Annotated in this window: 430 protein-coding genes, 4 tRNA genes, 4 pseudogenes and 4 riboswitches (2 of these 442 cut by a window edge); of the genes and pseudogenes, 199 read left to right on the forward strand and 239 right to left on the reverse strand. The window is 62.9% G+C overall.

Annotated features, from left to right (window positions below; all coding sequences use genetic code 11):
- Positions 1 to 53: the final stretch of an SDR family NAD(P)-dependent oxidoreductase gene (locus FA04_RS07035; protein ID WP_051659213.1), read on the forward strand. Its footprint begins 790 nt before the window's first position; only the last 53 of its 843 coding nucleotides appear in the window; the start codon falls outside the window, past its left edge; the stop codon is at positions 51 to 53.
- Here FA04_RS07035 and FA04_RS07040 read toward each other — a convergent pair.
- From FA04_RS07040 to FA04_RS07060, 5 genes are all read right to left on the reverse strand, one after another.
- Positions 41 to 367 (reverse strand): SMR family transporter, encoded by a 327-nt coding sequence (locus FA04_RS07040; RefSeq protein ID WP_034791131.1) that lies wholly within the window; start codon positions 365 to 367, stop codon positions 41 to 43. The two genes, FA04_RS07035 and FA04_RS07040, sit on opposite strands and share 13 nt — an antisense overlap.
- A complete protein-coding gene (locus FA04_RS07045; RefSeq protein ID WP_034791133.1) occupies positions 354 to 725 on the reverse strand; it encodes an SMR family transporter in 372 nt (123 codons plus the stop codon). Before FA04_RS07045 ends, FA04_RS07040 begins: the two co-directional genes overlap by 14 nt.
- 78 nt (positions 726 to 803) lie before the next feature.
- Positions 804 to 2,057, reverse strand: a complete 1,254-nt coding sequence (locus FA04_RS07050) for an SAM-dependent methyltransferase (RefSeq protein WP_090428172.1) — start codon at positions 2,055 to 2,057, stop codon at positions 804 to 806.
- Between the two features lie 85 nt (positions 2,058 to 2,142).
- Positions 2,143 to 3,606 (reverse strand): cryptochrome/photolyase family protein, encoded by a 1,464-nt coding sequence (locus FA04_RS07055; RefSeq protein ID WP_034791171.1) that lies wholly within the window; start codon positions 3,604 to 3,606, stop codon positions 2,143 to 2,145.
- A 98-nt stretch (positions 3,607 to 3,704) separates the two neighbouring features.
- Positions 3,705 to 3,779: transfer RNA gene (locus FA04_RS07060), tRNA-Asn, on the reverse strand.
- A gap of 159 nt (positions 3,780 to 3,938) precedes the next feature.
- On the opposite strand from FA04_RS07060, the gene FA04_RS07065 reads away from it, so the two are divergent.
- The 4 genes from FA04_RS07065 to FA04_RS07080 all read left to right on the forward strand — a co-directional run bounded on the left by FA04_RS07065 (position 3,939) and on the right by FA04_RS07080 (position 5,943).
- Positions 3,939 to 4,232: a hypothetical protein gene (locus FA04_RS07065; protein WP_034791391.1), complete on the forward strand. Its 294-nt coding sequence runs from the start codon at positions 3,939 to 3,941 to the stop codon at positions 4,230 to 4,232.
- Between the two features lie 211 nt (positions 4,233 to 4,443).
- Entirely contained in the window at positions 4,444 to 5,178 is a 735-nt protein-coding gene (locus tag FA04_RS07070; protein ID WP_034791192.1) for a thermonuclease family protein, read from the forward strand.
- Positions 5,179 to 5,330: 152 nt separating this feature from the next.
- Positions 5,331 to 5,404, forward strand: a tRNA-Cys gene (locus FA04_RS07075).
- A 197-nt stretch (positions 5,405 to 5,601) separates the two neighbouring features.
- The gene (locus tag FA04_RS07080; RefSeq protein ID WP_034791197.1) at positions 5,602 to 5,943 is read left to right on the forward strand and encodes a hypothetical protein; all 342 of its coding nucleotides are present in this window, start codon (positions 5,602 to 5,604) and stop codon (positions 5,941 to 5,943) included.
- A gap of 88 nt (positions 5,944 to 6,031) precedes the next feature.
- On the opposite strand, the gene lexA is transcribed toward FA04_RS07080, so the two are convergent.
- Together lexA and FA04_RS07090 are read right to left on the reverse strand one after the other, a co-directional pair.
- Positions 6,032 to 6,754, reverse strand: a complete 723-nt coding sequence (gene lexA / locus FA04_RS07085; RefSeq protein WP_034791199.1) for a transcriptional repressor LexA — start codon at positions 6,752 to 6,754, stop codon at positions 6,032 to 6,034.
- 236 nt (positions 6,755 to 6,990) lie between these two features.
- Positions 6,991 to 7,287 (reverse strand): hypothetical protein, encoded by a 297-nt coding sequence (locus FA04_RS07090; RefSeq protein WP_034791202.1) that lies wholly within the window; start codon positions 7,285 to 7,287, stop codon positions 6,991 to 6,993.
- A 323-nt stretch (positions 7,288 to 7,610) separates the two neighbouring features.
- Between FA04_RS07090 and FA04_RS07095 the strand changes: the two genes are divergently transcribed.
- Positions 7,611 to 8,243, forward strand: coding sequence for a hypothetical protein (locus tag FA04_RS07095; RefSeq protein ID WP_127889042.1), 633 nt, complete (start codon positions 7,611 to 7,613; stop codon positions 8,241 to 8,243).
- Between the two features lie 118 nt (positions 8,244 to 8,361).
- Positions 8,362 to 8,964, forward strand: coding sequence for a hypothetical protein (locus FA04_RS07100; RefSeq protein ID WP_127889043.1), 603 nt, complete (start codon positions 8,362 to 8,364; stop codon positions 8,962 to 8,964).
- A gap of 153 nt (positions 8,965 to 9,117) precedes the next feature.
- Here the strand turns inward: FA04_RS07100 and FA04_RS07105 are convergent.
- Positions 9,118 to 9,193: transfer RNA gene (locus FA04_RS07105), tRNA-Ala, on the reverse strand.
- A 376-nt stretch (positions 9,194 to 9,569) separates the two neighbouring features.
- Here FA04_RS07105 and adhP point away from each other — a divergent pair.
- Both adhP and eutB read left to right on the forward strand, forming a co-directional pair.
- Entirely contained in the window at positions 9,570 to 10,595 is a 1,026-nt protein-coding gene (adhP, locus tag FA04_RS07110) for an alcohol dehydrogenase AdhP (protein WP_034791206.1), read from the forward strand.
- A gap of 161 nt (positions 10,596 to 10,756) precedes the next feature.
- Positions 10,757 to 13,105 carry an ethanolamine ammonia-lyase subunit EutB gene (eutB, locus tag FA04_RS07115; protein WP_034791208.1) on the forward strand — a complete coding sequence of 783 codons (2,349 nt, stop codon included), beginning with the start codon at positions 10,757 to 10,759 and terminating at the stop codon, positions 13,103 to 13,105.
- A 137-nt stretch (positions 13,106 to 13,242) separates the two neighbouring features.
- Here the strand turns inward: eutB and FA04_RS07120 are convergent, their stop codons facing one another.
- The 5 genes from FA04_RS07120 to uvrA form a co-directional block, all read right to left on the reverse strand.
- The gene (locus tag FA04_RS07120) at positions 13,243 to 13,671 is read right to left on the reverse strand and encodes a GNAT family N-acetyltransferase (protein WP_034791210.1); all 429 of its coding nucleotides are present in this window, start codon (positions 13,669 to 13,671) and stop codon (positions 13,243 to 13,245) included.
- Positions 13,672 to 13,804: 133 nt separating this feature from the next.
- The gene (locus tag FA04_RS07125; protein WP_034791212.1) at positions 13,805 to 17,602 is read right to left on the reverse strand and encodes a vitamin B12-dependent ribonucleotide reductase; all 3,798 of its coding nucleotides are present in this window, start codon (positions 17,600 to 17,602) and stop codon (positions 13,805 to 13,807) included.
- Positions 17,603 to 18,389: 787 nt separating this feature from the next.
- A complete protein-coding gene (locus FA04_RS07130; protein ID WP_034791394.1) occupies positions 18,390 to 19,193 on the reverse strand; it encodes a DUF72 domain-containing protein in 804 nt (267 codons plus the stop codon).
- A gap of 42 nt (positions 19,194 to 19,235) precedes the next feature.
- Positions 19,236 to 19,688, reverse strand: a complete 453-nt coding sequence (locus FA04_RS07135) for a GNAT family N-acetyltransferase (RefSeq protein WP_051659220.1) — start codon at positions 19,686 to 19,688, stop codon at positions 19,236 to 19,238.
- Positions 19,689 to 19,732: 44 nt separating this feature from the next.
- Complete coding sequence (gene uvrA / locus FA04_RS07140) at positions 19,733 to 22,654, reverse strand: excinuclease ABC subunit UvrA (protein ID WP_034791261.1); 2,922 nt, start codon at positions 22,652 to 22,654, stop codon at positions 19,733 to 19,735.
- Positions 22,655 to 22,933: 279 nt separating this feature from the next.
- Here uvrA and FA04_RS07145 point away from each other — a divergent pair, with 279 nt between their 5' ends.
- Complete coding sequence (locus tag FA04_RS07145) at positions 22,934 to 23,494, forward strand: single-stranded DNA-binding protein (protein ID WP_034791264.1); 561 nt, start codon at positions 22,934 to 22,936, stop codon at positions 23,492 to 23,494.
- A gap of 112 nt (positions 23,495 to 23,606) precedes the next feature.
- On the opposite strand, the gene FA04_RS07150 is transcribed toward FA04_RS07145, so the two are convergent.
- Positions 23,607 to 24,236, reverse strand: coding sequence for a MarC family protein (locus FA04_RS07150; protein ID WP_034791266.1), 630 nt, complete (start codon positions 24,234 to 24,236; stop codon positions 23,607 to 23,609).
- Between the two features lie 421 nt (positions 24,237 to 24,657).
- Between FA04_RS07150 and gyrA the strand changes: the two genes are divergently transcribed.
- The gene (gene gyrA / locus FA04_RS07155; protein ID WP_034791267.1) at positions 24,658 to 27,438 is read left to right on the forward strand and encodes a DNA gyrase subunit A; all 2,781 of its coding nucleotides are present in this window, start codon (positions 24,658 to 24,660) and stop codon (positions 27,436 to 27,438) included.
- Between the two features lie 101 nt (positions 27,439 to 27,539).
- Here gyrA and FA04_RS07160 read toward each other — a convergent pair.
- Positions 27,540 to 28,455 (reverse strand): annotated as a pseudogene (locus tag FA04_RS07160) (LysR family transcriptional regulator).
- Positions 28,456 to 28,556: 101 nt separating this feature from the next.
- On the opposite strand from FA04_RS07160, the gene FA04_RS07165 reads away from it, so the two are divergent.
- Positions 28,557 to 29,564, forward strand: a complete 1,008-nt coding sequence (locus FA04_RS07165) for an NAD-dependent epimerase/dehydratase family protein (RefSeq protein WP_034791269.1) — start codon at positions 28,557 to 28,559, stop codon at positions 29,562 to 29,564.
- A 45-nt stretch (positions 29,565 to 29,609) separates the two neighbouring features.
- On the opposite strand, the gene FA04_RS07170 is transcribed toward FA04_RS07165, so the two are convergent.
- Both FA04_RS07170 and FA04_RS07175 read right to left on the reverse strand, forming a co-directional pair.
- Positions 29,610 to 30,482, reverse strand: coding sequence for a lytic transglycosylase domain-containing protein (locus tag FA04_RS07170; protein WP_082566343.1), 873 nt, complete (start codon positions 30,480 to 30,482; stop codon positions 29,610 to 29,612).
- A gap of 178 nt (positions 30,483 to 30,660) precedes the next feature.
- Entirely contained in the window at positions 30,661 to 31,170 is a 510-nt protein-coding gene (locus FA04_RS07175; RefSeq protein WP_034791281.1) for a GNAT family N-acetyltransferase, read from the reverse strand.
- 37 nt (positions 31,171 to 31,207) lie between these two features.
- Between FA04_RS07175 and FA04_RS07180 the strand changes: the two genes are divergently transcribed.
- Entirely contained in the window at positions 31,208 to 31,777 is a 570-nt protein-coding gene (locus tag FA04_RS07180; protein ID WP_034791283.1) for a helix-turn-helix domain-containing protein, read from the forward strand.
- Between the two features lie 2 nt (positions 31,778 to 31,779).
- On the opposite strand, the gene FA04_RS07185 is transcribed toward FA04_RS07180, so the two are convergent.
- The 5 genes from FA04_RS07185 to trxB form a co-directional block, all read right to left on the reverse strand.
- Positions 31,780 to 32,583 (reverse strand): aminoglycoside phosphotransferase family protein, encoded by an 804-nt coding sequence (locus tag FA04_RS07185; RefSeq protein ID WP_034791415.1) that lies wholly within the window; start codon positions 32,581 to 32,583, stop codon positions 31,780 to 31,782.
- Positions 32,584 to 32,646: 63 nt separating this feature from the next.
- Positions 32,647 to 33,768: an alkene reductase gene (locus FA04_RS07190; protein ID WP_034791286.1), complete on the reverse strand. Its 1,122-nt coding sequence runs from the start codon at positions 33,766 to 33,768 to the stop codon at positions 32,647 to 32,649.
- Positions 33,769 to 33,812: 44 nt separating this feature from the next.
- Positions 33,813 to 34,103: an ArsR/SmtB family transcription factor gene (locus tag FA04_RS07195; RefSeq protein WP_034791288.1), complete on the reverse strand. Its 291-nt coding sequence runs from the start codon at positions 34,101 to 34,103 to the stop codon at positions 33,813 to 33,815.
- A 614-nt stretch (positions 34,104 to 34,717) separates the two neighbouring features.
- On the reverse strand, positions 34,718 to 35,614 hold the full coding sequence (locus tag FA04_RS07200; RefSeq protein ID WP_034791460.1) for a LysR family transcriptional regulator VtlR: 897 nt from the start codon (positions 35,612 to 35,614) through the stop codon (positions 34,718 to 34,720).
- Positions 35,615 to 35,730: 116 nt separating this feature from the next.
- The gene (gene trxB, locus FA04_RS07205; protein ID WP_034791290.1) at positions 35,731 to 36,705 is read right to left on the reverse strand and encodes a thioredoxin-disulfide reductase; all 975 of its coding nucleotides are present in this window, start codon (positions 36,703 to 36,705) and stop codon (positions 35,731 to 35,733) included.
- A gap of 624 nt (positions 36,706 to 37,329) precedes the next feature.
- On the opposite strand from trxB, the gene FA04_RS07210 reads away from it, so the two are divergent.
- The 3 genes from FA04_RS07210 to FA04_RS07220 are packed head-to-tail and all read left to right on the forward strand — an operon-like array spanning position 37,330 to position 39,661.
- A complete protein-coding gene (locus FA04_RS07210) occupies positions 37,330 to 37,800 on the forward strand; it encodes an Lrp/AsnC family transcriptional regulator (protein WP_034791292.1) in 471 nt (156 codons plus the stop codon).
- Between the two features lie 9 nt (positions 37,801 to 37,809).
- Entirely contained in the window at positions 37,810 to 38,631 is an 822-nt protein-coding gene (locus FA04_RS07215) for a glycosyltransferase family 2 protein (protein WP_034791294.1), read from the forward strand.
- A 7-nt stretch (positions 38,632 to 38,638) separates the two neighbouring features.
- Complete coding sequence (locus FA04_RS07220; protein ID WP_034791296.1) at positions 38,639 to 39,661, forward strand: glycosyltransferase; 1,023 nt, start codon at positions 38,639 to 38,641, stop codon at positions 39,659 to 39,661.
- Positions 39,662 to 39,699: 38 nt separating this feature from the next.
- On the opposite strand, the gene FA04_RS07225 is transcribed toward FA04_RS07220, so the two are convergent.
- Both FA04_RS07225 and greA read right to left on the reverse strand, forming a co-directional pair.
- Complete coding sequence (locus tag FA04_RS07225) at positions 39,700 to 40,758, reverse strand: glycosyltransferase family 4 protein (RefSeq protein ID WP_034791298.1); 1,059 nt, start codon at positions 40,756 to 40,758, stop codon at positions 39,700 to 39,702.
- A gap of 87 nt (positions 40,759 to 40,845) precedes the next feature.
- A complete protein-coding gene (gene greA, locus FA04_RS07230; RefSeq protein ID WP_034791305.1) occupies positions 40,846 to 41,322 on the reverse strand; it encodes a transcription elongation factor GreA in 477 nt (158 codons plus the stop codon).
- Positions 41,323 to 41,615: 293 nt separating this feature from the next.
- On the opposite strand from greA, the gene FA04_RS07235 reads away from it, so the two are divergent.
- Positions 41,616 to 43,109, forward strand: coding sequence for an MFS transporter (locus tag FA04_RS07235; protein ID WP_051659216.1), 1,494 nt, complete (start codon positions 41,616 to 41,618; stop codon positions 43,107 to 43,109).
- A 53-nt stretch (positions 43,110 to 43,162) separates the two neighbouring features.
- Here the strand turns inward: FA04_RS07235 and FA04_RS07240 are convergent, their stop codons facing one another.
- The 3 genes from FA04_RS07240 to FA04_RS07250 form a co-directional block, all read right to left on the reverse strand.
- Entirely contained in the window at positions 43,163 to 43,498 is a 336-nt protein-coding gene (locus tag FA04_RS07240) for a hypothetical protein (RefSeq protein ID WP_051659217.1), read from the reverse strand.
- 134 nt (positions 43,499 to 43,632) lie between these two features.
- Complete coding sequence (gene carB, locus FA04_RS07245) at positions 43,633 to 47,124, reverse strand: carbamoyl-phosphate synthase large subunit (RefSeq protein WP_034791307.1); 3,492 nt, start codon at positions 47,122 to 47,124, stop codon at positions 43,633 to 43,635.
- Between the two features lie 218 nt (positions 47,125 to 47,342).
- Entirely contained in the window at positions 47,343 to 48,371 is a 1,029-nt protein-coding gene (locus FA04_RS07250) for a zinc-dependent alcohol dehydrogenase family protein (protein ID WP_034791309.1), read from the reverse strand.
- 263 nt (positions 48,372 to 48,634) lie between these two features.
- On the opposite strand from FA04_RS07250, the gene ypfJ reads away from it, so the two are divergent.
- Entirely contained in the window at positions 48,635 to 49,573 is a 939-nt protein-coding gene (ypfJ, locus tag FA04_RS07255) for a KPN_02809 family neutral zinc metallopeptidase (RefSeq protein WP_034791344.1), read from the forward strand.
- A 61-nt stretch (positions 49,574 to 49,634) separates the two neighbouring features.
- On the opposite strand, the gene FA04_RS07260 is transcribed toward ypfJ, so the two are convergent.
- The gene (locus FA04_RS07260) at positions 49,635 to 50,627 is read right to left on the reverse strand and encodes an aldo/keto reductase (RefSeq protein ID WP_034791351.1); all 993 of its coding nucleotides are present in this window, start codon (positions 50,625 to 50,627) and stop codon (positions 49,635 to 49,637) included.
- A 121-nt stretch (positions 50,628 to 50,748) separates the two neighbouring features.
- On the opposite strand from FA04_RS07260, the gene FA04_RS07265 reads away from it, so the two are divergent.
- The 3 genes from FA04_RS07265 (at position 50,749) to FA04_RS07275 (ending at position 54,690) form a co-directional block, all read left to right on the forward strand.
- Complete coding sequence (locus FA04_RS07265) at positions 50,749 to 51,657, forward strand: LysR family transcriptional regulator (protein ID WP_034791353.1); 909 nt, start codon at positions 50,749 to 50,751, stop codon at positions 51,655 to 51,657.
- 166 nt (positions 51,658 to 51,823) lie between these two features.
- Entirely contained in the window at positions 51,824 to 53,137 is a 1,314-nt protein-coding gene (locus FA04_RS07270) for a TCR/Tet family MFS transporter (protein ID WP_082573008.1), read from the forward strand.
- 143 nt (positions 53,138 to 53,280) lie between these two features.
- Entirely contained in the window at positions 53,281 to 54,690 is a 1,410-nt protein-coding gene (locus FA04_RS07275) for an MATE family efflux transporter (RefSeq protein ID WP_034791355.1), read from the forward strand.
- A 132-nt stretch (positions 54,691 to 54,822) separates the two neighbouring features.
- Here FA04_RS07275 and FA04_RS36350 read toward each other — a convergent pair whose 3' ends face one another.
- The gene (locus FA04_RS36350) at positions 54,823 to 54,951 is read right to left on the reverse strand and encodes a hypothetical protein (RefSeq protein WP_255380878.1); all 129 of its coding nucleotides are present in this window, start codon (positions 54,949 to 54,951) and stop codon (positions 54,823 to 54,825) included.
- 360 nt (positions 54,952 to 55,311) lie between these two features.
- Here FA04_RS36350 and coaD point away from each other — a divergent pair, with 360 nt between their 5' ends.
- The 5 genes from coaD to tgt all read left to right on the forward strand — a co-directional run bounded on the left by coaD (position 55,312) and on the right by tgt (position 59,233).
- Entirely contained in the window at positions 55,312 to 55,806 is a 495-nt protein-coding gene (gene coaD, locus FA04_RS07280) for a pantetheine-phosphate adenylyltransferase (RefSeq protein WP_034791358.1), read from the forward strand.
- Between the two features lie 35 nt (positions 55,807 to 55,841).
- Positions 55,842 to 56,414, forward strand: coding sequence for a peptidylprolyl isomerase (locus tag FA04_RS07285; RefSeq protein WP_034791360.1), 573 nt, complete (start codon positions 55,842 to 55,844; stop codon positions 56,412 to 56,414).
- A gap of 22 nt (positions 56,415 to 56,436) precedes the next feature.
- Positions 56,437 to 56,946: a peptidylprolyl isomerase gene (locus FA04_RS07290; protein WP_034791362.1), complete on the forward strand. Its 510-nt coding sequence runs from the start codon at positions 56,437 to 56,439 to the stop codon at positions 56,944 to 56,946.
- A 73-nt stretch (positions 56,947 to 57,019) separates the two neighbouring features.
- A complete protein-coding gene (gene queA, locus FA04_RS07295; RefSeq protein ID WP_034791364.1) occupies positions 57,020 to 58,102 on the forward strand; it encodes a tRNA preQ1(34) S-adenosylmethionine ribosyltransferase-isomerase QueA in 1,083 nt (360 codons plus the stop codon).
- Positions 58,103 to 59,233, forward strand: coding sequence for a tRNA guanosine(34) transglycosylase Tgt (tgt, locus tag FA04_RS07300; protein ID WP_034791366.1), 1,131 nt, complete (start codon positions 58,103 to 58,105; stop codon positions 59,231 to 59,233).
- Between the two features lie 22 nt (positions 59,234 to 59,255).
- Here the strand turns inward: tgt and FA04_RS07305 are convergent, their stop codons facing one another.
- The 4 genes from FA04_RS07305 to FA04_RS07320 all read right to left on the reverse strand — a co-directional run bounded on the left by FA04_RS07305 (position 59,256) and on the right by FA04_RS07320 (position 63,383).
- Positions 59,256 to 59,678 (reverse strand): DUF4864 domain-containing protein, encoded by a 423-nt coding sequence (locus tag FA04_RS07305; RefSeq protein WP_034791369.1) that lies wholly within the window; start codon positions 59,676 to 59,678, stop codon positions 59,256 to 59,258.
- 209 nt (positions 59,679 to 59,887) lie between these two features.
- Positions 59,888 to 60,685, reverse strand: coding sequence for an SRPBCC family protein (locus FA04_RS07310; RefSeq protein WP_034791371.1), 798 nt, complete (start codon positions 60,683 to 60,685; stop codon positions 59,888 to 59,890).
- 11 nt (positions 60,686 to 60,696) lie between these two features.
- Entirely contained in the window at positions 60,697 to 61,317 is a 621-nt protein-coding gene (locus tag FA04_RS07315; protein ID WP_034791373.1) for a helix-turn-helix domain-containing protein, read from the reverse strand.
- 692 nt (positions 61,318 to 62,009) lie between these two features.
- Positions 62,010 to 63,383 (reverse strand): ISNCY family transposase, encoded by a 1,374-nt coding sequence (locus FA04_RS07320; RefSeq protein ID WP_034805396.1) that lies wholly within the window; start codon positions 63,381 to 63,383, stop codon positions 62,010 to 62,012.
- A gap of 233 nt (positions 63,384 to 63,616) precedes the next feature.
- Here FA04_RS07320 and FA04_RS07325 point away from each other — a divergent pair, with 233 nt between their 5' ends.
- Complete coding sequence (locus tag FA04_RS07325) at positions 63,617 to 64,573, forward strand: phosphoribosylaminoimidazolesuccinocarboxamide synthase (RefSeq protein ID WP_177235797.1); 957 nt, start codon at positions 63,617 to 63,619, stop codon at positions 64,571 to 64,573.
- A 32-nt stretch (positions 64,574 to 64,605) separates the two neighbouring features.
- On the opposite strand, the gene FA04_RS07330 is transcribed toward FA04_RS07325, so the two are convergent.
- From FA04_RS07330 to metG, 3 genes are read right to left on the reverse strand one after another with little or no spacing between them, the layout of a single operon-like run.
- Positions 64,606 to 65,439, reverse strand: a complete 834-nt coding sequence (locus FA04_RS07330) for an MBL fold metallo-hydrolase (protein ID WP_034803481.1) — start codon at positions 65,437 to 65,439, stop codon at positions 64,606 to 64,608.
- 1 nt (position 65,440) lies between these two features.
- Positions 65,441 to 66,220, reverse strand: coding sequence for a TatD family hydrolase (locus FA04_RS07335; RefSeq protein ID WP_034803483.1), 780 nt, complete (start codon positions 66,218 to 66,220; stop codon positions 65,441 to 65,443).
- 12 nt (positions 66,221 to 66,232) lie between these two features.
- The gene (metG, locus tag FA04_RS07340; RefSeq protein WP_034803485.1) at positions 66,233 to 67,786 is read right to left on the reverse strand and encodes a methionine--tRNA ligase; all 1,554 of its coding nucleotides are present in this window, start codon (positions 67,784 to 67,786) and stop codon (positions 66,233 to 66,235) included.
- Positions 67,787 to 67,962: 176 nt separating this feature from the next.
- Between metG and FA04_RS07345 the strand changes: the two genes are divergently transcribed.
- On the forward strand, positions 67,963 to 68,268 hold the full coding sequence (locus tag FA04_RS07345; protein ID WP_034803487.1) for a nucleoside triphosphate pyrophosphohydrolase family protein: 306 nt from the start codon (positions 67,963 to 67,965) through the stop codon (positions 68,266 to 68,268).
- Here the strand turns inward: FA04_RS07345 and FA04_RS07350 are convergent.
- The 4 genes from FA04_RS07350 to FA04_RS07365 all read right to left on the reverse strand — a co-directional run bounded on the left by FA04_RS07350 (position 68,263) and on the right by FA04_RS07365 (position 72,331).
- Positions 68,263 to 69,291 (reverse strand): DNA polymerase III subunit delta', encoded by a 1,029-nt coding sequence (locus FA04_RS07350; RefSeq protein WP_034803488.1) that lies wholly within the window; start codon positions 69,289 to 69,291, stop codon positions 68,263 to 68,265. The two genes, FA04_RS07345 and FA04_RS07350, sit on opposite strands and share 6 nt — an antisense overlap.
- Entirely contained in the window at positions 69,288 to 69,989 is a 702-nt protein-coding gene (gene tmk, locus FA04_RS07355) for a dTMP kinase (protein WP_034803490.1), read from the reverse strand. The genes FA04_RS07350 and tmk overlap by 4 nt, the downstream gene beginning before the upstream one ends.
- A gap of 83 nt (positions 69,990 to 70,072) precedes the next feature.
- Positions 70,073 to 71,233 (reverse strand): D-alanyl-D-alanine carboxypeptidase family protein, encoded by a 1,161-nt coding sequence (locus tag FA04_RS07360; RefSeq protein WP_034803492.1) that lies wholly within the window; start codon positions 71,231 to 71,233, stop codon positions 70,073 to 70,075.
- Between the two features lie 63 nt (positions 71,234 to 71,296).
- Entirely contained in the window at positions 71,297 to 72,331 is a 1,035-nt protein-coding gene (locus tag FA04_RS07365; protein ID WP_034803494.1) for a septal ring lytic transglycosylase RlpA family protein, read from the reverse strand.
- Positions 72,332 to 72,642: 311 nt separating this feature from the next.
- On the opposite strand from FA04_RS07365, the gene FA04_RS07370 reads away from it, so the two are divergent.
- From FA04_RS07370 to FA04_RS07390, 5 genes are all read left to right on the forward strand, one after another.
- A tRNA-Ser gene (locus tag FA04_RS07370) sits at positions 72,643 to 72,732 on the forward strand.
- A gap of 98 nt (positions 72,733 to 72,830) precedes the next feature.
- A complete protein-coding gene (locus FA04_RS07375; RefSeq protein WP_034803496.1) occupies positions 72,831 to 73,496 on the forward strand; it encodes a CBS domain-containing protein in 666 nt (221 codons plus the stop codon).
- 202 nt (positions 73,497 to 73,698) lie between these two features.
- Complete coding sequence (locus tag FA04_RS07380) at positions 73,699 to 76,155, forward strand: phosphoketolase family protein (RefSeq protein WP_082936510.1); 2,457 nt, start codon at positions 73,699 to 73,701, stop codon at positions 76,153 to 76,155.
- Positions 76,156 to 76,279: 124 nt separating this feature from the next.
- The gene (locus FA04_RS07385) at positions 76,280 to 77,599 is read left to right on the forward strand and encodes a glucoamylase family protein (RefSeq protein ID WP_064816994.1); all 1,320 of its coding nucleotides are present in this window, start codon (positions 76,280 to 76,282) and stop codon (positions 77,597 to 77,599) included.
- Between the two features lie 25 nt (positions 77,600 to 77,624).
- On the forward strand, positions 77,625 to 79,298 hold the full coding sequence (locus FA04_RS07390; RefSeq protein WP_034794286.1) for an ABC transporter ATP-binding protein/permease: 1,674 nt from the start codon (positions 77,625 to 77,627) through the stop codon (positions 79,296 to 79,298).
- A 90-nt stretch (positions 79,299 to 79,388) separates the two neighbouring features.
- On the opposite strand, the gene FA04_RS36355 is transcribed toward FA04_RS07390, so the two are convergent.
- Both FA04_RS36355 and FA04_RS07395 read right to left on the reverse strand, forming a co-directional pair.
- Complete coding sequence (locus FA04_RS36355) at positions 79,389 to 79,514, reverse strand: hypothetical protein (RefSeq protein WP_255380881.1); 126 nt, start codon at positions 79,512 to 79,514, stop codon at positions 79,389 to 79,391.
- 193 nt (positions 79,515 to 79,707) lie between these two features.
- Positions 79,708 to 79,950 (reverse strand): hypothetical protein, encoded by a 243-nt coding sequence (locus tag FA04_RS07395; protein ID WP_034794289.1) that lies wholly within the window; start codon positions 79,948 to 79,950, stop codon positions 79,708 to 79,710.
- Between the two features lie 227 nt (positions 79,951 to 80,177).
- On the opposite strand from FA04_RS07395, the gene FA04_RS07400 reads away from it, so the two are divergent.
- Positions 80,178 to 81,092, forward strand: a complete 915-nt coding sequence (locus tag FA04_RS07400; protein ID WP_034794292.1) for a DnaJ C-terminal domain-containing protein — start codon at positions 80,178 to 80,180, stop codon at positions 81,090 to 81,092.
- A gap of 3 nt (positions 81,093 to 81,095) precedes the next feature.
- On the forward strand, positions 81,096 to 81,410 hold the full coding sequence (locus tag FA04_RS07405) for a chaperone modulator CbpM (RefSeq protein WP_034794294.1): 315 nt from the start codon (positions 81,096 to 81,098) through the stop codon (positions 81,408 to 81,410).
- Here FA04_RS07405 and FA04_RS07410 read toward each other — a convergent pair.
- Positions 81,407 to 81,835: a nuclear transport factor 2 family protein gene (locus FA04_RS07410; protein ID WP_034794296.1), complete on the reverse strand. Its 429-nt coding sequence runs from the start codon at positions 81,833 to 81,835 to the stop codon at positions 81,407 to 81,409. The genes FA04_RS07405 and FA04_RS07410 overlap by 4 nt on opposite strands.
- Before the next feature lie 199 nt (positions 81,836 to 82,034).
- On the opposite strand from FA04_RS07410, the gene FA04_RS07415 reads away from it, so the two are divergent.
- Positions 82,035 to 82,391 carry a hypothetical protein gene (locus FA04_RS07415; protein ID WP_034794298.1) on the forward strand — a complete coding sequence of 119 codons (357 nt, stop codon included), beginning with the start codon at positions 82,035 to 82,037 and terminating at the stop codon, positions 82,389 to 82,391.
- Positions 82,392 to 82,413: 22 nt separating this feature from the next.
- Here the strand turns inward: FA04_RS07415 and FA04_RS07420 are convergent, their stop codons facing one another.
- Positions 82,414 to 83,400, reverse strand: a complete 987-nt coding sequence (locus FA04_RS07420; protein ID WP_034794300.1) for a copper chaperone PCu(A)C domain-containing protein — start codon at positions 83,398 to 83,400, stop codon at positions 82,414 to 82,416.
- Between the two features lie 95 nt (positions 83,401 to 83,495).
- Positions 83,496 to 83,885 carry a hypothetical protein gene (locus FA04_RS07425; RefSeq protein WP_034794303.1) on the reverse strand — a complete coding sequence of 130 codons (390 nt, stop codon included), beginning with the start codon at positions 83,883 to 83,885 and terminating at the stop codon, positions 83,496 to 83,498.
- A gap of 162 nt (positions 83,886 to 84,047) precedes the next feature.
- Positions 84,048 to 84,135: riboswitch (glycine riboswitch) on the forward strand.
- A gap of 140 nt (positions 84,136 to 84,275) precedes the next feature.
- On the opposite strand from FA04_RS07425, the gene gcvT reads away from it, so the two are divergent.
- Genes gcvT through gcvP form a run of 3 tightly spaced genes read left to right on the forward strand, consistent with a single transcriptional unit; the run spans position 84,276 to position 88,658 of the window.
- The gene (gene gcvT / locus FA04_RS07430) at positions 84,276 to 85,415 is read left to right on the forward strand and encodes a glycine cleavage system aminomethyltransferase GcvT (RefSeq protein WP_034794307.1); all 1,140 of its coding nucleotides are present in this window, start codon (positions 84,276 to 84,278) and stop codon (positions 85,413 to 85,415) included.
- A 16-nt stretch (positions 85,416 to 85,431) separates the two neighbouring features.
- Positions 85,432 to 85,794, forward strand: coding sequence for a glycine cleavage system protein GcvH (gcvH, locus tag FA04_RS07435; RefSeq protein WP_034794310.1), 363 nt, complete (start codon positions 85,432 to 85,434; stop codon positions 85,792 to 85,794).
- Complete coding sequence (gene gcvP, locus FA04_RS07440) at positions 85,794 to 88,658, forward strand: aminomethyl-transferring glycine dehydrogenase (protein ID WP_034794312.1); 2,865 nt, start codon at positions 85,794 to 85,796, stop codon at positions 88,656 to 88,658. The genes gcvH and gcvP overlap by 1 nt, the downstream gene beginning before the upstream one ends.
- A 142-nt stretch (positions 88,659 to 88,800) precedes the next feature.
- Here the strand turns inward: gcvP and FA04_RS07445 are convergent, their stop codons facing one another.
- From FA04_RS07445 to FA04_RS07485, 9 genes are all read right to left on the reverse strand, one after another.
- A complete protein-coding gene (locus tag FA04_RS07445) occupies positions 88,801 to 89,229 on the reverse strand; it encodes a response regulator (RefSeq protein ID WP_127889067.1) in 429 nt (142 codons plus the stop codon).
- An 11-nt stretch (positions 89,230 to 89,240) separates the two neighbouring features.
- On the reverse strand, positions 89,241 to 90,746 hold the full coding sequence (locus FA04_RS07450) for a sensor histidine kinase (protein ID WP_051659306.1): 1,506 nt from the start codon (positions 90,744 to 90,746) through the stop codon (positions 89,241 to 89,243).
- Between the two features lie 92 nt (positions 90,747 to 90,838).
- Positions 90,839 to 91,231 carry a Fe-S cluster assembly scaffold SufA gene (sufA, locus tag FA04_RS07455; RefSeq protein ID WP_034794319.1) on the reverse strand — a complete coding sequence of 131 codons (393 nt, stop codon included), beginning with the start codon at positions 91,229 to 91,231 and terminating at the stop codon, positions 90,839 to 90,841.
- A gap of 93 nt (positions 91,232 to 91,324) precedes the next feature.
- The gene (locus tag FA04_RS07460; protein WP_034794321.1) at positions 91,325 to 91,705 is read right to left on the reverse strand and encodes an SUF system Fe-S cluster assembly protein; all 381 of its coding nucleotides are present in this window, start codon (positions 91,703 to 91,705) and stop codon (positions 91,325 to 91,327) included.
- Between the two features lie 69 nt (positions 91,706 to 91,774).
- Complete coding sequence (locus FA04_RS07465) at positions 91,775 to 93,016, reverse strand: cysteine desulfurase (RefSeq protein WP_034794323.1); 1,242 nt, start codon at positions 93,014 to 93,016, stop codon at positions 91,775 to 91,777.
- A 129-nt stretch (positions 93,017 to 93,145) separates the two neighbouring features.
- Complete coding sequence (gene sufD, locus FA04_RS07470; protein WP_034794325.1) at positions 93,146 to 94,426, reverse strand: Fe-S cluster assembly protein SufD; 1,281 nt, start codon at positions 94,424 to 94,426, stop codon at positions 93,146 to 93,148.
- A gap of 22 nt (positions 94,427 to 94,448) precedes the next feature.
- Positions 94,449 to 95,204 carry a Fe-S cluster assembly ATPase SufC gene (sufC, locus tag FA04_RS07475; protein WP_034794631.1) on the reverse strand — a complete coding sequence of 252 codons (756 nt, stop codon included), beginning with the start codon at positions 95,202 to 95,204 and terminating at the stop codon, positions 94,449 to 94,451.
- A gap of 80 nt (positions 95,205 to 95,284) precedes the next feature.
- Positions 95,285 to 96,754, reverse strand: coding sequence for a Fe-S cluster assembly protein SufB (gene sufB / locus FA04_RS07480; protein WP_034794338.1), 1,470 nt, complete (start codon positions 96,752 to 96,754; stop codon positions 95,285 to 95,287).
- Positions 96,755 to 96,903: 149 nt separating this feature from the next.
- Positions 96,904 to 98,070 (reverse strand): cysteine desulfurase family protein, encoded by a 1,167-nt coding sequence (locus FA04_RS07485; RefSeq protein ID WP_034794341.1) that lies wholly within the window; start codon positions 98,068 to 98,070, stop codon positions 96,904 to 96,906.
- Between the two features lie 224 nt (positions 98,071 to 98,294).
- Here FA04_RS07485 and FA04_RS07490 point away from each other — a divergent pair, with 224 nt between their 5' ends.
- Positions 98,295 to 98,972: an alpha/beta hydrolase gene (locus tag FA04_RS07490; RefSeq protein ID WP_034794344.1), complete on the forward strand. Its 678-nt coding sequence runs from the start codon at positions 98,295 to 98,297 to the stop codon at positions 98,970 to 98,972.
- A 205-nt stretch (positions 98,973 to 99,177) separates the two neighbouring features.
- Positions 99,178 to 99,996: an alpha/beta fold hydrolase gene (locus FA04_RS07495; protein ID WP_034794347.1), complete on the forward strand. Its 819-nt coding sequence runs from the start codon at positions 99,178 to 99,180 to the stop codon at positions 99,994 to 99,996.
- Positions 99,997 to 100,007: 11 nt separating this feature from the next.
- Here FA04_RS07495 and FA04_RS07500 read toward each other — a convergent pair whose 3' ends face one another.
- Both FA04_RS07500 and FA04_RS07505 read right to left on the reverse strand, forming a co-directional pair.
- Positions 100,008 to 101,207 carry a GGDEF domain-containing protein gene (locus tag FA04_RS07500; RefSeq protein ID WP_034794350.1) on the reverse strand — a complete coding sequence of 400 codons (1,200 nt, stop codon included), beginning with the start codon at positions 101,205 to 101,207 and terminating at the stop codon, positions 100,008 to 100,010.
- 140 nt (positions 101,208 to 101,347) lie between these two features.
- The gene (locus FA04_RS07505) at positions 101,348 to 102,469 is read right to left on the reverse strand and encodes an anhydro-N-acetylmuramic acid kinase (RefSeq protein ID WP_034794354.1); all 1,122 of its coding nucleotides are present in this window, start codon (positions 102,467 to 102,469) and stop codon (positions 101,348 to 101,350) included.
- A 100-nt stretch (positions 102,470 to 102,569) separates the two neighbouring features.
- Here FA04_RS07505 and tyrS (FA04_RS07510) point away from each other — a divergent pair, with 100 nt between their 5' ends.
- Positions 102,570 to 103,823: a tyrosine--tRNA ligase gene (tyrS, locus tag FA04_RS07510; protein WP_034794357.1), complete on the forward strand. Its 1,254-nt coding sequence runs from the start codon at positions 102,570 to 102,572 to the stop codon at positions 103,821 to 103,823.
- A gap of 150 nt (positions 103,824 to 103,973) precedes the next feature.
- Here the strand turns inward: tyrS (FA04_RS07510) and FA04_RS07515 are convergent, their stop codons facing one another.
- Positions 103,974 to 107,366, reverse strand: coding sequence for a YhdP family protein (locus FA04_RS07515; RefSeq protein WP_034794360.1), 3,393 nt, complete (start codon positions 107,364 to 107,366; stop codon positions 103,974 to 103,976).
- Between the two features lie 411 nt (positions 107,367 to 107,777).
- On the opposite strand from FA04_RS07515, the gene FA04_RS07520 reads away from it, so the two are divergent.
- The 5 genes from FA04_RS07520 to FA04_RS07540 all read left to right on the forward strand — a co-directional run bounded on the left by FA04_RS07520 (position 107,778) and on the right by FA04_RS07540 (position 112,655).
- On the forward strand, positions 107,778 to 108,245 hold the full coding sequence (locus FA04_RS07520; RefSeq protein ID WP_034794362.1) for a peroxiredoxin: 468 nt from the start codon (positions 107,778 to 107,780) through the stop codon (positions 108,243 to 108,245).
- Between the two features lie 8 nt (positions 108,246 to 108,253).
- Entirely contained in the window at positions 108,254 to 109,081 is an 828-nt protein-coding gene (locus tag FA04_RS07525) for a ferritin-like domain-containing protein (protein ID WP_034794364.1), read from the forward strand.
- A 104-nt stretch (positions 109,082 to 109,185) separates the two neighbouring features.
- Positions 109,186 to 110,520 (forward strand): M23 family metallopeptidase, encoded by a 1,335-nt coding sequence (locus FA04_RS07530; RefSeq protein ID WP_034794366.1) that lies wholly within the window; start codon positions 109,186 to 109,188, stop codon positions 110,518 to 110,520.
- A 185-nt stretch (positions 110,521 to 110,705) separates the two neighbouring features.
- The gene (locus tag FA04_RS07535; RefSeq protein ID WP_034794369.1) at positions 110,706 to 112,214 is read left to right on the forward strand and encodes a DEAD/DEAH box helicase; all 1,509 of its coding nucleotides are present in this window, start codon (positions 110,706 to 110,708) and stop codon (positions 112,212 to 112,214) included.
- Between the two features lie 9 nt (positions 112,215 to 112,223).
- Positions 112,224 to 112,655, forward strand: coding sequence for an NUDIX domain-containing protein (locus tag FA04_RS07540; protein ID WP_034794370.1), 432 nt, complete (start codon positions 112,224 to 112,226; stop codon positions 112,653 to 112,655).
- Positions 112,656 to 112,843: 188 nt separating this feature from the next.
- On the opposite strand, the gene FA04_RS07545 is transcribed toward FA04_RS07540, so the two are convergent.
- The 7 genes and pseudogenes from FA04_RS07545 to FA04_RS07575 form a co-directional block, all read right to left on the reverse strand.
- Positions 112,844 to 113,161 carry a TfoX/Sxy family protein gene (locus FA04_RS07545; protein WP_034794374.1) on the reverse strand — a complete coding sequence of 106 codons (318 nt, stop codon included), beginning with the start codon at positions 113,159 to 113,161 and terminating at the stop codon, positions 112,844 to 112,846.
- Entirely contained in the window at positions 113,154 to 114,782 is a 1,629-nt protein-coding gene (locus FA04_RS07550) for an NTP transferase domain-containing protein (RefSeq protein WP_034794377.1), read from the reverse strand. The genes FA04_RS07545 and FA04_RS07550 overlap by 8 nt, the downstream gene beginning before the upstream one ends.
- The gene (locus tag FA04_RS07555; RefSeq protein WP_034794379.1) at positions 114,779 to 115,480 is read right to left on the reverse strand and encodes an XdhC family protein; all 702 of its coding nucleotides are present in this window, start codon (positions 115,478 to 115,480) and stop codon (positions 114,779 to 114,781) included. The genes FA04_RS07550 and FA04_RS07555 overlap by 4 nt, the downstream gene beginning before the upstream one ends.
- Before the next feature lie 2 nt (positions 115,481 to 115,482).
- Positions 115,483 to 115,815: an XdhC family protein gene (locus FA04_RS07560; protein ID WP_034794382.1), complete on the reverse strand. Its 333-nt coding sequence runs from the start codon at positions 115,813 to 115,815 to the stop codon at positions 115,483 to 115,485.
- Complete coding sequence (locus FA04_RS07565; RefSeq protein WP_051659307.1) at positions 115,812 to 117,107, reverse strand: vWA domain-containing protein; 1,296 nt, start codon at positions 117,105 to 117,107, stop codon at positions 115,812 to 115,814. The genes FA04_RS07560 and FA04_RS07565 overlap by 4 nt, the downstream gene beginning before the upstream one ends.
- A pseudogene (locus FA04_RS34240) lies at positions 117,107 to 118,035 on the reverse strand (AAA family ATPase). Before FA04_RS34240 ends, FA04_RS07565 begins: the two are co-directional and overlap by 1 nt.
- A 125-nt stretch (positions 118,036 to 118,160) precedes the next feature.
- A pseudogene (locus FA04_RS07575) lies at positions 118,161 to 118,687 on the reverse strand (flavin reductase family protein).
- 260 nt (positions 118,688 to 118,947) lie between these two features.
- Here FA04_RS07575 and FA04_RS07580 point away from each other — a divergent pair.
- The 7 genes from FA04_RS07580 (at position 118,948) to FA04_RS07610 (ending at position 124,919) form a co-directional block, all read left to right on the forward strand.
- Positions 118,948 to 120,039, forward strand: coding sequence for a branched-chain amino acid ABC transporter substrate-binding protein (locus tag FA04_RS07580; protein WP_034794390.1), 1,092 nt, complete (start codon positions 118,948 to 118,950; stop codon positions 120,037 to 120,039).
- Positions 120,036 to 121,043: a P1 family peptidase gene (locus tag FA04_RS07585; RefSeq protein ID WP_034794392.1), complete on the forward strand. Its 1,008-nt coding sequence runs from the start codon at positions 120,036 to 120,038 to the stop codon at positions 121,041 to 121,043. Before FA04_RS07580 ends, FA04_RS07585 begins: the two co-directional genes overlap by 4 nt.
- A gap of 76 nt (positions 121,044 to 121,119) precedes the next feature.
- Positions 121,120 to 121,797 (forward strand): ribulose-phosphate 3-epimerase, encoded by a 678-nt coding sequence (gene rpe, locus FA04_RS07590; RefSeq protein WP_034794395.1) that lies wholly within the window; start codon positions 121,120 to 121,122, stop codon positions 121,795 to 121,797.
- Entirely contained in the window at positions 121,794 to 122,537 is a 744-nt protein-coding gene (locus tag FA04_RS07595) for a DUF2259 domain-containing protein (RefSeq protein WP_034794398.1), read from the forward strand. Before rpe ends, FA04_RS07595 begins: the two co-directional genes overlap by 4 nt.
- Entirely contained in the window at positions 122,534 to 123,094 is a 561-nt protein-coding gene (locus FA04_RS07600) for a hypothetical protein (protein WP_082572765.1), read from the forward strand. The genes FA04_RS07595 and FA04_RS07600 overlap by 4 nt, the downstream gene beginning before the upstream one ends.
- Positions 123,095 to 123,157: 63 nt before the next feature.
- On the forward strand, positions 123,158 to 124,459 hold the full coding sequence (gene purB, locus FA04_RS07605) for an adenylosuccinate lyase (RefSeq protein WP_034794401.1): 1,302 nt from the start codon (positions 123,158 to 123,160) through the stop codon (positions 124,457 to 124,459).
- Between the two features lie 154 nt (positions 124,460 to 124,613).
- Complete coding sequence (locus FA04_RS07610; protein ID WP_034794416.1) at positions 124,614 to 124,919, forward strand: PilZ domain-containing protein; 306 nt, start codon at positions 124,614 to 124,616, stop codon at positions 124,917 to 124,919.
- Positions 124,920 to 125,014: 95 nt separating this feature from the next.
- Here the strand turns inward: FA04_RS07610 and FA04_RS07615 are convergent, their stop codons facing one another.
- Entirely contained in the window at positions 125,015 to 125,830 is an 816-nt protein-coding gene (locus FA04_RS07615; protein WP_034794419.1) for a DUF2189 domain-containing protein, read from the reverse strand.
- A 259-nt stretch (positions 125,831 to 126,089) separates the two neighbouring features.
- Between FA04_RS07615 and FA04_RS07620 the strand changes: the two genes are divergently transcribed.
- Both FA04_RS07620 and FA04_RS07625 read left to right on the forward strand, forming a co-directional pair.
- Complete coding sequence (locus tag FA04_RS07620) at positions 126,090 to 126,644, forward strand: RBBP9/YdeN family alpha/beta hydrolase (RefSeq protein ID WP_034794640.1); 555 nt, start codon at positions 126,090 to 126,092, stop codon at positions 126,642 to 126,644.
- A gap of 178 nt (positions 126,645 to 126,822) precedes the next feature.
- On the forward strand, positions 126,823 to 129,345 hold the full coding sequence (locus FA04_RS07625) for a sensor domain-containing protein (RefSeq protein WP_051659309.1): 2,523 nt from the start codon (positions 126,823 to 126,825) through the stop codon (positions 129,343 to 129,345).
- Positions 129,346 to 129,404: 59 nt separating this feature from the next.
- On the opposite strand, the gene FA04_RS07630 is transcribed toward FA04_RS07625, so the two are convergent.
- Positions 129,405 to 129,719 (reverse strand): DUF1476 domain-containing protein, encoded by a 315-nt coding sequence (locus tag FA04_RS07630; protein WP_034794424.1) that lies wholly within the window; start codon positions 129,717 to 129,719, stop codon positions 129,405 to 129,407.
- Between the two features lie 331 nt (positions 129,720 to 130,050).
- Here FA04_RS07630 and purC point away from each other — a divergent pair, with 331 nt between their 5' ends.
- The 4 genes from purC (at position 130,051) to FA04_RS07650 (ending at position 132,377) form a co-directional block, all read left to right on the forward strand.
- A complete protein-coding gene (gene purC, locus FA04_RS07635; RefSeq protein WP_034794646.1) occupies positions 130,051 to 130,815 on the forward strand; it encodes a phosphoribosylaminoimidazolesuccinocarboxamide synthase in 765 nt (254 codons plus the stop codon).
- A 17-nt stretch (positions 130,816 to 130,832) separates the two neighbouring features.
- Positions 130,833 to 131,075 (forward strand): phosphoribosylformylglycinamidine synthase subunit PurS, encoded by a 243-nt coding sequence (gene purS / locus FA04_RS07640; protein ID WP_034794427.1) that lies wholly within the window; start codon positions 130,833 to 130,835, stop codon positions 131,073 to 131,075.
- Between the two features lie 168 nt (positions 131,076 to 131,243).
- Positions 131,244 to 131,915 (forward strand): phosphoribosylformylglycinamidine synthase subunit PurQ, encoded by a 672-nt coding sequence (gene purQ, locus FA04_RS07645; protein WP_034794430.1) that lies wholly within the window; start codon positions 131,244 to 131,246, stop codon positions 131,913 to 131,915.
- A 54-nt stretch (positions 131,916 to 131,969) separates the two neighbouring features.
- On the forward strand, positions 131,970 to 132,377 hold the full coding sequence (locus tag FA04_RS07650) for a hypothetical protein (RefSeq protein WP_034794436.1): 408 nt from the start codon (positions 131,970 to 131,972) through the stop codon (positions 132,375 to 132,377).
- A 94-nt stretch (positions 132,378 to 132,471) separates the two neighbouring features.
- Here the strand turns inward: FA04_RS07650 and FA04_RS35845 are convergent, their stop codons facing one another.
- On the reverse strand, positions 132,472 to 132,678 hold the full coding sequence (locus FA04_RS35845; RefSeq protein WP_034794438.1) for a DUF1127 domain-containing protein: 207 nt from the start codon (positions 132,676 to 132,678) through the stop codon (positions 132,472 to 132,474).
- A 130-nt stretch (positions 132,679 to 132,808) separates the two neighbouring features.
- Between FA04_RS35845 and FA04_RS07660 the strand changes: the two genes are divergently transcribed.
- From FA04_RS07660 to FA04_RS07695, 8 genes are all read left to right on the forward strand, one after another.
- Entirely contained in the window at positions 132,809 to 134,227 is a 1,419-nt protein-coding gene (locus tag FA04_RS07660; protein ID WP_034794440.1) for an aminotransferase-like domain-containing protein, read from the forward strand.
- A 92-nt stretch (positions 134,228 to 134,319) separates the two neighbouring features.
- Complete coding sequence (locus FA04_RS07665; RefSeq protein ID WP_034794442.1) at positions 134,320 to 134,901, forward strand: acyloxyacyl hydrolase; 582 nt, start codon at positions 134,320 to 134,322, stop codon at positions 134,899 to 134,901.
- A 197-nt stretch (positions 134,902 to 135,098) separates the two neighbouring features.
- Positions 135,099 to 137,330 (forward strand): phosphoribosylformylglycinamidine synthase subunit PurL, encoded by a 2,232-nt coding sequence (gene purL / locus FA04_RS07670; protein ID WP_034794444.1) that lies wholly within the window; start codon positions 135,099 to 135,101, stop codon positions 137,328 to 137,330.
- 225 nt (positions 137,331 to 137,555) lie between these two features.
- The gene (locus tag FA04_RS07675; protein WP_034794447.1) at positions 137,556 to 137,789 is read left to right on the forward strand and encodes a BolA family protein; all 234 of its coding nucleotides are present in this window, start codon (positions 137,556 to 137,558) and stop codon (positions 137,787 to 137,789) included.
- 6 nt (positions 137,790 to 137,795) lie between these two features.
- Positions 137,796 to 138,041, forward strand: a complete 246-nt coding sequence (locus tag FA04_RS07680; RefSeq protein WP_034794450.1) for a hypothetical protein — start codon at positions 137,796 to 137,798, stop codon at positions 138,039 to 138,041.
- Between the two features lie 131 nt (positions 138,042 to 138,172).
- Complete coding sequence (grxD, locus tag FA04_RS07685) at positions 138,173 to 138,511, forward strand: Grx4 family monothiol glutaredoxin (RefSeq protein WP_034794485.1); 339 nt, start codon at positions 138,173 to 138,175, stop codon at positions 138,509 to 138,511.
- A gap of 475 nt (positions 138,512 to 138,986) precedes the next feature.
- Positions 138,987 to 140,225, forward strand: coding sequence for a multidrug effflux MFS transporter (locus tag FA04_RS07690; RefSeq protein WP_034794489.1), 1,239 nt, complete (start codon positions 138,987 to 138,989; stop codon positions 140,223 to 140,225).
- Positions 140,226 to 140,306: 81 nt separating this feature from the next.
- A complete protein-coding gene (locus tag FA04_RS07695; RefSeq protein ID WP_034794494.1) occupies positions 140,307 to 141,599 on the forward strand; it encodes a multidrug effflux MFS transporter in 1,293 nt (430 codons plus the stop codon).
- 78 nt (positions 141,600 to 141,677) lie between these two features.
- On the opposite strand, the gene FA04_RS07700 is transcribed toward FA04_RS07695, so the two are convergent.
- The 5 genes from FA04_RS07700 to FA04_RS07720 all read right to left on the reverse strand — a co-directional run bounded on the left by FA04_RS07700 (position 141,678) and on the right by FA04_RS07720 (position 145,983).
- Complete coding sequence (locus FA04_RS07700) at positions 141,678 to 142,502, reverse strand: inositol monophosphatase family protein (protein WP_034794509.1); 825 nt, start codon at positions 142,500 to 142,502, stop codon at positions 141,678 to 141,680.
- Complete coding sequence (gene ttcA / locus FA04_RS07705; protein ID WP_034794511.1) at positions 142,499 to 143,380, reverse strand: tRNA 2-thiocytidine(32) synthetase TtcA; 882 nt, start codon at positions 143,378 to 143,380, stop codon at positions 142,499 to 142,501. The genes FA04_RS07700 and ttcA overlap by 4 nt, the downstream gene beginning before the upstream one ends.
- Positions 143,381 to 143,509: 129 nt before the next feature.
- A complete protein-coding gene (locus FA04_RS07710) occupies positions 143,510 to 144,457 on the reverse strand; it encodes a glutaminase (protein WP_034794526.1) in 948 nt (315 codons plus the stop codon).
- 153 nt (positions 144,458 to 144,610) lie between these two features.
- Positions 144,611 to 145,228: a 30S ribosomal protein S4 gene (gene rpsD / locus FA04_RS07715; protein WP_034794529.1), complete on the reverse strand. Its 618-nt coding sequence runs from the start codon at positions 145,226 to 145,228 to the stop codon at positions 144,611 to 144,613.
- 227 nt (positions 145,229 to 145,455) lie between these two features.
- The gene (locus FA04_RS07720; protein ID WP_034794535.1) at positions 145,456 to 145,983 is read right to left on the reverse strand and encodes a MarR family winged helix-turn-helix transcriptional regulator; all 528 of its coding nucleotides are present in this window, start codon (positions 145,981 to 145,983) and stop codon (positions 145,456 to 145,458) included.
- Positions 145,984 to 146,100: 117 nt separating this feature from the next.
- Between FA04_RS07720 and FA04_RS07725 the strand changes: the two genes are divergently transcribed.
- A complete protein-coding gene (locus FA04_RS07725) occupies positions 146,101 to 146,436 on the forward strand; it encodes a cupin domain-containing protein (RefSeq protein WP_034794649.1) in 336 nt (111 codons plus the stop codon).
- A 77-nt stretch (positions 146,437 to 146,513) separates the two neighbouring features.
- On the opposite strand, the gene FA04_RS07730 is transcribed toward FA04_RS07725, so the two are convergent.
- Positions 146,514 to 148,031: a helicase HerA domain-containing protein gene (locus tag FA04_RS07730; protein WP_034794538.1), complete on the reverse strand. Its 1,518-nt coding sequence runs from the start codon at positions 148,029 to 148,031 to the stop codon at positions 146,514 to 146,516.
- A gap of 304 nt (positions 148,032 to 148,335) precedes the next feature.
- On the opposite strand from FA04_RS07730, the gene FA04_RS07740 reads away from it, so the two are divergent.
- Entirely contained in the window at positions 148,336 to 148,521 is a 186-nt protein-coding gene (locus FA04_RS07740; protein ID WP_034794543.1) for a hypothetical protein, read from the forward strand.
- 37 nt (positions 148,522 to 148,558) lie between these two features.
- Here the strand turns inward: FA04_RS07740 and murI are convergent, their stop codons facing one another.
- The 3 genes from murI to FA04_RS07755 form a co-directional block, all read right to left on the reverse strand.
- A complete protein-coding gene (gene murI / locus FA04_RS07745; RefSeq protein WP_034794546.1) occupies positions 148,559 to 149,404 on the reverse strand; it encodes a glutamate racemase in 846 nt (281 codons plus the stop codon).
- A complete protein-coding gene (locus tag FA04_RS07750) occupies positions 149,391 to 150,221 on the reverse strand; it encodes an RNA methyltransferase (RefSeq protein WP_034794549.1) in 831 nt (276 codons plus the stop codon). The genes murI and FA04_RS07750 overlap by 14 nt, the downstream gene beginning before the upstream one ends.
- 64 nt (positions 150,222 to 150,285) lie before the next feature.
- Positions 150,286 to 152,262 carry an FUSC family protein gene (locus tag FA04_RS07755; RefSeq protein ID WP_034794651.1) on the reverse strand — a complete coding sequence of 659 codons (1,977 nt, stop codon included), beginning with the start codon at positions 152,260 to 152,262 and terminating at the stop codon, positions 150,286 to 150,288.
- 278 nt (positions 152,263 to 152,540) lie between these two features.
- Between FA04_RS07755 and FA04_RS07760 the strand changes: the two genes are divergently transcribed.
- Positions 152,541 to 153,755: an NADP-dependent isocitrate dehydrogenase gene (locus FA04_RS07760; protein ID WP_034794552.1), complete on the forward strand. Its 1,215-nt coding sequence runs from the start codon at positions 152,541 to 152,543 to the stop codon at positions 153,753 to 153,755.
- A 151-nt stretch (positions 153,756 to 153,906) separates the two neighbouring features.
- Here FA04_RS07760 and FA04_RS07765 read toward each other — a convergent pair whose 3' ends face one another.
- The 4 genes from FA04_RS07765 to recA form a co-directional block, all read right to left on the reverse strand.
- The gene (locus FA04_RS07765) at positions 153,907 to 154,902 is read right to left on the reverse strand and encodes a carbon-nitrogen hydrolase family protein (protein WP_034794555.1); all 996 of its coding nucleotides are present in this window, start codon (positions 154,900 to 154,902) and stop codon (positions 153,907 to 153,909) included.
- Positions 154,903 to 155,111: 209 nt separating this feature from the next.
- A complete protein-coding gene (locus FA04_RS07770) occupies positions 155,112 to 155,963 on the reverse strand; it encodes an AraC family transcriptional regulator (protein WP_034794558.1) in 852 nt (283 codons plus the stop codon).
- A gap of 372 nt (positions 155,964 to 156,335) precedes the next feature.
- Positions 156,336 to 158,999, reverse strand: a complete 2,664-nt coding sequence (gene alaS / locus FA04_RS07775; protein ID WP_034794561.1) for an alanine--tRNA ligase — start codon at positions 158,997 to 158,999, stop codon at positions 156,336 to 156,338.
- A gap of 231 nt (positions 159,000 to 159,230) precedes the next feature.
- Positions 159,231 to 160,319, reverse strand: a complete 1,089-nt coding sequence (gene recA / locus FA04_RS07780) for a recombinase RecA (protein ID WP_034794574.1) — start codon at positions 160,317 to 160,319, stop codon at positions 159,231 to 159,233.
- A 319-nt stretch (positions 160,320 to 160,638) separates the two neighbouring features.
- On the opposite strand from recA, the gene FA04_RS07785 reads away from it, so the two are divergent.
- The 3 genes from FA04_RS07785 (at position 160,639) to FA04_RS07795 (ending at position 162,901) form a co-directional block, all read left to right on the forward strand.
- On the forward strand, positions 160,639 to 161,586 hold the full coding sequence (locus tag FA04_RS07785; RefSeq protein ID WP_034794577.1) for a carbohydrate kinase family protein: 948 nt from the start codon (positions 160,639 to 160,641) through the stop codon (positions 161,584 to 161,586).
- A 31-nt stretch (positions 161,587 to 161,617) separates the two neighbouring features.
- Positions 161,618 to 162,547: a pseudouridine-5'-phosphate glycosidase gene (locus tag FA04_RS07790; protein ID WP_034794581.1), complete on the forward strand. Its 930-nt coding sequence runs from the start codon at positions 161,618 to 161,620 to the stop codon at positions 162,545 to 162,547.
- 75 nt (positions 162,548 to 162,622) lie between these two features.
- The gene (locus FA04_RS07795; RefSeq protein ID WP_051659310.1) at positions 162,623 to 162,901 is read left to right on the forward strand and encodes a hypothetical protein; all 279 of its coding nucleotides are present in this window, start codon (positions 162,623 to 162,625) and stop codon (positions 162,899 to 162,901) included.
- A 61-nt stretch (positions 162,902 to 162,962) separates the two neighbouring features.
- Here the strand turns inward: FA04_RS07795 and cckA are convergent, their stop codons facing one another.
- Positions 162,963 to 165,581, reverse strand: coding sequence for a cell cycle histidine kinase CckA (gene cckA / locus FA04_RS07800; RefSeq protein WP_034794583.1), 2,619 nt, complete (start codon positions 165,579 to 165,581; stop codon positions 162,963 to 162,965).
- A 267-nt stretch (positions 165,582 to 165,848) separates the two neighbouring features.
- Here cckA and FA04_RS07805 point away from each other — a divergent pair, with 267 nt between their 5' ends.
- Positions 165,849 to 166,850 (forward strand): flagellar biosynthetic protein FliO, encoded by a 1,002-nt coding sequence (locus FA04_RS07805; RefSeq protein WP_034794586.1) that lies wholly within the window; start codon positions 165,849 to 165,851, stop codon positions 166,848 to 166,850.
- Positions 166,851 to 167,024: 174 nt separating this feature from the next.
- Here the strand turns inward: FA04_RS07805 and dksA are convergent, their stop codons facing one another.
- On the reverse strand, positions 167,025 to 167,444 hold the full coding sequence (dksA, locus tag FA04_RS07810; protein ID WP_034794589.1) for an RNA polymerase-binding protein DksA: 420 nt from the start codon (positions 167,442 to 167,444) through the stop codon (positions 167,025 to 167,027).
- 403 nt (positions 167,445 to 167,847) lie between these two features.
- Here dksA and FA04_RS07815 point away from each other — a divergent pair, with 403 nt between their 5' ends.
- From FA04_RS07815 to FA04_RS07825, 3 genes are all read left to right on the forward strand, one after another.
- Complete coding sequence (locus FA04_RS07815; RefSeq protein ID WP_034794591.1) at positions 167,848 to 168,351, forward strand: SixA phosphatase family protein; 504 nt, start codon at positions 167,848 to 167,850, stop codon at positions 168,349 to 168,351.
- Between the two features lie 147 nt (positions 168,352 to 168,498).
- Entirely contained in the window at positions 168,499 to 169,995 is a 1,497-nt protein-coding gene (locus tag FA04_RS07820; protein WP_034794595.1) for a YcjX family GTP-binding protein, read from the forward strand.
- Positions 169,992 to 171,077, forward strand: a complete 1,086-nt coding sequence (locus tag FA04_RS07825; protein ID WP_034794598.1) for a YcjF family protein — start codon at positions 169,992 to 169,994, stop codon at positions 171,075 to 171,077. The genes FA04_RS07820 and FA04_RS07825 overlap by 4 nt, the downstream gene beginning before the upstream one ends.
- A gap of 13 nt (positions 171,078 to 171,090) precedes the next feature.
- Here the strand turns inward: FA04_RS07825 and FA04_RS07830 are convergent, their stop codons facing one another.
- Both FA04_RS07830 and FA04_RS07835 read right to left on the reverse strand, forming a co-directional pair.
- Positions 171,091 to 171,882, reverse strand: coding sequence for a molybdopterin-binding protein (locus FA04_RS07830; protein ID WP_034794601.1), 792 nt, complete (start codon positions 171,880 to 171,882; stop codon positions 171,091 to 171,093).
- Positions 171,879 to 172,742 (reverse strand): cytochrome b/b6 domain-containing protein, encoded by an 864-nt coding sequence (locus FA04_RS07835; protein ID WP_051659311.1) that lies wholly within the window; start codon positions 172,740 to 172,742, stop codon positions 171,879 to 171,881. The genes FA04_RS07830 and FA04_RS07835 overlap by 4 nt, the downstream gene beginning before the upstream one ends.
- Before the next feature lie 236 nt (positions 172,743 to 172,978).
- Between FA04_RS07835 and FA04_RS07840 the strand changes: the two genes are divergently transcribed.
- A complete protein-coding gene (locus FA04_RS07840) occupies positions 172,979 to 173,530 on the forward strand; it encodes a hypothetical protein (protein ID WP_034794604.1) in 552 nt (183 codons plus the stop codon).
- A 78-nt stretch (positions 173,531 to 173,608) separates the two neighbouring features.
- On the opposite strand, the gene folK is transcribed toward FA04_RS07840, so the two are convergent.
- The 3 genes from folK to folP all read right to left on the reverse strand — a co-directional run bounded on the left by folK (position 173,609) and on the right by folP (position 175,457).
- Positions 173,609 to 174,133, reverse strand: a complete 525-nt coding sequence (gene folK / locus FA04_RS07845) for a 2-amino-4-hydroxy-6-hydroxymethyldihydropteridine diphosphokinase (protein ID WP_034794607.1) — start codon at positions 174,131 to 174,133, stop codon at positions 173,609 to 173,611.
- Positions 174,123 to 174,491 (reverse strand): dihydroneopterin aldolase, encoded by a 369-nt coding sequence (gene folB / locus FA04_RS07850; RefSeq protein WP_034794609.1) that lies wholly within the window; start codon positions 174,489 to 174,491, stop codon positions 174,123 to 174,125. Before folB ends, folK begins: the two co-directional genes overlap by 11 nt.
- A gap of 114 nt (positions 174,492 to 174,605) precedes the next feature.
- Positions 174,606 to 175,457 (reverse strand): dihydropteroate synthase, encoded by an 852-nt coding sequence (folP, locus tag FA04_RS07855; RefSeq protein WP_034794612.1) that lies wholly within the window; start codon positions 175,455 to 175,457, stop codon positions 174,606 to 174,608.
- 107 nt (positions 175,458 to 175,564) lie between these two features.
- On the opposite strand from folP, the gene FA04_RS07860 reads away from it, so the two are divergent.
- On the forward strand, positions 175,565 to 176,194 hold the full coding sequence (locus FA04_RS07860; RefSeq protein WP_034794616.1) for a DUF922 domain-containing Zn-dependent protease: 630 nt from the start codon (positions 175,565 to 175,567) through the stop codon (positions 176,192 to 176,194).
- A gap of 436 nt (positions 176,195 to 176,630) precedes the next feature.
- Here FA04_RS07860 and FA04_RS07865 read toward each other — a convergent pair whose 3' ends face one another.
- Positions 176,631 to 176,951, reverse strand: coding sequence for a 2Fe-2S iron-sulfur cluster-binding protein (locus FA04_RS07865; protein ID WP_034794619.1), 321 nt, complete (start codon positions 176,949 to 176,951; stop codon positions 176,631 to 176,633).
- 247 nt (positions 176,952 to 177,198) lie between these two features.
- Positions 177,199 to 177,567, reverse strand: coding sequence for an Hpt domain-containing protein (locus FA04_RS07870; protein WP_034794621.1), 369 nt, complete (start codon positions 177,565 to 177,567; stop codon positions 177,199 to 177,201).
- A gap of 537 nt (positions 177,568 to 178,104) precedes the next feature.
- Here FA04_RS07870 and FA04_RS07875 point away from each other — a divergent pair.
- Positions 178,105 to 184,761, forward strand: a complete 6,657-nt coding sequence (locus tag FA04_RS07875; RefSeq protein ID WP_034794624.1) for an apolipoprotein A-IV repeat region-like domain-containing protein — start codon at positions 178,105 to 178,107, stop codon at positions 184,759 to 184,761.
- Between the two features lie 310 nt (positions 184,762 to 185,071).
- Here FA04_RS07875 and FA04_RS36360 read toward each other — a convergent pair whose 3' ends face one another.
- The gene (locus FA04_RS36360) at positions 185,072 to 185,203 is read right to left on the reverse strand and encodes a hypothetical protein (protein ID WP_256385318.1); all 132 of its coding nucleotides are present in this window, start codon (positions 185,201 to 185,203) and stop codon (positions 185,072 to 185,074) included.
- A 197-nt stretch (positions 185,204 to 185,400) separates the two neighbouring features.
- Here FA04_RS36360 and istA point away from each other — a divergent pair, with 197 nt between their 5' ends.
- Together istA and istB are read left to right on the forward strand one after the other, a co-directional pair.
- On the forward strand, positions 185,401 to 186,915 hold the full coding sequence (gene istA, locus FA04_RS07880) for an IS21 family transposase (RefSeq protein ID WP_034803536.1): 1,515 nt from the start codon (positions 185,401 to 185,403) through the stop codon (positions 186,913 to 186,915).
- On the forward strand, positions 186,912 to 187,808 hold the full coding sequence (istB, locus tag FA04_RS07885) for an IS21-like element helper ATPase IstB (protein ID WP_064816995.1): 897 nt from the start codon (positions 186,912 to 186,914) through the stop codon (positions 187,806 to 187,808). The genes istA and istB overlap by 4 nt, the downstream gene beginning before the upstream one ends.
- A gap of 28 nt (positions 187,809 to 187,836) precedes the next feature.
- Here the strand turns inward: istB and FA04_RS07890 are convergent, their stop codons facing one another.
- Positions 187,837 to 188,103 carry a hypothetical protein gene (locus tag FA04_RS07890; protein ID WP_051659326.1) on the reverse strand — a complete coding sequence of 89 codons (267 nt, stop codon included), beginning with the start codon at positions 188,101 to 188,103 and terminating at the stop codon, positions 187,837 to 187,839.
- Positions 188,104 to 188,285: 182 nt separating this feature from the next.
- Here FA04_RS07890 and FA04_RS07895 point away from each other — a divergent pair, with 182 nt between their 5' ends.
- Positions 188,286 to 188,852: a GrpB family protein gene (locus FA04_RS07895; RefSeq protein WP_034794983.1), complete on the forward strand. Its 567-nt coding sequence runs from the start codon at positions 188,286 to 188,288 to the stop codon at positions 188,850 to 188,852.
- A 296-nt stretch (positions 188,853 to 189,148) separates the two neighbouring features.
- Here FA04_RS07895 and FA04_RS07900 read toward each other — a convergent pair whose 3' ends face one another.
- The 5 genes from FA04_RS07900 to FA04_RS07920 all read right to left on the reverse strand — a co-directional run bounded on the left by FA04_RS07900 (position 189,149) and on the right by FA04_RS07920 (position 196,131).
- The gene (locus tag FA04_RS07900) at positions 189,149 to 190,018 is read right to left on the reverse strand and encodes a cytochrome c1 (protein ID WP_034794986.1); all 870 of its coding nucleotides are present in this window, start codon (positions 190,016 to 190,018) and stop codon (positions 189,149 to 189,151) included.
- 32 nt (positions 190,019 to 190,050) lie between these two features.
- Positions 190,051 to 191,331, reverse strand: coding sequence for a cytochrome b (locus FA04_RS07905; protein WP_034794990.1), 1,281 nt, complete (start codon positions 191,329 to 191,331; stop codon positions 190,051 to 190,053).
- 14 nt (positions 191,332 to 191,345) lie between these two features.
- Positions 191,346 to 191,924, reverse strand: coding sequence for a ubiquinol-cytochrome c reductase iron-sulfur subunit (gene petA, locus FA04_RS07910; RefSeq protein WP_034794992.1), 579 nt, complete (start codon positions 191,922 to 191,924; stop codon positions 191,346 to 191,348).
- Positions 191,925 to 192,291: 367 nt separating this feature from the next.
- Positions 192,292 to 194,157 (reverse strand): ABC transporter ATP-binding protein, encoded by a 1,866-nt coding sequence (locus tag FA04_RS07915; protein ID WP_034794995.1) that lies wholly within the window; start codon positions 194,155 to 194,157, stop codon positions 192,292 to 192,294.
- 120 nt (positions 194,158 to 194,277) lie between these two features.
- Positions 194,278 to 196,131, reverse strand: coding sequence for an ABC transporter ATP-binding protein (locus tag FA04_RS07920; protein WP_034795000.1), 1,854 nt, complete (start codon positions 196,129 to 196,131; stop codon positions 194,278 to 194,280).
- 412 nt (positions 196,132 to 196,543) lie between these two features.
- Between FA04_RS07920 and FA04_RS07925 the strand changes: the two genes are divergently transcribed.
- Together FA04_RS07925 and FA04_RS07930 are read left to right on the forward strand one after the other, a co-directional pair.
- Positions 196,544 to 197,116, forward strand: a complete 573-nt coding sequence (locus FA04_RS07925; protein WP_051659327.1) for a GNAT family N-acetyltransferase — start codon at positions 196,544 to 196,546, stop codon at positions 197,114 to 197,116.
- Between the two features lie 6 nt (positions 197,117 to 197,122).
- Positions 197,123 to 197,584 carry a tRNA (cytidine(34)-2'-O)-methyltransferase gene (locus FA04_RS07930; RefSeq protein ID WP_034795003.1) on the forward strand — a complete coding sequence of 154 codons (462 nt, stop codon included), beginning with the start codon at positions 197,123 to 197,125 and terminating at the stop codon, positions 197,582 to 197,584.
- Positions 197,585 to 197,660: 76 nt separating this feature from the next.
- Here FA04_RS07930 and FA04_RS07935 read toward each other — a convergent pair whose 3' ends face one another.
- Positions 197,661 to 198,236, reverse strand: coding sequence for an NADPH-dependent FMN reductase (locus FA04_RS07935; RefSeq protein ID WP_034795007.1), 576 nt, complete (start codon positions 198,234 to 198,236; stop codon positions 197,661 to 197,663).
- 77 nt (positions 198,237 to 198,313) lie between these two features.
- Here FA04_RS07935 and soxR point away from each other — a divergent pair, with 77 nt between their 5' ends.
- Together soxR and FA04_RS07945 are read left to right on the forward strand one after the other, a co-directional pair.
- Positions 198,314 to 198,784 (forward strand): redox-sensitive transcriptional activator SoxR, encoded by a 471-nt coding sequence (soxR, locus tag FA04_RS07940; protein WP_034795010.1) that lies wholly within the window; start codon positions 198,314 to 198,316, stop codon positions 198,782 to 198,784.
- A gap of 52 nt (positions 198,785 to 198,836) precedes the next feature.
- Positions 198,837 to 199,076, forward strand: coding sequence for a hypothetical protein (locus tag FA04_RS07945; RefSeq protein ID WP_034795013.1), 240 nt, complete (start codon positions 198,837 to 198,839; stop codon positions 199,074 to 199,076).
- 85 nt (positions 199,077 to 199,161) lie between these two features.
- On the opposite strand, the gene FA04_RS07950 is transcribed toward FA04_RS07945, so the two are convergent.
- Positions 199,162 to 199,422, reverse strand: a complete 261-nt coding sequence (locus FA04_RS07950) for a hypothetical protein (RefSeq protein WP_034795016.1) — start codon at positions 199,420 to 199,422, stop codon at positions 199,162 to 199,164.
- A 211-nt stretch (positions 199,423 to 199,633) separates the two neighbouring features.
- Between FA04_RS07950 and hemF the strand changes: the two genes are divergently transcribed.
- Positions 199,634 to 200,545, forward strand: a complete 912-nt coding sequence (hemF, locus tag FA04_RS07955) for an oxygen-dependent coproporphyrinogen oxidase (protein ID WP_034795020.1) — start codon at positions 199,634 to 199,636, stop codon at positions 200,543 to 200,545.
- Between the two features lie 140 nt (positions 200,546 to 200,685).
- Here hemF and FA04_RS35040 read toward each other — a convergent pair whose 3' ends face one another.
- A complete protein-coding gene (locus FA04_RS35040; RefSeq protein ID WP_156552959.1) occupies positions 200,686 to 200,862 on the reverse strand; it encodes a hypothetical protein in 177 nt (58 codons plus the stop codon).
- Positions 200,863 to 201,015: 153 nt separating this feature from the next.
- Between FA04_RS35040 and FA04_RS07960 the strand changes: the two genes are divergently transcribed.
- Complete coding sequence (locus tag FA04_RS07960; protein ID WP_034795022.1) at positions 201,016 to 201,288, forward strand: BON domain-containing protein; 273 nt, start codon at positions 201,016 to 201,018, stop codon at positions 201,286 to 201,288.
- A 16-nt stretch (positions 201,289 to 201,304) separates the two neighbouring features.
- On the opposite strand, the gene FA04_RS07965 is transcribed toward FA04_RS07960, so the two are convergent.
- From FA04_RS07965 to FA04_RS07980, 4 genes are all read right to left on the reverse strand, one after another.
- Positions 201,305 to 201,919: an ABC-type transport auxiliary lipoprotein family protein gene (locus FA04_RS07965; RefSeq protein WP_034795038.1), complete on the reverse strand. Its 615-nt coding sequence runs from the start codon at positions 201,917 to 201,919 to the stop codon at positions 201,305 to 201,307.
- Positions 201,920 to 202,005: 86 nt separating this feature from the next.
- Positions 202,006 to 203,376, reverse strand: a complete 1,371-nt coding sequence (locus FA04_RS07970; protein ID WP_034795040.1) for an MlaD family protein — start codon at positions 203,374 to 203,376, stop codon at positions 202,006 to 202,008.
- A gap of 82 nt (positions 203,377 to 203,458) precedes the next feature.
- Positions 203,459 to 204,268, reverse strand: coding sequence for an ABC transporter ATP-binding protein (locus FA04_RS07975; RefSeq protein WP_034795281.1), 810 nt, complete (start codon positions 204,266 to 204,268; stop codon positions 203,459 to 203,461).
- Between the two features lie 22 nt (positions 204,269 to 204,290).
- Positions 204,291 to 205,418 (reverse strand): ABC transporter permease, encoded by a 1,128-nt coding sequence (locus tag FA04_RS07980; protein WP_051659332.1) that lies wholly within the window; start codon positions 205,416 to 205,418, stop codon positions 204,291 to 204,293.
- Positions 205,419 to 205,678: 260 nt separating this feature from the next.
- Between FA04_RS07980 and dgcA the strand changes: the two genes are divergently transcribed.
- Entirely contained in the window at positions 205,679 to 206,662 is a 984-nt protein-coding gene (gene dgcA, locus FA04_RS07985; RefSeq protein WP_034795044.1) for an N-acetyl-D-Glu racemase DgcA, read from the forward strand.
- Here the strand turns inward: dgcA and FA04_RS07990 are convergent.
- Positions 206,614 to 207,834 (reverse strand): MFS transporter, encoded by a 1,221-nt coding sequence (locus tag FA04_RS07990; protein ID WP_034795045.1) that lies wholly within the window; start codon positions 207,832 to 207,834, stop codon positions 206,614 to 206,616. The two genes, dgcA and FA04_RS07990, sit on opposite strands and share 49 nt — an antisense overlap.
- A gap of 97 nt (positions 207,835 to 207,931) precedes the next feature.
- Complete coding sequence (locus FA04_RS07995) at positions 207,932 to 208,771, reverse strand: UDP-2,3-diacylglucosamine diphosphatase (RefSeq protein ID WP_034795046.1); 840 nt, start codon at positions 208,769 to 208,771, stop codon at positions 207,932 to 207,934.
- A 173-nt stretch (positions 208,772 to 208,944) separates the two neighbouring features.
- Between FA04_RS07995 and FA04_RS08000 the strand changes: the two genes are divergently transcribed.
- From FA04_RS08000 to FA04_RS08015, 4 genes are all read left to right on the forward strand, one after another.
- A complete protein-coding gene (locus FA04_RS08000; protein ID WP_034795048.1) occupies positions 208,945 to 211,257 on the forward strand; it encodes an NADP-dependent malic enzyme in 2,313 nt (770 codons plus the stop codon).
- A gap of 270 nt (positions 211,258 to 211,527) precedes the next feature.
- Complete coding sequence (locus tag FA04_RS08005; RefSeq protein WP_034795050.1) at positions 211,528 to 212,265, forward strand: helix-turn-helix transcriptional regulator; 738 nt, start codon at positions 211,528 to 211,530, stop codon at positions 212,263 to 212,265.
- 140 nt (positions 212,266 to 212,405) lie between these two features.
- A complete protein-coding gene (locus FA04_RS08010; protein ID WP_034795052.1) occupies positions 212,406 to 213,050 on the forward strand; it encodes an acyl-homoserine-lactone synthase in 645 nt (214 codons plus the stop codon).
- A 164-nt stretch (positions 213,051 to 213,214) separates the two neighbouring features.
- Positions 213,215 to 214,285 carry a DUF2865 domain-containing protein gene (locus tag FA04_RS08015; protein ID WP_034795054.1) on the forward strand — a complete coding sequence of 357 codons (1,071 nt, stop codon included), beginning with the start codon at positions 213,215 to 213,217 and terminating at the stop codon, positions 214,283 to 214,285.
- Between the two features lie 12 nt (positions 214,286 to 214,297).
- Here FA04_RS08015 and bluB read toward each other — a convergent pair whose 3' ends face one another.
- The 3 genes and pseudogenes from bluB to FA04_RS08030 all read right to left on the reverse strand — a co-directional run bounded on the left by bluB (position 214,298) and on the right by FA04_RS08030 (position 217,441).
- The gene (bluB, locus tag FA04_RS08020) at positions 214,298 to 214,993 is read right to left on the reverse strand and encodes a 5,6-dimethylbenzimidazole synthase (RefSeq protein WP_034795057.1); all 696 of its coding nucleotides are present in this window, start codon (positions 214,991 to 214,993) and stop codon (positions 214,298 to 214,300) included.
- 45 nt (positions 214,994 to 215,038) lie between these two features.
- A riboswitch (cobalamin riboswitch) is annotated at positions 215,039 to 215,250 on the reverse strand.
- A gap of 97 nt (positions 215,251 to 215,347) precedes the next feature.
- Positions 215,348 to 216,159 (reverse strand): annotated as a pseudogene (locus FA04_RS08025) (SDR family oxidoreductase).
- Positions 216,160 to 216,247: 88 nt separating this feature from the next.
- Positions 216,248 to 217,441: a phytanoyl-CoA dioxygenase family protein gene (locus FA04_RS08030; RefSeq protein ID WP_034795060.1), complete on the reverse strand. Its 1,194-nt coding sequence runs from the start codon at positions 217,439 to 217,441 to the stop codon at positions 216,248 to 216,250.
- 103 nt (positions 217,442 to 217,544) lie between these two features.
- Here FA04_RS08030 and FA04_RS08035 point away from each other — a divergent pair, with 103 nt between their 5' ends.
- Complete coding sequence (locus tag FA04_RS08035) at positions 217,545 to 218,564, forward strand: LacI family DNA-binding transcriptional regulator (RefSeq protein ID WP_034795061.1); 1,020 nt, start codon at positions 217,545 to 217,547, stop codon at positions 218,562 to 218,564.
- Positions 218,565 to 218,590: 26 nt separating this feature from the next.
- Here the strand turns inward: FA04_RS08035 and FA04_RS08040 are convergent, their stop codons facing one another.
- The 5 genes from FA04_RS08040 to FA04_RS08060 form a co-directional block, all read right to left on the reverse strand.
- Positions 218,591 to 220,093 carry a diguanylate cyclase domain-containing protein gene (locus tag FA04_RS08040; protein ID WP_143106226.1) on the reverse strand — a complete coding sequence of 501 codons (1,503 nt, stop codon included), beginning with the start codon at positions 220,091 to 220,093 and terminating at the stop codon, positions 218,591 to 218,593.
- A 236-nt stretch (positions 220,094 to 220,329) separates the two neighbouring features.
- The gene (locus tag FA04_RS08045; protein WP_034795064.1) at positions 220,330 to 222,066 is read right to left on the reverse strand and encodes an ankyrin repeat domain-containing protein; all 1,737 of its coding nucleotides are present in this window, start codon (positions 222,064 to 222,066) and stop codon (positions 220,330 to 220,332) included.
- Between the two features lie 165 nt (positions 222,067 to 222,231).
- Positions 222,232 to 223,059 (reverse strand): TolB family protein, encoded by an 828-nt coding sequence (locus tag FA04_RS08050; RefSeq protein ID WP_034795067.1) that lies wholly within the window; start codon positions 223,057 to 223,059, stop codon positions 222,232 to 222,234.
- 24 nt (positions 223,060 to 223,083) lie between these two features.
- The gene (locus FA04_RS08055; protein ID WP_034795070.1) at positions 223,084 to 223,419 is read right to left on the reverse strand and encodes a hypothetical protein; all 336 of its coding nucleotides are present in this window, start codon (positions 223,417 to 223,419) and stop codon (positions 223,084 to 223,086) included.
- A gap of 3 nt (positions 223,420 to 223,422) precedes the next feature.
- A complete protein-coding gene (locus tag FA04_RS08060; RefSeq protein WP_034795073.1) occupies positions 223,423 to 225,105 on the reverse strand; it encodes an NAD+ synthase in 1,683 nt (560 codons plus the stop codon).
- 268 nt (positions 225,106 to 225,373) lie between these two features.
- Between FA04_RS08060 and FA04_RS08065 the strand changes: the two genes are divergently transcribed.
- From FA04_RS08065 to FA04_RS08085, 5 genes are all read left to right on the forward strand, one after another.
- Positions 225,374 to 227,302 (forward strand): LTA synthase family protein, encoded by a 1,929-nt coding sequence (locus FA04_RS08065; protein ID WP_082572785.1) that lies wholly within the window; start codon positions 225,374 to 225,376, stop codon positions 227,300 to 227,302.
- A gap of 115 nt (positions 227,303 to 227,417) precedes the next feature.
- Entirely contained in the window at positions 227,418 to 227,966 is a 549-nt protein-coding gene (locus FA04_RS08070) for a DUF1003 domain-containing protein (RefSeq protein WP_034795080.1), read from the forward strand.
- 284 nt (positions 227,967 to 228,250) lie between these two features.
- On the forward strand, positions 228,251 to 228,673 hold the full coding sequence (locus FA04_RS08075; protein WP_034795083.1) for a TadE/TadG family type IV pilus assembly protein: 423 nt from the start codon (positions 228,251 to 228,253) through the stop codon (positions 228,671 to 228,673).
- A 1-nt stretch (position 228,674) separates the two neighbouring features.
- The gene (locus FA04_RS08080) at positions 228,675 to 230,408 is read left to right on the forward strand and encodes a TadG family pilus assembly protein (RefSeq protein ID WP_234798739.1); all 1,734 of its coding nucleotides are present in this window, start codon (positions 228,675 to 228,677) and stop codon (positions 230,406 to 230,408) included.
- A 183-nt stretch (positions 230,409 to 230,591) separates the two neighbouring features.
- Positions 230,592 to 231,509, forward strand: a complete 918-nt coding sequence (locus FA04_RS08085) for a hypothetical protein (protein ID WP_034795086.1) — start codon at positions 230,592 to 230,594, stop codon at positions 231,507 to 231,509.
- Between the two features lie 3 nt (positions 231,510 to 231,512).
- Here the strand turns inward: FA04_RS08085 and FA04_RS08090 are convergent, their stop codons facing one another.
- The 3 genes from FA04_RS08090 to FA04_RS08100 form a co-directional block, all read right to left on the reverse strand.
- Positions 231,513 to 231,911, reverse strand: a complete 399-nt coding sequence (locus tag FA04_RS08090) for a GFA family protein (protein ID WP_034795089.1) — start codon at positions 231,909 to 231,911, stop codon at positions 231,513 to 231,515.
- Positions 231,912 to 232,096: 185 nt separating this feature from the next.
- Positions 232,097 to 233,470 carry a class II 3-deoxy-7-phosphoheptulonate synthase gene (locus FA04_RS08095; protein WP_034795289.1) on the reverse strand — a complete coding sequence of 458 codons (1,374 nt, stop codon included), beginning with the start codon at positions 233,468 to 233,470 and terminating at the stop codon, positions 232,097 to 232,099.
- A gap of 366 nt (positions 233,471 to 233,836) precedes the next feature.
- The gene (locus FA04_RS08100) at positions 233,837 to 234,100 is read right to left on the reverse strand and encodes a hypothetical protein (RefSeq protein ID WP_034795092.1); all 264 of its coding nucleotides are present in this window, start codon (positions 234,098 to 234,100) and stop codon (positions 233,837 to 233,839) included.
- A gap of 153 nt (positions 234,101 to 234,253) precedes the next feature.
- On the opposite strand from FA04_RS08100, the gene FA04_RS08105 reads away from it, so the two are divergent.
- Positions 234,254 to 235,117, forward strand: coding sequence for a LysR family transcriptional regulator (locus tag FA04_RS08105; RefSeq protein ID WP_034795095.1), 864 nt, complete (start codon positions 234,254 to 234,256; stop codon positions 235,115 to 235,117).
- Between the two features lie 6 nt (positions 235,118 to 235,123).
- On the opposite strand, the gene gor is transcribed toward FA04_RS08105, so the two are convergent.
- The 4 genes from gor to FA04_RS35045 form a co-directional block, all read right to left on the reverse strand.
- Positions 235,124 to 236,512, reverse strand: coding sequence for a glutathione-disulfide reductase (gene gor, locus FA04_RS08110; protein WP_034795096.1), 1,389 nt, complete (start codon positions 236,510 to 236,512; stop codon positions 235,124 to 235,126).
- Positions 236,513 to 236,703: 191 nt separating this feature from the next.
- Positions 236,704 to 237,252 (reverse strand): DUF2059 domain-containing protein, encoded by a 549-nt coding sequence (locus FA04_RS08115; RefSeq protein ID WP_034795099.1) that lies wholly within the window; start codon positions 237,250 to 237,252, stop codon positions 236,704 to 236,706.
- A 119-nt stretch (positions 237,253 to 237,371) separates the two neighbouring features.
- Complete coding sequence (rpiA, locus tag FA04_RS08120) at positions 237,372 to 238,067, reverse strand: ribose-5-phosphate isomerase RpiA (RefSeq protein WP_034795102.1); 696 nt, start codon at positions 238,065 to 238,067, stop codon at positions 237,372 to 237,374.
- A gap of 44 nt (positions 238,068 to 238,111) precedes the next feature.
- On the reverse strand, positions 238,112 to 238,279 hold the full coding sequence (locus FA04_RS35045; RefSeq protein ID WP_156552961.1) for a hypothetical protein: 168 nt from the start codon (positions 238,277 to 238,279) through the stop codon (positions 238,112 to 238,114).
- Between the two features lie 12 nt (positions 238,280 to 238,291).
- Between FA04_RS35045 and FA04_RS08125 the strand changes: the two genes are divergently transcribed.
- Positions 238,292 to 238,966, forward strand: a complete 675-nt coding sequence (locus tag FA04_RS08125; protein ID WP_034795292.1) for an HAD family hydrolase — start codon at positions 238,292 to 238,294, stop codon at positions 238,964 to 238,966.
- 40 nt (positions 238,967 to 239,006) lie between these two features.
- On the opposite strand, the gene FA04_RS08130 is transcribed toward FA04_RS08125, so the two are convergent.
- Positions 239,007 to 240,896, reverse strand: a complete 1,890-nt coding sequence (locus FA04_RS08130) for a L,D-transpeptidase family protein (RefSeq protein WP_034795105.1) — start codon at positions 240,894 to 240,896, stop codon at positions 239,007 to 239,009.
- A 510-nt stretch (positions 240,897 to 241,406) separates the two neighbouring features.
- Here FA04_RS08130 and fumC point away from each other — a divergent pair.
- Positions 241,407 to 242,798, forward strand: coding sequence for a class II fumarate hydratase (gene fumC / locus FA04_RS08135; protein ID WP_034795294.1), 1,392 nt, complete (start codon positions 241,407 to 241,409; stop codon positions 242,796 to 242,798).
- 192 nt (positions 242,799 to 242,990) lie between these two features.
- On the forward strand, positions 242,991 to 244,061 hold the full coding sequence (locus FA04_RS08140; protein WP_034795108.1) for a GGDEF domain-containing protein: 1,071 nt from the start codon (positions 242,991 to 242,993) through the stop codon (positions 244,059 to 244,061).
- 97 nt (positions 244,062 to 244,158) lie between these two features.
- Here FA04_RS08140 and FA04_RS08145 read toward each other — a convergent pair whose 3' ends face one another.
- The 3 genes from FA04_RS08145 to FA04_RS08155 all read right to left on the reverse strand — a co-directional run bounded on the left by FA04_RS08145 (position 244,159) and on the right by FA04_RS08155 (position 246,643).
- A complete protein-coding gene (locus FA04_RS08145; RefSeq protein ID WP_034795111.1) occupies positions 244,159 to 244,929 on the reverse strand; it encodes a M15 family metallopeptidase in 771 nt (256 codons plus the stop codon).
- A gap of 69 nt (positions 244,930 to 244,998) precedes the next feature.
- Positions 244,999 to 245,607, reverse strand: coding sequence for a pyridoxamine 5'-phosphate oxidase family protein (locus FA04_RS08150; protein WP_034795114.1), 609 nt, complete (start codon positions 245,605 to 245,607; stop codon positions 244,999 to 245,001).
- A gap of 127 nt (positions 245,608 to 245,734) precedes the next feature.
- Positions 245,735 to 246,643: an alpha/beta fold hydrolase gene (locus tag FA04_RS08155; protein ID WP_034795117.1), complete on the reverse strand. Its 909-nt coding sequence runs from the start codon at positions 246,641 to 246,643 to the stop codon at positions 245,735 to 245,737.
- 47 nt (positions 246,644 to 246,690) lie between these two features.
- On the opposite strand from FA04_RS08155, the gene FA04_RS08160 reads away from it, so the two are divergent.
- A complete protein-coding gene (locus tag FA04_RS08160; protein WP_034795119.1) occupies positions 246,691 to 247,173 on the forward strand; it encodes a MarR family winged helix-turn-helix transcriptional regulator in 483 nt (160 codons plus the stop codon).
- 57 nt (positions 247,174 to 247,230) lie between these two features.
- Here FA04_RS08160 and FA04_RS08165 read toward each other — a convergent pair whose 3' ends face one another.
- Positions 247,231 to 247,605 carry a gamma-butyrobetaine hydroxylase family protein gene (locus tag FA04_RS08165; RefSeq protein ID WP_034795121.1) on the reverse strand — a complete coding sequence of 125 codons (375 nt, stop codon included), beginning with the start codon at positions 247,603 to 247,605 and terminating at the stop codon, positions 247,231 to 247,233.
- 215 nt (positions 247,606 to 247,820) lie between these two features.
- On the opposite strand from FA04_RS08165, the gene moaA reads away from it, so the two are divergent.
- Entirely contained in the window at positions 247,821 to 248,870 is a 1,050-nt protein-coding gene (gene moaA / locus FA04_RS08170) for a GTP 3',8-cyclase MoaA (protein WP_082572764.1), read from the forward strand.
- Positions 248,871 to 249,109: 239 nt separating this feature from the next.
- Here the strand turns inward: moaA and FA04_RS08175 are convergent, their stop codons facing one another.
- Positions 249,110 to 251,653, reverse strand: coding sequence for a methyl-accepting chemotaxis protein (locus FA04_RS08175; protein ID WP_034795123.1), 2,544 nt, complete (start codon positions 251,651 to 251,653; stop codon positions 249,110 to 249,112).
- A gap of 454 nt (positions 251,654 to 252,107) precedes the next feature.
- Here FA04_RS08175 and FA04_RS08180 point away from each other — a divergent pair, with 454 nt between their 5' ends.
- Genes FA04_RS08180 through mobB form a run of 3 tightly spaced genes read left to right on the forward strand, consistent with a single transcriptional unit; the run spans position 252,108 to position 254,209 of the window.
- Positions 252,108 to 253,016, forward strand: coding sequence for a DMT family transporter (locus FA04_RS08180; RefSeq protein ID WP_034795126.1), 909 nt, complete (start codon positions 252,108 to 252,110; stop codon positions 253,014 to 253,016).
- Between the two features lie 9 nt (positions 253,017 to 253,025).
- On the forward strand, positions 253,026 to 253,691 hold the full coding sequence (gene mobA, locus FA04_RS08185; RefSeq protein ID WP_034795129.1) for a molybdenum cofactor guanylyltransferase MobA: 666 nt from the start codon (positions 253,026 to 253,028) through the stop codon (positions 253,689 to 253,691).
- Positions 253,688 to 254,209: a molybdopterin-guanine dinucleotide biosynthesis protein B gene (gene mobB / locus FA04_RS08190; protein ID WP_034795131.1), complete on the forward strand. Its 522-nt coding sequence runs from the start codon at positions 253,688 to 253,690 to the stop codon at positions 254,207 to 254,209. The genes mobA and mobB overlap by 4 nt, the downstream gene beginning before the upstream one ends.
- 22 nt (positions 254,210 to 254,231) lie before the next feature.
- Here mobB and FA04_RS08195 read toward each other — a convergent pair whose 3' ends face one another.
- The 3 genes from FA04_RS08195 to FA04_RS08205 form a co-directional block, all read right to left on the reverse strand.
- Entirely contained in the window at positions 254,232 to 255,830 is a 1,599-nt protein-coding gene (locus FA04_RS08195; RefSeq protein ID WP_051659330.1) for a tetratricopeptide repeat protein, read from the reverse strand.
- A gap of 223 nt (positions 255,831 to 256,053) precedes the next feature.
- Positions 256,054 to 256,797 (reverse strand): polysaccharide deacetylase family protein, encoded by a 744-nt coding sequence (locus FA04_RS08200; protein WP_034795134.1) that lies wholly within the window; start codon positions 256,795 to 256,797, stop codon positions 256,054 to 256,056.
- Between the two features lie 168 nt (positions 256,798 to 256,965).
- Positions 256,966 to 259,305 (reverse strand): OmpA family protein, encoded by a 2,340-nt coding sequence (locus FA04_RS08205; protein ID WP_034795137.1) that lies wholly within the window; start codon positions 259,303 to 259,305, stop codon positions 256,966 to 256,968.
- Between the two features lie 418 nt (positions 259,306 to 259,723).
- Here FA04_RS08205 and FA04_RS08210 point away from each other — a divergent pair, with 418 nt between their 5' ends.
- The 4 genes from FA04_RS08210 to FA04_RS08225 all read left to right on the forward strand — a co-directional run bounded on the left by FA04_RS08210 (position 259,724) and on the right by FA04_RS08225 (position 262,738).
- Positions 259,724 to 260,506 (forward strand): ABC transporter substrate-binding protein, encoded by a 783-nt coding sequence (locus FA04_RS08210; RefSeq protein WP_034795139.1) that lies wholly within the window; start codon positions 259,724 to 259,726, stop codon positions 260,504 to 260,506.
- Positions 260,507 to 260,675: 169 nt separating this feature from the next.
- The gene (locus FA04_RS08215; RefSeq protein ID WP_034795142.1) at positions 260,676 to 261,479 is read left to right on the forward strand and encodes an ABC transporter permease; all 804 of its coding nucleotides are present in this window, start codon (positions 260,676 to 260,678) and stop codon (positions 261,477 to 261,479) included.
- Positions 261,476 to 262,306 carry an ABC transporter permease gene (locus tag FA04_RS08220; protein ID WP_034795145.1) on the forward strand — a complete coding sequence of 277 codons (831 nt, stop codon included), beginning with the start codon at positions 261,476 to 261,478 and terminating at the stop codon, positions 262,304 to 262,306. Before FA04_RS08215 ends, FA04_RS08220 begins: the two co-directional genes overlap by 4 nt.
- A 165-nt stretch (positions 262,307 to 262,471) precedes the next feature.
- Entirely contained in the window at positions 262,472 to 262,738 is a 267-nt protein-coding gene (locus tag FA04_RS08225; protein WP_034795148.1) for an usg protein, read from the forward strand.
- 64 nt (positions 262,739 to 262,802) lie between these two features.
- On the opposite strand, the gene FA04_RS08230 is transcribed toward FA04_RS08225, so the two are convergent.
- Positions 262,803 to 263,528, reverse strand: a complete 726-nt coding sequence (locus FA04_RS08230) for a DUF2270 domain-containing protein (protein ID WP_034795151.1) — start codon at positions 263,526 to 263,528, stop codon at positions 262,803 to 262,805.
- A gap of 204 nt (positions 263,529 to 263,732) precedes the next feature.
- On the opposite strand from FA04_RS08230, the gene FA04_RS08235 reads away from it, so the two are divergent.
- From FA04_RS08235 to FA04_RS08245, 3 genes are all read left to right on the forward strand, one after another.
- Positions 263,733 to 264,560, forward strand: coding sequence for a class I SAM-dependent DNA methyltransferase (locus FA04_RS08235; RefSeq protein WP_034795154.1), 828 nt, complete (start codon positions 263,733 to 263,735; stop codon positions 264,558 to 264,560).
- A 112-nt stretch (positions 264,561 to 264,672) separates the two neighbouring features.
- Positions 264,673 to 265,542 carry an NAD(P)-dependent oxidoreductase gene (locus FA04_RS08240; protein WP_034795156.1) on the forward strand — a complete coding sequence of 290 codons (870 nt, stop codon included), beginning with the start codon at positions 264,673 to 264,675 and terminating at the stop codon, positions 265,540 to 265,542.
- Entirely contained in the window at positions 265,539 to 266,234 is a 696-nt protein-coding gene (locus tag FA04_RS08245) for a DNA alkylation repair protein (protein ID WP_034795159.1), read from the forward strand. The genes FA04_RS08240 and FA04_RS08245 overlap by 4 nt, the downstream gene beginning before the upstream one ends.
- A 15-nt stretch (positions 266,235 to 266,249) precedes the next feature.
- Here FA04_RS08245 and FA04_RS08250 read toward each other — a convergent pair whose 3' ends face one another.
- The 3 genes from FA04_RS08250 to FA04_RS08260 form a co-directional block, all read right to left on the reverse strand.
- Positions 266,250 to 266,738 carry an Lrp/AsnC family transcriptional regulator gene (locus FA04_RS08250; protein ID WP_034795162.1) on the reverse strand — a complete coding sequence of 163 codons (489 nt, stop codon included), beginning with the start codon at positions 266,736 to 266,738 and terminating at the stop codon, positions 266,250 to 266,252.
- Positions 266,739 to 266,803: 65 nt separating this feature from the next.
- Entirely contained in the window at positions 266,804 to 267,442 is a 639-nt protein-coding gene (locus tag FA04_RS08255) for a uracil-DNA glycosylase family protein (RefSeq protein WP_034795165.1), read from the reverse strand.
- A complete protein-coding gene (locus FA04_RS08260; protein WP_034795169.1) occupies positions 267,435 to 268,022 on the reverse strand; it encodes a thermonuclease family protein in 588 nt (195 codons plus the stop codon). The genes FA04_RS08255 and FA04_RS08260 overlap by 8 nt, the downstream gene beginning before the upstream one ends.
- A gap of 305 nt (positions 268,023 to 268,327) precedes the next feature.
- Between FA04_RS08260 and FA04_RS08265 the strand changes: the two genes are divergently transcribed.
- Positions 268,328 to 269,863 (forward strand): sensor histidine kinase, encoded by a 1,536-nt coding sequence (locus FA04_RS08265; RefSeq protein WP_034795304.1) that lies wholly within the window; start codon positions 268,328 to 268,330, stop codon positions 269,861 to 269,863.
- Between the two features lie 3 nt (positions 269,864 to 269,866).
- Positions 269,867 to 270,409, forward strand: coding sequence for a GNAT family N-acetyltransferase (locus tag FA04_RS08270; RefSeq protein WP_034795172.1), 543 nt, complete (start codon positions 269,867 to 269,869; stop codon positions 270,407 to 270,409).
- Between the two features lie 4 nt (positions 270,410 to 270,413).
- Here the strand turns inward: FA04_RS08270 and FA04_RS08275 are convergent, their stop codons facing one another.
- Entirely contained in the window at positions 270,414 to 270,827 is a 414-nt protein-coding gene (locus FA04_RS08275; RefSeq protein ID WP_034795175.1) for a diacylglycerol kinase, read from the reverse strand.
- Positions 270,828 to 271,055: 228 nt separating this feature from the next.
- Positions 271,056 to 272,072 carry a nicotinate-nucleotide--dimethylbenzimidazole phosphoribosyltransferase gene (cobT, locus tag FA04_RS08280; protein ID WP_034795180.1) on the reverse strand — a complete coding sequence of 339 codons (1,017 nt, stop codon included), beginning with the start codon at positions 272,070 to 272,072 and terminating at the stop codon, positions 271,056 to 271,058.
- 247 nt (positions 272,073 to 272,319) lie between these two features.
- On the opposite strand from cobT, the gene FA04_RS08285 reads away from it, so the two are divergent.
- Genes FA04_RS08285 through FA04_RS08300 form a run of 4 tightly spaced genes read left to right on the forward strand, consistent with a single transcriptional unit; the run spans position 272,320 to position 274,809 of the window.
- Positions 272,320 to 273,108 (forward strand): adenosylcobinamide-GDP ribazoletransferase, encoded by a 789-nt coding sequence (locus FA04_RS08285; RefSeq protein ID WP_034795183.1) that lies wholly within the window; start codon positions 272,320 to 272,322, stop codon positions 273,106 to 273,108.
- Positions 273,109 to 273,143: 35 nt separating this feature from the next.
- Positions 273,144 to 273,365: a DUF1289 domain-containing protein gene (locus FA04_RS08290; RefSeq protein WP_034795186.1), complete on the forward strand. Its 222-nt coding sequence runs from the start codon at positions 273,144 to 273,146 to the stop codon at positions 273,363 to 273,365.
- The gene (locus FA04_RS08295; RefSeq protein ID WP_034795190.1) at positions 273,362 to 274,063 is read left to right on the forward strand and encodes a retropepsin-like aspartic protease family protein; all 702 of its coding nucleotides are present in this window, start codon (positions 273,362 to 273,364) and stop codon (positions 274,061 to 274,063) included. The genes FA04_RS08290 and FA04_RS08295 overlap by 4 nt, the downstream gene beginning before the upstream one ends.
- 56 nt (positions 274,064 to 274,119) lie before the next feature.
- A complete protein-coding gene (locus tag FA04_RS08300; protein WP_034795206.1) occupies positions 274,120 to 274,809 on the forward strand; it encodes a hypothetical protein in 690 nt (229 codons plus the stop codon).
- A 13-nt stretch (positions 274,810 to 274,822) separates the two neighbouring features.
- On the opposite strand, the gene FA04_RS08305 is transcribed toward FA04_RS08300, so the two are convergent.
- From FA04_RS08305 to FA04_RS08340, 8 genes are all read right to left on the reverse strand, one after another.
- A complete protein-coding gene (locus tag FA04_RS08305; protein WP_034795209.1) occupies positions 274,823 to 275,584 on the reverse strand; it encodes an ABC transporter permease in 762 nt (253 codons plus the stop codon).
- On the reverse strand, positions 275,581 to 276,507 hold the full coding sequence (locus FA04_RS08310) for an ABC transporter ATP-binding protein (protein ID WP_034795212.1): 927 nt from the start codon (positions 276,505 to 276,507) through the stop codon (positions 275,581 to 275,583). Before FA04_RS08310 ends, FA04_RS08305 begins: the two co-directional genes overlap by 4 nt.
- Positions 276,508 to 276,613: 106 nt before the next feature.
- Positions 276,614 to 277,099 carry a YeeE/YedE family protein gene (locus tag FA04_RS08315; protein WP_034795216.1) on the reverse strand — a complete coding sequence of 162 codons (486 nt, stop codon included), beginning with the start codon at positions 277,097 to 277,099 and terminating at the stop codon, positions 276,614 to 276,616.
- Entirely contained in the window at positions 277,096 to 277,503 is a 408-nt protein-coding gene (locus FA04_RS08320; RefSeq protein ID WP_034795219.1) for a YeeE/YedE family protein, read from the reverse strand. The genes FA04_RS08315 and FA04_RS08320 overlap by 4 nt, the downstream gene beginning before the upstream one ends.
- Positions 277,500 to 277,832, reverse strand: coding sequence for an ArsR/SmtB family transcription factor (locus FA04_RS08325; protein ID WP_034795232.1), 333 nt, complete (start codon positions 277,830 to 277,832; stop codon positions 277,500 to 277,502). Before FA04_RS08325 ends, FA04_RS08320 begins: the two co-directional genes overlap by 4 nt.
- Positions 277,833 to 278,446: 614 nt before the next feature.
- Positions 278,447 to 279,682: an extensin-like domain-containing protein gene (locus FA04_RS08330; RefSeq protein WP_034795234.1), complete on the reverse strand. Its 1,236-nt coding sequence runs from the start codon at positions 279,680 to 279,682 to the stop codon at positions 278,447 to 278,449.
- Between the two features lie 327 nt (positions 279,683 to 280,009).
- On the reverse strand, positions 280,010 to 280,561 hold the full coding sequence (locus FA04_RS08335; protein WP_034795236.1) for a Kazal-type serine protease inhibitor family protein: 552 nt from the start codon (positions 280,559 to 280,561) through the stop codon (positions 280,010 to 280,012).
- A 238-nt stretch (positions 280,562 to 280,799) separates the two neighbouring features.
- Positions 280,800 to 282,614 carry a methyl-accepting chemotaxis protein gene (locus tag FA04_RS08340; protein ID WP_034795238.1) on the reverse strand — a complete coding sequence of 605 codons (1,815 nt, stop codon included), beginning with the start codon at positions 282,612 to 282,614 and terminating at the stop codon, positions 280,800 to 280,802.
- Positions 282,615 to 282,887: 273 nt separating this feature from the next.
- On the opposite strand from FA04_RS08340, the gene FA04_RS08345 reads away from it, so the two are divergent.
- The 3 genes from FA04_RS08345 (at position 282,888) to FA04_RS08355 (ending at position 284,635) form a co-directional block, all read left to right on the forward strand.
- Complete coding sequence (locus FA04_RS08345; protein WP_034795240.1) at positions 282,888 to 283,277, forward strand: acyl-CoA thioesterase; 390 nt, start codon at positions 282,888 to 282,890, stop codon at positions 283,275 to 283,277.
- Between the two features lie 11 nt (positions 283,278 to 283,288).
- Entirely contained in the window at positions 283,289 to 283,879 is a 591-nt protein-coding gene (locus FA04_RS08350) for a hypothetical protein (protein WP_034795242.1), read from the forward strand.
- A 120-nt stretch (positions 283,880 to 283,999) separates the two neighbouring features.
- Positions 284,000 to 284,635, forward strand: a complete 636-nt coding sequence (locus FA04_RS08355) for a TerC family protein (protein WP_034795244.1) — start codon at positions 284,000 to 284,002, stop codon at positions 284,633 to 284,635.
- Positions 284,636 to 284,721: 86 nt separating this feature from the next.
- Here FA04_RS08355 and FA04_RS08360 read toward each other — a convergent pair whose 3' ends face one another.
- Positions 284,722 to 285,075, reverse strand: a complete 354-nt coding sequence (locus FA04_RS08360) for a DMT family protein (RefSeq protein WP_034795307.1) — start codon at positions 285,073 to 285,075, stop codon at positions 284,722 to 284,724.
- Between the two features lie 482 nt (positions 285,076 to 285,557).
- On the opposite strand from FA04_RS08360, the gene FA04_RS08365 reads away from it, so the two are divergent.
- Positions 285,558 to 286,001: a TIGR02594 family protein gene (locus FA04_RS08365; RefSeq protein ID WP_034795245.1), complete on the forward strand. Its 444-nt coding sequence runs from the start codon at positions 285,558 to 285,560 to the stop codon at positions 285,999 to 286,001.
- A 67-nt stretch (positions 286,002 to 286,068) separates the two neighbouring features.
- Here FA04_RS08365 and FA04_RS08370 read toward each other — a convergent pair whose 3' ends face one another.
- On the reverse strand, positions 286,069 to 286,584 hold the full coding sequence (locus tag FA04_RS08370) for a GNAT family N-acetyltransferase (protein WP_034795249.1): 516 nt from the start codon (positions 286,582 to 286,584) through the stop codon (positions 286,069 to 286,071).
- A gap of 73 nt (positions 286,585 to 286,657) precedes the next feature.
- A complete protein-coding gene (locus tag FA04_RS08375; protein WP_034795266.1) occupies positions 286,658 to 287,155 on the reverse strand; it encodes a GNAT family N-acetyltransferase in 498 nt (165 codons plus the stop codon).
- A 256-nt stretch (positions 287,156 to 287,411) separates the two neighbouring features.
- On the opposite strand from FA04_RS08375, the gene FA04_RS08380 reads away from it, so the two are divergent.
- On the forward strand, positions 287,412 to 289,166 hold the full coding sequence (locus FA04_RS08380; protein WP_034795269.1) for an adenylate/guanylate cyclase domain-containing protein: 1,755 nt from the start codon (positions 287,412 to 287,414) through the stop codon (positions 289,164 to 289,166).
- A 6-nt stretch (positions 289,167 to 289,172) separates the two neighbouring features.
- Positions 289,173 to 291,344: a CHASE2 domain-containing protein gene (locus FA04_RS08385; RefSeq protein WP_034795272.1), complete on the forward strand. Its 2,172-nt coding sequence runs from the start codon at positions 289,173 to 289,175 to the stop codon at positions 291,342 to 291,344.
- Between the two features lie 168 nt (positions 291,345 to 291,512).
- Here FA04_RS08385 and FA04_RS34245 read toward each other — a convergent pair whose 3' ends face one another.
- Positions 291,513 to 292,517, reverse strand: coding sequence for a FecR domain-containing protein (locus FA04_RS34245; protein WP_082566463.1), 1,005 nt, complete (start codon positions 292,515 to 292,517; stop codon positions 291,513 to 291,515).
- A 251-nt stretch (positions 292,518 to 292,768) separates the two neighbouring features.
- On the opposite strand from FA04_RS34245, the gene uvrB reads away from it, so the two are divergent.
- Positions 292,769 to 295,750 (forward strand): excinuclease ABC subunit UvrB, encoded by a 2,982-nt coding sequence (uvrB, locus tag FA04_RS08395; protein WP_034788499.1) that lies wholly within the window; start codon positions 292,769 to 292,771, stop codon positions 295,748 to 295,750.
- A gap of 604 nt (positions 295,751 to 296,354) precedes the next feature.
- Positions 296,355 to 297,617, forward strand: coding sequence for a tyrosine--tRNA ligase (gene tyrS / locus FA04_RS08405; RefSeq protein ID WP_051659136.1), 1,263 nt, complete (start codon positions 296,355 to 296,357; stop codon positions 297,615 to 297,617).
- Positions 297,618 to 297,942: 325 nt separating this feature from the next.
- On the opposite strand, the gene FA04_RS34250 is transcribed toward tyrS (FA04_RS08405), so the two are convergent.
- Positions 297,943 to 298,554 (reverse strand): winged helix-turn-helix transcriptional regulator, encoded by a 612-nt coding sequence (locus tag FA04_RS34250; protein ID WP_234798741.1) that lies wholly within the window; start codon positions 298,552 to 298,554, stop codon positions 297,943 to 297,945.
- Positions 298,555 to 298,720: 166 nt separating this feature from the next.
- On the opposite strand from FA04_RS34250, the gene FA04_RS08415 reads away from it, so the two are divergent.
- On the forward strand, positions 298,721 to 299,602 hold the full coding sequence (locus tag FA04_RS08415; RefSeq protein ID WP_034788492.1) for an NAD(P)-dependent oxidoreductase: 882 nt from the start codon (positions 298,721 to 298,723) through the stop codon (positions 299,600 to 299,602).
- A 135-nt stretch (positions 299,603 to 299,737) separates the two neighbouring features.
- On the opposite strand, the gene FA04_RS08420 is transcribed toward FA04_RS08415, so the two are convergent.
- Both FA04_RS08420 and FA04_RS08425 read right to left on the reverse strand, forming a co-directional pair.
- Positions 299,738 to 300,469: an LssY C-terminal domain-containing protein gene (locus FA04_RS08420; protein ID WP_051659135.1), complete on the reverse strand. Its 732-nt coding sequence runs from the start codon at positions 300,467 to 300,469 to the stop codon at positions 299,738 to 299,740.
- A 217-nt stretch (positions 300,470 to 300,686) separates the two neighbouring features.
- Positions 300,687 to 301,274 (reverse strand): J domain-containing protein, encoded by a 588-nt coding sequence (locus FA04_RS08425; RefSeq protein WP_034788490.1) that lies wholly within the window; start codon positions 301,272 to 301,274, stop codon positions 300,687 to 300,689.
- Positions 301,275 to 301,932: 658 nt separating this feature from the next.
- Between FA04_RS08425 and FA04_RS08430 the strand changes: the two genes are divergently transcribed.
- Positions 301,933 to 302,145 carry a cold-shock protein gene (locus tag FA04_RS08430; RefSeq protein WP_034788487.1) on the forward strand — a complete coding sequence of 71 codons (213 nt, stop codon included), beginning with the start codon at positions 301,933 to 301,935 and terminating at the stop codon, positions 302,143 to 302,145.
- Positions 302,146 to 302,378: 233 nt separating this feature from the next.
- On the opposite strand, the gene dusA is transcribed toward FA04_RS08430, so the two are convergent.
- Both dusA and FA04_RS08440 read right to left on the reverse strand, forming a co-directional pair.
- Positions 302,379 to 303,470 carry a tRNA dihydrouridine(20/20a) synthase DusA gene (gene dusA / locus FA04_RS08435; RefSeq protein WP_034788485.1) on the reverse strand — a complete coding sequence of 364 codons (1,092 nt, stop codon included), beginning with the start codon at positions 303,468 to 303,470 and terminating at the stop codon, positions 302,379 to 302,381.
- A gap of 175 nt (positions 303,471 to 303,645) precedes the next feature.
- Positions 303,646 to 304,446, reverse strand: a complete 801-nt coding sequence (locus FA04_RS08440) for a glycosyltransferase family 25 protein (RefSeq protein ID WP_051659134.1) — start codon at positions 304,444 to 304,446, stop codon at positions 303,646 to 303,648.
- A 400-nt stretch (positions 304,447 to 304,846) separates the two neighbouring features.
- On the opposite strand from FA04_RS08440, the gene FA04_RS36365 reads away from it, so the two are divergent.
- The 7 genes from FA04_RS36365 (at position 304,847) to FA04_RS08470 (ending at position 308,407) form a co-directional block, all read left to right on the forward strand.
- On the forward strand, positions 304,847 to 304,969 hold the full coding sequence (locus FA04_RS36365) for a hypothetical protein (protein WP_256385285.1): 123 nt from the start codon (positions 304,847 to 304,849) through the stop codon (positions 304,967 to 304,969).
- A 187-nt stretch (positions 304,970 to 305,156) separates the two neighbouring features.
- Positions 305,157 to 305,549 (forward strand): hypothetical protein, encoded by a 393-nt coding sequence (locus FA04_RS08445; RefSeq protein WP_034788482.1) that lies wholly within the window; start codon positions 305,157 to 305,159, stop codon positions 305,547 to 305,549.
- Positions 305,550 to 305,659: 110 nt separating this feature from the next.
- Positions 305,660 to 305,896 (forward strand): hypothetical protein, encoded by a 237-nt coding sequence (locus FA04_RS08450; protein WP_234798742.1) that lies wholly within the window; start codon positions 305,660 to 305,662, stop codon positions 305,894 to 305,896.
- Between the two features lie 193 nt (positions 305,897 to 306,089).
- Complete coding sequence (locus FA04_RS08455; RefSeq protein WP_082566472.1) at positions 306,090 to 306,326, forward strand: DUF982 domain-containing protein; 237 nt, start codon at positions 306,090 to 306,092, stop codon at positions 306,324 to 306,326.
- 327 nt (positions 306,327 to 306,653) lie between these two features.
- The gene (locus FA04_RS08460) at positions 306,654 to 306,860 is read left to right on the forward strand and encodes a hypothetical protein (protein WP_034788476.1); all 207 of its coding nucleotides are present in this window, start codon (positions 306,654 to 306,656) and stop codon (positions 306,858 to 306,860) included.
- Between the two features lie 254 nt (positions 306,861 to 307,114).
- Positions 307,115 to 307,801 (forward strand): fumarylacetoacetate hydrolase family protein, encoded by a 687-nt coding sequence (locus FA04_RS08465; RefSeq protein WP_034788473.1) that lies wholly within the window; start codon positions 307,115 to 307,117, stop codon positions 307,799 to 307,801.
- Positions 307,802 to 307,876: 75 nt separating this feature from the next.
- Positions 307,877 to 308,407, forward strand: coding sequence for a gamma carbonic anhydrase family protein (locus tag FA04_RS08470; protein ID WP_034788469.1), 531 nt, complete (start codon positions 307,877 to 307,879; stop codon positions 308,405 to 308,407).
- Between the two features lie 50 nt (positions 308,408 to 308,457).
- On the opposite strand, the gene FA04_RS08475 is transcribed toward FA04_RS08470, so the two are convergent.
- The 3 genes from FA04_RS08475 to FA04_RS08485 are packed head-to-tail and all read right to left on the reverse strand — an operon-like array spanning position 308,458 to position 310,581.
- Positions 308,458 to 308,853, reverse strand: coding sequence for a Fur family transcriptional regulator (locus FA04_RS08475; protein ID WP_034788467.1), 396 nt, complete (start codon positions 308,851 to 308,853; stop codon positions 308,458 to 308,460).
- Positions 308,853 to 309,683: a zinc ABC transporter permease subunit ZnuB gene (gene znuB, locus FA04_RS08480; RefSeq protein ID WP_034788464.1), complete on the reverse strand. Its 831-nt coding sequence runs from the start codon at positions 309,681 to 309,683 to the stop codon at positions 308,853 to 308,855. Before znuB ends, FA04_RS08475 begins: the two co-directional genes overlap by 1 nt.
- Positions 309,676 to 310,581 carry an ATP-binding cassette domain-containing protein gene (locus FA04_RS08485; protein WP_034788461.1) on the reverse strand — a complete coding sequence of 302 codons (906 nt, stop codon included), beginning with the start codon at positions 310,579 to 310,581 and terminating at the stop codon, positions 309,676 to 309,678. The genes znuB and FA04_RS08485 overlap by 8 nt, the downstream gene beginning before the upstream one ends.
- Positions 310,582 to 310,764: 183 nt before the next feature.
- On the opposite strand from FA04_RS08485, the gene znuA reads away from it, so the two are divergent.
- The 3 genes from znuA (at position 310,765) to FA04_RS35050 (ending at position 313,498) form a co-directional block, all read left to right on the forward strand.
- Complete coding sequence (znuA, locus tag FA04_RS08490) at positions 310,765 to 311,766, forward strand: zinc ABC transporter substrate-binding protein ZnuA (RefSeq protein ID WP_034788457.1); 1,002 nt, start codon at positions 310,765 to 310,767, stop codon at positions 311,764 to 311,766.
- Between the two features lie 317 nt (positions 311,767 to 312,083).
- A complete protein-coding gene (locus FA04_RS08495) occupies positions 312,084 to 313,286 on the forward strand; it encodes a GTP-binding protein (RefSeq protein ID WP_034788454.1) in 1,203 nt (400 codons plus the stop codon).
- A 44-nt stretch (positions 313,287 to 313,330) separates the two neighbouring features.
- Entirely contained in the window at positions 313,331 to 313,498 is a 168-nt protein-coding gene (locus FA04_RS35050; RefSeq protein WP_156552963.1) for a hypothetical protein, read from the forward strand.
- 35 nt (positions 313,499 to 313,533) lie between these two features.
- On the opposite strand, the gene FA04_RS08500 is transcribed toward FA04_RS35050, so the two are convergent.
- Together FA04_RS08500 and FA04_RS08505 are read right to left on the reverse strand one after the other, a co-directional pair.
- Positions 313,534 to 313,935: an RcnB family protein gene (locus tag FA04_RS08500; RefSeq protein ID WP_034788451.1), complete on the reverse strand. Its 402-nt coding sequence runs from the start codon at positions 313,933 to 313,935 to the stop codon at positions 313,534 to 313,536.
- A 124-nt stretch (positions 313,936 to 314,059) separates the two neighbouring features.
- Positions 314,060 to 315,679: a glycoside hydrolase family 43 protein gene (locus FA04_RS08505; protein ID WP_446718240.1), complete on the reverse strand. Its 1,620-nt coding sequence runs from the start codon at positions 315,677 to 315,679 to the stop codon at positions 314,060 to 314,062.
- Positions 315,680 to 316,033: 354 nt separating this feature from the next.
- Here FA04_RS08505 and FA04_RS08510 point away from each other — a divergent pair, with 354 nt between their 5' ends.
- Entirely contained in the window at positions 316,034 to 316,609 is a 576-nt protein-coding gene (locus FA04_RS08510) for a TRAP transporter small permease subunit (protein ID WP_034788445.1), read from the forward strand.
- Positions 316,606 to 318,426, forward strand: coding sequence for a TRAP transporter large permease (locus tag FA04_RS08515; RefSeq protein WP_034788443.1), 1,821 nt, complete (start codon positions 316,606 to 316,608; stop codon positions 318,424 to 318,426). The genes FA04_RS08510 and FA04_RS08515 overlap by 4 nt, the downstream gene beginning before the upstream one ends.
- An 85-nt stretch (positions 318,427 to 318,511) precedes the next feature.
- Here FA04_RS08515 and FA04_RS08520 read toward each other — a convergent pair whose 3' ends face one another.
- From FA04_RS08520 to FA04_RS08570, 11 genes are all read right to left on the reverse strand, one after another.
- Positions 318,512 to 318,925, reverse strand: coding sequence for a cupin domain-containing protein (locus FA04_RS08520; protein ID WP_034788438.1), 414 nt, complete (start codon positions 318,923 to 318,925; stop codon positions 318,512 to 318,514).
- Positions 318,926 to 319,074: 149 nt separating this feature from the next.
- Entirely contained in the window at positions 319,075 to 320,181 is a 1,107-nt protein-coding gene (locus tag FA04_RS08525) for a TRAP transporter substrate-binding protein (RefSeq protein WP_034788435.1), read from the reverse strand.
- Positions 320,182 to 320,456: 275 nt separating this feature from the next.
- Complete coding sequence (mgrA, locus tag FA04_RS08530; protein ID WP_034788432.1) at positions 320,457 to 321,485, reverse strand: L-glyceraldehyde 3-phosphate reductase; 1,029 nt, start codon at positions 321,483 to 321,485, stop codon at positions 320,457 to 320,459.
- Positions 321,486 to 321,614: 129 nt separating this feature from the next.
- Positions 321,615 to 322,793, reverse strand: coding sequence for a Gfo/Idh/MocA family protein (locus FA04_RS08535; RefSeq protein ID WP_051659132.1), 1,179 nt, complete (start codon positions 322,791 to 322,793; stop codon positions 321,615 to 321,617).
- A gap of 15 nt (positions 322,794 to 322,808) precedes the next feature.
- Complete coding sequence (locus FA04_RS08540) at positions 322,809 to 323,570, reverse strand: sugar phosphate isomerase/epimerase family protein (RefSeq protein ID WP_034788429.1); 762 nt, start codon at positions 323,568 to 323,570, stop codon at positions 322,809 to 322,811.
- Between the two features lie 69 nt (positions 323,571 to 323,639).
- Positions 323,640 to 324,329: a D-lyxose/D-mannose family sugar isomerase gene (locus tag FA04_RS08545; RefSeq protein ID WP_034788426.1), complete on the reverse strand. Its 690-nt coding sequence runs from the start codon at positions 324,327 to 324,329 to the stop codon at positions 323,640 to 323,642.
- Between the two features lie 5 nt (positions 324,330 to 324,334).
- Complete coding sequence (locus FA04_RS08550) at positions 324,335 to 326,809, reverse strand: beta-mannosidase (protein ID WP_034788423.1); 2,475 nt, start codon at positions 326,807 to 326,809, stop codon at positions 324,335 to 324,337.
- Between the two features lie 89 nt (positions 326,810 to 326,898).
- Entirely contained in the window at positions 326,899 to 327,993 is a 1,095-nt protein-coding gene (locus FA04_RS08555; protein WP_034788421.1) for an ABC transporter ATP-binding protein, read from the reverse strand.
- A gap of 4 nt (positions 327,994 to 327,997) precedes the next feature.
- Positions 327,998 to 328,825 (reverse strand): carbohydrate ABC transporter permease, encoded by an 828-nt coding sequence (locus FA04_RS08560; protein WP_370689664.1) that lies wholly within the window; start codon positions 328,823 to 328,825, stop codon positions 327,998 to 328,000.
- Positions 328,826 to 328,940: 115 nt separating this feature from the next.
- Positions 328,941 to 329,849 carry a carbohydrate ABC transporter permease gene (locus FA04_RS08565; protein ID WP_034788417.1) on the reverse strand — a complete coding sequence of 303 codons (909 nt, stop codon included), beginning with the start codon at positions 329,847 to 329,849 and terminating at the stop codon, positions 328,941 to 328,943.
- Positions 329,850 to 330,049: 200 nt separating this feature from the next.
- Positions 330,050 to 331,285: an ABC transporter substrate-binding protein gene (locus FA04_RS08570; protein ID WP_034788414.1), complete on the reverse strand. Its 1,236-nt coding sequence runs from the start codon at positions 331,283 to 331,285 to the stop codon at positions 330,050 to 330,052.
- A gap of 520 nt (positions 331,286 to 331,805) precedes the next feature.
- Between FA04_RS08570 and FA04_RS08575 the strand changes: the two genes are divergently transcribed.
- The 4 genes from FA04_RS08575 to FA04_RS08590 all read left to right on the forward strand — a co-directional run bounded on the left by FA04_RS08575 (position 331,806) and on the right by FA04_RS08590 (position 335,654).
- Positions 331,806 to 332,861 carry a LacI family transcriptional regulator gene (locus FA04_RS08575; protein WP_034788411.1) on the forward strand — a complete coding sequence of 352 codons (1,056 nt, stop codon included), beginning with the start codon at positions 331,806 to 331,808 and terminating at the stop codon, positions 332,859 to 332,861.
- 112 nt (positions 332,862 to 332,973) lie between these two features.
- Positions 332,974 to 334,596 (forward strand): ABC-F family ATP-binding cassette domain-containing protein, encoded by a 1,623-nt coding sequence (locus tag FA04_RS08580; protein WP_034788408.1) that lies wholly within the window; start codon positions 332,974 to 332,976, stop codon positions 334,594 to 334,596.
- Positions 334,597 to 334,830: 234 nt separating this feature from the next.
- Positions 334,831 to 335,286, forward strand: a complete 456-nt coding sequence (locus FA04_RS08585) for a hypothetical protein (RefSeq protein WP_127889099.1) — start codon at positions 334,831 to 334,833, stop codon at positions 335,284 to 335,286.
- A 170-nt stretch (positions 335,287 to 335,456) separates the two neighbouring features.
- Positions 335,457 to 335,654 (forward strand): hypothetical protein, encoded by a 198-nt coding sequence (locus tag FA04_RS08590; RefSeq protein ID WP_064816996.1) that lies wholly within the window; start codon positions 335,457 to 335,459, stop codon positions 335,652 to 335,654.
- A gap of 82 nt (positions 335,655 to 335,736) precedes the next feature.
- Here FA04_RS08590 and gndA read toward each other — a convergent pair whose 3' ends face one another.
- The 5 genes from gndA to ccoG all read right to left on the reverse strand — a co-directional run bounded on the left by gndA (position 335,737) and on the right by ccoG (position 341,871).
- Positions 335,737 to 337,167 carry an NADP-dependent phosphogluconate dehydrogenase gene (gene gndA, locus FA04_RS08595; RefSeq protein ID WP_034788404.1) on the reverse strand — a complete coding sequence of 477 codons (1,431 nt, stop codon included), beginning with the start codon at positions 337,165 to 337,167 and terminating at the stop codon, positions 335,737 to 335,739.
- Between the two features lie 180 nt (positions 337,168 to 337,347).
- Complete coding sequence (gene ccoS / locus FA04_RS08600; RefSeq protein WP_034788403.1) at positions 337,348 to 337,506, reverse strand: cbb3-type cytochrome oxidase assembly protein CcoS; 159 nt, start codon at positions 337,504 to 337,506, stop codon at positions 337,348 to 337,350.
- Positions 337,503 to 339,791, reverse strand: coding sequence for a cation-translocating P-type ATPase (locus FA04_RS08605; protein ID WP_034788401.1), 2,289 nt, complete (start codon positions 339,789 to 339,791; stop codon positions 337,503 to 337,505). Before FA04_RS08605 ends, ccoS begins: the two co-directional genes overlap by 4 nt.
- Entirely contained in the window at positions 339,788 to 340,300 is a 513-nt protein-coding gene (locus FA04_RS08610) for a FixH family protein (RefSeq protein WP_034788399.1), read from the reverse strand. Before FA04_RS08610 ends, FA04_RS08605 begins: the two co-directional genes overlap by 4 nt.
- Entirely contained in the window at positions 340,297 to 341,871 is a 1,575-nt protein-coding gene (gene ccoG, locus FA04_RS08615) for a cytochrome c oxidase accessory protein CcoG (RefSeq protein ID WP_034788396.1), read from the reverse strand. The genes FA04_RS08610 and ccoG overlap by 4 nt, the downstream gene beginning before the upstream one ends.
- 227 nt (positions 341,872 to 342,098) lie before the next feature.
- Between ccoG and FA04_RS08620 the strand changes: the two genes are divergently transcribed.
- The 5 genes from FA04_RS08620 (at position 342,099) to FA04_RS08640 (ending at position 346,477) form a co-directional block, all read left to right on the forward strand.
- Entirely contained in the window at positions 342,099 to 343,577 is a 1,479-nt protein-coding gene (locus FA04_RS08620) for an alanine/glycine:cation symporter family protein (protein ID WP_090425676.1), read from the forward strand.
- Positions 343,553 to 344,386 (forward strand): helix-turn-helix domain-containing protein, encoded by an 834-nt coding sequence (locus tag FA04_RS35060; RefSeq protein WP_234798743.1) that lies wholly within the window; start codon positions 343,553 to 343,555, stop codon positions 344,384 to 344,386. Before FA04_RS08620 ends, FA04_RS35060 begins: the two co-directional genes overlap by 25 nt.
- A gap of 64 nt (positions 344,387 to 344,450) precedes the next feature.
- Positions 344,451 to 344,861: an SRPBCC family protein gene (locus tag FA04_RS08630; protein WP_034788394.1), complete on the forward strand. Its 411-nt coding sequence runs from the start codon at positions 344,451 to 344,453 to the stop codon at positions 344,859 to 344,861.
- Between the two features lie 4 nt (positions 344,862 to 344,865).
- Positions 344,866 to 345,219: a VOC family protein gene (locus tag FA04_RS08635; protein WP_034788390.1), complete on the forward strand. Its 354-nt coding sequence runs from the start codon at positions 344,866 to 344,868 to the stop codon at positions 345,217 to 345,219.
- Between the two features lie 361 nt (positions 345,220 to 345,580).
- The gene (locus FA04_RS08640; RefSeq protein ID WP_034788387.1) at positions 345,581 to 346,477 is read left to right on the forward strand and encodes a hypothetical protein; all 897 of its coding nucleotides are present in this window, start codon (positions 345,581 to 345,583) and stop codon (positions 346,475 to 346,477) included.
- A gap of 34 nt (positions 346,478 to 346,511) precedes the next feature.
- On the opposite strand, the gene FA04_RS08645 is transcribed toward FA04_RS08640, so the two are convergent.
- A complete protein-coding gene (locus tag FA04_RS08645) occupies positions 346,512 to 347,315 on the reverse strand; it encodes a helix-turn-helix transcriptional regulator (RefSeq protein ID WP_034788385.1) in 804 nt (267 codons plus the stop codon).
- Positions 347,316 to 347,419: 104 nt separating this feature from the next.
- On the opposite strand from FA04_RS08645, the gene FA04_RS08650 reads away from it, so the two are divergent.
- A complete protein-coding gene (locus tag FA04_RS08650; RefSeq protein WP_082572762.1) occupies positions 347,420 to 348,973 on the forward strand; it encodes an MFS transporter in 1,554 nt (517 codons plus the stop codon).
- Positions 348,974 to 349,350: 377 nt separating this feature from the next.
- Here FA04_RS08650 and ccoP read toward each other — a convergent pair whose 3' ends face one another.
- Genes ccoP through ccoN form a run of 4 tightly spaced genes read right to left on the reverse strand, consistent with a single transcriptional unit; the run spans position 349,351 to position 352,757 of the window.
- On the reverse strand, positions 349,351 to 350,214 hold the full coding sequence (gene ccoP, locus FA04_RS08655; protein ID WP_034788383.1) for a cytochrome-c oxidase, cbb3-type subunit III: 864 nt from the start codon (positions 350,212 to 350,214) through the stop codon (positions 349,351 to 349,353).
- 4 nt (positions 350,215 to 350,218) lie between these two features.
- Positions 350,219 to 350,371: a CcoQ/FixQ family Cbb3-type cytochrome c oxidase assembly chaperone gene (locus FA04_RS08660; RefSeq protein WP_034788377.1), complete on the reverse strand. Its 153-nt coding sequence runs from the start codon at positions 350,369 to 350,371 to the stop codon at positions 350,219 to 350,221.
- A 12-nt stretch (positions 350,372 to 350,383) separates the two neighbouring features.
- Complete coding sequence (ccoO, locus tag FA04_RS08665; RefSeq protein WP_034788367.1) at positions 350,384 to 351,115, reverse strand: cytochrome-c oxidase, cbb3-type subunit II; 732 nt, start codon at positions 351,113 to 351,115, stop codon at positions 350,384 to 350,386.
- A gap of 13 nt (positions 351,116 to 351,128) precedes the next feature.
- Complete coding sequence (ccoN, locus tag FA04_RS08670) at positions 351,129 to 352,757, reverse strand: cytochrome-c oxidase, cbb3-type subunit I (RefSeq protein WP_034788365.1); 1,629 nt, start codon at positions 352,755 to 352,757, stop codon at positions 351,129 to 351,131.
- Positions 352,758 to 352,944: 187 nt separating this feature from the next.
- On the opposite strand from ccoN, the gene FA04_RS08675 reads away from it, so the two are divergent.
- A complete protein-coding gene (locus FA04_RS08675) occupies positions 352,945 to 353,445 on the forward strand; it encodes a hemerythrin domain-containing protein (protein WP_051659130.1) in 501 nt (166 codons plus the stop codon).
- Between the two features lie 93 nt (positions 353,446 to 353,538).
- Here the strand turns inward: FA04_RS08675 and FA04_RS08680 are convergent, their stop codons facing one another.
- The 8 genes from FA04_RS08680 to hemN all read right to left on the reverse strand — a co-directional run bounded on the left by FA04_RS08680 (position 353,539) and on the right by hemN (position 361,721).
- Complete coding sequence (locus FA04_RS08680) at positions 353,539 to 354,249, reverse strand: PAS domain-containing protein (protein WP_034788334.1); 711 nt, start codon at positions 354,247 to 354,249, stop codon at positions 353,539 to 353,541.
- Between the two features lie 371 nt (positions 354,250 to 354,620).
- A complete protein-coding gene (locus FA04_RS08685; protein WP_034788563.1) occupies positions 354,621 to 355,550 on the reverse strand; it encodes a lipid A biosynthesis lauroyl acyltransferase in 930 nt (309 codons plus the stop codon).
- Between the two features lie 11 nt (positions 355,551 to 355,561).
- A complete protein-coding gene (locus FA04_RS08690; protein WP_034788322.1) occupies positions 355,562 to 356,590 on the reverse strand; it encodes a zinc-binding dehydrogenase in 1,029 nt (342 codons plus the stop codon).
- 277 nt (positions 356,591 to 356,867) lie between these two features.
- Complete coding sequence (locus tag FA04_RS08695; protein WP_034788320.1) at positions 356,868 to 358,151, reverse strand: beta-ketoacyl-ACP synthase; 1,284 nt, start codon at positions 358,149 to 358,151, stop codon at positions 356,868 to 356,870.
- Between the two features lie 12 nt (positions 358,152 to 358,163).
- Positions 358,164 to 359,366, reverse strand: coding sequence for a beta-ketoacyl-ACP synthase (locus FA04_RS08700; protein WP_034788318.1), 1,203 nt, complete (start codon positions 359,364 to 359,366; stop codon positions 358,164 to 358,166).
- Between the two features lies 1 nt (position 359,367).
- Complete coding sequence (locus FA04_RS08705) at positions 359,368 to 359,853, reverse strand: 3-hydroxyacyl-ACP dehydratase FabZ family protein (RefSeq protein ID WP_034788315.1); 486 nt, start codon at positions 359,851 to 359,853, stop codon at positions 359,368 to 359,370.
- A 115-nt stretch (positions 359,854 to 359,968) separates the two neighbouring features.
- Positions 359,969 to 360,253 (reverse strand): acyl carrier protein, encoded by a 285-nt coding sequence (locus tag FA04_RS08710; protein ID WP_089044188.1) that lies wholly within the window; start codon positions 360,251 to 360,253, stop codon positions 359,969 to 359,971.
- 118 nt (positions 360,254 to 360,371) lie between these two features.
- Positions 360,372 to 361,721, reverse strand: coding sequence for an oxygen-independent coproporphyrinogen III oxidase (hemN, locus tag FA04_RS08715; RefSeq protein WP_034788311.1), 1,350 nt, complete (start codon positions 361,719 to 361,721; stop codon positions 360,372 to 360,374).
- A 216-nt stretch (positions 361,722 to 361,937) separates the two neighbouring features.
- Between hemN and FA04_RS08720 the strand changes: the two genes are divergently transcribed.
- Positions 361,938 to 362,675 carry a Crp/Fnr family transcriptional regulator gene (locus FA04_RS08720; protein WP_051659129.1) on the forward strand — a complete coding sequence of 246 codons (738 nt, stop codon included), beginning with the start codon at positions 361,938 to 361,940 and terminating at the stop codon, positions 362,673 to 362,675.
- 232 nt (positions 362,676 to 362,907) lie between these two features.
- On the opposite strand, the gene FA04_RS08725 is transcribed toward FA04_RS08720, so the two are convergent.
- From FA04_RS08725 to FA04_RS08750, 6 genes are all read right to left on the reverse strand, one after another.
- A complete protein-coding gene (locus FA04_RS08725; RefSeq protein WP_034788308.1) occupies positions 362,908 to 363,336 on the reverse strand; it encodes a L,D-transpeptidase in 429 nt (142 codons plus the stop codon).
- 129 nt (positions 363,337 to 363,465) lie between these two features.
- Positions 363,466 to 364,437: an adenosylcobinamide-phosphate synthase CbiB gene (cbiB, locus tag FA04_RS08730; protein WP_034788304.1), complete on the reverse strand. Its 972-nt coding sequence runs from the start codon at positions 364,435 to 364,437 to the stop codon at positions 363,466 to 363,468.
- 1 nt (position 364,438) lies between these two features.
- Positions 364,439 to 365,440: a threonine-phosphate decarboxylase CobD gene (cobD, locus tag FA04_RS08735; RefSeq protein ID WP_034788299.1), complete on the reverse strand. Its 1,002-nt coding sequence runs from the start codon at positions 365,438 to 365,440 to the stop codon at positions 364,439 to 364,441.
- Positions 365,437 to 366,741 (reverse strand): cobyrinate a,c-diamide synthase, encoded by a 1,305-nt coding sequence (locus FA04_RS08740; RefSeq protein WP_034788296.1) that lies wholly within the window; start codon positions 366,739 to 366,741, stop codon positions 365,437 to 365,439. The genes cobD and FA04_RS08740 overlap by 4 nt, the downstream gene beginning before the upstream one ends.
- A complete protein-coding gene (gene cobA / locus FA04_RS08745) occupies positions 366,738 to 367,577 on the reverse strand; it encodes a uroporphyrinogen-III C-methyltransferase (protein ID WP_176960267.1) in 840 nt (279 codons plus the stop codon). Before cobA ends, FA04_RS08740 begins: the two co-directional genes overlap by 4 nt.
- Before the next feature lie 130 nt (positions 367,578 to 367,707).
- Positions 367,708 to 368,172 carry a cobalamin biosynthesis protein gene (locus FA04_RS08750; RefSeq protein WP_034788287.1) on the reverse strand — a complete coding sequence of 155 codons (465 nt, stop codon included), beginning with the start codon at positions 368,170 to 368,172 and terminating at the stop codon, positions 367,708 to 367,710.
- 458 nt (positions 368,173 to 368,630) lie between these two features.
- Here FA04_RS08750 and FA04_RS08755 point away from each other — a divergent pair, with 458 nt between their 5' ends.
- Positions 368,631 to 369,416, forward strand: a complete 786-nt coding sequence (locus tag FA04_RS08755) for a TSUP family transporter (RefSeq protein WP_034788283.1) — start codon at positions 368,631 to 368,633, stop codon at positions 369,414 to 369,416.
- Positions 369,417 to 369,596: 180 nt separating this feature from the next.
- Here FA04_RS08755 and FA04_RS08760 read toward each other — a convergent pair whose 3' ends face one another.
- Entirely contained in the window at positions 369,597 to 370,097 is a 501-nt protein-coding gene (locus tag FA04_RS08760; protein WP_034788555.1) for an HD domain-containing protein, read from the reverse strand.
- Between the two features lie 787 nt (positions 370,098 to 370,884).
- Between FA04_RS08760 and FA04_RS08765 the strand changes: the two genes are divergently transcribed.
- Positions 370,885 to 371,478 (forward strand): methyltransferase family protein, encoded by a 594-nt coding sequence (locus tag FA04_RS08765; protein WP_034788278.1) that lies wholly within the window; start codon positions 370,885 to 370,887, stop codon positions 371,476 to 371,478.
- A gap of 198 nt (positions 371,479 to 371,676) precedes the next feature.
- On the opposite strand, the gene FA04_RS08770 is transcribed toward FA04_RS08765, so the two are convergent.
- The 5 genes from FA04_RS08770 to cobU all read right to left on the reverse strand — a co-directional run bounded on the left by FA04_RS08770 (position 371,677) and on the right by cobU (position 378,419).
- Positions 371,677 to 372,102: an EamA family transporter gene (locus FA04_RS08770; protein WP_034788274.1), complete on the reverse strand. Its 426-nt coding sequence runs from the start codon at positions 372,100 to 372,102 to the stop codon at positions 371,677 to 371,679.
- Positions 372,102 to 372,746 carry a cob(I)yrinic acid a,c-diamide adenosyltransferase gene (gene cobO, locus FA04_RS08775; protein ID WP_034788552.1) on the reverse strand — a complete coding sequence of 215 codons (645 nt, stop codon included), beginning with the start codon at positions 372,744 to 372,746 and terminating at the stop codon, positions 372,102 to 372,104. Before cobO ends, FA04_RS08770 begins: the two co-directional genes overlap by 1 nt.
- 146 nt (positions 372,747 to 372,892) lie before the next feature.
- Positions 372,893 to 376,723 (reverse strand): cobaltochelatase subunit CobN, encoded by a 3,831-nt coding sequence (cobN, locus tag FA04_RS08780; RefSeq protein WP_034788270.1) that lies wholly within the window; start codon positions 376,721 to 376,723, stop codon positions 372,893 to 372,895.
- Between the two features lie 103 nt (positions 376,724 to 376,826).
- Entirely contained in the window at positions 376,827 to 377,891 is a 1,065-nt protein-coding gene (gene cobW / locus FA04_RS08785; protein ID WP_034788267.1) for a cobalamin biosynthesis protein CobW, read from the reverse strand.
- A gap of 3 nt (positions 377,892 to 377,894) precedes the next feature.
- Positions 377,895 to 378,419, reverse strand: coding sequence for a bifunctional adenosylcobinamide kinase/adenosylcobinamide-phosphate guanylyltransferase (cobU, locus tag FA04_RS08790; protein ID WP_034788264.1), 525 nt, complete (start codon positions 378,417 to 378,419; stop codon positions 377,895 to 377,897).
- A 371-nt stretch (positions 378,420 to 378,790) separates the two neighbouring features.
- Positions 378,791 to 379,012: riboswitch (cobalamin riboswitch) on the reverse strand.
- Between the two features lie 230 nt (positions 379,013 to 379,242).
- Between cobU and FA04_RS08795 the strand changes: the two genes are divergently transcribed.
- Positions 379,243 to 379,824, forward strand: coding sequence for a cation efflux transmembrane domain-containing protein (locus FA04_RS08795; RefSeq protein WP_034788257.1), 582 nt, complete (start codon positions 379,243 to 379,245; stop codon positions 379,822 to 379,824).
- 72 nt (positions 379,825 to 379,896) lie between these two features.
- Here FA04_RS08795 and FA04_RS08800 read toward each other — a convergent pair whose 3' ends face one another.
- A complete protein-coding gene (locus FA04_RS08800; protein WP_034788549.1) occupies positions 379,897 to 381,354 on the reverse strand; it encodes a cobyric acid synthase in 1,458 nt (485 codons plus the stop codon).
- Positions 381,355 to 381,604: 250 nt separating this feature from the next.
- Here FA04_RS08800 and FA04_RS35065 point away from each other — a divergent pair, with 250 nt between their 5' ends.
- The 4 genes from FA04_RS35065 to FA04_RS08815 all read left to right on the forward strand — a co-directional run bounded on the left by FA04_RS35065 (position 381,605) and on the right by FA04_RS08815 (position 385,773).
- Positions 381,605 to 381,748 (forward strand): hypothetical protein, encoded by a 144-nt coding sequence (locus tag FA04_RS35065; RefSeq protein ID WP_089044242.1) that lies wholly within the window; start codon positions 381,605 to 381,607, stop codon positions 381,746 to 381,748.
- A gap of 784 nt (positions 381,749 to 382,532) precedes the next feature.
- Positions 382,533 to 383,531 carry an ABC transporter substrate-binding protein gene (locus FA04_RS08805; protein ID WP_034788254.1) on the forward strand — a complete coding sequence of 333 codons (999 nt, stop codon included), beginning with the start codon at positions 382,533 to 382,535 and terminating at the stop codon, positions 383,529 to 383,531.
- 291 nt (positions 383,532 to 383,822) lie between these two features.
- Positions 383,823 to 384,734, forward strand: coding sequence for an ABC transporter permease (locus FA04_RS08810; protein WP_034788251.1), 912 nt, complete (start codon positions 383,823 to 383,825; stop codon positions 384,732 to 384,734).
- Positions 384,727 to 385,773 carry a quaternary amine ABC transporter ATP-binding protein gene (locus FA04_RS08815; RefSeq protein ID WP_034788248.1) on the forward strand — a complete coding sequence of 349 codons (1,047 nt, stop codon included), beginning with the start codon at positions 384,727 to 384,729 and terminating at the stop codon, positions 385,771 to 385,773. Before FA04_RS08810 ends, FA04_RS08815 begins: the two co-directional genes overlap by 8 nt.
- 287 nt (positions 385,774 to 386,060) lie before the next feature.
- On the opposite strand, the gene FA04_RS08820 is transcribed toward FA04_RS08815, so the two are convergent.
- Positions 386,061 to 386,927 carry a D-alanyl-D-alanine carboxypeptidase family protein gene (locus FA04_RS08820; RefSeq protein ID WP_034788245.1) on the reverse strand — a complete coding sequence of 289 codons (867 nt, stop codon included), beginning with the start codon at positions 386,925 to 386,927 and terminating at the stop codon, positions 386,061 to 386,063.
- 365 nt (positions 386,928 to 387,292) lie between these two features.
- Here FA04_RS08820 and FA04_RS08825 point away from each other — a divergent pair, with 365 nt between their 5' ends.
- Positions 387,293 to 388,651: an O-antigen ligase family protein gene (locus FA04_RS08825; RefSeq protein ID WP_034788241.1), complete on the forward strand. Its 1,359-nt coding sequence runs from the start codon at positions 387,293 to 387,295 to the stop codon at positions 388,649 to 388,651.
- 65 nt (positions 388,652 to 388,716) lie between these two features.
- Positions 388,717 to 389,733 (forward strand): betaine--homocysteine S-methyltransferase, encoded by a 1,017-nt coding sequence (bmt, locus tag FA04_RS08830; protein ID WP_034788237.1) that lies wholly within the window; start codon positions 388,717 to 388,719, stop codon positions 389,731 to 389,733.
- Positions 389,734 to 389,822: 89 nt separating this feature from the next.
- Here bmt and FA04_RS08835 read toward each other — a convergent pair whose 3' ends face one another.
- The 3 genes from FA04_RS08835 to FA04_RS08845 all read right to left on the reverse strand — a co-directional run bounded on the left by FA04_RS08835 (position 389,823) and on the right by FA04_RS08845 (position 393,829).
- Positions 389,823 to 391,790 (reverse strand): acyltransferase family protein, encoded by a 1,968-nt coding sequence (locus FA04_RS08835; protein WP_034788236.1) that lies wholly within the window; start codon positions 391,788 to 391,790, stop codon positions 389,823 to 389,825.
- Positions 391,791 to 391,958: 168 nt separating this feature from the next.
- Positions 391,959 to 393,089, reverse strand: coding sequence for an aminotransferase class I/II-fold pyridoxal phosphate-dependent enzyme (locus FA04_RS08840; RefSeq protein WP_034788233.1), 1,131 nt, complete (start codon positions 393,087 to 393,089; stop codon positions 391,959 to 391,961).
- Between the two features lie 104 nt (positions 393,090 to 393,193).
- Positions 393,194 to 393,829, reverse strand: a complete 636-nt coding sequence (locus tag FA04_RS08845) for a helix-turn-helix transcriptional regulator (protein ID WP_034788230.1) — start codon at positions 393,827 to 393,829, stop codon at positions 393,194 to 393,196.
- Positions 393,830 to 394,035: 206 nt separating this feature from the next.
- On the opposite strand from FA04_RS08845, the gene FA04_RS08850 reads away from it, so the two are divergent.
- Complete coding sequence (locus FA04_RS08850; protein WP_034788228.1) at positions 394,036 to 394,383, forward strand: hypothetical protein; 348 nt, start codon at positions 394,036 to 394,038, stop codon at positions 394,381 to 394,383.
- 308 nt (positions 394,384 to 394,691) lie between these two features.
- On the opposite strand, the gene FA04_RS08855 is transcribed toward FA04_RS08850, so the two are convergent.
- The 6 genes from FA04_RS08855 to FA04_RS08880 all read right to left on the reverse strand — a co-directional run bounded on the left by FA04_RS08855 (position 394,692) and on the right by FA04_RS08880 (position 401,305).
- Positions 394,692 to 396,734, reverse strand: coding sequence for a vWA domain-containing protein (locus FA04_RS08855; RefSeq protein WP_210339005.1), 2,043 nt, complete (start codon positions 396,732 to 396,734; stop codon positions 394,692 to 394,694).
- Positions 396,735 to 396,736: 2 nt separating this feature from the next.
- Positions 396,737 to 397,264, reverse strand: a complete 528-nt coding sequence (locus FA04_RS08860) for an RNA polymerase sigma factor (protein ID WP_034788223.1) — start codon at positions 397,262 to 397,264, stop codon at positions 396,737 to 396,739.
- A 133-nt stretch (positions 397,265 to 397,397) separates the two neighbouring features.
- Entirely contained in the window at positions 397,398 to 398,147 is a 750-nt protein-coding gene (locus FA04_RS08865; RefSeq protein WP_034788220.1) for a phosphodiester glycosidase family protein, read from the reverse strand.
- A 90-nt stretch (positions 398,148 to 398,237) separates the two neighbouring features.
- Positions 398,238 to 398,789, reverse strand: coding sequence for a hypothetical protein (locus tag FA04_RS08870; RefSeq protein ID WP_134886575.1), 552 nt, complete (start codon positions 398,787 to 398,789; stop codon positions 398,238 to 398,240).
- Positions 398,790 to 398,918: 129 nt separating this feature from the next.
- Entirely contained in the window at positions 398,919 to 399,623 is a 705-nt protein-coding gene (locus FA04_RS08875; RefSeq protein ID WP_034788214.1) for a 4Fe-4S dicluster domain-containing protein, read from the reverse strand.
- A gap of 107 nt (positions 399,624 to 399,730) precedes the next feature.
- The gene (locus FA04_RS08880; protein WP_034788211.1) at positions 399,731 to 401,305 is read right to left on the reverse strand and encodes a trimethylamine methyltransferase family protein; all 1,575 of its coding nucleotides are present in this window, start codon (positions 401,303 to 401,305) and stop codon (positions 399,731 to 399,733) included.
- Between the two features lie 334 nt (positions 401,306 to 401,639).
- On the opposite strand from FA04_RS08880, the gene FA04_RS08885 reads away from it, so the two are divergent.
- Positions 401,640 to 402,335, forward strand: a complete 696-nt coding sequence (locus FA04_RS08885) for a corrinoid protein (RefSeq protein WP_034788208.1) — start codon at positions 401,640 to 401,642, stop codon at positions 402,333 to 402,335.
- A gap of 96 nt (positions 402,336 to 402,431) precedes the next feature.
- Here FA04_RS08885 and FA04_RS08890 read toward each other — a convergent pair whose 3' ends face one another.
- Positions 402,432 to 402,590: an entericidin domain-containing protein gene (locus FA04_RS08890; RefSeq protein ID WP_034788206.1), complete on the reverse strand. Its 159-nt coding sequence runs from the start codon at positions 402,588 to 402,590 to the stop codon at positions 402,432 to 402,434.
- 39 nt (positions 402,591 to 402,629) lie between these two features.
- Between FA04_RS08890 and FA04_RS08895 the strand changes: the two genes are divergently transcribed.
- The 5 genes from FA04_RS08895 (at position 402,630) to FA04_RS08915 (ending at position 405,661) form a co-directional block, all read left to right on the forward strand.
- Entirely contained in the window at positions 402,630 to 403,250 is a 621-nt protein-coding gene (locus tag FA04_RS08895; RefSeq protein WP_034788203.1) for a DUF1638 domain-containing protein, read from the forward strand.
- Positions 403,251 to 403,349: 99 nt separating this feature from the next.
- A complete protein-coding gene (gene dmeF, locus FA04_RS08900; RefSeq protein ID WP_082572759.1) occupies positions 403,350 to 404,339 on the forward strand; it encodes a CDF family Co(II)/Ni(II) efflux transporter DmeF in 990 nt (329 codons plus the stop codon).
- A gap of 27 nt (positions 404,340 to 404,366) precedes the next feature.
- The gene (locus tag FA04_RS08905; RefSeq protein ID WP_034788200.1) at positions 404,367 to 404,642 is read left to right on the forward strand and encodes a metal/formaldehyde-sensitive transcriptional repressor; all 276 of its coding nucleotides are present in this window, start codon (positions 404,367 to 404,369) and stop codon (positions 404,640 to 404,642) included.
- Positions 404,643 to 405,002: 360 nt separating this feature from the next.
- A complete protein-coding gene (locus FA04_RS08910) occupies positions 405,003 to 405,242 on the forward strand; it encodes a hypothetical protein (RefSeq protein WP_034788197.1) in 240 nt (79 codons plus the stop codon).
- Positions 405,243 to 405,358: 116 nt separating this feature from the next.
- Positions 405,359 to 405,661: a hypothetical protein gene (locus tag FA04_RS08915; protein WP_034788544.1), complete on the forward strand. Its 303-nt coding sequence runs from the start codon at positions 405,359 to 405,361 to the stop codon at positions 405,659 to 405,661.
- A gap of 30 nt (positions 405,662 to 405,691) precedes the next feature.
- Here FA04_RS08915 and FA04_RS08920 read toward each other — a convergent pair whose 3' ends face one another.
- Genes FA04_RS08920 through FA04_RS35075 form a run of 3 tightly spaced genes read right to left on the reverse strand, consistent with a single transcriptional unit; the run spans position 405,692 to position 406,283 of the window.
- On the reverse strand, positions 405,692 to 405,907 hold the full coding sequence (locus FA04_RS08920; protein ID WP_034788194.1) for a hypothetical protein: 216 nt from the start codon (positions 405,905 to 405,907) through the stop codon (positions 405,692 to 405,694).
- Positions 405,907 to 406,065, reverse strand: coding sequence for a hypothetical protein (locus FA04_RS35070; protein WP_156400735.1), 159 nt, complete (start codon positions 406,063 to 406,065; stop codon positions 405,907 to 405,909). The genes FA04_RS08920 and FA04_RS35070 overlap by 1 nt, the downstream gene beginning before the upstream one ends.
- 44 nt (positions 406,066 to 406,109) lie before the next feature.
- Positions 406,110 to 406,283 (reverse strand): hypothetical protein, encoded by a 174-nt coding sequence (locus FA04_RS35075; protein ID WP_156552966.1) that lies wholly within the window; start codon positions 406,281 to 406,283, stop codon positions 406,110 to 406,112.
- Positions 406,284 to 406,697: 414 nt separating this feature from the next.
- Here FA04_RS35075 and FA04_RS08925 point away from each other — a divergent pair, with 414 nt between their 5' ends.
- The 15 genes from FA04_RS08925 (at position 406,698) to FA04_RS08990 (ending at position 417,021) form a co-directional block, all read left to right on the forward strand.
- Positions 406,698 to 407,003: a hypothetical protein gene (locus FA04_RS08925; protein WP_034788191.1), complete on the forward strand. Its 306-nt coding sequence runs from the start codon at positions 406,698 to 406,700 to the stop codon at positions 407,001 to 407,003.
- Positions 407,004 to 407,045: 42 nt separating this feature from the next.
- Positions 407,046 to 407,168, forward strand: coding sequence for a hypothetical protein (locus FA04_RS36370; protein WP_034788190.1), 123 nt, complete (start codon positions 407,046 to 407,048; stop codon positions 407,166 to 407,168).
- Between the two features lie 47 nt (positions 407,169 to 407,215).
- Positions 407,216 to 407,479, forward strand: a complete 264-nt coding sequence (locus tag FA04_RS08930; RefSeq protein WP_034788542.1) for a DUF1488 family protein — start codon at positions 407,216 to 407,218, stop codon at positions 407,477 to 407,479.
- Between the two features lie 276 nt (positions 407,480 to 407,755).
- On the forward strand, positions 407,756 to 408,529 hold the full coding sequence (locus FA04_RS08935; RefSeq protein WP_034788187.1) for a pyrroline-5-carboxylate reductase: 774 nt from the start codon (positions 407,756 to 407,758) through the stop codon (positions 408,527 to 408,529).
- Between the two features lie 377 nt (positions 408,530 to 408,906).
- Positions 408,907 to 409,086, forward strand: a complete 180-nt coding sequence (locus tag FA04_RS08940; protein ID WP_034788185.1) for a hypothetical protein — start codon at positions 408,907 to 408,909, stop codon at positions 409,084 to 409,086.
- Between the two features lie 45 nt (positions 409,087 to 409,131).
- The gene (locus tag FA04_RS08945) at positions 409,132 to 409,935 is read left to right on the forward strand and encodes a formyl transferase (protein WP_034788182.1); all 804 of its coding nucleotides are present in this window, start codon (positions 409,132 to 409,134) and stop codon (positions 409,933 to 409,935) included.
- Positions 409,936 to 410,172: 237 nt separating this feature from the next.
- Entirely contained in the window at positions 410,173 to 410,475 is a 303-nt protein-coding gene (locus FA04_RS08950; RefSeq protein WP_034788179.1) for a virulence factor, read from the forward strand.
- Entirely contained in the window at positions 410,468 to 411,070 is a 603-nt protein-coding gene (locus FA04_RS08955) for a methylenetetrahydrofolate reductase C-terminal domain-containing protein (protein WP_034788176.1), read from the forward strand. The genes FA04_RS08950 and FA04_RS08955 overlap by 8 nt, the downstream gene beginning before the upstream one ends.
- Positions 411,067 to 412,158: a methylenetetrahydrofolate reductase gene (locus FA04_RS08960; RefSeq protein ID WP_034788174.1), complete on the forward strand. Its 1,092-nt coding sequence runs from the start codon at positions 411,067 to 411,069 to the stop codon at positions 412,156 to 412,158. The genes FA04_RS08955 and FA04_RS08960 overlap by 4 nt, the downstream gene beginning before the upstream one ends.
- Before the next feature lie 89 nt (positions 412,159 to 412,247).
- Positions 412,248 to 413,213 carry a methyltetrahydrofolate cobalamin methyltransferase gene (locus FA04_RS08965; RefSeq protein ID WP_034788171.1) on the forward strand — a complete coding sequence of 322 codons (966 nt, stop codon included), beginning with the start codon at positions 412,248 to 412,250 and terminating at the stop codon, positions 413,211 to 413,213.
- Positions 413,214 to 413,252: 39 nt separating this feature from the next.
- The gene (locus tag FA04_RS08970) at positions 413,253 to 413,555 is read left to right on the forward strand and encodes a hypothetical protein (RefSeq protein ID WP_034788169.1); all 303 of its coding nucleotides are present in this window, start codon (positions 413,253 to 413,255) and stop codon (positions 413,553 to 413,555) included.
- A 47-nt stretch (positions 413,556 to 413,602) separates the two neighbouring features.
- Positions 413,603 to 413,935, forward strand: coding sequence for a hypothetical protein (locus FA04_RS08975; RefSeq protein WP_034788166.1), 333 nt, complete (start codon positions 413,603 to 413,605; stop codon positions 413,933 to 413,935).
- A gap of 157 nt (positions 413,936 to 414,092) precedes the next feature.
- Complete coding sequence (locus FA04_RS08980; protein WP_051659127.1) at positions 414,093 to 416,165, forward strand: ASKHA domain-containing protein; 2,073 nt, start codon at positions 414,093 to 414,095, stop codon at positions 416,163 to 416,165.
- 135 nt (positions 416,166 to 416,300) lie between these two features.
- A complete protein-coding gene (locus FA04_RS08985) occupies positions 416,301 to 416,504 on the forward strand; it encodes a hypothetical protein (protein ID WP_034788163.1) in 204 nt (67 codons plus the stop codon).
- Positions 416,505 to 416,703: 199 nt separating this feature from the next.
- Positions 416,704 to 417,021 (forward strand): hypothetical protein, encoded by a 318-nt coding sequence (locus FA04_RS08990; RefSeq protein ID WP_034788160.1) that lies wholly within the window; start codon positions 416,704 to 416,706, stop codon positions 417,019 to 417,021.
- 74 nt (positions 417,022 to 417,095) lie between these two features.
- Here the strand turns inward: FA04_RS08990 and FA04_RS08995 are convergent, their stop codons facing one another.
- Positions 417,096 to 417,719: a MarR family transcriptional regulator gene (locus FA04_RS08995; protein ID WP_064816998.1), complete on the reverse strand. Its 624-nt coding sequence runs from the start codon at positions 417,717 to 417,719 to the stop codon at positions 417,096 to 417,098.
- Between FA04_RS08995 and FA04_RS09000 the strand changes: the two genes are divergently transcribed.
- Positions 417,718 to 417,972: an acyl carrier protein gene (locus FA04_RS09000; protein ID WP_034788158.1), complete on the forward strand. Its 255-nt coding sequence runs from the start codon at positions 417,718 to 417,720 to the stop codon at positions 417,970 to 417,972. The genes FA04_RS08995 and FA04_RS09000 overlap by 2 nt on opposite strands.
- A 340-nt stretch (positions 417,973 to 418,312) precedes the next feature.
- On the opposite strand, the gene FA04_RS09005 is transcribed toward FA04_RS09000, so the two are convergent.
- From FA04_RS09005 to FA04_RS09025, 5 genes are all read right to left on the reverse strand, one after another.
- Positions 418,313 to 419,170 carry a transporter substrate-binding domain-containing protein gene (locus FA04_RS09005; RefSeq protein ID WP_034788156.1) on the reverse strand — a complete coding sequence of 286 codons (858 nt, stop codon included), beginning with the start codon at positions 419,168 to 419,170 and terminating at the stop codon, positions 418,313 to 418,315.
- A gap of 64 nt (positions 419,171 to 419,234) precedes the next feature.
- A complete protein-coding gene (locus FA04_RS09010; protein ID WP_034788153.1) occupies positions 419,235 to 420,011 on the reverse strand; it encodes an ABC transporter ATP-binding protein in 777 nt (258 codons plus the stop codon).
- A 2-nt stretch (positions 420,012 to 420,013) separates the two neighbouring features.
- Complete coding sequence (locus tag FA04_RS09015; RefSeq protein WP_034788151.1) at positions 420,014 to 420,736, reverse strand: ABC transporter permease; 723 nt, start codon at positions 420,734 to 420,736, stop codon at positions 420,014 to 420,016.
- Positions 420,736 to 421,455, reverse strand: coding sequence for an ABC transporter permease (locus FA04_RS09020; RefSeq protein ID WP_034788148.1), 720 nt, complete (start codon positions 421,453 to 421,455; stop codon positions 420,736 to 420,738). The genes FA04_RS09015 and FA04_RS09020 overlap by 1 nt, the downstream gene beginning before the upstream one ends.
- Before the next feature lie 33 nt (positions 421,456 to 421,488).
- A complete protein-coding gene (locus FA04_RS09025) occupies positions 421,489 to 422,913 on the reverse strand; it encodes a M20 family metallopeptidase (protein ID WP_034788145.1) in 1,425 nt (474 codons plus the stop codon).
- Between the two features lie 293 nt (positions 422,914 to 423,206).
- Here FA04_RS09025 and FA04_RS09030 point away from each other — a divergent pair, with 293 nt between their 5' ends.
- Positions 423,207 to 423,863, forward strand: coding sequence for a GntR family transcriptional regulator (locus FA04_RS09030; protein WP_034788143.1), 657 nt, complete (start codon positions 423,207 to 423,209; stop codon positions 423,861 to 423,863).
- 28 nt (positions 423,864 to 423,891) lie between these two features.
- Here FA04_RS09030 and FA04_RS09035 read toward each other — a convergent pair whose 3' ends face one another.
- Both FA04_RS09035 and FA04_RS09040 read right to left on the reverse strand, forming a co-directional pair.
- On the reverse strand, positions 423,892 to 424,536 hold the full coding sequence (locus tag FA04_RS09035; RefSeq protein ID WP_034788140.1) for a VIT1/CCC1 transporter family protein: 645 nt from the start codon (positions 424,534 to 424,536) through the stop codon (positions 423,892 to 423,894).
- Between the two features lie 83 nt (positions 424,537 to 424,619).
- On the reverse strand, positions 424,620 to 425,510 hold the full coding sequence (locus FA04_RS09040; RefSeq protein WP_034788138.1) for a LysR substrate-binding domain-containing protein: 891 nt from the start codon (positions 425,508 to 425,510) through the stop codon (positions 424,620 to 424,622).
- 112 nt (positions 425,511 to 425,622) lie between these two features.
- Here FA04_RS09040 and FA04_RS09045 point away from each other — a divergent pair, with 112 nt between their 5' ends.
- A complete protein-coding gene (locus FA04_RS09045; RefSeq protein WP_051659126.1) occupies positions 425,623 to 425,901 on the forward strand; it encodes a hypothetical protein in 279 nt (92 codons plus the stop codon).
- 99 nt (positions 425,902 to 426,000) lie between these two features.
- The gene (locus tag FA04_RS09050; RefSeq protein WP_034788135.1) at positions 426,001 to 426,204 is read left to right on the forward strand and encodes a DUF1127 domain-containing protein; all 204 of its coding nucleotides are present in this window, start codon (positions 426,001 to 426,003) and stop codon (positions 426,202 to 426,204) included.
- Between the two features lie 128 nt (positions 426,205 to 426,332).
- Here the strand turns inward: FA04_RS09050 and FA04_RS09055 are convergent, their stop codons facing one another.
- A complete protein-coding gene (locus FA04_RS09055; protein ID WP_034788132.1) occupies positions 426,333 to 426,545 on the reverse strand; it encodes a hypothetical protein in 213 nt (70 codons plus the stop codon).
- 453 nt (positions 426,546 to 426,998) lie between these two features.
- Here FA04_RS09055 and FA04_RS09060 point away from each other — a divergent pair, with 453 nt between their 5' ends.
- Both FA04_RS09060 and FA04_RS09065 read left to right on the forward strand, forming a co-directional pair.
- The gene (locus FA04_RS09060; protein ID WP_034788530.1) at positions 426,999 to 428,003 is read left to right on the forward strand and encodes a GlxA family transcriptional regulator; all 1,005 of its coding nucleotides are present in this window, start codon (positions 426,999 to 427,001) and stop codon (positions 428,001 to 428,003) included.
- 150 nt (positions 428,004 to 428,153) lie between these two features.
- Positions 428,154 to 428,753 (forward strand): YdeI/OmpD-associated family protein, encoded by a 600-nt coding sequence (locus FA04_RS09065; RefSeq protein WP_034788129.1) that lies wholly within the window; start codon positions 428,154 to 428,156, stop codon positions 428,751 to 428,753.
- 275 nt (positions 428,754 to 429,028) lie between these two features.
- On the opposite strand, the gene FA04_RS09070 is transcribed toward FA04_RS09065, so the two are convergent.
- The 6 genes from FA04_RS09070 to FA04_RS09095 form a co-directional block, all read right to left on the reverse strand.
- A complete protein-coding gene (locus FA04_RS09070; RefSeq protein ID WP_127889108.1) occupies positions 429,029 to 429,475 on the reverse strand; it encodes a DUF805 domain-containing protein in 447 nt (148 codons plus the stop codon).
- A 200-nt stretch (positions 429,476 to 429,675) separates the two neighbouring features.
- Complete coding sequence (locus FA04_RS09075) at positions 429,676 to 430,152, reverse strand: VOC family protein (RefSeq protein WP_034788525.1); 477 nt, start codon at positions 430,150 to 430,152, stop codon at positions 429,676 to 429,678.
- 123 nt (positions 430,153 to 430,275) lie between these two features.
- Positions 430,276 to 431,568: a GGDEF domain-containing protein gene (locus tag FA04_RS09080; RefSeq protein ID WP_226020692.1), complete on the reverse strand. Its 1,293-nt coding sequence runs from the start codon at positions 431,566 to 431,568 to the stop codon at positions 430,276 to 430,278.
- A gap of 292 nt (positions 431,569 to 431,860) precedes the next feature.
- Positions 431,861 to 432,694: a response regulator gene (locus FA04_RS09085; RefSeq protein ID WP_034788121.1), complete on the reverse strand. Its 834-nt coding sequence runs from the start codon at positions 432,692 to 432,694 to the stop codon at positions 431,861 to 431,863.
- 185 nt (positions 432,695 to 432,879) lie between these two features.
- A complete protein-coding gene (locus FA04_RS09090; protein WP_034788119.1) occupies positions 432,880 to 433,953 on the reverse strand; it encodes a cyclic nucleotide-gated ion channel in 1,074 nt (357 codons plus the stop codon).
- A 130-nt stretch (positions 433,954 to 434,083) separates the two neighbouring features.
- Positions 434,084 to 434,494 (reverse strand): GFA family protein, encoded by a 411-nt coding sequence (locus FA04_RS09095; protein ID WP_051659123.1) that lies wholly within the window; start codon positions 434,492 to 434,494, stop codon positions 434,084 to 434,086.
- Positions 434,495 to 434,674: 180 nt separating this feature from the next.
- On the opposite strand from FA04_RS09095, the gene FA04_RS09100 reads away from it, so the two are divergent.
- Both FA04_RS09100 and FA04_RS09105 read left to right on the forward strand, forming a co-directional pair.
- A complete protein-coding gene (locus FA04_RS09100) occupies positions 434,675 to 435,091 on the forward strand; it encodes a nuclear transport factor 2 family protein (RefSeq protein ID WP_034788108.1) in 417 nt (138 codons plus the stop codon).
- 120 nt (positions 435,092 to 435,211) lie between these two features.
- On the forward strand, positions 435,212 to 436,621 hold the full coding sequence (locus FA04_RS09105; protein WP_034788105.1) for an adenylate/guanylate cyclase domain-containing protein: 1,410 nt from the start codon (positions 435,212 to 435,214) through the stop codon (positions 436,619 to 436,621).
- A 41-nt stretch (positions 436,622 to 436,662) separates the two neighbouring features.
- On the opposite strand, the gene FA04_RS09110 is transcribed toward FA04_RS09105, so the two are convergent.
- From FA04_RS09110 to FA04_RS09160, 11 genes are all read right to left on the reverse strand, one after another.
- The gene (locus tag FA04_RS09110; RefSeq protein WP_034788102.1) at positions 436,663 to 438,420 is read right to left on the reverse strand and encodes an adenylate/guanylate cyclase domain-containing protein; all 1,758 of its coding nucleotides are present in this window, start codon (positions 438,418 to 438,420) and stop codon (positions 436,663 to 436,665) included.
- Positions 438,421 to 438,591: 171 nt separating this feature from the next.
- Positions 438,592 to 439,353 carry an MBL fold metallo-hydrolase gene (locus FA04_RS09115; RefSeq protein WP_034788518.1) on the reverse strand — a complete coding sequence of 254 codons (762 nt, stop codon included), beginning with the start codon at positions 439,351 to 439,353 and terminating at the stop codon, positions 438,592 to 438,594.
- 156 nt (positions 439,354 to 439,509) lie between these two features.
- On the reverse strand, positions 439,510 to 441,066 hold the full coding sequence (locus FA04_RS09120; RefSeq protein WP_051659122.1) for a caspase family protein: 1,557 nt from the start codon (positions 441,064 to 441,066) through the stop codon (positions 439,510 to 439,512).
- Between the two features lie 314 nt (positions 441,067 to 441,380).
- Positions 441,381 to 441,659: a hypothetical protein gene (locus FA04_RS09125; RefSeq protein WP_034788099.1), complete on the reverse strand. Its 279-nt coding sequence runs from the start codon at positions 441,657 to 441,659 to the stop codon at positions 441,381 to 441,383.
- A 168-nt stretch (positions 441,660 to 441,827) separates the two neighbouring features.
- The gene (locus FA04_RS09130) at positions 441,828 to 444,629 is read right to left on the reverse strand and encodes a mechanosensitive ion channel family protein (RefSeq protein WP_082572758.1); all 2,802 of its coding nucleotides are present in this window, start codon (positions 444,627 to 444,629) and stop codon (positions 441,828 to 441,830) included.
- Between the two features lie 126 nt (positions 444,630 to 444,755).
- Positions 444,756 to 445,316: a DUF924 family protein gene (locus tag FA04_RS09135; protein ID WP_034788096.1), complete on the reverse strand. Its 561-nt coding sequence runs from the start codon at positions 445,314 to 445,316 to the stop codon at positions 444,756 to 444,758.
- A gap of 91 nt (positions 445,317 to 445,407) precedes the next feature.
- The gene (locus FA04_RS09140; RefSeq protein ID WP_034788510.1) at positions 445,408 to 446,391 is read right to left on the reverse strand and encodes a FecCD family ABC transporter permease; all 984 of its coding nucleotides are present in this window, start codon (positions 446,389 to 446,391) and stop codon (positions 445,408 to 445,410) included.
- An 87-nt stretch (positions 446,392 to 446,478) separates the two neighbouring features.
- Positions 446,479 to 447,432 (reverse strand): ABC transporter substrate-binding protein, encoded by a 954-nt coding sequence (locus tag FA04_RS09145; protein ID WP_034788092.1) that lies wholly within the window; start codon positions 447,430 to 447,432, stop codon positions 446,479 to 446,481.
- Positions 447,429 to 448,232, reverse strand: coding sequence for an ABC transporter ATP-binding protein (locus tag FA04_RS09150; protein ID WP_034788088.1), 804 nt, complete (start codon positions 448,230 to 448,232; stop codon positions 447,429 to 447,431). The genes FA04_RS09145 and FA04_RS09150 overlap by 4 nt, the downstream gene beginning before the upstream one ends.
- Positions 448,233 to 448,254: 22 nt before the next feature.
- On the reverse strand, positions 448,255 to 448,668 hold the full coding sequence (locus FA04_RS09155; protein ID WP_034788085.1) for a DUF1636 family protein: 414 nt from the start codon (positions 448,666 to 448,668) through the stop codon (positions 448,255 to 448,257).
- A 105-nt stretch (positions 448,669 to 448,773) separates the two neighbouring features.
- Positions 448,774 to 448,989: riboswitch (cobalamin riboswitch) on the reverse strand.
- 177 nt (positions 448,990 to 449,166) lie between these two features.
- A complete protein-coding gene (locus FA04_RS09160) occupies positions 449,167 to 449,643 on the reverse strand; it encodes a RidA family protein (RefSeq protein WP_200949942.1) in 477 nt (158 codons plus the stop codon).
- 481 nt (positions 449,644 to 450,124) lie between these two features.
- Between FA04_RS09160 and aspT the strand changes: the two genes are divergently transcribed.
- The 3 genes from aspT to FA04_RS09175 all read left to right on the forward strand — a co-directional run.
- The gene (gene aspT, locus FA04_RS09165; RefSeq protein WP_226020693.1) at positions 450,125 to 451,813 is read left to right on the forward strand and encodes an aspartate-alanine antiporter; all 1,689 of its coding nucleotides are present in this window, start codon (positions 450,125 to 450,127) and stop codon (positions 451,811 to 451,813) included.
- Between the two features lie 58 nt (positions 451,814 to 451,871).
- On the forward strand, positions 451,872 to 453,524 hold the full coding sequence (locus FA04_RS09170) for a bifunctional aspartate transaminase/aspartate 4-decarboxylase (RefSeq protein WP_051659121.1): 1,653 nt from the start codon (positions 451,872 to 451,874) through the stop codon (positions 453,522 to 453,524).
- A gap of 179 nt (positions 453,525 to 453,703) precedes the next feature.
- On the forward strand, positions 453,704 to 454,171 hold the beginning of the coding sequence (locus tag FA04_RS09175) for an aspartate:alanine exchanger family transporter (protein ID WP_051659120.1). 1,212 nt of this gene lie beyond the right edge of the window; the window shows 468 of its 1,680 coding nt (coding positions 1–468); the start codon lies at positions 453,704 to 453,706; the stop codon falls past the right edge of the window.

Consider the following 454,171-nt stretch of genomic DNA (forward strand, 5'->3'; position numbering starts at 1 on the left):
TGGAAGGACAGAAGCGCGCCGGACCCGGCGGCCGCCCGCGTCAGGCGGTGTGAAGCACTAGCACCGCGCCGAAGATGAGCGCCAGTCCGACCCAGCCGATCGGCTTCAGCTTCTGACCGAACAGGAAGCGGCCGCAGATGGCCGTCCCGAAGATCCCGGTTGCGCCAAGCACCGCATAGGCGATGGCGAGCTCCATGCCCTTGATGGCTTCCGCTAGGAAGGCAAAGGCGGCGAGCACTAGCAGAATCGAAAGGATGCCCCAGCCGCGGCGGGCGAACCCTTCCGATTTCGTCGAGGCGAGGTTGGCCGCAATATCGAGGATGCCGGCCACGACCGCGAGAACGAAGTAGATGCTAGGCGCGCTCATCGGTGGCTCCTTCACGCGCTGCCTCGTCCTCGTCATGATACTCGCCGGCATTGACGAGCAGGATGCCGACGATCGCCATCGAAAGCCCGAGCATTTCGCGTCCGGTCAGCACATGGCCGAAGACGAAAACCGAAACCAGGGTGATGATGGCGACGCCCGAACCTTCCCAGATCGCATAGGCGACGCCGACCGATATCGTCTTCACCGCCTTTGCCAGGAAGACGTAGGAGAGTGCGATCGAGACATACATGACGATGTGGCCGAGATAGGAGCCGCTTTCGGAAGCGGCCTTCATCACCGTCAGGCCCACCACTTCGGTCGCGATGGCGAGCGCGAGGAAAAACCATGCAAGACGCATGCTGTACCTTTGAACAGAAACTTGGATCGACCGCCTCTTAAGCGCTACGGGTGACGCGGTAAAGACGCGCCGTGCGCTTCACTCGAAGACGATCTGCCGGACGTCGATGTTGCGGGCACGGAACCCGGCCTCGCAGTAGTAGAAGTAGAACTCCCACAACCGCTTGAAGCGCAGGTCGAAGCCGAGCGGCTCGATCCTGTTCCAGACCGCCCAGAACCGCTCCCGCCATTCGCCGAGTGTGCGGGCATAGTCGACGCCAAAGCCGAAGTCGTTGATCATCCGCAGGCCGACATTGCGGCCAAGCTCGACCAGATGCTCGCGCGTTGGCAGCATGCCGCCCGGGAAGACGTATTTCTGGATGAAATCCGGATTGGAACGATACTCCTCGTAGGATTCGGGCTTGATCGTGATGATCTGCAGTCCGGCCTTGCCCCCGGGTTTCAGGCACCGCTTCAGCTGCGAGAAATAGGTTGCCCAGAATTTTTCGCCGACGGCCTCGAACATCTCGATCGAGACGATGCGGTCATAGGTACCCTTTTCTTCACGATAGTCCTGGAACTTCAATTCGACCCGGTCGGCAAGGCCCGCACGCTGCATGCGTTCGCGTGCGAAGGCCAGTTGCTCGCGGCTGATCGTCAGCCCCGTGACCTTGCAGCCGATTTCCGTTGCCGCGAACTCGGCAAAGCCGCCCCAGCCGCAGCCGATCTCAAGCACATGATCGCCGGTGCGCAGGTTCGTCGCTTCCGCGAGCGCGCGGTATTTGGCTTTCTGCGCTGAGCGAAGATCATTGGCGCCCGTTGCATAAAGCGCAGACGAATAGGTCATGCTCGGATCCAGCCATTCGCTGTAGAAGGCGTTGCCGAGGTCGTAATGGGCCGAGATGTTGCGGCGCGCGCCGGAGTGGGTGTTGGCATTGCGCCAGTGCAGGAACTTGTCGAAAAGGCGAAGGAGCCCGCGCGCACGGTTCGGAAAATTCCTGCCGATTTCGGCGTTGACGAGGAACAGTTCGAGAAAGGCGCCGACATCGGGACTGTCCCAGTCGCCGTCGATGTAGCTTTCCGCAGCCCCGATGGTGCCGCCCGAGATAGCACGCTGCGGCAGGTTCCAGTTGTTGAGGTTGAGGATGGCGCTGGGGCCGGCCCTGGCGCCTTTGATCACCAGCCTGCGGCCGTCTGGCGTGGCGAGCATCAACGTTCCCACCTGAAGGTGCACCAGGGCGCCAAGCACCATGCGCGCCTTGAGCGGGAAATCCCGCACGGCCGTCGCCAGATTTTCGGAAGATAGCTCCACCGCACCGGCAAATGCAGCAAAATCGGCTTCCAGGTTACGCATACACCACCCCCTCAGCTGTTGCATCCGTAACGTGAGCCTAGCCGCAATCGGGCGAGACGCCAACTGAGGAATTCTACCGGAGGCTCTACGTCTCCTCGGAGAGTCCCGCTGCGCTTGTGATCTGCCGGAAGGCTGCCAGTGCCCGATCGCGGGCAAGGGCATGGTCGACGATCGGTTTCGGGTAGGTCGTGCCGAGTTCGATGCCGGCTTCGGCAAGGGTCGTGGCGGGCGCTGCAAAGGGGCGATGGACATAGCGCGGGTGGAGGCGCTCCAGCTCCGGCACGAAGCGCTTCACATAGAGACCGTCGGGATCGAATTTCTCCCCTTGCAGGACCGGGTTGAAGATGCGGAAGAACGGTGCGGCGTCCGCGCCCGATCCGGCGACCCATTGCCAGCTTGCGGCATTGTTGGCCGGATCCGCGTCGACCAGCGTGTCACGGAACCAGGCTTCTCCCTTGCGCCAGTCGACGAGCAGGTCCTTGATGAGAAAGGAGGCGACAATCATGCGAACGCGATTGTGCATGTAGCCGTGGCGCCATAGCTGGCGCATGCCGGCATCGACGATCGGGTATCCGGTGAGCCCTCTGGTCCATCGAGTAAAATCGTCCTCGTCGTTCAGCCAGTGGAAGCGGTCGAATCGACGGTCGAGGTTGCGGCGGCCAAGCTCCGGATAATGAAACAGCAGATGATAGGAGAATTCGCGCCAGGCGAGTTCCTTGCGGAAGGTGGCCGCCCCTTCGCCGCTATCGGCCTGGGGCCCAGCTGCCGCATGCCAGGCCTGCGCCGGCGAAATTTCGCCAAAGGCGAGATGAGGCGAGAGCAGGGATGTGCCATCCGCGTCGGGAATGTCGCGGCAGCGTTTGTAGGCGTCGAGCTTCTCATCGACGAATTCTTCGAGACGGGTGGCCGCACCGTCTTCGCCCGGCGTCCAGACCTCGCTGAATGTCGCCGCCCAGTCCGGTTTCGTCGGCAGCAGCGACCAGTCGTCAAGGCGTTCCGATCGCGGCCATGCTCCCGGGGCTGCGATATGGTGCGGCCGGTCGATCGGCGGTGCCAGCTCGTTTTTCAGTTCGAGCGCGCGCCAGAACGGCGTGAACACGCGGTAGGGGCCGCCCGTCGTCGTCAGCAGCCGCATGGGCTCATGCAGCAATTGTCCTGCAAAGCTCTCCGTGATGATTCCCCGCTCGGCCAGCGCCTTCTTGAGCGCGGTATCCGTGGCGATGCCGTTCGGGTCGTAGCGCCGGTTCCAGTAGATGCGCTCCGCACCGCTTGCGCGCGCAATCTCGACAATCACGTCAAGCGGCGCGCCTGATCGAAGAACGAGGCGAGAAGCGTGCCGCGCGAGACTTGCGCCCAAGGCCTCGAGCGAATGGTGCAGCCACCACGCCTGCGCCGCCCCGAGCGCACCGTTGCCGCTGTCGGCGGGTTCGCGAATATAGAGGGGAATGACGGCTGCCTCGCCGGCGGCAGCCGAGAGGGCGCGATTGTCGGCCAGGCGGAGATCCTTGCGGAACCAGACGATGATGGGCGGCGCCGCGGCCTTTGTCATGAAGAACCATCGGGAGGTTGGGGATTGATCACCTGGAGAACATAGGTGCAAAATGAAAAAGAGCCATTCGCATCGCTGCAAATGGCTCTTTTAGAAAGTGGCTCCCCGGGCCGGATTCGAACCGGCGACCTGTCGATTAACAGTCGAATGCTCTACCGCTGAGCTACCAGGGATCATCCGCGCCGCTGTTGTGCTGTGCGCTTCAGAAGTGAGGCTGCTAATACGCATGCTTTTCTGATTTGCCAAGCGCTTTTTTCAAAAAAAATGACAAGTTCCGTTGCGAGGCTGTGGAGAAGTCCCCAATTGTGGGAAAACACGCCGGATAGGGAATGATGAATAAAAACAGGAAGCAGACGCATTTCGGCATTGATCCGCAAACACGACAGATCGTGCTGGGAAAATGGCGTATCGCGTTGCCCGACTCGCCCCTGCTGCGCATCCTGCTGGGTTCGCTGCTGGTGTTTTGTGGTTTTCTCGGTTTCTTGCCCGTGCTGGGCTTCTGGATGATACCGTTGGGCCTGATCGTGCTTTCCCACGACATTCCCTCGGTTCGCCGCCGCCGTCGTCGTCTGGCCGTCTGGTGGGCGCGCTGGCGCGGGAAGGCCAACTCGTCGAACGGCTCCTGAGGCGGACGCCGATTTAACGATCTTGTTGTCGAGGGCAGGGCGGTCGGCAGTTTTGGCCGTCCCGTAGCAATTCCGAATCTCTCAACAAGGGCCGTGGCCGCGCAGGCGAATGACCGGTTCCTGGCGGTCTTCCCCTCTGTTGGGGTGCCCTCGAAAACTTTTCGGCAACCCATCAAACGCATAATGCGGTCTCGAATCAGGATGGGGACCGATGGCCAAAGCCACTACGAAACGTCGACGCCGCAGTTCGGGCCGAAGCACCAGCAAACAGGGCGGCATGGCGCCGTGGTATCTGGCCGCAGCGCTCACCCTTGGCGGCGTCATGGCCTACGACCATCGCGCCGAGTTGCGGCACTGGCCGGTGGTTTCCGATGTCATGGCCTTTGCATCGCGATCGGAAACGAAGCCGAAGCCTCAGCGCGCGGTTCCTGAAGCGCAGGAGCGCGTTGCCCAGCAGGCGGATAGGCACAAACCGAATCCGAAGCCCAACCCGGCGACGAAGGTTGCCCTGGCCGCCCCGGTGCCGTCGGTGAATGTCGGCGTCACGCCGCCAACCCCTCTCGTGCGGCCGAATGAAGAGGTGAAGACGGCATCCATCCGTACCGATCAGTTCTATTTTTGCGGCATTCGCAACGACAACTGCGTGATCGATGGCGCGACCTTCGTCTTCCATGGCGAGACGATCCGCGTCGCCGATGTCGATGCGCCGCGAATCCGCCAGGCAAGCTGCGACAAGGAGCGTTCGCGCGGCTTCTACGCCAAGCAGCGCCTGCGCGAATTGCTGAATGCAGGCGACTTCAGGCTGATCTCGGCGGGAGGGCGATCAGATGCCAAGGCCGGCGAGAAACTGCGCCTGGTCACCCGCGGTGACCAATCTCTTGGACGTGTACTCGTTTCCGAGGGGCTCGTGCGGCCGTGGGAAGGGCGCCCGACGCCCTGGTGCTGAGATCAGCTGGGAGACGATCGGCGGACATCGTCGATCGTTCTGTGGAAAGTATCCGTCCTGCAAATCGACGGCGCGTTTTTCAGAAAATGCCTCTTGCGGTTTTTCTGCAATCATTCTAAATCCGCGCCAACGCTTGGTTATCCGAGCTGTGAGGCCTCGTGGCGGAGTGGTGACGCAGAGGACTGCAAATCCTTGTACCCCGGTTCAATTCCGGGCGAGGCCTCCAATAATCTCACCTCGTTAAATTTGGTTTGGCGTTCTGCCTTAGGGCAGCGCGGTAAAATTCGCGACACGTCCGCGCAAGCCACGTCGCCTATGCCTCCGTCGGATCTTATCGCTTCGGTGAATTCGGTAGAGGGGGAACGATGACTCCGCTGAGATCAACCGTATCGGTAGCGTCCGTCAACATTAAGAACGGAGGCAATGGCATCAATGAAAAAGAGACTGATCCTGACGGCGTTGGCGTGTTTTGCGGCGACCGCTATGGAGGCGCGCGCGGACGACCTGGTTTTCCAGCTGAAGAACAACACCGGCGCGGTACTGACGAATTTCTATACGTCGCCGGTCGGCGTCAATGAATGGGAAGACGATGTTTTCGGTCGGCAGGTCCTGAACCCCGGCGAGAGCATGGAGATCACCATTGCCGACGGGCGGGACGTCTGCAAATACGACATGCGATTCGAATTCGAGGAAGGCTCGGCCCTCGATACGACCGAGGACACGCAGGATCTCTGCGAACTCGGCGAATACACGATCCACGAATAAGCGATCTGGATTTCAGGTCGCCTTAAACGGAAAGAGCCTCGCCACTTTCAGTGGCGAGGCTCTTTTGATTCGGCGTTCTGCCTGGAATTCAATGGTAGCGGCGGATCAGCCCGACGAGCTTGCCCTGGATCTTCACGCGATCCGGTCCGAAAATGCGCGTCTCGTAGGCGGGGTTGGCCGCTTCGAGCGCAATCGACGCGCCCTTGCGACGGAAGCGCTTCAGCGTCGCTTCCTCGTCGTCCACGAGCGCCACGATGATGTCGCCGGGATTGGCCGAGTTGCCGTTGCGGATGATCACCGTGTCGCCATCGAAGATGCCGGCCTCGATCATCGAATCGCCCTTTACTTCGAGGGCGTAATGCTCGCCGCTGCCGATCATGTCGAGCGGAACGGTAATGTCATGGGTGTTGTTCTGGATCGCCGAGATCGGCACGCCGGCAGCGATGCGCCCCATCACCGGGACGGAAACAGACGTGCTTTCGGCGACCGGCGCCGGCTTCGGCGTGGCAGGAGCGGCGGCCGGCGGCTTTCCGAGGCTGCCCTCGATCACGCTCGGCGAGAAGCCCCTGCGCGGCTGTTGCTGGCCGGCGGCGTAGGCTTCCGGAAGCTTGATGACTTCGAGCGCGCGCGCCCGGTTCGGCAACCGGCGAATGAACCCGCGTTCTTCGAGCGCCGTGATCAAACGGTGAATGCCGGACTTCGACGCAAGGTCGAGCGCATCCTTCATTTCATCGAAAGACGGCGGTACGCCCGACTCCTTCATGCGTTCGTGGATGAACAGAAGCAATTCCTGTTGCTTGCGGGTCAGCATGGCACGTCGCTCCAGAGGCGTGAAACAAATCAAGAACAGACACTATCTGTTCCATATGTGTTCCGCAAGTGCCTAAAATTCCGTGAATTCAGGCAATTGGCTGCTTCTGTGGGGGGCGATTGGTCACTTTTGCGGGAGCGGGGCGGTTTTCGGCGACGGTTGCGTCCCAAAACAGCGCCGGGCAGGTCAATCGCGCGCGTGATTCGAACGAATCGCGGCTCTCTTCGCGGAGAGACTTAAGTCGCTTGCGAGGCCGAGCAGGCGTCTTCGAACTCCTTCACCGTTTCGGCGCTGTTGTCTTCCGGAAGCACTGCGTCGGCCGCATCGGTCGCAACGGGCGTATCGCCGTCATAAACGAAGGACTGGATGTAGAAGGCGAGCGCGCCCTTCCAAACATTGCGTCCATCGATCTGATGGCACGGCACGGCCCGTTCGAAATCGGTCTGGAGTTCATCCACCGTCGCGGCACTGAGCTTGACGTCAGGCATATTGGGCGATGCGACTATCGAAGCGAGAAGCAGGGCGGCAAGCACGGTGATCGTCCACTTGATGAAGGGGTGGGACTACGGGTTGGTAAACGATGTGAACCGCGCTTTCGTTCCGAAGTCCAGCAAGCATGGCGATCACTCTGCCATGTTCAACAGCTCTTTGCCCGCAGGCTGTGGCTGATTTGCGCCAGCCGCTCGATCTCAACCTCGTCTCGGCCGTTCTTCATGGACCGGCGCGGAGAATGCATCGGAGCTGCCAGCTTTCGCATCGGGCCTGGGGCGCGCAAAAATCCCTGCGGGGAAGGGCCTTCACCGTCTCGACAGGCCTCTAAAAAAAGATAACTTTGCGTGGAAAGTGGGGTGGTTGCATGCATAGATTGTCGTTGGTGGTGCTCGGCCTGTTGCTCACGGCTGGAGCGGCGTCTGCCGAAGAAGGGCGTTCGAATATCTGGAAACGGATCAACGCCTGGACGGTGGGATCCGATCGCTCCCTGGGCGGCTCGTGTTACGCGGCGACGAGCTATGACGCCGGCGCTATCCTTCGTATCGGCTTTTATCCGCGGGGATCGACGAACCTGGCGTTTCTTTCGATCGGCAATGCCGAATGGAAGTCCATCGAGCCGCAGCGGGAATACGATGTTGCCTTGCAGCTCGACCGTGGTCGTCAGTGGCCGGCCGTTGCGTTCGGTGTTGATCTGACCGGCGCCAGGGCCCTTGTCGTCAACTTTTCCAACACCGACTTCTTTACCGAATTCGTTCGCAAGAACACCTTGGCGCTGGCCTTCGAGGGGCGCGTCGTCGCGAGCCTCAGCCTGCGTGATTCGATGAAGGCGGTAAGCGAGATGTTCAAGTGCCAGGAGGCGGTGAGCGCCTTGATCCCGAATGGCGGTCAGGGAGCGGCGAACGATCCCTTTGCGGGTGCCGGTGGCAATGCGCCGAACAACGATCCCTTTGCCGGCGGCGGCCAGACCAAGTCGTCGAAAGATCCTTTCGCCATGTGATGGGCGCGTCCGCTTGCCGCAGAGAGGTGAATATTCCTAAAATATTGCCTGGGATCGGCTAGGTACCCTCGACAGTGACGGGGGGACCTATCAAAATGCGGGCAAACGGGGGTTTTGCATGCGTAGATTGCTGGTCGGATTGGTAAGCTGTCTGATCGCCGCGGGATCGGCCGCGGCTGAGGAGTCCGAAATCATCAAGTGGAAGGATGTCGACGGCTGGACCGTTGCTTCCGACACCTCGATGGAGGGCTCCTGCTTCATCTCATCGGTATTCGACGGCGGGGTCACCTTGCGCCTTGGGTTCTATCCCAAGGGCTCCGAGTCGCCGCTCTATATGAGCTTCGCCAGCGACGACTGGAGGTCGCTCGAGGTCGGCAAAGAGTACGACCTGACCTTCCGCTTCGACAAGACCGATCCCTGGAGCGCTTCGGCGACCGCTGCCGGTGATGCGAGCGGAAAGTTTCTGTTCGTGAACGTCACCGACGCCGAGTTCCTGACGGGCTTCGTGCGCAAGCGGGCCTTGGCCATCGCGTTTGAAGATCGCGTCATCGCAAATCTCAGCCTGCGCGGCACCGGCCCGGCGGCCGACGAGCTGATGAAGTGCCAGCGGGCGGTCGACGAGATTATCGCCGACGAGGGCCGCAAGTCCAAGGAGAAGAAAGCCGACCCGTTCAATGCACCGAGCGAGAAGCGCTCGGCGCGGGATCCGTTCAGCCTCTGAAAGCAGGTGGCCACGGGATCGGGCAGCGTTTCGCGAAGGCCGGACGGTGGCTTAGCATGGCGGTGTCCCCAGAGAGACTCGAACTGGCGATCTGCTGATGACAAATCAGCCGCTGTTCCGATACCTCGGCAACCGGGCACCTTCTGATCGTTTTGGTGGAGCCGAAGGGAGTCGAACCCTCGACCTCCGCAGTGCGATTGCGGCGCTCTCCCAACTGAGCTACGGCCCCGTAGCATTCAGTCAACACGACCGGCGCCGATCCTGTCAATACGCGCGCCAGCGCGCCCGCTCGAACGCCGTTGCACGATATGCGTTGTTCGATCCGGCCGGGCGCCGAAGGCGGTCGGTCTCTGAACCGCTTCTGCACTCCACCCATTGTCGAACTCTGCCGGCGGGTTTACGCTGCAACCTGACGATGGCGCTACGTGAACCGCGTTGAAGTGTTGGCGGTATACGCCAAGCAGGAAATGACGTCCGGGCACTGGCTGTGAGCGCCATGATGCTCGAGCCAATTACACGATTTTCGTATGTGAGATAGGCCCCTGCCGGCCCACTGTTCCCAAAGAAACCTCTCCGTGGCCCGGCGATTGGAGGAGGATTGGCAAATGGCTCAGGCGATGAAGGCAGCCGTCGTTCGGCAATTCGGCGCGCCCCTGACGATCGAGGAAGTGGCAGTGCCCACGCCGCAGCCGGGACAGATCCTGGTGAAATACGAAGCAACGGGCGTTTGCCATACCGATCTCCATGCTGCAAATGGCGACTGGCCGGTGAAGCCCAGCCCACCGTTCATTCCCGGGCACGAGGGGGTCGGCTATGTCTCGGCGGTCGGCGCCGGTGTCAAAAGAGTGAAAGAGGGCGACAGGGTCGGCGTTCCCTGGCTTCACAGCGCCTGCGGCTACTGTCCGCATTGCCGCACCGGTTGGGAGACGCTGTGTGCGGCCCAGTCGAACACGGGATACTCGGTCAACGGGACGTTCGCCGAATATGGCCTGGCGGATCCTGATTTCGTCGGCAGCCTGCCCAATGGGCTGGAGTTCGGTCCTGCCGCGCCGGTTCTGTGTGCCGGGGTCACCGTTTACAAGGGGTTGAAGGAAACGGAAGTCCGTCCCGGTGAATGGGTTGCCATCTCCGGCATCGGGGGGCTTGGCCACATGGCCGTGCAGTACGCAAAGGCGATGGGCATGCATGTCGTCGCGGCGGACATCTTCGACGACAAGCTGGCACTTGCAAAGCAATTGGGCGCCGACCTGACAGTCAACGGCAAGGCCAAGGATGCGGTCGAGCAGGTGATCAAGGCCACCGGCGGCGTGCATGGAGCGCTTGTGACTGCAGTCTCGCCCGCTGCGATGGAACAGGCGTTCGGTTTCCTGCGTTCGCGCGGCACCATGGCGCTCGTCGGCCTGCCCCCAGGTATGATCTCGGTGCCGGTCTTTGAGACTGTTCTTAAGCGCATCACCGTGCGTGGATCGATCGTCGGCACCCGCCAGGACCTGGAAGAGTCGCTCCAGTTCGCCGCTGAAGGCAAAGTCGCGCCGCATTTTTCGTGGGATAGCCTCGAGAATATCAATGAGATCTTCCGCCGCATGGAAGCCGGGAAGATCGACGGTCGCATCGTGATGAGCCTGCAGTAATCGACTTTGACAGGCCCGGCTGGTCGAGGCTCGCCGGGTCCGTGTCGATGCCCAAGGGACACGTGTCGAGCATTTACTCTTATGCGCCTTCCTTAGATCGCCGGTCACCAGAGGGCCGTCGGGCGAGATGCCGATAGACCTTTTGCAGAAAGGAAATGGCAATGAGCAAAGGCATGTTCTCAGACCAGCATGCACTGTCCAGGCGCGATCTCCTGCTGGTGGCGGGAACTGCGGCGGCCACGCTTACAGCCTACAGTCATGCTGCCCGTGCCGCGCCAGGCCCAAGCAACCTCGTGATCGACGACGTGAAGCAGGATGAGGACATCTTTGCCTATATCAGCAGGATCAAGGGCGGCTTTGACGAGACGACCTATCGGCAAGTTCTGGGATGCGCGAATGCGTTCAAGGAAGGAGACCAGACGATCGCTGTGGCTGCGGAAAATGATACGTCCCGAACGAACGCCCGAGCCCTCCTGGCAAGAACGAAGATCGCAGACCTCGATCAGCACCCGCTGTTTGAGGACGATCTGCAACGACTGATTTGGCAGACCACCGACAGGGCTCAACAAGAAAAGCTGAAAGACTGGACGATGGGCCAGCTGAAGGAATTTCTTCTGACCAAATCGGAAGATGAGATCAAAGGCGTCATGCATGGCCTGACCAGCGATACCATCGGCTGCGTGCCGAAGCTGATGAGCAATGAAGAGTTGATCGCCGTCAGCCAGAAGATTTTCAATGTCATGCCCGGCACCAAGTTGGGGGCCAAGGGATACATGGGCGCACGTATCCAGCCGAATTCGCCGACCGACCACCCCGACGACATCATGTGGCAGGTCTTCGATGCGTTTTCCTATGCGACCGGCGACATCGTCATCGGCACCAACCCGGTGGACAGCACCGTCGACAGCGTCGTCACGGTGGAGCGGGCGCTCAAGGACATCGCGGATACGTTCAAGCTGGTCGACGTCATTCCGTGGTGCGTGCTCGCTCACATCGACGTCCAAGGTGAGGTAAGCGAAGACTTCCCCGGCACAGTTTCCACCGTGTTCCAGAGCCTTGCCGGTACGGATGATTGCAACAAGATCTTCGACATCACCAATGAGAAGATCCTGAAATATGCGCGCGCCAAGGCAGGGGAGCGGTACGGCCTTTACTTCGAAACCGGACAGGGCTCGGAATTCACCAACGGCGCGGCAAACGGCGTCGACATGATGGTGCTTGAGTCCCGGAAGTACGGGTTCAGCCGGGCTGTCGGCATGGAGCTTGCGAAAGTGCAGCCGAAAGGCGCATGGCTGCATGTCAACGACGTCGCCGGCTTCATTGGGCCGGAGGTCTTCAAGAGCCGAGAACAACTCGTTCGGTGCTGCCTCGAGGACATGGTCATGGGCAAGCTCCATGGGCTGACCATCGGTCTCGATATATGCACGACCCTGCACATGACCGTCAGCCTGGACGATCTGGATTGGTGCCAGGATCAGATCATGCCGGCCAATCCGGCCTATCTGATTGCTCTGCCGACCAAGAACGACCCGATGTTGAGCTATCTCACGACCGCATTCCAGGACCACGTACGCGTGAGGGATAAGTTCGGCTTCAAGGTCAACGATGCGATGTGGGATTTCTACAAACGCCTTGGAATTGTCGGCAAGGACAACAGCTACACGTCAAAATACGGCGATCCTCTTTGGGTCTATTATCAGTACCGCCTCGCCAAGGGGGACAAGCGCTCCAAGGACGCCGTTTACGCCGAGGGCAGGCGGATGATGACGGAGGTCGAGGCAAGAGGCGTCGACCTGGCCACGGGCCACGGTGAGAAGATATGGGATCTCAACCCGTCGCTCGCGACGAAAGTGAGGGGTCTTTATGACGACGCCAAACTCTCTCTTTGGGCCGAGCTTACGCCGGAGTTCATAGCGGCAGTGCCCAGCGTCGTTCCGGTTCGCACCCTGTCCAAGGACCGGAACGACTACATCGCGCATCCGACGACCGGTGAAACGCTGAGCCCGGACTCAATCAGGGCGATTGACGCGATCAGGACGTCCTGGAAAGGCGATATGCCCAAGGGCCAGATTGTCATCTCAGATGGTCTGAACGCCAAGGCCATCATGGATGACGGCCATCTTTCGCCCTACCTGGAGGAGATGCGCAGGCTGCTCGGCGATGCCGGCGTGTCGGTGAGCGACAAGAATATCCTGGTCACCAGCGGCAGAGTGCGGGCCGGCTACCGGATTGGCGAGATGCTGTTTGCCGACGCCGATCCCAACACGTTTCGCGGAATTCTCCACATCATCGGCGAGCGGCCCGGAACCATGCACCACGCCTACTCGGTCTACATCACGGTTGCGAAGGGCAAGCGTTGGGCTGAGAAGGATATCGATCACGATATGACGAAGCTGGTCAGCAACGTCGCCGATACCGCACTCGCACCCAGGGAGGCGGCGAAGGAAACCCTGACCATTATCCGGGAGATCATCGGCAAGGACGTAAACGGCAGCCGGCGATTCGGGTGACCACAAACGCGCTACAGGGCAACAAGGGCGTCCGTCCGGAATAAGCGTCGGGCCGTGTATACCGTTGGGGCAGCCGCATACTCTCGCTTTCGGGCCCCCAAAGCGCGGTTGCTTCTTCGGATCGTGGCTTTCCGGCGTCAGAATCGCTTCTTTAGAAAGTAGCGCGCAATCGCCCCATCACCACCTTCAAGCTCGCCGAAAACTTCGAAGCCGAGTTTTTCATAAAAGGGCCTGGCCTGGAATTCGAAGGTGTCGAGCCAAAGGCCGACATAGCCGCGCTGGCGCGCGATCTTCTCCGCTTCTTCGACAAGGCGCCGGCCAAGGCCCTGGCCGCGGTACTCATCCGGGACCGCGAGGTAACGGATAAAGCCCCAGCCATAGCCATCCGTCGCATAGAGCCCACCCGTCGCGACTTTCGTCTCCGGATCGCGAAGCACGATGGCAAAACCGGGCAGGTCGACCATGCCGCTATGGGCATCGTTATAGGCATCCAGCGGCGCAACGATGCCGCTGAGGTCATCCCGATTGGGGTCTTCGAGAAGGATGTCTATGATCGGGGTGAGCATGATGGGAACTTGGTCGAATGGTGGTTCGGTCTATAAATTCTCGTTTTGTTCTCTAGAGAAATCCAACCCGAGGAAAACCTCGGGTTGGCAATGATGGTGGTCGTCGTCGTCATCAACGACGACGACGGGCCGCTTAGCTGCAGCCGCTCGTCGCGCCGCAGGTGTCGCACTTCTCGCAGGTACCGTTGCGCACCATCGTGAAGTTTTGGCATTCGGTGCACATGTTGCCGGTGTAGCCCTGCATGATCGAGCGGGCGCGGCGCTCAGCTTCCACCTTCTTGGCGTCCGACTTGGCCGATGCCGCTTCGGCGGCCGCCTTGTCGGAGAAGAGGGCGGTTACTTCCTGCTCGACTTCGTCGGCGATCTCTTCTGCCAGTTCAGCAGCGCGCTCTTCATAGTCGCGCTTGAAGGCGACGATTTCGGAGGTTGCGATCGCCGTCGTCGTCTCGATCTTGCGCACCGTGTTTCCGGCGATCGCCGTTACGGTTGCGCCAGAGGAGGCGCGGGCAGGGGCTGCCGTCGACGAGCCCTTCGGCTCGCTGGAGGCCCGGTCACCGGTGCCGCCGACGATCGTCGGCTTGTAGCCGCGGGTCCAGCCGGTCGAGATCAGGTTGGTCTTGCCTTCCTGAATGCCCTTGCCGAGCGCGGTGTTGCCGAAGTCTGACGTGTCGACATGGGCGAGGTCGTGACGGCCGAGATAGGAAACCGCCAGTTCGCGGAAGACGTAGTCGAGGATCGACGTCGCGTTCTTGATCGCGTCGTTGCCCTGGACCATGCCGGCCGGCTCGAACTTGGTGAAGGTGAAGGCCTCCACATATTCTTCGAGCGGCACGCCGTACTGCAGGCCGAGCGAGATGGCGATGGCAAAGTTGTTCATCATCGCACGGAAGGCGGCCCCTTCCTTGTGCATGTCGATGAAGATCTCGCCGAGGCGGCCGTCACCGAATTCGCCGGTGCGCAGATACACCTTGTGACCACCGACGACGGCCTTCTGGGTGTAGCCCTGGCGGCGGTTCGGCAGCTTTTCGCGGGCGCGGATCACCTTCTCGATGACGCGCTCGACGATCTTCTCGGTGATGGTGACGGCCTGGGCGGCGGCGGGCGCCTGGATCAGATCCTCCAGTGCATCCTCGTCCTTGTCGTCCTCGATCAGCGAGGCATTCAGCGGCTGCGACAGCTTGGAGCCGTCACGGTAGAGCGCGTTTGCCTTCAGCGCCAGCTTCCACGAAAGCATATAGGCGTTCTTGCAGTCCTCGACGGTCGCCTCGTTCGGCATGTTGATCGTCTTGGAGATCGCGCCCGAGATGAACGGCTGGGCGGCCGCCATCATGCGGATGTGGCTTTCGACCGAGAGATAACGCTTGCCGATCTTGCCGCAGGGGTTGGCGCAATCGAAGACGGGCAGGTGCTCGTTCTTCAGGAACGGTGCACCTTCGAGTGTCATCGCGCCGCAGACGTGAATGTTCGCCGCTTCGATGTCCTTCTTGGAGAAGCCCATGTGGTCGAGCAGGTTGAAGTCCATCGCAGCGAGCTGTTCGTCGGAGACCTTCAGCGTGCCCTTGAGGAAGTCGGCGCCGAGCGTCCACTGGTTGAAGACGAACTTGATGTCGAAAGCGGACTTCAGCGCGGCGTTGACGGCTTCCGCCTTCTCGTCGGTGAAGCCCTTGGCCTTCAGCGTCGACGGGTTGATCGCCGGAGCCTGGTTCAGGTTGCCGTGACCGACTGCGTAAGCTTCGATTTCGGCGATCTGGCTTTCGCTGTAGCCGAGAGAGCGCAGCGCTTCCGGAACGGCGCGGTTGATGATCTTGAAGTAGCCGCCGCCGGCGAGCTTCTTGAACTTGACCAGCGCGAAGTCAGGCTCGATGCCGGTCGTGTCGCAGTCCATGACGAGGCCGATCGTGCCGGTCGGCGCGATAACCGTTGCCTGGGCGTTGCGATAGCCGTGCTTTTCGCCGAGTTCCAGTGCCTTGTCCCAGGCGCTCATGGCGTGGATGACGAGGTCCTGGTCCGGATTGTCGGCATGGATGAGCGCGACCGGGTTGACCGAAAGCGCTTCGTAACCGGTCGTCTCGCCATAGGCGGCGCGGCGATGGTTGCGGATGACGCGCAGCATGTTGTCGCGGTTTGGCGCAAAGCCCGGGAACGGACCGAGCTTTTCGGCCATCTCGGCCGAGGTGGCATAGGAGACACCGGTCATGATCGCCGTCAGCGCACCGGCGATGGCGCGGCCTTCGGTCGAGTCATAGGGAATGCCCGAGGACATCAAGAGGCCGCCGATGTTGGCGTAGCCAAGGCCGAGCGTGCGGTATTCGTAGGAAAGCTCGGCAATCTCGCGGGACGGGAACTGCGCCATCATGACCGAGACTTCGAGAACGATCGTCCACAGGCGGACGGCGTGCTCGTAGTCTGCAATGTTGATGCGCTTGGTCGCCGCGTCCTTGAACATCATCAGGTTCAGGGAGGCGAGGTTGCAGGCGGTGTCGTCGAGGAACATGTACTCCGAGCACGGGTTCGATGCGCGGATCGGGCCGGCAGCGGGGCTCGTGTGCCAGTCGTTCATGGTCGTGTTGAAGTGCAGGCCCGGATCGGCCGACGCCCAGGCGGCGTAGGAAATCGATTCCCAGAGGTCGCGTGCCTTCAGCGTCTTCATGACGCGGCCGTCCTTGCGGGCGGTCAGGTGCCAGTCGCCATCGGCTTCGACGGCGCGCAGGAAGTCGTCCTTGATCGAGACCGAGTTGTTGGAGTTCTGGCCCGAAACCGTGAGGTAGGCTTCCGAATCCCAGTCGGTGTCGTAGGTCTTGAACTCAAGGTCCTTGTAGCCTTGCTTCGCGAACTGGATAACGCGCTGGACGTAGTTTTCCGGAACCAGCGCCTGCTTGGCCGCGCGGATCTCGCGCTTCAGCGCCGGGTTCTGCTTCGGGTCATAGCAGGCGTCGTCGGTGCCTTCGCAGTTGACGCAGGCCTTCATGATCGCCTTCAGATGCTTGGCGACGACCTTGGAACCGGTGACGAGGGCGGCAACCTTCTGCTCTTCCTTGACCTTCCAGTTGATGTATTCCTCGATATCCGGATGGTCGATGTCGACGACGACCATCTTGGCGGCGCGGCGGGTGGTGCCGCCCGACTTGATGGCACCGGCAGCACGGTCGCCGATCTTCAGGAACGACATCAGGCCGGAGGATTTGCCGCCGCCCGAGAGCTTTTCGCCTTCGCTGCGCAGATAAGAGAAGTTGGAGCCGGTGCCAGAACCGTACTTGAACAGGCGCGCTTCACGCACCCACAGATCCATGATGCCGCCTTCGTTGACGAGATCGTCACCGACCGACTGGATGAAGCAAGCATGCGGTTGCGGATGCTCATAGGCTGACTTGGACTTGGTCAGCTTGCCGGTAAAGGGGTCGACATAGAAGTGGCCCTGGCCGGGGCCGTCGATGCCATAGGCCCAGTGGAGGCCGGTGTTGAACCATTGCGGCGAGTTCGGCGCGACGCGCTGGGTGGCGAGCATGTAGGCAAGTTCGTCCTGGAAGGCCGAAGCGTCTTCCTCGGTGTCGAAGTAGCCGCCCTTCCAGCCCCAATAGGCCCAGGTGCCGGCCAGGCGATCGAAGACCTGACGGGCATCGGTTTCGGAACCGTACTGCTCATCCTTCGGCAGCGCCTTCAGCGCATCCGTGTCGGGAACCGCGCGCCAGAGGAAGGAGGGGACATCGTTCTCCTCGACGCGCTTCATCTTGGCGGGAACGCCGGCCTTGCGGAAATACTTCTGGGCGAGAATGTCGGCGGCAACCTGGCTGAACTGAGCCGGCACGTCGATATCGGCAAGGCGGAAAACGATCGAACCATCGGGGTTCTTGATTTCACTCGTAGCCTTGCGGAATTCGATCTCCGCATAAGCGGATTGCCCGGCTTTTGTGAAACGACGTTCGATCTTCATTGTCCCTGGTCCTTCGTGTTGCCTAGCGCCCGCCACAGGCGCAATTGTCCCCGCCCGGCCGCGAGGGGCATCCCGCAGCCAGTCTCAGCTTCCGTCCTTGGAGAGAAACCCATAACTGGGTGACCCTGTATCTTGTGAGATAGGCTGTCTGCAAATACTAAATATAGTATCAACAACTTCTTCATGCCAGCCAAATATTGCCCCGGTGGACCCGAAAAATCGCACAGAAATCCTCAGGGCGACCCCATGGTGAAATCCATGACTGCCGCCTTTCAGAACCGCCGATTTGGGGAGAGGAACCGGGACTTGAACAATCCGGTCCGCCGCCGTTGCAACGTGAAATCCATTAACCGTGAATCGTCCGGAGGCGTCAAGGGGTGGTTTGTGACGGAAGTTTGAGCCCTAGATGTTGTGTGGACCGGCTGTGGAAAACGGGGACATCGGTCAACGCCATGAAAATCAGGCACTTCCGGAGGTTGCCTGTGAGACTGACGCAACGGTCGGCACGCAATCGAAATTTTGACGGGTAAAAACCCGCATAAAAAGTGTCCCTTACGGCAGGCTCGGTTGCATCGGTGAAAGCGATATGGGGTGGGGCAGTGATTCGTTTTTTGGCGGTCCCGTAAGCACCGGCATTTGGTTCGCAGCCGACGTCGGCGCGGCCTCGGCACGCCTGAACATCAACGCCTTGCGACAGGCACGAGACTCCAAGCGTGGTGGGGCTCTCGGGCGCGGATGCGCCCTAGGCGGGCCAGACGCGTCTGCGCGCGGTCTGGCCCTGCTGATCTCAATCGACGCGCTTTTGCAGCTCGCGTGCGCCGTTCGGCGCATTCACCTTGCCCTCGGTGATGAAGTAGGCAAACACGTCACGCGGCTCCTTCTTGGCCGTGCGATCAGGCGCGCTTTTTTCAAGCCCACTCGGCTCGTCGCCCGCCGCAAACGCCTTGGCGCGTTCGGCCCAGAGGTCGAGCTTGTCGGCAGCATAGCAAGTCTTGATGTCGTCGCTGCCCTTTTGCAGGCGCAGATAGACAAAATCGGCAGTGACATCGGCGATCATCGGATAGTCCGCATGCTCGGCGAGCACCACGGCGACGCCGTATTTCTCCAACAGGGAGACAAAATCCGGAGACTGAAAGGTCGGGTTGCGGACCTCGACCACATGGCGCAGCGGCAAGCCGTCCTGCTTATCCGGCAGAAGCTTCAAAAAGCCTTCGAAATCGTCGGGCTCGAACTTCTTCGTCGGCGCGAACTGCCAGAGGATGGGGCCGAGATGAGGCCCAAGCTCGGTCAGTCCCTGCGTCAGGAATCGCTCCATGGATTCACCGGCTTCCGAGAGAACCTTGCGGTTGGTGACGAAGCGGCTCGCCTTCAGGGAGAAGATGAAATCGTCGGGCACTTCCGACGCCCACTTGGCGAAGGTCTCCGGCTTCTGCGACGAATAGTAGGTGCCGTTCACCTCGATTGCCCGCAACTGCTTGCCGGCATATTCGAGCTGCCGCTTCTTTGCCAGCGTGTCGGGATAGAAGGTGCCTTCCCAGGGCTCGAAGGTCCAGCCGCCGATACCAACGCGGATCTTTCCGGATTTTGCCATGCCATCCTCCTCAACAACGGCCATCGCTTGACCGCGTGCTTTTCAGTCTTTGATCGATTTCGTCATGTCCACGAGTGCCCACCCTGGACGATAGGGATTGGGTCGGCGACCCGTTTCTTGAAATCCATAGGCGCGATAGAGCGCGATGTTTCGCTCCATGCGTGACTTGGTGTAGAGCCGCACCTCCGGCAAGCCCCACTCGGCCGCTTTGGCATCCACGAAGCGCAGCAATTCGATGCCGAACCCCTGGCGCTGATAGGCCGGGGCAACCGCAAGGCTGAAGATCATAAGGTGATCGGCGTGCCGTTCGAAAACGGCAAGTGCCGAGACAACCTCATCTCGCTCCCGAAGCCAGACCTCGTCGCGAAGGATGCGAGGCGCGTAGTCCTCGGTGACCGGGAGCGGCGGCCCACCAAAGAGCGCCCGATAGGGCTCATAGGCCGCCTCCGTCACGCTTTGAACGGCGGCCAGATCTTCCAGACGAGCAGGCCGCATCATGCCGTGATCGCTCCTAAAGCGCGCCGACCAGATCGGCAGACTTACTCTGCTGCTTCGACCTTCTTCATCGGCCGGCGCTCCAGCAGCTCCTTCAGGAACTGGCCGGTATAGGACCGCTTTTCCTTGACCACGTCTTCCGGCGTGCCCTTGGCGATGACTTCGCCGCCGCCGTCGCCGCCTTCAGGGCCGAAGTCGATCACCCAGTCGGCAGTCTTGATGACTTCGAGATTGTGCTCGATGACGACGACCGAATTGCCCTGGTTGACGAGCTCATGCAGAACTTCAAGAAGCTTGGCGACATCGTGGAAATGCAAGCCGGTGGTCGGCTCGTCGAGAATGTAGAGCGTGCGACCGGTCGAGCGCTTCGACAGTTCCTTGGCGAGCTTGACGCGCTGGGCCTCACCGCCCGAGAGCGTGTTGGCCTGCTGGCCGACCTTGATATAGCCGAGGCCGACCTGGTTGAGCGTGACGAGCTTGTCGCGCACCGAGGGAACGGCGGCGAAAAAGTCGACGCCTTCCTCGACGGTCATGTCGAGCACGTCGGCGATCGACTTGCCCTTGAAATGCACGTCGAGCGTTTCGCGGTTGTAGCGCTTGCCGTGGCAGACGTCGCAGGTGACGTAGACATCCGGCAGGAAGTGCATCTCGATTTTGATGACGCCGTCGCCTTGGCAGGCCTCGCAGCGGCCGCCCTTGACGTTGAAGGAGAACCGGCCCGGCTGATATCCACGTGCCTTGGCTTCCGGCAGGCCGGCGAACCAGTCACGGATCGGCGTGAAGGCGCCGGTATAGGTTGCCGGGTTCGAGCGCGGGGTACGACCGATCGGCGACTGGTCGATGTCGATCACCTTGTCGATATGCTCGAAGCCATCGATGCGGTCGTGCTCGGCCGGGTTTTCGCGCGCGCCCATGATGCGGCGGGCGGCGGCCTTGTAGAGCGTCTCGATCAGGAAGGTCGACTTGCCGCCGCCGGAGACACCGGTAACGGCGGTGAAGACGCCGAGCGGGATCGAGGCGGTGACGTTCTTCAGGTTGTTGGCGCGGGCGCCGACGACGGTGATTTCCTTTTTCTTCTTCGGCTTGCGGCGTTCGGAGGGAACGGCAACCGAAAGCTCGCCGGACAGATACTTGCCGGTCAGCGATTTCGGATTGGCCATGATGTCCGACGGCGACCCTTGCGCGATGACTTCGCCGCCATGGATGCCGGCAGCCGGGCCGATATCGACGACATAGTCGGACGTCAGGATCGCGTCTTCGTCATGTTCGACGACGATCACCGTGTTGCCGATGTCGCGCAGATGCCGAAGCGTGTCCAGCAGGCGGGCGTTGTCGCGCTGGTGCAGGCCGATCGACGGCTCGTCGAGCACGTAGAGAACGCCGGTGAGGCCGGAGCCGATCTGCGAGGCCAGCCGAATGCGCTGGCTTTCACCGCCTGAGAGCGTTCCGGAATTGCGCGACAGGCTCAGATATTCGAGACCGACGTCGTTGAGGAAGCGCAGTCGGTCACGGATTTCCTTCAGGATGCGGACGGCGATTTCGTTCTGCTTGGCATTCAGATGCTCCGGCAGGACCTCGAACCAGTCGCGTGCAACGCGGATCGACATTTCGGTCACCTGACCGATATGCAGCTTGTCGATCTTGACCGCCAGCGCTTCCGGCTTCAGGCGGAAACCGGCGCAAGCCGGGCAGGGCGCAGCCGACATGTAGCGCTCGATCTCCTCGCGCGCCCAGGCGCTGTCGGTTTCCTTCCAGCGGCGCTCGAGGTTGGGCACGATGCCCTCGAAGTTCTTGGTGGTGTTGTAGGAGCGGGCACCGTCCTCGTAATGGAAGACGATCTTCTCTTCCGTTCCGTGCAGGATCGCGTTCTGCGCCGCAGTCGACAGCTCGTTCCAGCGGCTGCCGAGTTTGAAGCCGAAGACCTTGCCGAGCGCTTCCAGCGTCTGGTTGTAGTAGGGAGAGGAGGATTTCGCCCAGGGCGCAATTGCGCCGTCGCGCAGCGTCCGGTGCTCTTCCGGCACGATCAGCGCCGTGTCGATCTTCTGCTGGCTGCCGAGACCGTCGCAGGTCGGGCACGCGCCGAAGGGGTTGTTGAACGAGAACAGCCGCGGCTCGATCTCGGAAATGGTGAAGCCGGAAACCGGGCAGGCGAACTTTTCCGAAAACAGCACGCGCTCGTGGGTTTCGTTCAGCGACTTGTTGGCCGAGCCGCCGGCAGCGGTCTCCTCGGGTGGCAGCGGCTTGTCGGCGAATTCGGCGACTGCGAGGCCATCGGCGAGCGTCAGGCAGGTCTCAAGGCTGTCGGCAAGGCGCGAGGCGAGGTCGGGCCGCACGACCACGCGGTCGACCACGACGTCGATGTCATGCTTGTACTTCTTGTCGAGTGCGGGCACCTCGGCGATCTCGTAGAAGGTGCCGTCGACCTTGACGCGTTGAAAGCCCTTCTTCATCAGTTCGGCGAGTTCTTTCTTGTACTCGCCCTTGCGGCCGCGCACGAGCGGCGCAAGAATATAGAGGCGCGTGCCTTCACCGAATTCGAGCACCCGGTCGACCATCTGGCTCACCGTCTGGCTTTCGATCGGCAGACCCGTCGCCGGCGAATAGGGGACCCCGACGCGCGCAAAGAGCAGGCGCATATAGTCGTAGATTTCGGTGACGGTACCGACCGTCGAGCGCGGATTGCGCGACGTCGTCTTCTGCTCGATCGAGATCGCCGGAGACAGGCCGTCGATCTGGTCGACGTCCGGCTTCTGCATCATTTCGAGGAACTGGCGCGCATAGGCCGAAAGGCTTTCGACATAGCGGCGCTGGCCTTCGGCATAGATCGTATCGAAAGCAAGCGAGGACTTGCCCGAGCCGGAAAGGCCGGTCATCACGATCAGCTTGTTGCGCGGCAGATCGAGGTCGATGCCTTTCAGATTGTGCTCGCGCGCACCACGAATGGAGATGGTCTTGAGTTCACTCATCGGAAGCCAGCTTTTGCATGTCGGTTGAAAGCCCCCTATGTAATGACGCCAACGCCCATGTCGAGGCGCAATCGGCAAAACAGGCGGCCAATTCGAGTCGGTTGACAGGATCATAGCCAAATACTAGAACAAATAAAGAACAAATCGCCCATAAAACGACCAAAACTGTTGTGGATTATGTGCGAGGCGGGGCGTATCGGCGGCATCAGGCCGCTAAGATGCGCGCTCTTGAAATTCCAAGCCGGGTCCATGGCCCGGTGAAACCACGGGAAAAGCAACATGGCTGGAAGCGTCAACAAGGTGATCTTGATCGGAAATGTCGGGGCAGACCCGGAAATCCGGCGCACGCAGGACGGCCGGCCGATCGCCAACCTGCGCATTGCAACGTCGGAGACCTGGCGCGACCGCAACAGCGGTGAGCGCAAGGAAAAGACCGAATGGCACACGGTCGTGGTCTTCAACGAAGGCCTCTGCAAGGTTGTCGAGCAATATGTGAAGAAGGGCGCCAAGCTCTACATCGAGGGCGCGCTGCAGACCCGCAAGTGGCAGGACCAGAACGGCAACGACCGTTACTCGACCGAAGTCGTGCTGCAGGGCTTCAACTCGACGCTGACCATGCTTGACGGCCGCGGCGAAGGCGGCGGCTCCGGTGTCAGCCGTGGCGGCGGCGGTGGAGCGGGTGACTTCGGCGGCGGCGGCAACTATGGCGGCGGCGGTTACGACGATTACGACCAGCCGCGCCAGTCCTCTGGCGGCGGTCGCTCGGGCGGTGGCCAGGGCGGTCAAGGCGGCCAGGGCGGCGGCTTCTCGCGCGACATGGACGACGATATTCCGTTCTGATCGCAAGCGGATCCTATTTACAGAAAAAACGCCACGTCCTCGGGACGTGGCGTTTTTCGTTTCCGGTCTTCTTCGACTGCATCGGGCGAAGGATGCGCCCAGCCATCCGACCTCAGGTCGTCATCGCGGATTTGACGCCGTCGACGACGAACTGCACCGCGAGTGCTGCCAGGATTACGCCGAGCAGTCGGGTGAGGATGGCGCGGCCGGTGACGCCGAGAAAGCGATCGACGCGTTCAGCGATGACCAGCGCCAGAAACAGGCTGAGCATCGACAGCGCGATGACGATCAGGAGCTGAGTGCGCTCGACAGCGGTCGGGAACGAGCCGGCAAGCAGGATCGTTGCCGAAATCGCGCCTGGCCCGGCAATGAGCGGCAGGGCCAGCGGGAAGACCGCGATGTTGTGAATGTGGTCCTTGACTGTCGCATTCTCGCCGGTCTTTTCCTTGCGCTCCTGGCGCTTCTCGAAAATCATCTCGAAGGCGATCCAGAAGAGCAGCAGGCCGCCGGCGATACGGAAGGCGCCGATCGAGATGCCGAGCAGGCCGAGGATGCTGTTTCCGAAGAGCGCAAAGGCCGCCAGGATGAAGAAGGCGATCAGCGAGCCACGGGTGGCCACCTGAAAGCGCTCCTGCCGGCTGAGGCCGACCGTGAGGCTCAGGAAGATCGGCGCGAGGCCAGGCGGATCGAGCGTGACGAGAAGCGTCGTCAGCGCATTGACCAGGAGGTCGACATTGAACATCCGTTTCCCCTTCCGGATTTTGCCCCGGGTTTTCCCGGTGGCATGTCTACATTGTTAGGCAAGCGGCCGGGCATTGGGAAGGGGCAGACAAACAAAGTCTCAGCAATGACTTAATCAGCAATCGCTGCGAGCGTAGAGGCTGGAAATCCGCGGCGAGTCGGGCTTTGACGGACAGGGTCTTCCGATTTCCGGCGCGATGCCCTAGAAAAGCCTGCTCCGGCGGCAAAAGACTGTTCACAACTGCTGTGCGGCTCATCGATCCCGATCGGGATAACTGGGTGAATCGTACAGCGAATCAAGGCATTACAAGGACATCTTCACAGTCCGGGGGGCAAGTGGCGCCAAAGGCCGCAAATTGGCGCTTCCGATGGCAATCCGCTATAAATATCCGACTGATTCTGAACAAAGATCGTGATCACCATTGACTGAGCAAAGCACCCCCGGCGGCGGAAAAACTCCGCCAGGCATCGAGCCGATTTCCATCATCGAGGAAATGCAGCGGTCCTATCTCGATTACGCGATGAGCGTTATCGTCAGCCGCGCGCTTCCCGACGTGCGTGACGGTCTGAAACCCGTGCACCGCCGCATCCTCTACGGGATGAGCGAGCTCGGCATCGACTGGAACAAGAAATACGTCAAATGCGCCCGTGTGACCGGGGACGTGATGGGTAAGTACCACCCGCACGGCAACGCCGCGATCTACGACGCGCTGGCGCGCATGGCGCAGGACTGGTCGCTCCGCCTGCCGCTGATCGACGGCCAGGGCAACTTCGGTTCGGTCGACGGCGACCCGCCGGCGGCCGAGCGCTACACCGAATGCCGCCTGCAGAAGGCCGCGCATTCGCTGCTCGACGATCTCGACAAGGAAACGGTCGACTTCCGCGACAACTATGACGGCACCCTGCAGGAGCCGGCGGTCGTTCCCGCGAAGTTCCCGAACCTGCTCGTCAACGGCGCCGGCGGTATTGCCGTCGGCATGGCGACGAACATTCCGCCGCACAACCTGGTCGAAGTCATCAACGGCTGCATGGCGCTGATCGACAATCCGGCGATCGAACTGCCGGAACTGATGGAAATCATCCCCGGCCCGGATTTCCCGACTGGCGCGCTGATCCTTGGCCGCTCGGGCATCCGCTCGGCCTATGAGACCGGCCGCGGCTCCGTCATCATGCGCGGCCGCGCCCATATCGAGCCGATGCGCGGCGACCGCGAGCAGATCATCATCACCGAGATCCCGTTCCAGGTGAACAAGGCGACGATGATCGAGAAGATGGCCGAGCTGGTCCGCGAGAAGCGTATCGAAGGCATCTCGGACCTGCGTGACGAATCGGACCGCCAGGGCTACCGCGTCGTCATCGAACTGAAGCGCGATGCCAATGCCGATGTCATCCTGAACCAGCTTTACCGCTACACGCCGCTGCAGACCTCGTTTGGCTGCAACATGGTGGCACTGAACGGCGGCAAGCCCGAGCACATGACGCTGCTCGACATGCTGCGTGCCTTTGTCTCGTTCCGCGAGGAAGTTGTTAGCCGGCGTACGAAGTACCTGCTGCGCAAGGCGCGCGACCGTGCCCATGTGCTCGTCGGTCTTGCCATCGCGGTTGCCAACATCGACGAAATCATCAAGCTCATCCGCCATGCGCCCGACCCGCAGACGGCGCGCGAGCAGTTGATGGAGCGCCGCTGGCCGGCCCATGACGTCGAGAGCCTCATCCGCCTCATCGACGACCCGCGCCACCGCATCAACGAGGACGGCACCTACAACCTCTCGGAAGAGCAGGCCCGCGCCATCCTCGACCTGCGCCTGCAGCGCCTGACAGCGCTCGGCCGCGACGAAATCGGCGACGAACTCAACAAGATCGGCGAGGAAATCAAGGATTACCTCGACATCCTGTCGTCGCGCCTGCGTATCATGAGCATCGTCAAGGACGAACTCGTCGCCATCCGCGACGAGTTCGGCACCCCGCGCCGGTCCGAGATCATGGAAGGCGGCCCCGACATGGACGATGAGGATCTCATCGCCCGTGAAGACATGGTCGTGACCGTCTCGCATCTCGGCTATATCAAACGCGTGCCGCTGACGACCTACCGCGCGCAGCGCCGTGGTGGCAAGGGCCGTTCGGGCATGGCGACCCGGGACGAGGATTTCGTTACCCGGCTATTCGTTGCCAATACCCATACGCCGGTTCTGTTCTTCTCCTCGCGTGGCATCGTCTACAAGGAGAAGGTCTGGCGCCTGCCGATAGGCACGCCGCAATCGCGCGGCAAGGCGCTGATCAACATGCTGCCGCTGGAACCCGGCGAACGCATCACGACAATCATGCCGCTGCCCGAGGATGAGGCAACCTGGGAAAACCTCGACGTCATGTTCTCGACGACCCGCGGCACGGTTCGCCGCAACAAGCTGTCGGACTTCGTTCAGGTCAACCGCAACGGAAAGATCGCGATGAAGCTCGAGGAAGAGGGCGACGAGATCCTTTCCGTCGACACCTGTACGGAGCATGACGACGTCATGCTGACGACAGCGCTCGGCCAGTGCATCCGCTTCCCGGTCGACGACGTGCGCGTCTTTGCCGGCCGCAACTCGATCGGCGTTCGTGGCATCAATCTCGGCGACGGCGACCGCATCATCTCGATGGCGATCCTTGGCCATGTCGAGGCCGAACCGTGGGAGCGTGCCGCCTATCTCAAGCGCGCTGCAGCGGAACGTCGGGCGACGAACGGCGACGAGGAAGAAATCGCTCTGGTCGGCGAGGAAGTCGCTGACGGCGGAGAACTGTCGAACGAACGCTTCGAGGAACTGAAGGCACGCGAACAGTTCGTGCTGACGGTCTCGGAGAAGGGCTTCGGCAAGCGCTCGTCGTCCTACGATTTCCGGACTTCGGGCCGTGGCGGCAAGGGCATCCGTGCCACCGACACGTCGAAGACGACGGAAATTGGCGTGCTCGTCGCGGCCTTCCCGATCGAAGACAACGACCAGATCATGCTTGTATCCGACGGTGGCCAATTGATCCGCGTGCCGATCAATGGCGTCCGGCTTGCGAGCCGCGCGACCAAGGGCGTTACCATCTTCTCGACCGCCAAGGACGAGAAGGTCGTTTCGGTCGAGCGCATCAGCGAACCGGAAAGCGACGAAGAGGAAGGCGAAGAGGCGGCCGTCGAGAACGGCGCAGCGGAAACGCCAGCCGAATCCGAGGATTAAGCGCTAGACTTGAAGTGCCAAGGAAACTGAAAGCCCGCCATTTTGGCGGGCTTTTTCGTGCGTAGGACTAGTATTGAGCAGCAGCGGGAGGTGTCTGAAAGTCAGATTTCGGTATTCGCGTCTGCATGCGCAGTGCCACGAATATAGGCCCGCAGTCCCGCGGCAAGTGCGTCGAACGTGACGCGACAGCGGGGAGCCGTCTTCAGGTTCTCATGCATCACCAGCCAGGTATCGAGCTTCATCTCGAACAAGCCGGGCAGCACTGGGAGCAGGTCGGGGTCGCGTGCCGCAAGTCCGCTCTGGCAGATTCCGACGCCGAAGCCGGCGCGGATTGCGGCCAATTGGGCAAGATTGCTGTCGGCCCTCAGCGCAAAGCGTGTGGCCGGCAGTTCGGGCGAGCGGGCGATGATCGCCCGGATCGCCGCAGTCTCTCGGTCGTAACCGATCAGGCTGTGATTGCTAAGGTCTGCCAGTGTCTGCGGCATGCCGCGTCGCTCAATGTAGCGGCGATGGGCGTGAAAGCCTAAGGGAACCGCGCCGAGATGTCGGGCGATTAGCGCATCCTGTGCGGGCGCCACCATGCGCACCGCGATATCGGCCTCCTGGCGCAAGAGGTCCTCGACCGTGTCCGAGGCGGAAAGCTCGATCGTCAATGCAGGATAGGCGGCGTGCAGTTCTGAAAGGATCGGCGGCAGGACCTCGATGCCGATGACTTCGCTAGCGCTGATACGCACAAGTGCCGCTGACCGTATCGCGCCGGCCCGACGCCGCGCGCAAGAGCGCAGCCGATGTCGCGGCGAGCGTCTCGGCATAGGGCTTGAGTGCCAGCGCGGCGTCGGTCGGCAACAGACCGTGCGGCGAGCGCACGAACAGCGGATAGCCGAGTGTCGCTTCCATGGCGTCCACGTGCCGGCCAACGGTCGGTTGCGTCAGGCCAAGCTCGCGGGCGGCGGCTGACAACGATCCCTCCTTAAGCACGGCGAGGAATGTTCGGTAGAAATCCCAGCTCAAATCCATCTTGCTCATGGATTTCAGTATAGCTACGCAAGATTTTTCGGCAATTCCGTTTAGCTCGTGAATGCGTGATCCTGCCTTCATCGAAACGGATGGAGTGTGACATGACCGAGATGCAGCAGAGAACAAGACGTGTGCTGGTGCTCGGCGCGACGGGCGGTATCGGCAGCGCCGTCGCCCGTGGGCTCCGCAGGCGCGGCTGGCAGGTGCGTGCCTTGAACCGAAACGCCGCGACGACGGCGCAGGCCGAGCCGGCGTTCGACTGGCGGCAAGGCGATGCCATGAACGCGGACGACGTTCGCACTGCTGCCGAAGGGGTGGATCTGATCGTGCACGCGGTCAATCCGTCGGGTTACCGCAATTGGGGCACCTTGGTGCTGCCGATGCTGGACAATACGATCGCCGCGGCCAAGTCCACCGGTGCACGCATCCTCTTACCGGGAACGATCTACAATTTCGGCCGCGACGCCTTTCCCGTCCTAACGGAGGACGCGCCGCAGAACCCGGATACCGACAAGGGTCTGATCCGCAGGGAGATGGAGCGCCGTCTGAAGGACGCTTCGGAGGCAGGTGTCGGCGTCATCATCGTGAGGGCAGGCGACTTCTTCGGTCCCGGTGCGGCCAATAACTGGTTTTCGCAAGGGCTGGTAAAGCCGGGCAGAGCGTTGGGCGCGATTTCCTACCCGGGCCGCGAGGGGATCGGCCACCAATGGGCCTATCTGCCCGATGTCGCCGAAACCATGATCCGCCTCGTCGAGCGCGCCGAGGACCTGCCGCCTTTCGCCGTTTACCACATGCGCGGCTTCCTCGACCGCAATGGAACCGAGATGATCGCGGCGATCCGCCGGGTTGTCGGCAAGCCGGCGCTTCCCGTCCGGGCCTTCCCGTGGTGGCTGATCGACTTGGCTTCGCCCTTCGTTCCGCTCTTCAGGGAGTTGCGCAAGATGCGCTATCTCTGGCGCGAACCGTTGAGAATGCCGAACGAGCGGCTGCTTGCCGTGCTCGGCGAAGAGCCGCACACGCCGATCGACGAGGCGGTTGCAACGACGCTCGTCGGACTTGGTTGCCTGAACGCCCCGCGGGCGCTTCCGCAAGGGATTGCCGCAGGCTAGCGCGCGCGCATGTCAGGATCAATTTCGGGCAGGCCTCGATAGCAGTCAGTTCCGGAAGACGAGGCAAGCGCCGCCGCTCTTGCGGATGGTGGCGCAAAGCTTGTTCGCGTCCGCCTGGGTCTCGCGGCCGATGCGTGCGGCGTAGCGGATTCGCAGGCCGAAGCTGGCATTGCGCTCGCGCAGGAGAAGCGCCTTCTCGCTGCGGATCGGCTCCGGCAGGCGCTTGACGGCGCTGACGAACAGTCGCTGCGCCACTGATTTCTGGAAATGCGCGGCAAGCTGTACGCCCCAGGGCGCCCATTCGGCTTCGTCGATCACCTCGATGTCGCGGAGGTTGCGGGTGCTGGCGAGCGCCACACAGCCGTCGATGAAGCTCTTGTTCTTGTCGAGCGTCAGGTCGAGGATCTTCGGCGGATTGTCGCGCCAGTCCTCGACGCTGTAGGCGGTGATCGCGAGCACGTAGTTGCGCGTTTCCGCCGGCAGCCAATCGACCTCGAGAAAACGCTCCAGCCCGTTCTCGCCGGCATTGTAGGCGGCAGCCGCATAGCCGAGATTGCCGTAGCGCGACTTCAGTTCGTTCAGATACTCTGCCGACTTGCCGAGCGCCTCGACGACATCGAAGCTGTTGTTGAGCCCTCGCATCTTCGCCGTTCCCGGCATGAATTGCGCGATGCCTTCGGCACCCTTGGGGCTGACGGCATTGGGCCGGAACAGGCTTTCGCGCCAGATGAGCCGGGCGAAGAAGGCCGCGGGCAGGTCGTTGACCGTCGCATAGTGGTCGATCACTCCGCAGATATCGCGGGCGAAGTTTTCCTTGCTGATGCAGAGCGACTTGGCGGAGTCGGTGGCCGACGGGCCGGAATAGACGCACTTGGGCTGCGCGGCGAAGTCGTCGATACGAGCCTCTGCCTCGGTCATGTTTAATGCAGGAATGCTGGCAGCCAACGCCAGTGCCGCTCTCGCGACACGTGCCCAGGCGCCCGATCTGACCTTCCGCCGAAGACCCACGTCAAAATATTTCCAGAAACAGTCCTTGAAGGTTCATAGCATCTCCCGCCGCCTCGACAAACGGCCATTGTCGAGGCGCCGCCGCGGGTTAGCGCGGCGAGCCCGTCGGAAGCACCAGTTGCATGAATGTCAGATCAAGCCAGCGGCCGAACTTCGTGCCGACCTCACGCAGCCGGCCGGTATCCTCGAAACCCAGTTGGGCATGAAGGCGGATCGAGGCTGCGTTCTCCGATTCGATGCCGGCGATCATCACATGTTTGCCAAGCCGTTCGGCCTCGGCGATCAACGCGACCATGAGTTTCCGGCCGATGCCGCCACCGCGCCGATCCTTGTGAACATAGACGGAGTGCTCGACCGTATGGCGATAGCCATCGAAGGCGCGCCAATCGCCGAAGGACGCATAGCCGATGACATCGCCTTCCTCGCAGACCGCCACCAGCACAGGATAGCCCACGTCCGTGCGCGCCTTCAGCCAGGCCACGCGATTGGCGACATCGACCAGGGTCTCGTTCCAGATCGCCGTCGTGTTCGCCACGGCGTCGTTGTAGATCTCGCAGATGACTGGCATATCGTCTTGGATGGCCGCCCGGATCAGCATGCTTGCTCCTCGCATTCGTTCACTATATGACTACGATATGAATACTAAAGTAGACAGTCTGGATCAACGGCTCAGTGAACGAATTCGTCTGGAAAGAGAGGCGCGCGGCTGGTCACTGAGCGAGCTTTCGGAGCGATCAGGCGTCTCGCGCGCAATGATCCACAAGGTAGAGCGCGGCGATAGCAGCCCGACGGCGACGCTGCTGGCAAAGCTCGCCGGCGCTTTCGGGCTCACCATGTCCACTCTGATCGCTCGTGCGGAGATGAGCCAGGGCAGGCTGTCGCGGCGCCAGGATCAGGCGGTGTGGCGCGATCCGCAGACCGGATATCTTCGGCGCCATGTCTCGCCGATGTCGGACCTGCCGCTCGAGCTTGTCGAGGTTGAACTTCCGGCCGGCGCCGAGGTGCCGATCCCGGCATCCGCCTATGCGCTCCATCGCCGGTGGATATGGGTGACTGCGGGGCGCCTGACCTTCGTGGAAGGGCTGGAGACCCATACGCTCGGCATCGGGGATTGCCTGGAACTCGGCCCGCCGGAGGATTGCGTCTTCCGCAATGTCGGCGGAGAGACCTGTATCTACGCCGTCGTCCTGTTGCGGACGGGTTGAGCCTAGATGCCGAGCTCGGCGATGGCGATTCGCGCCATCGTAAGGTCATTCTCGACGCCGGAATCGTCATTGTCTTCCAGGAACCAGGCTGCGGAAAGCCCGGCATAGGCAAGCACCCAGTTGAGAATGCGCTGCGGGTGAAGCCCGGTCTCCTTCGCGACGATCGGCAGATGCCGCTGCAGCCGGCCCGGAGCGGTGACCAGGGGCAGTTCTGGATTGCAGAACAGGTTGGCGTAGTCGTAGCCGCGATCGCCGAGGACGCGTTTCGGATCGATCGCCAGCCAGCCGCGGTCGCCAAAATCGAGGATGTTGGCGTGGTGGACGTCGGCATGCAGCACGACCGGCGGTTCGGGATCTGCAAACAGGCTTTTCGCCGCCTCGAGCGCGCGGGCAAAGAGACCGCCTTGAGCGGGAGCAGCCGTCTCCAGGGAAGCGAACCATTTGTCGAGTGGCACGAGATCGCCGGGAACCGGTGTCGAGCGCGGCGCATGGAGCTCGGCGACGGTGCGGCAGATGATGCGCGTCACTTCCTCGTCGCTTCCGGTCATCGCCATGTGGAAGAGGTTGCGCTGGCTGTCCGTGCGCTCCATCAGCACCGCGTCGCCATCGGCTTCATAGACCTTTGCAGCGCCATGCCCGTTCCAGTAGAGCAGGGGCAGGCGACCATACTTCTCTTCCGGGTCCTCGGCGACCTTGAGCATCGCCTGCTGGCCGCGATAGCGGACGGGGTAAAGACGGCTGGAGGGGGTTACGATGACGTCGCCGTCAGGATGCAATGACCATTTTTCTGAATATAGCGAAAACATAAGCTCTTCATTCCCAAAGACAAATGCCCCGCCGAAGAGGCGGAGCATTGCCATGTGGGAGTGTCAGGCGACCTGTTCAAGGGCCGGATAGTCGGTATAGCCCTTGGCGCCACCACCGTAGAAGGTTGCCTGATCCGGCGTGTTGAGCGGCGCATCGCGCTTCAACCGTTCGACGAGATCCGGGTTGGCGATGAACGGCTTGCCGAAAGCGACGAGGTCGGCTTCGCCGTCCTTGACCGTCTTTACCGCGAGTGCCCTGTCATAGCCATTATTGGTCATCCAGGCAGCCTTGCCGCCGGCAGCGACATAGGTCGAACGCAGGGCGTCGTAGTCGAATGGCTGGTCGCCCTGCTGGTGGTCGCGCGGGCCGCCGGTCGCGCCTTCAATGATGTGGATATAGGCGAGGGGGTAGCGGGCGAGGTTCTTGACCACATGGCCGAACACCTCCTGCGGTTGCGGATCAAAGGCATCGTTGGCGGGAGTGACGGGCGAAAGGCGGATACCGACCCGGCCGGCGCCGATTTCATTCGTCACGGCATCCATGACCTCGAACAGGAAGCGGGCGCGGTTTTCGATCGAACCGCCGTAGGTATCCGTGCGGTGGTTCGAACCCGAACGCAGGAACTGGTCGATGAGATAGCCGTTGGCCGCATGGATCTCGATGCCATCGAAGCCGGCGTCGATCGCGGCGCGCGCAGCCTTGCGATAGTCCTCGACGATCGCTTCGATCTCGGCGGTCTCCAGTGCATGCGGCTCGGAGGTTTCGGCAAAGGAGCCAGTACCGTCCGAATTGACCAGATAGGTCTTCGACTTAGCGCGAACGGCCGACGGTGCAACAGGCTTGCCGCCACCCGGCTGCAGAGAATCATGCGAAATGCGGCCGACATGCCACATCTGGACGACGATCCGGCCGCCCTTGGCGTGCACTGCGTCCGTCACCTTGCGCCAGCCTTCAAGCGCTTCCGGCGTATAGAGGCCCGGAACGTCGGCATAGCCCTGGCCCTGCTGGGTGATCGCCGTTCCCTCCGAGATCAGCAGGCCTGCCGTCGCGCGCTGCTCGTAGTAGGTCACATTCAGGGTGTTCGGAACGGCGCCCGGGGATCGGTTGCGGGTCAGCGGCGCCATCACGATGCGGTTTTTCAGCGCGATGTCACCAATGGTGATGGGGTCGAAAAGCGAGGCCATGGGAGGTCCTTTCAGGGGGGGCTGCTTGGGAGAAGGTGGTTGATTCAGAGATCGCCGATGCTCTCGAGGAAGGCGGCGATCGTCTCTTCATCGCGGCGGTAGAAGATCCATTGGCCAACCTTGCGGGTTGTCACGAGGCCGGCGCGCTGAAGCACAGCGAGATGCGAGGAAACGGTCGACTGCGACAGGCCGCAGCGTTCGAACTGGCCGGCACATACGCCGAGATCGAGCGGATGCTCTTGGGTCGGAAAATGGCGCTGCGGCTCCTTCAGCCAGGCGAGGATGTTCACCCGCACGGGATGGGCAAGCGCCTTGAGGATTTCGTCTCGGTCCATGGTATATCGCCATATCGTGTTTTAACGATAGATGTATCGCTAAAACACGATATTCAAATCACAAGACCGTGAGCGTGCTGCAGGCAAAAAAAGAGGGCCTCAAGAAAACTTGGGCCCTTGTAGTTGTGAAGGTAATAAGAACCTCCAGAGGGGAACAGCTAATGCGGTGGCGGGGAGGAGAAGCCACCAAGAATGCATCAGCTGCATTTTAATATGGGAAGCGAAGTATCGGCTTTCAATAGCCGGCTGTGATTTTCGTCACGTTTCGCCTGTATCTAACAGTAGACAAAAAAAGAGGGCCACAAGATGACTTGGGCCCTTATAAGTTGTGAAGGTAATTAAACCTCCAGAGGGGAACAGCTGCTGCGGTGGCACTGGGAGGAGAAGCCACCAAAGATGCATCAGCTGAGTTTGGTATGCTGCTTTTTTGGGCGCGCAACAATCATTTTCTGTGCATGACAGCCATGTCATGCGCGCATCCCTGCCTATTTCTGCGGCGAACAATAAAAATGCGCCGCACAATATAGACGGCGCATCCGTAATATCGATGTAAAAACAGATGGTTGGCGGCCTCTTGGGGAAATGCTCGGAAAATGAGCATTCGTCGAAGCGTCTTAAAAGTTCCAGTTGCGGGCCTTGGCGACGATGTAGTCGCGGAAGACCTTGAGCTTCGCGGCGTTCTTCATCTCGTCCGGATAGCAGAAATAGGTATCGAAGGACGGGATGTCGGCGCTGATCGGCAGCTGGATGAGGCCAGGATCGCGGCCGACGATATAGTCGGGCAGCATGGCGACGCCGATGCCGAGCAGGCAGGCGCGCTTGATCGAGGTCTGGCTGTTGATCTGCAGGTGCGACACGCGTGGATTGTCGGAATCGCGGCCGGCGATCTCGAGCCAGTTCACGTCGAGCAGATAGTTCGGCGCCGGCTCGCCGAATGTGATGATGCGGTGGTTGTCGAGGTCCTCGACCGACTGCGGCTCGCCATACTTGTTGATGTAGGAGGGGGCGGCGTAAACGTGCATGTGCACGGTGAAGAGCTTGCGCTGGATGAGGTCCGACTGCTGCGGCTGACGCAGGCGGATGGCACAGTCCGCGTGGCGCATGTTCACGTCCAGCTCCTCATTGTCGAGGATGAGCTGAACCTGCACGTCCGGGTGCAGCGACATGAACTCCTGGATCTTGTCGGTGAGCCAGCCCTGGCCGAGCCCGACCGTGGTGGTGATGCGCAGCTTGCCGCTCGGCTTGTCCGTGGTTTCGCTCAGTTGGACCTTGACACTCTCGAGCTTCATCAGCACTTCATGCGCGGTGCGATAGAGGATCTCGCCCTGTTCGGTGAGGATCAGGCCGCGCGCATGGCGGTGGAACAGCTTGATGCCGACATCCTGCTCCAGCGAACTCACCTGCCGGCTGATTGCGGACTGCGAAAGATGAAGCTTGTCTGCCGCATGGGTGAACGACCCAGCCTCGGCCGCCGCGTGAAAAATGCGCAGTTTGTCCCAGTCCAGCGACATGTAGTCCCCCATAAGAAACCACTCCGGAAGACGGGGTCCTGTCTTCCGGGCGTGGCTGATGCATCTGTTCCCACACGGGCGAGGTGCCTCAGCGGCACCACCCCGATTCGCAGCTTCTATTCGGCTGCAATTGCGACGGGCATATGACCCGCCAGGTATTTCTCGGCCTCAAGCGCTGCCATGCAGCCCATGCCGGCCGCCGTAACCGCTTGACGGTAAATGTCGTCCGTCACGTCGCCTGCGGCAAAAACGCCGGGCACGTCGGTCGCCGTCGAATCGGCCGCGGTCCAAAGATAGCCGTTGGACTTCTGCCGAAGCTTGCCTTTGAAAAGTTCGACTGCCGGCGCGTGGCCGATCGCGACGAACACGCCGTCGGTGACCATGTCGGAGGTTTCGCCGGTCTTGGTGTTGCGCAGCTTCACGCCGTTGACGGAAGCGGGCATCGGCGGCTTGGCCGGCGCACCCAGGTATTCCGTGACCTCGTGATCCCAGATCACCTTGACGTTCGGCTTGGCGAACAGGCGCTCTTGCAGGATCTTCTCGGCGCGGAAGCTATCACGGCGGTGAACGACAGTGACCGTCTTGGCGAGATTCGAGAGATAGAGCGCTTCCTCAACGGCCGAGTTGCCGCCGCCGACGACGATCACGTCCTTGTTGCGATAGAAGAAGCCGTCACAGGTGGCGCAGGCCGAGACGCCGAAGCCCATGAAGGTCGGTTCGGTCTCGATGCCGAGCCACTTGGCCTTGGCGCCGGTTGCGATGATCAGCGCGTCCGCCGTCCAGTCGTTACCGCTGTCGGTCTTGATGCGGAACGGGCGCACCGACAGGTCGACATCGGTCACGAGATCGTTGACGATCTCGGCGCCGACATGGGTCGCCTGCTTCAGCATCTGTTCCATCATCCACGGGCCTTGGACCGGATCGGCATAGCCCGGGTAGTTTTCGACGTCAGTCGTGATCATCAACTGGCCGCCCTGTTCCATACCGGCGATCAGTACGGGCTCGAGCATGGCGCGCGCCGTATAGATGGCGGCGGTATAGCCAGCCGGGCCGGAGCCGATGATCAGCACTTTCACGTGACGGGCAGTCATAATCTTGTCCTTCGCTCATCGGAGAGGATTGCCTCCACATCCGATTCCATTGCGTCAATGGGAAATCGTCCCATACTTTAGGTATTCCCCACCATGACTTTCAAGAGTGCGCAGCCTGATACACACAAGTGCTTGAGCCTCAAGCCCGCTTTTGCCACCAGATGACGCGCTTAGGGCACAGGCGTCGGCCCGGCATCGATCCGCGCCGCACCCCGACAATGGAGCGCTCCTTGCGTCGCTCCTGAAGATGTCCACCTCTATTTGCGCATCTACCGGCATCGCCAACGCCATTTTCCCGCGAATAGTCGGCCGGGCTGCTTGTTGTCCAGCGGGTTTGACGATATTTCACGCGGATTCACTTTGCTGGAGAAGCATATGGGGTTGAATGCCGGCCGTGCATGGTTGCACTGCGAAAGCGCTGCGCTCGGCCACGCACCGACTCGAGACGACCTTGCCCTTGACGAGCGCGCCTTGCTGAAAATCTCGACCGAGATGATCGCGGCAGCGCCGGGATAGGCGGACATCAGTCGACGTCGCCCGCCATCGGGGCAACCTCACCATCGGCAGACACAAGTTTTCGACTTTGCCTCGCGCTCAAAGTCACCACGAAAAGGACGAACGTTCATGACGAAACAAGTCGAGCTCGACGCTATCGATCTCAAGATCCTTCGCGAGCTCCAGCGTGATGGCCGGATGACCAATGTCGATCTCGCGCAAAGGGTCGGCATCTCCGCGCCGCCCTGCCTCCGGCGCGTGCGCAAGCTCGAAGAGACCGGCGTCATCAAGGGCTATCACGCACTGCTGAACGCACCGGCGCTCGGCTTCGATCTCGTCGCTTTCTGCATGGTCGGCCTGAAGCGTCAGTCGGAGGCCGACCTCAAGGCGTTCTCGGCCGCTACTGCAGAATGGCAGATCGTCCGGCAGGCCTGGACGGTTTCCGGCGAAAGCGACTTCCTGCTGCATTGTGTCGCCGAAAACCTCACGACTTTCCAGGATTTCGTCATCGAAGTGCTGACGGCCAATGAACGGGTCGACACGGTGCGCACGATGCTGACCATTCGCCAGGTCAAGGATATCGGCCTCGTCCAGATCTAAGGCCCGCCCATGAACAAGCTTCCGCTGTCCGCCTTCATCATCTGCCAGAACGAAGAAGCCTATCTCGGCAATTGCATCGAGAGCCTCGAGCAATGCTCAGAAATCGTCATCGTCGATTCCGGCTCGACCGACGGAACGGCAGCACTCGTGCAGTCCTACATCGACAAGGGTTGGCCGATCCGTTTCCTGCATGAGCCGTGGCGGGGCTATGCCGGCCAGAAGCAGTTCGCGCTCGACCAATGTACGCAGCCCTGGTGCTTCAACATCGATTCCGACGAACGCCTGGACGAACCGCTGAAGGCACTGCTGCCCTCGCTGCTCGATGCGCCGCCGGAGACGGTCGGCTGGCGCGTCGCGCGCAGGCCCTACCTCATCGGCTACGGCTACACGCCGGAGCGGGCGCACGAGCGGCGAAACCTGCGTCTGATCCGCCAGGGCAGGGGACGATACGATCTCAATCAGAAAGTCCACGAGGGGATCGTGCCGGATGGCGCGGTCGGCGCCGCTGCCAAGGGCAGCCTGCTGCACTATCGGCCGCTGATCATCGACGAGCAGATCCTCAAGGAAAACAAGTATTCGACGCTGAAGGCCGATCAGCAGTTCGCCGCCGGTAAGTCGGCGCGCCCTTACAAAATGCTGTTCAGCCCGCCACTCTATTTCCTTAGGCTTTATTTCCGCAACGGCCTGTGGCGCTGCGGTTTTCCAGGCTTCATTGAGGCGATGACGGGAGCGGTGTACGCTTTCCTGACCGCCGCCAAGATCTATCAGAGGCACGCGCTCAAGCGGCATCCGAACCATGACGACATGGATCGGCGCGCCAGCAAGCGGTGAGGTTTTCATGAAAGTCATGCATTTTCACTTCGGCAAGGATGGCGGCGCTGAGCGTTTCTTCGTCCACCTGGTCAACGCGCTCGCCGAGCGTGGCGTCGAGCAGACCTCGGTCATCCGCCATGGTCGTATCTGGAAGAAGGACATCGAGGGTGCGACGCGCATCATCGAAAGCAACTTCCGTAACCTGTCGCTCGACCGGATCCTCCTGCCGATGAAGGTCAGCAGCATGGCACGCCGCGAAAAGCCGGATGCGCTGTTTGCCTGGATGCCGCGCGCCAGCCGCCTGATGCCCAACTACAAGGGCTGCATCAAGATCTCGCGTCTCGGCGACTATCCGCTGCGGCTCGACTATTTCCGCAACACCGATTGCCTCGTCTGCAACACGCCGGGCATTGCCGAGCATGTGCGCAAGATCGGCTGGAAGCGCGACGTCGAAGTCATCTCCAACTTCACCGGAACCGAGCCGGTCGCGCCCATCAGCCGCGCCACGCTCGACACGCCTGAGAACGTGCCTGTGGTCATGTCAATGGGGCGCTTCGTTCCGCGCAAGGGCTTCCACACGCTGATCCAGGCGATCGCCAAGGTGCCGGATGCCTATCTGTGGCTCGTCGGCGATGGCGAAGAACGTGCAAATCTGGAGAAACTGGCCGCCGACCTCGGCGTGGCAAAGCGCGTGCGTTTCGCCGGCTGGCAGAAGGACACGCGGCCTTTCCTTGCCGCTTCCGACATCTTCGTGATGGCATCGAGCCACGAGCCGCTCGGCAACGTAATCCTCGAATCCTGGGCGCAAGGGACACCGGTTGTTTCCAGCCGTTCAGAAGGGCCGCAATGGTTCATGCGCGATGGCGAAAACGGCTTGATGGTCGATATCGGTGACGCTGACGGCTTTGCCCAGGCAATCGACCGCATCGCGGGCGATACGTCGCTCGGTGAACGGCTTGCCGAACGTGGGCACGAGACCCTGATGAACCAGTTCTCGAAGCAGGCGATTACCGACGCCTATCTGAAGCTCTTCGCTTCGAAGCGCTGAGAGAGTCTAGTGCGAGGCTGCCACGCGGTGGCAGCCTGTCAGGGACGCATCAGGCGTTCATAGACCGCGTTGATCGCGCGGGCCTCGCCCTCGATCGCAAAGGATGCGCGGGTCAGCCCCAGACCGTTCGCGCCAGCCAAGGTCCGGCGATGATCATCGTCCATGAAGCCAGCCGTTGCCTCGACCATTGCCTGTAGATCGTTGGCGGCGATCACGGCGCCGGTTTCCTGCTCTCCGACGACGACCAGTTCCGAAAACGCGCCGACGTCGGTTGCGATAACGGGCACGCCTGTCGCCATCGCTTCGAGCGGCGTCAGCCCGAAACCTTCCCAGCGCTGCGGCGCGATGAAGAGATCGAGCCCACGATACCAGTCCGGAATGTTGGTGTGTTCGCCAACGAAACGGATGCGGTCGGTGAGCCCGGCCTTTGCGACCCGCTCTTTCAATTCGTTCTCGAAGGCGACGTGCGGGCCGGTGGCGCGACCGGCGACGATGGCACTCCAGCCGGGCCGGCACGGCAGAAGCCCAATCATGCTGTCGACGAAGAGATCCGTGCCCTTCTGCTTACGCACCCGCCCGAAGCAGCCGACATATTTTTGGTTGGGGTCGAGCCCGAGCGCAGCTTTGGCTGCCGCTGTGTCAACCGGCGGCTGGAAGCGCTTGGTATCGATGCCGTGCAGGATCACCGTGTTCGGCACCTGCAGATAGGCGGCGGTCTTGCCGCTGGTCGCGATTACCGCGTCCATGCGCGAAATCAGAAACTTGCTCCAGCCGGTGTGGCGGCGCTGCGACGCAGAGGTGAAGACGATCCTCAGCTTCATGCCGAGAAGGTCGCGCAGCACGATCGCCGGCAGCATTTCGACATTGCGGCGCGCATGCCAGACCCGGCAGGGCCGTCCGTCCGGTGCGCTCCACAGGCGCAGGAGATCGCGGAAGCGGATCGAGGGCAGGGTGTCAGGCAAACCCGGGCCAAGCACGGCGATCTTTTCGCCGAGCGCGCGCTGGATCGGAATCAACTGGATGATGGTGGACGTCACGCCCGAGAGGCGGCGCTTGAAATTGGGAGCGATGACCTCGACGTTCCGGATATCGGCCACGAAAGCGCACTCCTTGCGCGAGCAACGATCGTCTTTTGAAAAGGAGAAACGGGGCGAAGGCAGGCTTCGCCCCTTGGCTAGGGCAGATCAGCCCCAGTTGACGGCGAGAATTTCGTAGGCCTTGGAACCGCCAGGCGCGTTCACTTCGATGGAATCGCCGACTTCCTTGCCGATGAGCGCGCGCGCGATCGGCGACGAGATCGAAATGCGGCCAGCCTTCACGTCGGCTTCCTGGTCGCCAACGATCTGGTAGGTCTTTTCTTCTTCAGTGTCTTCGTCGACGAGTTTGACCTTGGCGCCGAACTTGATCTTGGAGCCGGACATCTTCGAGAGATCAATGACTTCCGCGCGGGCGATCAAGTCTTCGAGCTCGGTGATCCGGCCCTCGTTGTGGCTCTGCGCTTCCTTGGCCGCGTGGTACTCGGCATTTTCCGACAGGTCGCCATGTGCACGGGCTTCGGCAATCGCCTCGATGATTCGCGGTCGTTCTTCCTGCTGGCGCCAGCGCAGCTCCTCCTGCAGGTTGACGAATCCGCCCTGTGTCATCGGCACTTTTTCGACCATTTCAATGTCCTTCATCAAGCACGAGGCGCCGCCCTTAGGGCGGCGCCAACGCAAAAGAAAACGGTCTCCGGCGCGTAAACGCCGGAACCGTCCGAAACTTCGAACCTTGGTTATAGCAGAAACGGAAGCGCGAAAGCCAGATATTTCGCCATCATCCACCGAACCCTGAAAGGCCACTGCAACTTGTGGGGGAAGCGATGGGGTGGCAAGCTACGCAGAAAGCGCTTTACCTCAACCGCGGTTGAGGTCGTAACAAAGGTGTTCCTAAGAGATAGCAGCGAGGAACGTTGGGCATGGTTCTGGCGAGGGACGAAACCAAGGCAGGCGAAGGCAATACCGCACTTCAGGAGGACGGCCGCTGGAGCGAACTGTTGCGGCCGGACTATCTGGCGACGACGGCTGCCCTTTGCCTCGGGGTCGCGTTGTTCGCATTCAACGAGTTTTTCGTAGCGACCGCGCTGCCCACAGCCGTCGAAGAGATCGGCGGCGCTACGCTGTTGTCCTGGGCCGTCACGCTCTATCTCGTCTTTGCCATTCTCGGCGGCGCTGTTGCCGCCACGCTCAAGTCAAGGTTCGGCGCACGAGGGACGCTGATTACGGCCGCGCTCATCTTTGTCGTCGGCACCCTCATCGCGACCGCCGCCGGCAGCATGCCGCAGGTCCTCGCCGGTCGCGTGTTTCAGGGATTCGGCGAGGGGATCATTGCTGCGGTCTGCTACGCGCTGATTCCCGAACTCTTCCCGCCGCGCCTGGTCCCAAAGGTATTCGGAGCCGAGGCCATCGTCTGGGCAACGGCGGCCTTTGGCGGGCCACTCGTGTCCGGATTCCTGACGGAACACTGGTCATGGCGGGCGGCTTTCGCCGTCAACGTTCCCGCAACCGTCATCTTCGTTGCGCTCGTTCTGCTGATCGTACCGGCACGCAAGGTGCCATCGACCGACACGCCTCGTCCAATCCCGCTGCTGCGGCTGACCGTGGTCGGTTCCGGCATATTGCTGATATCGGTCTCAAATACGGCGAGCAGCGTCCCCTTGATGGCGGCGGCGCTGGCGACGGCGCTGACCATCCTCTGGGCGGCCGTCGCAACCGACCGTCGGTCGGAGCATCCGATCCTGCCCGCGGGCGCCTTTCAGCTCACAAAACCGCTCGGCACCGGACTTTGGGTCGTGCTGCTGATGCCCCTCGCTCAAGCGTCCGGCTCGGTGTACCTCATTTATGGCCTGCAACATGTCTGGAATTTCAGCCCCACGGCCGCCGGTTTTTCGGCGGCATTGATGGCGATCTCCTGGAGTGTGACCGCTATCGCCGTCGCAAGCCTGCACTCGCACGCTCTGCGCGTGAAGCTCATCCCTGCGGGACCTGCGCTTCTCAGCCTCGGGCTTGCCGGTCTGATGATCGCCTTCGCGATCGACGATTACCGGCTGGTCTTCCCGAGCCAGATCGCGGTCGGGGCCGGGTTCGGCATGTCGTGGGGCACGCTCAGCCAGCTGATGATGGACGTCTCCTTGCGAGGAGAGCGGGACAAGACCTCAGCGTTTCTGCCGACGTTGCAGTCGGCCGGTTATGCGATCGGCGCGGCGATCTGCGGGCTGACGGCCAATCTTCGCGGTTTCGACGAGAAGGCGAACGTTGCCACGATGCACGCCGCCTTGTTCACGGTTTTCGTCGTCGCGTTCCTGATCTCCACGGCTTCTCTGTATCTGGGCGTCAGAACCGTGCGGCTCGCAGCGAGCCACGCGCGTCGTGATCGGGGCAGAACTGCTGCCGAGGCCCTGGCGGCAGACTAACAGTGTGATCAAGCGCAGGATGGATGTTCCTGCGCTTTGCTCGTGGCGCTGCTTCAGGCTGCAGCGTAGAGAGAGGCGCCGACCTGGCGGCGGGCAAGCAGAGCCCGCTGTTCGGCGCCGCGGCCGATGGAGGGCACGATTGTTGCCAGCAGCCTGCGGTTGCTGGAACGGACCTGGACCTTCAGCGAACCATAATCGGCATCGCGGCCGATCTTGTCTGCGATCCGCTGGCCGTAATAGAGGGCCGATCCCTCGTCGAAATGGCTGATACCGTCTTCATCGACGAAGTGCTCGTCGCCCCACAGCAAATCAAAGAAATAGAGTTGCACGATCTTGCCCCATGTCGCGCCCACCGGCGAAGCCGCCGATCTCTCAGTGCGCAGGGTCATAGAAACATGTGCCGGGGGAATGCAGGCTGAACCGGTCGTTCATGCGGCGTTCAGCGGAGGGGCGGGCTGTTGAAGCGCATCACACCCTCGGGGATGGCGGCGGCGCGCGAGGGTTTCGCGCGCCGCGGTCTTTCTTAGGCCTTGAAGTAGCTCTGCAGCGGGCGCACTTCGAGGCTGCCTGCCTTCAGAGCCTTGATTGCGTGCGCAGCCGCTTCAGCACCGGACATGGTGGTGTAGTAGGGCACCTTTTGCATCAGCGTGGCGCGGCGCAGCGACTTGGAGTCCGAGATCGCCTTGTTGCCGTCCGTCGTGTTGATGACGAGCTGAACGTGACGGTTGCGGATCGCATCCTCGACGTGCGGACGACCTTCCTGAACCTTGTTGATCTTGGTGGCGGCAATGCCGTGTTCACCGAGGAATCGAGCCGTGCCGCTGGTCGCCATGACCTTGAAGCCGATGTCGACGAGGATGCGGATTGCCGGCAACACCCGGGTCTTGTCCTCGTCGCGCACCGAAACGAACACTGTTCCATCGCGCGGCAGGTCGACGCCGGCGCCGAGCTGCGACTTGGCAAAGGCCAGTGCATAGTCGGTGTCGAGACCGATGACTTCGCCGGTCGAGCGCATTTCCGGGCCAAGCAGCGTATCGACGCCGGGGAAACGTGCGAACGGGAAGACTGCTTCCTTGACCGCGATGTGCTTGAGGTTGCGCGGATCCGGCTTTTCGCCATAGGCGGCGATCGCGACATCGAGCGCTTCGCCGGTCATGACGCGGGCCGCGATCTTCGCGATCGGCGCACCGATCGTCTTGGCGACGAAGGGTACGGTGCGCGAAGCGCGCGGGTTGACTTCGAGCACGTAGATCGTGCCGTCCTTGATCGCGAACTGCACGTTCATCAGGCCGCCGACATTGAGCGCCTTGGCAAGGGCTGCCGTCTGGCGTTCGAGTTCGTCGACCATGTCCTTGTCGAGCGTGTGCACCGGCAGCGAGCAGGCGCTGTCGCCCGAGTGGATGCCGGCTTCCTCGATGTGCTCCATGATGCCCGAGACGAAGACATCCTTGCCGTCGCACAGGCAGTCGACGTCGACTTCCGTCGCGTTGGTCAGGTAGCTGTCGAACAGCAGCGGATTCTTGCCGAGCAGCGTGTTGATCTGGCCGGTCTTGTCGTTCGGATAGCGCTGCTTGATGTCCTCAGGAACGAGGCCCGGAACCGTGTCGAGCAGGTAGCTCTGCAGCATGCTTTCCGAATGGATGATCTGCATGGCGCGGCCGCCGAGAACGTAGGACGGGCGCACGACCAGCGGGAAGCCGATTTCGGCAGCGACGAGGCGGGCCTGCTCGACCGAGTAGGCAATGCCATTGTTAGGCTGGTTGAGGTCGAGCTTCATCAGAAGCTTCTGGAAGCGGTCGCGGTCTTCGGCAAGGTCGATCGCGTCGGGTGCCGTGCCGAGGATCGGGATGCCGTTCTTTTCCAGCGCTTCGGCGAGCTTCAGCGGCGTCTGGCCACCGAACTGGACGATGACGCCGACGAGTTCGCCCTTTTCCTGCTCGGCGCGCATGATCTCGATCACGTCCTCGGCCGTCAGCGGTTCGAAGTAGAGGCGGTCGGAGGTGTCGTAGTCGGTCGAGACCGTTTCCGGGTTGCAGTTGATCATGATCGCTTCGTAGCCGGCATCCTTCAGCGCGAAGGCGGCGTGGCAGCAGCAATAGTCGAACTCGATGCCCTGACCGATGCGGTTCGGACCGCCGCCGAGAATGACGACCTTCTTGCGGTCAGACACTTCAGCTTCCGAGCGGGCGGCACCGACGAAAGGCGTTTCGTAGGTCGAGTACATGTAGGCGGTCGGCGAGGCGAATTCGGCAGCGCAGGTGTCGATGCGCTTGTAGACCGGGCGGACATTAAGCGCATTGCGCAGTTCCGCCACTTCCTTCGGGCGCTTGCCGCCGAGCGTTGCGAGGCGGGCGTCGGAGAAGCCCATCGCCTTCAGCATGCGCAGGTTCTCGGCATCGGCAGGCAGGCCGTGCTCGCGGATGCGCGCTTCCATGTCGACGATCGCCTTGAACTGGGCGATGAACCACGGGTCGATCTTGCTCGCCTCGTGAACCTCGGCTTCGCTCATGCCAAAGCGCAGCGCCTGCGCAACCATGCGCAGTCGGTCCGGCGTCGGCGTGCCGATCGCCGCACGAATGGCGTTACGGCCATCGCCGTTCTCGTCCATGTCGGGGATTTCGATTTCGTCGAGGCCGGTAAGGCCGGTCTCGAGGCCGCGCAGCGCCTTCTGCAGCGATTCGGCAAAGGTACGGCCGATCGCCATGACTTCGCCGACCGACTTCATGGCGGTGGTCAGAACCGGCGATGCGCCCGGGAATTTTTCAAAGGCGAAGCGCGGGATCTTGGTGACGACGTAGTCGATCGACGGTTCGAACGAGGCCGGGGTCGCGCCGCCGGTGATGTCGTTGTCGAGTTCGTCGAGGGTGTAACCGATCGCAAGCTTCGCCGCGATCTTGGCGATCGGGAAGCCGGTCGCCTTGGAGGCGAGGGCCGACGAGCGCGACACGCGCGGGTTCATTTCGATGACGACGAGACGGCCGTCCTTCGGATTGACGGCGAACTGCACGTTCGAGCCGCCGGTCTCGACGCCGATCTCGCGCAGAACCGCGATCGAGGCGTTGCGCATGATCTGATATTCTTTATCGGTCAGCGTCAGCGCCGGCGCAACGGTGATCGAATCACCGGTGTGCACGCCCATGGGGTCGATGTTTTCGATCGAGCAGATGATGATGCAGTTGTCCGCCGTGTCGCGGACCACTTCCATCTCGTACTCCTTCCAGCCGAGCACCGATTCTTCGATCAGCACTTCGGTGGTCGGCGACGCATCGAGACCGCTGCCGACGATGTCGAAGAATTCCGTGCGGTTATAGGCAATGCCGCCGCCGGTACCGCCGAGCGTGAAGGACGGACGGATGATGGCGGGCAGGCCGACATCGTCAAGCGCCTGCGCGGCAATCGCCATCGCGTGGTTCATGTAGCGCTGCTTGCGGTCGCCTTCGCCAAGGTTCCACTGGTTCTCGAGGTCATCGAGCGCCTTGTCGAGCTCGGCGCCGGAAAGCCGGCTCTTCAGTTCGGCGCGCTCGGCCTCGTGCGTCTTGCGGTCATGGTCCTTGATGTCGGTGGCATTCGCCAGCCGCGACTTCGGCGTTTCGAGGCCGATCTTCGCCATGGCTTCGCGGAAGAGGGCGCGGTCTTCGGCCTTGTCGATGGCGTCCGGCTTGGCGCCGATCATCTCGACATTGTAGCGGTCGAGAACGCCCATGCGGCGCAGCGAGAGCGCCGTGTTGAGCGCAGTCTGGCCGCCCATGGTCGGCAGCAGCGCGTCCGGGCGCTCCTTGGCGATGATCTTGGCGACGACTTCCGGGGTGATCGGCTCGACATAGGTTGCGTCCGCCAGACCCGGATCGGTCATGATCGTCGCCGGGTTGGAGTTGACGAGGATGACGCGGTAGCCTTCCTCCTTCAGCGCCTTACAGGCCTGGGTGCCGGAATAGTCGAATTCGCAAGCCTGACCGATGACGATCGGCCCCGCGCCGATGATAAGAATGGACTTGATATCTTGGCGCTTCGGCATGGTCGATCATCCGTTTCTAGCTGCGCGAAAAACCGGCCGAGGTGGGAGGTCACCGGCCGGGCACGCATTGATGGGTCTTTTCAGGCTAGAAGCGGCTTATAGGCAAATGTTTCTGCAAGCGAAACCCCGAAAATTCCGGAATCGACAGGAACCAGCCATATTTGCGCACCTCCGGCCATGCAGAGCGCTTCGCGCACGGCGAAACAGCGCCGGAAATGTCAGGGGCGGCCGGGGATGACGAGAACCTTGACCTCTCCGGCCGCCGGCGGATGCGCAATGACGTTGGCTGCTTCGCCGAGCGTCACCCGCCGCGAAATCAGCTTGTCGATCTCGATGGCGCCTGAGGCGACGAGGTCTGCTGCACGGCGGTGGACGAAGGGGTTGATGAAGGATCCGAGCACCCGCAGTTCGCGAAAGAGAATGTCGAACGGTTCGATTTCCACGGTCTCGCCCTTCGGCATGACGCCGAGGATCACGACGGTGCCACCGGACCTGGCAAGGCGAGTCGACTGCATGACGGTTTCGGCAACGCCGGCGCATTCGATGACGACATCGACCCCGCCGGGAACGAGCCCGGTGTCACCGGCGATCTGTTCGATGATATCGGTAGAGGAAGGATCGACCGTCGCCGTTGCGCCGACCTCTTCGGCAAGGCGGCGCTTTGCCGCCTGTCGTGTGGAAAGAATGACCGTCGTTGCGCCGGCGAGGCGGACGAGCTGCACGACCAGTAGGCCGATCACACCGCCGCCAAGGACGACGACGGAGGAGCCGGCGCGAATGCCCGCCATATCCACGCCATGCAGGCAGCAGGCGAGCGGCTCGCAGAAGGCGCCATGAACGGGGGCGAGGCTCAGTGGTATGTCATGGGCCTGCTTGCGGGGCATAACCACGTACTCGGCAAAACCACCGTCACGATGGATGCCGATCGCCCGGAGATTGCGGCAGAGATTGATGCGCCCGGCGGTACATTGCGGACAGGTACCGCAAGCGATGTTGGGGTCGCCGGTGATTCTCGCGCCGATTGCGATATCGGAGACCCTGCTTCCCACCGCCTCGACGATGCCGCAGAATTCGTGGCCGAGCGTCACCGGCGGGGTCGAGGGGAATTCGCCGTGCAGCAGATGCCGGTCCGTGCCGCAGATGCCGCAGGCTTCGACCCGCACCAGCAGATCGTCCGGGCCGGGTAGGGGCTTTGGCACTTCTGCGACCCGCAGCTGACCGATACCTTTGAGCCGCAATGCCTTCATCGCCCTGCCTCCTCGCCCTGTCCGCATGGGCATAGGAGCCGCAAAGCAGGTTTGCGTCAAGGCGAGCGCGGCTGTTCAAGAGAGGGCGGCCGGTCGGGCCGGCGGCCCGGCTGCCGGCAGCGCCTTGGCGAAGTGGTCGCCTTGTCAAAAAGATTGGTGAGATCGCGAACTTACGGGGCGCGATTGCGTTTTACAACGACGTTAGGGCCGTCTTATAAAAGAGCAGACCGACAACGCCTTTCAGAGGCCGGGGAGGACAGATCATGGAATGGAAGGGCCGCCGCCAATCCGACAATATCGAAGACCAGCGCGGCGCGAGCCCCGGTGGCGGCAACCCGTTTGGGCGCGGGGGCGGTTTTCGCATGCCAGGCGGTGGCGGCGGCATGCGGCGCGCCGGAGGCGGTATGAGCTTCGGTACGATTATCTTCCTCGTCGTGCTCTATTTCATCCTCAAGGCCATGGGCATCGACATGCTGCAGGTGCTGGAAGGCGGCGGCGGCCAGGTGCAGATGCCGGGCTTCGAGCAGAGCGATGGTTCGCCGGCACCGCGCGGATCCGCCCAGGAAGAGGAAATGAAGCAGTTCATGGCGACGGTGCTCGCCGAGACTGAAGACACCTGGAACGGCATTTTCCAGGCAAACGGCCAGCAGTATGAAGAGCCGAAGATGGTGCTTTTCCGTGGCCAGGTGCGTTCCGCCTGCGGCTTTGCTTCGGCTGCCTCCGGGCCGTTCTATTGCCCGGGCGACCGCAAGGTCTATCTTGACATGAGCTTCTTCGACGAACTCGCGCAGAAGTTCGATGCGGCCGGCGATTTCGCCCAGGCCTATGTCGTCGCGCATGAGGTCGGCCATCATGTCCAGAACCTGATCGGCGTTCTGCCGAAGTTCAACCAGATGCGCCAGTCGATGAGCGAGACCGAAGCCAACCAGATGTCGGTGCGCGTCGAACTGCAGGCCGATTGCTTCGCCGGTGTCTGGGGCAAGTATACCCAGCAGAAGGGCCTGCTCGAACAGGGCGACCTTGAAGAGGCGCTGAACGCGGCCACCCAGATCGGCGATGATACGCTGCAGAAGCGCATGCAGGGCTATGTCGTTCCCGAGAGCTTCAATCACGGGACCTCCGAGCAGCGCATGCGCTGGTTCAAGCGCGGCTTCGACAGCGGCAAGATGACGGCCTGTGATACTTTCTCGGGCGCGGCCTGATTTCTTTGAACCAGAATCATTCGAAAGGGCCGGCTTGTCTGCCGGCCCTTTCGTTTGTGGCTTAGCGCTCGCTATCCATGTGGGCGAGCTGGGCTTCTGGATACCGCGCGCCGGCTGCCGCATTCTTCGGCACTGACTGTTCGATCACCGCCAGATCGTCTGCGCTGAGATGGACGTCGCGCGACGACAGGGCCTCTGCCAGTCGATCGCGCCGCCGCGCGCCGACGAGCGGTACGATGTCCTTGCCCTTGGCCGCAACCCAAGCGATCGCGATCTGTGCCACCGACACGCCCTTGCCTTCGGCGATTCGTCTCAAAGCCTCGACGAGGGCGAGGTTTCGATCGATGTTGCCTTCCTGAAACCGCGGGCTCATGGCGCGGAAATCGCCCTTGCCGGCCGCGCCTTTCTGCCAATGGCCGCTGATCAGCCCGCGTGAAAGGACGCCGTAGGCGGTGATGCCGATACCGAGTTCGCGGCAGGTCGGCAGGATCTCATCCTCGATGCCGCGCGAAATCAGCGAATACTCGATCTGCAGGTCGACGATCGGATGCACGGCCGCCGCACGCCGGATGGTTTCTGATCCGACTTCCGAGAGGCCGACATGCCTGACGTAACCCGCCTTCACCAGATCGGCAATTGCGCCAATGGTGTCCTCGATCGGCACATCCGGGTCGAGCCGGGCGGGACGATAGATGTCGATATGGTCGACGCCGAGCCTCTGCAGCGTGTAGGCGAGAAAATTGCGAACGGCCTTGGGCCGGCAATCGTAGCCCAACCAGTTGCCGGCGGCATCGCGCAGGGCGCCGAACTTCACGCTCAGCAGCGCCCTGTCGCGCCTTCCGCCCTTCAACGCTTCGCCGATCAGCATCTCGTTGTGACCCATGCCGTAGAAATCGCCGGTGTCGAGCAGCGTGATGCCGGCTTCCAGCGCTGCATGGATCGTGGCGATGCTTTCGGCCCGGTCCGCAGGGCCGTACATGCCGGACATGCCCATGCAACCGAGGCCGAGCGCCGAAACCGAGGGACCGGACTTTCCGAGTGAAACGTAATCCATCTTCGTTCTCCTTCGACAAGGCCGAAAACCAGCCGGCCGTTTGCTCGGTCTCCTGTTTACTTCGTCCGATGCCGTGCGATAATCCGATCTCAATCGAACGACTTGTACGAAATTCCGCACAATGGACGACTTGCCGCTTGCTGATCTCGATGCCTTCACCGCAGTGGCCGCGGCGCGGAGCTTCCGCGCGGCTGCGAAGAAGCGCGGCGTTTCCGCGTCGGCGCTGAGCGAGGCGCTCCGCCGCCTTGAAGCGAAGCTGCAGGTGCGCCTGCTCAACCGCACGACCCGCAGCGTCACCCTGACGGAGGCGGGCACGCGGCTGCTCGATCGGCTGACGCCGGCCCTCGGCGAGATCGCCGGTGCGCTCGATCAGGTCAACGAGATGCGCGACAGTCCGGCGGGAACGCTAAAACTGAACGTTCCGACCATCGTCGCGCGCGAAATTCTACCACCGATCATCGGCCGGTTCTTGCGCGAGCACCCGGCAATTTCCCTGGAGGTGACGGCGGAGGACGGTTTCGTCGATGTCCTCGCTGCCGGTTTCGATGCGGGCGTCCGCTACGAGGAACGCGTCGAGCGCGACATGATCGCGATCCCGATCGGGCCGAGCCGCCAGCGTTATGTCACAGCCGCGGCGCCGGATTATCTCGAAAGGCGCGGCGTGCCCGGCCATCCGCGCGACCTGCTTGAACACGCCTGCATTCGCCACCGCTTCGCCAGCGGCTTCTCGCTTCCCTGGGAGTTCGGCGAGGGCGAGGCGGCGCTGACGATCGCGCCGCCAGCCGTCGTCACCGCCAACACGATCGATCTCGAACTCGGGGCGGCCATCGACGGCCTTGGCGTGATCCGGACCTTCGAGGAATTCATCGCGCCCGCGGTCGCCGCAGGGCGTCTGGTGCTCATCCTTGAGGCGTGGACGACGAGCTTCTCCGGTCCGCTTCTCTATTATGCAAGCCGCAAGCATATGCCAGCGGCGTTGCGTGCCTTCGTGGACTTCCTGAAGCGCGAACAGCGGCGGGACCACCGCTGAGGCATGGGCTGTAAGCGGCCCGACCTATCAACCATTGCGATAGTCCCATCAGAAAATTTGGGACGTTCACGGATTGTTTCGTGCGAAATGATCCGTTACACCTAAATTGGTAGCGTTGTTCACGTTCTGTCTCTTTTCCCGGGGCAGGCCGCCGGGGAGGGATCGCATGCGCGACGAGAAATTTGTGCGACGCGGCCTGTTCCTCGTCTTCCTCATCCTGTTTCTCGATATCATTGGCATCGCAATCATCGTGCCGGTGCTGCCGGCCTATCTCGAGGAATTGACCGGCGCCAATGTCAGCGAGGCGGCGATCGATGGTGGATGGCTGCTGCTCGTCTATGCGGCGATGCAGTTTCTCTTTGCGCCGCTGATCGGCAATCTCAGCGATCGATTCGGCCGCCGACCGGTGCTGCTCGCATCCGTCTTCACTTTCGCGCTCGACAACCTGATCTGCGCGCTCGCCACCAGCTACTGGATGCTGTTCATCGGTCGTGTACTCGCCGGCGTCAGCGGCGCCAGCTTCGGCACGGCATCGGCCTACATCGCCGACATCAGTCATGACGGGAACCGAGCCAAGAATTTCGGGCTGATCGGCATTGCCTTTGGTACCGGCTTCGCGCTCGGGCCGGTGCTTGGCGGTCTGCTTGGCGAACTCGGCCCGCGGGTCCCGTTCTACGGCGCGGCAGCGCTGTCCTTCGTCAACTTTATCCTTGGCGTATTCCTGCTGCCCGAGACACTCGACAGCGCCAACCGCCGCCGGTTCGAGTGGAAACGCGCCAACCCGCTCGGCGCCCTCAAGCAGATGTGCAATTACCCCGGCATCGGCTGGGTGGGGCTGGTGTTCTTTCTCTTTTGGCTTGCCCATTCGGTCTATCCGGCCGTCTGGTCCTTCGTTTCCAGCTACCGCTACGGCTGGAGCGAGGGGCAGATCGGACTTTCGCTCGGGATCTTCGGTATCGGCGGTGCCTTCGTCATGGCCGTCATCCTGCCGCGTGTGGTGCCGCGGCTTGGGGAGTGGCGCACGGCCGTGCTCGGCCTGACCTTCACCACGCTCGGAGCCATCGGCTATGCCGGCGCCTGGCAGGGGTGGATGATCTATGCGGTGATCATCGCGACCGCGCTCGAAAGCCTCGCCGATCCGCCGCTGCGCAGTATCGCCGCGGCCCACGTGCCGTCGTCGGCACAAGGCGAGCTTCAGGGCGCGCTGACCAGCATCGGCAGCATCACCACGATCATCGGTCCGTTGATCTTCACCCAGGCCTTCGGTTATTTCACCAGCCCTGCCGCGCCCGTCGCCTTTGCCGGCGCGCCCTATGCACTCGCCAGTTCCTTCCTCGTCGGCGCGCTTATCGTGTTCTTCCTGAAGATACCGAGAAGCAGGGCGGTCGGACCGGAAGGCGCGGAGAATGCCGGGCCGGCCGACGCCGTAGCGCCGGACGAGCCAGAGGCGATGGAGCGGCCACGATTGCACGGAAATTGATCAATTTTCGTGATCTATCGATGAAACTTTGAGCAACCTCGCCCTTGCGTCTGGCTCTTTGCCCGACGGTATTCTATTTCCGGATTCCTCCCCCCCGATCTTCGGTTGCGGCCCGGAGCCGCATTGACTGCCAGGAATCTGCCATGCTGACCGCGAATGCGAGCCCGATACCGTTGACGACCGACAATTCCTGGCGGACGCACTATCGCGCGAGCTTCTATCTGGGCGTGCCGTTCATCGGTGCGCAGCTTGCGCAGCTCGCGATCAACACGACGGACGTCCTGATGGTCGGTAAGCTCGGCGCCACCGAGCTCGCGGCGATCATCCTCGCGACCCAGATGTATTTCACCGTCTATGTTTTCGGCAACGGATTTGCCAATGCGGTGGTGCCGATGGCAGCACAGGCCGTCGGCCGTGGCGACAAGGTTTCGGTGCGCCGCTCGGTGCGCATGGGCATGTGGGTGGTGATGCTCTACGGCCTGTTGACCGCGCCGATCCTCTGGATGGCCGAGCCGATCCTGCTATTTGCCGGCCAACAGCCCAAGGTCGCAGCCCTTGCAGGAGAATATGTCCGCATCGCGCAATGGGCGATCTTCCCCGGTCTCATCTTCATGGTGCTGAGGGCCTTCCTAAGTGGCCTGGAGAGGGCAGGGATCATTCTCTATGTCACGCTGGCGACGCTCGTGCTCAATGCCGCGCTCTGCTACGTGCTGATCTTCGGCCACTTCGGCTTCCCGAAACTCGGAATCTTCGGTGCGGCGGTCGCAGCGCTTGGCGTTGCCGTGCTCGGCGCGGCGTTGACGATCGGCTATATCAAGAGCAAGCCGGAGCTCAACCAGTACGAACTCTTCGTCCGCTTCTGGCGGCCCGACTGGGTCGCCTTCCGCGAAGTCGTTTTTCTCGGAATTCCGATTTCGCTGACGATCCTTGCCGAGGTCAGCCTGTTCACCGTCGCCTCGCTGCTGATGGGCACGATCGGCACGGTCGAGCTTGCGGCGCACGGCATCGCGCTGCAATTCGCCTCGATGGCCTTCATGATCCCGCTCGGGCTTGCGCAGGCCGCCACGGTGCGGGTCGGGCTTGCCTATGGCCGCGGTGACCTCCTGGGCGTTCGGCGCGCGGCGATCGCTTCGCTGGTGCTCGGCGCCGGCTTTGCCATTGTCGGCAGCGCCATCTTCGCATTCTTCCCCAGCCAACTGGCTGCCCTTTATCTCGACACAGCCCGTCCGGACGCTGCGGCGGTGCTTGCCTTCGCGGCTCCGCTCATTGTCATTGCCGGTGCGTTTCAGCTCGTCGATGGCATGCAGGCGATCGCCGCCGGCATGCTGCGCGGCCTGAAGGACACCAAGGTGCCGATGCTGCTGGCGATGGTTTCTTATTGGCCGATCGGCTTCGTCTGCGCCTGGCTCTTTGCCTTTCCCTTCAATTTCGGCGGGATCGGCGTGTGGTTCGGCTTCGTCCTCGGGCTTGCAGCCGCCGCGGTGCTGTTGAACTGGCGCTTCTTCCGGATGCTCGGCGAGATAACGGCGAAGGCTGCCGCCAAGGGCGCCTGACTTGGGGCGAAGAAGAGCAAAGAAAAAGCCGGACGGGCAGGGGATGCCGTCCGGCTTACAATGGCGTCGCCTCAGGGGAAGGGAACGACGGCCGCTTACTACCACGCTTCGTTTTACGAAGCTTTGGAACTGCTAGACGTTAAAGCCGTCGAGCCGTTCCGAACCCTGGCGATCGCGCTGGAGGTCGCGTATCGTCCGGGCAAAGTCGATCAAGAATACGAGACTGATGACCGCTGCCGCGATCATGAATAGGGTGGCCATAGTGCCCTCCATCAACGGAAGATTTTCTGTGTCGCGTAGCGGTCGCGCCGGTCACGGGACTCGTTGCGCAGTCCATGTATCGTCGCAAAGATCATCGCGAAAAACATCGCCATCGAAAACAGAGCAAGTCCCATAGCCGTAATCCTTTCGCATCCTAAACGGCAGTACGTTCAAAAAAGTTCCGTTGTTACTGGCACTACACTTAACGTCTTTGCTGTGAAGCACCGTTGAACATGGCATTCATCTAGCATTCATTCTTTCTGTCCCGCTGTTTCCCAGGGAACAGGGTCAACCGCCGTACAACTCTTGCGATCTGTCGCCGTCCGTGACAAAAGGCTTCACCAAACGGAAACAGGTGCGATGACCACGGCATTTTATCCCGGCTCCTTCGATCCGATGACGAACGGGCATCTCGATGTGCTCGTGCAGGCGCTGAACGTGGCGGCGAAAGTCATTGTCGCGATCGGCATCCACCCCGGCAAAGCACCTCTCTTCTCCTTCGACGAACGCGCCGAGCTCATCCGCCGCTCGCTCCACGAATTTCTGCCGGACAGGGCAGGCGACATCGATGTCGTTTCCTTCGACAATCTGGTCGTCGACGCGGCGCGAGAGCGCGGCGCAAAGCTGCTTGTGCGCGGCCTTCGCGATGGCACCGACCTCGACTACGAGATGCAGATGGCCGGGATGAACCGGCAGATGGCGCCGGATATCCAGACCTTGTTCTTGCCGGCGGGCACGGCATCACGGCCCATTACGGCCACATTGGTCCGCCAGATCGCGGCCATGGGCGGCGACGTCAGTGCCTTCGTGCCCAAGTCCGTCTACGAAGCACTGCAGGCCAAACGCCGTACCTGACGGGCGGCCCCAAATTCACCACGCAGGGAGAAACCATGAAAATCCTCCACCTCGCATTTGCCGGCGCCATCGCGCTTGCCTCCTTCACGGGCACGGCGCTTGCGCAAGCGGCCGACAACTTCATCACCATCACGCTCAAGGATGGTCCGGTCGTCGTCGAACTCAGGCCTGACATCGCGCCGAAGCATGTCGAGCAGATCAAGGCGCTGGCCGCGGCCGGTGAATACGACAACGTCGCTTTCCATCGCGTGATCAAGGGCTTCATGGCGCAGACCGGCGACGTGCAGTATGGCGACATGGAAAACGGCTACCAGCCGCAGGCTGCCGGCACCGGCGGTTCGTCGCGTCCGGACGTCCCGGCAGAGTTCTCCGACGTCCCGTTTGAACGCGGCACGGTCGGCATGGCCCGCTCGCAGGACCCGAACAGCGCGAATTCGCAGTTCTTCATCATGTTCGCCCCGGGCGACTTCCTCAACGGCCAGTACACGGTCGTCGGCAAGGTCGTCTCCGGCATGGAGAATGTCGACAAGATCAAGCTCGGCGACGACGCCAACAACGGCTCCGTCACCGATCCCGACCGCATGATCAGCGTCAAGGTCGGCAAGTAAAATCAACAGAAGGAGAAAACCCATGGCCGAGATCAAGGATCCGGAAAACACGATCATCCTGGAGACCACCAAGGGCAAAGTCGTCATCGAGCTTCTGCCCGACGTCGCTCCGGGGCATGTCGCTCGCATCAAGGAACTGGCCCGCGAAGGCGCCTATGACGGCGTGGTATTCCACCGCGTGATCGAGGACTTCATGGCCCAGACCGGCGACGTGCAGTACGGCAAGACCGGCGGCGAGCACTTCAACCCGGCCCGCGCCGGCATGGGCGGGTCCTCAAAGCCGGACCTGAAGGCCGAATTCTCGAACGTCAGCCACGTTCGCGGCACGTGCTCGATGGCCCGTAGCCAGATGCCGAACTCGGCCAACTCGCAGTTCTTCATCTGCTTCACCGACGCGCCGTGGCTCAACAAGCAGTACTCTGTCTGGGGCCAGGTCATCGAAGGCATGGACAACATCGACAAGATCAAGCGCGGCGAGCCGGTGCGCGATCCCGATACGATCGTCACGATGCGGGTTGCCGCAGACGCCTGATTTGCGCTAATGCACGAACCCGCCCCGGTCGCCAACTGCGCCGGGGCGGGTTTGCTTTTGTCTGAAGATAACAATGCGCGTAGAGCTGTTCGACTTCGACCTCCCGGAAACTTCGATTGCGCTTCGGCCCGCAAGCCCGCGCGACAGCGCCCGTATGCTCGTGGTGCGCCCCGATGGCGCCGACGTTCTTGCGGACAGGGGCGTGCTCGACCTGCCGTCGTTCCTGAGGGAAGGCGACGCGCTTGTCTTCAACGACACCAAGGTGATCCCGGCGCAGCTCGAAGGCATCCGCCGCCGCGGCGAGGAGATCGCGACGCAAGTTTCGCTGACGCTGCATATGCGGGTCGCACCCGACCGCTGGAAGGCTTTCGCCCGCCCGGCACGACGCCTCAAGGTCGGCGACCGCATTGCCTTCGGCCACGGTGGCTCAAGCTGCTTTCTCGGAACGCTCGACGCGACCGTCGAGGAAAAGGGCGATGCCGGCGAAGTGACGCTGCGCTTCGATCTCTCGGGTCCCTCGCTTGACGAGGCGATCATGGCGGTCGGCCACATTCCCTTGCCGCCTTACATCGCCTCCAAGCGCGCCGAGGATGCGCAGGACCGCGCCGACTACCAGACCATGTATGCCCGAGAGGAGGGCGCCGTTGCGGCGCCGACCGCCGGTCTGCATTTCACCGACCGTCTTTTCGCCAAGCTCGACGAGGCCGGCATCGAGCGCCACTTCGTGACGTTGCATGTGGGTGCGGGCACGTTCCTGCCGGTCAAGGCTGATGATACCGACGACCACGTGATGCACCAGGAGATCGGCCACGTCGATGCCCGGACCGCCGAGAGGCTGAACGCCGTCAAGGCGAGGGGCGGGCGCATCGTCTGCGTCGGCACGACCTCGCTGCGGTTGATCGAAAGCGCCACCTCGGAAGACGGCACGGTCAAGTCCTGGTCCGGTCCGACGGGTATCTTCATCACGCCCGGCTACCGCTTCCGCGCGGTGGACATGCTGATGACCAATTTCCATCTGCCGAAATCAACGCTGTTCATGCTGGTTTCGGCCTTCAGCGGCCTGGACACGATGCGCGCGGCCTACGCGCATGCGATCGAAACCGGCTACCGCTTCTATTCCTATGGCGACGCCAGCCTGCTTTTCCGGAAAGACTAAATGACCGAGACCTTCCAGTTCAAGCTACACAAGACCGACGGCAAGGCCCGTCGCGGCGAAGTGTCCATGCCGCGCGGCACCATCCGCACACCGGCCTTCATGCCCGTCGGTACCGTCGGCACGGTCAAGGCGATGTATCTCGACCAGGTGAAGGATCTTGGCGCCGACATCATTCTCGGCAATACCTACCACCTGATGCTGCGCCCAGGCGCCGAACGCGTTGCGCGGCTCGGCGGTCTGCATGGCCTGATCCGCTGGCAGGGCCCGATCCTGACGGATTCGGGCGGCTTCCAGGTCATGTCGCTGGCGGGCCTTCGCAAGCTCGACGAGCAGGGCGTCACCTTCAAGAGCCACGTCGATGGCGCGCTCTTCCATATGTCGCCGGAGCGCTCGATCGAGATTCAAGGCTTGCTCGACAGCGACATCCAGATGCAGCTCGACGAATGCGTGGCGCTGCCGGCCGAGCCAAAGGAAATCGAGCGCGCGATGGAAATGTCGCTGCGTTGGGCCGAGCGCTGCAAGGTCGCCTTCGGCGACCAGCCGGGCAAGGCGATGTTCGGCATCGTGCAGGGCGGCGATATCCCGAAGCTGCGCGAACGCTCGGCTGAAGCACTGAAGGGCCTCGATCTCAAGGGCTATGCGGTGGGCGGTCTCGCCGTCGGCGAGCCGCAGGAGGTGATGCTGCGCATGCTCGACATTACCTGCCCGATCATGCCGGTGGACAAGCCCCGTTACCTGATGGGCGTCGGCACGCCAGACGACATCCTGCGGTCGGTCGCCGAGGGCATCGACATGTTCGACTGCGTGATGCCGACTCGCTCGGGACGCCACGGCCTCGCGTTCACGCGCCACGGCCGCATCAACCTGCGCAATGCCCGCCACGCCGAAGACATGCGTCCGCTCGACGAGCAATCCTCTTGCCCTGCGACGCGCGACTATTCGCGTGCCTATCTGCACCATCTGATCCGCTCGAACGAATCGCTCGGCGGCATGCTGCTCAGCTGGAACAATCTGGCCTACTATCAGGAACTGATGGCCGGAATTCGCCTGGCGATCGAAGAAGGTCGCTTCGCTGATTTCATGGCCGAAACGCAGGAAACCTGGCGGCGAGGGGACCTTCCCCCGGTCTGATGGCCGCCAGCGGACCGGTGTCTCAGATGGCCGGTCCCGACGCCGACTGCAAAATCATCACGCCGTTGATCTTGTAGCTGCCATCCGGCTGTTTCACGAGTTCGTAAACTGCGGTCCAGTCCTTGCCGTCTGGCGCCGAGATCAGAACTTCCTGCAGCACCTGGTCGCCAACCACCTTCGATCGACCAAAAGCAAAGTTGCCGGGCCGGTAGACGGGCTGGTAGCCGCGCTTCACCATCTCGAAGAAGCTTGCCTTGTCGGGAAACTTGCTGCGGATCGCGGGTGAAGCGAAGGAGTAGGCGGTCTCGGCATCATCCTGCAGAAAGGCAGTGATCTGTTCCCGTATGATCGTTCGCGCCGTATCGACGGGTTCCTCCGCACAAGCGGCAGTCGCGGCTGCCAGTTGTGCCACCATACCGAGGGCAATCGCAAAGCTCCTGAACATCGTCGATCTCCATAGCCGCAATGAAAGACCATAGGACAGTCGCGGCTTTTGGAAACAGGAGCTTTGGTGACAGCTTCAGATAATGGCTCAGATCTGTCTATGTAAATCGTGTTAATTCAATTTGTTGTCTGGTGATATGAAAGCCAGATCTCAGATATCATAAGTTGGTGATGTCCGCGTAATGGCGTGCTCAGACTGGCGGCGGCGATCTAGTTGAACGTTGTCGCCATCCATTCCTGCCATTTCGGCTCGCTGTCTTTCGCGCGCGCCTTGGCACCGTCTCCATAGTGATAGAGCGCGATGCTGGCATTGGTGCCTTCGCCGGTCGAGTAGCTTCCGAAGAGCGCGATGCCGGCGCCGGGTTCCTTCAGGCGCAGCAGCAGATAGCGTTGCTTGGTGTCCTGCTGTACCCGTTCGACGATGCCGGCAAGGCGTTCGGGCCGTGGTGGCGTGCTGCGCTCCTCGCCGACATTGGCGCCGAGAAGTCCCAGCGCTTCGGTCAGGCGTTCCCAGACTCTTGCCTGCGGTTCCCCGGTTGAAACCATGGCGAAGCTGCTGACCGCCTTCTCGCCGGCGAAATGTACGAGATAGATCTTCAGGATCTCGAAGAACGCCGGCCATCCGCCCTCGAAGCCTTCCAACTGGTCGTCCCAGTCGTCATTCGCTGTGAACAGCGAATGCACCATGCGCAGCACGCAGCGATCGCCGGAACGCGCCGTGACGGTGATTTCGGTTGCGACCGGCGGCGCGCCCTCGCTCCACTCGCGTTCCACATAGGCAAAGCGGGCAGGCGGCTCCCAATGCGTCACCTCGCCGGTCGAGCTGCCGTTCGGACCGAAGTCGAAGGCGATCTTGCCTCCGACCCGCTCATCGATTTCCGTCTTGGTGAACCAGGCATTGTTGCCGCTGCCGGTTGCGATCGCCTGCCAGACCTCTTCGGGCGAGCCGGGCAAGATCAGTTCCATTTCAACCCAGCGCTTTCCGCTGCCATCCTTCTTGATCGGCATGGGATATCCTTTCAGGAGTTGGTGTCGTCGGGTTCGCCCTTGGCTGCGCTCTCGTCGCTCGGCGCAGGGTAGGAGGCGATGATGAGCCGGTGCGGCCGGGCGTCCGGCGCGCCTTCGTCGTGGTAGCGCGCGGCGAGCGCGCTCACCGCCTGGGCGAGATCGGCGGTAAAGGCGGCGCGCTCCGCAGGCGAACGAAAGTTGATCACGGTGTCGATCGACAGCGTCGCCAGGCGCTTGTCCTGCGTACGGGCGCTGCGCAGCAGTCCGCCGACCTCACGGACCATGCGAGCCGCCAGTGCGACCAGATAGCTCGCAGACAGGCGATCGCTGCTCCGCCCGGGGTCGGCAGCAATCGGCCCCAGCGCCGCCGGCGAAACTACATAGGACGTGGCGGTTGCGACCATCAGGCGCTCGGTCAACCCGCCCCAGCGGCGTTGCTCTGCCGGTTCTATCAGTTTGTGCTCTTCGAGCGCACGCAGATGGTAGTTGACCTTCTGGCGCGTCAGCCCCACCCGCACAGCCAGCGCGGCAGCCGATGCGGGCGCGGCAAGTTCCGCCAGCAAACGGGCCTTGATCGGCTCCAGGGCAAGTGCGGCGGCGGCCGGCGCGTCTATGACATCGAGATCGAGCATGGTGCAATCATCGCCTTGACAGATTTTTTTGTCAAGGCGATGATTGCACCTAATGCGGGTAGGGGAATGCCGAGTGCCCGCTGGCATGCGCGACCTCAGCTTTGCGGAGCCTTCCAACCATTCAGGCTCGCCCAATGGAGCCAGCTATGCGGAAAGGCGCTGAGCCGGGTTAGGTTCCCGGTTGAGCTTCTCCACGCGACGCGACGCTAACGTTTGCCGACCGCTTGGCAGGTCGTCGTTTTTCTCTGAATGTCACCACCCAAGGTAGCGGGAGGCAATGTATCGATGGAAGCGCGCCGATGAATGCCGGAACGATCGATGATGAAAGACGAACCTGATCCATTGGCCTACATGGAAGAGCGTGCCGCGTTTGGGACGGCTTGAGCGCCAGGGGCGTGCTGCAAGTGACGAGCGCGCGCCTTGCGCAAACGTTGGAAAGAGGGTCGCATGTCATCCTTGAACCCGCCCGACCACATGCAATGTGGCAGCCAAGTTGAACTGTCCGCTTTGGCGCAAAGTTAAAATGTCAATTTGGGCGGCGCGTCGTCAGCCATTTAGACATGCGACACTCGACATCTCCGTTGGCGCTGAGGCAAGCCCCCGACCGAACCGGCTGGACCGGGTTGCAAGGGAAGGGAGGGGGCGGATGAGACGCACCCATCGGCTTTAGCTTGGACAGTTGAAGCAGCCGGTCATTCCGCCGCATCGAGGTCAGAGAGCGCCTGTCGCCGCCGGGCAATGACCGCAGGATCGTTCATGAAATCCTTCCGACGTCCCGGGCCGCGCGCGCGTCGAACGTAGCCGTTCTTCTCGCTGTTCGTCTTCACGGCGGGCTTCGTCTGCTGCTCCTGACGTTCCTTGATGTAGGTCAGGAGTTCACCGAGCCGCTTGTTCTCGGTGATCGCCGCATGCGTCACCCGCTGGTCCTTGTCGAACACCCGGTAGGGTAGGGAATGCCCCTTCCAACGCACATCCAGCCTGCCGTCGGCAAGCGCGTAGGTCTCGACATAGCGACCGACCAGCCCGCGCGTCACCTCGGTCTCTTCCAGCATGATCCGCTGGCGCTCGTACGAAAACGTCAACTGGGCACCGACATAACGCTGCTCACGTTTGCATAGCACGTCGCGCAGCCGATCCGGGGCAAGGTTCAGCGGCCGATGCAGATCATCAGATCGGGCAGGGGTAATGGCAAACTGGCGGTTATAGCGCTCCATGAACCGAGGCAGGAAAGCGTTGCCGTCGTCCATGCCGCAGACGCCCTCCAGACGCAGATCCTTAATCAACCGGTCCTGTAGCGTCCGGTTCATCCGCTCGACCCGGCCCTTGGCTTGACTCGAGTTTGCGCAAAGAATCTCGATGTTTAACTCGCAAAGTGCACGCCCGAACTGGGTCATGCCTTGGCCGCCCTTGGCATCCTTCTTCGCAACCCGGAACACCGAATGCTTGTCGGAATAGAAGGCGACGGGAGCACCATGCGCCTTCAGATAGAGTTCCAGCGCCTCGAAATAGCTGAACGCACTTTCCGAGCGCACAAACCGCAACTGCATCAGCTTGCCGGTCGCATCATCGATGAACACCAGCAATGAACATGGATCGCCGCGATCTTCGAACCAGCGATGCTCGGAACCGTCGATCTGAACCAACTCGCCGTAGGCCTCGCGCCGCAGCCGCGGCTGATGGAACGTCCGTCGCTGCTTGCGCGACAGCCACAAGCCGGCCTCCGACATCCATTGGCGCAAGGTCTCGCGCGACACCGTCAGACCATCACGCTCCGCAAGCTTCTCGGCCGCCAGCGTCGGACCAAAGTCGGCATAACGCTCGTGCACGATCGTCATGGCGTAATCGCGTACGCCGTCGCAGATCCGGTTGTTCGATGGCCGGCCGATCGCCTGGTGCCGGATCGACGCCGCACCGCCAGTGCTGATCCGCTCCAGCAACCGGCGAACCTGGCGGGTGCTCAGCTCAAGCACATGTGCCGCCGACACCAACGTCATGCGTCCGGCGATCACCTTCGACAAAACCTCAATCCGCTGCAGATCGCGCTCGCTCATCGCAATCAATCCCATCCGCAATCTCCCAGGTCATCAAAACCCGGGGAGAGTGACATTCCAACTTTGCAGGATCAGGACACTTTAACTTTGCGGCTACATGCAAAGATCACATAAGATAGATTATGGAACTAATGTATATGCCGGAAAGCATGGATTGCGGCTGAACGTTGCCTTGGCGAGCTTGACCCGGCCTTTCCAGCCTGCTTAGCGTTCCCGAACCAAACACCTCATTTTCAAGGCCAGATGTGATGAGCGAATTGCGCGTTCTTTCAGATGCTTTCATTCCGGAACTGCCAAACCGCTACAAAGGCAAAGTTCGCGAAAACTACGACCTGCCCGATGGCCACCGCATCATCATCGCGACGGACCGCCTCAGCGCCTTCGACGTCATCCTGACGTCGATCCCGAACAAGGGTCACGTGCTGACGCAGACGGCGCGCTACTGGTTCGAGGAAACCGCCGACATCTGCCCGAACCATGTGGTCAGCTATCCGGACCCCAATGTCGTCATCGGCAAGCGGCTCGACATCCTGCCGGTCGAGGTCGTCGTGCGCGGTTATCTCGCCGGAACGACCAGCACCTCGATCCTGACGAAATACCGCAACGGCGAGCGCGAGATGTACGGCATCACCCTGCCGGACGGAATGCGCGACAATGAGAAGCTTCCCCAGGCAATTATCACGCCCACCAGCAAGGCTTTCGACGGCGGCCATGACGAGCCGCTTTCGGTCGAAGCGATCCTCGAGCAAGGACTGCTGACGAAGGAACAGCTCGATACCGTCTGGCAATATGCGCTTGCGCTGTTTGCCCGCGGTCAAGAGCGCGCCGCCGAACGCGGCCTGATCCTCGTCGACACCAAATACGAGTTTGGAACCGACGAAAACGGCACGATCATTCTCGCCGACGAGATCCACACACCCGACAGCAGCCGCTACTGGATCGCCGACAGCTACCAGGAAAGCTTCGAGCGCGGCGAACGTCCCAGGAGTTTCGACAAGGATTTCGTCCGTGCCTGGGTCACTGCGCGCTGCGATCCCTACAAGGATCCGATCCCGGAAATTCCACTTGATCTCATCGAGCAGACCTCGGCAGTCTATATCGAAGCCTTCGAAAAGATCACCGGCCAGCGCTTCGTTCCGGATCTGTCGGGTGCGACGGTTCTGGATCGCATTCGCGCCAACCTGACGGCATATTTCTCGAAATAAATCAGTATATTAGAGATTTATTCTAATCTGATTTAGGCGCCGAGCGTAGGATCATCGACATCGAATTCGAGCCGCATCAGGTCGTATGCCGGTTCGATATGATCAGGCGTCTCGCCTTGCACCGTGTCGTAATCCAGCGGCACGTGCATGTGTGTCAGCACCGCCCGCTTCGGCTTGAGGCGCTCGATCCAGCCGAGCGATTGCACCAGCGACAGATGGCTCGGGTGGAACTTGTACTGCAGCGTATCGATCACCAGCAGATCGAGGTCGCCGAGCTTGGCAATGGTCTCGGCCGGAAAATCGCTGACATCGCTGCAATAGGCAAAGTCGCCGATGCGGAAGCCCAGAGAATGAATATTGCCGTGAAACTGCATCAGCGGCCGGAACGCGATCGGCCCGCCGGCGCCTGATATCACCACCGGCGACAGATCATCGGCAATGATGTGCGGCTCGACGATCGGTGGATAGCCGCTGCCTGGCGGTGATTCCAGGCAATAACCAAACCCCTCGCGAATACGGCCCATCGTATAGGCATCGGCCCAGATCGGCACCCGTCTGCGGTTTTCGATGACGTAACCGCGCAAGTCGTCGATCCCGTGCAGATGGTCGGCATGGGAATGGGTATAGATCACCGCATCGATGTGGCGCACGTCCGTTGCGACCATCTGCGCACGAAAATCCGGCCCGGTGTCGATGACGACGGTCGTCTTGCCGCCGTCGGGCGCGATTTGCTCGACGAGCAAGGCCGCGCGCATGCGCCGGTTTTTCGGATTGTCAGGATTGCAGGCGCCCCAGTCCCCGGTAATGCGCGGCACGCCTGGTGACGAGCCGCAGCCGAGGATGGTGAAAGTGCGCCGGAACGCCACGTCAGAGCCTCGGCATCTTGGAGAAGACGCGGAAGGCATTCTCCGTGGTGATCCTTGCAATCTCCTCAGTGGTCACGCCGATCGTCTCGGCAAGCACGGCTGCCGTATGGGCAACGTAAGCCGGCTCGTTGCGCTTGCCGCGGAACGGCTTCGGCGCGAGGTACGGCGCGTCGGTTTCGACGATCATCCGGTCATGCGGCACGGTCTTGGCGATTTCACGCAGCTCTTCGGATTTCGGGAAAGTCAGGATGCCCGAAAAGGACACGTAGCCGCCGAGCTCCACGCCGACACGGGCGAGCTCCGGACCGGAAGAGAAGCAGTGCAGAAGGAAAGGGAAGGCCCCCTTCCCGGTTTCCTCGGTCAGGATCGCCGCCATGTCCTCATCGGCCGAGCGGCTGTGAATGACGAGCGGCAGGCCGGTCTCGCGGGCAGCCGCAATGTGACGACGCAGGCCCTCGACCTGGGCCTCGCGCGGCGCATTGTCATAGAAGTAATCAAGACCCGCCTCGCCGATCGCCACCACCTTCGGATGGGCCGAAAGCCGCACGAGATCCTCGGTGGTGATATCAAGCTCCTCGTCGGCGTTGTGCGGATGGGTGCCGACGGAACAGAAGACGTTCGGATAGGCCTCGGCGATCGCAAGGATCGTCTCGAACCGCTTCACGCGGGTCGAGATCGTGATCATCTGCCCGACACCGGCCTCGCGCGCCCGCGCGACGATTGCGTCGCGCTCCGCTTCGAAATCGGGGAAGTCCAGATGGCAATGGGTATCGATCAGCATGCTCAAGATGCCTTACTGCGCTTCGGGTGCCACATAGCGCGGGAAGACCGGCTTCGGCGCCTCGAGCGGCGTGCCCGAGGCGAGACGTCCGGCCTCGCCGAGCGCTGCGAAGTCGCGCTTGTCGGCGGGTGCAGCCACCAGGTCGAGCAGCTTCGCCGAGGATTCCGGCATGAACGGCTGAAGCAGGATTGCGATCTGGCGCACGACTTCGGCCGTCACGTAAAGCACTGTGCCCATGCGCGCTGGATCGGTCTTTTTCAGCGCCCAGGGCTCCTGGCCGGCGAAGTAGCGGTCGGTCTCGGAGACGACGGCGATGATCGCCGCCAGCGCCCGGTGGATCATCTGCTTACCCATCTCGTCGCGCGTGATCTCGTGCAGCGCGTCGGCGGCGGCCAGCATCGCTTTGTCTTCGTCGGTCAGGGGGCCGCACACGGGCACCTGGCCGTCGCAGTTCTTGACGATCATCGACAGCGAGCGGCTCGCCAGGTTGCCGATGCCGTTGGCAAGGTCGGAATTGATGCGGGTCGCGATCCCTTCCTCGCTATAGCTGCCGTCCTGGCCGAACGACACCTCGCGCAGGAAGAAATAGCGGATCTGGTCGAGACCGAAATGCTCGACGAGGTTGAACGGGTCGACGACGTTGCCGAGCGACTTCGACATCTTCTCGCCCTTGTTGAGCAGGAAGCCGTGCGCGAAGACGCGCTTGGGCAGCGGCAGGCCGGCCGACATCAGGAACGCCGGCCAATAGACCGCGTGGAAGCGGATAATGTCCTTGCCGATCACATGGATGTTCGCTGGCCAGAACTTGGCGCGCGGGCCCTTGGGATCGTCGAGATAACCGGTCGCGGTGATGTAGTTCGTCAGCGCGTCGACCCAGACATACATGACATGCGCCGGATCGTTCGGCACCTTGATGCCCCAGTCGAAGGTGGTGCGCGAAACCGAGAGGTCCTTGAGGCCGGACTTCACGAAGGAGATCACTTCGTTGCGGCGCTCGGCCGGGCCGATGAAATCCGGATTCTCTTCGTAGTGCTTCAGCAGCTTGTCCTGGTATTCGGACAGCTTGAAGAAGTAGCTCTGCTCCTCGACCCACTCGACCGGCGTCCCCTGCGGGCCGTAGCGCACGCCGTCGGCGCGCAGCTCGGTCTCGTTCTCCTGATAATAGGCTTCGTCGCGCACCGAATACCAGCCGGCGTAGGAGTCCTTGTAGAGGTCGCCCGCCTCGCCCATGCGGATCCAGATGTCCTGCGACGCCTGATGGTGGCGCTGCTCGGTCGTGCGGATGAAATCGTCGTTGGACGCGTTCAGGGCCACGGCCATCTTCTGGAATTCGGCCGAATTGCGGTCGGCAAGTTCCTGCGGCGTCACGCCTTCCTTGCGCGCCGTCTGCTGCATCTTCTGCCCGTGCTCGTCCGTGCCGGTCAGGAAGAAAACCTCACGTCCGTCGAGGCGCTGGTAGCGCGCCATGGCATCCGTCGCGATCAGTTCATAGGCATGGCCGATGTGCGGCTTGCCGTTCGGGTAGGAAATCGCTGTCGTGATGTAGAAGGGGGACGTGTCTCTCATAGGCGGATTCGATCTATCTCGGATTAAGCTACGCACGCTCTTAGCGCATACGCTGTTAGGAAGAAACATGCGATCCATGAAAAGCCCGGCCGAAGCGGCCGCCGCCACCGCCCTCCTCCTTGCGCGCCCCGCGTGCAAGATTTAGAACAAACAGGAAACAAATGAAGGGGTGAGTCGTGCTGGATCAACTTGGCAGCCAATTTGAAACCGCGTCGGCCGGCTATGCCGCTGCGCACGGGATCGAGCGCGACCCCGACTGGTTCATTTTGAAGATGCAGGAGGAAATGGGGGAACTGACCCAGGCCTGGAACAAGCTGAGCGGTCGCGGGCGGTCCCAGGGGAAATCGCCGGACGACCTCCGGGCACAGATGGCCGACGAGACCGCAGACCTTCTTGGGCACGTCCTGCTCTTCGCGCAACACCACAAGCTGGACCTCCAGGCGGCGATCGAGCGAAAATGGCGTTTTCAGCCGGCGCTATAGCGCCGCTTTCATATCGTCGAGCAGCGACAGAATGGTCTGCTTTCGGTCGAGATTATAGGCATCGCTGACCGTCAGTCGCTCGGTCACGGAGGCTGACAGTCGGGCGAAGCGTTCGGCGCGCATGATATCGCCCGAAACGGCCGCCTCCCGCGCCTCGCGCATGATGCGATCGCTGGCAAGGGCCTGGAAGAAATCGAAGATCGTTTCGCTGTCCTTGCCGGCGAGGGCATCGGCGAGCTTGTGCATGTTTTTCCGGACAGACGGTCCCTGCCCTGCAAGGATGCCCTCGAAGGTTGCCGCGATTTCCAGTCCGCCATAGTTGATCAGCTTCAGCGCCTCGGCGACGCTGCCGCTGGCGGCTGCGATGATGCGCCCGGCATTCTCGCCCTCGAGATCGAAACCGAGATGGGCCAATGCCTGGCCGAGCGGTGCTGCGTCGAGCGGCTTCAGTCGCAGCGGCAGGCAGCGCGAGCGGATCGTCGGCAGCAGTTTTCCGGGTGCATGCGTCAGCACCAGGAACAGCGAGCGGCGCGGCGGTTCCTCGAGGATCTTCAGGATGGCGTTGGCCGCATTGCGATTGAGATCGTCGGCCGGATCGATGATGACGATGCGCCAATTGCCCGTGCCGGAGGTCTGGCTGAAGAACTTGCCCGCGCGCCGGACCTCGTCGACGGTGATCGCCCCCTTCGCCCTTCCCGTCTTTTCATCGATCGGGCGGGCCAGGTGCAGGAGATTGTGTGAGGCGCCGGAGGCAAGCTGCCTGCCGATCGCAGAGGTCGGGTCCGGGTCGGCAAGCGTTTCAGGCGCATCGGCCGGTTCAGGATTTTTTAGGATGTGATGGGCAAAGCGGAAGGCAAGCGTCGCCTTGCCGATCCCTTCCGGCCCTTCGATCAGGATCGCGTGGTGCCCCTTGCCGGAGCGATAGCTCTGCGCCAGGAAGGCTTCCGCCTGCTCATGGCCGAACAGGCGATTGTTCTCAGCGGGCGCAATGGCGCCATCAAGGACCCCGGCTCTTTCGCTCATGACACGGCTTCCTCGGCGGACGTGTCCGTGCCGTCGCCATGCGGCAGAAGTGCTTCGACAAGCGAAAGCACCTCGGCGGCGATGGCCTCAACCGGCTGCGTCGCATCCACCACCCGGCACCGCTCGGAATCGCGTCTGGCAATGTCGAGAAAGGCGTCGCGCCGCTTCTCGTGGGTCTCTAGCTGTTCCTTTTCGAAACGATCGGGATTGTCGTCGCCGGCGCGGCGTTGCGCCCGCTCGAGGCCGACGCTGGCGGGCAGGTCGAAGATCACGGTGCGGTCCGGCACGACACCGTCGATTGCTACCCGCTCCAGGCTTTCGACGAAGCTTTGTTCGAGATTGCCGGTGATGCCCTGGTAGACGCGCGAAGAATCCATGAAGCGGTCGCAAAGCACGATAATGCCCTTGTCGAGCGATGGCCGGATGACCTCCTCGACATGGTCGCTGCGGGCTGCGGCAAAGAGAATCGCCTCCATCCGCACTCCGAAGGATTCCGCAGCCCCCGAAAGCAGCACGTGACGCACCGCCTCGGCGCCGGGAGAACCACCCGGCTCGCGCGTCGTCAGTACCTCGTAGCCGCGGGCGCGCAGGGAATCGGCTAGCAGGCGGAGCTGCGTCGACTTGCCGGCACCTTCCCCGCCTTCGAATGTTACGAATAGACCTTTTTTCAGCGACACCATGCTTTCCCGTATCGGCATGCGATTTGGCCCTGTTTAGCCGATTGGTCCTCCGGGCGAAACCGTCAGGTGACGATTTGGAGAGGCATTCCAGTGAGCGCGGCTCAGAGCCAGAAGAAAAGCAGTTCCTGCAGGGCGTCGACCGCGCGGCTCGTCAGGGTTCCCTGCCCCACCGCGCCGGCCGTCTTGACCGGGACCTCGCGCAACAGTTTCTCGCCGTTCCACAGCTTGACGACGCCGACTTCCGTGCCGGCCGTCACCGGCGCCCGCAAGGGCCACTTGTAGACGATGCGCGCCGTCAGCCGCTCGGGATTGTTGACCGGCAGCAGCACGTCGACCGGACCACCGGCCACCAACGCGACGTGAGACGCGTCGCCGCCATAGACGGCCGCCTCGCCGATCGATTCTCCGTCGGCGAAGATCCGCTTCTTCTCGAAGGCGGTCATCGCCCAGTCGAGAACCTTGCGGCTCTCCTCGATGCGTTCCTTGTCGGTTTCAAGGCCGCCCATCGCGAGATAAACGCGGCGGTCACCGCGTTGCAGCGACGCGGCGAGCGAAAAGCCGAAACCTTCGGCAAAGCCCGTTGCCAGGCCGTCCACGCCGATATTGGCGGAGATCAGCGGGTTCTTGTTGCGTTGGAGGATCTTGTTCCATTCGAATTCCGGCTGCGAATAGAGCCGGTAGAGATCGGGATGCGCTTCGTGCAGGTGGCGGACGAGCGTCACCAGTTCGCTCATTGTGATCTTGTTGCCGGGATCGGGCAGCCCGGTCGCGTTGCGGAAGGTCGCGACCGGCATGCCGAGTTCGCGCGCGCGCGCCGTCATGCGCTCGGCAAATGCACCTTCGCTGCCGGTCATGCCCTCGGCGAGAATGATGCAGGCGTCGTTGGCCAGCTGAACGGCCACGCCCTGCAGGAGATCGGCGACCCGGATGCGCGACTTCAGAGCGGCAAACATCGTCGAGGTGCCGGCCGGCGCGCCGCCGGTCCGCCACGCATGCTCCGATACGTCGTAGAGGGTTTCGGGCGAGACTTCGCCCTTGCCGAGCGCCTCGGCGACGACCTCCATGGTCATCAGCTTGGCAAGCGAGGCTGGCGGGATCGGGTCGTTTTCGGCACGCGAGAAAAGCACCGTGCCGGTTTCTGCATCGACCAGCAGGATCTGCTTTGCCTTGGTGTCGAAGGCGGGTGCCGGCGTTTGCGCGAATGCGGCGCCGGCAAACAACGCAAGGCCAAGGAAAGCGGCCGAAAGCATCTTCATGCGCATGGGAAACTCCGGTTTCCCCTCGGGCATAGCAGCGTGGTCATTTTGGCACAACGCCGAGAACTGTTAACGGGCCGAACCGTTCGTTTTCTGGCGCTTGGCGTAGTCGACGATGACTTGCGGCGTTAGCTGCTTCTTGTCGACCATGATCGCTTCGAAGGGCGATTCGGCGTCGCTGACGCGAACTTCGTAATAGGCAGCCGCATAGGCCATGTTGCCGTCGGGCATCGGAATGTACTCCGGCCGCTCGCGCGGGATCGGGCCGATTTCCGGCAGCATGACGAATTCGTTGAACGACGCCGGCTGCTGGGCAAACTGCGGCACGGGCGCGGCCATCGCGGTGACCGGTTCGCTGACGTCGAGCGACGCCTTGGCCGGCACGGTGATGGTGCCGAGGCTTTGCTTGCGGAACGGTTCGTTCGAGGCAACCATCACGCCGGTTGCAATCTGCCCTTCGGGCATGATGCTCGGGCCGCGCTGGCCCTTCTCGACATAGGACGCCATGAGGTAAGGCATGTCGTTACCTTCGAGCGGTGCGCGGCCGACATATTGCACCTTCACCTGTGCGCTGCCCTTGCGCTTGATGTCGAGCAGGTCTGCCGTTTTCGAGGAAACGTCGATGATGCGGCCGTATTCGTAGGGGCCGCGATCGTTGACGCGCACGATGACCGAGGTGCCGTTTTCCATGTTGGTGACGCGGGCGTAGCTCGGCAGCGGAAACGTCGGATGGGCGGCCGACAGATGCGCCTTGTCGTAGACTTCGCCGTTGGCGGTCAGGCGTCCGTGGAAGGCGGAGCCGTACCAGGATGCCATACCCGTCTTGTTATAGCCGAAGTCTTCCTTGGGCTGGTACCACTTGCCCTTGACCTGATAGGCCTTGCCGACCTGAAAGCGTCCGCCGCCCTTCGGGATTTTGTTGCCGGTGGCAACGCGCGGGCTCGCCTTTACGCCATAGACGGATTCAGGAAAGTACTCCTTGCTCCGCGCAGTTTTCTTGACATTCGACGTGGAGCCGCAGGCGGCAAGCGTTACGCACAGTGCCGGGATCGCCGCAAGGCGCAGTCCCTTGACCAGATATGCCGCATTTTTATTGGAGGTCATCTGTCCCACAACATCGATCGATAAAGCCGTACTCGAAACCTGCCGCTTACCCCCAGCGGAAATCTCGACGTCCCGAAACGGAACAGGTGTGTATTCATGACATCATCAAGGCAAAAATGCGAACTCATCCACAGGCCGGCTCCGCATTTCGTGAGTTATGGTTTACGGCTGGTTAACGTGATCGGGCCCGGCGCCTGCTCTTCAAAGCGGTCGAGAAAATCTTGCAGCGACGCATGTTAATTCTTGCAAAGCGCCAAGGCTTCGCGCAATAACGCCGTGCCCGGCACGCAGTCGCGCGGTGCTTCAGGCAAGGACAGGTGGCCGAGTGGTTTAAGGCTCTGGTCTTGAAAACCAGCGTACGGGAAACCGTACCGTGGGTTCGAATCCCACCCTGTCCGCCATTTCCCTTTTCTCCACCCATTAGTTGTCGAACCGACGAGATGGGACTACCTTACGAAGCGAAATGACGGTGCCAAGTCCTTTGGGGAGCGGGATCGACATGCGCGTTAAAGATGTAATGACGACGTCGGTCGTCAAGCTGTCCCCTGACAACAGCGTCAGGCAGGCAGCCCGGATCATGCTCGACAATCATGTCAGTGGCCTTCCCGTGGTCGACGGTGATGGAGCCCTGGTGGGCGTCATCAGCGAAGGCGACCTCATTCGCCGGAGCGAGCTTGGCGGCGGCATTCCGGTCGCCGACCCGGCCGGGGCCGCGGACGAGCGGGCGAGCGCCTATGTGCGCCGATCCTCCTGGAGGGTCGGTGATGCCATGACGGCCAATCCCGTGACCATCGATGAGGATGCCTCGGTCGCGCGCGTCGCGTCTCTGATGCGGGAGCGCGGCATCAAGCGTGTACCGGTGCTTAGAAACGGCCTTGTTGTCGGTATCGTCAGTCGCGCCGATCTGCTGCAGGCGATCTTGTCCGCAAAGCAAGACGAGACGGCGGCCGGCGACGAAGCCATCCGGCGCAGTATCCTGGTGCGCATCGGCGAAAATACCGGTCTTGAAGGCCTGGACATAAAGGTCGCCGTGACCGACGGCATCGTGCACCTCTGGGGCAACGTGGATACCGCCGATTGCCGTAAGGCGGCCCGCATCCTCGCTGAGAACGTGCGCGGCGTTCGCGGCGTGGTCGAGCACTACGCCGAGCCCTATCCGCAATAAGATATGCGTCGAGACCGCCGCGGCATGTGTCCGCGGCGCTGCAAGCGTATTCCTGCTGCTGTCGTTCCAACTTCAAGCGTTCCACCATCCTGCCCGCCGAAAAAACAGCAACGACCGTAGCGAATTCGAGAGACTGCGATGGCTTGCGCGACGGCAAGCTGGAGGGAATTTCAGCATAGGTCCTTTTGACCGGGAGGCTCAGATGGTTTCGCCTGAAACAGCATCGATGAAAGAGACGGCATCCGGAAAATCAGCAGCACCGTTGTCGGCCGACGAACTCCGCCTGATGGACGCCTATTGGCGCGCTTCGAACTATCTGTCGGTCGGGCAGATCTATCTGCTCGACAATCCGCTTCTGCGCGAACCGCTGAAGCGCGAGCACATCAAGCCGCGCCTGCTCGGCCATTGGGGCACGTCGCCGGGCCTCAACATGCTCTACGTGCATCTCAATCGCGTCATCAAACGTGACGACCTCGACATGATCTATATCATCGGTCCCGGCCATGGCGGGCCGTCTCTGGTGGCGCATGCCTATTTGGAAGGGACCTATACGGAGTTCTATCCGAACATCGCCGAAGACGCCGAAGGCATGCAGCGGCTGTTCAAGCAGTTCAGCTTTCCCGGCGGCATCCCGAGCCATGTGGCGCCGGAAACGCCCGGCAGCATCCATGAGGGCGGCGAGCTTGGTTATGCGCTCAGCCACGCCTATGGTGCCGCCTTCGACAATCCCAATCTGGTCGTTGCCTGCATCGTCGGCGATGGCGAGGCCGAGACCGGGCCGCTTGCGACCGGCTGGCAGAGCAACAAGTTCCTCAACCCTGCCCGCGACGGCTGTGTTCTGCCGATCCTGCACCTGAACGGCTACAAGATCGCCAATCCCTGCTTCCTCGCCCGCATTCCGCACGACGAGCTGAAGAAGTTCTTCGAGGGCATGGGCTACAAACCCTATTTCGTCGAAGGGCATGATCCGGCAAAGGTCCACCAGCAACTGGCAGACGTGCTCGATACGGCGACGGCCGAAATCCGGCAGATTTGGGACGATGCCCGCATCAGGGGCAATCTGAAGCGCCCGGCCTGGCCGATGATCATCTTCCGCACGCCAAAGGGCTGGACCTGCCCGCCGGAAATCGACGGCAAGAAATGCGAGGACTACTGGCGCGCGCACCAGGTGCCGATGGGCGAGATGGACAAGCCCGAGCACATCCGCATCCTCGAACAATGGATGAAGAGCTATCGCCCGGAAGAACTCTTCAGTGACGAGGGCCGGCTGAAGCCCGAGATCGCGGCGCTCGCCCCATCCGGACATCGCCGCATGAGCGACAATCCGCATGCAAACGGCGGCCTGCTGTTGCGCGACCTGAAAATGCCGGGCTTCCGGGACTACGCCGTCGACGTTCCGAGCCCGGGTGCCACGACCGTGGAAGCGGCGCGCGTGATGGGCAAGTTCCTGCGCGACGTGATGAAGAACAACATGGACGCGAAGAACTTCCGGCTGTTCAGCCCGGACGAAAACAACTCCAACCGATGGCAGGATGTGCTCGAGGTCACCGACCGCTGCTACATGGCCGAGATCTATCCCGAGGACGATCACCTCTCACCGGATGGCCGCATCATGGAAGTCTTGAGCGAGCATCAATGCCAGGGTTGGCTTGAAGGCTATCTCTTGACCGGGCGCCACGGCTTCTTCTCCTGCTACGAAGCCTTCATCCACATCATCGATTCCATGTTCAACCAGCACGCCAAGTGGCTGAAGGTCTGCAATGAGATCCCCTGGCGCCGGCCGGTCGCGTCGCTCAATTATTTCCTGAGCTCCCATGTCTGGCGGCAGGATCACAACGGTTTCAGCCATCAGGATCCGGGCTTCATTGATCATGTCGTCAACAAGAAGGCTGAGGTCGTCCGCGTCTACCTGCCGCCGGATGCCAATACGCTGCTGTCGGTCACCGACCATTGCCTGCGCAGCCGCAACTACGTCAACGTCGTCGTCGCCGGCAAGCAGCCGGGCCCACAATGGCTGACGATGGAACAGGCCGTGCGCCATTGCAGCATGGGTGTGAGCATCTGGGACTGGGCCAGCAACGACGCCAACAGTGAGCCGGACGTCGTCATGGCCTGCTGCGGCGACACTCCGACGCTGGAAACCCTCGCCGCCGTCCAGCTGCTGCGCGAGCATCTGCCTGAAGTGAAGGTCCGGGTCGTCAACGTCGTCAACCTGATGAAGCTGCAGCCGGCGGAAGAACACCCGCATGGCCTTTCGGACAGCGACTTTGATGGCATCTTCACAAGGGACAAGCCGATCATCTTTGCGTTCCACGGCTACCCGTGGCTGATCCATCGCCTCACCTATCGCCGCACCAATCACGGCAACCTGCATGTTCGCGGCTACAAGGAAGAAGGCACGACCACGACACCGTTCGACATGGTGGTGCTGAACGAACTCGACCGCTTCCACCTGGCCGGCGATGCCATCGATCGCCTGCCGCAGCTCGGCGCGCGGGCGGCCTACTTCAAGCAGGCGATCCAGGCCAAGCTGATCGAGCACCGGGAGTATATCGAGAAGCATGGCGACGACATGCCCTCGATCAGCGGCTGGAAATGGGGCGTTAACGGGGCGCAGCCTGCCAAGGCTGGGACATCGACCGAAGGGGACAATGTCTAAGGCCCGCGCACGGCTGGATTGACGATCACCCTGCCCGGCTTGCCTGAGCTTGCGAGCCGCTCCGCAAGGAGCGTCTCGCGCACACGACACGAACGAACCCTCATCGTCATTGCGGCTGGCTGCCATGTCGGAATTGCTGTCGACAGATCCCGAACTGAACCGCATGCCGACCGAGCAGGATCTTGCCCGGTTGCAGTTCACGACGCTGCTCTACTATCTCCACTGCACCAACCCGGACAACGGCCTGGTCCGTGACAAGACGCAGGAAGACGCGCCCGCAAGCATCGCCGCGGTCGGCATGGCGCTCGCGACGATCCCGGTGTTGGTCGAGCGCGGCATCGTCATCCGCAAGTTTGCCGCAAAGATCGCGCGTCGGCGCTTGCAGTTTCTCCTGGAGTGCCCGCAGGGACCGGAACCCGACGCCTCCGGCTACAAGGGCTTCTTCTACCACTTCCTCGACATCGAGACCGGCAGGCGCGTTTGGGAGTGCGAGCTTTCGACGATCGACTCCGCCTTTCTTTTCGCGGGCGCTCTGACAGTGGCCGCGTATTTCGACGGCGATGGCGCCGAAGAAGTTGAAATCCGCAGGGTGGCAAACGCGCTCTATGAACGGGCCGACTGGAACTGGGCCTGCGATCACGGGCTGACGCTCACCCACGGCTGGCGGCCGGAAAACGGCTTCATCCCCTATCGCTGGCGCGGCTACGACGAGGGCCTGCTCCTCTACATCCTCGGACTCGGCTCACCGACCCACCCACTCCCGCCGGAAGCCTATGCGGCCTACACCGCAAGCTACGACTGGCGGAACCTTTACGGGCGCGAATTGCTCTATTCGGGACCGCTCTTCACCCACCAACTCTCGCATATGTGGGTCGATTTCCGCGGCATCCGCGACGAATTCATGCGCGAGCACAACAGCGACTATTTCCAGAACAGTCGCCACGCGACCTTCGTCCAGCAGGAATATGCCATCCGCAACCCGCTGAATTTCGTCGGCTACGGCGAGCATTGCTGGGGCTTCACCGCAAGCGACGGTCCCGGCTGGACCAAGCGCACGGTGAACGGTGTCAAGCGGGAGTTCTTCGACTACATCGCCCGCGGCGCCCCCTTCGGTCCTGACGATGGGACCGTGTCGCCCTGGGCAGTCGTCGCCTCCCTGCCCTTCGCGCCGGAAATCGTCATTCCGACGGTCTGGAATTGTGCCCGTATGAATCTCGGCATGACCAGGCTTTACGGCTTCAGGCCCTCCTTCAACCGCAGCTTTCCGGCGGAAGGAACCGAATCCGGCTGGTGGGTCAGCCCCTATCATTTCGGCATCGACCAAGGCCCCGTGGTGCTGATGATCGAGAACTACAGGACCGGCCTGCTGTGGAACATCATGCGCCGCTGCGAGCCGATGGTGGTGGGATTGCGACGGGCAGGCTTCTCCGGCGGCTGGCTCTGACGGCCAAAGCAACAAAGGTACTCTGATGGACAGCCAGCCAGTGCCGATCAGAACAACCGCACTTCGCTTCGCACGGGCTGTCCGGATGCTGCTGACCTCCGAGGTCGGAGGCCGTGCCAAGTTGATGTTTGCCGGGCTTATTGCGCTGCTTTTCGGTCTGAACGGCCTCAACGTCGTCAACAACTACGTCGGCCGAAACTTTATGACGGCGATCGCCGAGCGCCAGATGAACGAGTTCATTCAGCAAGCGGTTTTCTACGTCTGCGTCTTTGCCGTTCTCACCGTCACCGGTGTTATCGCACGTTTTGTCGAAGAACGGCTGGCGCTGCTGTGGCGTGAATTCATGACGAGACGCGCCGTCGATCTCTATTTGGAGGAGGAGACCTATTATCGCGTGGAAGTCTCGGGGACGCTAAGCAATCCGGACCAGCGGATATCGGAGGACATCCAGGCGTTCACCGTCACCACGCTTTCCTACATCATCATGCTGTTCAGCAGCACGCTGACGGTGGTGACGTTCTCAGGCGTGCTCTGGTCGATCAGCCCGCTGCTGTTTGTCGTCGCTGTTTTCTATGCCGCCTGCGGCTCGTATATGACGATCGTGCTCGGTCGGCCGCTGATCGGCCTGAACTATGAGCGGCTCGACAGGGAGGCGAACTTGAGGTCGAGCCTCATGCACCTGCGCGAAAACGCAGAAGCGGTGATGGTGACCAGCGTCGAGGGGCAGCAGAAGACGCGATTGCTAGATCGCCTCGATGCCTTGGTCGTCAACATCCTGACGATTACCGCCGTCAATCGCAACCTGGCCTTTTTTACCAGCGGCTACAACTGGATGATCCAGATCATCCCGGATTTGATCATCGCTCCGGCTTTCATGCGCGGCGAAATCGAGTTTGGGGTGATTACCCAATCAGGTGCAGCCTTCGCCATGCTTGTCGGCGCATTCTCGCTGATCGTCAGGCAGTTCAACTCGATCTCGAATTTCGCCGTCGTCGTTTCTCGACTGAGCGCCTTGCTGGAGGCGATCGAGGAAAGCCGAAAAAGCAGCGTCTCGAGCATCGAACTGGTGAAGCAAGACGGCGATCTGGCCTTTGACCAGGTAACGCTGGGATCGGCAGTCACCCACCCATTGCTTCGCGATCTGTCGCTGTCGATCCCAATGGGAACGCCTGTGCTGATCTCAGGGCCGCATGCGGCCGCGGGGGCTGCGCTCTTCCGGGCCACCGCGGGAATTCCGACCCCCGGCACCGGGCGGATCGAGCGCCCGGAAAGTCTGATGTTTCTGCCGCAACGACCCTATCTGCCGCCGGGTCCTCTTCGGCAATATCTTCTGCCGCCTGGAAGTTCCGAAGGCATCTCCGATAGCCAGGTGCTCAATGTCTTGCGCAGCCTCGGTCTCGATGGGCTCGCCGATGGCGCCGAGGGGCTGGAGAAGGAACAGGATCGGGATATGTCCTTGGGCGACCAGCAGCTCCTGGCCCTCGCCAAGGTGCTTCTCGCCAGGCCACGGTATGTGTTTCTCGACCGGATCGAGGCAACGCTTGGTCGTGAGGCCTTGCGCAACACCCTGAGCCTTCTCCGCCAGAGTTCGATCACCTGCATCAACAACGGCGAGGAAGGCGATACACGCGACCTTTACGGCGCCTTCCTGGATTGCCGGGAGGATGGCAGCTGGACGTGGAAAGACGATCGGACTTGATCAGCCCCATCCCGGCACGCACTCAAGGCCGAGACCTGACCGGCATGCCCCGCCGAGCGATCGCCCGATGACCGATTCTGACGCCGGCACCTACCGCGGCGCGACGATGCCCTGGTAGTAGTCGCCATCACCGCCGACGACCCGCGGCGGACCATTGTAGGTTTGTGAACAGGCGGCCAGCGTGGTGAGCGCAAGCAACAATACGATCGTTCTCATGAAGTCCCCTTCTGGCCTGCATGCCGGCTATGTCCTTGAGACTTGGGAGAATCTGAGGCGGAGCCGGTTAGAAAACAAGTACTAAAATGGTGGTATAACAAAATCTATGATCGTTGAAGATGCAATCTTCAACGATTGCCGCCCGCTATGGGGCGGCAATCCGGACACGGTCAACAATGGATGAAAAGGTCGCCTAGATCGGGCGCTGCCGGTTGGTCTGTTCGCGCTCTCTCCAGTACTGCAGCCGAAGTCGCGGCGCCATGATCCAGGCGATGAACGGCGTGACGAGGAAACAGCTGACGACCACGATCGGGATCGCATATTTGGCGTTGGCCGTGAGGGCCGGTACCGACAGAACGATCAGGATCCCGATGGCGAACACGATGGCGTTGATCATCAGGCCGACCATGATCGCGAGTTGCAGGCGGACGGACATTTCGACCTCCCGAAGCTTCGGGGCGCTACGCCCCTTAAGCGTGCATTTGCGCGGCGGATTGTAGCAGACCGCTCTCATTCGCGAAATGGTGGAGTTCGCGCGGCGTCTCGCCCCTGTTGCGGGCGCAAATCTGCTCTATGCTTTTAGGCGAGCGATTGAAGACGCACGCGCCGGCCCGGCAAGGCTCGGGGAACGTGGTCGATCCGCGCTCGCCCAAAGGAGATCGCATGACGAGCCCATACGAAACGCTCGGTGTCAGCCGCGACGCGACGCAAAAGGACATCCAGAGCGCCTATCGCAAGCTTGCCAAGAAGCTGCACCCGGATCTCAATCCGGGAGACAAGGGCGCGGAGGACCTCTTCAAGGCGGTTTCAGCGGCCTATTCCTTGCTTGGAGACGAAGACAAACGCGGAAAATACGACCGCGGAGAGATCGACGGGACCGGAGCGGAAACGCCGCCCCGGCACTACTACCGCGACTATGCCCAATCAGGCGATGCGGGGGCACGTTACGAAAGCGCGCATGGCTTTTCTGATTTTGCCGAAGCGGACGATATCTTTTCGAGCTTCTTTTCACGGCGCGCGGGCGGGCAGCAGCAGCGCCAGCGCGGTCGCGATACCCATTTCTCGATGGAGATCGCATTTCTCGACGCGGCGAACGGCACCAAGACCCAGATCACCCTGCCCGGCGGCGGACCGGCGCTCGACCTGACCATTCCGCCCGGCACGCGCGATGGCCAGACGCTGAGGCTGCGCGGCAAGGGAGAACCGGGTCGCGACGGCGCACCGGCCGGCGACGCGCTGATCGACATCCGCGTCCGCCCGCATCCGCTCTTTGCCACGGATGGTGACGACGTGCGCTACGAGGTGCCGATATCGCTGAGCGAGGCCGTGCTCGGCGGCAAGATCCGCGTTCCGACGATCGATGGTGCCGTGAACATTTCGATTGCTCCGCACACCAACACGGGCAAGACACTGCGGCTGAAGGGCAAGGGACTGCACAAGCCGGGCGGTGGCCATGGCGATGCTTATGTCAGCCTGAAGATCGTGCTGCCGCAGGCCCCCGACCCGGCGCTTTCCGCCTTCGTCGAAGGCTGGGCCGCCGGCAAGACGGAAGATCCGCGCAAGGGCATGGGAGGATGACCTATGAACGACTGTGAATTTTGCGAACATCTCGATATCGAGGTCAAGGTTCTGCGCATCTGGGTCGAGCAGCGCTGGCTGATGCCCCAGGAGGCTGACGCCGGCTGGCTGTTCGAGGATGCCGACCTTGCGCGCGCGCGTCTGATCCAGGATCTGACGGGCCCCATGGGGGTCAATGACAACGGCGTCGACGTGGCCATGCAACTGCTCGACCAGGTCCACAGCCTACGGGGTCGCCTAGCGGTGTTGATGAACGCCATTCGCTCCCAGGAGCCGGCGGTTCAAAAGCTCATCTTGTCGAGCGCCGAGGAGGATTAGGCGACGGCCGGCTCGTTCAGCAGCCCGACCGTTTCGGCGACAAACAGGGTATCGACGAACTCCGTAAGGTCGACGATCCGATCGTCCCGGAACGTGAACTTGTCGATGATCTCGGTTCGCTCGCGGGTCTGCGACGGGATGAAGCGAACAAAGCCGGCGCGGTGGACGATGACGGTATCGCCATCGGCATAGCAGCCGACCATCTCCATCTCGCTCAGGTCCCAGTTCTTGACGAGCGTCGTGAAACTGTCGCGCACTGTTTCCGGCGTGTTGACGGCCAGTGCCATCGTGCCGAGCCTGCCGCTTCCCACGATGCGGAAGCTGAAGTCCGGATCAAGTTGCGCCATCATGGTGTCGAGGTCGTTGACATCGCGGGCGAGATAAAGGGCCCGCACCCTGAATTCCAGCATGCTTCGCTCAGTCATGACAGCCTCCCCGTTTCTATTAGAACGAGTGTGTTTTAACTTTAGCGATCGCGCAAGTATTAGTGGTGTTCCGGCCCGCTTCGCACCGGTCGCAGTGACCATCGTTAGAGTTTTCCTAAAATGCAACCACCAGTTTTTACCCGCCTTCAGGTGAAACTGAGCGACAAGAATGGATTGCTAACGGGAAGGCAGAGAAAACGTGACACAGGTCGTCACAGTATCCGCAACGACGGCGGCTTATGCGGCAGAAGCGCTGAAGCCGTCTGCACGTGTGCGCGGCGACGGTCCGACCGATGAAGCGATCACGTTGCTCTCGGCGCGGCGCACCGAAGAGCCCAAGTTGACGCCGGTCTCGATCCCGAAGACCAAAGGCGCCCTGCCCCTCTCCTTCATGCTAGCCACGGCCGACGGCCGTCTGCCGGAGCGCTCGGAAGCCGAAGCCCTGCGCCGCTATCTCGAATTCATGCGCGATGACGACGGTGGTTCCGAGAAGCAGGAAAACGAAGGCCGGCAGGATGAGCCCGCCGGCCAGGAGGATGAAAGCGACGCCGCCTGAGGCGGAATCGCAGTTTCTCGGGTCAATGATGCTTTTGGCCGCCGGCTGCCTCACCGCCCTTGGCCGAGCCGACCGGGAACGTCGCATCGACCTTGCCGGCCTTTTCGAAGACGAGCGTGACGGGAACCGTATCGCCTTCCTTGAAGGGCGTCTTCACGTCCATGAACATCAGGTGCAGGCCGCCGGCCTTGAGCTCCACCGTTTCGCCGGCCGGCAATGCCACGCCGTCGTCGAGCTTGCGCATCCGCATCACGTCGTTTTCCATCTTCATCTCGTGGATCTCGACACGCGCGGCCGCAGGGCTCTCGACAGCAACGAGCCGGTCTTCACCTGCCCCACCGTTCTTGATCGTCAGGAAGCCGCCGCCGACCTTGGCGCCCGGCAGCATGGCCTTCACCGAGCCACCGGAGATATCGAGATCGCCGACCTTCGCCGAGCCGCCGGCCGCAGCCATATGTCCGCCATGGCCGGCGTGCGGATCGGCGGCATCGGCCATCGTCACCGTTACGGTCGGTGCCGGGCTTTTCAGGTCATGTGCGTTCTGGCCCTCGGCAGCCACCTGGTCCCAGACGACCTTGCCTTCGGTGCCGCAAAGCTGCGTGGTCGGGAAGGCCAGCACAGTCTCCTTGTCGAAGCCCGAGACTTTACCGCGCACGACAAAGGTGTCGTAGTATTCGTTGGGAAGATTGCCGCCCTTCCACCGGATCTCCAGTGGGCCGGACGAGACCTTCTTGCCGTGATTGTCATAGGTCTTCTGGTAATCGCCCTTGATGATCTCGATTTCCCAGCCGGGCTTCGGCTGCGGTTGGGCGAAGACGAAGCCTTCCGGCAGCTTGATCTGTACTTCCGTCGTCGGCTTGCCGTCGCAGCCATGCGGAACCTGCAGCACCGCCTTGAAGGTGGTCTCCACCGGCGCCGTGTCTTTCTCGAAGGTGGCATGGGCGTGGGCGATGCCGCTTGCGGCAAGGGTAAGGCCGAGCGAAAGCGAAACGATCCTGGTCTTTGTCATGTCGTAATCTCCTGACCACGCGCCGGGCTTTGCCCGATGTCCGGTGGTCCAAGCCGCTTGAACGCGGCAAATTGTATTGGGATGCGAGAGGAGAATTACGAACGCGCCGGAGGCCCGCGCGAAGGCGGCAGCAACCGCAGATGCTGATGGGGTGTCGCGTATTCAGCGACAGCTGTCGAAACCTGCCACGCGCCCGTTTCGGCGCGAACGCTCTCGGTTGGCGGAGCCGGCAGCAGGATAGAGCCCGAAAGACGGCAGGCCTCGCAGACCGGGGCCATCGCCTGGCCCTTGCCGCTTTCGTGGTCGACGCCATCCATGCCGAAGCAGATTTCGGCGATCGTTCCGTCAGGCAATTGATAGGCGGAAATTTCAGCCGGGCTCAGGCTCTTGGCGCTGAGCGGCTTGTGGGCAAAGGTCAGGAAAACGAGCGCAAAGACGGCGATCAGCCGCACTGCTATCCCGAATTTTCCGTCGCGCCCTGTCATGGTTATCCCCGGTATCTGTCTTGGGTTATCCTCAACCGGAGAAGAATGCAAAGGCAGAATTGCCGCACCCTGCCCGGCTGCGTCTTTTGGTCATGCGACAAAAATGTGTTTCGGCGCGACACCGCCCCCTTGCCAAGCTCTGGCCTTCGCCGTTATCTGGAGACGATCTTGTTGGGAGAAGCCGGTTCACTCCGGTGCCGAAGGAGCAACCGCCCCGGAAACTCTCAGGCCAAAGGACCAGCAAGGTGCCGGTAGGACTCTGGAGAGAAGCGTTTTACGCTCGCCGAAGGGATAACAATCTCAGGCAAAGGGACAGAGGGGGCTCGAATCGACGGCGATTGACGCCGGAAGTGTGAGCCGGCGCGGGAGCGCCAGACCTGGAGGCCGGATTTGGAAAACAATCCTCATTTGAAACAGACGCCGCTGCATGCGCTGCACCTTTCGCTGGGCGCCCGCATGGTACCCTTTGCCGGTTACGACATGCCGGTGCAGTACCCCGATGGCGTGATGAAGGAACACCAGCACACCCGTGTTGCTGCCGGTCTCTTCGATGTATCGCATATGGGCCAGGTCATCGTTCGGCCGAAGTCCGGCAAGATCGAGGACGCGGCCCTGGCGCTCGAAAAGCTGGTGCCGGTCGATGTGCTCGGCCTTGCCGAGGGCCGCCAGCGTTATGGCCTCTTCACCAATGCCGAAGGCGGTATCCTCGACGACCTGATGATCACCAACCGCGGCGACCATCTCTTCCTCGTCGTCAACGCCGCCTGCAAGGACGCCGACTTCGAGCTCCTGAAGGCCGGTCTCTCCGATACCTGCGACGTGACGATGCTCGACGATCGCGCGCTGATCGCGCTTCAGGGCCCGCACGCCGAAGCCGTGCTCGGCGAACTCTGGGCTGATGTCTCCGCCATGCGCTTCATGGACGTCGCCGAAGCCGACCTGCATGACGTCACCTGCATCATTTCCCGCTCGGGCTATACCGGCGAAGACGGTTTCGAGATCTCCATTCCCGTTGCCTCCGCCGTCGATGTTACCCAACGCCTGCTCGAACATCCCGATGTGAAGCCGATCGGCCTTGGCGCCCGCGATTCGCTGCGCCTTGAAGCCGGTCTTTGTCTCTATGGCAACGACATCGACACCGCCACGACCCCGGTCGAAGGGGCGCTCGAATGGGCACTGCAGAAGGCGCGCCGCGCCGGTGGCGCCCGCGAAGGTGGTTTCCCCGGTGCCGATCGTATCCTCGGCCAGTTCGCCGCTGGCGCCTCGCGCCGCCGCGTCGGCCTGAAGCCCGAGGGACGCGCGCCGGTTCGCGGCGGCGCTAACCTCTTTGCCGATGCCGAGGGCAAGACCCCGGTCGGCCAGGTGACCTCGGGTGGCTTCGGCCCCTCGGTCGATGGCCCGGTCGCCATGGGCTATGTCGATGCCGGCCATATCGAGAACGGCACCACCCTTTTTGCGGAAGTGCGCGGCAAGTACCTGCCGGTGGCGGTCGCCGCCCTTCCCTTCGTCAAACAAACCTACAAACGCTGATCAGGAGAGAGCGCACATGTTGAAGTTCACTGAGGAACACGAGTGGCTGAAGATCGAAGCTGGTGTCGCAACCGTCGGCATCACCGAGCATGCCGCCGGCCAGCTCGGCGATCTCGTCTTCGTTGAACTGCCGGAAACCGGCTCGAACTTTGCCAAGGGCGATAGCGCCGCCACCGTCGAATCCGTCAAGGCAGCTTCCGACGTCTATTGTCCGCTTGACGGCGAAATCGTCGAAGTGAACCAGGCGATCGTCGACGACCCGTCGCTCGTCAACAGCGACCCGCAGGGTGCTGCCTGGTTCTTCAAGCTGAAGCTTGCCAACCCCAGCGATGCCGATGCCCTCCTCGAGGAAGCGGCCTACAAGGAGCTCGTCGCCTGATGAGCATGCCCAAGGATTTCACCTTTACGGACTACAAGCCGTATGACTTCGCCAATCGGCGTCATATCGGCCCGTCGCCGGCCGAAATGGACGAGATGCTGAAGGTCGTCGGTTACCCGACGCTCGATGCGCTGATCGATGACACCGTGCCGCCGTCGATCCGCCAGAAAACGCCGCTTGCCTGGGGCGCGCCGATGACCGAGCGCGAGGCGCTCGACAAGATGCGCGAAACGGCCAACCGCAACCAGAAGCTCGTGTCGCTGATCGGCCAGGGCTACTACGGCACGATCACGCCACCGGTCATCCAGCGCAACATCCTGGAAAACCCGGCCTGGTACACGGCCTATACGCCCTACCAGCCGGAAATCAGCCAGGGCCGCCTCGAAGCGCTGCTCAACTACCAGACCATGGTCTGCGACCTGACTGGCCTCGACGTTGCCAACGCGTCGCTTCTCGATGAAGCGACCGCAGCCGCTGAAGCGATGGCGATGGCCGAGCGCGTCTCGAAGTCGAAGGCCAAGTCCTTCTTCGTCGACGAAAACTGCCATCCGCAGACGATCGCGCTTCTGAAGACCCGCGCCGAGCCGCTCGGCTGGCAGATTGTCATCGGCAATCCCTTCGCCGATCTCGATCCGGTCGACGTCTTCGGCGCGATCTTCCAGTATCCGGGCACCTACGGCCATGTGAACGACTTCACCGGCCTGATTGCCCGCCTGCACCAGACTGGCGCTATCGCGACCGTTGCCGCCGATCCGCTGGCGCTGGCGCTTCTGAAGTCGCCTGGCGAAATGGGCGCCGATATCGCCATCGGCTGCACCCAGCGCTTCGGCGTTCCGGTCGGCTATGGGGGTCCGCATGCGGCCTATATGGCCGTCAAGGATGCACACAAGCGCTCGATGCCCGGCCGTCTCGTCGGCGTCTCGGTCGACGCGCGCGGCAACCGCGCCTACCGCCTGTCGCTGCAGACCCGCGAACAGCACATCCGCCGCGAAAAGGCGACGTCGAACATCTGCACCGCGCAGGTTCTGCTCGCCGTCATGGCCTCGATGTACGCCGTCTTCCATGGACCGAAGGGCATCAAGGCGATCGCCCAGAGCGTTCACCAGAAGACCGTTCGTCTCGCCATGGGTCTCGAAAAGCTCGGCTACACGGTCGAGCCCGATGTGTTTTTCGACACGATCACCGTCGAAGTCGGCAAGCTGCAGGGCATCATCCTCAAGACCGCGGTCGCCGAGGAAGTGAACCTGCGCAAGATCGGCGAGACCAAGATCGGCATCAGCCTCGACGAGCGCTCGCGCCCCGTCACGCTCGAAGCCGTCTGGCGCGCCTTCGGTGGCGACTTCAAGGTGGAAGAGTTCGAGCCGGGTTACCGCCTGCCGCAGCCGCTGCTGCGCACCAGCGAATACCTGATGCACCCGATCTTCCATATGAACCGCGCCGAAAGCGAGATGACGCGCTACATCCGCCGTCTGTCGGACCGCGACCTGGCGCTCGATCGGGCGATGATCCCGCTCGGCTCGTGCACGATGAAGCTGAACGCGACCGCCGAGATGCTGCCGATCACCTGGCCGGAATTCTCGGAGATCCATCCCTTCGTGCCGAAGGATCAGGCGGCTGGCTACCAGCACATGATCGAAGACCTGTCGGAGAAGCTCTGCGCCGTCACCGGCTATGACGCGATCTCCATGCAGCCGAACTCCGGTGCACAGGGCGAATATGCCGGTCTCCTGACGATCCGTGCATACCACCTTGCGCAGGGCAACGCCCATCGCGACGTCTGCCTGATCCCGACCTCGGCGCACGGCACCAACCCTGCGTCGGCCCAGATGGCCGGCATGAAGGTGGTCGTCATCAAGGTCAGCGAAAACGGCGACATCGACATGGAAGATTTCCGTGCGAAAGCCGAGCAGTATGCCGACAATCTCTCGTGCTGCATGATCACCTATCCTTCGACGCACGGCGTGTTCGAGGAGAATGTGCGTGAGGTCTGCGAGATCGTGCACAAGCACGGTGGCCAGGTCTACATGGACGGCGCCAACATGAACGCCATGGTCGGCCTTGCCCGCCCCGGCGACATCGGCTCCGACGTCAGCCATCTCAACCTGCACAAGACCTTCTGCATTCCGCACGGCGGCGGCGGTCCCGGCATGGGCCCGATCGGCGTCAAGGCGCATTTGGCGCCATACCTGCCCGGCCACCCGGAAACGGACGGCCAGGACGGCGCGGTTTCGGCGGCTCCCTTCGGTTCGGCCTCGATCCTGCCGATCTCCTGGAGCTACTGCCTGATGATGGGTGGCGAAGGCCTGACCCAGGCGACGAAGGTGGCGATCCTCAACGCCAACTACATTGCAGCAAGGCTCAAGGGCGCCTACGAGGTGCTCTACAAGTCGTCGAAGGGGCGTGTCGCGCATGAATGCATCATCGACACCCGCCCGCTGGTCGAAAGCGCCGGCGTGACCGTTGACGACGTCGCCAAGCGCCTGATCGACTGCGGTTTTCACGCCCCGACCATGAGCTGGCCGGTTGCCGGAACTCTGATGATCGAGCCGACTGAATCGGAAACCAAGGCCGAGATCGACCGATTCTGCGAGGCAATGCTTGCCATCCGCGAGGAAGCCCGTGCGATCGAGGAAGGTCGCATGGACAAGACCAATAACCCGCTGAAGAACGCTCCGCACACGGTCGAAGACCTGGTCGGCGAATGGGATCGCCCCTATTCGCGCGAGCAGGCCTGCTACCCGCCGGGCGCCTTCCGGGTCGACAAGTACTGGTCGCCGGTCAATCGTGTCGACAACGTCTTCGGTGACCGCAACCTCGTCTGCACCTGCCCGCCGCTCGAAAGCTACGCGGAAGCCGCAGAGTAACGACATCGACCGGCGGAGCAGCAATGCTCCGCCGGTTGTTTTCTCCGGCGCGGCTGCGCCCGGACGGATGCGCGCCTGTGCGCTCGACCCCATTCCCCAAAAAAACGTGGCGTGTATTACCGATCGCGTGAAGACAGCTGGCCTATCGGCGCGCGCTCATGCCCGGTGGCAGGATTGTGCTTTCGACCCAGAAGCGAATGAACGCCTCGGCGAAGCGACGATATTCGATGACCGAAGACGGCTTTGCCGCATAGGCATTGGCGCCGGCACCGTAGCAGTGAAGCACGTCGGCCGGATTGATCGAGGACGTCAGCACGATGATCGGGATGAGCGCAGTGGCACGGCTCTTGCGCACGCGCCTTAGGAGCTCGATCCCATCGCTGCCGGGCAGCTTGATATCCATCAGCATGTAGTCGAAGTGCCCGCTGGAGAGCTGTTCCACGGCCTCGTCCGCGTCGGTCACCAGGACGAGTTCGATCGATTTGTCGATCTGGGCAAAGGCGCGCATCACGAAACGCGCATCGTGCGCGTCGTCTTCCACCAAGAGCAATCGCTTTGGCGTCGAGGTCACCTTGTTCCGCCCTACTTCGCCTTCCTCAGCCACCTCGGAAGCAACACGATGAAACGTGCGCCTTCTCGGAAGCTCGTGTCAAGGCAGATCGAACCGCCATGGCTTTCGGCGATGCGTTTGGCGAGCGACAAGCCGATTCCCGTGCCGCCATAGACCGTTTCATCCTTGTGCAGCCGCTGGAACACTTCGAAGATGCGCGTCGCAAACCGCGGATCGATGCCGATGCCGTTGTCCTCTACGACCAGTTCCACCGTTTGGTGCAAAACGCTGCCGTGGATGCGGATGACCGGGGGGCGGTCGGCGTGCCGGTACTTGATCGCATTGCCGACGAGGTTCTGGACCAGGCGGCGCAGCAGCTCGGGATCCCCTTCCAGTTCCGGCAGTGGGCCTACCTCGAAGGTTGCGTTTGCGTCGTTTGCGTCACCGGCGAGAATCGTCAGCGTCTCCGAGACGACGTCGCTCAGCCGCACCTGGGTCCAGTCGGTGATGCGATGCGCGATCTGCGCATAGTCGAGCAGGCTGTCGACCACGCGGTTCATGCGCCGGACGCTGTCGCGCAGGTGCCGGGCATTTTCCGCAAGTTCGGTCTGATTGCCTGCCTTGAGGTCGTCTTCGATCATCTCGGAGAACATCGAGATGTGCCGAAGCGGCGCCTTGAGATCGTGGGAGACGGTGGCGGTGAACTGATCGAGCGCCTCGTTCTTGTGTTCCAGTTCCTGCCGTTGCCGCTCGAGCGCGAGCTCGGCGCGCTTCAGATCCGTGACATCGACACGCGCGACGACCGTGTTGCCATCCTTGGCCTTGATGTTCTCCACCCTCAGCCAGCGGTCGTCGGCATAGCGGTGGATCTTCGGCTTTCCGTCCGGATAGCGGAAATCGCGCAGACGCGAGGCGATCCATTCGTTGCCTTCGCGCGTGCCCGGCAAGGCGTCCGGGTAGTGACCGCCCTGGCGCGCCAAGAGCAGGATTTCCTCGGCGGTGATGCCGGGCTTGAGTGCCGGACCGGCAGGCCCGCAGATCGCCTGATAGGCCCTGTTATAGACGACCAGCCGTTCCTCCCTGTCGAAGATGGCAAAGCCTTCAGGCATTGCTTCGAGGGCCGCATTCAGCATCTCGGAAGCCTTCTGCCGTTCGCTCACCGCTTCGGTCAGGTCCGAAACGTCTCTGATGATACCGATAAGCGCCAGTTCTTCGCCTTGGTCGTTGATCAGGGGCGTGGTGCGCAGATGCCCGGAGAATGTCGAGCCGTCACGCCTGATATAAAGATAGTTCGAAGTCCGGGGGGCGGTTTCGTCCACGCGCGCCGCCCGGTTCTGCAGGCGCTTGGCATATTCCGCATCGGTCGCGTAGATCAGGCGCACGGATCTGTCGATGAACTCCGCGGACGGATAACCGAACTGGCGAAGTGCTGCATTGTTCGCGGAACGGATGATACGCTCGGCGTCGATGATGATCACGGGATCGGGAAACGTTTCGTAGAGCGCCTTGAAGACGAGATCTTCGTTCAACGCCGCCATGTCCCTCTCCCTATTCCATAGATGTGTATCTCAGCAGAAAAAAGGCCCGGCGAAAACCGGGCCGACCTATTCAATTGAAGGAATGGTAAAACTCAGTTGGCGCGCACTACGGCGTCACCCTGTGCCGCAAGTGCGGCCAGATCGGCCGGCTTCAGCTCGACCGATTCGCCACATCCGCAGGCGGATGTCTGGTTGGGATTGTGGAAGGTGAATCCGGAGCGCAGCGTCGTCACTTCGAAATCCATCTGCGTGCCGAGCAGATAGAGCACGGCTTCCGGCGCAATCCAGACCTTGGCGCCCTGATGCTCGATCAGGTCGTCCTTGGGGTTCGGCTCGGTCACGAGATCGACGGCATATTCCATGCCGGCGCAGCCACCCTTCTTGATGCCGACGCGAATGCCCTTGGCATCGGCGCCGGAATTCTCGACGATCGCGCGCACGCGGCCGGCAGCAGCATCGGTCAGGCTCATCACGGCAAAGCCCATGGGCTCATTCTCCTTGTCGTCACCGGGGTAAAGGCCCGGCGCCTTACAGAATCAAATGTAGTATCCGTGCCTTAACGGATCAATACGCGAGGCTCAGTACCACCCGACGGCGACCTGTGCTTCCTCGGACATCCGGTCCGGCGTCCACGGCGGATCGAAGGTCATTTTGACCTCCACACCCGAGACGCCCTCGACGGCGCCGACGGCGTTCTCGACCCAGCCCGGCATCTCGCCCGCCACCGGGCAGCCGGGTGCTGTCAGCGTCATGTCGATCTTGACCATGCGGTCGTCTTCGATGTCGATCTTGTAGATGAGACCGAGTTCGAAGATGTCGGCCGGGATTTCCGGGTCGTAGACGGTCTTCAGCGCCGCGATGATGTCGTCGCTGAGGCGCGCAATCTCTTCGGTTGGGATCGCCGAATGCACGATGCCCTCGCGGACGTCGACCTTTTCTTCCGTTGCATCAAGGCTCATGTCGGCCTCCTGGACTTTCTCTAGTGGTTCAGCAGATTGGGATAAATCCCTGAACTTTTTACAAATTTCTTAGGCGAAGAACTTTCGTGCATGCTCCAGCGCGTCGACCAGCGCATCGACCTCGGCCCGTGTGTTGTAGAGCCCGAAGGATGCACGGCATGTGGAGGTCACGCCGAAACGTTTCAAGAGCGGCTGGGCGCAATGGGTACCGGCGCGAACAGCGACACCGGCACGGTCGATTACCATCGACACATCGTGCGAATGAATGCCGGCAAGCTCGAAGGCGAAAATGCTACCCTTGTCGGGCGTGTTGCCGAAGACCCGCAGCGAATTGACCGACGAGAGGCGCTCGCGCGCATAGGCCGTCAGATCGGCTTCATGCGCCTGGATCGCTGCACGACCAAGCTTGTCCATGTAATCGAGCGCATAGCCAAGGCCGATTGCCTGCACGATCGGGGGCGTGCCGGCCTCGAAGCGGTGCGGCGGATCGTTGTAGGTAACATAATCCTCGGTCACCACCTCGATCATCTCACCGCCGCCGAGGAACGGTCGCATCTCCTTCAGCCGGTCCGTCTTGCCGTAGAGCACACCGACACCGGAGGGGCCGTAGAGCTTGTGGCCGGTCATCACGTACCAGTCGCAATCGATGTCCTGGACGTCGACTGGCATGTGCACGGCGCCCTGGCTGCCGTCGACGAGTACAGGGATGCCGCGCTCGCGGGCGATGCGGCAGATTTCCTTGACCGGAACAACGGTTCCGAGCGCATTCGACATATGGGTGATGGCGATGAGCTTGGTCTTGTCCGTCAGGCACTTGACGAAATCTTCGACGTGCAACGCGCCGTCGTCATCGACCGGGATCCAGACGAGCTTGGCGCCCTGGCGTTCGCGGATGAAATGCCAGGGAACGATGTTGGAGTGGTGCTCCATGATCGACAGCACGATCTCGTCGCCCTCGCCGAGCTTCGGCATGCCGTAGCCATAGGCGACCGTGTTGATCGCCTCGGTCGAAGACTTGGTGAAGATGACGTTGTCGACCGACGGGGCATTGAGGAAGCGGCGCACCTTTTCGCGTGCCGCCTCATAGGCTTCCGTCGCGGCATTCGACAGGAAATGCAGGCCGCGATGGACGTTGGCGTATTCGTTGGAATAGGCATGGGAGATCGCATCGATCACGACCTGTGGCTTCTGTGCCGATGCGCCGTTGTCGAGATAGACGAGCGGCTTGCCGTAGACGGTTTTCGACAGGATCGGAAAATCCTTGCGGATCGTTTCGACGTCGTAGGCGGGCACCGGTACAGAGTGTTCCATGTCTTCAATCCAATTTCGCCACGTCGCCGCGCGTCCCTGAGGACGCGCTAAGCGCACTGCAACATGTTGAAGTCCCGCGCAATTTTACCCCAAATCGACGCCGATTTAAGGAATTACGCAGACAGCCCGTCAGGCGTGCTTGTCGAGCCAGGTCGAGATGACCTCTTCCAGCGCCTCGACCAGCGCCTCGTCATCTTCCAGCTCTTCGACGATCTCGGCAACAAAGGCATTGACGAGCATGGCCCGAGCCTTGTTTTCCGGAACACCGCGCGCCATCAGGTAGAAGAGCTGCGTGTGGTCGATATCGGCAACCGTCGCACCGTGGCCGCACTGCACGTCGTCGGCGAAGATCTCCAGCTCAGGCTTCGCCGAGAGATCGGCGTCGTCGGATAGAAGCAGCGTGTTGCATGCCATCTTCGCGTCGGTCTTCTGCGCGTCCTTGGCAACCAGGATCTTGCCCTGGAACACGCCCTTGGCACGATCGAACACGACGTTGCGGATGATCTCCGTCGACGTGGTGTGCGGTACGTTGTGGCCGAGCGTGAAGGTCACGTCCGTGTGGCTCTCGCCGCCGAGCAGGTTGATGCCGCGCAGTTTGAAATCCGCACCCTCGCCGCTCGTCTTGCCATGGATCTCCTGGCGCACCAGCTTGCCGCCGGCGTTGATCACGAAGAGATGCAGCTTGGCATTCTTGCCGAGGTCGAAGCGGATCTGGCCGAGATGGGTATCGGCAGCGCCCTGCTGCTGCAGGATGATCCAGATGACATCGGCACCGTCGGCGAGCGTAATGTCGCTAACGGAGGAGACGAAGCTCTCGCCGTCTTTGGTCGACAGATGCCGCTCGATCACGGTTGCCTTGGCGTTGGCGCCGAACGTCACCGGGAAGCGCGTATGCGCCTGGCCGACACTCTGTACCAGCTGAATTTCCAGCGGATTTTCGACCGTTGCATCATCGCCGACGGCGATTTCGAGACCGCCGCGCACGAGACCGCCGTTGATGCGGCCGATCGCGTCGTCAAAGCCGAGCACAGCGAGGCCAGCCGTGGCCGAACCGTCGAGCAGGCTGTCGACATAGGAACGGACCGTCACGCCCTCGGGAAGGTTGCCCTTGACCTCGGCCTGGCCGTTTCGGACCGAAAACACCGTCGAGCCCGGAACCAGCGCGTCGACGCGATCGGCAAAAGCCGTCGGATCGGTAGCCGGCACCGCGCGCAGCAGCGTGCGCAGGTCGGTGTAGTGCCAGGATTCGACACGGCGGGTCGGCAGACCCGCAGTCCTCAGTTCGTGCACCAGCGTGTCGCGAACCGAAAGCACCGAACCGTCACCCGGCAGATCGCCGATCTGCGCGGTATAGGCGTCGACGAGCGCCGTCTCGGCCGCCGTCATCTTGATTGCCTGTTGCATATTCATTCGAACACTCCTTCAACAGGCTCTAAGCTGCGGCCTCGATGATATCCGCGTAGCCGTTGGCTTCGAGTTCGTGCGCCAGCGTCTTGTCGCCCGACTTGATCACCTGGCCCTTGTAGAGGACGTGCACCGTGTCGGGCACGATGTAGTCGAGCAGGCGCTGGTAGTGGGTGATGACGACGACGGCGCGATCCGGCGAACGCAGGGCGTTGACGCCGTCGGCGACGATCTTCAGCGCATCGATGTCGAGGCCGGAGTCGGTTTCGTCGAGCACGCAAAGCTTCGGCTGGAGCAGCGACATCTGCAGGATTTCGGCGCGCTTCTTCTCACCGCCGGAGAAGCCGACGTTGAGCGGGCGACGCAGCATTTCCGGTGCGATCTTCAGCTCGGCAGCGGCTTCCTTGACGCGGCGCATGAATTCCGGCGTCGTCAGCTCGTCTTCACCGCGATACTTGCGCTGTTCGTTCATCGCCACCTTCAGGAACTGCATGGTGGCAACGCCCGGGATTTCGACCGGGTACTGGAAGGCAAGGAAGATGCCCTTGGCCGCACGCTCGGACGCGTCGAGTTCCAGGATGCTTTCGCCGTTGTAGAGGATGTCGCCTTCGGTGACTTCGTAATCTTCGCGGCCCGACAGGATGTAGGAGAGCGTCGACTTGCCGGAGCCGTTCGGGCCCATGATGGCGGCAACTTCGCCGGCCTTCACGGTCAGGTTCAGGCCGCGGATGATCTCGGTGCCGTCTTCGGCGATGCGGGCGTGCAGGTTCTTGATTTCAAGCATTTCTATCGTCCTCTTGGGAAACGAACGTTCGTTCGCGCGCAAACTCTCGGTGCGCGCCATTCAATTTTCAGTCCAGGGCCTTAGCCCACCGAGCCTTCAAGCGAGATGCCGATCAGCTTCTGCGCTTCGACGGCGAATTCCATCGGCAGTTCCTGGATGACTTCCTTGACGAAGCCGTTGACGATCAGCGCGATCGCCGCTTCGGTCGGGATGCCGCGCTGCTGGCAGTAGAACAGCTGGTCCTCGGAAATCTTCGACGTCGTGGCTTCGTGCTCGAACTGTGCCGTCGAGTTCTTCGCCTCGATGTAAGGAACGGTATGCGCGCCGCACTTGTCGCCGATCAGCAGCGAATCGCACTGGGTGAAGTTGCGGGCATTCTCGGCCTTGCGGTGGGCCGAAACCTGGCCGCGATAGGTGTTTTCCGAGACGCCGGCAGCAATACCCTTGGAGACGATGCGGCTCGACGTGTTCTTGCCGAGGTGGATCATCTTGGTGCCACTGTCGATCTGCTGGTGACCGTTGGACACCGCGATCGAGTAGAACTCGCCGCGCGAACCGTCGCCGCGCAGGATGCAGGACGGATACTTCCAGGTAATCGCCGAACCGGTTTCGACCTGCGTCCAGGAGATCTTGGAGTTCTTGCCACGGCAATCGCCACGCTTGGTGACAAAGTTGTAGATGCCGCCCTTGCCTTCCTTGTCGCCCGGATACCAGTTCTGGACCGTCGAGTACTTGATCTCTGCGTCATCGAGCGCAACGAGTTCGACGACGGCGGCATGAAGCTGGTTCTCGTCGCGCTGCGGTGCGGTGCAGCCTTCGAGATAGGACACGTAGGCGCCCTCTTCGCAGATGATCAGCGTGCGCTCGAACTGGCCGGTGTTCTTCTCGTTGATACGGAAGTAGGTGGACAGTTCCATCGGGCAACGAACGCCCTTCGGCACGTAGACGAAGGAGCCGTCGGTGAAGACTGCGGAGTTCAGCGTCGCATAGTAGTTGTCGGTCGTCGGAACGACGGAACCGAGATACTTCTTGACGAGATCAGGGTGCTCGCGGATCGCCTCGGAGATCGACATGAAGATCACGCCGGCCTTCTTCAACTCTTCCTTGAAGGTGGTGACGACCGAGACGCTGTCGAAGACGGCGTCGACGGCGATCTTCGACTTCTGTACGCCGGCGAGGATTTCCTGTTCCTTCAGCGGAATGCCGAGCTTTTCGTAGACCTTGAGGATCTCGGGATCGACTTCGTCGAGCGACTTCGGGCCCGTCACGCCCTTGGGAGCGGCGTAATAGTAGATCTCGTTGAAGTCGATCTTCGGATAGCTGACGCGTGCCCAGGTCGGCTCGTCGAGCGTCAGCCAGCGGCGATAGGCCTCAAGACGCCATTCCAGCATCCATTCCGGCTCGTTTTTCTTCTCGGAGATGAAGCGAATGATGTCTTCCGAGAGACCCTTCGGGGCCTTCTCGACTTCGATGGTCGTCTCAAAACCGTATTTGTACTGGTCAACGTCGATCTGACGGACCTGATCAATGGTCTCCTGCACGGCAGGCATGTCGTTCTCCAATCTTGCCGGATCCAAGGTCCGGCAGCTTGTCAACACGATGCGCTTGGCACACCGCTTATGTAATGGCTAAAAGGCGCTTTTCACCCTGTTTGCCAAGCGGAAAATTGCTTTTCCGCAATTTCGTCCGGTCGTTCCGCTCAGGCTGCTTGCCCGGGCGCTCGTCTTCTTGCTGCTACCTTTGCAAAGACCGTGGCGCAACGGTCGATATCAGCCTGTGTCGTGCCCTCGCCGATCGAGATTCGAAGTGCGCCCTGGCGCGGATCGTAACCCATCGCCGTCAGCACGTGGCTCTGCCCGACCTTGCCGGAGGAGCAGGCGGAACCCGCCGACAACGCCACACCTTCGAGATCGAAGGCAATCTGCCCGGTCTCGGCCTTGAGGCCAGGAAGCGTGAAGAAGATCGTGTTGCCAACGCGCGAAACGTCGCGGCCGTGAATAACCACGTCGGTTGCCGCGGCCAGCATCTCGCCTTCGAGCTTGTCGCGCAACGCGGTGACCACGCCTATTCGTTGGCCGACATCTTCGCCGACCTTCCGGGCGGCTGCTGCAAAGCCGGCAATCGCCACCGGATTTTCAGTCCCGGAACGGTGCCCCTTTTCCTGTCCGCCGCCGCGGATCAGCGGTGCGGGCATCATAACCTCGCCGCGCGCCACCAGCGCGCCGGCGCCCTTCGGGCCGCCGATCTTGTGCGAGGAGACGATCAGGAAGTCGGCGCCGAGGTCTTCAATCGAAAGCGGCACGCGGCCGGCGGCCTGCACCGCGTCGACGACGAGAATGCCGCCATGGGCGCGAACGATCTCGGCGATCGCGGCGATCGGCTGGATGATGCCCGTCTCGTTGTTGACCAGCATGACGGCAACCATCGGCAAGCCGAGCTGGCGATCATGCGCGGATAACAGCTCCCTCAGCACCGGGAGATCGACGACGCCGTCTGAAATCACCGGGATTTCGCTGAGGGCTTCGCGCGGAAAGCGTCCGCCTTCGCGCACAGCCGGGTGCTCGATCGCCGAGGCATAGAGCCGGCCGATCTTCAGCGGCGTGCGGCCCATGCGGAAATCGGGCGTAAGCACCAGGTTGGCCGCTTCCGTGGCGCCGCTGGTAAAGATGACGCTGCCAGGCTTGGCGCCGCAGAGCACTGCCACGTCGCGACGGGCGTTTTCGATCAACGTGCGCAACGCGCGGCCCTCTCCGTGAACGGAAGAAGGGTTGCCAAGGAGGTCGAGCGCCGACAGGCAAGCCTCGCGCGCTTCGGGCAGAAGCGGCGCCGTGGCGTTCCAGTCCATATAGATGCGTGAACTCGACATGATTTCCTTCGCTAGATCAACAGGTCACAGGCCCGCAACCTCTGGCGATGCATTTTCCTTGAATTTTCCGCGCCGCTTGCCTTATGAGACGAAGCACAAGGCGGAATGCCCGCACAGAAGTTTTGAACGGTTCTAAACTAGGTTTTAGAAAAGCTGACTGCTTTCGTCAAGACTCATCGCGATCTGAACCCAAGATTCGAACCAGGAACACTCCCGGAGAGCCAATGCCCGAAATCATCTTCAACGGACCCGCCGGCCGCCTCGAAGGCCGTTATCAGCCTTCGAAGCAGAAGAGCGCGCCGATCGCCATCATCCTGCACCCGCACCCGCAGTTCGGCGGCACGATGAACAACCAGATCGTCTACCAGCTCTTCTATATGTTCCAGAAGCGCGGCTTCACCACGCTCCGGTTCAACTTCCGCGGCATCGGTCGCAGCCAGGGCGAATTCGACCACGGCGCCGGCGAGCTTTCGGATGCGGCATCGGCGCTCGACTGGGTGCAGAGCCTGCATCCGGATTCGAAGAGCTGCTGGGTTGCCGGCTATTCCTTCGGTGCCTGGATCGGTATGCAGCTCCTGATGCGCCGCCCGGAAATCGAAGGCTTCATGGCCGTCGCGCCACAGCCGAACATCTACGACTTCTCGTTCCTGGCGCCCTGCCCGTCTTCGGGCCTGATCATCAATGGTGATTCCGACAAGGTTGCGCCGGAAAAGGACGTCAACGGTCTCGTCGAGAAGCTGAAGGCGCAGAAGGGCATTCTCATCACCCACAAGACGGTGCCCGGCGCCAACCACTTCTTCAACGGCCAGGTCGAAGGCCTGATGACGGAATGCGAGGACTACCTCGACCGTCGCCTCAACGGCGAACTGACACCGGAGCCGGCCGCCAAGCGTATTCGCTGAAAACCCGGGCCACGTACAGGAGCGCCGCGTACCCCTTCGGGTGCGCGGCGTTTTTTATGGACAAATGCGCCCCATGGTCGTGCGCCCGAAGGCTGCAACAACTCTCACCCGATAGGATGAGTTTCAGCGCCGTGTGATCGGCGTATAGTGCAAGTCTAGGCTGTCTGGGTGGGGCAGAGCCGAGCAGCATTCACGGGAGGGAGCCATGTCGCAGGTGTCGAATGTGTCGGCGTGCGAGCCGAGGTGGCTAACCCTGCCCGCCACTCCGCAGCTTCCGGCTGGCGGACGTGAGGGTGTTGTCGAGCTCGCGGACGCCAGGATCTGGCACGCGGTGTATGGTTCGGGTGCTCCCGTCATTTTGCTACATGGCGGGCTCGGCAATTCCGACTATTGGGGGCTTCAGGTCACGGAGCTCGCCAAAACCTGTCAGGTCATCGTGATGGACAGCCGGGGTCACGGACGCAGCTCCCGAGGTGGTGGGAGCATGAGCTATGAACTCATGGCAGGCGATGTCATGGCACTGATGGCTCACCTGACGTTGCCAAAGGCGGTCATCATCGGCTGGAGCGACGGCGCGATTATCGGGCTCCTGCTGGCGATGCGGCATCCCGATCTCATAGCCGGTGTCTTTTCCTTCGGGGCAAACAGCAATCCATCCGGAACACACGATTTTACCATGAGCGTCGTCTTCAACGCCTATATCGCGCGAACGGGCGAAGAGTACGCCCTGCTGTCGTCGACGCCAGGGGGATTTAAGCGCTTCTTCGACGAGATGATGGCGATGTGGACTTCGCAGCCGAACATCACGGCCGGCGACCTTCAGAAAATCCGGGTCCCTGTCTGGGTGGTGGATGGCGACCATGAGGAAGCCATCAAACGGGACGACACGCTGTTCATCGCCGACAACATTCCGGGGGCCGGCCTGTTGATCCAGCCTGAGGTCAGCCATTTTTCGATACTGCAGAACCCGCACCAGTTCACCGAAGACATCCTCCGGTTTCTCCGAGAGAAATGCATCGCCTAGACGCCGGTCGTCTATGACCGCCCGATCCAGTGTGGAACGCTTGGGTTGACGACCGTGGTCGGTGCTTCGGCACATTCGACACGGTTGCGACCGTTGGCCTTGGCCGTATAGAGCGCCTCGTCGGCGCGCTGTATCACCGGATCGAGCGCCTCGCCGATGCCGACGGCCGTGACTCCGAAGCTCGCCGTCACCCTTGCTGCTTCCGGAAGTCCGCCGATCTGCTGGGACATGATCGCCGCACGCATGCCGTGGGCGACGACGCGCGCTTCCGACAGGTCCGTGCAGGGCAGAAACACCGCGAACTCTTCGCCGCCGAGACGGCCGGCGACGGCACGGTTGGGCATCACGTCCATCAGCACCCGGGCGAATCGGCGAATGACTTCGTCGCCCGTGAGGTGGCCATAGGTGTCGTTGACCAACTTGAAGCGATCGAGGTCGGCGAGAATGACTGTTCCCGGCGTCTGGGTGGTGCGGGCGTGCAGGAGCGGCATGACCCGTTCGATGAAGCCACGGCGATTGTAGAGGCCGGAGAGCAGGTCGATTTCCGAGCGCGCCTGCGCGTCGTCGACAATCTCCTTGACCATCGCGCCGAGCATGGCAAGGCCGGCGCCGACGATGAGGATCGCACCGAGCGCCTGCGAGATGAGCGCAAACGGGCTGGAAACATAGTCCTGGGCCGTTACGCCCGAGCCTGCGACGACCGCGGCATAGATCTTTACGAGGTAGTAGGCGGCCGAGAGCGCCAGCAGGCCGAACAACAGCCAGTCAAAGAAGGTGCGACGGCCGGAGCGAAGGACGACCGATGCCGTCCACGCCTGGATCACGACAAAGGGCGCCTGGTACGGGATCGCATGCTCCCAGGTGCCTCTCGGCAGGTCGTAGATCGCCAGGTCCAGGGAAACGCCGGCAACGAAGAAGGCGCCGAGCAACGGCACGCGCACCGGCACTTGATAGAAAAGGCCGAGGCCAAAACGCAGAAGACAGAAGCCGCCGAGCACGCAGGCAAAGGCGCTGACGGCAAAGAGCCGCGGGGTCGAGGAAAAGGGAACGATCGTTTCGCAGACGGCTGCAAGCGAGGCGACGGCAAATCCGGCAGCGCACCAGAGCGCCGCACGCCGCTGCCGGCTCTTTGCGGCAATGATGAGAAATGCGGCCGTGAAGATCTGCGCGATGATGAAATTCACGGCCAGCAGAGAAATCGCACCACCCATCGACGAACCCGAAACCCTCGTGCGGCACCAAGCCGCTCCTCGCCACCTCCAGTGGCAGCGGCTGAGATCCTAATTCGCTGTTGCGAAAATTTGATTAATCCGTTGGGATGACGGACTTATGGCGAAACGCGAGATCAACTTCAAGTTCTTGCCGCGCGCCGGCCGCCGCTGACCGGTTGCCGCACGCCCGTCGTTCCCGGATAGGTAAGCGGCAGGCCTCGCAAGGCGCGTACGGCGAGGTAGGCCCAGGCCTCGGCCTCCATCGAATCGCCGTTGAAGCCCACCGCCTCCGCCGCAAGCACTGTTGCGCCCTCTACTTCGGCAAGCGAAGCGAGGTCACGCATGATCACCGGATTGAGCCGGCCGCCGCCGCAGACGACATAGGTGACTGGCCGCTGTGGCAAGTGCCCCGCCGATTTGATGATCGCTGCCGCCGTGACATGGGCAAGCGTGCGTGCGCCGTCGGCAAGGCCGGCATCGCTTCCGGCCGGTGGTGCAAAATCGTTCCGGTCCAGCGAGCGGCGCGTGGCCGCGGTGAAGAAGGCATTGGTGAGATAGCGTTCGGCAAGCGCCGGCAGCACCGTTCCCTCGCAGGCGATCATGCCGCCCTGGTCGAAGGGAATGCCGGCATGCGCTTCGACCCACTGGTCGATCAGCGTGTTGCCGGGACCGCTGTCATAGGCAATGAGCGTCTCGCCTTCGCCAATGAAGGTCAGGTTGGAAATGCCGCCGATGTTGACGAAGACAACCGGTGCTGGAAGGCCGGCCGCGCCTCGCGCCAGTGCTGCGTGGTAGGCGGGGATCAGCGGCGCGCCCTGCCCTCCATGTTCCATGTCGTTGGCGCGCATGTCGTAGACGACATCGATGCCCGTTTCTCCGGCAAGGAGCGCGCCGTCGCCGATCTGCACCGTCAGGGCCTCGTCTGGGCGGTGCAGCACGGTCTGTCCGTGAAAGCCGAGCACGTCGATATCAGCCGCCGACAGGTTGTTCTGTTTGAGGAAGGTCTTGACCGCTTCTGCGTGTCGCAGCGTCAGGTCGCGCTCAAGCGCATCAAGGGCGCCCGGCCTTTGGTCGCGTTGCGTGATCGCCTTCGCTTCGACCAGTCCCTGCTTCAAACGATCCCGAAATTGCGCGTCGTAGGGAAAGCTGGCAGATGGTCCGCGCTCGACGACGGTCTCCCCGTCGGTTCGCAACAGGGCCACGTCGATGCCGTCCATGCTCGTGCCACTCATCAGGCCGATTGCGGTTCTTGTCTGTGTCATGCGGGTCAATATTTCCAGAATCACTTTTGAAGTGATTATGCGCAAAAACAGTGCTAAACGCCCGTTCGTTCAAAAACTCCCCCCGCAAGAGAGACAGATCATGTCCGGTTTCAAGTCCGATTTCCTTCACACCCTCAGCGAGCGTGGCTTCATCCACCAGATCTCCGACGAGACTGGCCTGGACGAACTGTTCCGGAAGGAAACCGTGACGGCCTATATCGGCTTCGACCCGACGGCGCCGAGCCTGCATGCCGGCGGCCTGATCCAGATCATGATGCTGCACTGGATGCAGGCGACCGGCCACCGGCCGATCTCGCTGATGGGCGGCGGCACCGGCATGGTCGGCGACCCGTCCTTCAAGGACGAGGCTCGCCAGCTGATGACGCCGGCGACGATCGACGCCAACATCGCCAGCATCAAGACGGTGTTCTCCAACTACCTCAGCTATGGCGAAGGCCCCAAGGACGCGTTGATGATCAACAACGCCGACTGGCTGCTCGGCATCAACTACCTCGAATTCCTGCGCGACGTCGGCCGTCATTTCTCGGTCAACCGCATGCTGTCCTTCGACAGCGTCAAGACGCGGCTTGATCGCGAGCAGTCGCTGTCCTTCCTCGAATTCAACTACATGATCCTGCAGGCCTACGACTTCGTCGAGCTGCACAAGCGCACCGGCTGCCGCCTGCAGATGGGCGGATCGGACCAGTGGGGCAACATCATCAACGGCATCGACCTCGGCCACCGCATGGGCACCGAGCAGCTCTATGCCCTGACCTCGCCGCTTCTGACCACCTCGTCGGGCGCAAAGATGGGCAAGTCGGTCAACGGCGCCATCTGGCTGAACCCGGACATGCTGTCGGCCTATGACTTCTGGCAGTACTGGCGCAACACCGAGGATGCGGACGTCACCCGCTTCCTGAAGCTCTACACGACCCTGCCTATGGCCGAGATCGATCGGCTCTCCGAGCTGGGCGGCTCTGAGATCAACGAGGTCAAGAAGATCCTGGCAACCGAGATCACCGCCATGCTGCACGGCCGACCGGCCGCCGAGCAGGCGGCGGAGACCGCTCGGAAGACTTTCGAGGAAGGCGCGCTCGCCGCCGACCTGCCCTCGGTCGAGATCCCGACTGCTGAGCTTGAAGCCGGCCTCGGCCTGCTGACGCTGATCGTACGCGCCGGTCTTGCCGCTTCCAACGGCGAGGCTCGTCGCCATGTCCAGGGCGGTGCCGTCAGGATCAACGACGAGGCCGTCAGCGACGAGCGTCGGATCATCGGCACCGGCGACGTGACCGCCGACAATGTCGTCAAGCTGTCGCTCGGCAAGAAGAAGCACATTCTGGTGCGCCCGGCCTGAACCGGAGCGCCACTCAAGAATTTGAAGGGCCGGCCCGACAGCGCCGCGCGTCTGTTAAGACGCGCAAAGGTCGCTGTAGAACTTTGAAGTGCTGCATGTTTTGTCCTTAAATCGGCGACGATTTAAGGACATGCAGTGCGTCGGCCTTCTTCATTGGAACTCGAAGATGCTGCGGAAGACGCCCGGCGCGATGATCGACAAAGGATTGATCGTCAGCTTCGGCTGGTTGAACGGGCCGTTGAGCTTGAAGGTGATGCCGAGCAGGCCGCGGTCGCGGCCGTTGCCGAGCAGTACGCCGATCAGCGGCAGTTCGCCGAAGATGCGGTTCAGCCCATAGGCCGGCATGAAAGTGCCAGTCATGTCCATGATGCCATTGTTGTCGCGCACCGTTCCCTGGAAGGTCGCGCCGACATCGGTGCCGCGCAGCACGCCGCCTTCGACGCGAATCGCGCCGCGATCGAGCGCCAGTTGCGCGAAGCCGCGTTCGAAGCGGGCCGAGCTGACGTCGATGTCACGGCGCACGGCCTGGTTCAGGCTTCGGCCGTCGGCACCGGTGGGCGTCGACACCATCGATTGCAGGCGCTGCTCGCCGACCAGCTGGAACTTTCGGATATCGACGCTGCCGCGCCAGGAGCGTCCGCCACGGTCACGCAGTTTGAGATTGAGCAGGCCGCCGCGCATGTTCTGGTAGATGTCGGCAAACCGCGCCAGCGCGCCGGCATCGCCCGTGGTCAGCTCTAGCGTGTTGTCGGCACCGGCCTTGGCGAGCCGGGCAACCAGCGCCTGACCGCTGCTCGTCACGGCCGAGAGGTTGACGTCCTCGATCTGACGTCCGCGCTCGCCGTAGACCAGATTGACGTTCGAGAGCGATTCGCCATTGAAACCGGTGACGCGATCGAGCTGGGCCCTGATGGCAATGTCGTCGCCACCACCCTGGTTCTGGTCGCTTCCGGTCTTCAATTGCGCCAGGATCGGCCTGATATCGGCTGCAGCGCCGCTGAGCGACGCCGTGTAGCCGCCCCTGGTGCGGTCGATGGAGACCTTGAAGTCGTCGCCCTGCGCCAGGCGGACATTATCGAGATCCGCCGAGAGCAGACCGCCATCGTCGATCTGCAGCTTGCCGCGCGCACCAAAGCCGTCGCCGGCAACCGTGAAATTGCTGATTGTTGCGATCTTGCCGTCCATCGAGGACGTGAACTGCGCCTCGGCCGGAATCCCGACGCCCTTGCTCCAGCCGATCCAGGGAAGCGAGAGCTGGGCTTTCGTGAGGTCGATCTCTGCCGTCTGCCGGCTCGCCTCGTCGATTGCAACGTCGATCGTGATCGGTCCGGAAACGATCCGAGAAAGCCCAGGTATCAGTTTCTGCCAGACACCCTGCTCCAGCGAGCCCGAAATCTCGCGCGAACGCTTGACGGTCGAACCGGAATCGACCGGTTCCGTCAGCGCGACCTTGACCTTCGCGCCTTCGATACGGGCATCCGCATCGAGGACCGCCTGCTGATTATCTACCCGAAATGTGCCGACCAGATCCTCTACGGCGCGCCCGAACATGGCCTTCTGGACCGTGACCTTGTCGAGCTGCATCTGTACCTGATAGAGCGGCTTCGGCGGCTTCTGATCCGAGATCAGGCCGAAACGGGCGCCCACGACGGCGGTCAGAGGACCGCTGAAATCTTCCGGCAGCAGCGGGGTCTTTTGCAGCGCCTGAATCGGCTTGTAGCTCACGAGCTCGGCGATCGCATCGGCATCGCCGCCAACCTCGATCTTCATCTCCGCCATCAGTGGTTTCGTGTAGACGTCGGGAAGGATGAAGTCGCCGCCGTTGAGCGCGACCGCGCGTCCAGACGGGAAGAAGGCGGTCCCCTTCTCGATCTCGGCTGTCATGCGCTGGCCGCTCAGCTTGAACTTGCCGGAGGTGTCGCGCAGCGGGGGTATCTCGCCGGTGATGTTGATGCGCGTGTCGTCGATATCGAAGTTGATATTGAGCTCCTGCTCGTTGAGCTTGAGCTCGCCTTCGTTGGAGGCGATCCGCCCCTCGGCGACCGATACTTCGATGCGGGCATTGGTGACCGTGCCGCCGAAGAGGTTGGCGATCGCCCAGCGCCGCGCGCCCTTGGCCAACCACCACGGCCACAATTGCTTGACGGCGGTCGCCTCCATGCGATCGCTGACCGAGGCGAAGCTGATCTGCGGTGATGTCTTGCCGAAGGCGACGGAAAGCGATCCGAACATCGAACCGAGCGGGGTCGACACGGCGAGCTGGTCGAAGATCAGTTGGCGCTTGTCCGACACAAACCGGCCATTTGCCTTGGCATCGAAGATCAGTGGCGCGTCGGCGACGTCTTCCGGGGCGGAGCTTGCGTTCTTGAGCAGGAGGTCGATGGCAAACCCCTTCTCCGTTGCGCCGGCAATCTTGTCGAGGTCGATAATCGCCCCGGTAAACGGAAAGGTCGAACGGCCGATCTTGACGGCCGACGGCAGAATTTCGACGGACGAGCGCTCGAAGTCATAGGCGACGTCCATTTGCGAGGCATTGAGCGTCGAGACGAGGTTGCCCGCGTGAAACTCGCCCTTGGACGTGCGCACTGTCACGCGCAGATCCGGTTTCGCATTGCCGGCGGCCCGCGTCGCCTTCAGCGACAGCCCGGCCGATGCGACGACGCCGAAGGGCGGCTCCGAGCCGACTTTACCGTGGTAGAAGAAAGGTGCGAGCGGCAGATTGGTGATCGACGCTTCGAAGCCGGTCATGTGCCCCTTGTCGCCAAGGGCGTCGGCGCTGAGATCGACGTCCACCCCGTCGACGGTGACGCTGCCCTTGACGCTCATCGAGCCGCCCGCGTCACGGTTGAACTCGAGCGCGTTGGCGACGACGGGCACGACGCGATCGCGGGAGCCGATGACGGAGAAGCTGAAATCCGACAGCGTGACCTTCTGGCTGCCGCGGCCGGCCGCCATCTGCGATATGCGGTCGACGTGGGAGAAGATTGCCTCCAGCGTATCGCCAACGTCGGCAATGCGGATCTTGGTGAGATCGAGCGGTTCGCCGCGCGGCAGCAACCCGGAATCGAAATCGCCGCCTTCCGCTTCGAGGTTGGAGACGGCGATGCGTCCGGTCATCAACGCCAGCGGGTCGAGCGCGATCGAGATCGCGCGGAGCTTGGCGACCGGCTGGCCTGAGGACGCTTCGCTGAGCGCCACTTCGCGGGCTCTGAGCGCAATCGCGCCGCCCGCGGTCATGCGCACCACAGTGCTGCCGACCTCTACGCGGTAGGCATCGCCGAGCGCTGCATTGAGTGCGGTGCGGGCGCGCGCGTTAAGCGTGCTGTCCATCACCCCGCTTTCGATGACGACAATGAGGATCGCCGCGATGGAAAGCGCGAGCAGCGATGTCAGCAGTGCGATCTTGGCACAGAAGCGCGCGGCTTTGTTCTTGCGCGGCGCGTGCACGATCATGGGTTCGTGCGCCTGCGCCGAAGGCAACGCATGCAACGCGACGATGTCTTTCTTGCGAAAGCCGACTTTTTCGCCGCGGATCTCACTCATCAGCGCGGGCGTCCTCCATACGATACGAGCTTCGTCGTCGCCCTCCGTCTCTGTCATTTCGGGGCGACCACTTCTCGCTTCTTGTAGACCACATGTCATCGTGCCGAGTCACCAAGGGACGCGGGACCATGCTGTGGAAAGCGACCACCTGCGATGGAATTCGCGCGCGCAGGCGACTGCAACGTTTCGTAGCGGCCCATGCCGTCCGAAACCTGTCGAATCTAGCACAAATGCGCTGGACGGCAGTCGACGATTTTCGCTATGCCCAACAGCGCCGCGTGCCTTGTGGCGCGCAAATGTCACTCGACTAGCTTGAGCACTGCACGTTTTGCCCTCTGGTCGGCAAAGACCAATGAAAACATGCAGTAGCGCCCGATTGTCTGCAAAACTTGGCGGAAGGAAGGTTTAATCATGGCAAGACCCGGTCCCGGAGATGTCGCTCCCGACTTCACCCTGCCGCGTGACGGCGGCGGTACGATTTCGCTCTCGGCCCTGCGCGGCCGCCCGGTTGTTCTGTTCTTCTATCCGAAGGACGATACGCAGGCCTGCACGCTTGAGGCGATCTCGTTTTCGGAACTTGCCGACGACTTCGCCGCAGCCGGCATAGCCCTGATCGGGCTTTCGCCCGACTCGGTGAAGAAGCACGACCGCTTCGCCAAGAAGCACAACCTGACGGTGCCGCTCGCTGCCGACGAGGAGAAGTCGGTCGTCGAAGCCTATGGCGTCTGGGTCGAGAAGATGATGTACGGGCGCAAGTACATGGGTGTCGAGCGCAGTACCTTCCTGATCGGCGCCGACGGTGTCGTCGTCAGAGTTTGGGAAAAGGTGAAGGTGGACGGCCACGCCCGCGAGGTCCTTGACGCCGCAAAGGCGATCTGAGGGCGCCGATGACGGAGTTGCCCGTGTTCCACAGCCTGCGGGGCGGTGCAGTCGAAGCGATCCGCGCCGCCGACCTCGAGGTCAAGACGGCGCTCGCGCAGGAAGCCGCCCGGCGCTGGCAGCGCCGCACGCTGTCGCTGCGCTCGCCGCTCGACCGGCCGGTGCCGGTGCGCCCAGGCCGACCGGACAAGCCGGTGCTGACGCCACCGACGCAGGTCAAGCGCCGGTCTCTCGGTTCGCTGAAGGGCCGAATCGCACTTCTGCACTCCATCGCCCATATCGAATTGAACGCCGTCGATCTCGCCCTTGATATCGTCGCCCGCTTTGCAACCGAGCCGGTGCCCAATTCCTTCTTCGACGGCTGGATGCGTGTCGCCTTCGAAGAGGCGAAGCACTTCCGCATGGTCCGCCAGCGCCTGAACGACCTCGGCGCCGACTATGGCGACCTGCCTGCCCATGACGGCCTCTGGCAGGCGGCGCACGATACGCGCAACGACCTGACGGCGCGGCTCGCCGTCGTGCCGCTCATTCTCGAAGCGCGCGGTCTCGACGTGACGCCAGCGCTTCAGGCCAAGATGCGCGAAACCGGCGACTTCGAGAGTGCGGCCGTGCTCGACGTCATCTACGAGGACGAGAAGGGCCACGTCGCCGTTGGCGCCAAATGGTTCCGCTTTCTCTGCGCCCGCGAGAAGAAGGACCCGGCAGCGACCTTCCAGCAGCTGGTGCGCGCCAATTTCCGCGGTCCCCTGAAGGCGCCGTTCAACGATATCGCCCGCGCCGAGGCCGGCCTGACGCCGTCGTTCTACCGCTCGATGACCGCTTCGACCAATCGATAGCGGACATCACCTTCCCGCAATCTTGCTTACCGATTGTTAACCCTAACAAAGTGTAATGATCCCCAGGTGATGCGAGGCAACGCGCACATGGCGGGAGAGAACGGGTGTCTGGACATCAGGCAAATCGTACCTTTGGAAAACGCAAGCAGAATCACGTCCTGATCCTGGCCAGCGGCGACAAGGTCCGGCACATGACCGTGCGCCCGTGGATGGCGGCGATCGCTGTCTCCTTTGCAGGCGTCTGCAGCATCGGCTATCTCGCGGCCACTTCCTATCTGGTTTTGCGCGACGACCTGATCGGCGGCACGATTGCCCGCCAGGCCCGCATGCAGCATGAATACGAGGATCGGATCACAGCGCTGCGGGCGCAGGTCGATCGGGTCACCAGCCGGCAACTGCTCGACCAGCAAGTGGTCGAGGAAAAGGTCGAGAAGCTGCTGCGCCAGCAGATGGCGCTGACCTCGCGCAACGGAAAGCTCGGCGCCCTGGTCGAAAGGGCCGAAAGTTCCGGCGTCACGACCGCAACCGATGCGCCTGCGGCCGTCGAGCCGCTTGCCTATGAAAAACGCGCCGATGCGAGCAGCAGCGGCAGTGTCAAGGCAATTGAGAAGCTGATGGGACTGAACGTTGCGCCGGTCAGTGCTGCAGCTGTCCCCGCCCTCGCCTATGCAGCACCCGATGCCGGCGAATCAAGTTCCGACCGCGCCGACCGGATTTTCTCAAAAGTGACGCTCTCGCTGAAGGATGTCGAGCGCGAGCAGATGACGCGGGTCCAGCGACTGACGGACGGTGCGGCGAAGACGTCGGATGCGATTCGTTCGATCGTCGGGCGCACCGGTGTCGACCTGCCCGTTGACGATGTCGCCGAGTTGATTCCGGCCAACGACATATCCGGCTCGGCCGAGACGGCGATCGGCGGCCCCTTCGTCGAGCCTGTGAACGATGACGATTTCGGCCGTTCGCTTGCCGCACTCGATACCGCACTCCTGGAGCTCGACCGCACGCGCGCCGAGGTCCGCAAGCTGCCCTTCGGCAACCCCTCGCCGGCCAGCGACATCACCAGCGATTTCGGCAACCGGCTTGATCCGTTTCTCGGGCGTCTGGCGCTGCATGCCGGCATCGACTTTCGCGCAACGGTCGGTACACGCATCCGCTCGGCCGCGCCTGGAACGGTGACCAATGCAGGGTTGACGGGCGGCTATGGAAACATGGTCGAGATCGACCACGGCAATGGTGTCGCGACGCGCTACGCCCACCTTTCCACCGTGCTGGTGAAAGCCGGCGACCGGGTGAAGGCTGGCGAAGTCATTGCCAAGTCCGGCAACACCGGGCGCTCCACCGGACCGCACCTACACTATGAAATCCGGCTGAACGGCAATGCCGTGGATCCCATGCGGTTTCTGGATGCGAGCACCAAGCTTGCGAGCTATATGAACTGACGCTGCCGCGCGGTTCCGCTTGACAAGAAATGCGACAGATTCGCCACTATTTACCTTTTACTGCTTCAACGTGCTGGATTTCTTGACTTTCGGCGGCGTTCAGCTTAAGAGCGCGGCCACGTGCTCGTGCGTTTTCCATCGATCGATCAGTGTTCTATTGAACCGGAACGGAAACAGATTTCCCTTTGACCAATTTTGCTGACCTTGGCCTGAGCCAAAAAGTTCTCTCCGCTGTCACCGATGCGGGCTACACAATCCCGACCCCGATCCAGACAGGCGCTATCCCGCCGGCGCTGCAGCGTCGTGATATTCTGGGCATCGCCCAGACGGGCACGGGCAAGACCGCTTCGTTCGTGCTGCCGATGCTGACGCTGCTCGAAAAGGGCCGCGCCCGCGCGCGCATGCCGCGTACGCTCATTCTGGAGCCGACGCGCGAACTCGCCGCACAGGTCGCAGAGAACTTCGACAAGTACGGCAAGAACCACAAACTAAACATCGCGCTTCTGATCGGCGGCGTGTCCTTCGACGAGCAGGACCGCAAGCTTGAGCGTGGCGCTGATGTGCTGATCTGCACGCCCGGCCGCCTGCTCGACCACTTCGAGCGCGGCAAGCTGCTGATGAGCGGCGTGGAAATCCTGGTCATCGACGAGGCCGACCGTATGCTCGACATGGGCTTCATTCCCGATATCGAGCGCATCGCCAAGCTGATCCCGTTCACGCGCCAGACGTTGTTCTTCTCGGCGACGATGCCGCCGGAAATCCAGAAGCTTGCCGACCGCTTCCTGCAGAACCCGGAGCGCGTCGAAGTCGCCCGCCCGGCTTCCACGGCTCAGACGGTGACGCAGCGCTTCGTTGCGGCGCATGCCAAGGATTACGAGAAGCGCGCGGTACTGCGTGATCTGATTCGCGCCCAGGACGAACTGAAGAACGCGATCATCTTCTGCAATCGCAAGAAGGATGTCGCCGACCTCTTCCGTTCGCTCGACCGCCACGGCTTCTCCGTCGGTGCGCTGCATGGCGACATGGACCAGCGGTCGCGCATGACGATGCTGGCCAACTTCAAGGACGGCAACATCAAGCTGCTCGTCGCCTCCGACGTTGCGGCCCGCGGCCTCGATATCCCTGATGTCAGCCACGTCTTCAACTTCGACGTTCCGATCCATGCGGAAGACTACGTCCACCGCATCGGCCGTACCGGCCGTGCCGGCCGCTCGGGCGCGTCCTTCACGCTGGTGACCAAGCGCGACACGAAATTCTCCGACGCCATCGAAAAGCTGATCGGCCAGAAGGTCGAATGGCTGAACGGCGACCTTTCCAATCTGCCTGAGCCGATGGAAAGCCACGATACCGGCCGCCGTGAACGCGGTCGTGATGGCCGCAAGGACCGGAAAAAAGATGGGGATCGCGGCTCCAAGGCCCGTTCCGATCATAAATCCGATACCGTGCGCGCCGATAGTGAGGCCGAAATTGAAACAGTCGTGGAAAGGGCGGAATCGGTGAAACCGGCACGCAGCGCAGAGAACAAGCAGGCACAGAACAACCGTGGCGATCGTCCGGTGCGTGCATCGAACCCTGCCAACGACGACAATCGCGACCGCCGCAACCGTCACCGCCGCGACTATGACGACGGCCCGACGCCCGTCGGCTTCGGCGACGAAATCCCTGCCTTCATGCTGATTGCCGGCAAGGCCTGATCCGAAAGGATGGGCCAGCCGGGCATCGATTTTCCGGGCTTCGGCTGCGGACTTGTCATCGTGCGCGATGGCAAGATTCTGCTCTACAGGCGCGTCAATGCGCCTGAGGCCGGGCATTGGAACATCGTCGGCGGCAAGGTAGATCACATGGAGCGTTCGCAGGCTGCGGCCTGCCGCGAGGCCGAAGAAGAATCCGGCCTCAAGATTGGCTCGACCGAATTCCTCTGCCTCAGCGAACAGGTGATCGACGCTGACCGCCAGCACTGGATCTCGATGATCTATGTGACCCGGGATTTCTCAGGTGAACCTCAACTCACCGAACCGGACAAGCTTTCCGAATTCGGCTGGTTTAGCCTCGACGCCCTGCCCCAACCGCTATCCCGCTTTACCGCCGATGCCGCCGATGCCTTGCGCAGGCATGAACAGGGCGTCGCCGCATAGCAGCCGCCCACCGGGGGCCGGTGTTCTTCGTACGTCCCTCGTTCTGTGCATTGCTGGTGCCGCTGTCGGCGGCGTTCCGCGGGCACCAACAGATCCGGCCGATGTCACTTAGGCGCGCCGATGGGAAACGTGGTGATCGTGTCAATATTTTCATCTGAGGCGCAGCTGCCGCGCATAGGCTGGACGGCCTACTTCCTGGAGCGTAGCGCCGCCTCATAGGCAAGCCGCACCCACCGCGCCATCTCGTCGGGATCGTCGAATGCGTCGTCCGGAATGCTCCAATAGGGCATCTTCACCGGCTTGCCCTTGCCGTCATAGGCCCATTGCCGCGAACCGGCCGCCTCCAGCGCCGGCGCTGTTTGCTCGTCGCCCTTCAGCAGAATTTCGCCATCGACCTCAAGGGCGAAGATCACACCCTGGCAATAAATGCCCTTGCCGCCGAACATCCGCTTGATGGTCACCGGCCCGAGGACCGCGAACATGTCTTCGATTGCGGCATTATCCACGCGTCTGTTCCTCCAAGATACCGCCGGCGGCGACGATCTGTTCCGGCGTGTCGAGATCGAGGCGCGCCGCCGCGCCGAGTTCGACATCGATGACCGGCAGCCCGCTCTTTTCGATAATGTGCCTTGCACCAACGTCTCCGACCAGTTGCTTGATCGCCGAAAATGTCTGTCGCGGCAGGATCACCGGATTGCCGCGCTGTCCGCCTGCGGTCGCGCGGATGATGGAGCGGCCACCTTCGGCGACGAAACGTTCGATGAGCCGGCGCAGATCGTCGCCGGTTATCCCGGGCATGTCTGCAAGCATCACCAGCATGCCCGGCGCCCGCGCCCCGACTGCCGAAAGCCCGGCCGTCAGCGAAGAGGCCATGCCCGAAATGTAGTCGGGGTTGGAAACGAACGTCACCGGCAGTCCTTGCAGCGCATAGCGGATATCGGCCTCGCGGTGGCCGGTCACGACGCTGACCTTGCCCGGAGCGGCCTTAAGCGCGGCTTCGACGCTGCGGCGCACGAGCGGCACGCCATCGAAAGTTGCGAGAAGTTTGTGCCCGCCGTCAGCGCCCATACGGCTGGCCCGGCCAGCGGCCAGAACGACGACTGAAACCGAGCCGGATGACAACTCCGTTGCATGTTCGCGTGGCTGCGGCCGGGTCGGGATCTCACTCAACAAGCCGCCGACGCCAAGGCCGGTAATATCGTCGAAACTCGGCCACTCGCCGGCAAGGATCCGGTCGAGGATCCAGTCGAAACCATTCTCGCGCGGGCTGCGGGCGCAGCCGGGTGCACCGATGACCGGCGTTTCGCCGACGCGGCCGAGAACGAGAAGATTACCGGGGTCAACAGGCATTCCCACATGATCGACCACGCCACCGGCCCGCCGGATCGCCGCCGGAATGACGTCTTCGGGATCGGCGACCGCCGAAGCGCCGAAGACGATCAGCAGGTCGTGCGTTGATCGCATTTCGGCGATCGCCGCCCCCACGGCGTCTTCCCTATGCGCGACGCGCCGTTCGGTGAAGAGTTCGCTTCCGGCCTGTCGCAGCCGCGCCGCGAGGATGGCATGGGTCTTGTCCATGACCTGGGATTTGAGGTTCGGCAACTCCGTTGCTATCAAGGCTGCGCGGCGCGGCGCGAACGGCTTGACCTCGAAGGCGCGATGGTCGCGCAGAAGCCTCTCCGCCTGCTCGACGAAGGCGCCGGCGACCGCAAGCGGGATGATCTTGATCGTTGCGACCATATCGCCGGGCTGCACCGGCATATGGTCGTCGAGACAGGCGAAGGTGATGGAGGGATCTAGGCGGTTCAAGCGATCGACAATTTCGCGGCTCGCAACGAAGAGGCCGGCGACCTCGGAATAGACGTTGACGCGGCCGGTCGCTGCCCGCGAAAACCGGAGATGATCGGGGGCCACGGCCGCGGCAATGCGCGTGGCCGCCTCGTCTTCCGGGAGGTCGCCGGCATCAAGGCGGGCGGCCACCACCTCCACGACACCTGAAGCGGTCAAAGCGACGATGTCGGCGGATGTGACCCGGTGCCCCTTCGGCAGCCTGGCATCACCGACCTTCACCGCATGTGCGAGCATCGCGCCCTCTGCTTCTGCGACCTTGATCGGGCCGAACCTCATGCTTCACTCCCTGCGGAAGCAACGTCACGCCGTCGCAGCGCCTCGATGATTTCGGCGAGGATCGCAACCGCGATTTCGGCAGGACTTGCCGCGCCGATATCGAGACCGATCGGTGCACGGATGCGGGCCATGTCAGCATCGGCGACACCCGCATGCCGCAGTCGTTCGATCCGTGTGGCATGTGTCTTGCGGCTGCCGAGTGCACCGACATAGAAACAACCGGCCGACAGTGCCGCCCGGATCGGTTCGTCGTCGATCTTCGGGTCATGCGTCACGGCTGCAAGTGCCGTGAAGCGGTCGAGCGGTCTGAGTTTCAGGGCGTCCTCCGGCCAATCGGCGATGAGGTCGACGCCGGCAAAACGTTCCGGCGTGGCAAAGGCCGTACGCGGATCGATGATGGTCATGTCGAAGCCGGCAACGGGCGCAAGCTGCGCCAGGGCCTGTGAAATATGCACCGCGCCGATGACGAGGATGCGCGGCGGCGGCAGGTAGACATTGAGGAAGAAGGAGCCCTGCCCGGTTTCGACGATCCCGGCTCGGCCGGACCGCAAGGCACGGGCAACGGCTTCGCGCCAGGGTTCTGGACAGTCGTCGCCTTCGAGGTAGACGCGGACACCACCGGTAAGATCGCTGACGGTGACGGCGGCGCGGCGGGCCGCGCGCGCAAGATTGAGTGTTTCCAGGATCGCCTGTTCCATCGTCAGCCGTTAACCCGTTCCACGAGGACCCGGATCCGGCCGCCGCAGGAAAGCCCGACGCGCCAGGCGGTCTCGTCCGCGACGCCGAAGTCGAGAACGCGCGAGGTGCCAGAGGCGATCACGTCGGCCGCTTCGGTGATGACCGCGCCCTCGACGCATCCTCCCGAAACAGAGCCCTGAAAATTGCCCTCACTATCGATCACCAGATGGCTGCCGACCGGCCGTGGCGCCGAGCCCCAGGTCTCGATCACCGTTGCGATCGCCACCCGGCGTCCTTCCTTCAGCCAGGCTTCGGCGATGTCGAGCGGATCGAGAACATTGACTGCCTGCCTCATGCCTGCCACCTCCCATGCGCGCCGGTCACCGTGGCCCGGCCAGGCTCTAGGAACCGCCGCGGGTCCGCCTGGCGGGAGCGCTGCCCGGACAGCGCCTTCACCAGTTCGCCAATCGATTCAAGATTGTGCACGGCCCGGAATTCGTCAACATGCGGCAGCATCGCCCGCACACCGCGCGCCCGCGCCTCGAAGCCGTCGAAGCGCAGCAGCGGGTTCAGCCAGATCAGCCGCCGACAGGATCGGTGCAGGCGGTCGATTTCGATTTCGAGATCGGCGACGTCATCGCGCTCCAGACCGTCGGTGATCAGAAGCACGATCGCGCCCTGCCCGAGCACGCGCCGCGACCAGCGCCGATTGAACTCATGCAAGGTCTCGCCGATGCGCGTGCCGCCGGACCAGTCCTTGACCGCAGCGACGCAGTCGTCGATCGCCGCATCGGGATCGCGATTGCGCAATTGGCGCGAGACATTGGTCAGCCGGGTTCCGAAGAGGAAGGTATGAACGCGCCGCCGTTCCTCGGTCAGCGCATACAGAAAGTGCAGAAAGATGCGGGTGTACTGGCTCATCGAGCCGGAGATGTCGGCGAGCACGACAAGCGGCGGATGAACGACGCGCCGCTCCCGAAACCTCGGAAGGATCAGTTCGCCGCCAAAGCGCATGGCGTCGCGCATGGTGGCGCGCGGGTCGATGCGGATCTGACGCTTCGAGGGGCGGAAGCGGCGCGTGACGACGCGGTCCATCGGTAGCGTCAATGCCGAAAGCGCGCGCTTGGCCTCGGCAAGCTCGGCAGCGCTCATCTGCGCGAAGTCGGCCCGGCGCAAAAGCTCGCGACCGGAGACCGTGAAACGTGCATCGACTTCGATCTCCGGCTCGTCGCGCGGCGGTCGATCGGCCTCGTGGCCAGAAAGCAGCGCGTCGCTGACGCGGGTCTCGCCTGCCCGGCGCTGCTGCCGTTCGCTCTCGCGTTCCGGCGCCAGCGGCGACATCATCGCGATCATTTTTTCGACGAGACCGCGCGACCGCCAGAACAAGCGAAACGCCTCGTCGAAGACCGGCTGATCTTCGTGACGTTTGACGAAGACGCATTGCAGCGCGGCGTAGAACGCGTCCCGTCCACCGATCCCGATCAGCGCCACCGCATCGATGGCGTCGGCGATGGCGCCTGGCCCGATCTTGATGCCGGCGCGCCGGAGCGCGCGCGCGAAGAAGACAATATTGTCGGCAAGCCGTCCGTCGCCTGCCGCGATTGGCGGGGGAACATCGTCCCTGTGCTGTTCCCGCGCCTCCGTCATCAGCTTGCCGCCAGCAATTCCGCCTTGACCTCGGAGAGCAGCTTTCGCCCCCCTTTGCCCCCTCTATCCTGGCGATGTCGTCCTGGTATTTGAGTAGGGTGCCAAGCGTGTCGGCGATCGTCTCTGGATCGAGCGCCAGCCGGTCGAGTTCCGTCAGCGCCGTTGCCCAGTCGATGGTTTCGGCAACGCCCGGGTTCTTGAAGAGGTCGATCGTGCGCAGCCGCTGCACATAGGCGATGACTTCCCGTGACAAGGTGGCATTGCAGCCGGGAACCTTGCGGCGAATGATCTCCAGTTCCTGCGCCGCCTTGGGATAATCGACCCAATGATAGAGGCAGCGGCGCTTCAGTGCGTCATGGATCTCGCGGGTGCGATTGGTGGTGATGATGACAACAGGCGGTTCGTCCGCCCGGATCGTACCAAGTTCCGGAATTGTCACCTGGAAATCGGACAAAACTTCCAGCAGGAACGCCTCGAAGGCTTCATCTGTCCGGTCGAGCTCGTCGATCAGGAAAACGGGCGCACGTCCCGAATTGGAGGAAATGGCCTGCAGAACCGGGCGGCGGATCAGGAAACGTTCGGAGAAGATGTCGCTTTCGACCCGCTTGCGGTCGACCTTGCCGGATGCTTCCGACAGGCGGATTTCGAGCATCTGCGCCGGATAGTTCCACTCGTAGACCGCCGAGGCGACGTCGAGACCTTCGTAGCATTGCAGCCGGATCAACGGCCGGTCGAGCGCCTTGGCCAGAACCTTGGCGATCTCCGTCTTGCCGACGCCGGCTTCGCCCTCAAGAAAAAGCGGGCGCTTCATCCGGAGTGCAAGAAACAGCACCGTCGCCAGCGCCGTGCCGGCGAGATAATCATGTGCCTCCAGCAGTGCCATCGTCTCTTCGATGGACTGTGGCAGGCCCGTTGCCGCCTGTGCCATGTCTCCTCCACCACGGCCCGAATCGATCGCTGGATGCTGGAAGGGGGCAAAATCCACCGGCCAACTCAACGACTTAGAGCGATCTTCTCATGTTGCGATGAGCAGTCGACCGCTGAGTAAAAAACTTATAGCGAGTGGTATCCGCGGTCCACATAAATGAGCGGCGGGCGGGACGGCCCGATCGCGACGTCGACAACCTCGCCAAATAGCACCAGATGCGTGGCGATCGTCTTCACCTCGACCAGACGGCAATCGAAAGCGGCGGTGGCATTGACGAGGATTGGCGCACCGGTCCTAAGCCGCGTCCACTGTCCGAGCGCAAAACGCAGATCCATGTCGAGCTGGTCGCGGCCGGAGAAGCCATGGGCAAGCGCCCGGTGCTCGTCGCCGAGCAGGTTGAGTGCAAAGCTGTCGCTGCGCGTGAAGATATCGTTGCGCGGATTGGCGCCGTTCAGGCAGACGAGAACCGTCGGCGGGCTATCGGAAACCGAGCAGGCCGCAGTCACAGTGACGCCGCGCCGCTCGCTGCCGTCAGCGGCGGTGATGATCTGCACGTGACCGGCCAGGCGGCTCATCGCGTCGCGATAACTGATAGGGTCCAGCCGGGTCTTCTCCAACACATCTTTCTCCGGGCGATGTCAGGCACATACATAGACGCTGGCGGAAAATATGAAACCCGCCGGAGGGAGAATCTTGCACATCTGCGACGTGGCCGTGACGCAGATTGAACCTTCTTCGCCAGGAGCGGCATCTTTTCCTTTGACGCCGGGAGGCACATCCTTAAAACATGCGGCAACGACCGTGCCTCGCGTCTGACGCGAGCGGCAACGGAACAGGAAGCTGTGGTGGCTCGCCGTAGGACTTTGCCCGGATCGGTTCGGTCGGGAAAGCTTGCGGCGGCGGAGTAAGTGAATGCGTCGATCCATTGTCAGCAGCCTTATCCTTGCCGGACTGGTACAGGCAACGCCGGCTTTGGCGGCCGGCATCAAGGTGGCGGTCGTGGCGCCTGTGGAAGGTCCGTTCGCGCCGCTCGGCAAGCAGATTGTCGACGGCGCCGGCTTCAAGGCCGGTGATCGCGGCAGCGAGATCGTCGTCATTCCCGAGACCTGCGATACCGCCGGCAGCGAGGCACTGACCAAAGCGCTGCTTGCCGCAGGTGCCGAGGCCGCAGTCGGCTTTCTCTGCACCGAAAGCCTGGATGCGGCGCTTCCGGCACTGACCGAGGCGGGCTTGCCGGCGATCACGCTCAGCGTGCGCTCCGATATCCTGATGGAAGACGCGCTCAAGAACAAATGGCCGCTCTTCCGCCTCGCACCGAGCGGCAATGCCGAGGCTACGGCGATCGTCGATGCCATCGTCAACCGCTGGAAGGACAAGCCCATCGCGCTCGTCGACGATGGCACGATCCACAGCCGGGAACTGGTCGAGGCCGTGCGCGCAGCACTCGCCGAAATCGGCATGACGCCGGTCTTCAGCGACACCTACCGGCCGGCGCAGGAGCAGCAGATCAACCTCGTGCGGCGCCTGGTGAAAAGCGGTGCAACCCACGTCTTCACCGGCGGCGACCGGCAGGATACCGCCGTGATCGCCCGCGATGCCATTGGCGAAGGCGCGAGCCTTACCTTGCTTGGCGGCGATGCCTTGAATGCGGCCGATCTCACTGTCCCGCTTGCCGATGGCGTGCTTGCGGTAACGCTGCCGGATGCGGCGCAGTCGCCGGAGGGCAAGCCCTTTGCCGACGAAATGCGCGCCGCCGGCATCGAGCCGGAAGGCTATGTGATGCCGGCTTTCGCCGTGATGGCTTTGCTGGAGGAAGCCAAGGACCGGGCAGCACAGGACGACAAGTCGCTGATCGAAGCGATCGCCGGCAAGGGGCCCTACCCGACCGTTCTCGGCCTCACCGCCTTCAACGCTGGGCACGAGCGCGCCGACAACCCCTACCGTTTGATGCAGTGGCAAGGCGGCCATTTCGCGCCCGCGGCCGCTGAAGGAGCCGCCCCATGATGCGTCCCGGACCGCTGAACCTGATCACCGATGTCAAAGGTCTGACGGTCGGCAACGCCGAGGACCATCGCCTGAAATCGGGCGTCACCGCGATCGTCTGCGACCCCCCCGCGACGGCTGCGGTCCAGGTCCTGGGCGGTGCGCCGGGAACCCGGGAGACCGACCTGCTCGATCCGCACAATACGGTACAGACGGTCGATGCGCTCGTTCTTTCCGGCGGTTCGGCCTTCGGGCTCGATGCCGCGTCCGGTGCTCAGGCGGCGCTCAGGGAAATGGGTCGCGGCTTCGCCGTCGGCCCACACCGGATACCGATCGTACCGACGGCGATCCTCTTCGACCTCATCAACGGTGGCGACAAGGATTGGGGCCGATTCCCGCCCTATCGCGAACTCGGCTTCGAGGCCGTCGGGCGGGCCGGCGCGACATTTTCGACCGGTTCGGCAGGCGCCGGCACAGGCGCGCTGACCGCGAGCCTGAAGGGCGGTCTCGGTTCGGCATCCACAGTTCTGCCGAACGGTATCACCATCGGCGCCCTCGTCGCCGTCAATGCGCTCGGATCCGCCACCGTCGGCGACACCGGGCATTTCTGGTCTGCGCCCTTCGAACTGGAGAGCGAGTTCGGCGGACTTGGCCTGCCCCACCCGATGCCGGCCGATGCGGCCGACATCCGCATCAAGTTCCGCGACCGCCAGGCCGCCGTGGCCAATACAACGATCGCGGTCATTGCGACGGATGCGGTGCTGACGAAGGCCGAAGCCAAGCGCCTGGCGATTGCCGCCCATGACGGCTTCGCCCGCGGGCTCTGGCCGGCGCACACGCCGCTCGACGGCGATCTGATCTTCGCGCTTGCGACCGGCGCCAGCGGCAAGACGCCGACAACAGAGGATTTCATCGATCTCGGCGCCGTTGCAGCCTCGACCATGGCGCGCGCGATCGCCCGCGGCGTCCACGACGCAACGCCGGCGGAAAACGATCTCATGCCCTGCTGGTCAGAGCGTAGCTGACGCAGCTTTGATCGCAGGCATGTTGTTTGCGGGGCTCGGCGGTGCTATTCCCGCGGAAAACACGCTGGAGTGCGCCATGACCCACCCTATCCGCATTGCCCCGTCGATCCTGGCGGCCGATTTCTCCAAGCTCGGCCAGGAGGTTCGCGATGTCGTCGATGCCGGCGCGGACTGGATCCATCTCGATGTCATGGACGGTCATTTCGTGCCGAACATCACCTTCGGCCCGGATGTCATCAAGTCTCTGCGTCGCTACACCGATGCGACGTTCGACTGCCACCTGATGATTTCGCCGGCCGACCCGTTCCTCGAAGCCTTCGCCAAGGCCGGCTGCGATATCCTGACGGTGCACGCGGAAGCCGGTCCGCACCTGCACCGCTCGCTGCAGACGGTCAGGTCGCTCGGCAAGAAGGCCGGCGTGTCGCTCAATCCGGCAACGCCAGAAAGCGCGATCGAATACGTGCTCGATCAGCTTGACCTGATCCTCGTCATGACCGTCAATCCGGGCTTCGGTGGGCAGAAGTTCATCGACGCCACCGCGGAAAAGATCCGCCGCATCAAGGCGATGATCGGCGATCGACCGATCGAGATCGAAGTCGACGGCGGTATTGCGCCTGAAACGGCAGCCATTGCCACCGGCGCCGGCGCCAATGTTCTCGTTGCCGGCTCGGCGATCTTCAAGGGCGGCTCGGTCGAGGCCTATCGCTCGGCGATCGAAGCGATCCGTGCGCCGGCCGAGAAGGCTTATCGATGACGACACGCGCGGCAATTTCCGGCCTTTGTTGCCTGGCCGCGGCCGCCGCTGCATCGCCGGCGCTTGCTGGCGACTATGCCGCGTTGCAGCCGATCGGCTTTTCCGCCGATGGCAATGTCTTTGCCTTCGAGGAATATGGCGTTCAGGACGGCTCCGGCTTTCCGTATTCGACCATCTATGTGATCGACACGCGCAATGACAGCTTCCTGCCGGGTGCACCGGTGCGCGCTGTCAGTCGCGAAGATGGCAGCCCGCTGTCGAAGGCGCGCCATGAAGCCCGCCGTCGGGCTGCGCCCCTGATCGATGCCTATCGCCTGGCCGATGCACCCGGGTTGCTCGCAGCCTTCAACCCGATCACGGAAACCAACGCCAAGCCGCACTCGCTGACCTACGATGCCTTTGCAGCCGATGAAGCGTTCCGCGAGACCTATACGGTAACGCTCGAGGAAAAGACCTTCGAGCCGGACGGCATCTGCAAAGACTTCCTGAAGGAAGCCAAGGGTTTCCGTCTGTCGATGACGATGAAGGCGGGCGCACCGGCAAGCGACGTGCTTCAGGACGACAGCCGCATACCGGAAAGCCGCCGTTGCCCCACCGGCTACCTGGTCGGCGGCGCCATCACCCACCGCAACGACGACGGTTCGGAAACCCATGTGATCATGGTGCTTGTGAAGTCGCTCGGCTTTGAAGGCACGACGGACGGGCGCTGGATCGCGGTCCCGACGCGGATCGCGAAATGAACGAAGCGGCCGCCAGCGTCGAAGCGAAAGCAGGGCGTGCGGCGGTCGGTGCCCGGAAGCGGACCCGCCTTGCCCGGTCCGTGCCGAGCGTTCCGTTGCTGCTCCTTGGCGCACCCTTGTGGAGCGCGTCAATGACGCTATCGGCGTGGTTTGCGCTGTGGCTGCGGGAACGGGACGTGACCTTTCATCTGGCCGAACTTCTTTGGGTTTTCGGGGCCGGCGCTTTGCTCGCCTGGCCGCCGGCGCTGTTTCTCGCCCGCTTCGCGGCGATCGGACGCGGCGTAGAAACGCGTTTCGCCGCCTATCTCTTCTTCCTTTCGCTCGGCACGATCGGGATGACGGCATTGCTCTTTGCGCTCGACTACCGCGAGTTCTATGCGCAGTGGCACGCCCCGATCGGAACCACGACCTGGCTCTTCCAGTTCGCCTTTACGACGCTGATCGCCTTCTACCAGTTTCTCGTCATGGGCCTTCGCCTCTATTTGCCGATCGGCGGTGTTATACTGCTCGCCGTCTGCCTGTGGCTGGCAAGCGATCGCCGTGCGCAACGGCGTTGAGCTTCGCGGCTATCTTTGCTAGAGGCACGACCATCCCTCCACTGACGACGAAAGCTTAAGCCCATGATCCCCCGTTACTCCCGACCGGAAATGGTGGCCATCTGGTCGCCGGAAACGAAATTCCGCATCTGGTTCGAGATCGAGGCCCACGCCTGCGATGCGCTTGCCGAAATCGGCGTGATCCCGAAGGATGCTGCGCGCACGATCTGGGAAAAAGGCGGCGCTGCCACTTTCGACGTCGCCCGCATCGACGAGATCGAGGCCGTCACCAAGCATGACGTCATTGCCTTCCTGACGCATCTCGCCGAATTCGTCGGCCCGGACAGCCGCTTCATCCACCAGGGCATGACCTCGTCCGACGTTCTGGATACCTGCTTCAACGTGCAGCTGGTCCGCGCGACCGACCTGCTGCTCGCCGACCTCGACAAGCTGCTCGAAGCGCTGAAACGCCGCGCTTTTGAACACAAGGAGACGGTGACGATCGGCCGTTCGCATGGCATCCATGCCGAGCCGACCACCTTCGGCGTCAAGCTGGCGCTCGCCTATGCCGAGTTCGACCGCTGCAAGCAGCGCCTGCTGGCCGCACGCGAAGAAGTCGCCACCTGCGCGATCTCCGGCGCCGTCGGCACTTTCGCCAACATCGACCCGCGCGTTGAAGAACACGTAGCCGAGGCGCTCGGGCTGAAGCCGGAACCGGTTTCGACCCAGGTCATCCCGCGCGACCGCCATGCCATGTACTTCGCCACCCTCGGCGTCATTGCCTCGTCGATCGAGCGCCTGGCGACGGAAGTTCGTCACCTGCAGCGCACCGAAGTGCTTGAAGCGGAGGAGTATTTCTCGCCGGGCCAGAAGGGCTCGTCGGCGATGCCGCACAAGCGGAACCCGGTTCTGACCGAAAACCTCACGGGTCTCGCCCGTATGGTTCGCGCCTTCTCGATCCCGGCCATGGAAAACGTTGCGCTTTGGCATGAGCGCGACATTTCGCACTCCTCGGTCGAGCGCATGATCGGCCCGGATGCAACGGTGACGCTCGACTTCGCGCTCGCTCGTCTGACCAGCGTTATCGACAAGCTGCTCGTCTACCCCGAGAACATGATCAACAACATGAACAAGTTCCGTGGGCTCGTGCATTCGCAGCGCGTGCTGCTGGCGCTGACGCAGGCCGGCGTGTCGCGTGAGGACGCCTACCGCCTCGTGCAGCGCAACGCCATGAAGGTCTGGGAACAGGGCAAGGACTTCCTCGAAGAACTGCTCGCCGACGCGGAAGTTCGCGCGGCCCTTTCCGAGGAAGATATCCGCGAAAAGTTCGATCTCGGCTATCACACCAAGCACGTCGACACGATCTTCAAGCGCGTCTTCGGCTGAGGTTCTGCGCTGAGCGGACGGCCGTAGGCCTTTGGTTTTTGTTGCCATGCCCGCATTTGGAGCACATCGCTCAAATGCGGGCATTTGCGTTAGCAGGAAATTCACGCATTGCGTGCAAAGCTCAGGGCCTGTCAATCCAGGTTCTGAGGATCACATGGCCTACAAGGACAGTGTCGAGCGGGCGACGCAGCGCACGCAAACGAAAATTACAGGTACGGTGACCGTCAAGTCCGGCTCCAGCAGCGGCATCGTCAAGGACCTTTCTGCCGAGGGCATCTGCTTTCAGCTGCTCTTCGACATCGGCGCCAAGACGGGACAGGAAGTGACGATCAGAAGCGAGGAACTCGGCTTCCTGACCGGCATGGTGCGCTGGTATCGCGGCGACAAGATCGGCATCAAGCTCAACCTGTCGTCCAACACCGCGGCGCAGATCTCATCTTACTACAAGCATTTTCGCTAGGCCGAGATTTTCGGCAACACGCCACAAGCGCCGCAGGTCGATCGACATGCGGCGCTTTTTTATGAGCGGTTACATTCGCCTTCGGCTGTCGGCGATCAGTGTGAACGCGCGCGCGGACCGGGCTCCACCATCTTGCGATAGAGGTGCCAGGTGGCGTGTCCGAAGATCGGCATGATGACGGCGAGGCCGACGAAGACCGGGATCGAGCCGATAACCAGACCGGCGGCGATAATGAAGCCCCAGACGGCGACGGGCACCGGGTTGACGAGCGTTGCGCGAATGGAAGTCTCGACCGCCGATACGGCGCCGACGTCCCGATCGATCAGCAACGGAAACGACACGACGGATGTCGCCAGAACGATGACGGCGAAGACGAAGCCGACAGCGTTGCCGACGAGGATCAGGTTCCAGCCCTGGTCAGTGCCGATGATACCGTTCCAGAAGGCTGCAATCGAATCCGGCGGTTCCGCCCCGAAGATCTGCACATAGAGCGCCTGGGCGACGAGCAGCCAGATGATGAAGACAACGAACAGCATGGCGGCGACGGCCATGATCGACGGCAGCGCCGGAGAGCGGTGCAGGCGAAGGGCGTGCGGCCAGGAGTAGTCCATGCCGAGTTCTCGCCGTCGGCTGATTTCATAAAGCCCGATCGCAGCGACTGGGCCGATCAGAGCGAAGCCGGAGACAAGAGGATAAAGCAGCGGCAGCATGTTGGCGCCCGCGCTCCAGGTGATCAGAACGACACCCGCGATCGGGTAGATCAGGCAAAGAAAGACGTAGTGCGATGGTTTCTCGCGAAAATCGTCAAAGCCCAAGCGTAAGGCGTCGAATACATCCGCGACGCCAATCTTTTTTATTCCGGGATGGGCGACACTCGCGTCCGCTCCCGAAAGGACATGGAATGTTGTCATGGCTCACACTCCTCAACGAACCAGAGCGGCCACGGAACAAAGATGCGACGAACCAAGCCGCACCATCCGCGACCGTCCCTTCGATTATACAGAAAATGCGACCGCTGTCGCCTGCCGCCTCTCGCCACGTTAAGCGGCCTATTGGAGCGCGAACATCGGGCTCGTCGGGCAGGCTCCCATGGGTGGCTTCGAGGCCCTGAACACGGGTAATGCTGAAGGTCTTGACTTCCGCGCCTTTCAGCGCCACATCGCGGCCACCATGAAAGTATCCGACGCTCATATCCTCATCGTTCCAGGCTACACCAACTCCGGACCGGAGCACTGGCAGACCCGCTGGGAGCGCAAGATGTCGACCGCACGCCGCGTCGAGCAGGCGGAGTGGGCAAAGCCTGTCCGCGAGGATTGGGTGGCGCGCATGATCGAAGAGGTCAATGCGGCGGAAAAGCCTGTGGTCATCGTCGCCCATTCGCTTGGCGTCGCAACCGCCGTGCACGCCCTACCCCATTTCACCAAGCCGATCGCCGGCGCCTTCCTGGTGGCACCTCCTGATGTTGCCAACCCGGCGATCCGTCCGAAGCATCTGATGACCTTCGGTCCCTACCCGCGCGATCCGCTTCCCTTCCCGTCGCTGATGGTCGCCAGCCGCAACGATCCGTTCGGTTCCTACGAGCATGCGGACGACATCGCCAACGCCTGGGGTTCGCTGCTCGTCGATGCCGGAGAGTCCGGCCACATCAACACCGAGTCCGGCCACGGGCCGTGGCCGGAGGGAACGATGGTCTTCGCCCAGTTCTTGAGCCGGCTTAAACCCTGACGCGCCCGATCAACCTGTCGACGCCTTATTAATCCGACGTTCATTGTCCGCGGTCATCATCGCCGGCACGACGCGACTCGTCTCATGATGGTGCCGAGCGCTGTCGAACCTTGATCTGCGCCGGCATTGACCGGATCGTTCCGCTTGGTTGCTCGGCCGCAGATACTGGACATGGGAAGTGGCCGTAAACGAACGTCTCACCAAAGGTGCGCAAGGCGCACCGGCGCATCCGGATGCTCTGACGCAGGCCACCTTGGAACGGTTGCCGGCAGGCGCGGTCATTGTCGATGCGCACGGACGGATCCTGGCCGCTAACGTCCTTGCCGGCGAAGTGTTCGGCCGCACGCTTGTACAATTGCGACACGCCTTTCTGAATGACTTCGTGGCGGAAGAGGACCGGTCGCGCGTGCCGCCGCGCGCCACATCGACGGTCGCCGAGACGATCCATTTCCTTGGTCCCGACCGCTCCGTGCCGATGCTCGTTGCCTGTTCGCCGGTACGGTTCGCGGATGAAGCCGCCTCGCTGCTGCTGATGTTGCCGGCCGATGACTTCGTCAACGAGATCGCCGGATTGCGCAACGACGAGACCCGCTGGAAATATGCCCTGGACGGCGCGCTTGAGGGTGTCTGGGATCACGACTTCGAAACCGGAGACCTGTTTTACTCGGCCACCTGGAGGCGGCTTCGTGGCCTGTCCGAAGACGCCCAGGTGGATGGTACCCTTGAAAACTGGATCCAGAACGTTCACCCCGACGATCATGCGCATGTGCGCGCCGCGATCGAGCGGCAGGATTCCGGCGAGGCGATCTTCAACACTTTCGAGTATCGAGAGCGTCACGCCGACGGTCACTGGATCTGGATCGAAAGCCGCGGCGCCTCGGTTGCCTACTGGCCGGATGGCAGGCCGAGCCGCATCATCGGGACGGATACCGACATCACCGCCCGCAAGGAGGCCGAGGCCCGGCTCGAGGAGGTCTCCCGCCGACTGAGGCTGGCGCTCGGCGTCTCGAAGATCGGCGTGTTCGACTTCAATCTCGATGCACTGCGCGACGACTGGGACGAGCGCATGTTCGAGATTTATGGTCTCGACCTCGCCGACGGCGCACCAAGCTCTGAGACCTGGGAAAACTCCCTTCACCCCGACGATCGCGATGCCGTGGTCCTCAGAACCAACGAAGGCATCGCCTCGGGTAAACCCTACAGCAATGCTTTCCGTATTGTGCGCCCGGACGGTTCCGTCCGCCACATCCGCTCCAATGCCGCGACCTATGTCGATCATCTCGGAACTCGCAAGCTCATCGGCGCCAACTGGGACGTTACCGAGGACATCGCGCTGCAGGAAGAACTGCGCCAGGCGAAAGCATCGGCCGAAGGGCGCAACCGTGAACTCGAGCAGGCGCGGATCAGGATCGAGTACAACGCGCTGCACGATTACCTGACCGACTTGCCCAACCGTCGCTACCTGGATCAGATGCTGACGGAGAATGTCGCAGTCAACGCGATCCTGCATATCGATCTCGACCGCTTCAAGCAGATCAACGATACGCTCGGACACCAGGCCGGAGACGCGATGTTAACGCATGCGGCCGCGATCCTGCGTGCCCACGCCCGCCACGACGATTTTATCGCCCGCATCGGCGGCGACGAGTTCGTCATTCTCTGCCGCCGGAACCGCGACCTGCCGCAGCTGACCGAGCTTGCCGAGCGCATCGTCCATGCCTTCCGCCGCCCCATTCCCTATGACGGTCAGCTCTGCCGCCTGGGCGCAAGCATCGGCATCGCCTTCAAGGGGGGCGAAGACATCGACGCCAAACAGCTGCTGATGAATGCCGACATCGCCCTCTATCGGGCAAAGAGCGTCGGGCGCGATCGCGTCGAAGTGTTCTCCGAGCTCATTCAAACCCAGATCCTCAACGCCAAGCGCATCGGCGACGATATTCGCCAGGCGATCGAGGAAGGGCAGTTCACCGTCTATTACCAGCCGCAGTTCCATGCGCGCTCGCTGGAGATATCCGGCGTCGAGGCGTTGGTGCGGTGGAACCACCCGGAGCGCGGCATCCTCACCCCCTTCCATTTCCTGAAGGTGGCCGAAGAGATCAACGTCCTGCCGGCGATCGACAGGAAGGTGGTCGAGCTCGCCTATCGCGACTTTCAGTCCTGGCAAAAGGAAGGGCTCGGCGTTCCCAAGATCTCGGTCAACATGTCGTCGCCGCGGCTGCGCGACCCAGGATTGATCGCCGATCTGCGCGACATGCGGATCCCGCCGGGCATCCTTTCCTTCGAGCTGCTCGAGTCCATCTTCCTCGATGACCCGGAAGACGAAATCGCCGGGACCATTTCAGCTCTCGGCGACCTCGGCATCGAAATCGAGATTGACGATTTCGGCACCGGGCATGCCTCGATCATCGGCCTGCTCAACCTCAATCCGGCCCGGCTCAAGATCGACCGGGCGCTCGTTGGACCGATGACCGAAGGTGCCAAGCAGGCGAAGCTGGTGCGCGCGATCGTCGACATCGGCCACTCGCTCAACATCGCTGTCGTCGGCGAAGGCGTGGAGACCTGGGAGCACGCGGCGATGCTGCGGGACCTCGGCTGCGACGTGCTGCAGGGCTATGCGCTTGCGCGGCCGATGGATCGGCTGGAGCTGGAGCAGCGTTTGCGCCGCGGCTGGAAGCCGGTGTTCGGCGGTCCGGACAAATAAAAACCGCCCGGCCAGATGGACGGGCGGCGCTTCAATGAATGCGGCAACAGCCTTTCGGCTTACTTGCTCTGGAGCTGCTGGACGGCTTCGCCGAGCAGTTCGAGCATCCGCACGCGGATCTGCTCTTCGGTCTGGGCAACGCCTGCCGCGTCGAAATCCGCCTTGATCTTGCGAACGACGTCTTCATGGCCGGCTTCTTCGAAATCGGCAGCCACCACTTCGCTGGCATAGGCGTCGGCGTCGGCCTTGCCGAGCAGGCCGGCGGCCCACAGACCGAGCAGCTTGTTGCGACGCGCTTCAGCCTTGAACCTAAGCTCTTCGTCCATCGCAAACTTTGCTTCGAAGGCCTTTTCGCGATCCTGCATCGACGTCATCAATCAATCTCCCTGAGAATTCCATGTCTGAAATCAGTTTATCGCCATAAATCAAAACGCGGGTCAAACTGCAATGTGAACTTTTCCGGTTTGATGACTTTCATGTTACCCTTTGTGCGGTTCCTCAGATCGCATTTGATCAAGGATCAGGACATCGCCGCTTCGTGAGGCGGCAGCAACCTTGGCGCACTTTGAGAAGGCGCGCGGCGCCCCATGCAAATCAGGGGAACGGGCAGATACGCCGATTGTGAAATCGGTTCTTTTCGGCTATGGACCCCGAGAGATGTTCCACGCGCGTCCCGAGAGCGCCAACAACTACAGAGACAAATCCATGAATCGTCGCCGCCGTATCTACGAGGGCAAGGCCAAGATCCTCTATGAGGGTCCAGAGCCGGGCACGCTCATCCAGTTCTTCAAGGACGACGCGACCGCCTTCAACAAGAAAAAGCACGACGTCATTGACGGCAAGGGTGTGCTGAACAACCGGATTTCCGAGTACATCTTCACGCACCTCAACAAGATCGGCATCCCCACGCACTTCATCCGCCGCCTCAACATGCGCGAGCAGTTGATCAAGGAAGTCGAGATCATCCCGCTTGAGATCGTCGTGCGCAACGTCGCCGCCGGCTCGCTGGCCAAGCGTCTCGGCATCGAGGAAGGCACGGTCCTTCCCCGCTCGATCATCGAGTTCTACTACAAGGCCGATGCGCTCGAAGACCCGATGGTCTCCGAAGAGCACATCACCGCGTTTGGCTGGGCAAGCCCGCAGGAACTCGACGATATCATGGCGCTCGCCATCCGCATCAACGACTTCCTCTCGGGCCTGTTCCTCGGCGTCGGCATCCAGCTCGTCGATTTCAAGATCGAGTGCGGCCGGCTGTTCGAAGGCGACATGATGCGCATCGTGCTTGCCGACGAGATCTCGCCGGACAGCTGCCGTCTCTGGGACATCGAGACGCGCGAGAAGCTCGACAAGGATCGTTTCCGCCGCGACCTCGGCGGCCTCGTCGAGGCCTACCAGGAAGTCGCCCGCCGTCTCGGCATCATGAATGAGAACGAACCCGTGCGCGGCACCGGTCCGGTTCTCGTGAAGTAACTTCGGGGAAAATCAAAGTGATCAAGGCACGTGTAACCGTGACGCTGAAGAACGGCGTTCTCGATCCGCAGGGCAAGGCAATCGAAGGTGCGCTCGGCGCACTCGGCTTCGACGGCATCGGCCAGGTTCGCCAGGGCAAGGTCTTCGACCTGCAGATCGAATCCGCAGACAAGGCCAAGGCCGAGGAAGACCTCAAGGCCATGTGCGAAAAGCTGCTCGCCAACACGGTCATCGAGAACTACAGCATCTCCTTCGCCTGATCCTGCAGGCGACGGAATCGTTCCGCGTCTTCGGGCGCGGAACCAGACGTTACGAAATGCCGGAGCAGCCGCTGGTCCCCTCGGGAACGCCGCTGCCATAGTCGCAGCAGATGCCAGCTCTTCGGAGCGCGCCATCAAGATTGATCTCGCCGTATCGGAGACAGAGATATGAAGTCAGCCGTCGTCCAGCTTCCGGGCCTCAACCGCGACCGCGACATGATCGCGGCCCTCACCAAGATCTCCGGCAAGGCGCCTGTCACCGTCTGGCAGACCGAGACCGAGATTCCGGATGTCGACCTGATCGTCATTCCCGGCGGTTTCTCCTATGGCGACTACCTTCGCTGCGGCGCGATCGCTGCACGCATGCCGGTCATGCAGGCGATCAAGGCCAAGGCGGAAAAGGGCGTGAAGGTTCTCGGCGTCTGCAACGGCTTCCAGATCCTCGTCGAGGCCGGCCTCCTGCCCGGCGCGCTGATGCGCAATGCCTCGCTGAAATTCGTCTGCCGCGAGATCAAGCTCGAAGTTGTCAACGCCGACACCGACTTTACCCGCGCCTATTCCAAGGGCCAGGTCATCCGTTCGCCGGTCGCCCATCACGACGGCAACTACTTTGCCGATGCCGAGACGCTGAAGACGATCGAAGGCAATGGCCAGGTGGTCTTCCGTTACGCCGAAGGCACCAATCCGAACGGTTCGATGAACGATATCGCCGGCGTCATGAACGCTGCGGGCAACGTTCTCGGCATGATGCCGCATCCGGAAAACCTGATCGAAGCCGCCCATGGCGGTTCCGACGGCCGCGGCCTCTTCGCGTCTGCGCTCGAAGTAATCGCCGCTTAACCATCCGGCTGTAGAAGGCATCCGACCCATCCCCATTTGCGAGCGAGACCGTCGATGCCTTCATTTGCCCCTGCACGCCTGACCGGCCTTGCCTGCACGGCCTTCGGTCTAATGCTTCTGGCCTCGTGCCAATCGCCGAAGCCGCCGGCCCCGAGCCCGAACACGGCGGCGCTGCCGACCATGGAACGCGTGGCGCTCGGCGCCAACAGCTGCTGGTTCAAGTCGGGCGATGCGGAATTCAAGTCTTATCGCCTGGCGCCCGAGCTCAATTCCTTCTCCGGCCGTCCGCGCATCTTGATCGTGCCGCGCAAGTCGCCGGAGGCACGCCCCCTCGCCGTCGTTCAGGCCGAGGGCAATCCGGCCCGCCTGCAGGCCTTCGGGCCGCTGATGAGCGAGCCGACGGGAACGCGCATGGCCGCAGACATCAAGCGCTGGGCCGCTGGCGGACAGGGCTGCAAATAGCCCCAAGCTGAACTTGTCGAATTGATTAAAGGGCCGGTTGACCTCAAGGTTGCCGGCCCTTTTGCATTTCGGACAGTCGGTTCTATCCGATCGGTTAGCGCCAGAACGGGACAGTCGATTCCTGACGCGCGTCCTTTTCCGAAACGCCGATATCCTTGAGCTGCCACTCGCTCATCTCCTCGAGCGCCAACCGGCCGCGTCGCTTCGCCGCCAGCTCGCAATAGCGGGTCCAAAGCCGCTTCAGCAGACCCTCGCGTTCGTCCGAATAGTCGCCGCCCAGTAATGTGCCGGTGCAGCCCACGGACGTCGCTTCCGAGCGGGACAAACAAATTGTATCTATTGTACTCATTGACAACCCCAATGCAGCGATTGCTATCGTTGTCTTGGTGATAATTGACATATTTTCCGCTGTAATCTAAAGAATTGTCACTATGACAAATTGGCTCCCCGACATTCAGCAGGGTCACGGTCCGCTCTACGCACGGATCGCCGATCAAATCGAACTGGCAATTGGCAACGGGGCCTTGCCCGTCGGCGCCAAATTGCCACCGCAACGCAACCTCGCCTACGATATCGGGGTGACAATCGGCACGATCGGGCGCGCCTACAATATTGTCCGCGAGCGCGGGCTTGTGAGCGGCGAAGTCGGGCGCGGCACCTATGTGCTCGACCATCCCGAAAGCCGGCCGCCGGAGCAGGCGGACCCGCTGACGACGTCCCTTGCCGGCACCCGGCCCCTGGTCGCGCCCGTTGGCAAGCTCAGGTTCGACAGCACCGCCGCGCCGGATATCGGCCAGGGAACGGTGCTGAGCGAAGTGTTGAGCGAAATCAGTCACGAGCATCACGCCGATATTGCCAGCTACGCGCGGAACTTCCCGGATCACTGGTTCGAGGCAGGCTGCCAATGGCTGGCGCGCGGAGGGTTTCGTCCTAAGCCCGAAAACATCGTGCCGACGCTCGGTGCGCATGCGGCCGTCGTTGCCGTAATCGCGGCGGTGACGGCCCCAGGCGACCGCATCGCCTTCGAGACGCTCACCTATTCGCAGGTCAGCCGCAGCGCCGGCCTGATTGGTCGCCGCACGACGCTGGTCGAATCCGACGCCTTCGGCATGATCCCCGACGACTTCGAGCGCGTCTGCGCGCAGCAGCATCCGAAGCTCGCCTTCCTGATGCCGAGCGCGCAGAACCCGACAGTGGCCGTCATGCCGCTCGCCCGCCGCCAGGCGATCGCCGATATCGCCCGCAAATACGGCGTCTGGCTGGTGGAGGATGATCTCTACGGCGCTATGACCGGCGATCAAACGCCGCTGCTCGCCGAGCTTGCGCCCGAACGTACCTTCCTCGTCGGCGGTCTTTCAAAGTCCGTTGCCGCAGGCGTTCGCGGTGGCTGGGTCGCCTGCCCTCCGCATTTCGGCCAGCGCATCCGCATCGCCCACAAGATGGTCAGCGGCGGCCTGCCGTTCATCCTGGCGGAACTCTGCGCCCGGCTGGTGCTCTCCGGCTCGGCTGCAGCCTTGCGCAGCCAGGGCATTGAGGAGGTTCGCGCCCGCGAAGCAATGGCGCGCGAGGTCTTTGAGGGTATCGAGTTCGCGTCCCATCCCTGCATTCCGTTCCTCTGGATGAAGTTGCCTGACCCCTGGCTGTCAGGAACCTTCAAGCAGGCGGCTCTTCAGGAAGGCGTGCTCGTCGACGACGAGGACGAGTTCAAGGCCGGCCGTACCGATCGCGTCTTCCATCGGATCCGCATCGGCTTTTCCTCGCCACCGCAGCGCGCCGAGGTGAGAGCCGGATTCCAGACACTGAAGCGGCTGCTCGACAGCGGCCGAGCCGGCTACGACAGTTTCGAGTGACTATCGAAATCGACGGGGTGACTTTCGCGCAAGCTTCCGCATCATACTGTTTTAGCAGTCTTGCGTAGATGATTCGCCCTCAAGGATTTCGCATGCCGCTATCGCTTCGCCCGGTTCCGTCCCGCCTGATTGCATCCCTTCTTTTCGTCACGACCACCTCCGTCATCGCCGCGCCGGCGGCGGCTCAAGATGGTGTCTTTGACGAAATGCGCTTCGGCGTGACGACATCGATCGCCAGCGGCGGCAAGCAGGAAGACGGCGTGTTTCCCTCGTTCACGCTCTACTTCGATCCGTTCAATGCGGACGGCGCCGCGGATCTCGGCGAAAAGCTGCTGCGTCCACGCGTCTATACCGGTGCTGCCGTGGCCACGTCGTCGAACGGCGTCAACCAGGCCTATGCCGGCCTGAGCTGGACCTTCGACATGACGCAACGCCTCTTCGTGGAGTTCGGCGCGGGCGGCACGGTTCACGACGGCGATCTCGACGATCCCAACGGTTCCGGTCCGCAACTCGGCTGCCGCGTCCTCTTCCGCGAATACGCCGCCGCGGGCGTGCGCCTCGACGAACACTGGAACGTCTCGGCGACCGTTGAACATGCGTCGCATGCCAATCTCTGCGACGGTCCCAACAACGGCCTGACACGCGCAGGCCTCGCCCTCGGCTACAAGTTCTGACGCAGGCCTGCGCAGTCGCGCTCAACAAAGCTTCATACGGGCATCAACCGCTGTTGATCGCCCGTATTTTTCTGTCGCGCCCCGCCGCAGCATAGGTTAAAGAAGCCGCAAAGCGCCCCCTGTTTCTGTTGCGGTTCGCACGCGCCATATTCCTCATTAGTGGATTGCGCGCCGCCCGAAGGATTTGACGGTCGACGATGACGATTTCCAACACCCGCCCCATCACCCCGGACCTCATCGCATCGCACGGGCTGAAGCCTGACGAATACGAGCGCATCCTCGGCCTGATCGGGCGCGAGCCGACCTTCACCGAGCTCGGCATCTTCTCGGCCATGTGGAACGAGCACTGCTCCTACAAGTCTTCCAAGAAGTGGCTGCGCACGCTGCCGACCAAGGGGCCGCGCGTCATCCAGGGCCCGGGCGAAAACGCCGGCGTGGTCGATATCGATGACGGCGACTGCGTCGTCTTCAAGATGGAAAGCCACAACCACCCGTCCTATATCGAGCCCTACCAGGGCGCGGCAACGGGCGTCGGCGGCATCCTGCGCGACGTCTTCACCATGGGCGCCCGTCCCGTCGCAGCGATGAACGCGCTGCGCTTCGGTTCGCCCGACCACCCGAAGACCCGCCACCTCGTTTCCGGCGTCGTTGCCGGTGTCGGCGGCTACGGCAACTCCTTCGGCGTTCCGACCGTTGGCGGCGAAGTCGAGTTCGATGCCCGCTACAACGGCAACATTCTGGTCAACGCCTTTGCCGCCGGCCTCGCCAAGAGCGATGCCATCTTCTACTCCAAGGCCGAAGGCGTCGGCCTTCCCGTCGTTTATCTCGGTGCGAAGACCGGCCGCGACGGCGTCGGTGGCGCGACCATGGCGTCCGCCGAGTTCGACGAGTCGATCGAAGAGAAGCGCCCGACCGTTCAGGTCGGCGACCCCTTCACCGAAAAGTGCCTGCTCGAAGCCTGCCTCGAGCTGATGACGACCGGCGCCGTCATCGCCATCCAGGACATGGGTGCAGCCGGCCTCACCTGCTCGGCCGTCGAAATGGGCGCCAAGGGCGACCTCGGCATCGAGCTCGACCTCGACACCGTTCCGGTGCGCGAAGAGCGCATGACCGCCTATGAAATGATGCTGTCGGAAAGCCAGGAGCGCATGCTCATGGTGCTCGAGCCCGCCAAGGAAGAGGTCGCCAAAGCGATCTTCGTCAAGTGGGGCCTCGATTTCGCAATCGTCGGCAAGACGACCGACGACCTGCGCTTCCGTATCCTGCACCAGGGCGAAGAGGTTGCGAACCTGCCAATCAAGGAACTGGGCGACGAAGCGCCGGAATATGATCGTCCCTGGACCCCGGCCAAGACCGCGGCACCGCTCGCAACCAACGACATTCCGGCAGCCGACGTCGCCGACGCGCTCGTCAAGCTCGTCGGTTCGGCCAACAATTCGTCGCGCCGTTGGGTTTACGAGCAGTACGACACGCTGATCCAGGGCAACTCGCTGCAGCTGCCGGGCGGCGACGCCGGTGTCGTGCGCGTCGAAGGTCATGCCTCCAAGGCGCTTGCCTTCTCCTCCGACGTGACGCCGCGCTACGTCGAAGCCGATCCTTACGAAGGCGGCAAGCAGGCGGTCGCCGAATGCTGGCGCAACCTGACGGCAACCGGATCGCTGCCGCTGGCAGCCACCGACAACCTCAATTTCGGCAACCCGGAACGCCCTGAGATCATGAGCCAGCTGGTTCATGCCATCAAGGGCATCGGAGAAGCCTGCACCGCACTCGACTTCCCGATCGTGTCGGGCAACGTCTCGCTCTACAACGAGACAAACGGCCAGGCGATCCTGCCGACCCCGACCATCGGCGGTGTCGGCCTGATCAAGGACTGGTCGAAGATGGCGCGCATCCGCTTTGCCGCTGAAGGCGAAACGATCCTCGTCGCCGGCGCGCCGGCCGGTCTCGGCTCGCACATCGCCCAGTCGGTCTATATGCGCGACGTTCACGGCCGCACCGATGGCCCGGCGCCCCATGTCGATCTGGTGCATGAGCGCAAGGTTGGCGACTTCGTCCGCGGCCTGATCGTCGACGGTCTTGTAACCGCCGTGCACGATTGCTCGTCGGGCGGCCTGGCACTTGCCGTTGCCGAAATGGCGATGGCTTCGGGCATCGGCGCCTCGGTCGACGCTGTTGCCGGCCATGATCCGATCGCGACCTTCTACGGCGAAGACCAGGGTCGCTACGTCGTGACGGTTGCCGCCGGCGCGCTCGACGCGGTTGCCGCTCGTGCCAAGGCTGCCGGCGTCTCGCTCCCCATCATCGGCAAGACCGGCGGCGACGCCGTCAAGCTTGGCGACGCCAGGGCCGTCTCGGTTGCGGATCTCCGCGCCGCCCATGAAGGCTGGTTCCCGGACTTCATGCAGGGCGACCTCGCGCCTGAAAACTGAGAGATCGATGACGGGAGCCGCACTTTCTGCGGCTCCCGTCACCCCTGTTGCGTGCCTGCTTGCAGGCGCTGCCGAGGGCGATCATTTGATCGTGTCGGCGCTGGCAACTGCCCTCCCTCACCCAATTCAGCAATTGCGTTCCGCCCCTGAATCGTGGTTCCCTTGTTTCATGGACAACGTCGGCAGGCTGCTGACGTTGCAGAATAAAAAGGGAGTTGGCGTATCATGCCCATGACACCAGGCGACATCGAAGACATGATCAAGGCGGGGATTCCCGGAGCCAAGGTCACGATCCGCGATCTGGCCGGTGACGGCGACCACTATGCCGCCGAAGTCGTGGCCGAAGCGTTTCGTGGCAAAAGCCGCGTGCAGCAGCACCAGATGGTCTACAACGCACTGAAGGGCAATATGGGCGGCGTGCTACATGCCCTGGCACTTCAGACGAGCGCGCCGGAGTAAGCTGGCGTGGCTGACCTGATCAAGGAACTCGTCAGCGGCGTCGTTGACAGCGCGCTCAAGGAAATTCTGAGGAAGACCGGCGTCAAGCGCACGACCACCAAGCGGACGAAGCGCCGGACGCGGCCGGCGGCCTCTGGCGGCGGCATCCTCGCGGATATCCTTGAAGCCGCCATCCGCAAGCCGGCGAAGAAACAGGTCAGCCGGCGGAAAACCTCGGCGGCGCGCAGCAAGGCGCGGCGCCGCACGGCTTGAGTGGTATTAAAACCACATCTTGAGGCCCATCAATATTTGTTGCGATTGGGTGGTGAAAATCACCAATATGCATGCTATCTAAGACCCAATCGATATCCGGCCCTTGAAGCCGGCGCAGGAAGGAAGACAGGATGAGCGGAATTCACGAATTCATCGACAACGAAGTCAAGACGAACGATGTGGTGCTCTTCATGAAGGGTACGCCGCAGTTCCCGCAGTGTGGCTTCTCCGGTCAGGTGGTCCAGATTCTCGACTACATCGGCGTCGACTACAAGGGCATCAACGTGCTCGCCGACGCGGACCTGCGCCAGGGCATCAAGGACTATTCCAACTGGCCGACGATCCCGCAGCTCTACGTCAAGGGCGAATTCGTCGGCGGTTGCGACATCGTGCGTGAGATGTTCCAGGCCGGCGAACTTCAGTCCCACCTTTCGGAGCAGGGTATCGCCGTCAAGGGCGCTGTCGCCTGATCTAAGGACGCCTTGTCCCGATCCATCGGAGAAGGCGGGCAACCGCCTTTTTTGATTCGGACGTTCCGTCCGGATCTCGATTTTCGTTGTCTTCCCAAAGGCTTTGCGCGCTTGGTTCGCGCAATGACCGTTTGAATGTTTGTGAAAGCAGGCTTCCTTCCTGAAACGTTTCCGGCGTTCTGCAGCGAGGCCTGGGGCCGCATTTTCGGCCTGTCATGAAGCAGTCGCGATCGTTCGGCATAAGCAGCAGCGGTTCCCGCTCCGGCCTCCCGGCACGGAAATGACCCCGTCGCTGCCGATCGATGCTCCCGCCGCTTCCTGCAGGCCCGGTCCATGTGGTGCGGCTTCCCGGTCGCTCCCGCCTGACATCCCTGTGCCGACCGGCATTTAGCCAGCCGACATCCTTCTTTTTCCGGAGCGGTCCGGACCCAGACCTGTTTCGCTTGGCGCCCACCGCGCCGCTAGGACTTTTGAAATGACAAGCACGACCAACGACGATGCCCTGCCCGGCCTCACGAAATTCCAGTTCATCGCGCTGATGGCCACACTGATGGCGACGAACGCGATTTCGATCGACATCATGCTGCCGGGCCTCCAGGAAATCGGGGCCAGCCTGGGCGTGGCGTCGGAAAACGAGCGGCAATACATCATCACCGCCTACCTGCTCGGCATGGGCGTGGCGCAGCTGTTCTTCGGCCCACTGTCGGACCGGTTCGGGCGCAAGCCGCCGCTTCTGGCGGGCCTTGCCCTTTATGCCGTCTGTGCGGTGGCAATTGCCATGGTGCCGACCTTCGGCCTCATGCTCGCCCTTCGCTTCATGCAGGGCGCGGGTGCGGCTGCCACGCGCGTCATCACCATCTCGATCGTCCGCGACGTCTATGGCGGCCGGCAGATGGCCGAGGTGATGTCGCTGGTCATGATGGTGTTCATGATCGTGCCTGTGATCGCCCCGTCGATCGGCCAGCTCATCATCAGCTTTGCCGAGTGGCATATGATCTTTGTCATCGTCGCGCTTTATGCGGTGATGAACATCGCGATCGTGCTGTCGAAGCTCGGCGAAACGCTTGATCCGGCCCACCGCCGCGCCTTCACGCCTTCGGTAATCCTAAGCGGTTTCCGCATCGTGCTGACCAACCGGTTGTCGCTGCTTTATACGCTCGCGACCTCGGTTATCCTTGGCGCGCTCTTCGGCTTCATCAACTCGGCGCAGCAGGTGCTGGTCGGCGTCTACGATCTGGGCGTGTGGTTTCCGCTTGTCTTTGCGGCTTTCGCGAGTATGATGGCGGTCGCTTCCTTTACCAACTCCCGCCTCGTCCGCCGCTTCGGCATGCGGCCGTTGTCCCATGCGGCCCTCTGCGGCTTTACGCTCGCAAGCTTCATCTGGATGTCGGCCTCGCTCTATGCGCCGCTGCCCTTCCCGGCCTTCGTGGTCCTCTATTGCGCCACGATGTTCCAGTTCGGGCTGATCGCGCCAAACTTCAACGCCATGGCCATGGAGCCGCTCGGCCATGTCGCCGGCACGGCGTCCTCGGTTCTCGGCTTCATGCAGACGATCGGCGGGAGCGTGATCGGAGCCTTCATCGGCCAGTCCTTCGACGGAACGGCCACCCCGCTTGCCACCGGCTACTTCACCGTCGCGGCCATCGGCCTCGTCTTCGTGCTCATCGCCGAACGCGGCAAGCTGTTCAAACCGCACCATCAGCCGGCCGGCTGAGCTCTAAAGCGCCAACTGTCGCTGTCGCGCTCTAAACCGCCGACCAGCCTTTTCCAAAGATTGAATTTACGGGTTTTCCCAATGTCCACCATCACCAATCAATCCGAACATGTCGACGGGGTCTCGGGGGCCGAGCGCCTCAACATGGGCATCGTCGAATTCATCATCACCATCGCCGTCATGACGGCGAGCGTCGCCATCGCCATCGACAGCATGCTGCCGGCTCTGCCGGCAATCGGCCAGTCGCTGAACGTCGCCAACACCAACGACAGCCAGCTGGTGATCGGCGTCTTCTTCCTCGGCTTCGGCATCTCGCAGATCTTCTTCGGCAGCCTGTCCGATGCCTTCGGCCGCCGCAAGGTGCTGCTCGGCGGCCTCGCCTTCTTCACCGTGTCGATGTTTGCCGCCGCCCTCACCCAGAGCTTCGAGACGCTGCTGATCCTGCGCTTCATCCAGGGCATCGGTGCTGCGGCCATCCGCATCACCACCATGGCGATCGTGCGCGACTGCTTCGGCGGCCGCGAAATGGCGCGCGTCATGTCCTATGTGATGATCGTCTTCATGATCGTACCGATCGTCGCTCCGTCGATCGGCCAGCTCGTCATCCTCTATGCCAACTGGCACTGGATCTTCATCCTGATCGGCGTCATCGGCGCGATCCTCTTCGTCTGGGCCTTTTCCCGCATGAAGGAGTCCCTGCCGCGCGAAGAGCGCATGCCGCTCTCCGTCGGTGCGGTCGCGTCGGGTTTCAAGACCGTTCTCACCAACCGCATCACTTGCGGCTACATGATCGGCATGACGATGTTTACCGCCGTCATCTGCGCCTACATCGTCACGGTCCAGCAGATCTTCGGCGAGGTCTACGGCCTCGGTGACTGGCTGCCGATCGCCTTTGCAGGTACGGCCGGTGGCATTGCTGTCGCCAACTTCGCCAACGGCTTCTTCGTCCGCAGCTTCGGCATGCGCCGCATCTCGCATGTCTCGATGATCCTGTTTACGCTGATCTCGGTCGCGGGCTTCGTGATGTCGCTCTCCGGCACGCCGGCCTTCGTCGTCAGCTATCTGATGTTCTCGGTGCTCCTGATGTTCTTCGCGGTCATCGCGACGAACTTCACCGCGATCAGCCTGGAGCCGATGGGTCACCTTGCCGGCACCGCTACGGCGATCACCGGCTTCGTCTCGACGACCGGTGGCGCGCTCATCGGCGGCGCCGTCGGCCAGCTCTTCAACGGCACGCTGCAGCCGCTGTTCGGCGGCTTCGCCCTCTTCGGGGCCTTGACCATCCTGGCAACGCTCTGGGCCGAGAAGGGCAAGCTCTTTACCCATCCCGGCGACAAGGACGTCAGCATGGATCACGGTGGCGGCCATATGTAACCGGCCGCCGTAAGGCAAACAAAAAGCCCGCCCGGAGCAATCCGGGCGGGCTTTGTATTTTGGGCTGCTTCGAACGGCTTAGACCGTGAAGACCTCGCGGCGCAGCGTCTCCCAGCTCTCCTTGTCGGTGGCAAGCAGCAGGCCGCCATTGAGATGGGACGGCAGATAGGGCGAGCCGTCGAAGCGGGCGGCATAGGCGCCGGCTTCCTGCGAAATCAGCGTGCCAGCCAGGTGATCCCACGGCATCAGCTTCTGGTACATCAGGAAGTGGATGTGACCGCCGGCAAGCATGCGATATTCATGCGCGGCGCAGCGGTAGCTGGTGGCGATGCGAACCTTGGCCATGTTGGCCATGACTTCGCGGCGTGCTTCCTGCTTGTAAAAACCGGTCGAGGCACCGCCGACCATGGCCTCGAGCGGCACGCCTGCGGTGACCGACAGGCGCTCCTGCGATCCATTGGCGCGGCACATCCAGGCGCCGGAGCCCTTCTCGGCGATCACCCAGTCGTTGCCGAGCGGATCGTAGATGATGCCGGCAACCGTCTCGCCCTTGGCGACGACGCTTGCCATAACGCCGAAGAGCGGCACGCCGGCGGCGAAATTGAAGGTGCCGTCGATCGGGTCGACGACGACGGCGAGATCGGCATCGGCGAGCTTGTCGAGCAGCGCCGGGTCGGCCGCAACCGATTCTTCGCCGACGAAAAGTGCGCCCGGCGCGACGTCTTCGATGCGTGCCTTGATCAGCCGTTCGGCCGCCTCGTCGCCCTCGGTCACGAGGTCGATCGCTTCCGATTTCACCCTGACGTCGCCGGCTTCAAGATTGCGGAACCGCGGCAGGATCTCTTTCACCGCCGCTTCCTGCAGCAGATTGGCAAGGCCGGCAATGTCGACGGAATGGCTCATTCTTTGGGCTCCGGTGTGAGGGACTGGAAATCGAACAGCTTGGGATCGAGCAGGTGCGACGGGTTCACGTGGCCAAGCGCCCGCAGCATCGTGTCCTTGCGGCCCGGCATGCGTCGCTCGATATCGGCCAGCATCGCCTTCATCGCATTGCGCTCGAGGCCGTCCTGCGAGCCGCAGAGGTCGCACGGGATGATCGGAAACTCCATGGCCGCCGCGAACTTGGCGAGATCGTCCTCGGCCGCATAGGCGAGTGGCCGAAGCAGCATCAGGTCGCCCTCGTCGTTCAAGAGCTTTGCCGGCATCGAAGCCAGCCGGCCGCCGTGGAAGAAGTTCATGAAGAAGGTTTCGAGAATGTCCTCGCGGTGGTGGCCGAGCACCAGCGCGTCGCAGCCCTCTTCACGGGCGATGCGATAGAGGTTGCCGCGGCGCAGCCGCGAACAGAGCGAACAGTAGGTCGCCCCCGTCGGCACCTTTTCCTTCACGATCGAGTAGGTGTCGCGATACTCGATGCGATGCTTGACGCCGATCGATGCCAGGTATTCCGGCAGGATGTGCTTCGGGAAGTTCGGCTGGCCCTGGTCGAGGTTGCAGGCAATGAGCTCCACCGGCAGCAGCCCGCGCCATTGCAGATCCATGAGCAGCGCCAGCAGGCTGTAGCTGTCCTTGCCGCCGGAAAGGCCGATCAGCCAGCGCTTGGCGCCCTTCAGCATGCCGAAGTCGTCGAGCGCCTGGCGGGTCTGGCGAAGAAGGCGCTTGCGCAGCTTATTAAACGAGACGGAGGACGGCATGCGGCTGAACAGCGGATGCGCGCCGGCGTCGATTTCGGTCTCAAAAATGGTTTCGGCCTGGTCTTGCGACGCGTTGAGCGAAAGGTCCATGGCGGGGATCCTGTGCGGCAGGCAGGCGCAACCGGCGCCCGGCTAATCTTGGGCCAGCACTTGCCCGCTCCAGCCGTCAAGATCAAGGGAAATCGGCCGCACAGTGCAGATCGCCCTTGTCGGACGAGTTCAGGGACCGAAGACCGACCAGCCAGTGCGCGCCGCGAGCATTTCGAGCGCCAGCGATCCGAGCAGCGAATTGCCGTTTTCGTTGAGGCCAGGCGACCAGACGGCAACCGACGCCTTGCCAGGCGCCACCGCCAGAATGCCGCCGCCAACGCCGCTCTTTCCCGGCAGGCCGACGCGATAGGCAAAATCGCCCGAGCCGTCATAGTGGCCGCAGGTCAGCATCAGTGCGTTGATGCGCCGCGCCCGCTGGCGCGAGACGACGTTATGGCCGGTCAGCGGATTGCTGCCGCCGGCGGCCAGAAACAGCCCGGCTTTCGCAAGCTGGCTGCAGGTCATGGAAAGCGCGCAGTGATGGAAATAGACGCCGAGCACGTGGTCGACGGGGTGGTCGAGCTTGCCGAAGGAGCGCATGAAATTGGCAAGCGCGAAGTTCCGGTAACCGGTGGCCGTCTCCGAACGCGCGACCTCATGGTCGATGACGATCTGGTCGTCGTCGGCGAGATAGCGGACGAACTGTACGATCTCGCCGATCAGTTCCCGCGGCGTATGGCCGGCAAGGATCAAGTCGCTGATGGTGATGGCGCCGGCATTGATGAAGGGGTTGCGCGGCTTTCCGCCCTCTTGCTCGAGCTGGACGATCGAGTTGAAGGCGGAGCCTGAGGGCTCGCGGCCGACACGGTGCCAGATGTTCTCGCCGTGCTTGCCGAGGGCCAGCGTCAGCGTGAAGACCTTGGAGACGCTCTGGATCGAGAACGGCACCTCGGCATCGCCGACGCGATAGATCTGGCCGCCTGTGGTCACGATCGCCATGCCGAAATGCTTGGCGTCCACGCGCGCGAGCTGTGGAATGTAGTCGGCGACCTTGCCCTGGCCGAACCGGGGGCTCAGCTCCCGATGAATGTCGTCGATGATCGCCTGCAGATCCTGCGGCTTCTGCTCTTCGGGCATCGGGCTTCCCTCTTGGTCATCGCTTTCGGATCGAGGCGACGATAAGGCGCTTATTCGCTGGGGTCCGCGGTAGCGCGGATGCTGATCGGCACTGACAAAAAAGCCGCCCGTTTCCGGGCGGCTTTCGAAACGTCACAAGGCGAGAGCCTCGGATTAACGCGAATAGAATTCGACGACCAGGTGCGGTTCCATGACGACGGCGTAAGGCACGTCGGAGAGAACCGGTACGCGGACGAAGGTCGCGACCATCTTGTTGTGATCGGCTTCGATGTAGTCCGGAACGTCGCGTTCAGCGAGCGAAACCGATTCGAGAACGGTTACGAGCTGCTTGGACTTTTCCTTGACTTCGATGACGTCGCCCGGCTTGCAACGGTAGGAACCGATGTTGACGCGGACGCCGTTGACCTTGACGTGGCCGTGGTTGACGAACTGACGGGCAGCAAAGACCGTCGGAACGAACTTGGCGCGGTAGACGATCGCGTCGAGGCGCGATTCGAGCAGGCCGATCAGGTTTTCCGGGGTGTCACCCTTGCGGCGGTCAGCTTCGGCGAAGATCGCGCGGAACTGCTTCTCGCGGATGTCGCCGTAGTAGCCCTTGAGCTTCTGCTTGGCGCGCAGCTGTACACCGAAGTCCGAGAGCTTGGACTTGCGGCGCTGGCCGTGCTGGCCCGGGCCGTATTCGCGGCGGTTTACCGGGGACTTCGGACGGCCCCAGATGTTTTCGCCCATACGGCGGTCAATTTTGTACTTGGACGATTCGCGCTTGCTCATCGCATTTCCTTTCAAACAGTTACACCGGCCTGTTTCCAAACCGGATCAAGGAAACACGCCCTCCTCTGAACCCATTTTCGGGGCTCTGACAGGTTTCTCACGATCACGCAGACGGAGAAGCCACGGGACATGTCAAATGAAACACCGGACATTTCTGCCCGGCGTTGGGGCGGCTTTAGTGGGTCCGGCTCCTGTTGTCAAACGAAATCGTGACAAACAGCCGTTGATCAGGCCGGATCACTCGGTGGCGCTTGCTCCAACGAAATCAGCAGTTTCCTGAGGAGCGCCGCCAGCGCCGTGCGGTCTTGCTTGCTCAGCACCTCGAGGTAGCGCGACTCGCTCGCCATGTCGGCGCGAAAGGCGGTTTCCGCAAGGGCTATTCCCTTTTCCGTCAGCCCGACGACGCTGCTGCGGCCGTCGGACGCCGAGCGTTCCCGCTGGATCAATCCTGCCTTCTGCAGCCGGTCGAGCCGGTGCGTCAGTCCACCGGACGAAATCATCAGCAGCGTATAGAGATCCGTCGGCGTCAGCCGGTAAGGCGGGCCGGATCGCCGCAGCGTCGAGATCACGTCGAACTCGCCGCGGTCGATGCCGAAAGAGGCAAAGGTCTCCTCGATCGAGGGGCGCACCAGATTGGAAAGCCGGTAGGCGCGCCCGAGGATGGCCATAGGCTCGGTATTCAGGTCGGGCAGTTCGGCAGCCCACTGCGCTTGCAGACGGTCCACATGGTCCCTTCCCTCATTCTCATTCTGCATCGTTCACCTCGGCATCGGTCAATATATCTTGACGAGAAGATAGTTTCGGATAATATCTTCTCGTGAAGATAATTTATTCCCGTTGGGAAGCCAACCCGGACGACGATGGAGGCCAGCATGTTTCATGTCATTCCCCTTACAGAACAGAAGCAGAGCCCAAACCGCACGATCCTGTTTGAAGGTGGGCAATTCGGCACGCCGATCTCGCTGTTCCTGATGGATGCCGAGCCTGGCCAGGGGCCTGCCCTTCACGTTCATCCCTATCCGGAAACATGGATCGTGCACTCGGGCGAAGCGGAGTTCACCGTCGGAGAGCAGAAGATCATGGGTAAGGCCGGCGATATCATCGTCGTCGATCCGGAGACGCCGCACCGCTTCGTCAATACCGGCACCGGCCGCCTGCAGATGACCTGCATCCACGCGTCCGATCACGTCATCCAGGAATGGGTCTGACGCCACGACACCGTAACGCGCCAGCGCCGTCTGAGCGTGGTCGGAATAGCTGATGCCTTTACGCGAAAGGTCCAGGTTCACTCCGCCGCAGCGGCAGCCGCAGCCGTCACATCCGGCCCGTTGGCGTCGCCTGGAGCGGTCTCGCTGCCAAGGTCCGGGAACGCGACGATGCGCTTTCCGGCAAAATCCGCATGGATGACGATCAACCCATGCTCCTCGAAGTAGCCGAGCAGACGGCGGGCCCGCCTTGCGGAGTGCGTGCCATAGGCGCGCGCGATCATCGCGTCGGAAGGGCACGGCAGGCCGCGGACGGCCGCCTGCGCCATCATCAGGAACACGGCCTGCAAGTCCTCGGTAACGCGATCGGCAAGCTGCAAGGCCTGCGCCCAGGTTTCTGTTGCCGCCGTCTCCGCGTCGATGCCGGAGCGCGCGACGGCCATCTTGCGGCGGAAGGCGCTCAGCGACAGGGCTGCACCGGATGGCAGCCGGCGAATGCGGCATCGCACCAGAAAATCCTGGAACAGTTCTGCATCGGGGCGGAAGGCCGCTTCCGGATTGCTGAGGATTTCGACAAAGACGCTGTCGAGCAGGCTCTCTTTTTCCTCGGCGGAAAGTTCCGGCTGCGCCTGCCTTGCCTCGACCGGCGCGGCAGGCTCGGGCCGCGGGCGGGAGAGCTCGGCCAGGATGTCGGTCGTCGGGCGCGGCGGCGCAACGGCGCGGCGCATGATCGGCCGCGTCAGCTCCTCCGGATCCGGCGTGAAGATCAGATCCTCGACGTCCTGCGGCGCCTCGGGCAGCGGCATCAGCTTCGGGCTCGTCGAGCGCGCCGAGGTCTCGACCGCGCCGATCGTCACCTTGAGCGGCCGGCGCGACAGCGCCGGGCCAAGCGCGACGAAGGAACCGCGCTTGAGGTCGCGGAACATTTCCGCCGTGCGCCGGTCCATACCGAGCAGATCGGCGGCGCGCAGCATGTCGATGTCGAGGAAGGTACGGCCCATCAAGAAGTTCGAGGCTTCCGCCGCCACGTTCTTGGCGAGCTTTGCCAGGCGCTGCGTGGCGATCACTCCGGCAAGGCCGCGTTTACGGCCGCGGCACATCAGGTTGGTCATGGCGCCGAGCGAAATCTTGCGCACCTCTTCGGTGACGTCGCCGGCAACCGACGGCGCAAACATCTGCGCCTCGTCGACGACGACCAGCACCGGATACCAGAACTCGCGATCCGCATCGAACATGGCGTTCAGGAACACGCCGGCATTGCGCATCTGCTGCTCGATATCGAGACCTTCAAGCGAGAGCACGCAGGAAACACGATGCTGGCGAATGCGGTTGGCAATGCCGATCAGCTCGGCGTCGGTGCGTTCACCCTCGACCACGACATGGCCGAACTTGTCGGCGAGCGTGACGAAATCACCCTCAGGGTCGATGATGCACTGCTGCACCCAGGGCGCGGACTGTTCCAGCAGCCGGCGCAACAGATGTGACTTGCCCGAACCGGAATTGCCCTGCACCAAGAGACGGGTGGCCAGAAGCTCCTCGATATCGAGCGAGGCCGATGTCCCTTCGGACGTCGCTCCCATGTCGATGCCGACCTTCATTTCCACCTCGTCATGTTAAATCTTACGCAGGTCCGGATGCGATACCGTTGCGCACTGTGCCTGAATACTCTTGATTGATTCGCGATCACGCGGAGACCGCCTATCGGGCGACACCTAGCACGGATTTCCCGGAAATCCTGCCGTCGGCGCACATAACCCACAGGGAATACGCTTAGGAAAGTCTCCTCGGAAAAGAACCGGATGTAGAATCTGGCGGTCACAATATAAAGTTGAATGTCGTACTTTTGCGAGAAGGCACGGACGCCCATATGCGATTTGGTCGAAGCGATTTGCCGGGGCAGGAATGCAGCACCACGAAACAGCGCAGCAGATGGAACTGAACAATCTCGATCGCCGTATGCGCGATGCTTACAAGGACACGCAACGGGTCGCCTCGAAAGACGACGCCGAACGCGCCAGCCGCATGCGCTTTCGCGCCGCCTGCGTGCTAGCTGTTCTGATCGGCCTGTTGCTGGCGATCTTCTTTTAAAGCACCGTGCCGGCCATAGGAACGCATGAACGGGGCACTACCCGATCGCTTCGGCATGCCCTGCTCGCTTTTCCCCGATGGCATCAAGTGCCACCGTCAGGCCAAAGCCCTGCATCAGCCGCCGCGTGGCGAAATCCGGTTTGCCGGAGGTGAAGATCGCCGGGTCCTGGCCGTTGAGCGGTTCGAAGCCGTTCGGTTGCGGCACGAGCGAACGCGCCCGTCTGGCAATCGCTTCGGCCGGATCCAGCCAGTCGACCGGCCAGGGTGCCAGCCTGCGGAAGACGTTCGCCATGAAGGGATAGTGGGTGCAGGCAAGCACGACGATATCGGTCTTCCTGCCGTCCATCTCGACGAAACACGGTGCGATCTCGGCTAGTACCGTTTCGTCGTCCAGTTTCTCGCCGCGGATATAGGCCTCCGCCATCTTGGCGAGGTTTTCGGAGCCGACGAGCCGCACATGGCATTGGCTGGCGAAGGACTGGATGAGATCGCGCGTATAGGCCCGCTTGACGGTACCCGGGGTCGCCAGCACCGAAACGAGGCCGGAGCGTGTGCGCTCTGCCGCCGGCTTGATCGCGGGCACCGTGCCGACAAAGGTCATCTGAGGAAAGGCCGCGCGCAGATCGGCGCCGACCAGCGTGAAGGCGGTGTTGCAGGCGATCACGCAAATTTCCGGATCATGCTCGGAAAGCAGCCGGCCGAAGAGCGCGATCACGCGCTCTTTCAGCGCCGCCTCTTCCCAGCCGCCATAGGGAAAGCCGGCATCGTCGGCGACATAGATGAAATGCCGCTCGGGCATCAGCACCCTCGCCTCTCGCAGCACGGTCAAGCCACCGATGCCGCTGTCGAAGACGAGGATGGGTTTCAGTTCACTCGCTGTCACCTTTGTCTCGCGCTTTCCTGCTGTGTTCGCCCGGAGCGCCGGAGCCGCGCGGGTTTTCCCGCGTGAACCGGTCGAGCGAAGAAATGACGCCGCGCAGCACCTGGATTTCGGATTCGGTAAAGGACGGCCTGGTCAGAACCGCGCGCAGGTTCTCGACCAATTTCGGCTTTTTGTCGGCGGAACGGAAGTAGTTGCGCGCCTCAAGCGCTTCCTCGACATGCTCGAACAGACCCTGCAGGTGTTCCTTGGTCGCCGGCCGCTGCGAGATCGCCTGGAACGAGGTCTGGTCCTCAGACTCCATGCCGGTCTTCAGCCATTCATAGGACATCAGAAGCACCGCCTGGGCGAGATTGAGCGAGGCGAAAGCGGGATTGACCGGAAAGGTCACGATCTCGTCGGCCAGAGCCACCTCTTCGTTGGTGAGGCCCGTGCGCTCGCGGCCGAACAGGATGCCGGTTTTCTCTCCGGTCTGGAAGCGCTGGCGGAGCGTGCGCGCCGCGACGATCGGCGAACGCACCGGCTTGTAGCCATCGCGGTCGCGGGCGGTCGTGGCATAGACGAAGTTGAGATCGGCGATCGCCTCTTCGACCGAACCATAGAGCTTGGCAGCGTCGATCACGTGGTCGGCACGGCTTGCGGCTGATCGTGCCTTTTCGCTCGGCCAGCCGTCGCGCGGATTGACGAGCCGAAGCTCCGCCAGGCCGAAATTCGCCATCGCGCGGGCGACCATACCGATGTTTTCGCCGAGCTGCGGATAGGCGAGAATGATCGCCGGTCCTTCCGCCAGAAGTTCGCGCTCGCTGTTCGTTCCTGCCATTTCCTTAGCCTTCGCCTTTCGTTCGGCGTTTCCCTTGCACAAATGCGGGCGAAATTAAAGTCCACTACAAATGAAGCCGGTTGAGAGACACCCCGATCATTTCCAGACCAAGCTCCGCATCGTCCTTCGAAATCGGAAGGTGGCGATCGACCGGCGCACCGATCCGGCCGACCTGGTAGAAATAGGCCGAGGCCTTGTCGCGCACCGTCTGGACGAGCGCGAGATTGGCGTCGATGTCCGCCTTGAAATCGGTTCCTTCCAGCGCCGCATCCGTGCCGACACGCCGCGCGAAAACCCGTGCCCAGTAGGTGCAGGCCATGAAGATCGCCAGCGCCTGGCGCACATGACCGGGACGCGTCACCAACTGCCAGGGAAGCCCGAGCGGCTTTGCGGCGGCGGCCAGGTCACGATAGGCGCGGTCGAGCGCCTGCGAGCGGGTAATGAGCACCAGACCCGATGCCCCGTCCCGCGCCGCCTGCAGCAGGCCCTTGAGTTCGTCGCACCAGGTTGCGACGGCGGCATCGAGCGTCGTGCGGGTGCGCGTCGGAAACACGACGAAGGCGACCGCCGCACCGGCGATCGAGCCGATCATGGTTTCCTCCAGGCGCAGTTGCAGCAGATGCGGGCTCAGCACGCCCATCAGGCTATAGACCAGCGACAGAACGACGGAGATGAAGAAGGTCATCGTCGCATAGGAGACGGCGAGGAAATAGAAGGCGAGAAAGACGCAAAGTGCGCTGAGCGGCAGCACCAGGTAGATATTGCCGGCTACCAGCGTGCCGACGATGATGCCGACAACAATGCCAAACAGGGTGCCGGCCGAGCGCTGCAGCGCCTTGACCGCCGTATCGCCGCGCGAGCGCGTGTTGGTGAAGACGAGAAACGCCGCAAGCACCGCCCAGAACCAACGTTCCCGCGACAGCATCAACCCGAACACCATGGCGATACCCGAAGCGAGCGTGATCTGGATCGCCGCCTTCAAGGCGGGATCGTTCAGCGACGGCCTCCAGCGGGCGGCAACGCCGCTCAAGTGCAGTGGCGGCTCTTCCAGATCGGCCGGCGTCAGCTTTGCAAGGCTTCGGGCGAGCCTTTGCCGGACGTTGCGCAGCCACAGCAGCGCCTTCACCGTTTCTTCGCGGCGCGGAGCGGCATCGCCGAGCCGCGCGATCTCCGCGTCGATCCGTTCGCCGTCGCGCGCCACCATCGCCTCCACCAGTGCCGGCGGCGGCATCGATTGGAAGCTGACGACCATCACGCTTTCGGCCGCAAGATGCAGGTCGAAGAGGTTGATGACGAGGTCGGAGGTCGTAAGGCCGGGCTGCGGTTCCGGCCGCCGGTTTTCCGTCGGAATGAAGCTTTCCGCCATCAGCACCGCTTCCTTCAGCCGCTCTTCGGCCGCATGCAGCTGACGACGATCGGCCGGTGACAGAACGGGCTTGCGGGCGATCTCCGCCAGTTGCAGCAGCATCTGGTCTACGCGACGCTGCACGCTTGCGGTGGCGCGCAGGAGGTCGCGATAGCGATCATCCGGCAACAGCCGCGTGCGGACGAGATGCGCGACGGTGGCCGAGACTGCCGCCCCGAAGAACAGGGCCGGCAACTGGTCGAGCGTTGGCCTCAGATAGGCGCCGGTGAAATAGGACATGAAGGCGAACATGCCGACGGCAAAACCTCGGGGGCCGAAGGAGCGGCCATAGACCGCGAGAAAGATGATCAGCAGGAAGACGACGTCGGAAACGTAGCGGTGATTCTCGAGAACCGACGCAAGCCCGACCATCGAAACGCCGACGAGGACCGCGATGATGCGGGTGAGCCGCTGGCCGGCAATGGTGCGATCGCGCACCGCCAGTCCCCCTTCGATCGACAGCGACGCCGCAAGCCCGAAGGCGGCCGGCGGCAGCGGTGCGACGAGGTAATGAAACGCCATCAGCAGCAGGATGGAAACGACGATGGTCGCGGTGATGCGCGAGGCCTGCCGCAGGCGGGAAAAGGCCGGATCGTTGGCAAGAAGCCAATCGCGCATACGGGAACGAAGTGCCATCGGAAGCCTTTGCCTGTCCCGCGGCCGCCTGTGGACGCGCGCCGCCTTCGCCGGTTCTTCCTGCATAGCGGCAGATGCGATCTTTGCAAGGCCGGCGCGACGAAAGCAGGCGTCGAAAAGCGGTGGCGAAGAGCCGTCCGAGGTCCGTCTCCACCTCCATCCAAAGTTTCAGCCAAGCATGCTTTGCCTTGTCGGTTCTGAGTGCTATAGGGCACAGGATTTTTCAGAGAGGAAGGGACATCGCTCCCGCTGTCCCGCATAAGCTACGAGGCATATTCATGGCAAAGATCAAGGTCGCCAATCCGGTCGTCGAACTCGACGGCGATGAGATGACCCGCATCATCTGGCAGTTCATCAAGGACAAGCTGATCCATCCCTACCTCGACGTCGATCTGGAATATTACGACCTCAGCGTCGAAAACCGCGATGCTACTGAAGACCAGGTAACGATCGACGCCGCCAACGCGATCAAGAAGCACGGCGTCGGCGTCAAGTGCGCCACGATCACGCCGGATGAAGCCCGCGTCGAGGAGTTCAAGCTGAAGAAGATGTGGAAGTCGCCGAACGGCACGATCCGCAACATCCTCGGCGGCGTCATCTTCCGCGAGCCGATCATCTGCAAGAACGTTCCGCGCCTGGTTCCGGGCTGGACCAAGCCGATCATCGTCGGCCGTCACGCCTTCGGCGACCAGTACCGCGCCACCGACTTCAAGTTCCCGGGCAAGGGCAAGCTGACGATGAAGTTCGTCGGTGAAGACGGCAAGGAAATCGAATACGACGTTTTCGACGCACCGTCGGCCGGCGTTGCCATGGGTATGTACAACCTGGACGATTCGATCACCGAATTCGCGCGCGCGTCGTTCAACTACGGTATCCAGCGCAAGGTTCCGGTGTACCTGTCGACCAAGAACACCATCCTCAAGGTCTATGACGGTCGCTTCAAGGACATCTTCCAGCAGGTGTTCGACGCCGAATTCGCCGAGAAGTTCAAGGAACTGAAGATCTGGTACGAACACCGCCTGATCGACGACATGGTCGCTTCGGCCCTGAAGTGGTCCGGCGGCTACGTCTGGGCGTGCAAGAACTACGACGGCGACGTGCAGTCGGACATCGTCGCCCAGGGCTTCGGCTCGCTCGGCCTGATGACTTCGGTTCTGATGACGCCGGATGGCAAGACGGTCGAAGCCGAAGCCGCGCACGGCACGGTTACCCGCCACTACCGCCAGCACCAGAAGGGCGAAGAAACCTCGACCAACTCGATCGCCTCGATCTTTGCCTGGACCCGTGGTCTCGCTCATCGCGCCAAGCTCGACGGCAACGCCGAACTCGCAAAGTTCTCCGAAACGCTTGAGAAGGTCTGCGTCGACACCGTCGAAGCCGGCTTCATGACCAAGGACCTGGCGCTCCTCATCGGTCCCGATCAGCCGTGGCTCTCGACCACCGGCTTCCTCGACAAGATCGACGAGAACCTGCAGAAGGCCATGGCTGCCTGATAGGCTCCAGTCGAAGAGACAACGAAACCCGGCCTCGCGCCGGGTTTCTTTTTTGGACCGATCAAAATTCCGGAACGCGGATCGGCGCCGGACTGCAGCCGGTACTCGCACGACTTCAAGGCGAGCGCGGCCATGCTACCGGCAGCGACTGCTAGAACATGTCGCGGCTGCTGCTGCGCGGATCGTCGCTGACGATATGTGGGTCGTAGATCCCGCCTCTCGCGCTCCGGCGCCATGGCCGGGCCGGATCGACGGGGTCCCTGCCGATATCCGCCACGACGATCGATGGTCCATCCCCGCTGCATCGGACCGCCCATTGCCCGTCGGGCGAAACAATCCCTGAAGGAGCCGTCAGGCCGGGCTGCGCGAGAACCGCAAAACTCGCCCAATAGCGATTGATCGAAGCATGCCCCTGCACCTCGGCGGCAAAGGCAATGTCGTTCGCCAGAGCGCCGCCGGAGGTCGAAAACAGCACGCAATCGACGTTCAGCTGTTCGTATTCGCCGAAAATCTCGGGAAAGTGGCACTCGATGCCGAGCGCGCAGCCGAAGCGGACGCCGTCGACCTCGAACGTCAAAGGGATCGTTCCGGGCGTGTACATGAACGAGACCTTGGTGTTCGACAGCATGCGCTCATCGTAGCGTGTCGCGACCGCCCCCTTATCCGAGATCACATAGAGGCTGTTGTGCGGGCGATGCGGTTCGGTGAGCTTGTGAACGGATCCAAGGACCGTCCATAGCCCGAGGTCCCGCGCCAACGTCCGTATGGCATCAAGCTCTTTGCGCAGAACCGTCCACTCGAAACGGCGCCAATCGGACGGGCCTATTTCGCGCGGACCGATCGTCGACATGATGCGCTTGTTCGGAAAGCACGTCGCGCCCTCGGGGAAATGCAGCACCCGCGCGCCGGCCCGATGCGCCTCCCGCATCAGGTGTCGGATCCCTTCGCCGGCATGGTGAAGTGCCGCCGCATCGCGGGGATCGTCGAAATAGCCGGATTGCGCCACGGCCAGGCGCAGCAATCTTGGTTGCGCCACCAAGTCTTCCGCCGAAGCCTGGCGAAGATGCATGAGTGCAGTTGTATAGGATTCGCCGGTCTTGGCGGCACGGGCGCGAACACGCCGTTTGAAATTTCGGTTTTCAGTCATCACAGGGCCTTTCGCGTCTCGGGCAAGTTCCCCAGCAACCGGACCCGAAACGGTGGGACCGAGATTGCGACCCGAGACTGAAGCCCCTTTGCCTCCGTGAAAGGATCGTGCTGGGGACGATCTTTGGAGGTTCGGCGCAGGCCACGCCGAACCAAAAGGTGCCGCTCGGACACTGATTCGTCAATTGCGGGTGTGTGCTCGGGTGTCTGTCACTTCAAAGGCAGATAGATCTCGCTCAAGAGTTCGGTCGGCGCAACTTCGCGGGGATTGTTGAGATATTTCTCGAACATCAGGCTGTCGCGGATATCGCGGCCGGACTGCGGCAGCCATGTGCCGTAGAGCCAATGGTAGGCCTTCGGCATATCCGCGTAAGGGCCTTTGTGGCGAAGCACCGCATAGCGGCCGCCGTCGAGATGCTGCGGGGTCAACGGCGCCTCCGCCGGCATCGGTCCGCGCGCGCTGACGCAGGCAAAGGAGCGCAGTTTTTCCGCCGGCACCAGTTCCGGATCGTCGAGGTAGATGCCGATCATCTCCATGTCCGGCCGGAACAATTGCCGTGAAAAGAGGGTGCCATAGAGCGTCTCGAACGCCTTGCCGATCTCCATATAGGAGCCGGTGTGGGCGACGCCGACGAGGTCGAAGGCTTCGACGTCCTTCAGGGTGACTTCATACATGTCTGGAATTCCTTCCGTTGAAGCGGTTTCAAAGGCGACATGGCTCCCTTCCTTGCGGTATCGCGCCGGCGGCAGCCCATAGGCGGCCTTGAAGGTGCGGTTGAAGGATTGCAGATTGGGATAGCCAGAGCGCTGCGCGATCGTTTCGACAGGAAGATCGGTCTGGGCGAGATCGGCCGCTGCCCGCTGCAGCCGCAGCCGCTTCACCGTTCCTGCCAGCGTCTCGCGGTGAACGGCCCGGTAGATCCGGTGCCAATGGTGCGGCGACAGACAGGCAATCTCGGAAAGGCGATCAAGGTCGAGATCGCCGTCGAGATGACCGTAGATATAGTCGCTGACCCGGTGCAGACGCCGTTCATAGGTCGCCCACGCTACCCGCTCTTCCATGTCCAACCTTTCGCGCTTTGCTCACGGATGGGTAGACCATAGCTCAATTTGACAAATCCTGCGGAGTTGCGGGCGTGCTTCGACTGAGATTTGTACGAGCCTTCCGCGATACAGGACCCCAGAACGGTGCCTTGGCCAGCAATCACGTTTCGGTTTGACCGTCCGAGGCGCCGAGGCTCTGTTCGTGTGGGCTGGTGATCCGGCGGGGTATGACACGCACGACCGGAGGGGGCTCGCGGGACCGCGAGCGTGAAGCTACACAAGCCCTGCCCGATGCAAACAAAAAGGGCGCCGCAACGGACGCCCCTTTTCCTATTCTGCTGCGGGTACCAATCAGCCGGCGAGTGCGACGGCCACCGCTGCGGGTACCAATCAGCCGGCGAGTGCGACGGCCACCGCTTCGATCGCTTCGGCCGCCTTGTCGCCATCCGGACCGCCGGCCTGGGCCATGTCGGGACGGCCGCCGCCGCCCTTTCCGCCGAGAGCGGCGGATGCGACGCGAACGAGGTCAACGGCGCTGAGCTTCGAGGTCAAGTCGTCGGTCACGGCAACGACCGCGCTTGCCTTGCCATCGCCGGAAACGCCGACGAAGGCAACGACGCCGGAGCCGAGGCTCTTCTTGCCGTCATCGGCCAGGCTCTTCAGATCCTTGGGCTCGACGCCCGAAACGACCTTGCCGAGGAAGCGAACGCCGGCGATTTCGCGGGCGGCATCGGCCGAACCCGCTTCGCCGCCACCACCGAGTGCCAGCTTCTTCTTGGCCTCAGTCAGCTCGCGTTCCAGCTTGCGGCGCTCGTCGAGCAGCGCCTCGACGCGGCCGAGCACGTCGCCCGGCTGAACCTTCAGCGTGTTGGCGAGCGTCTTCACGCGCTCGTCCTGCTCGTTCAGATAAGCGCGTGCCGCTTCACCGGTCAGCGCCTCGAGGCGACGAACGCCGGCGCCGACGGCGCTTTCCGAGACGACGCGCACCAGGCCGATGTCACCGGTGGCAGACACGTGCGTGCCGCCGCAGAGTTCGACGGAGTAAGCGCGGTTGGCCTTGGAGCCGTGGATGCCGCGGCCCATCGAGACGACGCGAACCTCGTCGCCGTACTTCTCGCCGAAGAGCGCCATCGCACCTTCGGCAATCGCATCATCGACGCTCATCAGACGCGTGGTCACCGGCGTGTTCTGGACGATGATCTCGTTGGCCATCTCTTCAACGACCTTCAGCTCCTCGGCCGTCATCGGCTTCGGATGAGAAACGTCGAAGCGCAGGCGTTCCGGCGCTACCAGAGAGCCCTTCTGGGCCACGTGGGTGCCGAGCACTTCGCGAAGCGCCTCATGCAGGAGGTGCGTTGCCGAATGGTTGGCGCGCAGGCGCGAGCGGCGGGCGTGATCGACGTCGAGCTGGGCGGCGTCGCCGGTCTTGACCGTGCCTTCGGCCACGGTCGCGAAGTGGACGAAGAGCCCCTCGCCGCGCTTCTGCGTGTCGGTGACGGTGAGCTTGCCGCTTTCCGTCGTGATCGTGCCGGTATCGCCCATCTGGCCGCCCGATTCGCCGTAGAACGGCGTCTGGTTGAGCACCACCTGGACGGTGTCGCCCTTGGCGGCGGTTGCTACGACAGCGCCATCGCGCACGATCGCCTGGATCACGCCCTCGGCGGTCTCGGTGTCATAGCCGAGGAAATCGGTCGCGCCGTGCTTTTCCTTGAGCTCGAACCAGATGGTTTCGGTCGCAGCTTCACCGGAACCGGCCCAGTTGGCGCGGGCTTCGGCCTTCTGGCGCTCCATGGCAACCGAGAAGGCGTCGGTATCGACGGTGATGCCCTTGGCGCGCAGCGCGTCCTGGGTCAGGTCGAGCGGGAAGCCGTAGGTGTCGTAGAGCTTGAAGGCGGTTTCACCGTTGAACTGGTCGCCTTCAGACAGATCGGCAGATGCGTCGGACAGCAGATTGAGACCGCGCTCCAGCGTCTTGCGGAAACGGGTTTCCTCAAGCTTCAGCGTCTCGGAGATCAGCGCTTCGGCGCGCACCAGTTCCGGATAGGCGCGGCCCATCTGGCCGACGAGTGCCGGCAAGAGCTTCCACATCAACGGATCCTGGGCGCCGAGCAGCTGGGCGTGACGCATCGCACGACGCATGATGCGGCGAAGCACGTAGCCGCGGCCTTCGTTCGACGGCAGCACGCCGTCGGCGATCAGGAAGGCGGACGAACGCAGGTGGTCGGCAATGACGCGATGGCTGGCGCGACGGTCGCCCTCAGCCTTGACGCCGGTCGCTTCTTCCGAAGCCGCGATCAGCGCGCGGAAGAGGTCGATGTCGTAGTTGTCGTGTTCGCCCTGGAGGACGGCTGCGAGACGCTCGAGGCCCATGCCGGTATCGATCGACGGACGCGGCAGGTTGACCCGCTCTTCCTTGGTGATCTGCTCGTACTGCATGAAGACGAGGTTCCAGATCTCGATGAAGCGGTCGCCGTCTTCGTCGGCCGAGCCCGGAGGTCCGCCCCAGATATGGTCGCCGTGGTCGTAGAAGATTTCCGAGCACGGGCCGCAGGGGCCGGTATCTCCCATGGCCCAGAAGTTGTCACTGGTCGGGATGCGGATGATGCGGTCGTCGGAGAAACCGGCGATCTTCTTCCAGAGATCGAAGGCCTCGTCGTCGGTGTGGTAAACCGTGACCAGCAGGCGCTTGGCGTCGAGGCCATACTCCTTGGTGATCAGGTTCCAGGCGAGCTCGATCGCGTTCTCCTTGAAGTAATCGCCGAAGGAGAAGTTGCCGAGCATTTCGAAGAAGGTGTGGTGACGCGCGGTGTAGCCGACATTGTCGAGGTCGTTGTGCTTGCCGCCGGCGCGAACGCACTTCTGCGCCGTAACGGCCGTCGAATAGGGACGCTGCTCCAGGCCGGTGAAGACGTTCTTGAACTGCACCATGCCGGCATTGGTGAACATCAATGTCGGGTCGTTGCGCGGCACCAACGGGCTCGACGACACGACCTCGTGACCGTTCCTGCGGAAATAGTCGAGAAAGGTCGACCGGATTTCATTCACGCCGCTCATCTTGCGTCCTATTCTTAAGCACCGATTCCGGCCCGCGTCCGGCCCATGCCGCGCCACTAAGCCATTGTCCCTAAACCCTGCGGCCACCCGTGGTGACCGCACCCTCCAACGCGCTGGGTCGCCGGAACCAAAGGCTTTTATCGCTCACATATCCGACTGTCCAGACGCCAGCAAAAAACCGGCCGCCCACGGGACGACCGGTTTTCTGGTAACCTCAGTGGACCGAGCGGCTTATGTTTCCGGCGGCTCGTCACCGTCGTCCGCTTCCGGACCGCCATTCTCGAGGAACCGATCAGCGATCAGGCCGGCGTTCTGGCGCAGCGCCGTCTCGATTTCGCGCGCGAGATCCGGATTGTCGCGCAGGAACGTCTTGGCGTTCTCGCGGCCCTGGCCGAGACGCTGGCTGTTGTAGGAGAACCAGGCGCCAGACTTTTCGACGATGCCGGCCTTGACGCCGAGGTCGACCAGTTCGCCGGTCTTCGATACGCCCTCGCCATACATGATGTCGAATTCGACCTGCTTGAAGGGAGGCGCCATCTTGTTCTTGACGACCTTGACGCGGGTCTGGTTGCCGACGACCTCTTCGCGCTCCTTGACCGAGCCGATGCGGCGGATGTCGAGGCGAACCGAGGCGTAGAACTTCAGCGCGTTGCCGCCGGTGGTGGTTTCCGGCGAACCGAACATGACGCCGATCTTCATGCGGATCTGGTTGATGAAGATGACCATGCAGTTCGACTTGGAGATCGACGCCGTCAGCTTGCGCAGCGCCTGGCTCATCAGGCGGGCCTGCATGCCCGGCAGGCTGTCGCCCATTTCGCCTTCGATTTCGGCGCGCGGCACAAGTGCGGCAACCGAGTCGACGACGAGAACGTCGATCGCGCCGGAGCGCACCAGTGTGTCGGTGATTTCCAGAGCCTGCTCGCCGGTGTCGGGCTGCGAGATCAAGAGGTTTTCGAGATCGACGCCGAGCTTGCGGGCATAAACCGGGTCAAGCGCGTGTTCAGCATCGACGAAGGCGCAGATGCCGCCCTTCTTCTGTGCTTCGGCGACGGTCTGCAGCGCCAGCGTCGTCTTACCCGAGCTTTCCGGGCCGTAAATTTCAACGATGCGGCCCTTCGGCAGGCCGCCAATGCCGAGCGCGATGTCGAGGCTGAGAGAGCCGGTCGAAACCGTCTCGATCTCAATGATGCTGTCCTTCCCACCGAGCTTCATGATCGATCCCTTACCGAACGAACGTTCGATCTGGGAAAGTGCCGCTTCAAGTGCCTTGCTTTTATCCACCGATTTGTCCTCTACGAGCCGCAAAGAGTTTTGTGCCATTTGGTCCACCTTTAGGTTATTGAAGCTACCGAGGCAATGAAGCCGCCGCAGGAGTTTTTGTACATGTTTTGTTCCGTATTTGCAAGAGCGCGACAACGCATTGAAAAACAATAGCTTTTCACGATACGTTCGATTCTTGTTCACGGAACGAAACCAGAGTTTTCGAATGTTGGCGCCAGCCCTTCGAACCTGCCCGGCAAGGCTCGGCCGATTCGCCTGCGCATGAGACTTTGAGCAGGTCGGGCGCGTGGCGCTTTGCGACGCGGCATTGCAGGATGCCAACAGATATTCGGCCGATAGGCCAAGCAGAGGAACATTCATGACGCAAGCTGACATCGCCGTTTTCGGTGGCGCGCATATCGACAGGCGCGGCCGTATATCGGGAACGACAGCGCCCGGATCGAGCAATCCGGGAAGCTGGTTCGAAGAAGCGGGCGGCGGTGGTTTCAATGCCGCGCGCAACCTGGCGCGGCTTGGCCACAGCGTGCGCATGATCAGCACCCGCGGCGGTGATGCGGCCGGCGAGATGGTGACCGCAGCCGCGGCCGCCGCTGGCGTCATCGACAGTCCCCTCACCTTTCTTGATCGCCAGACGCCGAGCTATACGGCGATCCTCGAAAACGACGGCAATCTGGTGATTGCGCTTGCCGACATGGAGCTCTACCGGCTGTTCTCGCCACGGCAGTTGCAGCGGCGGGCGCTCCGCGAGGTCATCGCCGCGAGCAAGCTGGTGCTGACCGATGCCAACCTGCCGGAAGAAACGATCGCCGCACTTGCCCAGTCGGCTGCCGGCAACGGCCGCCTCGTCGCCGGCATCGCTGTTTCGCCGGCCAAGGTCATCCGCTATCGGCCGTGCCTCTCGCATCTCTCGTTCCTGTTCATGAACGAATCCGAGGCGCGGGCGCTGGCCGGCAAGGAGGCGGCCGAGGCGGAAGAATGGCCGGCCCTGTTGCGCGGTCTGGGCATCAACGGAGGCGTCGTGACCCGGGGCGGCCGTACGGTCGTTGCCTTCGAGGGCGACAGCGCCTGTGTCGTCGTGCCGCCGGCCCTGCCCGCCCTTGCCGACGTCACCGGCGCTGGCGACGCGCTCGCCTCCGGCTTCCTTTCCGCCCGCCTTGCCGGCCGCGATATCGCCGATTGCCTGCGGCACGGCATCGCAGCCGCCGGTTTGACGTTGCGTTCTCCCTTGGCCGCATCCGAAGAGATGTCCGCGGCCAATCTCGAACAGGCGCTGGCCCTTGTGCCCGCGCCCCAAATGCTGTCATGACATTTGCCAGCAGAACTCCCAAGGAAAGACCATGACCAAACCCGCTTCCCCCTTCCTGCCGATGGAATATTCCGACGAGGTCGCAGCCGCCAAGGCGCGTGGCGCGCCGATCGTGGCGCTGGAATCGACCATCATCACCCATGGCATGCCCTACCCGGGCAACCTGAACATGGCCCGCAGCGTTGAAGCGATCATCCGCGAACAGGGTGCCGTGCCGGCGACCATCGCCGTCATTCATGGCGTACTGCATATCGGCCTTGACGATGCCAAGCTCGAAGAACTGGCCAAGACCCAGGGCGCGATGAAGGTCTCGCGCGCCGATCTCGCCTTCGCGATCGCCGAGCGCCGCACCGGCGCGACCACCGTCGCCGCGACGATGATCGCTGCTGCCCGCGCCGGCATCCGCGTCTTTGCGACCGGCGGCATCGGCGGCGTGCACCGTGGCGCGGAGCTCTCCTTTGACATCTCCGCCGACCTCGATGAACTCGCCCGCACCGGTGTCATCGTCGTCTGCGCCGGCGCGAAGGCGATCCTCGACATTCCGAAGACGCTCGAAGTGCTCGAGACCCGCGGCGTTCCGGTCGTCACCTATGACAGCGAAATCTTCCCGGCCTTCTGGTCACGCGACAGCGGCCTCAAGAGCCCGCTGATGCTGAACAGCCCGGCCGCGATCGCCAACTTCCAGACCATGCGCGAGCTGCTCGGCGTCGAAGGCGGCATGCTGGTCGCCAATCCGGTTCCGGAAGCTGCCGAGATCCCGCGCGAAGAGATGGAAATCTATATCGCCCGCGCGCTCGACAATGCCGAGAACGACGAGATCACCGGCAAGGCGGTCACGCCCTATCTGCTCAGCAACCTCTTCGAAATGACCGAGGGCCGCAGCCTCGAGACCAACATCGCGCTGGTCGAGAACAATGCCCGGCTTGCCGGCGAGATCGCCGTCGCGTTGAACGTGAAGTAATCCGGTAAGAAACGGCGAGAAATAGAGAAGCCCGGCCCGCAAGCGCCGGGCTTTTTACATTGGCGAAGGCTGACGATGCGTTGGAAGTTTGATCAAGCACCTGATGTTGCCTGCGTTACCTGCCGCTCGGTGCTCGCGGGGCACCCGGTTCTCGTCGCAACACATCATGAAGACGATCATTCATGGGCGTTTACAGATGGCGCACCGATCGACATGGCGAAAGTGCTGGTGGTCGCGATGGCGGAGGTCGTCGAGCGCCACACCGACCTTGACGAGATAGCCGATCTTCCTCCCGGCTGGTCGGCAACGCGCGCCTCGGCCAATGGGCCTTGGTCAAGGCAGCAGAACGACTAGGGGCGGAAGCCTAACGTACCCAGCGCCGACCCCGGTCGATATCCTCTGGCGTTCAACGGCTCTAGGAATCGAGCATTTCGCGCACGGATACCGCCAGCTGCTTCAGCGAGAACGGTTTCGGCAGGAAGCCGAACTTGGCATCCGCCGGCAGGTTGCGGGCAAAGGCGTCTTCGGCATAGCCCGAGACGAAGATGAACTTCAGGTCCGGGTACTTCTTGCGCAGTTCGGTCAGGAGCGTCGGTCCGTCCATTTCCGGCATCACCACGTCGGATACGACGATATCGACGGCGCCGTTGAGCTCGTCCATGATGTCGAGCGCCTCGACGCCGGAGCCCGCTTCGTAGACGGTGTAGCCGCGCGTTTCCAGCATGCGCTTGCCGCCGCGGCGAACAGCCTCCTCGTCCTCGACGAGCAGCACGACTGCCGAATCTCCGGTGAGATCGGTCGGCTCCTCGGTCTTGACCACGGGAGCCGCTATCGTCTGCACCACCGGCGCAGCAACGGTTCCGGTGCCTGCCTGCGCGGGCTCCTCGGGCGCAACCGGCACCTCGATATGGCGCGGCAAGAGGATGCGGAAGGTCGTGCCCTTGCCCACTTCCGATTCCGGATAGATGTAGCCGCCCGACTGCTTGACGATGCCATAGACCATCGACAGGCCGAGACCGGTGCCCTTGCCCACTTCCTTGGTCGTGAAAAACGGCTCGAAGATTTTGTCGAGGATTTCGGGCGCAATACCTGTTCCCTGGTCGGAAACTTCCACCATCACGAAGTCTTCCTCCGGCAGCTCACGGCGTCCGAAGGCCGAAACCTCCGCCGCCGGCAGATTGCGGGTGCGAAGTGTAATGATGCCGCCTTGGGGCATGGCGTCGCGGGCGTTGACCGCGAGGTTCAAAAGCACCTGTTCGAACTGGCCGAGATCGGTCCGGACCGGCCAGAGATCGCGACCATAGTCGACCTCGACCTTGACGTTCGTTCCGGTCATGCGGTCGACCAGCATGCGCAGGTCGCCGATCACGTCGGTCATGTTGAGCACCGTCGGCCGCATCGTCTGCTTGCGCGAGAAAGCAAGCAGCTGCCGCACGAGAACAGCGGCACGGTTGGCGTTGCGCTTGATCTCCATCAGGTCGGCGAAGCTCGGATCGGCCGGCCGGGCAGACAGAAGCAGGTGGTCGGAGGACAGCAGGATCGCCGTCAGCACGTTGTTGAAGTCGTGCGCGATGCCGCCGGCAAGCGTGCCCACGGCGTTCATCTTCTGCGTCTGCGCCATCTGGTTTTCGAGCGCTTTCTGCTCGGTAATCTCCAGCGCATAGATGATCGCCGCTTCCTCCGGCGCCTGATCGGTCTGGTCGATCACGGCATTGACGTAGAAGCGGAAATGGCGCTCGCCATCGGTCGGGTGCAGCGCGTCGATCGGCGCGATGTCGCCCTGCCGGTCCTTGGCGGCCGCCAGCGCGTCGTGCAGGCGAAGCTTCTCGGTTTCGTGCACCACGGCATCGATCAGCGCGCCGCGCTCGACGTCGTCCTGCGAGACGAGACTGGAAAACAGCTTCAGGAACGGCGCGTTGGTGCGCAGGATCCGGCCATTGCCGTCGACCGAGGCGATCGCCATCGGCGTATTGTTGAAGAAGCGGGTAAAGCGCATCGCTGCGCTCGACGCCGACTGGTCGCTGTCCTCGCCGCCCTCGCGCGACATGACGATGGTGCGGCTTTCGCCGGGCGCGCCGTCACGGGTCGAGGAGACACGGTGGATCATGCGCACCGGCAGGCTCTGGCCGTTCAACTTGCGCAGGTCGAGGTCGAGCATCTTGGTCTTCTTCAGACCCGGTTCGGCCTGCACCGCCTGGACGAGCGTCAGCCCCTCGCCGGCCACCAGATCGCCGATACTTATCGAGCCCGGCTGGAACTTGGTGAGATCGATGCCGAGCCAGTCGGCAAGCGTGGCGTTGATATAGAAGATCTCGCCCTTGCGGCCGGCGGAGAAGAAGCCGGCGGGTGCGTGATCAAGATAATCAATCGCGTTCTGCAATTCCTTGAAGAAGCGCTCCTGGTCATCGCGTTCGGCAGTGATGTCGGCGATCTGCCAGAGATAGAGCGGATTGCGCTCGCTGTCTTCGAGCGGCAGCACGCGTGCCTTCAGCCGGAACCAATGGGCGCCGGAGCCGGTGGCCGCACCGGTCGCAAGCGGCTTCAGCAGGCGGAATTCCTCATGCCCCTGCTTGCCCTCGTGCAGGCCGTTGGTCAGCCGGTAGATTGCTTCCGTCGCCTCGCGATTGCGCGACAGGATCGTTTCGAGCGATTGGATGCCGGCAGCGTTCCTCGCGCCCGTGAGCGCGCCATAGGCGGCGTTGGCGTAGATGATCCGGCCCTTCCGGTCCGTGACGATCGTGCCGTCCTCATGCGCATCGAGAAAGGCACGCGCCAGTTCGTCCGGGCGCGATTGCGGCATCACCTCGATGAAGCCGATGACCGAGGACACGAGAAAGAAGATGCCGACCATGGCGAGAACGCCGAGGATGCCGAGCACGATCTCATTTTCCATCTGGTTCCGGAAGATCACGAAGGCGATGGCCGAGACGGTGAGGACGATCGCGAGCAGCACGATCCGCAGCACGGTTCCGGGCCTGACGCCACGGTCAACAACCGGCATCTGGTAGTCGCCTGACTGCCGCAATTTCGTCATCGGGTCCTCTTACGCGGCCGGCGCCGCGCGCGGCGCGGCCCAGCCCTTCCGGCCGGCATCCGCTCAAACCGCCGGGCAAAATCGGCCATAGCCGACACGCCCTCGATCATTCGGACAAGAATCATCTTTAACAATCAGAGATAACAGCAAAAAGCACCTGTGCGGAAGCATTCGAGCCAATTCACAGGGAATGTCGGCGAAGTGCTTGTCCGAGCCCGAAAAAAGCCGTCAAATACTGCCACTCGAAAGGCAGAAGGAGTTCACCCTATGATGGAAACGATCATCGCCGACAACGGCAGCCGGTTCGTCGTCGCCGCTGCAGCGGTCGCGATTGGACTTTTGTGCCTCGTGGCTGTGCTCTGGATCATGCGCAACCGTCCTTCCTCGCCATTCATCCGTGGCGGCAAGAACCGCCAGCCGCGCCTGGCCGTGCTCGATGCTGCCGCTGTGGACACCCGGCGCCGTCTCGTGCTCGTGCGCCGCGACGATGTCGAGCACCTGATCATGATCGGCGGGCCGACGGATATCGTCATCGAAAGCCGGATCGTCGCCGGCGGCGACGAGCGCCCGGCCGTCAGCGAACGCTCTGCTGTCATCGAACGCAAGGTGACCGAACCAGTGGGTGAAAGCCGTCCGGCAGTCAGGGAACCCGTTCAGCAGCCCGCGCCGTCGATGCAGGCCGCACCCGTCGTCGCGACGCCAGTTCGCCCCATCACCCGGACAGAGGAACAGCCGGTCGCTCGCGTCGAGCCGGTGGCGCCCATGCGCGTTACGGCCGAACAGCGCCCGGTGGCAGCACCTGCCCTTGCTGCAGAGCAGCGCCCTCTCGCTCGCCCTGTCGCCCAGCCCGCACCCGAGAGCCCGTCTATCACCTCCGTCGCAGCACCCGCGGTCAACGTCGATGCAGCCATGAACCGCCCTGTGGCAATGGCGCAGACTGTACAGCCGCAACCCATTCAGATGCAGCCGGCCCAGCAGCTTCAGCGCCCCGCAGCGATCATCCAGTCGCAGCCTCAGCCCCAACCGCAGCCGGCTCCTGCGACCGCCCTTTCTGATTTCGAGCGCCTTCTCGACGCGGAGATCACCGGCGACCTGCAGCGCCTGGGTCCGGCAACATCGGTCACTCCGGAAAACCGTGCGCCGGCCCATTCCGGCCGTCAGGAGCCGACGCTTGGCGCGCCTGTCGCCGACGGCGGTCATAAGGAGCCGACAATCGAAGAAGAGATGAACCGCATGCTGGCCGACATTTCCGCCGGGCGGAAGCCCTGATTGCCGCATTGGCCTGGCGGCGACGTCAGGCATCGCGACGGCAGCGAGATACTTGTCTGAGCCCAGGCATCGAAGCGAAGAGCCGCTTCGATGCTTCGGAATAAATTCGGGACAACGGAAAAAGGCGCGGTTTGACCCGCGCCTTTTTTCAGACTGTTACGAAAGCCCGAAAGCTTATTCGTCCCGGTAGACCTTTTCCCGCCGCTCGTGGCGCTCCTGCGCCTCGATCGAGAGGGTCGCGATCGGACGGGCGTCCAGTCGCTTCAGGCCGATCGGCTCGCCTGTTTCTTCGCAGTAGCCGTAGGTACCTTCGTCGAGACGCTGCAACGCCGCATCGATCTTGGAGATCAGCTTGCGCTGGCGGTCCCTGGCTCTGAGCTCGATTGCCCGATCAGTTTCGGAAGAAGCCCTGTCTGCGAGATCCGGATGATTGGCGCTCTCCTCTGCCAAGTGATCCAGTGTCTCGCGTGCCTCGCGAAGGATGTCGTTTTTCCAAGCGTTCAACTTGGCCCGGAAGTACGCCCGGTGGTTGGCATTCATGAATTCATCGTCCTCGGAAAGGACGAAGGTACTAAGATCGATCTTCTCACTCAACGCGATTCTCCTGAAGAACATCTCATTGCGGCGGTGTATAGACCTATGGAAGCTGTGATTCAAGCCTCGCAACAGACACTCAACCGTATTTTAATGTTGCTAGCGCTTCAGGCTAACTGACGAATATTTCATCAAAATTACACATCGGATCTTGATTTCCAACTTGCGCCCACCGAAGCCGCCGCCTCTGCTCGCTGAAAAGTGACAATGACGTGTTTGCGCCATTTTACCGTCCATTCACGACCGCGGCAAAGCGCAGCACCGGCAGTCCCCGAAAAAATCACGGCGGCCAGCTTGATCTTTACGGTGCGTGCGGGGAAAGGTGACGGTCTGCCGGCCGACATGAAAGCCGGCAAAATTCTACCCTGTCGCTGCAACCGGCAGGCAACGCCGGAACCGATCGATGCAAGACAGCGCCCCCAAGGCTCTCCGCCTCTACCTCCTGCGGCACGCCCGTTCCGGCTGGGCCCTGCCGGGCCAACGCGATTTCGATCGGTCGCTGGACGAGGTCGGCTACATCGATGCGGAGCGGCTTGCCCAGACGGCCGCAGACCAGGGCATCCGCCCCGACCGCATCCTCTGTTCGACGGCGGTGCGCTGCCGCGAAACGGCCGAGCCGTTCTTCCGCACGGTCAGCGAAGAGCTGGATATCCGCTACATCGATGCGCTCTACTCCGGTCCGACGAGCATCTATCTCGACCTCATCGATGCGCACCGGCATGTAAACGCGCTGATGCTCGTCGGCCACAATCCGATGATCGAACAATTGCTCTGCAACCTGGTGGGCGACGAGGCCGCCCGCGAGGCGCTTCCCGATGGATATCCGCCGGCTGGCCTGGCCATTCTGGATCTGCCGTCTGACGCCACCTCCGCCCGCCTGGTATCGCTGCTGTTGCCGACGCCATGAAGGCGCACCGTAAGAAGAATTGACACGTGCGCGTTGCGGCGCCGCAATTAGTGCCTATATCGCGGAGGCAGCCCGCAGCCGATCGTCGTTCGGCGGGCTTGACGATGCGAACGACCCCGGGAAACACGCCGCAAGAAAGACCAAGACTTGGCGCCTAACCTGACCAGCTTCAAAGACGACGCGCTGATCGCGCTCGACAACCTCACCGACCGCGCCTCCGGCCTCGTCAATCCCTCGATCCGGCTCGGCGTCACCGGCCTGTCCCGTTCGGGAAAGACCGTCTTCATCTCGTCCCTGGTGCACAATCTGCTGAACGGCGGGCGCCTGCCGGTGTTCGAGGCGGTGCGTTCGGGCCGGGTCTCGAAGGTCAGGCTCGAGCCGCAGCCCGACGATGCCGTGCCGCGTTTCCAGTATGAAGATCATATCGCAGCCCTGGTGCGCGATCGCATCTGGCCAGACTCCACGCGCGCCATCTCGCAGCTGCGCATCACCCTTGAATATGAGAGCGCCAGCGGCTGGAACCGGCTGTTCTCGCCGGGCCGGCTGTCGCTCGACATCGTCGACTATCCCGGCGAATGGCTGCTCGACCTGCCCCTGCTCGCGCAGGACTTCCGCGAGTTCAGCAACAATTCGGTGGCGCGCGCCCGTGCACCTGGCCGTGCGAAGTTGTCGGCCGAATGGCTGACGCTTGCGTCGTCGGCTGGCTCGACGGCGACCGCCGACGAAAGCAGCGCCCGCCGGCTCGCCGAGAGCTTCACCGGCTATCTCAAGGCCTGCAAGGCGGACGAACGCTCGCCCTCGACCCTGCCGCCTGGACGTTTCCTGATGCCGGGCGACCTCGAAGGTTCGCCGGCGCTCACCTTTTCGCCGCTTCCGGACCTACCCGAGGGCCGCGCACCAAAGGGTTCGCTCTGGGCCATGATGGAGCGGCGCTACGAAGCCTATAAGAAACATGTCGTCAGCCCGTTCTTTCGCGAGCATTTCGCGCGCCTGGACCGGCAGATCGTGCTCGTCGATGCCCTGCAGGCGATCAACAACGGCCCGGAGGCGCTGCTCGATCTCGAGCAGGCGTTGGCCGACGTACTTGCCTGCTTCCGTCCGGGGACCAACAGCTGGCTCTCGTCCTTGCTGACGCGACGGATCGACAAGGTGCTGATCGCAGCAACCAAGGCGGATCACCTGCATCACGAAAGCCACGACCGGCTGGAGCGCATCGCCGCGCGCCTCGTCGATCGCGCCGCCGAAAGCATCGGATTGAGCGGCGCCGGCCTCGAGGTCATGGCGCTCGCATCGGTCCGGGCCACCCGCGAAGCGACCGTCAACCACGACGGCCATGCGCTGCCGGTCATCGTCGGCACCCCGATCGCCGGCGAGAAGATCAACGGCGAAATCTTCGATGGAGAAAGGAAAACAGCGATATTTCCCGGTGACTTGCCGGAAGATCCTGAAGTTCTTTTCAAGACGATGGAGACCCGGTCCGGCGCGACGACCTATCTCGAAAGCGCTCAACCGCTGCCGGAACTCAGCTTTGTTCGCTTCCGCCCGCCACATCTTGAGGAAACCGGCGGCGGCTTGAAACTGTCGGTGCCGCATATCCGCCTCGACCGGGCCATGCAATTCCTGTTCGGAGACCGGCTCGCATGAGTGACGACAGCAACGGTCGCAGCCGCCGTCCCGGCGCCTTTTCAGTTGGCGAAGACAAGCCCGCCGAGGCCCGTCCGCAGCTGCGCGCGCGGCGCGCGCCCGCAAGTTTCGACGACAATGTGGTGCTGACACCCGATGCGGAAGACCCTTTCCGTGAGACCACGCTTGCGGTGGAGGCCCTCGCCTTGCCCGAAGCAAGTCCTCGCAAGCGCCGCCTGTCAGTTGGCAAGATCGCGACCGGCGCACTCGGCATCATCCTGTCACTGGCTGCCGGCCTCTGGGTCGACCGCCTGCTTCGCGATCTCTTCGCGCGTGCCGATTGGCTCGGTTACGCCGCACTTGCCGTCGTCGCGATCGGACTGCTGGCGCTGCTGATCGTCGTTGGCCGCGAATTTTCGGGGCTAATGCAGCTCACGGCGATCCAGAAGCTGAAAGCGGAAACGGAAGCGGCGGCCGCTTCGGCCAGTGCGAAACCCGCGCGCGCGGCGCAGGCAAAGCTCGTCCATCTGCTGGCCAGCAATCCGCGGACGGCGCGCGGGCGCACACGGCTGAAGGAAAGCGAAGGCGAGATCATCGACGGTCCGCACGTGATCGAACTCACCGAGCGCGAGCTGCTCAGCCCACTCGACCGCGAGGCGCGGCGCCTCATTCTCGCGGCTTCCAAGCGCGTGTCGATCGTCACGGCGGTCAGCCCGCGGGCGCTCGTCGACCTCGGCTACGTCCTCTACGAATCTGCCCGCCTGATCCGCGCCATGGCCGAACTTTACGGCGGTCGCCCCGGCACGCTCGGTCTGCTGCGGCTGATGCGTGACGTCATCGCTCATCTGGCCGTCACCGGCTCGATCGCCGCCGGCGACAGCCTGATCCAGCAGGTGCTCGGCCACGGGCTGGCTTCGAAGCTCTCGGCGCGCCTGGGCGAAGGCGTCATCAATGGCCTGATGACCGCACGCATCGGCATCGCCGCGATGGACCTTTGCCGCCCGATGCCGTTTCGCGCGCTGAAGCGTCCCGGGATCGGTGATTTTCTCGCCGACCTCAGCCCCGGCGCCGGACGCGTGATTGGCGAAAGCGGCGAGAAATAGCGCGGTAGCAAAACTAGATCCCCGCATACCAGTCGTAGCCGAGATCTTCCCAATAGCCGCCGCGCCCTCGACCGAAGGGCGCGAGATCGGCAACGACTTCGATCGCCTTGATGTATTTCGCCATCTTGTAACCCAGCTGGCGTTCGACCCGGACGCGCAGTGGAGCACCGTTAGCGACCGGCAAAGCCGCGCCGTTCAGGCCATAAGCGAGGATCGTTTGCGGGTGATGCGCATCGAGCATATCGATCGATTCGTAATAGGCGACCGAGCCGCCAAGGCCGAGCGGCATGCTGTCGAAGCAATGAAAGACCACGTAACGCGCCTCGGGCTTCACCCGGGCTTCATCGAGGACGCGAGTAAGGGCAACGCCGCTCCACTTGGCGATGCAGCTCCAGCCCTCGACACAGTCGTGTCGAGTGATCTGGGTGCGCGACGGCATGTTTCGCAGTTCTGCAAGCGTCAGGTGAAGCGGTCGCTCGACCAGGCCGGAAACACGAAGCCGGTATCCGGCAAAGGCGTCCTGCTTCAGCGCGAGATAGGTCGCATCACCCGGGTCGGTGGAGCCGTTCGGTCGTTGCCCCTGCCGGATCTCGCTCTCGGCAAATTCCGGCGCCAGCCGATCAGCCGGCACCAGCAGCCGCTGTGCTCGGTAAGTAATGCTGTTGGCGGATGCGAGAAAGTCGCGCACGCGACTGCCGTTGCCAACGAGGCCATCGAGCGCGTCGCACCCGGCAAGCGGCAACGACGAGGCCGTCGCCCCCGCCGCCGCCAGGAAGCGCCGGCGACTGAGGACGAACGCGCTCATGTCCTTCCTCCCCGGTCCACCGAACGCCTGATGCGATAACGCCCAGTAATCATCGACCGCATCTCGTTGATTGGACCAGCGGCAAAAACCATGGCGATGTGCACAGTGAAGAAGCCGACGAGCAGCAGCATCACGACGAAATGGATCGTGCGGGCCGTCTGCCTGCCGCCAAAGAGTTGAACCAGCCAGGGCCAGCCGGCGTCCATGCCCGGCGACATCGTCAGCCCTGTCGCGATCATGAGAGGAAAAAAGACCAGGAGAACAATGCCGTAGGAGAGTTTCTGCAAGCTGTTGTAACGCCCGTCATGTTCGAAGCGCAACCGCAGATGCGCGATGAAGGTCGCGGGCAAGGCGCGGATGTCGGCCAAAGCGGGAAGAATGTCCCGCCGCAGGTGACCGTTGATCGTGCTTGCGACCAGCCAGATGGAATAGACGACGGCAAACATCCAGGCGAAGAAGAAGTGCACGACGCGGCCGGTGGCGAGGTCCTGGTAGGACGGCAAGGTCAACCAGGCCGGAAAAGCCCGATAGGCCCGCTCCTGTTCCGGCCCGCTGACGCCCAGGACACCGGTGGTGTCAACGCTCAGCCCCAAGACTGTCGTCAGGCCGCGAACCTCGCCGCTTCGCTCGCGAACAGGTCCAATCGACAGGATGCTGTTGTCGAAGGCAAAACCCGACTGCTGCCCGACATAGAGTGCCGGGTGCGCGTTGAAGATCTGCAGGCCGCTGAGAAACAGAAAGAACAGCGCGCCGGCCCATCCCCAATGGGTAAGCCGGGTTGTCAGCCGGTGCCGCGATATCGCCAGGCTCTGCTGTGCGTTTGACGCGGTCGATTCGGAATCATGTCCTGCTATAACCATGGAAATCTCCCGTTTCCCATGGTTATACGTAGCGCGATTGGGGCAAGTTTCATGTCCCCGCACAATGCTCGCCGAAATCCGCCAACCCACTGTATTTCCTAAGCCAAAAATGCTGTGGTCAATCCGCTTTTCGGCCACAAAGAAGCCGCGCCGCGCACCGCGCAGAAACCGTCCGTTAACCATTTGCGCGCAAATGTGGCTTTCAGTTTCGGACGTTGACCCATCAAGGATCGTTTATGTTCTCGCGCCCTTCTTTGATCGCTCGCGGCGCTGCCGCCTTCGCGCTTGCAGCCACCGTCGGCCTTGCGACACCGGCTTTTTCCGGCGCCAAGGACAAGGTCTTTTTCGAGAAGGTCGCGGGCCAGTGGAAGGGCCCGGGCGAGATCGTCGCGGGCAAGTACAAGGGCACCAAGTTCACCTGCGATCTCTCGGGCGAACCGGTTGCTGGCGATGACACCGGCATCAAGCTCGACGGCTTCTGCCGCGTCGGCGTGTTCAAGCAGCCGATGTCGGCGCTGATCACACAGAAGGGCAACACCTATACCGGCAAGTTTCTCGACGGCGCCGAGGGCAAGGGCCTGGATATCATTTCCGGCAACGTCGCCAAGGACAAGGTCGTCGTCGGCATCAATCGCAAGAAGCTGAATGGCGCCATGATCGCCCGTCTGCAGGACGACCAGACGATGAACATCACCATTTCGGTCAAGGTCGAAGAAACGATGGTGCCGGTCATCGGCGTCAGCCTCAACCGCCAGATCGACGCGATCGCTGTCGGCTCCATCAAGTAACGTTCAACACCCGATTAAACGTCAAAGCCCCGGCATCGACCGGGGCTTTGTCGTCTGTGGATTACGTTGCGGTCCTGTTCAGGCGCCTGCGCGCCACCAGCTCACGTCACCATCCGCAACCTCGATGCCTGCGACGTCAGCCTGCTGCAGCCAGTCGCCGACCGGACGGCCGCCAACAGCCATGTCGGCGGCGAAATCGGCAAGCGGCATCAGTACGAAACCGCGCTCGGTCATCCTCGGATGCGGCAACTCCAGCCGCCCGCCCGCTTGCGCCACGCCCTCGAAGGTCAGCACATCGATGTCGAGCGTGCGCGGCCCCCAGCGCTCGTCGCGAACCCTCTTCATCGACCGTTCGATATCAAGGCAGGCGTCGAGCAGGGCTTCGGGCTCGAGCGTCGTGTCGACCTTGGCGCAGGCATTGTAGAACCAGGCCTGGTCCGTCTTGCCCCAGGGCGGCGTGCGATAAAGGCGCGAGACGGCCTTGATCACGCAGTCGTCGCGGGCATCGAGCAGGCGAAGCGCTTCGGCCATCGCCTTGCGGGGATCGCCGAGATTGCCGCCAAGCCCGAGTGTCGCTGCCCGCCAGCTCACCTCAGACGACATGCTCGACCGTCACTTCGACATAATCGAGCACACCCGGAACCGGCGCATTCGGCTTACGGATCGACACCTTGGCGCGCTTGATCTGCGGGAAGCGCACGCAGAGCGTCTTGGCCACTTCCAGCGCCAGCGCCTCGATCAGATAGCGGCGGCGGCCGGTGACGATGCGCTCGATCTCCTGGAAGGCGATGCCGTAATGCACGGTGTCTTCGATCGAGTCGTCGACCAGCGCCGTTCCCTGTTCGACTTCGAGCTCGGCATCGACGAAGAAGCGCTGACCAAGAAGCTCCTCCTCGTCGAAGACGCCGTGGCGCGCGAAGAAGGCGCAGTTCTTGAGGGTGATGATATAGGTCGCGCTCATGCTTCTCAGTCCCATCGGCTTTCTTGGATCGCCATGATTGCGCGGTCGAGCCGCTCAGCAGTCATGCGCGTGATTGGTAGTCACAGGTTCAGGCGGAATGCGGACGAGAAAATCTCACCTCGCTCTGGCGTGCAGCATAGCATCCGCCATCGCCAGTGCATCCTTGCTGTTTGCGACATCGTGTACGCGGAAAATTGAGGCGCCGGCAACGCGCAAAAGCGCCGTTGTCGCGGCCGTCGCCATGTCGCGATCGGCCGCCTCTCGGCCGCTGACCGCGCCGACGAAGCGCTTGCGCGACGTTCCGACCAGGAATGGCAGCTCGAAACGGTGCAACTCTGCGAAGCGCGCCATCAATTCCAGGTTCTCATCCGTGTCCTTGGCGAAGCCGAAGCCCGGATCGAGAATGATGCGATCCCGCTCCACGCCGGCAGCTGCCGCGATCTCGAGCGACCGGTCGAGAAAATGAAACTGATCGGCGATCACGTCTGCGAGTTTTTCACGGCCCCGGCCCGTATGCATGACGCAGATGCCAGCGCCGCTCTTGGCGGCGACAGTGGCAATGTCGGGTTCGCGCTGAAGGCCGTGCACATCGTTGACGATATGCGCGCCGGCGTCGACCGCAAGCTGGGCGGTCGAGGCTCTGTAAGTGTCGACGGAAATCAGCGCATCGGTATCACGGGCAAGCGCTGCGATGACAGGCAGGATCCGCGCCTGTTCTTCCTCGGCGCTGACGGGCGCCGCATCGGGGCGTGTGGATTCACCGCCGATATCGAGGATCAAGGCGCCCTCCTCCAGGCAGCGCATCCCTTGCGCCACCGCGGCAACGGCATCGATAAAACGGCCGCCATCGGAAAAAGAATCCGGGGTAACATTGACGATCGCCATCAAAACGCCACGCGGCCCCAGTTCGAGGCTGCGTCCATGCGCCAGCTTCCAGCTAAATTTCTGAAATGGATTGTAAGTCATTTTCCCTCACCATCCGCATACGGCCGGGAGCCATCGTTTTGCTGTTGCGCCGGCGCTGGCTATGCCCCAAGCTTGATCGAAGTTCAACCGAAGAGAACCACGCATTGATGTCCCGAGTACGCGTCCCGTTCAAAGTCGCCCTTCTTGCTCTCCTGGTTGCCGCCCCGCTTGGCACGGCCTCGGGCGAAACCGTGGTGAACAAGAGCTTCTCCTATTTTTCGATCGGCGGCCGGACTGCGGAAGAACTGGACAAGGCACTCTCGGCCAGCGGCCCGATGATGAAATCGACCGGCGCACGGCATCCGGGCGCGACCCGCATCAAGTTCGGCGGCTCGATCACCTATGTCAGCCGCAACGGACGCTGCGCCGTCGGCTCGGCCCGCGTCACTCTCAACACGCGCATCATTCTGCCCAAATGGAAGTATCGCCGCCAGGCCGGACGCGACCTCGCCCTCGTGTGGGACACACTGTCGAGCGACATCAAACGCCACGAGGAGCGCCACGCGGAAATCGCCCGCAATCACGCGCGGCGGATGGAGAAGATGTTCCTGGCGTTGAAGCCGCAGGACACGTGCGAAGAGATGCAGGAAAGCGTTGCCCGCGTCAGCGCAACCGCGATAGAGGCGCATGACAAGGATCAGGCTCGCTTCGACCGCACCGAAGCCGCCAACTTCGACAAGCGCATGATCCGTCTTCTGCAATACAGGCTGGAGACGCTGAAGAAAGCGCAACAGTAGATAGCAAAGCCGGAACCCAGAAGAAGAGCCTGACTATAGTCACGGCTCGGGCCATTTCAGCGGCAATACCCACAGTATTTTATTGGTGAAATATAACGATGGCTGCCGGCCGGCGACTCATCTATATTCAAACCAATGAGAGAGGGGCCGGGACAAAGACTAGCCCCACAAATTGAATAGGTTATGCGCGACGCGATTGCGGCGCGAAAAGCTTAGATGTTGCCTTTACTTTGAATTGCGCAACGTTGTTCACTTGAAAAGAAAAAGAAGAAATCGAACAGCGGAGCCGGAACGGGTTCTCCTGGCGTGTCTTGGTGCAGCAGATGTTCCCTCCCTCATCTGTATGCGATGCGCCCTCCTCGCCTCGCTTGTCCAACGACCGGCGAGGCGCTTTTTTTGTGCGGAGGCCTGAAGGAAGGGGCGTGGGACGCAGGCGTTAGGCCTGGCGCTCCGGCACGTGCACGACGAGACCGTCGAGCGCATCGCTCATCTTGATCTGACAGGAAAGCCGCGACGTCGGCCGGACGTCGTAGGCAAAGTCCAGCATGTCTTCTTCCATGGCTTCCGGAGCGCCGACGGTCTGAGCCCAGGCATCGTCGACATAGACATGACAGGTCGCACAGGCGCAGGCTCCGCCGCATTCCGCTTCGATGCCGGGAACCGAATTGCGAACGGCGTTTTCCATGACCGTCGAGCCGTTCTCGACATCAAGTTCGTGGCGCGCGCCATCAAAGGCAACGATCGTAAGTTTTGTCATGTCTCTTTCCGGAATGAACTGGTGGATTGGCCGGGCGCAAGGCCTGTTGAGAAAAGAACCCCGCGGGCGCAAATTCAGGGAAAGTTCTTCCAACAAATCGGCCGGCCAGTCAACAACGGCCGTCATTCTGTGCGTCGCCGCAGATCGCGCCGGTAGCAATGGCTGCCGGCACGGCGCCCTCTATGCGAGGCGCGGGCATCGTGCGACAGACAGGGGTCGGTTAGGCCCCCTGTCTGCTCGGGAGCCGCTAGCGGCAGAGCTTCAGAATGAAGAGCTCGGCTTCGAGCACGGCCGATGCGAGCTGGTCGCAGAGCGAGGCTTCGGCCGGATTGTGTTCGATCGCGCCGGCAACGCTTGCAACGTCGACGGCACCAACAGCAAGGGCTGCGCCCTTTAGCCGGTGGGCTGCCTGGGCACGGGGCGTGCCCTCGCCTTCGGCGATTTCCTTCAAGACCTGGCGCGCCTGGCGCGCAAAGAGTTGCAGCACTTCGATTTCGAGCGCCTTGTCACCCATCGTCTGGACGGCGAGGTGAGCAAAGTCGATCGGCTTTTTGCCTGACGCAGAAGAGTTTCCCGGACTATCCGGGGCTTCAAAGGCAATCCTGAGGGCCGCCATGAGCCAATTTCCCTATTGTTTGTTTGATGTTGGCCTGTTTCCGGCATCGCTTCATCGGGAGCGGTGCCGCCGCCCGCACTGTTCAGACTTCCATCTTCGGCGGGCTCCGGCACCTATTGGCTCAAATCCGGGCGCAATATAGGCAGTATTTTGGGAAAATGGTTAACGTCCGTTAAACTCTCTGATTTCCTTATCTTTTCCGGCTTTTAGACCTGCATTGCATTAAGATTTCATTAGGATTTTAATCAACCCCAAGCGCTCTTAATTGTAAGAACCCAGCTAATGTGTCACTACGATACGCTTAGGAACGGACCCGCGTACGAAAATGGCAACCGTTCCGGTGGATAAGCTCGACGCGTGGTCCCATTCGGCCACAAATGCGACTATCCGTCGAGGCAATGCAGTGGGTGATCAGTAGGGTATTGCGTAGATCCGATGCGCGTATCTTGCCGTCACCGCCCATGAGGAAGAGACCCTGCCCGCTAACGGGCCAGAGGCGCTTTCCGTTCTGGGCAAAAGGTAATGAGGCGTATCCCTATGGCGACGAAAAAGAGCAATGAGTCGATCGACGAAAAGGCGTTCCAGGCTCTGGAAGCTGCCCTGAAGATTGATTTCGACGAGCTTGCATCGAGCCCGAATGACAAGACTTCCTTGGATGATCCGGAGGAAAATGTGTCTCAGCCCACCAATCAGGCGGCGACGCCCGATCAGAATAAGAAAGCACGGCCCCAGCCGGAACAGTCCCGCGGGGCGCGTGCTGCAGAAGCGGCCAAGACGCTCGCTCCGGAACCTGCGCCCAAGTCCCCGTCCCTTTCCGCCGCCAACGACGATGGTCGCCGTTCGCCGGCTGCGATGCTGCGTGCGCTCGACGTGCGCTCCAATCGCGCCGCGATCCGCGTTGCTGCGCTGGTGTCCGTCATCTGGGCGGTTGCCGGCCTCGGTGTCGCCAACCTTCTTTACGGGCCGCAGATCTGGCAGATCCGTTCGCTGAGCGACCTTGCCGCCACCCCTGGCGCCGTCGGCGTCGCGATCGGCATCGTGCTGCCGATCATGCTCTTCTTCTCCTTTGCCATCATGATCGCCCGCGCGCAGGAACTGCGCAACGCAGCGCGCTCGATGGCGGAAGTCGCCCTGCGCCTTGCCGAGCCGGAAACGGCTGCTGCCGATCGCGTCATGACGGTCGGCCAGGCCGTCCGTCGCGAAGTCTCGGCGATGAACGAAGGCATCGAACGCACGATTGCCCGCGCCACCGAACTCGAAACGCTGGTTCATTCCGAGGTCAACGCGCTCGAACGCAGCTACAGCGAAAACGAACTGCGCGTGCGCACCCTGGTGCAGGAACTCGGGCTTGAGCGCGAAGCCATCATCGGCCATTCGGAGCGTATCCGTTCGGCCATCTCCGGTGCGCATGGCAAGCTGAAGGACGACCTGGAACAGGCGAGCGAAGACATCGCTTCGCGCATTGCAATTTCGGGCGAAGCCTTTGCCTCGCTGATCGACACCCGCGCGGCTGCCCTCAGCGAGAAATCGGACGGCGCCTTGCAGTCGATCGGCAGCATGCTGACGACCCGCACCGATGCGCTGCTTTCGGGCCTGACCGCTGCCGGCCTCGGTCTCAGCACTGAATTTGACACCCGGCTTGACCAGCTCAGCGACACGCTGACGAAGCGCGGCGAAGACCTGCTCAGCCAGTTCGAAACGCGCGCCTCCTCGCTTGACGCCAGCACCGAGAAGCTGAATGCGGCGCTCAACGAACGCGCCCGCCAGCTCAACGAAACACTGATCGCCCGCACCCGCGACCTCAACGAAAGCCTGAGCGTCGGCCAGCACGCCATCACCGGTGGCCTCGACCACGTGCTCGCCTCGCTCAACGCCACGCTCGACGAAAAGGGCGCGAGCTTCCGCCAGAGCCTGCGCTCCAGCGCCGACGACGCGATCATGGACCTCGACCTTCGCGGCGGCTTCTTTGAAGAGAAGCTGCAGACGACCGTCGGCCAGCTCGCAACCGCCTTCGACGAGCGGTTCCACGAGTTTGCCTCCGCCTTCGACAAGCGTGCGAGCCTGCTCGACACCAAGCTCATGGAAAGCCTGCACCGCATCAACGAGACCGTCTCCGGCGGTTCGGAAGCGATCGGCGGCGCACTCGACAGCAGCATCGAGAAGATCGGCTCGGCCCTTTCCGACCAGTCGCTGACGCTTGCGACCACGCTCGGCGCGACCCAGGACTTCATCGAAGAGACGATTGCGAGCCGTACCACGGAACTCGGCAACATGATCGGCGATGCGCACACCCGCATCGACAGCGTGCTCTCCGAAAAGACCAGCGGCCTCATGGGTGCCCTCACCCAGGCACAGGACCGCATCGAAAACGGCTTCGGCCAGCGTGCGGACGCACTTTCGAGCGCACTGACGACGAGCGAACAGCGCCTGACCGAAGGTCTCGACAGCCGTACCGCTGCCTTCGTCGACGGCCTGCAGGCCGCGCACGCCCGCATCGAGCAGACCCTGCACGGCTCGACCGACGAGATCACCAGCGCGATCGCTGCCAGCCAGCACCGCCTCGATAACACCCTGTCGGAACGCACGCTCGCGCTTTCGACGATCCTCTCCATGGGCGCAGACTCGATCGACACCGCCGTCAGCGGCACGGCCGACCGGCTGGAGCGCGTTCTTTCCGAACGCGGCGAAGCGATCTCCGACGCGCTCACCAACCAGACGACGGCGCTTGACGGCGTACTCGCCGAGCGCGCCGCCGCCATCACCTCGACGATGTCGTCGCGTGCCAACGAGATGGCCAATACGCTGAGCCGTCACGCCGAAGACGTGGCCGACAGCCTGACCTTCCGGGCAACCGCCGTCGCCGAAACCATGACCGACCGTGTCGGTGATATCGAGCAGAAGCTCTCCGAGAGCGTCAACACGATCGCAGAAAACCTCGGCGGCCGCGTCAGCCTGATCTCCGATACGCTCACCCAGACGAGTGCCCGCATCGCCGAGGATCTGAGCGGCCGTGTCAGCAAGATCTCCGATACGCTGACCGAGACCAGCGCGCACATCGCCGATGCGCTGACGGCGCGCACCACCGAAGCGACCGCGTCGCTTGCCGGAAAGGCAGCGGAAATCGAGGAGACGCTGAGCGGCCGCGCCGAGCACCTGCGCGATACGCTCTCGTCCACGCACGAGCAGATCCGCGTCACGCTCGACGACCGCATCAACGCCATCAACCTTGCCGTCGGCCAGGGCCGCGAGCAGCTCGAAGGCATGCTTGCCGATCAGTCGACCGCGATCGCCACGACGCTCGCCACCAGCGCCGGCATGCTGGAAATGTCGCTCGAAGAACGCCAGTCGGCACTCGCCGGCGCCATCGACCGCAGCGGCGAAGTGCTCGACAGCCGTATGCGCTCGACCACGGGCCATATTGCCGAGCGCCTGGCCGAAACCGCCAACCAGATCAGCCTGGCGGCCGACAGCCTCACCAACCGCGTTGACCTGTCGATCAACGGCCTCAACGATCGCCTTGACGATACCGGCATGCGCGTTGAAACCAGCCTCGGCGCACTCGAAGAGCGCATGCGCGAGAGCGCCGGCAACATCAGCTCGATCGTCGACGAAACCGGCATGCATCTCGAGACCCGCGTTGGCGTCCTCGAAGACCGTATTCGTGGCACCGTCGGCAATGTCGGCGCCGTGGTCGACGACACCGGCGCACGGATCGAGAGCAATCTCGGTGCCCTCGAAAACCGCATTCGCGGCAGCGTCACCAATGTCGGCTCCGTCGTTGATGATGCGGCGGCCCGTGTCGAAGGTGGCCTCAGCGCGCTCGAAGACCGTATCCGTGGCAGCGTCAGCGGCGTCAACGCGATCGTCGGCGAGACCGGTGCACTGATCGAAAACAGCCTCGGCGTCCTTCAGGACCGCATCCGCGGCAGCGTCAACGACGTCAACACCCTGGTCGACGATACCGGCCTGCGCCTGGAAGTCAGCCTCAGCTCGCTGGAAGATCGGGTCCGCGACAGCGTCGGCAGCGTCAACCAGATCGTCGACGGCGCCGGACAGCGGATCGCCGACAGCCTTGGTGACCGCGCTGGCGACATCGACCGCATGAGCGAAGTTGCGGCAACCCGGATCACCGGCGCCATCGAGTCCGGTGCGGAACGCATCGCCGAACGCCTCGGCACCATGGATCGTGCCCTCAACATCGGCCTAGATAACGTCAACCGCACGATCGAGGGCAAGGCGGCCGTTCTGGTCACCAGCCTGCGCGGCGCCGTTCACGAGGCAACGCAGGATATCGACGCTGAAGCCAATCGCCTGGAAGGCAAGACGTCCGACATCGTCGCCAATCTGCGCAGCGCAGTCGGCGGCGTGGCTGAGGACTTCGATGCCGAAGCCGTGCGCCTGGAAGACAAGGCAGCCGGTCTCGCAAACACGCTCCGCAGCGCCGTTGGCGATGTCGCGCAGGAACTCGACGCAGAAACGCTGCGCATGGAAGACAAGGCTGCCGGCCTCGTCAACACGCTTCGCAGCGCCGTTGGCGACGTCGCCCAGGAACTCGACGCAGAGGCACTGCGCATGGAAGACAAGGCCGCCGGCCTTGTGAACAGCCTGCGCGGCGCCATCAGCGGTGCAGCTCAGGAAATCGACGCGGAAGCTGTCCGCTCGGCCGGGCTGCTGTCGAAGGCAGGCGACGATTTCGCCTCCGCACTTGCCGCTCGCCAGGCAGACTTCGCCAACACGATCGACCAGACGGCAGCCGCCACCGCCGCGCGCCACGCCGAGCTTGCCAACTCGATCGAGCAGAAGGCGGCAGCGACCGCTGCACGTCATGCCGAGCTTGCCCGCTCGATCGCCGACGCGGCCGACACCGCAAGCGCACGGCTGGCCGCAACGCACAGCCAGATCGCCAACCACGCCGACAACATCCACCAGGGCCTCAGCAATACGGAGAAGGCGCTGGAAGCCCGTGGCGAAGCAATCCGCACCACGCTCGACGAGCGCACCCGCGAACTCAACTCGATGCTCGCCGGCCGCTCGATGGAGCTCTCGCGCCTGATCGACGAGCAGGCACGCCCTGTCATCGACCAGTATGCCGCCACCGGCCGCGAGGCAGCCGAGCGCATCGCTGCGGTGACACAGGAAAGCGCCGACCGCCTGCGTGCGGAAAACGCCGCCCTCGTCAACGCCATCGCCGAGCGCACGGGCGAGACGCTGAACGCGATCTCCTACCGCGCCGAAGAGACGGCAAAGGCGATGAAGATGGTCGAAAACCGTCTGCAGTCGACCGCCCTTGGCCTGATCGACCAGCTCGCCAACAACAATGCGGCCATTGCCACGGTCATCGACCAGGCGAGCAGCAACCTCGGCGAAATGGACCAGCGTCTGGAATCGACGATCGCCCGCGTGTCGGAATCGACCCGTCAGGCCTCCGACATGCTGTCGACCTCCACCCGCCTCATCGAAGGCAAGGTCGACAAGCTCTCCGATATCTCCGCCTCGACCCTGTCGCAGATCGGCGGCATTGTCGGCCGGTTCGAAGACCACTCGCGCGTTCTCGGCCAGGCCTCCGACCTGCTCGGCGCGGCCCAGTCGAACCTCGTCAGCACGCTCGAGGAACGCCAGGATGCGCTTCGCACCCTGTCGGTCGGCCTCGTCCAGCGCTCGGAAGAGATCGAACGCACGATGCGTGCGCTCGAAGGCTTCGTCGACGGCGCCTTCCAGCGGGCCGAAGAACGCTCGGGCCACGTTGCCGGAAACCTGCGCAGCGGCATCCAGCAGTCCTTCGCCGATGTCGGTCGCCTGCTGACGAGCGCCGAACAGCGCGCGGCGGAAGCTGCTGAATCGATGCGCAACACGCTCGCCCAGGCCGGTGACGAAGCCGGCGCCTCGGTCGAGCAGGTCTTCAGCCGTGCCGAAGAGCGTTCGCGCCAGATCGCCAACACGCTTCGCTCGGGCGTCGAGACCTCGTTTGCCGACGTCAACAAGACGCTCTCCTCCGTCGAAGGCCGTGCGCTCGGCGCATCGGAAGCCCTTCGCCAGGCGATCGCCAAGGTCGGTGAAGATGCCGGTGCCTCGATCGAGGGTGCCTTTGCCAATGCCGAGGAGCGCTCCAAGGAAGTCGCCTCGCGTCTGCGCGGCAGCGTTGCGGCCTCGGTGTCCGACATCGAGCGCATGCTTGCCGAAAGCGGCAAGAAGTCCGATGGCGTCGCAGACCAGCTGCGTGACGCCGTTCGCGTCGCAATCGACGAGGCGATCGGCCGCTTCAGCGGCGCGACTGACGAGATCCGTCGCTCGGCTGGCGAGATCCGCAAGGAACTCGACATGACCCGCGAAGAGCTGAAGCGCGGCGCCTTCGACCTGCCGGAAGAAGCCAAGGAAAATGCGGCCGTCATGCGCCGTGCCGTCGGCGAGCAGATCAAGGCGCTGCAGGAACTGTCCGACATCATCGGCAAGTCCTCGACGCAGCTCGAAGTGGCCCAGCCGCTGCGCCAGCAGCCGGCCGCCGCTCCGGTCGCCCGTCCGGTGCAGCAGCAGGCAGCCCCGCAGCCGCAACCGGTCGCACAGCCGCAGCCCCAGCCGGTGGCACAGCAGCCTGTAGCGCAGCAGCCCGTCATCGAGCAGCCGCGCCGTCAGGAACCGGCACCGGCGCTGCGCGGCAGCCTCGGTATCGAGCAGCCCGCCGTTCGCCAGCCGGCGCCGACGCAGGCTGTGAGCAACGAGGTCGCCGAAGGTGGTGGCTGGATGCGTGACCTGCTCCGTGCGGCGTCGCGCGAAGAAGCACCCTCGCCCGCGCCGCAGCGTCCGGCCGAGGCTCAGCCGACGGCACGGGCCGGCGACAGCCGCAACCCGCGCCACGTGGTTGAATCGCTGAACTCGCTTTCGGTCGATATCGCCCGCGCCATCGATCATGATGCGTCGGTCGATCTGTGGCGCCGCTACCAGCGCGGCGAGCGCGACGTCTTTACGCGTCGCCTCTACACGCTGAAGGGCCAGCAGACCTTCGACGAGATCAAGCGCAAGTACGACCGCGAGCCGGAATTCCGCACCGCTGTCGATCGCTACATCGCAGATTTCGAGAAGCTGCTCGCAGATGTCGCCCGCAACGACCCGGACAAGCGCATCACCCAGACCTACCTGACGTCGGATACCGGCAAGGTCTATACGATGCTCGCCCACGCCGCCGGTCGCTTCAGCTAAGCGAGCCCGGATAGAAACAATCAAAACGGCCCCGTCTTGCGACGGGGCCGTTTTCGTTTGCAGGGATATCAGAGAAGAAAAGCGACGGATCACTTCCGCTAAGATACTGGCGATCCCTTATGATGCAGAGCGCTCCTTAAGGCGCTCCCGGCACGCGTACGACCGGACTCTGCCCCTTGTCGCAAGTTCGAGCCACTACCCGCTAATCACGGCTGCGCGAAGGGGATTTGGGTTCGTAGGCGGGTGTCGTGAACAACGGGCTGTCGACATGCTTTAGCCGCGCCTGGCGACGCGTGCTGACTGGACCGGCTCAACGCAGTGGCGAACAGCCGCCGACATCGGCGGGCTTGACCCGGCCCGCCTGCAGATCCTTCAGGTAAGGCTTGTTCGGGTCCGGTCCGCCGAGCGCGCCGTCGTAGGTCGCACGGTCGATCTTGAGCATGCGGCCGCTTGCGGTGCGCGGCGGCAATCAAGGTGAGATTCAGCGTCAATCAGGATGAGACTCGGCGGCGGGGGTGTGACGAAGGGAGGGCGTAGCCCGACCGGAGTTACACTCCCGCCGCGGCGCAATTTTTAGGCGTCTCATGATCGCGGTCGGCCCGCTACGGTGGCGGTTTTCTGGAATGGAGAACCACCTTTGTGCCGGGTCGCCATGTAACCGATCATCAGATGAGATTATTCATGAAGTATCGACAAACGCATTCTGTTGAGGTCGCCGCCGCGAAGGCGTCGATCAGCCGGGCGACGGCATTCCGCATCGAGAAAGAGCAGCGCCTTCCGTCGCAGAACAAGCCGCCGCGCGGTCGGCGTCGCCCCGATCCGCTTGAGCATATCTTTGATGCGGAGGTTGTTCCGCTTCTCAAGGCCGCTCCCGGCATTCGTGCGGTCGCCGTTTACGACGAGATGCTGCGACGTCATCCGGAACTGCCCGAAGGCATTCGCCGCACACTTGAGCGGCGCATTCGGTCCTGGCGGGCCGTTCACGGTGAGGCACAGGAGGTGATCTTTCGCCAGACGCACGAACCCGGCCGGTTGGGGCTGTCGGATTTTACCGACATGGGCAGCCTCAGCGTGACGATCGCCGGCCAGCCGCTCGACCATCTGCTTTATCACTTCCGGCTGGTTTGGTCGGGCTTCGAACACGCCCATGTCATCCTTGGCGGCGAAAGCTTCGTCGCCTTGGCGGAGGGCCTGCAGAACGCCCTGTGGTCGGTCGGCGGTTCGCCGCTCTATCACCGCAGCGACAGCCTGTCGGCCGCCTTCCGCAACCTCGATGCCGATGCCAAGGTCGATCTCACCAACCGCTATGAGGACCTGTGCGCTCATTACCGGATGACGCCAACCCGTAACAACAAGGGCATCGCCCACGAGAACGGTTCGATCGAAAGTTCCCACGGCCATCTCAAGAGCGCCGTCCGCGATGCACTCCTGATGCGCGGCACCCGAGACTTCAACGATCTCCGCTCCTACCGCGCCTTCATCGACGAGATCGTCAGCCGCCGCAATGCCGCGCATGGCAAGCGCATCGATGCCGAGCGCCCGCATCTGCAGGCACTTCCCGCTCGCCGCACCACCGACTTCGAGGAGGTGGTCGTCACCGTGTCGCGCACCGGCGGCTTCGCCTTGCGCAAAGTCTTCTACACCGTCCCCTCCCGTTTGATCGGCCATCGGCTGCGTGTGCGTTTGTTTGACGATCGTCTCGACGTCTTCATCGGCGGCACGCATCTGCTGACGTTGCCGCGAGGTCGCGCCCATGCGAGCGGCAAGCACGATCAGGTCGTCAACTATCACCACGTCATTCATTCCCTGCGCAAAAAGCCGATGGCGCTTCTCAACCTGGTCTATCGCGACAAGCTCTTCCCTCGGCCGGAATACCGAAGGGCTTTCGACACTCTCATCGAGCAACTGCCTGACCGGCAGGCTTGCAAGGTCACCGTCGAACTGCTGGCCCTGGCTCATGATCGTGGTTGCGAGCGTGAACTGGCCGAGGAGCTTGCCAGAACGCTCGACGCCCGCAAACTGCCCGACCTGATGGCCTTGAGAGCCATCTTCGGCCCGGACCCGGATCAGTTGCCGACCGTTCATGTGCAGCTCGCATCGCTCAATAGCTATGAAGCCCTGATGGGGCCTGCTTATGCGGGAGAGGCCGCATGAAAAATGTCCACAACACCATCGACGAAGCCCGCCTCGGCATCATGCTCAATGACCTGAGGCTGCCGACAATCAAAACGCTGTGGCCGCAATTTGCCGAACAGGCCGATCGTGAAGGGTGGCCCGCGGCTCGCTTCCTCTCCGCTATCGCCGAACACGAGCTGGCTGAACGGGCGCATCGCAGGATCGAACGTCACCTCGCCGAGGCGCATCTGCCGCCCGGAAAGACCCTCGAGAGCTTCGCTTTCGACGCTGTGCCCATGGTCTCCAAGGCGCAGGTCATGGCCATTGCCGCCGGCGATAGCTGGCTCGCCAAAGGTGCCAATATCCTGTTGTTCGGCCCGCCCGGAGGCGGAAAGAGCCATCTCGCCGCAGCCATTGGCCTCGCACTGATCGAGAACGGTTGGCGAGTGCTGTTCACGCGCACGACCGACCTCGTTCAGAAGCTGCAGGTCGCACGGCGTGAGCTCCAGCTCGAATCCGCCATCGCAAAGCTCGACAAGTTCGATCTGCTCATCCTCGACGATCTGGCCTACGTCACCAAGGACCAGGCCGAAACCAGCGTGCTCTTCGAACTCATCTCCGCAAGATATGAGCGGCGTTCCATCATGATCACCGCCAATCAGCCCTTCGGGGAATGGAACCGCGTCTTTCCGGACCCGGCCATGACGCTTGCGGCGGTGGACCGACTTGTTCATCACGCAACGATCTTCGAAATGAACGTCGAAAGCTATCGGCGACGTTCCGCCATGGAAGCCAAACGCCAGCGCGGCAGACCTGCCGCCTTCGCGACAATTAAAAGTGCTTCCCAGATTGTCGCGGAGCGGCAATCAGAACACGACGAGACTCTTGCCAGCGACAATCAGCATGATACTTTCATCCCGACCGCGACATAAGAGTCTCATCCAGATTGTCGCCGCCGTCTCATCCTGATCGCCGCGCTATACTTGCGGTGAAGCTCACCATCTCCTTCTTGTTGACATAGGCAGAAGCGACGTTCAGCCGGCAAAAGAACGTCTTCTCTCCGTTGCCGACCACCCAGCCCCAGGCGCCGGACTTGCCCCTGGAGAGCTTGCCGGTGGCGTAGCCTTGCTTGGTGAGCGTCGCGTAACTCTCGGCCTGTGCAATACCGGGAACAAAGGCAAGAGCTACCACGGCGACCACCGCCAGGCGTTTGAAAGAAATAGACATCGAGATTCACCCCTCTGAAGAAACAATAACGCAGCCTTCTAGGCGGGCGCCAACGGTCTATGCAACCATAACATGCAGTCGTCCTTAACGGCATCCGGACGGCCAGACACTCTGCCAGCCAGACAGGTGGAACGCAGGAATGAATGTTGACATCATCACGCTCTGCATCTGAAGTTCGTCCGATGGATAGGGAGCTGCCTTGCACGACACAGCCGATTGAAATCTGCGATTGGTCCTCCGATTGGGCGGAGCGGTTTGCCACCAAGGCGAAGACGATCCGCCAGGTTTTGGGCGATCATGCCTTGCGTATCGACCATATCGGCTCCACCGCAATCCGTGGTCTGGCTGCCAAGCCGATCATCGATGTTCAGATTTCCGTTGCCGATCTGGAGTCCCTCGACGTGCTGGCGGAAAAAATGGCGGCGATCGGCTACCTGTGGCGGCCGCAGAATACCGATCTGGCGAAACGCTACTTTCGTGAGCGCCCTGGCGACGAACGCACGCACATCCACGTGCGCCGAGCGGGAAGCTGGCAGGAACAATGGTCGCTGCTGTTTCGCGACTACATGCGCGCCCATGCCGAGGAACACGGCCCATACGTCGAGCTGAAGCGGGCATTGGCAAGCCGACATCGCCACGACCGGGCAGCCTATACCGAGGGCAAGTCGGAACACTTGTGGCAGGTCATTCGACGCGCGGATCGGTGGGCTGCGGCAAGCGGCTGGAGACCAGGTCCTTCCGATGCGTAGGCCGGTCTTCCGCTGCCCGGCACAGCCTTAATCCGAGATCGGTGCGGTGGCCAATGATCGGCCGAATACGGTAGCTGCTGTCTGCATCGCAAGCCTGTCCTGCGAGCGACTGGTGTTTAGCCGCCTGCCCTTCGCCAAAGGAATGCGTGAAGCATCGCGAACTTGCTGCAGGTCCGGCCAAATTCCTCGCCCAAGGTCAACGGTGTCGGGATGCACGGTGGCAAACGAAAAAGGCCCCGGACGAACCGGGGCCTTTTTCGTTGGGTCTTGGTCGTACCGGCCTGAGCCGGAGCCGATCAATGTTCCTTGTTGGCGTAGACCGACTTCTTGGTGAGGTACACCAGGCCGGTGAAGATCAGCAGGAACACCATGACCATGAAGCCGGTGCGCTTGCGCTCTTCGAGGTGCGGCTCGGCGGCCCACATCAGGAACGCCGAAACGTCCTTTGCGTACTGGTCGACCGTCTGCGGCGTGCCATCGTCATAGGTGACCTGGTCGGCGGAGATCGGCTGAGCCATCGCCAGCGCGGCAGCGTTGGCGAAGTACGGGTTGTAGTGCGTGCCTTCAGCCACTTCGACGCCCTGCGGCGGATCCTGGTAGCCGGTCAGCAGCGCGTGGATGTAGTCCGGGCCGCCTTCCTGGTAGGGCCAGAACATGTCGAAGATGAACTGCGGGAAGCCGCGCTCGATGCCGCGAGCCTTGGCGATCAGCGAGAAGTCCGGTGGAGCTGCACCGTTGTTCGATGCGGCAGCCGCTTCCTTGTTCGCGTAAGGCGACGGGAAGTGGTCGGAGGCGACAGCCTTGCGGGTGAACATCTCGCCGTCGGCGTTCGGGCCGTCCTGAACTTCGTAGTTCGCCGCAAAGGCCTTTACCTGGCCTTCCGAATAGCCCAGGCCTTCCAGCGTGCGGAAGGACACCAGGTTCATCGAGTGGCAGGCAGAACAGACTTCGGCGTAGACCTTCAGGCCGCGCTGAAGCTGACCCTTGTCGTAGTGACCGAAGGGACCGGCAAAGCTCCAGTCCTGCTGTTCCGGCTTGTGGATCGGATAGTGGGGCGTACCGCCGCCATGCTCCTCGCCGCCCTTCGCCTCTTCGGCAACAGCCGTACCGAGACCGAGACCAGCGACGACAGCGAGTGACAGAATGCCTGTAACAAGCTTTTTCATTGTTGTGGGTTCCTTATCAATCGCTGTTCTGATCAGGCGCGCGCGGCAGCCGGCTGCGCCTTGGCATTCTGCTTTTCCAGCACCGCTTCGGTGATGGAGTTCGGAATGCGCTTCGGCGTCTCGATCAGACCGAGGACCGGCAAGATGACGAGGAAGAAGCCGAAGTAGTACAGCGTGCCGATCTGCGACATCACGACGTACAGGCCTTCCGCCGGACGCGAGCCGAGCCAGCCGAGCAGGATGGCGTTGGCCACGAAGACCCAGAAGAACAGCTTGTACCACGGACGGTAGACGGCCGAGCGGACCTTGGACGTGTCGAGCCAGGGCAGGAAGAACAGGATGATGATCGAGCCGAACATCACCAGAACGCCGCCGAGCTTGGAGTCGATCGGGCCGACATTGAAGGTGATGGCGCGCAGCATCGCGTAGAACGGCAGGTAGTACCATTCCGGAACGATGTGAGCGGGCGTCTTCAGCGCGTCAGCCGGAATGTAGTTGTCCGGGTGGCCGAGGAAGTTCGGCTGGTAGAAGACGAACCAGGCATAGATGATCAGGAAGACGGAAACGCCGAGCGCATCCTTCAGCGTCGCATAGGGCGTGAAGGGCACGGTGTCGGTCTTGGACTTGACTTCAACGCCGGTCGGGTTGGTCTGACCCGTTACGTGCAGCGCCCAGATGTGCAGGACGACGACGCCGGCGATCATGAAGGGCAGCAGGTAGTGCAGCGAGAAGAAGCGGTTCAGCGTCGGCTGATCAACGGCGAAGCCGCCGAGCAGGAACTGCTGGATCCACTCACCCACCAGCGGGAAGGCGGTGAAGAAGCCGGTGATAACGGTCGCGCCCCAGAAGGACATCTGACCCCAGGGCAGAACGTAGCCCATGAAGCCGGTCGCCATCATCAGGAGGTAGATGACCACGCCGAGGATCCAGAGGATTTCGCGCGGAGCCTTGTACGAGCCGTAGTAGAGACCACGGGCGATGTGCAGGTAGACGGCGATGAAGAAGAAGGATGCGCCGTTGGCGTGCATGTAGCGCAGCAGCCATCCGTGATTGACGTCGCGCATGATCTTCTCGACCGAGTTAAAGGCGACGGTCGTTTCAGCGGCGTAGTGCATGGCCAGCACGATACCGGTCAGGATCTGTACGATCAGCATGACCGAGAGCATGGCACCGAAGGTGTAGGCGTAGTTCAGGTTCCGGGGAACCGGGTAGCTGATGAAGCTATCGTGAACGAGACGCGGCAACGGCAGACGGGAATCAACCCATTTCTCAATGCCAGTCGTCGGCGTGTAGGTTGAATGTTCAGCACTCATTATCAGTAGTCCCCTCAACCGATCTTGATAACTGTGTCGGATACGAACGAGAAGGTCGGCACGTGAAGGTTCTCCGGCGCCGGACCCTTACGGATGCGGCCGGCCGTATCGTAGTGCGAACCGTGGCAGGGACAGAACCAGCCACCGAAATCACCGGCCTGGCCAAGCGGCACGCAACCGAGATGGGTGCAGGAACCGATCATGACGATCCAGTTTTCCTTGCCTTCGCCGGCGGAACGATCGAGGTCGCTCGCGGAAGCGTCGGCCGGAAGGTTGGCGTTGCGCGCAACCTGGTCCTTAAGCTCGTCCAGCTTGACGGCCTTTGCCTCCTCGACTTCCTTCTCCGTACGGTTGCGGATGAAGATCGGCTTGCCGCGCCATTTCGCCGTCAGCGACATACCGGGCTGAAGGCTCGATACGTCAACCTCGATCGAGGCGAGCGCGAGCGTCGATGCGTCCGGACGCATCTGGTCGATGAACGGCCAGGCGACGGCACCAGCGCCGACGACGCCTGCCATACCGGTAGCCAGATAAAGGAAGTCGCGGCGAGTGGGCTCGCCCAAGGCCTCGCTTGAAGTGTCGTGTTCGCTCACGGCTAAACCATCCTCTCACGCAATATTGCGGAAACCGCATCCGCCCCCGGCGAAATTCCTGCCCCTTGCGGTTTGATCCAGGTCAAGGAACCACGCCCTATTCATAGTGCTGTCGCCCCATCGCCTTGCGGTTGCAAATGCGACATCGGCACAGAATCCGAAAAGAATCGGCGCGCGCACAGCACGCAGAATCCCCGTCAATCCGGCGCGTTCTATGCTTGATCGCAAATTATGTCCAGCCTTGACAAGGGCATGTGGGCAGATTGTCGCGGGGAAAAGCGCGGCCAATTGGCACAAGGACTTGACGGCCATCAGTTGGGCGGAATTTACGCCCGCCGGATGGGCTTGAAGGCGTCCGTAAAGCGCCCTACTCCGCCGCCTCTTCCCGGGCGAGAAATCCGCCGGACTGGCGTGACCAGAGCCCGGCGTAAAGCCCGCCGCGGGCGACAAGTTCGGCGTGCGTTCCCTGTTCGACGATCCGCCCCTTGTCCATCACCACCAGCCGGTCGAGCGCGGCGATCGTCGACAGCCGATGCGCGATCGCGAGCACCGTCTTGCCCTGCATCAGGCGGTCGAGATTGGACTGGATCGCCGCTTCGACTTCGGAATCGAGCGCCGAGGTCGCCTCGTCGAGCACGAGGATCGGCGCATCCTTCAGCATCACCCGGGCGATCGCGATGCGCTGCCGCTGTCCGCCCGAAAGCTTGACGCCGCGCTCGCCCACATGGGCGTCGAGCCCCTTGTGGCCGCGCTGGTCCTGAAGGTCGGCGATGAAGTCGTAGGCTTCGGCTTTCCGCGCCGCAGCGATCAGTTGCTCCTCGTTCGCGTCGGGACGGCCGAAGAGGATGTTGTCGCGGATCGAGCGATGCAGAAGTGAAGTATCCTGGCTGACCATGCCGACCTGGGCGCGCAGCGACTCTTGCCTGACGGACGCGATATCCTGGCCGTCGATCAGGATGCGCCCGCTTTCAAGATCGTAGAAGCGCAGCAGCAGGTTGACGAGCGTCGACTTGCCGGCGCCCGAGCGACCGACGATGCCCACCTTCTCGCCCGGGCGCACCACGAGCGAGAAATCGTCGATGACGCGGTCGCCCTTGCCGTAGTGGAAGCGGACGTGCTCGAAGCGGATTTCCGGCTTGCTCACGGCCAGTTCCGTCGCGTCGGGCCGATCGACGAGACCGATCGGCTGAGAGACCAGTTCGGCCGAGTTCTGGATCGTGCCGATGTTGCGCATGATCGAGTTGAACTGCGTCATCATGCGGCCAAGCAGCATGTTGAGCCGGAGCACCAGTGCCAGCGTGAAGGCGACCGCGCCGGAACTGATCGAGCCTGCGAGCCAGAGATGGATGGCGTAGACCGCGATCGCCGTGATCATCAGGCCGGAAAGCAGTGCCAGCGAGGCGCGCACGGCCGTCAAGAGCCGCGTGAACGGGATGACCGCGCGCTGGAACCGGTCGAAGCCGCCGCGGATATAGCGGTCGTTCTCCTCGTCGCGCCCGAAGAGCTTCAATGTCTGGATGTTGGAATAGGCATCGACCATGCGGCCGTTCAGCATCGACGCCATTTCGGCGGTATCGCGGGCGTGCTTGCGGATGCGTGGAACGAAAAAGCGCGCCAGCACCAGGAAGACGACGATCCAGAAGCCGACCATCGCGGCCAGACGCCAGTCGAGCTGCGCCACCAGCGCCATGGTGGACGCCGTGTAGATGACGATGAACCAGACGACCTGCAGCAGCGAGACGAGCAGGTCGCTCGTTGCTTGAGCGCCGGCCCAGACCTTGGTGACGATGCGGCCGGAAAAGTCGTTCTGAAAGAAGGTCAGCGACTGCCTGGCGACGTGCACGTAGGATTGCCAACGCACCAGGTTCAAAAAGCCTGTCGTGATCGCCTGTTCTTCGACGAGCGCCGCCAACGACACCGCGATGAAACGGAAGACCATGACTGTCAGGAGCATGAACAGAAGCTCCGGGCCATTGGCGGCGATCAACCCGCTCCAGCCAGCTTCCGGCTTCACGGTGTCGAGCAGATCGACGAGCCGCCCGACGAAGTAGAATAGACCCGCCTCCAGCATGGCGACGAGGCCGCCCAAGACGGCCATAGCGATGAACGGTCCCTTGGCCTGTCTGGCGTAGAACCAGGCAAACCCCCAGAGCGATTTCGGCGGCTGCAGGCGCTCGCGCGGTGCGAAGGGCTTGATCCAGTTCTCGAAGAGGCTGACGATGGCGCTGAGCATGGTTCCGATATAGGCGGTTCGGCAGGAACAGCAATCGGTTTCGACACAATTGCAGATTACAAATGCGTAACGTCTAACAAAGAGGCCCGCCGCTCTTTCGAACGGCGGGCCTCAGGTTGCTTACTCTGCGGCCTCTTCCTTCTCGACGTCGTCGGCGATGAAGCCGCCCGACTGGCGAGACCAGAGGTCAGCGTAGAGACCGCCATGGGCAACGAGCTCGGCATGCGAGCCGGTCTCGACGATGCGGCCGGCCTCGAGGATCACCAGCCGGTCCATCTCCGTCAGCGTCGACAGGCGGTGGGCGATCGCGATCACCGTCTTGCCGGCCATCAGCGCGAACAGGTTCTCCTGGATCGCCTGTTCGACTTCGGAATCGAGCGCCGAGGTCGCCTCGTCGAGGATCAGGATCGGCGCGTCCTTCAAGAACACGCGCGCGATCGCGATACGCTGGCGCTGGCCGCCGGAGAGCTTGACGCCGCGTTCCCCGACCTGCGCGTCCAGGCCCTTGCGGCCCTGGTTATCCTCGAGCCCCTGGACGAAGTCCCAGGCGTTCGCCTTCTTGGCCGCCGCAATGATCGCCTCGTCGTCCGCTTCCGGATGGCCATAGGCGATGTTGTCGCGAATGGAGCGGTGCAAGAGCGAGGTGTCTTGCGTCACGACGCCGATCTGCGAGCGCAGGCTGTCCTGCGTGACGGTGGAGATATCCTTGCCGTCGATCCGGATCGCACCGTCCTCCAGGTCGTAGAAGCGCAACAGCAGGTTCATCAGCGTCGTCTTGCCCGCACCCGAGCGACCGACGAGGCCGATCTTCTCACCCGGCTTGATATCGAGCGACAGGTGATCGATGACACCCTTGGCCTTGCCGTAGTGGAAGCGGATGTTGTCGAAGGCAATCGCCCCCTTGTCCGCTGTCAGCGTCTTGGCGTCCGGCTCGTCGACGATGTCGTGCGCCTTGGTCATCATGCCGATGCCGTCATAGACCGTGCCGATATTCTCGAACAGCGCCGAGACTTCCCACATGATCCACTGCGACATGCCGTTGATGCGCATCGCAAGGCCGACGGCGATCGCGATCGCGCCGACGGAGATCGCACTCGTCAGCCACAGATGGATGCCAAGCGCTGCGATCGCAAAGAGCGCGATACTGTTGTTGGCATAGACCAGCACGTGGAACAGCGTCACCTTGCGCATCTGGCGATGCACGGTGTCGAGGAAGCCGTCCATGCCGTCGCGCGCATAGCCTTCCTCGCGGCCGGCATGCGAGAACAGCTTGACCGTACCGATATTGGTGTAGCTGTCGACGATCCGGCCGGTCATCATCGAGCGCGCGTCCGCCTGCTCCTTGGAGATCTTCTGCAGCCGCGGCACAAAATAGCTGACGATGCAGATGTAGATCGCCAGCCAGATGCCGAGCGGGATCACCAGCCGCCAGTCGGCGGTGGCGACGACGGCGAGCATCGTGACGAAGTAGCTGACGACATAGACGAAGACGTCGAGGATCTTCATCACGGTTTCGCGCACGGCTAGTGACGTCTGCATGACTTTCGTTGCCACGCGTCCGGCGAACTCGTTGGCAAAGAAGGTCATGCTCTGGCGCAGCAGGTAGCGGTGCATCTGCCAGCGGGCGATCATCGGATAGTTGCCGAGCAGCACCTGATGCATGATCAGCGAATCGATCGCCACGAGGCCCGGCAGGCCGATGAGGACGAGCGCACCCATCCAGAACAGCCGTCCGCTTTCGGCGGCGAGGAAGCTCTCGCGGTCGGCGCTCGACAGCCAGTCCACCATGTTGCCGAGGAACTGGAACAGCGCCACTTCGCCAATGGCGATCAGCGCCGTACAGACGGACATGATGATGAGCCACGGCGCAGCCGGCTTGGAGTAGTGCCAGCAGAAGCCGAACAGAGTCTTCGGCGGAACCGTCGGCTCCTCCGGCGGATAGGGATTGAGGCGGGATTCAAACCAGCCAAACATAACATTGCTCCTTCAGAGTATTTTGAAGGAAAGCGGGATTTCGCCCCGCATTCTTATGATGAAAAAGTCAGTCCGGAAATGCAGCCCGCAAAGGGCTTCGTCTTCCGGAGTCCCGGAAGCGCGTCGATCTCGGTTAAAAGATAGGTCGCGGAACCGGTCAGGCCAAACGGTGGCCCACTACTCCAGGAAGGCGTGTCAACATCAATACATTCATGTTTGCCTCCGTCGGTTCGCGTTGAAGAGGTCCGATCTCTACCCTTATTCGCGCTCGCATGCCAGATTGTCGCAGGCACTTTCTTGCCCAATTTTTCATCGCTCCGACCGCTGTTGCCGTTTCGGCACAGATTAGCGCAGGCAATATGAGCGACCTCAAAAGCAAGCAGCGCCGGACGTTTCGCGGCGGAGAACAAGGATGATCGCTTCATCGGACACGCCTCCTGACCTTCAAAGTGTCGGCTTTCTCCTGCGGCGCCCCCGCGAGGGTGACGCAGACGTGCGCCTGAGGCTCGGCCGCCATCCGGATATCTACCGGATGTTCGGTGCGGGCAGGTCGTTTCCCGGCCTCTTCGGCCACGGTGAAGCGGACGCCTGGGTAACGCGCATCGCCGAACATCCGGCCGCCTGGATCATCGATCAGGACGGCCTCGTCGGCGAAGTGCGGCTCGACAACATCAACCGCGCCGATCGCCGCGCGAACTTCGCCATCGGCATTTTCGATCCGGATCGCCTTGGCAAGGGTCTTGGCACGGCGGTCATCAAGCGGGTATTGGCCTATGCCTTCGACGAACTTGCCCTTCATCGGGTCTCGCTGAGGGTCCTCGCCTTCAACGAGCGGGCGATTGCGGCCTATCTCAAGTCCGGTTTCTCGATCGAGGGCCGCGAACGCGAATCGGCGCTGATCGACGGTGAGTGGCACGACGACATCATGATGGGCATCCTGGCTGCGGATTTCGATACGCGGCGCAACGCCCCCGGAAACGAGTAACCTGACGTGAGCAATCTGCGCATCGCCCTCTACCAGCCCGATATTCCCGGCAATACCGGCACGATCCTGCGCATGGCCGCCTGTCTCGGGCTTTCGGTCGATGTGATCGAGCCGGCCGGCTTCGACCTCTCCGACCGAAACCTGAAGCGCGCCGGCATGGACTACATCGCGTCGGTGGCGCTCACTCGTCACGTCAACTGGGAGCGCTTCGAAGAGTGGCGCTCGGCGAGCGGACGTCGGCTGGTGCTCGCCTCCACCAAGGCTGCCCTGCCCTATACGCGCTATGATTTCCGCCCAGACGACATCCTGCTTTTCGGGCGGGAAAGCGCCGGCGTGCCCGATCACGTGCACGAGCGCGCCGATGGCCGCATCCTCATTCCGATGGCCGACGGCCAGCGCTCGCTGAACATCGCGATCTCCGCCGCGATGATTGCGGGCGAAGCGATCCGGCAGGTTTCGCCGATTTGATACCGTCTCCATAGCCGTCTCCTTGGCGGCAGGCCGAGCTCTTTGAGAGCCCGGCCGAGAGCCCTCGTTTCCAACGTTACGCCGCGACTTCGTTGTAAGGTTTGCTCTTGCGCGCCTGCTTCAGCACCCGCGCCCACCAGGTCAGGCGATCCATCATCAAAAACAGCGGCGCGCGGAGCTCCTCCGGTTTATAGAGGTTGCCGGCAGCATCGAACTTCGACCACGCCTTCGGGAAGGCCACGCCGTCGCGCAGTGTCACCGTGTGCAACTCTCCAAACACCTGGCGCAATTGCTCGACCGCGCGAATGCCGCCCGAGGCGCCGCCGTAAGAGACGAAGGCGACCGGCTTTGCGTGCCAGGGCTCGTAGACAGAGTCGATCAGTTCCTTCAGCGCCGCCGGGTAGCCGTGGTTGTATTCGGGTGTAACGACGATGAAGGCATCCGCCTCGGCGATCTTGCGCTCCAGCCATTCGCCCGGATTGACCGCCGCGCCAAGGCCGCGCGACGTTCTGAGCCGCGCCGGGTCGATGATCGTCAGGGAGAAGGTGTCGGAAGCCGATAGTTCCCGGATCAGCCAATTGGCGACTGTGTCGCAGAAGCGACCCTGCCGCGCGCTGCCATAGATCACGGCGAGGGTCATTTTCTCAGTCATGGGGATCAAGCTCCTGTTGTCTCAGTCATGGAGCCAATGCTATAAAACCTCAAGATTAGTTGAGGTCAATAGCCGTTATGACGATTGTGAAACAAAGCGAATTGCGCCGCGAACTGACCGTGGGCGAAGTGGCGGAGCGCAGCGGCGTCGCCGTCTCCACCCTGCATTTCTACGAGGCCAAGGGGCTGATCCGCAGCAACCGCACCCGCGGCAACCAGCGCCGCTATCCGCGCGGCGTGCTCAGGCGCGTCGCCGTCATCAAGGTGGCGCAGCGCACCGGCATTCCATTGTCGGAAATCCAGGACGCTTTGTCGGTTTTGCCGGACGATCGTCCGCTGACGGTCGAGGATTGGGGCAGATTGTCCGAAAACTGGCGCGAACAGCTGAACGAACGCATCGCCAGCCTGATGGCGTTGCGCGACCATCTGACGAGCTGCATCGGCTGCGGCTGCCTGTCGCTGCGCGAATGTCCTCTGCGCAATCCGCACGACGTGCTGTCGATGGAAGGCGCCGGCCCAAGGCTCATGGATGAAGACAGCCACCCTTGAGCGGCCGCCACGACCAAAGGTGCCTACGCATGGTCATTGTGCGGAAAAGAAGATGAAGTCAGAACTAAGAGGCCGAGTTGCGATAGTCCTTCCTCTTCTCGCTCTCATCCTGTTCTCATGGTTCTATTATCTTGACGATCGCGCATGCGCCGCAGGGGATCAGCAATGCGCCGTCAATACATTCCTGGCGCTTGCCCTGGGGACCGTGATACTCGGGCTGGTAGCCATCATTAATCTATTGATTCTTCTCGGAAAAACTCTGATTTATATTCAGGATCGAAATCGAGGTTGAGCGCTGTGCTACCTTGGCTCGCAGGGAATCTGGCGCGTTTGTTGACGTGACCGGTGATCTCAGAAAAAGCGGCAGGGGCGATGGATCAATCCGCGGTCGGCAGGCGGCGCATCGTAAACTCGATCTCGTCGCCCTCGAGCTGGCGCCAGCTTTCCACCTCGGTCCAGTAGGCGGCCTTCGGCCAGGTGTCGAACCATTCCCGCGCTTTTGCACGGGCAGCACTGCGGTCGAGCCGAAAGGTTTCCCGCACGAAAAGGCCGTCGCCTCGTGTCGGATTTTCCCGGCGATGCCGGGCGATCTGCCGCCGCAATCCATCGAGCGGCGGGCCTGCAGGTATTCTTGCCATGGGCTATACCTCTGGATTGTAAGATAGTGAGGCAAGCCTGCCTTTGCCAGAGCTTTGTGTAGGCGGGTTTCGCCGGGGCCAAGGACACGCCGCGACCGAGTGGCCGAAGCGCTGGACCGCCGTTGCCATCAGCGCCAAAGTGTGAACTGTGGCGACTTCAATCGAATCGGCGGCATCTCATCGGGAAATCCCGCCAACAGGACGTAATTTCATGGAACGACCGCAGCTACCCCAGGGGCTCCCCGCAGACATCGAAGATAAGAAGGCGGAGGCGCGTGCATGGTTCGAAGGGCTGCGCGACACCATCTGCGCCGCCTTCGAGGCGGTGGAGGATGAGCTGACCGGGCCGCTATCTGACCGCGCCCCCGGCCGCTTCGTTGCCAAGGACTGGAGCCGTGAGGATGGCAAGGGCGGCGGTGGCCGCATGTCGATGATGGAAGGCCGCGTCTTCGAAAAGGTCGGCGCGCACACCTCGACCGTCTACGGCGAGTTCTCGCCCGAATTCCGCAGCCAGATCCCGGGTGCAGCCGAAGATCCCCGTTTCTGGGCTTCGGGCATTTCGCTGATCGCCCATCCGGTCAATCCCAACGTGCCGGCCGTTCACATGAACACCCGCATGGTGGTGACGACCAGCAACTGGTTCGGCGGCGGCGCCGACCTCACTCCGGTGCTCGATCGCCGTCGCGTCATGACGGATCCCGACACGCAGCTCTTCCACCGCGCGATGGAGATCACTTGCGGGCGCCATGCGGTCGCCGACCATGCCAAGTTCAAGAAGTGGTGTGACGACTACTTCTTCCTGCCCCATCGCAACGAGGCGCGCGGAACCGGTGGCATCTTCTACGACTGGCTGCATTCCTCGGAAGAGCAAGGCGGCTGGGACGCCGATTTCGCCTTCACCCGTGATGTCGGCAAGGCGTTCGCCATCGTCTATCCGAAGATCGTGCGCACCAATTTCAATGCGCCCTGGACCGAAAACGACCGCGACGAACAGCTGGTGCGCCGCGGCCGCTATGTCGAGTTCAACCTGCTCTACGATCGCGGCACCATCTTCGGCCTGAAGACCGGCGGCAATGTCGAGTCGATCCTGTCGTCCCTGCCCCCGGTCGTGCGCTGGCCGTAAACTCAGCAGCTTAGACAGGCAGAGAGAAGCGCTCGCACCGCGCAGATGCGCTTCTTCTCCGGGACCGCGTCATAGCGCGATCGAGCCGATGAATGGCCCGCTGACCAATGCCGTCGCGGGCCGCTTCGGAATTCCTGACGTCACTTGCAGATCCGCACCTTCTTCCAGAAGACCTTACCGTCGGCGCCATAAGCCCGTTCGGTTTTGACGACGCAGCTCGGTTTGCAGCCGTATCTATAGTTCGCGGCCTTCGCCGGCATGGCCAAGGCAAGTGCCATCGTCGTCGCCAGAGCCATGGCGAAGCAAGAACTGCGCATTTTGTATATCCCCGTGTAATCCGACCGCGACGGAGCCGCCCGTCGCCTGAAACGAGCCATCGCACGGATCAGTCCCACCCCGCTGTTTCGAATGAAACAGGCGAACAAAGCCCGCTATCAGGCGTTTCACCTTCGTCGAGCGAGGTGAAAACAATGATCTTCAAGAAACGGACATTTTACGGCGATGAACCGGAGCGGCAGGTGGCCGATCACCCGGCCGAACTGGAGCGCCGCGTCGCCCATCTCCTGGCTGTCACGCCCGGCCTCGATGCAGCCGATGTCACTGTTACCGCCAAAGGCAACACCATTGTGCTTGCCGGTTTCGTGGCGACCGAAGGCGAGGTTTTCCGCGCCGAAGAGGCGGCAAAACAGGTGCAAGGCGTCGCGGAAGTGATCAACCGGATCGAGACGGTCGCCGCAAGATAGAAGCGTTCTCGGTTCCTCAGATGGAGCCGAGCGTCCAGCTGACGATTTCTGCCGAAACATTGGCGAAGGCCTGATCCATGGCCTTGATGAAGGCCGTGTTGCCCGTGCCCCTGACCGCGGCCGTGGCGCGAAACGCCTTTTGCGCCAGCACCGTGCCGTTGCGATCGTTGAGGATCTTGGCGAAGATTTCGACATTGGCCGTGTCGGCGCCCTCGGTCGAAATCTCGAAGGCGCGGATTTCGGTGATGACCTGGTAGTCGATCGCCAGGCCCTGGCCGGGCTTGCCGACGCCGCCGATCTTGCCTGTGTCCTCGAAGGCCTGCACGAGCTTCGCCTGTACCAGCTTCGGCAGGCGGTCGCTCCACTGAGCCTTGGCGAGATATTGCAGTTCCGCGCCGGAGAGGCGGATGACGACCTGATCGCTGTCGAGTGCCTTCAGAGCCGTCGGCTCCGGCACGAGGATCTGCTTGCCGGTCGATGCGCGACCTTCGACGGCCGGCCTTGCCGAAAGACTGTAGGTGTCGTTGACCGCTTTGGTACCGCAGCCAGCAAGTCCTGCTGCCAGCATGATCATCAGGGCGGAGCGCCACGCTCCCGCTACTCGCACGCCCACCAGCCCTGGAAAACTCATACTGCCGTTACCTTTGTCCCACACAACTTCGGCGCATTCCCGATCGAAACACACCACCCGGCCCCACGCCGGCTGTGCCCACCGACTCAGCGTCGGGTGCGGCCATCATATTGCTTTACCGTCTCGCCGCCAAAGAGAAGGCGTTGCGGATCCTTGTCGAACGTCGAGATCGTGTTCTCGAGGCTCTGCACCGTGCGGCGCGTATCTGTGACGAGCGCCTCGACGTCGCGCAGCCCCGAATTCGAGAAGCGCTTGAGGTTCTCCGCAATCGGGCCGATCTGGGCGTTCAGGTTGTCCGCCATCTTGCGGAACGAGGCGAGCGTCGCGCGGGCGTCAGCCGAAAGCGACGGCGCGTCCGCATCGCCGAGGAAACCGTCGACCTTGACGAGAATGCTGTCGACCCGGTTGGCCGAAGCGTTCAACTTGCTTGCCAGCTGCGTGACGTCGGTGATCGTGCGGTCGATGTCCTGCTGGCGCGCCGTGATCTTGTCGGCGAACTGCGAGATGTTGGCCACCGTCTTGCGGGCGTCCGCCGTCGCCGCTGTGATGTCGTTGACGACGAGCTCCACCTTCTGCTTGTCGACCGAGGCGACCAGCGTATCGACCCGCTCCAGCGTCTTCTGGGCGTTCTTGCCGAATTGCTCGTAGGTTTCGACCGTGCGCCGGAAGGCAGCGATGGTTTCGGAAACGCCGCCCGACGCAGCCTTCAGGTCGGTGCTGATCTGCTCGACGTTCGAGACGATCTGATCGATCTTCTTCGGATCCACCGATTTCACCAGAGTTTCGGCAGATTCCAGAGTCGAATCGAGCTTCTTGGACGCAGCACTCACCGAACCGGAGAGTTCCGTCACGCTCTTCAGGAAGTCATCGATCGCGCCGGAATTGTTCGCGAGCGCATTCGAAAACGTCTCGGCATTGCCGATCGTCTTGGTCAGCGGACCGCGCACGTCAGTGACGAAGCCCTGGATGTCGGTGATGGCGCTGTTGGCGCGGTCCATAATCTGGTCGGCCGTCGCGAGCAGGCTGGTGACGCTCGACTGGTCCGCAAGGATACGCGCCTGCGTACCCTTCTCGATCGCAGTCTTCAGGATGTTTTCGTCGCCCTTGTGGCCACCGCTGAGTTCGATATAGGCCGCACCGGTCAGGCCTTGCACTTCCAGCGTCGCCTTGGTCGACTTGAGCACCGGCGCGTCGACCGAAACCTCGGTCAGCGCGATCGAATAACGCGGATCGTTGGCATCGATCGCGAGGTTGCGAACCGTGCCGACGGGAATGCCGTTGAAGCGCACCGGAGAGCCGACCGAAAGGCCGTTGGCCGACCCCGGAATGTTGACCACCAGCTCGATCATCTCGCCGCTACGGCCATACTGCGACATCCAGTAGACGAAGCCGAATGCGGCTGCGACCACGAACACCGTGAAGAAACCGACAATGGCGTAGTTCGCTTTCGTTTCCATTCGTACCGACTACCTTCGTGGCCGCTTCACCGGCTCTACCTCCGATCTCGACGCCTGGGCATCAAAATCGGCTTCTCAAGATTCATTGATCGTTCCGCACGATCGATCGTGCCCGCTTGCCACGGAAATAGGACTGCACCCACGAATCGTCGCAGGCCAGCATGTCTTCCACCGTGCCTTCGACCAGGACCTTCTTCTTGCCGAGAACCGCGATGCGGTCGCAGACCGAAAAGAGGCTGTCGAGGTCGTGAGTCACCATATACACGGTCAATCCCAGCGTGTCGCGCAGCTTGGCGATCAACTCGTCGAACTCCGCCGCCCCGATCGGATCGAGCCCCGAGGTCGGCTCGTCGAGGAAGACCAGGTCCGGATCGAGCGCCAGCGCGCGCGCAAGTGCGGCGCGCTTGATCATGCCGCCCGAAAGCTCCGACGGGTACTTTTCCGCCGCCTCCGGCGCAAGGCCGACCAGCTCGATCTTCACCCGCGCCAGCTCGTCCATGAGGCTCTGCGGCAGGTCGAGATATTCGCGCATGGGCACCTGGATGTTCTCGCGCACCGTCAGCGCCGAAAACAGCGCTCCGTGCTGGAAGAGAACGCCAAGACGCATGTCGAGCGCGATGCGTTCGCCCTCGGTGATGTTGTCGTAGTCCGCGCCGAGGATTTCGATCTTGCCGGACCGCTTCGCAAGCAACCTCAGAACCGTGCGCATCAGCACCGACTTGCCGGTGCCGGACGCTCCGACGAAGCCGAGGATTTCGCCGCGGTAGATCTCGAGGTTCAGCTTGTCGAGCACGATGTTGGAGCCGAAACCGACCGTCAGGTCGCGAACGGAAAGCACGGCCTCGCGCCCGTTCGCCTCGGTCGGCTGGTACCCCTCGTGACTCTTTTCGATTGGGTTCACGCTGTTCTCCGCATCAGAAATCAATGGCCGCGTAGAACATGGCGAAGAGCCCGTCGATCAGGATCACGACGAAGATCGACTTGACCACCGAAGACGTCACGTGGCGGCCGAGCGACTCCGCGCTGCCGCCAACCTTCAAGCCCTCGACGGCTGCCACGACCCCGATGATGAGCGCCATGAAAGGCGCCTTGATCATGCCGGCGGCGATCGACGAAAAATCGATGGCTTCCTGCAATCGGGCGAGGAAGGTTGGGATCGTGATGCCGGAATAGCCCCAGGCAACGAGCGCCGCACCGACGAGCGCCGCGAAGTTTGCGATGATCGTCAAGAGCGGCAGCGCGACGGTCAGCGCCACGAGGCGCGGAAATACGAGTACGCCGACCGGGCTCAGCCCCATCACCTTCAGCGCATCCACCTCTTCACGCATCTTCATCGAGCCGATTTCGGCGGTGATCGCGCTGCCGGAGCGGCCAGCGATCATGATCGCGGTCAGCAGCACCCCGATTTCACGGAGCTGCAGGATGCCGACGAGATCGACGACGAAGACCTCGGCGCCGAAATAGCGCAGCTGGAACGCGCCCTGCTGGGCGATGATGGCGCCGATCAGGAACGACATCAGCGTGATGATCGGTACGGCTTTCACGCCCATGCGGTCGATCTGGTGGACAATCGCCGCCGGCGAGACGCCGCTGTGCCGTCCAAGCTTAAGCTGGGCGCCGCGCACCGCGGACCCCAGGATGTACATCGCAGCGACGATATCTTCCCACGTCGCCGCCATGACCTCGCCGACCGGGGCGAAGATGCGCTGAAACAGCGGCAGCCGTTCGCCGTTCTTTTCCGGCGAACGCAGTTCAGCCGGCAGGGCGTCGATCAGCTCGACATAGCGCTGTCCGCCTTCGGCGAAATGAACGTTGTCGCGCGACGGGCCGACGACACGGGTCATGAAGCGGCGGATGATCCAGGCGCCTGCGGTATCCATCGCCGTCACGCCGGACAGATCGAACTGCGCGGCCCCGTCGCCCTTGCGCGCAAGGCCGTCGAGCTTTGCCGCCATCGCTTCGGCCGTCTCGTGCCGCCAGGTGCCGGTAAAGACATAGCTTCGCCCGCCGCCACTCTCGGACAGCGCGACATCGGCGGTCATCTTGCGGGCGGCTTGCGACACGTGTCTTCTGTTATCCCGATTTGCCTCTGCAAAACTCGTCCAATCTCGATAGATTTGAGGACAAGATTGTGCAGCAGACCTAAAGTGTTACCACGTCTGTTGCGCGTCCGACCGGAGGCAACGACTGTGTAAAGATTCGTAAATCCTTCCACCGTCATAACGGCTCGCACCTTTGCTGTCACCCGAACGTTGCGGCGCTATGACGCCGGGCCAACAGATTACCTGCCGGAGACGCTTTCATGTCACTTTCCCTCGATGCCACCGTGGAACATTTCCCGATTGCGGGCACGTTTACGATCTCGCGCGGCTCCAAGACGACGGCAAGCGTCGTCACTTGCCGCATCGGAGACGGTGTCCATACGGGCTCCGGCGAATGCGTTCCCTACGGCCGCTACGGCGAGACGATCGACACGGTGCTCGCCGAAATCGCCGCCATCCGCCACCACATCGAGGCCGGGCTCAGCCGCGCCGATCTGCAGCGCGCGATGAAGCCGGGTGCTGCCCGCAACGCCGTCGATTGCGCGCTGTGGGATCTGGAAGCAAAGCAGAAAAACAAGTCGGCCCATGTTCTTGCCGGCATTTCTTCACCGGAAGCATTGACCACGGCCTATACGCTTTCGCTTGCCGAGCCCGACGCGATGCGCGAGCAGGCCGCCAAATATGCCCACCGCGCGCTCCTCAAGGTCAAGGTCGGCACGTCGGATGATGCTGCCCGCATCCGTGCGGTGCGCGCCGGCGCACCGGAAAGCCGCATCATCCTCGACGCCAACGAGGGCTGGACGCCCGAAACGCTTGCCTATCACTTTGCGATCTGCGCCGAGGAACGGATCGACCTGATCGAGCAGCCGCTTCCCGCCGGCCGCGACGAGGCGTTGGCAACGATCGCCCGTCCCGTTCCGATCTGCGCTGATGAAAGCGTGCACGCGACCGGCGACCTCGCTGCTCTCGTCGGGCGTTACGACGCCGTCAACATCAAGCTCGACAAGACCGGCGGCCTGACCGAGGCACTGCGCATGCGCGATGAGGCGGTCTCGCTCGGGCTCAAGGTCATGGTCGGCTGCATGGTCGGCAGTTCGCTCGCGATGGCGCCGGCGATCCTGGTGGCGCAAGGCGCGGATTTCGTCGATCTCGACGGGCCGCTGCTGCTGGCGCAGGATCGCGAGCCCGGCCTGCGCTACGAGGCCTCGCTTGTCTTCCCGCCGGAGCCGCGCCTCTGGGGTTGAAGATACCAGGCGGTGACGGCAAAGCAGCAGCCGGCAAAGGCGACGACCGACATTGAATAGAAGCCGTTCACCCCGTACCAGGCGTAGAAATAGCCGGACAGGAACGTGAAGATCGCGGTGAAGATACCGGTATAGAAGAAGTAGAGCCCCTGCGCCGACGCTTCCTGTGATTCCACCACCCGCTCGACCAGCTTGTGCTGCATGCCGGTGTGCATGATCGCATAGGTGAAAGCGTGGAAGCACTGCAGGATGAAATAGCCGCTGAAGCCGATATCCATCGGGAAGATGATCCAGCGCACCACGGCGAGAAAGCAGCCGGACAGGATCATCACCCAGACGCTGAAACGGCGGCTGATCGCCTTGGCGAAGATGAACATCGTCACTTCCGCCGCGACGCCCGCGCTCCAGAGCAGGCCGATCTCGGTGCCGCTGTAGCCGATGTGCTGCCAATAGATCGCCGAGAAGGCAAAGAGCATCGCGTGGCTGGCGTTGACCAGCGTCACCCCGATCAGCAGCAACTGCAGGTCGAGCTGCCGCAGCGACTTCGGCGGCGGCTCCGTCAATGCCGTGATCGGTGACGGCCGCCGCGGCTTGCCGACTCGTGGCGCGGCATAGGCCATGATGATCGTCAGGCCGAAGCCGATCGCCATCGCCGGCAGCACCATGTCGCTGCCGAAGATGCCCACCATCCAGCCGCCGAGCATCGTCGCGCCGATGAAGGCGACCGAGCCCCAGAGCCGCATATGGGCGTAGTCGAAGCCCCAGCGCCGCACGCCTGAAAGCGCGATCGCCTCAACGATCGGCACATAGGGAGAATAGACGGCCGACTGCAGCGTATAGATCACGAGCACCGGCCAGAATTCGCGGAAATAGAACAGAACCACGGCCGTTGCGAGCGACAGGAAACCGGACCAGATCAGGACGATCGCCCGCTCGCCGAGCCTATCGGCAATGACGCCGGCGATCGGCGCCGTGATGACGCGCACGAACATCGGCAACGCCAGAACGACGCCGATCTCGAAGTCGCTCATCGACAGCGTGCTCAGCCACATCGGGAAATATGGCATCGCGAAGCCGTTGACGATCAGCGGCGCACAGAAGAGCAAAGCAATGCGAAGCGCAAAATGGCGCGGCGGAGGGCCCACATAGGCGGGCGCTTGGAAGGGAATCATCGTCTGACCTGATGGCTGTGCCCAATCTCTAGCACGAGCCGGGCGCCCCTCGCCATAACCTAGTTTTCGCGACAGGAATATCGCTGCGCCGCGAAGGTCAGGCCGCGCGCTGGGTCAGCAGTTGGGCGAGCAGTTTGTCCGCTTCGCCAGAGGCTTCGCCTTCGCTGGCGCCACCGCGCATCTGGTGCCAGGTGATCAGTTCCATCGTGCCGTCGTGGTGCTCGGCAATCGCCGTGCAGCTTTCCACCCAGTCGCCGGTGTTGATGTAGCGGATGTCGCCGATCTCCTCGATGACAGCATGGTGGATATGACCACAGATCACGCCCTGCGCATCGTGACGGCGCGCCTCCTCGGCGACCACCTTCTGGAACTCGCCGATGAAGTTGACGGCGTGCTTGACCTGGAGCTTCGCCCAGGACGAGAACGACCAATAGGGCATGCCGAGACGTCGGCGGACCGCAGCAAGCCCGATATTGATGGCGATCGCCGTGTCGTAGGCCCAATCGCCGAGATAGGCGAGCACGCGGGCGTTGCGCACGACGACGTCGAATTCGTCGCCGTGCAGCACGAGATATTTACGGCCGTCGGCCCCCTCGTGCATGTAGCGTTGCGCCACCTCGATGCCGCCGAAATGCACGCCCGGAAAGTCGCGCAGGAATTCATCGTGATTGCCGGGGATGTAAACGATGCGGGCGCCCTTGCGCGCCTTGCGCAGGAGCTTTTGCACCACGTCGTTGCAGTTCTGCGGCCAGTACCAGCTGCGCTTCAGCCGCCAGCCGTCGACGATGTCGCCGACCAGAACGATCGTCTCCGCTTCATGATGCCGCAGGAAGTCGAGCAGGTAGTCGGTCTTGGCGGCCTTCGAGCCGAGATGGACGTCCGAGATGAACAACGTCCTGAGCTTTCGTACGGAGTTGTCTTGCTGCGCCGCCATCATGCGAGCCTCGTCTTCAGGTTATGCTTTCTGCCTTCGTGAAACCAGACTCGTGTTTCAGGAAGATGACATCAACATTGCGTCACCGGTCCCCCCGCTGAAATCAGCACTGCAAAACTGTACCTCGCTTCGAATTCATGCCAAAAGGCACGACCACGAATGAGGAATGTGAGAGCATGAATACGGGCGACAAGACGAAATCCCATACCGGTCCGGCCAGCGGCGACATCGACCAGCAGGCCCTTTTCTTCCACCGTTACCCACGCCCGGGAAAGCTCGAAATCCAGCCCACCAAGCCGCTCGGCAACCAGCGCGACCTGGCGCTTGCCTATTCGCCAGGGGTTGCAGCCCCCTGCATCGCCATTCGTGACAATCCGGAAACAGCCGCCGATTACACAGCGCGCGCCAACCTGGTCGCGGTCATCTCCAACGGCACGGCCGTCCTCGGTCTCGGCAATATCGGTCCGCTGGCTTCCAAGCCCGTCATGGAGGGCAAGGCCGTCCTCTTCAAGAAATTTGCCGGCATCGACGTCTTCGACATCGAAATCGACGCGTCGAGCATCGAGCGCATGGTCGACGTAATCTCGGCGCTCGAGCCGACCTTCGGCGGCATCAACCTTGAAGACATCAAGGCGCCCGAATGTTTCGAGGTGGAGCGGCGCCTGCGTGAAAAGATGCAGATCCCGGTCTTCCACGACGACCAGCACGGAACTGCGATCATCGTCGCCGCCGCCATCCTCAACGGCCTCGAACTCGCCGGCAAGGACATCGCGACCGCCAAGATCGTCACCTCGGGCGCAGGTGCCGCCGCACTCGCCTGTCTCAACCTTCTCGTGACGCTCGGCGCCAAGCGCGAAAACATCTGGGTCCATGACCTCGAAGGCCTCGTCTACAAGGGCCGCGAGGTACTGATGGACGAATGGAAGTCCGTCTACGAGCAGGATAGCAGCAACCGCGTGCTTGCCGACAGCATCGGCGGCGCTGACGTCTTCCTCGGCCTTTCCGCCGCCGGCGTCCTGAAGCCGGAACTGCTGGCGCAGATGGCCGAAAAGCCGCTGATCATGGCGCTCGCCAATCCGACGCCGGAAATCATGCCGGAAGCCGCCCGCCAAGCCCGTCCGGACGCGATGATCTGCACCGGCCGCTCGGACTTCCCGAACCAGGTCAACAACGTTCTCTGCTTCCCGCATATCTTCCGCGGCGCGCTCGACTGCGGCGCAAGCACGATCAACGAAGAAATGAAGATGGCGGCCGTACGCGCCATCGCCGGTCTTGCCCGCGAAGAGCCTTCCGATGTTGCCGCCCGCGCCTATTCCGGCGAGACCCCGGTCTTCGGCCCGGACTACCTGATCCCCTCGCCGTTCGATCAGCGCCTTATCCTGCGTATCGCGCCGGCGGTTGCGAAGGCAGCCGAGGAAAGCGGCGTCGCCACCCGTCCGATCCAGGACTATGACGCCTATCTCGACAAGCTGAACCGCTTCGTCTTCCGCTCGGGCTTCATCATGAAGCCCGTCTTTGCCGCCGCCAAGAACGCCCAGAAGAACCGGGTTATCTTTGCCGAAGGCGAAGACGAACGCGTGCTGCGCGCCGCCCAGGTGTTGCTCGAAGAAGGCACGGCCCGCCCGATCCTGATCGGCCGTCCGCAGATCATCGAGACGCGCCTGCGTCGCTATGGCCTGCGCATCCGTCCGGATGTCGATTTCGAGGTGGTCAACCCCGAAGGCGATCCGCGCTACCGCGACTATGTCGAGGACTATTTTGCCCTCGTCGGCCGTCTCGGCGTCATCCCGGAAGCCGCCCGCACGATCGTGCGCACCAACACGACCGTCATCGGCGCGCTCTCGGTCAAGCGCGGCGAAGCCGATGCGTTGATCTGCGGCGTCGAAGGGCGCTACAGCAAGCACCTGCGCGACGTATCGCAGATCATCGGCAAGCGCGACGGCGTGCTCGATTTCTCGGCCTTGAGCCTGCTGATCTCGCAGCGCGGCGCAACTTTCTTCACCGACACCTATGTGAGCTACTGCCCGAGCGCCGAAGAGATCGCCCAGACGACGGTCATGGCGGCACAGGAAATCCGCCGCTTCGGCATCACCCCGCGCGCCGCCCTCGTCTCGCATTCGAACTTCGGTTCGCGTGATTCGGAGAGCGCCACCAAGATGCGCACGGCGCTGCAGCTCGTGCGGGAACTCGCGCCCGATCTCGAGGTCGACGGCGAAATGCACGGCGATGCGGCGATCTCGGAAGCGTTGCGCCAGCGCGTCATGCCGGACAGCAGCCTGTCGAGCGAAGCCAACCTGCTGGTCTTCCCCAATCTCGATGCCGCCAACATCACGCTCGGTGTCGTCAAGACCATGACCGACAGCCTGCATGTCGGCCCGATCCTGCTCGGCTCGGCGCTTCCCGCCCATATCCTGTCGCCGTCCGTCACCTCACGCGGCGTCGTCAACATGGCGGCTCTGGCGGTGGTCGAAGCCAGCCATCCGGGTTGAGATGGCAACGCGGAGATCGCCACCGGTCTTCGCTGCATTCGGGCGCCATGCCGGCGCCGGCAAAACCGTATCCGGATGTCGCGCCTGCTTCAGGCGCGGCATCGCTGGTTTTGCAGATCACCCGCGAATCAGCCCCTGTCACGCGGCCGATCGACGACTACAATCAAGGCGTGCACAATTGGTATTACACACCAATCGGGAAAGTTTGCGCTGGACAAAAGGTGAACCTCTAACCATGCTGGGGCCTCGGACGAGATTCGGTGTTGTGGCATGACTGAGCAGCAGGCTGTCCTCGACATGCTGGAAATCCTGGAATGTGGCGGCTGTGTCGAGCCCGCTCATTTCTTCACATTGATGCGTCGAACCTTCCGCATTGCCCATCTTCTCTATCTCGAAGCGGAGCCCTATGCGGACGAGCTCAAGGTTTGCCGGCTGCATCACACCTTCGGCGCCTACGCTGCCGAGATCTACCATGCCCGCAGCCTTCACCGGATCGATCCGATCCTGAAGCTGGCGCTTGGCGGCGTGCGGCCGGTGGAATGGACGATGGCACGGCATCGCTTCCCGGAATGCGAACCGTTGTTCCAGGCAGCCCAGGAAATCGGCATATCCACTGAGGGCGTCGCCTTGCCATTGCCCTCGCCCGCCGGGCGCATGGCGTTGCTCGCAATCAACGTCAACATGACAGCCGGCGAATGGACGACCTATCGCCGCCATCACCTGCGCGATTTCCAGCTGGCCGCCAATCTCTTCCATGCCGCCATGCTGGAGCACGGCGCCATGGCCGGCAGCATTTCGACCCGAGAGATGCGGTTGACCGGCCGCGAGACCGAGGTCCTGACCTGGGCCGCCGCCGGCAAGAGCTATTGGGAAATCGCCACGATCCTCGGCATTTCCGAGCGCACCGTGCGCTTCTTCATGACCAATGCGCGACGCAAGCTGAATGTCGTTTCCAACACTCAGGCTGTGGCACAGGCCGTACGACACGCTCTGATACCCTCCGTTTGACACCCGACAATACGCCTCCACCGAAACCCCTCGAAATCTAGTGGCAAATATCGCGCATTTGAACTGTCGCTAGCGACAGTTACGCAACCGCCGCGAGCCTGACAGCATCGCCCCATCCCCAAACTCGGATGGAGAAAACGATGATCAGGATCCTGAACGGAAAGACCCGCGCACAACACCCGGCGGCCGTCGACGACATGTTCCGGTTGCGCAAGCGCGTCTTCCACGACTTCCTGAAATGGGACGTGCAGACCGAAGGCGACTGGGAAATCGACAACTACGACCAGGCAAACCCGCTCTACGTCCTGTCCTATGCGCCCGATACCGGCCGGCTGCGCGGCGCGCTTCGCCTCCTGCCGACACTCGGCCCAAACATGCTGGACGATACCTTCCCGATCCTGCTTGGCGATAATCCGGAAATCCGCAGCGCTTCGGTCTGGGAATCCAGCCGCTTCTGCATCGAGCCCGAGATCTCGCAGGACCGCGCCTCGAACCAGGTGACGGTCGCGGCCGCCGAACTGATGTGCGGCGTCGGCGAGCTGGGCCTTGCTTCCGGCATCAGCCACATCGTCACGGTGACGGATGTGTTCCTGGAGCGCATGTTCCGGCGCATGGGATGCCCGGGCGAGCGTATCGCCGAACCGCATCGCATCGGCTCCGTTTTCGCGGTTGCCGTCGCCTGGGAAGTAACGCCGGATCTGCTCACGCGGATGAAGGCGGTCGCTGCCATCGAAGGTACCGTGCTCGAACGTCCGATGTCGCTGGAAACCGCCCGCGCCGCCTAAGCGCGTCAGTCGATCTGCGCTGTTAACGCAAACCGTCGCTTGTCGTTGCACGATCACCGACAAGCTCTATGATGGAGGCGAAACAGGAATGCCGCTGGCAGCCACCCGCAGAAGGTCGGCGCCGACCTGGCAACAGGAAGAGACTTTCGCCCGTGTTCACGCGCATGAAACACGTCGCTGCGGCCCTTGTGCCTCTGGTTCTGATCGGTGCCGGTCCGTCACTGGCATCGACGGCCTGCGACCGACTGAACGCGCGGCTCGCGCAACTGCCTGACTACGTCGCCAGCAATGCCGATGCGCGCGACTACGCAAGCGCGATCTCGCGGCAGAATATCGAGCTGCGGCGGGCAAAGAACGACCGCCGCCGCGCGGGTTGCGGTGGCGGCAACGCCATTGGCTTCGACGGCGGCGACCCCGACACCTGCTACGGCCTCAACAGCCTGATCGCCGAGATGGAAGACAATCTGCGCATGCTGAAGTCCGAGCGCGAGCAGATCGTCGCCGGCGGCAGCGACGACAGCCGGCGCCGCATCCTCGCCGCGCTGGAGATCAACGGTTGCTATGGTGACCGCGAGGAGTTCGCAAGCGTGGAACCGGACGTGCCGGAAAGCCACCGCAACATCGTTGCCGACCTGCCGCCGGAAGACGCCTACGGCCCGATGCTCGGCCGAGGCGAAGACGGCTACGCACCGCAGGAGCGCTACTATAGCGGCACGCTCAGAACCATGTGCGTGCGTACCTGCGACGGCGCCTTTTTCCCGGTTTCTTCAGATGCGACGCCGGCCGATTTCCCGCGCGACGAGCAGGCCTGTCGGGCGCGCTGTCCGGGGGCTGAGACCGAGCTCTATTTTCACGACCTCAACACGGAAGAGAGCGACAAGATGGTCTCGGCCGTGACCGGCCGTCCCTATACCGAAATGCCCAACGCCTTTGCCTATCGCACCCGCGCTGTCGGAAAACCCGGCCAGTGCGGCTGCCAGATACCGCAGACCGCCTCGACCACACCGAAGGCAAACGGAACGAAGATCGGTGACGACCAGTCGTCGATCATCGTCATCGAGACCAAGAAGCCGGAAGCGGCGAGCAATACCGCCAAGGCGCCGGCCGAAGAGCGGCCTTATGATCCGTCGAAGAACAAGGTTCGCGTCGTCGGCCCGACCTACCTGCCGCAGGAAGAAACCGCCATCGACCTCAAGCATCCGAAGGGACCGGCCTATCAGCCGGTCCAGAATTGATCGGACGAGGCCTTACGCCTTCTCCTTGCTGCGTCCCCATCCGTCTTCGAAAACCAGCTCGTCGAGCGGCAGGCGCTGGCGCCAGCCCTTCACAGCGAGTTCCGGCTGCTGATAGAGGCGATCGACATAGCCGAGGCAGAGCCAGGCAACGATCTCGATATGATCTGGGATGCCGAGAATCGCCTTGATCTCGGCCTCGTGGAAAATGCTCACCCAGCCGACGCCCACCCCTTCGGCCCGCGCAGCAAGCCAGAGGTTTTGCACGGCGCAGACGGTGGAATAGACGTCCATCTGCGGATTGTGGGTGCGCCCGAGTACGACGGCACCGCCGCGCGTGCGGTCGCAGGTGACACAGATGCTGAGCGGCGCCTTGCGGATGCCTTCCAGCTTCAGCGCACGGTACTTGGCCTGTTGTTCCGCCTCGAACATCAGCGCGGCCTCGTCATTGGCGCGGCGAAACGCATGCCAGACGCGCTCACGCGTTTCTTCCGCCCGCACCAGCACGAAGTTCCACGGCTGCATGAAGCCCACGGACGGGGCGCTGTGCGCAGCGGCCAGCAGGCGCCCGATCAGATCTTCCGGCAATGGCGCGGGCAGGAATTCATCGCGCACGTCGCGACGTGTCTCGATGGCACGGTAGACGGCCTCCCGCTCTGGCAACGAAAAGGCGCCGGCAGCCGCAAGGCCGCCCTTCGGTTCAGTCAGCATCGTTCGATCCCCAACAATGCGAAACCTCCCGCCGTCCACGCGGGGTTCGGTCTATCTCGCCAGGCCGGTCTTCTGACTTCGGTTCAACCGATCACCTCGCCTTCCCAGATCGATTGAAGATCCAGTGGCAAAACCTTGAATCAATTCAAGGCTCTCTTAGACGCGATCGTCCCCGTCACAGCGTTGGGCACGTTCCGGAATGACACCGGATTCCCGATTCTCCCGCTTTCGCGGGCACCTGACGACGGCACTAAGTGCACAGCCGTTTGAGAAAGACAAGCGGCGCCAACCCGGTCGAGACATGGCGCGCCACTTTCCGCCGGCTACTGTCGAGCTTAGTCGTTTGCCTCCGCCTCAAAGCGGAGCGACCGGATGCGGCGAGCCGTCATAGGCGCCCCAGACCGACTGATCGAAGCAAATCACCGATCCGGTCATCAGCCCGGACTCGGCCGACGACAGATAGGCGCAGGCCCGCGCCACTTCGGCCGGATCGACGAGCCGACCGAAAGGCTGGCCGGCCGCCGCCTTTTCAAGCCAATCGGCAGCCGCGCCATGAAACTCGCGCTGGATGCGGTCTTCGCTTCGGACGCCATCCAGCCGATATTCAGGCCGTTGACGCGAATGCGGTTGCGAAGAAGCGCATAAGCCGTGTTTTTGGTCAGCGTTTCGAGGGCGCCTTTCGACGAACAATAGGCGGCAATGAACGGCTGGCCGGCCATCGCCGACATCGAGCCGATGTTGACGATCGTGCCCTCGGTCTTCTCCCGCCGCATGATCTTCACCGCCTCCTGCATCAGGAAGAACGGCGCGCGCACATTGATCGCGAACATGCGGTCGAAGAGTTCGGGCGTGGTGTCGAGGATCGTGCCACGGTCGGTGATAGCTGCGGCGTTGACCAGCGCATCGACCCGGCCGAATTCCGCGTCGCAAGCGGCGACCACCTTGCGGGCGTCCTCTACTTTTTCAAGATCGGCCTCGACATAGACGACTTTCGCGCCGCTTGCCTTGCCGATCTGCTCGGCCTTCGCCCGCCCCTTGGCGGCGTTGCGGCCGCAGATGACGATGCCTTCAGCGCCGCGCTCGGCGAAAAGGCCAGCAATCGTCGCGCCCAGTCCCTGCGTACCACCGGTGACGATGGCGATCTTGCCTTGCAATTGTCCACTCATCGAATTCCTCCCTTGGAAATGATCGTTTGAAACGGCTGCGGCTCCCGGCTGAAACACACCGGGAGCCTGTCAAATTGTAACTCGCTCGTCAGCTCAGCTTGCGCTTCGCCTGCGCCTCCAGCACCGAGAGAAACTCTTGTTCGCCCGTCCCCGCAGTGAGAGCCTCGCGCATCAACTGCGCCTGCGTCTTCGGCGCCAACCCGCCGAGTGGCGGATCCCGGTCGAGATTGGTGGGGAACGAATAGCCCTCGGCACAGGAGGAGATCGCGTTGGCCGCTTCCGCCTGCGTCAGCGTCCCGCCCGCCAGCAAGGCCCGCAAGGCCGGATAGAGCGTCGCGCTCATGGTCAGTCGGTCAACGGTTTCCATTGCGCGACCGAAGGCCGAAGACACCTGCAGCAGGTTGGCCACGCGGCGGATATCCCGGGAGCGGTTGGTGCCGGCGGCATGGAAGAGCGCCGGGTTGAAGAAGACAACGTCGCCCTTTTCGAGCGGAAGCTGCACATGGTGTGCGTCGAAATAGGCGCGGAATTCCGGCCGGTTGAGCGCCAGATAGCCCGGCACATAGGTTTGGCTATAGGGCAAGAACAGCGTCGGTCCGCTTTCGAGCGGCATGTCGCGATGGGCAACCGCCCCCTGCAGCGTCAGCACCGGTGAAAGCCTGTGCACATGCGCCGGATACTGCTCGATCACGGCCGCGGTCTGGAAGCCGAGGTGATAATCCCGGTGCGCCGATTGCGCCGCACCGCCAGGATTGACGCGATTGACCTGCGCCGTCATCTGGTAGTTCGGCCCGAGCCAAGCCTCGCTGACGAGCGCTATGACGGCATTGCCGTAATAGGAGGCGAAATTCTCCGGCGCGTTCAGGCAGTGCTTTTCCAGCGAGTTCCAGATGCGGTCATTGGCACCGGGTTTGGCGAAGTGATCGCCGCCGCCGCTGTTGCTTCGATGTTGCTCTTCGATGATGGCGTCAAAGACCCCGCTTGCGACGTCGATTGCTGTCGTATCGGCAAAGGCGCGCTTGAAGACCGCCACGCCAGGCCCGGTCGCCAGTACCTCGCAGATCTCCGCCAGAACAGAACGCCGCGCCTCGGCATCGCCGCACGCCGCAATCAGCGCGGCGCTGTCATATATCAGGATATTCTTTTCGCAGCCGGAAGCATGGGGGTAGTCGGACAGACTGGTTTGGCGTTCGACTTCCGCCCGGAACGCTTCGAGATCGCATGCCTCTTCGGTGAGCCAGACGCGGTCGATTCGCTGGCGCGCTTTGTTGTCGGTCTTCATCGCGTTTCCTCCTCTGGAACATCCTGATGAACACGACTATAGGCGGCGGCAAAACATGATATAGAGCAAGAATCCATCAAAAATCCATCAGGAGAGCAAGGCGATGGCCCATCCGTTTCTGGTCAAGGACATCGCCTTTCAGGCCGGGCTCAGCACCGCGACCGTCGATCGCGTGCTCAACGAGCGGCCGGGCGTGCGCCGCCAGACGGAGGCCCGGGTTCGCGCAGCCATCGAGGAATTGGAGAAGCAGCAGGCCGGCCTCGACATCCAGGGGCGCAAGTTTGCGATCGATATCGTCATGGAGTCGCCACAGCGCTTCACCGATGCGGTGCGTCGCGCCTTCGAGAGCGAGGCGATGACCTTCGCGCCCACCGTCTTTCGCTGCCGGTTCCACTTCGCCGAGACGATGCGCCCGCAGGAGATCGTGCAACTGCTCGACCGAATCCGGCTGCGCGGGACCGACGGCCTGGTGTTGAAGGCGCCGGACGTGCCCGAGATCGTCGCCGCAGTCGCCCGTTTCGAGATGGGCGGTACGCCCGTCGTGACGCTGGTAACCGACCTGCCCCATTCCCAGCGGACGGCCTATGCCGGCGCCGACAACCGGGCGGCGGGCGAAACGGCCGCCTACCTCCTCGGGGAGCGCTTTTCCGGCGCGCCGGCAACTGTGCTGGTGACCCTTTCGAGCGGCCGCTTTCGTGGTGAGGAGGAACGCGAGATCGGCTTTCGCCGGGTGTTGCGCGAGCGCTATCCGGCAATCCGGATCGTCGAGATCAGCGAAGGCCACGGCCGCGACAGCGAAACCGGCCGCCTGGCTCACGCGGCGCTCTCGGCCAATCCCGATATCAACGCGGCCTATTCGATCGGTGGCGGCAACCGCTCCGTCCTTGCAGCCTTCGAGCGCCTCGAACGTCACTGCGCGCTCTACATCGCCCATGATCTCGACGAGGACAATCTGGCGCTGTTGCGGGAACGGCGCATTCACTTCGTGCTGCATCACGACCTCAGGACCGATGCGCGCACCGCCTTTCGCACGATGATGCTGCGGCCCGGCGCCCAGGCGCCGGCAATCGGCCCGCAGCTTTCCGCCGTGGTGGTGATCACGCCCTACAATGTTCCGGAGTAACGCTGCTGACGATCAGCGGGTAACGTTCAGGCCGCCGACTGGCCGTCGTTCTTTTCGGCTGGCAACACCATGTCGTCCGCCGTCTCGAAGCGGTTGCGACCGCGCCGCTTGGCCAGATAGAGCGCTTCGTCCGCAGCCAGCAGCAACTGGCGTGCCGTCAGGCCATGCCGCGGCGCAAAGGCGATGCCGGCGCTGCCGCCGACAACGAGCATTTGGCCGTCGAAAGCGACCGGCGTCTGCGCGTCGGCGATCAGGCCGGCCGTCAGGCTGCGGGCGTCGGCCTCGCTGCAATCGCCGAGAATGACCGCGAATTCGTCACCCCCAAGCCGCGCGACCGTGCCCTTCGGGCCAGCCCGGTTGCGAAAGCGCTCGGCCATGGCCACCAGCACGGCATCGCCGGCGGCGTGGCCGTGGCGATCGTTGACCTCCTTGAATTCATCGAGGTCGGCATAGACGAGCGTGAACGGATGCGTCGATGCCCGCAACAGGGCTGCCGCCAGCATGTCGTCGAAGCCGCTGCGGTTCATCAGCCCCGTCAGGCGATCGTGCTTGGCAAGATGCCGGTTCAGCGCCTCGCTCTGCTGCAGAGCGGCAAAGAGCGTCGAGAACCGCAGCGCCACGAAGGCCATCAGCAGTGCTGCGACGATCGCCATGATAATGACGCTCGGCAACAGCTCCGCGCGGACGAACCCACCGGGCGATTTCGGCACCCAGGCGGCCACGAGACAGGACGAATCGGAGCAGCGCCCGACAGACGCATAGGCACTGCCTGCAGGCCGCTCGTTGAGCGGAACAAAGGCCAGCCCGCGAATACCCAGCCGTGCCGCGATCTCGCGCGTCATTTTCGGCGTGACCGGCCGAACGGCGACCATCAGCACCGGATCGCGCCGTCCCGCCGGAACCACCAATGTCTCGGGGATGACCGCCTGCACCACGGCAACGCTCATGCGCCCGCCGATCTCGCGCAGGTCCACCGCGTGGATGCCGGGCACGGCCGGCATCACGGACTGCGCATCCGGCGTCGGGACATCGAGATTGTAGGTGCCGTCGTTGTTCCTGAGCGCATTGTCGTAGCGGCGCTTGGCTTCGTCTACGAGATCGTCGACCTCGTCGAGCGGCACGCGGGCCACCTCTGCCGGAACCGATGCGCCGTCCTTGAGCGCCGTCGAGACGGTGCGGGCCGGATCCGTGAAGATGATCCAGGAGAAGCCGTAGTCTTCCCAAAGCCAGCCCGAAAGCTCGTCGGCGACGAAACTGTCGCTGACATGCCCCGTCGCCAGCTCCTCGTAGGTCTTGTCCCAGAAGGACACCTGCGCCTGGAACTGAACGACCGCATCCATCTGGTGGCGCAGCTCGTTTGCGACAAGCCGACGCTCGGCCGAAAGGCCGAAGCGATCGGCCTCCGTGACGGATCGGTCGAGGACATAGATGAGGCTTGCAATGATCAGGACCGCGACCAAGGTACAGGCGGCATGGATCGCCCAGACCGTCTTGTCCCGTTTTGCCTGCCGCAACGCCTTTTCCACCACGCCAGTCCCCCTCGTCCGTACCGGCCCTGCCGGGCATACTAGCACTTGTGGAGGTGCGATGCGCAACGATGGCAGCCGATACTGCCGGCACCCTAGCGACCAAAATCGAAGTTTGGCTTAAATAAGCTGGTGATAAAATACTTAACGATTTCAACCGACTGAATCGCCCGACAATCAGCGGTCGCAGCGGGGATCAGGAGAACGCGGGCGACTGCCCGCGCCTCCCTCTGCGTATCCTATTGCGGGGCGGCCGCCGAAGCGCGCAGCAAGGCGACGATCTCCGCATTGCCCTGCTCCAGGGCAAGATCGCGTATCGACGGGCCGGCGGCGCCATCGCGCACGCGTGCATTCGCGCCCCTTTCGAGAAGCAGCCGCACCGTTCCCGCCTGCCCGTTGATCACGGCAAAGGCAAGCGGTGTCATCCAGTCGTGCTGTGGCTCCGGCCTGCCGCGCCCGCGGAACGTGCCGAACGGCGTTTCGATCAGATCCGGCTGCCGGTCGAGGATGTCGGAGAGGCGCGCGGCCACGCCAAAGGACGCAGCTGCGAAGATGTCGAGCGGCTGATCCTTCAGGAAAGTGACCATCGCGTCCTTGCCGTTGTATTTGGCCCAGCCGATCGGCGGTGCATGATGGTAGGGGTCGCGGGCCAAGGGATCGGCGCCGTGATCGAGCAGGCGCCTCGCCATCGCGACATGCCCATGCAGCGCCGCCTCGTGCAACGGCGTGCGCGAGGTCATGCGGTTGACGTCGAAGCCGAGCGCGAGCATCAGCGCCACGGCGTCATGCCGGTCCTCACCCGCCGCCTCGTGCAGGATGGCGGGGTGTGCAGCCTGGGTTCGAGCGACAAGTGTCGGATCCCTATCGACAAGTTCCCTCGCCTCGTCGGCCTTCACTTCCCCAACGGCACGGGCCAGCCGGTCGACATCCTCCAGCGGTGCTTCGGTCGCGCCGCGCGACACGAGGTATTGTGCCAGTGCCGGATCGCCGCCGAGCTCCGCCCATTGATAGGGCGTGCGCCCCTTGATCGGGCGATTGACGTCGGCGCCGTGCGCAACAAGCAGCCGGACGCGATCGGACATGCGTTTTTCCAGTGCCCAGGCAAGCTGATAGTCGAAGACGCGTTCGCCATTTTCGACCAGGCCGCCATCGTTGCGCACCAGCCAGTTGTTGCGGTCGTCGGCATTGAGGCCATGGTCGAGAAGCAGCTGGAGGCAGGAATTGTCCGGTTCGAACATCCGGTTGTAGAGCGCCTGGCTGTCATTGACTCGGGCACCGGCATTAAGCAGCAGCCGCGCAAAGGCAAGGCAATCCGGGTGCGGTGGCTGCCGCTCCGGCCCCGCCTCGCCCTCGCCGAAGACGCCGGTCAAAGCCGTGAAACGATACTGGCCGTCGTCGAGCCAGTAAGCGTTCGGATCGGCCCCGCGCGCAATCAGGCGGGCGCCCGCCGGCAGCGACGAGCGGCCGGGAACGCGGGCATATGCGGCGTAGAGCAACGGCTCCCAGTCGAACGGACCGCCGCGCTTCTCTGCGAGTTTCGGGTCGCGATCGAGAAAGCGGTCGATCGCCGCGGCGTCGCCGAGCGCAGCGGCCACGTGAATGTTGTCCCCGGCAATCTCAGGATGGTCCTTGAGAAGGTCGAGTGCCTGAGCGAACCGCTCGGGATCGGCAGCGACGTCGCCGAAATAGGAGACTGTCGCCAGAGCGAGAAAGCGGTTTGCGACCTGTTCGGTCGACGGCGTGCCGGCCTCGGCTTTCTCCAGATGCCGCTTCAGCCGCGTCCAGCTGGCAAAGCCGAATTCGCGGGCAAGCACCAGCTGGGCATCCTGAAGGCCCATTGCGGTCGGTTCGGAGAAATAGGGAAGCGCCCGCTGTCTTGCACTGGCATCGCCAGCCTTGACGGCCTTCAAAAAGGCCTTGGCCTGCTTGCGGATCGTATCGAGGGTAATATTCGCGGAAAGATCGCGCGTGATCATGAAAGACCTCCTTTCATTCACGTCCGGTATCCGCGCCCACAGACTGAAAAGAGGTGTGGCAACCAAGTTCAGTGAGACAGGTGGGCCTTGCCCTTCCCGCGGATCGGATGCGCCCTGCGAACGACCTCATCGCTAGCATGGCCTCGATATACTTGTCCAGCGCGGTCAGCTTTCCCGTTCGTAGCGGACGAAGGCGAAACGATCGCCCGTGGGCGCCCAGTTGGGAACGTTGATCGTCCCCTGCCCGCCGAAGAGCTCGAACAGGATGCGGGCATTGCCCCCGTCCAGGTCCATCAGCCTCAACCGGACATCGAGATCCCTCGGATGATCGAAGACGTCGCCGTCATAGGAAAGCACAAGCAGATGCTTACCGTCAGGCGACGGATGCGGAAACCAGTCGCCATAGGGGCTGTCGGTGATGCGCGTGACGTCGCTACCGTCCGGGCGGATCCGCCAGATCTGCATCTGGCCGGTACGGCTCGAGTTGAAATAGATCCATTCGCCGTCTGCCGACCAATCGGGCCCGTCGTTGCGGCCCTCCCCATGGGTGAGCCGCCGCTCCTCGCCGCCGTCGACGGAGATCGTATAGATGTCGAAGACCTGGTCGCGGATGCCGCAATAGGTCACCGTGTTCCCGTCGGGCGACCAGCCGTGCCAATAGGAAGGCAGGTTGCGGGTGACGAGCCGCGGCGTGCCGCCTTCGGCCGGCAGCAGGTAGATCGCCGATTTCCCGAACTCGGTCTTGTCGCTGATCGCGATCGTCGTGCCATCCGGGGAGAGGCCGTGGTCGTTGTTGCAGAGCGTCGCAAAACCGGTATCGATCTCCACCGGTTCGGAACCATCGAGGCCAAGCCGATAGAGCCTGCCGTCACCGTTGATGATCAGATGTGAGCCGTCCCGCGACCAGTTCGGTGCCTCGACCAGCCGGTCCGTCTGCCAGACAACCCGCGTTTCACCTGTTGCGATGTCATGGATTTCGACGGAACTGCGCATGCTCTTCTCTCCCGGACGAGGCCGCTATTTCTTGTCTTCACCCGCCGGCAGGGTCGCCAGAACCTTGGAACAGACCGATTGCATCAGAACGGAATTGCGTCGGTCCCGCCAGTCGGTGACCAGACCCCAGGCCAGCAGGAGCAGGATACAGATGAAGGCAACGCCGACGACGGTGAGGCTTCCGGTCGCAAGGCCATAGACCCCAAAGATCGCAGGCGTCGCGAAATAGCCGATCTGCGCCGATAGCTGCCGGCCGGCGGAAACGTCGCTTGCCGACCACAGTCGCAGGAGCCGGATTTCCTCGTCCGTAAAATCTGGACGGCCCTGTCGGCCGTCCGTCTCTTCGGAGAGGATATCCATCGCCTAGCCCCGGTCGCGGAAGCGGTTGGTGATCGGGTAGCGGCGGTCGCGTCCGAAGTTCTTCTTGGTGATCTTGACGCCCGGCGCCGATTGCCGGCGCTTGTATTCGGCGATGTAGAGCAGATGCTCGACCCGGTGTACGGTCACCTCGTCATGGCCGCGGGCGACGATCTCGTCCGTCCCCATTTCCTTTTCCACCAGGCATTCGAGAATGTCGTCGAGCACCGGATAGGGCGGCAGCGAATCCTGGTCCGTCTGGTTGGGACGAAGCTCGGCCGAAGGCGCCTTGTCGATAATGTTCTGCGGAATGACGATGCCGGAAGGACCAAGCGCGCCCGGAGGAACCGTGGTATTGCGCCAGCTCGAGATGGCATAGACCTGCATCTTGTAGAGGTCCTTGATCGGGTTGAAGCCGCCGTTCATGTCGCCATAGAGCGTGGCATAGCCGACCGACATCTCCGACTTGTTGCCCGTGGTCACAACCATCGAGCCGAACTTGTTGGAGATCGCCATCAGGATCGTGCCGCGGGTGCGGCTCTGCAGGTTCTCCTCGGTGATGCCTGATTCCGTGCCTTCGAACGTATCGGAGAGTGCGCTGAGGAACCCTTCGACCGGCTCGGAGATCGGCACGATGTCGTAACGGCAGCCGAGGGCCTCGGCGCATTCCTTGGCGTCCTTCAGCGATTCCTGCGAGGTGTAGCGGTAGGGCAGCATGACCGTGCGCACCCGCTCCTCGCCGAGCGCATCGACGGCGAGCGCTGCGCAAATGGCGGAATCGATACCGCCGGAGAGGCCAAGCACGACATTCTTGAAGCCGTTCTTGTTCACATAGTCGCGGAAGCCGAGCATGCAGGCGCGGTAATCCGCCTCCTCCCGCTCCGGCAGGCGCGACTTCAGGCCGTGCTCGCAATGCCAGCCGCTCTCGCCCTTCTTCCACTCCACGATCGAGATAGCCTCTTCGAACTGGCTCATCTGGAAGGCGAGCGACTTGTCGGTGTTGAAGGCGAAGCTGGCGCCGTCGAAGACCAATTCGTCCTGGCCGCCGAGCTGGTTGGCATAGATCATCGGCAGGCCGGTCTCGATCACCTGCTTCAGCACGACCTGATGGCGCACGTCGACCTTGCCGCGATAATAGGGCGAACCATTCGGCGACAGCAGGATTTCAGCACCGCTTTCGGCCAGCGTCTCGCAGACGCCGAGATCGCCCCAGATGTCCTCGCAGATCGGAATGCCGATGCGCACACCGCGGAAATTGACCGGTCCCGGCATCTCGCCCGGATCGAAGACGCGCTTCTCGTCGAACTCGCCATAGTTCGGCAGATCGACCTTGTCGCGGATCGCGATCACCTTGCCATCGTCGAGTACTGCCACGGCGTTATGTCGGCCGGTCTTCGACAGGCGCGGGAAGCCGATGATGACGCCCGGGCCGCCATCGGCCGTCTCGGCGGCCAGCTTTTCGACGGCCTGGAGGCAGGCCTTGAGAAAGGCCGGCTTCAGAACAAGGTCTTCCGGCGGATAGCCCGAAATGAACAGCTCCGTCAAAAGCAGGAGATCGGCGCCCTGTCGCGCCGCATCGGCGCGCGCCTCACGCGCCTTGGCCAGGTTTCCGGCGATGTCGCCCACGGTCGGATTGAGCTGGGCTACGGCGATACGAAGGAGCGAGGGGGCGTTTTTATGGGCGGTCATGAGCGGGCCTGTCGGTCTGTCCTGAACGATTGCATCTGACTTTCGCAATGTTCTTTAGCGCAATCTGCGGAAAAATACCCACAGCCAATCGCAGCCACGCGAAAAAAACCGAAAACTTCTGTTTTTCCCGGTCCTTATACTGGGCCGTTCGTGCGGCTTCACGCCACGAAAAGCCACCCTCCATTCCCGTTAAGAAACCATTCATCCCCTGTTCAAAATGACGGGCGTATGACAGTTACACGACGCATTTATGAAATTGGAGAATATGTTGGCCAGTATCGATTCCGCTGTCGCGCGAGGCTCACGTGTCTATGCCGATCGACCCGGCTTTGCCGCACGGCACGCCAAGACGCTCGCTTCCACGCGCAGCGCCCTGTTCTCCCTGTTCGTTGCAACTGCCCTTGTCTTCGCCGTTGAACTGATCGTCCGTCAGTCGCTGACCGATACCCTATCCTATGTCCTCGACCCGACGCGCCCGGCGCTGACGACCATCGGCATATTCTTTCTCATTCTGCTCGCTGTCGACGGTATTTTCGGCCGCGAGCACAAGTCCGCCGTGGTGATCGCGCCGCTGGCACTTCTGCCGGCCGTCATCTGCCAGCAGAAGCAGGTGTTCCTGTCCGATCCGCTCTATCCGACCGACTTCCTGTTCGGCCGCCAGATCATGGAGCTGATGCCCGTGCTGGTAAAGGACCGTCCGTGGACGGCGGTCGGCATCGCGGTCGGCCTGGTTGCCACCGTCGTCGCCATCGCCCTCCTGTTGCGCTTTGCCTGGCGGACCTTCCCGAAGCTGACGACCCGCGAGCGTGTCGCCCGCCTCGCCTTCGCGCTGCCGCTGCTCGTCGCCTTCTGGAACATCATGGATTACAACCAGTTCTCCTGGATCCGTGATCGCCTGAAGGTCATCCCGATCATGTGGGACCAGACCGAGAACTATAAGCACAACGGCTTTGCGCTCGCCTTTGCGATCAACCTGCCGATGGCCAATGTCAGCGCGCCCGCCGGCTACATGGCCGACGCGATCGACCGCATTCCGGTGAAGCCGCTTCCCGCCGGCACCTCGCACCGCGGCAAGCCCGACGTCATCGTGCTGATGAGCGAATCCTTCTGGGATCCGACCCGCCTGCCGAACGTCAAGCTGTCGCCCGATCCGATGCCGACGATCCGCGAAATGCAGTCGGGCAACGTCTTCTCGCCGGAGTTCGGCGGCATGACCGCCAATGTCGAGTTCGAGGCGCTGACCGGCTTCTCGAACGCGTTCCTGCCCTACGGCAGCATCCCGTACCAGCAGTACATCCGCAATCCGATCCCGTCGCTTGCCACCTTCTTCCGTGGCGAAGGTTACGTCTCGCGCGCCATCCATCCGTTCCAGAGCTGGTTCTGGAACCGCACCGCCGTCTACAAGGCATTCGGCTTCGACATGTTCAAGTCGGAAGAGAACATGCCGCCGATGCAGAAGCGCGGGATCTTCGCCTCGGACGACTCGCTGACCAACGAGATCATCCGCCAGGCCGACGCGATGGACGACCCGTTCTTCTTCTTCGCCGTCACACTCCAGGGCCATGGCCCCTATGAGGCCAACCGCTACGCCAACAACACCATCAAGGTCGAAGGCGACCTGCCCGAGGCCGACCGCCAGGTGCTTGCCACCTACGCGCAGGGCATCAAGGAGGCTGACGACAGCCTGAAGAAGCTGATGGACTGGGCCAAGAACCGCGATCGCGAAACGGTTATCGTGCTTTTTGGCGACCATCTGCCGCCGCTTAACACCGTCTATACCAGCACCGGTTTCATGAAGGGTGTGACGGCGGAGCGCAAAGGTTCGAAGGAGCAGATGAAGGCGCAGCATGAAACGCCGCTCGTCGTCTGGTCGAACAAGACTGGCCCGAAGAAGAACGTCGGCACCATCAGCCCGGCCTTCCTCTCCTACCAGATCCTCAAGCAGTCCGGTTACGAGCATCCCTACTACACCGGCTTCCTCGGCAAGGTGTATGACCAGTACCGCGTCGTCGACCGCTACATGCTGATCCGCAAGAATGGCAAGGAAGTCGCCGAGTGGTCGCGCCAGCCGAAGGTGCCGGCACTCCTGCGTGACTACCGCTTCCTGCAACACGACATGATGTTCGGCGACCGCTTCTCGACCGACCGGTTCTTCAAGTCACACGCTGATCTCTTCGCCAGCGTCGAAACCCACTGATCGAAGACCGGAGCGGCCAGCAACCGCTCCGGTCCTTGCGGCATTTTCGCGTACCGCCTGATTTCCTTGCGGCGCTGACGCGCTAGATTGTCTCCGGCCAACTCCGGAGATCGCCATGCCGCACTTCAATGACATATCGAAACAGCTTTTCGGCAAGCCGCTCAGCGAGCTCGGAGAGATCGAGCGCCGCATTCTTACCCATGCCCGGGACCGACGCACGCTCGCCACCGATTCACATGCCGCCTTCACGGCACGGCTCTCCTTCGGCGACAGGCTCGCAGACAACATCGCCCGCGTCGGCGGCTCCTGGAGCTTCATCATCGGCTTCTGCGGCTTTCTCGTCTTCTGGGTTTTGCTGAACACCATTCTGCTCGCCACCGGCGCCTTCGATCCCTACCCCTATATCTTCCTCAACCTGATGCTTTCGATGCTCGCCGCGCTGCAGGCGCCGGTCATCATGATGTCGCAGAACCGCCAGGCGGAGCGCGACCGCTTCGCTGCCTCGAAGGACTACGAAGTCAATCTCAAGTCGGAAGTCGAATTGATCGCACTGCATCACAAGGTCGACGACGTGTTGCTGCGCGAGATCTCCGAATTGCGCGCGGACCTGGCGACGCTCAACCGGCAGCTCGAACGCTATCGCACGCCCCCCGGACAGGAGTGACCGGACCCCGGCCGAACCGGGACGATGCGCTGACGATAGGCAAGCCGGCCCTCGCGCAGATTTCGGCGCCCGGACGCGGACGCGCGCAGCCGCCGCGACAGGGCGAAAACTAGCTCATTATCATAAATACTAATTCAACTGTGAATACACATTTTGCAACATTCGCGAAATGCATTGGGATTCAACAACTTATCGGGGTATGAAAAAATTAATATTTGAGGATCACGTTATGGGTGCAGGGACATTCGAGAAATACAGCAACGTGGGTACGCGGAGATGCTGCAATGTCCAACTTCAAGCGCCTGTTAGGCGGCCGGGACGGGGCCGCTGCGATCGAATTTGCAATAATAGCACCACTCTTCTTCATGTGCGTGCTGACCCTGATCGCCTATGGCGTCTATCTCAGTGCCGCCCATTCCATTCAGCAGATTGCTGCCGATGCCGCCCGCACAGCCATCGCCGGCCTCTCCCAAACCGAGCGTGAACGGCTCGCGACCGACTATATCCGTCGCACGACGATGGATCAGGCCTTCATCAAGTCGTCGCGCATGACCGTCACCGTCAGGGACGACGCCAACAACGCAAACCAGTTCACCGTCCGGATCAAATACGACGCCGGCGACCTGCCGATCTTCAACCTGTTCACATTCGCCATGCCGAGCGAACAGATCGAGCGCTTCGCAACCATCCGCATCGGAGGGGTCTGATATGCTGTGGAAACCCATGCGCTCCCTCGCCCGAGCCCGTAGCGGCAATATCGGTATCTCGGCCGCCCTGGCCATGCCGTTGGTGATCACGTCCATGGCCCTTGCGATCGACTACGGCTACCTGACCGTCCAGAAGCGTGAAATGCAGTCTTCGGTCGATCTCGCTGCGATCGCGGCAGCGGCCAACGTCTCCGCCGCCGAGAAGGCCGTGCTCAACCACTTCGCCAACAATGGCCTGAACTACGGCGTATCGACGCCGAACGGTTTGTTGACCATCGACGGCAAGACCCTGCCGCCCGGTGACATCAGCACCGCCAAGCTTGATGGCGTCGCGACCGTAGCGCGCGGGCGCTACGTCCCCGATCCGTCGGTCGATGCCGGCCAGCGCTTTATCAAGGACGCCACGCCCACGGACGCCGTGCAGGTGATGCTCGAAAGGAAGGGCGACATCTTCCTCGCCTCGATCTTCAGCGCCCCGCCGGACCTCAGCGTCTACGGCACGGCGGCGAGTTCGAAAATCGCGGCCTTCTCCGTCGGCTCCCGTCTTGCAAGCCTCAATGATGGGCTGCTCAACTCCATCCTCGGGCAGATGCTCGGAACGACGATCTCGCTCAAGATCATGGATTACCAGGCGCTCATCGACGCCGACATCGATATCCAGCCGTTCCTGAAGATCATTGCGACCAGGCTCAACCTGACGGCGGCGTCCTATGAAGACGTACTCAAGGCAAACCTGACGATGCCGCAGCTGCTTGCCTCCATGCGGCTCGTCCAGGGCCTGTCCGGAACGGTCACGGCCGCACTCAAGAGCATCGAGCTTTCGACCTCGAACGACAAGCGCACCTTCACCTTGGCGCAAATCCTCAACCTCGATCCGAAGAAGAGCCTGCAGGTCGACGCTGGCTCCGATTGGGCGATGCGCGTAAGCGCGCTGCAGATCGTGTCGGCGGCTGCAGCCATCGCCAATGGCGAAAACCAGATCGCCCTCAATGCCGTGGCCGGCCTTCCGGGGATCGCATCTGCCAAGGTCAAGCTTGCGATCGGCGAGCCGCCCGTCGAAACGCCAAGCCACCGCCTCGGCACGCCTGGCGCAGCAATACGCACCGCCCAGACCCGCCTTGCCGTCGAAGTCAACGTCGATGGCCTGGCCGCCCTTGCCGGCATTCGCATCCGACTGCCGATCTATGTCGAACTCGCCTATGCGGAAGCCAAGCTCGCCGACATCAGGTGCTATGGCGGCACGCCCGAAAATGCTTCGGTCAGCGTCGATGCCGTGCCCGGCATTGCCGAAATCGCCATCGGCGACGTCGATCCGGCGGTCCTGTCCAACTTCTCGTCAGACGCGCGGGTACAAAGAGCCAAACTCGTGGACGCCCTGGTGGTCAAGATCGATGCGCTGGCCCATGTCGAGGCGCAAAACCTCAAGCCGACGCGCCTGAGCTTCAGCCCGTCCGAGGTCGCGGCCCGGTCGATCAAGACGGTCTCGACCAAGGACATCCTGACCTCGACGACGCAAACGCTCCTCAACAATCTCGACCTGAACATACAGGTCCTGTTCCTGACGCTCGGCAGCCCGACCATCGTGCAGCAGGCATTGGCCCAAACGCTCGGAGCCGTCACCAAGCCGGTCGACGATCTGCTCTACAACCTTTTGCTGCTCGTCGGCGTACGGGTCGGCGAGGCCGATGTCCGCGTCACCGGCGTCAAGTGCCAGTCTCCGGTCCTCGTGCAGTAGACCCGTTCAAACGGGGCGTTCGACGGCCACCGTCAACGCCCCGTTGAACAAATTCGGTTGCTGACACGTTATGCACAAGGTAGCCCTAGTAAAAGGAATGCAGCTGAGCGCGGCTGGCCGGCGGGGCACCGAGAGTGCCCTTCACTTGGCGGGCCGCGCAAGCATTGGGGGTATGCGCAGCAGATGCATGTGATGGCAGAGCAGGAAGGCGCAGCGCGGGATGGCTCGCTCGCCTTCACCGCGGAAGGTTTTCTTTGTCATCCGGAGTTACGCAACGTGCTCCAGGCGAGCGCGCGCGATCTGATGGCGGCCTACGACATGTTTCCCCGCATCGCTCGCCTTGTCGCCTCCCACCAGAAATGGACGCTCAGCCAGGCCGTCTACGCCCTGCACCTCGAGCGTGAGCCCGGCAACCCCGAAACGGGAGTTACGACCGCCCGCCTTCTCAAGTTCATCCATGAGACCGGCGGCGCCAGCCGCAATACCGCCGCTGCCTTCATCGCCGAACTGCTGACCTACAAGCTTTTGCGCGACGCGGAGGGCGGCCGGGGTCGCAAGAAGATCCGTCCGCTAGAGCCGACCGAAATCAGCGAAGGCGCCATGCTGCGCTGGTTCATGAGCCAGATGGGAACGCTCGATCGCTTCGACGGCCAAGGCCGTGTCGCCCGCGTCGAAGCCGACCGCACGGTTTTCGAACGGGCTCAGCCGATCGCCGCCCGCCTGCTGCTTTCGGATCGCCGGTGGACCCAGCCGCCGGAAGGTGTCGCGGCTTTCGTCTGGACCGAGTGCGGTGGCCTCCTGCTCGACGATCTCATGGCGCGGCCGAAGAGCCTTGAGCCTGTGAATGGTAAAGTCTGGCTGGAGGCGAACCTCTCGGATCTCGCCACGCATTGCATGATCTCGAACACCCATATCCGGCGCATCTTCACGCGGGCCCAGGATCTCGGCTTGCTTGGAAGAGCCGATGAGGGGCAGCGCGGCCTGTTCTGGTTGAGTGAGCGGCTGATCGAGGAATATTGCCAATGGCAGGCAGTTAAGCTTGCCGGCCTTGCCAACGGCTTCGAGCAGGCCGAGCGACAGGCGGCAAACCCGCCGGCCTGAACCTCAGACGCGGCCGGCTGCGAATTTCGGCAGGTCGTCCTTGATCTCGTAGAAATCGCCCTGATCTTCGCAGAAGATATGGTAGCCCGGCTTCAGCACCGTCGGCTTGTCAAAGGCGCCCGCGAGGATCGACGTGTAATCCGAACCGTCCGCCTTCCAGAACAGCGCTGACCCGCATTGCCGGCAAAAGCCCCGGCTGGCGCTGTCACTGGCCCTGTACCAGGTTACGTTTTCCGCGCCCTTCAGCTTGAAGTCCTGGTCCTGCACGTTGGTGGCGGCGTAATAGAGCCCGGTCTGCTTCCGGCATTGGCTGCAGTGGCAGAAGATCAGCTCGCGCAGCTCGCCGCGCGCTTTGAAGCGAATGGTGCCACAAAGGCAGCCCCCGTGATGAATGTCCTGCATTGCCCCTCCCCAAGTTCATGACCCCTCGATCCTGCCATGGAGCGTGCCGACGCAAGCCACAGCCCGCGCCGCGCCCTGCTCCAGACACGAAAATGCCGGGCCAGCTTCCAGAGCCGGCCCGGCATTGTCAAATTCAAAGCATCCAAGCGACGTTCAGAAAACCTGAACAATGCCAGAGATTTAGATCAGCCGTTGACGACCATCTTCTTCTCGTCGCGGCCGCCCTTCATGCGTTCGGCGAGCAGGAAGGCGAGTTCCAGCGCCTGGTCCGCGTTGAGGCGCGGATCGCAATGGGTGTGGTAACGGTCGGCGAGATCGTCGCCCGAAAGCGCACGCGCACCGCCGGTGCATTCCGTCACGTCGTTGCCGGTCATCTCGATATGGATGCCGCCCGGGTGCGAACCCTCGGCGCGGTGGATCTGGAAGAAGCTCTCCACTTCCGACAGGATCCGCTCGAACGGACGGGTCTTGTAGTTGTTGAGCGTGATCGTGTTGCCGTGCATCGGGTCGCAGGACCAGACCACCTTCTTGCCTTCGCGCTCGACCGCACGGATGAGGCGCGGCAGATGCTCGGCCACCTTGTCATGGCCGAAACGGCAGATGAGCGTCAGGCGGCCGGCTTCGTTGGCCGGGTTCAGAAGGTCGATCAGCTCCAGCAGGCCATCGGCCGTCAGCGACGGACCGCACTTGAGGCCGAGCGGGTTCTTGATGCCGCGGCAGTATTCGATATGCGCATGGTCAGGCTGGCGGGTACGGTCGCCGATCCAGATCATGTGGCCGGACGTGGCGTACCAGTCGCCCGAGGTCGAGTCGACGCGCGTCAACGCCTGCTCGTAGCCGAGCAGCAGCGCCTCGTGGCTGGTGAAGAAATCGGTCTCGCGCAGGCTCGGGTGGTTTTCCGAGGTGATGCCGATCGCCTTCATGAAGTCCATGGTCTCGGAGATGCGGTCCGCAAGCTTGCGGTAGCGTTCCGCCTGCGGGCTGTCCTTGACGAAGCCGAGCATCCACTGGTGCACGTTGTCGAGGTTGGCATAGCCGCCCATCGCAAACGCGCGCAGAAGGTTCAGCGTCGCAGCCGACTGGCGGTAAGCCATGATCTGGCGCTCCGGGTTCGGAATGCGCGCTTCCTCGGTGAACTCGATGCCGTTGATGATGTCGCCGCGGTAGGACGGAAGCGTCACGTCACCCTGCTTCTCGATACCCGAGGAGCGGGGCTTGGCGAACTGGCCGGCGATACGGCCGACCTTGACCACCGGCTGCTGTGCACCGAACGTCAGAACGACGGCCATCTGCAGGAAGGCGCGGAAAAAGTCGCGGATCGTGTCAGCGCCGTGCTCGGCAAAGCTCTCGGCGCAGTCGCCGCCCTGCAGCAGGAAGCCGCGGCCTTCGGCGACATTGGCGAGGGCACTCTTCAGACGACGGGCTTCGCCCGCAAACACCAGCGGCGGATACTTCGCGAGGCGCGCTTCGGTCGCCTCAAGCGCTGCCAGGTCCGGATATTCCGGCACCTGCTGGATGGGTTTCTGCCGCCAGCTGTTTGGAGTCCAAGTCTGTGCCATTTCGATCACCTGTTGTCTGCCGCGGATCCAACCGCGCGGGTCACGCCCTGACGGCCAATGGCGGCCGCCCGGTATTCTGAAATTTCACTCAACATCCGCTCGCCCTGCCCCGGTCACTTGGCCAAGCCTCGTGCCCGCCCAGCCGGAAACGCCGCGGAATGCGGGCTTATAGACGTTAAGGAAACGCTTGGAAAGCCATCCTACCAGAATTCATTGCTTTGCAGGGCGCCCGGGGCGCAACGATATTTCCGCGGAGCGCACGATCCCGAAAGTCCTGCTCCCTATATCGAAAGAACGCTGCGCAGTTTCAATGGGATAGTGGCATCCCTGATGCTACAGCCGCCGCCAAGATAGGCGACAGATTGTTCAGCGATCGTGCCCGGCGGCTTGCGGCCGGCAATGGCTGGCCCTCACGTCCCAGCGCGCGCGTGTGCGTTCGGTGAGTGGCGCATCGGAACGCGTCAAGCGCGCGTCCGATCTGCGCCGGTTAAGCAGAAAAGAGAAGGCCGGCAGCACCCAGTGCAGGCCACGCCACTCCGGTCCGTCGAGCGGATCATCCAAGCCGTTGCGTGACCCGCGGCGACGTTCACGCTGCAGAACCGTCCACATGACCGCCCAATGTTCAAACATGGTCTCGCCTCCTTTGCCTTGAGACAATCGGAGACCTAATGTCTTCGCCGGCAGCGTTGTAGGCGCACCGTTGAAAGACGTCTTTCATCCGCGAACGGAAGTCAGGGCGGACGACCCGCGCTACTACGAGACAATGACCGCCATGGAGTGCTTATGGCCGAGGCAGCCTGGGACGATTTGAAACTCTTTTATCACGTTGCGACCGAGGGTGGCTTGAGCGGGGCTGCCACGCGAACGGGGTTGAGCGCGCCGACCATCGGCCGCCGCATGCTCGCGCTCGAGCGAGCGACCGGCAGGGCACTCTTCATCCGCAGCCAGCAAGGCTACCGCCTCGCCCACGATGGCCAGATCCTGCTCGAACATGTCCGTGCCATGCGGAATGCCGCCGCAAATATCTCCGATTGGCACCGCGACGCCTTCGCGCTGCCGATCGTCTCAGTCGCAAGCGACGCCTGGGTCGCGGGCTTCGTGGCCGATCATTCAACCGACATCCGCGGCTCGGGCGACGGCTTTCGCTTTTGCTGCAAACATGCGCACCGCGGCCTCGACCTGACCTTCAGAGAGGCCGATGTGGCCGTCCTGTACGAACAGCCCCGCTCCGGCAACGTGGCAGTGCGCCGCTCGGTGAACATCGCCTATGCCGTCTATCGCGCCCGCAACATGCCGGAGCGCGAGGACTTTCCCTGGATATCGATTGGCACCGAAGTTGCCAGCTCGCCGGCTGAAAAATGGGTCTTTGAAAACCGCGAGCAGCAGATCCATACGTGGACCGACAGTGCCGCTCTTCTCGTGCGGCTGATCCGCAATGGCGCCGGCCGCGGCGTCCTGCCCGCCTTCGTCGGCGAAGGTGATCCATTCCTGAAGCGCGAAGGCGAATTGATCGAGGGCCTGACGCATCCGTTGTGGATCGCGGCAAACGACGACGACCGGCGCCGTCCGGAGGTCCGGACGGTCATCGATCGTCTCGCCGATCTTTTCAAACGCGAGGAGGCGCGGTTTGCAGGAGCTTCCGCCTGAGGCGGCTCAGACCCGCTCGCCCTTGCGGATGCGATAGGACGGCGAATACATCGTTACCAATTCTTCCGCCGCCGTCGGGTGCACCGCCATCGTCCGGTCGAAATCGTCCTTGGTGCAGCCGGCCTTCAGCGAAATGCCGAGCAGCTGCGCCATTTCGCCGGCGTCGTGACCGAGGATATGGGCGCCGAGCACCTTGCGGTCGGCGGCATTGACGATCAGTTTCATGATCATCTTTTCCTTGCGGCCCGAAAGCGTCGCCTTCATCGGCCTGAACTCGGCGCGGTAGACTTCGAGTTCGTCGAACCGGCGCGTCGCTTCCTCTTCGGTCAGGCCGACGGTACCGATTTCCGGCTGCGAGAAGACGGCAGTTGCGATCAAGTCGTGGTCCGGCGACACCGGATTGTTCTTGTACTCGGTCTCGATGAAGCACATCGCCTCATGGATCGCGACCGGCGTCAGCTGAACGCGGTCCGTCACATCGCCAAGCGCATAGATGCCGGGCGCGCTGGTGCGCGAGAAGGCGTCGACGATGATGGCGCCGCGCTCGTCCGTCTTGACGCCGGCGGCCTCCAGGCCGAGACCTCTGGTGTTCGGCACACGCCCGAGCGCCAGCATGACCTGGTCGGCGACGATGTCGCCGTGCTTCATCGTGTGCGCGACGCGCTTGCCGTCGGCGTCGAGCGCAACGGACTGGATGATGTCCTCGCAAAGGATGCGGATGCCCTTCTCCTCCATCGCGACGTGCAGCCCGCGGCGCAGGTCATGGTCGAACCGCGAGAGAATTTCCTTGCCGCGATAGATCAGCGTCGTCTCGACGCCGAGGCCGTGGAAGACATTGGCGAACTCGACGGCGATGTAGCCGCCGCCGGCGATCAGGATCGACTTCGGCAGTTCCGCAAGGTCGAAGGCTTCGTTGGAGGAAATGCAGTGCTCGTGGCCGGGCAGCGCGTCATGCGGGGTCGGATGACCTCCGACGGCAATGACGATGCGTTCGGCCGTTACCGTCTTGCCGCTGTCGAGCAGGCGAACCGTGTTCGGGCCGACGAGCTCGGCGCGCGTATGCAGGATTTCGGCGCCCGCATTGTTGAGGCCCTTCTGGTAGAGCCCTTCGAGCCGGGTGATTTCCTGCTCCTTGGCGGCGACCAGCTTCTTCCAGTCGAACGTGCTTTCGCCGACCGTCCAGCCGAAGCCCGCTGCATCTTCGAAGTGCTCGGAAAACTGCGACGCGTAGACATAAAGCTTCTTCGGAACGCAGCCGCGGATAACGCAGGTGCCGCCATAGCGAAACTCTTCCGCGATCGCGACCTTCTTGCCGAGGCTTGCTGCAAGGCGCCCGCTGCGCACGCCGCCCGAACCGCCGCCGATTACGAAAAGGTCATAGTCGAAAGCGGGCATGGGCAGTCTCCTGAAAGCAAGCGGGCCGAAATGGCGATCTGAAAAGCGCGCCGAACGATCCTGGGCCGACACGCAACCGGGCGCAGCCGATGGCCGCGTCGCAGGCACATATAGTGGAGCCTCCGGGCAAAAGAAAAGCCCGGATCGCTCCAGGCTCCTCGAAACGTGATGAAGGCGCTCGGCGCCGCAGCTTATTGTGCCGGCGCCTGAACTGCACCTTCGGCTGCTGCCGGCTGGGTGGAGCCGACCTTCTCGTCGAGCGACTTGGTCGCTTCCTGGGTCAGGTCGCGCGATACGCCCGATGCCCAGATGTCGGCGGCCTTCAGGAGTTCGCGGGACGCGATCGGGCCGTCGTTCAGGAGCTTCTTGCCGGCGGCGGAGTTGTAGAACTCGGTGATCGCGTTCAGCTCTTCGAGCGAAAAGGTCTTGGCGTAGATCGTCGCGGCTTCGTTCTCGAGATCGGCGCGGCGGGCGGCAAGGCTCAGCGCCTTATCGTCGACGGTCGCGGTGATCAGTTCCTGATGGTTCGGCGATGCCTGGATCAGCGTGTTCTTCAGGCGCTCGGCAAGGTTCGGCAGAATGTTGTCGAAGCTGTTGGTTACGCCGAGAGCAGCGATCGTCGCGCGCGCCGCCTTGATCTGGTCTTCGGAGACGTCCTGGGCCTTAACCGCCGGAACGGACGCAGACAGCAGAACCGCGGTGGCAGCGAAAGTGCGGACAAGACCTGCGAGTTTGTTCATTTTTACCCTTGCTCCTGTGTTTGTCGCATGCTGCCCGGGCGATTGCCGCCGCCAGGCCCGCATGTATGGAAACCTGTTGTCTTCACCGCTCCTGCCCCTGACGGGGCAGCGAAGCCGGCTCAGGACGCAGTCAGCGTGCGTGCCCCTTGCGGCCCGGCAATGATTGCCAGCGAAGCGATGCCGATGAAAAGCCCGTGCTCGACGACGCCGGGAATGGCATTCAGCTCCCCGGCGAGCGCATCTGCATCAGGAATACGGCCAAAAGATGCATCGAGAATGAGGTGCCCGCCGTCCGTCAGAAAGGCGCCGTCATGGGACTGGCGGACAGTGATGTCGCCGGAAAGTCCGAGGCGCGAGGCAACCTTTTCGATCGCGATCCGGGTTGCCACCTGACCGAAAGGATTGACCTCGATCGGAAGCTTGAAGGCGCCGAGAACGTCGACCACTTTCGTCTCGTCGGCAATCACGATCATGCGCTTGGACGCAGCCGCAACGATCTTTTCGCGCAGCAGCGCGCCGCCGCCGCCCTTAATCAGACGCAGCTGACCATCGACCTCGTCGGCGCCGTCGATCGTCAGGTCCAGTTCGGGCAGCTCGTCGAGCGACTTCAGCGAAACACCGAGTTCGAGGCAGAGCCGCGCCGTGCGCTCCGAGGTGGGAACGCCTTCGATGCGAAAGCCCGCTGCAACCTTCTCGGCCAGGAGCCGCACAAACTCCTCGGCCGTGGAACCCGTGCCGATGCCGAGACGCATGCCGTCTTCGACATATTCCAGCGCCGCGGCCGCGGCTTTGATCTTCATTTCGCGGGCGTCCATGCGCCGGTCGCTCCCTTGTGATTCGCACGGGCAGCAGGCCGCAATCAGCGAACGGCCGCCCGTTTTTCCGCTGTGACACTTACACGCCCGACGACGCAAACAAAAGTCAAAATGAAATCGGCACTCAGGATTCCGTGTGCTTGCCGGCACCGCTTGCCATTGCAATCGCCGATGAGTTCGCCTACCCGATCAACAACGGTTTTCAGCGCCAAGAGGTTTTCTCCTTGTCTTCTCCCATTGTCGTCTTCGACCTCGACGGAACGCTCGTCGACACGGCCCCAGACCTGGTCGCCAGCCTCAACCATGCGGTTACCCAGGCCGGCGTCGAGCCGGTCACCTACGGCGACCTCACCCATCTCGTCGGCCACGGTGCCCGCGCCATGATCGAGCGCACCTTTGCGATGCGGCAAAAGCCGCTGGCCGAAGACATGCTGGAATGGCAGCTGAAGGAGTTCGTCGATTTCTACCACGGCTCGATGCCGGGCGATTCGCTGCCCTATCCGGGCCTGGTCGACGCGCTCGACCGCCTATCCGGCGCCGGCTTCAAGCTCGCGGTCTGCACCAACAAGCCGGAAAAGCTCGCCACGCGTCTGCTCGAACGGCTCGGCCTGATCGAGCGCTTCGCCGCGATATCGGGCGGCGATACCTTCGAAGTGCGCAAACCGGATGCTGCCCACCTGCTGCGCACGGTCTCCAATGCCGGGGGCCTGGCAACCCGCGCCGTGATGGTCGGCGACAGCCTCAACGACTTCCTCGTCGCCCGCAATGCTCAGGTGCCCTCGATCGCCGTTCCCTTCGGCTATTCCGATGTGCCGGTCGAAAGCCTCGACCCCACCGTTGTCATCAGCCACTTCGACGAACTGACCCCGGATCTGGTCTCGGGCCTGTTTTCCAAATAGAAGACAAGAAAAAGGCCGCTCGAAGCGGCCTTTTTCTTGCTTATCCTTCCGCCCGGCGTGCGCCGCGCGTCGCCTCGAAGGCCCGGTTCATATACATGTCGCGCTCATAGACGTCGTTGAAGTACTCGACCACGCCGTCCTTGTTCGGCCAAGCCGTGAAGTAGGCGACGTAGACGGGAACCTTCACCGGGACCTGCAGCGCCTTGTTGCGGCCGCCGGCGATCTCCTTGCCGACATCGTCGACGCTCGTGCCGAGCACGGCTGCCGCCATCAGGCGAGGATCGGCAAGCCGCACGCAGCCATGGCTGAGCGCGCGATTGTCACGCTTGAAGAAGCTCTTCGACGGCGTGTCGTGCATGTAGATCGCGTGACTGTTGGGGAACAGGATCTTCAACTCGCCAAGCGCATTGTCGCTGCTCGGCGGCTGACGCACGGCAACCGATGCGGTCGAGCCGTTCCAGTTGACCGATGCGGACGGGACCGGGCGACCGCCGACCTCGACCTGGTAGCCCATCCGGTCGAGATAGTTCGGGTCGCTCCTGAGCTTCGGCAGCATCTCGTTGACGATGATCGACTGCGGCACGCCCCAGTAGGGGTTGACCTCGACCGTCTGGATCTCGTCCTGGAAGAAGTAGGTCTGGTTCGCCTTGGACCCGACGACGACGCGCATGGAGAACTGCTCGGCGCCCTTGTCGGCGTAGGTGGCGGTAAAGGCCGGCTGGTTGATGAAGACGTAGCGGTCGCCGAGACCATCCGGCAGCCAGCGCGCCTGCTCCATGGCGATTTCGAGCTTGTTGATCTTGGAGGCGACCGTGTCGCCGCCCGTCAGGATGCGAAGCGACGCCTGGCCGACGACACCGTCGGCCTTGAGCCCGTGCTCCTGCTGAAAGGCCTCCACCACAGCAACCAGCTCCGGCGTGTATTCCGGCGTGCCCTGGTAGGCGGCAAGAACCGTGGCATGATCGGCCTTCAGCTTCTCCGAGCCCTTGAGGCGGATACCTGCGATGACGTTGGCGAGCTCGGGATTGCTCTGCCCCGGCTTCAGCAGCGTGCCGGGCGCGATTTCGACGCGCTGCTCGACGCTCTGCTCGGAGCGCAGCTTCACCAGTTCGGCAGAAAGAGCGGCAAATTGCGCGCTCTTCGGGTTCTGCTCATTGAGAAGCGCGGTCATGTCGCTGCTTGCCGACATCTTGTCGAGAAGCGGTAGCAGATCCACCGTCTTGCGCTTGAAGTCGTGATAGCCGGAGATCTTGTTCGGGTCGATGCGACCGCGCACCGTGTCCTGCACGTAGCTGAGCGTCGCTGCCGAAAGCGCGATCTCGAACTGCACGAGCTCTTTCTCGCGGGCGATCATGTCGCCGCGATCGAACGTATCGGAGGGCACGCTGACGGCATAATCCTGCGGATCGAGGCCGACCTTGGCGGCGTCGGCAAGAACGGCAACCGCCGCCTTCGCCTTGGCGTTGACGCCTTCGGCGCCAATCCAGATGTAATCCATGCGGGCGCCGTAATGGGCTTCGACCGCCTTTGCGACGTCACCCGAGGCGCGCACATTGATGCCGGGAAGGAACTGCCGCGCGTCAGCCAGCGGCATGCGCAGCACCGGCGGCAGCGCGTCGTTGCGCACGGAGCCGGTGACCAAGGGATCGAGCAGCTTGTCGGTTGCGATCCGACGCAGCGGCTCCGCCTTGTAGGTATAGTATTTCGGGCCGGTGATCTTCGGCAGCGGCTTGGCCGCCTGCTGCGGGTCAGCCATCGTGCCGACGCCGGGGAGCGGCTGGGTCGGTTGCACCTGCTGCGCCTCGGGCTTCTTTCTGCCTGCCCGAATGAAATCGCCGAACGTGAAGGCCGAAGCCGGCCGCGCGTCCATGGTCGCGATCGCACAGCCGCTCATGAGCGCCACGATCGCTGCCGTCTTAAGAACTCTCATATGAAACTACGTCCCCGTATCGCGTTGTCGCCGAATTCGGCTGAAGCCAGATTCTCGCCACGCCCTCGTGCGCTAAAAGTTATAGAAAAGGATGGTGAATGAAAAGGAAACGCGCCGATAACGATCGTCCTCGAACCTCCGTTTAGAATCTCCCCAACGCCTCATTTGCAGGACGTTCAGCGAGCGATAAAAATTTGATCCCACTGGATTTTATTTCGGTGCGCGCGTTGGCACGGGCGGCGGCCGGCGATCGGCGCTGGAAAAGAAGATGGCGTCTGTGACCGAAACATCACAACGCCGCCAAACGCCCGGCAAGGACCGAATCACGGTGACGCGACATGCACCCGCCACGCCCAAGGGGTTTCAAACGATTGTAGCATGGCCAGCCATGGACCGCCCCTTTACAAGCTCCAGCCGTCGGGGCAGAGAGAGGCCCGGCACCCTGGAGAGATCGGCCACACGGCCCCTCGCCCAGGCTTGATGAACCGCATGATCAAGGCAGGTATCACGATGACATCGACGCGCACGGAAACAGATACGTTCGGCCCCATCGAAGTGGCAAATGACCGCTATTGGGGCGCCCAGGCCCAGCGTTCGCTCGGCAACTTCAAGATCGGCTGGGAAAAACAGCCGGCCTCGATCGTCCGGGCGCTCGGCATCGTCAAGCAGGCGGCCGCCCGCACCAACCAGGCGCTCGGCCGGCTGGATTCGACCGTCGCCGACGCCATCGTCAAGGCTTCGCAGGAAGTGATCGACGGCAAGCTCAACGACCACTTCCCGCTCGTCGTCTGGCAGACCGGCTCCGGCACGCAGTCGAACATGAACGCCAACGAGGTGATCTCGAACCGAGCCATCGAACTGCTCGGCGGCGTCATGGGCTCGAAGAAGCCGGTGCATCCGAACGACCACGTCAATATGAGCCAGTCGTCGAACGACACCTATCCGACGGCCATGCACATCGCCTGCGCCGAGCGCGTCATCCATGACCTGCTGCCGGCGCTGAAGCACCTGCACAAGGCGCTCGAAGCCAAGGTCAAGGCGTTCGACCACATCATCAAGATCGGCCGCACCCACACCCAGGACGCAACGCCGCTGACGCTCGGCCAGGAGTTCTCCGGCTACGCGGCGCAGGTCGCCTCCTCGATCAAGCGCATCGAAATGACGCTGCCGGGCCTTTGCGAACTCGCCCAGGGCGGCACGGCCGTCGGTACCGGCCTCAATGCGCCTGTCGGCTTTGCCGAAAAGGTCGCTGAAGAGATCGCCAAGATCACCGGGATCGCGTTTACCTCGGCGCCGAACAAGTTCGAAGCGCTCGCCGCCCATGATTCCATGGTCTTCAGCCATGGCGCGATCAATGCGACAGCCGCCGCCCTCTTCAAGATCGCCAACGACATCCGCTTCCTCGGCTCCGGCCCGCGCTCGGGTCTTGGCGAACTGTCGCTGCCCGAAAACGAGCCTGGCTCGTCGATCATGCCCGGCAAGGTCAACCCGACCCAGTGCGAAGCCCTGACCCAGGTCTGCGTCCAGGTGTTCGGCAACCACGCCGCACTCACCTTCGCCGGCAGCCAGGGCCATTTCGAGCTCAACGTCTTCAACCCGCTGATGGCCTACAACTTCCTGCAGTCGGTACAGCTGCTGGCCGATGCGGCCGTATCCTTCACCGACAATTGCGTCGTCGGCATCGAGGCACGCGAAGACAACATCAAGGCGGCACTCGACCGCTCGCTGATGCTGGTGACGGCGCTTGCTCCGAAGATCGGCTACGACAACGCCGCCAAGATCGCCAAGACCGCCCACAAGAACGGCACGACGCTGCGCGAAGAAGCAGTCGGCGGCGGCTATGTGACGAACGAAGAGTTCGACGCGGTCGTTCGTCCGGAAACAATGATCAGCCCGGCCTGATCCATTTTGATACACCACGGCGCCTCCAAGGCGCCGTGGCTTTGATGTCGCGAACGCACTGTCGATCGGCAAAATCTGCCGTGATCGGTCATGATGCGGCGGCGCGACGGCGGCAAATATTAAGACTTCGCAAATCATTTGCCCCTAAAAATAATGACCGATAAGCAGCGTTTCATATTAGGGGGTTTGCAGATGCAAACGGCAAGCTCGGGCAAGGCTCAGACGCCCGATATCGCAGCGCAGGTAACCCATGCGATGCGCATGATGGGCGTGGCGCCCATCCCCCGCAACTACGAGCTCTATTACGAAGCCTATCTCGGCTCCAACCCGCAATTGTCGAAGGAGCTGGCAGCGCTCGGCAGCCGCGCGACCCAGGAAGAACTGGATGCAATCGGCGCGCAGTACTTCAGCCACATCCATCGCTCCACCGGCATCGAACGCGCCCACACCACGCTTGCGGCCAAGCTTGCCGAACTCGTCACCCTGTTGCGCGACGAGCAATATGCGCTCGAGAACTACAACAAGGTTCTCGACGAGGCCTATGTCAACATCGTCAGCAAGAGCGCGTCGAGCGCCGATATCCTGCGCCACGCAATCGGCATCCTGACCGACGCCACGGCCGAGACGATGAGCCAGGGCAAGGAACGCGTCGAGACTGTCGTGCAGAAGTCCTTCGAGATGGAGGTCATTCGGCAGGAACTCGACGAGTACAAGCGTATCGCCAACACCGACTCGCTGACGCGGCTCGCCAACCGCCGTGCCTTCGACGACAATCTGGCGGCCGTCTACAACAACGAGCACCTGCGAAACTTCACCGGCCTGCTCGTTGCCGACATCGACCATTTCAAGAAGGTCAACGACACCTTCGGCCATCCGGTCGGCGACAAGATCCTTGCGACCGTCGGCGGCGTGCTGCGCGCCAACCTGCGCCGCGAAGCCTTCGTCGCGCGCACCGGCGGTGAGGAGTTCGCCATCATCCTCGGCGACAGCAGCCAGGAAGAATGCCTCCAGATCGCCGACCGCATCCGCACTGTGCTGGCCGCAACGCCCTTCCGCAACTCCAAGACCGGCGTCAATTACGGCCCGATCACGCTGTCCGTCGGCGTCTGCATGGCGACGGCCGCCGAAGACCCGGTCGACCTCTACAACAAGGCCGACATCGCGCTCTACTCGGCCAAGAACGCCGGCCGCAACAAGACGGTTCTCTTCGAAGACGGCATGCGCAAGGAATCCGGCCGCAACTGGCTGATCTACCGCCGCTGAGACAGCAGCGCCTACCTGAAACGAAACCGACAACGGGCGCCTTCACGGGCGCCTTTTGCGTTTCATGGGCAACGAGCCCGCTTTCCGCTCAAATGCGTTACCGGCGGCAGGAATCGGCGCCTGCGGCGCGAGCGATTGCGATGATCTCCGGCCGGTACTCGAAGTGCATCGTGTCGAAGTGATACCAGCGGCCGCCCCAGATGAAGCCGTGTTTCTCGAAGGCTTGGACGATGTCCAGCGGATAGCGGTTGCGATAGCCGCCCCTGGCTTTTCCCGCCCAACGCCAATAGTCGGCAAAGCGCGTGTTGATATCGATGGCCGCACCGAAGCTGTGGACCGACAGCGTCGCAGCGCCGGCAATTGGCCGCCAGTTGAAGGTACCGGCACTCGGGCTGAGATAGCGCTTGAGTTCGGCTTGCCGCGAAAGGTCAGCAGCAACAGCCTTCAGCGCCGCCGCCATCCCGTGCTTCCTCGTCACTTGCAGCCATTCGCCGAACCAGTCCACGCTCACGAGATCCCGCCGGACGGCTGCAGCGCTGCCGCCATAGAGCCGTTTCAGCAGCGCTTCGCTGCGGATGCGCCCCGGGTCGAAATCGACCGCCGGTGGCGTCGCACAGGCGCCGAGCGGATAGATCTGCGACAGGCTGTCCTCGACGTCTCCTGCCGCGAGTTTCTCGGCATGGCTTTTCGCTCGGCCGTCGTCGATGATGATCGGCGGTCCGCCATCCCTGAGGACCAGGGCATTATTCTCGATGCGCTCGATGGCATCAGGGTAGCGGGCTGCCAGCAGCCTGAGCTTCTCCGACAGCAACGGCTCGGTGGCAGACGCCTTGCCGATTAGGAGAGCGAGCAGGAGTGCACCTGTCATAGCTTGCCGCAGCACCCTCGCCTCCAGCCTCTGTGCTTGGCCAATCGTGCCGATCAGCCGGGACGCAGCCTACCACATGGTCTTGGCGGCGCGCTCCGGCCATTCTCGGTCATAGGTGTCACGGTCGAAATCCGCCTTGGCGGCCTTCAGAAGCGTGCCAGGCGTCGGCAGCGATGCCGGATCGAGGAAGCGGTCTGGGTTCCAGAGCTGGGCGCGCATGACGGCGCGGGCGCATTGGAAATAGACCTCACCGATCGTCACGACGATAACGCTGCGCGGATGTTTGCCGTCGACCTCGAAGCTTTCCGTCAAGCCAGGATCGACACTGAGGACCGCCGTGCCGTTGATGCGCATCGTCGTGTTCGAGCCGGGGATCAGGAACATCAGCGCCACGCGCGGATCGCGCACGATATTGGCGAGCGAATCGACGCGGTTGTTGCCGCGCCAGTCCGGAATCAGCACCGTCCTGTCGTCGGCGATCCGCACGACGCAATCATCGTCCCCGCGCGGCGAGCAATCCAGGCCCTCCGGACCGACGGTCGCGAGCGCGCAGAAAGGCGATGCCTCGATCATCAGCCGGTATTCAGCCGTCAGCGTCTTGGTGACCTTGGCCACCGATGCTTCGCTGACGCCGCCATAGAGCGCGTTGAGTTCCTCGACCGAGGCGATGATCGACATACCGTCCCCCAATGCTGCCAGATTTCCCCGGGGAACGATCAGGGCGCTGATCTGCGCGCCGAATCCCGGGCCAGTGACCCTTCGGCCGATAGCATGACAGACTGATGACGAGGTCAACGAAAAATAGTCAGGCGACGGCTTTTTGATCTTCCGCGTGTATGAAGGCGTTGATCCGCGCAATCACCGGTGCGGCCGAAACAATGCGCCTGTGGCCAAAACCGTTTGCCCAGTGCATCTCGACATTCGGCCCGGCCGCCGCATAACGGCGCGCATGGTCGGCGGAGACTTCCTTGTCGTCTTCCGCATGGATGATGAGCGTCGGCACGGCACGCGCCTGGATCACGCGCGCGGCATCGAAATCATCAAGGCGCCGTCCGGACAGACGCTCGACCACGCCTTCGAAAGCCGCCTGCGCCTTTGGCGACAGGCGAAGGATTTTTCCGAACCCTTTGAAAAGCCAGGTCATCTCGCTCGGCGCGCCGATCAGCACCAGCTTTCTCGGCATATGGCTGTGCACGTCGCAGACGATGCCGCCGGCCGCACAGGCCAGGCTGCCGCCGCCGAAGGAATGGCCGACACAGACGTCGAAATTGCCGAAATGCCGCCAGGCCGCGTCGATCGCTCGAACCGCCGCCGGCATCGTCAGCGTGCGCCCCGGCGAAGCGCCGTGCCCTGGCCAATCGAGCGTCACCACCTCGGCGCCGCCCTTGACCAGGCCGTCGATCATCGCCGCCAGATAGTCGCTGCGCGATCCCCAGCCGTGCACGAGGAGAATGCGCTTGGTGTTGGCAGCCTCGCGCGGTGCGGCGAACTTGCGCGCCAGCACCCAGCCGCCGGCATAGGAGAGCGTCACCGGCTGCCCCCTGGCGATCACCGGGGCTGCAGCCGCAAGCGCCGCCCTTTCCTTGGCATTCTTCGGCCTTCTGCCGGGCGTGAGGGTGAACAGCCTGAAAGCGAGCCGCCCGGCCGCCTCGGGTGAAAACGCGTCGACGCCTTTCAGCGCGTTGCGGATGACCTTGATCGCAAAGGATGCCATAGTGGGAATCTCTAAAAATGTTCAATGCTGAACATAATTGTACAACGATGAACAAAAATCAAGTGACCACAGAACATCATTTTCCCTGGGACCACCCCCGCTTCCGCAGCTGGATCGCGGTTGCCCGTGCCTGCCAATTGATGCAGCAGACGGTAACCCGCGAGATCGCCCATCTCGATATCAAGCCCCCGCATCTCGACATCCTGATCAATCTCTACCGGTTCGACGGCATCTCGCAGCAGGAACTGGCACGCAAGCTGCTGGTCGGCCGCTCCAACATGAGCATGCTGCTGCCGCATCTGGAAAAACGCGGCCTGATCCTGCGTCGCGGTGACGAGAAGGACAAACGGGTGCTCAGGCTATCGCTGACGCCCGAGGGCCGCACGCTGACGGAGGCCGCGATGGAGATCCACACGGCGCTGATCGAAAGATTGCTCGACGATGAGTCGATCGATGACTGCTTGGTGGTCACCCGCTCCATGGAGCGGCTGATCGGCCTGCTCTTGCGGGAGGAAGGCGAATTGGCCTGAGGTGGGCGCCACGCGGGCGCCGCATGCATGAAACCACGCGAGAGCGCACGGCCGTCGTCAGCGCGGCTTCTCGGCCTTGTCCCGTGACATGCCCTTCTCCACGAGCTCCTGCTCGTAGCCGGCAAACAGCTCCGCACCCTTTTCGCCGAGTTCGCGCAGGTAGTTCCAGGTGAAGATGCCGGTGTCGTGGAAGTCGTCAAAGCCGATGCGCACCGCATAGTTGCCGGTCGGCTGCACCGAAATGATCTGCACGTTGCGCTTGCCGGGCACGGTCACCCGCTGACCGGGACCATGGCCCTGCACTTCGGCCGACGGCGAAAGCACCCGCAGCATCTCGGCCGAGAGATCGAAGGAGGCTCCGTCGTTGAACGTCACCACAAGCCGGTGGCGATCCTTCGACACTCGCAATTCCGTCGGCCAGACTTCGCTCATTTCGCTGCTTCCTTTCGCGTACGACAAACCGGATGCCGGCCATTCGCCGTAATCTGCGTCCCCCGATGCGGCATTGCTCTGAAGGACAACAATGCACTAGCGCAGAAATCGGCGCGCGAGAATTACCCGTCTCTTCCGATCAACACTTTGCGACAGTATGCGCCTTGACGCGACGATCTTCGACGACGACATTGAAGGGGCTGGGAGAAAGACGCTTGAACACAGCAACGATAGACAGATCTGGCGCTCTGCCGCTGGAGCAGAAGACAGCCCCGATGATCGACCCCTTCGGCCGGGCGATCACCTATCTGCGCGTGTCCGTTACCGACCGCTGCGATTTCCGCTGCACCTATTGCATGGCCGAGCACATGACCTTCCTGCCGAAGAAGGATCTGCTGACGCTCGAAGAATTGCAGCGTCTCTGTTCCGCCTTCATCGAGAAGGGTGTCCGCAAGCTCAGGCTCACCGGCGGCGAGCCGCTGGTGCGCAAGAACATCATGTTTCTGGTGCGCGAACTCGGTCGCGAGATCGAGGCCGGCCGGCTCGACGAGCTGACGCTGACGACCAACGGCTCGCAGCTTGCGAAATATGCCGCCGAGCTTGCAGACTGCGGCGTCAAGCGCATCAACGTCTCGCTCGACACGCTCGACCCGGCAAAGTTTCATCAGATCACCCGCTGGGGCGATCTCTCCAAGGTTCTGGAAGGCATCGACGCAGCCCAGGCCGCCGGCCTGAAGATCAAGATCAATGCCGTTGCGTTGAAAGGCTTCAACGACGCAGAGATTCCCGATCTCATGCGCTGGGCCCATGGCCGCGGCATGGACCTGACCTTGATCGAGACCATGCCGATGGGCGAGATCGAAGAAGACCGGACCGACCACTACATGCCGCTGTCGGAAATGCGCCGGCAACTGGAAGAGCAGTTCACCTTCTCGGAGATTCCCTATCGCACCGGCGGCCCTGCCCGTTACCTCGAGGTGGCGGAAACCGGCGGAAGGCTCGGCCTGATCACGCCGATGACGCATAATTTCTGCGAGAGCTGCAACCGCGTCCGTCTCACCTGCACCGGCACGCTCTATATGTGCCTCGGGCAGAACGACGCGGCCGACCTGCGCACAGCGCTGCGCGCTTCCGAAGACGATGCCTATCTCAGCCAGGTGATCGACGAGGCGATCGGCCGCAAGCCGAAGGGCCACGACTTCATCATCGACCGCGAGCACAACCGCCCGGCGGTTGCCCGCCACATGAGCGTCACCGGCGGCTGATCTTTCATCAGGATACCAATTTGGAAGAACAACCGGCAGGCGGCCCCTCAACCGCCTGCCGGCACCTTCTCCGCGCAGGTGGGGAGAAGGGAATGTGGGGCACATCTTCGTGTCCCCACGTATTCCGCGTGTAAGTGGATAGCGCCTGTATGGGCGCGCTTGACCGTCCGGCACGTTCCCTCGCCCCGCCTGCGGGGAGAGGTTTGGTCAGCGGGTGCCCAAGCCGCCCGCCCGGACACTCAAGCCGCGTAGCTTCGATGCCCCTGTCCGCGGGCGCCGATACCGTCCGTCCCGGTACGGAAGCGTTCGATCTTGTCGTTGAGCGCTTCCACCTGCCGGCGCAGGCCATGGATCTCGGCGGTGTTTTCCTCGACCATCGCGGCGTTCTGCTGGGTGATCATCTCGACCTGATGCACCGCCGAGTTCACCTCGTTGAGACCGGTGTACTGGTCGGCGGCCGAAGCCTCGATGTTGCTGACGAGGTCGTGGATCGTGCCTATGTGGCTGTTGATCACTGTCAGCGCGTCGCCGGTTTCCTGGACGAGAGCGACGCCGCTTCTCACCTGTGCCGAGCTTTCGGAAATCAGCCCCTTGATCTCGCGGGCAGCCCCGGCACAGCGCTGGGCGAGTTCGCGCACCTCCTGCGCCACCACCGCAAAGCCGCGGCCCGCCTCGCCTGCCCGCGCCGCCTCGACGCCGGCGTTGAGCGCAAGCAGGTTCGTTTGGAACGCGATCTCGTCGATGACGCCGATGATCGTGCTGATCTTCTCCGAGGAGCGGTTGATCTCGGCCATGGCATCGATCGCCTTGGCGACCACTTCGCCGGAATGCTTGGCGTAGGAGTTGGTTTCACCGACCGAAACCGTTGTCTTGCGGGCGCTTTCGGCCGTCGCGCGGACGATATCGGTCAATTGACGCAGGGCCCGCGAGCTTTCCTCGAGGGCTGCCGCCTGCTGCTCGGTCCGGCGCGCCAGATCGTCAGCCGACGCGGCGAGATTGCCGGTGCCGCCGGTGATCTCGCCGGTGACAACGCGCACGTCGGCAAGCGTCGCCCGCAGCGCCTCGACCGCATTGTTGTAGGTGCGGGCCATGATCACGTAATCGGCGGGCAGATCCTCGGACATGCCCTCTTCGAGATCGCCATCGGCAAGTGCTGCGAGCACGTCGGAGAGCGCGTTCAGCGCCTGCATCTGCTCGGCCTCGATGCGGGCGCGCTCAGCAGCCCGGCGCGTTTCCTCTTCTGCAGAAAGCGCGCGCGCGGCCTCGGCCTCACGACCAAGCCGGACATTCTCGACCGCATTGTCGCGGAAGACGGCAACCGAGCGCACCATGTCGCCGATCTCGTCGCCGCGGTTGCGGCCTTCGATGGCAACGTCGAGGTCACCATTGGCAAGCCGCGTCATCGTTTCGGTCACGCGCTTCAGCGGACCGCGCAGCGTCTCGACCAGCATCAGGCCACCGATGATGGCGAGCAGCGTGCCGGCGATCATCGCCACGATCGAAACGTCGGCCGAACGCTGGCTGTCGACCTTGCCGGCCTCCTGGGCGCTGCTGACGAAGCTTTCGAGCGTCGTGCTGGCGGCTGCGACCATCGTCGCCGCTTCGCTCTTTGCCGTTTGCCAGCGGCCGCCGACGTCGATCAATGCAGCGGTGTCCTTGTCGATGTTGTCGAGCGACGGGCCGAGCTTACCCGGAAGGTCGCGAAGGGCAGCGTTCTTGCCGCCGAGTTCGCCGAGCTTGGCTGAGGTTTCGCGAACCGCCAGGATGTCGGCCATGACCGGCTCGCGGCCGGCGGCATCGAGCTTGCGATGCAGTTCGCTGATGTGCAGCCGCGTGCTGTCGAGGCCCTTGAAGGTGTCGCCCATCAGCGCGATCAGGGTCTTCAGCTGCGAGATCTCGGCATCCATGCCGACGAAGCGCTTGGCGGCCGTGTCGGAATTCTTTGCGGCCTCCTTGGCAAAGTCCGCTTCGTATTTCGAGAACTTGCTGAGGATCGGCACCAGCGCGTTCTTCTTCGCCTCGTTGTCATCGCCGCCGGCAAGGGTCGCCTGCACCTTCGTTGCCTGATCCTTCAGTTCGGCAATCGGCGCCTGCACCTTTTCCGAGGCGATCTTTTCCGCCTCTTCGATCTGCTTCATGAGATGCGGCAGAAGCTTGTTCGCCTGGTCGATCTTGGCGTCGGGGTTGACGGCCATGGTTACCGGCAGGCGGAATTTCTTGATGCGCTCCGCAAGGCCCTGATAGGCGGCGGCATCGAACAGCAACGCCTTGGCAAAAGCTTCCTTCTCACCCGATTCCTTGCGGATGATGTCGATCTGCTTGTAGGCGCCATTGCCCTGTTCGGTCATGTCGGCAAGCGCCTTGTCGAGTGACGCTGTTACCTGGTCGCGCTCGAGCTTGGTCGCCCAGAGCTTGTCCGTCTGGCTGCGCATGGCTTGACCAAGCGTAAGCACCGAAGCGATTTCCGCCTTGTCCTCGGCACGGGTCAACAGGCCGTCGAGCGTCTTCACGCCGCTTTCCTGTTCGTCGATCTGGGCCGACAGTGCCGTGCGCGTCTCCTCGCTCGGCGCATCAGCAAAAGCCTGCAGCGCGCCGCGCAGCGCCTGGAAATCCGAGAGATTGTTGATGGTTTCCCGCGTCACGGTCATATGGCCGTTGAGCGTGCGGGCAGTGAAGAAGCCGATGAGACCAATGCCGGCGATAAGCGCCACGAGCGGAACCACGAAAAGCAGCACCTTGGTGACGATACGCAGCCGTTGCAGCAAGCGATCGATGAAAGACATTGCGCACCCCTGATTATTCTTATGGGAAGCAGGCCCGCGCGGCGGTTTTTCTTGGTGGAAACACCGATGGGCCATCGGCCGGAGGCTCTCCCAAGCCTCAAGCAAACGTCCCTGGAATGGCCACCCTGCAAGGTTTATTGCGGCGCCACCCCGCCGATCGCGTCATGCGAATGGATGCGGAATTGCCGCGACGATAGGCAGCGAAACTTAAGATTCCGCGAATAAGCTTATGTTCGAGCACACCGGCTTTACCGGCATGCGACAGTCTTTCCGGCAATGGTTCTCCCTCGAAGGCAATCCTTCTACTTGTCGGACAAGAAAAGTCGGAGCGGCATGCGATCCCGTTTGCACAACCCGGCAGCCAATGCTTAAACATTAGGCGATCCATTCACGGATTCGCCTCCCCATCCGCCGGCAGCGCAGGCCGCTTGCCCGGCGTCGCAGGACAGCCAGCATGCAAGCCTTCACCAATTTCCGCGGCATTCTTTTCATGTGCCTGGCGATGGTCACGTTCTCGTGCAACGACGCGCTCGTCAAATCCGTCACCGGCGCAATGAATGTGGGGCAGATCATCTTCGTGCGCGGTTTGCTGACGACGCTGATGGTCGTGCTCGCGGCCTGGCATTTTCGCGCCTTCCGGCCGATCGGAACGCTGATGCGGCCGGTGATCCTCTTGCGCATCGCCATGGAGGCGCTGGCCTCGGTCACCTATATCTCGGCCCTCGGCCAGATCCCGCTCGCCAACGCCTCGGCAATCATGCAGGCGCTTCCCCTGGCCGTCACGCTCGGCGCCGCGCTCTTCCTCGGCGAACCGGTCGGCTGGCGCCGCTGGACCGCGATCATCGCCGGCTTCATCGGCGTGCTGATCGTGCTCCGGCCGGGCCCCGAGGGCTTCACGCCGGCGGCGCTGACCGTGGTTGGGTGCGTCTTCGTCACCGCCACCCGCGACCTCTGTACCCGCCGCATCGGCCACGACGTGCCGGCGCTCTACATCACCGTATCGACTTCGCTCGTCACCACCCTCGTCGGCGCCTTGCTCATCCAGCCGATGGGCGGCTGGCAGCCGATGTCGACGACGACCATCAGCCATATCGCTGCGGCAAGCGTTCTGCTGATGCTCGGCTACCAGACGATCGTGCTGGCGATGCGGGCCGGCGACATTTCGGTGATCGCCCCCTTCCGCTACACCAGCCTGATCTGGTCGATTGCGATCGGCATCTTCTTCTTTGCCGAGGTGCCGGATCACTGGATGCTGGTCGGCGTCGCGATCATCATCGGTTCGGGTCTCTACACCTTCTATCGCGAGACGCTGCGCGGTCGCAAAGCCGTCGCCCAGCGCTCGCTGACCGGCCCACTGGAATAGGAGCCGACAATGCCCGGAAGCCGTCCCTCGCCCCTGATCAGCGCACCCCTGCCCGCCGTCGTGCTTGGCGGCGGATTGTCGCGCCGTATGGGCAGCCCGAAGTTCGGCCTTCAGCTGGGCGGCCAGACGATGTTGACGCGCATCGTCGTCCGGCTCCGGCCTCAGGTGACGAGCGTCGCCGTCAACCTCAACGTCGATCCGGCCGGCGCCATCGACAGAGGCGTGCTCGTCATCGCCGACACAGTCCCCGGTTTTCTCGGCCCGCTTGCCGGCGTGCTGACAGCCATGCGCCATGTCGCGGCGACCAATCCGGCAGCAAGCCACGTCGTCGTTGTTCCGACCGATACGCCGTTCTTTCCGGATGATCTCGTCACCCGAATGATTGCCGGCCTGACAGAGCACCAGCAGATTGCCGTTGCGGCATCCAACGGGCAGATGCATCCGTTGTTCGGGCTCTGGCCGGTCGCCCTTGCGGACGAGCTTGAGACCTTTCTGACAAGTGACCCGAAGCGCCGCGTCCGCGCCTTCATCGAACGCCACCCTTCGGTAACGGTCGATTTTCCGCTTATCGCGACGGCAGAAGGCGCATTCGATACGTTCTTCAACGTCAACACGCCCGAGGATCTGACCGACGCGGAGCAATGGTTGCGTTTCTTCGAGGATGACAAAACATGAGCGCCATGAAGATCTTCGGCATCGCCGGCTGGAAGAATTCGGGCAAGACCGGCCTGATGGTACGGCTCGTCACCGAGCTAACGCGGCGCGGCTACATCGTCTCCACCGTCAAGCACGCCCACCACGACTTCGATATCGACAAGGTCGGGGCCGACAGCTACCGTCACCGCGAGGCCGGCGCCCATGAGGTGACGATCGTCTCCGGCACGCGATTTGCCATCATGCACGAATTGCGCGGCGCCCCGGAGCCAAGCTTCAAGGAGATCCTGGCGCGGCTCGCGCCTTGCGATCTCGTCCTCATCGAAGGCTACAAGCGCGAACCGATCCCGAAGGTCGAGGCTCGTCGTCTGGAGTCAGCGAACCGCGAGCCGCTGGCGCCCACCGACCCCCACATCTGCGCAATCGCTGCCGATCATCCGGTAGAAGGCTCCGATCTGCCAGTGTTCGAGCTCGACGACACGGCGGCAATTGCCGATTTCGTCGAGAAGGTCACAGGGCTACAGCGCAAAGGCGTCTGAAATGCGCGAAGGCGCTGCAGGCTCAACGCTGTGAGGCACGGCGATACTCTTCAGGCAGCTTCGCCAGCAACTCCTGCGCTTTCTGCATCCCTTGCGCGGCCGCCTTGGCATACCACTCGGCCGCGGCTGAAAGATCCTGCTCCACCCCATCGCCTCTCGCATAGGCGATACCGAGAAAGAATTGGGCGTCCGCATTTCCTTGCTCCGCCGCCTTGCGGAACCACCTGACGGCAGCCGGAGCGTCAATCTCCACGCCGATGCCATTGAGATAGGCGATGGCGAGATTGAACTGCGCCAAGGCATAACCCTGGTCAGCCGAAAGCTTGTAGAGCCGCGCCGCCTCCTTCGCGTTCTTCTCGATACCTTGGCCATTCGCATACATGACCGCCAGGTTGAATTGCCCTTTGGGATCTCCGCGATCGGCAAGCATCAGGAACCAGCGGTGCGCCTCGGCGTAGTTTTCATCGACGCCGGCACCCGTCAGGTACATGGCGCCGACATTCATCTGCGCTTGCGGGTTTCCCTGTTCTGCCGCCTTCAGGAACAGCTCGAATGCCTGAGCCTCGTCCTTCTCGACACCGCGACCCAGCATGTAGAAGATTGCCAGATCCACCTGCGCCGAGACCATGCCCCGGTCCGCCGCCATCCGGCACCACTTCACCGCCTCCCGATCGTCGCGCCCGACGCCGAAGGCGCGCACGTAGATCGTGCAGAGGAGATTTTGTGCCTGCCCGTTTCCGGCATTCGCAGCAAGCCGCAGCCAGCGATCACCCTCCTTGGTATCGACCCGCCCCGCCTCGCTGTTGAAATAGAGCCTGCCGGCATTCACCTGCCCTTCGATGTTTCCCTGCTCGGCTGCTCGCACATACCAGTTGAGCGCCTCGGGAACGCTGCGTTCGACACCGGTGCCTCTCTCATACATAACGCCGAGATTGTACTGGGCGCGGGGTTCCCCGCCGATCGCGGCGCGCGACTCCCAGCGATAGGCCTCCGCGTCATTCCTCAGCGTACCGTTGCCCCGCAAATAGGCGACGGCAAGATTGTGCATGGCCGCAACCAGCCCCTGGTCCGCAGCCTTCCGATACCATTCGAAGGCCGCGGCCGGATCGCGCGTCGTTCCGCGCCCCTCCTGAAACATGTAGCCGAAATTGTATTGGGCCGCGGCATAGCCCTGCTCCGCTGCCAGCCGGTAGTAGGCAACGGCCTGCGCGTCATCCTTGGCGACACCCAATCCCTGTTCGTAGTGAACGCCGATATTGTACTGGGCGGCCGGCGTCTTCTGATCGGCTGAAAGCCGAAACCAGCGAAGCGCCTCGACATAGTTCTGCTTCACACCTTCGGCACCGTTGAAGTAGATCGAGCCGAGCAGGAACTGGGCTTTCGCGTTGCCCTTCGCTGCAGCCCTCCCGTACCAGCCGATGGCTTTCATGACATCGTGGGCAACACCTTCGCCGGTCTGGTAGCGCATGCCGAGATCGACCTCGGCCTCAACGTCACCGGCCTCGGCGCGCTCCAGCACCTGCTCGAATGGTGGCAGAGCCGTGCCTGCGCCATAGGCACGCGTAGGCAAGGAAGCCTCCACGAGCAGTGCGATAACGAGCCCGAAGACGACACGTTTCATCCCACCCCTCCAGAACCAGTCGCATAGGGAGAGAAGCCTAGGGGGAGGAACCGGCAACGGAAAACGGATTTCGACGGGCCGCTACTTTGCGTCGAGCAGCGGCCTCGTGGCCGACGAGACATGAACCGCCGCGGAGGGCGCGCCGCATTCACGGCCCACACTTGCGGCTTACGCCAACGGCCTCGGCGTGCGGATATTTTCCGGTATCAGCCGTTGCTGGCGGTCAGTTCGTCGCGCCGACGGTCATTTCGTCCGGAGTGTCGTTCAGTCGCACGAAGCTGTAGCCCTTCGCCTTGAGGTCGAGGATGCCGCGGGCAACGCCGGCGCCGGCGGAATGGGTCGGTTGGTTGATATGGGCGATGATGACGTCGCCGTCCTTGGCGGCGCGAATGCGCTTCTCCGCCATCGCCGCACCCAGCAGCGAGCCACCATCACCGTTCACCGAGTAGCCGGCGATGCGGTAGCCCATGGCGCGGATCTGGCTCATCGACGAATGGGTGTATTTGGCCGTCGCGCCGCGAAACCACTTCGGCGCCGGCAGGCCATGCGCCTTGATTGCGACAGCACCGCCATCGACTTCGGCGGCGACTGCCGCCTCGGAGCCGGCTGCCGCGATGCCATAGACGGAAATCTTCACGTCGATCGGCGGCACGTGCATGGCGCCGTGGTCCTCGATCTCGAATAGATCCGGATGCGCCTTCATCACCTCGACGACGAGGCCGTTGCGCTTCAGCCAGCGCGCGGTGACGAAGATCGTGGCGGGGATGCGGTTTTCGATCAGTGTGCCGAGGATGCGCATGTCGGTGGCGCCGCTGCAGGCGTCAAGCGTCAGCGCCACCCGCGGCGCTCCGCCCTTTCCCTCGGGATTGGCGGGCAGACGCAGATCCGGCTCGACGAGCCCGGGCGCGGCGATGGCCGAATGGGCGAGCGTGGTGGCGGCAACAAGCGCGAGAACGAAGGCTTTCATGGCAATCCGAGGAAGAAAAATCTGGGAAGGAATGTCAAACGACAGAAACCCGCCTTTTGCGAGGCGGGTTTCCTGCTCTTATCCGGGCAGTCCTGCCCGAAGCTTGATCCGCGCAGCGCCAATCATTTTGGCGCTGCGCGCGCCTTGTTAGCGCTGCGCGAAGCCCTGTTAGCGCTGTGCGACCGGGCGAACCAGCGGGGTCACACGGCGAATGGTGACGCGACGGTTCTGCTGTTCGGCGTCCTGGGTGCGAACCTTCAGGAAGCGCTCGCCATAGCCCTGGGTCGCCAGGTTTTCCGGCGGAATGCCGTAGACCTCGGTCAGCAGCGAGGCAACCGATTCGGCGCGCTTGTCGGAGAGCACCAGGTTTGAGCGGTCCGAGCCGACGGCATCGGTGTGGCCTTCGATGAAGAAGGTTTCACCCGGATCCTTGGCGAGGATCTTCTCCATCGCGGCTGCGACCTTGCGCATGGTCTTGGCCTGCGACATCGACACTTCGGCGCTGCCCGTCGGGAAGGTGATCGTGTCGAGGTCGACGCGGCGCACCTTGTCACGCAGGCGGGCGGAGTGGCGGACTTCGTCCATGGTGTAGACGCGCTCGACACGCTCGACCGGCGGCTCGGCCAGGAACTCGTAGTAGTCGCGATCCGGATCGTCGGAAACGTCGGCGATGTAGTCACGAACCGGGATGCGCAGGCGCATCGGCGGCAGTTCGTAGCCGACGTCGATGATCGCCGGACGCGGACCCTCGTCACGCTCGGGCGCATAGATCATCAGGTATTCGTTGCCGTCGCGGTCGACACGCGAGCGCTGCAGGATGTCGCCGTAACGGTTGTAGACGGTGACGATCCGGTAGCCGCCCGGACGCACGATGGTTTCGCGGGTACGACCGCGCGGAAGCTGATCGTAGTAAGTCTCTTCCGCATCGTAACGCAGGCGCGGACGGTCGTCGCCACGCACGAAGATCTGGTCGCCGACACCGAGGATCACCCGGTTGTCGACCTGCTCGACGATCTTTACCTCGGTGATGTTGTTGGTGATGTTGTTGACCGTCGTGTTGTTGTTGATCACCGTGTTGTTGATAACAGTGTTGTTGACGATGTTGGTCGTCTCCGGAACCACGAAGACCGGAGCCTCATCGACGCGCGTCCCCTTTTCGTTGAGGTTCGCTTCGATCTTCTGCGGTAGGTCGGCCGGCATCTCGGCAGCAATCGCAGCCTGCGCTGCGGCATCGTCGGCCGGCGGAGGGGCGTCCTCTTCCTTGGCGCGCAGTTCCTCACGCAGCTTCTGGCGCTCTTCGCGCGCCTGGTTGCCGCCGGCATTGTCGGCGTCCTTGTCGCTGTCGAGCACGGCAGCACCGTTTTCGACCGGCAGCACGACGGTTTCGTCGGTCGCGGCCGGATCATCGGCGATCTTCACCTTCTCTTCTTCCGTGCGGGTGTCGACCACTTCCGGAGCCGGCTGCTGCACCTGTGGCTGCTCGGCCGTTACCGGCTGCTCCGTGCCGGGCACGGGCTGACCTTCGCCGGTCTGCGGCTGCTCGGTACCCGGGACCGGCTGTCCCTCGCCCGTCTGTGGCTGTTCGGCACCAGGCACCGGCTGTCCCTCGCCCGTCTGCGGCTGTTCTGCACCAGGCACCGGCTGGCCCTCGCCAGTCTGCGGCTGCGGCTCGACGGCGGGAGCGGTTTCGCCACCAGCCTTCGGCTCTTCGGCAGCCTTCTGCTCTTCGGCAGCCTTCTGCTCGTCAGCAGCCTTCTGCTCGTCAGCGGCCTTCTGTTCGTCAGCAGCCTTCTGTTCGTCAGCGGCCTTCTGCTCTTCAGCGGCCTTCTGCTCGTCGGCGGCCTTCTGCTCTTCAGCGGCCTTCTGCTCTTCAGCGGCCTTCTGCTCTTCGGCGGCCTTCTGCTCTTCGGCAGCCTTCTGTTCGTCAGCGGCCTTCTGCTCGTCGGCGGCCTTCTGTTCCTCTGCAGCCTTCTGCTCTTCGGCCGCCTTCTGCTCTTCAGCAGCCTTGCGGGCAGCCTCTTCCTCAGCAGCCTTCTGCTGCTCGGCAGCCTGACGTGCCGCTTCTTCTTCAGCAGCCTTCTGCTGTTCGGCAGCTTGGCGTGCGGCTTCTTCTTCAGCAGCCTTCTGCTGTTCGGCAGCCTGGCGCGCAGCTTCTTCCTCAGCGGCCTTCTGCTGCTCGGCGGCCTGGCGCGCTGCCTCTTCTTCAGCGGCACGCTGCTGCTCGGCGGCCTGACGGGCAGCCTCTTCCTCAGCAGCACGCTGCTGCTCGGCAGCTTGGCGTGCAGCTTCTTCTTCAGCGGCGCGCTGCTGTTCGGCAGCCTGGCGCGCGGCTTCTTCTTCCGCCTGGCGCTGCTTCTGCAGCAGCAGTTCCTCGTCGGATTGGCCACCGCCCTCCTGTGCAACCTCGAATGGCTTCATCAGGCTGTCGGCCACCGCGGGCGGAACCGCCACGGACACCGACAGCACCGGCAGCGCGACGGTCGCGAACAGCTTGGATCGAATCGACATTTTGTCTTCCTTCCTCTTCCTGGGAGGTCCTGGCCCGCATCCTCTCGTCAACCTGTGACACGCTGAAGAAGAGAATGCGAACACGAATACTTACGGGGCCTTGACCCAAGGTTTCGGCTTTTTTGTGTTGGCCGCGAGACGCGCGGTCCAATGCAACGCCCAAACCGCGAACCGGTTCCTTGACAAGGGCTAGCGGAGGCAAGATTAACCGCCGCTGAACGCCCCGTTCATGTTTCTCCCGCGCGGAAAACCACAATCATCGGTCGAAACTTGATTCCCGTTGAGCGCCTTCGCTTTCCTGTTGATTTTTAGTGGAAAAGAGTACGAATATCGCCACAACCGGCGGCAGACGCCCCGGCTGAAATTGGCATCCGCGAAAAACAACAATGCCGGATGTCGACCAACAGAGAGGACTATCATGCGTATTTCCAAGCGGCTGGCAGCCGCCGCATCGGCTGCCGTTTTCGTGCTCATGGCAGGCTCGGCCATGGCCGACGGCGAAAAGGTCGTGATCGGCACGGAAGGCGCTTACCCGCCCTTCAACAACCTGGAAGCGGACGGCACGCTGACGGGCTTCGACATCGACATCGCCAAGGCGCTGTGCGTGGAAATGAAGGCCGAGTGCACTTTCGTGACGCAGGACTGGGACGGCATCATTCCGGCGCTCATCGCGAAGAAGTTCGACGCCATCATCGCGTCCATGTCGATCACCGCCGAGCGCAAGGAAAAGGTCGACTTCACCAACAAGTACTACAACACCCCGCCGGCAATCGTCGTGCCGAAGGATTCGCCGATCACCGAGGCAACCGCAGCCGCCCTTCAGGGCAAGGCGCTCGGCGCGCAAGGCTCGACCACCCATTCCAACTATGCCGAAGCGCATATGAAGGGTGCCGAAATCAAGCTTTATCCGACGGCTGATGAGTACAAGCTCGACATCGCCAACGGCCGTATCGATGCGGTCATCGACGACGTCGTCGTGCTCTCGGAATGGCTGAAGACCGCTGACGGCGCCTGCTGCAAGCTGCTCGGCACCTTGCCGATCGACCCTGTCATCAACGGCGACGGCGCCGGTATCGCGGTCCGCAAGGGCGACGATGCGCTGCGCGAGAAGTTCAACAAGGCGATCGAAGCGATCCGCGCCAACGGCAAGTACAAGGAAATCAACGAAAAGTACTTCCCATTCGACGTTTATGGCAGCTGATTGACGGTTTCCGGTGCGATTTCCTAGTGAATCATGCCGGAAAAACGTCGGTTGATGCGAAAATTGCAACGGCGGATGGCTTGCCCTTCCGCCGTTTTTGTTTGACAAGTGCCTAAAACAAAGCGCGATCGATACGCATAAAAACAGCGCAAAAGGGGAAATCTCTGACATGAGCGGGTTGTTTGCCGGCTTCTATTCCATCCTCTCCTGGATCGGATCGATCGTCGATCCATTCTGCGGCCCGGTCGGGGTCTTTACCTGGCTCGCACCTGGCACGCTTCTCGCCTGCGGTGACACCGGATGGGGCGACGATATCGCCCACGGCTTCGTCATTACCGCGAGCCTTGCCATCGCAACGCTGCCCGTCGGCCTGTTGATCGGCTTCTTCATCGCGCTGGGCAAGCAGTCCGAAGAGCGCACGGTTCGGCTCGCGTCGAACATTTACACGACGATCTTCCGCGGCCTGCCCGAACTGCTGACGCTCTTCATCGTCTATTACGGCTTGCAGATCCTCGTTCAACAACTGCTGGCATCGCTCGGCTACGACGGTCCGGTCGAGATCAATGCCTTCTTCGCCGGCATGATCGCACTCGGCGTCGTCTTCTCCGCCTATTGCTCGGAAGTGCTGCTGTCAGCCTTCAAGGCCATCCCGCATGGACAATACGAAGCCGGTGACGCCCTTGGCTTGCATCGCGGCCGCACCATGCGCCTCATCATCCTGCCGCAGCTCGTGCGCATCGCCCTGCCCGGTCTCGGCAATCTCTGGATGGCGCTGCTCAAGGATACTGCCCTCGTTTCGGTCGTCGGCCTGACCGACATCCTGCGCCAGACCGGCATTGCCGCCCGCGTGACCAAGCAGGCCTTCGAATTCTACGGTGTTGCCTGCGTGCTCTTCCTGATCCTCGCGATGATTTCCTCGATCGTCTTCTCCTACATTGAACGGCGAACCAAACGTGCGGAGATGGGCCGATGAGTGTCGTTGCAACGATGATCCCGCCGCAGGCGCCGCCGCCGGTTCCGCCGAAGCCCTACACGCTCACCCGCTTCGTCGGCAGCGTTGCGCTCGGCATCTGGCTGGCACTCGGCGTCGGTATCTTCCTGACCGTGGTCGGCGGCTGGGATCCGGACAAGTTTGCCAAATACGGCCCGCGCTTCATCAACGGCCTCGGCGTCACGTTGATGCTGGTCGGCCTTTCGATCGTCATGGGCGCCATCCTGTCGCTGCCGATCGCGTTTGCCCGCATGTCGATGAACAAGGTCCTGTCGTGGTTCGCCTACGGATACGTCTACTTCTTCCGCGGCACGCCGCTTCTGGCACAGCTCTTCCTCATCTACTACGGCCTCGGCAGCTTTCGCCCGCAGCTGGAAGCGGTCGGCCTGTGGTGGTTCTTCCGCGACGCGTGGAACTGCGCGATCTTCGCTTTCACGCTCAACACTGCGGCCTACCAGGCGGAAATCCTGCGCGGCGCGATCGAGAGCGTGCCGCGCGGCCAGCGCGAAGGCGCTGACGCGCTTGGCCTTCCCCAGCGCGTCGCCTTCTGGAAGATCATCCTGCCGCAGGCAATGATCGTGGCGCTGCGCCCCTACGGCAACGAGATCATCCTGATGATCAAGGGCTCGGCGATCGTCGCGATCGTCACCGTCTTCGATCTCATGGGCGAAACCCGCTATGCCTTCTCGCGTACCTTCGACTTCCAGATGTATATCTGGGCAGCCATTCTCTACCTCATCATGGTCGAGATCCTGCGCAACATCTGGAGCCTGCTGGAAGCGCGGCTGACCCGCCATCTGAAGCGATAGGGTTTCTACGTCGGTTTCGAACAAGCTTGGCAGCACTCCCTAAGAGAGGCTGCCAAGCTTTTGTTATTTCACGAGAAAGTTTCACTTCGGGACAAATATTAGCCCTTGATTAACAAATCAGGCGTTTCATCATAGGGACCAACCTTTGCGAGAAGTGAGGTCCACATGACGAACGAGATGGAACTTCAGCTCAAGGGCTACGGACTGACGACGGCGCAGATCCTCTATCACCTGCCCGACCATCCGGCCTTCCTGCAAACCTATATCTGGCAGCACTACGACATTGCGCCGGACTTCCCCGAAATGCGCAGCTTCCTGAAATTCTGGGAAGAGAAACTGGACGGGCCGCTGCATTCGGTGCGCTACGTGCACCGCAAGCTGATCTCGGCCACCGAATGGCGCGCACTGAAGGGCGAGCTCATTCTGCACTGAGAGCCGCCGACGGCGACCGCTCTCTGTCACCAGGAACCCTGGATCGGCGTGACGCCCGGCGCCCTCAGACATGCACCTCCCCATGCGCGAGTTCGCCTTCGCGCGGCTCCTTGTGCAGCGAGCCGTAGAGCACCAGCCCGTAAAACACGATGACACCAACAATCACCGGCCAGCCGGGCAAGGGACCGAGGGCCGCATTCTGGGCGACGTCCATCCAGGAGCGCACGTGGCCGAAGGGCTCGCCATTGGTGGAGATCTTCGGCGAGGAAATCTTCAGCGCCCAGGCAAGCAGCAGGATCAGGTACATCCAGCAGTAATTGCGCTGCAGCCGGCGGCAAAGCGCCTCGCGGTAGCTCATCAGGAAAGCGGGCTTGCGCAGGCTCTTGGCGATCGACGCCGCCCAATTGAGGTTCGGCGTGCCATCGGGCGCCAGGATCTGGGCGAAGTAGCCGCGCTCCAATTGCCGTACCCGGGCGCGATAGACGTCGAAGAAGCGATAGCGCCGGGCTTCGATCAGGAGCAAGAGCGTAATCAGCAGCATGGCGAAGAGCAGCACGCCATGATGCGACGACGGTGTGGACAGCGAGACCGAGAGCAGCGCCGCAACGACGGTGATTGCCCAGTTGGAGGTCCGGTCGATGCGGTCGCGCCAGCCGGCCATGCGCCCCATTTCGCCGCGATAATAGTGTACCACCGCGTTGATCTGCTCCTGCGACGTCTGCGGCAAGGGCGGGCCTTTCGGCTCCTTCGTTTCGGCGCTCAAGATCAGCGGCCCAAGCTCGGCGGACATCGGCATTCCTCCCGTCTTTTCTTATGCTTGCGATGATGACTCCTTTCCTGTCGCCGATAAATCCCGATGGCGCCGCATGGCGACGTTTTTCGTCCGGAAGGCCAAGGAAATCCTGCCACTGACCGCCAAAACGCCAGATCCACGCCCGCAAACCTTTCGCCGACGGCGATTGCCAAAAACCGGCTGCGGACGTAAGAAGCGCCCATGACCCAGAAAAGCACGAAAATCGACGAGGAAGCGCTGGCCGAGGCCTATAACCGCGCCCTCTCCCTGGAAAAGTCCGGCAAGTTCGATGCCGCGGCGCAAGCCTATGCCGAAGTGCTGGCGCTCGATCCGGAAGACCACGGCGGCGCTGCCGTGCGACTGGCTTCGATGGGACGCGGCGAAACGCCGGTGAAGGCGCCCGATGCCTATGTCGCCACGCTCTTCGACCAGCATGCCGAAGTCTTCGACAACGTGCTCGTCGACCAGCTCGGCTACTGCGTGCCGCTCCTCGTCCGCCAGCGCCTGCAGGCGCTTGAACTCGGGCCCTTCGACCGGGTGCTGGATCTCGGCTGTGGCACGGGCCTGACCGGCGGCGCGCTCCGCGACATGGCTGAAGACATCACCGGCGTCGACCTCTCCGAAAACATGGTCGAGATCGCCCACGAAAAAGACCTCTACGAGACGCTTTATGTTGCAGAGGCGGTCGACTTTCTCGACGACAATGACGACGAGCCCTTCGACCTGATCGTCGCCACCGACGTGCTTCCCTATATGGGCGCGCTCGAAGCGCTGTTTTTCGGCGCGGTCGACAACCTCGTCCCGGGCGGCCTGCTGATCTTCTCCAGCGAAACCCTGCCCGCAGAGACCTTCGCCGGCCGCAATTTCATGGTCGGCCCGCACCAGCGCTTTGCCCATGCCGAGAGCTACCTGCGCGACCGTCTCGCCGCCACCGGCTTCGAGATCGTCGAAGTCGGCGACATCACGGTGCGCCTGGAAGAAGGTGAGCCGATCGCCGGACATCTGGTGGTCGCACGCTTCAAGCCCTGATCGGGCCATGACAGCATCATGAGAAGGGAGCATCGCACGATGCTCCCTTCTCTCTTTTCCGCACCCGCGCCATCGGCTACACCAAGGCGAAAGCAATGGGAGTATTCGGAAAATGGCAAAGGTTGCATTCATCGGTCTCGGCGTCATGGGCTACCCCATGGCCGGTCACCTCAAGGTCCGCGGCGGTCACGAGCTGACGGTCTATAACCGCACCTTCGCCAAGGCCGAAAAGTGGGCGGCCGAGTTCGGTGGTCGCGCGGCGCGTACCCCGGCAGAGGCCGCCGATGGCGCCGATTTCGTCTTCTGCTGCGTCGGCAACGACGACGACCTGCGCTCTGTAACGACGGCCAAGGACGGCGCCTTCGAAAAGCTGGAGGCCAACGCCGTCTTCATCGACAACACCACGGCCTCCGCTGAGGTCGCCCGCGAACTCTACGAAGCGGCCAAGGCCCGCAATGCCCACTTCGTCGATGCCCCGGTCTCCGGCGGCCAGGCAGGCGCCGAAAACGGCGTTCTGACGGTGATGTGCGGCGGCGACGAAGCCGCCTTCGATCGCGCCAAGCCGGTCATTGAAGCCTTTGCCCGCATGGTCGGCCTGATGGGTCCGGCCGGTGCCGGCCAGATCACCAAGATGATCAACCAGATCTGCATTGCCGGCCTCGTCCAGGGGCTCGCCGAAGGCATCCACTTCGGCAAGAAGGCGGGTCTCGACATCGAGAAGGTCGTCGACGTCATCTCCAAGGGGGCAGCCGGCTCCTGGCAGATGGAAAACCGTCACAAGACGATGAATGCCGGCAAGTACGACTTCGGCTTCGCCGTCGACTGGATGCGCAAGGACCTCGACATCGTGCTCGCCGAAGCCCGCCGCAACGGCGCCAAGCTGCCGGTGACCGCGCTGGTCGACCAGTTCTACGGCGATGTGCAGGAAATGGGCGGCAACCGTTGGGATACGTCCTCGCTGCTCGCCCGCCTCGAAAAGTGAGCCTTAGCCCGTCCTCGACCGCGGGCGAGATCATCGCTCACCTGCGGTCTCTCGGCTCTGAAGACAATCTCGCCGGCATGGCGCGTTTCGGTATCGTCACCGACGCCGCCATCGGGCTTTCCAACGTCGAGCTTCACAAGATCACCCGGCTGGTGAAGACCGATCACCGCCGGGCGCTGGCGCTCTGGCAAACCGGCATTCGCGAGGCGCGCATCCTGGCCGCCTTCACCGCCGATCCGAAAGTACTGACGCTCGACGAGGCGCGCCTTTGGGCGGAAGATTGCAATTCCTGGGAAGTGGTCGATACCGTCGCCGACCTTTTTATTGCCGCGCGCTTCGAGCGCGAACTGATTCCGGAATTTGCCGCCGACGAACGGGAATTCGTCCGCCGCATCGCCTTTGCGATGATCGCGACGGCTGCGGTTCACCTGAAGAAAGAACCGGACGCAGCGCTTCTCGGCTGGCTGCCGTTGATCGAGCAGCATTCCGGCGACGAGCGCAACTTCGTGAAGAAAGCGGTCAACTGGGCGCTCCGGCAGATCGGCAAGCGCAACGCCGCCTGCCACGGCCCGGCCCTTGCGCTTGCGAAGCGACTGGCGGAAAGCTCGAACCGCGCCGCCCGCTGGACGGGCAAGGACGCGGTTCGCGAACTGTCGAACGACAAGATCCTGGCAAGGCTTGGCCTCGCCTGAGTCTGCTAGCTGAGGTCAGTCCTCGCTGGACTTCGCCTGGTCGATCATCATGTAGTCGAGCGGCAGCTCGGTCGTATACTTGATCTGCTCCATGGCGAAGACGGAGGAAACGTCGCGGATCTCGATCTTGGCGATCATGCGCTTGTAGAAGGCGTCATAAGCGGCGATGTCAGGCACGACGACACGCAGCAGATAGTCCACGTCGCCACTCATGCGGTAGAACTCGACGACTTCCGGAAATTCGGACACTACCTCGGAGAAGCGGCGCAACCACTCCATCGAATGGGAGTTCGTACGGATCGACACGAAGACCGTGACCTTGGTGTTGATCTTCACCGGATCGAGCAGCGCGACGCGGCGGCGGATGACGCCGTCCTCTTCCATCTTCTGGATACGCCGCCAGCACGGCGTGGTCGAAAGCCCGACCTTCTTGGCAAGGTCGGCAACGGCCAGCGTGGAATCCTCCTGCAGCAGGCGCAGGATTTTGCGGTCTAGGCGATCCATAAAAGTCCCTCTCGAATTATTTTTCCCTCTATAGCGCGAAATTGATGAAGATAAAGAAAATTGTTTCAGTTCGTGAGAACGAAAACACGTTCGCGCAAGAAGGGCAGTACGTCCGCTTCGAACCAGGGATTTCGCTTCAGCCAGCCGGTGTTGCGCCAGCTCGGATGCGGCAACGGCAGGATCGCCGGCACGGCGTTGCGCATCGCGTAGCGCCGCCAGTTCTTCACCGTCTCGGTCATCGATTTCGGACAGTCCGGGCCGATATGCCAGCGTTGCGCATAGTGGCCGATCGCCAGCACCAGCTCCACCTGCGGCATCTGCTCCATCACCCGGTGGCGCCAAAGCGGCGCGCATTCGCGCCGCGGAGGCAAGTCGCTGCCATGCGCGTCATAGCCCGGAAAGCAAAAACCCATCGGCACGATCGCGAATTTCTCCGGATCGTAGAAGCTCTCGCGATCGACAGCCAGCCATTGCCGCAGCCGATCGCCGGACGCATCGTTGAACGGCAGACCGCTGTCATGCACGCGCAGTCCGGGCGCCTGCCCGGCGATCAGGATGCGCGCCGCGGTGGAGATCACCGCCACCGGCCGCGGCTCGTGCGGCAGCCGGTCGGCCTCGCCACGCAGCGGGCTGTCGCGACAGATGCGACAGGCCGCAATTTCCGCCCGCAACCGTTCGAGGTGAGCAATGCGGTCGTCAGGCATCGGCGATACCGGAAAAAAGTGCGGTCAGGCGTTCGAGCAGCCAGCTGCGGATCGCCGCAAGCCAGCCATCGATGAGGTGCGGCCCCTCGTCGGGATGACCGTTCGTCCGGCGCCACTCCTGCGGTTTCACGAACTCGCCGGCCCAGAGCCCGCGCTGCTCCCGTTCTGCCCTTGCCTCCTCAGCCTCATAGCGCCCGTAGCTCACCGCATAGCCCGAAAGCACCATCTCGCGCCCGACATCGCGGTGGGCAGCATCGCAAACGCCGAGCTCGCGGCCGTATTTGTCCCGGCCGTGAAACCGACAGCGCACATCACCTGCCGAGACGAGCGCCCGCAATCTGTCGCGCGCCTCGCGGCCGCAGTCCCAGGCGACGCCGTCGCGCCTGCAGGTCTGGTCGAGCTCCGGCGCGTCGATACCCTCGATGCGGACGCGTTTACCGTCGATCCGCAGGCTGTCGCCGTCGCTCGCGATCGCCGCGCCCCGTGCCGAACCGGTCGCAGATCGCTCTCCGACGGGCAGCCTGTCGGCGACAAAGGCGCCGATCGCCAAGAGGATGAGAATGATCCATCCGCCGGCCATGCCGCCACGTCCGCCGGACGGCGCATGACCGCGGGACCTGCCGCGGCCCTTGGGAAACCGATATGTCGTCCGTCCGAATTTCACGCCTGCCCTAACCTCGATTGCCGCGGGACTGCCTCGCAGACCAGCGCGTCATAAACATGGTCGATTCCAAAAGATTAGAGAAGGAACCTCACACGCAGCGCGATCCATCACGACCTGAACACGGCTGCGCCACAATGGTTGTCGAATCCTTCACGCACCGCAGCAACTTCTTAAGGATTGCTCACTAGACTGCAACGCAATCGCAACCGTCGCATATGAGCATGAGTATCGCTGCCAGCACATCGACCGATAAGATTATCGTCGACAAATCGCGTAGCCATCGAAACAAGGCCGTTTCGAGGACGGTCCGCGCGACGCGTGAGCGGCTGCAGACAGGCTCGTCGGTGCCCTCGGGCTTCGAGCGCGAGATGCTCAATCTCTACATCGACAGTGCTCTGCATGGCGCGATCGCCATTCCGGTGCTTGTTACGCTGATTGCGGCGGTCGGCATCTATCTCTCCGGCAATCTCGGTTTCGTCCTCTGGGCGGTCATGACGCTCTCGGCCCATGCCGTCACGCTCTTCTTTGCGCGCAAGGCACGCCGGGAAGACATCAGCGCCGAGAAGGTTCCGGTCTGGCGCCGCCGCTTCCTGCTCGGCCAGGTGCTGATGGGCCTCTGCTGGGCGACCTTCGTCACACAGGATTGCGCGAGCTGCGGCAACGTGCGCTTCGGCTTCTTCGAGGGCACGGTGCTGCTGGTCGCGCTTGCTGCGACCGCCATGGGCACGTTCCTGCTGCGCAATGCGCTCCTTTACACTTTCGCCCCGGTCGTGGCAGCCCTCGCCTTTGCATCGCTCACGACCGGCGACGTGATCTATATGGGGCTCACCGGCGTCATCTCGCTGTCGCTGCTCTTTCTGGTGCTGATGACGGATCGCATGAACCGCGCAAGCGTGCACATCCTCTCCGTTCAATCGGAAAAGGACGACCTGATCGCGGAACTCGAAGTTGCAAAGTCGATGTCCGACGAAGCCCGCCGGCGTGCCGAAGAGGCAAACCTCGCCAAGTCGCGCTTCCTCGCATCCATGTCGCACGAGCTGCGCACGCCGCTGAACGCCATTCTCGGCTTCTCCGAGGTGATGTCGACAGAGGTTCTGGGCCCGCTCAGCAACCCGACCTACAAGGAATACACCAACGACATCCACCGCTCTGGCGAGCACCTGCTGAACCTCATCAACGAGATCCTCGACCTGTCGCGCATCGAGGCCGGCCGCTACGACCTCAACGAGGATTCGGTCAGCCTGGTCGATATTGCCGAGGATTGCATCGGCATGGTGCAACTGAAGGCCCGCGCCAAGAACATCACCATCCACCAGCAGTTCGAACACGGCATGCCCTCGGTCTGGATCGACGAAAAGTCGATGCGCCAGGTCATTCTCAATCTGCTGTCGAATGCCGTGAAGTTCACCAATACCGGCGGCGAAGTCACCTTCAAGGTCGGCTGGACCGCGGGCGGCGGCCAGTATCTCTCGATCAAGGACAACGGCCCCGGCATTCCCGAGGAAGAAATCCCGATCGTGCTCTCGGCCTTCGGCCAGGGCTCGATCGCCATCAAGAGTGCCGAACAGGGCACGGGCCTCGGCCTGCCGATCGTCCAGGCCATCCTCGCCAAGCACAATGGCGAATTCATCCTGCGCTCGAAGCTGCGCGAAGGTACAGAGGCGATCGCCATCCTGCCGGCGCGCCGCGTGCTCGAAAGCCTGCCGGCGATCGAGGATGTCGCAGCCCCGGTTCGCCGCCGCAAGAGCTTCGCCTGATCCATGCACATCGAAACGCAGCGCCTCAGGCTTCGGGCCTGGGAAGGACGCGATATCGCGCCTTTCGCTCTTGCCAATGCCGATCCCGAAGTCCGGCGCTACTATTATCCGGCCATTCTGACGCGCAACGAAACGGCAACGATGATTGCCGACTGCGCCCGCCATCTCGCCGATCGCGGATTCGGCTTCCTCGCCGTTGAACGCAAATCCGATGGTGCGCTGATCGGCGGTCTCGGCCTTTCTGAGGCTGGAGACGAAATCCCCGGCGGACCGCATGTCGAAATCGGCTGGATCCTTGCCCGCCCGTACTGGCGGCAAGGATACGCGCTGGAAGCGGCGAGCGCCTGCCTGGACCATGCATGGCGCACACTCGGCCTTGCCGAGGTTATCGGCTATACCTCGCGCATCAACCAGCCTTCGCGGGCGCTGATGGAAAGATTGGGCATGCGCTCGGATCCGGCTGATGATTTCGACGACGTCACGGTACCCGGGGGCAACCCGCTGCGTCCGCATGTGCTTTATCGGGTGAAGGCGCCGGCCCGCTAGCCGGTCAGTTCATGAAGCCGTCGAAGATCACGACATAGGCGGCATAGACACCGTTGGCGACAATCAGGCAGAGGCAGGCGAAGGAGCCGAGATCCTTGGCGTTCTTACCCATTTCCGAGATTTCGGGAGAAACGCGATCGACAATTTCCTCGATTGCCGTGTTGATCGCCTCGAAGGCCATCATCAGCAGGAACAGGATCGCCATCGCCACATATTGGAAGAAGGTTGCGCCGACGATGATGAAAGCGATCATCGCGGCGGCAAAGGCGATCAGCTCGTGGCGAAAGGCAGCCTCGCCGATCAGCCGCTTGGCGCCGCCGAGCGAATAGCTCGCAGCGGCAAAGAGATGCCGAATGCCGGTCTGCTTCTCGACAGGACCCGTCTGTCCAATGCGGTGCGTGGTGTTCTTGGCGTCCATTTCGTCTCGACAGGGCTTGAAACTGTGCTTGCTTCGACATCGTGATTGAGGCGAATGCAAGGCGGTCTCGGTTGCAGGCACCCAAGACTATAGCTAGGGCGCGCATTTGCGCTTTGGATAGGCGAGAAGGACGCATCCATCAAGGCCCGGCACGCGACAGCTTCGCGCCCGTGACAGGCCTTGGACAGAAACCGGCCGGCCTTCCTGCAAAGCCCGGCCGGAACTTCACTATTCCTTGTTGCTGACGCCGGCCTGGGCAAAGGTCGCCATGCCGCTGTGGCAAGCGGCCGCCGCCTTGACGATACCGGCGGCAAGGGCCGCGCCCGTGCCTTCGCCAAGCCGCATGCCGAGTGCCAGCAGCGGCGTCTTGCCGAGCTTCTCGATCGCGCGCAGATGCCCCGGTTCGCCCGAAACATGGCCGATCAGGCAATGGTCGAGGGCCGACGGGTTGGCCGCCTTCAGGATCGAAGCCGCAGCGGTCGCCACGTAGCCGTCGATGATGACAGGTACCTTCTGGACGCGGGCGGCCAGGATGGCGCCAGCCATGGCCGCGATCTCACGACCGCCGAGGCGACGCATCAGTTCGAGCGGATCGGACAGGTGATCGCGATGCAGCGCCACGGCCTTTTCGACCGCGGCGATCTTGCGCTTCAGCACCTCGCCCTCGGAGCCGGTACCCGGACCGACCCATTCTTCGGCCGTGCCACCATAAAGGCCGAGATTGATCGCGGCCGCGATCGTGGTGTTGCCGATGCCCATTTCGCCGATGCACAGAAGATCCGTGCCGCCGGCAATCGCCTCCATGCCAAAGGCCATGGTCGCGGCGCAATCGCGCTCGGACAGCGCGGCTTCCTCGGTGATATCACCGGTCGGGTATTCGAGTGCGAGGTCGAAGACCTTCAGCCCGAGGTCGTGGCTGACGCAGATCTGGTTGATCGCAGCGCCACCGGCGGCAAAATTCTCGACCATCTGTGCGGTGACGGATGACGGGAACGGGGTCACCCCCTGGCGGGTGACGCCGTGGTTGCCGGCAAAGATCGCCACCAGCGGCCGGTTGACCACCGGCGCCTTGCCCGTCCAGGCGGCGAGCCAGAAGGCGATTTCCTCGAGGCGGCCGAGCGCGCCCGGCGGCTTCGTCAGCTGGGCGTCCCGCTCCCGCGCGGCAACGAGGGCTGCCGCATCCGGGCCCGGCAGGTTGCGCAACAATTCGCGAAAATCATCAAACGGCAGGCCGCTGGCACTCATGGGAGGAATCCTTGCATCATCGTGAAGCTCTATCTACGCCCCTCATAGAGGGCGCCGAAAATTCGGGCAACGACATTTGCGCCAATCGGCGTCGCCGTCTCGATCCGCGAGCGGTCGCAGACGGCCTATGAAAGGTCTGGGAAAAGTGTGCGCGGCCCTCGCGGGTGCGCCCGCCCGGCTTGCGAGACTCGCCGCAGTCGGCGAGTTTGGCAGCGGCCGGGTCAATGGCCGCAACCTTGGAGGAGCCATGGGCTTCGTTGGCGATTTCTGTGACGATGTGGCGCGGTCGATCGGCTTTCTCAGCCGCATCCCGATGCCTGCGCGTCATTTCGAAGGTTATGACGGGCGCTTGAGCCGTGCCGTGCGCGCCTTCCCGTTCGCCGGCCTGGCGATCGCACTGCCATCGGCGGCCGTCGCCATGGCCCTCATGGCGCTGCAGGTGAGCTCGCTCTTTGCCGCCTTTGTCGTCGTCGCCATCCAGGCGCTTGTCACCGGCGCACTGCACGAAGACGGGCTTGGCGACACGGCCGATGGCTTTGGCGGCGGTCGCGACCGCGAAGCGGCGCTTGCGATCATGAAGGACAGCCGCATCGGCACCTATGCGGCCGTCGCCCTCATCCTCTCCTTCGGCCTGCGCGTCTCGGCGTTCGCCTCGATCCTGCCGCTCTTTTCGCCGCTGGGCGCCGCCATGGCGATCCTTGGCGCAGCGTGCCTCAGCCGCGCCGCCATGGTCTGGCACTGGTCGTCGCTTCCGCCGGCGCGCAGCAGCGGCGTCGCGGCCTCGGCTGGCGAGCCGGAACCGGCGGCCACGCGCTTCGCGCTTGCCTTCGGACTTCTTGTCGCAATGCTGCTCTTCTATCTCGCGCAGGTCCCGGCGCTCGGCGTCATCGCGGCGCTCGTCGCATTCCTTGCCACGGTCAAGGGCTTCGCTCGGCTGGCGATGCGCAAGATCGGCGGACAAACGGGCGACACGATCGGGGCGACGCAGCAACTGACCGAAATCGCCGTGCTCGGTGCCCTTGCGCTGACGGTTTGAAACATCGATATATCAAGGGAAAACTGAGCACGCCCATGGAATCTCCCTGCATTCTCGTCTGTTCGATCGATGACAAGACCGGCTACTGTTTCGGCTGCGGCCGTACCCGCGACGAAGTCGGACGCTGGACGCTCTATACCGATGCCGAACGCCGCGCGATCATGAGCGCGTTGCCTGCACGGCTTGAGACCGTCGAACGCAAGCCGCGGCGCGAAACCCGACGCACGCGCATGGCGAGGGAACGCGGCGAAGCATGACCCGTCTTGCCATCCTGCTCTCGATCCTGGCCATCGGCCTCATCCTGCTGATCATCAACCACGACACCGGCCGCACCATGGGGCTTGCCAATGACCAGTTCGGGCAACTGGTCTCGCTCGGCGCCATCGCCACGCTGATCGGCGCCGGCATCCTGCAGAGCCGCCACCGCTTCGGCGAAGGCCTGCGTCAGATCGCCATCTGGCTCTTCGTCGTTCTGGCGCTGGTCTCGGCCTATGTCTACCGCTTCGAGTTGGAGGGCTTCGGTAACCGCCTGCTCGCCGGCCTCATCCCCGGCCGCGCCACCATCATCACTGACAGCGAGGGACAGCAGGAAGTGGTGCTGCAGAAGATGCTGAACGGTCATTTCGAGACCACTGCGACGGTCGACGGCAAGGACATCAGCATGCTGGTCGATACCGGCGCCAGCAACATCGCGCTCACCTATGAAGATGCGGAAAAGATCGGCCTCGACCCGGCCAACCTCAACTTTATCGTCACGGTCATGACAGCCAATGGCCGGGCCCAGGCAGCCCCCGTGATGCTTCAGGAGATCTCGATCGGCCCGATCACCCGCCGCAACATCGGCGCAACGGTCGCAGCCAAGGGCAAGCTCGATCAGAGCCTGCTCGGCATGAGCTTCCTGTCGACGCTGGAGATGCTGCAGATGCGTACCGACGAGCTGCGTCTGCGCGACTGACCGGCATCGGCCCCGGCGCGCGGTCGTGCCACGCATAGAAGCAAGGGGAGCACGGCATGGATTTCATGCGACTGCTGAAGTCGATCGAGGAACTGCTCTATGAGCTCGTCTGCTGGCTGCTGTTTTATCCGCTCACCCTGTGGCGCACGCTGCGCCACCCGCAGGCGATGATGCGCTATGCCGACGTCGAGCTCGGCGACGACCTGCCGGAGCAGTATTCGGATGCGCTGAGCCCGCCGCTTTTTCTGCTGATCACGCTGCTCTTGGCGCATGGGCTGGAGCTCGGCCTCGTCAGCCGCGCAGTTCCCTGGGCGCCGACGTCGCTGCTTGCCTCCGACTCCAACCTGCTGATGTTTCGGGCTGTCGCCTTCAGTATTCTGCCTCTGCTGATGGCCGTGAAGCTCTTGCGCAACAAGGGTGCCAAGCTGACACGCGAGACGCTGCGTCCGCCCTTCTTCAGCCAGTGCTACGTCACGGCACCCTTCGCTTTTGCCATCAGCCTCGGTGGCCAATTGCTCTTGGCCGGGCACAACGCCTTCACCACCGTCGGCGCCGCCTTCGTGGTCGCTTCGATCGTCTGGTACATCGTTGCCGAAACGCGCTGGTTCATGGCCGACCTCGGGCTCTCCGCCGTGCGGTCGCTCCTCCACGTCGTGGTCACGATTCTTCAGGCGCTGCTCGCGATGGCCGTCGCCAGCACGATCATCGCCTATGCCAGCGGAGCCGTGCCGGCGCTAGTACCCTGACGACCGATGGAAGTCAGTTACGCAGGCGGTAGCCGGTGCGGAAGATCCAGGCGAGCACCGACATGCAGACAGTCAGGAAGGCAATGATGATCACCGCGCTGAAGATCGGGTTGACGTCCGACACCTCGAAGAAGCTCCAGCGGAAACCGCTGATGAGGTACAGCACCGGGTTGAAATGGCTGACGGCCTGCCAGAAGGGCGGCAGCATCTTCACCGAATAGAAGCTGCCGCCGAGGAAGACGAGCGGCGGGATCACCAGCATGGGGATCAGGTTCAGTTGCTCGAAATCCTTGGCCCAGATGCCGATGATGAAGCCGAACAGGCTGAAGGAAATCGCCGTCAGCACGAAGAAGAAGACCATGACGAAGGGATGAGCGATCGTCAGATCGACGAAGAGCGATGCCGTCAGGAGAATGATCGTGCCGATCATCATCCCCTTGGTCGCCGCGGCGCCGACATAGCCGAGCACGATCTCCACCATCGAGACCGGCGAGGAAAGCACCTCGTAGATCGTGCCGGTGAATTTCGGGAAATAGATGCCGAAGGACCCGTTGCCGATGCACTGGGTCAGAAGCGTCAGCATCATCAGGCCGGGCGTGATGAAGGCGCCATAGGAAACGCCGTCGATCTCCTGGATGCGGCCGCCGATCGCCGCGCCGAAGACGATGAAATAGAGCGACGTGGAGATAACGGGCGACACCACGCTCTGCAGAAGTGTGCGGCGTGTGCGGGCCATCTCGAAGAAATAAATCGATTTGATCGCTTCGATGTTCATCGCCCTGCCCCCACGATTTCGACGAAAATGTCTTCCAACGAGCTCTGTCGCGTGGAAATGTCCTTGAGCCTGATGCCGGCTTCGGCCAAGGCGGCGAGCAAGGTGGTGATCCCGGTCCGCTCGGCGCTGGTGTCATAATCGTAGATCAGACAATGGCCGTCGCCTTCGAGCGTCAGGTTGTAACCCGAGAGCACGTCAGGCACGCCGTCCAGCGGATGGGCGAGATCGACGCGCAACTGCTTGCGCCCGAGCTTCGACATCAGCGCCGCCTTGTCTTCGACCAGCAGGATCTCGCCGCCGTTGATGACGCCGATGCGGTCGGCGATTTCTTCCGCCTCTTCGATGTAGTGCGTCGTCAGGATGATCGTCACGCCCGAGGCGCGCAGCCGCTCGACCACGTCCCACATGCTCTTGCGCAGGTTGACGTCGACGCCGGCCGTCGGCTCGTCGAGGAAGAGGACCCGCGGCTCATGCGACAGCGCCTTGGCGATCAGCACGCGCCGCTTCATGCCGCCCGAAAGCTCGCGCAACATGTTGTCCTTCTTGTCCCAGAGCGACAGGTCCTTCAGCACCTTTTCGATATGGGCGGGGTTCGGCTTCTTGCCGTGCAGCCCGCGGGAGAAGGTGACCGTGTTCCAGACGGTTTCGAAAGCGTCGGTGGTCAGCTCCTGCGGCACGAGCCCGATCATCGCGCGGGTCTCGCGGAAATCGCGCACCACGTCGTGCCCCCCGACCATCACCGTTCCGCCGCTCGGATTGACGATGCCGCAGATGATCGAGATCAGCGTCGTCTTGCCGGCGCCGTTCGGCCCGAGCAACGCCAGGATCTCGCCTTCCTCGATATCGAGGCTGACGCCCTTCAGCGCCTTGAAGCCGGAGGCATAAGTCTTCGACAGATTGGAAACGGAAACGATTGGCGCCATGAAAACTGATCCGGAAGGAGGGGCAGAGTCTTGAGGTCCCGCCCTATATGGGACAATTCATTCCGATTTGCAGCCGGCTGGAATGAAAAAACAAGATGACTGTGCGTCAACGAGGCTGAGACAGTCGCGTATCGGCGCCCGCTCCGGCCGATGTCTGCCTCGGGAGCTTGCGGTCAACCAGCCGGTCATGGACCAGCATACCGGCCAGCATTGCCACCACGAAGAGGACCGTTGCCGGCAAGCCAAGCGACAGCGAGGCGAGCGCCGGGCCCGGGCAAAGCCCGACCAACCCCCAGCCGACGCCGAAGATCGCCGAGCCGACGATCAGTCGCCGGTCGATGACCTGATTGTTGGGCAGATGAAAGGCCCCGTCGAACAGCGGATGTTTCAACCGGCGCGTCGCCAGAACTCCGAGCGCCGAAACGAAGACAGCGCCGCCGAGCACGACGGCAAGGCTTGGGTTCCAGTTGCCGGTTATGTCAAGAAAAGCCCGCACGCGGGCCGGATCGAGCATTCCCGACAGCGAAAGACCGAACCCGAATACGACGCCGGAGACGAGCGTCGCGGCAAGGCGGAGCAAGGCGCTGTTCATGCGAAGAAACCCGCAAGGAAGACCGTGACGATCGCCGCTCCCATGAAAGTGGCGACCGCGGCGATCGAGCGGCGCGACAGCCTTGCAAGCCCGACAACGCCATGACCGCTGGTGCAGCCCGAGCCCATGCGCGAACCGAAGCCCACCAGCAGGCCCCCAACCACGAGAAGCGGCCAGGAGGCCGTCACAGTCACCGACGGCCAGGCATCGAAAATGAGGCGGTACAACGCCGGTCCGGCAATCAGCCCCAGTACGAACAATGCGCCCGACGAAGCCTGTACGCCCTGCAGCAGCCGCCCTGCGATGCCACTGATGCCGGCCACCCGGCCATTGGCCACCATCAGGATCGCCGCCGACAGGCCAATCAACAGCCCGCCTACCAGCGCATTCCCGTATTCATTCATGCTTTTGAACCATCCCGACAGAAAATCTGATAGAGCGAGCCGACGAGGCGCGCCACCTTGTCGTGGCTGAGCCGATAGAAAACCTGCTTGGCCTGCCGACGGGTCGCGACAATGCCGGCATCCCGCAACACCGTCAATTGCTGTGAAAGCGTGGGCTGGCGAATGCCCAGCATTTCCTCGAGCGCCGCGACAGAATGCTCGCCTTCGAGCAGCGCGCTCACGATCAGCAACCTGTTGCGGTTGGCAAGTGTCCTGAGGATTTTAGAAACTTCGGCGGCATGCACAGCCATATCGCTGCGCATCCCCGGAAATTGCATGACCGTTCCCATTTCGTCCTCCTGTGGCGTCAAGGAGTGAGTAGGGCCCCCAATGCTTGTAGCGGCCAACCAGACACTATCCAAGATTGTTATACGAAATAATATAATATCGTATTACTTATTACAAAACCAGACGAAACGGAGAGATCGGCACGGCCTCGCCAACCCGAGGTTTTCTCATATGCAGAAAAACATATAGAAAATTCAGTCTGTTACAATTGGATCCGAAAATGCCGGGAATCGCCATATTTGGGGCAACCGTTCGGAACGCGACCCGGACGAGTAAAACCTAAAGTATAATACTACTTATTTACGGAATCAGGTCGATTTGCAGATCTTCGCCGACAGCCGGCCAGGAACGCACTCGAACGAAAGCCGGCGCAGGATTTGCTCGGCCGACCACAGCAATTACGCCCAGTTGTCACGAAACCGTGACGCTCTTCGATCAGTTTGCAACGCGCGGGCCGCAACATCGCCCTTTGATTTGCGCTCGTGATTTGCAGGCCGGAGCCTCCCCCTTTTGCTCCGGTCGTTGGGCCGGCCTCCCCGCCGGCCTCTTTTTTTTGCCGGCTTCCGAGCTTCGATAGCCGGCATCTGGAAACCACAGGTGCCAACCGGCTGAACACCTAATCGCAGTGCCGATAACCGGTCTTGCGCGTCCTCAGGTCGAAGTGGAAATGGTCCTTGTGGAACGGGTCGCTGCCCGGGCCGAGTACGGTGTTGAAGTACTTGCAGCTGTCGGAACGCACGGCCTTCAGCAACGCCTTCTCGCGGAAGGCGAAGAAGCCCTTCTTGCGCACGTCGATTTCCTTGCCGTTCTTCAGCACGAACTTGCCGACATCGATGGCGTTGCCGCGCGCATGTTCCGACATCGGATTGCCGCGACGCGAATTCATCGTACGGCAGGAGTAGCCGCCAAGCGGTTTGATCGTCTTGATGCCGGACCAGTAGCGGTAGCGTGACGACGGGGCGAGTTCGTACTTCACCCACTTCGCGAAAGCCTCGGTCACCTCGCAATTGAGCTTGACCGCCGGCTTCACACCGATGCCGCCGGACAGCCCGCTGAGTTCGATCGGATAGTCGATGCCGCAGGACGGACCGTTGCTGATGCGCGGAATGTCGCGGAAGGTGACGCCGAGCTTTTTCAGGCGCTGGCGGCAAGCAATCTCGGAACCGGGCATCGCGCCGGTATATTCGGGCGTCGACATCGGATTGTTGGCGCGCGGCAGGAAGGCGACCTGCTGCGGCTCCTGCGTGCGCTGAAGGCGCTGCTGTTCCATGGCGCGGGCGCGCTGCGCCTGTTCGCCGGCCATCTTGTCCGGCGACAGCGGCGGCAGATCCGGGTCATAGCCAAGGTTCGCTTCGGCCGGCGCGGCGCTGTTTGCGCCGCCGAGTTGGCGCACATTCTCGTCACCAATGCCGCCGACCACCGGCTGGCTGGCATTGCCCTCGGCAATGTCGTTGCTCTGCTCCTCCGCAAGCCCCACCACCGGCTGCTCCACGCCGAGCATCGCATCCATGTTGACGCCCTCTTGGGGAATAGCGCTCGAGCCGGCGCTTGCCGGCTGCGCGCCCGTCGCCACCGCCTCGTCGCTATCGAGCATCGGAAGCGCGCGGCGCGTCTGCTGAGGCGCCGCGTGCTGCGGATTGGTCTGGAAGGTCGAACGCTGCGTGGCGGCCGGATAGGCGGCCACCTCCTGTGCCGGCACGGCATCGACAGGAACCGGCCCGATCGACCCGACCCGCGCCCCGCCATCGATGCGGCCGGGCGGCGAAAGCGCGTCATCGGTCGAGCAGGTGACGAGCGAAAACGAAAGAACGAGCGCCGTCAGCGGGCGATGGAGACGAGTAACATAGGCCATACCGAACTGCGCCTTCCTCCAGGCGGCCCGAAAAAGACCACCGTCATCGCCCCGCTGCCCCTGCCGCCGCCACCGCGTTCAATTGGCACGCAATGGTTGCTACAGCACCTGCAATTGCTGCCTTTTGCCTGTGTCGCAAACCGGGCACAGCGGACAAAAAGCCTGATTTGCCTGGCATTTTATTCAAATACGGTAAACGAAGGCTTGCGCGCCAACCGCTGGAAATGGGGTGTCCGCGCTGCGAATGGTCCATCCATACCGACAAAAAAAGAGCCCGCGTCCTCGTCGGACGCGGGCTCGCATGCTGAAGGCTTGATCGCTTAGGCCTTAGCGGCACTCGCCGCGATGGACGATCTGGAAACCGGCACCACCCGCCTCGCAGGCGTTGGAGAAGGTTTCGATGCGGCTGCCACGCTGGCCGCAGACCGGGGCATATTCGCGGGTGCAGAACTGGCCCTCGGATGGACGGTCGTCCTCCCTGCGGCATTCGCCGCGGCCGATCACCTGGAAGCCCTCGGAACGCGCCTGGCAGGCGTTCGAGAAGGTCTGCGTGCGGCGGCCGCGCTGGCCACACACCGGATTGTATTCCATCGTGCAGGCCTGCGGCTCGCGATCCGGCGGGCGATAGTCCGGACGGCACTCGCCGCGGTGGATGACGTTGAAGCCGTCGGCGCGCGCCTGGCAGGAGTTCGGGAAGCTGCGCATACGATTGCCGCGCTCGCCACAAACCGGCGCATATTCCATCGTGCAGGCCTGCGGGCGCGTGGGCCTCGGCCCCGGCCGCGGCTCGTCGACGACGACGGTACAGGCGGAAAGAAACCCGAGCGCCAGCATCATGAGCGCGATCGGCCGGGTCAGAAGTAGTTTGAGAAGTGCCATGGTGTCCCCTCTGGTGCAGCGGCCGGCAACCGGAGCGACGCCCCGTCGAACACCTCCCGCTTCTCGCGTATCTATCCCCGGCGGTGCTGAGGTCAAGACGGAGAATGTCTCCGTGCACGACAACCGGTGTGACGACGGCGGCACCTAAACGCGTATCCTTGCGACAGCATTGCGGCCGACCCCGAATGAAAAACCCGCGCGGCGTAGCGCGCGGGTCGCAATCGATAAACCTGTGGCGTCAGGCGGCGCGGCCGTAACCCGCGTGCGAGCCTGAAGGCTGCAGCCGGAACTTCGTCAGCAGCGACTTCAGCTCGCGGCTTTCGGCCGCCAGCGTCTGGCTCGCCGCCGTGGTTTCCTCCACCATCGCCGCGTTCTGCTGGGTCATCTGGTCCATGCTGTTGACGGCGACATTGACCTCCTGCAGCCCGGTCGCCTGCTCCCGCGCGGCCGTGGCGATCGAGGCCACCTGCTCGTTGACCCGGTTGACCTGCGCCTCGATCTCCGCGAGCGCCTCGCCTGTGGAGCGAACCAGATCGACGCCGGCGCCGACCTCGCGCACCGAGGCGCCGATCAGTTCCTTGATCTCCTTGGCGGCTCCGGCCGAACGCTGCGCCAACTCGCGCACTTCCTGTGCGACGACGGCAAAGCCGCGGCCCGCCTCGCCGGCGCGCGCTGCCTCGACCCCGGCGTTGAGCGCCAGCAGATTCGTTTGGAAGGCGATCTCGTCGATGACGCCGATGATCTGGCCGATGCGACCGGACGAGCTTTCGATCCGCCCCATGGCGTCGATGGCATTGCGCACGATGCCGCCGGACTTTGCGGCGCTGGTCCTGGTCCGGTCGACCATCTCACGCGCTTCGTTTGCCCGTTCGGAGGCATGGCGAACCGTCGAGGTGATTTCGTCCAATGCCGCGGCCGTCTCTTCAAGGGCGGCTGCCTGCTGCTCCGTCCGGCGGGAAAGATTGTTTGCCGCTTCGGAAATATCGCCGGCGCTGGCGGTGACGATCTCGGTCGAATGCGAGATCGAGCCGATGACATCACGAAGGGCTGCGACGGCCGTGTTGAAGTCGTCCCGCAGCTTGCCGTATTCCGGCGCGATATGGCTGATCTCGGCGGTGAGGTCGCCACTCGCCAGGAGTTCGAGCGCCGCACCAACGGTTTCCATCGTCTCGGCCTGCGCCTCAGCCGTCGCCCGCTGGCGCTGCTCGTTGCCGCGCCGCTCGGAACTCAGTCGCTCCTGCTGTTCTGCCTCACGCGAGCGCAACACCAGCCGTTCGCGCACCGAGTCACGCAGGACAACGAGGACCTTGGCCATCTGGCCGATCTCGTCGCCACGGTCGGTTTCCGGCACCTCCGAAGACAGATCTTCGTCGGCGATCGCCCGCATCGAGGCCTTCAGCTTTTCGACCGGCTTGACGACGCTGCGCACGATCGCCAGTGCCGCCATCAGGATGGCAAGAGCGGCGGCGGCAAGAATGCCGGCAACCTGCCAGGCGCGGTCGCGGAACATCGCCGCCAGGTCGTCGGCATAGACGCCGGTCCCGACCACCCAGCCCCAGGGCTTGAAGCCGGCAACGTGCGAATACTTCAGCACCGGCGCGTCGGCACCGGGCTTCGGCCAGTAATAGTCGACGAAACCCTGGCCGCTCTTTTCGACGGTCTTTACGAACTCTACGAAGAGCTGCTTGCCGTTGGGATCCTTGTTTTCGGTGAGGTCCTTGCCGTCGAGCTCCGGCTTGATCGGATGCATGATCATGGTCGGATGCATGTCGTTGACCCAGAAATAGCCGCTGCCCTGGTAGCGCATCGCCTTGATCGCTTCGAGCGCGCGCTTCTGCGCCTCCTCGCGCGGCAGCGTGCCGGCCACTTCCAGCTTGTGATAGGCGTCGAACACGGCGATCGCGTTCTCGTCCATCGCCGCAAGCATCGCCTTTCGTTCGCCGACGAGCTTTTCCTGCGCCTGCAACAGACCGAAGGTCAGCGCCGCCGCCATGGTCAAAAGCGCGAATGCCACCAGCGCGTAGAGACGCGCCGAAATCCTGAATTTCTTCATTGCCAATCCCCTGCCCCTCGGCGCTCCCCGCGCCGCCCCAAATCCTGGCGCCGCGGCATAGCCGGCAGGCACTCCCAGAGCCTGCAGGTTAGGATGAGGTCTTTGCAAAGCTCCTAACGAGGAACCCCTAAATTTGGCATTCCTCATTCACCCCCTTCGAAAGTATAACGAGCCGGCACCTCAAGGACGTTGCCGGCATTTGTGCGGCAGCGGGGTCTTCCCTCCACAAGTGCGCTCGGGTTACATCTTGTCTCCAACAGGGAGACAGGCTGCATGACCGAACAGACGAGACCGACCGGCGAACTCACCTTGCGCACGCTCGCCATGCCGGGCGATGCCAATGCGGCGGGCGACATCTTCGGCGGCTGGGTGATGGCGCAGATGGACCTGTCCTGCGGCATCCGCGCGGCAGAACGCGCCCGCGGCCGCGTCGTGACGGCGGCTGTCAAGGAAATGGCCTTCGCGCTGCCCGTCAAGATCGGCGACACGCTCTGCATCTATACGGACGTGCTCAAGGTTGGCCGCACCTCGATGACGCTCAAGGTCGAAGCCTGGGCGCAGCGTTATCTCTCGCATCTGATGGAAAAGGTGACGGACGCGATCTTCGTGATGGTCGCGCTCGACGAGAACGGCAAACCGAAGCCGGTGCCGGCGGAAGAATAGGAGCGCGGCGTATGGAGCCTGCCCATACCGACCCGGAGATCTTCTCGCATATCCGCGTCGTCATGGGCATGATCGTCAGCCTGAGCCTCGCTCGGCTCTTGAGCGGCATTGCACTCTTCGTCCAGCATCCCGGCAAGACGCGCGTCTACTGGATCCACCTCGGCTGGGTCCTGTTCATGTTCGTCTTCCTCGTGCACTTCTGGTGGTGGGAGTTCCACCTGCATTCGCTGGCGGTGATCGATGTCAGCGTCTACCTCTTCGTCGTCCTCTATTGCTGCGTCTTCTTCTTTCTCTGCGTCATGCTGTTTCCAACGACGCTCGACGACTACAGCGACTACGAACACTATTTCATGTCGCGCCGGGCCTGGTTCTTTGGTGCCCTGGCGCTTGCCTTTGCCGTCGATCTCGTCGACACCGCGTTGAAGGGAAAGGCCTATTTCGCGTCCTACGGCTTTGAGTACCCGGCGCGCAACACCGCCTACATCCTGCTCTGCATTGCCGCCGCCTGGACCCCGAACCGCCGTTTTCACGCGGTCTTCGTCGTCGCAGCCGTCGCCTACCAGCTCGTCTGGATGTACCGGGCTTTCGATCTTCTCGATTGAGACGCGGCAGGGCCGTCGTTGAGGATTTCCGTCCATTGGTCTTGATCCAGCGGCACGGCAGTGCTTTATCCGTTAGTCATATCTATATCTCGCATATGCAGGTCGGGGGACTGTTGCATCATGGAAATCTTTACCGCTGCCGGCCTGGCGGCGCTTCTTCAAGTCATCGTCATTGACCTCGTTCTCGCCGGCGACAACGCCGTCGTGATTGGTCTTGCCGCCGCTGGCCTGCCGACGGACCAACGCAAGAAGGTCATTCTCGTCGGCATCATCGCCGCCACGGTGCTGCGCATCGCGCTCGCCAGCGTCACGGTGCAACTGCTCGAAATCATCGGCCTGCTGCTCGCCGGCGGCATCCTGCTGCTTTGGGTCTGCTGGAAGATGTGGCGAGAAATTCGCGAACAGCAGGCAGCAAACGCTGCGGGCGAAAGCGGACAAGGCTCCGAGGCGCCCAGGAAAACCTTCATGCAGGCGGCCATCCAGATAGTCGTCGCCGACGTCTCGATGTCGCTCGACAACGTGCTCGCTGTTGCCGGCGCTGCCCGCGAACATCCGACGATCCTGGTAATCGGCCTTGCGCTTTCGATCGCCATGATGGGCATCGCCGCCGGCTTTATCGCCCGGCTGCTCAACCGCTATCACTGGATCGCCTATATCGGTCTCGTGATCATCCTCTATGTCGCGCTCGACATGATCTATCGCGGCGCAGTCGAGGTCTGGCCGCATCTGGCCCCGGCCGTGGCGGCGGTGATGTAGTTACCGCAACGCCGACGACAAACCGCTTTTCGCTGAAAAGGCAGGGTTTACGCCCTGCCTTTTTCTTTGTGTCCGTTGGGGGTGCGTCAGCCCTTGAAGATGAAGGAAGCACCGGCCGCGATCAGCGCGAAGCCGACCAGATGGTTCCAGCCGATCGACTCCTTCAGCCAGAAGACGGAGAAGGCTGCAAAGACGATCAGCGTGATCACCTCCTGCATCGTCTTCAACTGGGCCGCCGAATAGACCTGGTGGCCGATGCGGTTTGCCGGCACCGCCAGGCAATATTCGAAGAAGGCAATGCCCCAGCTGGCGACGATCGCCATGTAAAGCGGCGACGACGTGTACTTCAGGTGCCCGTACCAGGCAAAGGTCATGAAGACGTTGGAGATCAGGAGCAGAAGAACGGGCCAGAGATAGGCCGGAGAAAGGGTGAACGACATGAAGAACCTCGGCGTGCGAATCACGTTGAGACGATGCGCCGCCGCCCCGTAAGCGCGCAAGTGCCGCCGCTTCTCCGGCGTAAAGACCTGCCTTGGAAGGCACCGACCCACTATTTTTTTGATGTCTGACGCGGCGAATCGCCGTTTCGCATCAGCTATTTCGGCGATTAGCAATCCCTGCCCTAATATTTTACGGGTTTTGCCACAATTTTGCACCGGCGCATGGTGAATGAAGCTTTGCTGCCCGACGGGGCAGACAGGGGAATACCACACTTCGAAACGGCAGTTGCCGTGAAGCTGGCTCCGCGTTCTGCCGCGGTTCGCCGGCGTGCCTGATGCGGCGTTTTCAACGCCTGCACGCGCGCGTCCGCTGATATCTCCCCGCCCAACATTGGAAACCGTTGAGCAACCGGGTGCCATGCCGGCGATTGCCAGGCCGCCCCGACCGTTCGCACCAAGCAACTTGTCAAGGAGACCTGACCATGAAGGTCCTGGCGTTTCTTGCGGCTGCCTATGTCGCGCTACTGACACCTGATTTCGCCAATGCGGGCATGCTTGCCCAGGCGCAGCAATACAAGGGCCTGCACGAGGTCAAGAACAACAAGACCCTTCGTGCAGCGCTCGGCATCAACCCGGCCCGCACCCCCTGGTGCGGCCACTTCATGGGCATGGTCGCCCGCAAGGCCGGGCGCAGTCCGCCGCAGAGCTTCGGCATCGCCCGTTCCTGGCTGCGTTTTGGCGCGCCCGTGAAGCTCTCCTATGCCCGTCCCGGCGACGTCGTCGTCGTGCGCACCGGCCGCGGCTATCACGTCGGCATCCTGTCCATGCTGTCGAAATCGACGGCCCAGCTGATCGGCGGCAACCAGTCCGGCGGCGTCAGGGTCTCGCAGTTCGCACGCGGCCAGGTGGTCGCCATCAGACGGTAGCGCGGCCACAACCGCGCCCGAGCGAGCTTCTTTCAGCGCCGGCTTTCCGGAATGCTGGCTTGCGCCCTCAAGCGAGCTTCAGCCGCATGGCACAGCGCCGCTCTGCCGGCAGCCCGTGCGCCGCCTCGTTGGCAAGGATTTCGGCAAGACGCGGATCGAGTTCGCCCGCATCGAGCGTCACAAAGCCGAGCTTGCAATAGAAGTGCTCGTTCCAGGCAAGATCGCGGAACGTCGTCAGCGTGACGGCGGCGCGTGACGTCACGCGCGCATGCGCGATTGCCGCCAGCATCAGCGTGCGCCCAAGCCCCTGCCCCTGACGTTCCGCCTCGACGGCAAGCTGCCAGATGTGCATGGCATCGTCGGCAACCGTAGCGCAAAGAAAAGCGATCGGCCGATCGGAGGCGTCGACCATTACCACCGATAGTCCGGTGCGCAGGAATTCGCGATGAGCTTCTGCCGATTGCACGTCGTCATCGGCAATCCAGGCAAGCTCGGGGACGGTGCGGAACACCTCGCCCGAGGAGCGCTCGATGGCGGGCAGAAGAGAAAGGTCGCTTTCGCGTGTGGGTCGAATCAGCGGCATGATGGCGCCATCCTACCGCCGCACTGCGCCGCGTCGACCCCGCTGCGTGTTCCCTGGCTGACCACCACGCCGCTTAAAGCGGCAACGCCATCAACATCTCGTCGAAATAGGCATCGTCAACCCGCAGCGCGCGCTGTTCCAGGCCGTATTCGACAAATCCCGCCTTCCGGTAGAGGTTGAGGGCAGCAGCGTTCGACGAGACGACAGTCAGCAACAGCCGCTCCACCTTGCCCCGCGCTTCGGCGATAATCCCGTCGACGAGCAAACGCGATAGCCCGGTTCCTCGTGCCTCTGGCAAGACATACATGCCCCAGAGGGTCCCCTTGTGCTTTGCCTTTGTCGCCGTCTGGATCGCGAGGCCAGCAACACCCATGAGCTTTTCATCGCTATCGAAGGCGCCGAGGACGAAGCCGCTATCAAGCCGTTCCGCTGTGACCTCGATCGGCCGGCTGGCCTCATCCTCGTAAGATGAACCGAAGGCTTCAGGATGCTTCAGCAGGCCGTCTAGCCGAACTGCCCGATAGGCCTCGGCATCACTGGAGGTGAGCCGGCGAATGGAAAAAGGCGCCATCACTGTTGATCCCGAGCGCGATAGAGGTTGCCGGCCTGAACCAAGCGCGGCGGCATGAAGGCCGCGAACCTTGCACAATCGGCCGCTCCGCGGAAGCACCGGCGAGTACAATCTCGCGTAGAAGCCGCGTGGAGCATTTTTACGCTTTGAGCAGCGTCTTCAGGCCCGATCAGGGCGATTTACGCTTCTCGGACTTTCTAATTTAAGTTACGCTTAATTTCCTTCTGACCAGATGCCGCAGGAGGGGCCCGCCGCCTTGGAACGGAAGCTCGCCGTGATCCTTGCTGCCGATGTCGCTGGTTACAGTCGCCTTGTCGCGACCGACGAGGAAGGCACGCTTGCGACCCTGGCCACCTACTGCGAGACGATTTCCGGCCTTGCTGCGGAGCACGGGGGCCGCGTCTTCGGCGCGGCCGGCGACAGCTTGGTCGCGGAATTCCAGAGCGCCGTGCAGGCCGTGCGGGCGGCGGTCGCCATCCAGCGAACCCTTCAGCGCCGCAATGCCGACCTACCGCCAGAAAGGCGCATGGAGTTCCGCATCGGCCTCAATCTCGGCGACGTGGTTGTCAACGGCGGCAATCTGCTCGGCGACGGGGTCAATGTCGCCGCCCGGCTCCAGCAGGTGGCGCAGCCGAACGACATCTGCATTTCCGGCGCGCTCCACGACCAGATCGAAGGCAAGCTCGAGTTTCCGATGCAGCGCCTCGGCGAGCGCGCGCTGAAGAACATACCGCGTCCGGTCCTGGTCCACCGCGTCGAGTGGCGCGAGAACCCGGCGGGCGGCGACTTGCCCGGCATGCCGCTTTCCCTGCCCGACAAGCCATCGATTGCGGTGCTGCCCTTCGTCAACATGTCCGGCGATCCCGAGCAGGATTTCTTCGCCGACGGACTGACTGAGGACATCATCACCGCACTGTCGCTTTACCGCTGGTTCTTCGTCATCGCGCGCAACTCTTCCTTCGCCTACAAGGGCCGCGCCGTCGACGTCAAACAGATCGGCCGGGATCTCGGCGTGCGCTACATCGTCGAAGGCAGCGTGCGCCGGTCCGGCTCGCGGGTGCGCGTTACCGGCCAGCTGATCGAGGCCGAGACCGGCAACCACCTCTGGGCGCAGCGCTACGAGCGTGAATTCGCCGACCTCTTCGCCATTCAGGACGAAATCACCCAGCATGTGGTCGCGGCAATCGAGCCGGAGATCCTGATCGGCGAAAACCGGCGCGCGCAATTGCGGGGCACCGACAATCTCGGCGCCTATGAATGCCACATGCGCGGCACCCTGCTGCACAACGCGCAGGATTCCGCCGTGCATTTCGACGAGGCGATCGAATGGCAGCGCCGCGCCATCGCCCTCGATCCGGAATTCGGCCGCGCGCACATGATGCTCGCCCGCTCGCTGTTTGCCCGCTGCTTCTTCGGCTTCAGCAAGGACATCGACCGCGACAGCGCCGAGTTGCAGGCGGAGGCCGCGCGCGCGGTGGTGATCGACGATCACGACCCCTATTGTCACTATGTCATGTGTCTCGCCAACTTCGCGGCCCAGCGGCCGCACGCCGCGGTCGAGGAAGCGCAACAGGCGATCGACATCAACTCCAACTTCGCGCTCGCCCACATGGCGCTCGGCTGGGCGCGCATCTATATCGGCCGCTTCGCCGAGTCGCTGGACCCGCTGCACAAGGCGCTGCGGCTGAGCCCGCACGATCCGCTCACCTATCTCTTCCTCAACCGCATGGCGCTCGCCCACTACCATCTCGGCAACTACGACGAAGCCCTGCGCTGCGCCGAACGGGCGCTGCTCTTGCGCCGCACCTATTTCAACCTGGTGATGCTGATCACCTGTCTCGGCCAGCTCGACCGCATCGATGAGGCGCGCAAGCTTCTTCCGGAAGCGATCGCCAACGCACCGAGCGACGTGCCGCGCTACTGGCGCTTCTTTACCGCCTATGTCGATCCTGCCGACCACGCGCATTTCAACGACGGGCTCGTCAAGGCGGGCCTGCCCATGGTTCCGTAGGCCGCCATGACACGATCGCAACTGTTCGGGGTTCTGATCGGCATGACGGTGGTGGCGTTCTTCACCATTCTGCGCGCCCAAGATCCGCAGTTGCTGCGCCAGGCGCGCGACGTCACCTTCGACGAATACCAGCGCATTGCGCCGCGCCGCTTCGAGCCCATGCCGGTCAAGATTATCGACATCGACGAGGCGTCGCTGCGCGAGCTCGGCCAATGGCCCTGGCCGCGCGATCGGCTGGCGAAGCTGACCGACCGCTTGAGCGAGATGGGTGCGGCCGCGATCGCCTTCGACGTGCTCTTTGCCGAGCCGGACAGATTGTCGCCGCGCACGGTGGTGCGCGATGTCGGCGGCGTCGATCCGTCCTTCCTTGCCGCCCTGCCGGACAATGACGAGATCTTCGCCGAGGCGATCCGCGACAAGCCCGTGGTTCTCGGCTTCGGCCTGACCAACGAGGGCAGCTACCTGCCGCCGGTCAAGGCCGGCTTTGCCCTGACCGGCGAAAGCGCCAACGAAGCGCCGCCGCGCCTGCGGGCCGCGACGCCGCTCAGGCCGCAGCTCGAGGCCAATGCCGCCGGCCTCGGCCACATCAGCCTCAATCCCGGCTCGTCCTCGGCGGTGGTGCGCACCGCCCCGCTATTCCTGAGCGACGGCCAGCAGTTCTATCCGAGCCTGGCCATGGAGGCCCTGCGGGTGGCCCAGGGTGCTTCGACCTATGTCCTGGCGGCCGCACCAGACGTCGCCAACACGCTGACCGCCGTCAAGATCGGCGACTTCGTCGTACCGCTGATGTCGACCGGCGAGGTCTGGCTCTTTGTCACGCCGGACACGACGGAACGCTATATCTCGGCGCGCCGCATTCTCGCCGACGGCGAGCCTTCGCCGGATATCCGCGCCGGCATCGAAGGCAGCATCGTCTTTATCGGCACTTCGGCGGCCGGACTGCAGGATGTGCGCACCACCGCGCTCGGCCAGAACGTGCCCGGTGTTTCGATCCACGCGCAGATCGTCGAGCAGATCCTGTCGGGTCGCTATCTTTCGCGCCCGGATTGGGCGAACGGGCTCGAAATCCTCTCGATCGCGCTCGCCGGAACGTTGCTGGTGCTGCTCACCACCTTCGTCAGCCCCGTGGTCGCACTCGTCTGCGGCATGGCAGTGACGGCGCTGGCGCTCGTCGCCTCCTGGATCGCCTTCTACTATGGCGGACGGCTTTTCGATCCGCTGGCGCCGATCCTCGCCGCCTCGATCACCCATTTCGCGGCCACTGCCTACCGCTTCCTGGTGACCGATCGCGAACGCCGCGAGGTGCGGCAGGCCTTCGGCCGCTATCTCTCGCCGTCGCTGCTCTACCGCATCGAGCATACGCGCAATGCCCTCAGCCTCGGCGGCGACGATCGCGAGCTCACCGTGATGTTCGTCGACGTGCGCAGCTTCACCGAAATGAGCGAGCGCATGACGCCGACCGAGGTCGTCGCCTTTCTCAACACGCTGCTCGATGCGCTGAGCCGGCATGTGCTGGCCAACGAGGGCACGCTCGACAAGTTCATCGGCGATTCGATCATGGCCTTCTGGAATGCGCCGGTCGACGTCGCCAACCATCCGCAAAAGGCAGTGCGTGCAGCGCTTGGCATGCGCGAGACGCTGGCGCGGCTGAACGCCGACAATGCCTTCGGCTTCGGCGCCGATCAGGAAGTGCGCATCGGCATCGGCATCCATACCGGGCTTGCCTGCGTCGGCAACATGGGCGCCGAGACGCGGTTCAACTATTCCGCCGTCGGCGACACCGTGAACATCGCCGCGCGCATCGAAGCGGCCTGCAAGGACGTCAACATCGACATTCTGGTGTCCGAGGCGACCGCCCAGGCTCTGCCGGACCATGCCATGCTCGACGCCGGCTCCCTCGGGCTCAAGGGCAAGACGACGCGAACGCGGGTCTATGCCGTCGCCGGCGACGAAAACCTCGCTGCCTCGCCCGCCTTCGCGGATCTGCGCGGCCTGCACGATCGGCTGGTCGCCGCACTCGGCGCTCGGACGCAGACCAGCCGCAGCATCGTCAACGCCGCCAAGCTGAAGGCAGCGGCGCTGACGCCGGCACTCGCCGGTTTCTACGCCCGGATCGGCCGCCGCGCCGACCATTTCGCGCAGACCACCGACGAGAATACCAAGCGTCCTGCCGAATGATCTTGCCCACGGCAGCCGAAAGCCACCTCGCAGAGCACATGCGGAAACGACCGCAGCCTACTGATTTAGTGCAGTTTTCAAGAAACACGGCTCGCCAGAGGAAGGCGGCAAGGCGCACCGGCTCGGCTTTGAGATCAGGCGCGCGCCAGCAAAGCCTTCGCCGCCCCTTCAATCGTGGCTTGGGGCCTGATCCTGCGTCCCCTGATCCTGGCTCGGTTGATCGCCGCCACCGCCGTCTTGCGGTCCTGGGTCGCCGGGGTTGTTCGGCTGCGGCCCGGGATCACCCGGGTTTTGCGGCTGCGGCCCGGGATCACCCGGGTTTTGCGGCTGCGGGCCGGGATCGCCCGGGTTCTGGGGCTGCGGTCCGGGATCGCCGGGGTTCTCCGGCTGCGGGCCCGGATCCCGGGGCTTTTCTTCCGGCGGCGGCTTCTCTTCACGCGGCTTTTCTTCGACGCGAGCCGGTTGCTCTGGGATGGTACGGGTGGTGCCCTCGAACTGCGCCGCGCGCAGCCCGCAACCGCCGCCCACCCAGCCGATCGCTCCGGACAGGCGTTGACCTCCGGAGAGGAACGGCAGCGCCTGGGCATTGCCGAGGGATTTCAACGTCGTGCGGCTTACCCGTTTCGGTTCGGTGGCCCTCCGGCCAGGCTTGGCGACGACGCAATCGCAGCGCTGCGTCAGCTGCCGGCAGCCGCCTGGACCGCAGAAATCCGCCGCGCCGCTGAGCAGCACCACGGCGGTGGTGCCATCCGGGCCGACAAAGAAGTCGAAGGCGGTGCCGCGCACCCCGATGGTGCCGGCCGGCGTGACGATTTCATAGGCGGAATGGCCGGATTTGCCGCTGATCCAGCGGAACGTGCCCTTGGCGGCCATGATGGTCAGCTTCTTCACCGACTTCTTGTCGTCATAGACGAACTTGTCGATGACGACGGAAGACCCCCAGCCGACGGCAAGCTTGGTGCCGTCCTCGAAGACGAACTGCCCGAGCCCGGACTTCGATGTCGATATCCGTTCGTTCTTGTAGACAGGGTCTCTGACCGCAATCGCACCCCGCGCACCGTTGACCGCTGTCCGGATCTCCACTGCCTTGCCGACCGGTTCGGCGGCAAACAGGGACATCGGACCAAGGACCACGGCACAAAGCCCAAGTGCGGCACCACGCAAGCAGAACATGGCACCCTCCAAAGAACTATTGTTATCACGCGGCAGGCTTGGCTGTCTTCTCGCCCAATCGGGGTAACGCTGCGTCAGGCCCGCAACCGTAAGGGTTACAATGCGACAGGAATCCGACCCGCCTTGGTTGAAGCCCGCGATTCAAGGCGCAAACGGCGCCGGAATCGACTTCGGCAACCGGGGCGAAATGTTGCCCTTTTGTACTCCCTCGCCCCTTCACTTTCGGCCGGACTCTCTCCATATTCCCCGCCATGACCAAAGCTCCGAAGAATGCCCCGCCGAAGCCCTCCACCCCGTCCGGTTTCGAAGAAGCGCCGCAGGCGCCTTTGTCAGGCACGCCGCTTTCCGGCAATGTTTCCGACTGGGTGAAGCAGCTTGAGGCGGACGCGGAAGCCTCGGCCTTCGAAACCCAACGCCAGATCGCCTCCAAGGCCGGCAAGCACCGCAAGACGGTGGAGATCGCCGCCTCCAAGGCGGCGCGCAAGGCAGCGGGCGCCGATGACGAGGCGCAGCCGAAGAAGGCGGGCAAGAAAGGCAAGGTCGAGATCGTTGGCAGCAAGTCGGCGCGCGGCACCTCCATGGGCGGTTCGACCGACCCGAAGACCCGCGCCGCCGCCGGCCTCAATCCGGTGGCCGGCCTCGACGTCTCGCTGGAAGATGCCGCCAAGCTGACCTCCACCTCGGGCGTCACCGCCACCGTCGAGGCGCTTTCGGCGCTGATCGAGAGCGGCAACCCGCTGTTCAAGGACGGCAAGCTCTGGACGCCGCATCGCCCTGCCCGCCCACCGAAATCCGAGGGCGGCGTCGAAATCCGCATGGCGTCGGACTACCAGCCGGCCGGCGACCAGCCAACGGCGATCGCCGATCTGGTCGAGGGCCTGAACTCCGGCGAGCGCAGCCAGGTGCTGCTCGGCGTCACCGGCTCGGGCAAGACCTTCACCATGGCCAAGGTGATCGAGGCGACGCAGCGCCCCGCCGTGATCCTCGCGCCCAACAAGACGCTCGCCGCCCAGCTCTATTCCGAGTTCAAGAACTTCTTCCCGGACAACGCGGTCGAGTACTTCGTCTCCTACTACGACTATTACCAGCCGGAAGCCTACGTGCCGCGCTCGGACACGTTTATCGAGAAGGAATCCTCGATCAACGAACAGATCGACCGCATGCGCCACTCGGCCACCCGCTCGCTGCTGGAGCGCGACGACTGCATCATCGTCGCCTCGGTCTCCTGCATCTACGGTATCGGCTCGGTCGAGACCTACACCGCCATGACCTTCCAGATGAGCGTCGGCGACCGGCTCGACCAGCGCCAGCTTCTCGCCGACCTGGTGGCGCAGCAGTACAAGCGCCGCGACATGGACTTCCAGCGCGGCTCGTTTCGGGTGCGCGGGGATACGATCGAGATCTTCCCGGCCCACCTGGAGGATGCCGCCTGGCGCATCTCCATGTTCGGCGACGAGATCGACGCCATCACCGAGTTCGATCCGCTCACCGGCCAGAAGACCGGCGACCTGAAGTCGGTGAAAATCTACGCCAACTCGCACTATGTCACCCCGCGCCCGACGCTGAACGGCGCCATCAAGGCGATCAAGGAAGAGTTGGTGCATCGCCTCGCGGAACTCGAAAAAGGCGGCCGCCTGCTCGAAGCCCAGCGACTGGAGCAACGCACCCGCTACGACATCGAGATGCTCGAGGCGACAGGCTCCTGCGCCGGCATCGAGAACTATTCGCGTTACCTCACCGGCCGCAATCCCGGCGAGCCGCCGCCGACGCTGTTCGAATATATCCCCGACAATGCGCTGCTGTTCATCGACGAGAGCCACGTCTCCGTGAGCCAGATCGGCGGCATGTATCGAGGCGACTTCCGCCGCAAGGCGACGCTTGCCGAATACGGCTTCCGCCTGCCCTCCTGCATGGACAATCGCCCCTTGCGCTTCGAGGAATGGGACGCGATGCGCCCCGACACGATCGCCGTTTCGGCGACGCCCGGCAGCTGGGAGTTGGAGCAATCCGGCGGCGTCTTTGCCGAACAGGTCATCCGCCCGACCGGCCTGATCGATCCGCCGGTGGAAGTGCGCTCGGCGAAAACCCAGGTCGACGACGTGCTCGGCGAAATCCGCGAGACGGCCGCCGCCGGCTACCGCACGCTCGTTACCGTGCTCACCAAGCGCATGGCAGAAGACCTCACCGAATACCTGCACGAACAGGGCATTCGCGTGCGCTACATGCACTCCGACATCGACACGCTGGAGCGCATCGAGATCATCCGCGACCTGCGTCTCGGCGCATTCGACGTGCTCGTCGGCATCAACCTTCTGCGCGAAGGCCTCGACATCCCCGAATGCGGCTTCGTCGCCATTCTCGACGCCGACAAGGAAGGCTTCCTGCGCTCCGAGACCTCGCTGGTGCAGACCATCGGCCGCGCCGCCCGCAACGTCGACGGCAAGGTCATCCTCTATGCCGACCAGATCACCGGCTCCATGCAGCGCGCCATGGACGAAACCAGCCGCCGCCGCGAAAAGCAGATGGCCTATAACGAGGCCAACGGCATCACCCCGGAATCGGTGAAGGCGAAGATCTCCGACATCCTCGATAGCGTCTACGAGAAGGACCACGTCCGCGCCGACATTTCCGGCGTCGCCGGCAAGGGTTTCGCCGACGGCGGCCACCTCGTCGGCAACAACCTGCAGGCGCACCTCAACGCGCTGGAAAAACAGATGCGCGACGCCGCCGGCGACCTCGACTTCGAAAAGGCCGCGCGCCTGCGCGACGAGATCAAACGCCTCAAGGCCGCCGAACTCGCCGCGATGGACGACCCGATGGCGCGGGAAGAGGCACGGTCGCAGGAGGGTGGCAAGCGGTCCGGCTCCTCGACGTCATCTTCGGGCTCGACCCGAGGATCCAAATCCACCGACGACAAATCCCTATTTCAGAAGCCGTCCCTCGACGACATGGGCCCAGGCACGGACACGGAGACCCCACTGTTCCGCAAGCCCGACCTCGACGAAATGGGCCGCGACGTCGCGACACCCGCCGGCGCGGACAAATCGCTGTTCCGCCGGAACACGCTGGACGAAATGACCGTCGGCCGCACCGAAAAGCCAGTCATCGGCCACGTCCCGGAAAAACCGATCGTCACGCGGGCGAAACCGGGTGTCGGCTCCTATGAGGATCCGGTGGATCAGAAGCGGCAGAAGGGGCGGACGAAGGGCAAGACGGGGCGGCCGGGGCGGTGAGGTAGAACTTCGATGGAGTGGTTTGCATGACGAACGCTGAGCAAGCCGGATCAATCTCCGCGAACTGATCGATGGGGAAGCGCCGCTGCCGTTGTCGGCATGTTGTCAATCGGGCCAGTCTTCGCCGGCATTGTGATATCGCGTTTCATTGCAGGTGAACTGCCCGGCCACCACACGCTTACCGTCGCCGAACACCAAATCCTGTTTTATTTGATAATCTCGGCGCTAGGTTATGGCGCCTTCAAGACGATGCAGCTCAGCCTGTTGTTCGTTGTCGCTCACTTCGGCGGCCGGTGGAAGCTTTAGAAAAAGTTGATTGAGATGACGGTCGGCCGGGCACAATAGTCCGCGATCTTCAAAACTCTCGGAGAGCGCCCCGGCCAACTCCGACGTACTCGCGGTGGCGCAGGGAACCTTGGCCTTGCCGCCTCCCCCATTCCCCGCTACAACCACCCTCATGATCAAGACCGCGCTCATCGCTGCCAACTATTATGCGACGTCTCCATAGGGAGCGGCGCGTTTCGATCATGCCTTGAAACAAGCCGCCGTCAGGCGGCTTTGTTTTGTTCAGTGCTCCCTGGCGGCATAGCCGTGGAGAGTACCGATGACCCATTCCGACAATCCAACCGATGCCTTTGAGCCGCGTTCCGCGATCACCTGGACGCTGGTTGAGCGCGGTTATGTCAACCAGGTGACCGATCTTGCGGGCGTCGACGGCGCCTTTGCGGCCGGCGTCGTGCCTGTCTATGCCGGTTTCGATGCGACGGCGGACAGTCTGCATGTCGGCCATCTCATGCCGATCATGGCGCTTCGGCGTCTGCAGCAGGCCGGCCACAAGCCGATCGTTCTGATTGGCGGCGGCACCACCCGGATCGGCGATCCCAGCTTCCGTTCGGCGGCACGGCCGATGCTGTCAGAAGACGAGATTGCGGCCAATGTCGCCGGCATCCGCAAAGTGTTCGAGCGGCTGCTGACCTTTGGCGACGGGCCGTCCGACGCGGTCATGGTCAACAATGCCGACTGGCTGGACCGGATGGCCTGGATCGACATGCTCCGGGACGTCGGCAAACATTTCTCTGTCAACCGCATGCTTTCCTTTGACAGCGTGAAAACGCGGCTGGAGCAACAGGAGAACCTGAGCTTCCTCGAATTCAACTACATGATCCTGCAGGCGGTCGATTTCCTCGAGCTGTTTCGCCGCACCGGTTGCCGGCTGCAGCTCGGTGGCGGCGACCAGTGGGGCAATATCGTCGGCGGCGTCGATCTCTTGCGCCGGATCGAGGGCGCGGAAGTCTTCGGCATGACCACGCCGCTCCTGACCACCGCCTCGGGCGTCAAGATGGGCAAGACAGCGGCCGGCGCGGTCTGGGTCAACGAAGACCGCCTGTCGCCCTACGACTACTGGCAGTTCTGGCGCAACGCCGAGGATGCCGACGTGGTGCGCTTCCTCAAACTCTTCACCGAACTGCCGATCGACGAGATCGAAAGGCTCGGTCGCGCCGAGGGTGCGGAACTGAATGCGGTGAAGGAGCGGCTTGCCAACGAGGCGACGGCACTGGTGCATGGGCGGCAAGCGGCCGATCATGCACAGCAGACGGCGCGGCAGGCTTTCGGGCAAGGCGAAGCCGCCGCGGGCTTGCCGACCGTCGAACTCGACGACGCCGAGCGCACTGCCGGCGTGATGCTGATCGACCTGCTCGTCCGGGCCGGGCTGGCGGCATCGAAGAGCGAAGCGCGGCGGGCGATCTCAGGGCGCGGCGTCCGCATCGACGGCGAGGTCGTCGAGGATGGCGACGGACTGCTGACCGTCGCCGGGCGCCCGCTGCGGCTCTCGCTCGGCAAGAAGCGCCATGTGGTGGTGAAGTAGCGGTTCTCCGCTACGACCACAGCCTCACCGCCCTCGACCCGGCGCTTGTTTTGGACCCTCCTCGCGCCACATCTGCGGCGCGGGGGATGCGTCGGCAAACCAAAGCGCCTGTGTGCGCTGGCTCGGCATCTCCTGCCGCGCCGACGCGCGGCAGCTGGATCTCTGTGACGCGCACAGAGATGAGGGTGGAGATGATGCAGCCGCAGAAATCGTGGCTTGGGCGTGACGACGGTAACCGGCGGCGCTCTTATGAAATCGGCTCGCAGCGAACCACCTTGGCCGAAGAAGTGCCGGGATTACCCGACCGCCCTCATTCCTGTGCCTGTCACAGGAGTCCAGCAGCGCCGCGTCTGCGGCGCGAAGGGCCTACTGCCAAAAAGTTTGCCGGAACGAGCCGCCGCAGTTTTCCGCCGTGCGGCCGCATTGGTACGGGATCCCTGTGACGAGCAGAGATGGACGGGGCTGCAGCCGCCAAGATCGCGGCTCCAACGGCCCGGACAACACATCGGGGCTGTGGCGGGCGGCATCGTGGCGCCAACGCCGCTCGAAAGTGAGCCCGCCCACGGCCACGCCGACGTCGCGGCGACCAGCCCACCGCAACCGCCCTCGCCTCGACCTGCCCTGCGTCGTCGCCAAACTCCTCGCCCCACTTGCAGAGCGCATCCGCCGCCACGTTCAGCGCGGCACCGCGTTTGGTCAACGAATAGACCACCTTTGGCGGCGTTTCCGGATAGGTGGTGCGGCTGACGAGGCCATCGGCTTCCAGTTCGCGCAGTTGCTGCGCCAGCATCTTCTCGCTGATGGCGGGCATCGCCTGACGCAGGCGGCCGAAGCGGCGCGCGGCCTTGCCGAGTTCGCAGAGAATATCGACCTTCCACTTGCCCTCGATCGCCCGCAGCGCGGTCATGAAACCGCAGTTTTCCATGGCATCCGTCACGTCATCCTCCCTTACGCCGGGGTAACCACTTACCCGCGCGTGCGTATTGCGACCCGATTGTCCCGTCTTACGTCTCAGCCGCGACGACAAATGCGTCGCCTCGAACAAGCGAAGCGGGATGCGCGTAGCGAGCGCCGATCCCGCACCAAGGATATGGAGACTGGATATGCAACCTGCAATCAGCGTTTTGGGAATGGGGCGGATGGGGTCGGCATTGGCGCATGCGCTGCTCAAGGCCGGGCACCCGACGACGGTGTGGAACCGTACGCCGGCAAAGGCCGCGCCGCTCGCCGCAGCCGGAGCCGAAGTGGCGGCCAGCGTACGCAACGCCGTCGCAGCCTCCGACATCGTCATCGTCAATGTCAGCGACTACCAGGCGACGCAGAGCCTGCTGCGCGACCCTGACGTCACTGGCACCCTCAAGGGCAAGCTGATCATCGAGCTGACCTCCGGCACGCCCGATGGCGCCCGCGAGGTGCAGGCTTGGGCCGGGCGGCATGGCATCCGCTACCTCGACGGTGCGATCCTGGCGACGCCCGATTTCATCGGCACCGAAGCGGGCACGCTGCTCATCTCCGGCCCGGCCGCGGCGTTTGAGGAAAGCCGCGCAGTGCTCGGCGCGCTCGCCGGCAATGTGCAGCATATCGGCGCTGATCCGGGCCTTGCCAACGCGCTCGACAGCGCGGTGCTCGCCCTGATGTGGGGCGCGCTGTTCGGCGCGCTGCAATCGATCGCCGTCTGCCGCGCCGAGGCGATCGATCTCGAAACGCTTGGCAAGCAATGGTCGGCGACGGCGCCTGTCATCGATGGCCTCGTCGCCGACCTGATCAAGCGCAGCGCCGCCGGGCGCTATGCGGCCGACGACAAGACGCTTTCCTCGGTCTCGCCGCACTATGGCGCCTTCCACCATCTGGTCGAGCTGATGGCCGCCCGCGGCATCGACCGGACGATCACCGACGGCTACGAGGCGATCTTCCGCCGTGCCATCGACGCCGGCCACCTGCACGACGATTTTGCATCGTTGTCGCTGTTCATGGGGCGTCCGTAACGCGTAGGTGACGGGGCGCGCGCCGTCCGCTGTGCCGCCCCGCGCCACAATCTTTCAGATTTGCGCTTTAAGCCTTTGATCCATCGCCGCGTTCTGCGCCTGCCGCGTCCTTGCTCCGCGTGCGGCGGTGCGCACTCACTTCGCGGCCTCCGCACCGCCCCCTTCGCCTGCCGGCTTGAGTACTCCGACCAAGGTCTTGCCGTCGGTGAAGTAAGGATCGCCGCCGCCGTTGCGACCCGATGTGGTGGCGCCGACGCCGGGGATCTCATAGGTCGATGCCACCTGCCCGGCCTTGTCGAGGTCGTCGATGACCAGATTGCGTTCGGCATCGAGATCGGGGCCGATGTGGTGGGTGATCTGGCCGGTATCGTGGCTGAGGCCGACGCCGCGGTCGAAGCTGGCCGAACCGAGCCAGAGCGGGCCGCTGCCCTCCACAGGCTTGGTCGTCTGCCAAAAGCGCACATGGTTGCGCTGGTCGGCGCTGTGGCCGACCGGCTTCTCGAAGGCCAGGTCCTGCTTGCGCCCCTCATAGAACAGCGGACTGACGGGCGCGTCGAGATCCGGCCGGTCGAGCACGACGCTGAGGCCGATATCGACCGAGGACCTGAGCGTCACCTTGTCGGCGGCGTCCCATCCGGCCGCGGCGAAGGCGCGGATGATCTGCTCCTTGGAGCCGACCAGCCCGACATTGATCGGGTCGCCGGGAATACCCTGCTCCGTGGACGTTACCATGGGATTGAGCGGAACCCTGCGCCTGGAATCACGGAAGACCCAGAGTTCCGGGACGAGAAAATAGCTGACCGCGAGATAGGCGGCGAGCATGGTCGCCAGCAGGAAAACGGCTGCACGCATGTGTGAGCGGCTCATGCCACTCTCCTTCGCTCCAGACGATGGCAGAGTCCCGGCTATCGGACACAGACGAAGACTATGGCACCGATGGAGGCGACTGCACAGCGGTGCCACAAAGGCGAACGTCGGTGATATCAACGCCGCCGATCGCGCCGGCCGACAGCCAGGTGTCCGGATCACGGGTGTCGTCGTCGTCCCGGCGTACTTACCACAGGCAAAGTCGAGACGGCGCCGCCTACTCCGCCGCGTGCGCCTTCACCTCCAGCGCCTCAAGCTCGTAGGAATACCCCTCCAGCATTTCATAGGCCTGCTCGATCGTCTTGATCTGCTCGTCGGTGCTCTTGATCGCCTCGGCGATCGAGCGCGAGCGGGCGCGCAGCATCGAGCCGAGCACGTCGGTCTCCGGCCGGCGGCCGAGGCGGTCGAGGTGCTTGCGCACGCGGGCCCGGTGGCGCTCGAGTTCGAGGATATGGAAGCGGCTCTTGACGATATCGTCCGAAAGCTTGCGCCGCATCGCGGCGACAGGATCGAAGCTGCCGGGCTCGCGCTCGTCGAGGATGAACTCGTTGACCAGCGTTTCCAGCATCATCAGGCCCTTGAGATCGCGCGCGTCGGCCAGCTGCGGATCGTAACCGGTGTCGTCATAGACCTTGCGGCGCACCGGATCCTTGAGCAGCTCATAGGCCACCTGCAGTCGCGCGAACTGTTCAGGATCGCCGCCGGAATCCGGATGCGCGGATTTCGCCGCCTTGCGATAGGCGTTGCGGATCGCCTGATTGTCGGCGTCGCGTTCCAGTCCAAGCAGTTCGTAAGGGTCGATCACGCTGTCCCTCTCCGTATGTCACTCTCGCCACCAGCAAGACCTGGCCGGCGCACTCTCACCAATTCAGCCCCGGCGATACTTCGCCCGCACGGCGATACTTCGTCCGTCCTCGCGGCCGCCCGTCTGCGCCACTGGCTACGCCATCGGCGGCCAAGACGGAACCAACCTTCAGTAAAACCTGCGCGTTATCCCGGGGATGCGCAAGTGTTATGGAGAGGTGCAAGCCTTCCCCCCGGCAGTCCGCCCCCAAAACGCAAACGCCCGTTGGCGGCGCGCACGTTCGGTCGCGGTCGGGACGAAATTGTGTCCGGAAACCGGCCGTCCCCGATTTTTCTCCCTGCCCGGAAAGCGACGGTCGAGAACGGGCCAAAGCCCTGCAAAGACAGAGGCTGGACGGCTTCCCGCGGCGCACAAGGCGCTTGCCTTTTTCTGCAAATCCTGTCACTTCTTGCCCCGTTCGGGCGATTTCTATCCCGGAGACTGGACTTTCAACTGCGCCCGGCCTTGTGTCGGGACCGCCGGCAGCGGCACCGTAGACGTCTTTTCCCCGATATCGTGACCACTCGACGCCTTTCCGCTTGCAAGCGGAAGACGAGATGCCCACATCCCCCAGGGGGCGCGGGCAACGCAAATTGACTGAAGGAAAAGGACTTCTTCCATGGCCACCAAGGGCATCGTAAAATTCTTCAACCAGGACAAGGGCTTCGGCTTCATCACGCCGGATGGCGGCGCGAAGGACGTGTTCGTACACATCTCCGCCGTTCAGGCCGCTGGCCTCGCTACGCTCAAGGACGGCCAGCAGGTCACCTTCGACACCGAGCCGGATCGCATGGGCAAGGGCCCGAAGGCCGTCAACATCCAGGCTGCCTAAGCCGGATCGTCCAGTCGGACATTCATTTGGAAACGGCGCTCCGCAAGGGGCGCCGTTTTCGTTTGGGGCTTGCGCTCGACCCGAGGAGAGGCGCTATCTTCTCCCGACGCAGCAAAGCCTGCGCCGAACGCGCGGCCCAATGAGCGCTCGGGCGAACTCGAGGACGACAAACCGAGAGGTCTGCGGCACTTACCCTCGAACGCCCCGCGGGCGCCCGCACACTCGGCGACCGCCTACTCCGCCGCCTGCTTCGCCGCCGTCGCCTCGAAGACCGCGTCGAAGGCCGCGTGGATTACGTCCGGCCCCGCGCCCTGGCGGGTCGCATCGGAGGACAGGATCTGGCGATAGCGTCGCGCACCCGCCCAGCCCTGGAACAGGCCGACCATGTGGCGGGTCACATGGATCAGCCGGCCGCCATTGGCGATATGCGCGGCGGCGTAATCGGCCATGGCGTCGCGGACCTCCGCCCAGAAATCAAGATCGAGACGATGGCCGCGCTCTGAGAAGGTGGCGCCGTCTTCGACGATTGGCTTGGCGCCAGTCAGCGGATGCGAGAAATGGCGATCGGCCGCTGTCAGCATGGCGCTGTCGTGATAGGCAGCGCGGCCGAGCATGACGCCGTCCAGATGCGGAAGCTGCTCACGCGCCTGATTCAGGGTCTGAAGACCGCCGTTGATACCGATGAAAAGATTGGGATTTTCCTGCTTCAGCCGATACACGAGGCCATAGTCGAGCGGCGGGACCTCGCGGTTCTCCTTGGGGCTCAGGCCCTGTAGCCAGGCTTTGCGGGCATGCACCCAGACGGCGTCCGTGCCGGCATCGATCACCTGCGCGACGAGCGTGCGCAACGCCACTTCCGGATCCTGGTCGTCCACCCCGATACGGCACTTGACCGTAACCGGGATTTTTACCGCCGCCTTCATCGCCGCCACGCAGGCGGCCACCGTTTGCGGCTCCTGCATCAGACAGGCGCCAAACGTGCCGGATTGCACCCGGTCCGACGGGCAGCCGACATTCATGTTGATCTCGTCATAGCCGAAGCCTTCGGCGATCCGTGCCGCCTCCGCCATCTTCGCCGGATCGTTACCGCCGAGCTGCAGCGCCACCGGATGCTCGGATACGTCAAAGCCGAGCAGCCTCTGCCTGTCCCCCCGCAGGATCGCCTCGGCGACGATCATTTCCGTATAGAGCAGCGCATGCTTCGATAGCTGCCGCGCGAAAAACCGATAGTGCCTGTCCGTCCAGTCGATCATGGGCGCAACGGCGAAGACCGGTGCGTTGAAATACGCCTTAGTGCGCGCAGCTTTTCCTGCGGTCTCAGTCATCTTTCGTGCGTCTCTTGTTCAATGGCCGCGGCAAGGGCAGCGCCGAAAATTCGCGCATGCCGCCAGCAGGCATTATCTAGTGTTGCCGGGCTTATATAACGCGACGCCGAAGAAAGCGAGCTTTAGACACCTACGGCAATGAGAGGCAACGAGGAGGCCTCAGCAACGCGACCCGTCACCCAAAGGGAACGGTCGTCCAGCGGTAGCGAATGCTGCGCAAGAGGAACGGCGGCAACGCCGCCACCTGCAGTGACAGTCGCTTGCACTCGCGCCAGAGCTTCTGATGTATCTTGAGCTTCAGCTTCACGCGAGCCGCTGCTCCGGCCGGCTTGCGGATCGTGCTTCCGTGCGCCGGGTCGGCGCTGTCGAGAAGCATGCCCTGGATGCAGACGGCCGGATAGAGCTGATGAATGCGGCAGTCGTCCGGCCGCGGCACCTCATCGTCGAACATGAAATGATCGACAGGGCATGGAAACGCCCCTTCCGAAAGCTCAAGCAGTCTTTTTGCATAGTCCCGAGAGATGACATAGCCGCCCGTGCCGACATGGCATCCCCGCAATGCATGGATCGTACGCCCGGCATCGGCGAGCACACGGGCACGGCTGAGAAACACCTTCTGCCGGAAAGTTTCGATCTTCAGCAGGCCCACTTCGGCCGGGATCCAATCCGATGACGACAGCGCCTGGGTTGCGCTCGGGGAAAAGAAGACATCGTCCTCGATCACCGCGCCATAGGCATCGCTCCCTTCCGCGATGATGGCCCAGCACTTCCGATGGCTCATGAAGCAGGCGATTTCAGCCTTGTTCATCCTCTTCCACTGCTTCGACACCGGCTGCATCGCCAACACGGCGTCATCGAGCTCTCGCCCGTCAACGGCAGCCACGCGCTCAAAATTCAGGCCGAAGGTGGAAAACTGGCTTCCGATGTGGATCAGTCGCTCAGGGGAACGGTCGAGATTGATCACCAGGCAGCGCATGGATACCCCTTGCTTCCTTCCATCTTGACGTGTGTGGGCCGAAAGCGCACGCCGCTTGGTCAGCCTATCGCGCCCGATCCAAGGAACTGCGAAAAAACGCTCCGAAATCAACGGCAGGGTAACCGAACGCATCATCGGGATTCGTACAACTGCGCGACGAGCTACCACGGATCGCACCGCGTCACAACGATCAGCGCTGTAGCGACAAGCGCCTGCGTTACAACAACTCCCCTGAACTCCTCGCGATACGGCACTAACGGGGCAACCAACAAGGTGCCGGCAACACGGCCTCCGCCGATAGCCTCCTGCCGACGGCGGCTCCGCGCCGGGCATGGTTTCCACTTTGTTAAGAAGAATCGCACATCTTGCCGCCTCGACTGGATCGTCATCGGAGCGAAACATGAGCTACGATTGGAGCGGCGAACGGCGCCGACGGACAATAGCGACCGTCATCGGCGCCGCATTTCTGCTGCTGGCGCTGGCGGCCACGGTCGCTGCCGCGGTTGGCACGAGCCTTTTTTGAGCGACAGGCGCTTTTTGCGCCTTCGTTTCACAAAGGACGAAACTCGCAATTGCCAACGGAAAGAAGGCAGATGATCAGCTCGCCTCAGCCCCGCCGCTACGCACAGCACGGGGTTGACGGCGACCGCGGACAGGACTAGGGCAGCGTTCCTGTATCGTTACCGGTCACAGGAATAAGGACAGACGGCATGAAACGCGCGATCGCGGCACTTCTCACGCTTCTCTTGGCCGGGTGCCAATCGATGGAGTTGGAGGCGCCTGAAATCGCGAAGCCCCGGCCGACCGCCCCGGCCGTTCCGACGCTTTCGGGCGATGCGCTCCAGGCCTTCCTCGTCGGCAAGACGCTGCGGTACAATCTCAACGGCGTCAACTCCACCTTCTTCCCCGACGGCCGCTACGGCTATCGCGACTACGAGGTGCGCGATGGCGGCAGCTACACGATCACCGGCGACGAGGTCTGCATCACCTTCGAGGATGGCGGCCGGCGCTGCGACCAGTATGCGCAGATCGGCTCCGACTATTACCGGATCGAGGAAGGCGGTCGCCGAACCAAGGTGGACCGCGTCGTCCCGGCGGCCTGACAATCCCGACGGCAACGGGCGTGCCCGTATAACCCCTCATTCCCGAGGGGTTCAATTCGCCGGCCTTCTGCCATAGTGCGCGCGGGAATGCGGCCTTGTGGGAGGGACGGGTGGCCCCATTGCGAGCGACACAATGCCTGGCGCTGTCGAAGGCCGACATGGAGCGGTTGCAGCGCGTCTTTGACGCGCTTTGCATCGAACAGGGCTGGGCGCGAGACGGTGAGCCTGCGCGGCGGCATGCCAGGATGCTGATCGACGACTATCTCGCAGGCAATACCAGCGAAGGACGCCTGCTTATTGCCGGTCGCGCCTTCGCCGAAAGCTTGCAGCGTGGCATCCCCAGATAACGCCAATCGCGGCACTCGCGCCAGGCGGAGCGGCCGCCGGCGGCAGCCTGTCCTGCCATAACCGAAAAGCTGCTTACAAAAGCGAACTCCTGCGCTACATTAGCAAGATCGACTGCCGACCTTCTCGAGAGGAGCCAGAGGCCGGCGGTCGCAAATGCCGATGTTCATTGAGATGATCTCGAGGAGGAGACGCATGCAATTAGTCTGGAAACAGCCGATCGAACTCGACTTCGTTAGCGGCGATTGCCGCACCGTCAAAGGCCCCTCAGACGCCCTCGCCTGCCTTGCAGACCATTGGCCTCGCCGCGGACCATTCTATGTGGCCGCCCGCAGTGCCTGCCGCGCCGCCATCGACGGCCGTCGCACCGCAGAAGAGGCCCGATCGCTGTTCATCTCGGCCGCCGAAGAAGCCGAGTTGCCTACGCACTAACCCGCCTACCGGCGCTGAACGAAAGGTGCCGCTGGAAGGCGGCGAGCGTTTGCCATCGGGCAAGCGACACGATGACTTTTTTGATTGAAAGCTTCGGCCTTTGACGGCCGCGGACGATTATTCAGGCTCCGGGCATTCGCCCAGCAAACGCATCATTTCAGCACATTACTGCCCAATCTCGGGTGATTTTTCCAGAAATGGCCCGATTTCTGTCGTGAAGCATTCATTTCTTTCTACTATATTCTGAGGTGCCTCACAAAAACCAATTTCGGAGCGCCTTAGTCCCATTAAGGGAATTCAAGAAAAACGATATACGGGAGAGAACATATGAGCGAGAGCAATCTCTATCGCATCGTTGAAGTCACCGTGAAGCGTGAAGGTGGCCGTCGTGATCTCGGCATCATGACCGTGCGCCAGGCCCTTGAGCTTCCCCAGGTCCCCAGCCTCGAATACAGCCATCCTGAACTCAACTCGCGTTCGGACGGTCGGTTCCTGACCCGAGACCAGCTTCAGGCCTACGCTCATTGCGCCTGACTTTGCCGATGATGGCATCCTTTCGGATGCCGTGATCGCGCGCGCCCTGGTGGGCGCGCCTTAATCAAAATCTTCGTCCCCAATCCTTGTTCTTAATTTTTCTGCGGATCGATTCCGATTCGCGGATTTATGCAGTAACGTCCGGATTCTCTCTTGCCTCGCCTCAACCGAAATCGGCCAACGGCGAACGCCCAACAAACGCGCGGTGCTCTTCCTGTCGGTTGCGACAGGCGGACGCCCAAGACCGGACGATCATGGAAACAATCATCCCCCCACCGCTTCCCGTGCTGCTGCCGATTTCCGGCAGCCTCGTCGGCTTTCCGGTTCGCCGGGTCTATTGCGTCGGCCGCAACTATGCCGCCCACGCGATCGAAATGGGCCACGACCCGGACCGCGAGCCGCCGTTCTTCTTCCAGAAGAACCCGGACAACCTGCTTGCAGCCGGTAGCGCCTTCCCCTACCCGCCCTTGACCAACGACGTTCATCACGAGGTCGAACTGGTCGTCGCGCTGAAGCGTGGCGGCAGCAACATCGCCGTCGAGGACGCGCTCGATTGCGTCTACGGCTATGCCGTCGGCATCGATTTCACCCGCCGCGACCTGCAGGCGGAGGCGAAGAAGGCTGGCAAGCCCTGGGCTGCAGCCAAGGCGTTCGAGCATTCCGCCCCGCTCTCGGCGATCGCATCTGCCGAAACGATCGGCCATCCGCTCAACGGCAATATCTGGCTGAAGGTCAACGGCGAACTCCGCCAGCAGGGCGATCTCGACCAGATGATCTGGAAAGTGCCGGAGATCATCGCCGAACTCTCCAAACTCTTCACGCTGGCCCCCGGCGACGTCATCATGACCGGCACGCCCTCGGGCGTCGGACCGGTCGCGCGCGGTGACGAGGTCACCTGCGGCGTCGATGGGGTTGCGGCGCTCGCCGTCAGCGTCGTCTAACCTGCTCACTTCCGGCAGGCGGCCCGCCGCCTGCCGACCGGCCCCGATCGGCCATGTTGCGAAAGGACAGAATGGATGCCGCTTTACGCCCTTGGATCACTTCGCCCACAGACGCCGCCGAAGGGCAGCTATTGGGTGGCCCCGGACGCCAATGTCATCGGCCAGATCGAGATCGGCGAAGAGGTCGGCATCTGGTTCGGCGTAACCCTGCGCGGCGACAACGAGCCCATCCGGCTCGGGGCGCGCACCAACATCCAGGAAAACGTCGTCATCCATGTCGATCCCGGTTTCCCGGTGACGATCGGCGAAGGCTGCACCATCGGGCACGGCGCCATCATCCATGGCTGCACCATCGGCGAAAACTCGCTGATCGGCATGGGCGCGACCGTGCTTAACGGCGCCAAGATCGGCCGCAACTGCCTGGTCGGCGCCAATGCGCTCGTCACCGAAGGCAAGGAATTTCCGGATAATTCGTTGATCGTCGGCGCGCCGGCCAAGGCGATCCGCACGCTGGATGATGCGGCGGTCGAAGGCTTGAAACGCTCGGCAGCGCATTACGTCAAGAACTGGCGGCGTTACGCCGCCGACCTCACCCGGCTGGACTGAGCGCCAAACACCTCAAGGTAAGCTTTCCACGGGCCCTGAAGGAGTTGCCCTTATGCGCAGCTCTGGCAATGGCCGCGGATCTCGATCGTCGTCTTCTCGGTCTTGAAGTTCTGCGCCCGCGTCAGCGTCGAAAGCCGCTGCTCGATCGCCTCGTCATGAAACTCGGTCACCTGGCCACAGCCTTCGCAGATGGTGAAGGCGGTGACGCCGTGATCGTGTTCGTGGTCATGCGGGCAAGAACAGGCGACGAAGGCATTCAGGCTTTCCAGCCGATGCACGAGGCCATATTCGAGCAGTTTGTCGAGTGCGCGGTAAACCTGCAGCGGGGCGCGGAAGCCGTGATCGCGCAGCTTGTCGAGAATGGTGTAGGCGCTCATCGGCCCTTCGGAGTGGCTGAGCGCATCCATCACCAACGTCTGGTTCTTGGTCAGTTGCGGCGTAGCCATTAGTGGTGCCCTCCAGGCGTGGAATGATGCGCCGCCTCGAGCGGGCGGCGGCCGATCGGTAGCAGACTCAGAACGAAAAGCCCAACCGCGGCAACAACGATAGACGGTCCCGACGGGGTATCCCAGTGAAGCGAGCCGAAAAGTCCGCCGGTGACGGCGAGCGCGCCGATGACCGATGCGAGTACCGCCATCACTTCCGGCGAGGTCGAGAAGCGCCGTGCCGTTGCCGCCGGGATGATCAGCAGCGAGGTGATGAGCAGAATGCCGACGATCTTCATGGCGATCGCAATCACCAGCGCCATCAAGAGCATGAAAAAGAGCCGCGTGCGTTCGGGCTTCAGCCCCTCGGCTTCCGCCAGTTCCGGATTGACGGTGGAGGCCAAGAGCGGCCGCCAGAGATAGACAATCGCGAATATGACGAGGATGCCGCCACCCCAGATGATGTCGATGTCGGACTCGGAGACCGCCAGAATGTCGCCGAAGAGGAAGCCGACGAGATCGATGCGCACCCAGGTCATGAAGGCAACGATGACGAGGCCGAAGGAAAGTGCTGAATGGGAGAGGATGCCGAGCAGCGCATCCGTCGACAGCGCCCCGCGCCGCTGCAGGAAGAGAAGCAGTACCGAGACCACGGCCGCGACGATGAAGACGCTGAGCATCAGGTTGAGCTCGAGCAGCAGCGACAGCGCCACGCCGAGCAGCGCCGAATGGGCCATGGTGTCGCCGAAATAGGCCATGCGCCGCCAGATGACGAAGCAGCCGAGCGGCCCGGCCATGACGGCAATGCCGATGCCGGCGATCAGCGCGCGCACGAAGAAATCGTCAAGCATCGCGCTTCTCCTTCACGTCATAGCCGTGCAGTCGCGAATGATGGCCGCAGCCGCAATCCTCGCCGTGATCGTGCACGTTTTCCTCGTCGTCGTGGTGATGGCCGTCACCGGGGTAGCAATGTTCGGTGATCGAACCGTCCGCATGCAGCACCCGGCCGTCGGGCAAATGGGTGTGGTCGTGGTGGTGACTGTAGACCGCAAGCGTATTGGCGGCCCGCCTGCCGAAAAGCTTCTGGTATTCCGGGCTCTGGCTGACCGCCTGCGGCGTGCCGCGGCAGCAGACATGGCCGTTGAGACAAACGACCGTATCGGTCTCGGCCATGACGATATGTAGGTCGTGCGAGATCAGGAGAATGCCGCAGCCTGTGCGGTTGCGGATCTGCTTGATCAGTTCGTAGAGCGCAATCTCGCCGCTGAAATCGACGCCCTGCACCGGCTCGTCGAGCACCAGCAGGTCCGGCTTGCGGGCAATCGCGCGGGCGAGCAGCGCGCGCTGGAACTCGCCGCCGGAGAGATGCTGCACCTCGGATTTCGCCAGATGCAGCACGCCGGTCGCCGACAGCGCCTCCTCGATCTCCCGCCCCTTCAAGGGGCCGGTCAGCGTCATCAGTCGCTCGACCGTCAAAGGCAGCGTCCAGTCGACGGCAAGCTTCTGCGGCACGTAGCCTACTTTCAGGCCCGGCTTGCGCTCGACATAGCCCTCGTCCGGTTTCAGCACTCCGATCGCCGTCTTCGCGGTCGTCGATTTGCCCGAGCCGTTCGGGCCGATCAGCGTGACGATCTCGCCCGGGCTGATCGAGAATTCGACGCCACGCACCAGCCAGCGACCGTTGCGGCGCACGCCGGCATTGCTGAGATTGACCAGTGGCAGCGCTTCTGGGGAACGGAAATTCAGCATGAAAAAATTCCGGATTGCATGGTTGCCACTGGCTATCGCACACGTTATAGCATAACGCAATTGATGTAATAACATTACATGACGACTTCAAGGCCGGCAACGGCCCGTTGGAGTAACAGTTTTGCATGCCCGAAGCGCGCTTGGCCGATGTGGCAGGCACGCCAATCAAGCCCGGAGAACCCGATGAAATCGACATCCGCCCTGCTCTTTGCCTCTACCATGCTTCTTGCGGCACCCGCCGCAGCGGACAGTCCCAATGTGGTGGTTTCGATCAAGCCGATCCACTCCCTTGTCGCCTCGATCATGCAGGGTGTGGGCGAGCCGTCGCTAATCGTCGAGGGCGCCGCCTCGCCGCACACCTACAACATGAAGCCTTCGAACGCCTCGGCCCTGCAGGCGGCAAAGGTGGTCTTCTGGGTCGGTCCCGGCCTCGAAGCCTTCCTCGACAAGCCGCTCGACGCCTTGAGCAGCGGCGCAAAGGTGGTGGAGCTCAGCGAAGCGCCCGGCATCGAGAAGCTGAAATTCCGCGAAGGCGGTGCATTCGAGGCGCATGACCACGGCGACGAAGGCCACAGTGAAGAAGGCCAGAGCGAGGAAGGCCACAAGCATGCCGAGGGCGAAGCGGGGCACGATCACGGCCATGACCACGATCACGGCCACGGCGATGCCGATCTGCACATGTGGCTCGATCCCATGAATGCCAAGGCGATGGCCGCCGAGATCGAAAAGACGCTCACTGAGGCCGATCCTGCCAATGCGGGCGCCTACAAGGCCAATCTGGACGCCCTGAACAAGCGCCTGGATGCGCTTGACGCCAAGCTCACGGAAACCGTGGCACCGGTGAAGGACAAGCCCTTCGTCGTCTTCCACGACGCCTACCAGTATTTCGAGCACCGCTATAAGGTTCGCGTCGCCGGCTCGATCACCGTCAGCCCTGAGGTCCTGCCTGGCGCGGATCGGGTGTCGCAGATCCATGCCAAGATCAAGGAACTCGGTGCCACCTGCGTCTTTGCCGAGCCGCAGTTCGAGCCGAAGCTGATCAATGTGGTGATCGAGGGAACGCCGGCGAAATCCGGTACGCTGGACCCGGAAGCCGGCACGCTGGAGGCCGGCCCGGATCTCTATTTCCAGATGATGGAAGGGATCGGCACCTCGCTGAAGACCTGCCTCGCCTCGGCAAGCTGACCCGTCCTCCCAAGGCGGTATCGGTGGGCGCTCGCCTGGCTCGGCTATACGGGCGCCCGCCCCTCTCTATCATTCTCGGGAATGGCCATCCTCGGCGAGATGGTGCGGAACCGGGCCGCCTGCTGGAACCTCGGGTCAAGGGGGATTGACGGAAAGACTAGCCACAGGCGACCGAGAGATTGGAACGACGACCTGCCGGCAAGTTGGGTTCAGCCCAGAGGTCCGGTGCCAAACTTCGCACTCGTATCAGGCGAGCAATCGCGCTCGCCTTTCTTTCCGGCATTATTCGTAACGATATAACATACAGGAACCAATCGATGGAAAAGCTCCCTGTCACCGTTCTCTCCGGCTTTCTTGGCGCCGGCAAGACGACACTGCTCAACCACGTGCTTTCGAACCGCGACGGGCTGCGCGTCGCCGTCATCGTCAACGACATGAGTGAGGTCAACATCGATGCGGCACTGGTGCGTGATGGCGGTGCCGGTCTGTCGCGCACGGAAGAGCAACTGGTGGAAATGACCAATGGCTGCATCTGTTGCACGCTGCGCGACGATCTCCTGAAGGAAGTCCGCAACCTCGCCGAACAGAACCGCTTCGACTATCTGCTGATCGAATCGAGCGGCATTTCCGAGCCCCTGCCCGTCGCCACCACCTTCGATTTTCGCGACGAGGACGGTGAAAGCCTGGCCGATGTCGCGCGGCTCGACACGATGGTGACGGTGGTCGATGCCGCGAACCTGCTGGCCGACTATTCCTCGCTCGATTTCCTCGCCGACCGTGGCGAAACGGCGGGCGAAGGCGATACACGCACCCTCGTCGACCTCCTGGTCGAGCAGATCGAGTTCGCCGACGTGGTGGTCTTGAACAAGGTCGGCACTGCGACGCCCGAGCAGGTGGATGCCGCGCGCAAGATCATCGTCGGGCTCAATCCCGATGCGCGGCTGATCGAGACCGATTTCGGCAAGGTGAACCTGCGCGAGGTGCTTGGAACCGGCCGCTTCGATCTCGCCAAGGCCGAAGAACATCCGCTCTGGTACAAGGAACTGCACGGCTTCAAGGATCATATCCCGGAGACCGAGGAATACGGCATCCGCTCCTTCGTCTATCGCGCTCGACGTCCGCTCGATCCCATGCGCTTCCAGGCCTTCCTCAACCGTTCCTGGCCGGGCGTGCTTCGCGCCAAGGGCTTCTTCTGGCTCGCCACCCGACCGCATTATGTCGGCGAGATCAGCCAGGCCGGCCCGCTTGTGCGGACCGGCAAGATGGGGCTGTGGTGGTCGGCCGTGCCTCAGGAGCAATGGCCGCGCGAACCAGGTTTCCTGAAGGCGGTCGGTCCCTACCTGGACCCGGTCTGGGGTGATCGTCGCCAGGAGATCGTCTTCATCGGCGCCGACCCGATGGACGAGGCGGAGCTTCGTGCCGAACTCGATGCCTGCCTGATCGCCGACGAGCGCTTTCGTCCGGAACGTTGGCGCGATCTTGCCGACCCCTTCGCCAGCTGGTCGCCACGGGCCGCCTGATGGCAGACCCCGCGCGCGCACCGCGCCGACCACGCTTCACCTGCATGGCGCTCAACGCCGCCGGGCGGCCGGTGCCGATGTTCGATCCGTTTCTGGGAGATGAACCCGCAGATGAGGACGCGCCGGAAGCGGCAGGCGCTATCGAACTCCTGCTTTTTGGCGACCGGCAAAACCCATGCGCCGGTTACCGAAAAGGCGAAGGGGCGGCGTGAAAACGCCGCCCCTTCGCTGAACCCAGAGTGCCTTATCAGCGTGCTGCCGCCAGGCCGACAATGACGCCGGTGGCAAGGCTGATCAGCAGGAAGTCGTTGCCGGACCGTACCCATTGCTGGCCGCGCGGCGGCTGGCGAAGCTTGTAGTAACGGTAGTCGCGCACCTGCGCCATGTGGCGGCGCTCGGCCGGCGACAGGCGATGGCCGCGCGCCCAGCGCTCCTTCTTCTTGACGATCACCCGCTTTTCGATCGTGACGTGCTTGTCGACGTGACGATCCACGCGGCGGTCCATGTGACGATCGTAATCGCGATCGACGGGTCGACGCGAACGATCATAGTTCTGCGCCACCTCGAAGGATCCTGCCGGCTGGGCAAGGGCTGCGACCGGCGTAATCAGAACGGAGCTGGCGACGAGCGCGATCAGGAGACGTTTCATTCGGGTGTCCTTTCTTTGTCTGCACCCGAAAATTAGACCCCGCTTCCTGAACCGAATATGAAACTCTACATTACAAATGCGTAATGATATCCATCACTTATTCCATAATTCTAATGTTTACGGATCAACTTGCCGCAAGGCTGACGTAGCGGAAGCGGTCGAAATCGGCAGCCTTGCCCGCGCCTGAGGTGTCGAAGGCGAACATGCCGGCGAAGGCCCCGGTGAAGGATCCATGCTCGCCGCGGCCGCCCTCGTCGGAGACCACGCCCGCATCGAGAACCGGGCCGATCGGCTGCCAATCCACCGCTGCGTTCGCCCGCCAGAAGAACTGCAGGTCATTGTCGCGAACGTCCATGGCAAGGTCGATCGGACCATCGGGAATGGCGATGCCGCTGCCGACGGGGAACTGCAGCCGGCCGTGCGGAAAATCGCCGGGGCATGAGAGGATCGTCAGCGCCCGGCCCAACGTTTCGTGCCAGGTGATGCCGAGCGCATGGAACTTGTGGCGATTGTAGTAATGCGTCACACCTGCAACCTGTTGGTAGGTTACGGCCGTGAAATCGACCGTCGTCTCGGCGCGGAAGGAATGATGCTCCTGCCGCCGCGCGACCAGCGCCTGCTCGAACCAGCTGCCGATGCTCTCTCTGCCGAACAGCCTGAGGTGGCCCGGCCGCCATTCGAGCGAGAAGATCCGCTCCGGTTCCGGCGTACGCAGCCATTGGAACTCGACGGGCAATGCCTGGCCGTCGAAATGCGTTTCCGTAACCACCGGTGTCGCCACCTGCCCCGCCGGTCCCGGCGCCGGCACGAGCACCTCCGGCACCGGGCCGCCGTTTTCGAGATAGAGCCAGCCATCATCGCGCCAGACACATTTTTGCAGGGCCGTCTCGCGACCGAGCGTACAGCGGCGTCCGGGAGGCAGCGGTCGGCCGGTCAGATGCGTATGATAGGCCTGCCCATCTGGCGTCTCGACATATTGGCCGTGGCCCGCGCGCTGCAACGGCGCTTCGGGGTGGTCCTTCGACGTGATCAGATAGATATCCGGATGCATCTCATAGGGGCCGTAGATCGCGCGTGAGCGGGCCATGGTGACGGCGTGGTCGTAGCCGGTTCCGCCTTCCGCCGTCGTCAGATAATACCAGCCGTTTCGCTTGAACAGATGCGGCCCCTCGACGAGGCCGAGTGGTGAGCCGGCAAAGATGTTCTTCACGGGGCCGACGAGCCTGCGTGTCCGTTCGTCCCATTCCTGCAGCAGGATGCCGTCAAAGGCCGGATGTTTCGGCGAGCCGCCGAAGCTTTCGGTGCGGTGGTTCCACTGCATATTGAGGAACCACTTGCGGCCGTCGTCATCATGGAAGAGCGACGGGTCGAAGCCGGAGGAATTGACGTAGACCGGATCCGACCAGGTCGCCTCGATCGCCTCAGCCGTGACGATGTAGTTGTGCGCGTCCTTGAAGTTGCCGTCGAAGCGCTTGACGTCGGTGTACACCAGCCAGAACAGACCATCGTCATAGGAAAGACACGGCGCCCATACGCCGCAGCTATCCGGGTTGCCGCGCATGTCGAGCTGGCTTGCCCGCTCCAGCGGCCGGCGGACGAGTCGCCAGTTCACCAGATCCCGCGAATGGTGGATCTGCACACCCGGGTACCATTCGAAGGTGGAGGTCGCGATGTAGTAGTCGTCTCCGACACGGCAGATCGAAGGGTCCGGGTTGAAGCCCGGCAGAATGGGGTTTCGGATCATGGCAGTCATGGTTCAGGCGTCCTCCCTTGGCGGCGCCATCCGACCTCAAAAATCATACAAATTCAAGCCTGCAACGTTGCAGTAATTCGCGCGTCGTATCGCCTGTGCCCGGCTTTCCGCATCGATTCGCTTGGCGATGTGCACCTTAAGGCGGCTGACGATCGCCGTGCCTCGCCGTCTGCAACCGGATTGCACAAACAATGGGCAAAGCGCTGGATCACCCTATTCTACTTTAGTCGGAGGCGGCCGAACTACACGGGAAAATCGCACCTCAGACTTGAACGTGCGCTTGAAATCGGCACTCTGGCTATGCTTGGCACAAGAACCATAAAAGCCATCGCGGGGAGGAAATCGATGAGAGCTTTGCTCGGCTTTAGCCGACTTATAGACACGATCACGGAATTTATCGGAAAGAGCGTTTCATGGCTGATCCTGGCCGCTGTTCTCGTCAGCGCCGGCAACGCAGTGATCCGCAAGATCTTCAACATGTCGTCGAATGCCTGGCTCGAGGCGCAATGGTATCTATTCGGCGCCGCGTTCATGTTTGCGGCCGCCTATACCCTGAGCCAGAACGAGCACATCCGCATCGACGTGGTCTACGGTCAGTTCTCGCGCCGCGTGCAGCATTGGATCGACCTTCTTGGGCACCTCCTCTTCCTGATGCCCTTCGTGCTGCTCGTGCTCTATTACCTCTTCCCCTATGTGAAGATGTCCTACGTCTCGGGCGAGGTCTCATCATCCGCCGGCGGCCTGATCATCTGGCCGGCCAAGGCCATCCTGCTCTTCGGCTTCCTGCTGCTGGCCTTCCAGGGCGTGTCGGAGATCATCAAGAAAATCGCGATCATGACCGGAAACATGGAAGACCCGACACCCTATGTGCCGACCCATGCGCCGCTTGACGATGTCGTGTCTCCGGAGACCCGTCCATGATCGAATTCATTGCTGAAAACCTGGCGCCGATCATGTTCGCGTCACTGATCGTGTTCCTGCTTTTGGGATACCCGGTCGCCTTCTCGCTCGCCGCCAACGGCCTGCTGTTCTTCATCATCGGCGTCGAACTTGCGCCGCTGTCGGATTCGATCAACCTCTCCTGGCCCCTGCTCAACGCGCTGCCTGACCGGTTCTGGGGGGTGATGTCGAACGACACATTGCTTGCCATCCCCTTCTTTACCTTCATGGGGATTGTGCTCGAGAAATCGGGCATGGCGGAAGACCTGCTCGACACGATCGGCCAGCTCTTCGGCCCGATCCGCGGCGGTCTTGCCTATGCGGTCATCTTCGTCGGCGCGCTGCTTGCAGCCACGACAGGCGTCGTTGCCGCCTCGGTCATCGCCATGGGCCTGATCTCGCTGCCGATCATGTTGCGCTACGGCTATGACCGGAAAGTCGCCTCGGGCGTCATCGCGGCTTCCGGCACGCTCGCCCAGATCATCCCGCCGTCACTCGTGCTCATCGTTCTTGCCGACCAGCTCGGCCGTTCGGTCGGCGACATGTATGCCGGCGCGCTGATCCCGGGCCTGGTGCTGACCGGACTGTACATGGTCTACATCCTGATCATGACGATCCTGAAGCGTGACTCCATGCCGGCCCTGCCGCTGGAAGCCCGCACGCTGGGCTCCGGCGTTACCTCGCTGTTCATCGCGCTCGCGGTCGCAGCCGGCATTGCCTATGCCGCCCACGTCTATCTCTACCCGACCCAGGGCGAGAACGCCGACATCCTCGGCGGCACAGTGGGCGTTGCCTTCATCTATATCGTCGCCCTGCTCGACCGCGGCCTGAAGATCAATGCGATGTCGAGGCTTGCCCAGCAGGTCATCATCGTGCTGATCCCGCCGCTGGCGCTGATCTTCCTCGTCCTCGGCACCATCTTCCTCGGCATCGCAACGCCGACCGAAGGCGGCGCCATGGGTGCAGTCGGCGCGCTGATCATGGCGGCCGCCAAGGGTCGTCTCAATCTGGACGTCGTGCGCGGCGCACTGACGGCAACGACAAGGCTTTCCGCCTTTGTGCTGTTCATCCTGATCGGTGCGCGCGTCTTCTCGCTCACCTTCTACGGCGTCAACGGCCATATCTGGGTCGAGCACCTGCTGACGGCGATGCCGGGCGGCGAGACCGGTTTCCTGATTGCCGTCAACCTGCTCGTCTTCTTCCTGGCGTTCTTCCTCGATTTCTTCGAGCTCGCCTTCATCATCGTGCCGCTGCTTGCGCCCGCTGCCGACAAGCTTGGCATCGACCTCATCTGGTTCGGCGTGCTCCTCGGCATCAACATGCAGACGAGCTTCATGCACCCGCCCTTCGGCTTCGCGCTCTTTTACCTGCGCTCGGTCGCGGCCAAGGTGCCCTATCTCGACAAGATCACCGGCAAGTCGATCCAGCCCGTTACGACCGGCCAGATCTACTGGGGTGCCGTACCCTTCGTCGGTATCCAGATCGTGATGGTGGGCCTGACGATCATGTTCCCGCAGATGGTCATGCACTACAAGGGAACCGGAACGGGCGTCGATCCGAACACCATCAAGATCGAGGTGCCCGGCTTCGGCGCCGGCGGTGGCGGTCTCGGCCTGCCCGGCGGCCTGCAGCTTCCAGGTGGTAGCCCGCTCGACCAAAAGCCGGCCGATCAGGGTGGCGCCCAGCCGCAGACCGCTCCGTCGAACGACCTCAGCCAGCCTCCGTCGTTTGGCAGCCCGGGTGCCCAGCCACAGCCGGCCCCCTCAAACGACCTCAGCCAGCCGCCGTCGTTCAAGTAGGACCGCTGGCAGACAGAAAAGCAAAGGGCGGCCGATAAGCCGCCCTTTCCATTTCTACAATCGCTGAGACGACGACCGAACTCGTTCAATCCAGCCGCTTGGCCGGATTGTCGCGGTACCAGTCGACGATCATCGGCATCGCCTCCTCGAATGGACCGCCGACATAAACGTTGAGCAGCCCGATGCGCGCTTCGCTCTCGTTCTTGAAGTCATGCATCGTCCCGCGCGGGATGACGAACAGCGAGCCCTTCGGCTTCTGGTGCCAGATGTCGCCGACGAGCACGCTCGCCGTGCCCTCGATCACGTAGAAGATCTCGTCGTTGTCGTCGTGCTTGTGGGCGCCCGGTCCCTCGTGCCTGGCCTCGAGCCACCATTCCGAGACCGAAAATCGACCAGCGGTTTCAGCGCCATCGGCTTTGAAGACGGCCTGGATGGCGCCCATGTCGTAGCGGCGGCCCTCGTCGGGACCGAGCACGACCGATTGGCCTTCGCTTGGCATAGTTCTTCCTCCGTCCTGTTGAGGCAGCAACCCTACCACGAAATGCGTTCAGTACGGCGCGCAGCAATACGCCGTGCGCGCGGCAACGAAAAAGCCGCCCGCAACGGATATCGCGAACGGCTCGTTTCAATCGGCAATGAGGGAAAAGCTTAGAGCTTGCCGCCGCGCTGCTGGATCATCATGAAGGTGTCGTAATTGTATTCGGCGATCTGGGCGTTGAGGTAGTACTCGCCGCGGAAAGCCTTGATCGAGTCCCAGATCTTCTTGAAGGTCGGGTTCGAGGCTTCCATCTCCGCGTAGACCTCGTTGGCCTTGTCGAAGCAGGCTGACAGGATTTCGGCGCTGAACGGGCTGAGCTTGGCACCCGAAGCCACCAGGCGCTTGATCGCCGAGGGGTTCAGGTAATCGTACTTCTGCAGCATGTTCGCGTCAGTGGCGTGGCAGGCGGTGCGCAGCAGCGACTGGTAGTTCTTCGGCAAGCCTTCGAAGGCCGCCTTGTTGAACATGGCGTGGACCGTCGGACCACCTTCCCACCAGCCGGGATAGTAGTAGTAGGGCGCAACCTTGTAGAAGCCAAGCTTCTCGTCGTCATAGGGGCCGACCCATTCGGCAGCGTCGATGGTGCCCTTTTCCAGCGCCGGGTAGATGTCGCCGCCGGCGATCTGCTGCGGCACGACGCCGAGCTTCTCGACGACCTTGCCGGCGAAACCACCGATGCGCATCTTCAGGCCCTGCATGTCGGCAACCGTCTTGATTTCCTTGCGGAACCAGCCGCCCATCTGCACACCGGTGTTGCCGCCCGGGAAGCCGACGAGGCCTTGCGTGCCGAGGAACTCGTTGAAGAGGTCGATACCGCCGCCATGGTAGTGCCAGGCGTTCATCCCGCGCGCGTTGAGCGCGAAGGGAACGGCTGCACCGAGCGCCCAGGTTGGGTCCTTGCCCCAGTAATAGTATGCGACCGTGTGGCAGGCTTCGACCGTACCGGCAGCAGCCGCGTCAGCGGCCTGCAGGCCTGGAACGATTTCGCCGGCAGCGAAGACCTGGATCTGGAAAGCACCGTCGGTTGCCTCCGAGACGTATTTCGACAGCACTTCGCCGCCGCCATAGATCGTGTCGAGCGACTTCGGGAACGACGACGCCAGGCGCCAGTTCACCTTCGGGTTTGCCTGCGCGATGGCCGGTGTCGCAAGCGCGGCTGCACCTGCGGCCGCCAAGCCGCCGAGGCTTGCGTTTTTAATGAATGAACGGCGATCCATGGTTCCTCCCCTAGTTCTCGCCAAAGGGCGGGCGCAGCGCGCCTCTACCCATCAATCCACCCTGCCCCTTCCCGGACAAACGGTGGCTCTCCTCCTCGTTACCCGCCGAAAGCGACTGAGATCAGCAGCGCAACCGGCAGGCATTGTCGCACCTTACAGAAACACCGGACCATGTCCAGAAGCCGCTTTCCGGCGTTTATTCGACTTTTGTCTAATACGCCGGAAAGCGATGTCCTTTGCCTAAAATGCAGGCAAATCAATATTTTCGGTCGAAATCAGAGCTCGGCCGACTTGGCCCAGAGGTTGATGTCCGCCTCGCGCGCATAGAGATCGATCTCGGCCAGTTCGTCGGCCGTGAACGTGTCGTTTTCGAGCGCCTTGACGCAATCGACGATCTGCTCGGAGCGGCTGGCGCCGATCAGTGCCGAGGTGATCCGGCCGTTGCGCAGCACCCAGGCAAGCGCCATCTGCGCCAGCGTCTGGCCGCGCTTTTCGGCGATACCGTTCAGCTTGCGGATGTTGTCGATGATCTCGGGGCGGATGAAGTCCTTCTTCAGGAAGTGGTTCTGCGCCGCGCGGCTATCAGACGGGATGCCGCCAAGATACTTCGTCGTCAGCATGCCCTGGGCGAGCGGCGAGAAAACGATCGAGCCGATGCCGAGATCTTCGAGCGTATGGATCAGCCCATCGTCCTCGATCCAGCGGTTGAGCATGGAGTAGCTCGGCTGGTGGATGAGGCAAGGCGTGCCGAGATCCTTAAGGATCGCGGCGGCTTCGCGGGTGCGCTGCGAGTTGTAGGAGGAAATCCCCACATAGAGCGCCCGGCCCGAACGCACGATATGGTCGAGCGCACCGCAGGTTTCTTCGAGCGGCGTCTCAGGGTCGAAACGGTGCGAATAGAAGATGTCGACATAGTCGAGGCCCATGCGCTTCAGGCTCTGGTCGCAGGATGCGATCATGTATTTGCGGCTGCCCCATTCGCCGTAAGGGCCGGCCCACATGTCGTAGCCAGCCTTGGACGAGATGATCAGTTCGTCGCGCAAGTGCGCGAAGTCCGTGCGCATGATTTCGCCGAAGGCAGTCTCGGCCGAGCCCGGAGGCGGGCCGTAATTGTTGGCGAGGTCGAAATGGGTGATGCCCAGATCGAACGCCGTGCGGCACATGTCGACCTTGCGGTCATGCGGTGTGTCGCCACCGAAATTGTGCCAAAGCCCCAGCGAGATCGCCGGCAGCTTCAGGCCGGAACGGCCGAGACGGTTATATTTCATGGTGTCGTAGCGGTTTTCCGCCGGTAGCCAGGTCATCGCACAATCCTCCGCGATCGATCTCCGGATGGCGAACTCGTCCGCCACCCTCAAAAATGAAACGGTTTCCGTAGCGGTTGGCCGCTACGGAAACCTCAGTTCACAAAGGTCTAAACCTCTCCGGTGTCGCTATGAAGCGGCAGCGACGCGATTTCCCGACATTTCTTCTTCGGTCTCGCGCAAGAGTGCCCGAGCTTCCTCGATGCCGAGGGCGGCCGGCTGGGTGCAGGTGGTGGAGAGTTCGACGAAACGTCCCTCCTCGCCAGATTTCAGGATCGACACCATGACGTCGACGCCGTGCAGCGCGCGGTCGAGCGAGCAGCGGGCATCGCGGCCTTCGAGGATGGCGAGCGCCATGTCGGCAAGGCCGGCGGTGCGGTAATTCGCCATCGGCCCCTGCGGATGCTCCTGGTTGGCAACACCGAAAGGATGATCCCAGGGCTCCAGCGGCTCGATTTTCTTGTCGCGGCCGCTTGCTTCCACCGTGCCGCCGAAGAAGTTCGGGTCGGGCACGTAGAGCGAGCCTTCGGTGCCGTAAAGCTCCATGTTGGCATGGCGGTGCGACCAGACATCCCAGCTGGCCGACAGCGTGATCGTCGCGCCGTTCTCAAATTCGAGCAGCGCGTGGATGTTGGTGGGCGTCCTGACCGGGATCACCTCGCCCTTGCGCGGTTCGCTGGTGATCGTGCGGGTCGGGTTGGCCATGGTGGCGAGCGCCGCCACGCGCTTCACCGGACCGATCAGGTTGATCAGGTTGGCGATGTAGTAGGGACCGAGATCGAGGATCGGGCCGCCGCCGGGCAGGAAGAAGAAGTCCGGGTTCGGATGCCACATCTCCATGCCCGGGTTCATGACGTGGCAGGTGCCCGAGGTCACCCGGCCGATCTTGCCCGCGTCAACATAGCTACGGGCAAGCTGATGCGCGCCGCCGAGGAAGGTGTCCGGCGCGCAGCCGACGGAAAGGCCCTTCGCCTTGGCGATCGCCCTCAACTCCTCGCCCTGCTCCAGGGAGAGCACCAGCGGCTTTTCCGAATAGACGTGTTTGCCGGCTTCGAGGATTGCCTTGGAGACCGGATAGTGCGCGTCCGGAATGGTCAGGTTGACGACGATGTCGACATCGGGATTGGCGAGCAGCGCCTCGATGCTCTCAGCTTTAACGCCGTATTCGGCCGCCCGCGCCTCGGCTGCCGCCGGGTTGATGTCGGCGCAGGCGACAACCTTGATGCCCCGGAAAAGCGGGGCAAGCTTGAAGTAGGTGGTGGAGATGTTGCCGCATCCGATGATGCCGACGCCAAGTTCCTTGGTCATGGATAAACCTGCTTCTCAATAGGATTGGATGGAGGCGAGCGAACGCTTGGCGAAGCGCTTGAAATCACTCGGGTTGTCGTGCTCGGCGATGAAGTAGCGGGCCTTCGTGCCGGAAAGTGCCGCAAACAGGCCTTTCCAGTCGACCGTGCCCTCGCCGACATCGGCCCAGCCGTCCTCGTCCTTCTTCTCGCCTGTCGGCGCGATGTCCTTCACATGCACGGCGGTGATGCGGTCGCCATACTTCTTGATCCAGGCGATCGGATCGGCGCCGCCGCGGATGATCCAGGCGATATCGGCCTCCCAGGAGAGATCCGGTCCGCCCGCAAAGATCAGGTCCTGCGGAATACTGCCATCCGGAAGGGCCGCGAACTCGAAGTCGTGGTTGTGCCAGCCGAAGATCAGCCCGGCATCACGATAGGGCTTGCCGGCCTTCTGCAGCCGCTCGCCGAAGGCGCGCCAGCCGGCGGCATCGGTCGGGCGCTGGTCGGGCATCAGGTAGGGGCAATAGATCGCCTTGATGCCGAGCGCCTTGGCGATTTCGAGCACGCGGGCCGGATCGCTTTCGAGCATGTCCAGGCCAAAGTGCGCGGTCGGCATGGCGAGGCCATTGTCGTCGAGACCTTCCTTGAAGCTGGCGATCTCGGCGTCGCTGAGCGCTGCGTAAAGCGCGCCGTAACCTTCGACCTGGCTGTAGCCGGCGTCGCCGAGTGCTTTCAGCACATTGGCGAAAGGCGGGAAATTGCGAGCGCTATAAAGCTGGAAACTGACGTCCTTCATGAAATCCTCCTCGATTTCGTCCTGGGGGTCTTGGGATAGTGGGATCTTGGGGTTGTTGGGGTCTCGGTATCACCTGAGCCAGGTATCGTAGTCCGACACCAAGAGGTGGGCGGGGCCTGCGTCCTCCTCGATCGCCGAGAAGCGACCGACCGGCTCGCGGAAATAGTTGTCGGTGAGATCGTCGTTGACGGTCGATACTTCGCCCATCAGCACGTCGGCGCCCTCGGCCCAGAAGGCGTGCCAGTTGCCAGGGAGAAGCGTGACGCTTTCACCGGCCTTGAGCTTCAGCAGGTCGCCAGCTTTCAGCGTGCGCAGCCGTGCATCGGTCGCGACAACGACGTCGCTCTCCTCGTCAACCGAGCCGTCCGGTTTGGAATTGTACATCTGCAGCACCAGCGAACCGCCGCCACGGTTGATGATGTCCTCGGTCTTGACCGCGTGACGGTGCAGCGGGTTGACCTGGTCCTTGGCGGTGATCATCAGCTTCTCGGCGTAAACCATGCCCTGCCCGGTCTTCAGATTGGCGGCATTGCCGTTGCGCAGCGTGAAGAGCACCAGCCCGAACTCCTCGAAGCGGCCCTTGCCATAGTCGGTAATGTCCCAGCCGAGCCGGGCATCAAAGATCGTCGGACTGTCGGAAGCGACGCGCGCCTTCAGTTGCTCCGGCGACCAGTAGGCAAAGGGTGGCAGGGTGAAGCCGAAGCTCTTCATGAAGGCATCGCTCTCGGCGATGATGTCGTTGACGTGGCTGCGTTTCATGGCGGTCAACCCTTTCCCTGGCAGGATTCGAGATCGAAGGCGGAAAAGCGCGGCAGCTCACCTGCGTCAAACGGCACCTTCGGGGTAAAACGGATGACCTTCGTCTCGCCGGCCAAGAGGTCGAAGGCGTTGTCGGAATAGCGCCCGGCCACATCCGCCTCGATCATCACATGCAGCGCCAAGCCGCTCGCCTTGACCGTGACGTCGAAGGCGCCTTCGCCTGCGGGCGCGACATCGAGTGTCAGGCCGGACGGCTTGAGGTCGAGCGCCTTGTAGGTGCCGTTGACGTGGTGCCCCTCACCGCGCATGCCGTTCGATGCCTCGAACGACCAGAACAGCAGGTCGCCTTCCGGAATGTCGAAAGCCGCGATCGTCGCCAGCGTTGCCGCCCGGTCCGGGCTGCAGGTACCGGCGACCGCCGCGAGCGGCGTGCGCTGGCCATCGAGCGAAACCAGGAAGGTCTGCAGCTCGACGGTCACCGGCTCTGCCGTATCGTTGACCATCGAGAAGGCGATTTCCTTTCCATCTGCCGATGGGATCGCTGCGACCGAGACCGGCTGGAAGAAGCGACGGACCATGTAGTGCATCGCCTTCCAGCTGCCGCCATAGTCGAGGCTCGACCAGGAGGCGACTGGCCAGGTGTCGTTGAGCTGCCAGTAGAGCGTGCCCATGCAATGGGGCTTCAGCGAGCGCCAGTAGTCGACGGCCGTGCGGATCGCCAGCCCCTGCTGCACCTGGCTGAGATAGACGAAGGCCGGAAAATCCTTGGGGAAGCGGAAGTAGCGGAACATCGTGCCGGCGATGCGCTCGTTGCCGCCGACATTCTTCTGGTGGCTCTCGATCACGGGCGACGCGATATTGAGGTCCTTCTCGGCCGAAAACTGCCGGATGACCGGCATCGACGTATAGGACTGGAAGCCGAACTCCGAGCAGAAGCGCGGCCGCACGGTGCGGTAATTGTCGAAGGACTTGTTTTCGTGCCAGACCGACCAGTAGTGCATGTCGCCGGAACCATCGGCATGCCAGGCGTCGCCGAAGTCGAGATATCCCGACGCCGGGCTCGACGGCCACCAGATCGCTTCGGGCAGCGCCGCCTTCAGCGCCACCTCGATGGTGCGGTTCAGCCGGTCATAGGAGACGAGATAACGGTCGCGATCCTTGCGCGGCTCATCGAACCAGGTGAGCGCGCCGACGAGCTCGTTGTCGCCACACCAGACCGCGATCGACGGATGCGACGACAGGCGCTTGGCCTGGTAGTCCACCTCGGCTGCGACATTCTCCAGGAAATCCGGCGTCGAAGGATAGAGGTTGCAGGCGAACATGAAGTCCTGCCAGACCATGAGGCCCAGTCGGTCGCACAGATCGTAGAACCAGTCCGGCTCGTAGAAGCCGCCGCCCCAGACGCGGATCATGTTCATGTTGGCATCGACAGCCGAGGTCAAAAGGTCTTCGACGCCTTCGCGCGTCACCCGCGACGCCAGCGCATCGGCCGGGATCCAGTTGGCGCCCTTGCAGAAGATCTCGCGGCCGTTGACGCGGAAGGCGAAGCGGCTGCCGGCCTCGTCCTTGTCGGTCAGAAGCTCGACGGTGCGGAAACCGATCTGACGCGTCACCTGCTCCTGCGGCACCTCGACGGTCAGCCGCGACAGATGCTGCTCGCCGCTTCCAGCCGGCCACCAGCGCTTGGGCTCGCTCATGGTGAAGACATGGGTGATGCGGGTCTCGCCCTTGCCGACGGCGCAATCGAGCCGTTCGCGGTCCTCATCGAGCGAGAAGTGCACCGGCACAATGCCCGGCCCATCGGCAAAGAGCGTCAGCGTCACCACCAGATCGACGCTGCCATCCTCCAGCCAGACCTGCTTGCTCGTCACATGCTCGATGCGGGCGATCTCCAGCCGGCAAAGGGCGATCTCTCCGTAGACGCCGAGCGGCGCGATCGCGAGGTTCCAGTCCCAGCCGAAATGGCACTGGGGTTTGCGCAGCATATTGCCGTTGGCGATCGGTGAATTGCCAGGGTGATAGGGCACGTAGAAGGGCTGCTCCGCCTGCCGCCGCGCGCCTTCGGCAATCGAGGAATGCAACACGATGCGGATGCGGTTCTCGCCTGCAACCAGCGTCTTCGAGACATCCGGGCGATAGCGGCGGAAGCAATTCTCCGCTTCAAGCACCAGCTTGTCATTGACGAACACCGAGGCAACCGTGTCGAGGTATTCAAGGTCGAGATACCAGTAGCCGGCAATGTCGTCGGCACCGACCGTGACCGTGCGCTCGATCACCCAGTCCTTGTGCGCCACCCACTGCACGTCGTTCTCGTTGCGCCCCACATACGGGTCGTCGATCACGCCGGCCTTCAGCAGCGCCGAATGCACATCGCCCGGCAACTCCATTGCCAGCGCATGGCTATTGTCGACGGAAGAAAGTTGCCAATCCCCTGCGAGATCGAGACGAATGGCGGTGCGGGTGAAATCCTCAGAGAGCATGCGCATGGTTCCATAGATCGACCGGCCACGCCGGCACAGTCATTGCTGGGAGGTGCCGGGCAGCGGTGGCCGCCCCGCATCCCCTTATTTCAGAGTCGGTTCTCGCTTGTCGCATCGAAGATCGAGGCGACGCCCATGTCGAAGGAAAGCGTGACCGCCGTGCCCGGCGCGTAGCGCCGCTGGCCGGCGATACGAACCGACATCGACTGTCCGGCAAGCTTCAGCCACAGCAGATTGTCGGCGCCCATCGGCTCCTCGATATCGACGACCGCCCGGTGCGAGGCCGGCGCGCCACTTGCCGCTTCGTCGACGCGCACATGCTCGGGCCTCAAGCCCAGCACCACCTTCTGGCCATGCACGAAGGGCGCGCGCGACGGATAGGCCGACACGTCGAAATCGACGCCGTTGGCGTGGACGTAGGCGCGCTGGTCGCGCAGCTGCAGTTCGCCGCGAAAGAAGTTCATCGACGGCGAGCCGATGAAGCCGGCGACGAACAGGTTTTCCGGCGCGTTGTAGATCGTCATCGGATCGGCAAGCTGCTGGATCACGCCGCTCTTCATGACCGCGATGCGGTCGGCAAGCGTCAAGGCCTCGATCTGGTCATGGGTGACGTAGATCATCGTGTTCTTCAGCGACTGGTGCAGCCGCTTGATCTCGACGCGCAGTTCCGAGCGCAGCTTGGCGTCGAGGTTGGAGAGCGGCTCGTCGAACAGGAACACGTCGACATCGCGCACCAGCGCCCGGCCGATCGCCACACGCTGGCGCTGGCCGCCCGAGAGTTCCGAAGGCTTGCGCTTCAAGAGCGGCTGGATCTGCAGGATCTCGGCGGCGCGGCTGACGCGCTTGTCGATCTCTTCCTTCGGCACCTTGGCGACCTGCAGGCCGAAGGAGAGGTTCTTCTCCACCGACATCTGCGGATAGAGCGCGTAGGACTGGAACACCATGCCGATGCCGCGGTCCTTGGGCTCCTCCCAGGTGACGTTCTTGTTCTTGATGAAGATCTGCCCGTCGCTGACATCGAGCAGCCCGGCGATGCAGTTCAGCAAGGTCGATTTGCCGCAGCCGGACGAGCCGAGCAGCACCAGGAACTCGCCGTCCTTGATGTCGAGGTTGAGCGTGTCGAGCACAGTGACGGCACCGAAGCTCAACGACAGGTCTTTGACCGATACGCTGACGTTTTGCATGTTGTTACCCTTTCACTGCGCCGGCGGCGATGCCGCGGACAAAAAGCCGTCCGGAGACGAAGTAGACGAAGAGCGGAACCGCCCCGGTCAGGATCGTCGCCGCCATGTTGACGTTGTATTCCTTCACGCCCTGGACCGAATTGACGATGTTGTTGAGCTGAACCGTCATCGGGTAGTATTCCGGCCGGGTGAACACGACGCCGAACAGGAAGTCGTTCCAGATGCCGGTGACCTGCAGGATCATCGCCACGACGAAGATCGGCAGTGACATCGGCAGCATGATCTTGAAATAGATCGTCCAGAAGCCGGCGCCATCGACGCGCGCGGCCTTGAACAGTTCCTCCGGCAGGCCGGCGAAATAGTTGCGGAAGAGCAGCGTCAGGATCGGCATGCCGAAGATGGTGTGCACGAGGATGAGGCCGGTGAGCGTGCCGTAGATGCCCATTTCCCGCAGTACGATGACGATCGGATAGATCATCACCTGATAGGGAATGAAGGCGCCGACGATCAGGATGGTGAAGAACAGCTCCGCCCCCTTGAAGCGCCAGTTGGCGAGCGCATAACCGTTGACCGAGGCGATCGCGATCGAGACGATCGTCGAAGGAACGGTGATGCGCACCGAGTTCCAAAAGCCGCGCGAAAGGCCGTCGCAGTTGAGCCCCGTGCAGGCGCTCGCCCAGGCCTTTGCCCAAGGCTCGAAGGTGATTTCAACCGGCGGGGCAAAGATGTTGCCGAGCCGGATTTCCGGCATGCCCTTGAGCGAAGTCATGACCATCACGTAGAGCGGCAGCAGGTAGTACAGCGCCACGACAATCAGCGTGCCGTAGATCATGATGTTGCGGCCAGACAACGCCCGGCGGGGCTTGGCGCCGCGGGGGCCGGCGACGACCCGGTTTGTCTGCGCCTGCAGTGCGGCCTCTTCAGTCACCGAATTGAAAGCAACGATATCAGACACGCTTGCGCCCTCCCCCGAATTCCAGATAGGCCCAAGGCACGATGATGATGGCGACGGTGATGAGCATCATCGTCGAGGCGGCAAAGCCCTGACCGAGGTTCTGCGCCTGGAACATGTAGTCGTAGACATATTTTGCAGGCACTTCCGACGCGATGCCGGGACCGCCGCTCGTCTGCGCCACCACCAGGTCGTAAACCTTGACGATGCCGCTGGCGATGATCACCAGCGTGGTGATGAAGACGCCGCGCATCATCGGAATGACGACGAAGATGTAGGTCTTCCACATGGGTATGCCGTCGACGCGCGCGGCCTTCCAGATGTCCTCGTCGATGCCGCGAAGACCTGCGAGCATCAGGCACATGACGAGCCCGGTGCCCTGCCAGAGGGCTGCGATCAGGATGCCGTAGATAACGATGTCGGCATTATAGAGCGGGTCGAAGGTGAAGCTTTCCCAGCCGAGCGAGCGCACCACCGACTGGATGCCGAATTCCGGATTGAGCAGCCATTGCCAGACCAAGCCCGTCACGATGAAGGACAGGGCGAAGGGATAGAGCATGATGGTGCGGAAGGTATTTTCGAAGCGGATCTTCTGGTCCATCAATGCGGCCAGCACGAAGCCGATCAGCAGGCTGAAGATCAGCGAGAAGATGCCGTAGATTGCCAGATTCTGCACCGAAATCAGCCAGCGCGGCGCCGCCCAGAGGCGCTCGTACTGATCGAGGCCGACGAATGAGAGCCGCGGCAACAGCTTGGAATTGGTGAAGGAATAGACGACCGTCCAGATCGTGCCGCCGAGGAAGATCACCACGGCCGTCAGAATCATCGGGACGGAGGCAATCTTCGCGTTCAGGTTCCGCAGCCACTGGTTCGGTCGGCCCGAACCTTGTGTGTAACCCGCCATGTTTCGTTCCTCCGGAACTGCATTGGGTTTCGGACGATGGGCAGCCCCGCGCACTCAGCGCGCAGCGCTCTGCCACATCAGGGCGACAACCACTCCCATGGGGCCCGCAAACGCATCACGCGCGGACGACCGGCACATCCTGCCGAATGGGAGGCTTTGACCGGCCTCGTTTTCAAAGAGGCCGGCCAAGGCAGTTGCGGTTATTCCGCGTTCGCGATGATGTCGGCGAAGCGCTTCTGCGCGTCTTCCGGCGTGATCGACGGGTTGGCGAAGAATTCGGAGAACAGGTCTTCCTTCTGCTTCTGGCTGTCGGCCGAAAGCAGCTGGTCGGTACCCTGGATCACGTTGCCCTTGGCAAGAATGTCCAGCCCCTTCTTCATGCAGTCGTTGGCAGCCGCCAGATCGACGTCGCCGCGCACCGGCAGCGAACCCTTCTTGAGGTTGAAGGCGACCTGCGTCTTCGGATCGAGCAGCGTCGAGGCCAGCGCTTCCTGCGCCTTCGACTTTTCCTCGTCCTTCAGAAGCGGGAAGTAGAAGGCGTCGCCACCGGTCGAGATGATCTCGTTGACGCCGAGGCCCGGCAGGCAGGTGTAGTCGGTTCCGGCCTTCTGGCCGGCAAGCGCGAATTCACCCTGCGCCCAGTCGCCCATGATCTGGCCGCCGGCCTTGCCGGTGATGACCATATTGGTCGCCTGGTTCCAGTCCTGGACGTTGGAGCCCTTCGACATGCGGCGGGCATCGTCGGCAGCCTTGAAGACCTTGGCGATCTCGGGGCCTGCGGCCACTTCCTCGTCCTTGTCGCCGAACACCTTCTGGAAGGTGTCCTTGCCGGCGATCGCCACCATCAGCACGTCGAAGGCGCCGGCTGCCTGCCACGGCTGACCGCCGACGGCGAGCGGCACGATGCCTGCCTTTTCGAGCGCGGGCGCCGCGGCTACGAATTCATCCCAGTTCTTCGGAACCTCGACGCCGGCCGTCTTGAAGGCCGCATTCGACAGCCACAGCCACTGCCAGGAGTGGATGTTGACCGGGGCGCAATAGATCTTGCCGTCGATCGTGCAGGAATCGAGCAGGCTCACCGGCTTGATGATGTCCTTCCACTTCTCGAGGGTTGCGACATCGGTGAGATCACGCATCAGCCCGGCCTGAACCAGTTCCTCGGCCTGGCGACCATGGTTGAACTGCGTGGCGCCCATCGGGTCGCCACCGGTGATGCGGCTGATCATGATCGGACGGGCGGTGCCGCCAGAACCGGCGATCGCGCCGTCGACCCAGTGATTGCCCGTCGCATCGAAGGCCTTGGCGAGTTCCGCGACCGCGGCAGCTTCGCCGCCCGAGGTCCACCAATGGGTCACTTCAAGATCGACAGCGTTGGCTGCGCTGAGCGGCAGGGCCACGGCGGCTGAAAGCACGGCGGCGAAAGAACGTAAATTCATGAGTCTCCTCCCTCACTGTAACGTTACCGTAAAAAACTTAGTGCAATCGATTACAGGACGCAACACCCACCACAATCGATTTAAACAGAATCTTAAAAAACACCCATTGCGTGCATACGGCAGCCGCGTTCCAAAGCGCTTTGTGCGCAATGGCGGCACCCACGCGGCCAGCAGGAATCCCTTTCATCGCGCTGAAATACATATATTTTCCGCAACAATGGCGCACCGGCATCGGAGGCGCCATCTCGCAAGCGCAAAAAACATGCGCCAAAACTTCCGATTCAACCAGTCCGCTCCATCTTTCGCAGCGCAGCAACGAAAACGCTCGACATCGCAACTGTATCGTTACAGATTTGAAGCAATTTGATCCATCCAAAGCAGCATAGCCGCCACCGACTTTTCGTATATAACGCGATGACGTGACAGGGCGACGGCGCGGCGGATGGAACTGAACCGACGCGTTTCGCTGCCGGATGGGCAATCTGGCGGCGGGCGGCAAGAGAGTGGGCGGGTGACGGCAATGGACAACAAGACGAAAAACAGGCCGCAGAGACTGCCGGATGGAGCCCGTCCGACACTGAAGACGATCGCCTTCATGACCGGGCTCGGCATCACTACGGTTTCGCGGGCGTTGAAGGATGCGCCCGATATCGGTGCGGAAACCAAGGAGCGTGTGCGGCTCGTCGCCAAACAGATCGGCTACCAGCCGAACCGCGCCGGCGTGCGCCTGAGAACCGGCAAGACCAATGTCATCAGTCTCGTATTGACGCTGGAAGAAGAGATCATGGGCATCACCAGCCCGATGGTCGTCGGCATCACCGAGATCCTTGCCGGCACGCCCTACCACCTGGTCGTCACCCCCTATAGCGCCGTCAAGGACGCGCTGGCGCCGATCCGCTATATCCTCGACACGGGTGCCGCAGACGGCGTGATCATTTCGCGCACCGAGCCGCACGATCCGCGCGTGGCGCTGCTCACCGAACGCGGACTGCCCTTCGTCACGCACGGCCGCACCGAAATGGGGATCGTTCACCCCTATCACGACTTCGACAACGAGCGTTTCGCCTACGAGGCGGTACGCAAACTGGTGGCGCGCGGCCGGCGGAAGCTGGTGCTGCTCGAGCCGCCGCCGCACCTCACCTTCTATTCACACATGCGCGCCGGTTTCGAGCGTGGGCTTCGCGATTTCCAGGCGGATGCAGTCGGCTTCCACCAGACCAACATTGACCATTCGCTGGTCGAGATCCGCGACGCCTTCGAGCCCCTGATGCGCTCGGCGGACGCGCCCGACGGCATCGTTTCGGGCAGCGGCTCCGGTGCGATCGCTTTGATTGCCGGCCTGGAAATGGCCAAGAAGAAGCTCGGCGAAGACTGCGACATGGTCTCGAAGTCACCGAGCGACTTCCTGCGCTGGCTGCGCCCGGAAGTCATGACCATGTACGAGGACATCCGCGTGGCCGGTCGGGAACTGGCCAAGGCAGTCATCGGCCACATCGACGGCCAGCCGCCAGAAACGCTGCAGAGCCTCAGCCAGCCCGAGTTCCAGCCGCCGATCACGCGTGGCTTGCGCGCCTAGGAACGGCTGAAAACAGCCCTCAAGTCTTGCTTGTGACGCAGAAACCTGCGACAGGCCGGGGCAACAATTGGGCGCGACTGCGCCCCGCTCCTCCCTTCAGGCTACCGCAGACATGATCCGTATCGAAAACATCAGCAAGCAGCTCAGCCACCGCATCCTTTTCATCGAAGCCTCCGCCGCGCTTAACCGCGGTGAAAAGGTCGGCCTCGTCGGCCCGAACGGCGCCGGCAAGTCCTCGCTCTTTCGCATGATCACCGGCGAGGAAATACCGGACGAAGGCCAGGTCGCCGTCGATAAGGGCGTCACCATCGGCTACTTCAACCAGGACGTCGGCGAGATGTCCGGCAACAGCGCTGTTTCCGAAGTGATGAACGGCGCCGGACCGGTGAGCGAAGTCGCCGCCGAGCTGCGCGAGCTCGAAGCCGCCATGGTCGATCCGGATCGCCTCGACGAGATGGACGCGATCATCGAGCGCTACGGCGAGGTGCAGGCACGCTATGAAGAGCTTGACGGCTACGCGCTGGAAGGCCGCGCCCGCGAAGTGCTGGCGGGCCTGAGCTTTTCCCAGGAAATGATGGACGGTGACGTCGGCAAGCTCTCGGGCGGCTGGAAGATGCGCGTGGCGCTTGCCCGCATTCTCCTGATGCGGCCGGACGTGATGCTGCTCGACGAACCGAGCAACCACCTGGATCTCGAAAGCCTGATCTGGCTCGAAGACTTCCTCAAGAACTATGACGGCGCGCTGATGATGACCTCGCACGACCGCGAGTTCATGAACCGCATCATCACCAAGATCATCGAGATCGACGGCGGTCAGCTCAATGCCTACTCGGGCGACTACGGCTTCTACGAGCAGCAGCGCGCTCAGAACGAGAAGCAGCAGCAGGCGCAGTTCGAGCGCCAGCAGGCGATGCTCGCCAAGGAAATCAAGTTCATCGAGCGCTTCAAGGCGCGCGCCTCGCACGCCTCCCAGGTGCAGAGCCGGGTAAAGAAGCTCGAAAAGATCGACCGGGTCGAGCCGCCGAAGCGCCGCCAGACCGTCGCCTTCGAATTCCGCCCGGCGCCGCGTTCCGGCGAAGACGTCATCAACATCAAAGGCGTGCACAAGAAATACGGCAGCCGCAGCATCTATGAAGGTCTCGACTTCATGGTGCGCCGCCGCGAGCGCTGGTGCATCATGGGCATCAATGGTGCCGGCAAGTCGACGCTTCTGAAGCTCGTCGCCGGTTCCACCGAGCCGGACGAAGGCAATGTCGCGCTCGGCGCCAGCGTCAAGATGGGCTACTTCGCCCAGCACGCCATGGACGTGCTCGATGGCGACCGCACGGTGCTGCAGCAGCTCGAAGACACCTTCCCGCAGGCGGGCCAGGCGCCGCTGCGCGCGCTTGCCGGCTGCTTCGGCTTTTCCGGGGACGATGTCGAGAAGAAGTGCCGGGTGCTTTCCGGCGGCGAGAAGGCGCGCCTGGTGATGGCGATCATGCTGTTCGACCCGCCGAATTTGCTTGTTCTCGACGAACCGACCAACCACCTCGACCTCGACACCAAGGAAATGCTGATCAAGGCGCTCGCGGACTACGAAGGCACGATGCTGTTCGTTTCGCACGACCGCCACTTCCTCGCAGCCCTTTCCAACCGTGTGCTGGAGCTGACGCCCGAGGGCATCCATCAGTATGGCGGCGGTTACACGGAATATGTCGAGCGGACCGGCCAGGAAGCGCCGGGTCTTCGCAGCTGAAGCAAAGCAAGCTGGGCGTCGCGCGCCGGCGCCCAGCATTTCGCAGTCACCGCCTTCCTCGGCGGGACCGAGGACCTGCAAGCAGAACCCAAACGCATAACGCGACCCTGCTCTAAATCGGTACTGAAAAAACTAGGTTCTTGTGGCGCTGCCGTGGCAACGCCCACCGATCCTAACTTATCGCGCCGTGAAATCGATGGGACTTTGGTCCGACTCTTGCTGCCAAAGGTCTGAGTGTCATTGCCGCGCCATGCACCGGTCACATATTGCACGGGCTGGGGCGCCATCGCAGCAAACAAAAAAGCTGCCAATCACTTCAGACAGGTGATGTTCGGCATGACATCGAGAATTGCATGGAAAGACAGGCTGACTGACCGCGCGTGGGCCTTCCTGTCCAATCCCTTGACCATCGGCATCTATCTTGCGTTCGCCATGCTTTGCGCCTTCGTCGGCAGCGCAACGACCGGTGTCCCGGCCTATCTGCTTATGGCCATCGGCTTTCTGCTGGTGATCTTTGTCGATCCGCCAATGAGGCTGGGTAGGCTGCGGCAACGGCGCCGCAGCTCGTCACCGGCAAACACGGTTACGCCATTCCCGCGTCGAGCGGATGAGCGCGAAACGATGCGGGGTTCGCAGCGCCCTGGCGAACGCAGCCGAATCCGCGACGACCGCCACGCTTCTCGGCGCTAGCCGCGCCCGCCAGGGGTCTTTAGGACAACTGGCGTCACGCGGTGCACAAGCCTCAGCCCGCAACAATCGGCCCTTTCGGCCGCTTTCCGTCTGACGTACATTCCCATGAACGGACGCATGACGTCCACGGTGCAGCCAAGCCATCCAGCATGAGATGGCGATGAAAGCGCGTGGGCACGATGAAGACGAAACACTACGTGCTGCAAATCTTTCGCGCCGCCTTCACCGACAGGCTGGTGCTGATCATCGTTGTGCTGATGATTGCCTCGCTTTTCACCGTCCTGCCGATCAAGTCCTGTTCCAATCCCACCGCGTCAGGCGGCGGGGGAACCACAGAACGATCTGTACCCGTCTCGATGACAGGCTAGCACCCCGTCCACGCAAAACGAGGCCCAAACGAAAACGGGGCGACCCGAAGGCCGCCCCGCATTGATCTGATTACCCGAACGGTCAGGCGTTGAGGCCGCTGCCCCACGGGCCATGATGGCTGTCGGCACCGTCGACGCGGTCAAAGCCATGGGCGCCGAAGAAGTCGCGCTGCGCCTGGATGACATTGGCCGTGCCGCGGCCGCGGCGGTAGCTGTCGAAGTAGCCGAGTGCGGAAGCGAGTGCCGGAACCGGCAGACCGCCGAGTACTGCGGCCGAGACGACGCGGCGCAGTGCCCCGTCGGTGTCCTTCACCATGGCGGCAAAGGCCGGCGTCACGATCAGGTTGGCGGCGTCAGGCGCCTTGGTGAAGGCGGTGGTGATCTCGTCCAGGAACTGCGAACGGATGATGCAGCCGGCGCGCCAGATCTTGGCGATCGTCGGCATCGGCAGGTTCCAGTTGAACTCCTTGGACGCCGCCGACATCACGGCAAAGCCTTGCGCATAGGCGCCGATCTTGGCGGCAAGCAGCGCGCTTTCGAGATCCTTGATGAAGGCTGCCTTGTCGGCGACCTTGAACTCGCCGACTTGGGGAAGGCCAAGGATCTTTTCGGCCGCTTCGCGCTCGTCCTTCATCGAGGAGATGCTGCGGGCTGCAACCGCCGCCTCGATGCCGGTTGCCGGCACGCCCATGTTCTGCGCCTCGATCACCGACCACTTGCCGGTGCCCTTCTGGCCAGCCTTGTCGAGGATCAGGTCGACGATCGGCTTGCCGGTCAAAGGATCGGCAGCCTTCAGCACCTTCTCGGTGATCTCGATCAGGTAGGAGTTGAGGCGGCCCTTGTTCCAGGTGCCGAAGACTTCGCCAATCTCGCTCGCCGACATCTTCAAGCCGTCGCGCAGGATGCCGTAGATTTCGGCGATCATCTGCATGTCGGCATATTCGATGCCGTTGTGGATGGTCTTGACGAAGTGGCCGGCGCCGTTTTCGCCGAGCCAGGCGACGCAAGGCACGTTGTCATACTTGGCGGCGATCGAGGTCAGCACGGTCTCGACGCGCTTCCAGGACTCTTCCTTGCCGCCGACCATGATCGACGGACCGTGGCGCGCACCTTCCTCACCGCCGGAAACACCCATGCCGATGAAGGTAAGACCCGAATCCTTCAGCGCCTCGAAGCGGCGCATCGTGTCGCGGAAGTTGGCGTTGCCGGCATCGATCATGATGTCGCCCTTGGCGAGATACGGCTTCAGGATTTCCATCTGCTGGTCGACCGGCTCACCGGCCTTGATCATGATGATGATCGGGCGCGGCGGGCGGATGGCGGCGACAAACTCTTCAATGGTGTCGCAGGGCACGATCTGGCCCTGGAGGTCGCCGGCCTCCGCGTAGAATTTGTGCGTCGCTTCGACGGTGCGGTTGAACACCGCGATCTTGTTGCCTTTTTCAGCGATGTTGAGCGCCAGGTTCGAGCCCATGACGCCGAGACCGATTAGGCCGATTTCCGCCTGTGACACGTGATTGCCTCCATTGGACAGAAGTGCCGGGCGCGATCGGGATAAACGCGTCTGTGCCGGCCCTTCGAATTGAACTTCGCCCCCTCGCGCGGGGCTCTGTCGAAGGCCCAGGCGCGAGAAGCGACGGCGGAGGTTGTTTTGGCATTCAAATCGATTAAGGACAAGTGATTACTGACGAAATCACTTCTTTTCAGGCTTGCCATCGCCATCGTCGAGCACCCGCCAGGAGGCGCCTTCGAGGTCTTCGTATTGGCCGCTCTTCAGTGCCCAAAGGAAGGCGGCGAGGCCAATCCCACCGAGAAACAGCGCTATGGGAATGAGATAGATCAGCGTGTTCATGAGGCGCTCCCGACCGGCCGCAGCGTGACAGGTGCCTTCTGTTCGGCGACCTCCGTGACATTGCCGGTCGCCGCGCGCAGGCGCAAGGCGTTGGCAACGACGATCACCGACGAGGTCGACATGGCGACGGCCGCGATCAGCGGCGTGGCATAGCCGAGGATCGCGATCGGGACGGCGATGACGTTGTAGCCGATCGCCAGGGCAAAGTTCTGGCGGATCAGCCGCCCGGCCCGGCGCGACGTATCGATCGCCATCGGCACGGCGTTCAGCCCCTGGTGCAGGAAGACGAAGTCTGCCGCCTGGCGGCCAACATCGGCGGCCGTTGCCGGCGCCATCGAGACGTGCGCGGCGCGCAGCGCCGGCGCGTCGTTGATGCCGTCGCCGACCATCAGCACCCGGTGACCGCCCTCAGCGGCGGCCGCACATTCATCGACCTTGCCGCGCGGCGTCAGTTCCGCCTTGAAGCGCTCGATGCCGGCCCGCTTGGCGAGGGCGGAGACGACCGGCGCCCGGTCGCCCGAAAGAATGCCCGTCGAAAGACCGAGCCGTCCAAGTTCCTCGATGCTCTCGCGGGCGAACGGCCTGAGCCGGTCCTCGAAGCGGAAGCAGGCGAGTTCGCGGCCATCGAGCGACAGGATCACTTCCGACTGGCCGGTCGCCTCGCCGGCATCGCCGCAGGCAAAGGCGCGGCTGCCAAGCCGGTAGAGACCGGCTTGCGTCTGAGCTTCAATGCCGGCACCGGGGATTTCGCGGATGTCGCCATTGACGACGGGCGCGATCGCCGCCGCATCATGAATGGCCATCGCCAGCGGATGGCGCGAATGCACGGCGAGCCCCGCCGCCGTCGCGAGGATCGATGGCTGAATGTCCCCGCCATTGACGAGCCGCGGCTCGCCAACCGTGAGTGTTCCGGTCTTGTCGAGCAGCACCGTATCGATCTCGGCAAGCCGCTCCATCGCCGAGCCGTCCTTGACCATGACGCCGTTCTGGAAGAGCCGTCCGGCGGCAATCACCTGCACGACAGGTACCGCAAGCCCGAGTGCGCAGGGGCAGGTGATGATCAGCACCGCGACGGCGACCAGCATCGCATGATGGAAATCGCCGTTGACGAACATCCAGCCGATGAAGCTGACCAGAGCCAGCAAATGCACCGCCGGCGAATAATATTGTGCCGCGCGGTCGGCGATGCGGCGGTAGCGCGCCCTGCCCCCTTCGGCGGCTTCCATCAGCCCCATGATCTCGGCAAGCAGCGAGTCGCGTGCCGCCGCCATCGCCTCGATCGTCAGCGGTCCGGTGAGGTTGAGCGTACCCGCCTCGACGGCGTCGCCGACCTTGACCGGCGCCGGCGCGCTCTCCCCATTGACGATCGAGCGATCGAGATCGCTGGTGCCCATGAGGATGCGGCCATCAACGGGGATGCGCTCGCCGGCAGCGATCGCCAGTTTCTCGCCTGGCTTGATCTCGTCGACAGGGCGATACTCGCGTCCGCCGTCAGCATCCACCACCATGGCGCCGCGCGGCGAAAGCCTCGCCAGGCTGCTGATCGCCGAGCGGGCGCGCCCGCGCATCATGTGGTCGAGCGTGCGGCCGATCAGCAGGAAGAAGAGCAGCATCACCGTGCCGTCGAACCAGGCATGGGTGCCGTGAGTGATCGTCTCGTAGAGCGAGATCGAATAGGAGAGCGTTATCGCCAGCGCAATCGGCACGTCCATGTTGGTACGGCCGTGCTTCAGCGCGTTCCAGGCGGACGCATAGAAGAAGCGTCCGGCATAGATCAGCGTCGGGGCGGCAATCAGCGCCGAGATCCAGTGAAAGAGATCGCGGGTCGCCGCCTCCGCCCCCGACCACACCGAGACCGAAAGCAGCATGATGTTGGCCGAGGCAAAACCCGAGACGGCAACGGCGCGCACGAGCTTCTTCAGCGTCTGATCGCCGTCTTCCTCGCCCGGCGCGAAAAGATGGGTCTCGTAGCCGCGCGAACGGATGGCCCGCGCCAGTTCCCGCGGATCGGTACGGGCGCCATTTACCTCTTCCTTCCAGATGATCGACACGCGCCGGGACGAAAGGTTCACGCGCGCCCGGTCAACCTCCGGCCGTGTCTTCAAAGCGCCCTCGAGCGTAGTAATGCAGGCGCCGCAATGCACGCCGGGCACGCTCAAATCCGTCTGGCGCAGGCCGCCGCCGAGCGACCGGCTCATCAACCACAGCTCTTCCGTTGTCGGCAGTCCCTGCCCGGCCCTGTCGACCTCCAGAGCCATTTCGGTTCCGGGAGCACAGCAGCTCATTTCGCAGCTCCCGGCACCATGAAGCGGATGGCCTGGCGGTAGACGACGGTCTCGCCGGAGGTTGCGGTGATATCGGCGATCCACTGGCCGCGCTTCAGCGCGGTTGCGGCAACGAAGACGCCCTCGCCCTGATGCGCCATCTCGACCGTGACGTCCTCATGCTCCTCGACCGGGCGTTTCAGCACAGCCACCACCTTGTCGGCAGTCATCTCCGGGTTGCCCCGGCGCGTCAACGTGTAGCGCAGCGCCTCGTTTTCGACGCTGAGCTTGCCGTCGAGGCCATCGGCGACAAAGGCCTTCGCTTCCTTCACCTTGCCGTTGAACTGCTGGCTCGCGACATAGGTGTTTTGCACCACCAATCCGCTCCAGCTATGGCTGGCGTTCCAGGCCATGATCAGATTGACGGTGATGATCGTGCCGAAGAACAGCACCATGACGCCGAGCATGTGCCAGCCGGTGAAGGGCCGCGGTGCCTTTGCCTGTTTTGCCCCTGCCTGGTTTATCGTCATTTTGCGGCTCCCGGGCTGTTGAAGTTGGCCTTGTAGACATCGCGCTCATGGCTCGACGGATCCTCGACGATCAGGCTGAAACCGTCGTCCGCCTCGCCGAGCTTGTCCTTTGGCAGCGTCACGAACACCTTGACTGCCGTCACCTTGTCCGGATCGACGCCGAGGGCGAAGGTCCGGCCGTCGCCCGCCGCCTGGCCGGCGATGCGCATGGTCGCAGAGGGCATCCCGTCGATTGCGAGCGTGATCGTGCGTTGTTCGGGGATCATGTTCAAGAGCTTGACCATGTAGCCGTTGCGCACCGAACCATCGGATTCGACGACGAACTGCGGGTTGCGGTCGTGCAGCACGTTGAGTTCCAGCCGGTCGCGCGACAGGAGCGCATAGAGCAGACCGATACCGACCAGCGTCCAGACGCCGAGATAGACGAGCACACGGGGCCGGAAGACGATCTTCCAGTTGAAGTGGCGAACCTTGTCCGAAAATGCGCCGTCGGCGTTGCGCACCCGACCCGGATCGATCGCCGCCGTACCGCCATTGGTGGCCAGCGCCATGTTGGCGGCATAGTCGTTGAGCGTCGCATAGGAAATCAGCCCGCGTTCACGGCCGAGCTTGTCCATGACACCGTCGCAGGCATCGATGCAGAGCGCGCAGGTGATGCATTCGAGTTGCTGGCCGTCGCGAATGTCGATGCCCATCGGACAGACGACGACGCAGGCGTTGCAATCGACGCAATCGCCGACGGCCTCCCCGGCAGCGACGGCCTTTTTCTGGTGGCGCGAGCGCGGCTCGCCGCGCCAGTCGTTATAGGTCACGACCAGCGAGTTTTCGTCGAGCATTGCCGCCTGGATGCGCGGCCACGGGCACATATAGGTGCAGACCTGCTCGCGCATCAGTCCACCGAAGACATAGGTCGTCGCCGTGAGAATCGCGACGGTCATGTAGGCGACCATGGGCGCTTCCAGCGAAACGAAGCTTTTCAAAAGCGTCGGCGCATCGGCGAAATAAAAGATCCAGGCGCCGCCCGTGGCGATGCCGATCATGATCCAGATCGAGTGCTTCGACACCCGCTTGACGATCTTGTCGAACGTCCAGGGACCGGCATCGAGCTTCATGCGGGCATTGCGGTCGCCTTCGATATAGCGTTCGACCACCAGGAAGAGATCGACCCATACCGTCTGCGGACAGGTATAGCCGCACCAGGCGCGGCCGACGGCAGACGTCACCAGGAACAGGCCGAAGCCGGCCATGACGAGCAGGCCTGCGACGAAGAAGAACTCCTGCGGCCAGATCTCGATGAAGAAGAAATAGAAGCGCCGGGCGGCGATATCGACGAGCACAGCCTGGTCCGGCGCATGCTCGCCACGGTCCCAGCGGATCCAGGGCGTCAGGTAGTAGATGCCGAGGGTCACCAGCATCACCAGCCACTTGAAGCGGCGGAAGCTGCCTTCGGCACGCTTCGGGAAGATCTTCTTGCGCTTTTCGTAGAGCGGCTTGCGCACATGCGCCGCATTGACCGGTTCGGCCTCGTGACGTTCGACGGAGGCTGGATTTGCGGCGGATTGTGGGCTCATTTGTGGGAAATCCCCGGATATGTCATGTATTGCACCACGTTTTGCCTGATTTGGCGGCCGAAAACGTTGATCTGTGTCAAGTTTGCGGGCTAAAGCGCCAGCATGCGGCGAAAGGTCCAGGCGCTCGAAAGAGATGCCAGGCTCAAAAGTAGTAAACGGCCTTTCCCATTCGATCCGCACCGCGGTTCGCCACATCACCACACCTTGCAATACCAATGAGGAACCGCATGGACACGATCATCGGCTTTCTGAACACGATCTTTTGGGGCTACGTGCTGATCTACGGCCTGCTCGCCGTCGGCATCTACTTCACCCTGCGGCTCGGCTTTCCACAGATCGTGCATTTCGGCGAGATGTTCCGGGTCTTAAGCAGCGGCGGCTCGAAGGATGCGGCCGGTATCAGCCCGTTCCAGGCGCTGACCGTCAGCCTCGCCTCGCGCGTCGGCACCGGCAACCTCGCCGGCGTTGCCGTTGCGCTCTATCTCGGTGGTCCCGGTGCCACCTTCTGGATGTGGATGGTGGCGCTCGTCGGCATGGCGACGGCCTATGCGGAAAGCGCGCTGGCGCAGCTCTACAAGGTGCGCAACGAAAACGGTCAATATCGCGGCGGTCCCGCCTTCTACATCGCCCGCGGCCTCAACGCGCCCTGGGCGGCGACGATCTTCTCCGTCTGCCTGATCCTCTCCTTCGGCCTCGTCTTCAACGCCGTGCAGGCCAATTCCATCGCGGACGCCGTCCAGGGTGCGTTCGGTGTGCCCAAGATCGCCGTCGGTATCGCGGTTGCGACCATCTCCGGCATCGTCATCTTCGGCGGCATCCGCCAGATCGCCCGCGTCGCCGAAATCGTCGTGCCCTTCATGGCGATCGCCTATCTCCTGACCGCGATCTACGTGCTCGTCGTCAACGCGTCGATCGTGCCGAGCGTGCTGTGGACGATCATCTCCAGCGCCTTTGGCCTGCAGGAAGCGGCAGGCGGTGTCGCCGGCGGCGTCACGGCTGCGATGATGAACGGCGTCAAGCGTGGCTTGTTTTCCAACGAAGCCGGGATGGGCTCGGCCCCGAACATCGCGGCCGTCGCCACGCCCGTGCCGCATCACCCGGCATCGCAAGGCTTTGTGCAGTCGCTCGGCGTCTTCATCGATACGATCCTGATCTGCACCGCGACCTCGGTCATGATCCTGCTGTCGGGCACCTTGGAACCCGGTTCCGGCGTCACCGGAACGCAGCTGACGCAAGCGGCCATGAACGTGCATATCGGCTGGGGCGGCAGCTACTTCATCGCCGTCGCGATCTTCTTCTTCGCCTTCACCTCGATCATCGGCAACTATTCCTATGCGGAGAATGCGCTCACCTATCTCGGCGGCGCCAATCGCGTCGGCGTTCTGGTCATGCGCTGCGCCGTGCTCGTCATGGTCGTCTGGGGCGCGTCCGAAAGCATCACCACCGTGTTCGACGCGGCAGACGCCTCGATGGGGCTGATGGCAACGATCAACCTCATTGCCATCGTGCTCCTCTCCGGTACCATTGCCAAACTGACGAAGGACTATTTCGCCCAGCGCCGGCAGGGTCTCGACCCGGTGTTCCATGCGGCCGACTATCCGGAGCTGCAGGGCCAGATCGACGGCGAGATCTGGTCGCGCCAAGAGGCGGCCGGCACGGTCCGAAGCGTGGAGGACAAGGCATGGACGGCGCCCACGGGCCGCTGAGACAGACGGAGCCGGCTCCGGCAGAGCCGACACTGGCCAAGCGGCGCGGTATCTATCGAGAGTATGCCGCGCCCGGCGCACTCGTCGGCCATGTCGAATGCCTCTGGCGCCACCAATTGCCGGAGGGGACGGCCGCACCCATCGCGGTCGTGCCCGACGGCTGTGTCGATATCCTCTGGTCCAGGCACGGCCTGGCGGTTGCCGGGCCTGACCGGGTGGCCGCTTTCCCCGTCTTCGCGCCGGGCACCGACATCATCGGCCTGCGCTTCCGCCCGGGCATCGCGGCATCCTTCCTGCACACATCGCTTTCGCAGATCATCGGCGCGGTCGTTCCGCTCGACGCCTTCTGGGGTCCAGCCGCGCGCAAACTCGAAACCAGGATTGAGGACGCGCCCGATGCGGTCCACCGCGCCGAGATGCTCACGGAAGCGGTGCTTGAGCGCCTGCCGGCCGTCTCGCCGCCATCAGGCGATATCGCCGCCACCCTCGCCCATCTGCGGCAGAGCCATGGCTCGTCCGACAACAACCCCATCCGCGCCCTCGCTACCATCACCGGCACCAGTGAAAGGACGCTGAGGCGCCGCTGCCACGAGCATTTCGGCTACGGCGCCAAGACGCTCGACCGCATCCTGCGCCTGCAGCGCTTCCTCGGGGCTTGCCAAAGGGACCCCTCCGCCACGCTCGGCCTGCTTGCGCTCGATGCCGGCTATGCCGACCAGGCGCATCTGTCGCGCGAGGCCAGGCAGCTGACCTCGCTCTCACCCGCCGAAATCCGCCGCCAGCTCGTCGGTGACCGGCGGGCGGCCTGACTGGCCGTTTCGTTCAAGACCGGTCGGGCGACCCGTGCTACTCCGTCATGCAGGAGAACAAAGCATGTCAACACTTGAAGCAAAGATCGTTCACACCACCATCGACCGCGACTGGCGCGACGTCTATGCCTTCATGGCAAAGCCCGAGAACATGCCGCGCTGGGCGTCCGGCCTGTCGTCGGGCTTGACCCGCGAGGGTGATCACTGGCTGGCGCCGGGTCCGCTCGGTAATGCCCGCGTGCGCTTTGCGCCTGACAACGCCTTCGGCGTCACCGATCATCTCGTCACGCTGGAAGACGGCACAGAGGTCCACAATGCGCTGCGCGTCGTGCCGAACGGCGACGGCGCGGAGGTGATGTTCACGCTGCTGCGGCAGCCGGGCATGAGCGCCGAACAATTTGCCGGCGATGCCGGCTGGGTGGCGAAGGATCTCGCCACCTTGAAATCGATCATGGAATCCGGAGAAGACAGGTAGAAAAATGGGTAACAAGGGCAACGACAGCCGCATCGACTATGTCGAGTTCAATGTCTCCGACATCGCCGCCACCAAGGCCTTCTACGGCAGCGCCTTCGGCTGGACCTTCACCGACTACGGCCCGGAATATTGCGAATTCCAGGACGGCCGACTGACCGGCGGCTTTACCACCACCGGCCCCGTCGGCAGCGGCGGACCGCTGATCATCCTCTATGCCGACAAGCTCGAGGATATGCTCGCCCGCGTCGAAAAGGCCGGAGGCAGGATCGTCAAGCCGATCTTCACCTTCCCTGGCGGAAGGCGCTTTCATTTCGCCGACCCGGATGGTTACGAACTGGCGGTCTGGTCTGCGCAGTAAGCAGGCCCATGAAGGCGCGGCACTGAAACGACCCTTAGACACTGGCGAACGGCCGCTCCCCTCTCGTCCCTCATCTCTGTGCTCGTCACAGAGATCAAGCGGCCGTGCGTCTGCAGGGCAGAGATGCCAAATAAAAATGCCGGCACCCGCCCTTCTCGCGCCGCCGACGCGGCGCGACCGGATTTCTGTGACGAGCACAGAAATGAGGGAGATGTTGGTGAGGCCGTCACATTGGCTGACCAGCAGCTAGTCGGTCCATTGCAACCGCACCGATTCCCTGTGGACACGCGCTCCCGCTTTACGCCGGTTTAATCTCTACACGTCAGAATTGCGCGCGACGAACACGAGGGCGCGCAAGAGCATGGCCGACACGCATGATTTTCTGAAGAACTCGGTCATCATCGGCGCCCATCCCGATGACGAGTTGCTGTGGTTCACCTCGATCCTCCGAAAAGTCGACGAGGTGATCATCCTTTACCGCGATATCTGGTCGGAGCCGCAGATGGGCGACGCACGCGCCGCTGCGATCAAGGCCTACCCCCGCGGCAACGTGCGCTTTCTGGAAATGGAAGAAACCGGCTCCTTCGATTGCGCCGACTGGACGAACCCGAAGCCCGGTCCCTTCGGAATGGAGTTCGGCACCGAAGGCACACGCCGCGAAGCCAAGCGCATCGTCAAGAAATCGCTGTCGCAGATCATGCCCGGCAGCTTCCGCCACTCCACCCGGCCGATCGCCCAGGCTTACCGGGACAATTACGAAACGCTCTATCGCACGCTGCTGCCGCTCCTGAAGCCCGACATGAACGTCTTCAGCCACAATCCCTGGGGCGAATACGGCCATGAGGATCACGTCCAGGTCTTCCGGGTGCTGGACCGGCTGCGCGACGAGATCGGCTTCAAGCTCTGGATGTCGAACTATTGCACCGAGCGCTCCATGCCGCTCGCCATGCAGTATTTCAGCCGCAGGCCGCAAGACTATATCCGTCTGCCCGCCGACAAGGGCTTCGCCGAGCAGGTGGCAAACATTTATCGCCAGCACGGCTGCTGGACCTGGCGCGACGACTGGATCTGGTTCGACGACGAATGCTTCATGGAAGCGCCGTCGAGCAAGCCGGAAAGCGGCGGTTTTCACCTCCTGCCGATGAACCTTTTCAACTTCGGCACGGTCGTGAGAAAGCCGGTCAACACCTCGCTGCTGCTCGGCACGGCGCTATCGAGCGTCGTGGTCGGCGCCACCATCGCCGCAGCCCTCGAATAAGAAGGCCCGGCGCCTGCTGCTTCGGGCGTCGCCGTCAGGCAAGCGCCGGTTCGGCGAAGTAAACCACCATCCGCAGATGCCGGTGCTCGTCCACAACCAACGTCTCGTGGCGGAAACGCAGGCGCCCGCTCCCGGCATCGATCAGGGACCCGATCCCGCGACGGACCTCGTCAATGCCAGGCGCTGCCCACCAGCGCCTGAAATCGGCCGACAGGTCCTTCAGGCTTTCGACCAGGGCCAGCATCGACGGATCATCCGGCGCCACGGCAAAATCGTATCGGAACTGGGCAAGCAGCTTCGGCGCGTCCTCGCGCCAGGCGGGCATGCGCCTCCGTATCTCGGGATCGGCAAACACCATTTGCAGGATATTGCCAAGCTCCGGCTGCCGGGCGCTAAAGCCGAACAGAGCGTCTGCCGCAGCGTTCCAGGCAACGACATCCCAGCGCAGGTTGATCACATGGGCCGGCCGGACCGTGAGCTCGTCCAGCAACGTCTGGATCAGCGGCGAAACGGTGACGCGATGATGTGCCTCCGGCGGTGGCGGCCGCTTGTGGGCAAGCAGGAACAGATGGCTGCATTCGGCGTCGTCGAGCTTCAGCGCTCGCGCCACATTCAGCAGGAACGCCTCCGACACTTTGATGTCGCGCCCTTGCTCGAACCACGTGTACCAGGTGAGCCCGACACCGGCGAGCGCTGCCACCTCCTCCCGCCTGAGGCCCGGGGTGCGCCGCCGCCCGGTGAAGGCAAGGCCGGCATCGGCCGGCGTCAGCTTCGCCCTGTGTCTCGTCAAAAACTCCGACAGCTCGTTCTTGCTTCGCTCAAGACTTCGTTCGTTCACGCTATTGCTCTCAGTAATAGGATAACTACTTAAATTGTAACAGGATGACTGTGCCCTGAAGATGTGGTCTCCGCAACCAGCCCAAGCGAAGACGGAGGCCACTTTTGACAATTCTCAGCGACCGACCATCCCACCTCACCGACCATGCCGATCCGGGTGAAACGCGCGCGGGCCTGCGAGAATGGGCCGGGCTCGCCCTGCTCGCGCTCCCCACCATCCTGCTCGGGCTCGACCTGACGCTGCTGCATCTCGCTTTGCCGGCGCTCGCGGCGGATCTGAAGCCCACCAGCACCCAGGCGCTCTGGATCGTCGACGCCTACGGCTTCATGATCGCGGGCTTTCTGATCATGATGGGAACGCTCGGCGATCGCATCGGTCGCCGCAAGCTCCTGATGCTGGGCGCGGCCGCCTTCGGCGTCGCCTCGGTGCTTTCGGCCTATTCCACCAGCGCCACCATGCTGATCAGTGCACGCGCGGCACTCGGCGTTGCCGGCGCAACGCTGATGCCGCCGACCCTGGCGCTGATCAGCAACATGTTCCTGAACCCGCACCAGCGCGCGCTTGCGATCGGCGTCTGGGCGACCATGTTCGCGCTCGGCATGGCCGCGGGGCCGATCGTCGGCGGCATCCTGCTCGAACGTTACTGGTGGGGGGCTGCCTTCCTCGTCGCACTGCCGATCGTCGGGCTGCTGCTCATCGTCGCGCCGTTTCTGCTGCCGGAATATCGTGCCCCGCAATCGGACCGCCTGGACATGGCCAGTGTGGCGCTGTCGCTGGCGGGGCTGCTGCCCATCGTCTACGGCATCAAGCAGATCGCCAAGGATGGCCTTGGGCTCGGCGCCACCCTCGGCCTGACCGTCGGCCTCGTCGCCACGCTCCTCTTCATCCGGCGACAACGCCGGCTTCGAAGCCCGCTGATCGACCTCGAGCTCTTCTCCGACCGCGCCTTCCGCACCGCGCTGTTGATCCTCCTGATCGGCCTGACGGCTGTCGGCGGCACGATGCTGCTCATCACCCAGTATCTGCAGCTTGTCGTCGGGCTTTCTCCGCTGTCGGCGGGCCTGAGAATGGGCCCCTCGGCGCTCGCCATGCTTTTGGCCGGCATCACCGCACCGCTCATCGCCAGGCGCTTCGGCCCCGGCCCCGTGATCGCAGCGGCGCTGGCGCTCTCCGTGGTCGGCTACCTCCTGCTCGCCCAGCTCGGCCATACGCCATACGGGGTCGGGCTGGTAACCGCCGCATTTGCGCTCGTCTATCTCGGCCTTGGAACCATTGCCGCGCTTGGCACCGATCTCGTCGTCAGCGCAGCGCCCGCCGAAAAGGCCGGAACGGCCTCGGCCCTCTCCGAAGTGGTGCAGGAACTCGGCCTTGCCGTCGGCATCGCCACGCTCGGCAGCCTGACCACCGCCGTCTACCGCATCGAAATGGCCGGCCAGACGCTGATCCCCGGCGAGATCGGCGACAGGCTGTCGGACAGCCTCGCCGGCGCCGTATCCGTCGCGACCGAGCTACCGGCGGGCATGCTGGAGCAAGCCCAGGCCGCCTTCATGACCGGCTTCAACGCAGCCGCCGCCGTTTGCGCCGTCGCCATCGCGATCATGGCGACGCTTGCCGTGGTTTCGTTGCGAAGGCGTGTCGGCGAAAAGGCGAGATCTTGAGAGGACACGTCGGCCAATTCATTGACATCTTCCCTCAATGACGAAACGCTCCAGATGAAAAAGGCCGCGCCATTTGGCGCGGCCTTCTCGACTGGATGGATGAGAGCTGCCCCTCACTGTCCTGCCGGACATCTCTCCCCGCCTGGCGGGGAGAGAAACGCTGGGGCACCCGCCCGGCATCAAGCCTGAAAAGCCTGAGCGGTAGCCCACTCAAGAACGTGATGGGCGGCTCCATCGCCAACCTTACGTTTAACCTGGCGAGGCCAGCGCGGCTTACGCCCTTCTCCCCGCCCGGCGGGGAGAAGGGCCAGCAGGCGAATGAGGGGCGCCACCATCACCTACGGATGAGTGGCAGGTCCGCAAGCCCCTCGTTCCTCTTACTCGCCGCCACCCAGCGAATGCACGAAGATGGCGAGCTGCTTGACGGTGGTGTCGCCGAGGCGTGGTAGCCAGGCGGGCATGACGCCGTGCTTGGGCGCCTTCATCTGGGCGACGATCGCCTGTTCGCTCGAGCCGTTGAGCCACAGCGCATCGGCAAGGTTGGGCGCGCCGAACTCGCGGTTGCCCTTGGCGTCGGCACCGTGGCAGGAGGCGCAGTTTGCCTCAAACAGCGCCTTGCCCGGCTCTACCATGGAGGCATCCGACGGCGTGCCGGTGAGGCTGACGACATAGGCCGCCGTCTGCTTGATCTCTTCCGGCTGCAGGATTTCCGCGAAGGACGGCATTTCCGAGACGCGGGTGTCGTCGTCGCCGTTATAGCGGATGCCGTGGGCGATCGTCTGGTAGATCTCTTCGGGCTTCCCACCCCAGAGCCAGTCGTCGTCGTTCAGGTTCGGGAAGCCGGCAGAACCGGCCGCACCCGAGCCGTGGCACTGGGCGCAGTTGACCTTGAAGGCCGAGGCACCGCCGGAAACGGCGAAGTGCTGCAGCTGCGGATCGGCCATGATGTCGGCGAGCGAGCTCGACGCGATCTTCTCGATGTTGCCGGCCTGCGCTGCCTTGGCGCTGGCAAGCTCCGCACTCACCTCGGCGCGGCTCGAATAGCCGAGCACGCCCTTGGTGGCGTCGGTCAGAAGCGGCACGGCCGGATAGACGATCATGTAGCCGACCGCCCAGACGATGGTCGCGTAGAAGGTATAGACCCACCAGCGCGGCATCGGATTGTTAAGCTCGCGGATACCGTCCCATTCGTGGCCGGTGGTCTCGACGCCGCTGATTTCGTCGACGTGTTTGTCCGCCATTCTATTAATCCTCCTTCAGGGGGATGGCTGCGGCATCATCGGCGGCCTTCTTGGCGCCGGGCCGGAAGATGAAGGCGACGACGCCCAGGAAAAAGAGCGTCATGGCAAGGAGCGCCCAGCTATCGGCGAACTGGCGCATGGCCGTGTAGGTTTCCATGGTGCGGTCTCCTTAGCGATAGCCGGTGGTGTCGTCATAGGTGGAGAAGTCGACCAGCGTGCCGAGCATCTGCAGATAAGCGATGAGCGCGTCCATCTCCGTCAGCTTCTGCGGATCGCCGTCGAAGTCGCCGAGCTTGGCCTTCGGATAGCGGCCCTCGACGCCGGACGTGTCGGCGTTCGGATCTGCCTGCGCCTTGATGTCGGCAAGCGCGTTGTCGATCATCTCGTCCGTGTAGGGCACGCCGACCGCCTTGTTGGCCTTGAGGTTCGCGGCGATGTTGTTCACATCGAGCGGCGTCGCCTTGAGGAAGGCGTAGCTCGGCATCACCGATTCCGGCACCACCGAGCGCGGCTCGATCATGTGCTGCACGTGCCACTCGTTGGAGTAGCGGTCGCCGACGCGCGCCAGGTCCGGCCCAGTGCGCTTGGAGCCCCACTGGAACGGATGGTCGTACATGGATTCCGCCGCCAGCGAGTAGTGACCGTAGCGCTCCACTTCGTCGCGGAACGGGCGGATCATCTGGCTGTGACAGACATAGCAGCCTTCACGCACATAGATGTCGCGGCCGGCAAGCTCCAGCGGCGAATAGGGACGCATGCCCTCCACCTTCTCGATGGTGTTTTCGAGGTAGAAGAGCGGCGCGATTTCCACGATGCCGCCGACAGAGACGACGAGCAGCGAGCCGACGAGCAGCAGGGTCGCGTTGCGTTCGAGCGTCGCGTGTTTGTCGAGAATGGACATTCTCTATGCCCTCCTATTCCGCAGCCTTGAGCGCGGGCGTCGCACCGAAGATCGGGGCTTCATCGCGCACGCGGCCGAGGATGGTCATGGTTACGTTGAAGGCCATGAGCAGAGCTCCGGCGAGGAAGAGTGCGCCGCCAAGGGCACGCAGCACGTAGTAGGGAACCATGGCCGCGACCGATTCCGCGAAGGAATAGACGAGGAAGCCCTGGTCGTCGTACTCGCGCCACATCAGGCCCTGCTGGATGCCGGCAACCCACATGACCGCCGCGTAGACGACGATGCCGAGGGTGGCGAGCCAGAAGTGCCAGTTGACCATGCGCACGCTGTAGAGGCGCTCGCGGTTCCACAGCTTCGGAACGAGATAGTAGATCGCGCCGAAGGTGATGAGGCCGTTCCAGCCGAGCGCGCCGGAATGCACGTGGCCGATGGTCCAGTCGGTGTAGTGGCTGAGCGAGTTGACCGTCTTGATCGACATCATCGGACCTTCGAAGGTCGCCATGCCGTAGAAGGCAACGGCCATGACCATCATGCGGATGATCGGGTCGGTACGGATCTTGTCCCAGGCGCCCGAAAGCGTCATCAGGCCGTTGATCATGCCGCCCCAGGAGGGCATCCAGAGCATGACCGAGAACACCATGCCGAGCGTCTGCGCCCAGTCGGGCAGCGCGGTGTAGTGGAGGTGGTGCGGACCCGCCCAGATGTACATGAAGATCAGCGACCAGAAGTGGATGATCGACAGGCGGTAGGAGTAAACAGGGCGATTGGCCTGCTTCGGAATGAAGTAATACATCATGCCGAGGAAGCCGGCCGTCAGGAAGAAGCCGACGGCATTATGCCCGTACCACCATTGCGTCAGCGCATCCTGCACCCCGGCAAAGGCCGAGTAGCTCTTGGAGCCGAGGAAGGAGACCGGAACCGCCAGGTTGTTGACGATGTGCAGCATCGCGATCGTGACGATGAAGGCGAGGTAGAACCAGTTGGCCACATAGATATGCGGCTCCTTGCGCGTCAGCAGCGTGCCGAGAAAGACGGCGAGATAGGCGACCCAGACGATCGTCAGCCACAGGTCCACATACCATTCCGGCTCCGCGTATTCCTTCGACTGGGTGATGCCCAGCAGATAGCCGGTGGCGGCCATGATGATGAAGAGCTGGTAGCCCCAGAACACGAACCAGCCGAGATTGCCGCCGAAGAGGCGGGCACGGCTGGTGCGCTGGACGATGTAGAAGGACGTTGCGATCAGCGCGTTGCCGCCGAAGGCGAAGATGACCGCCGAGGTGTGCAACGGCCGCATGCGGCCGAAGTTGAACCAGGGCTCGATGTTGAGGTCCGGGAAGGCAAGCTGGAGTGCAACCACGACACCGACGAGAAAGCCGACGACGCCCCAAAAGACGGTGGCGATCACGCCGTACTTGACCACCTCGTCAAAATACTCCGACTGGGGTGGCGGCGGTGACGCCCTGCCCGCGGAAGCCGGGCTGAACTCGATGCGGCGCATCAGGAGGATGGTGCCGGCAAGAAGCGTGAAGAACAGCACCCACATATGGGCTTCGAAGTGCCGGTCCTGGGCAAACCCGGCGCCGACAAGCGCCAGGAATGCACCGACCCCGAGCAGGATCATCTCGAATGTGTATTTCATGGTTGGGTCCCCAACTTTATCCGAACGCACGCGACAACACCCCGAAACGAGGGGTGTCACCGCAGCTTGCCCGAAAGTGTCAGAATCGGGGCAGCCCGGCCTTGATTCAGATCAAGGCTTTGTCACCTCGTTTGGATCATCCTCGGCAAACAATAGGGAGCGCCGTGGGAGCTGGCGTCTGAAGCCGATGAAAAAGACTTTTGAAGACGGACGAATCCGCAGCCGGCTGGACCCGGCCCCCCGGCGGGAGTCCGTGGCCGAGCCGTTTGCCTGGCTTGCCCGCGCCCACGAGGAGCAGCTTGCGCTCTGCAATTGCCTGGAGGAAATCGCCGACAGCCTGCCTGCGGAAATCGACCGGCAGAAATGCCTCTATGCCGCAAAGGTGCTGGAGCCGCTGATCCGCGAGATGCACTCGGGCGAAGAAAACCTCGTCTTCTCCTGGATCGAACGCACCTACCGCGGCGATCCGACGCTCGGCGCGACGCTGGAGCGGCTGAAATACGAACATTGCGAGGACGAGTGCTTCGCCGAGGAGCTGACCGAAATGCTGGAGCGCCTCGGCGCTGCCGACCAGACGGTCAATGCCGAGACCGCCGGCTACATGCTGCGCGGCTTCTTCACGAGCCTCAGGCGGCACGTCGGCTTCGAGCAGGAATGTCTGCGCAGCATCACCGCGCCGGTCGGGTGAACCGGCCTTCGCGGCAGGTGGACATGCAAGGCGGCCGTTACCCGGCCGCGCTCCCCTCATGCATTTTCGATTGATACCGCCGGAACCGGCGCCTCAGGCCGCGATCGCGCGGCGGCGGTCGGCATGTTCCTGGATCACTAGAATAGCGCCGATGAGCTTGCCGGTGCTCGACATGCACGGCGTCAGCCGGCAGCGCACGACGACCGTGCGCGCGTCGACCGTCTTGGCGAAGGTGTAGTCCACCACTTCGCCGGCGAAACACCGGTCGAGATAGGATTTCACCCGGAGCTCGAACCGCTGGATGCCGATGAACTCGACGATATGCCGGCCGATCAGGTCCATCGGGCGGCTTTCCAGATGCTCGGCATTGCGCGGATTGGTGTAAAGATAGCGGTAGTCGGGCGTGATCACCGCAAGCCGGTCCGGGAAGCTGTCGAGGATCGCCTCGTTGAGCAATCCTTCGTCCGCCCTGCCCTTGTTCGGCTGCGCCGGCAGGCGCTCCAGTTGCAGGTCGGCGAGGTTCTCCGCACCGGTCGCCGCGAAGTAGCGATTGATCAGCGATTGCAGCAACTGCGAATGGCGCAGCACGCAGGAAATGTCGTCGGCTTCGACGCGCAGAATGTCGATCAGGAACTGAAACTGAAGCCGGGCATCTTCGACGCTCACCGCCTTCTCGTCGTAGACGGATCTCAAGATCGGATCCAATTCGCGATCCAGAATGCTGATCAAATGCTCGTCTGCCGTACGAACGGCATACTGCAGCTGCGAATATTTGAACCAGAACAGCTCAATCAGTGCGTTCAATTCGAAACCCCAATTCCCCCACGGCAAAACCGCTTCGATGCACTTACAAAACAGGCGTAGATGCTCAGGACACTGATCTGGTTCTTGACGTTTCCCCCACCACTTCCGCGTAAAACCGCACTGCTCGGGTCATCCAAAGCGCTTGCAGGCATTTTCTCACGCGACAGGCATAAGTTTACACTCATTGCGATAGCGTTCAACAGCAGAAAGAAAAACTTAACGTTTACGCACGTTTTCGAGGGAAGATCGGCGCCGATGCCCCCGCGTACTTGGCAAAACGCAAAGCCCGGCACACGGGGTGCCGGGCTTGCAGGAAGATCAAGCCTGCTTGCGCAAGACGCAATCTGGCTGGGGTCGCGGGCGAAGGAGAATCAGTCTTTCAGGTAGCGCTTGATGTGCCAGCGGTCGTGATACCAGAGCCATTGGCCGGGATACTCCCTCACCCAGCTTTCCACCTTGTCGTTCAGAACCTGCGCCGTAGCGGTCACGTCGACGCTGCCGTCGGCCTTGCGTGGGATGGCGATCGCCGGTTCGATCTCCAGGCGGAAACGGCCACCCGGCAAGCGGATGCAGCGGGCCGGATAGACCTCGCAGTTGAACTGGCGGACGAGCTTGGCGAGCAGCGGGTTGGTCTGCACATCCTGGCCGAAGAACTTGGTCTTTAGACCCTTGCGGAATTTCTGGTCGACGAGAACCCCGACGCCCTGGCCGCGCTCCAGCTGGCGGGCGAGCGCAAAGGACGAGCCCGCATGCGACGGCACGAGCTTGCCCATGCGTTCTGCGCGGAAGTTGAAGACCTTCTCGGCCACGTATGGGTTGTTCGGCGGCCGGAACAGCACCGTCACGTCGAGCCCGAAGGCTGAGCCGGCGACCGGCAGCATTTCGAAATTGCCGCTATGCGCGGTAAAGACGATGAAGGGGCGCGGATTGTCGCGAAGCTCGAGGAACAAGGGAATGCCCGAGACTTCGATGCGCCCGGGCGTCGTGCGCTCCGGGTCGAAATCGAAGAGACGGTCGAGGAACACGTATTCGGCCGCCATGCGGCCCATGTTGCCCCAACTTTCGAGCGCGATCTGCTCGATCTCCGCTTCGCTCTTTTCCGGGAATGCATTGCGCAGGTTCGTCAGCGTCAGCTTCTGACGGCTGGTCTTCGGGCCGATGAACCGCAGGGCGCGATCCATGAAGTTGATCGCGCCGTCAGCGGGAAACATCTTCAGGATCGTCAGAAGCAGAAACACGAACTGCGCAATCAGCCACTGGCGGAAACGATCCGCCGCCAGCACCAGCCGTGTGATCAGCATGCGCACGTCGATCAATCCATCTTCAGGATGATCTTGCCGAAGATCTGGCGCGATTCCATGCGCTCCAGCGCGCGGTCGATCTCGTCGAGGCCGATTTCGGTGTCGATGACCGGATGTACGAGGCCGCGCGCCATCTTCTGCATGGCGTTCGCCATGTTTTCCATGCGGCAGCCGAAGGAGCCGAGCAGCTTCAGCTGCTGCTGGAACAGCATCATCAGGTTCATGTCGGTGGACACGCCCGAGGTCGAGCCGCAGGTGACCAAGCGGCCGCCGCGCTTCATGCAGAGCATCGAGCCCGCCCAGGTGTCCTTGCCGACGTGTTCGAACACGACGTCGACGCCCTTCTTCTTGGTAAGCTTGCGCACCACGCCCTCGAAGCGGTCGGTGCGGTAGTTGATGACGTGATCGGCGCCGAGCGCCTTGGCCTTCTCGATCTTGTCGTCGGAGCCGACGGTGGTGATCACGGTGCAGCCGATCTTCTTGGCAAGCTGGATCGCCGCCGAGCCGATGCCGGAACCGCCAGCATGCACGAGGATGGTTTCGCCGGGCTCAAGCTTGGCGTTGTCGAACAGCATGTGCTCGACGGTACCGAAGGTGACCGGAGCAAGGGCTGCAGCGACCGCGTCGACGCCCGGAGGTGCCGGTACCAGCAGGCGCGCCGGCAGGTTGATCTTTTCCTGCGCGAAGCCGTCGAGGTGGAAGCCGTGAACGCCGCCGACATGTTCGCAGAGGTTGTCGCGGCCTTCCTTGCACGGACGGCAGAGGCCGCAGGTGCGCGCGCCGTAGATCGAGACGAGCTGGCCCGGAAGCACGCTTGAAACACCGGGACCGATGCTGTCGACGACGCCTGCTGCCTCGGCGCCGATGACGAGCGGCATCTTGCGCTTGGCGAATGCCATGCCGCGCCAGCCCCAGACGTCGATATGGTTGAGCGCAACCGCCTTGACGCGCAACGTCACCTCGCCCGGGCCGGGTGCTTCCGGTTCCGGAATGTCGGTGATTTCGAGCTTGCGGTCATCGAGCAGTTGCAGGGCGCGCATGGTTCTTCCTTTAAATGTTCAGATCGACAGGCGGCATATACACGTCTTGTGGGCATGTCGCCATTCTACAGAGAGCGGCGCGTTAGCCCCCTCTGCCCTGCCGGGCATCTCCTCCACAAGGGGGGAGATTGGATGTGGCACCCCTTTGCCCTTCACGAAAAGCACCGAAATCGGGCCTTGTTATTGGAGCGATCGGCCGGCCGCGCGTCGATCTCCCCCTTGTTGGGGGAGATGGCCGGCAGGCCAGAGGGGGGTATTTCGTTTCACCAGGTCCGGCTCAAGCCGGCTCGGCCGTCATCACCAGGCTGGCGTTCTGGCCGCCGAAACCGAAGGAGTTCGACAGCACCGCAGACACCTGCTGGCTGCGTTTCACGTTCGGCACCACGTCGAGCACGATCGCCGGATCGGGGTTCTGGTAGTTGATCGTCGGCGGCAGCGTGCCCGTCAGCATCGTCAGAATCGAGAACACCGCCTCGACCGCGCCGGCGGCCGTCAGGGTGTGGCCGATCATCGACTTGTTCGACGAGACCGGGATCGACGGCAGATGCTCACCGAAGACGGCAGACATCGACAGATATTCCATCTTGTCGTTCTCGGGCGTCGAGGTGCCGTGCGCGTTGATGTAGCCGATGCCGCCTTCGTCGATGCCGGCGTCGGCAAGGGCCGCGCGGATCGTCGCAATCGCCGGGCCGCCGTCGGGCGACGAGCGCGTGCGGTGGAAGAGATCGGCCTTCTCGCCGCAGCCCTTCAGGATGCCGTAGACACGGGCGCCGCGGGCAACGGCAGATTCAAGCGATTCCAGGACCAGGGTCGCAGCGCCTTCGGCGATGACGAAGCCGTCCCGATCCTTTGTGAAGGGCTTGGAGGCCTTCTCCGGCGGATCGTTCTGGGTGGAGAGCGCGGAAAGCAGCGCAAAGCGGATGAGTGCTTCGGCGCTGACCGAACCATCGGTCGCTACCGTCAGCGCACGATCGGTGCGGCCCTGGCGGATCGCCTCGACGCCGAGCTGGATCGCGGTCGCGCCCGAGGCACAGGCCGTCGAGAGCGTCACCGGCAGGCCGCGCGTGCCGAAGCGATCGGCAAGGCGCTCGGAGATCGAGCCGAAGAGCACGGCCTCATGGAACACCGGATCGGCCTTCTGGCGCATCGCGGCGAGGAAACGGTTGTACGCATCGCCCGGCTGTTCGGAAGGCGGCGAGCGGTCGGCAAGCTCGAAGCGCGCGCTCCATTCAGGCTCGATCGGCGGGGCGGCCAGAAACAGCGGACCGTTGAAGTCGCCGGAAAGCCCCGCCTGCGCCAGCGCTTCCAGCGTCGTCTCGCGCGCCATGGCGTAGGAGCGCTCGACGGAGTTGGCCGCCGGCACCTCGATGAAATCGACCATGCCGGAGATGCGGGTGTTGAGACCCTCCGTCGGGAAACGGGTGATCTTGCGGATGCCGGAGACGCCGCCGGTCAGCGCCGACCAGTTGTCCTCGAGCCCCTGGCCGAGCGAGGTGATGACGCCCATGCCAGTGACGGCGACGATCGGACGACCGAGATGATCCTTGTAAGCGTTGCTCATCAATCGTTCCTCTTATTCGGCCGAAAGGACCGCGACGCCTTCGCCGCGTGAATGACCGACGGTGGTCACGACCGCCGACCGGGCAGCCGCCGTCATCGGCTTTTCGAAGCTGCCGTCGAAGGCCGGTACCTTGGCGCCGTGGCCGAGCGTGAGTGCAGCAAGCGCGAGGCCCGCCGGAAACTGCGCCTCGATGCTGTGCCCGACGATGCCGCCATAGGCACGCACCGGCGCGCCGGCCAGATTGGCCTGCAGGAACGCCTTTTCGCTGGCGACGAGATCATGAAAGCCTGACGTGCCGGAAAAGACCACGGTGCCTGCAGGGTCGAGCTTTTCGGCCGGTTTCGCAAGGTCCGCAAGGCGGGCTTCGAGCTTGCCGTCAGCGCGGCTGCCGCGGTCGCTGCCGATCGCGTCGATCGTCGCATAGATACGGGCGCCACGGGCTTCGGCGTACTCGCGTGATTCCAGCACCAGGAAGGCTCCGACCGACCCGGGGATCATGCCGCCGCCGTTGTCGCGGCTGCGCGACCAGATCGGGTGCCAGTCACCGGTCGCCTGGCCCTGGATCGCCTCGATCATCAGCATGATGTCCAGGCGCTCGGCCGAAAACGCGCCGCCGACGAGCGTATGCGTCGACTGGCCGGCCTTGATCCGGGCAAAGGCGGTTTCGATCGCCGAGATGCCGGCCGCTTCCTCGCCCATGAAGGTGCGCGACGAACCGGTGACCTTGTGCACGATCGAGATGTTGCCGGCGAGCAGGTTCGAAAGCTGGGCCAGGAACAGCGTCGGGCGCAGTTCGGTCGTCAGCTTTTCATTGAGGAGCTGTTCGCGGTCGTTGCGCTTCAGCGCCTCGTCGACGATCAGCGAATCGACGTTGATGTCACGCTCGCCGCCGCCGGCAGCGACGATCATGTCCATGCTGCCGCAGGCTTCGAGATTGTCCTTGAGACCGGCGTCATCGAGCGCCAGGCCCGCGGAAAAAACGCCGAGACGCTGCCAGTTTTCCATCTGCCGCTGGTCGCCACGCTTGGCGATCTGCTGCGACCAGTCGATCTCCGGCAGCGGGTGCACCGGATAGGGGCTGAACTTTTCGGTCTCGACGCGCACGGCCGGCGACGTGCCGGCGGTAAGCAGCGCCAGATGCGGCTCGACGCCGACGCCCTGGCTGGTGACGATACCGACGCCGGTAATGACAACGTCGTTTGCAGATTTGCTCATCTTACTTCTCCGAACCGGCTGCCGCCGAAAGCGCCGCCATCAGACCCACTTCTCCAGCCCGCTTGCGCACGATATCGCCGAGCGGAACCTGATCGAACGGCATCGTTCTCAGTTTCAGCTGGGCATCGCAGACCTTCTTGCCGCCAGAGGTGATCTTCGCCTTGGTGACGGCAAAGCCCGAACCTTCATGCTCGAGGAAAGCCTCGATCTCGAGTTCGGCCGAGGGCTCGACGAAGGTCCGCATCTTGGCGCCGTCGACCGACATCAGGAAGGGCATGGCGGCGAAATTGGTGGCGGCGAGCACCAGGAAACCGGAGGCCTGCGCCATGGTCTCGATCAGAAGCACGCCGGGCACCAGCGGGTAGCCTGGGAAATGGCCTTCGAACACCGGGCTCTTCTCCGGCACGACGGACCGCGCCGTCAGCCGGCCAGCCGAAAGATCGACCGTTTCGACACGGTCGATCATCTGGAAGTATTCAAGGAGCATTGAGGCTCACCCTGTTGGTTTCGGGCTCAAGTAAAAACGCCAATGCCGCCTGTCAAGCGCGGGGCGCGACGGGCGGCATTGGAAATCGAGTGGCAAGGCTCGGGCGAAAGCCCGATCAGCCCTTGGCAGCCCGCAGTTCGTCGATCTTGGCGCAGAGGTTCTTCAGAACGAAGTATTCTTCGGTCGAAACCTTGCCTTCGTTGACTTCCTGCGTCCACTGCTCGAGCGGAATCTTGATGCCGAATTCCTTGTCGATCGCAAACACGATGTCGAGGAAGTCCAGGCTGTCGATGCCGAGATCGTCGATCGTGTGGCTTTCCGGCGTAATCGTCTCGCGATCGATCTCGCTCGTTTCCGCGATAATGTCGGCAACCTTGTCGAATGTAGCTGTCACGCGCATACCTCTAATATTTTAAGTCGAGTCTCGGCGATCCTATAGGTAAATGCGCCGCAAAAGCCAATGGCCTTGATGGCAAAGGCTTTCGAATTGGAAAACGGTGTTGCGACAGAGCATGGGGTCAGACGGCCACCGAATGCCGGCCCCGGCCGTTGCCGAGATAGGCGTCGAAGGTGGCTGCAACCGAGCGGGCAAAGGGCCTGCCGCGTTCAGTCAGGCGGAAAACCCCGTTTTCGATCGTCGTCAGCCCATCCACGTCGCGCGCCCGAAACAGCCGTGCCTCCTCGATCACAGCCCCTGCCAGCCCGGGAAACGCTTCCTCAACCTCAGCAAAGGAGAAGGCAAAACGGCACATGACGTCGGCAATCACTTTTGCTCTCAAAGTGTCGTCCGGTGTGAAGCGATAACCGCGGACCGCAGCGAGCCCCGTGTTTTCAACATGGCGCAGATACTCACCGGTCGCCGGCATGTTCTGGACATAACCTTGACGAAACTGGCCGATCGCGGAGGCGCCAAGCCCGACGAGCGTTTCGGCGGCATCGTCGGTATAGCCCTGGAAATTGCGACGGAGACGCCCTTCCCGGCTGGCCCGCGCCAGGCTGTCGTCGGGCTTCGCGAAATGGTCGATGCCGATGGACTCGTAGCCGGCGGCAGCCAGCATTTCGGCCGCGCGGCTCATCTGCGCGAAGCGCTCGACGATGCCGGGCAGGCTTTCGTCCGGGATCATCTTCTGATGCGTCTTCATCCACGGCACATGGGCGTAGCCGAAGAGTGCGACGCGATCGGGGTCGAGCGAAAGCACTGCCTCCATGGTGCGCTCAAGCGACTGGAGGCTCTGATAGGGCAAACCATAGAGCACGTCGCAATTGACCGAATGCACGCCCCTTACCCGTGATGCCTCGATCGCGTCACGCGTCTGCTCGAAGGTCTGGATGCGGTTGATCGCCTTCTGCACGACGGGGTCGAAATCCTGGATGCCGAAGCTCGCCCGCGTCATACCGATCCCCGCCAGCGCATCATGGCGCGCTTCGTCGAGATCGTTCGGATCCATCTCGACGCTGATCTCGCAATCAGCCGCGAAGGTGAAGTGATCGGTAAAGGCGCGTTTCAGCGCGATCAGGTCGTCGGGCCTGACGAGCGTCGGCGAGCCGCCGCCGAAATGCAGGGCCGTTACCTTGGCTTCGCGGCTCACCCGCCCGCCGATCTCTGCAATCTCCCGATGCAGGCCCGTGAGGTAGGTTGCCACCGGATCATACCGCAGCGTCTGCTTGGTATGGCAAGCACAGAACCAACAGAGCCGGTCGCAATAGGGCACGTGAGCATAGAGCGAGATCGCCTCATCCGGACCGATCGCCCCGAGCCAGCTTTGATAGTCAACCGGCCCCACCGCTTCGGAAAAATGCGGCGCGGTCGGGTAGCTGGTGTAGCGTGGCACGGGGTTCGCATGCTTGAGGATTAGCGCGTCGTCCATCAGTCTCTCCGCTGTCATGAAAACGGCTTAGGACGGATCGGCAATGAGGCCTTTGATTTTGATCAAGTCGGCGAATTAACACGTTAAAATTGACAATGCTCAAGCCAGCATGAGACATTGTTTCGCGCTTTCGGAATTAGCACCTGTCAACTCTTGATTTAACGACCCGCATCCTCTTTGGTCATCCAGGGAGCAATGGAATGCAGGTAGAAAGAATTGCAGATCGTGAACGAACATCGCCGCAAGGATATCCATAATTCGGACGTTCCAGCCGTCTGCTCCGCCTGCGAGGCGCGCCATGGCGGCGTTTGCGGTACGCTCTCTCCGGATCAGCTTCTCGACCTCAGCCGTCACTCCACCCGCCGCAGCATCGAGCCCGGCCGCGAGGTCATCGGCCAGGGAGAAACCACCGACAGCTACGCAAATATCATCTCCGGCGTCGTCAAGCTCAGCAAGGTGCTGGCCGACGGCCGCCAGCAGATCGTCGGCCTGCAGTTCGCCCCTGATTTCATGGGCCGGCCCTTCACCCGCGAAAGCGCGCTGACGGCGGAAGCGGCTGTCGACACCGACATCTGTTGCTTCCCGCGCAACGTCATCGAGCGGCTGGTCTCCGAGGCTCCCGGGCTGGAACACCGGCTGCACGAGCAGGCGCTGAAGGAACTGGACGAAGCGCGCGACTGGATGCTCACCCTTGGCCGCAAGACCGCGCAGGAGAAGGTCGCAAGCTTCCTCTACATCATCGCAACTCACATCGACCCGGAAAACGGCACCTCGAACGTGTTCGACCTGCCGCTGTCGCGCGCCGACATCGCCGACTATCTCGGCCTGACCATCGAGACCGTCAGCCGCCAGATCACCAAGCTCCGCAAGGAGAATGTCATCCGCATCGAAAACAGCCGCCACGTCACCGTGCCGAGCCTCGACCGGCTGATGCATGTGGCAGGCATCGACTGACGGTCGCCAGCGGCTCTTAGCTGCCTCATCAAGTGCCCGACAGAATTGCCCTCTCCTCGGGTTTACCCCGAGGAAAGCCAAGCAGTCACGTTGAAGATGGGGACGCGCATTCTACCGTTCACTTCTTACGAAACGGTCGAAGATGAAGCGGAAACGGTGCCTCGGATCCCTTCTCCCCTTCAAAACAGAGAGAAGGTCCCGGCAGGGGGATGAGGGGCTGGCTAGGCAGGCGTCACCGCGTAATTACGATCCGCGTGTTCTTCAGCCCATGTTCCCGCGTCAGCGCAAAAAACTCCGCCGCGTTGTTTGGATGGAGCCGCACGCAGCCGTGCGATGCCGGGCGGCCGAGGCGTTTGATGTCGTAGGTGGCGTGGATGGCGTAGCCGCCGTTGAAGAACACGGCATATGGCATCGGCGCGTCGTCGTATTTGCGTGAACGGTGATTGCGAGAGAGCCATTTGGCGCTCCAGCTGCCGCGTGGCGTCACATAGCCCTTGCGCGCCGTCGACACCTTCCAGCGATACATGACGACGCCGTATTGCCGCACGGTCATCGTCTGCGACGACAGGCTGATATCGGCAATGAGATTGGCGGCGTTCGCGGGTTGAACGGCAAACTGCAGCAGAGCGGCAATCAGCGCAGTCAGAAAGCTTTTGCGCATGCTTCTCTCTCCGGGAAGACGAACACGTACCGGTGGAACCAAACGTTCCAGGAGAATAACTGATAGAATATGATACGATCTTAATACATATGGAAAGCAGAGTCTTAATGCGAAGGTCAACTTCCGCGATCAAATCATTGCGATTGCAAGAACAAACCCGGCCATGACCGTACAGGCGCCATAAAATACAGCAATACCGGCGTCGATGTCTTCGCTTGTTGCAACCGCTCGGCCCGGACCGTTGATCATAGGTTCGCTGACCTTGACGCCGCCATAGATCCGCGGACCGGCAAGCTGCAGATCGAGCGCGCCGGCCATGGCCGCTTCCGGCCAGCCGGAGTTCGGCGAGCGGTGCAGGCCATGGTCGCGAAGGGCCACGGTCAGCGCATCCTTGGCGGCGCTGGCGCCACGATGGATCAGCGCACCGGCTGAGATCAAAAGGATCGAGAGCCTCGCTGCCGGCAGGTTGGCGAGATCGTCGAGTCGGGCCGAGGCCCAGCCGAAGTGCAGATATTTCGGCGACTTGTGGCCGATCATCGAATCGGCGGTGTTCAGCATCTTGTAGGCAAGAAGCCCCGGCAGGCCGGCAACCGCGTACCAGAAGGCCGGCGCCACGACGCCGTCGGAGAAATTCTCGGCAAGGCTTTCGATCGCGGCACGGCAGACCGCCGGCTCGTCGAGCGTCTTTGGATCGCGACCAACGATCATCGACACGGCGGCACGCCCGCCTTCCAGCCCGCCCTGTCGCAAGCCCCCGGCCACGCGACGCACGTGATCGGCGAGGCTCTTCTGTGCCAGGAAGACCGCGACCAGAACCGCCTCGAGCAGAAAGCCGAGCGGTCCGAGGACGGCGAACAGGCGATGCAGCAGATGGCCGAACCAGGCGCTGATGCCAAGCAACAAAAGGATCGCGACGACGCCACGAAATTTGCGCGCGCTATCCTCGAGGTCCTCCCGGTTCAGCCGCGCGTCGAAAAAGCCGATGGCCTTGCCGAAAAACACGACCGGATGCGGCACGCGCGCCCAGAGCCAGTCCGGATCGCCGACAACGCGGTCGATCACCAGCGCCAGCGCGAGAATGAGCAGGATCGTCTCCGACACCTCAGAGCTCCATGCGGGCAAGCGCGTCCGCCAGCCGTCGGTCACCAGCCGCGTCAGGCGCAAGACCGACCCTGAGCCAGGTCGGGGCATAGTCGAACTTGCGCGTGAGAATATGGGCCTCGCAGAGCCGCTCCTGCAGCAGAGCTGCCCTGGGATGCTCGACCAGCACGAATAGCCCCGTGCCGCCGATACGGTTGAGCCCTGCCCCATCGAGAGCCGCATCGAGGCCGGCGCGACGCTCGAGGATGCCCGCCGCGATCGCCTTCGTATCGCCCTGCATCAGCGCTTTCGAGATCGTCAACGCCGGGCCGGAGACAGCCCAGGGACCGAGCCAATCGGCAAAGGATGCAAGCACTGGCTCGGTCGCAACGACGAAGCCGAGGCGCAGGCCCGCAAGGCCGAAGAACTTGCCGAAGGAGCGGAAGACGATGAGGTTGCCTTGCCCTGACGCGTGACCAGCGACACTCAGTTGCGGCTCAAGATCGCCGAAGGCCTCATCGACCAGCAGCAGTCCGCCGCTCGCCTTCTGCCTTGCGGCGATCGCCAGAAGCTCCGCCGGCGCCAAGGCGCGGCCGGTCGGGTTGTTGGGGTTGACGACGATGACAAGCCCATGTTCGGCCGTGAGCGCGTCGGCATCCGCGACGCGATCGACAGCAAAGCCGGCCGCTTCAAGCACGCGGGCATACTCGCCATAGGTCGGCCCGAAAATCGCGACGTGCCTGTTGGCCGGAGCAAGACGTGGCAGGAGCTGGATCACCGACTGGGTGCCCGGCACCGGCAAAGGCAGCACGCCGTTGGTGCGGTAGTAGTCGGCGGCGGCGCTCCGCGCATCATCTACCGTCTGCCGATCCGGCAGCCGGTGCCAGGCGCGCTCAGGGACCGCGGGCAAGGCGACGGGGCATGGATTGATGCCGGTCGACAGATCGAGCCAGTCTTCAGGCCGGCCGCCATAGCGCGCTGCGGCCTCGGTGATGCCGCCACCATGAACGATCGGTGCGCTCATGCAGCACCTGCGACGTCGATCAGATGCATGAAGGAACCGGCGACAGGGCCGCGCCGGAGGCCCGCCTGGCCGAGATCCTCGCCGGCGGCGTCGCTGACCGCAAACAGCCGATCGGCCGCCCCTTCGGCGACGATGGTCGCATAGTGGAATTCGTGCGCCGTCATGGGTCCATCGAAGAAGGCGTTGTCGACAGGCACGACGCGGCGATAGCCGAGGTGCCGCCTGCGCTCGGCAAAACTGGTTACGAGCGGCAGCAGGCCGAGCATGTCGTAGCGTGTGCCATCGGCAGCGACAAGCCCTTCGCCGAGCACCATATAGCCGCCGCACTCGCCGAAGATGCGGGCGCCGCGTTCCGCCGCGGAATGCATGCCGGAACGGAATCGGGCGGCGGCGCTCAGCTGCCCCGCATGCAGCTCCGGATAACCCCCCGGAAGATAGACGGCATCGGCTGCCGCATCCGGCCCCTCGTCGGCGAGCGGCGAGAAGAAGGAAATCTCCGCGCCGCCTTGCCGCCAGCCGTAAAGCAGGTGCTCGTAGCAGAAGGCAAAGGCGATATCGCGCGCGACCGCGATGCGCTGACCGAGCGGCCGCAAACGCTCGGCATCGGCCGCCGCGGGCACCTGCGGGAAAATCGTCGCGATCAGGCGGATGGCGTCGAGATCGCAGGCAGCCTCGACCCGCGCGGCCGCCGCCTCGATGAAGCCCTCAAGCGCTGAGTGTTCGCCCGCCTGCACGAGCCCGAGATGGCGCTCCGGCAGTTGCAATGCGCTGTCCTGCCGGAGCACGCCGAAGACAGGCATGCGCACCTTGCCGAGCGCATCGCGCAGCATCATTTCATGCCGATCGCTGCCGACCTTGTTGAGGATGACGCCAACCACCCGGATATCGTCGCGATGATCCGCATAGCCGCGCACGAGGGCGGCAACCGACTGGGACATGCGGGCGCAATCGACCACCAGAATGACCGCAAGGTTCAGCGTCGCGGCGAGGTCCGCTGGCGTTCCCGAGCCGTCGGCAGCACCGTCATGCAGTCCCATCATCGCCTCGACGATCAATGTGCGCCCGCCGGAGGCCACATGCGACGCATTGGCAAGCAGCAGTTCCGGGCGCATCGCCCAGGGGTCGTAGTTGAAGCAGGGCTCGCCGGTCGCTGCCGCGTGGAAAGCGGGATCGATATAGTCCGGCCCCGCCTTGCCGGGCGCGATCGCCACGCCGCGCCTCTTCAGGGCGCGCATCAGCCCGAGCGTCACCGTCGTCTTGCCGGAGCCGGACGCGGGTGCGGCAATCAGCAATCCGCTCATGCCGGGTTCCTGAGAATGCGATTGGCGAACGGGTCGGCGGCAAGCTTGCGCCCGTCCAGCGCGCCGATCCAGTCGAGCGCTGCGCGCAGCCGCACCACCTCGCCGACGACGACGATCGCCGGCGGCTCCAGCCCTGCCGCCGCAACATCGGCCTCTGCACGCGCAAGCGTCGTTTCCAGCACCGCCTGCTGCGGCGTCGCGGCGTTGCAGACGAAGGCGACCGGTTCGTCCGGCGAGCGGCCGCCGGCAATGAGGTTGGCGGTGATCGCGCCGATATGTTTCATCGCCATGTACATGACGATGACAGGCGAGCCGCTGGCGATGCCCTGCCAGTTGATGCGATCCGGCACCAGGCCGGAGGAATCATGGCCAGTCAGGAAAGTGACCGCGTGGTTGACCTCGCGATGGGTCACGGGAATGCCGGCATAGGCAAGCCCGCCGATACCGGCGGTGATGCCGGGCACGATTCGGAACGGCACCTGGTGTTCGACCAGCGTCAGCGCCTCCTCGCCACCGCGACCGAAGACGAAGGGATCGCCGCCTTTGAGGCGCAGCACCCGGTTGCCGGCGCGCGCGAGTTCGACGAGGCGAAGCGAGATGTCGCGCTGCTTCGGCGACGGCTTGCCGCCACGCTTGCCCGCAAACTCCAGCACGGCGCCCGGCCGCGCGAGCTTCAGGCAATCCTCGTTGACCAGCGCATCATGCACGATCACATCCGCCTGGCGCAGCGCATTGGCCGCATGCAGCGTCAACAGGCCGGGATCGCCGGGGCCGGCGCCGACCAGCCAGACCGAACCTTTTTCGAGCGCCGGCAATCCGGCAAAGAGGTCGTCGATCATGCGTGCTGTCCCACCTGTATTTCGGCGCCACCCAACGGCACGCCTGACGCGCTCTCTAAAGAACCGGATTCCACTTGAGAGAAACCCCGGGCAAAAGATTGATTCAATTCAACAACATAAGAATGCATCAGACAGCCTCCGCCGCCTGGATGCGCTTTTCGGCGCGCAAGGTCGCCGGCCCGGCAAGTGCGGCCGTCGCATGGGCGGAGACGATCTTCTGCACAATCAGCACGGCTTCGCGACCGGCGCCGACGAGCGCTGCACCCTCGGCAACGCCATGACAACCCGTGTAGGCAAAGACGATCTCGGACGGGTTGGCGAGCCGGGAAGCTTCGGCTTCGAGCGTGGCGGCATCGTAGAACGCGGCCGGAACCGCGAAATGCTGAGCGGCCGCCAGGATCGCCGGCTCCTCGGCGCGAGCATCGAGCGAGGCGACCAGCCGCAGATCGCCGGGCGCAACACCGGCATCGGCAAGCGCACGCTCGGCAAGGGCGATCACCTCTTCGGCCGGCGTGCGACGCTCGCAGCCGAGCCCGAGCACCAGCCCGGCTCCTGCTTTCGTCGTCTGTGCAGAGTGTTGGCCCGATGGCATCGGCGGCCGGCTCCCTTCGTTGTTCTCCTTAACGAAGCGCCGGCTGGGACGATCCGTCCCGGCCGATCTGGACAGCACCGGCTGATGGCCCCCTGACTGGGTCGGCCGCACCGGACGCTCTTTCAGTCCGCCAAAGCGGACGCCGTCGCATATCCTTCATTTTTACCGGAGCGCGGAAGGCCGGTCAAACCGGATTGCGCCATCGCCATGTCGCGTTTGAGGAAGATCGTCATCCGCCTACCGTATCGCAAGGACAGCCCTTCTTCGGCACCATGCGGGCGAGAGCGCCTCCATCCAGAAAGACAGCGAGCTGGAACAAGGCTTTGAATCTTTGTCGGTTTTTCAATTTCGACACCTGCATGGACAGCAACACCGCGACAGAAGGCTTTGCAAATCGCGCCGGGCTCTGACACAAGGCGGAAAATCCCGCCTGACAGCTCTCCTCTCGAGTCCCCGCCGTGCAAGATCTCGCCTTCCACCTGCTCGCCTTCCTGTTCGTCGCCGCCTTCATCGCAGGCTTCATCGATTCGATCGCCGGCGGCGGTGGCATGATCACCATTCCGGCCATGCTCATTGCGGGCATCCCGCCCTTGCAGACGCTCGGCACCAACAAGCTGCAGGGATTGTTCGGCTCCGGCTCGGCCACGCTGTCCTATGCCCGGCGCGGCCACGTGAACCTGAAAGAGCAGCTGCCGATGGCGCTGATGTCGGCCGCCGGCGCCGTGCTCGGCGCCCTGCTCGCAACCATCGTTCCCGGCGACGTGCTGAAGGCGATCCTGCCCTTTCTGCTGATCGCCATTGCGCTTTATTTCGGCCTGAAGCCGAACATGGGCGACGTCGACCAGCACAGCCGCGTCACCCCCTTCGTCTTCACGCTGACACTGGTGCCGCTAATCGGCTTTTATGACGGCGTCTTCGGCCCCGGCACCGGCTCGTTCTTCATGCTCGGCTTCGTTACCCTCGCCGGCTTCGGCGTGTTGAAGGCGACGGCGCACACGAAGTTCCTCAACTTTGGCTCCAACGTCGGCGCCTTCGGCGTCTTCCTCTTCTTCGGCGCCGTTCTCTGGAAGGTCGGCCTGTTGATGGGCCTCGGCCAGTTCCTCGGCGCCCAGGTCGGCTCGCGCTATGCCATGGCCAAGGGCGCCAAGATCATCAAGCCGCTGCTCGTCATCGTCTCGATCGCGCTCGCGATCCGGCTGCTCGCAGATCCGACGCATCCCTTGCGGATCTGGCTGGGGCATTGAGGCGCGGCGCGGTCGGCAAATTCTGCGCTGTCCTAACGGCCGCAACCGCGCAGCCTGTGAGGCGTGGCTGGGCCACACCGGCGGGCAAAACCGCAAATGCATGTCCGTTCTGCGATCTTGGATGACCGGTTGACCGGGTCGACATGGCGCAGACATGCTTGCCGATAAACGGCGGCACTCTCATTCCGGCGCTAATGCACGGGCCTTTGCGAGAAGGGTCTCGTCGCCGTCGCCCAAGACCTCCAGCAAGCGTTTCATCTCGGCGCCGAACACTTTCCAGAAATTCGGATCGCCGGCTTTGATCGCTATCGCATTGTCGATCAGGTCGGCGAGCTTGACGGTTTTCGCCGCGGCGGGCGCCGATGCGAGGTGCTGGCGATCCAGTTCCTTGCGCACCTGTCGGTTGCCGTGGAACGGAGTGGATATGTCGGTGAGCCACGCAACCAGTGTTGCGACCTTGGGGCCGAACGCTTCCTTGATCTCCAGCAGCGTCGCGTCGGTATCTTCGACCGTATCGTGAAGCAGCGCTGCGGCGATCATTTCGGGCGTATGGGGCACGCTTCGAACAATCTCCGCCACCGCAATCGGATGAACGATATAGGGCCGACCGTCATACTTACGCTTCTGTTCGCCGTGTGCTCGGGTTGCAAACTGGAGCGCGCTGTTCTCGAGATCGATCATTATTTTGCGTTCAACGCCGGCTTCCATCACCTAAACCCAATCCCAAGCTTTCAGAACGAACCAGGCGACCCGTGATTTCTATCGCGTCAGGCGTCGCTTCGAGCGACGCACGCTTGCCTGCCCGCGCGAAGGTCGCGGGCGGTCAACGCCTGACAGTTATGCCAAGATCAGGCGCACCGGATTTCGACCAGCACGAGCACTGCTCTCCGACCGGACCTGCGCCATAGCTGCATTCGCTCTCCCGCGTCTTGCAAATCCGTGGACGGCGCGCTTCGGCGAGCGCCTTGGCCTTGGCTTCATCCGCAGCCCTTTGCTTGCGCGTCGTTTTAGTTTTCGGTTTCGCCTTCTGGGTGGTCGTCGTTTCTTGAGCTCGTGACGCCCCGCTCTTCACGGTTTGCGCCTGCCCCGCCACACCTGATGACAAGAACAGCAAGACCGATGCGACACCAACCGCAGCTCTGAGAGTATTCTTCAAGGTTCACCCGTATTTAGCCTGTCGACGGTCTAACATGGGTGCGGCCTCCTGCCTATGCAATCGCTCGACGGAAGGAGCAGCCGTCAAGAGACGAATTTTGCCGACCTTCCGACACGGCGGGGGCGACGATGACAGCCTCCAACGCTTGGCAATAAGATCCGGTAACCACGACGAAAGTCGGACAGGTCCGACGCTTGAACCTCTAGTTACTAGAGATTGCAAGGTGATCAGAATGCTTCGCCGGGTAGACGCTCATATGGGCCGCCTACCCGTCGTGCGCTCCTGTCTTGTCAGCTCGCTCCAGAGGTTTCCATGTCCACCACCCTTCCCACCATCCTGATGCTCGTCGTGGGATTGTCCACGCTCGCGCTGGCGATCCTCCGCCGCGTGCAATCCGGCCGCTCGCCGGTCGTGCTAACCTATGGCGACGATGCGGAAGGGTTTGCGGGCAGGCTTTTCCGCCTGATCGTCGCAGCGCTGGTGATCCACCTGCTGGCGGTCGCCATGCTCCCGGCCTCCGTCGATGCTGCCCTCGGCCGGATCCCGGCGCTCGACACGCCCATCCTTCACGCCGTCGGCCTGGCGCTGATGACGCTCGGCGGCGGGCTGACGATGCTGTCGCAATGGGCGATGCGTCATTCCTGGAAGATCGGCATCCCTGAAAAGCAGGACGCGCCGCTTGTGACCTCAGGCCTCTATGCCTTCTCGCGCAACCCGATCTATGTCGGCATGGTGACCGCGCTGATCGGCACGGTGATGGCGGTGCCCAACGTCATCTCGGTGGCGCTGGCGCTCTCCGCCTGGATCTCGATTTCCTACCAGATCCGCATGGAGGAAACCCACCTCGCCAAGGTCTTCGGCGACGCCTACGGTGCCTATTGCAGGCGTGTCCGCCGGTGGGTCTGAAGCAGGGCTCACCCTCAGGCTGCGACGCTTCCAGCGTCTGCCGAACTGCGCGACGTGGCCCGACGGATCAGGAAGGCGCTCGCTCCAATTGCCTTCAATCTGCATGCCGTCCTCCCGCTCGTCACAACCACTGCATGTGTCGGGATTACGGATTGATTGAGGCGAGCATTCAGTGAACAGGCACCAGAGCAGGCGCGCTCAAAACACCGCCAGCAACAGCGCCCCGGCGGCAATGAAGGCGACGCCGAGCCAGTTCATCAGGTTGAGCTTTTCACCGAGGAAGAGCACGCCGAAGATCGCGACCATGACGATCGAGAGCTTGTCGAGCGGCGCCACGCGGGCGGCGTCGCCGAGCTTCAGCGCGCGGAAATAGGCAAGCCAGGAAGCGCCAGTCGCAAGCCCTGACAGCGCCAGGAACAGCCAGGTGCGGCCCGGGATTTCCGATGGCTTCTGCCACTGCCCTGTCGCCGCCACGATGGCGGCGATCACGCAGAGGATGACGACGGTGCGGATCAGCGTTGCGAAGTCGGAGTTGATCTGCGCAACCCCGACCTTGGCAAACACCGCCGTGAGCGCAGCGAAGGCGGCCGAAAGCAGCGCCCAGAACTGCCAGCTCTGGCTCATCAGAACTCCACGCCCTGCTGCGCCTTGATGCCGGAACGGAACGGATGCTTGATCAGCTCCATCTCAGTGACGAGATCGGCGACTTCGATCAGGTCTTCTTTCGCGTTGCGGCCGGTGAGCACCACATGCGTCATGTGCGGCTTTTCTTCCTTCAGGAAGCGCACCACTTCGGCGACGTCGATGTAGTCGTAGCGCAGAGCAATGTTGATCTCGTCGAGCAGCACCATCGAGTTGCGCTCGTCACGGATCAGTTCCTTCGCCTTCTCCCAGGCCTTTTCAGCCATCGCAACATCGCGGGCGCGATCCTGCGTTTCCCAGGTGAAGCCCTCGCCGAGCGTGTAGAACTGGCAGACATCGCCGAAATGCTTCTCGATCAACTCGCGCTCGCCGGTTGCCATCGCACCCTTGATGAACTGCACGACGGCGCAGGGCATGCCGTGGGCGATATGGCGGAAGATCATGCCGAAGCCGGCGGTCGACTTGCCCTTGCCTTTGCCGGTGTTGACGATGATCAGACCCTTCTCGTCGGTCTTCGTCGCCATGATCTTTTCGCGTGCTGCCTTCTTCTTCGCCATCTTCATGGCGTGGCGGGCATCGTCCTTCTCGGCCGGGGCTTCGCCGCCTACTGTCGTCTCGTCGCTCATGATCACTCCCTCAGTTCTCAAGTTCGGGATGGGCAGACGCCCTCGTCCCGCTTCGGTTCCTTTTCGCACTTCACTGAGCAGCGAAACGGAACCAGGTCTTTGTTTCCAAGCAATTCCGGACGGATAACCGCCAGCCCGGAACCGCTCTATTCATTGCCGGCACGAAGCCGGGTTGCTGCCGTGCCGATGCCGGCAAGTTCAAACCGCGCCGAATTCGAGCGCGGCGTCCAGAGATTGCGGTCGATTGCTTCAAGCAGGCGTTCGGCAAGCTCGGCAAAGGCGGCCGGGTTCTTGTCGCGCATGAAGTCAGCCACGCGCTCGTCGACAATGAACGCCTGATAAGCGGCCTCGAAATGATGGTCGCGCACCGCACCCGTGGTCGCGGCAAAGGCGAACATGTAGTCGACCGTGGCAGCGATCTCGAAGGCGCCCTTGTATCCGTGGCGCATGACGCCATCGATCCACTTGGGATTGACGACGCGGGCCCGGACCACGCGGCCGATCTCTTCTTCGAGCGACCGGATCACAGGCTTTTCCGGACGGGAATGGTCGTTGTGGTAGATCGCCGGACGGTGACCGCCGAGCTGTTCGGCGGCAGCGCTCATGCCGCCTTCGAACTGGTAGTAGTCGTCGCTGTCGAGCAGATCGTGCTCGCGGTTGTCCTGGTTCTGCACCACCGCCTCTATCGTGCGCAGGCGCTCCTCGAAAAGATCGCGCTCGGCCTTGCCCTCCTCGCCGGCGCCATAGGCATAGGCGCCCCAGGTAAGATAGGCCTCGGCGAGATCTGCTTTGGTTTCCCAGCCCTTCTCGTCGATCAGCGCCTGCAGGCCGGCGCCATAGGCACCGGGCTTTGCGCCAAAGACGCGGTAGGAGGCGCGACGCGCGGCCTCGGCGGCTTCCACGCCTTCGGCCTCCAGCCGCCGGCTTTCCGCCCGCATGCGTGCGGCGATCATGTTGTCGGCATCGTCTTCCTCCAGCGCGCCGACGGCGCGGATCGCCTTGTCGAAGAGCGCGATCTGGTCCGGGAAGGCATCGCGGAAGAAGCCGGAAATGCGCAAGGTCACGTCGACGCGTGGGCGGCCGAGGACTGCGAGCGGCACGATCTCGTAGCCCATCACCCGGCGAGAGACCATGTCCCAGGTGGGCTTGGCGCCGATCAGCGCCAGGGCCTGGGCGATGTCGTCGCCGCCGGTGCGCATGTTCGCCGTGCCCCAGGCGGTCAGGCCAAAGGAGGACGGCCATTCGCCATGGTCCTGCAGGTAGCGGCGGATCAGAAGCTCGGCCGATTTCTTGCCAAGCTCGTAAGCCGCCGGCGTCGGCACGGCGCGGCTGTCGACCGAGTAGAAATTGCGCCCCGTCGGCAACACATCCGGCCGGCCGCGCGTCGGCGCGCCCGATGGACCGGGGGCGACGAAGCGGCCGCTGAGACCGGTGAGGAAGCCGGTCATCTCGGCGGCACCCGAGTTTGAAATCGACGGCTTCAGGCGCGTTTCGATTTCGCCGAGCACGGCGCGGGTGTTGGCCCAGTGGTCCGGGCAAGCCAGTTCACCCGACACGAGATTTGCGGCAAGCAACTCGATGCGCTCGACCGTATCGCCGGCGGTGCGCCAGGGGGCGTCCGAGAGGTCAGCGAGGATGGACGGTTTCGGGCCTGTCCAGGTGTCGGACATGACGCAGTCGAGCGGGTCGAAGGGTTGGGCGTCGCGTGCGGGGTTGCCCCCCGCCGAGGTGGGAATAGCAAACCCACGCAGCCCCGCATCCGCTGCGATCGCCCGCTGCAGGCTCTGGTCGCCGCCCTCGCCGAGACCTCGGGGCACGCGCGCCAGCGCTACGGTGAGGTCCGTCAACAACCGCCCTTCCGGCGCAACGCCGAAGATGTGCAGGCCGTCGCGGATCTGCATTTCCTTGAGGTCGCAGAGATAGGCGTCGAGCTTTTCCAGCGCCTTGTCGTCGCTGTCGCCCCTGTCGATGCCTGCGTCGCTGTCGAGGCCGATGTCGCGCACGAGATCGAGGATCTGGCGGCTGAGCAGCCTGAGGCGGCGCGGATCACCGCCGGCGGCGTCGTAATATTCGTCGACGAGCGCTTCCAGATCCTTGAGCGGGCCGTAGGATTCGGCGCGCGTCAAGGGCGGGGTCAGGTGGTCGATGATGACGGCGCTGGTGCGGCGCTTGGCCTGCGTACCTTCGCCCGGATCGTTGACGATGAAGGGATAGATGTGCGGCAGCGGCCCGAAGATCGCTTCGGGATAGCAGGTTTCCGACAGCGCCAGCGCCTTGCCCGGCAGCCATTCGAGATTGCCGTGCTTGCCCATGTGGACGATCGCCTGCGCTCCGAACTGCTGGCGCAGGAAGGCGTAGAAGGCGAGATAGCCATGCGGCGGCACGAGGTCCGGGGAATGGTAGCTTTCCTTCGGATCGATGTTGTAGCCGCGCGCCGGTTGGATGCCGACGATCACCTCGCCGAAGCGGGCGAGCGGCAGCGCGAAGGCGCCATCGAGGAAAAAGGGATCGGCCTCCGGCACGCCCCAGCGACCGGCAACTTCATCCTTTATCTGTTTCGGAAGCGAATCGAAGAACGTTTTGTAATCGTTCAGCGAAATACGCTCGCGGATTTCACGGTCATGGCTCGCCGCATTGGTCGGCCCGGCCATCAGAAAGCGGATCAGCGCGTCGCCATCGGCGGGAACCTCACCGACCGCATAGCCTTCCCGCGCCATGGCGCTAAGCACCTCGACGGTACCGGCCGGCGTGTCGAGCCCGACACCGTTGCCGAGGCGACCGTCGCGGTTCGGATAGTTGGCCATGACGATGGCAATACGGCGCTCGGCGGGCTCTGCCCGGCGCAGCTTCGCCCAGTTGACGGCAAGATCAGCGGCAAAGCGCACCCGGCCTTCGAGCGGCTCATGGCCGACGATATTGGCCTCCACCTTGGCGTCATAGATCGACGCCGCCTTGAAGGAGACGGCGCGCGCAAGGATGCGGCCATCGACTTCGGGGAGTGCCACGTTCATGGCGAGGTCGCGCGCCATCAGCCCCTGCGGCGACGTTTCCCATTGCGCCCGCGACGAGCCGGAGAAAATCACCTGCAGCACCGGCGCACCGGTCGATTCCAGCACCGTCGGCTGACGGTCGGCACCGGGCGACGAGACCGCAAAGCCAGTGGCGTTCATCACCACGTCGGGTGCGGCCTCGGAAAAAATCGCCTGCAGCGTGCCGACGGAAACGGCATCCTTGAGGCTTGAGACAAACACCGGCAGTGCCCGCACACCTTCAGCCTCCAGCGCATCGATCAGCGCCTCCACAGGCCGTGTCTCGCCACTCTGCACGAGCGCGCGGTAAAAGCAGATCCCGACCGTCGGGGGTTCGAATCCCTCCCTCGCTACCATCCGTCCCTGAACAAGGGACTGCCATTCGCTGACGCCGATCACACCAGCACCCGGCCACCAGATGCCGGCCTTCAACAGGGGCTTTGCCGGCTGCGGCTTCTCCGCACCTGTGACCAGTGCGGCCGCATAGTCGAGAAACAGCCCGGCATTGTCCGAGCCGCCTTCGGTGAAGTAAGCCCAAAGGCGCTGGCGGTCGTCGGCTGCGACGGTGGAGAAAGGCTCCAGCCCCGGATCCGGCTTGTCGTCACCCGGCAGAACCGCGATCTCGAAACGATGGGTGACGGCAGCCGCATGCAGGGCTTCCAGCAGATAACGGAAATAGCTGGCGCCACCGAGCGGCCGGACGACGATCAGCTTGGCGTGACGCGCCGTGCGCTCGACGTAAGTGTCGACCGACATCGGGTGCATCAGGCTCATCAGGCTGGCGATGCGCAGGCTCAAGCCTCCGTCGCGTCGGCCGTGAGCCGCGGCGATCGAGGAGAGCTCGGTGTCGGCGGCCGATAGGAAAAGGATATCGGCCGGCGTTTGCCCAAGGTCGATCGCCTCGTTGCCGTCGGCGATCGTTCCTTTCTGGGCGAGAAGCAGATGCATTCGTCTTGTCCGTTGGGGCAATTCCGAACGAAAACGCTAAAAGCGTTCTCCATCCGGAACTGCATCATTTCAATGCGTTAGATCATTTCATTCAAAGAACGATCTACACGAGCGCGGTGATCGCGGCGCGCACCGCCGCCTCGTCCATGTCGTGCAGGCCGATGACGACGAGGCGCGTACCGCGCTTTTCGCCAGCGCCCCAGGCGCGGTCGTAATATTGGTCGATGCGGGCGCCGACCGCCTGGATCAGGAGGCGCATCGGCTTGCCGGGCACGTCTGCAAAACCCTTGAGGCGCAGAACGTCGTGCTCCGCGATTACGCCCTTCAGGCGATCGATGAAGGCGGCCGGATCGGCGATCGAACCGAGCTCGACGACGAAGCTGTCGAACTCGTCGTGATCGTGCTCCTCACCTGCCTCGTGCTCCATCTCGTGATGCGACTTGCGGTTGGCGATATCGCTTTCCGTGCCGACACCGAGGCCAAGCAGGATGGCAGCGGCGACTTCGCCGTTTTTCGCCTCGATCATCGTGGGCTTGCGGCTGGTGCGCGAAGACACCTCGTCGCGCACGGCCTTGAGGCCGGAGGCATCGATCAGATCGGTCTTGTTGAGAACGATGAGATCGGCAGCCGTCAGTTGATCCTCGAACAGCTCCTCGATCGGGCTTTCGTGATCGAGATTGTCGTCCTCGACGCGCAGCGCATCGACCTTGTCGTGGTCGTCGGCAAAGCGGCCAGCGGCAACGGCGGCGCTGTCGACCACGGTGACGACGCCATCGACGGTCACTTCGCTGCGGATATCCGGCCAGTTGAAAGCGGCGATCAGCGGCTGCGGCAGGGCAAGGCCCGAGGTTTCGATGATGATGTGGTCAGGACGGTTTTCACGCTCGAGCAGCTTCGTCATGGTCGGGATGAAATCGTCAGCCACGGTGCAGCAGATGCAGCCATTGGTGAGCTCGATGATGTCGTCCTCGGTGCAGGCCTCGGCACCGCAGCCCTTCAAGACATCGCCGTCGACGCCAAGATCGCCGAACTCGTTGATGATCAGCGCGATGCGCTTGCCGTCGGCGTTCTGCAGCAGGTTGCGGATCATCGTCGTCTTGCCGGCGCCGAGGAAGCCGGTGATGACGGTCGCCGGGATCTTGCCCTGGTTGGCTCTCGCAGTGGTCATGGATCAACCCTTCATTTTCAGCGGCAAACCGGCCGCGACAAAGTAAACTTCAGCGGATTTCTCCGCAACGATCTGGTGAAGCCGGCCGGCATGGTCGCGAAACTCGCGGGCCATGCGGTTCTCGGGCACGATGCCGAGGCCGACCTCATTGGAAACAAAGACGAGGCGCGCCCGCGCCTCGGGCAGATACGCAACAAGGGCGGCGAACTCCGCCGTCATGTCGCGCTCTTCCAGCATGAGATTGGTGACCCATAGCGTCAGGCAGTCGATCAGGACCACATGGCTGGGATCATCGATGCGTCTGAGGATGCCGACGAGATCGAGCGGCTCCTCATGCGTCGTCCAGCCCTCGCCGCGGCGCGTCCGGTGATGGTCGATGCGCTCGCGCATTTCGTCGTCCCAGGCGCGGCCCGTGGCGACATAATGCATGGTGAAGCCGGACGCTTCGACGAGCCTCTCGGAAAAGCTGGACTTGCCGGAACGGGCGCCGCCAAGGACCAGCACGGGCCCGGCGCTGAGACTGCTCATCGTGGCTGCCTCAACATTCCCAAATCAGCCGTCGGTGGCAAAAGCCATCGGACGCGCCACGGGCGCGTTCTTGAAAACATCTGCGAGCCAAAACAACCTCCGTGATGGCGTTGGAGACAAAAGTCCCCTCGGGCGGAATGCCCATGCCGGATGGCAGGTCTCCTGGCTCACGGCGTCACGGGCCGAACATCGCCTCGCCCTTAAACGGCAAGGTTCCGATGTCAGGGCCCGAGCGGCCCGCCTCACCTTCCCGGCGTCTTTCCGGTGCCACAGCGAACCTTTGCGCGTCGTCTCCGACGCATGGGCGCTGTGAGGGACATCGTGAAAGGCGGACGATTCGTAGAAGAAGAGGCGTCCAAACCCGGCTGATCACGATGCCACGCCAGTGGCTTTTCCGGCTTGATCCCCGACCTGCCCCGATTGCCCATGCAACCGGCCGACAGCCCGGCACCAATCCCGATGGCGAACCCTGACCGTTCTACAGTCGCGGGGTCGGCTGCGATAAGGATGCCCGATTTGGGTCCATCCGTCACATTCCCAATTATTCCCCCAGATCGCCACGACAAGGGGGAACCATCCAACACCTGATGATTAGGAAGCGGGCAGCCCAAAGTCAATCGACGCATGCGACGCCTCCCCGGCCGAGTTGCGCCACGCGACGATTTGTCGGGCGTCAGGCACGACGGCAGTGTGAACGGAACCGATGTCGAAACCTAGTGCTATGGATAGCAAACTGCTGCTAACACCTGTGCCAAAGTGCCGAGGGCGAATCTCGCCAAAAAAAGTGCCGAGGGCGAATCTCGCCAGAAAGGGAACCTTTCGAGTGGATACCGACCTGCGCCGCGTCGTCCTCATCGTCTCCCTGTTGAACCTTGGCTATTTCGGGGTCGAACTCCTTGTCGCGCTTTCGATCGGCTCGGTGTCCCTCATGGCCGACAGCGTCGACTTCCTCGAAGACGCCTCCGTCAACATGCTGATTTTCTTTGCTCTGGCCTGGACGGCGCGAACCCGCGCGCGGGTCGGCATGGCGATGGCGTTCATTCTACTGGTACCGGCGCTGGCCTTCCTTTGGACGGCCTGGGCGAAGTTCATGGATCCGGTCCCGCCAGAGCCCTTTGCCCTGTCCCTGACCGGACTTGGGGCGCTGGTGGTCAACCTCTTCTGCGCCTATCTGCTCGTCGCCTACCGTCACACGAGCGGCAGCCTCACGCGGGCAGCATTTCTCTCGGCCCGCAACGATGCCTTCGCCAATGTGGCCATCATCGCCGCGGGTCTGGCGACAGCCTATCTGTGGCAGTCGGCCTGGCCGGACCTGATCGTCGGCCTGGGGATTGCCCTGATGAACCTGGATGCCGCGCGGGAAGTCTGGGAAGCCGCAAGCGAGGAGCACGATGTCGCAGCGTAGTTCCGTCGGATAAGCTCGTTGCTCCTGTTGGGCCCGACGTACCGGACCTGCTGGCTGACCGTTGCCGCGTCCCTAGTGCCTGAGCAACTCGTCCAGCCAGCGACGATCGAGCACAGCCTCCAGTTCGTTCGCGACATCGTCGAGCGCCGCATCGACCGATTGGCGGTAGTTGTTGGCGCCGCCTTCGATGCCGAAACTCTTGAGCAGCGCGCCGCGATAGGCGTCGCTGGTGAAGAGCCCATGCAGGTAGGTGCCCATCACGCGGCCATCGGCCGAAAGGGCGCCGTCGGCGCGATTGTCGATGCGCACCGACGGCCGGCCACAGTCCGCACCTTGCGTCTTGCCAAGATGGATTTCGTAGCCTTCGAGCACCACATCATGCTCCAGCGACCAGGCGCGGCTGTTGCGCACCGTCTTTTCCGGCGCCATCTCGGTCTCGACCTCGAGCAGCCCGAGGCCCTCGACCGCACGTTCGCCGCCCTCGATGCCGAGCGGATCGGTGACGCGCCGGCCGAGCATCTGGTAGCCGCCGCAGATGCCGATGACCCGGCCGCCCCGGCGCACATGACGTTCGAGGTCACGGTCCCACCCTTGCGCACGGAAATCGATGAGGTCGCCGATGGTCGATTTCGACCCGGGAATGACGACGAGGCCAGCGTCGACCGGAATGGGACTGCCAGGCCGCACGAAGACGAGATCAATCTCCGGTTCGGCGGCGAGCGGATCGAGGTCGTCGAAATTGGCGATGCGCGACAGTACCGGGACGGCAACCTTCAGCGCCCGCCCCTCGCCGCGCGTCAGCTTCTCCAGCACGACGGAATCTTCCGCCGGCAGGCGTGCCGCCGCCTTCAGCCACGGCACGACGCCGAAGCAGGGCCAGCCGGTGTAGCGGTTGACGGCAGCAATGCCGTCGTCGAACAGCGTGACGTCGCCGCGGAACTTGTTGATGAGATAGCCGGTCACCATGCGCCGGTCTTCCTCGGGCAGGATCGCATGCGTGCCGACCAGCGAGGCGATCACCCCCCCGCGGTCGATGTCGCCGACCAGCACGACCGGCACATTGGCCCGTGTCGCAAAGCCCATATTGGCGATGTCGCCGGGCCTGAGGTTGATTTCGGCCGGCGAGCCGGCGCCTTCGACCACCACGAGATCGGCACCGGCCGATATTTGTTCGAAACTCTCCATGACGGCGCCCAGCAGCTTGGGCTTGAGCGCCTGATATTCCCGCCCCCTGGCCTGCCCGGCGACCTTGCCCTGAACGACGATCTGGCTGCCCACGTCCGACTGCGGCTTCAGGAGCACCGGGTTCATGTGCACCGACGACGGCACGCGCGCGGCCAGCGCCTGCAGCCATTGCGCGCGGCCGATCTCGCCGCCGTCGTCGGAAACGGCGGCGTTGTTCGACATGTTCTGCGGCTTGAACGGCCGGACCTTCAGGCCCTGATTGGCGGCAAGCCGGCAGAGCCCCGCCACCAATACCGATTTTCCGACATCCGAGCCGGTTCCCTGCAACATGATCCTGCGTGTCATGCGGCCATCGGTAACACTGAAACGGGCAGCGGCAAAGGTCTGTTTCGACACGATTTCGCCGCAATTGACAAAGCCCTTTCACGCATTGTTTCGCGCTTTCGCAAGGCTTGTCGAAAATGTCGCGGCCGATAGCCAGAATGCGACATGGCGTGGCGAGTTTGGCATTCAATTTTTTGCAGCGCACACCTATATCAGCGGCATAGCAACACGCCCCGGAGGATAGGCCTCCGGCCTCTCAAGGTTCATGTCCATGCTGTATATTTTCAGCAAGCCCAATTTCGTTCAGATCGCCTGGAACTCGAAGGTTCCGTCCAGCCAGTCGCGCGTACGCAACCTCGTCGTCGACGCGCCCTTCGGCCCGCTCGGCGTCATCCGCACGTCGAACGTCGGCTAACGCCAGCGATCGGGGCGGAAGCCCCTTCGAGCTCTCCTCCCAGAGCCTCCTCCACCGCCCCTTCGGGGCGGTTTTTTTTATGTCCGGCATTGGCCCTGAAATGCGAAGGCCGCATCAACCTCTTCAAGAGGGATGCGGCCGCCAAAAAACGCCTGGTCACTTCGGAAAAACACACCGAAGGTTCGCTCAAAGTCCGGGACGCACAAACCTGATCCGGACCGGCGGCAGTCCCCCGCCGCGAGAAGAACAATTAGCTGGACATCGTTACCGGATGGTTATTGAGGATTTAACCAAAGATGAATTCCGGACTTTTTTGTAAATTTTTCGCGACATGCGCGCCATTTGGCGTGACGCAATCACGACAGGAAACGTCAGGATCTCGACAGGGTTCTGAGGTCCGTGGCGCCCAGCGCCATTTTTTGCGGCAAGAATTGTCGCTATTGCTTAAATTCGGGGTCTCTCACGCACAAAATACGCGCTTCGGCGATGTCGCAGACAGAACGCACGAGACCCCGTCCTTCCCGGTCAACCGATTGAAGAGGTTGATTTCTCAGCGAGAAACCTTAGGCTTGGTTTGCGGTATAAGAGGAGATTGGCTGGCGACAGGGTTCCGCGGCCAGGGCTGAATACGAACTCCCGCACCGTCCGCAGCAAGGGTGAACCTTGGCTTGTTTGATGCCGAACCCCCGGCTGCATCGTTGTTTCGGGTGACGGAGGATGTCGCGTCCGCCGTGGATTCCCGTTTGGATCTTGGCTGCAAAATAAGACTGGGAGGTCTTGCAACATGAAGAAACTCCTCGCTTCCACCATTCTCGCCGCTGGCCTCTATGCGATGGCGGGTTCCGCGCAGGCCGCGGAATGCGGTGAAGTCAGCATTGCCGAAATGAACTGGGCTTCTGCCGGCGTCGCCGCCCAGGTGGACAAGTTCATTCTGGAGAACGGCTACGGCTGCACGGTGACGCTGGTCACCGGCGACACCATGCCGACCTTCGCTTCCATGAATGAAAAGGCGCAGCCCGACATGGCGCCGGAACTCTGGGTCAACGCCGTGCGCACGCCGCTCGACGCTGCGATCAAGGAAGGCCGTCTCATCGAAGCCGCCAAGATCCTGAGCGAAGGCGGCGTCGAAGGATGGTGGATCCCGAAATTCCTCGCCGACGCGCACCCGGACATCAAGACGGTGCAGGACGCGCTGAAGCACCCGGAACTCTTCCCGGCACCGGAAGACTCGTCGAAGGCCGCCGTTCACAATTGCCCGTCCGGCTGGAACTGCCAGGTCTCGACCGCCAATCTCTATCGCGCGCTGAACGCGGAGAAGGACGGCTTCCTGCTGGTTGATACCGGCTCGGCTGCCGGCCTCGACGGCTCGATCGCCAACGCGTTCGAAAAGAAGACCGGCTGGCTCGGCTACTACTGGGCACCGACCGCCATCCTCGGCAAATACGAGATGACCCGCCTCTCCTTCGGCGTCGATCACGACAAGGCCGATTGGGACGCCTGCACCGCCGTGCCGGATTGCCCGAGCCCGAAAGTCAATTCCTACCCGGTTTCCGACGTTTACACCGTCGTGACCAAGTCCTTCGCCGACAAGGCGAGCGTCGCCATGGACTACGTCAAGGCGCGCAAGTGGGACAATGGCACCGTCAACAAGGTTCTCGCCTGGATGGACCAGAACCAGGGCACCAACGAGGACGGCGCCAAGCACTTCCTCGCCGAGTTCCCGGATATGTGGACACAGTGGGTGAGCCCGGAAGTGGCCGAAAAGGTCAAGGCAGCGCTCTGACCGAAAATGACGGCAGGCGGACCGTGGAATCGGCCGCCTGCCCGTTCCGGTTTTAATGCCGGGACAGGGAACGATGGGGCGTCCTTGCGGGTTTCGTTGAACGTTCATCGTCTCAGAGGCGGCGAACCGGGAGCCTTCGCGTCGCTATCAGGTAAGCGGGCGACACATTTCGCTGCCACAGTTTAAGTGCCGGGACCCAAAGAGGTCACCCAAGTGTGCGCCGTCATCGAGCCTTTCGATGCCGAGACGCGGCCGGCTTAAAAAAAACTTCCGGCCAAGAAGGGGAAACAAATGGCCTCCATCTGCAGTGTCTTGCCAGCGTTACTCTGCAAGTTCCCTGCCATTGACGAGAGCACGATCCGGCTCGCCCGCAAGGCTGTCGATGATAGCTTCAAGGGCTTCGTGCGATCCTATGGTAACGCCATCGACACGGTGGTCCAGCCGCTTCAATGGTTCCTGAACTACCTCGAAAGCCTGTTCGTCGGCTCCCCCTGGATCGTGATCCTGGCGGCGATGACCGCGATCGTCTATTTCGGCAGCCGCAACATCAACGTCACCATCGGCACCGCGCTGTCGATGATCGCCATCGGTCTTGTCGGGCTTTGGAATGACACCATGGTCACGCTCGCCATGGTCACCGTCTGCACACTGATCTCCATCCTCATCGGCATTCCGATCGGTATCCTGATGGCGCGCTCGGACCGGGTGCAGTCCTTCGTCAATCCGATCCTCGACGTCATGCAGACGATGCCGAGCTTCGTCTACCTGATCCCGGTCGTCATGATCTTCGGCATCGGCAAGGTGCCGGGGCTGATCGCCGTCGTCATCTACGCGGTGCCGCCGATGATCAGGCTCACCAATCTCGGCATCCGCCTCGTCGACAAGGAAGTGCTGGAAGCGGCCGACGCCTTCGGCTCCTCGACCTGGCAGAAGCTGAAGAACGTGCAGATGCCGCTGGCGTTGCCGACCATCATGGCCGGCATCAACCAGACGATCATGATGTCGCTGGCGATGGTCGTCGTCGCATCGATGATCGGCGTCGGCGGCCTCGGCAAGAACGTGCTGCAGGCGATCGCCAACCAGTTCTTCACCGTCGGCTTCCTCAACGGCTTTGCCCTTGTCGGTATCGCCATCATTTTCGACCGTACCAGCCAGGCCTTCGGCAAGCGGCTGCAAAAGCACTCGGAGGTTATCCATGGCTAGTCACGCGATCGAGGTGAAGAACCTCTACAAGATCTTCGGCCCCCGCGGCGTCGACTTCGTCGATGCAGTCAAGAAAGGCATGGGCAAGGCCGAGCTCAACGAGCAGCACGGCCACGTGCTCGGCCTGCAGGACATCAACATTTCCATGCCCGCCGGCAGCGTCATGGTGGTCATGGGTCTCTCTGGCTCCGGCAAGTCGACGCTGATCCGCCACATCAACCGGCTGATCGACCCGACCGCCGGCGAAGTGCTCTATGACGGCGTCGACGTCTGCAAGATGAACGACAACGATCTGCGCGAATTCCGCCGCCACAAGACGGCGATGGTGTTCCAGAAGTTCGCGCTGCTGCCGCACCGCACCGTGCTCGACAACACGGTCTACGGTCTCGAAATTCAGGGTGTGGAACGCAAGGAGAGCGAGAAGCGCGCCCGCGGCTGGATCGAGCGCGTCGGTCTCAAGGGCTTCGAGAACCACTATCCGAACCAGCTGTCGGGCGGCATGCAGCAGCGCGTCGGTCTCGCCCGCGCGCTGACCAACGATGCCGACATTCTCTTGATGGACGAAGCCTATTCGGCGCTCGACCCGCTGATCCGCGTCGACATGCAGACGGTGCTTCTCGACCTGCAGAAGGAACTGAAGAAGACCGTCGTCTTCATCACCCACGACCTCGACGAGGCGCTGCGCCTCGGCGACAAGATCGCGATCCTGCGCGATGGCCGCGTGGTGCAGCAGGGTACCGGCCAGGAAATCGTGCTGTCGCCGGCCGACGACTACATCACCGCCTTCGTCAAGGAAGTGAACCGCGGCCGGGTGATCAATGTCGAGACCATCATGCGGCCGATCTCCGGCAATGCCGAAGGCGTGGCGCTTGCAACCGGCACGGTACTGGAATCGGCGGCGCGCACGATGACCGCCGCCCGTGTGGGAACCGCCCACGTGGTCGATGAAAACGGCCGCCCGATCGGCGCCCTCGACCTTTCGACGGTCATCGCCGCGATGGTCACGCCGGTCAGCCACGAGGATCGCGCTGCGGCTTGAGACAAGCGATGATTGGGGCAGCGACCGACGCGGCCCCTCATCCGCCTACCGGCACCTTCTCCCCGCCCGCGGGGAGAAGGTATTTGCGGCGATGCCACGCTCCCAATCTCTGACAGGCCTGCCCGGCGGTCAGTGCCCGACGACATCCTATCGTTTTCCCGACCTCATTATGGCCGCCTCTGGCGGCGGCCAAGCAACGGACGGCGAACGTCAGCCCTCGTCCCCTCGCCCCGCCTGCGGGGAGAGGGTTAGGGTGAGGGGCAAACCTCAGAAAGTGGTCGGAGAGATCAGTTCGTGGTGGTCGTCGCCGCTGAAGCAGCCGGTTCAGTGACGCTGGCAGCGCTTGCGTCTTCCTTCGGCGGCAGGAACTTGTCGAGCAGCGCGATCATGTCGTCGTCGCGCGACTGCGCCGTCTTGCCACCCATGACGACGGCGACGAGGCGGGTGTCGCCGCGCTTGGCCGAGGTCACGAGATTGTAGCCGGAGGCGTCGGTGTAGCCGGTCTTGATGCCGTCGACGCCTTCGTAGCGCTTCATCACGCCGTTGTGGCCGCGCAGCTTCATGCCGCGAAACTCGATCGTCTTGTTGGCGAAGAGCTGGAATTCCTGCGGAAAGTCGCGCATCAGCGCGAGGCCGAGCGTCGCCATGTCGCGCGCCGTGGTTACCTGGGCCGGGTCCGGCAGGCCGTTGGCGTTCTTGAACACGGTGCTGGTCATGCCGAGTGTCCTCGCCTTGCGGGTCATCATCTGGCCAAAGGCGGTCTCGTTGCCGGCGAGCGTCTCACCGATAACGACGGCTGCGTCATTGGCCGAAAGCACGACCATGCCCATGACCGCTTCGCGCACGGTGATCTGGCGACCGGCGCCGACGGCAAGCTTGAACGGCTCCAGGCTGTTGGCGTGCTCGGAAACCGTCAGCTTCTGGTCCCATTGCAGGGTGCCGCTGCGCAGCGCTTCGAAGGCGAGATAGATCGTCATCATCTTCGTCAGCGACGCCGGGAAGTTCAGCTCGTCGGCATTGTCGGCCTCCAGGATCGAGCCGGTGTCGGCGTTGACGACAAAATGAGCCTGCCCGGCGGCGGCAAAGGATGCGCTGCCAAGCAGCAGGCTGACGGAGACCGCCGCGGACGCGACCATACGGATAAGGGACTGCATATCGTGTTTTCTCGTTTCAACGCTATCGAACGACCTCGGAACGAAAATCGAGATCGAATTATGGAAGACGGACCGCGAAATACGGCAAGGGCCGCGATTTCCACACGGCCAATATACCCTAGCCTTTTAAGGGCATGGCGACCGGGCGGCAAGCACCTGCGGCAATCGGCGCGCAAATATCGGGACCGGTAATGCCGCGCCTGCCGATCCCGCCCGGGCGGCCCGTCCACCGTTTCACCGAGGTTTAACCTGATTGCGCCAAGGTGCGGATCTCCCAAGGCCGGCCCTGTCCGAACGGCAGGACCGCCCGGGGTCATGATCACCGATGCCGAACAGCGTCCCAGTCATTCGTTTTTTAAGCCGCCATGCACCCGAACACAGCCACGGCAGACACCTCCACCGCGCGCCAGCGCGTGCCGGAGGCGTTCGATGCCGGGCTGGCGGAACTCGTCAATGGCCTTGCCGCGCTGCTTTCGGGCCTTGGTCTGTTCCTCATCGTCTTCACGCTGATCCCGTTTCAGGGCGCGGTGACGACGGATCCGAACGCGGCGAACGAAGGCAACATCATCAACCAGGTCGGCTACCTGGTGCTCGGCGCGGTCTATCTCTTCGCCATGCTGCTCACCGTCGACCGGCGGGTGCTCGCCCGCCTCGTCTCTCCGGCCTGGATCGCGATCTTCGCCATCGCCTACCTCTCCTGCCTGCAGTCCTATGACCCGGCCGCCTCCGCCCGCGGCCTGACGCTGAGCCTCGTCGCCATGATCATGGTGGCGGGCGTGCTGGTGCTGCCGAAGAGCGAGAAGGACTTCGTCAACGCCGGCGCCAATGCGATCCTACTTCTGATCCTGATCGACTACGCCGCTCTCTTCGTGGCACCCGACCGCGCCATCCATTCGGCCTTCGGCGACGAGCCCTGGCATGCCGGTTTCTGGCGCGGCCACCTCCTGCACAAGAACGTCTCGGCGCCGGTCTTTTCCATCCTCTGCATGTTCGGCATTTATTGCCTGCGCGCCGGCGCGCCGCTTCGCGGCTGGGCGATCACGCTGCTGGCGGCCAATTTCGTGCTGCACACGGGATCGAAGACGACGATCGGATTCCTGCCGATCGCGATCGGCCTCGTCTTTGCCGGCCGCGCGGTGCGCAGCCCCGGGCTGATGATCCTTGCCCATCTCGCCATGTCAGTGCTGGTCTTCGGCCTGACGCTCGGTACCATCTATTCCGACACGCTGCTTTCGATCACCAAGGGGCTGATCGACGATGCGACCTTCACGGGCCGCGACGACATCTGGAAATTCGCGAGCGCCAGCATCGCCGAGCGCCCCTGGCTCGGCCAGGGCTATGCGAGTTTCTGGCTGTCGCCCGTGATCATGGGCATGGAGGCGAATTTCGAGGCGAGCTGGGACGTGCGCGGCATCGTCACCGGCCACAACAGCTATCTCGACGCGGTGCTGATGTTCGGCCTGCCCGGCGGCATCCTCATGACCACCCTGCTTTTCGTCAAACCGCTCTTCGACTACGCACGGGCCTATCGCCGACCGCAGGGCCGCATCTTCGCCGATTTCTGCGTCATGGTGGTGATCTTCATGACCTACAACGCCATGCTCGAAAGCTTCTTCCTCAATCGCGCCGATCCGATGTGGCTGCTGACGGCACTTGCCGTCTTCGGCCTTGGGCTCGCCGGCCGCATGAGCATGCGCGCCGAACCGGAAGCCTCCCGTCGCTGAACGCTTGCCAAGACATAAAGATATCTTTATATCTTGTTGCAATCTATTCTAGCCGGGAAAAACCGATGACCGCAGCCTCCAATGCCCTCTCCGCTCTCATCGCCGAAAAAGGCGTTCTTCTCGCCGACGGCGCCACCGGCACATCGCTCTTCGCCATGGGCCTCGAAGCAGGCGAAGCGCCGGAACTCTGGAACGAAACGAAGCCGGAGAACATCACCAAGCTGCACCAGGATTTCGTCGACGCCGGCGCCGACATCATCCTCACCAACACCTTTGGCGGCACCCGTCACCGGCTGAAACTGCACCAGGCCGACGACCGCGTGCATGCGCTGAACAAGCGCGCCGCCGAGATCGCCCGTGCGGTTGCCGACAAGGCATCGCGCAAGGTCATCACCGCCGGCTCCGTCGGCCCGACCGGCGAACTGCTGATCCCCCTTGGCGCACTTTCCTATGAAGATGCAGTTACCGCCTTCGTCGAGCAGATCGAGGGGCTGAAGGCGGGCGGCGCCGAAGTCGCCTGGATCGAGACCATGTCCTCGCCGGACGAGATCCGTGCGGCCGCCGAAGCGGCCGCCAAGGTCGGCCTTCCCTACGTCTATACCGGCTCGTTCGATACCGCCGGCAAGACGATGATGGGGCTGCACCCGAAGGATATCCATGGCGTTGCCACCGAGTTCGGCGACGGCCCGGTCGCCGTTGGCGCCAATTGCGGCGTAGGTGCTTCCGACATTCTCTCCTCGCTGCTCGACATGACGGAGGCAGCACCCGAGGCAACGGTGATCGTCAAGGGCAATTGCGGCATCCCGGAATTCCGCGGCTCGGAGATTCACTATTCCGGCACGCCGCCGCTGATGGCCGAATATGTGCGCCTTGCGGCCGATGCCGGCGCCAAGATCATCGGCGGCTGCTGCGGCACCACCTGCGACCACCTCGCCGCCATGCGCGTCGCACTCGACGAACATGTGCGCCGCGAACGCCCGACGCTCGACCTGATCATCGAAAAGATCGGCCCGCTGCGCAACAAGACCGCCAACGAAACGGCGGCCGCGCCTGCCCGCGAGCGCCGCAGCCGCCGCGCCTGATCAAGCCAGGCAAGGCAAATCGACAAGCAAACGCCCCGGCATCGAAAGATCCGGGGCGTTTTCGTTTATGCGTCGATGTGGCGGCTGTCTTAAAGCGCGGCGTTGTCGAAGGCCTTGGCGTCCGTCGCCCGCTCAGCCACGGGCCTGCCCTTCGCCGCCTCGATGAAAGCTCGGTAGAAATCGAAGGCGCGTCCCATCTGGCGGGACCCTTCCTTGGAGAAGTGCCCGAAGTCCTCGAAGAGCGCGACGCCCTTGTCCTCGATCTTGCAGCTGTCGTCGTCGCAGAGATAGTCCATGAAGCTGACGACGGGATACTCGTCGGCGATATCCGCAACCACGTTCAGGACATCGCGGTCATATTCGCGAACGGTCTTTAGCACCGGCTCGCAGTGCCGGTCCGGCAGGCCGAGCAGACGCGCTCTTGCAACGCAGAGCCCGGTATCGCGGCCATCATGCGGCGTCGGCGCGACGAAGACGGGTTCGAAGCCGTTCGAGCGCAGCCAGGCAAAGGTTGCCCGCAGGCCGTCGATGAGAAGCTTCGTCTCGGTCGTCACCTCGCTGCGGCCATCGACCAGCACCTTCTCCTCCTTCAGGTACTGGCTGAGCTGCGAGGACAGAACGACGTAGCGGATCGACCGGTTGGCAAGCAGGAAACGGCGGACCTCTTCGTTGTAGCGGGCGCAATCGTCGGACCAGTCGCGACCGAGCCGCGGCATGATCGGCGACAGGTTCAAAAACGGCCCGCAATTATTCTTGGCAAGCTGCACCAGTCGCACGTCCGGCTTCGACGCGATAATGCCGTCGACGAGGTGCCGGGCGAAGGAATCCCCCCAGACCGCGACCTCGGGTTTCGGGTTAGAGGCGCAGCGCAGGTCGGCGACGGCATCGCATTTCTTGCCGAGGCCGACGCTCGGCTCCGAAAGCTGCGCAAGCTCGCGGTTCCGGGCGGCGAGACCGTCCGAACCGTCGAGCGTGAAGCCGAATGCGATCGCCGCCGATCCGGCAGCGAGCGTGGCGCCAAACACCGCGCGACGGCTGAAGCGGCCCGGCTTGCGAAAGGGCTGCTCGACGAGACGCCAACTGAGATAGGCGAGTACGAAGCAGAGCGCGATCAGGAGCGCGTAGCCTTCGGCCGGAATGTCCTCGATCGACCGCAAGCGCGCGAAGGCAAAGACCGGCTGATGCCAGAGGTAGAGGCTGTAGCTGATGAGCCCGATCGCGACCAGCGGCTTCAGCGACAGCAGCCGGCCGACGACGGTATCGCTGCGACCGAAGGCGAGAACCAGCGCCGTGCCCAGCACCACCGGCACGGTCGTCCAGCCGGGATAGAAGGCCGATTCCACCACGAACAAATAACTCGCGACGATCGCCAGCAGACCGAGGGCTGACAGAAGCTCGCGGCTGCCTTTCGAAAGATCGAGCTTTTCGACGCCGACGAGCGCAAGCAGCGCACCGACGCCGAGTTCCCAGAACCGGCTTGGCAGCAGGTAGAAATTCGCGGCCGGGTCCAGGTTCGCAAAGACCTGGGTCGCCGCAAAACTCAGGAGCACGAGCGCCGCCACCACCCTCAACAGGGTTGCCCGCGAGAAGCGGTGAAGCAGCAAAAGCAGCAGCGGGAAGACCAGATAGAACTGTTCTTCGACCGCCAGCGACCAGGTGTGCAGCAGCGGCAGCAGCGCCGTGCTCGGCGCGAAATAGCCGGTCTGGTCCCAGAAGAAGAAGTTCGAGGCGAACAGGTTCACCGAATAGAGGCTCTTGCCGAAGCTGTTGAGCTCCTCCGGCAGCATCCACATCAGCGCGAAGGGAATAGAGACGGCGCAGACCAGGAGCAGCGCCGGTGCGAGCCGACGGGCACGCCGCTCGTAGAAGTGCACGATGCTGAAGTTCCCGTCGCTGATCTCGCGGTGGATGATCGCGGTGATGAGGTAGCCGCTGATGACGAAGAAGACATCGACGCCGGCAAAGCCGCCAGAGACAAGGCCGAAACCGGCATGGAACAGGAGGACCGGGACGACGGCAAGCGCGCGCAGTCCATCGATTTCGGGTCTATATTGCATCAGCAGAGGAAACACTCGGTGGCGGGGGCCGCTCGTTAACACAATCTTGACAATGGAACCATTGTCGCGCGGTCCGTATCCACATGCGTGCGTTCCAAGGCTCCCGGGGCATACGCCCGGGAGCGGGACCTGCGGGTAACTAGCAGGCCGAAGATGGCGACACTGGGGCTATCGCCGAATATGCCGGCGCCAGGCATCGAGCCCGACCTCGATATCCTTGCGGCCGAAACCGACGCGGAAGCGATCGGTGGCGACCGGCAGCAGATCGGATACAAAGAGGCTCGACGGCAAGAGCAGCACGCCAGCCTCCTCCACCAGCCCCCGGCAATGGCTCTCGACGCCATCGGCACCGAGATAGCGGGCAAAGCCGACGCAGCCCCCGTCAGGTGCCCGCCACTCATAGAGATCCGGGAATTCCGCAAAGAAGGCGCCGAGCCTCTCGAGATTGGCGGCAACGAGCGCCCGGTTGCGATCGAGGATAACGGCACGCCCCTTGAGCGCGATTGTCGCCAGCACTTCCGACGGCCGCGAATTGCAGATCGACAGATAGTGCTTCATCTTCTCCATGCGTTCGAGAAGCGCATGGTCGCGGCAGGCGATCCAGCCGATCCTCAGGCCCGGCAGGCCATAGGCCTTGGACATGACATTCAGCGAGATTCCACGGTCAAAAAGTTCGGCCGCCTGCGGCAGGCGCAGCGAGGCGTCACGCTCCAGCCCGCGATAGACCTCGTCGCTGAAGAGATGAATGCCGCGCTCCGCGCAGAGCTTGGCGAGCGCCGCGAAGGCTTCCTGGTCGGCAATGGCGCCGGTCGGATTGTTGGGGAAATTCACACAGATCAGCTTCGTGTTGGGTTTCAACGCCGCGCGCACGTCGGCGATATCCAGCCGCCAATTGTTTTCGGGGCGAAGCGGCACGCCGGTCACCGCGCCGGCGATCGTCACCGGCAGGGTCTCCATCGACTGGTAGTTCGGCACCGTCACGATCGCGTGGTCGGCCGGCCCGAGCAGCGCCAGCATGGCGCAATAAAGCCCCTCCTCCGCGCCGGCAAAGCAGAGGATATCGGCAGCCGTCAGCCCTTCATAGGTCGCAGCGATCGCTGCCCTCAGCGCCGGTGCGCCATAGGTCTCGGTATAGCCGAGCGTGATGTTGTCCCAGGCGGCGCGGTCCTCCGCGTCGGCAAGCGCCAGAAGATCGCTCATGCTGGTCGTCTGGCTGTCGCTTGCGGTCATATGGTGGCGGGCGCTGAACTCCCAGCGGGAGAAATGGGTTTCGAGCCGGAAATCGGGCAAGGTCGTCATGGATATTTCCTCCTCTCGCGGCTGAGGCGCACGCGAACGGTTATGGGTCAGGCAAATCCGAAGAGCCGCGAAGCGGTCTCTGTCCGAAATATTGCGCGCAGCAATCAGGGCGCCTCGCCGCGGGCCGCAGCGAGATAGTTGTAGATCGACGCGCGCGAGGCGCCGATGAGGCTGGCAAGGTGATCGACCGCGTTGCGCGTCTGGAAGAGACCGCGTTCGTCGAGCGCTGCCACCAGCGCCACGCGATCGCCGCGCTTGAGCGCCGAGAGCGCCAGCCCCCGCTCCTTCAGCCAGCCATGCAGGGTCGCGTTGATCTCCTCGCGCCAGTCGCGCGAAAACAGCGCCTGCGGCTTCGGCTGCTCGGCGCCGGCGAAAGCCGAGAGCAGCTTCACCGCCTGATCGATCATCGACATGTCGAGATTGATGCAAAGCAGGCCGACCGCGTCGCCCGTCCCGTCGCGCAGAACGGCTGAGATCGACTTGAAGCGCCGGCCATCCGCACCGGTCTTCTCATAGGGCCCGAGCACCGCTTCAGTGCTGCCGAGGGCTGAAAATTCCTCTTCGATCAGCGAATCTTCGCCGACCGCGCGACCGGAGAAACAGTTCCAGATCCCCGCGATCGTACCGGTTCGGAGATCATGCAGCACAACCTCCCCATGCGGATAAAGAAGCGCGCTGATCGCAGCCGCCGTCGGCGCGTGCGTTGCAAGGATCGAGGTGAAGGCGGGTGCTATGGTCATGGCTCGCATATGCCCATAGTTGGATTAATTGTCAATATTGGACTATATGTTCAATATCTGCATATTCGCCACCGCTTGCGCACCCGTGACCGCTGGCCTATCCCCGATGAAAGAGAGATTCGCTGCTTTGCAGCGGTTCAACGTGCCACACCGCGCCTTTGCGTCCCGCAGAACGCACCGCGCGGCCGCAGACGGGAGACAGTGACATGAACGCCGGCCCAGCCTCCTTTCCCGACCGGGACACGGTCGCCGAAAAATTCGGGAGTTTCAGCGAAGCCGACCAGTCCTTCCTGCGCCTGCTGATGGAAAACCCCGAGCAGGACGAGCGCCTGATGGACGGCCTCTACCGCCACCTCGACATCGCCTCGGAGGCGAAGTTCCTGAATTCGCTGAAACTCGAAAAGCTCGGCCAGTGGCTCGGCAGCCATGCACCGGCGCGGCTGCAAATGCGCCTGATGGAAGCCGGCCGCTCCAGCCAGCATGCGGCCTACCAGGCGTTCAAGGCGGGCCTGTCGAAGGCGGGTGGGCTGGAACGCGCCTTTCCGAAGGCTTGAGGCGACAGGGGATCGACGCTCGCGCGTGACGGGTGCCCCCTCACTGTCCTGCCGGACATCTCTCCCCGCAGGCGGGGAGAGAGCCGCTAGGCGCACCCTCCGGTGCCAGGCCTCAACGTCAGCGACAATCTCAGCCTTCACGATGGGCGAAACGGTTGCCACTTGTTCGCCTCTCCCCGTCATAACGGGGAGAGGTGCCGGCAGGCGGATGAGGGGCAAACCCTGACCACGCGCGGATGAGGGGCATCCTCACCGCGTAGATGAGGGGCACCCCCTCACCGCGCGGATGAGGGCTGCCCCCGTCGACATCACTTGCCGGAACCGCCGAGCCCCTTGGAGAGCCGCACCAGATTGACGAATTCGCTGCGATAGCCGAACGGATCGGCGCCCTTGGCGGCTGCGGCGAGATCGATGACTGCGTCATAGGAATAGTCGCCGAGCGCCGTCACGCCTGCAAGCTTCTGCCCGAAGGCCGCCACTGCCACCGAGAAGCGCACGTCATTGGACGCCTCGGCGAGCGACGGCACCGCATTCGACTCGGTCACCGGCGTGGTGATCAACTCGCTCTTGTCGCCGTCCGGCTTCTTGTAGCGGATCTTCAGGAAGGCAAGTTCGCCGCTGTTCGGGCTTGCCTCTGCCACCGACTTTTCCGCCTCTGCATAGCGCAGGTCGTCGTTGAGCACCGCCGGGCTGCCCTTCGGCGTCACCTCGTAGATCGCCGTCACGCTGTGACCGGAACCGATGTCGCCGGCGTCCACCTTGTCGTTGTTGAAGTCCTCGCGCTTCAAGGCGCGTGTCTCGTAGCCGATCAGCCGGTATTCGGCGATCGCGGCCGGATTGAACTCCACCTGCAGCTTGACGTCCTTGGCGATCGGGAAGAGCGAGGACCCCGCCTCCTCCACCAGCGTCTTCTGCGCCTCGGCCAGAGTATCGATATAGGCGGCCGTGCCGTTGCCGTTCTGGGCGATCGTCTGCATCAGCGCGTCGTTATAATTGCCGCGGCCGAAGCCGAGCACGGAGAGGAAGATGCCGCTCTTGCGCTTCTCCTCGATCAGCCGCTTCAGGTCCTCGTCGCTCGACGGGCCGACATTGAAGTCACCATCCGTCGCCAGCATGATGCGGTTGACCCCGCCCTTGACGAAGGCCTTCTCGGCAAGCCCGTAGGCCGCGTCGATCCCTTCCGCACCGGCGGTCGAGCCGCCGGGCTGCAAGGTGTCAATCGCCTGGAGGATCTTCGCCTTGTCCTTGACCGATGTCGGCTCCAGTACTGTTCCGGCGTTGCCGGCATAGGTGACGATCGAGACCGTATCCTCGGGCTTCAGCTTCTCGACCAGCAGCCGGAAAGCGCCTTTCAAGAGCGGCAGCTTGTCGGGCTCGTCCATCGAGCCCGATACGTCGATCAGGAAGACGAGGTTCGCCTTCGGCGCTTCCGCCGGCACGACGTCGTAACCCTTGATCGCCACATGCATCAGCCGCGTGCCACCATTCCACGGCGTCGGCGTCAGCGTCACCGTCGCCTTGAAGGGTTCGGCAGCGCTTGCCGGCCTCGGCCAGTCATAGGGAAAGTAGTTGACCATCTCCTCGACCCGCACGGCGTCGCGCTCGGGCATCTGCCCTTCCATCAACGAACGGCGCACGAAAGCATAGGATGCCGTGTCGACGTCGACCGAGAAGGTCGAGACCGGATCGGTCGCAACGCTCTTCACCGGATTGCTGTCGGCCTTGCCGAAGCGCTCGCGGTTTTCCACGGGTGCCGGCTGCATCTCATCCTGAATCGTGGGCGCTGGCAGGTATGTCATCTGCGGCTGCGCACCGCCGACGGCCGAGAGCGGAGCGACGCTGTCGCGCGCAACACTGTTGGCCATCGCATCGGCCTGCGCGGCAGGAGCCGCAGCCTCGCTCTCGGCCTCTACGGTCGCGGGCACCTCCACGGTTTTCGCTTCCTGCTGGCGCGCGCGTTCGTCGGCGGCCGCCTTCCTGGCGGCGACCTGGGGCTCCGGCTTTTGCCGCGCCTCTTCCTTGGTGAGTTCACCCTTCAGCGCAACCTCCTGCGCCCGCTCGCCGAAGGGCGCACCGTCGCGCGTGAGTTCAAACGTCAGGAAAGCGGCGGCGGGCACGACGAAAAGGGTTGCCAGTGCCGATCCTGCAAGCAGTTTCCGGTTCATGATGGGGCTCCATATCCGGTTGAAGATGGAGCTTTGACGAACCGGCCGAACCGATCCTTGGGTGGCATTCGAATTTTCTTGCGGCTCGTCGAAGGCCTGCATGGCCAAGGCGAGCGCACGGGCGCGCGCTTCCGCAGAAGCCTTCGGCGGGTTCATCCGGCCAAGCTTTTCGAAATCGTCGCTCATGGTCACACTGCCTCCTTGCCGAGCAATGTCTTCAGGCGCTTGCGCGCTTCATGCACATGCCAGGATATGGTTGCCTCCGAACAGCCAAGCACGTCGGCGGCCGCCGCATGGCTCAAGCCTTCGGCATAAACGAGCAGCACCGCATCGCACTGCTTTTCCGGCAGTTCCCGGACCGCGGCCCAGAGCGCCTCGCGCTGCTCTTCGTCGGGATCCTGAGGGGGCGCTGCCGTCGCCTGCTCGCTGGCATAGGCCTGCAGGCGGCTGTTATCGCGTACCTGCCGCCGCCTATGGTCGCGCGCGGCGTTCAACGTCAGCGTATAGAGCCAGGTGCGAAACCGGCTGGTGCCGCGAAAGCCGCGAATGGCGGCACCCAGCCTCAGGCAGACATCCTGGGCGATGTCCTCTGCGTCAGAGACGTTTCCGGACCATCGCCAGGCGACCGCATGGACAAAATCATAGTGTCGCTCGACCAGCTGGCCAAAAGCCTGTCGGTCTCCATCCACCGCCTTTTCGACGAGTTCAGCGTCCAAATCCGTGCCCGCCCTCACCTCATTTGAACCTTAGACGTTGCAGGCTGCCCGTTCCTTGGGTGGGCGGCACATTTTTTTCGGGGGAGGAGGAAAAGTGTGCGGTTTTCCGCCCGAATCCCGCGCCCAAGGAAAGTCAGCGTGGAAATTTTCCGACGACGGCGATGATCGGCCCCATCGGAAACAGCCGATCGTGGCGGTTGATATCAGGCGCATAGACGCTCGAAATCGTGCCGTCGAGGAAGAGCGCATTGGGGCAATCCAATGTATCGCGAAACAGCGTCGCGAAATCGTGGAACCGCACCGGCCGCTTCGAGACGACGAAAACCACCTCGCCCTCGGCCGTCACGCCGACGCCGTTGCGGGTCTTGTAACTGGTGCTGTCGGGCAGGAAGCGCGGATGCAGCTTGCCGTCGATGACCAGCATCGGCCCGGATTGCGTGGCAAATCGCGGCGTGAGCCTGGCGTCGCGATAGGCGTCCGCCGCCATTACCCCCGCTTTGCCGTCGTCGACATAAAACACCCCGTTCGGCAAAAGGTGGAAATTGCCCCAGCCGGAATTGGTGTTGAGCGGCGCCTGCTCGCGCCCCTCCTCGATATGCAGGCCGACCGGCGACAGATCGTCGTGATACATGCCGCCGTTCATGGCGAAGCTCATGTATTCTTCGCGATGGCGCAGTTCGAGCGACAGCGCCCGGAAGGAGCGGAAGGGCACGCCCGCCTGGTCCTTGTTGTAGAGGCGGATATCGGTTGTCGCCGGATCGAAGCTGCAGGCGACATAGTCCTGGCCAAGATGGCTGACATCGCGGCAGGCGGCGAGCGCAGGCCCGGCAAGACCGGCCGAAAGAACGGCACCGACGAGAAAGGGTTTTGGAAAAAGCGGCATGGCGAAAGGTCCAATCGAATCAGCCGCCAAGCATGCCTGAGATTGCGGCTTATTCTGGCGCGGGCACAGGCGAAATTATACGCTTGGCGACTAGCCGCCGACGATCGCCGCCATGGTGGTGACGAGACCGGCGATGCCGGCGAGACTTGCAAGGCCGAAGATCGCGCAAAGGCAGGCAAAGCCGCCGACGCCTGCAAGCAGATAGGATTTGGGATCGCGGTTCAGCACATCCTGCGACAGCGACAAAAGCAGCCGCTTCTCTCTGAGCGTCGTTGCCACCTTCACCGCATGGCGCCTCGCTTCTTTCTGGACCTCGCCGTAATTGTTGCCGATCGCCCAGAACGTGAGGAACAGGCCGAGCGCGCTGACGGTCAGCGCAAATTTTCTGAGGATGTCGATGGCATCGGGCAGAAGATCGCCGGTGAGAACCGAGCGGTCCACCAGCGCATCGAAGCCGGCAATGCAGGCGGTGATGACGGCCGCATGGCCGGCGCCGATCGCCAGCAGGCGCTTGAAAGCGTCCCCCAAAACCTGGCTGTTGGCCGCGTGAATACTGTCAAGCCGAGATATCTGCGCTTGCACGTCCTCGCGCGACAGGTGCGGAGGATAGTTGCTCACGGATACGACTGGGCTACCTCTCATACGATGGACTCCAACGCCACGCCGTCCAGATCGTTATAAATTCGATAATATTACCTTTCCACGACACCTCCAATTTTAGTCATTTTGGAGATTTGCACCATCTTTGCGCGCCAGAGTGGAGACCGGCGCTCACACTTCAAGCGCAGACATATGGAAGCGCAACTGCTCGGGCGGGTAGCGATATTGGCTCCCGACGGGACAGGCAGCGCGCGACAGACAGCCATTCGCAAGGCAGCCCGCCCTGCCCGCGTCCGTGCGCAGGTGGCCGCGACAACGCCCGACATCGAAGCGTTCCCCTGCAAGCGCCGACGCCGGACAGCCCGAGATGCACGGCTTTTCGAGACAGTGGTCGCAAGGGTGGCTGGCGCTCGCTTCACCTGTCTCGCCAAGCGGGATACCGAAAGCAAGTGCGCCGCGGTAACCGTGCCACAGGCCGAAACGCGAATGGATGAGAATGCCCAGCGGCGACGGTTTCAGGCCTTCGGCCCTCATCGCCCACTGCTGGAACGGCTGCCACGGGGGATCCGACGGAAAGAAGGCGGTCGCCCCCTGCTCGCCGGCGACCGGATTGATGACGGCCTTCGACCAATTGTCGAGCGGATCGGCGCCGCCGCCATCCGACCGGGCTTGCCGCCACGCGCTGAACGGCTGCCACAGCGAACCGCCGATATTGCCAATCAGCACCACGCTTGCCGCCAGGCGGCCATCGACGAGCAGCGGTGCGACCTCACCGGAGGCGAAATTCACGGTTCCGCGCAAAAAAAGACCGTGCGGCGCCAGCGCCGCACGGATCGTTTCGATTGTCTTGTCCGCTGTCGCGGAGGGCGCCGTCATTTCGGTTTCGGCCCCTGGTGTTCGTAATGCGGGCGCCAGACCTCCTTCTGGATCATGTCGGCCACCTGCGCCGCGCCGCCTTGCTCCCTGGCTCGCTCGGGACCCTTTCAGGTGAAAGCGTCCGGCATCGAGTCCTTGCGGCTGGCGATGAACGCCTTCAGCTTTTCGTCGATCTCGGGATCGAGGTAAGGCGCCTCGTAATGCTCCAGCCAACTGCGGCAAAGCGCATTGGCGCGCTGCTCGATGCGCTTTTCGCCTTCCACCTCCCACTGTTCGAAGGAATTGTTGTCGGCAAGCGGCGAACGGTAGAAGGCCGTCTGGAAGTTGGCCTGGGTGTGGGCGCAGCCGAGATAGTGGCTGCCCGGGCCGACTTCGCGGATCGCGTCGAGCGCCTGGGCGTTTTCCGAGAGGTCAACGCCTTCGGCCATCTTCTGCATCATGCCGAGCTGGTCCTGGTCGATCATGAACTTCTCGTAGGACGAGATCAGACCGCCTTCGAGCCAGCCTGCCGCATGCAGCACGAAATTGGTGCCGGCAAGAAGCGTCATGTTCAGCGTATTGGCCGATTCGTGCGCTGCCTGGGCGTCCGGAACCTTGGAGCCGCAGAGCGAGCCGCCGGTGCGGAAGGGAAGCTTCAGGCGACGGGCGAGCTGGGCGGCACCGTAGGAGACCAGCGACGGCTCCGGCGTACCGAAGGTCGGCGCGCCCGACTGCATCGAGATCGAGGCGGCGAAGGTGCCGAACAGCACCGGCGCGCCCTTGCGGATCAGCTGGGTGAAGGAGGCGCCGGCGAGAACTTCGGCGAGAATCTGCGTCAGCGTGCCGGCAACCGTCACCGGGCTCATGGCGCCCGACAGGATGAAGGGCGAGAGCACGCAGGCCTGGTTATGGCGCGCATAGACCTTCAGCGCCCCCACCATCGTCTCGTCGAAGACCATCGGCGAGTTGGCGTTGATGAGGTTCAGCGTAACGCAGTTGTTTTCGACGAAGTCGTCGCCGAAGACGATCTTCGCCATGGCGATCGTGTCTTCCGCCCGCTCCGGCGCCGTCACCGAGCCCATGAAGGGTTTGTCGGAATATTTGATATGGCTGTAGACCATATCGAGGTGGCGCTTGTTGACGGGGATGTCGACCGGCTCGCAGACCGTGCCGCCGGACGAGTGCATCGACGGCGCCATATAGGCGAGCTTCACGAAGTTGCGGAAATCCTCGATCGTCGCATAGCGGCGGTTGCCTTCCAGATCGCGCACGAAGGGCGGGCCGTAGACCGGCGCGAAGATCGTCGCCTTGCCGCCGACCTGGGCGCTGCGCTCCGGGTTGCGGGCATGCCAGGTGAATTCGGAGGGTGCCGTTTTCAGAAGCTCGCGGCAGAGACCCTTGGGGAAATGCACGCGCTGGCCGCGCACGTCGGCGCCGGCCTGCTTCCAGAGTTCGAGCGCCTCGGCGTCGTCACGGAACTCGATGCCGATTTCCTCGAGGATCGTATCGGCATTGCGCTCGATCAGCTGCAGGCCTTCCTCGTCGAGCACCTCGTATTCGCGAATCTTGCGCTGGATATAGGGCAAAGACGGCCCCGGGCCGCCGCCGGTGCGCGATGCGCGCCTTGCTGCTGCTCCCCGTCCCTCGCCGCGTGCGCGGCGACCGCCGCCTTCAACCGCGCCCTGATCTGTCACGTCGCTCATTCGCTTTTCCTCTCCCGCGCATCACTTTTTGCGCCTTCAAGCATCATTTGACCTTAATGCTACCAAGCATCGGGGGCCTTGCGGGTCTCAATGCGCCAAGGCATGGCGCAACTCGAACACTGCCGAGCGGCGACAAGGGGGCGCAAAAACCGCGTGGCGCGAATATATTGTTTTTGTTAAGAATATACAGGCGGCAAAAGAAGCCGCCCTCCCGTCGCTTTTTGTCATATGCGACGTCGCTTTCGAAAACAGATTTTTAGACATCGACCGCTATGGATTGATGGACGCGTCCGAAAATTTCGCGCGACCGTGCCAGGAACCGAGGAACCCCAATATGGCAGACGATGAAATCATTCTCGAGGACCTTTCCGACGAAGAACTCGTGCAGCAGATGCACGACGACCTCTATGACGGCCTGAAGGAGGAAATCGAGGACGGGACCAACATCCTGCTCAAGCGCGGCTGGACGCCTTACGACGTCCTGACCCAGGCGCTGGTCGAAGGCATGCGCATCGTCGGCATCGACTTCCGCGATGGCATCCTGTTCGTGCCGGAAGTGCTGCTCTCGGCCAACGCCATGAAGGCCGGCATGACCATCCTGCGCCCGCTTCTCGCCGAAACCGGCGCGCCGAAGCTCGGCAAGATGGTGATCGGCACCGTCAAGGGCGACATTCACGACATCGGCAAGAACCTCGTCGGCATGATGATGGAAGGTGCGGGCTTCGACGTCGTCGACCTCGGCATCAACAACCCGGTCGAAAACTATCTCGAAGCGATCGAGCGCGAGCAGCCGGATATTCTCGGCATGTCCGCGCTTCTGACCACCACCATGCCCTACATGAAGGTCGTCATCGACACGCTCAAGGAAAAGGGCCTGCGCGACGACTACGTCGTTCTCGTCGGCGGTGCGCCGCTGAACGAGGAATTCGGCAAGGCCGTCGGTGCCGATGCCTATTGCCGCGATGCGGCGATTGCGGTCGAAACCGCCAAGGACTTCATGAAGCGCAAGCACAACCGCCTGGCCGGCTGAGCTTTGGACAGTCCGAAATGACAAAGCCGGCCGCGTGGGTGAAATCCGCGGCCGGCTTTCCTATGTCTGGCGAGCGTGCCTGGCAGGTTTGCCGGGTTAGTTGACGGAGTTTGCCACCTTCTTGCCGGCCGACTGTGTCGCGTTGACCGTGTTTGCGGTATCCTGTCCGATCCCGCGGATGGTGTTGCCGCAGGCGGTAAGCGTCGAAAGGGCGACGAGAACGGCGCCGACGGTTGCAAGGGTCTTTACTGTCATGGTCAGGGTCCTTCCCGCTGATAGCCACATGGAATCAAGATGGAAAAAGTATCGCCCGCAATAGAACGTGCACAACCGGAAAAAGTTCACGTGATCGGTTGCGGCGCCATCGCCCGCGAAATCCTGGCGATCTGCGAGGCGAACGGGCTTGGCCATATCGACCTCAACTGTCTGCCCGCCATCTGGCACAACACGCCCGACAAGATCACCCCGGGAATTCGCGACGCCATTGCCAAGGCCCGCGCCGAAGGCTTCGAGCGCATCTTCGTCGCCTATGCCGACTGCGGCACCGGCGGCCAGCTCGACCGACTTCTGGAGGAGGAAAAGGTCGAGCGTATCCCCGGTCCGCACTGTTACTCCTTCTTTGCCGGCAACGATGATTTCGCCCGCCGTTGGGACGACGACCTCACCGCCTTCTTCCTCACCGACTTTCTCGCCCGCCAGTTCGAGGCCTTCGTCATCGAACCGCTCGGCCTCAACCGGCACCCGGAGCTCCGGGACATGTATTTCGGCCACTACCGCAAGCTCGTCTATCTCTCGCAGCAGGAGGATGAAGGCTTGCAGGAGAAGGCGAGGAAGGCCGCCGAGCGGCTCGGGCTCGAATACGAATATCGCTTTACCGGTTACGGCGATCTGACGGGGTCGCTGCTGACGGCGTGAATTAGCGACATCATCAAGCTGAAATCGCAGACCCGAAACAGAGACTTTACGTCGAATCCAATATAGGGTACCCCCCTATATAATATTGGAGGCATCGACATGGGCAATCACGACCGCGACCATCATCACCACCACGGACACCACGGGCATTCGCATGACGACGCGCGCGTGCTCGCGGCCAGCCATGATCACGTCTTCCTCGGCGGCAATCACGAGCGCAACGAGCGGCGGACCTGGATTGTCATCGCGGTGACCGCAACGATGATGGTGATCGAGATCGCAGCAGGTCAGATCTTCGGCTCGATGGCGCTGGTTGCCGATGGCTGGCACATGTCGACCCATGCGGCCGCGATGCTGATCGCAGCGCTTGCCTATCTCTATGCACGCAAGCATTCGAACAATCGCCGCTTTACCTTCGGCACGGGAAAGCTCGGGGACCTCGCCGGCTTTTCGAGCGCCATCGTGCTGGCCCTGATCGCGCTTCTGATCGGCTGGGAGAGCCTGCGCCGCCTCCACGCTCCGGTGACGATCGATTTCAGCGAGGCGATCCTCGTCGCTGTTGCCGGCCTCATCGTCAATCTCGTCTGCGCCTGGCTCTTGAAGGACGATCACGGCCATCATCACCACGATCATCACCGCCACCACCATGGGCACCATGGTGGGCAGGATCGTAACCTGCGCGCCGCCTATCTACACGTGCTTGCCGACGCGCTGACCTCGGTCCTCGCCATCGTCGCCCTTGGTCTCGGCGCAATCTATGGCTGGCTGTGGCTCGATCCCGCCATGGGCATCGTCGGCGCACTTGTCATTGCGCGCTGGTCCTTCGGCCTCATTCGCGATACAGGCGCGACATTGCTCGACTATATCCCCGATGGCGAAGACCTGCCGGACGAGATCGGCGAGATCGTCGCCAGGGAAGACGCCGAGATCGTCGATCTGCACGTCTGGCAACTCGGGCCCGGCCACCACGGTGCAATCGTCTCGCTCGTCGCCGACAACCCGCGGGCACCGTCCTATTATCGCGAAAAGCTTGCCGCCATTCACGATTTGTCGCATGTGACCGTGGAGGTGGAACCACGGGCCGCATAGCGGCGGCGCCCGAAACCGGAGTTTGCGATGACCCATACCATCCGCGAGAAGCAGAAGCTCATCAACAGGGTACGGCGCCTGCGCGGCCAGATGGAGGCGGTCGAGCGGATGCTGGAGGAGGAGAAGGGCTGCGCCGAGGTCATGCAGGTGATCGCCGGCATACGCGGCGCGGTCAACGGGCTGATGGCGGAAGTGGTCGAAGACCATATCCACATGCATGTCGCCGCAGCCGAGCTGTCGCAGAAGGACCGGGAGGAAGCGGCGGCCGAACTGGTGGATGTGGTGCGCGCCTACCTGAAATAGCGTCGCTGCCGCGCACTTTGCCAAGGTCACCGTTGCCGCCGAGAACCATGCTGTGCTCGGCGATGGCGACCGGTCATGCTTTCTGCCAGCTCACAGATTGACCGCGAAGTCCTGCCGGCCGCACGCTTCCGGCGGCAACTGATCGTCGGTGATCACGTTCCGTCAGAGGCCGACGATCCGGCTTCCGCCCGGGCCCCCTCATTGCCAGCAGGTCCCCTCCTTCGCCGTCTGAACTCTCAATTTGAAACCATGTTCGCGCCAGCCCGTTTAGCTGGCGTGACTCATCCCTGACGCTTCCTCAGCCGCCTGACAATTGGCCGTCTTTGCGCCAAGCACGGAGCCAGAACGCGGGAGCGTCCCATGACCAAGAATTTTACGCACGACAAAAAGAGACTGCTTCATGGCTGGGATGCGGTCTACGATCTCGAAGAATTCATTCTGGCCTATCACTTGGCACCGCTGGCAGCGCGCGACATCTTCGCAAAAGTCGGCCCGCGCAGGCTCGATCTGGCGCATGCGACGGATGCGCAAAGCACAGCGACGGGCGACGGGCGACGAAGCGAAACGCGCGCTCGGCCAAAACAACCTCCCGGTGCTTGAGTGAAGTTCGTTGCGCTGGCGCGACAACGCGTGCAGGGTGCTTTATCGACGGCGATTGAAGCGGGCGCCGTCGCCTACGGGCCTTCGTGCCTGGGCCCCAACCAAAGGAGGACGCAATGTCTTCCAGCAATCCAGAACATTATCTTCACTCCGACGACCTCAGCCTTCTGGTCGAGGTACTCGCCGCTGCCGGCTACTACGGAACGACCACGACGGCAGACCCGGGCGGACGGCTTGCCGCCACGCGCTTCCTGATTGCGGCACTTGAAAGCGGCGTCGACAGCCACGCCACTCCGGAGGCGGCGCTGGCCGAGCCGGGCACTGCCGCGGAGTTTCCGAGGGCCCCTTCCCGTCCGGCGCCTTATGAGCAATTCAGACAGGCTGCAGTTGATCGAAAGACCGGCAGCGTGCCCCGCTGAGCCACCATCGTGGGTTTCCAGCCCACCCATCTAACCCCTATCTTCCGGCGGCCGGGGCGGAAGCTGGATCGTGCCCCTGCGTATGCGGTCTTTGAGATTGAGAATATCGAGAAGATCATCCGCTTCGTCGCGCGGCAAGTTGGACATCAGATAACCGTCAACAACAACCGGTTGCCCGGTGAAGACATCGACAACCGCCCAAACATTGTTGGCTTCGACCTTGAGACCGTACCTTAGTGTTGTCATCAGCCCAGTCCGTAATCGGGGTTTACCGCCTGCCCTTGCTCAGCCACATGCGGCATGGCGGGGCGATCGCTCGCATTGCCCTGAGGTGGCCTGAAGGCCCAGACAAGAAAAACCGACAGGGCGACCAGAAACAGTGAGAAGACCAAACGGGAGGACATCGCGCCTCTCCTTCATCGAATGAGGCCATCGCGGCTGGGGGGTGTCACGCGGCTGGGGAAAGAAAGCGCGCAATAACCTTCTGCAGGGTCTCGGCAGCCGCTCGGTTCAGCGCGACCTCGATCTGGCCGTCGTCGCATTCCAGGCAGAGAGTGCCGATCAGCGGCGCCTTGTGCAGGGTGATGATTTCGCTCTGGTAGAGTTTGTTCGGCTCGGACATGACAGTCTCCAGTTCCAAGCGACGAGCTTAACACATCCTCGATCGGCACGTGGCTTTTATCACGCGAGCAGCGAGGAACTCGGGAGAAACACCGGCGTCGCGCCAAAAACACTTTAAATCTGCGCCGGCCGACACACGCGCCTCAATTGAAACTCAATCGACGCGCAATAGTATATCCAAGTAAATTTGGCCGATGTGGCTTTCGCGGTATCAGAATTTCTAACCGCACCTATTCTCCTAAATTTTCGAACGACACGCAAGCTTCGGATCCAGTGCTTGGTCCATGCTTCGCCTCGAAGCACATCGCGCATTGTAACGTCTGTTCGTTCCCCGAACCTTGGTTGATCGGTCGATAACCGGCTCATCGCAGCCGACCGACCGTGCCTGCCCACACCTAAAAGGACTGAGACCACTATGAACGCTTTATCTTTTACGAAACGCATCATCCGCGGCCCCCGCGACCAGTCGCCGGTTCACCGCTTCCAGGTCGGCCAGCTTGTTCGCTCGAAGGGAGCGCTGACCAGAGAGTCGACCATCGGGGACACCTACCGCATAACCGCCACGCTCCCCATCCGCGACAATGCGCTCCAGTACCGCATACGCAGCAGCGACGAATGCCATGAGCGCGTGACCGATGAAGGCAATCTCGAACTGATTCGTCCCGCCGATGAGCGAATGGCCCTGGCCGAACGGGCCTTCAAGTCCAGACACGCCCTTTAGATCCAAACCATCTTCCTAACAGATCAGCTGCAGGAGGCGATCATGAAGTACCACATACCGGCTCAGATCTATCTATTCGACTACCGCGGCCTGCTTGCCTGGATCGCCCTTTCGCTGGCGGTCGCCGTCGTCGTGACCACGATCCTTTTCGGGCGGATCCTGTGACGGCCCGTCTCTGGCCGGCCTGGCTTACCGCCAAAAGGATTACGACCATGCCGCTGACCTTTCCGAACCCATGCCGAAGCTTCGATGAAGCGCGCAAGGCCGTACGTTTCCTTGGCCACGATGGCATGTTCGAAGTGCCCTTCTACGTTGAGGCGGCCGCCCTCTCCCGTGGCGCGCCCACCCGGACGACCGAAGCAGCCTGCTTGCTGGCCTTCGATGCCGCGCGCAACGCAATCCACGAGGCCGCGACGGCAGCCTATGCCAAGGGGCGCCGGACGATCTATGTCCTCACCGCCGATGACTTTCGCTAGGTCCCGGGCCAAAACGCAGCACCCGTTCGACTAACACCCCTTGGCCTAGCAGGGGTCTCCGCCTTATGCGCAACGCGCCCCGCAGCGGCCGAAAGGGCGTGGCAATCTCAACCGCACTGTTGAAATGCGTCCTGCTCTCCTGTGGGCGACGCCATGGCGAGCGCTTGTCGCCGGCGCCTTTGCTATTATTATTCCGCCAATTCCAAACCCGTACCCGTGCATGCCACACCCGGCAGTTTCACGGACCTTCTGAAATCACCAGGCGACAGAACTTTCATGAAACTTGGATTCATCGGCACCGGCGCACTCTCCTCGGCGATCGTCACCGGCCTCAAGACGCTTCCCGGCGAGATCACCACCGTCGTCCTTTCGCCGCGCAACGAAGAGATCGCTGCGGGCCTTGCCGCCCGCTTTCCTGACGTGACTGTCGCTGCCGACAATCAGGCGGTGCTCGACGCCTCAGACACGGTCATGCTCGGCGTCCGCCCGCAGATCGCCCGCGACGTGCTGCCGACCCTGCGCTTTCGCCCGGATCACCACGTCGTCAGCCTGATTGCGACCTTCTCCTGCGCCGAGATCGCCGCCATGGTCGGCCAAGTGAAGCGCGTGACCAAGGCCTTGCCGATGCCGATGATCGCGATCCGCCAGGGCCCGACGATCATCTTCCCGCCGGATCCGGATATGGCGGCGTTTTTCGGCCGGCTCGGCACGGCGATCGAAGTAACAAGCGAGAGCGAATTCGATGCGCTAAGTGTGGCGACCGCCACCTATGCCAGCTACTTCAAGTACCTGGAAACGATCCATAGCTGGCTAAAGGACAATGGCGTCGACGAAGCCAAGGGCCGCGCCTATATCGCCAGCCTGTTTGGTGCGCTCGGCCAGGCGCCGGAAACGACCCCGGACGCGAGCTTCGCCCATCTGGCGCAGGACTACGCGACACGCGGCGGCATCAATGAGCAGGTGCTGCGGGAGTTGACGGAGCACGGCACCTTCGAAAAATTCAGGGAAAGTCTCGGCGGCATCCACCGGCGGATTACCGCAGCGTCGTGAGCCACTGGCGCAACGGAAAAGCCCCTCATCCGGCCTGCCGGCCACCTTTCTCCCCGCAAGCGGGGCGGAGGAAATTCGCGGCACCCACTCCGCCAACAATAAACACCACGATTTCCGCCTCGCTGCGGCTCCGCTCGGCGAAACTAAGATCGGGCCACGTCCCCTCTCCCCGCCTGCGTGGAGAGGGTTAGGGTGAGGGGCAATCCGGTTTGCAAGAACTCCGGCTAGCCTCGTCCACCGATGCTGACCGAAGCGCAGCGGCTTACGTGAGCGCTCGCTCCGACAACGAAAAATAAGCTCTTCCTAATCCCTATATCTGCGCTACCCTGCGTTACATCTCAGTGCGCGACTGCTGCGTCTTGGGACGGGAGGCGCCAGTGAAAATCCTCGACTATCTGCCCTACGCCATCGGCTGCGCCGCCGGGCTGCTGCTGTCGCTGGTCGTCGGCGCGGTCTGCAGCCTCTCGGATGACGTGAAGATGGTCGAATCCGTCGCCCTCGTCGTGCTCGGTGGCGGTGTCGCCGAATGGTACTGGAACCAGTTAAGCCGGCGGTAACGGGCAAGCCTTCATAACTCGGCCCTGTTCATCCGCGGGGCCGCCATGACCGACATCGCCAGCCAAAATCAAGCCGCAGGCGGACGCCCCGGCCGCGTCGTCGTGGTGACCGCGGGCGGCGAGAACCCCTGGATCATGATCAACGCGTTCTCCGCGCATTTCGCCGACGTTGCAGTCGTCGAGGAGCAGCCGGAATCGAAGGGCCTGTTCCTGCGCCGCCGCGCACGCAAGCTCGGCTGGCTGACGGCGCTGGGGCAGCTTGCGACCATGATCGCCTCGCGCTTCGGCAAGCGTTTTACCCGCAAGCGCGCGGACGAGATCTTCGCGACCTACAAAGTCTCGGGAAAACCCGATCCGTCGATCCCGGTCAAATCCATCGCCTCCATCAACGACACGGACGCCATCGCCCAAGTGCGCGCGCTCAAACCCGATGTCGTCTTCCTCATCAGCTGCCGCATGCTGAAGGCCGAAACGCTGGCCGCCTTCCCCTGCCCGGTCCTCAACTTCCACGCCGGCATCAACCCGGCCTATCGCGGCCTGATGGGCGGTTACTGGGCGCAGGTCAACAACGACCTCGAAAACTTCGGAGCGACCGTGCATCTGGTCGATGCGGGCGTCGATACCGGCGGCGTGCTCTACCAGTCGCGCCAGAAGCCTGCCCCTCACGATACGATGCACACCTATCCGCTGCTGCAGACGGCGGCTTCCACGGACATTGCGATTGCCGCCGTCGGCGATGCGCTCGCCGGAAAGCTGCAGGTCATCGATGTCGCAGGCCCGTCACGGCAATGGTATCATCCGCCGATCTGGACCTGGATATGGAACGGCCTGAAGCGCGGCATCTGGTAGGCTGACAAGCCGCCCTTACCTCCTTCCGACATCGGCTAAAAGCCTGAAACTGCGGGTAATCCTTGCCGATGGTTCCTGGCTGCAAGAAGCGCCTCAACTGCGACTTGCGCATCACCGCCAAGACGTCTGATATGGCATCCGCGCCAGCGTCGTTTTTGGACATATCCGACGTCGTGGCGAGATGAGCCCGGACGCCGGTACATGCGCATTGTCGCAGAACGAGGAGAACAACACCCCATGGCAGATCGCATTATCGTCTACTGGCGCGACATTCCGGCCCAGGTCATCATCAAGAAGGGCCGTACGACGGCGAAGCGCGAGCTGTCTCTGCGCTTCACCGAAGCGATCGACATGTGCGCCATGCGCACCGGTGCGGCTGAAACCGACGACTACCTCGCCGAATGGCGCAAGGCCGATCCGGTGCCGGTCTCCGACAATCTGGAAACGGAAGCCGACCAGGCCGCCGCCGAGCTCGAAGCCGCCTATGACCGCGAACGCCTCGTCGCCCTCGTCAAAGCCGGAGGCCGCGACAATGGCTGACGCCAAACCGCCGAGCGAGCCGAAGGTGATGAAGGGCAACGCCGCCCCGGCCGCCAAGGCCGCAACCGGCGCGTTTACGCCGTCTGGCGTTTCGCCGAGCCGCCGCTCGCGCCACAAATATACGGTCCGCCTCTGGGCGGTCCGCAACTCCCGCTTCCTCGAATGGTTCTACCACCGCTTCGCCGATCTGTTCCTGCTGCTTCACCCGCTGTGGAACGCCATCGGTTATGGCCGGGTCGAGCGTCCGGTGACCTTCGTCGAGCGCCACGTGAAAGGCTTCCTCTTCGACTGTCGCATGTGCGGCCAGTGCGCGCTGTCGTCGACGGGCATGTCCTGCCCGATGAACTGTCCGAAGCAGCTACGCAACGGCCCCTGCGGCGGCGTGCGCGCCAACGGCAATTGCGAGGTCGAGCCGGACATGCCCTGCGTCTGGGTGCAGGCCTGGAAGGGCTCGCAGAACATGGAGAAGGGCAACGCCATCATGAACGTGCAGAAGCCGGTCAACCAGTCGCTGCGCGAAACCTCGTCCTGGCTGCGCGTGACGGCGGAAGCCGCAGCGCGCCGTGAAGCGGCATCCAAGGAAGGCCAGGCATGAGCCCCGACATCAATCCCTTCGATCCCGGCGCGCCGCTCGAGCCCCTGCCCGGCCATTCCTCCCGCGGCCGTCTTGAGCGGGTTTTGCGCCGCGGCGAGTTCGCCGTCACCGCCGAACTCAACCCGCCTGACAGCGCAAACCCGCAGGATGTCTACGAGCGCGCCGCGATCTTCGACGGCTGGGTCGACGGCATCAACGCGGTCGATGCCTCCGGCGCCAACTGCCACATGTCCTCGGTCGGCATCTGCGCGCTTTTGACCCGCATGGGCTACGCCCCGATTATGCAGATCGCCTGCCGCGACAAGAACCGCATCGCCATCCAGGGCGACGTGCTCGGCGCCTCTGCCATGGGCGTTCAGAACATCATGTGCCTGACCGGCGACGGCGTGCAGGCCGGCGACCAGCCAGGCGCCAAGCCCGTCTTCGACCTCGACTGCATGTCGCTGCTCGAAACCGTCCGCATCATGCGCGACAACTCGAAGTTCCTCTCGGGCCGCAAGCTGACGACACCACCGCAGGTATTCCTCGGCGCTGCGATCAACCCCTTTGCGCCGCCCTATGATTTCCGCCCCTATCGTCTCGCCAAGAAGATCGAGGCCGGCGCCCAGTTCGTGCAGAGCCAGTACTGCTTCGACGTGCCGATGTTCCGCGAATACATGAAGAAGGTGCGCGACCTCGGTCTGCACGAGAAGTGCTATATCCTTGTCGGCGTCGGGCCGATGGCATCGGCCAAGACCGCCCGCTGGATCCGCTCCAACGTGCCGGGCATCCATATTCCGGACAGCGTGATTACCCGCCTTGAGGGCGCGCAGGACCAGAAGAAGGAAGGCAAGCAGCTCTGCATCGACATCATCAACGAGGTGAAGGAGATCGAAGGCGTCTCCGGCATTCACGTCATGGCCTACCGCCAGGAAGAATATGTCGCAGAAATCGTGCATGAATCGGGCGTCCTGAAGGGCCGCCGCCCCTGGAAGCACGAGACGCTGCCGGAGGATGCGATGGTTGCCGAGCGCCTGGAGCACATTCGCGAGGGCAAGGAAGAGAACCAGCAACAGATGGCCGAAGCCGCGGCCCATCACCCGCACTGACCGCAGACAAAACTGGCGCCGGCCACAAGGCGCCTATCATCGACTTCACGGGCGTGATTACATAGACGCCAAATGACAAAGGACCCTGCATGACCCGGACCATCGTCGCTTCCGCCACCCGCGAGATCATCATCGGCTTCGACCAGCCGTTCTGCGTCATCGGCGAACGCATCAACCCGACCGGCCGCAAGAAGCTGGCCGCCGAAATGATCGAGGGCAACTTCGACACCGTCATCAAGGATGCGCTGGAACAGGTCGCCGCCGGGGCGACGATGCTCGACGTCAACGCCGGCGTGACCGCCGTCAATCCGAACGAGACCGAGCCGCCGCTCTTGGTCAAGACACTCGAAATCGTCCAGGGCCTCGTCGACGTGCCGCTGTCGATCGACAGTTCGGTGACGGCCGCGATCGAGGCGGCACTGCGCGTCGCCAAGGGCCGCCCGCTGGTCAACTCCGTGACCGGCGAAGAGGAAAAGCTCGAAGCGATCCTGCCGCTCTGCAAGAAGTATGACGTTCCGGTCGTTGCCATCTCCAACGACGAAACCGGCATTTCCGAAGATCCGGATGTGCGTTTTGCCGTCGCCAAGAAGATCGTCGAGCGCGCCGCCGACTTCGGCATCAAGCCGCACGACATCGTCGTCGACCCGCTGGTCATGCCGATCGGCGCCATGGGCACCGCCGGCCAGCAGGTCTTCGCACTTCTGCGGCGTCTGCGCGAAGAGTTGAAGGTCAACACCACCTGCGGCCTGTCCAACATCTCCTTCGGCCTGCCGCACCGCCACGGCATCAATGCCGGCTTCATTCCGATGGTCATCGGCGCCGGCATGACGTCGGCAATCATGAACCCCTGCCGCCCGCAGGAAATGGAAGCCGTGCGTGCGGCAAACGTGCTGAACGGCACCGACCCGAACTGCACCCACTGGATCAAGACCTACCGCGACCACAAGCCGGCCGAAGGTGGCCATGTGGTTGCGGCAGCACCAGTGGCAGCCGCCGGTGGCGGACGTCGCGGTGGCCGCGCGGCCCGCACGGGTGGTGCGGCTGCCAGCGAGTAGTTCCTGGATCGGCGCTGATGCGCTCGAGGGAGAAGGACGATGAGAAGCCAGTTGCGCCTCCTTGCCGTCGTTCTCCCTCTGGTCGTTATCGCCAGGTACACACTGTTTGACGATGCGGCCGAGTTTCAGCGGTTCTACGCCGCGCTCCGCACCTATGGTGCGCCCGTGATCATCGTGACGGCTGCCGTACTTGGAACAATAATGATCGCCACCGTCACCAGGAAGGTCTATCTCGGTCCGCAGGAGCAGGTGATCAAGGCTTGCCTCTGGGGCAGCTCGGCCGTGCTGGCCGCGACTCTTGCCTATACATTCGCAGTCGTAAAACTTGCCGGGGCGCCGTAGCAACGCACGTCGGTTCATCCATCCGCCAACGCAAAGTGGAGATCACCATGACACGCAGCCTACGCCTGGATGCCGCCACCCTCTGGTTCGAGGCCCCCTTCGTCATCGCCGTCCGACTGCAGGAGATGCAGATGGCGGCGCTCACCGGCAAGACCCAGGACGTGACCGAGCTTCATCGCATGGTCTCCGAGAAGATCGCCGCCACGGCCGAAAGCGTCATGGCCGTGAACATGGCCATCTGGAAGGCCGCCTTCGACAACACCTTGCGCCTGATGACCGGCGGCACGGCGTCTGGCCACGGAACGGCGATTGCGTCCGCAGCCCTCAGGCCCTATGGCAAGCGCGTGCGCAGCAACGCCCGGCGGCTGTCGCGCAAGTAAGCCTGACGCGCCGCCGTGCCCCACACCTAACTGTTTGAAACAGAAGCTTCCATGTCGGGATTGGACAACTATCGGGCGCCGTTCCGGTGCAGTCTGAAACCGTTTACCCGTGCTTCGCTTGACCCATTGAAGCGGACCTGACGAAAGACCACAGAGCATGCGCATTGAAGGTACCTCCGAGATCGAGACCAACATGACCGAAGCCGCGCAAAAGGACCCTCTCGTGCTGTTCATGCCTTCGGGCAAGCGCGGCCGCTTCCCGGTCGGCACGCCGGTTCTCGATGCGGCGCGCAAGCTCGGCGTCTATGTCGAAAGCGTGTGCGGCGGGCGCGCCACCTGCGGACGCTGTCAGATCGTGGTGCAAGAAGGCAACTTCGCCAAGCACAAGATCGTCTCGTCCAACGACCACATTTCTGAAAAGGGCGCCAAGGAAGATCGCTACGAGAAGATCCGCGGCCTGCCCGACGGCCGCCGCCTCTCCTGTTCCGCCCAGATCCTCGGCGATCTCGTCATCGACGTGCCGCAGGATACCGTCATCAACGCCCAGGTCGTGCGCAAGGCCGCAACCGACCGGGTGATCGAGCGCAATGCCGCCGTTCAGCTCTGCTATGTCGAGGTGGACGAGCCCGACATGCACAAGCCGCTCGGCGATCTCGACCGGCTGAAGGTGATGCTGGAGAAGGACTGGGGCTGGAAGGATCTGCTGATTGCGCCGCACCTGATCCCGCAGGTGCAAGGCATCCTGCGCAAGGGCAACTGGGCCGTCACCGCCGCCATCCACCGCGACATGGATAGTTCGCGCCCCTTCATCGTCGGCCTGTGGCCGGGCCTCAAGAACGAGGCCTACGGCGTTGCCTGCGACATCGGCTCGACGACGATCGCCATGCATCTCGTGTCGCTGCTCTCGGGTCGTATCGCCGCCTCGTCCGGCGCCTCCAACCCGCAGATCCGCTTCGGCGAAGACCTGATGAGCCGCGTCTCCTATGTGATGATGAATCCTGATGGCCGCGAGGCGATGACCAAGGCCGTGCGCGAGGCGGTCAATGGTCTCATCGGCAAGGTCTGCGCCGAGGGTGAAGTCGACCGCCACGACATTCTCGACATGGTCTTCGTCGCGAACCCGATCATGCACCACCTCTTCCTCGGCATCGACCCGACGGAACTCGGCCAGGCGCCGTTCGCGCTCGCCGTGTCAGGCGCGCTGCAATATTGGGCGCATGAGATCGATATCGACGTCAATCGCGGCGCGCGCCTCTACATGCTGCCCTGCATCGCCGGCCATGTGGGCGCCGATGCGGCGGGCGCAACCCTCGCCGAAGGGCCCTATCGCCAGGACAAGATGATGCTGCTCGTCGATGTCGGCACCAATGCCGAAATCGTGCTCGGCAACAAGGACCGCGTCGTCGCCGCTTCCTCGCCCACGGGCCCGGCCTTCGAAGGTGCGGAAATTTCGTCGGGCCAGCGCGCCGCCCCCGGCGCGATCGAGCGCGTGCGCATCGATCCCGTAACGCTGGAGCCGCGCTTCCGCGTCATCGGCGTCGAAAAGTGGTCTGACGAGGAAGGCTTTGCCGAGGCGGCCGCATCAGTCGGCGTCACCGGCATCTGCGGCTCGGCGATCATCGAGATCGTCGCCGAGATGTATCTTTCCGGCATCATCTCCGAGGACGGTGTCGTCGATGGTGCCATGGCGGCAAAAAGCCCGCGCATCATCCCGAACGGCCGCACCTTCTCCTACCTCCTGCACGAGGGTGAGCAGCGCATCACCGTGACGCAGAACGACATCCGCGCCATCCAGCTCGCCAAGGCAGCGCTCTATGCCGGCATCAAGCTGCTCATGGAAAAGCAGGGCGTCGACCACGTCGACACCATCCGCTTTGCCGGCGCCTTCGGCTCCTTCATCGATCCCAAGTATGCGATGGTGCTGGGCCTCATCCCGGACTGCGATCTCGACGACGTAAAGGCCGTCGGCAACGCCGCCGGTACCGGCGCGCTGATGGCGCTCTTGAACCGCGGCCACCGCCGCGAGATCGAGCAAACTGTCAGCAAAATCGAGAAGATAGAGACGGCGCTTGAATCAAAATTTCAGGAGCATTTCGTCAACGCCATGGCGATGCCGAACAAGGTCGACAGCTTCCCGAAGCTTTCGACCGTGGTCACCTTGCCGGAGCGCAAGGTGAGTAGCGATGACGGTGAAGGCGGCGGACGGCGGAGGAGGAGGAGCCGGGAGTAGTCCGGTAACCATTCCGAGCTCTCACAAGTCTCTGCCGTGTCGAAATACGACAACCGCCGTATGTCTTCGTTCTCACAGCAGGTCTACGCCGAGGTTGGCGCGCTTTTGCGCGTGCTTTGCACCAAGGAGAGACCAATGAAAATCATCATCGCAGTCGCGGCATCGCTTGCATTTGCCGGCTCCGCCTTCGCAGTGAGTTCGCTGGGGGCCGCTGAAAATCAGCCGGCTGCCAAAGCCATTGAAGCAATCGAGTTGGCGGGCGGTAGCGGGAAACCCAACACGACGCCAGGCACGGGCAGGTCCAACCTCACGCGCGGCAAAACCTCGTACTTTGGTTGACGCAAACGAAGGGCGGCACCAGCCGCCCTCTCGCCATGAACGTGGCGGCCGACCGCACAGGCGAAAGTCCTCGTTTGGTCGCGCATCGGGCTATTATGCTGTTTGGTGAATGTGGACACCGGAGATTTCAGCTTGCCTTAATTCCGGCGGCGGGCGACGGTCTGATGAAACCTATTCCTTAAACTGGCATCCAGAACCCATGAACGACAAAATTCTCGATACCCTGACCGGCATGTACTTCACCGTCGACGATCCCGATGGCACCTATGGCACCGGTCAGATCATCCGGCTTGCCGCCGAGGGGATCTACTTCATTCGCTACGACGGCAACGAGGTGGAATTGCCGATGGAGCTCGTTTCGATCGGCGAAATGCTGCAGACCACCGAAGAAGACTACAAGCTCTGGCGGTTCTTCGACACGACCGAGGAACGGGACAAGTGGATCGAGTGGCTGGACGCCCCCTCGAAGCCGCGCGTCGTCTCGCTGGTGCGGCCGACGCCTGCTCCGACGAAATAGGGCATCGTTGGAAGGTGACCGGGGCGGCTTTGCCGCGCCGGATTGGGCTTGGCGCGGTGGCTGCCGCGCCTCCCTCAAGGCTGGATCGAGGAAGGCTTTTCCTTAAGCCGTTCCATGAACCGACCATAGTCCGGCCGGAACAGGGCATAGGCGGTGGCTGCGGCATCGAACCAGTTTCTGGTCCCGACTTCAGCGGCCACCGGAAGCCTCCTTCTCCTGACGATGGGGGCGGCCTTCAGGCGGCTCGCGAACCCTTCCCGCTCCAGCGCCGCCCCGAGCGCCTGTAGCACCGCAAGAACCGGATATCCGATTTCCAGCTCGAGGCACCGGATCGCCAGGAATGTCATCTGCCGGTGCGGCTCCAGAGTTGTCAGGAGGGCGACGCCCTTTTTCGTCAGCCGCAGGCCGGTCTTCCTGCCGTCGTCGGGGCCGCGCCGGGCAAGGAGCCCGCCCTTCAGCATCAGGCTGACCGTCTGGCTGATCGCGCCCTGGGTGAGACTGCTGTTGCTGGTGATCTCGGTGACGGTCTCGGCGCCGGCGGCAAGCGCGCGCAACAGGGGCGTATAGCGCGGCCTGTAGTCGATCTTCAGGGTTTCAGATCGCTCGGCGGCACCCCGATCGACGCGTTCGCCGACATATCGCAGGAGTTCGCCGAGGTGCCCCTTTGTGTTATGCTTTAAGGGAGGGAGTAGATCCATGGCACCCACACGATCCGATGTTTCCGAACGCGTAAAGGCGATCCTCGTCGAGCTGCTCGGCGTGAAGGCTTCCGAAGTGAAAGACGATGCCGAGATCGAAGAGGATCTGGGCGCCGACTCGCTCGAAGTGTCTCAATTGGCGATGTTGGTGGAGGAAGAGTTCGAGATCTATCTGACCGACGACTCTGTCGAAAAGCTCGTCACGGTCGGCGACCTGATCGACTTTGTGCTCGCGTCGAAAACGCTGAAGTGATCATCCGGCAATAAAAAAGGCCGGGGCGAAACCGCACCGACCTTCCTCATCATCGCTCTTACACCAGTGCCAGTACATCCGTGGTCAAAAGTCTAAAGCGACGCGACAGTTGCGAGCGGCGAACACATTCAGCGCTCATAAGCAAATGTCGACAGATGGGCTTATACGAAGCGATTGTGTTCGAAAGATGTCCACACGCGCTGCGCGTCGCTATTAAATAAACAGCCCTGCCAACCGCCTCGCAAGCGCGCGAGGAAGCGCGGGGCATTCCAAACACAGAAAACACCGCGCGTTCGACGGAACGCGCGGTGCTTTGGTTGAGAGGGCGAACCGACCCGGATTACTGCGGCGTCAGGTCGAAGCCGAACCACTTCTCCGACAGGCGCTTGATGGTACCATCGGCCTTGGCAGCGGCAATTGCGTCGTCGAACAGCGCCTTCAATTCGGGGTCGCTCTTGCGCAGGCCAACGGAGCTGCCGGCGCCGAGGAAGCCACCCTGGAAGCGGGGGCCGGTGATGACCATGTCGCTGTTGGCGGGCTTTTCGACGGTCGTCTTCAGGTAGCCCATGGACGCCATGACGAAATCGACGCGGCCGGCGACGAGATCGAGATCGTGCTGCTCGGTCGTCTTGTATTCGCGCACCTCGACGACGTCCTTCAGATATTCGTCGATGAAGCGCGCCGCGATCGAGGCGGTCTGGACGCCGATGGTCTTGCCTTCGATCAGCGGCTTCAGCTCGTCGACCGCCTTGCGCGCGCCGGCCTCGTTTGAGGCAAGCGAGAAGAGCTCGCCCTTCATCGGCAGGGTTTCGAGATCACCGCCCTTCAGCGTCGCGAAGGCCTGGCCGGTGCTGCCGTAGGACATCGAGAAGTCGATGACTTCCTTGCGCTTCTCGGTGGCCGACATGCCGGCCATGATCGCGTCGAACTTGCCGGCGTTGAGCGCTGGGATCATGCCATCGAAGGACTGCGCGATGACGGTGCATTCGACCTTCATGTGGTCGCAGAGGATCTTGCTGAGCTCGATCTCGTAGCCGTCGAGCGTGCCGTCCGCCTTGGTCAGGTTATAGGGCGGAAAGGCACCTTCGGTGGCGATCGTCACCTTCGTCCACTTCTTGTCTTCGGCCTGCGCCGGCATGGACATCAGCCCCGCGGCAACGGCAAGCGCCGATGCCATGATTGCGGTGGTCTTTTTCATTGCAGCATTCCCCTTTTGTGGATGTTGATTGCTTTGTTTTTCGGCCCGCCGATCACGACAGGCTTCAACTCTTGATGAACTGGCGGAAGCGTTCGGACTTCGAATGGGTGAAGACCTCGTGCGGCGGCCCCTCCTCCTCGATCGTGCCCTTGTGTACGAAGACGACGCGGCTCGAGACGTCGCGGGCAAAGCCCATCTCGTGGGTGACGACCAGCATGGTGCGCCCCTCCTCCGCCAGACCGCGCATGACGCGCAGCACCTCGCCGACCAGTTCCGGGTCGAGCGCCGAGGTCGGTTCGTCGAAGAGCATCGCCTTCGGGCGCATGGCAAGCGCACGGGCGATCGCGGCGCGCTGCTGCTGGCCGCCGGAGAGATGCGAGGGATAATGGTTGCGCTTGTCGGCGATGCCGACCTTGGCAAGCAGGGCTTCGGCCTCCTCGATCGCCTCGACGCGCGGGCGCTTCAGCACATGCACCGGCGCCTCGATGACGTTTTCAAGCACGGTCTTGTGGGACCAGAGATTGAAGCTCTGAAACACCATGCCGAGTTCGGAGCGGATGCGGTCCACCTGTTTCTGGTCGGCCGGGCGGCTGCGCCCATCGTTCGATGTCTTCAGCCGGATCGCCTCGCCGGCGACCTCGATCGTGCCCGAATTCGGAACCTCCAGCATGTTGATGCAGCGAAGCAGCGTCGACTTGCCGGAGCCGGAGGATCCGAGGATGGAAATCACCTCACCCTCGCGCGCGTCGAGCGACACGCCTTTCAGCACCTCGACCGGGCCGAAACTCTTGTGAAGGTCGTGCACGCGGATCGCGACCGGTGCGGTGACGGCGGCGGACATGTTCAATGGGCTTCTCCCTTGAGTTCGGCGGAGATCGGCAATGGCGCGCGCAGCTGCGGGTTAAACCGGTGTTCGGCAAACGCAACGAGCCGGGTCAGCGCGAAGTTGATGGCGAGATAGATGAGACCGGCGACGACGAAGACCTCGATCACCCGGTAGCTCTCCGAGATCAGCTTGGCGGCGACGCCGGTGATTTCCATCAGCGTGATGATCGAGGCGAGCGAGGTCGCCTTGACCATGGAGATCATCTCGTTGCCGTAACCGGGCAATGCCTGGCGCAGCGCCTGCGGCATGACGATGCGCCGAAAGATCATGACGCGCCCCATGCCGCAGGCCCGCGCTGCCTCGACCTGGCCGTGCGGAACCGAAAGGAGGCCGCCGCGGATGATTTCGCTCGCATAGGCGGCCGTGTTCAGCATCAGCGCCAGCACGGCGCACCAGTAGGGTTCGCGCAGAAGCGGCCAGAAGATGCTGTGGCGAACGGCGGGAAACTGGCTGAGGCCGTAATAGATCAGGAAGATCTGCACGAGCAGCGGCGTTCCGCGAAACAGGAACACGTAAGTGCGGGCAAAGAGATCGAGCGCAAGAATGCCCGACAGACGGGAGAGCGCCAGCCCAAGAGCCAGCACCGAACCAAGCGCGATCGATGTCGCGGCAAGCTCCAGCGTCAGCGGCAGCGCCGTCGCCAAGCTCCAGAAGGTTTCGATGGCAAATTTGATATCCATCAGCCCCTCCTGACGCCGCGCGAGAACCGGCGCTCGGTAACCTGAAGAACCAGGCCCGACACGGTCGAAATCGCGAGATAGATCATGGCTGCAATGAAGAAGAAGTCGAAGGGACGGCTGGTCGATCCGGCGCCGATCTGAGCCTGACGCAAGAGTTCGACGACACCCGTGACCGAGACCAGTGCTGACTCCTTCAACACCACCTGCCAGACATTGCCGAGACCGGGCAGCGCATAACGCAGCGTCAAGGGTGCAATGATGCGGCGAGACTTGAGGAGCCGGCCCATGCCGCAGGCGGTTGCCGCCTCCAACTCGCCCGGATGCACGGCGCGGAAGGCGCCGCGATAGACCTCGGTCTGCTGGGCGCCTGAGGTGATGCCGACCGCAAGCGCACCGGCGATGAAGCCGGGGAAGCTGACGAAACCCTCCGCACCGAACAATTGGCCGACGGCCGTCACCACGGCGCTGCCGCCGAAATAGAAGAGATAGATGACCAGGAGGTCGGGAATGCCGCGAAGGACCGTCGTGTAGGCCTCGGCGCAGCCACGGACGACCGGGCCGCCGGAGATCTTCGCCCAGGCGCCGAAGGTGCCGATGAGGCCGCCGATCGCAAAACCGGCAATCGCGATCAGGATCGTCATCCAGGCGCCGGCGGCAAGCGCCGGGCCCCAGCCGTCCGGCCCGAAGCTGATGATGTCGAGGAAACCGGGCTCAGTCATCGCAGCGCCTCCCTTCGCTTGTCGATCGATGACTTAACCATGGCTCACCCCGGGGATCGGCGGGTCGACATCGTCAGGAATGGGATTGACGAAGGGCGTGCCCTCGAGCCTTACGGCATGGTCGGCCTTGGCGGCGGCAATGAGCGCGGGATCGAGGATCAGCTCCACCGCCGTGCTCGCCATCACCTTGGCCGCGTGCTCCATGCCCTTGTGGGCGGCCGGCAGCTTGCCTTGCGCCACCAGCTGCCAGGAATGGCCGGGCGTGCCGATCGCGTAGGTCGCGCCGCGCATCTGCACGGTCGGCACCACCCAGCTCACCGTTCCGACATCGGTGGAGCCGACAAGCGTGCCGGCGCCGTTTTCCGGCGGAAAGATCGTGTCGCAGAGCGAAACGCCCCGTCGCAGCTTGAGCCCGAAACGCTCGAAGGCAGAGGCGATATCCTCGCCGGTAAAGGTCTCCTGGAACTTTGCCGCCGTCCGCCGATCGTCCTCGTCGAACTGCGGCGGTCCCAGATGCTCAAGCTGGCGGTGCATCAGCGCTTCGAGCGGGGTGTTTCCGACGAGGTTGGCGTCGCCGCTGACGATCTCGTCCGTGACCGTGGTGCCGGTCATCAGCGCCGCGCCCTTGGCAACGCTGCGGACACGTTCCACGAGATCGAGCAGTTCCGGCAGGCTGCGGGCGCGCACGAGATAGCGCGCCTTGGCGCGGGCCTGCACCACGTTCGGCGCGTTGCCGCCGGTGTCCGTCACCGCATAGTGGATGCGCGCCGACGATGGCATGTGTTCGCGAAGATAGTTGACGCCGACATTCATCAGTTCGAGCGCATCGAGCGCGCTGCGGCCGAGATGGGGGGCAGCCGATGCATGCGACGCCCGGCCGCTGAAGCGGAAGTCGAGCTCGTTGCAGGCAAGCGAAATGGGGTTGTTGACGCCGGCAAAGGGTGCGGGGTGCCAGGAAATCGCGATATCTACATCGTCGAACACGCCAGCGCGCACCATGAAGCCCTTGGACGAGCCGCCCTCTTCCGCCGGGCACCCGTAATAGCGCACCCGCCCCTTGATGCCGCTGGCCGCGAGGTAATCCTTGACGGCGGTCGCCGCCATCATCGCGCCGGCGCCGAGCAGATTGTGGCCGCAGCCATGGCCATTGCCGCCGTCGACCAGAGGCCGTTCCTCGGCAATGCCGGCCTCCTGGCTGAGGCCCGGCAGCGCATCGAACTCGCCGAGAATGGCAATGACCGGTCCGCCCTCGCCCGCGTCGCCCATGACCGCCGTCGGCATGCCGGCGATGCCGCGCGACACACGGAAACCTTCGGCCTCCAGCAGCGCGGCGTGTTCGGCCGACGAGGAAAACTCCTCGTAATTGGTTTCCGGCGTATCCCAGACCCGGTCGCTGAGCACGAAGAACCGTTCGCGCTTGGCTTCGAGGAGGTCCCAGACGGCATCGGCATTTTTCATCGTTTCTTGACTTCCGCAACAATAGTAACCAGAATTGGCGCCAATTTATGATAACATTTTTGGATACACAAGAGGGTCCTGAAACATTTCGAGCGATGTGCACAACGGCGAGAGGCAGGCAGGCAACGCCGCTCTCCCGCATTGAATTGTTCACGACAGCATCATAGTTTCTCCAAAAATGGAGCCAATTCCGCTGCGGCGGGCGACGCGAGGCACGCGCCGGGGACTTGGGACATGCACCAGCAACGTGCGTCAGAGGCCGGTGACAGGCGGAAAGAGAGTGTAAGGCAGGAATGAGCGACGATCTGACGGAAATGCTGGCGCCCGAGGAAAAGCCCGAGGACAAGAAGGACGTTACCGACCTCCTGCTGCACGACATCCTGACCGGGACCCTGCCGGCCGGCGCCTGGCTGAAGCAGATCGACCTGGAGCGCCGCTACGACTGCACGCGGCCGGAGGTGCGCCGGGCGCTCGACCGGCTGTCGCAGCGCAGGCTGGTGCAGCACAATCCCAACCGCGGCTACCAGGTCTATGAACTCGACGACCAGCGCACGCAGGAAATCAGCGATATCCGCGTGATTCTCGAAACCGGCGTCGCCGACCGCATGGTTGCCAATGCAACGCCCGCCACCATCGCCGAACTGCGGCAACTCGCCCGGCAGTTCGACGAGATGTCGTTTCGCGGCTCCATCATGGAGCACTATGACGCCAACCTCGCCTTCCACCGCGCGCTTCTCATGCTCTCGGGCAATTCCGAACTCGTCGACGTCGTTGCCGAAATCCGCCAGCGCACCGTATCGGCCCCGGTATCGCAATGGCGCACCCGCGCCCGCATCGAGCAATCGGCCCGCGAGCACCACCTGATGGTCGACGCGCTGGAAGCCCGGGATCTGCCCGAACTGAAACGGCTGATCGAAATCCACATCCGCCAGGCACCGATCAAGGTGTGAGCGAACCCTCGTCGCTCAAGGGCGAAAGTTATCCGCCAAAGAGGATCGTCACCGCCACCAGAACCGCGCCGATCGCAGCCATCGCAAAGGCCATCGGCCAGGGGCTTCGGCCCATGTAGCGGCCGAGGCGCGCGCCGATGACGAAGAGCATGACGAGCGCAATGGCGTTGGAGGCGCGCATGGCGAGCGCGACATTGTCCGTCAGCAGGAAGGGAATGCTTGGCGGCAACGTCGAGGCGACGACCAGCAGGAAGATCGCGGCGGCTGCCTTAAGGTCGTGCGCAGTCACCACCCTGTGCCTGGGATCGGCGGAAAGGGCCCTCACCCGGACAAGCAGCGCTTCCGTTTCCTTGGGCGAAGAGACGCGGCGCACATCGTCCGGCAGGCTTTCGAGAAACAGTTCGCGGGCGCGATCGAGCCGCTCAGACCTGAGCCTGTCGAGAAAACCGCGCCGTCGCACGCGCTCCACCACCGTCGTCAGCACATACATGACGCCGTCGACGATGCCCCAGGCGATGTTGCAGCCGAGGGCGGCGACGAGCACGGCATTGACACCGCCCTCGCCGGCCGTGACCGTGCTCATGGTTCCCGTGAAGGACAGCGCCATCAAGAGGCCGAAGATGATCTCCGACAGGCGGTCGATCGGATCGAGAACGCGCGACCGTTCGCTCATGGCCGGGCACTCGACGAAAGTGGCCAGGACGACAGGAAGGCGGTGGGCAGCGACCGGGAAGAGCGCAACCGCGATATCTCCCCTTACTGGACCTGCAGATCGGCGAACGCGTCGCGCACATGGTCGGCGACCGCCAGTACAGGCGCCGGCGCATCGCTGATCACCTGCAGGCCGATATTGTAGTGGCCGAGATCCGGCAGGCCGTCGCGCTCGCCGAGTTGCACCATTTCCCCCTGGACGAGGTAACGCGGCAGCGGCGCGATCGCGAGACCGGCAAGCACGGCGGCGCGCTGCCCGGTGGTATAGGCGCTGAGGAACGCAATGCGGAACTTGCGGCCGGCGCGCGCGAGTTTCTCTACCGCATCCGCCCGCCAGACGCAGCCGTCCTCCCACATCGACACCGGCAGCGGATCCTTCAGATGCGCGCTGCCGCACTTTGCGCCGGCCCAGACCAGCTTTTCCTGCATCAGAATTTCGCCATTGCGGGGCGTTCCCTCGGTCAGGCTGTTGAAGATGGCGATATCGAGCCGGTGCTCGTCCACCTTCTTGCGCATGGCGTTGCTCATGCCGATCGACACATCGACCGTGACGTTCGGATAGGATTCGGCGAAACGCTTCAGCACCTCGGGCAGGATGCGCTCGCCAACGTCCTCAGGCGCGCCGACGCGCACGACGCCGTTCATATCCGGCAAGAGAAAGCGGGAAACCGTTTCGTTGTTGAGCGACAGCAGGCGGCGGGCAAAGCCGAGCAGCAACTCGCCCTTCGGCGTCAAGGTGACCGAGCGGGCGTCTCGCAGGAACAGCGTACAGCCGAGCATCTCTTCGAGCTTCTTGATCTGCATCGAGACAGCCGACGGCGTGCGGTAGACGGTTTCGGCGGCGGTGGTGAAGTTGCCGGTCTCGGCAATCGCGATGAAAGTCTTCAGCACGTCCATTTCGAGAAGCGGAAGCGCATGGCGCATCAGCATGTTCATGGCGTCAACCTCATTCAAAAAAACTGAAAGATAGCTTCACTTCATTTCGTTTGATTGAACATCAGCAATGGCCGATAGTCAAGCTCAAGGACGACGCAGGAAGGAGAAACGCATGTCCACCGCAGCCCTTGTTATCGCCGCTTCGAAGAGTTCCCTCCGTAACAGCCGCCTGCCGCAGGCAGTGGTAAAAAAAGAGCATAGCAGGAGCAACGACATGGTCCTCAACGCCCTCAATCAAATGATCGCCGTCCTCGACGGTGTTGCAAGGCAACGACGCGAAAAACAGATCGCGCGGAATCGGGTGGAAGCCCGGCGCGAACTCGCCAAACTGCCACAGAGAGTCCGTGACGACGTGATGTTTGCGGACCCGCTAATCAATCACCATGTTTGATGAAAGGCATCAAACATATTCGTTGGAATGATAAGTCAGGTTAGGCCATAAATACCATCATGGTCGCGACCGGCTGAGACACTCAGAAGGAGCCATGAAATGTCCAACACTCAGTTTTCATCGGCCTCGGAACGGGCATCCTCCCACTCGTCCCTTCCGGGTCTCTTCAATCTGCAGGTTCGTGCCTGGGCAGTATGGAAGCGTTATCGCCAGGAACGGGCCCTCGAGAACCTGTCCTATGACACGCTGAAGGACATCGGCTTCCCGTCGGTGGACGATGCGGTGCATAAGACCGAACAATGAATGACGGCGTGATCTGTCCCTTCTGAGGGCGTCACGATCCGGATGAATCGAAGGGCATCGCCGACAAGGCGGTGCCCTTTTCCTTTGCGTTCGAACGTGTCGTCGCGCAATCCGAAACGCAATGCGGCCTAGGTCAGCAACTCTGCGAGAAGCGACGGCCGACTGAGGAAACAGCCGGCGACAAGCCCCACGAACCCGAGCGCCAACGACCCCACGATGCCGTGGCCCAACCATCCGGCGTGGGCACCGATGGCGGTTGTCGCGACGATGACCGAAACAGTCCACAGGGCCTTCAGCAGCGAAACGGCGCGCCTCAGAGCTGTTGGCTGATTCTGCCCCACGCAAAGTACCCTTCCAAAGAGACCGCCGCATCGCATGTAATGTCGAAAGCACGCGCCGCCAATGGTGTGTGATCATCGGCCGATTTGGCTCGCACCTCTACTCGCAGTGCCGTTAATCAGGCTAGCGATCGATCCCACGAGGTCCACTTGTCTTTTACCGACACCCGCACCAGCCGTGTGAAGCGTCGCAATCGGCAAACACAACCCTGGAGAGCGCTTTGCGAATGTTGCGTATCTCTGGCAGTTCTTGTCCGATAGCGTCAACAGCGCTGTAAAAACTGCCGCTTTCCTTACAAAAGCCTGAAAGCGGGGCCGAGCCGCCTTTCACCGCGCGATGTCGCAATGCGAAATCTCTTTGCGGTCGCTGCTATCCATGCGAATGTCGCAAACAGACAAGCCGAAGAGTATCTTCCAAGCGACGAATATACCGCATCGCCAAGCATGGGAAGCCTCATGAACAAGCCACTGACCAAAAAGCGTTCTCTCGTCTTCTTCCTGGTGCCGAACTTTTCCATGCTGCCCTTTTCGGCGGCGATCGAAACGCTCCGCATCGCCAACCGCATGCTCGGCTACGAGGCCTATTCCTGGCGCCTCGCATCGTCCGACGGCGAAAAGGTCCTGTCGTCGAGCGGTATCGCGCTCGAGGTCAACTCGTCGCTTGCAGACGAGCGCAAGTTTCTCGGCGGCGAAAACCGCCCCTCGATGGTGCTGGTCTGTTCCGGCATCTATGTCGAGGACTTCAACAACAAGTCGGTCAATGCCTGGCTGCGCGAGGTCTACAATCGCGGCGTCGCCGTCGGCAGCCTCTGTACCGGCGCCCATGTGCTGGCGTCGGCCGGTCTTCTGACCGGCAAGCGCTGCGCCATCCACTGGGAAAACCTGCCGGGCTTTTCCGAAAGCTTCCCGCAGGTCGACGTCTATGCCGACCTCTACGAAATCGACAGCAACATCTACACCTGCGCCGGCGGCACCGCCTCGCTCGACATGATGCTGAACCTGATCGACCAGGATTTCGGCGAGAGCCTCGTCAACCGCGTCTGCGAACAGGCGCTGACCGATCGCGTGCGCGGGCCCCATGACCGCCAGCGCCTGCCGCTGCGCGCCCGTCTCGGCGTGCAGAACGCCAAGGTGCTGTCCATCATCGAACTGATGGAGGCAAACCTCGCCGAGCCGCTTTCGCTGCTCGAAATCGCCGAGGGCGCCGATCTCTCCCGCCGCCAGATCGAGCGCCTCTTCCGCCAGGAAATGGGCCGCTCGCCTGCACGCTACTATCTCGAAATCCGCCTCGATCGCGCAAGGCACCTCTTGATCCAGTCGTCGATGCCGGTGGTCGAAGTGGCCGTAGCCTGCGGCTTCGTCTCCGCCTCGCACTTCTCCAAGTGTTATCGCGAACTCTACAACCGCTCGCCGCAGCAGGAGCGCGCCGACCGCAAGCTGACGCTGCAGATGGCGCGATAAGCGGCAGATCAGATGGATCAGACAAGGGCGGAGCTTCTCCGCCCTTTTTCGTTGGTGACACTTTCCGCTTGTGCCGTCCTGGCGCTTGCACGCGCCGCTGTTTTGGATTGAATGGTCGGCGTTTCAGGAGAGCGAGGAGCACGCCAAACGATGGCCCCCGTGGAGATCGATCCCGCCAAGGTTCATGAATTCAAGGACTTCCAGAGCTTTTACGACTGGCTCGCCACCCACCACCAGAGCGAAACCGAAGTGTGGATCAAGACCCACAAGGTCAGCTCCGGCCTCGCCTCGGTCACGCCCAAGGAGGCGATCGACGCGGTGCTCTGCTGGGGTTGGATCGACGGCGTGCGCAAGGGGCACGACGACAGGAGTTTCCTCCAGCGCTATTCGCCGCGCGGCAAGAAGAGCATCTGGAGCCAGATCAATGTCGACAATGTCTCGCGCCTGATTGCCGAGGGCCGTATGACCGAGCACGGGCTCAAACAGGTCGATGCCGCCAAGGCCGACGGCCGCTGGGACCGCGCCTATGCCAGCGGCAAGGACATGCAGATCCCCGACGACCTGCAGGCGGCGATCGACGCTGAGCCCGAAGCCCGCGAAATGCTTGGCAAGCTCAGCGCACAGAACCGCTTCGCGCTCGCCTTCCGCACCCACAACATGAAGACCGAAGCCGGGCGCAAAAAGAAGATCGAGACCTTCGTCGAGATGCTGAAGCGCGGCGAAACGATCTATCCGCAGAAGAGCAAGTAAAGCGATTGAGGGGCACGACCGAAAGGTCGGCCTTCGTCCTGGCGGACCGGCATAGCCCGAGACCGATCCGGCACCGGCAAGGCTCGACGCCCGACGGCCGGGGGCCCAAAGCTGTTTGCACGCTCAATCTTGGCAATATCCGGCTTGATCATGCCCGGCATCTCCACCGTCACGCGCTTGGCACGTGCAGGGGCGAAAAATGAACGCCGAAGGCGACACTCGTTCTGTCGGACGCACACAAACGTCGCCTTAGCCCTTTGACTTACAGCCCGGCGTCACTGACCGGCGCGGCCGAAGCGCGCGGCACCACCTCCGACGAAGCGTAGGACCGGCGGACCAAAGCGGTTGTCACCCTCCTCGCTCGCGAGGTAGCCCAACATGACGAGGCCCAAGAGCGGCCCGACGACCGGGACGAACAGCGCAAGGTTCCACCACCCGGAACGGCCATGGTCGTGCCAGCGCTCGGTGTTGACCGTGAAGCCGAAATAGAAACTCGCGGCGATGATGAGGATGACAAGCATATGCATAAGGCTGAAGCCCGCGGCATAATTGTCGACGCCCGAAAGCGCCAACAACGCCCCGCCGGCGAACATCGCGGCTATCGCCGCAATGCAGATAACGATCTGCGCCAACCACCAGGCCTGACGTCCGATACGGCCATCAACACTCGTAAACATCTGTAAATTCACGTCGTCTCCCCCCAACAGCCAGTGCGCTTCCAAGTGCCCCCGCGCCGGCCAGCCTTGTCATCCGATAAAAGGTTCCCTCATAAACGGGTAGATGTCTTCGCGCCAAAAAGCGCCCCATGGTTGCACAGGCAGGCGGCCTTGTGCCTGGCATCTCGAGCGTCGCTGGAGGCGGGGCATGGCCCGCCTGCCGCTTCCATAACTTGCGGGTCCTGCACCCACGAGACAACCGGCTTCTAGCCGTGAAACGCCCGCTCCAGTTCGGCGATATCGAGCTTGATCATACCGAGCATCGCCTCCGTGACGCGCTTGGCGCGCGCACGGTCGGAATGGGCGACCATGTCGCCGAGCACCCTTGGCACGATCTGCCAGCACAACCCCCAGCGGTCGCGGATCCAGCCGCATTGTTCGATCTGTCCACCGTTTTCGCTGATCGCGTTCCAAATCCGGTCGATCTCCTCCTGGGTATCGCACTGGATCATGATCGAGAAGGAATGGTTGAACGGATCGAGGGGCCCGGCTTCGAGCGCCAGGAATTCCTGGTTGCCGAGCGTGAACTCGATGGTCGTCACGCTGCCGGGCGGTCCGCTCGGGCTTTCCGCCGGCAAGGTGGTGACGCGGATGATTGCCGAATTGGGAACGAGCGAAACATAGAAGTCGACGGCCTGGCGCGCCTCCTTCGCAAACCAGAGATTTGAAACGACATTGGTCATGATTTGGTCCTCCTCGTGCCGCCTGATCATGGGCGGTAACCGAAGGACGATCGACTTCGTTCCAAGCCGACAGGTGACGGATCATTATTTCCGAGGGTGGGCCTGCCGGTCTGGCCCGGCAGTTTACGAGGCCAGCGCGTCGAGCAGCGCCAACTCGGAAATCACCCGGTTCCGGCCGGCATGCTTGGCCATGTAGAGAAACTGGTCGGCGGCATGCAGGTAGTTCTCGAAGGCCTCCGAGGTCTCGATCGTGGCAAGCCCGATCGAGACGGTAATCGTCAGCTCCTCGTCGTCGGCGACGATGCGGGATTTTGCGAGTTCCAGGCGCAGCGCGTCGCAAAAGGCGAAGGCGCGCCGCACGTCGCAGCCGTTGAAGAGGATGCCGAACTCCTCGCCGCCGAGGCGGGCGAGCAGATGGTCCTCGCCAACGAGCACGGAGAGGCGCTTGGCCACATGCTTCAGCACGATGTCGCCGATCTCGTGGCCATAGGTGTCGTTGAGGCGCTTGAAATGATCGATATCAAGCACGGCGATCGCCGTCGGCTCGCCGCGCCTGAGGCACTGCTCGACCAGCCGCGGCCCCGCCACGAAGAAGTGTCGGCGGTTGTAGAGGTCGGTGAGGTAGTCGCTGGCCGCCTGCCGCTGCAGCGTCTGCAGCCGCTTCTGCACGCCGGCCGCCTGCGCAATGCGCCCATTGAACTCCGCTTCGAGGAAGGGCTTCTGAATGAAATCCGTACCGCCCGCTTCGAGGAAACGGGCGCCGGCACGCCGGTCGCCGCTGTCGGAGAGACCGATGACCGGCACCGCACCGTCGCCCCGCCGCCGTTCCACCTCGGCAAGCAGCGCTGCGCCGGACATGTCGGAGAGATCAAGGTCGGTGACGACGAGATCGACGGCCTCGCCGCTGTCGAGCACCTGCAGCGCATCGGCGGCAGATGCGACCTCGCAGACGGAAATCCGCTTGCGCCTCAAGATGCCGGCCAGTTCGCTGCGCGAGGCGGCATCGGAATCAGCAAGCAACACCGTCGTCTTGCCGTTGGTCAGCGCCCGATCAACGGCGCCAATCAAGAGATTGATCGATTCCGGCTGGTGCTTGATGACACAATCGAGCGCGCCGCGCCTGAGGATTTCCTCGCGCGTATGGTCGTTGAAGGCCGCGGTGAAGACGACGGCCGGCACCTGGTTGTCGAGGATGAATTCGAGCGCCTCGCAATTGGGCGCATCCGGCAGGTTGAGATCGAGAACGGCGAGCGAGAAGCTCTCCGGCGCCTGCTCCAGCGCTTCCTTCAGCGCCGCCAGCGAGTTGCAATGGGTAACGCGAATGCCGTGGACGGACTCAAGCCCGTACTTCAGCGCCGTCGCAAACATCCGGGAATCTTCGACAAGCAGCATGCGCTTGTCACTGTGCTTCTGCACAGAATTCACCCGGCCTGGCGTGCGGCGCAATCTCACGTCCCTGCAACCCCTCTCGAGCCACAGGCGTGCTTCCCTCAAGGGGTGACGCTGGCTCCCGAAATCTTCAACCCGGCCACTTGCCGCGCCTGGCCTTTCGGCCGGCGTGATCCGTGTGACCGGGTTCCCCGCTCCTGCTGCGGCGGATTGAAGACCGTTCGGATTGCAATTTCGTTAATACGGCAACCTGTGCGCGGCGTTTTTGGTGCACCCACCCAATAATTCTTAGGGGTTTTTACCCATCCTGCTTTGATGGTTAAGCAGGAACCCTAACTTTTTCACTGAGTGTGCGGATCTTGGTCAGCGTATCCAGGTTCTGGTTGACGCGGCAGTAGAATTCCTCGTTGACGAAGGGACGAACGACGAAGTCGTTGCCGCCGGCCTTGAGGAAGCGCGCCGACAGAAGGCGGTTGGTCGACGACGAAACACCGATGATGCGCAGCTGGTGCGGCCCGTAGGAACTGCGAATGCGCCGCGTCAGCTCGAAGCCGTCGATATCAGGCATGTTGTAGTCGGTGATGACGAGGCCGATGTCCGGATTGTTCTTGAGGAGCTCCAGCGCCATCGCGCCGTTTTCGGCCGAGCTGGTGCGGAAGTTGTAGCGCTTGAGCTGCGTCGTCAGCAGCGCGCGTGCGGTCGGACTGTCGTCGACGATCAGCACATGGTGCTTGTGGTTGGTGAGGAACCGGCAGACCGATTCTGCCAGCATGTCGACGGCAAAGACGCTGTCCTTGATGACGTAGTCGACGATCTCCTTGGCCAGAATCTTCTCGCGCGTCGATTCCTGGAACGAGCCGGTGAAGACGACCGTCGGCACGCTCATCTCGATCAGGTAGTTGAGCGCCTCGCCGTTTTCCGCCCCCGGCAGGTTGATGTTGGAGATGGCGAGCGAGGCCGGGAATGTCGCGTTTTCGACGGCGAACTGCAGATCGTCATAGTCACGGCAGACGATGACATCGATGTCGAACAGCTCTTTCAGCCGCTTCGAGACCATCGAGGAAAAGAGGTTGGAGTCCTCGGCAAGCACGATGCGGTGCTCGGCAAGGGATTCGCCGGAATAATACATTCCGGAAACGCCAAAAAATGACATTGAACGCCTATGTGAAAGAGTGTCCCCCTACAGCTCCGCGCGTTCTTCATGCCCGCCTAGTCGCTGTAACTTGCAGGCGCCATGCTAGAGGAGAAAGGCTTTCTTCGGTGTTAATAAGCGGCCGGCGAATTAACGAGACCGGCGTGCCGGCTTGAGACGTCCGGCCGCCGTGACGCCGGCTTTTCTCATGCCTCCGGGGCTCGGCCACGCCGCGTCTCGGCGGTCCGGCGGATGACCTCGGCGATCTCCGGATTGCTGCTCGACAGCATCTGGAAATCCTCCGAATAGAGCGACAGCAAAGAGACTTCTGTGGCAGCCGTGACGGTCGCAGAGCGCGGCTCACCCGATATCAGCGCCATCTCGCCGAAGAAGCTGCCGGGGCCGAGCTCGACCGGCGTCGGTGACGGCGTTGCAATCGTCACGCGCCCCTCGACGATGAAGTACATCTGGTCGCCCGGCTCGCCCTTGCGGCAGATGATGCTACCTGCCGGCACCGCCCGCGGCCGCAATGCCCTGACGATCTCGACGAAGGCGGCCGAGCCGAGCTTTTCGAACAGCGGCACCGCCGCGACCAGCTGCCAGTTGCGCACGAAATCCTGGCGGCGCACTTCTTCGAAAAACCCGGTGGCGAGAATGCCAGCCCAGAGCGCAAAGATGCCGATACCGCTCATCATCACCAGACCGGCAAGCACCCGGCCGGCCAGCGTCTGCGGGATCTCGTCGCCATAGCCGGTGGTCGACAGCGTCACCACCGCCCACCACATGGCCTGCGGAATGCTGCCAAACTTGTCCGGCTGGATGTCGCGCTCGATCAGATAGGCGACCAGCGATGCGCCGAAGAGCACGATGCCGAAGAGCGAGGTGACGCCGACGAGATTGGGCGCGGCGCGCGCCACCACCCGGCCGAGCAGCCGGAAGAAGGTGGAATGGCGCAAGGGCTTCAAGAGCCAGACTCCGCAATAAAGGCTCTGGTCGCGCGGATCGGCGAACAGGAAGGCGGCCAGCGGAACGACGACGGCCACCATATCAATGACGAGATGCGGCATCAGCGCGCGACGATCCGCCGTGGGCCAGGCGGCGAGCGTATCGGCCAGCTGCAGCACATAGAAAAGCCAGAGGCCGCCAAGCACCAGCTCCAGCGAGAGCCGCGCCGTCGCGCCGATATTGCGCGTGGTCAGCGCCGCGACGGCGGCAAGGCCGAGCGCTGCCAGCAGTCCGTTGAGCGGCGTGGAAATTCGTAAGGAAGGCCGTGCCGACATTCACTCCCCCAGCGTCCGCTCGCCGACGACGCCTCGGCCGGACGGGGGCGGCAACGCTTTGATCTAAAGCACAATTCACTGCATGAATCGATGCTCATTTAAGGGGATTCGAATTTGTAGCGAAACAGGCCTAGTAGCGGGTGTCGGACGGCTCCTCGTCGCCTGTGCGTTCGCGATCTTCCTGGTACTGCGCGGCACCCTCCACTGGCCGCAGCCAAGGCTCCCGGCGCTTGACCCAGAGTTCGTAGCTCGGCTTCAGCGTCGTCGGCGCCTGGGACAGGATGCCGAGCTTGACCTCCGCCTCGCGCGCGTCGACTGAAAAGACACGCGAGCCGCAATGCGAACAGAAGCACCGGCCCTGGAAATCCGAAATTTCGCCCGAATATTCAAACTGTTCCGCGGGCCAGATGCCATAGAAGGTGAAGGCGGATCCGCTCTCCTTGCGGCAGTCCATGCAATGGCAGATGCCGACCCGGATCGGTTCGCCGCGCACCGAGAGCGCGACCCGACCGCAAAGGCATTTTCCCGATAGCGCCGTCATGTTCCTACCCCCTGTCCCAACCGTGATGCCAGACCAGGGAAACGACGTGGTCGGTTGTTCGGTTCCCACGCTTGTTGCCGGCATCAAGATGCGCTCTGAGATCGCCTGAACCCGACTGTCTTGGCGGAACCTTTCGCGGTTTGACGCCTTCTGCCGGTATGCCAAACGGAGGTACGAACCATGGCACATGCCGACGAACAGGAGATTATCGACCTCGAACAGGAATTCTGGCGAACCATTCTGGAGAAGGACACCGAGGCATCCGTGGCCATGCTGCCCGAACGCTCGATTGTCGTCGGCGCGCAAGGCGCAGCGGTGCTCACGCCGGACGACTATCGCAGAATGGCAGAACAGGCCGAGCGTTCCTGGAAGCTCAAGTCGTTCCGCCTCGACGACGTCAGCGTGGTCTTTCCGCGCGAGGACGTCGCCGTCATCGCCTATACGGTGACGGAAGAGATGGATGTGGACGGGCAGCCTTTGACACTGAAAGCCGCCGACGCCACCACCTGGATACGCGAGAACAGCGGTTGGCAGGCCTGTCTGCACACGGAGTCCGTGCTTGGCGATCCCTTCGGTCGCGACCGCAAGGTAGCCTGAGGAGTGCTGGCGAGGTAGAGCGTAGCGAATGACGGGAAGGCGGTCGGCCGCTTTCCCCTCGACCAATCCTCACCGATAAACCGTCTGCCCCGGCGCCCGTTTTCGGTGTAGGATGCCGGCATGAGTGAAGCCCAGCCTCTGTTCGATATGCTGCGCCAGACCGTGCAGCCTGAAATCGCCGGCGTATTGGAGCGATTTGTCCGGGAAGCGCCGGACCGCAAACTCGGCCGCATCAACGCACTCGCCTTTGCCGCCGAGCACGGGCTCGACGAGGAGAAGGCGATCGCCGCCTTCCTGCATGCTTCCCGCCTCGGGCTTTTCGAGCTTTCCTGGAATGTGCTTTGCCCCGGCTGCGGCGGCGTACTCGATGCCAACACCTCGCTGAAGACCGTGCAGAGCGACACCTATACCTGCTCTCTCTGCGCCGCCGGCTATGAGCCGACGCTGGACGAGATGGTGGAGGTGACCTTCACCGTGAACCCGCGCATACGCCACATCGAGGCCCACAGCCCGCATGAACTGACGCCGCTCGAATATTTCCGGCAGATCTACTGGGGCTCCGGCATTGAGTTGCCCGAGGAGGGCTACGAGGCCCAGGTCGACGATTTCATGATCGAGGCACTGGAATTGCCGCCCGGCGAAAAGGCGGTGATCTCGCTGCAGATGCCGGCGGAATTCATCATCATCTTCGAGCCGGTGACCCATGCTGCGCAGTTCATCGACGTCAAGGGCGAGCCGACCAAGGAGCGGCGCACGCTGTCGCTCGTCTTCGACCGCGGCCATCGCCACGACGAAGCGCTGACCATGCAACCCGGTCCCTTGCGCATCCAGGTGGAAAACCACACGGATGTCCGCACCCTGCCCTCGGTCTGCATCGCCAACGACGCGCTGCACGATATCCTCGGCCGCCGCCGGCCGTTCCTGACCGCCAAGCGGCTGCTCTCCAACCAGACCTTCCGCGACATCTACCGCACCGACACGATCGACGTAGACCAGCGGCTGAAGATCACCAGCCTCACCTTTCTCTTCTCCGACCTGCGCGGCTCGACCGAGCTCTACGAGCGGGTCGGCGACCTCGCCGCCTTCGATCTGGTGAAGACCCATTTTAGTGTCGTCAACGAGATCGTCGCGGCGGAGGCCGGCGCGGTGGTCAAGACGATCGGCGACGCCGTCATGGCCACCTTCCCGACGCCGGACCGGGCGGTTGCGGCCGCCATGCGCATGCGAGACGCCATGCGACAGCTGAACGAGGACCGCGGCTCGGAAGACCTGCTGCTGAAAATCGGCATCCACGAGGGACCGTGCATCGCCGTCAGCCTCAACGAGCGGCAGGACTATTTCGGCCAGACGGTCAACATCGCCTCTCGGGTCCAACACCTCGCCAGCTCGCGCGAAATCTTTGCGACCGGTTCGGTGCTCGACGATCCTCGCGCCTCGAGCCTGCTCAGCGATCGCGGCCTCAACCCGCAATCGCACAATGTCGCGCTCAGAGGCATCACGAACGAGATCAGCATTTTCTCGATCCCGTGAGGCTGGCCGGGAACGGAACGCCCATATCCCGCGAGTGGCGATCAGCGTTCGGGCAAGCCGGCTTGCCGTAGCGCCTCGGCCATCTGATGCTGCCACTGCGGTATCCTCTGAAACCAGGGCAGTGCCCGATACCGCTCGATCGTGAACCCCGGCTCTGCTGCCAGCAGCTTCTGCGCCGCCCATCGGGCGGTCTCCATGTCCCCGGTCATCGCCGACCAGGCCGCGAGGTGGCGATAGGACCAGGTCACGTCAGGATAGTTGTTGACGACGTCCTGGGCGATCGCGATGGCTTCGGAGAGAGCCCCTTGCATGGCCATGGAAAAAGCCATCCCCAGTTTCATGTTGAATGCGAGCGGGTCTCTCGGGCTCAGCGTCATCCCACGCCGGAACCGCTCCGTTGCGCGTGCGGGATCGTCCGTGAAGATCGCGATCCAGCCGAGCCGAGCCCATGCCCAGGCATTGTTCGGATCAAGCGCCAGCGCCTTTTCGATAAAGGTGGCGGCGCGATCCTGATCGCCGCAGATGCTCATTGCCGCGCCAGCCGCAGTCAAAGCGGTCGGATCGTCGCTGATCGAGCCTGCACCTTCGATCGCTGAACGCGCCTGATCCAGTTCCTGCTCCGGCCGGTCGGTCCATAGGTAGGAGGCGCTCGAGGCATGGCACCACGCCAGAAGCGCATGCGCGCGGCCGTAGCCGGGATCGACCAGGATCGCCTGCCGAAGCAGTTCGATCGCCTGGTTGTTGCTATCCCTGCGGCGCCCCCATAGATTGGGGAAGGCGCGCATGACGAAATCATAGGCGCGCAGACTGGCCGGCGGCTTGCGCTTGGCAAGCTCGATCTCGGCATCGCGGATGGCCGGATGAATGGCGCCTGCCACCTGCGCGGCGATCCGATCCTGGAACTCGAAAATATCCTCGATTGCGCCCTCGTAGCGATCCGACCAGGATTGGGTCCGCGTCTCGGCGTCGACCAGTTGCACGGAAATGCGCAGCCGGTCGCCACCGCGGCGCACGGTGCCTTCAACCACATAGGTGACACCGAGCTCCCTGCCGACGTCACGCACGTCGACGAAGCGCCCCTTGTAGGTGAAGGCGGACTGGCGCGCGATGACGAAGAAATCCCGGACGCGCGAGAGCGCTGCAGTGATCTCCTCCACGACACCGTCGACGAAGTACTCGTCGCCTGGACCGCTCAGATTGTCGAAGGGCATGACGACGAGCGACGGCTGGTCCTTGCTGCGACCGGCCAGCGGCGCCCCGTTGAGGACGCCACCTCCGACAGCGATCTCGTCTTGCCAGTCGACCCGGAAAACCAGAATGGGCCGGGGGATGTTCTTCAGGTTCCGCTCTCCGAGGCTGGTCAGCGCGAAGGGCACCTTGCCGTCGAGATGTTCGCGCACCGCCCCGGAAATACAGATGCCCGACGGGACGGCGATCTCCTGCAGGCGCGCGGCGATATTGACTCCGTCGCCAAGCAGATCGTCTCCCGACACGACGATGTCGCCGAGATTGACACCGATGCGAAACTGCAGGTGACGTTCGGGGGGCAGTTCCTGCGCATCGAGAAGACCGCGCTGGATTTCCACCGCGCAGCGGACGGCCTGAACAGCGCTTGGAAACTCGGCGACGAGACCATCGCCGGCACTGCCGAAGATGCGGCCGCCATGGTCATCCACCAATTCGGCAATCCGCCCCCGGCAAAGGTCGAGCGCGCGAAGCGTGTTCTCTTCGTCGAGCGCTGCGAGGCGACTGAAGCCGGCGACATCGGCCGCAAGGATGGCTGCGAGCTTTCGATCCACAACGGTGACCGCTCCTGCGGCGGAGGATTTCGTTGTGTTTAATATGCGCGAATTTTCGAATATTCACAGATACCTGTGGCAAGCGAGAGCGGATCAAGACCGCAGCCGGTCAAGAAGGGCCCCCGGCAGCCGTGCCGCGTAACAGCTTGTCTGCTGCGACCTGTCGGCCGCCTAGACCACGGGCGGTATCAAGGTCAACACGTCGCCATCATCCGGAATGAGCAGCCTGGGCAAGGCGATGCCGTGGGCGCTGGCGGCGGCGCGGAGATCACCTCGGCTGACCGTCGCATGGTCGAGCGCCTCCATGTGCGTTGCAACCACGATGCTCTTCTTGGAGGCCTCGCAGACCGCGATCGTCTGCGCCGCATCCATCACGATCAGGGCGCCGTCCCAGCGTGCGCCGCAGGAATGGGTGACGATCACATCCGGCTTCGTATCGTGGATGGTCTTTTCGATGGCCGGATAGAGCACCGTGTCGCCGGCCCAGTAAACCGTCGGCTCGCCCTTGGCCTCAAGGCTGAAACCCATGACCGGCCCCATGTCCTGAACGACAGGACCAAGGCCGTGGCTGCCGTCACGTCGGGTGAGCTTCAGGCCCTGCCACTGCGCCTTGCCGAGAAGGGGCGTGACGTCGCGAAAACCAGCGCCACGGATCGCCTCCTCGTCGCCCGGCTGGCAGAAGATCGGCAGCCCCTTCGGCAAGCGATGCTTGGCGGTGTCGTCGAAGTGGTCCTCGTGCAGATGCGAGATAATGACGAGTTCGACCCCGGCAAGAATGGTATCGGTGTCGAACGGCAGCCCGACCAGCGGATTGGGCGCCCGCCCCGCAAAGGACGGCAGGCTGTCCTTCGGCCCGAGAAAGGGATCGATCAGCACCGTGTGACCGGCATAGTCGAGCTTGAGTGTCGCATTGCGGATAAGCTGGAGCTTCATGGGGTGTCCTCCCTTGCCGGAACCGGCCTTGACCATCGCGGCGATCCTTGCGCATGCGGCAGCGAAATCAAGCCCTGAAATGACGCGCGAGGGTTGAGAAACGCCGCCGCCCTTCACGCCAACCCCGTTCGATGGCGCCAGCATGCGCTGTCCGCTTTACCGCCAGCCGCAATCCCACGGCTGGCCCCTTGCGGTGCGATGACAGGCAAAGGCCCGGCCGCAGGAATGGGTGGCGGAAATCGTCATGCGGCCCCGGCCCGAGCCGCGGGCAAACATCTGCCGGAACGCGACATCGGCATTTGCGGGGCAATTGGCAAAGCTCTTTTTCTGCAGTTCGGCCGGTGGGCTGATCGCGCGGGTGCCGGTGTTTTTCTGCGGTGCCTTGATCGTGCCTTGCGTCTCGCCTGGTTGCGGTAGCTTCGCCTCGCGCCGGATCGTGACGCAGCGCCCGTCCTTCGCCTCTTCGTTACGGCCGCAAGCAAGCGGGCAGATCCGCACCTTCTCCGACTTCAGGCGACCGAGCACGTCGCTGGAGGGTTCGAGCGTCGCAAGGTCGACCTTTGCGAACTTGCCGAAAGCTTCGAGCGCCTTGCGACTGCCGGCACCCCAGACGCCATCCTCGCTGCCGGCGCGACAGCCCAGCCGGTTGAGCTCAACCTGTACGGAACGGGCCAATGTCGTGTCGTCGGCATTGGGCGCGGCCAGCGCCGGATCGATGGCCGCCACGGCCTGGCCACCCGATCCGCCGGGCACGCCTTCGGATGTAGGCACTGAAGCCCGCTCGATGATCTTGATCTTTGCCTTGGCGAGCGATGCGAACGCACCGTCGGGATATTGCTGCAGATAGGCGTCGAAGAGGTCGCGGTCGGTCGCATCCTTGATCGTTTCCCAATAGGCAAGCTCGGCGGCCTCACCCGTCGCGGGCGCCTCGGCCGGCGCCGGCTTGCCGTCAACGGCGGGCTTCAGCACCACTTCGCCGGTCAGCGAGGAATTGTCCCAGGGCACCTGCTTGCCGCCGGTTGCCGCCAGCACGTCGCGGCGCACGTCGATCAGTTCGCGGGTGATGTCGCGCCCCGGCTGGCCGAGATGTTTCAAGAGCGCCGATGTGAACGGCGAATTGCGCCCCGATCCGTCGAGGGCAACATTGCCGGGCTGGGTGGAGAAAGCGATCAGCGTGCCGATGCCGGTGCCGACCTTGGCCAGGCCGCGGCCGACCGAGGCGGAGCGCGTGCCCATCGAGCGGGCGAGATTGACCGCTAGCGGATTGTCGCGGCAGGCGTCGAGCAGGATGATATTGACCCGCGTACTGCGCTCCATCGCCGGCAGGATCAGGTTCATCGGCACTGCCTCGAATTCGAGATCGACAGAGGAAGCGAGCGTGGCATCGACGGGGGCGAGATAGTTTTCGCCGTTCACCTGCAGGCCGTGGCCGGCATAGAAGAACAGCGCGAGGTCGGCGCCGTCGAGCCGGCCGACGAAGTCCCGCACCGCCCGGCGCACACCCGAGAGGTCGAGATCAGCGCCGGTCACCACCTCGAAGCCCAGCCCTTCGAGCTTTGCCGCCATGTCGCGCGCGTCATTGCCGGGATTGGGCAAGGTGGCCACATGCTGATAGGCGGAATTGCCGATGACCAGCGCCACACGCTTTTCGGCCAGCGCCTCCGATGCGAAAAGCACCAGCAGAACGGACAAGGCGATGCGAAGGAATGGCATGGCTCCCCCCGGCAATGCGCGGATGATCGCGACCACGCGCGTCACCCCAACGCCCAAGCGTGCTACCGGCAATGCAGCCTGTCAATGCAAGGAGAGTGTCCGGCAGGCCCGACGCGGGCTTGCCCGCCCGAACGAATGAGAGCTTCGGCGCCCTCGCCCATCCCTTGGGATTAGGCTTCGAGCGAAGAGAGCACCGCGACCGTTACTAAAGGGGCTGCCGGCGCCATCAGCGACGGCACCTGCCGACCTATCGAGCGAATGGAGTGCCGCCCGACAGCGGCGCGCCTGCCGCACCGCCGTCGCGGAATGAAAGGTTACTTGACGACGACGTTGCCGTTGACGATCTCGACGTTCTCGTCGCCCTGCAGGCCGATGCGGTCACCGCTCGGCGCGGTGACGAAACAGCCGCTGGGGCAGATCATTTCGGTCGCTCCGGATGCGATCGCCACTTCCACACGGCTTTCACCCTCGACGACGATCAGAACGGCGGTCTCGCTGTCCTTGTTCGTGACAGTCGCGGCACTGGCAGCACCGGCCATCGGCGCGCCTGCCATCAGCAAACCGGAAAGCAAAGCAATCACAAATTTCTTCATCGCCCATCGACGCCAGACGCGCCGCCCTCTTGCCGAGCCGGCCGCCCCGTCGGTTACGCGACGCTGCGCCGGCCACCTCTTCAGCCGATGACCAGCGTAGTCGGTCACCAGAAGAATTGCATGCTTTTTATGGCAGGCCGGCTGAATAGTGGCTGAACGGTCCGTTTATCAGCGGTTTGGGTTTGCCCGGCGGCTGGCGCTCCGGCGGCTGCTTGCCCCCTCCACTTCGCGCTCCTCATCGAGCGGCGCCGCAGCGGCAGTTTTCTTGTCCGAAGCGGCAGACTTGGCTGCGGCCCTTTCCTCGGCGGAGGTGGCGCCCTTCGGCTCGCCGACCTCTTCCGGGTGGTGGCTTTCGATGCCGGTCTGGTCCTCGACCGGCACGTCCTCGATCTTGACCGGGAACGGCGCACCGATGCCCTCGTCGCGGAAGCGTTCGTAGATCGAGACACGCAGGTCGTTGCGCACGCCGCCGCCGGTCAGGACGTCGGCCACGTAGATGCGCAATTCGAAGGTCATGCGGTCATCGCCAAAGGCGGTGAAGCCGACGCTCGGCGACGGGTTCTTCAAGACCATGGGATGGGCGGCCGCGATCTCGGCGAGCAGCTCCATGATCCGGCGCGGCTCGCTGGCATAGGTGACGGTGATGGCGATTTCGGAGCGGCCGAGCTTGTTGCGGTGCGTCCAGTTGCCGACCGAGGCGTTGATGAGCAGCGAGTTCGGCATCATGATCGACTGGTGCTGGAAGGTCTCGATCTCGGTCGCGCGGACAGAGATGCGCTTGACGAAACCTTCGGTCGTGCCGCTGACGATCCAATCCCCCACTTTGAACGGGCGCTCGACGAGCAGGATGAGCCCCGAAACGAAGTTCGAGACGATGTTCTGCAGGCCGAAACCGACACCGAGCGAGAGAGCACCGGCAACGAGCGCGAGGTTGGAGAGGTCGATGCCGGCCGCCGACAGGCCGATCAGCCCCGCAAGCCCGACGCCGGTATAGCCGATGCCGGTGCGGATCGAGTTGCGCACGCCCGCATCGACCCGGCTGCGTGCCATGATGTTGCCGTCGATCCAGCGCTGCACGAAACGGGTGACGGCGTAGCCGAGCGCGAAGAACAGGATGCCGGCGAGGATGCCAACCAGCGAAATCGTGATCGAGCCGATCTTGATCTCGGTCACCATCCGGTAGGCCCAGGACTCGATGTCGGCGACCTGGAAGCCCCACTGCAAGAGGATCAGCGGGATGAAGAACATCACGACCAGCGCGTAGATGCTGAGGCCCGCGGCAAGGCCGATCTGGTCGAGCGCCACCTGTTCGAGATTATAGCGCCGCTCGAGATAACGCCCGGCGGCGGTCTCCGCAAAGGCGCCCTGCTTGGCAACCGCCCGGCCGGTGAGGATGCCGATATACATCGTGACAAGGATCGCGCCCGTAATGATGATCTGCGTGGCGATGAAGCGGGCAAGACCGACATAGCCCGACACAGCGGCAATGATGAGCAAGGCGCCGGTCGCGAGCAGCGCGAAAGACACCACCCGCGGCCAGGCGCGGCCATGGGCGTCGAAGGATTCATCCTTCCTGAGCGTCGGCTTGATCCAGGCCGAAGCCATGATGATCAGGCCGATGACGATGGAGGCAATGTAGCTCTTGACGACGGTCAGGACGACAGGCGAACCGAGCGCCTCGCTGACGCCGCCGAAGAGGTAGTCGAGGCCGTTGACCAGCGCCATGGCGAAGATCGCGATCATCAGCATCCGCGCGCCGCGATCGGAAACCCGGACGAGCCGCCAGCGCGAATCGCGCGGCGACAACACGGCCTGAGCGAGCCTCGTCACGAAGAAGACGACGACGGCGACCCCGAGCGTGATTGCAATGATCGGTGCGATATCGGAACGCAGCACGTTGAAGCCGCGCAGGAACAGGAAGCTCGAGACCGCGAAGGCTGCCGACGCGATGGTCGGGATCAGTGTCGACCAGAATGCGACGGAGAGCCGCCGGAAGTAGCTCGGCTCCTCATCGGTAATGTCATGCTCGATCAGCGGGCGAAAGAGCCTGCGGCTGCCGGAAAGGAACACGAGCGCCGCCAGCAGCGACAGGAATAGCGCCGTCAGGAGCGGCACGCGCTTGTAGTTCCAGGCAAAGCTCAGCCAGCTCCCGACGCTGCGCGACAGCACCCGGGTCTCGTCCGCCGTCGCCGTCAGCGCGTCGTCGAACATTCCGGTCGACACTTCGGTATTCTTCAGGAGCGTATTGGAAAACAGCGCGCGCCTTGTCGCGGTAATGGCGTTGGACAGCTTCGTCGCCTGCACCGACAGGCCTTCGGCCTCGCCGGTCAGCGCGTTGATCGCGCCGCGCTCGGCCATCAGCCGCTTGCGCTCGGCGGTCACGATGTCGGCTTCCGGCGGCTGTCCCTCGGCCGGCGGATCGCCAAGTTCGGTCAACCGCGCCTTGATCTCGTCGAGGCGCGGGCGGGTCGAGACCGAGACGCCGATGATCTGCTTGGCGAGCGCATCTACCTGCACCTTCAGTTCGGCAAGCGCTATGTCGTCGTCCTTGGCCTTCGCGACCTGGTCCGTCAGCCTATTCAGTTCCACGCCGGCCTTGGCAAGCTGCTCCGCCGTCTGGTTTTCGGCCGGCGGCGTCGCCTCGGCCTGAGCGGCATCCTGCGCCGGGGCCGGCGTGCCCTGTGCCGGTTGGGTTGCGGTTGCCGCCGGTGCGGCGGAATCCGGCGTCGTGCCGGCAGCAGCTGGCTGAGCGCCCTCCTCGGTCACCGGCTTGCCAGCCGGCTGAGAGGGGGTCTGGGTCGATTGCGCTGGCTGCGCGGACGGCCCCGACTTCTGACCCGGCTGGGCTCCATTCTGCGCGGTCGCCTGTGTCGGCTGCGCCGCCTTCTGGGCCATGACCGGGCCGCCCACGGCAAGCGCCAGCAGGCAGACGAGAATGGCGGGCAGTTTTCCGACAGAACGCAATTTCATGATCCTTGCAGATTGAGACCGTGGTCCGGAATCGCTCCGGCCGTCTTCACGTTTCGATGTGAATACGAAAGACGGCGGAAAGATGCAAAGAACGGCGATAAATCCCCGTCAGCGCCCGCTTTCCCGTTAAAAACCGGCGCCGGGCTGCGCCAGATAGGCAAGTTCGGCCTCCGTCGACGGCCGCGCCAGGAAGGCGTTGCGATGCGGGAAACGACCGAACTGCTCGATCACCTCGCGGTGCCGTATGGCATAGTCGAGATAATCGGCATCGCCGAGCTCGGTAAAGAGCTTCACCGACATGGTCTGGTCGGTAAGGTTTTCCGAATGCTCGAAGGGCAGATAGACGAAGGCGCGCCATTCCGGCTTGATCGCCATGTCGGCACCGGCGCCAACGGCGAGCTTGGCCTCGTGCAGTGCCAGGCAATCGGTGGCAAAGGCGAGCGGCGTGCCGCGAAACATGTTGCGCGGCATCTGGTCCAAAAGCACGATCGCCGCCAGCCGGTTTTCCGGGCTCGCGCGCCAGATCTCGTCGACACCACGCGCCAGCGCCAGGTGCGACGCCTGGAAGCGGCGGATACAGGCCTGGTCGAGTTCGTGGCTCGTCCCGAACCAGTCGTCATAGGTGAGTTCGCCAAACCAGAAATTCAGAACGTCCTGCGGCGTGCAGATGTCAGCTTCGTTCGCCATATGCTCCTCATGCGGGCCAATCGCCGATCCCTCGGCTGCGCTAACACATAGGCCGGAACCGGCCCTTGTCCATAACGTGTTCCTACCCGCCTTACGCGCGTCGCTTCAGGATGGCAATGAAGGCGATGCCGCCGACGAGCCCGGTGACGACGCCGATCGGCATGTCCTCCGGCGCCATGATGACGCGGGCGGCCAGATCCGCAAGGATGAGCGTCAGCGCCCCGAAGAAGGCCGAGAGCGGAATGACCCGCACGTTGTCGCTGCCGGCCAGAAGCCGCACGAAATGCGGCACCATCAGCCCGACGAAACCGATCGCGCCGGAAAAGGCGACCATCACCCCGGTCAAAAGTGCGGTGACGACGAACAGCGTCAGCCGGAAGCGGCGCACGGGAATGCCGAGCGTCATCGCGGTTTCGTCGCCCATGGCGAGCGCATTGATTTCGCGCGCCCGGATCATCAGCCAGCCGAGGGACGCGAAAAGCACCACGCCGGGATAGACGAGCTGCGACCATTGCGCCAGGCCAAGACCGCCGAGCATCCAGAAGATGACCGTATGGGTCGCCCTCGGGTCCCCAAGGAAAATCATGAGGTTGCCGACGGATGTCAAGACGAAGGCGACCGCGACGCCGGCCAGCACGAGACGGTCGGCGCTGCTCCCGAGCACGCGGGAGACGAAGGCGACGAGCACGGTTGCGAGCAGCGCGCCGGCAAAGGCAAAGAGCGGCACCGTGGCAAGACCGAGGATCATGCCGGTGTGCAGCAGCGCCACGATCGCGCCGAGCGCGCCGCCGGAGGAAACGCCGAGCAGATGCGGATCGGCAAGTGGATTGCGCGTGACCGCCTGCAGCACGGCGCCAGTCAGCCCCAGCCCGGCGCCGACGAGGCCCGCCAGCATGACGCGCGGCAGGCGCACGTCCCAGACGATGCTCTCGCGCCCCGCCGACCAGAAAGCCTCGACGCTGCCCAGAGAAATCTTGCTGGCGATGATCGACCAGACGGTCGCAACCGGGATCGGCGCCGAGCCGAGCGATACGCCGGCCGTGACGGTCAAGGCCAGCAGCAAAAGCGCCGCCATGAGACCGGCACCCGCCTTCAGCGCCCGTGCCGGCGCTAGGCGTGAAACGGCGACGGGACCAGGCGACGCATCCTCAGCCAGCATCGCTTACAGGCCCTCGCCCTGAAAGGCCTTGGCAAGCCTGGCAATGGCGTCGATGTTGCGCGGGCCTGGCGTCGCTTCGACATAATCGAGCACGACGAAGCGATCGTTCTTGACGGCATCGACATTCTTGAAGGCCGCATTGTTCTTCATGAAGGCGATCTTGTCCTCGGCCTTCACCTCGCCGTAGTTGACGATGACCACCACTTCCGGGTTGCGCTCGATCACCGGTTCCCAGGAGATTTCCACCCAGCTCTTTTCCACGTCGTCCATGATGTTGGCGCCGCCGGCGGCCTCGATCATCGCCGTCGGAATGCCGAAGCGACCGGAAGTAAACGGCTTCTCCTCGCCGGAATCATAGACGAAGACCCGCGTCGGGTTAGCCTTGCCGGCGTTCGCCTTGGTGATCTCGGCAAGCTGGCGGCGATAGCCGTCAACCAGCGTCTCGGCGCGATCCTCGACGCCGAAGATGCGGCCGAGATTGAGAAGATCGACGAACATGTCGTTCATATCAGGCTTCTGCTTGGCCATCACGTGGATGCAGGATTCGGTCAGCTCGTAGACGCCGATCTTGAAGGGCGCCAATGTCTCGGGCGTGACCTCGCCGCCGACCTTCATGCCGTAGTTCCAGCCGGCAAAGAGGAAATCGGCATCGGCGTTGAGCAGCACTTCCTTGGTCGGATATTTCTCCGAAAGCTCCGGCAGTTCCTTGACGCCTTCGCGCAGCTTCTCGTCCAGCGTCTTCCAGCCGGAAACGCCGGTATAGCCGACCATGCGGTCCTGGAGCCTCAGCGCCAGCATCATCTCCACCAGGTTGACGTCGTTGGCGATCGCCCGCTTCGGCGCCGCGTCGAAGGTCACCTCGCGGTTGCAGCTCTTGACGGTGACCGGATAGGCGAGCGCCGGCGTGGCGGCGGCAAGCACGAAAAGAAGGGAAAATGGGGCAATATTGATCTTCATGAAATCGATCCCTGTCGAGGAAGTGAAAAGGAAAAGCGGGCGCCGCCGGCAGCGGCATTGTGAACGGTGGCGGTGACGCCGAAGGCGGCCGAAAGCTCGCTGGGGCTGAGCACCTCTTCGGGCGGGCCGAAGGCCGTCAGCCGCCCGGCGGTCAAGATCGCGACATCTGTCGCAAACTCGGCGGCGAGGTTGATGTCGTGCAGCGTCGAGACGATTGTCAGTTTCAGCGTTTGCAAGAGCTCGAGGATTTCGAGCTGGTGGCGGATGTCGAGATGGTTCGTCGGCTCGTCGAGGATGATGATGCGCGGTTCCTGTGCCAGCGCGCGGGCGATCAGCACCCGCTGCTTCTCACCGCCCGAAAGCGTCGAGAACTGGCGACCGGCAAGATGGGCGAGATCGAGATGCGCGAGCGCGTGCTGCACCCGCTCGCGGTCGAAATCGTTCCAGCCGCTCAAGCCCTCCCGCCGCGGAATGCGTCCCATCATCACGACGTCGCGCACGCTGAAGGGAAAATCGCCGGGCATCTCCTGCAAGACGACGGCGATTGTCCTTGCCGCCTCGCGGGCCGAGATCGACCAGAGATCGACGCCATCGACCGAAACACGGCCGGCATTCGGCTGCACCGCCCGGTAGAGGCAGCGCAGAAGCGAGGTCTTGCCGGCGCCATTCGGCCCGAGGATCGCAAGCCGGCTGCCGGCCGCGATCGCAAAGCCGATGTCGTTGACCAGCGTCAGGCCCGAACGCGGCCCCCAGCGAAGGCCCTCGACCGTGAGGGCTGCACCCGTTGCGTTGCAGCTCATGGGTTCGTTCCTCTGCGCGACCTCATTGGAAGTGCCCGCCGAGATCTTCGGAGACGAGCATCGCCGCGGGAATGCGGGCAAGCGTCTTGCCTTTCAGCCCGCGCGGCCGTTCCGCCGCCCGCGTCATGCCATCGCCACGCTCGGCATAGGTTGTGGCAAAGCGCACGAGATCGTCGATGTCCTCTTCCGGCGAGACGTCGCCGAAGAGATAGGTCGCCTTCCCCGTCGCCTGGAAGGCGATGGTGCAGGGCCGCGTGCAGGCCGCCATGCAGACCGTTCCGGCGATCGAGAAATCGCGATCGAGCGGTGCGCCGAGCGCTGCGATGCTCAGGTTGAGCCGCTTGATCAGCTCGGCACCGGGCACGCATGGGCCGCCGGTGAAGCGGCAATCGGTGCAGACCGTTATCTTGTGCTGTCGGAAATTCGGCTCAGCCATTCCTGCCCTCCGCCGGACTGACGGCAAGAGATGGCGAAACGGCAAGAGGACGGAAAACCGTCGTATGAAAGCCAGTTCTTTTCCATCGGAACACCCCGTCCGTTGTGGTTGATCGGTTCGATGGCAGGTCTCCTGGCTCGCGGGTCGTGGCGCATCCACGTCTTCCCGGTCTTCGACCAGTGACATGGTGTGAATGCGCTTTCCGCTCACAGTTGCGGGGGCAGCCACGGTCTCGGCCCCATCAGGGTCGTCCGTTCCGTGTTCCCTTTTCAGCCGCTTCCGCATTGTCGCGGACGCAGCACCATCAACGCCTTCCTCGCATGAATCGGCGGATGAGACAACCGCACGACACAGGCGGGAGGGATCTATCAACATGCGGCGTTTCGTCATGCGAGATTTGTTATAAAATAACATTACGTAGCGCAAGTCGAAAATTGGGCGCCGGACACAATCCGACGCCCGCGATAGCGACCACGCTAAAAGACGTGCCGTGCTACCTCAGAACTCCGGCGGCAAGAGTTCGGCCGTCAGCGTCACCGCGACAGAGGCGTTGCCCGGCAGGTTGCGCACGCCGCAGACGGAGCGAACATGGCCAGCCCTTTCGCCAAAGGCGGCCGCCAGAAGCTCGGAAGCACCGTCGAGTACCTTCGGGTGCTCCAGGAAATCCTCAGTGCAGGCGACATGTCCCTCCAGCCGGACGATCTGGCGAATACGCTCGAAACGGCCGAGATGCTCATGGATCTGCGCCAGCGCGTTGAGCACTGCCAACTCTGCGGCCTTGCGCCCCTCGTCGATGGTCACATCGCGCCCGAGCAGCCCCGTATGCACGAAGCGCCCGTCCAGCAATGGCCCCTGCATCGAAACATGAAGCATCTCACCCGCCTCGATCACCGCGCGATAGGCGCCGAGCGGCCTCGGCGGCGTCGGGAGCTGAACGCCAAGTGCGCCGAGCCTTCGGATAACCTCGTCCATCATTGCTTCCCCTCCTCGTCACCTTACGAACCGGCCGCCTTGCGGAGACGACACCGCTTTTTTCTCAAGCCCACGAAATTCTGCCGCCCCTATCGCAAGCAGCAAGACGCGCCGTTCCGTGCCCAGCAACTTTTCCAAGCATAACCAAGAGAAAACGCCTCATGCCTCACGTTGGGAGATAACGTTACGAATTACAACACCAGAGTTGAAGTGCCATCGCGATCCGGGCCAGTGCCGCGGTCTTGCGATCGAATGCGACCGACACATCGCGGCGGCCTCGATCCCCAACCCCAAGTAAAAACGCTGAAATGTAACATACGTTACGCTCACGTAACCCTATGCCCGTTGAGAATTTCGACAACCGAAGCGACAATTGCCGGGATTAAGATTGGGCATCGACAAGCCTCGGAAACAAGCTCAACTTAGCCGCGCAGATCCCGAAATGAAGTGACGGCAACTCAACTTTCAGAAGGGAATAGCATCAGTGAATCCCATTGATTTCTTCGTCGACACGCTTCGGACCTATCCGCCTGTCGCCGTCTTCCTCGCCCTCGGCATCGGCTTCCTCATCGGTCCGATCAAGGTCGCGGGGTTCAACCTTGGAAATGTCACCGCCACGCTGCTTGCGGGCGTTCTCATCGGACAGCTGGGTATCCAGGTTTCCGGCGACCTGAAATCCACCCTGTTTTTGATTTTCCTCTTCGCCGTCGGCTACGGCGTCGGGCCGCAATTCGTGCGGGGCTTGAGCACCGATGGACCGAAACAGATCGCCTTTGCGCTCTCCGTGCTGGTGCTGTGCCTCGTCGTTCCCTATCTCTGCGCGCTGATTGCCGGGCTGCCGCTCGGCTATGGCGCCGGCATGTATGCCGGCTCGCAGACGATCTCGGCTGCAATCGGGGTTGCGACCGACCAGATCAATTCGCTCGGGCTGACGCCGGAGCAGGCCAAGACCTTTGCCGACCAGATCCCGATCGCCTATGCGGTGACCTATATCTGGGGCACGATCGGCTCGGCGATCATCCTCGCCCAGCTCGGTCCCAAGCTTCTTGGCATCGACCTTCCGGCGGCCTGCCGCGAATACGAGGCCAAGCTCGGCGGTGGCAGCGAAAGCAGCGAGCCCGGCATTACCCGCGCCTATCACGACTTCGGCCTCCGGGCCTATCGCGTCGACGCGGCAAGCGGGCTCACCGGAAAACCGGTCAAGGACATCCTTCCCGGGATCCGCGTCTTCGTCGAGCGCCTGCGGCGCGGCGACCAGATCATCGAGGCCGATGGCAACACCGTGCTGCAGCCGGGCGACGTCGTCGCCTTTTCGGGCCGGCGTTCGCTGCTCGTCGAAAACCTCGACAACAAGCTGCTCGAGGTCGAGGACAAGGAGCTGCTCAACGCGGAAGCCGAAGTCCTCGATGTCTACGTGACCAGCAAGGCGCTCGCCGGCAAGACGCTGGCGGAAGTCAGCACCATGGATTGGGCGCGCGGCGTCTATGCTCGCAAGATCATCCGCTCGCTGGTTGAGATCCCGGTGCTGCCCGGGACGACGGTCGAGCGCGGCGACATCGTCACCATCGGTGGCGCGAAACGCCATGTCGAAGCGGCGATCAAGGCGCTCGGCTTTGCCGACCGGCCTGTCGAGACGACCGACATCGCCTTTCTCGGCTGGGGGCTTTTCATCGGCGCGATGATCGGTGCGCTGACGATCACGATCGGCGGCATCCCGATCGGCCTTTCGACCTCCGGCGGCGCGCTTCTGGCGGGCCTCGTGCTCGGCTGGCTGCGCACCACCTACCCCGCCTTCGGCCGCATCCCGTCACCGGCGCTGTGGCTGATGAACACGCTCGGCCTCAACATCTTCATCGCCGTCGTCGGGATCGGCGCCGGCCCGGGCTTTGTCGCAGGCCTGCAGGAGGTCGGCATTTCGCTGTTCATCTGGGGCGTGGTCGCCACATCGATCCCGATGATCGCCTCGGTGCTCCTCGGCCACTATGTCTTCAAGTTCCACCCGGCGATCCTGTTTGGCGCCTGCGCCGGTGTGCGAACGACGACGGCAGCGCTCGGCATGATCCAGGAGGCGGCCAAGAGCAAGGTGCCGGCGCTCGGCTACGGCATGCCCTACGCCATCGGAAACACGCTGCTGACCATCTTCGGCCTCGTCATCGTCATCATGCTCGCCTGAGGCGAACGGGCGAAGCCGACCATCGTTCAAAATGCATAGATCACAGGGAGTGTGGACCATGTTGGACAGAAATTTCTACGACAGCCTTTCCGATCTCAGCCCGTTCGAAATCAAGGACGAACTGATCAAGCTCGCCAAGTCGAGCTCACAGAAATCCGCCAAGGCTTTCCTCAATGCCGGCCGCGGCAACCCGAACTGGACGGCGACACGCGCTCGCGAAGCCTTCTTCCTGCTCGGCCAGTTTGCGCTGACGGAAGCCAAGCGCGCCTATTACGACCCGAAGGCCGGTGTGGCCGGCATGCCGCCGAAGGACGGCGCCCACGCGCGGTTCGAAAAGTGGACGAAGAAGCTGCTGCAAAACACGGCCGACTGGGACGAAGAGGATGAAGGCATCCCGCCGGCAAAGACGCTTTCCGACGCCGTCAACTACGCCATCACCACCTTCCGCTTCGATGCGGACGCCTTCGTGCACGAGCTCACGGACTCGATCATCGGCGACAACTATCCGGTTCCCGATCGGGCGCTGCACCACAACGAGATCATCACCCACGAATACCTGATGTGGGCGATGTGCGCCGGCCACCGACCGAAGGCAAAGTTCGACCTTTACCCGGTCGAAGGCGGCACCGCCGCCATGTGCTACATCTTCAAGGCACTGAAGAACGCCCGCCTGCTTAACGCCGGCGACACGATCGCGCTCGGAACGCCGATCTTCACGCCCTATCTCGAAATGCCGGAGCTGGAGGACTACGATCTCAAGACCATCAACGTCAGCGCCGAGCAGGAGGACCGGTTCCAGTTCACCGACGAAGACATCAAGGCGCTGGAGAACCCCAAGGTGAAGGCGTTGTTCCTGGTCAACCCTGGCAACCCGTCCGCAGTGGCGATGGATCCGGATTCGATCAAGCGCCTTGTCGACCTCGTCAACAAGAAGCGCCCCGACCTGATCGTGCTGACGGACGACGTCTACGGCACCTTCGTTCCGGGCTTCCAGTCGCTGCTTGGGCATCTGCCGCGCAACACGATCGGCGTCTACTCCTATTCGAAGTACTTCGGCTGCACCGGCTGGCGCCTCGGCGTCATTGCCGTCGCCGAGGACAACATCTTCGACGAGAAGATCAAGGCCCATGGCGAACCGATCCAGAAGCTCCTCGAAAAACGCTACAAGGCGATGACGCCGAAGCCGCGCGAGGTGAAGTTCATCGACCGCATCGTCGCCGACAGCCGCGACGTGGCGCTGAACCACACCGCCGGCCTGTCGCTGCCCCAGCAGGTGATGATGACGCTCTTCGGCCTGGTCGAGCTGATGGACGTCGAGAAGGCTTACCAGAAGGCCTGCATCGCCATCTGCACCAAGCGCTTCTGGAACCTGATCGAGGGCATGGGGGTCGAGTCCAATCCGGGCATCTATTTCGACCACTATTACGGCATCATCGACTTCGAGTTCTGGCTGCGCAAATATGTCGGCGAGGATGTCGTCACCTGGGTGAAGGACAACATCCACCCGCTCGACATTCCCTTCCGGCTTGCCGAGGACCACGGCATCGTGCTGCTCAACGGCTCGGGTTTCGATGCGCCGAGCTGGTCGGCACGCGTCTCCTTCGCCAACCTCAATGACGAAGCCTATTCGCAGATCGGCCGCGCCGTGCGCTCGGTGGCGCGCGGTTACGTCCAGACCTACCAGGCCGCCAAAGGCCTGAAGATCAGCTAGCCGATCGGGCGGCCGGCAGCCATGCCGGCCGCCCTTCCCCAACGCCTGGCCAGTGTTTCCCTCGGCCGACAAGCATCCCCGCATCTCCGGCTGGCGACTTTCTTTCCGCCGGCTCAGCGACCAGCGCATCATCCAGCTGAAGCGGCTTTCTTCGGCTTGGCACCGGGAGGAACCGCCGCGTGATCGACCACCTGTTCAGCATCCTGCGGGCGCATCCGGAGCTTGCCCTGTTCCTCGCGCTCGGCATCGGCTACGCGGTCGGCAAGATCACCATCTTCGGCGTCACCATCGGCGCCGTCACCGGCTGCCTGCTGGCGGGCGTGCTGATCGGCCAGACCGGTGCTGTGCTCTCCAACGACGTCAAGCAGGCGTTCTTCCTGCTCTTCCTCTTTGCTATCGGCTACCGCACCGGCCCGCAATTCTTCCAGAGCCTCAACGCCGACGCGCTGCCGCAGATCGCCGTCACCGTCACGCTCTGCGTCGTCGCGCTTGCCGTTGCGATCGTGCTCTCGATGCTCTTCGGCTTCGATCTTGGAACGGCAGCCGGGGTGCTCGCCGGCGGCGCGACGGAATCGGCGACCGTCGGCGTGGCGATCGACACCTTCCGCAAGACGGCACCGACGCCGGAAGCGGCGAGCCAGTTCGAA

The sequence above is a fragment of the Ensifer adhaerens genome (assembly GCF_000697965.2).
Classification (GTDB): Bacteria; Pseudomonadota; Alphaproteobacteria; order Rhizobiales; family Rhizobiaceae; genus Ensifer; species Ensifer adhaerens.

Coding starts and splice junctions, on each gene's coding strand:
- FA04_RS07040 (WP_034791131.1), bottom strand. CDS start 367: ATGAGCGCGCCTAGCATCTACTTCGTTCTCGCGGTCGTGGCCGGCATC.
- FA04_RS07045 (WP_034791133.1), bottom strand. CDS start 725: ATGCGTCTTGCATGGTTTTTCCTCGCGCTCGCCATCGCGACCGAAGTG.
- FA04_RS07050 (WP_090428172.1), bottom strand. CDS start 2,057: ATGCGTAACCTGGAAGCCGATTTTGCTGCATTTGCCGGTGCGGTGGAG.
- FA04_RS07055 (WP_034791171.1), bottom strand. CDS start 3,606: ATGACAAAGGCCGCGGCGCCGCCCATCATCGTCTGGTTCCGCAAGGAT.
- FA04_RS07065 (WP_034791391.1), top strand. CDS start 3,939: ATGAATAAAAACAGGAAGCAGACGCATTTCGGCATTGATCCGCAAACA.
- FA04_RS07070 (WP_034791192.1), top strand. CDS start 4,444: ATGGCCAAAGCCACTACGAAACGTCGACGCCGCAGTTCGGGCCGAAGC.
- FA04_RS07080 (WP_034791197.1), top strand. CDS start 5,602: ATGGCATCAATGAAAAAGAGACTGATCCTGACGGCGTTGGCGTGTTTT.
- lexA (WP_034791199.1), bottom strand. CDS start 6,754: ATGCTGACCCGCAAGCAACAGGAATTGCTTCTGTTCATCCACGAACGC.
- FA04_RS07095 (WP_127889042.1), top strand. CDS start 7,611: ATGCATAGATTGTCGTTGGTGGTGCTCGGCCTGTTGCTCACGGCTGGA.
- FA04_RS07100 (WP_127889043.1), top strand. CDS start 8,362: ATGCGTAGATTGCTGGTCGGATTGGTAAGCTGTCTGATCGCCGCGGGA.
- adhP (WP_034791206.1), top strand. CDS start 9,570: ATGGCTCAGGCGATGAAGGCAGCCGTCGTTCGGCAATTCGGCGCGCCC.
- eutB (WP_034791208.1), top strand. CDS start 10,757: ATGAGCAAAGGCATGTTCTCAGACCAGCATGCACTGTCCAGGCGCGAT.
- FA04_RS07120 (WP_034791210.1), bottom strand. CDS start 13,671: ATGCTCACCCCGATCATAGACATCCTTCTCGAAGACCCCAATCGGGAT.
- FA04_RS07125 (WP_034791212.1), bottom strand. CDS start 17,602: ATGAAGATCGAACGTCGTTTCACAAAAGCCGGGCAATCCGCTTATGCG.
- FA04_RS07130 (WP_034791394.1), bottom strand. CDS start 19,193: ATGGCAAAATCCGGAAAGATCCGCGTTGGTATCGGCGGCTGGACCTTC.
- FA04_RS07135 (WP_051659220.1), bottom strand. CDS start 19,688: ATGCGGCCTGCTCGTCTGGAAGATCTGGCCGCCGTTCAAAGCGTGACG.
- uvrA (WP_034791261.1), bottom strand. CDS start 22,654: ATGAGTGAACTCAAGACCATCTCCATTCGTGGTGCGCGCGAGCACAAT.
- FA04_RS07145 (WP_034791264.1), top strand. CDS start 22,934: ATGGCTGGAAGCGTCAACAAGGTGATCTTGATCGGAAATGTCGGGGCA.
- FA04_RS07150 (WP_034791266.1), bottom strand. CDS start 24,236: ATGTTCAATGTCGACCTCCTGGTCAATGCGCTGACGACGCTTCTCGTC.
- FA04_RS07165 (WP_034791269.1), top strand. CDS start 28,557: ATGACCGAGATGCAGCAGAGAACAAGACGTGTGCTGGTGCTCGGCGCG.
- FA04_RS07170 (WP_082566343.1), bottom strand. CDS start 30,482: ATGACCGAGGCAGAGGCTCGTATCGACGACTTCGCCGCGCAGCCCAAG.
- FA04_RS07175 (WP_034791281.1), bottom strand. CDS start 31,170: ATGCTGATCCGGGCGGCCATCCAAGACGATATGCCAGTCATCTGCGAG.
- FA04_RS07180 (WP_034791283.1), top strand. CDS start 31,208: ATGAATACTAAAGTAGACAGTCTGGATCAACGGCTCAGTGAACGAATT.
- FA04_RS07185 (WP_034791415.1), bottom strand. CDS start 32,583: ATGTTTTCGCTATATTCAGAAAAATGGTCATTGCATCCTGACGGCGAC.
- FA04_RS07190 (WP_034791286.1), bottom strand. CDS start 33,768: ATGGCCTCGCTTTTCGACCCCATCACCATTGGTGACATCGCGCTGAAA.
- FA04_RS07195 (WP_034791288.1), bottom strand. CDS start 34,103: ATGGACCGAGACGAAATCCTCAAGGCGCTTGCCCATCCCGTGCGGGTG.
- FA04_RS07200 (WP_034791460.1), bottom strand. CDS start 35,614: ATGTCGCTGGACTGGGACAAACTGCGCATTTTTCACGCGGCGGCCGAG.
- trxB (WP_034791290.1), bottom strand. CDS start 36,705: ATGACTGCCCGTCACGTGAAAGTGCTGATCATCGGCTCCGGCCCGGCT.
- FA04_RS07210 (WP_034791292.1), top strand. CDS start 37,330: ATGACGAAACAAGTCGAGCTCGACGCTATCGATCTCAAGATCCTTCGC.
- FA04_RS07215 (WP_034791294.1), top strand. CDS start 37,810: ATGAACAAGCTTCCGCTGTCCGCCTTCATCATCTGCCAGAACGAAGAA.
- FA04_RS07220 (WP_034791296.1), top strand. CDS start 38,639: ATGAAAGTCATGCATTTTCACTTCGGCAAGGATGGCGGCGCTGAGCGT.
- greA (WP_034791305.1), bottom strand. CDS start 41,322: ATGGTCGAAAAAGTGCCGATGACACAGGGCGGATTCGTCAACCTGCAG.
- FA04_RS07235 (WP_051659216.1), top strand. CDS start 41,616: ATGGTTCTGGCGAGGGACGAAACCAAGGCAGGCGAAGGCAATACCGCA.
- FA04_RS07240 (WP_051659217.1), bottom strand. CDS start 43,498: ATGACCCTGCGCACTGAGAGATCGGCGGCTTCGCCGGTGGGCGCGACA.
- carB (WP_034791307.1), bottom strand. CDS start 47,124: ATGCCGAAGCGCCAAGATATCAAGTCCATTCTTATCATCGGCGCGGGG.
- FA04_RS07250 (WP_034791309.1), bottom strand. CDS start 48,371: ATGAAGGCATTGCGGCTCAAAGGTATCGGTCAGCTGCGGGTCGCAGAA.
- ypfJ (WP_034791344.1), top strand. CDS start 48,635: ATGGAATGGAAGGGCCGCCGCCAATCCGACAATATCGAAGACCAGCGC.
- FA04_RS07260 (WP_034791351.1), bottom strand. CDS start 50,627: ATGGATTACGTTTCACTCGGAAAGTCCGGTCCCTCGGTTTCGGCGCTC.
- FA04_RS07265 (WP_034791353.1), top strand. CDS start 50,749: ATGGACGACTTGCCGCTTGCTGATCTCGATGCCTTCACCGCAGTGGCC.
- FA04_RS07270 (WP_082573008.1), top strand. CDS start 51,824: ATGCGCGACGAGAAATTTGTGCGACGCGGCCTGTTCCTCGTCTTCCTC.
- FA04_RS07275 (WP_034791355.1), top strand. CDS start 53,281: ATGCTGACCGCGAATGCGAGCCCGATACCGTTGACGACCGACAATTCC.
- FA04_RS36350 (WP_255380878.1), bottom strand. CDS start 54,951: ATGGCCACCCTATTCATGATCGCGGCAGCGGTCATCAGTCTCGTATTC.
- coaD (WP_034791358.1), top strand. CDS start 55,312: ATGACCACGGCATTTTATCCCGGCTCCTTCGATCCGATGACGAACGGG.
- FA04_RS07285 (WP_034791360.1), top strand. CDS start 55,842: ATGAAAATCCTCCACCTCGCATTTGCCGGCGCCATCGCGCTTGCCTCC.
- FA04_RS07290 (WP_034791362.1), top strand. CDS start 56,437: ATGGCCGAGATCAAGGATCCGGAAAACACGATCATCCTGGAGACCACC.
- queA (WP_034791364.1), top strand. CDS start 57,020: ATGCGCGTAGAGCTGTTCGACTTCGACCTCCCGGAAACTTCGATTGCG.
- tgt (WP_034791366.1), top strand. CDS start 58,103: ATGACCGAGACCTTCCAGTTCAAGCTACACAAGACCGACGGCAAGGCC.
- FA04_RS07305 (WP_034791369.1), bottom strand. CDS start 59,678: ATGTTCAGGAGCTTTGCGATTGCCCTCGGTATGGTGGCACAACTGGCA.
- FA04_RS07310 (WP_034791371.1), bottom strand. CDS start 60,685: ATGCCGATCAAGAAGGATGGCAGCGGAAAGCGCTGGGTTGAAATGGAA.
- FA04_RS07315 (WP_034791373.1), bottom strand. CDS start 61,317: ATGCTCGATCTCGATGTCATAGACGCGCCGGCCGCCGCCGCACTTGCC.
- FA04_RS07320 (WP_034805396.1), bottom strand. CDS start 63,383: ATGGGATTGATTGCGATGAGCGAGCGCGATCTGCAGCGGATTGAGGTT.
- FA04_RS07325 (WP_177235797.1), top strand. CDS start 63,617: ATGAGCGAATTGCGCGTTCTTTCAGATGCTTTCATTCCGGAACTGCCA.
- FA04_RS07335 (WP_034803483.1), bottom strand. CDS start 66,220: ATGCTGATCGATACCCATTGCCATCTGGACTTCCCCGATTTCGAAGCG.
- metG (WP_034803485.1), bottom strand. CDS start 67,786: ATGAGAGACACGTCCCCCTTCTACATCACGACAGCGATTTCCTACCCG.
- FA04_RS07350 (WP_034803488.1), bottom strand. CDS start 69,291: ATGAGCGAAAGAGCCGGGGTCCTTGATGGCGCCATTGCGCCCGCTGAG.
- tmk (WP_034803490.1), bottom strand. CDS start 69,989: ATGCCGATACGGGAAAGCATGGTGTCGCTGAAAAAAGGTCTATTCGTA.
- FA04_RS07360 (WP_034803492.1), bottom strand. CDS start 71,233: ATGCGCATGAAGATGCTTTCGGCCGCTTTCCTTGGCCTTGCGTTGTTT.
- FA04_RS07365 (WP_034803494.1), bottom strand. CDS start 72,331: ATGACCTCCAATAAAAATGCGGCATATCTGGTCAAGGGACTGCGCCTT.
- FA04_RS07375 (WP_034803496.1), top strand. CDS start 72,831: ATGCGCGTTAAAGATGTAATGACGACGTCGGTCGTCAAGCTGTCCCCT.
- FA04_RS07380 (WP_082936510.1), top strand. CDS start 73,699: ATGGTTTCGCCTGAAACAGCATCGATGAAAGAGACGGCATCCGGAAAA.
- FA04_RS07385 (WP_064816994.1), top strand. CDS start 76,280: ATGTCGGAATTGCTGTCGACAGATCCCGAACTGAACCGCATGCCGACC.
- FA04_RS07390 (WP_034794286.1), top strand. CDS start 77,625: ATGGACAGCCAGCCAGTGCCGATCAGAACAACCGCACTTCGCTTCGCA.
- FA04_RS36355 (WP_255380881.1), bottom strand. CDS start 79,514: ATGAGAACGATCGTATTGTTGCTTGCGCTCACCACGCTGGCCGCCTGT.
- FA04_RS07395 (WP_034794289.1), bottom strand. CDS start 79,950: ATGTCCGTCCGCCTGCAACTCGCGATCATGGTCGGCCTGATGATCAAC.
- FA04_RS07400 (WP_034794292.1), top strand. CDS start 80,178: ATGACGAGCCCATACGAAACGCTCGGTGTCAGCCGCGACGCGACGCAA.
- FA04_RS07405 (WP_034794294.1), top strand. CDS start 81,096: ATGAACGACTGTGAATTTTGCGAACATCTCGATATCGAGGTCAAGGTT.
- FA04_RS07410 (WP_034794296.1), bottom strand. CDS start 81,835: ATGACTGAGCGAAGCATGCTGGAATTCAGGGTGCGGGCCCTTTATCTC.
- FA04_RS07420 (WP_034794300.1), bottom strand. CDS start 83,400: ATGACAAAGACCAGGATCGTTTCGCTTTCGCTCGGCCTTACCCTTGCC.
- FA04_RS07425 (WP_034794303.1), bottom strand. CDS start 83,885: ATGACAGGGCGCGACGGAAAATTCGGGATAGCAGTGCGGCTGATCGCC.
- gcvH (WP_034794310.1), top strand. CDS start 85,432: ATGTTGAAGTTCACTGAGGAACACGAGTGGCTGAAGATCGAAGCTGGT.
- gcvP (WP_034794312.1), top strand. CDS start 85,794: ATGAGCATGCCCAAGGATTTCACCTTTACGGACTACAAGCCGTATGAC.
- FA04_RS07450 (WP_051659306.1), bottom strand. CDS start 90,746: ATGGCGGCGTTGAACGAAGATCTCGTCTTCAAGGCGCTCTACGAAACG.
- sufA (WP_034794319.1), bottom strand. CDS start 91,231: ATGGGCTTTGCCGTGATGAGCCTGACCGATGCTGCTGCCGGCCGCGTG.
- FA04_RS07460 (WP_034794321.1), bottom strand. CDS start 91,705: ATGAGCCTTGATGCAACGGAAGAAAAGGTCGACGTCCGCGAGGGCATC.
- FA04_RS07465 (WP_034794323.1), bottom strand. CDS start 93,016: ATGGAACACTCTGTACCGGTGCCCGCCTACGACGTCGAAACGATCCGC.
- sufD (WP_034794325.1), bottom strand. CDS start 94,426: ATGAATATGCAACAGGCAATCAAGATGACGGCGGCCGAGACGGCGCTC.
- sufC (WP_034794631.1), bottom strand. CDS start 95,204: ATGCTTGAAATCAAGAACCTGCACGCCCGCATCGCCGAAGACGGCACC.
- sufB (WP_034794338.1), bottom strand. CDS start 96,754: ATGCCTGCCGTGCAGGAGACCATTGATCAGGTCCGTCAGATCGACGTT.
- FA04_RS07485 (WP_034794341.1), bottom strand. CDS start 98,070: ATGTCGAGTTCACGCATCTATATGGACTGGAACGCCACGGCGCCGCTT.
- FA04_RS07490 (WP_034794344.1), top strand. CDS start 98,295: ATGCCCGAAATCATCTTCAACGGACCCGCCGGCCGCCTCGAAGGCCGT.
- FA04_RS07495 (WP_034794347.1), top strand. CDS start 99,178: ATGTCGCAGGTGTCGAATGTGTCGGCGTGCGAGCCGAGGTGGCTAACC.
- FA04_RS07500 (WP_034794350.1), bottom strand. CDS start 101,207: ATGGGTGGTGCGATTTCTCTGCTGGCCGTGAATTTCATCATCGCGCAG.
- FA04_RS07505 (WP_034794354.1), bottom strand. CDS start 102,469: ATGACACAGACAAGAACCGCAATCGGCCTGATGAGTGGCACGAGCATG.
- tyrS (WP_034794357.1), top strand. CDS start 102,570: ATGTCCGGTTTCAAGTCCGATTTCCTTCACACCCTCAGCGAGCGTGGC.
- FA04_RS07515 (WP_034794360.1), bottom strand. CDS start 107,366: ATGAGTGAGATCCGCGGCGAAAAAGTCGGCTTTCGCAAGAAAGACATC.
- FA04_RS07520 (WP_034794362.1), top strand. CDS start 107,778: ATGGCAAGACCCGGTCCCGGAGATGTCGCTCCCGACTTCACCCTGCCG.
- FA04_RS07525 (WP_034794364.1), top strand. CDS start 108,254: ATGACGGAGTTGCCCGTGTTCCACAGCCTGCGGGGCGGTGCAGTCGAA.
- FA04_RS07540 (WP_034794370.1), top strand. CDS start 112,224: ATGGGCCAGCCGGGCATCGATTTTCCGGGCTTCGGCTGCGGACTTGTC.
- FA04_RS07550 (WP_034794377.1), bottom strand. CDS start 114,782: ATGAGGTTCGGCCCGATCAAGGTCGCAGAAGCAGAGGGCGCGATGCTC.
- FA04_RS07555 (WP_034794379.1), bottom strand. CDS start 115,480: ATGGAACAGGCGATCCTGGAAACACTCAATCTTGCGCGCGCGGCCCGC.
- FA04_RS07560 (WP_034794382.1), bottom strand. CDS start 115,815: ATGAGGCAGGCAGTCAATGTTCTCGATCCGCTCGACATCGCCGAAGCC.
- FA04_RS07565 (WP_051659307.1), bottom strand. CDS start 117,107: ATGACGGAGGCGCGGGAACAGCACAGGGACGATGTTCCCCCGCCAATC.
- FA04_RS07580 (WP_034794390.1), top strand. CDS start 118,948: ATGCGTCGATCCATTGTCAGCAGCCTTATCCTTGCCGGACTGGTACAG.
- FA04_RS07585 (WP_034794392.1), top strand. CDS start 120,036: ATGATGCGTCCCGGACCGCTGAACCTGATCACCGATGTCAAAGGTCTG.
- rpe (WP_034794395.1), top strand. CDS start 121,120: ATGACCCACCCTATCCGCATTGCCCCGTCGATCCTGGCGGCCGATTTC.
- FA04_RS07595 (WP_034794398.1), top strand. CDS start 121,794: ATGACGACACGCGCGGCAATTTCCGGCCTTTGTTGCCTGGCCGCGGCC.
- FA04_RS07600 (WP_082572765.1), top strand. CDS start 122,534: ATGAACGAAGCGGCCGCCAGCGTCGAAGCGAAAGCAGGGCGTGCGGCG.
- purB (WP_034794401.1), top strand. CDS start 123,158: ATGATCCCCCGTTACTCCCGACCGGAAATGGTGGCCATCTGGTCGCCG.
- FA04_RS07610 (WP_034794416.1), top strand. CDS start 124,614: ATGGCCTACAAGGACAGTGTCGAGCGGGCGACGCAGCGCACGCAAACG.
- FA04_RS07615 (WP_034794419.1), bottom strand. CDS start 125,830: ATGACAACATTCCATGTCCTTTCGGGAGCGGACGCGAGTGTCGCCCAT.
- FA04_RS07620 (WP_034794640.1), top strand. CDS start 126,090: ATGAAAGTATCCGACGCTCATATCCTCATCGTTCCAGGCTACACCAAC.
- FA04_RS07630 (WP_034794424.1), bottom strand. CDS start 129,719: ATGACGTCGATGCAGGATCGCGAAAAGGCCTTCGAAGCAAAGTTTGCG.
- purC (WP_034794646.1), top strand. CDS start 130,051: ATGAATCGTCGCCGCCGTATCTACGAGGGCAAGGCCAAGATCCTCTAT.
- purQ (WP_034794430.1), top strand. CDS start 131,244: ATGAAGTCAGCCGTCGTCCAGCTTCCGGGCCTCAACCGCGACCGCGAC.
- FA04_RS07650 (WP_034794436.1), top strand. CDS start 131,970: ATGCCTTCATTTGCCCCTGCACGCCTGACCGGCCTTGCCTGCACGGCC.
- FA04_RS07660 (WP_034794440.1), top strand. CDS start 132,809: ATGACAAATTGGCTCCCCGACATTCAGCAGGGTCACGGTCCGCTCTAC.
- FA04_RS07665 (WP_034794442.1), top strand. CDS start 134,320: ATGCCGCTATCGCTTCGCCCGGTTCCGTCCCGCCTGATTGCATCCCTT.
- purL (WP_034794444.1), top strand. CDS start 135,099: ATGACGATTTCCAACACCCGCCCCATCACCCCGGACCTCATCGCATCG.
- FA04_RS07675 (WP_034794447.1), top strand. CDS start 137,556: ATGCCCATGACACCAGGCGACATCGAAGACATGATCAAGGCGGGGATT.
- grxD (WP_034794485.1), top strand. CDS start 138,173: ATGAGCGGAATTCACGAATTCATCGACAACGAAGTCAAGACGAACGAT.
- FA04_RS07690 (WP_034794489.1), top strand. CDS start 138,987: ATGACAAGCACGACCAACGACGATGCCCTGCCCGGCCTCACGAAATTC.
- FA04_RS07695 (WP_034794494.1), top strand. CDS start 140,307: ATGTCCACCATCACCAATCAATCCGAACATGTCGACGGGGTCTCGGGG.
- FA04_RS07700 (WP_034794509.1), bottom strand. CDS start 142,502: ATGAGCCATTCCGTCGACATTGCCGGCCTTGCCAATCTGCTGCAGGAA.
- ttcA (WP_034794511.1), bottom strand. CDS start 143,380: ATGGACCTTTCGCTCAACGCGTCGCAAGACCAGGCCGAAACCATTTTT.
- FA04_RS07710 (WP_034794526.1), bottom strand. CDS start 144,457: ATGCCCGAAGAGCAGAAGCCGCAGGATCTGCAGGCGATCATCGACGAC.
- rpsD (WP_034794529.1), bottom strand. CDS start 145,228: ATGAGCAAGCGCGAATCGTCCAAGTACAAAATTGACCGCCGTATGGGC.
- FA04_RS07720 (WP_034794535.1), bottom strand. CDS start 145,983: ATGCAGAATGAGAATGAGGGAAGGGACCATGTGGACCGTCTGCAAGCG.
- FA04_RS07725 (WP_034794649.1), top strand. CDS start 146,101: ATGTTTCATGTCATTCCCCTTACAGAACAGAAGCAGAGCCCAAACCGC.
- FA04_RS07730 (WP_034794538.1), bottom strand. CDS start 148,031: ATGAAGGTCGGCATCGACATGGGAGCGACGTCCGAAGGGACATCGGCC.
- FA04_RS07740 (WP_034794543.1), top strand. CDS start 148,336: ATGCAGCACCACGAAACAGCGCAGCAGATGGAACTGAACAATCTCGAT.
- FA04_RS07750 (WP_034794549.1), bottom strand. CDS start 150,221: ATGGCAGGAACGAACAGCGAGCGCGAACTTCTGGCGGAAGGACCGGCG.
- FA04_RS07755 (WP_034794651.1), bottom strand. CDS start 152,262: ATGGCACTTCGTTCCCGTATGCGCGATTGGCTTCTTGCCAACGATCCG.
- FA04_RS07760 (WP_034794552.1), top strand. CDS start 152,541: ATGGCAAAGATCAAGGTCGCCAATCCGGTCGTCGAACTCGACGGCGAT.
- FA04_RS07765 (WP_034794555.1), bottom strand. CDS start 154,902: ATGACTGAAAACCGAAATTTCAAACGGCGTGTTCGCGCCCGTGCCGCC.
- FA04_RS07770 (WP_034794558.1), bottom strand. CDS start 155,963: ATGGAAGAGCGGGTAGCGTGGGCGACCTATGAACGGCGTCTGCACCGG.
- alaS (WP_034794561.1), bottom strand. CDS start 158,999: ATGAGCGGCGTGAATGAAATCCGGTCGACCTTTCTCGACTATTTCCGC.
- recA (WP_034794574.1), bottom strand. CDS start 160,319: ATGGCACAAAACTCTTTGCGGCTCGTAGAGGACAAATCGGTGGATAAA.
- FA04_RS07785 (WP_034794577.1), top strand. CDS start 160,639: ATGACGCAAGCTGACATCGCCGTTTTCGGTGGCGCGCATATCGACAGG.
- FA04_RS07790 (WP_034794581.1), top strand. CDS start 161,618: ATGACCAAACCCGCTTCCCCCTTCCTGCCGATGGAATATTCCGACGAG.
- FA04_RS07795 (WP_051659310.1), top strand. CDS start 162,623: ATGCGTTGGAAGTTTGATCAAGCACCTGATGTTGCCTGCGTTACCTGC.
- cckA (WP_034794583.1), bottom strand. CDS start 165,581: ATGACGAAATTGCGGCAGTCAGGCGACTACCAGATGCCGGTTGTTGAC.
- FA04_RS07805 (WP_034794586.1), top strand. CDS start 165,849: ATGATGGAAACGATCATCGCCGACAACGGCAGCCGGTTCGTCGTCGCC.
- FA04_RS07815 (WP_034794591.1), top strand. CDS start 167,848: ATGCAAGACAGCGCCCCCAAGGCTCTCCGCCTCTACCTCCTGCGGCAC.
- FA04_RS07825 (WP_034794598.1), top strand. CDS start 169,992: ATGAGTGACGACAGCAACGGTCGCAGCCGCCGTCCCGGCGCCTTTTCA.
- FA04_RS07830 (WP_034794601.1), bottom strand. CDS start 171,882: ATGAGCGCGTTCGTCCTCAGTCGCCGGCGCTTCCTGGCGGCGGCGGGG.
- FA04_RS07835 (WP_051659311.1), bottom strand. CDS start 172,742: ATGGTTATAGCAGGACATGATTCCGAATCGACCGCGTCAAACGCACAG.
- FA04_RS07840 (WP_034794604.1), top strand. CDS start 172,979: ATGTTCTCGCGCCCTTCTTTGATCGCTCGCGGCGCTGCCGCCTTCGCG.
- folK (WP_034794607.1), bottom strand. CDS start 174,133: ATGTCGTCTGAGGTGAGCTGGCGGGCAGCGACACTCGGGCTTGGCGGC.
- folB (WP_034794609.1), bottom strand. CDS start 174,491: ATGAGCGCGACCTATATCATCACCCTCAAGAACTGCGCCTTCTTCGCG.
- folP (WP_034794612.1), bottom strand. CDS start 175,457: ATGACTTACAATCCATTTCAGAAATTTAGCTGGAAGCTGGCGCATGGA.
- FA04_RS07860 (WP_034794616.1), top strand. CDS start 175,565: ATGTCCCGAGTACGCGTCCCGTTCAAAGTCGCCCTTCTTGCTCTCCTG.
- FA04_RS07865 (WP_034794619.1), bottom strand. CDS start 176,951: ATGACAAAACTTACGATCGTTGCCTTTGATGGCGCGCGCCACGAACTT.
- FA04_RS07870 (WP_034794621.1), bottom strand. CDS start 177,567: ATGGCGGCCCTCAGGATTGCCTTTGAAGCCCCGGATAGTCCGGGAAAC.
- FA04_RS07875 (WP_034794624.1), top strand. CDS start 178,105: ATGGCGACGAAAAAGAGCAATGAGTCGATCGACGAAAAGGCGTTCCAG.
- FA04_RS36360 (WP_256385318.1), bottom strand. CDS start 185,203: ATGCTCAAGATCGACCGTGCGACCTACGACGGCGCGCTCGGCGGACCG.
- istB (WP_064816995.1), top strand. CDS start 186,912: ATGAAAAATGTCCACAACACCATCGACGAAGCCCGCCTCGGCATCATG.
- FA04_RS07890 (WP_051659326.1), bottom strand. CDS start 188,103: ATGTCTATTTCTTTCAAACGCCTGGCGGTGGTCGCCGTGGTAGCTCTT.
- FA04_RS07895 (WP_034794983.1), top strand. CDS start 188,286: ATGGATAGGGAGCTGCCTTGCACGACACAGCCGATTGAAATCTGCGAT.
- FA04_RS07900 (WP_034794986.1), bottom strand. CDS start 190,018: ATGAAAAAGCTTGTTACAGGCATTCTGTCACTCGCTGTCGTCGCTGGT.
- FA04_RS07905 (WP_034794990.1), bottom strand. CDS start 191,331: ATGAGTGCTGAACATTCAACCTACACGCCGACGACTGGCATTGAGAAA.
- FA04_RS07915 (WP_034794995.1), bottom strand. CDS start 194,157: ATGCTCAGCGCCATCGTCAGCCTCTTCGAGAACTGGATCAAGCCCTTC.
- FA04_RS07920 (WP_034795000.1), bottom strand. CDS start 196,131: ATGTTTGGCTGGTTTGAATCCCGCCTCAATCCCTATCCGCCGGAGGAG.
- FA04_RS07925 (WP_051659327.1), top strand. CDS start 196,544: ATGATCGCTTCATCGGACACGCCTCCTGACCTTCAAAGTGTCGGCTTT.
- FA04_RS07935 (WP_034795007.1), bottom strand. CDS start 198,236: ATGACTGAGAAAATGACCCTCGCCGTGATCTATGGCAGCGCGCGGCAG.
- soxR (WP_034795010.1), top strand. CDS start 198,314: ATGACGATTGTGAAACAAAGCGAATTGCGCCGCGAACTGACCGTGGGC.
- FA04_RS07945 (WP_034795013.1), top strand. CDS start 198,837: ATGAAGTCAGAACTAAGAGGCCGAGTTGCGATAGTCCTTCCTCTTCTC.
- FA04_RS07950 (WP_034795016.1), bottom strand. CDS start 199,422: ATGGCAAGAATACCTGCAGGCCCGCCGCTCGATGGATTGCGGCGGCAG.
- hemF (WP_034795020.1), top strand. CDS start 199,634: ATGGAACGACCGCAGCTACCCCAGGGGCTCCCCGCAGACATCGAAGAT.
- FA04_RS35040 (WP_156552959.1), bottom strand. CDS start 200,862: ATGCGCAGTTCTTGCTTCGCCATGGCTCTGGCGACGACGATGGCACTT.
- FA04_RS07960 (WP_034795022.1), top strand. CDS start 201,016: ATGATCTTCAAGAAACGGACATTTTACGGCGATGAACCGGAGCGGCAG.
- FA04_RS07965 (WP_034795038.1), bottom strand. CDS start 201,919: ATGAGTTTTCCAGGGCTGGTGGGCGTGCGAGTAGCGGGAGCGTGGCGC.
- FA04_RS07970 (WP_034795040.1), bottom strand. CDS start 203,376: ATGGAAACGAAAGCGAACTACGCCATTGTCGGTTTCTTCACGGTGTTC.
- FA04_RS07980 (WP_051659332.1), bottom strand. CDS start 205,418: ATGACCGCCGATGTCGCGCTGTCCGAGAGTGGCGGCGGGCGAAGCTAT.
- dgcA (WP_034795044.1), top strand. CDS start 205,679: ATGTCACTTTCCCTCGATGCCACCGTGGAACATTTCCCGATTGCGGGC.
- FA04_RS07990 (WP_034795045.1), bottom strand. CDS start 207,834: ATGATTCCCTTCCAAGCGCCCGCCTATGTGGGCCCTCCGCCGCGCCAT.
- FA04_RS07995 (WP_034795046.1), bottom strand. CDS start 208,771: ATGATGGCGGCGCAGCAAGACAACTCCGTACGAAAGCTCAGGACGTTG.
- FA04_RS08000 (WP_034795048.1), top strand. CDS start 208,945: ATGAATACGGGCGACAAGACGAAATCCCATACCGGTCCGGCCAGCGGC.
- FA04_RS08005 (WP_034795050.1), top strand. CDS start 211,528: ATGACTGAGCAGCAGGCTGTCCTCGACATGCTGGAAATCCTGGAATGT.
- FA04_RS08010 (WP_034795052.1), top strand. CDS start 212,406: ATGATCAGGATCCTGAACGGAAAGACCCGCGCACAACACCCGGCGGCC.
- FA04_RS08015 (WP_034795054.1), top strand. CDS start 213,215: ATGAAACACGTCGCTGCGGCCCTTGTGCCTCTGGTTCTGATCGGTGCC.
- bluB (WP_034795057.1), bottom strand. CDS start 214,993: ATGCTGACTGAACCGAAGGGCGGCCTTGCGGCTGCCGGCGCCTTTTCG.
- FA04_RS08030 (WP_034795060.1), bottom strand. CDS start 217,441: ATGAAGACCGACAACAAAGCGCGCCAGCGAATCGACCGCGTCTGGCTC.
- FA04_RS08035 (WP_034795061.1), top strand. CDS start 217,545: ATGGCCCATCCGTTTCTGGTCAAGGACATCGCCTTTCAGGCCGGGCTC.
- FA04_RS08045 (WP_034795064.1), bottom strand. CDS start 222,066: ATGATCACGCGCGATCTTTCCGCGAATATTACCCTCGATACGATCCGC.
- FA04_RS08050 (WP_034795067.1), bottom strand. CDS start 223,059: ATGCGCAGTTCCGTCGAAATCCATGACATCGCAACAGGTGAAACGCGG.
- FA04_RS08055 (WP_034795070.1), bottom strand. CDS start 223,419: ATGGATATCCTCTCCGAAGAGACGGACGGCCGACAGGGCCGTCCAGAT.
- FA04_RS08060 (WP_034795073.1), bottom strand. CDS start 225,105: ATGACCGCCCATAAAAACGCCCCCTCGCTCCTTCGTATCGCCGTAGCC.
- FA04_RS08070 (WP_034795080.1), top strand. CDS start 227,418: ATGCCGCACTTCAATGACATATCGAAACAGCTTTTCGGCAAGCCGCTC.
- FA04_RS08075 (WP_034795083.1), top strand. CDS start 228,251: ATGTCCAACTTCAAGCGCCTGTTAGGCGGCCGGGACGGGGCCGCTGCG.
- FA04_RS08080 (WP_234798739.1), top strand. CDS start 228,675: ATGCTGTGGAAACCCATGCGCTCCCTCGCCCGAGCCCGTAGCGGCAAT.
- FA04_RS08085 (WP_034795086.1), top strand. CDS start 230,592: ATGCATGTGATGGCAGAGCAGGAAGGCGCAGCGCGGGATGGCTCGCTC.
- FA04_RS08090 (WP_034795089.1), bottom strand. CDS start 231,911: ATGCAGGACATTCATCACGGGGGCTGCCTTTGTGGCACCATTCGCTTC.
- FA04_RS08095 (WP_034795289.1), bottom strand. CDS start 233,470: ATGGCACAGACTTGGACTCCAAACAGCTGGCGGCAGAAACCCATCCAG.
- FA04_RS08100 (WP_034795092.1), bottom strand. CDS start 234,100: ATGTTTGAACATTGGGCGGTCATGTGGACGGTTCTGCAGCGTGAACGT.
- FA04_RS08105 (WP_034795095.1), top strand. CDS start 234,254: ATGGCCGAGGCAGCCTGGGACGATTTGAAACTCTTTTATCACGTTGCG.
- gor (WP_034795096.1), bottom strand. CDS start 236,512: ATGCCCGCTTTCGACTATGACCTTTTCGTAATCGGCGGCGGTTCGGGC.
- FA04_RS08115 (WP_034795099.1), bottom strand. CDS start 237,252: ATGAACAAACTCGCAGGTCTTGTCCGCACTTTCGCTGCCACCGCGGTT.
- rpiA (WP_034795102.1), bottom strand. CDS start 238,067: ATGGACGCCCGCGAAATGAAGATCAAAGCCGCGGCCGCGGCGCTGGAA.
- FA04_RS08130 (WP_034795105.1), bottom strand. CDS start 240,896: ATGAGAGTTCTTAAGACGGCAGCGATCGTGGCGCTCATGAGCGGCTGT.
- fumC (WP_034795294.1), top strand. CDS start 241,407: ATGACATCGACGCGCACGGAAACAGATACGTTCGGCCCCATCGAAGTG.
- FA04_RS08140 (WP_034795108.1), top strand. CDS start 242,991: ATGCAAACGGCAAGCTCGGGCAAGGCTCAGACGCCCGATATCGCAGCG.
- FA04_RS08145 (WP_034795111.1), bottom strand. CDS start 244,929: ATGACAGGTGCACTCCTGCTCGCTCTCCTAATCGGCAAGGCGTCTGCC.
- FA04_RS08150 (WP_034795114.1), bottom strand. CDS start 245,607: ATGTCGATCATCGCCTCGGTCGAGGAACTCAACGCGCTCTATGGCGGC.
- FA04_RS08155 (WP_034795117.1), bottom strand. CDS start 246,643: ATGGCATCCTTTGCGATCAAGGTCATCCGCAACGCGCTGAAAGGCGTC.
- FA04_RS08160 (WP_034795119.1), top strand. CDS start 246,691: ATGAACAAAAATCAAGTGACCACAGAACATCATTTTCCCTGGGACCAC.
- FA04_RS08165 (WP_034795121.1), bottom strand. CDS start 247,605: ATGAGCGAAGTCTGGCCGACGGAATTGCGAGTGTCGAAGGATCGCCAC.
- FA04_RS08175 (WP_034795123.1), bottom strand. CDS start 251,653: ATGTCTTTCATCGATCGCTTGCTGCAACGGCTGCGTATCGTCACCAAG.
- FA04_RS08180 (WP_034795126.1), top strand. CDS start 252,108: ATGCAAGCCTTCACCAATTTCCGCGGCATTCTTTTCATGTGCCTGGCG.
- mobA (WP_034795129.1), top strand. CDS start 253,026: ATGCCCGGAAGCCGTCCCTCGCCCCTGATCAGCGCACCCCTGCCCGCC.
- mobB (WP_034795131.1), top strand. CDS start 253,688: ATGAGCGCCATGAAGATCTTCGGCATCGCCGGCTGGAAGAATTCGGGC.
- FA04_RS08195 (WP_051659330.1), bottom strand. CDS start 255,830: ATGAAACGTGTCGTCTTCGGGCTCGTTATCGCACTGCTCGTGGAGGCT.
- FA04_RS08200 (WP_034795134.1), bottom strand. CDS start 256,797: ATGAAAGCCTTCGTTCTCGCGCTTGTTGCCGCCACCACGCTCGCCCAT.
- FA04_RS08205 (WP_034795137.1), bottom strand. CDS start 259,305: ATGTCGATTCGATCCAAGCTGTTCGCGACCGTCGCGCTGCCGGTGCTG.
- FA04_RS08210 (WP_034795139.1), top strand. CDS start 259,724: ATGCGTATTTCCAAGCGGCTGGCAGCCGCCGCATCGGCTGCCGTTTTC.
- FA04_RS08215 (WP_034795142.1), top strand. CDS start 260,676: ATGAGCGGGTTGTTTGCCGGCTTCTATTCCATCCTCTCCTGGATCGGA.
- FA04_RS08220 (WP_034795145.1), top strand. CDS start 261,476: ATGAGTGTCGTTGCAACGATGATCCCGCCGCAGGCGCCGCCGCCGGTT.
- FA04_RS08225 (WP_034795148.1), top strand. CDS start 262,472: ATGACGAACGAGATGGAACTTCAGCTCAAGGGCTACGGACTGACGACG.
- FA04_RS08230 (WP_034795151.1), bottom strand. CDS start 263,528: ATGTCCGCCGAGCTTGGGCCGCTGATCTTGAGCGCCGAAACGAAGGAG.
- FA04_RS08235 (WP_034795154.1), top strand. CDS start 263,733: ATGACCCAGAAAAGCACGAAAATCGACGAGGAAGCGCTGGCCGAGGCC.
- FA04_RS08240 (WP_034795156.1), top strand. CDS start 264,673: ATGGCAAAGGTTGCATTCATCGGTCTCGGCGTCATGGGCTACCCCATG.
- FA04_RS08250 (WP_034795162.1), bottom strand. CDS start 266,738: ATGGATCGCCTAGACCGCAAAATCCTGCGCCTGCTGCAGGAGGATTCC.
- FA04_RS08255 (WP_034795165.1), bottom strand. CDS start 267,442: ATGCCTGACGACCGCATTGCTCACCTCGAACGGTTGCGGGCGGAAATT.
- FA04_RS08260 (WP_034795169.1), bottom strand. CDS start 268,022: ATGGCCGGCGGATGGATCATTCTCATCCTCTTGGCGATCGGCGCCTTT.
- FA04_RS08265 (WP_034795304.1), top strand. CDS start 268,328: ATGAGTATCGCTGCCAGCACATCGACCGATAAGATTATCGTCGACAAA.
- FA04_RS08270 (WP_034795172.1), top strand. CDS start 269,867: ATGCACATCGAAACGCAGCGCCTCAGGCTTCGGGCCTGGGAAGGACGC.
- FA04_RS08275 (WP_034795175.1), bottom strand. CDS start 270,827: ATGGACGCCAAGAACACCACGCACCGCATTGGACAGACGGGTCCTGTC.
- cobT (WP_034795180.1), bottom strand. CDS start 272,072: ATGAGTGCCAGCGGCCTGCCGTTTGATGATTTTCGCGAATTGTTGCGC.
- FA04_RS08285 (WP_034795183.1), top strand. CDS start 272,320: ATGGGCTTCGTTGGCGATTTCTGTGACGATGTGGCGCGGTCGATCGGC.
- FA04_RS08290 (WP_034795186.1), top strand. CDS start 273,144: ATGGAATCTCCCTGCATTCTCGTCTGTTCGATCGATGACAAGACCGGC.
- FA04_RS08295 (WP_034795190.1), top strand. CDS start 273,362: ATGACCCGTCTTGCCATCCTGCTCTCGATCCTGGCCATCGGCCTCATC.
- FA04_RS08300 (WP_034795206.1), top strand. CDS start 274,120: ATGGATTTCATGCGACTGCTGAAGTCGATCGAGGAACTGCTCTATGAG.
- FA04_RS08305 (WP_034795209.1), bottom strand. CDS start 275,584: ATGAACATCGAAGCGATCAAATCGATTTATTTCTTCGAGATGGCCCGC.
- FA04_RS08310 (WP_034795212.1), bottom strand. CDS start 276,507: ATGGCGCCAATCGTTTCCGTTTCCAATCTGTCGAAGACTTATGCCTCC.
- FA04_RS08315 (WP_034795216.1), bottom strand. CDS start 277,099: ATGAACAGCGCCTTGCTCCGCCTTGCCGCGACGCTCGTCTCCGGCGTC.
- FA04_RS08320 (WP_034795219.1), bottom strand. CDS start 277,503: ATGAATGAATACGGGAATGCGCTGGTAGGCGGGCTGTTGATTGGCCTG.
- FA04_RS08325 (WP_034795232.1), bottom strand. CDS start 277,832: ATGGGAACGGTCATGCAATTTCCGGGGATGCGCAGCGATATGGCTGTG.
- FA04_RS08330 (WP_034795234.1), bottom strand. CDS start 279,682: ATGGCCTATGTTACTCGTCTCCATCGCCCGCTGACGGCGCTCGTTCTT.
- FA04_RS08335 (WP_034795236.1), bottom strand. CDS start 280,561: ATGGCACTTCTCAAACTACTTCTGACCCGGCCGATCGCGCTCATGATG.
- FA04_RS08340 (WP_034795238.1), bottom strand. CDS start 282,614: ATGAAGAAATTCAGGATTTCGGCGCGTCTCTACGCGCTGGTGGCATTC.
- FA04_RS08345 (WP_034795240.1), top strand. CDS start 282,888: ATGACCGAACAGACGAGACCGACCGGCGAACTCACCTTGCGCACGCTC.
- FA04_RS08350 (WP_034795242.1), top strand. CDS start 283,289: ATGGAGCCTGCCCATACCGACCCGGAGATCTTCTCGCATATCCGCGTC.
- FA04_RS08355 (WP_034795244.1), top strand. CDS start 284,000: ATGGAAATCTTTACCGCTGCCGGCCTGGCGGCGCTTCTTCAAGTCATC.
- FA04_RS08360 (WP_034795307.1), bottom strand. CDS start 285,075: ATGTCGTTCACCCTTTCTCCGGCCTATCTCTGGCCCGTTCTTCTGCTC.
- FA04_RS08365 (WP_034795245.1), top strand. CDS start 285,558: ATGAAGGTCCTGGCGTTTCTTGCGGCTGCCTATGTCGCGCTACTGACA.
- FA04_RS08370 (WP_034795249.1), bottom strand. CDS start 286,584: ATGCCGCTGATTCGACCCACACGCGAAAGCGACCTTTCTCTTCTGCCC.
- FA04_RS08375 (WP_034795266.1), bottom strand. CDS start 287,155: ATGGCGCCTTTTTCCATTCGCCGGCTCACCTCCAGTGATGCCGAGGCC.
- FA04_RS08385 (WP_034795272.1), top strand. CDS start 289,173: ATGACACGATCGCAACTGTTCGGGGTTCTGATCGGCATGACGGTGGTG.
- FA04_RS34245 (WP_082566463.1), bottom strand. CDS start 292,517: ATGTTCTGCTTGCGTGGTGCCGCACTTGGGCTTTGTGCCGTGGTCCTT.
- uvrB (WP_034788499.1), top strand. CDS start 292,769: ATGACCAAAGCTCCGAAGAATGCCCCGCCGAAGCCCTCCACCCCGTCC.
- tyrS (WP_051659136.1), top strand. CDS start 296,355: ATGACCCATTCCGACAATCCAACCGATGCCTTTGAGCCGCGTTCCGCG.
- FA04_RS08415 (WP_034788492.1), top strand. CDS start 298,721: ATGCAACCTGCAATCAGCGTTTTGGGAATGGGGCGGATGGGGTCGGCA.
- FA04_RS08420 (WP_051659135.1), bottom strand. CDS start 300,469: ATGAGCCGCTCACACATGCGTGCAGCCGTTTTCCTGCTGGCGACCATG.
- FA04_RS08430 (WP_034788487.1), top strand. CDS start 301,933: ATGGCCACCAAGGGCATCGTAAAATTCTTCAACCAGGACAAGGGCTTC.
- dusA (WP_034788485.1), bottom strand. CDS start 303,470: ATGACTGAGACCGCAGGAAAAGCTGCGCGCACTAAGGCGTATTTCAAC.
- FA04_RS08440 (WP_051659134.1), bottom strand. CDS start 304,446: ATGCGCTGCCTGGTGATCAATCTCGACCGTTCCCCTGAGCGACTGATC.
- FA04_RS36365 (WP_256385285.1), top strand. CDS start 304,847: ATGAGCTACGATTGGAGCGGCGAACGGCGCCGACGGACAATAGCGACC.
- FA04_RS08445 (WP_034788482.1), top strand. CDS start 305,157: ATGAAACGCGCGATCGCGGCACTTCTCACGCTTCTCTTGGCCGGGTGC.
- FA04_RS08455 (WP_082566472.1), top strand. CDS start 306,090: ATGCAATTAGTCTGGAAACAGCCGATCGAACTCGACTTCGTTAGCGGC.
- FA04_RS08460 (WP_034788476.1), top strand. CDS start 306,654: ATGAGCGAGAGCAATCTCTATCGCATCGTTGAAGTCACCGTGAAGCGT.
- FA04_RS08465 (WP_034788473.1), top strand. CDS start 307,115: ATGGAAACAATCATCCCCCCACCGCTTCCCGTGCTGCTGCCGATTTCC.
- FA04_RS08470 (WP_034788469.1), top strand. CDS start 307,877: ATGCCGCTTTACGCCCTTGGATCACTTCGCCCACAGACGCCGCCGAAG.
- FA04_RS08475 (WP_034788467.1), bottom strand. CDS start 308,853: ATGGCTACGCCGCAACTGACCAAGAACCAGACGTTGGTGATGGATGCG.
- znuB (WP_034788464.1), bottom strand. CDS start 309,683: ATGCTTGACGATTTCTTCGTGCGCGCGCTGATCGCCGGCATCGGCATT.
- FA04_RS08485 (WP_034788461.1), bottom strand. CDS start 310,581: ATGCTGAATTTCCGTTCCCCAGAAGCGCTGCCACTGGTCAATCTCAGC.
- znuA (WP_034788457.1), top strand. CDS start 310,765: ATGAAATCGACATCCGCCCTGCTCTTTGCCTCTACCATGCTTCTTGCG.
- FA04_RS08495 (WP_034788454.1), top strand. CDS start 312,084: ATGGAAAAGCTCCCTGTCACCGTTCTCTCCGGCTTTCTTGGCGCCGGC.
- FA04_RS35050 (WP_156552963.1), top strand. CDS start 313,331: ATGGCGCTCAACGCCGCCGGGCGGCCGGTGCCGATGTTCGATCCGTTT.
- FA04_RS08500 (WP_034788451.1), bottom strand. CDS start 313,935: ATGAAACGTCTCCTGATCGCGCTCGTCGCCAGCTCCGTTCTGATTACG.
- FA04_RS08505 (WP_446718240.1), bottom strand. CDS start 315,679: ATGATCCGAAACCCCATTCTGCCGGGCTTCAACCCGGACCCTTCGATC.
- FA04_RS08510 (WP_034788445.1), top strand. CDS start 316,034: ATGAGAGCTTTGCTCGGCTTTAGCCGACTTATAGACACGATCACGGAA.
- FA04_RS08515 (WP_034788443.1), top strand. CDS start 316,606: ATGATCGAATTCATTGCTGAAAACCTGGCGCCGATCATGTTCGCGTCA.
- FA04_RS08520 (WP_034788438.1), bottom strand. CDS start 318,925: ATGCCAAGCGAAGGCCAATCGGTCGTGCTCGGTCCCGACGAGGGCCGC.
- FA04_RS08525 (WP_034788435.1), bottom strand. CDS start 320,181: ATGGATCGCCGTTCATTCATTAAAAACGCAAGCCTCGGCGGCTTGGCG.
- mgrA (WP_034788432.1), bottom strand. CDS start 321,485: ATGACCTGGCTACCGGCGGAAAACCGCTACGACACCATGAAATATAAC.
- FA04_RS08535 (WP_051659132.1), bottom strand. CDS start 322,793: ATGACCAAGGAACTTGGCGTCGGCATCATCGGATGCGGCAACATCTCC.
- FA04_RS08540 (WP_034788429.1), bottom strand. CDS start 323,570: ATGAAGGACGTCAGTTTCCAGCTTTATAGCGCTCGCAATTTCCCGCCT.
- FA04_RS08545 (WP_034788426.1), bottom strand. CDS start 324,329: ATGAAACGCAGCCACGTCAACGACATCATCGCCGAGAGCGATGCCTTC.
- FA04_RS08550 (WP_034788423.1), bottom strand. CDS start 326,809: ATGCTCTCTGAGGATTTCACCCGCACCGCCATTCGTCTCGATCTCGCA.
- FA04_RS08555 (WP_034788421.1), bottom strand. CDS start 327,993: ATGCAAAACGTCAGCGTATCGGTCAAAGACCTGTCGTTGAGCTTCGGT.
- FA04_RS08560 (WP_370689664.1), bottom strand. CDS start 328,825: ATGATCTACGGCACGCTGATTGTCGTGGCGCTGTACTACCTGCTGCCG.
- FA04_RS08565 (WP_034788417.1), bottom strand. CDS start 329,849: ATGGCGGGTTACACACAAGGTTCGGGCCGACCGAACCAGTGGCTGCGG.
- FA04_RS08570 (WP_034788414.1), bottom strand. CDS start 331,285: ATGAATTTACGTTCTTTCGCCGCCGTGCTTTCAGCCGCCGTGGCCCTG.
- FA04_RS08575 (WP_034788411.1), top strand. CDS start 331,806: ATGGACAACAAGACGAAAAACAGGCCGCAGAGACTGCCGGATGGAGCC.
- FA04_RS08580 (WP_034788408.1), top strand. CDS start 332,974: ATGATCCGTATCGAAAACATCAGCAAGCAGCTCAGCCACCGCATCCTT.
- ccoS (WP_034788403.1), bottom strand. CDS start 337,506: ATGAACACGCTGATCTATCTCATTCCCATAGCGCTGTTTCTCGGTGGG.
- FA04_RS08605 (WP_034788401.1), bottom strand. CDS start 339,791: ATGAGCTGCTGTGCTCCCGGAACCGAAATGGCTCTGGAGGTCGACAGG.
- FA04_RS08610 (WP_034788399.1), bottom strand. CDS start 340,300: ATGACGATAAACCAGGCAGGGGCAAAACAGGCAAAGGCACCGCGGCCC.
- ccoG (WP_034788396.1), bottom strand. CDS start 341,871: ATGAGCCCACAATCCGCCGCAAATCCAGCCTCCGTCGAACGTCACGAG.
- FA04_RS08620 (WP_090425676.1), top strand. CDS start 342,099: ATGGACACGATCATCGGCTTTCTGAACACGATCTTTTGGGGCTACGTG.
- FA04_RS35060 (WP_234798743.1), top strand. CDS start 343,553: ATGGACGGCGCCCACGGGCCGCTGAGACAGACGGAGCCGGCTCCGGCA.
- FA04_RS08630 (WP_034788394.1), top strand. CDS start 344,451: ATGTCAACACTTGAAGCAAAGATCGTTCACACCACCATCGACCGCGAC.
- FA04_RS08635 (WP_034788390.1), top strand. CDS start 344,866: ATGGGTAACAAGGGCAACGACAGCCGCATCGACTATGTCGAGTTCAAT.
- FA04_RS08640 (WP_034788387.1), top strand. CDS start 345,581: ATGGCCGACACGCATGATTTTCTGAAGAACTCGGTCATCATCGGCGCC.
- ccoP (WP_034788383.1), bottom strand. CDS start 350,214: ATGGCGGACAAACACGTCGACGAAATCAGCGGCGTCGAGACCACCGGC.
- FA04_RS08660 (WP_034788377.1), bottom strand. CDS start 350,371: ATGGAAACCTACACGGCCATGCGCCAGTTCGCCGATAGCTGGGCGCTC.
- ccoO (WP_034788367.1), bottom strand. CDS start 351,115: ATGTCCATTCTCGACAAACACGCGACGCTCGAACGCAACGCGACCCTG.
- ccoN (WP_034788365.1), bottom strand. CDS start 352,757: ATGAAATACACATTCGAGATGATCCTGCTCGGGGTCGGTGCATTCCTG.
- FA04_RS08675 (WP_051659130.1), top strand. CDS start 352,945: ATGAAAAAGACTTTTGAAGACGGACGAATCCGCAGCCGGCTGGACCCG.
- FA04_RS08685 (WP_034788563.1), bottom strand. CDS start 355,550: ATGCTGATCACACGGCTGGTGCTGGCGGCGGATCGTTTCCGCCAGTGG.
- FA04_RS08690 (WP_034788322.1), bottom strand. CDS start 356,590: ATGCGCGCCCTGCAACTGCTCGATGACCGCAAGCTCGAAATCACCGAC.
- FA04_RS08695 (WP_034788320.1), bottom strand. CDS start 358,151: ATGAGCAACGCTTACAAGGATCATCTCGGTCGTCCGATCGTCGCCGTC.
- FA04_RS08700 (WP_034788318.1), bottom strand. CDS start 359,366: ATGAGCAAATCTGCAAACGACGTTGTCATTACCGGCGTCGGTATCGTC.
- FA04_RS08705 (WP_034788315.1), bottom strand. CDS start 359,853: ATGCTCCTTGAATACTTCCAGATGATCGACCGTGTCGAAACGGTCGAT.
- FA04_RS08710 (WP_089044188.1), bottom strand. CDS start 360,253: ATGCGCGTGACAGCTACATTCGACAAGGTTGCCGACATTATCGCGGAA.
- hemN (WP_034788311.1), bottom strand. CDS start 361,721: ATGGACGACGCGCTAATCCTCAAGCATGCGAACCCCGTGCCACGCTAC.
- FA04_RS08725 (WP_034788308.1), bottom strand. CDS start 363,336: ATGCGCAAAAGCTTTCTGACTGCGCTGATTGCCGCTCTGCTGCAGTTT.
- cobD (WP_034788299.1), bottom strand. CDS start 365,440: ATGAGCGCACCGATCGTTCATGGTGGCGGCATCACCGAGGCCGCAGCG.
- FA04_RS08740 (WP_034788296.1), bottom strand. CDS start 366,741: ATGAGCGGATTGCTGATTGCCGCACCCGCGTCCGGCTCCGGCAAGACG.
- FA04_RS08750 (WP_034788287.1), bottom strand. CDS start 368,172: ATGCCATCGGGCCAACACTCTGCACAGACGACGAAAGCAGGAGCCGGG.
- FA04_RS08760 (WP_034788555.1), bottom strand. CDS start 370,097: ATGATCGATCTCGAGAACAGCGCGCTCCAGTTTGCAACCCGAGCACAC.
- FA04_RS08765 (WP_034788278.1), top strand. CDS start 370,885: ATGTCCACCACCCTTCCCACCATCCTGATGCTCGTCGTGGGATTGTCC.
- FA04_RS08770 (WP_034788274.1), bottom strand. CDS start 372,102: ATGAGCCAGAGCTGGCAGTTCTGGGCGCTGCTTTCGGCCGCCTTCGCT.
- cobO (WP_034788552.1), bottom strand. CDS start 372,746: ATGAGCGACGAGACGACAGTAGGCGGCGAAGCCCCGGCCGAGAAGGAC.
- cobN (WP_034788270.1), bottom strand. CDS start 376,723: ATGCATCTGCTTCTCGCCCAGAAAGGAACGATCGCCGACGGCAACGAG.
- cobW (WP_034788267.1), bottom strand. CDS start 377,891: ATGACCACTGCGAGAGCCAACCAGGGCAAGATCCCGGCGACCGTCATC.
- cobU (WP_034788264.1), bottom strand. CDS start 378,419: ATGAGCAGTCTCAGCGCCGGGCCCGTGCTGGTCCTTGGCGGCGCCCGT.
- FA04_RS08800 (WP_034788549.1), bottom strand. CDS start 381,354: ATGACACGCAGGATCATGTTGCAGGGAACCGGCTCGGATGTCGGAAAA.
- FA04_RS35065 (WP_089044242.1), top strand. CDS start 381,605: ATGCTGTATATTTTCAGCAAGCCCAATTTCGTTCAGATCGCCTGGAAC.
- FA04_RS08805 (WP_034788254.1), top strand. CDS start 382,533: ATGAAGAAACTCCTCGCTTCCACCATTCTCGCCGCTGGCCTCTATGCG.
- FA04_RS08810 (WP_034788251.1), top strand. CDS start 383,823: ATGGCCTCCATCTGCAGTGTCTTGCCAGCGTTACTCTGCAAGTTCCCT.
- FA04_RS08815 (WP_034788248.1), top strand. CDS start 384,727: ATGGCTAGTCACGCGATCGAGGTGAAGAACCTCTACAAGATCTTCGGC.
- FA04_RS08820 (WP_034788245.1), bottom strand. CDS start 386,927: ATGCAGTCCCTTATCCGTATGGTCGCGTCCGCGGCGGTCTCCGTCAGC.
- FA04_RS08825 (WP_034788241.1), top strand. CDS start 387,293: ATGCACCCGAACACAGCCACGGCAGACACCTCCACCGCGCGCCAGCGC.
- bmt (WP_034788237.1), top strand. CDS start 388,717: ATGACCGCAGCCTCCAATGCCCTCTCCGCTCTCATCGCCGAAAAAGGC.
- FA04_RS08835 (WP_034788236.1), bottom strand. CDS start 391,790: ATGCAATATAGACCCGAAATCGATGGACTGCGCGCGCTTGCCGTCGTC.
- FA04_RS08840 (WP_034788233.1), bottom strand. CDS start 393,089: ATGACGACCTTGCCCGATTTCCGGCTCGAAACCCATTTCTCCCGCTGG.
- FA04_RS08845 (WP_034788230.1), bottom strand. CDS start 393,829: ATGACCATAGCACCCGCCTTCACCTCGATCCTTGCAACGCACGCGCCG.
- FA04_RS08850 (WP_034788228.1), top strand. CDS start 394,036: ATGAACGCCGGCCCAGCCTCCTTTCCCGACCGGGACACGGTCGCCGAA.
- FA04_RS08855 (WP_210339005.1), bottom strand. CDS start 396,734: ATGAGCGACGATTTCGAAAAGCTTGGCCGGATGAACCCGCCGAAGGCT.
- FA04_RS08865 (WP_034788220.1), bottom strand. CDS start 398,147: ATGCCGCTTTTTCCAAAACCCTTTCTCGTCGGTGCCGTTCTTTCGGCC.
- FA04_RS08870 (WP_134886575.1), bottom strand. CDS start 398,789: ATGAGAGGTAGCCCAGTCGTATCCGTGAGCAACTATCCTCCGCACCTG.
- FA04_RS08875 (WP_034788214.1), bottom strand. CDS start 399,623: ATGACGGCGCCCTCCGCGACAGCGGACAAGACAATCGAAACGATCCGT.
- FA04_RS08880 (WP_034788211.1), bottom strand. CDS start 401,305: ATGAGCGACGTGACAGATCAGGGCGCGGTTGAAGGCGGCGGTCGCCGC.
- FA04_RS08885 (WP_034788208.1), top strand. CDS start 401,640: ATGGCAGACGATGAAATCATTCTCGAGGACCTTTCCGACGAAGAACTC.
- FA04_RS08890 (WP_034788206.1), bottom strand. CDS start 402,590: ATGACAGTAAAGACCCTTGCAACCGTCGGCGCCGTTCTCGTCGCCCTT.
- FA04_RS08895 (WP_034788203.1), top strand. CDS start 402,630: ATGGAAAAAGTATCGCCCGCAATAGAACGTGCACAACCGGAAAAAGTT.
- dmeF (WP_082572759.1), top strand. CDS start 403,350: ATGGGCAATCACGACCGCGACCATCATCACCACCACGGACACCACGGG.
- FA04_RS08905 (WP_034788200.1), top strand. CDS start 404,367: ATGACCCATACCATCCGCGAGAAGCAGAAGCTCATCAACAGGGTACGG.
- FA04_RS08910 (WP_034788197.1), top strand. CDS start 405,003: ATGACCAAGAATTTTACGCACGACAAAAAGAGACTGCTTCATGGCTGG.
- FA04_RS08915 (WP_034788544.1), top strand. CDS start 405,359: ATGTCTTCCAGCAATCCAGAACATTATCTTCACTCCGACGACCTCAGC.
- FA04_RS08920 (WP_034788194.1), bottom strand. CDS start 405,907: ATGACAACACTAAGGTACGGTCTCAAGGTCGAAGCCAACAATGTTTGG.
- FA04_RS35070 (WP_156400735.1), bottom strand. CDS start 406,065: ATGTCCTCCCGTTTGGTCTTCTCACTGTTTCTGGTCGCCCTGTCGGTT.
- FA04_RS35075 (WP_156552966.1), bottom strand. CDS start 406,283: ATGTCCGAGCCGAACAAACTCTACCAGAGCGAAATCATCACCCTGCAC.
- FA04_RS08925 (WP_034788191.1), top strand. CDS start 406,698: ATGAACGCTTTATCTTTTACGAAACGCATCATCCGCGGCCCCCGCGAC.
- FA04_RS36370 (WP_034788190.1), top strand. CDS start 407,046: ATGAAGTACCACATACCGGCTCAGATCTATCTATTCGACTACCGCGGC.
- FA04_RS08930 (WP_034788542.1), top strand. CDS start 407,216: ATGCCGCTGACCTTTCCGAACCCATGCCGAAGCTTCGATGAAGCGCGC.
- FA04_RS08935 (WP_034788187.1), top strand. CDS start 407,756: ATGAAACTTGGATTCATCGGCACCGGCGCACTCTCCTCGGCGATCGTC.
- FA04_RS08945 (WP_034788182.1), top strand. CDS start 409,132: ATGACCGACATCGCCAGCCAAAATCAAGCCGCAGGCGGACGCCCCGGC.
- FA04_RS08950 (WP_034788179.1), top strand. CDS start 410,173: ATGGCAGATCGCATTATCGTCTACTGGCGCGACATTCCGGCCCAGGTC.
- FA04_RS08955 (WP_034788176.1), top strand. CDS start 410,468: ATGGCTGACGCCAAACCGCCGAGCGAGCCGAAGGTGATGAAGGGCAAC.
- FA04_RS08960 (WP_034788174.1), top strand. CDS start 411,067: ATGAGCCCCGACATCAATCCCTTCGATCCCGGCGCGCCGCTCGAGCCC.
- FA04_RS08965 (WP_034788171.1), top strand. CDS start 412,248: ATGACCCGGACCATCGTCGCTTCCGCCACCCGCGAGATCATCATCGGC.
- FA04_RS08970 (WP_034788169.1), top strand. CDS start 413,253: ATGAGAAGCCAGTTGCGCCTCCTTGCCGTCGTTCTCCCTCTGGTCGTT.
- FA04_RS08975 (WP_034788166.1), top strand. CDS start 413,603: ATGACACGCAGCCTACGCCTGGATGCCGCCACCCTCTGGTTCGAGGCC.
- FA04_RS08980 (WP_051659127.1), top strand. CDS start 414,093: ATGCGCATTGAAGGTACCTCCGAGATCGAGACCAACATGACCGAAGCC.
- FA04_RS08985 (WP_034788163.1), top strand. CDS start 416,301: ATGAAAATCATCATCGCAGTCGCGGCATCGCTTGCATTTGCCGGCTCC.
- FA04_RS08990 (WP_034788160.1), top strand. CDS start 416,704: ATGAACGACAAAATTCTCGATACCCTGACCGGCATGTACTTCACCGTC.
- FA04_RS09000 (WP_034788158.1), top strand. CDS start 417,718: ATGGCACCCACACGATCCGATGTTTCCGAACGCGTAAAGGCGATCCTC.
- FA04_RS08995 (WP_064816998.1), bottom strand. CDS start 417,719: ATGGATCTACTCCCTCCCTTAAAGCATAACACAAAGGGGCACCTCGGC.
- FA04_RS09005 (WP_034788156.1), bottom strand. CDS start 419,170: ATGAAAAAGACCACCGCAATCATGGCATCGGCGCTTGCCGTTGCCGCG.
- FA04_RS09010 (WP_034788153.1), bottom strand. CDS start 420,011: ATGTCCGCCGCCGTCACCGCACCGGTCGCGATCCGCGTGCACGACCTT.
- FA04_RS09015 (WP_034788151.1), bottom strand. CDS start 420,736: ATGGATATCAAATTTGCCATCGAAACCTTCTGGAGCTTGGCGACGGCG.
- FA04_RS09020 (WP_034788148.1), bottom strand. CDS start 421,455: ATGACTGAGCCCGGTTTCCTCGACATCATCAGCTTCGGGCCGGACGGC.
- FA04_RS09025 (WP_034788145.1), bottom strand. CDS start 422,913: ATGAAAAATGCCGATGCCGTCTGGGACCTCCTCGAAGCCAAGCGCGAA.
- FA04_RS09030 (WP_034788143.1), top strand. CDS start 423,207: ATGAGCGACGATCTGACGGAAATGCTGGCGCCCGAGGAAAAGCCCGAG.
- FA04_RS09035 (WP_034788140.1), bottom strand. CDS start 424,536: ATGAGCGAACGGTCGCGCGTTCTCGATCCGATCGACCGCCTGTCGGAG.
- FA04_RS09040 (WP_034788138.1), bottom strand. CDS start 425,510: ATGAACATGCTGATGCGCCATGCGCTTCCGCTTCTCGAAATGGACGTG.
- FA04_RS09045 (WP_051659126.1), top strand. CDS start 425,623: ATGTCCACCGCAGCCCTTGTTATCGCCGCTTCGAAGAGTTCCCTCCGT.
- FA04_RS09050 (WP_034788135.1), top strand. CDS start 426,001: ATGTCCAACACTCAGTTTTCATCGGCCTCGGAACGGGCATCCTCCCAC.
- FA04_RS09060 (WP_034788530.1), top strand. CDS start 426,999: ATGAACAAGCCACTGACCAAAAAGCGTTCTCTCGTCTTCTTCCTGGTG.
- FA04_RS09065 (WP_034788129.1), top strand. CDS start 428,154: ATGGCCCCCGTGGAGATCGATCCCGCCAAGGTTCATGAATTCAAGGAC.
- FA04_RS09075 (WP_034788525.1), bottom strand. CDS start 430,152: ATGACCAATGTCGTTTCAAATCTCTGGTTTGCGAAGGAGGCGCGCCAG.
- FA04_RS09085 (WP_034788121.1), bottom strand. CDS start 432,694: ATGTCATTTTTTGGCGTTTCCGGAATGTATTATTCCGGCGAATCCCTT.
- FA04_RS09090 (WP_034788119.1), bottom strand. CDS start 433,953: ATGTCGGCACGGCCTTCCTTACGAATTTCCACGCCGCTCAACGGACTG.
- FA04_RS09095 (WP_051659123.1), bottom strand. CDS start 434,494: ATGACGGCGCTATCGGGAAAATGCCTTTGCGGTCGGGTCGCGCTCTCG.
- FA04_RS09100 (WP_034788108.1), top strand. CDS start 434,675: ATGGCACATGCCGACGAACAGGAGATTATCGACCTCGAACAGGAATTC.
- FA04_RS09105 (WP_034788105.1), top strand. CDS start 435,212: ATGAGTGAAGCCCAGCCTCTGTTCGATATGCTGCGCCAGACCGTGCAG.
- FA04_RS09115 (WP_034788518.1), bottom strand. CDS start 439,353: ATGAAGCTCCAGCTTATCCGCAATGCGACACTCAAGCTCGACTATGCC.
- FA04_RS09120 (WP_051659122.1), bottom strand. CDS start 441,066: ATGCCATTCCTTCGCATCGCCTTGTCCGTTCTGCTGGTGCTTTTCGCA.
- FA04_RS09125 (WP_034788099.1), bottom strand. CDS start 441,659: ATGAAGAAATTTGTGATTGCTTTGCTTTCCGGTTTGCTGATGGCAGGC.
- FA04_RS09130 (WP_082572758.1), bottom strand. CDS start 444,629: ATGAAATTGCGTTCTGTCGGAAAACTGCCCGCCATTCTCGTCTGCCTG.
- FA04_RS09135 (WP_034788096.1), bottom strand. CDS start 445,316: ATGGCGAACGAAGCTGACATCTGCACGCCGCAGGACGTTCTGAATTTC.
- FA04_RS09140 (WP_034788510.1), bottom strand. CDS start 446,391: ATGGCGGCGCTTTTGCTGCTGGCCTTGACCGTCACGGCCGGCGTATCG.
- FA04_RS09145 (WP_034788092.1), bottom strand. CDS start 447,432: ATGAAGATCAATATTGCCCCATTTTCCCTTCTTTTCGTGCTTGCCGCC.
- FA04_RS09150 (WP_034788088.1), bottom strand. CDS start 448,232: ATGAGCTGCAACGCAACGGGTGCAGCCCTCACGGTCGAGGGCCTTCGC.
- FA04_RS09155 (WP_034788085.1), bottom strand. CDS start 448,668: ATGGCTGAGCCGAATTTCCGACAGCACAAGATAACGGTCTGCACCGAT.
- FA04_RS09160 (WP_200949942.1), bottom strand. CDS start 449,643: ATGATGGACGAGGTTATCCGAAGGCTCGGCGCACTTGGCGTTCAGCTC.
- FA04_RS09170 (WP_051659121.1), top strand. CDS start 451,872: ATGTTGGACAGAAATTTCTACGACAGCCTTTCCGATCTCAGCCCGTTC.